The following is a 408,362-nucleotide window of genomic DNA, read 5'->3' on the forward strand; positions in this document are numbered from 1 at the left end:
ACCAGAGCGCCGTATCCGCCTGAGTTTGGCAAAACCGCTCCATCACCGAGGCTTGATACCCCCAAACTGCATACAGGGTTTCAAAGGCATGTTCGCTACTGGTCGCATTGAGCAACGCACTACGTAGTGCTGGAGGGAAAACCATCTGCTCGGTCGGTGGCACCACTTCTGCTAGCGGAAAATAGCTTTGCATAGCTCGATCAAGCTGGGGTGGTAATTGCCATGCCAATACTGCGCTCAGAACAATCCCCCCCAATGCGCTGAAGAGATAAGAGAGTTTGCGCGCGGGTGGTTTGCTTGATGTCACTTGATAAACGGAGGATTGAAAGCTCATCACTGCTTGGCAGGCAAGCTTAATTCTCGCCAAACTCAGCGTTTGCTCACCCGCTTGATAAGCTTGCTTCAGCGCCGCATCACACACCAGATTAATTAAGCGCGGAATACCGTGTGTTTGCTTAGCTATCCATAGGCACCCTTTACGAGCAAACAGCGCGGGATCGCCCCCGGCTTGCTCGACTCGAAAGTGAATATAATGAACACATTGCTGTTCGGTGAGCGGTAACAGATGATAGCGTCCCGTGATCCGCTGCGCGAGCTGGCGTAATTGCGGCATGCGCAGTTTGTCTTGCAACTCCGGTTGACCAATCAGTAGCACTTTCAGCAGTTTATGCTGGTCGGTTTCTAGATTGGTTAGCAAACGCAACTGCTCTAACACATCCGGAGCGAGGTGCTGTGCTTCATCAATCATCAAGAGTACTTGTATGCCTTGCGCATGCTCGGCCAACAAAAACTCATGCAGCACTTGTGTGAGCGTCTTTAACGTCGCTTGTTTCGGATAGCTAACCTCAAACTCATCGCAAATCGCTTCCAATAGCTCCAGATCGGAAAAAGTCGGATTGAGGATCATCCCGGCGCGCGTTTTGCCCGGCAAACTGGCCAAAATCGCTCGAGCGACAGTGGTTTTACCGGTACCCACTTCACCAGTGAGCATCGCAAAACCGCCACCATCGCCCAAACCGGCTTGCAGGTGTACTATGGCTTCCTGATGACGCTGACTCAGATAGAGATAGCGCGCGTTGGGGACGATCGAAAACGGTAACTCGTCAAACCCAAAGAAGTGTAGATACATGCTGGTTAACCCTATTCATCACTGTGGGTGCAACGTATCATTGCTGACTAAGATTAGCCAATGCCATTCATGTAATTTTTTGAGACTCTATGATGCAAATTTATCTGGTCGGTGGCGCAGTACGCGATCAATTACTGCAATTGCCGGTTTATGATCGCGATTGGGTGGTGGTGGGGGCAAGCCCACAAGCCATGTTAGAGCTTGGATTTCAAATGGTCGGTAAGGATTTTCCGGTGTTCTTACATCCAAAGACCAAACAAGAATATGCCTTAGCGCGTACCGAACGCAAAACCGGGGTTGGTTACACTGGCTTTGCCTGCCATTACACGCCGGATGTGAGCTTAGAAGAGGATTTGCTGCGCCGCGATCTGACCATCAATGCCATCGCGCAAGATCAAGCCGGCCAACTGATCGATCCTTATGGTGGTCAACGCGATCTCGCCGCGAAAGTGCTGCGCCATGTCTCTGCGGCTTTTGTCGAAGATCCGCTGCGCGTACTGCGCGTAGCGCGCTTTGCGGCCAAGCTGCATCATCTCGGTTTCACGGTTGCCGAGCAGACCATGCAGTTGATGGCTGACATTGCTCAGTCAGGCGAATTACAGCACTTAACCGCCGAGCGAGTGTGGCAAGAGTGGCATAAATCACTCTCAACCCATCATCCCGAAGTGTTTTTGCAGGTGCTGCGCGATTGTGGTGCGCTCGCCATTGTACTGCCCGAAATCGATCGTCTGTTTGGTGTTCCACAACCCGAACGGTGGCACCCAGAGATCGATACAGGCATTCATACCTTGATGGTGGCGAAGCAAGCGGCACGACTTTCTGATTCGCTTGCGGTGCGTTTTGCGGCGCAAGTGCATGATTTAGGCAAAGGAGTGACACCGCCAGCGGAATGGCCAAGCCATAAATTACACGGCCATACTGGGCTAAAAATCATTGAATCATTATGTGAACGGATTCGCATACCGAATGAGTTTCGCGATTTGGCGCTCGCAGTGTGCGCGCAGCACTCCAATATCCACCGTGCGGACGAATTAAAACCCGCCACCAAACTCAAGGTTCTAGGACTGTTGGATGTATGGCGTAAGCCTGAGCGGCTTGAGCAAGTGTTATTGTGCTGCGAAGCGGATCATTGCGGCCGTTTAGGTTTAGAGACCGAGCCCTATCCACAACGCGACATTTTCCAGCGCGCTTATCAAGCCGCGCTCAGCGTAGAAGTACAAGCTGTGATTGCAGCTGGCTTTCAAGGTAAGCATATCAAACAAGAGTTGGATAAACGGCGCGTGGCCGCAATTAGCACAGGCTAATCGATGTCTAAGCTTAATTTCTATCCACAGTAGAAAAGCAAAACGCCCTGCAATGCAGGGCGTTTGATTTATCACGCAACCGTTATGTCAACCGCTGCGCACGGGCTAGCTTAAAATTAAGCTTGGCCTTTTACTTCTTTCAGACCGTTGAAAGGAGCACGTGCACCCAGTGCTTCTTCGATACGGATCAGTTGGTTGTACTTAGCAACACGGTCAGAACGGCTCATAGAACCAGTCTTGATTTGACCCGCTGCAGTACCTACCGCTAGGTCAGCGATAGTTGCATCTTCAGTTTCGCCTGAACGGTGAGAGATAACTGCAGTATAGCCAGCATCTTTTGCCATCTTGATCGCAGCCAGAGTTTCAGTCAGAGAACCGATTTGGTTGAACTTGATCAGGATAGAGTTTGCGATACCGTTGTCGATACCACGTTTCAGGATCTTGGTGTTAGTTACGAACAGATCGTCACCAACGATTTGGATTTTCTTACCCAGTTTCTCAGTTTGGTATGCGAAACCTTCCCAGTCAGACTCGTCCAGACCGTCTTCGATAGAAACGATTGGGAACTTCTCAGTCAGCTCTTCTAGGAAATCAGAGAAACCGTTAGAAGTGAAGATACGACCTTCGCCTTTCAGGTTGTATTCTTTCTTCTCTGCATCGTAGAACTCAGAAGCAGCACAGTCCATCGCTAGCGTAATGTCAGTACCCAGTTTGTAACCTGCTGCTGCTACTGCTTCAGCGATTACTTCTAGCGCTTCTGCGTTAGATTTCAGGTTAGGTGCGAAACCACCTTCGTCGCCAACTGCAGTGTTGTAGCCTTTAGACTTCAGTACTTTAGCTAGGTTATGGAACACTTCTGCGCCCATACGTACTGCTTCTTTCAGAGTTTTCGCGCCAACAGGTTGGATCATGAACTCTTGGATGTCGACGTTGTTGTCAGCGTGCTCACCACCGTTGATGATGTTCATCATTGGTAGAGGCATTGAGAATACGCCTGGAGTGCCGTTCAGCTCAGCAATGTGCTCAAACAGAGGCATGCCTTTTGCTGCAGCAGCTGCTTTCGCGTTCGCCAGAGAAACCGCTAGAATCGCGTTTGCACCGAAGTTTGATTTGTTTTCAGTCGCGTCTAGGTCGATCATGATTTGGTCAATAGCTGCTTGATCTTTTGCATCTTTGCCAACCAGAGCGTCTGCGATAGGGCCATTAACCGCAGCCAGCGCTTTCAGAACGCCTTTACCTAGGAAACGAGACTTGTCACCGTCACGCAGTTCAAGCGCTTCACGAGAACCAGTAGATGCACCTGATGGCGCAGCAGCCATACCTACGAAACCACCTTCTAGGTGAACTTCAGCTTCTACTGTTGGGTTACCACGTGAGTCGATGATTTCACGACCTAGAACTTTAACGATCTTAGACATTAATGTTTCCTCTCAATTGAATTTAAATGTCAAAACTAAAAGGGTAGCCACACAGCTAAAGTGACTACCCGTATCCTTTTACTTCAATTCACCGCGTTGGTACTGACCTGCTGCTTTAACAAAACCAGCAAACAGAGGGTGACCATCGCGTGGGGTTGAGGTGAATTCTGGGTGGAACTGCGCTGCAACAAACCATGGGTGAGCAGGGTTCTCAATCACTTCAACCAGCTTCTTATCTGCTGACAGACCAGAAACCTTCAAACCTGCTTTTTCAATCTGAGGACGCAGCAGGTTGTTCACTTCGTAACGGTGACGATGACGCTCATGAATCGTCGCACTGCCGTACATTTCATAGGCTTTGGTGCCTTTCTCAAGGTGGCACAGCTGTAAACCAAGACGCATAGTACCGCCAAGATCCGATTTTTCGCTGCGCTCTTCAACATTACCTTCACCATCAACCCATTCAGTGATAAGGCCTACCACTGGGTATTTGGTGCTTTTATTAAATTCAGTAGAGTGAGCACCTTCCATACCCGCAACGTTACGCGCGTATTCAATCAGTGCCACTTGCATACCTAGGCAGATACCAAGGTAAGGAATTTTGTTTTCACGCGCAAACTGTGCAGCGCAGATTTTACCTTCAATACCACGGTCGCCAAAGCCACCCGGTACCAAAATCGCATCCAGACCATTGAGCACATCAGTGCCTTTGGTTTCAACATCTTGCGAATCGATATATTTGATAGTCACATTCAGACGATTCTTCAGACCCGCATGTTTCAGCGCTTCGTTGACCGACTTGTAAGCATCTGGCAGTTCGGTGTACTTACCTACCATACCGATAGTCACGTCACCCGTTGGATTGGCTTCTTCGTAAATCACCTGTTCCCATTCCGACAGATCTGCTTCTGGCGCATTAATACCAAAGCGTGCACACACCAGATCATCCAGCCCTTGCGAGCGGATCAATTGTGGGATCTTGTAGATAGAATCGACGTCTTTCATCGAAATAACGGCTTTTTCTGGCACGTTACAGAACAGAGCGATCTTCTTACGCTCGTTGGCTGGGATCATGCGATCGCTACGGCACACCAGAATATCCGGTTGAATACCGATCGAAAGCAGCTCTTTGACCGAGTGTTGGGTTGGTTTGGTTTTCACTTCACCGGCAGCCGCGAGATAAGGCACTAGCGTTAAGTGCATAAACATCGCATTTTCACGGCCAACTTCGATCGCCAACTGACGGATCGCTTCCATAAATGGCAGTGATTCGATATCACCAACGGTACCGCCTACTTCAACGATCGCGATATCATGGCCTGCAGAGCCTGCAATCACGCGCTCTTTGATCGCGTTAGTAATATGAGGAATAACCTGAATGGTAGCACCGAGATAATCGCCACGACGCTCTTTGCGTAGTACGTCAGCGTAAACACGACCTGCAGTAAAGTTGTTACGCTTGGTCATCTTGGTACGAATAAAACGTTCGTAGTGACCAAGATCTAGGTCGGTTTCTGCGCCATCTTCCGTAACGAACACTTCACCGTGTTGAGTTGGGCTCATAGTGCCTGGATCAACGTTGATGTAAGGGTCAAGCTTCATCATGGTCACTTTAAGACCACGAGCTTCAAGAATCGCTGCAAGGGATGCCGCTGCAATACCTTTACCTAGAGAGGATACAACCCCGCCAGTAACAAAAATATAATTTGTCGTCATGTTTAACCTGAAATTGGTTGAATGAGGGAAATGAATTTCATCTGGACGGGACAAAACTATACCAGAACCCCCCCACTGCCACAACGTGAAATCTATCACACTCAATTTTTTATTTTTTGCTTCAAATCAAACCAAATTGATGCAAAGCCACCAAAACGAAGACCTGCCAACTTAGTTTTGCTGGCCGATTGGGCGTTTTTTTAGCGCCGAGTGATGATGTTGGCAACTCGGCTAACCCAGCCCGGTTATTGGTTATTTTCCGCCTGTTTGACTTGCTGCCAAAACTGATCGAGCTCTAACAAACTGAAATCTTGCAATGACTTATGTTGCGCTCTCGCTCGCTCTTCTACCCCTTGAAAACGGCGCACAAATTTAGCGTTGGCTTTGCTCAGCGCCATCTCAGGATCATGACCCAAATGGCGCACTAAATTGACGGTCGCGAACAATAAATCGCCTAACTCGAGTTCGACTTTTTGAGTATCCACATCCACTTGCAACGCTTCGTGCATCACCTCTTCGACTTCTTCGTATACCTTATCCACCACCGGGCCAACGCTATCCCAATCAAATCCATATTGAGCACATTTTTTCTGGATTTTATCCGCACGTGACAAGGCGGGTAACGAACGTGGCACCGCATCAAGGATGCTCTGTTGATGCTTGCCCGCCAGCGCTTTTTCTTTGGCTTTTTCTGCTTGCCAGTTGGCATCAATTTGCGCTTGATTATCAAATTGAGCATCCGCAAACACATGGGGATGGCGGCGAGTCAGCTTCTCATTCACTGTCTCAACCACATCACGAAACTCAAACAACCCCTGTTCTTTGGCCATTTGGCTGTAGAAAATCACCTGAAATAGCAGATCACCCAGCTCTTCACGCAAATTCGGCCAATCGCGCTGGGTGATGGCATCCACTACTTCAAACGTCTCTTCAATCGTGTACGGGGCAATCGTGTCAAAGGTTTGTTGTTTATCCCACGGGCAACCTGATTCAGGATCACGTAGACGACGCATAATTTGCTCAAGTTGTTCAATTGGGTGTGACATAGCTTGCCTTATATATGGAGATTTCATTTAACCTAAGCGTTTAACCAGCATCACATCTTTGATCTGTTCAATCCGCTTGGAAACTCGGGCTAGCGCTTCCACATTATTGACCTCAAGATCGAAATCCATCGTGATGATCTGCCGCTTATAGTCTGAGCGACTCTTCATGCTCGCCACTTTGATTTTTTCATTGGCGAGTAAGGTGGTGATATCTTTCAATAAGCCACTGCGCTCCATCGCCTCGATACGAACCGTCAGTAAGTAACTGCCAGCAAAACCGCTGCCCCATACGGTATCAATGATCCGCTCTGGTGCATGATGGCTCAGCTCTTCTAGCTGCTCACAATCGCTGCGATGCACGGAAATGCCTCGCCCTTGCGTAATATAACCGCGGATCTCATCGCCCGGGATCGGCTGACAGCAGCGTGCGAGGTGGGTCATCAGATTATCGACCCCCTCCACCACCACCGCATCTTTGTGCGGACGATGGGAGGTGAGCGTTTTGTTTTCCTGCAGCTTCTCAAGCACCAGCTTATCTTGCTGCTCAGCGGTCGGCTTATTAACTAATGCATTAATATGATTAACAATTTGGTTAATGCGCAGATCGCCACTGCCAATCCCAACATACATTTCATCCACACTGTTAACGTTAAAACGCTTGAGTGCATAAGCCTCGGCATGTTTCAGATTGGCACCAATTTTGGCGAGTTCACTCTCGAGAATTTCACGGCCAGCTTCGAGATTTTTCTCACGGCTCTGTTTGCGAAACCAAGCGTTGATCTTAGCCCGAGCACGCCCTGAGTGGACGAACCCTAGCGATGGGTTGAGCCAGTCTCGCGATGGATTAGGCTGCTTGGCGGTGATGATCTCCACCTGATCGCCCATCTGCAATTTATGGGTAAAGGGCACGATACGGCCCGCTACTTTGGCACCGATACAGCGATGACCGACTTCAGAATGGATGTGGTAGGCAAAATCGAGCGGAGTGGCGCCCATGGGTAAATCCACCACCTCACCTTTCGGAGTAAAGGCATACACCCGATCATCAAACACTTGGCTGCGCAGCTCATCAAGCATCTCGCCTGAATCGGACATCTCTTCTTGCCAATCGAGCAGTTTACGCAGCCATGTGATTTTCTCATCATAACCACTGCGGGCAGCGCTGCTGCCTTCTTTGTATTTCCAGTGTGCCGCGACCCCAAGCTCTGACTCTTCGTGCATCTGTTTGGTGCGGATCTGGATTTCGATGGTTTTGCCTTCTGGGCCTAAAATGACGGTATGGATCGATTGATAACCGTTCGGCTTAGGATTGGCGACATAGTCGTCGAACTCGTTCGGTAGATGACGATATTTGGTATGCACTATGCCAAGTGCGGCATAACAATCTTGCAGTTTTTCGGCAATAATTCGCACCGCTCGCACATCAAACAGCTCATCAAAGGCGAGACTTTTTTTCTGCATTTTGCGCCAAATGCTGTAGATGTGTTTGGGGCGGCCACTGACTTCGGCATTGATCTCCGCCAGTTGCATCTCAGCACGTAAATCGTCGACAAAGTCACGAATATACTGCTCGCGTACAATCCGCCGCTCGGATAACTGTTTGGCAATCTGCTTGTACGTCTCGGGCTGCTGATAACGAAACGCGTAATCTTCCATTTCCCATTTCAGTTGCCCAATCCCGAGTCGGTTGGCTAACGGCGCATAGATATTGGCACACTCTTTGGCCGCCACACGGCGCACATCATCCGGCTCATTTTTCACTTCACGCAGATTACAGATCCGCTCGGCCAGCTTGATCACGACGCTGCGAAAATCATCCACCATCGCGAGCAACATCCGGCGAACGTTATCCACTTGAGCGGAAGCTTCACTGCCATGCAAGGTGACATTGAGCTGACCAATCGCCGCCATCTCTTCCACACCTTGGATCAATTTCAGCACTTCTCGTCCATAGCTCTCTTGCAGCGATTCGCTATCTAACACGCCACTGCTGGCGATAGGAAACAGCAAAGCGGCCACCAACGTTGGGCGATCCATCGACAAGGTGATCAAAATTTCGATCATTTCGCGCCCACGCCATAGCAGCAGCGGGCCTTGTGAATGGGTAGCCAGCAACTGCTCACAATCGCGATACACCTCGGTCAATTTCGCCGCGGTTTTCGCCTCTTGTGCGAGACTGGTGATCCATGTTGCGAGTTCAAACTGTTGATCTGGGTTTAAGTGTGCGCTGCGTACCGCAACCATTGATATCATCCTAATAATTGTCTTTGTTAGCCTTCGACCGACGCCTCAATAAACCGTTTAGCGATTAGCCCTTTTTTACAAACAGTGCCATCGATTCGAGATGGCTGGTATGCGGGAACATATCCAACATACCTAATTTTTCTAAGCGAAATCCTTGGCTTAATAAGCTTTGACTATCACGAGCCAATGTCGCGGGATTACACGAGACATACACCACCCGCTCAGCCCCGAGAGCCGCCAATTGTTGTACTATACCTTCCGCTCCCGCTCGCGCAGGATCGAGCAGTACTTTAGCAAATTTCTGCTGCGCCCATGAGGCGCGTGTCATATCTTGTTCCAAATTAGCCTGATAAAACGCCACATTGTTAACTTGATTCAACTTGGCGTTATGGGTGGCGTGTTGCACCATCTCGGCCACCCCTTCTACGCCAACCACTTGATGCGCCAAGTTAGCCAACGGTAAAGTGAAGTTACCTAAACCACAAAACAGATCCAACACCTGATCTTGCGGATTAACCTCTAACCAAGCTAGCGCCTGCGCCACCATCTGCTGATTCACGCTACGATTAACCTGAATAAAATGGCTCGGCAAGAAACTTAACCGCGCCCCGGCTTCCTCACAATAGGCGATTTCCCCTTGCACATGTTGCAGTTGCCCTGCCTCTAAGCAGAGATAAAGGCTAAGCTGGTGCTGGGTAGCAAACTCGCTCAAACGGGCATGATCTTGCGCGGCTAGCGCACCGAGATGGCGCAGCAGCAGTACTCGTGTATTGTCGCCGCGCACCAATTCAACATGGCCCAATAATTCAGGCTGGCTCCAATCACTCAACAGTGATTTTAAAGGGGGGAGCAAGGCATTTAAGCTCACCTCAAGCACTGGGCAGTCGGTAACACCGACGATCGCTTTACTCTGCTTACGGCGAAAACCAAACTGCAATTGCTGGGCTTTTTTATCCCATTGCAGACTGAGCCGCGCCCGACGACGATAACCTTGATCATCAGAGCAAATCGGCGGCGACAGAGCAAGCGTCTGCTTAGCAAACTTGACCATTAATTGACTTAATGCTTGCTGCTTGTGAGTCATTTGTGCCGCGCGTTCTAAATGCTGCAAATCACAACCACCGCACTGTCCGTAATGCTGACAAAATGGCGCCACCCGCTGTGTGCTTGGCTGCAACACTTTGATCAACTGGCCTCTGGCGTATTTGCTTTTGCTTTCCGTGAGTTGGATCAGCACCTGTTCGCCAGGCAAAGCTCCGTCAACAAACAACGGTTTATTGTGCCAAAAGGCCAGCCCGCTGCCTTGATGATCCAACCGTTCAATACTGACCGGTTGATGCTTTTTGTCTAACGTAGTGGGTTTTTTCGGTTGAAAGAAACGTGCCATGCTTTGTGCTCAAGTGTTGAAATCGGTGTGTTTTCGCCCCAGTGTCACTATTCTGCGCTGGGAGGATTGTCGAAGCTGAGCGAGTTGATTAAGCTAGCGCTAAGCCTGCCTCACCCAGTTTCGAATTAATGTGGGGTATTTTCCCATATCCACACCACAATGTTTAGACAATAATGAATCGAAGATATGGCTTGCGTGCCCGCGTAATTACCCTCACTCTGGCTCCCACCCTGATTATTGGTCTGCTGCTCAGTGCGCTATTCTCTTTTAACCGCTATCACGACTTAGAAAACCAAGTGATCAGTTCTGGCGCGAGCATCATCGAGCCACTGGCGATCGCCAGTGAAGATGCGCTGCGTATCCAGAGCCGTGAGTCGGTACGCCGCATCATCAGCTACGCACACCGCAAAAACTCCAAGTTAGTGCGCAGTATCGCGGTCTTTGATCTCCATCATGAACTGTTTGTCACCTCCAACTTTCATCCCAATTTTGAACAGTTGATGTACCCCAAAGATCAGCCGATCCCATTTTTAAGTAGCTCAGTGATTGATGAAAACACGCTGATTTTACGCACTCCGATCGTCTCCGAGCGCACCTTACTCGAAAATGGTGATGCCAATCCGGCCACGCCAGTCACTGGCTATATCGCGATTGAACTGGATCTATCATCACTGCGCTTACAGCAATACCAAGAAATTTTCTCGGCTGGATTAGTGCTGGTGATTGGCATTTTACTCTCTGCGGTATTTGCATTTCGTTTGATGCACGATGTGACCCGCCCGATCACCCATATGAAAAATATGGTCGACCGGATCCGACGTGGGCATTTGGATGTACGGATTGAAGGCAAAATGCATGGCGAATTAGATGCTCTGAAAAAAGGCATCAACGCGATGGCGGTGTCGCTGTCGGAATACCATGTCGAGATGCAACACAGCATCGACCAAGCCACTTCCGATTTGCGCGAAACCCTTGAGCAGCTTGAAATTCAAAACGTGGAACTGGATATCGCCAAAAAACGCGCCCAAGAAGCGGCGCGGGTTAAATCTGAATTTTTGGCCAACATGTCGCATGAGCTGCGCACCCCACTCAATGGCGTGATTGGCTTTACTCGGCAGATGCTCAAAACCCAATTGACCAACAGCCAAACCGACTGTTTACAAACCATTGATAAATCGGCCAATAACCTACTAACCATCATTAATGACATTTTAGATTTTTCCAAACTGGAAGCGGGCAAACTGGCACTTGAAAACATTGCCTTTGAATTTCAGGATGTGTTGGAAGAGGTGGTCAACCTACAAGCCACCAGCGCCCACGAAAAAGGGTTGGAGATCACGCTTAAAATCGATCCTAAGATCCCTCGTGGCGTGGTTGGCGATCCACTGCGTATTCAGCAAGTGCTGACCAACTTAGTCGGCAACTCGATTAAGTTTACTGAGCGCGGCAATATTGATGTCAGCATCGAAATGCGCACTCAACGTGACGATATGATCGACCTGCAATTTATGGTGCGCGACACTGGGATTGGTATTTCGGAGCGCCAACAAGCCCAGCTATTTCAAGCCTTTAGTCAAGCTGATGCCAGCATTTCACGCCGTTATGGCGGAACTGGTCTTGGGCTGGTTATCACCCAGAAATTGGTCAGCCATATGGGCGGCGAAATCAGCCTCACCAGCCGTTTACACCAAGGCTCGACATTCTGGTTTACTCTGCGCCTCCATACCACTGAGCTGCCAATCAATGATGGCTATGACGCTCAATTACTGGCCGATCGTCATTTACTATTGATTGAACCGAATATGCAAGCGGCCGCCATTGTGCAGCAAACCTTGCAGCAAAGTGGCTTGGAAGTCACCTACCACTCGGTGCTCCCAGAGCACGATCAAACCTACGACTATGTATTGCTTAACCTCGCGCCGAATAAAGAAATCAATCCGAGCCTAGTGCAAACCTGGGTACAGCGCGCGCTCACGATCAGCCAGCATGTGATTGTTGGCATGCCGACCACCGAATTAGCTCTCGCCGATCAATTGATGCAACACTACCCAATCAAATGCATCAGCAAGCCGCTGTCACGCAAAAAACTGCTGCAAACCCTAGCCGCACAGCAACCCGCGTTAAGCAGTAGCAGCGCTCCGAAACCGCAAGCTGCGAAACTGCCACTGCGTGTGATGGCCGTTGATGATAACCCTGCCAATCTCAAGCTGATCACCGCCCTACTGCAAGAGCGCGTGGAGTGTGTGATCGCTTGCACCAGTGGCCAAGAAGCGCTCGAGCAAGCACAACAACGGCAATTCGATATCATTTTGATGGATATTCAGATGCCACATATGGATGGCGTCACCGCTTGTAAAGCGATTAAGCAGCTCGACGGCTATCAAGAGATTCCGGTGATTGCCGTCACTGCGCACGCGATGGCGGGTGAACGGGATCGCTTACTCAAGGCTGGCATGGATGATTACCTGACCAAACCGATTGATGAGCCGGTATTACAGCAGGTATTAATCGATTGGGATCCTCATTCGACCAAGCACGCTATCCGCAAACCTTTCTCCGCCGGAGAGGCTGCCTCCTCTGCAATAGCAGAGTCACAGCAGACAATGGTCAAGGATGATGAGAGGGTGATTGATTGGTCACTGGCGTTGCAACAAGCCGCCCATAAACCAGCACTGGCCCAAGAGATGCTGGGCATGTTAGTCGATTTCTTACCGCAGATGGCCAACGTGGTCAATCTCGCGTTAGCCGATCCGCAGTATTCGGCAAGTGATCTGCTGCACCATATTCACAAACTGCATGGCAGCTGCGCCTACAGTGGCGTACCGAAACTGCGTCGAGTGTGTGCCAATCTAGAACAAGCGCTACGCAGTGGTGTCACGATTGCAGAACTGGAGCCAGAACTGTTTGAGCTACAAGATGAGATGATCAACGTGATACAAGCCGCGGCTGGTTATCTGCCGAGTGAGGATTAATTCGCCGCAGAACGCACCGTTTAACGCTCGAAAATAACCGTCGCCATTGCATAACGGCGTTCATCCGATAAAGAGAGGTGAATCGAACGCACCTCAAGCAAGGCGGCTAATTGCGCGGCTTTGCCGCTTAAACTTAGCAGCGGCTTACCCAAAGCATCATTACTGATGGTGAAGTCGTGAAAGGTCACGCCCTGGGCAATTCCAGTGCCTAACGCTTTCGAGGCCGCTTCTTTGGCCGCAAAACGCTTGGCTAAAAATCGCCCTTGCCGCTGCAAACTCTGAAACTGCTCGAACTCCGCATCGGTGAGAATACGGCGCGCAAAGCTTTCACCTGAGCGCGCCAAGGCCTTTTCCACTCGTTCGATTTCAGTAATATCGGTACCGAGACCTACAATCATCGACTTAACGACGTGCCGCCAGCATCAAGGCTTTCATATCGGCGACCGCTTTGGCTAAACCATCAAACACGGCACGACCAATGATCGCATGGCCGATGTTAAGCTCGTAAATTTCAGGGATTGCCGCAATCGGCGCAACGTTATGGTAAGTCAGACCGTGGCCAGCGTTGACGGTAATCCCCAGATCATCCGCATAAGCCGCAGCTGCAGCAATTTTTTTCAGCTCATTTTGCTGCTCAAGCTCGCTAGATGCGTCAGCATAATGGCCAGTATGCAGCTCGATAAACGGTGCGCCACAGCTTTTCGCCGCATCAATTTGCTCACGATCCGCGTCAATAAATAGCGAGACTTTAATCCCCGCCGCGGTGAGTTTTTGGGTCGCCACTTTAACGCGCGCTAGCTGACCAACCACATCCAAGCCACCTTCGGTGGTGAGCTCTTCACGCTTTTCTGGCACTAAGCAGACATATTCTGGCTGAGTTTGCAGCGCAATCTCGACCATCTCATCGGTCACCGCCATTTCTAAGTTCATACGCGTTTGCAACGTTTCGCGCAAAATACGCACATCGCGATCAGTAATGTGACGGCGATCTTCACGCAAATGAATAGTAATGCCATCGGCACCGGCACGTTCAGCCATTTCCGCGGCATGCACCGGGTCTGGATACTGGGTGCCGCGCGCATTACGCAATGTCGCCACGTGATCGATGTTCACACCAAGATAAATTGAGCTCATTTTTCTGTACTCCGTGCTCTAGGGAGAGCTGTTTGACGAAACAACTCACGACTTTTTAAAGGTTTGCCGCCAAGATACGGCTTTAAGGCTAAACGTGTAAAGCGTTTTGCCGCTTGCAATTGAGCTTGGCTGGTAAAACGCCGCTCACTGATCGCAATCAGCTCATCACCGAGAAAAGTGAGATTATCGCGACGCAGTGACGCCATAAAGCCTTTTTGCTCGCGGTAGCGGTAGGTCATCTGTGGTGCAACCGGTTCACCACTACCAGCACAATGTAAAAAATCCACCCCATACCCCAGTGCGGTCAGTAACGCTAACTCAAAGCGCCGCAGCGCAGGCTCCGGATTGGTACTTTGCGCCAGTTCCGTCAAAGCAAACAGATAATCATGAAATAACCCAGGGCTTGCGACTTCAGGCATCAAGACTCGATCGACCAGCTCATTGATATACAGCGCAGAATACAGACAGACACCCGACAGAGGCAAACCGAGGCTGATCGGCTCAGCTTGGCGTAAGGTTTTCATCGAGCCATTGCCCGACCATTTTAGCAGCAGCGGAGTAAAAGGTTGCAGCGCACCTTTAAGATTGGAACGTTTGCCACGCGCCCCTTTGGCCATTAGGCTGACTCGGCCATACTCCTCACTAAACACATCAAGGATCAAGCTCGATTCACTGTAAGGGCGGCGATGCAGAACAAAACAGCGTTGCAGTCCGTCTGACATTTTCCTGTTCTATTATCTCGTTAAGGGCGGGGATCAAAAAAGGTGACAACAAAGTTGCCACCTTTTGTGCGGTTAAAGATCGTCGATATAGCCGAGTGAGCGCAGCGCACGCTCATCATCCGCCCAACCGGATTTCACTTTCACCCAAGTTTCTAAATACACTTTACGACCAAACAGTTGTTCCATATCCAGTCGTGCTTCACGACCAATGGTTTTGATTTTTTCGCCATTTTTGCCAATCACCATTTTTTTCTGACCGATACGCTCAACCAAGATCAGCGCATTAATGTGAAAACCATCATTATCCGGATTGTAATCGAAACGCTCGATTTCCACCGTAACCGAATACGGCAGCTCTTCACCGGTAAAACGCATCAATTTTTCACGCACGATTTCCGACGCCATAAAGCGCTGTGAACGATCAGTCACATACTCTTCAGGGAAGTGGTGCAGCGCTTTCGGTAAGTGTTGACGCACATGCTTTTTCAGCACATCCACGTTTTTACCCAGCTTAGCCGCAATCGGTACGATATCGACAAATTGCATCCGCTTGGAAAGATCCAGCATGTGCAGCATCACTTCGTTACGATCTTTCACCTGATCAACCTTGTTGACGCACAGCACCACAGGGAAATTGGCTTTTTGCAGTTTGTTGAACACCATTTCATCATCGGCGGTCCAGTGGGTACCTTCGACCACAAACAGCACTAAGTTAACATCGCTCAATGAACTGCTCGCGGCACGGTTCATCAAACGGTTAATCGCACGCTTCTCTTCAATATGCAGTCCTGGGGTATCGACATAAATCGCCTGATAAGCACCATCGGTATCCACGCCCATAATCCGGTGGCGAGTGGTTTGTGGTTTACGCGAAGTGATGGAAATTTTCTGCCCTAATAGGTTATTAAGCAGGGTCGATTTACCAACGTTTGGACGCCCCACAATCGCGACAAAGCCGCAGTGTTGATCCTCTGGAGTGGATGTTTCTACGACTTCGCCATCATGTTGAGAGGCAAAATATGCATCGATATCAAATTCTTGATCAGCCATGAGTTAGTTGCTCCAGTGCCGTTTCTGCAGCCGCTTGTTCTGCCTTGCGGCGGCTGGTGCCTTTACCGATCACAGGTGCATCCATACCTGCAACTTCACACGCAACGCTAAATTCTTGGTTGTGTGCTTCACCTTTAATATTAGTCACAGTGTAGATAGGCAGTGGTTTTCTTCTGCCTTGCAAAAACTCTTGTAAGCGAGTTTTCGGATCTTTTTGTGATACGCCCGGTTTGATCTCATCCAGTCGGCATTGATACCACTTGAGCACAATCCCACGCACGGTTTCCAGATCGCTATCGAGGTAAATTCCACCAATCAAGGCTTCTACCGCATCAGCCAGAATCGAGTCACGGCGAAAACCACCGCTTTTCAACTCACCTGGACCTAATTTTAAGTAATCTCCCAGATCGAATTCTCGACCCAGTTCCGCCAATGTGTGCCCACGCACTAAGGTGGCACGCATACGACTCATATCACCCTCATCCACTTTAGGAAAACGGTGATACAGATCGTCAGCAATGACAAAACTTAAAATTGAATCGCCCAGAAACTCAAGACGTTCATTGTGCTTACCATTGGCGCTGCGGTGTGTCAGCGCCAGATTAAGCAGCCCGCTATCCTGAAAGGTATAACCGAGCTTACTTGTTAATTTATTCATTAGAGGTGTCATAATCTCAATGTTATTGGCCCACTGATGCAGGCTTAATGGATCCCGCCAATACGATTCAATCGCACTCCACTTGGGATCCAAGATGGAAGTACGCTATCGGCAGCGCGTTCAAACTCGAAACTGATCCAGATCGCAACTGCTTTCCCGACCAAATTCTGCTCTGGCACAAAGCCCCAGAAACGGCTATCAGCACTATTGTCACGGTTATCACCCATCACAAAATAGTGCCCTTGTGGTACCACCCACTCATTGACGCCACGACGCGGACGATAGTCGGCCACGTTGTCCATGCGCAGTGGATTAACCAAAATACTGTGTGGCTGTTGACCTAACTGCTCATCGAGCTGGATAAGCGGAATATTATTCTGATAAAACTCACTCGATTGCACATTTGATAATGTCACTGCTTGGCATTGGCTTTGGCCTTGTGGCTGGATACACAGCTCTTTATCTGCACTGTAGCGCACCGTATCTCCCGGCATACCGACGACGCGTTTAATATAGTCGATATTCGGACTGACCGGATATTTGAACACCACAATATCGCCACGTTCAGGTTGGCCAGTTTCAAGCAACTGAGTACGCCAAACCGGATCTTTCAAGCCGTAGGCATATTTTTCAACCAGAATAAAATCACCAACTAACAGGGTTGGCATCATCGAGCCAGATGGGATCTGAAATGGTTCATAAATGAACGAACGCAGAATTAACACCAAGGCGATCACTGGAAAAATCGACACGCTGTTCTCAATCCACCACGGCTGTACCAAGGCTTTATTGAGCGCTGAGGCCGGTAAATCTGGAGTTTGTGCTTGTAGCTCAGCCTGTTTTTGCTGACGCTGTTTTGCCCAGCGCAGTTTTTCCAGAGTCCAAACCAGACCGGTGATCAGAGTGACTAGCACCAAAATCAGTGAGAATGTGTTCGCCATTGACTTCCCTTATCTAAAAAATGCGAAAGTGAAAGAGCCGAAACCCTTTCACTCATCGGTTAAACCCATCAATCTCAACTCAGCAAAGAAATTAATCTTTACCCACATGCAAAATGGCGAGGAACGCTTCTTGCGGCAGCTCAACGTTACCGATCTGCTTCATCCGTTTCTTACCTTCTTTCTGCTTCTTGAGTAGCTTCTTCTTACGACTCACGTCACCACCGTAACACTTAGCCAGTACGTTTTTACGTAACTGCTTGACGGTAGAACGGGCGATAATGTGGTTACCAATCGCCGCTTGGATCGCAATGTCAAACATCTGGCGAGGGATAAACTCTTTCATCTTCTCCACCAATTGACGGCCGCGAGTTTGCGACTGATCACGGTGGGTGATGATGGCCAACGCATCGACTTTATCGCCATTGAGCAGCACATCGACACGCACCATGTGCGACATTTCAAAGCGTTGGAAACCGTAATCCAGCGATGCATAACCACGCGAAGTCGATTTCAAGCGGTCAAAGAAATCCAGTACCACTTCCGCCATTGGCACATCGTAAGTCAAGGCGACTTGGTTACCGTGGTAAACCATATCAACTTGAGTACCGCGTTTTTCGATACACAAGGTGATCACGTTACCCAGATAATCGGCAGGCACCAGAATATTACAGCGCGCAATCGGCTCACGGATCTCTTCAATATCGTTAATAGCGGGCAGTTTAGCTGGGCTATCAACATGGATGATCTCTTTGTTGGTCTTGAGCACTTCATACACTACGGTCGGCGCAGTGGTGATCAGATCAAGATCGTATTCACGCTCTAGACGCTCTTGGATGATCTCCATGTGCAGCATACCAAGGAAGCCACAGCGGAAACCAAAACCAAGTGCAGCCGAAGTTTCTGGCTCATAAAACAGTGATGCATCATTCAAGCTCAGTTTGCCCAGTGCATCACGGAAGTTTTCATAATCATCCGACGAGACCGGGAATAAGCCCGCATAAACTTGAGGTTTTACTTTTTTAAAGCCCGGCAGCGCTGTTTCGCAGCCATTTTTAGCTAAGGTTAAAGTATCGCCGACTGGTGCGCCCATGATGTCTTTAATACCACACACTACCCAGCCCACTTCGCCAGTATTGAGTGCGTTGGTATCGACTTGTTTGGGGGTAAAAATACCTAAACGATCAACACCCCAAATTTGGCCGGTGCTCATCACTTTGATCTTGTCGTTTTTCTTCAGGCTGCCGTTTTTGATCCGCACCAAAGAAACCACGCCTAAATAGTTATCAAACCAAGAGTCAATGATCAGCGCTTGCAGCGGTGCTTCTGGGTCGCCTTGTGGCGCTGGGATCGCTGAAACAATCTTCTCCAACACCTCATCGACGCCTACTCCGGTTTTAGCCGAACAGCGCACAGCATCGATCGCATCAATGCCGACAATGTCTTCAATCTCTTCGGCAACTCGCTCTGGCTCTGCCGCAGGTAGGTCGATTTTATTGAGGATCGGAACTACTTCCAGATCCATCTCAATCGCGGTGTAGCAGTTAGCCAAAGTCTGAGCTTCTACGCCTTGACCGGCATCCACCACCAACAGTGCGCCTTCACACGCCGCTAGCGAACGTGATACTTCGTACGCGAAGTCAACGTGTCCTGGGGTATCGATAAAGTTCAGTTGATAGGTTTGGCCATCTTTCGCTGTGTAGTCGAGTGTCACACTCTGCGCTTTAATGGTGATACCACGCTCACGTTCGAGATCCATCGAATCAAGAACTTGATCGGCCATTTCACGATCACTCAAGCCACCACAGACTTGAATTAAACGGTCAGATAGTGTTGATTTACCATGGTCAATGTGGGCGATAATCGAAAAGTTACGAATGTGCTTCATAGGCTTGGGATGACTAAACTCTTAAATAATAAGGACATAGAAAAGCTGCGCTGGCGGCCATTCATTCAAGTGGGGCGATTCTACCCAATTTCGGTTGGGTTCGCATCATAATTTAGGCCAGTGGGATCCCCAGTTTACGCAGTACGACCACTTGCTGCTCCGAGCACCGCTCAAGCACTGCGGCATAATGTTTGGCCACCCATACGCCAAGCGCAATCGACAATAGTGAAGTGAGGATCACCACACTTTCGCCCATCGCTAACCATGGGGCGAGCCATTGAGTGCCAAACCAAGCACCAAGTAGCATAAAAAACAGCGGCAACAGATACACTAACGCCGCCGATTGCAACAGGCTTTTTTCTGGCAAGCCGATTTCAACCACTTCTCCAGCCTGTAATGCTTGCTGGGTGTGTAGCTGCCATAATAGGGCTTTGCTACCCAGCGCTTTCGATACAATACCAGTGCCGCAACTGCTGGATGATTGGCAGTGGCTACAACTGGTTTGTTGCTGACAGCTCAACGTAACCTGAAAGCCTTGTTGAGTCGCGACCACTTGAGTGACGGTCGCCAACGCGGTCATCATGGTGCTGGTACTCCCGCCACATTGATCAACACGGATTGAGCAATCCGCTGCGCGGTTGCTGGTGGAATATCGCCGACTACCGAAATTTCATTGTCACCTTTGACTAAACTGTGCAAGGTTCGCCGACCTTGTCGCACCAATTGACCTTTCAATGAGTAATTATCACTGGCCGAAATATACACCGAGAAATTAAACAGGCCGTCAGAGTACATTTGACTTTCTACTAGACGCTCGGTGATCGCCATACGATAGCGATTCAACTCCATCGCCTGAAAACCTTCTGGCACCCAGCTTACTTGCCAAAAAGTTTGTTGCATGCTGCCTTTGGGTAATTTCAGCACTTCTGGCAGTTGGACCGAATTCAATCCAGCCATCAGCTCAGCTAACCGTTCACTGATCGAATAGGAAATGGTGCGATATTGCTCTAAGACTTCACCATCACGATCCAGCAAGTCTGCGCGTAACGGTAAATGGCTCTTCTCATCAACCCATAACACATAGGAATAGCGCAAGCCATCTTTCGGCACCACACGCAACACCTGGCAAGGGACACCCGCTTCGCGCGCCCGGCCGATTTTGACAAAATCGTAATACTGACTCAGTTGAGCAACATCACTATTAATCATTGGCATGGTTGGCGCGACCATCTCGCTCGACTCGATGGTAAATGGTTCGACGCCAGGCTCAATATAGCTCACTTCATCGCCGCGCCGGATCACTTCACGCACCGGACCACTTAAATACACTAGATGTGCCAATTGCTGCTGATCTTGACGCACATGACGATACAACAGTGGCTCAATGCTGTTTTTCTTAACCAAGATATATGAGAGTTCGTAATTAAGATGTTGGCTGGCTTGGTTCATCTGATACAACAACGCCTCTGCAGGCTGTTCTTCTGCAAAGGCGGTTGTTGAAGTGGCACAAAACAGCGTCAGCGCACTGATCAAAAATTTCTTCATTCCGCAACCGATTCAACTGAATGTTGGTGAGAAACGGCATTCTCACTATTTAAGCGTAATTGCAATTCATAGTCCTGCAGCAAGGCATTTACACGGCGGCGCTGCTCTTGCATAGTACTATCTGGTGCATGCTTTTCAACCGAGTCACGCGTCAAACTGACAGGTTCGGCACTGCCGGCCAATGGAATAGTTTGCAATACGGGCAACTCACCATCGATCGTCGAGCTCTGCCCGGCATACTGCTGAACACCAAACACCACAGCCAAACAAACCGAGGCAGCAATACCAAATTGACTCAATTGCGACCACCAAACCGGCAGTTGACGCTTGGCTTGTTGTGGTGTGGGTTGATCTGTCAGCTTAGTTTGCTGCAGAGCAATCACATTGTGGGTATCACGTAATGAATGGTTTTTATCACGCAATAAATTATGAGCGGGTTCATTTTCCAAGGCCAATGCAACGCTTTCAGCAATATTCCACTCCTTTGCTACTGGCGCATCACCGCGCAGCACATCACCAATTAGGTGGTAATTGCCCCAAGTTGTACATGCTTGAGGATTGTGAGCCAATTGTAAAATCAGCTCATTGTCGATCATCTCGCCATCCATGAGTGCTGAAAGTTTTTGTTTGTCAGCCATTCTGTTCACCATAGTTATTACGCAATGTTATTACGGAACGTTATTACGAAATTCGCTTGCGACCGAGCTTGCATTACAAAAGCGGGCTAATTCTCTTTTCGACCGCCTCACGCGCGCGAAAAATTCGAGAGCGCACAGTTCCTACCGGACAATCCATCACTTCCGCGATTTCCTCATAACTTAAGCCTTCTAGCTCACGTAAGGTCATTGCCGTTTTCAAATCATCAGGTAATGCATCTATCGCATCGAACACTGCCCGTTTCAATTCGTTGGACAACGTAATGTTCTCTGGGTTCGATATTTCTTTTAATGCATCACCACCTTCATAAAATTCAGCGTCTTCAGCATCAACATCACTAGCGGGTGGGCGTCGATTCTGCGCCACAATGTGATTTTTCGCAGTATTCACCGCAATACGGTATAGCCAAGTATAAAATGCACTGTCACCACGAAAAGTGGGAATGGCTCGATACGCTTTAATAAACGCTTCCTGCGCCACATCCGCTACATCGCCAGAATTGCTGATGTATCGGGAAATAAGGTTGCAGACTTTATTTTGATATTTCAAAACCAAAAGATTAAACGCTTGCTTATCCCCATTCTGAACTCGCTCAATCAATACTTGATCGGTCAGTTGCTCGTTCATGCGAGCGGTCACTCCTATTGTTATGTCCCTCTACCCTCTCAGATATGGGTACTCATTGTGCGAATTATAATATTGACATCACTGCTTATATGAGCACCTTTGAGACTCGCTATCATTGATAAAGTTCATTAGTCAGTAAAATATTTTGCTTAAAACCCCATCAATCCAGCCAGTTCATCGTCAGTATCAAGCTGACATGCCACAGCACGACACTTGAGCCTACGGCGTGATCCCACGACTAGCGAGATATCTAACACGCCGGAATAGAGAGCGAGTAATATGACAATAATATTTACAAACGATTGCATTTAGCGCGATGATAATAGCAGGATTTACCCCGTGCAAACGATGCAAATTTTTCGATAATTTTTCGCCACTTACTGCTGGCGAATTTATTTTTCGCGCAACGGTTCCGGAGTTATACCCAAACAACTTGGAGTTGCAGGTAGGCGGCAAGTGAGTGAGTCCCCATGAACATAGGCAAACTATGTGATTGGGGTGAGCGAATGTAGCCAACACCGCTGCAACTTCAAGTAGGAAGGGTATATTGCTCATCCTCAGTCAAGCTTGGTTGTGAGATGAGCAAATTAAATAGATTTCGAGTTGGATAACTCACACAGTTTGGGAATCAGCAATTTTATGAACGCAGACCGAGAGCATCAATGCGATGTATTAGTCATAGGAAGTGGCGCGGCAGGCTTATCGCTTGCTTTACAGGTCGCTCAATACGGAAAAGTCGTAGTATTAAGTAAAGGACCACGCAGTGAAGGCGCCACCTTTTATGCACAAGGAGGAATTGCCGCGGTATTTGATGAAACCGATAGTGTCGAATCTCACGTGCAAGATACGCTGATTGCCGGTGCGGGTATCTGTAATGAACAAACTGTGCGCTTTATCGCCGAACACGCCAAAGAGTGTGTGCAGTGGTTGATTGATGGTGGCGTGCCGTTTGATCAAGCCGAAGATAGCAATACTGAACATCCTCGCTACCATCTGACCCGCGAAGGGGGTCATAGCCATCGACGCATTTTACACGCGGCTGATGCGACCGGAATGGCGATGCAAACCTCACTACAAGATAATGCCCACCACCATCCGAATATTACCGTCCTCGAACGCCACAATGCGTTAGATCTAATCACTGAAGATAAGATTGGAGGTGATGCCAATAAAGTGGTCGGTGCTTATGTGTGGAACCGTAATGCTGAACACGTAGAGACCATTCGCGCGAAATTTGTGGTGCTGGCCACTGGTGGTGCATCGAAAGTGTACCAATATACCTCAAACCCAGATGTCTCTTCCGGAGATGGGATTGCGATGGCATGGCGAGCCGGCTGTCGAGTCGCCAACTTAGAGTTCAACCAATTCCATCCAACCTGCTTGTATCATCCCGAAGCGCGCAACTTTCTGCTCACTGAAGCTCTGCGCGGTGAAGGCGCGTATTTACGCCGTCCCGATGGCAGCCGTTTTATGCCCGATTTTGATGTGCGAGCCGAACTGGCACCACGCGATGTAGTTGCGCGCGCCATCGACTTTGAGATGAAACGCTTAGGTGCTGACTGCATGTATCTGGATATCAGTCATCAACCGGCTGATTTTATCGAAAAACATTTCCCGACCATCTATTCACGCTTGATGGATTTAGGGATTGATATGACCAAAGAGCCGATCCCGATCGTGCCAGCCGCCCACTATACCTGTGGTGGTGTGATGGTTAATCCACAAGGCCAGACCGACCTTAAACAGCTATATGCGATTGGTGAAGTTAGCTATACCGGTTTGCATGGTGCCAATCGCATGGCCTCAAATTCACTGCTGGAATGTGTGGTGTACGCTTGGTCAGCCTCGCGCGACATTATTGCGCAATTGCCACAGGCAACCATGCCGGATCCGCTACCGCGTTGGGATGAAAGTCAAGTGACCTGCTCTGATGAAGAAGTGGTATTGCAGCATAACTGGCATGAACTACGGCTATTTATGTGGGACTATATGGGCATTGTGCGCTCAGACAAACGTTTAGAGCGAGCAATGCGCCGGATTCAGTTGTTGCAACAAGAAACCCATGAGTATTACAGCAATTTTCGCGTCTCCAATAACTTGCTAGAAATGCGTAACTTACTGCAAGTGGCCGAATTAATGGTACGCTGTGCCATGCAGCGCAAAGAGAGCCGCGGTTTGCACTATACGCTCGATTATCCGGATCCGCTGCCGCACAGTGGCCCAACTATTTTAGTGCCCGAGCGATAAGTGCCAAAAAGTGAGTGCCAGAAAAACTAGGCACAGTTTAATCACTTGCCACGATCCCTGAGGACACCATGTCAGGCTATCGGCCAATCATTACGGGAGCAATTAAGCTCCCGTTTTAATCGCACTAGCAGTTGTCGATAGGTAATGGGATCACAGCTATCACGCCAGATCAACCAAGCTTGCCCCTCGCCTTGTAAACGGATAAACCACGGCGCGTACAGAGTATCGATCGCCTTAAAACTCAACCGCTGCTGGCCAATTTGCAACTGGCCGCTAAAGGTCAGATCCACTTCCCCCACTAAACTAGGTGGCATCCACACCCCGCGTCGATGACCATGCCAGATCCAAGCCGCAAAATAGGGCACCAGCAGCAAAGGTATTGCCGATGCGATGAGCACCCAGCCCATCAACATGATTAACAACAGTGCGCTGAACTGAGCGTAGCGCGAAGGAATAAAGATCAGCTTAACGGTGTTTGCTGAGGTTATGAGCGACAATTTTATCCACCATCGCCGCAAGACCTAAATTCTCACAGCGGCCTTGCCCCATCACCCAACGAAAAAGATCGGGATCGTCACTTTCCAATAACGCCACAAAGTCCTGTTGTTCCGATTCTGACAGCGAATCAAAACACTCTTCGAAAAAGGGCATGATGACCACATCAAGCTCTAACATCCCACGACGGCACGCCCATTTGATGCGCGCTTTTTGTTCAGCGGTGTACATTGCTTTTCCTTACCTGCTGGTTGTGTATAACACAATCGTTTGCTATGCCTTGGAGTGTAACAAGCCCCCCCACCCACCGCTAGTGACTCAATCACACTCCCTGTTCAAGCTGACAAAAAACTTGATCCCGATTAACATAGTCACACTTTTTCCTCAGCGGTGCATAACATGGACTGGCAAAATCATTTTTCCGTGCTCAATCTCTCTTCTCACGATCCGCTCCCTGAATTGATGCTCACTCACCTCACTGACTGGGGAGTCATCACTATGGTGGGCGCGGATAAAAAAGCCTATTTGCAAGGTCAAGTCACCTGCAATGTGGTTTCGCTAACACCACAACAAGTCACCTTTGGCGCACACTGTGATGCCAAAGGCAAAGTGTGGTCAGTATTTCGTCTATTTCATCATCATGATGGCTACGCGATGCTACAACCTCGCTCAGCCATAGCCACCGAACTGCGTGAGCTGAAGAAATACGCCATTTTCTCTAAAGTAGAGATCACTGAATCTAGCGATATCGGCTTGGGTGTTATGGGCAGCCAAGCCGAGGCGTGGATTGATGGTTTGAGTACATCTCGCGACGATGTTCGTCACATCGAAGGCGGCACCGCGGTACGCATTAGCCCGCTGCGCTGGTTACTTTTGCTCGATCCAGCACACGTACAGCAATATGTCGCTGCCTGGCAGGGCTTGTGTGTTGAGCAAGCCATTTGGACACAGTTGGATATTGCTGAAGCAGTGCCGGTCGTCACCGCAAGCGCGCAAAATGAGCACATTCCACAGGCGCTCAACCTGCAAGCGTTAGATGGCATCAGTTTTAACAAAGGCTGTTATACCGGGCAAGAAACCGTGGCTCGCGCCAAATACCGTGGCATCAACAAACGCGCGATGTACTTGGTTAAAGGTAATTTAACCGCCCCACTTGAGCCACACCAGCCCATCACTCTCGAACGTGCGGTCGGCGAAAACTGGCGCAGTGCGGGAACATTACTGACCCATTACAGCTTTACTGACCAGATTGCGATGGGCCTCATGATCTTACCCAATGATCTGGAACCCGACGTTAAACTGCGCTTAACTAATCAGCCAACCACACATTGGCAGATCCAGCCATTACCTTATTCACTGCTGGATGAGTCGTAAACAAGCTTACCACCACAGCCTGAGCCGCCAGTATTCTGCGCGGATCAGGCCAGTTAACCACGACACCACATCACTCTCGCTTTAGCTGTAACAGCGTGCATTTTTTACATCACGCTGCGAGCCTCTTCAAATAAATCAATCGCAGACAAAGAATTTATAGTCACAATAAAAACATAATTAGTCAAACAACGCACAATCATCTAGGCTATACCACGTTGATTGACATATTGAGCACCCAAGTTGGCTCTTTATTTATCAATGGAAAAGTGAATTAACTGAATATTCAAGTTAGCCACTTTTTGTGTAATGCATCTGTGACTATTTGCCCGCTTAATCGCGGGCTTTTTTTTACCATCAAATAACCGCACACTTACTCAATGAAAATTTTTTAGCTTTATTCTTAAAATTGTCATAACTGGCTGGCTTAATGCTGACTGCTTATTCAGCACCGACTGCCAGATATCAGAATAAATTTCAAGTTTGATCATACAAGACTGAATATTTGACTGTAAATTTGTCTAGTTGTGCACAGATACTCTAAATCATCGATAACCACTGCGTATTTCACCAGAGATATCACAGTATTTTTATGCGGATTTTTTTACACTTATTCGTGCTAGAACAATGCAAGGATCGAGCTATGAGACTGTTTAAGCGCTATACACCAGGTATGATTGCTAAACATGTAAGTCGTTTATTTAAAGGTCGAATTTATATTTATGGGATAGGTAAATTTGAGTTTGATCACGGTAAATTACAACTGCCAGAACAAGCGGAGCAGCGCCACTATCAAACCGTGAAAGAAGTCAATCAAGCGATCATGAAGCTGCGCTGTGCTTATGCATAAATCAGCAAATAGTCGTTGGCGATACTGCCATGCTAACGGGGAAGGTAAACTCCCCCTTGTGCTGTGGTGAGAAATCAGCGATGTCAAACGGAGCGGGCTTTAAACTGTCGCGCAAGAAAAATTCACATAACCGAGCTCAAAATCAACAATGCTGATTTATCGCACGAGTTTGAATTAGTAGACACGCTCTAACCACACCCGCTTAGCCAATTCAGGCAAATCGCCTTTTAAGCCCAGTGCTCGCTGCATAATTTCATGTTTTGCCCCCGGCAATTGTCCGACCAAATGCATGCCGAGCCCACGGATCAGCTTTTTGGCTGGGTTATCACCAGCAAACAAATCGCGAAAACCTTGCATCGCAGCGATCATTTTGGCCGCTTCGGCTTTGCGCCAACGTTCGTAATGGCGCAGATGACGCAGCTCTCCAATATCACGATTTTGCTGCCACACACTTAGCAGCTCTTGCGCCAAGCTGGCCGCATCCAACAAACCTAAATTGACCCCTTGCCCAGCTAATGGGTGAATGGTATGCGCTGCATCGCCAACCAGCGCCACTCGCGGGGCGACAAAATCACGGGCATAACGCATCTTCAATGGCAAAACTTGCCGCTCTCCAACCACTTCACACAATCCTAAACGCGCATCAAACTCGGCGGTCAAGGCGCGGTTAAACTGTGCCTCACTCATATTAAGCAGCGCCTCTGCCCGCGAAGGTTCGGTGGACCAAACCATCGAACTTAAGTGCGGATCCGACATAGGCAGCAAAGCCAGCGGCCCTTGGGCAGTAAAGATCTGCCGAGCTACTTGCTGGTGCGCTTCACGGGTACGTACATTGGCCACCAGCGCACTGTGCCCGTAATCCCAGTGGGTTAACGGAATATTCATTTGATGACGCAACCAAGAGTGAGCGCCATCCGCCCCCACCACCAGCTTAGCACTGAAGGCTTGTCCATTACTCAAAGTGAGCCAAGCTTCGCTCTCACCAATCGCAATGCTTTGACAAGTGGCTGGCACATGCAACGCAACATTGGCTTGTTGTTTTACTTGCTCTAACAGGGCTAACTGAATCACTCGGTTTTCAACAATATGGCCGAGATTAGGTTGCATCATGGCGTCGGCATTAAATTCAATGCGCGCAAAACTGTCTTGCTCCCATACCTCCATCGCCTGATAAGGTGCAGCACGACGCGCAACAATGCCTGACCATGCATTGAGATTACGCAGCACAATTTCACTTGAGCGGCTCAGCGCTGAAACTCGCACATCAGGCAGAGGGGTTAATTGATCATTCGCTACATGGCTTTCGATCACGGCAATGCGCAAGTCACTCTCTTTGAGTGCGGCCGCTAATGCCAAGCCAACCATACCGCCACCGATAATCACCACATCGACACTTTGCATCATTTTATTACCTATTAGCGGTTAACTAAGCCGAGGGTACGGCGCAATAACGGCGTTTTTAATAAGGGAAGATGATCGATCATCATCAGACCGAGGTTGCGCCCAACGCACATTGGCCACCACGGATTGGAAAAAGTATGCACCAAGCCAGTGGTAAGCTCGATGGTGGCGGCGCGGTCGGCCTGACGCAACTGAGAAAAGCGCTGCAATAGTGCATACTCGCCGGCATCTTCACTATGCGCAATCTGCTCGGCTAAAGTCGCAACATCACGTATCCCAAGATTAAAGCCTTGCCCTGCAATCGGATGCAAAGTTTGCGCCGCATTCCCCACCAGTGCAAAGCGATGGGAGATATTTTGCTCACGGTAACGGAGCAGCAGCGGATAGACATTACGCTGGCCGACTTGAGTAAACTCGCCTAACCGCCAACCAAACGCTTGCTGTAAGCGGTGTAAAAATTCGCGATCCGTACAAGTGAGCCACTCATCGACTTGCGCGGGTGGCAAACACCACACCAGTGACAAGCGATCTTGACTCATCGGCAACAAAGCCAGCGGGCCATACGGGGTAAAGCGCTCGAAAGCGCGTCCGGCATGTGGCTGAGCAGTGGTGAGATTGGCAATCAGCGCCACTTGGGCAAAATCATGCTCATGCATGGTTAACCCTAAGGCTTGGCAGCAGCTCGACATGGCACCATCCGCGGCCACCAACAGCTTACCGCGTAAGCTTTCACCACTATCCAACTGTACGCTCACCCAATCCGCTTGACGCGTAATATGGCTCACGCGATGCGGCATAAACTGCCAAAGCGCAGGATATTGCACCATCAGCTCAGCGTAGATACGCCCAACTTCGGCCAATTCGACCACATAGCCCAACGCCTCAATCCCCAGCGATTCTCGATCAATCTCGGTCATCCCCGCATGAAATTGATCCGACACGTGGATCTGCGCAATCGGCGTGGCGACGGGACGCAAGCTCGGCCAGAGTTGTAACTGTTGCAGAATCTGCACCGTGCCATAAGAGAGCGCAATACTGCGCGCATCAAAACCAGGATGCGCCGCATGATCTGCGGCAACCGCGTCAATCAATGCGACTTTTAGCCGGCCTTGGCTGAGTTGCTGTAAGGCAAGCGCGAGCGTCGCCCCGGCCATTGCACCGCCAGCGATGATCACATCAAACATCGGTGGCAAATCACGATTGTGTGTGCTGGTGTCGGTGCCTATCATCACGCTTCCTTAGTCATACTTGATAATCATGCTCGATGATTAATGTAGTGTTGGGGTCTGATCAGAGGTCGGTTTGGCCCCAAACTCAGCGTGCAATACCCATACACAAGCTTTGAGATGCTCAATCACTTGCTCTAATAATTCCCCCTGCTCGGCTAAATCATCCTCTTCATCAATGCCCAATTTAGACATCTCTTCCAGATCATCGAGGGCCTCTTTGGCTTGTGCTGAAGCGCGCGGCAGATCCGCGCCACTTAAGCCGAGCCCAGAGATAAAGTGGTTAATCCACTCTGCCACGGCATCCGCGAGTTCAAACAAGGCATTCTCACCTTCCTCTTCTGGCAGTAGCAAAGAGAGTTCAAGATCGGTTGCCACTAATTCGGCATGAGTAGCAACTAGCGTTTGTTCTGCACAGGCTAAAGCACCCGTTGGCCACCCCATACCATCATTGGTGTAATCAAACAGCAGCGCTTGCCAGCTTTTATCATGCACATTTAAGCCCCCCGCCAACATGCCGGTCAGTAAACCTTGTAATTCAGCGGGACTCATCGCGAGAGATGCACTATGAAGTTGGTCGGCTAAGGCAAGATAGCTAGGAAGTGTCGGTTTGGTCATGTAGGATCCACTCAGCGAGAAATTTCACTAATCCTATCACTTCAACGCCACAGCGAAAATGCTCAGCTGCGGTTGCTGCTTAGCTTTTGCGCAAATTGTCCAAATCATGAGTTTTCAAGCGTTGATTTATCCGCTTGCGACCAGAAAGGCTTGAATCTTGTTTTGGCTTTACCTATAGTTCCACCTCAATGGTCACTAGAGCGGATTGATCTTTTCGATACGCCAAAAGAGTTCATTTATTATGAGTAATCAAGCGGTTGATATTGAAATTTTGGGCAAAGTGACCCGGGTAAATTGCCCAGCAGGTCAAGAAGCGTCTTTACTTCAAGCAGCGCAAGATCTCGACCATAGATTGAAAGAAATGGCAGAGCGGACTAAAGTCACCAATGAGGTGAAATTATTGACCATCGCGGCGCTCAACATCTGCTATGAATTACAAACAAAGCAACAAGAAAATGTAGGTGCTCAGTCACAACTGAGTCAGCGCATGGAACAGCTCACCACCTCATTAGAAGCCGCATTGCAAAATGTGCAGCTGAACAAATAAGCGCAAGCATTGATTTACCCTGGGGTGTTCGTCAGTGGATTTACGTCCCCTGAGCCGATAAGCAACATAACAGGATTGGTATTGGGTAGCTATTGAGCAAGCTCGGCTTGTACCGAGAAGCCTACGGTTACCATTATTGATCCGCCTTGAACCTGCAGGTTCAAGGGCTACAATCCTCAACGGCACCCTGGGGTTCCCTTTATGACCGATCCTCGTACTCAGCTTCGCCAGCAAATGCGTCTGCGTCGCCAAGCGCTATCCGCTTTACAACAGCGCACGGCCAGCCTGCAACTGATTGACCGTTTTGCAACCCTGCCAGAACTCTCCACCGCGCAGCGCATAGCACTGTATCTTGCCAACGATGGTGAACTCGATACGCAACCATTAATCGAGTGGTTATGGCAACAAGGTAAGCAGGTCTATCTGCCCGTATTACACCCCTTTGCCAAAGGGCATCTGCTATTTTTGCACTACCATCCTGATACCATCATGAGCGAAAATCGTTACCGTATTCGCGAACCAAAACTCGATCAACGCTTGATCTGCCCGGTCAAACACCTCGATATCATTGCCACACCATTGGTGGCGTTTGATCGCTATGGCCAAAGACTGGGCATGGGCGGCGGTTATTACGATCGTACTTTAGCCCCTTGCTTACATCATCAACCCGCCGTGTTACCGGTGGGTTTGGCACATGATTGCCAGCAAGTTGAGCATCTACCCACTGCAAGTTGGGACGTTCCGTTGCGAAAAATTGTGACCCCCAGCAAGGTTTGGCAGTGGTAACCGATCAATTGCTCAGTTTGACCTGCGCCAAAGGATGACTTGCCGTTGCGGTTTGGGGTTATAATCGCGCCGCGCAAGGTAAACGCTATTTTGGAGATAGGCATGACTCAAGATGAAATGAAAAAGGCCGCCGGTTGGGCTGCCCTAAAGTACGTAGAAAAAGGCAGTATTGTCGGTGTGGGTACAGGTTCGACTGTCAATCACTTCATCGATGCACTTGGTTCGGTTAAAGATCAAATCAAAGGTGCCGTGTCTAGCTCGGTTGCATCTAGCGAGAAATTAACCGCTCTCGGTATCCATGTTTATGACTGCAATGACGTTGCAGAGCTGGACATCTATGTCGATGGTGCTGATGAGATCAATCCACAGCGCGATATGATCAAAGGCGGTGGTGCTGCGCTAACTCGTGAAAAAATTGTTGCCGCGATTGCCAAAAAATTTGTGTGTATCGTCGATGGCAGTAAAGCGGTTGACGTACTGGGTGATTTCCCTCTGCCGGTCGAAGTGATCCCAATGGCGCGCTCTTATGTTGCGCGTGAACTGGTTAAATTGGGCGGAGATCCGGTCTATCGGACTGGCGTGATCACCGACAACGGCAATGTAATCCTCGATGTACACAATATGCGCATCAGCCACCCTAAAGATTTGGAAACCAAGATCAACGGCATCGCCGGTGTAGTCACGGTCGGTCTTTTTGCCCACCGCGGAGCGGATGTGGTGATCACCGGCACGGCACAAGGCGCCAAAATCGAAGAGTAAGCGAACAGGGCATCGCCCTTTTCCGTTATTCGCTTACAAACGGCACCCATCGGTGCCGTTTTTTAGGCTTTTTTCTAAGAAAACTCTGTCTTATTCCGTAATTTTCTTACCCAAAGCCAAAAAAGTTTGTTAGTTTAATGAGCAGAAGGCGCACAAGGAAAACGTTTGCTTTTCTAGATCATGACTCAACTTTCGAACGACGGCGCCAATTAGCCCACCTTCCCATTGTTTTAAGGACGATAAAATGGCCAAAGTTTCACTGGAAAAAGACAGAATTAAGATCCTCCTGCTTGAAGGACTTCACCCCTCTTCAGTTGAAGTACTGCAAGCGGCCGGTTACAGCAATATTGAATACCATAAAGGTTCGCTCGAAGAGGCTGAATTGATCGAAGCGATCAAAGATGTGCATTTTGTTGGGATCCGTTCACGTAGTAATCTGACGGAGAAAGTGATCAATGCGGCCGAAAAACTGGTCGCGATCGGTTGTTTTTGTATCGGTACCAACCAAGTCGACCTTAATGCCGCCGCTAAACGTGGCATTCCGGTGTTTAACGCACCTTTCTCAAATACCCGTAGTGTTGCTGAACTAGTGCTCGGTGAAATTCTACTGTTACTGCGCGGCATCCCCGAGAAAAACGCCCTCGCCCATCGTGGCATTTGGCAAAAAAGTGCCGATCACGCCTATGAAGCGCGTGGCAAACGGTTAGGTATTATCGGCTATGGTCATATTGGCACTCAGCTTGGCATCATTGCCGAAAACTTAGGTATGCAGGTTTATTTCTATGATATTGAAAATAAGCTCTCTTTGGGTAACGCGACTCAAGTGCATACCCTCAGCGATCTGCTCAATAAATGTGATGTGATTTCGCTGCACGTGCCAGAAAATGCTGGCACCAAAAACATGATGGGGGCCGATGAATTTGCCCGCATGAAGCCAGGTTCGATTTTTATCAACGCAGCCCGCGGTACCGTGGTTGATATTGCAGCGCTATGTCATGCATTGGAGTCAGGTCATATTGCTGGCGCAGCGATTGATGTGTTTCCGGAAGAGCCTGCTTCAAACAAAGAACCGTTTACATCGCCTTTATTGCAATTTGACAATGTCATTTTAACCCCACACGTCGGCGGCTCAACCCAAGAAGCACAAGAGAACATTGGTATTGAAGTTGCGGGTAAACTGGCCAAATATTCAGACAACGGTTCAACCCTATCCAGCGTCAACTTCCCTGAAGTATCCCTGCCTGAGCATCGTAACTGCTCGCGTCTGCTGCATATTCACGCCAACCGTCCAGGGGTGTTAACTCAAATTAACACCATCTTCGCCGAGGAAGGGATCAACATCGCCGCCCAGTATCTGCAAACCACCGCAGAGTTTGGTTATGTGGTGATTGATGTCGAAACCGCTCGTTCTGAAGAAGCATTAACTAAGCTAAAAGCGATCGAAGGCACCATTCGCGCTCGTATTCTGCATTAATATGCTACACCTCCATCCAGCTATCACTGGATGGAGGTGATCTCGGCTGATAAAGCAAAAAAGCCAGCGCTTGAATAACGGCTGGCTTTATTACTTCCGGTGGATCGTTAAGCTCGTAGTGCGCGTTCTCCACGTGCAATGCCCACCACACCACTGCGTGCAACTTCAATCACTTCGGTGACTTCCGCCATCGCATCTATAAATGCATCCAATTTTTCACTCGCACCAGCCAACTGAATGGTGTACTGCGCTGCACTAACATCGACAATTTGGCCGCGGAAAATATCTGTGGTGCGTTTAACTTCAGCGCGAGCAAAACCAGTAGCTTTGACTTTCACTAGCATCAGTTCACGTTCAATATGCTCACACTCCGTTACCTCTTGAACTTTTAACACATCGATTAATTTATGCAGTTGTTTCTGGATCTGCTCTAACTGCATCTCATCGGTTTTGGTAGTGATATTGAGCCGTGACAAAGTGGCATCATCGGTTGGCGATACATTGAGCGTTTCAATATTGTAGCCGCGCTGTGAAAACAGCCCAACTACACGTGATAAAGCGCCCGGTTGGTTTTCCAATAGCAGTGAAATTATGTGTCTCATGTTAAGTTCGCTCCGTTTTGCTCAACCACATTTTGTCCATCCCCTCGCCTTTGATCTGCATGGGGTAAACGTGCTCAGTTTCATCGACATGAATATCGACAAACACCAGACGATCTTTCATCGCCAGCGCTTTTTCCAGCCCGGCTTGCAACTCATCAGGATGGGAGATACGGATCCCCACATGACCATACGCCTCGGCGATAGCGGCAAAATCGGGAACTGAACTCATGTAGGAGTTGGAGTGACGTCCTTGATAAATAATATCCTGCCACTGTTTGACCATTCCTAGGAAATGGTTGTTTAAATTAATAATTTTTACCGGAATATCGTATTGCAGTGCGGTTGACAGCTCTTGAATATTCATCTGAATACTGCCATCTCCGGTGACCACTAACACCTCTTGCTCAGGCAGGGCAAATTTCACCCCCATCGCTGCGGGCAAACCAAAACCCATAGTGCCTAAACCACCAGAGTTGATCCACTGCCGTGGCTTAGCAAATGGATAATAAAGCGCAGCAAACATTTGGTGCTGACCAACATCCGAGGCAATAATCGCGTTACCTTGGGTAAGGCGATATAGCGTCTCGATCACTTGCTGTGGCTTGATCCGCTCAGCGGAGGTTTGATAGGCCAAGCATTGGCGATTACGCCAGACTTGGATCTCACTCCACCAACGATCTAATGCAACCGGATCATTACGCTCAGCGTTCTCTTCAAGAAGCTTGATCATGCCATCCAGCACTTGGTCGGCAGAACCCACAATCGGCAGATCGACTTTAACGTTTTTTGAAATCGATGAGGGATCGATATCAATATGCATAATTTTCGCGCTCGGGCAGTACTTCTCTAAGTTGTTGGTCGTACGGTCATCAAAACGCACCCCGATCCCAAAAATCAGATCGGCATGATGCATCGCCATATTGGCTTCATACACCCCATGCATCCCGAGCATACCGAGCGAGTTTTTATCGCTACCGGGAAATACGCCCAGCCCCATTAAAGTACTCACCACAGGTAAATTGAGCGCTTGTGCCAATTGGCGCACCTGCCGCTCGGCATTGGCAATCACCGCTCCGCCACCAATATAAAGTACTGGTTTTTTCGCGTCTAATAAGGCACGTAAGCCTTTTTTGATTTGCCCTTTATGACCCGCCGTGGTCGGGTTATAAGAGCGCATTTTGATCGTATCGGGATATTGATAAGGCAATTTATGCAGCGGGTTCATCACATCTTTCGGAACATCGATCACCACAGGACCCGGCCGCCCGCTGGCGGCAATGTAGAAGGCTTTTTTAATCGTTTCCGGTATATCTTGCGCTTTTTTAACCAAAAAACTGTGTTTCACAATCGGTCGTGACACGCCGACAATATCACACTCTTGAAACGCATCATTACCAATCAAGTTGGTCGCGACGTTGCCCGAGATGACGATCATCGGGATCGAATCCATATAAGCGGTCGCAATGCCAGTCACGGTATTAGTCGCGCCCGGTCCTGAGCAGACCAACACTACTCCGGGTTTACCCGTCGCACGCGCATAACCGTCGGCCATATGAGTCGCGGCTTGTTCATGACGAACTAAAACGTGTTTGATTTGATCGGTTTTTTCATGCAGGGCATCATAGATATCGAGTACCGAGCCACCTGGATAACCGAAGATTTGCTCGACACCTTCATTGATCAGAGACTGCACTATCATCTCTGCGCCAGATAACATTTCCATATTGTCTCCTTACCAACCAACCTTATGCTCGGTCAGCACAAGGCTTGGTTTTACATAGTTTAGGGCTTATTGGTAGCCTAATTCGAAAACGCTCCGCTTTCGGCTATGTCCTGCGTCTGTCATAACAGCCATCAGGTTACGTAACAAATGTAACGCGTTATGAACAATGGGTCTAACCCAAATTTGCGTGTTTTTTGAGCGCAACCAACAATCTGTGGATGATTAAGCATGCAATTTTGGCAGGTGATCGGGATTTAGATTGAATATCCAATCAGGCATCTAAAAAAAGTAGATTATTTTGTGGTTCCGCCGCATCAACCGCGTGCGGCAATAGGGGGTTGATGGCCATAAACAGCCTGTGTGATCCTGTTTGCCATGTAAAAAAACACCACCGGGTCGCTAAACCAGGTGGTGTCTAATCATCCACTTATCGCTTGAAGGGACTATTTCTTCGGCGAGTCTTGATACATCTCTTCGATTTCATCTTGATAGCGATCACTGATCACTTTGCGGCGTAATTTTTGGGTTGGGGTCAATTCACCGCTGTCCATCGAAAAGGCTTTCGGCAGTAGCTTGAATTTTTTGACCTGCTCAAACTTCGCTAACTCTTTTTGCAGTTCATTGACTCGTTTTTCAAACATTTCCAACACTTGACTGTGCTTAATCAGATCTAGTCGATTGTGATATTTGATGTTGAGCTCTTTGGCATACAATTCCAATGAATCAAAACAAGGCACAATCAAGGCGGAAACAAACTTGCGCGTATCGGCAATCACCGCGATCTGCTCGATAAAGTGGTCTTTACCAATCGCTCCTTCAATCAATTGTGGAGCAATATATTTACCACCAGAGGTTTTCATTAGCTCTTTAATGCGGTCGGTGATAAACAGGTTGCCATCTTGATCGATGTGACCCGCATCTCCGGTTTTCAGAAAACCCTGTTCATCAAAGCTATCCGCTGTTTCTTGCTCAAGCTTATAGTAGCCTCGCATCACCATCGGTCCGCGTACTAAAATTTCATTATTAGCACCAATTTTTACTTCCGCACCCGGCATGGTAATGCCAATTGAATCAGGGTTAAAACCGCGATCATCCCAACAAGAGACTGTCGCAGTCGTTTCCGTCATGCCATAACCTAGCTTGACGTTAATCCCAATTGCATGAAAAAAACGACCAATCGTTTCATCCAACTTAGCCCCGCCACACGGCATAAAGTTGATCCGCCCGCCAAGCAGTGCACGCAGTTTACTTAATACTAATTTGTCTGCTAATTGATGACTTTGCTTTAGCAACCAAGAAGGTTGTCGTTGCTGTTGATGGCAAACAACCATTTTGGCTCCCATATTGACCGCCCAAGTAAACAACACTTTGCGGATCAATGGTGCTTTAGACACTCGTTCATGGATAGCGGAGAAGATTTTTTCGTAAAAACGCGGAACGGCACACATCACGGTTGGACGCACTTCGCTTAACGCCTCACGCACATGAGCGACATCTTGCAAATAGCAGTTAACTACACCTTTGTATAATACATAGGCGGTCCATGCGCGTTCATACACATGTGATAGCGGTAGGAAACACAGCGAGACATCTTGCTCAGTTAGATTCAGTCGTTGATCATGCCCCTCTAACTGAGCGGCAATATTACGGTAATCGAGCATCACACCTTTCGGCGTACCTGTGGTGCCCGAGGTGTAAATCAAGGTAAATAGATCGTCATAGTTGGCTTGTGCCAGTAGCGTATCGAGTTGTGCGTGATCTTGGGTTTGATGTTGTGCGACAAAATCATCCCAGTAGATTGCACAATCCGCTTGCTGCAGATCAATCTCTCGGCTCATCGCTACGATCAAACGTAGCTCAGCACAGCGTTCAAACTGACTGAATGCCGCATCAAATTGCGCTTGCTCGCCAACAAAAACGATTTTTACATCGGCATTTTGTAAAATGTAAGCGGCCTGATCTGGAGTGTTGGTAGGATAAATAGGAACCGTCACCGCTCGGATCTGTAACGCAGCAAAATCGGCGATGGTCCAGCGTGGCATGTTATTGGAGAAAATCGCTATTTTATCTTGAACGCCAATTCCTTGCGCTAATAGGGCCATGGACAGTGCATCCATTTGCGCACCAAATTGCTGCCAACTGATGTCTTGCCATACACCGGCATTTTTATACTTGAGAGCAGCGCGTTCGCCACCTTGAGTAATGCGTTGGCGGATCCGTTTAACGATGTGAAAATCTAAGTTCGTCATATCTCTTACCTATAGCTTACACCTGTAAGCCTTTTTTTCAGCGCACGAGTGTACCTTCCAGCACCGAAAACACAACTGACCGACATCAAAATTATTGATGAATACTCATTCTGTAACAAAAAAGCCTTAAGCAGCATTCACTGCCTAAGGCTTAATTTTTTGCTGATGTATTAAGCTCAGCGCCGAGCGACCACTTCTCCGCAAATCATCATCAGTTGATCGCGCAGCCAAATGTGGCCTTTATCTTTCTCACTCGACTCATGCCAGCTCAAATAACCTGCAATGTTGGCATCAGCAAAAGGGAAAGTCAGGATCTGTAGCTGCTCACGATTAGCCGCACTCTCCACCATCCAACGCGGAGCTACGGTCACTAATTCAGATTGGCCGACCACGTACAACACATTGCTCAAGCTAGTCCCTTCATAGTAAGACTGGCAATCAAACTCACGATACGCCAGTTCAGAGAAACTACGTTGACCATGAATTTTAGACAGTTTGGCGTGCTTTTCATCCGCCAATTGCTCAGCGCTAATCGCTCCTTGAATACGTGGATGTAATTGAGAAGCCACCACCACCAACTCATCTTGAAAAATTTCTGTGCTTGAGAAGCCTTGCTCATCAAAGCGTGCATAATCGATAACAAAATCAATTTCTTGATAGCGCATACGCTCAGCAATTTGGCGATCAAACTCTGCATCAAGATGCAATTGTACACTGGGTGCCAACTCGTCAATCGAGGTCATGATCTGAGGAGCAAAACGCAAATCACAAGGGCTGCAAATAGCCAATTTAAATAGGCGGGTCGAGGTTTCTGGTGTGAAAACTGAGCTTGGTAATTCATTGCGGATCAACTGCAACGCCTGACGAATGGGGCCAAACAGGTGACGAGCGCGCTGAGTAGGCTGAATGCCACGCCCTTGACGCATAAACAGCTCGTCATTAAACATCACTTTTAAACGCGCAACCGCATTACTGACTGCGGGCTGTGACATTCCTAAGTTATGTGCCGCACGAGTGATATTTTGCTCTTGCATGACCGCATCAAATACGGTTAACAAGTTGAGATCAACTCCTCGAAGAGTGCTTTCCATACGGTAACTTGCAATGGCACTCATTGCGTCTTTTTTATCTAACATTTGCATGCCTCACAGTGTTATCACTCGCAATAGAAATGAATACATCGCGGGTGAATAAATAAGTGCTGTTTTTAATATTTACCGGCCAGATACTTGGTGGATGGCGAGTAATATCGACTAATTATTCAAGCCTTTGCAATAGCCTTGACAAAAAGTCAGCTAATTTTAGCCATTAATTAAAAAAAGCCTTATTAATCAATGTGATTAATTTTTATAAAAATCCATAAAGTTTCAAACATAATGGTTTTTTATGGATCATTAATGATAGTTACATGCATTTGTTTTAATAAGTTTAATATCCACGTCAAAACTGTTTTAACGTAGGATTCATAGGGTGGATAAGTTCATCGGTAAAGATCGTATAACTCGGAAAATCGACTTGTTGCCAGAGTTGCTGGCACAGCGTCGTACTATCATGCCACTGGCCCTGCAAAATCCACTCGACTAAACTCTCAGCCACATCAGGATAGCTGACACGCTCAGCTTGCTTTTCATCCAACCATCTACGCACACAGGTCGGGTCTAGGAACTCCATCACATTGGCTAGACCTAGTGTCTCAAGGGTTGCCGCATTACTCACTTGTTCAAATTGACCATGTAATGGTTTGATCAGCAATTTTTTCCCTAATCCTAATGCTTCCGAAGGCAGTTCAAATCCACCGCTGGTGATCACTCCCTGACATTGATGCAAATGATACTGAAAATTGCCATGCTGCAAACAATGCAACTCAACATTCTCTGAGCATTCATGGTGTTGTACATCAGGGTGATAGCAGATAAAACGGGTGTGGGTAAAGCGATACAATAATTCGCAAATTTCATGAATATTTTCAAAGGGTAGATACACCAGAACAAAAGGTTGCTGACTGAGTGAGATCTTGGATGGATAGATAATTGGTGGCAAGATGGGCTGATCAAAATGATACCAGTGCAATCCCAAATGGTGATTAGCTGGCGCAAAATGACGTAAAATCTGCTTATCCAGCCAAGAAGCACCTTTTAACGGTACTGAATACAAAAAAGCATTTTGATGGCTAATACTAATACAAGGTAGCTGGTGTAATTTCGCGGCCCACGCGGTCACCGGCTCAAAATCGTTTAAAATCAAATCATAACCAGAGAGATCTAGTGTTCGCACTTCTTGCCAAAACTGCCACAGGCTATTATTACATAGTGTTTTGACGTAATTGACGTGACCATTTTCAGTGGCAAACGTCAGCCCGCGCCGAGTTTTAAACTCACCAAAACATTCCATCGAGAAATACTTATCCGCGGCACGCCCTGAGAACAGATAATCGACGTCCACCTGTCGTCGTTGTAGCGCTTCACACATCGCTCGTGAACGAGCAATGTGGCCATTGCCCGTACCTTGTACCCCATACAGTATTTTCAAATGGCTTTCTCCACCACACTAATCGCATAAGTTGCACTCGCAATGCCAAGCACAGCGCCAGCCAGTACATCACTTAAGAAATGCACACCAAGTAACACTCGCGCTAGCCCAATCAATCCCGCCCAGCTCACCGCTGCCACATACCACTGTGGATAGAGGTAACCAATTAAAGTCGCCATCACGAAAGCCGCAGCAGTATGCCCAGAGGGTAAACTATACCGATCACTGGGCGTGATATAAGCGGTGACCAATGCACTGAGTTCCTGTGGTCGGCGGCGCTGAAAACTATTTTTCAGCAGCCAATAGATCGGCAGTTCGATCGCAAAAGCCAATAGTCCCATGGTCAAAAACTGTGCTCCGCATACGCTATCTAGCAACCAAGCAAGCAACCCCATCACAATGTAGAGATGGCCATCGCCAGTGTGGGAGATTGACTTACTAAAACGGGCAAGCGGAAGGTTATACTTGTGCTGTAAGCAGAGTAACGAAAAAGCCAAATCCAAATTAGCAATAGGTTTGATAACTCGCATCACACATCCTTTTGTCACTTAGGGTGATGTTTTGAGCTTATCGAGGACAAATGACAGTCCGGTGAAAATTGTTTGGCGAAATGGTGACAATAACGCTGACACTTTGGCCGCATTGCATAAAAAATCAACTTTGGGGTTGACGTGTTGTGTCGAGTACGGTACTAATCTGTTAACTTAATCGAGTGGATTGTTACCAATGACAATGCGTTTTTCTCTGCTACTGGGCCTACTACTGATCGTGGAAACATCACGCGGGTAGGTTGTGGCAGAAAAACACCACACAAGATAACAAACCCGCAGCCGATGCGGGTTTTTTTATCGCCGATTTTTATCCACATCTAGGAAGTGAGTAGTTAACTCTACCGTGCGAGGAAGCAAACATGAATGATCAGGTGATTATATTCGATACCACATTACGTGATGGTGAACAGGCGCTATCTGCGAGCCTAACGGTAAAAGAAAAGCTACAAATCGCCTATGCTCTGGAACGCTTAGGAGTGGATATCATTGAAGCAGGTTTTCCGGTTTCTTCGCCGGGTGATTTTGAATCGGTGCAAACCATTGCCAAAAACCTCAAACATAGCCGAGTGTGTGCTCTTGCGCGAGCAGTGACCAAAGATATTGATGCGGCAGCGCAAGCATTACAAGCTGCCGAAGCGTTTCGCATTCACACCTTTATTTCGACTTCAACGATTCATGTGCAAGACAAACTGCGGCGCAGCTACGACGATGTGCTAGAAATGGCGGTTAAAGCGGTCAAGCATGCTCGCCAATACACCGATGATGTCGAGTTCTCGTGTGAAGATGCCGGCCGTACACCTATCGACAACCTATGCCGTATGGTGGAAGCGGCGATCAATGCTGGCGCACGTACCATTAATATTCCCGATACTGTCGGTTACACAGTGCCGAGTGAGTTTGGCAATATTATTCACACCCTATTTAATCGGGTACCCAATATCGATAAAGCGATTATTTCGGTGCATTGTCATGATGATCTCGGGATGTCGGTTGCCAATTCGATTGCCGCAATTCAAGCTGGGGCTCGTCAAGTTGAAGGAACTATCAATGGTATTGGTGAGCGGGCTGGCAACTGCGCATTAGAAGAGATCGCCATGATCATCAAAACTCGCCAAGCACTGCTTGGTGTGACAACAGCGCTAAAACATGAAGAGATCAGCCGCACCAGTAAACTGGTTAGCCAACTGTGCAATATGCCAATCCAAAGCAATAAAGCGATTGTGGGAGCCAATGCCTTTAGCCACTCTTCAGGAATCCATCAAGATGGCATGCTCAAAAACAAAAATACCTATGAAATTATGACCCCAGAATCGATCGGCCTAAAAAACCACGTGCTTAATCTGACTAGCCGTAGCGGTCGAGCTGCCGTAAAAAGTCATATGCAATCAATGGGCTACAACCAAGACCAATACAACTTGGATGCTCTATATGAAGACTTCTTGAAGCTGGCCGATCGCAAAGGTCAGGTATTTGATTACGATTTAGAAGCCCTAATGCATTTTTCCAATTTGCGTGAAGAAGATGATTTTTACAAACTCAACTATTTAAGTGTGCAATCGGGCAGCCTAATGGCTACCACCAGTATCAAACTGCAGTGTGGCACGGAAGAAAAATGTGAAGCCGCCGTCGGTAACGGTCCGGTCGATGCTCTGTATCAATGTATCTATCGGATTACTGGTTATGAAATTGTGCTGGATAAGTTCGATTTAACCGCCAAAGGCGAAGGCGAAGATGGCCTCGGTCAAGCAGATATTATCGCTAATTACCAAGGGCAGAAATACCATGGTACGGGCATTTCAACCGATATTATTGAAGCGTCAGGTCAAGCGTTATTGCATGTTATCAACAGCATTCATCGCGCCAATCAAATAGCGCAAATTAAACAGAAAAAAAATCTGGCTACGGTTTAGGGCAATGGCCATTTTGAGGCGGCCACCCACTTGGTGGCACCGCAAATAACCCATCATATCCAGTAGTAGTAATCCAACTTACAAATCGTTCAGAAAGGACTCACATGATAGATAAACAATACAAAATTGCCGTATTGCCCGGAGATGGCATCGGTCCGGAAGTGATGGCACAAGCCTATAAGGTATTGGATGCGATAGAAAAGAAACATGGTTTACGCTTAATCCGTGAACAGCACGATGTTGGCGGTATTGCGATTGATCACCACGGCTGTCCACTGCCAGAAAGTACTTTGCATGCTTGCGAAAATGCGGATGCCGTCTTGTTTGGCTCCGTCGGTGGTCCAAAGTGGGAACATCTGCCACCCAATCAACAGCCTGAACGCGGTGCTTTACTGCCACTGCGTAAACATTTCCAACTATTTTGTAATTTACGTCCCGCTCAGATCCACCAAGGCCTAGAAGCCTTTTCGCCACTACGTGCTGACATATCTGCGCGCGGTTTCGATATTGTGGTAGTACGTGAACTAACTGGCGGCATTTACTTTGGTCAACCGAAAGGCCGTGAAGGCCAAGGCGATCATGAAAAAGCGTTTGATACTGAGGTTTACCACCGTTTTGAAATTGAACGTATCGCGCGCATCGCCTTTGAGTCGGCTCGCTTGCGTCGTAACAAAGTTTGCTCGATCGACAAAGCCAATGTGCTGCAAAGCTCGATCCTGTGGCGCGAAGTGGTCAGCGAGATTGCCAAGGAGTATCCCGATGTCGCGCTGTCACACATGTATATCGATAATGCCACCATGCAACTTATCAAAGATCCAGCTCAGTTCGATGTCATGCTCTGCTCGAACATTTTTGGCGACATTCTATCTGACGAATGCGCGATGATCACCGGCTCGATGGGCATGCTACCTTCGGCCAGCATTAATCAGAGTAAGTTTGGTTTATACGAGCCTGCGGGCGGCAGCGCACCGGATATCGCTGGTAAAAATATCGCCAATCCTGTGGCACAGATTTTATCAGCCGCACTGATGTTACGTTATAGCCTAGGCGAAGAAGCCGCTGCACGTGATATAGAACAAGCGGTAAGCCAAGCACTCGCCGCTGGACAGCTGACTGCCGATTTATCTGGCAGTAAACCGGCACTCTCAACCTCTGAGATGGGCGATCAAATCGCTAATTATATTTTGAATGCATAGGATCAAAGAGGTGCAAACCTCTTTAGCTCACTGAGCGCAAGGAACAAGCAATGTCAAAAGCCAAAACACTTTACGAAAAAATTTACGATGCCCATGTGGTCGTTGCCGCAGCGGGAGAAACACCGATTTTGTACATCGACCGCCATCTAGTCCATGAAGTGACTTCTCCACAGGCCTTTGATGGCTTGCGTGAAAAAGGCCGTACCGTTCGCCAAGTCAATAAAACCTTTGCCACTATGGATCACAACGTCTCCACCACCACCAAAGACATTAATGCCTCTGGTGAAATGGCACGTATCCAGATGCAAACTCTTTCCAAAAACTGTGCAGAGTTTGGCGTCACTTTGTACGACATTAATCACAAATACCAAGGGATTGTACACGTGATGGGGCCTGAACTCGGCATTACCCTACCGGGAATGACGATTGTCTGTGGTGACTCACATACCGCCACTCACGGCGCATTTGGTTCACTGGCTTTTGGTATCGGCACCTCAGAAGTCGAACACGTATTGGCTACCCAAACTCTGAAGCAAGGGCGTGCCAAAACCATGAAAATTGAAGTGCGTGGCAAAGTGGCTCCAGGTATCACCGCCAAAGATATTGTACTGGCGATCATCGGTAAAACGACTGCAGCTGGGGGGACCGGTTATGTTGTGGAATTCTGCGGAGAAGCGATCCGCGATCTCTCCATGGAAGGGCGGATGACCGTCTGTAACATGGCGATTGAACTTGGAGCCAAAGCGGGCTTGATCGCCCCCGATCAAACCACCTTCGACTACATCAAAGGCCGAAAATTTGCCCCTCAAGGTGAAGATTTGTCTGCTGCGATTGCATATTGGCAAACTTTAACTACCGATGATGATGCGCAGTTTGATGCTGTCATCACTCTTGAAGCGCGAGACATCAAGCCACAAGTCACCTGGGGAACGAACCCCGGGCAAGTGATTGCGATTGATGAGCCGATTCCATCACCCAGCCAGTTTGGTGATCCGGTTGAGCGCAGTTCAGCAGAAAAAGCGCTGATTTATATGGGGCTAGAAGCAGGCAAAAAACTGTCCGACTATCCAGTTGATAAAGTGTTTGTCGGTTCATGCACCAACTCACGAATTGAAGATATGCGTGCCGCCGCCGCGATCGCAAGAGGTAAGAAAGTTGCTTCTCATGTGCAGGCTCTCATTGTACCGGGTTCGGAGCAAGTTAAAGCCCAAGCCGAAGCTGAAGGGTTAGATAAAATCTTTATTGAAGCAGGGTTTGAATGGCGCTTGCCAGGATGTTCAATGTGTTTAGCGATGAACAATGATCGCCTCGGGGCGGGAGAGCGCTGCGCTTCTACATCTAACCGCAACTTTGAAGGACGACAAGGGCGTGATGGTCGGACACATTTAGTCAGTCCAGCCATGGCAGCAGCAGCCGCGATTGCCGGTCATTTCGTCGACATTCGTCAGTTTTAACTCAAGGAGAACCCGATGTCAGGATTTCAACAACATACCGGTTTAGTCGTGGCGCTGGATGCCGCTAATGTTGATACCGATGCGATTATTCCAAAGCAGTTTCTGCAAAAAGTAAATCGTAGCGGATTTGGCAAACACCTTTTTCACGATTGGCGCTTTTTGGATGATGCTGGTGAGCAACTAAACCCCGATTTTGTGATGAATCAGCCTCGTTATCAAGGCGCGAGCATTTTACTGGCGCGCGAAAACTTTGGTTGTGGCTCATCTCGTGAACACGCCCCTTGGGCATTAGCCGACTATGGTATCAAGGTAATTATCGCGCCAAGCTTCGCTGATATTTTTTATGGCAATACGATTAACAATCAAATGGTCCCAGTTCGCTTAACCGAACAACAAGTAGAAGAGCTGTTTAACTATGTTGAACATAATCAAGGGGCGACCATCACCGTTGATTTAGAAGCGCTCAGTGTGTCGGCTAATGGCAATATCTATTCTTTTGAAATAGATGATTTTCGCCGTCATTGCCTACTAAATGGTTTAGATAACATCGGGTTAACGCTCCAGCATCAGGCAAAGATCACTGAGTATGAAACAAATATCCCCAGTTTTCTAAAATAGATCGCTTTGATTAAAATCGAGCATACTCACTAGGCTGCCAATAGGTGGCCTTTTTATCGCATTATTAATAAAGACATGCATAAATCTCAAATAGCAAAAAGCCGCTGTATAACTACAGCGGCCTTGAAAGCAAACCTGGCGATGTCCTACTCTCACATGGGGAAACCCCACACTACCATCGGCGCTACTTCGTTTCACTTCTGAGTTCGGGATGGAATCAGGTGGGTCCAAAGTGCTATGGTCGCCAAGCAAATTTTATAATGTTAGCTTAATGCTACTCATTGAAATAGATGGTGCTGATACCCAGAATCGAACTGGGGACCTCATCCTTACCAAGGATGCGCTCTACCGACTGAGCCATATCAGCACACAAACTTTTAAAGCACGTTATTTATAGCGCACTTTGTAATTAAAAGCCTGGCGATGTTCTACTCTCACATGGGGAAACCCCACACTACCATCGACGCTGTTTCGTTTCACTTCTGAGTTCGGAATGGAGTCAGGTGGGTCCAAAACGCTATGGTCGCCAAGCAAAATTCTGTTTTTGATTTCACTTCTTCTTAAAAAGTGAAAACCAACAATTCTGGAAAGCTGTCTTCATTCTCACACACATTCTTATGCGCTTAACTTTGAGTCCATCAAAACCCCTTGGGTGTTGTATGGTTAAGCCTCACGGGCAATTAGTACAGGTTAGCTCAACGCCTCACAACGCTTACACACCCTGCCTATCAACGTTCTAGTCTCGAACAACCCTTTAGGACGGTTAAACCGTCAGGGAAGACTCATCTCAGGGCTCGCTTCCCGCTTAGATGCTTTCAGCGGTTATCAATTCCGAACTTAGCTACCGGGCAATGCGTCTGGCGACACAACCCGAACACCAGAGGTTCGTCCACTCCGGTCCTCTCGTACTAGGAGCAGCCCCCTTCAATCTTCCAACGCCCACGGCAGATAGGGACCGAACTGTCTCACGACGTTCTAAACCCAGCTCGCGTACCACTTTAAATGGCGAACAGCCATACCCTTGGGACCGACTTCAGCCCCAGGATGTGATGAGCCGACATCGAGGTGCCAAACACCGCCGTCGATATGAACTCTTGGGCGGTATCAGCCTGTTATCCCCGGAGTACCTTTTATCCGTTGAGCGATGGCCCTTCCATTCAGAACCACCGGATCACTATGACCTGCTTTCGCACCTGCTCGAACCGTCATTCTCGCAGTTAAGCGGGCTTATGCCATTGCACTAACCTCACGATGTCCAACCGTGATTAGCCCACCTTCGTGCTCCTCCGTTACTCTTTGGGAGGAGACCGCCCCAGTCAAACTACCCACCAGGCACTGTCCTCAACCCCGATTAGGGGCCTAAGTTAGAACATCAAACATACAAGGGTGGTATTTCAAGGACGGCTCCACGACAACTAGCGTCATCGATTCATAGCCTCCCACCTATCCTACACATGTAGGTTCAATGTTCAGTGCCAAGCTGTAGTAAAGGTTCACGGGGTCTTTCCGTCTAGCCGCGGGTACACTGCATCTTCACAGCGATTTCAATTTCACTGAGTCTCGGGTGGAGACAGCGTGGCCATCATTACGCCATTCGTGCAGGTCGGAACTTACCCGACAAGGAATTTCGCTACCTTAGGACCGTTATAGTTACGGCCGCCGTTTACCGGGGCTTCGATCAAGAGCTTCGCTTGCGCTAACCCCATCAATTAACCTTCCGGCACCGGGCAGGCGTCACACCGTATACGTCATCTTGCGATTTTGCACAGTGCTGTGTTTTTAATAAACAGTTGCAGCCACCTGGTATCTGCGACTCTCGTCAGCTCCATCCGCGAGGGACTTCACCATCAAGAGCGTACCTTCTCCCGAAGTTACGGTACCATTTTGCCTAGTTCCTTCACCCGAGTTCTCTCAAGCGCCTTGGTATTCTCTACCCGACCACCTGTGTCGGTTTGGGGTACGATTTCTGACTATCTGAAGCTTAGAGGCTTTTCCTGGAAGCAGGGCATCAATGACTTCACTGCCGTAGCAGCTCGACGTCGTGTCTCAGCCTAACAGAGAGCCGGATTTGCCTAACTCTCTAGCCTACGCACTTGAACCAGGACAACCGTCGCCTGGCCCACCTAGCCTTCTCCGTCCCCCCATCGCAATAGTCAAAAGTACGGGAATATTAACCCGTTTCCCATCGATTACGCCTTTCGGCCTCACCTTAGGGGTCGACTCACCCTGCCCCGATTAACGTTGGACAGGAACCCTTGGTCTTCCGGCGAGGAGGTTTTTCACCCCCTTTGTCGTTACTCATGTCAGCATTCGCACTTCTGATACCTCCAGCAAACCTTACAGTTCACCTTCAACGGCTTACAGAACGCTCCCCTACCCAATATCTAAAAGATATTGCCGCAGCTTCGGTGTATTGCTTAGCCCCGTTACATCTTCCGCGCAGGCCGACTCGACTAGTGAGCTATTACGCTTTCTTTAAATGATGGCTGCTTCTAAGCCAACATCCTAGCTGTCTGAGCCTTCCCACATCGTTTCCCACTTAGCAATACTTTGGGACCTTAGCTGGCGGTCTGGGTTGTTTCCCTCTCCACGACGGACGTTAGCACCCGCCGTGTGTCTCCCGGATAGTACTTACTGGTATTCGGAGTTTGCAAAGGGTTGGTAAGTCGGGATGACCCCCTAGCCTTAACAGTGCTCTACCCCCAGTAGTATTCGTCCGAGGCGCTACCTAAATAGCTTTCGGGGAGAACCAGCTATCTCCGAGTTTGATTGGCCTTTCACCCCTAGCCACAAGTCATCCGCTAATTTTTCAACATTAGTCGGTTCGGTCCTCCAGTTGATGTTACTCAACCTTCAACCTGCCCATGGCTAGATCACCCGGTTTCGGGTCTATATCCAGAGACTGAACGCCCAGTTAAGACTCGGTTTCCCTACGGCTCCCCTATTCGGTTAACCTTGCCACTGAATATAAGTCGCTGACCCATTATACAAAAGGTACGCAGTCACACCACGAAGGTGCTCCTACTGCTTGTACGTACACGGTTTCAGGTTCTATTTCACTCCCCTCACAGGGGTTCTTTTCGCCTTTCCCTCACGGTACTGGTTCACTATCGGTCAGTCAGGAGTATTTAGCCTTGGAGGATGGTCCCCCCATATTCAGACAGGATATCACGTGTCCCGCCCTACTCGATTTCACGCTCGATGAAGCGTCGGTTACGGGGCTATCACCCTGTTTCGCCAAGCTTTCCAGCTTGTTCACCTACTTCAACGAGTGCTTAAGGGCTAATCCAGGTTCGCTCGCCGCTACTACCGGAATCTCGGTTGATTTCTTCTCCTCGGGGTACTTAGATGTTTCAGTTCCCCCGGTTTGCCTCACTAGACTATGTATTCATCTAGTGATAACTGCTTATGCAGCTGGGTTTCCCCATTCGGAAATCGCAGACTCAAACGGCTCTTACTGCCTCATCTGCGCTTATCGCAAGTTAGTACGTCCTTCATCGCCTCTGACTGCCCAGGCATCCACCGTGTACGCTTAGTCACTTAACCATACAACCCGAAGGAGTTTCGGGTCGTTGTTTAAACAACCTAAGTTGTCTCGCGTTTAATTTTCATGAGTGCGAGACAGATTTTGCCGGACTCAAATTTGAACAAGACCTAAGTCTTATTCGATACCAAGCACACTTGAATGTGTTGTTGGTGTTTATCTTTCGATAAACATTGAGAACTTTACAAACAACAATAATTTGTTGTTTTGTCAGCTTTCCAAATTGTTAAAGAGCAAGATTCATGAAGAACCATTTTTAAAAGCACTCATCGAATGCGCTTAAAGATGGTGGAGTTATGCGGGATCGAACCGCAGACCTCCTGCGTGCAAGGCAGGCGCTCTCCCAGCTGAGCTATAACCCCATCGTTAGTGGTGGGTCTGAGTGGACTCGAACCACCGACCTTACGCTTATCAGGCGTACGCTCTAACCACCTGAGCTACAGACCCACTTCATGCTCAAATCTAAACCATATCAATCTGTGTGGACACTCATCACGATAATCTTCGTGTAAGGAGGTGATCCAGCGCCAGGTTCCCCTAGCGCTACCTTGTTACGACTTCACCCCAGTCATGAACCACAAAGTGGCAAGCGTCCTCCCGAAGGTTAAACTACCTGCTTCTTTTGCAGCCCACTCCCATGGTGTGACGGGCGGTGTGTACAAGGCCCGGGAACGTATTCACCGCAACATTCTGATTTGCGATTACTAGCGATTCCGACTTCATGGAGTCGAGTTGCAGACTCCAATCCGGACTACGACGCACTTTCTGAGATTCGCTCCACCTCGCGGTATCGCTGCCCTCTGTATACGCCATTGTAGCACGTGTGTAGCCCTACTCGTAAGGGCCATGATGACTTGACGTCGTCCCCACCTTCCTCCGGTTTATCACCGGCAGTCTCCCTGGAGTTCCCACCATTACGTGCTGGCAAACAAGGATAAGGGTTGCGCTCGTTGCGGGACTTAACCCAACATTTCACAACACGAGCTGACGACAGCCATGCAGCACCTGTCTCTCAGTTCCCGAAGGCACAAGACTGTCTCCAGTCTCTTCTGAGGATGTCAAGAGTAGGTAAGGTTCTTCGCGTTGCATCGAATTAAACCACATGCTCCACCGCTTGTGCGGGCCCCCGTCAATTCATTTGAGTTTTAATCTTGCGACCGTACTCCCCAGGCGGTCTACTTAACGCGTTAGCTCCGAAAGCCACGGCTCAAGGCCACAACCTCCAAGTAGACATCGTTTACGGCGTGGACTACCAGGGTATCTAATCCTGTTTGCTCCCCACGCTTTCGCATCTGAGTGTCAGTATCTGTCCAGGGGGCCGCCTTCGCCACCGGTATTCCTTCAGATCTCTACGCATTTCACCGCTACACCTGAAATTCTACCCCCCTCTACAGTACTCTAGCTTGTCAGTTTCAAATGCAACTCCTAGGTTGAGCCCAGGGCTTTCACATCTGACTTAACAAACCACCTGCATGCGCTTTACGCCCAGTAATTCCGATTAACGCTCGCACCCTCCGTATTACCGCGGCTGCTGGCACGGAGTTAGCCGGTGCTTCTTCTGTCGCTAACGTCAAATCATAGTGCTATTCACACTACAACCTTCCTCACGACTGAAAGTACTTTACAACCCGAAGGCCTTCTTCATACACGCGGCATGGCTGCATCAGGCTTGCGCCCATTGTGCAATATTCCCCACTGCTGCCTCCCGTAGGAGTCTGGACCGTGTCTCAGTTCCAGTGTGGCTGATCATCCTCTCAGACCAGCTAGGGATCGTCGCCTTGGTGAGCCATTACCTCACCAACTAGCTAATCCCACCTGGGCATATCCTGACGCGAGAGGCCCGAAGGTCCCCCTCTTTGGCCCGTAGGCATCATGCGGTATTAGCCATCGTTTCCAATGGTTATCCCCCACATCAGGGCAATTTCCCAGGCATTACTCACCCGTCCGCCGCTCGCCACCCAAGGAACAAGTTCCTCTGTGCTGCCGCTCGACTTGCATGTGTTAGGCCTGCCGCCAGCGTTCAATCTGAGCCATGATCAAACTCTTCAATTAAAAGTTTTTTGAAGCTTTCGCTTCGGCTCAATGAATACTGACTTTAAATTACCTTAGTAATTCAAAGCTATTATCGTTCCAACAGAACGATAATGAATTGACTGTGCCAAGACTTTCGTCTCGTTTGGTCACTCAGTTCATTGATTAATCTTTTTGAGATTATCATCAACGAGTGCCCACACAGATTGATTGGTTTATATTGTTAAAGAGCGTTTTGCTTCGGCTTTCTTACCGAAGAGGCTGTGCATTCTAGCGAGATAATGGTCAGTGTCAAACACTTTTTTCATCTTTTTGCATCGAAGCGTTTTGCCTAGCTGACTGCTTCTGAAGCCTTGCGGCGTCTGCCGTGTCAGTGAGGGCGCATTATAGGGATGATTTTGTTTCTGGCAAGACCCTAAATGCACTTTTTTCTAAAAAACCATTCATTCGCCTACAAAACCAGCAAAACTGTTATTTATTGAACTTTTCCTTTAGTTTTGTCGCTTTTCTGCTGCGCAAATCTTAATAAAACGACCGCTTCGTTATTCCGAACGATCAACCACGTCAGAAAGAAGAAGCAAGGTATTGCTCAAGCGGATCACGTGAATTACTGGCTAAGGGAACAAGCTGTTTGCATAAAGACCATCGCTGGAGAGTTTGGCTATCAGAGGGAAAGATTTTACGTCGATGAAAAAGCAAAAAGCCGACTCAATTGAGTCGGCTTCTTTAAATTATGGTACCGATGGACGGACTTGAACCGTCACTCCCGAAGGAAACGGATTTTGAATCCGTCGTGTCTACCAATTTCACCACATCGGCATCTGGGCTGTTGCCCTTTGATGGAACGCATTATACGTAAGAAGCGCGGTCACGCAATAGTAAAATATTGAAAACCGTGTTGTTTGCTGATTATTTCACCATCGAACCATAAGCGGTGTGCTAGTGCTCTTTATTTAGCCTTCACCTCTGGCTATTCTGTTACCTTTAATGGCCAGCACTGAGCAACATGAATTACACCACCCTCCCTAGCGCAGGTTTATTACGCCGTCTAGCAGCCTGGAGCTACGATACTCTGATCGTGATAGCGATGTTAATCATTGCCGGCGGGATCGTGGTCGCAGTACTTGAAGCTTTAGTTGCCGCGCAGCTGGTGAATTACGCCCCCTATCAAGATGCCAGTGATCTGCTCAGCACACATCCGCTATGGAGTGTGGTTTATCGTGCTTATCTGGCTCTCACTTGGATCGGTTTTTTTGTCTATTTCTGGACGCGCGCGGGGCAAACTTTAGGTATGCGTGCTTGGAAGCTGTATTTGTGTAGCGAACAAGGGCAAACCATTTCAGTCACTCAAGCTTTGATTCGTTTAGCCACGTCGGGCTTTGGGCTGGCCAACTTAACTGTGGTGTGTGATCCCAAACAGCGAGGGTTTCATGATATCTGGGCCAAAACGCGCGTCGTGGTATTACCTTAAAAACCACGCAACTTATCGATTTGTCCGCCGCATAATAAAAGAGCGCAAGGAAAACCTCGCGCTCTTTTATTACTCTTTATTACCCTGGTCGCTCATCACCGCTTGCTTGGGGTTAGAGTTTTCGACCTAATAAGCCTAAAGCAATCGCGAGGAAAACCAAGCCTGGAGCAAGTGCGCCTAATAAAGGTGGCAGCCCATACACCAAACTTAGCGGCCCAAAAAACTCACTGGAGATATAGAAGGTGAATCCTGCGATCACGCCAGATAAAATTCGCGCGCCCATTGTCACACTACGTAATGGGCCAAAAATAAACGAGAGTGCCATCAGCATCATCACCGCAATCGAGATCGGCTGCGTGACTTTGCGCCAAAAAGCCAGTTGATAGCGGGAAGCATCTTGCTCTGAAGCTTGCAAATACTGCACATAATCATTCAAGCCACTTAGTGATAACTCTTCTGGCTTGACGGTCACAACCGCGAGCTTATCGGGTGCTAATGACGTGCGCCAACGGTATTCAGGTAAGGATTGTTTACTGATCTCAATCTCATCGTTCAAACGGGTCAACTGAACATCTTTCATCAGCCACTCATTGCTGCCGACATACTCCGCCAACTCAGCAAAAATGACCTCACTGAGTTTTTTATTCTGATCGAAACGCCATAAATTGAGCCCATAAAGCTGCTCGTTATCCACTTTGGCAATGAAAATAAAATCGTTGGCATCTCGCGCCCAAACGCCGGTGCGCACCGACATGATCGCGCCACCCGAAGTAGCAAAAGCCCGCATATCACGCGCCAGTTTTTGTGCTTGCGGAGCCCCCCACTCGCCGAGCAAGGTGATAATGATCATCAGTGGAATGGCCGTCTTAAGCACCGACAACCCAATATCGAGCTTAGAAAACCCCGCCGCCTGCATCACCACCAATTCGGAACTGGAAGCTAATGCCCCTAAGCCAATCAAAGCCCCTAATAGAGCCGCCATCGGGAAAAACATTTCAATGTCGCGTGGCATACTGAGTACCACAAACCATAACGCCTGCAGTAAATCGTAGCTGCCATCACCGACTTTACGCAGTTGTTCAACATATTTGATGATGCCAGATAGACCAACAAAGGTCACCAGCACTAAAGCTGTCGTGGCAACAATCGTACGACCGATATACCAATCTAGGATTTTAAACACGATTTAAGCCCTCGCTCTCTGTTTCCATCGGTCTCTAAAGCGGCGCATCGGTATGCTATCCGTGGTATTGACAATCAAAGCCGCGATTAACAATGCCGCATTGATCGGCCACAAACCGATGATCACGGGCAATGAGCCATCTTCGATGGCAGACTTGGTCGCACTAAGCGCTAAGAAATAGGTCAGATAGATCAAGATCGCAGGCCCCATTTTGGCAAAGCGTCCTTGGCGAGGGTTAACCGCCGATAGCGGCACCACCAACATGGTCAGTAATGGAATACACACCACCAACGAGATCCGCCACTGCAATTCTGCTTGAGCTTGACGATTAGAATCGTGCAACAAACTGAAAGTCGACAAAGCTTCCCAATCACGATCCGACGACTTCACTTCACGCTGACCAATCAAGCCATCATAAGCATCAAAATTGGTGATCATATAATCAACCCGGGTAGGAATACCTTCATAGCGCGTCCCATTGTATAGCGTGATGATTTGGCGACCGTCGCTCAACTCTTTCACATCACCAGAATTGGAAAACATCACACTTGGCAGCACCGATTCACGGGGCATCAGTTGGGCGACAAACACGTTATGCAGCTTTTTATTTTCGATATTATCGATAAACACCACCGATGAACCATCGGGAGAGCGTTGGAAATGGCCTTTTTGCAACAGTTCAACGCTGTTTTCGGCGGCAAACTGCTCCATTAATTGTGCTTCTTTATCTTGGCTCCAAGGGGCAAGCCACAACGCATTGAAAGCCGCCACTGAAGCGGTGATCAAAGCAAGGTATAACGCTGCGCGAATTAAAAATTTATTGCCAATCCCAGTGGCATTCATCACGGTAATTTCACTTTCCGCATATAAACGGCCAAAAGTGAGCAAAATTCCGATGTATAGACTTAATGGCAGCATTAATAGGCCCATTGCCGGCATATTGAGTCCGACAATCGATAAAATCATGCTGGTAGGAATATCACCGTCAGAGGCCTCGGCTAACACGCGGATAAATTTCTGGCTGAGAAACACTAAAAACAGCACGAAAAAGATCGCAAACTGGCTTTTTATTGTTTCTCGGATCAAATATCTAACAATAATCACGCTGAAATTACCTATGCAAAACTTGTTTTTTTGATTGAATCACTATAATTTCCGGATGAACCTTTTATTTTTTGAAAATTTCGCTAACGGCTAGGTTGTGCATACAAAAGGTCGATCTTTGATAGGATCCAGCAAGTAAGAGATGCATTATCTACCATTTAGTTCTATTTGTCTTCAGGATGTAGGAGTACGCATGGAGTTCAGTGTTAAGAGTGGCAGCCCTGAGAAACAGCGCAGCGCATGTATCGTTGTCGGGGTGTTTGAGCCGCGTCGCCTTTCTCCAGTCGCAGAACAGCTCGATAAAATCAGCGATGGCTATATCAGCTCACTGCTGCGTCGTGGTGATCTCGAGGGTAAACCAGGGCAGATGCTACTGCTGCATCAAGTCCCAAATGTGTTATCTGAACGAGTTCTGCTGGTCGGTTGCGGTAAAGAACGCGAGCTGGGTGAGCGGCAGTACAAAGAGATCATTCAGAAAACTATCAATACGTTAAACGAAACTGGCTCAATGGAAGCGGTGTGCTTTTTGACTGAGCTGCACGTCAAAGGTCGTGATACCTATTGGAAAGTGCGTCAAGCGGTAGAAGCGACCAAAGATAGCCTGTACACCTTTGATCAATTCAAAAGTGTTAAGCCAGAAACTCGCCGTCCACTGCGCAAATTAGTCTTCAACGTGCCGACTCGCCGTGAATTAAATCTCGGTGAACGCGCGATTGCCCACGGCCTTGCGATCTCATCTGGGGTTAAAGCGTGCAAAGACCTTGGCAATATGCCGCCCAATATCGCCAATCCAGCTTACCTTGCTTCACAAGCTCGTCGTCTAGCCGACGATTATGAGAGCATCACCACCAAAATCATTGGTGAAGAAGAGATGGAAAAACTGGGCATGGCCGCTTACCTTGCAGTCGGTCGTGGCTCACGCAATGAATCGATGATGTCGGTCATCGAATACAAAGGCAATCCAAACCCAGAAGCCAAACCGATTGTACTGGTCGGTAAAGGGCTCACCTTCGACTCAGGCGGTATCTCACTCAAGCCGGGTGAAGGTATGGATGAGATGAAGTACGACATGTGCGGCGCGGCATCGGTTTTTGGTGCCATGAAAGCGCTTGCCAAGCTAAGTCTACCGCTGAACGTCGTTGGCATCTTGGCCGGTTGTGAAAATATGCCCGGCAGTAACGCTTACCGCCCAGGGGATATTCTGACCACCATGTCAGGCCAAACCGTTGAAGTATTAAATACTGATGCTGAAGGTCGTTTGGTGCTGTGTGACGTGCTGACATATGTTGAACGGTTTGAACCGGATTGCGTGGTCGATGTCGCGACACTGACTGGCGCGTGTGTGATCGCTTTAGGTCATCACATCAGTGGCGTGATGGCCAATCACAATCCATTAGCCCATGAGCTGGTGAATGCCTCTGAGCAATCCAGTGATCGTGCTTGGCGCTTACCACTGGCCGATGAATATCACGAACAGCTCAAGAGCCCATTTGCCGATATGGCCAACATTGGTGGTCGCCCGGGCGGCGCAATTACCGCGGGCTGCTTCTTGGCTAAATTTACCAAGAAATACAACTGGGCACACTTAGATATTGCTGGAACAGCGTGGCGCTCAGGCGCAGCCAAAGGCTCTACTGGTCGTCCGGTGTCACTCTTGGTCCAATTCCTGCTCAATCGCAGTGGCGGCCTAGACGCAGAAGAGTAATCATACTAGGGCCTACGGGCCCTTTTTAGTGAAAAGTAACCAAGATGCCAACCGCGACCTTTTATCTCATCTCCCCCAGCTCCGCGCAGGCAACTGTAACGGGTTTGATTGAATACGTGCTGTATTTGGCGCGTCACTTTACCGCACAAGGGGCACGAATTTACCTGCAATGCCAAGATAAACAACATGCGGAACAGCTTGCTGAGCACTTTTGGCAGCTCGAAGCTGAGCAATTTTTGGCGCACAATTTAGTGGGTGAAGGTCCTAAATCGGGCAGCGCGATTGAAATTGGTTATGTCGGCGTCACCCCTTCTTGGAATCGTCAATTGGCAATAAATTTGGCGGATAATCAGACAACCTTTGCGCGTACCTTTGCCGAAGTGGTAGACTTCGTGCCCTGCGCAGAAAATGCCAAGCAGCTAGCTCGCGAGCGGTATAAACTCTATCGACAAGCGGGTTATCAGCTGCAAACCGTTGAGATCCAGTATCCATAACCGTCCATCCTTATAGTTAAGCTCTCTTATCCAAGAGAACTCACTTATAGCGATAGATTGAATTAACCATCACAGCATCCATTAAAGAGCACTATGGAAAAGACATATAACCCAGCATCAATCGAACAAGATCTGTATCAGACTTGGGAAGAGCAAGGCTACTTTAAGCCTCACGGTGACACCACTAAAGATGCCTACAGCATCATGATCCCGCCACCGAACGTTACTGGCAGCCTGCATATGGGCCACGCCTTCCAAGACACTATTATGGATACTCTGATCCGTTGTCAGCGGATGAAGGGCAAAAATACCTTGTGGCAAGTGGGAACCGACCACGCCGGTATCGCCACGCAAATGGTGGTTGAGCGCAAGATCGCCGCAGAAGAAAGCAAAACCAAACACGATTACGGTCGTGATGCCTTCATCGACAAAATTTGGGAATGGAAAGCCGAATCTGGCGGCACCATCACTCAACAGTTGCGTCGTCTAGGTGCCTCAGTCGATTGGGATCGTGAGCGCTTTACCATGGATGATGGTTTCTATAAAGCGGTGCAAGAAGTGTTCGTGCGCCTCTATAAAGATGACCTAATCTACCGCGGCAAACGCCTAGTCAACTGGGATCCGAAACTGCACACCGCGATCTCCGATCTGGAAGTAGAAAACAAAGAGACCAAAGGTCACATGTGGCACTTCCGTTACCCGCTAGCGGATGGTGTGAAAACGGCCGATGGTAAAGATTACATTGTGGTAGCGACCACTCGTCCAGAAACCATGCTGGGTGATACTGGCGTAGCGGTTAACCCTGAAGATCCGCGTTATAAAGATCTGATTGGAAAACAACTGATCCTGCCGATCGTCGGTCGTCGTATTCCGATCCTTGGTGACGAACATGCGGATATGGAAAAAGGCACTGGCTGTGTGAAAATCACCCCAGCGCATGATTTCAACGACTATGAAGTCGGTAAGCGCCACCAGTTGCCGATGATCAATATCCTGACCTTTGATGCCAACATTCGTGATGCCGCTGAAGTGTTTAACACCAATGGCGAAGCGAGTACCGCTTACGGCACCGAAATCCCAGCCCAATATCAAGGGATGGAGCGTTTTGCAGCGCGTAAAGCGATCGTCGCCGAATTTGAACAATTAGGTCTGTTGGAAGAGATCAAAGATCACGATCTCACCGTGCCTTATGGCGACCGTGGCGGTGTAGTGATTGAGCCAATGCTAACCGACCAATGGTACGTTCGCGCCGGTATTCTAGCCAAACCTGCGGTTGAAGCGGTAGAAAATGGCGACATCCAATTCGTACCAAAGCAGTATGAAAACATGTACTTCTCTTGGATGCGTGATATTCAAGACTGGTGTATCTCGCGCCAACTGTGGTGGGGCCACCGCATTCCAGCTTGGTATGACGAACAAGGCAATGTGTTTGTTGGTCGTGACGAAGCCGAAGTGCGCGCAGAAAATAACCTCGCAGCGGATGTGGTACTTCGTCAAGACAATGATGTACTGGATACTTGGTTCTCATCAGCATTGTGGACCTTCGGCACGCTAGGCTGGCCAGAGAAAACGCCTGAGCTGAAAGTGTTCCACCCTACCGATGTGCTGGTCACTGGCTTTGACATCATCTTCTTCTGGGTTGCGCGCATGATCATGATGACCATGCATTTTTGTAAAGATGAAGATGGCAAAGCACAAGTGCCATTCAAAACCGTGTACGTAACCGGCCTGATCCGTGACGAAAACGGCGACAAAATGTCGAAATCGAAAGGCAACGTGCTCGATCCAATCGACATGATTGACGGAATTGATCTTGAATCTCTGGTCGCCAAACGCACTGGCAACATGATGCAGCCACAACTGGCGGCGAAGATCGAGAAAAACACGCGTAAAACGTTTGAAAACGGCATCGAAGCTTACGGTACCGACTCACTGCGTTTCACGCTGGCCGCGATGGCGTCCACCGGTCGTGATATCAACTGGGATATGAAGCGTCTGGAAGGCTACCGCAATTTCTGTAATAAACTGTGGAACGCCAGCCGTTATGTGCTGATGAACGCCGAACAACAAGATTGTGGTTTTGCCGCAGGCGCAGAGCTTGAGTACTCACTGGCCGACAAATGGATCGAATCACAATTCGAACTGGCGGCGAAAGAGTTCAATGGCCACATTGATAACTTCCGCTTGGATATGGCGGCGAATACGCTGTACGAATTCATCTGGAACCAATTCTGTGACTGGTACTTAGAGCTGACTAAGCCAGTACTGTGGAAAGGTAGCGAAGCTCAGCAACGCGCCACCCGTCGCACGCTGATCACTGTACTAGAGAAAACGCTGCGTTTGGCGCATCCCGTGATCCCTTACATCACCGAAACCATCTGGCAAAGTGTTAAGCCATTGGTGGACGGCGTGCAAGGCGATACCATTATGCTGCAAGCGCTGCCTCAGTACGATGCAGCCAACTTCAACCAAGAAGCCTTGGATGACATTGAGTGGGTGAAAGCCTTTATCACTAGTATCCGTAACCTGCGTGCTGAGTACGACATCAACCCAGGTAAGCCTCTGGAAGTGATGCTCAAGGCGGCGAATGAGCAAGATGCGGCGCGTATCGAAGCGAACAAACCTGTACTGGTTTCACTGGCCAAGCTGGAAAGCATTCGTGTCTTGGCGGATGGCGAAGCCACACCTGCCTGCGCTACTGCGCTGGTTGGCAAGTCTGAGCTGATGATCCCAATGGCCGGTTTGATTGATAAAGACGCGGAGCTGGATCGCCTGGCCAAAGAGATTACGAAGACACAAGGTGAAATTGCGCGTATCGAAGGCAAGCTCGGTAACGAAGGTTTCGTGGCCAAAGCGCCAGAAGCGGTGATCAGCAAAGAGCGTGAAAAGCTCGCTGGTTATCAAGAAGCGCTGGTGAAACTTGAACAGCAAAAAGCGACCATTGCTGCGCTGTAATAACTTACTTAAAAATATCAAGGCAGCGATTTCGCTGCCTTTTTTATTGTCTATTCTTGTCGCTAAGCGTTGGGTGGTGGCAAACGAAAGCTCACGCTCACCTCAAAAACATCGGCATCCAGACCGCACAGTTAGTCTTGCTTGAGCTTTTTATAATCCGGCAGTTTTCGCTCAGGATCGAAATGCTGCAAAATTTGCTCCTCGGCTTCAGGATAAAACTCACAAGGCACAAATAGAGTACGTAGCCAATGAGTACGAGGATGATAGAAACACAGCTCGGCCGCATGCAGTTGCAAGCGATCGGCAAACTCAACCGCTTCTGGTGGCGCGTACAGATCATCACCGACGATCGGGTGACCAAGCGATTGCATATGCACGCGCAGTTGATGCGAACGTCCAGTAATTGGGATTAGGCGTACCACTGTTGTTTTCTCTTCGCGCTTGACCACTTGGTAACGGGTCAGCGAATCACGTCCCTCTTCAAAACAGACTTTCTGTTTCGGGCGATTAGGCCAATCGCAACACAATGGCAAATTGACTTCACCTTCATCTTGCTCCATCACACCCCACACGCGGGCATAGTAGATTTTATGAGTGAGGCGATACTGAAACTGCTTCTTCAACGCCGATTCCATATGTTTGCCTTTGGCAAATAGGATCAGACCAGAAGTCGACATATCCAACCGATGAACCACTTTCACCTCAGGGCAGTAATCGACCAGACGAGCCCACATACTATCGTAGTGCTCAACGGGTCGCCCAGGAACCGATAACAAACCGGAAGGTTTGTTGGCTGCAATGATATGTTCATCCTCATAAATCACATCAATCCACGGATCCTTAGGAGGATTGTATTCGGTCATTGCCATCACTATTGTCTCGTATCACAAAAAAACAGCGCATTATATCAGCTCTTACTCACCCTGTGTGCCTTAAAGCTGTGCAATTGCTTAGCCAATTGCTGAGTTGAGTTGATGACCTAACAAAAAGATTACACATGGTGTAAATATAGATTGACGACAGCAACAATCATGTTATTTACTCACTCTATTGACATAAAGCGAACATCAAAAACCAAACATCATCTCCCCCCATTTTAAAAGGAATCAAAATGGAAACTGTGGTTGCTTATCGCTCCAATAAACCAGGCGCACTGGCTCAATTCATTCGCTCACTTGGCCCTGGGATCATGATGGCCGCTGCAGCAGTCGGTGGCTCTCATTTAGTGGCTTCCACTCAAGCCGGTGCAATTTATGGCTGGCAATTGGCATCGCTAATTCTGCTGGTGAACGTGTTTAAATACCCGTTTTTTAAAGCTGGCGTACAATACACTATGGGTACTGGCGAGAGCTTAGTTGAGGGTTATGCCAAACTTGGTCGCCCCTATCTATGGGTATTTGTCACTCTCAGCCTATTTTCAGCCATCATCAACACCGCTGCGCTGTTGCTGTTTAGTGCTAGTCTGCTCAGCTACTTTGTGCCATTTGCGATCTCCAACCTCACCTTATGCGTGATCGTGCTCACCAGCTGTCTGGTGATTTTATTTGCTGGTCACTATCGGGCGTTAGATACCCTATCCAAAGTCATCATGGCCGTGCTCACTATCGCTACACTGATCGCGGTAGTGATCGCACTGGCTAATCCAGCACCACAGGTGGTGACTAGCCAAGCCACCTCACCTTGGACGCTGGCGGCGATCGGCTTTATCGTTGTCACCATGGGCTGGATGCCAGCTCCGATTGAAATCTCCAGCCTGACCTCGCTGTGGCTAAAAAGCCAATGCCGCCAGCAAACAGTTACACCTCAATCGGCCTTATTGGATTTTAATGTCGGCTATATCGGTACTGCGCTATTAGCCATAGTATTTTTGGCACTCGGGGCATTAGTGTTACACGGCTCAGGCGTGGAATTGGCCACTTCAGGGGTCGGTTTTTCTCATCAATTGGTTGGCTTGTATGCCACGACCATTGGTGAATGGTCGCGTTACTTAATTGCCGTGATCGCGTTCTTCTGCATTTTTGGCAGTACCATCACGGTACTGGATGGCTATTCACGGGTGGTTGCGGAATCGCAGCGCTTGCTACAACGTAAAGCGCAGCAAAAACCACAAGTTTTACAAGCTTGGATGCTGATGGTTTCGCTGTTGGCGATGGCGATTATTCTGTTTTTCGCCTCAGCACTAATGCCATTACTCGACTTTGCCATGGTGATGGCGTTTATGACCACGCCATTTTTTGCGTTACTCAACTACATTCTGGTCACCAGAACCAAACTCCCCGCCGCATTGCAGGTTGGACCCAAGATGAAATTGTTATCGATAGCCGGACTAATTTATCTGTTTGGCTTTTTGGCACTGTTTATCGGCTGGAAATGGCTGCTGTAAACAATAGTGACTGTAAACAATGGTTGCTATAAACAACGGCGGCTGTAAACAGATCAAAAAGGCCTTCATTTAATGAAGGCCTTGGCATATAAAGTGCTTGGTGTCGGCAAATTAGTTGTGTGCTACCACAATCAAACGCAATGAATCCAATTGATACTGCGCATTGGCAATATAACCGGTCAGGGCTTGAATTTGCTGCTCTAACGCTTCAATCTCTTGATCACGAATGTTCGGATTGACCGCTTTAAGCGCCAGCAAACGCTCTAATTCACCATGCAAACTCTGCTGCATATCACGCAGTGCTTGTTCACGGATCGCATTGACTTGTACCTCAGCGAGCGTTTCACTAGCCGTGATCAAACGATGCACATCATGCTGCACTGAGCTAACAAATTTACTGGCTAAATGGCGATTAACTGGGCTTAATTGACGGTTAAAACCTTCAAACTCTACTTGTGTCGAAAGATCATTACCACGCGCATCGAGCAGAATACGGATCGGTGACACCGGCAAGAAGCGACTGATGCCACTGCGTTTCGGCGCTTGCACATCCACCACATACACCAATTCGAGTAAAATCGTGCCTACGGGTAGCGCTTTGTTTTTGAGCAGCGAAACCGCGCATACGCCAACCGCTTCACTCATCAGCAGATCGATACCACCTTGGATCATTGGGTGCTCCCAACTGATAAAGTGCATATCTTCACGGGACAGTGCCGTTGTTCGATCAAAGGTAATGGTCGCCCCTTCATAAGGCAGCCCCGGATAACTGGGCACCATCATGTGCTCAGCCGGTGTCACCACTAGGGCATTTTCACCACGATCTTCTTGATGTAAACCAATCGCATCAAACAAGCCGAGCGCGAAAGTGACCAAATTGGTATCACCATCGGTTTGGGCAATTTGTGCGGCGATTTGCCGTGCTTTATCCCCACCATTCGAGTGCATTTCCAGCAAGCGATCACGGCCAACTTCCATCTGAGCCTGCAAGGTTTTGTTGAGCTTGGCCGATTGCTCAATGATCTCTTCCAGCTCGTCACCACCACCGGCAGCAAGGATCGGGATCAGACGTTCGGCAAACGCATCGTATACCGCACGCCCGGTTGGGCAAGTTTCAGCAAAAGCATGTAACCCTTCTTGATACCAACGCGCCAAAATCGCTTGTGAGGTGTCGGTCAAATACGGTACGTAAATATCAATATCGCGTTGCTGACCAATCCGATCCAAACGCCCAATCCGCTGCTCAAGCAAATCTGGGTTAAACGGCAGATCAAACATCACGAGTTGGTTGGCAAATTGGAAGTTACGTCCTTCAGAGCCAATTTCACTACAAATCAGCACCTGCGCACCGCCCTCTTCTTGAGCAAAGTAGGCAGCAGCTTTATCGCGTTCGATGATCGACATGCCTTCATGGAATACGGTGGCACGAATACCTTCGCGCTCACGTAGCGCTTGCTCCAATTGCAGCGCAGTGCTGGCACGTGAAGCAATCACCAAAATCTTGTCACTGCGTTTAGCTTTAACTTTTTCCAGCAACCAGTTGACCCGCGAATCAAATTGCCACCAGCAAGACTCATCCCCTTCAAACTCTTGGAAAATCTCTTCGGGATAGAGCATTTTCATCGCGCGCGCTTCAGGGCTGAGCTTACCGCCGAGCATGCCCGCGACGCGCATCGATGTGGTGTATTGGCTCGGAATATCCAACGGCAACAGGTGTACATTACGTACAGGGAAGCCTTTGATCGCTGCCCGCGTATTGCGGAATAAAACCCGCCCGGTCCCGTGACGATCCATCAGGTTATCGATCAGCTCTTGGCGAGCCAACGCTATCTCTTCGGCACAAGCATGGCCTTCTAGCGCTTTAAACAGTGGCTCGACATCTTGCTCGGACAGCAGTTCCGCGATTTTATTTTTCGCTTCATCACTCAGTTTATCGCCGCTAAACAGCGCGGTGACCGCATCCGCAACCGGAGCGTACTGCGCCTCTTCCTCAACAAAGGCCTGATAATCATAAAAACGATCCGCATCAAGCAGACGCAAACGAGCAAAGTGGCTTTCACGGCCAAGCTGCTCAGGCGTCGCCGTCAGCAGCAATACACCAGGCGTTTGCTCGGCCAATGCTTCAATCACTTGATATTCACGGCTCGGTTTCTCGGGATGCCATTCTAAGTGGTGCGCTTCATCCACCACCAATAAGTCCCACTCGGCGTCTAAGGCTTGCTCAAAGCGTTGGCGACTTTTACGCAGAAAATCTAATGAGCAGAGTACCAATTGTTGGGTTTCAAACGGGTTATCCGCCTCACTAAAGGCTTCCACACAGCGCTCTTCATCAAAAATAGAAAAGTGTAGGTTAAAGCGGCGCATCATCTCTACCAACCATTGGTGTTGCAGTGTTTCAGGCACCACGATCAAGATCCGCTCAGCCCGGCCTGCCAGCACTTGTTGATGAATGATCATCCCCGCTTCGATGGTTTTGCCTAAACCGACTTCATCAGCCAGCAACACCCGTGGCGCATGGCGACGCCCCACTTCATGGGCAATGTACAACTGATGAGGGATAAGGCCAGCTCGCATACCGCACAAGCCACGCATCGGGCTTTTGTGCTGCTGATATTGATTGGTCAGCGCACGATAGCGCAGCACAAAGTTATCCATGCGATCAATTTGACCAGCAAACAACTTATCCTGCGGTTTATTAAAACGAATTTGGTTACTGAGGAAAATTTCACGCAGCGCAATCGCGGGCTCTTGAGTATCCACGCGAGTCCCTAAATAGCTGTATACGCCTTGCTCTTCGAGCACCTGTTCCACTTGTAACGACCAGCCTTGCTGGCTATCCACCACATCGCCGACATTGAAGATCACTCGGGTGACTGGCGCATCGGAGCGTGCATAGACACGATTTTCTTCCGATGCCGCAAACATCAAAGTTACCGTACGCGCATCAAGCGCCACTACAGTACCTAATCCGAGCTCACTTTCCGTATCGCTTATCCAGCGTTGCCCTAAAGCAAATGACATGAATGGATTACCTCATCAAATAGCGTTGCAGAGAATTTTGCACTCCCATTCAACCAGCCGTCGCTTATCGATACAGGCCGATTGGGGGTGCAGAAAAAGGCCGCTAATCTTACTTGATGGCGTGATACAGGTCACGTTGATTCCCGATCACAAGCGGCTTTTTGTTACTTTTTTTTCTAAGTCAGTGGCTTGACATCAAATTGTCAACAGCCAATGGCATTGCTTAATAGTGTGATGACTATACTTAACTGGTACCACGCACCAATACGTATTGGTTTACCCTAATAATGTAGTGTATGCCGTAAGGAGATGCTGATGAGCGATACCATTCGCAAACTGTTTGTCTTAGATACCAATATCCTACTGCACGAACCTCTCGCGATTTACTCTTTCCAAGAGCACGACGTGATCATCCCGATGACCGTACTGGAAGAGCTTGATCGAATTAAAGATAGCAAACGCGATGTAGCACGTGATGCAAGGGTGGCGATTCGCGCCTTAGAACACCTGTTTCATGAAGCCACACCAGAACAAATCAGCGCTGGGATTTCACTTTCTAAACAGCATGGTGCCAGCGGCACACTGGCAATCTTGGCCGATTATGCCCTAGCGGAAACGGTCAAAGCGTTTACCGATAAAGAGGGGGATAACCGGATCCTCAATGCGGTGCTATATTTACAAACTCAGCACGCCCCACGCCCAGTGGTATTGGTCACCAAAGACATTAATATGCGTTTGCGGGCCAAAGGCGCTGGGGTGTTACAGGTTGAAGACTATCGTACCGATCAACTGATTGATGACATTCAGTATCTGACTAAAGGCTTTCAAACTCGCGCTGGACGGTTTTGGGATAGTGTCGCCGAGGTTGAAAGCTACACTTTAGCTGGCCACACCTTTCATAAATTAGATCGCGCCCCTTTTGACCCGACCTTTCTCAATCAATATGTGATCGATGAAGATAGCAATTTCGCCGCGCGAGTCGAAAGTATTGATGGCGATAAATTAACCCTACGTGATCTAAGCCGCGATCGCATGTTGCATCGTCGCGCTTGGGGCATCACCCCGAAAAATATTTACCAAGCTATGGCGCTCGATGCGCTGCTCGACCCTGAAATGGATCTGGTGATCCTCACCGGAGCGGCTGGCAGTGGTAAAACCTTGCTCGCCATGGCCGCCGCCTTAGAGCAAACGCTTGAGCGTAAAATGTTTGATAAAATCATCGTCACTCGCAACACACCGGATATTGGTGAATCGATTGGATTTTTACCCGGTAGCGAAGAAGAAAAAATGCTGCCGTGGCTCGCTTCAATCACCGATACCTTAGAAGCGCTGCATAAAAATGATCACTGCACTGAAGGCTCACTCAAATACATCTGCGATAAAGCCAATATTCAGTTTAAATCGATCAACTTTATGCGTGGCCGCTCAATCCAAAATGCCTTTGTGCTGCTCGATGAGTGCCAGAATCTGACCGCTTCACAAATCAAAACCATCATTACTCGCTGTGGTGAAGGCACCAAGATTGTCTGCTCAGGTAACTTAGCGCAAATTGACTCGCACTATTTAACCCCTGTCACTTCCGGCCTCACCTACATGGTTGAGCGCTTCAAAAACTTTGCAGGCAGCGCCAACATCCATCTGAATGGCGTGGTACGCAGCCGCTTGGCTGAATTCGCTGAGCAAAATTTATAAACCAGCAAGGTGAGATGTTATCTGCATCTCACCTTATTACCTCGTTTTTATCGCGGTTTTTATTTACTAATGATAAATATTTATTCACTTTTGCAGCATTTTTATGATTTACTGAGCGCAACTGGAATCGCCAAATAAGGATCAGCCAATGGCTTTCAATTTACGCAACCGCAATTTTCTCAAGCTACTCGACTTCACCACCAAAGAGATCCACTTTCTGCTGGATTTAGCTGCTGAGCTAAAACGAGCCAAATACGCTGGTACTGAGCAGAAAAAGCTGCAAGGCAAAAATATTGCGCTGATCTTTGAAAAGTCGTCGACTCGGACACGCTGCGCCTTTGAAGTTGCAGCCTTCGATCAAGGGGCACAAGTCTCTTACATCGGCCCATCCGGTTCACAAATTGGCCATAAAGAGTCGATGAAAGATACCGCGCGCGTATTAGGTCGCATGTATGACGGCATTCAATATCGTGGTTTTGGCCAAGTAATTGTTGAAGAGCTCGGTCAATATGCTGGCGTACCAGTATGGAATGGTTTAACCGATGAGTTTCATCCAACCCAAATATTGGCCGACCTGCTCACCATGCAAGAGCATGGTGATGGTAAACCACTGCATGAAATTAAGTTCGCCTACTTGGGCGATGCACGTAACAACATGGGCAACTCCCTGATGGTCGGTGCCGCGAAAATGGGCATGGACATTCGCTTAATCGCGCCAAAAGCCTACTGGCCAAATGACGACTTGGTGGCAACCTGCCAACAGATTGCCAAGCAAACTGGGGCCAAAATCACCTTGAGCGAAGAGGTGCAACAAGGCGTTAAAGGCTGTGATTTCCTCTACACCGATGTGTGGGTTTCAATGGGAGAAGCGGCCGAGGCGTGGGACGAACGAGTGGCGTTAATGAAGCCTTATCAAGTCAACATGGAGGCCATCCAAGCGACCGGCAACCCACAGGTCAAATTTATGCACTGTTTACCGGCCTTTCATAATGATGAAACGCTGCTTGGCCAACAAATCGCCGCTCAATATGACATGCAAGGCTTAGAAGTCACCGAAGAGGTCTTTGAATCAGCCCACTCAATTGTGTTTGATCAAGCCGAAAACCGCTTACACACCATCAAAGCGGTGATGGTGGCAACCTTAGGCTAGCTGACATAGATTGGCGACGATAAGTGACCGAATATCCCCGCACAGTGTGATGTAATCGCTTGCGCTCACAAACTTTCGGCGTATAATTTCGACCGTTTGTCTGAGGGGTAGCCAATGAAATTTGCACAACGTGCAGCTCAAAATAGTGTCAATAGTAGTCAGTCGTTTGGCTTACTAGCGCCGCTGTTTTTCCCCTCATTGATTTGTTAAAGCCTCCCTTATGGGGGGCTTTTTTATAGCTATTAGAACATATAGGGAAGACGATCATGGCGAATTCGCTTTACCAAAAGCACATTATCTCGATTGCTGAACTCTCGCGCGCAGAGTTGGAGTTGATTGTGAAAACCGCAGGCCAACTGAAGGCCCAACCCAATCCTGAATTGATCAAGCACAAGGTGGTGGCGAGCTGTTTCTTTGAACCCTCTACCCGTACTCGCCTCTCGTTCGAAACTGCTATTCAACGTATCGGCGGCAGCGTGATTGGCTTTGATAACGGCGGTAATACCTCGCTGGCCAAAAAAGGCGAAACGCTGGCCGATTCAGTACGCGTGATTTCCTCTTATGTTGATGCGTTTGTGATGCGCCACCCACAAGAAGGGGCGGCGCGTTTAGCTTCTGAATTTTCTAATGGCGTGCCAGTGATTAACGCGGGTGACGGCTCTAACCAGCACCCATCACAAACCTTACTGGATCTGTACTCTATTTTTGAAACGCAAGGGCGACTCGATAATCTCAATGTAGCGTTTGTCGGCGATTTGAAATATGGCCGTACCGTACACTCGCTGGCGCAAGCTCTGGCTAAATTTGATAATAACCGCTTCTTCTTTGTCGCTCCTGAAGCACTGGCGATGCCGGATTACATCTGTGAAGAACTCGATGAAGCTGGTGTGCAGTATCAAATGTTCAACGATATGGAAAGCGTGATCCCTGAGCTCGATATTCTGTACATGACCCGTGTGCAAAAAGAGCGGTTCGATGAGTCTGAGTACGTGCATATTAAATCGGCGTACGTTTTGACTGCCGCCCACCTCAATCAAGCTCGCACTAATCTCAAAGTGTTGCATCCACTACCACGTGTGGATGAAATCACCACCGATGTTGATAAAACCCCACACGCTTACTATTTCCAACAGGTTGAAAACGGGGTTTATGCTCGTGAAGCCCTGCTGGCTTTGGTTTTAAACGAATCGTTGTAAGGAGAACCGATCATGACAAAAGAGACCAAACTACAAGTTGAAGCGATCAACAACGGCACGGTGATTGACCATATTCCAGCACAAGTAGGGATTAAAGTGCTGAAACTGTTTGATATGCACCATTCCGCGCAACGTGTCACCATCGGCCTTAATCTACCGTCTTCAGCGCTGGGTAGCAAAGATCTGCTCAAAATTGAAAATGTATTCATCAGTGAAGCACAAGCCAACAAACTTGCGCTGTATGCGCCACATGCCACCGTCAATCAGATTGAAGACTATCAAGTGGTGAAAAAATTGGCGCTCCAGCTACCGACGCGGATCAATAATGTGTTTGCCTGCCCAAATAGCAACTGTATTTCACATAATGAGCCGGTAGAAAGCAGCTTTAAAATTATTGAGAAAAATCAGGATATCCGGCTTAAGTGCAAATACTGTGAAAAAGTATTTGCCCGCGATGTCGTGACCGAAATCGAAGCCTAAGCAAGCAGAGCGCCAGTGACGTGGCGCTTTACCCATGCAGGGTTTACAGGCAAACTAAACGGCGATTTGGTAATAACTGACGGATAACCAACATGACAAAAGTTCTGCATACGCAAGCAGCCCCAGCGGCAATTGGCCCTTATATTCAAGGGATTGATCTGGGCAATATGGTGCTCACTTCTGGGCAAATCCCAGTCAATCCAACCACCGGTGACATTCCTAGCGATATCGCAGCGCAAGCTCGCCAATCACTGGATAACGTAAAAGCGGTAGTGGAAGCTTCAGGCCTTACCGTGGGTGACATTGTTAAAATGACGGTCTTTGTCAAAGATCTCAATGACTTTGCTAGCGTAAACCAAGTCTACGGTGCGTTCTTTGATGAACATAAAGTCGCCCATTACCCAGCGCGTTCTTGCGTCGAAGTGGCACGACTGCCAAAAGATGTCGGCATCGAAATTGAAGCCATCGCGGTGCGTAAGTAATCCGATTGATTGGATCTCAAATACAAAAAGGGTTGCCACAGGCAACCCTTTTTATTCGTATCAATCAACTCTGCGACTAGGCTTTACAGTTCAGCTCTGCCACTTCGGCATCCAACTCGGCGAGCTTAGCTTGCATCTGCTGATGGCAACGCTGGGACAGCTCGCGAATATTCTCTTTGCTGTAGCCTTCAGTGCTGATTGGTGGTAACACCTCGACAATCACATGCCCGTTGTTCCAGCGATTAAAGCTAAGCTTATCGGTCGAGCTACACACAATCGGAATGATCGGCACCCCAGCACCAATCGCCGCATGAAAGGCACCGGCTTTAAATGGCAATAAACCGCGTCCGCGTGAGCGAGTTCCTTCAGGAAACATCCACACCGAAACATCACTGTGGCGCATTGAATCAATCACTTGATCTATTGTGCCTTTGGCTTTGGCTTTATTGCTACGATCAATCAAAATATTACCGGTCAACCAATACAGCTGGCCAAACAGCGGCATCCAAGCCAAGCTTTTTTTACCCACCGTCACCACTTTTGGAGTGACCGCTTTAGATACGGTAAAGAGATCCCAGTTATTTTGATGGTTAGCAATGTACACATGCTGACCACGCTGATCGATATCAGCAGGAGCTCGGTATTCCAGTTGAATCCCGAACACTTTTGACATCGCGGCAAATTTTTTACCAAAGGTATACACATGTTTTGGGTTGCGCGGACTAAGCAAGCAGTAGCCACAACCAAATACAAACATCACAATGGCAAATACGGCCACGGCGAAGATACGCAATACAGCAATCATGCTATCTCTCCCAAAGGGCTAGAATAAAAAGGCCGAAATCATTGGATTTCGGCCCATTTATAAATGGAAAATTTAACGCGGGTCGCGGAAACGCTCGATCTTAGCGCCCAGCGCTGAGAGTTTATCCTCGATCCGCTCATAACCACGGTCAATATGGTAGATACGATCGACAATGGTTTCGCCTTTAGCGATACAACCAGCAATCACTAAACTCGCCGAAGCGCGTAAATCGGTCGCCATCACTTGCGCGCCACTTAAGCGTTCAACATCACCACAAATCACAGTGTTGCCTTCAATTTCCGCTTTCGCTCCCATGCGTTTTAACTCAGGCACATGCATAAAACGATTTTCAAAAATCGTTTCAGTGATCATGCCACTGCCTTTCGCCATCATGTTGAGCAAAGTAAATTGCGCTTGCATATCGGTGGGGAAACCAGGGTGTGGCGCAGTACGCACATTAACCGCTTTTAGCTCGCGCCCCGTCATATCAAGGCTGATCCAATCTGCACCGACCTCAATCGCCGCGCCCGCTTCTTCTAGCTTAGCCAATACCGCTTCGAGTAAATGCGCATGCGTGTTACGACAAATAATTTTGCCACGCGAGACGGCGGCGGCGACTAAAAAGGTACCGGTTTCAATCCGATCCGGCACCACAGTGTGCTTGCCACCACCAAGGCGTTCCACTCCTTCGATGGTAATCGTATCACTACCCATCCCAGAGATTTTGGCGCCCAGTTGGTTGAGGAACATCGCTGTATCAACAATTTCCGGCTCACGGGCTGCGTTATCCAACACTGTGGTACCTTCGGCTAAAGTCGCGGCGCACATAATAGTGATCGTGGCACCCACACTGACTTTATCCATCACAATGTGCGCGCCTTTTAAACGGCCATCGACATGCGCTTTGACATAACCATCTTCTAAAGTGATGGTCGCACCAAGTTGCTCTAAACCGTGAATATGCAGATCAACCGGACGCGCACCAATCGCACAGCCTCCCGGTAAAGAGACTTGCCCTTGGCCAAAACGCGCCACCAATGGGCCTAACGCCCAAATTGAAGCGCGCATGGTTTTCACCAAATCGTAAGGCGCACAGTATTGATTGATCGGACCTGCGTCGACATGTACCGAACCATTACGCTCAACTTTTGCGCCCAAACGCTCAAGCAGCTCCATGGTGGTGTCGATATCACGCAGATGGGGAACATTGGCAACCTCAACTGGTTGCTCGGCCAAAATCGCGGCAAATAAAATTGGCAAGGCGGCGTTTTTAGCGCCAGAAATGGTCACTTCACCTTGAAGAGGTTGATTTGACCCAATAACTCGAAACTTTTCCATAAAAACCTTACAGGGACATCAACTTCTTATTGCGTGCCCATTCTTGTGGGGTAAACGTTTTCATCGTGACCGCATGAATCTCATTGCGCTGGATGTATCCCATCAACGGGGCATAAATCATCTGCTGTTTCTTCACGCGGCTCATATCGGCAAAGCAAGCATCAACCGCAATCACTTGATAATGACTGCCCTCACCTGTTACCTGAATCTCTTCAAGATTAAGGGCTTGCTGTAAAATTTGTTGGACTTGTGCGCTATCCACCATTCACCTCGGTTGGTCTGGCTATGTGTTGAGACATCAAATGTTCAATATTGCTCAACTGAAACAGTGTGCGCAGTTGTTCTGGCACGAAGCTGAGCATTATATGACAGTTTCTTCGTTTTGCATGCTCTATTAAGTGAATTAACAACACCATACCCGCCGAGTCGATTCTGCCAACTTGCTGCAAAGAAATCTCGATTTGCCTTGCTGGCGGCTGCCAATTTTTGAGCAAGATCCATAATTGCGGCACCGAATCACGATCCAACTCGCCGCTTAAGCCAAATTGATGGTCATTGATTGCTTGCCACTGCGGATGACTCATTGGCTTTGACTCTCAAAACGAATCGGCTGTTTAGCCAATTGTTCAAGTTCCTGCGCGGTGGCTAAAATACCTTGCTGACGAATTTTTCCGTTCCATTCGGACTGTTTACTAGAGAGCAGACTCACGCCTTCGGCGATCAGATCAAATGCTTTCCACTCGCCCGATTTCTCTTGGCGCAGCTTAAACTCAAGTTTAATGTTGGGACGTGGCGCATCGACAATATCGACTTTGACGCTGGTAATGCGGCGATCCTCTTCCAGTGGCATTGGAGGAGCAAACTCAATGGTTTGATTGCTGTATTGAGTCAAGACCTGCGCGTAACTCGTCACCAGATAAGCGCGAAATGCTTTTACAAACTCCGCCACATCTTCACGCTTAGCACCTCTGAGATTCGGGCCCAGTAATTTAAGCGCCGCGTACTGATCGTTGACATAAGGCATCAACTCTTGCTCGACAATCACTTTCAAATATTGCGGATCTTGACGCACTTGAGGCTGTTCGTTTTTTAGACGCTCAAACGACTGCTCAGCAACGGCTTTCATCATTTGGTAAGGGTTGCTGGTATCAATGGTTGCCGCTGTCACGAGCCAAGGCATTAACATTGCACTCGCTAGGAGTAACGCTTTTTTCCACATCACTTATTCCTTTTTCTCTTTGTCTGATCCACCGACGCTGTACAGCACTTGGCCAATCAAATCTTCCAATACTAATGCAGATTTGGTGTCTTCAATCCGATCGCCCTCTTTAAGCATCGCTTCATCTTCAAACACAAAACCGGGCACTAAACTTAAATACTGCTCACCGATCAAACCTGAAGTTAAGATCTGTAAGCTGGAGTTTTCTGGAAACTGGTCATATTGACTATCAATCGCCAGCGTTACTGTTGGCAACAAACGCGTTTTGTTGAGCGCGATCGATTCCACGCGCCCCACTACCACGCCACCCACTTTGACTGGTGAGCGCACCTTGAGACTGCCAATGTTGTCAAATTCTGCGGTCAGGCGATAAGTATTGGTTGCGCCCAATCCTTTGACGTCAGCGACCTGAAAAATCATCACCAATATCGCGCAAATTCCAGCCAGCACAAAGCTGCCAACCCAAAATTCAATTTTTCGTGTTTGTTGCATGATCAATTCCCAAACATCAATGCGGTTAGAATAAAATCTAGCCCAAGAACGGCTAGTGATGAGTGTACTACCGTGCGAGTCGTCGCTCGGCTGATCCCTTCCGAAGTCGGAACCGCGTCATAACCATTAAACAAAGCAATCCACGTTACCGTAAACGCAAACACCACACACTTGAGTGCGCTGTTGCCAATATCTTGTCCCAATTCAACCGAGGATTGCATCGCCGACCAGAAACTGCCGTGATCAATCCCTTTCCAATCCACACCGACTAACTGCCCGCCCCAGATGCCAATCGCCATAAAAATCATCGCCAGCAGCGGCATCGAAATCACTCCGGCCCAAAAGCGTGGGGCAATCACCCGTTTGAGCGGATCAATCGCCATCATTTCTAAGCTAGAGAGCTGTTCCGTTGCTTTCATCAAACCAATTTCTGCGGTTAATGCCGAGCCAGCACGCCCAGCAAACAGCAGGGCTGTCACCACAGGTCCCAGCTCACGCAGCAGTGATAACGCCACCATTTGACCTAAACTGGTTTCCGCACCGTAATCGACCAAGATCACATAGCCTTGCAAGCTCAGCACCATGCCAATAAACAGGCCAGAAACCATGATAATCGCCAACGATTGCACCCCAATACTGTATAGCTGGCGTAGTAAGAGCGGGAAATTACGCACCGGTTGCGGCCGTCCAACCAGGGCACCAAACAGCATTAAACTGGCACGGCCAAAGGTTTCACAGATCGCCAGAGCTCGCTGGCCGATACGGCTTACCCACTGCATCACATCATTTAGCACTAAACAGCTCCTGTTCTAGTGGCTGGGCAGGGAAACGAAATGGCACTGGGCCATCAGCATCACCGCATAAAAATTGTTGGACTCGCGGATCAGGATTATCGCGCAGCGCTTGCGGTGAGCCTTGGGCAATCACTTTGCCATCAGCTAGCAGATATACCCAGTCAGCAATACTCATCACTTCTGGCACATCGTGCGAAACCACTACCGAAGTCGCGCCCAAGGCTTGGTTAAGGTTGCGGATCAGCTCGACTAGAACGCCCATAGTGATCGGATCTTGTCCAACGAAAGGTTCATCATACATGATCAGTTCAGGATCCAGCGCGATCGCACGAGCCAAAGCCGCGCGGCGCGCCATGCCACCAGACAGCTCGCTAGGCATTAAATTGGCCGCACCACGTAAACCCACCGCTTCTAATTTCAGCAGCACTAAGCTTTTGATCAGCGCCTCATCCAATTCGGTATGCTCACGCAGCGGATAAGCCACATTGTCGAAGACGTTGAGATCGGTAAACAGCGCGCCGGATTGAAATAGCATGCTCATTTTTTTACGCGCGCGATACAGTTTACGTCGGCTGAGAGTCGGAATATTTTCACCATCAAACCAAATTTCACCGTGCTCTGGCAGCAGCTGGCCACCAATTAAACGTAGCAAGGTGGTTTTACCGATCCCGGATGGCCCCATGATCGCGGTAACTTTACCGCGCGGAACATGCAGATCAATATCATCAAAAATGACTCGGCGCGAACGTGAGAAGCGTAAATTTTTGATGGTGACTAAGTCAGATTGGGACATACGAGCACTTCTTAGTTAGATCAACACGTTAGTTAAATCGATGTATTAGCTAAATCGACTTGTTAGTGAAATCGATGCGTTAGTTAAATCGACATCCGGTAAGAATGCGCATGATAATGCACAATATGGTGCAATTAAAAGCATACCGCAGTGCGAGGCACGGTTCTTGACCAAGATTTGTCACAAGCACCGTCAGCGATCGCAATCCACCAATACTTCAATGACCACCTAGGTAGCTTCTTAATTAGGTAGCTTCTTAATTAAGCATAGACGATTGACTCACCCGACTTGGTTTCGCCAACCAGTGGCTAACATGTCGATTTAAGCACAATCCATCCAATATAGGTTAAGCGTGTGGCATGCCGCCGTTACTGGTCATCAATCACCTGTGGATGCCCAACAACGCTCGTGGATCAGCGCAATTAATTCGAACTTCAGCTTCCCTTTTAATGACCAACAAGTCAAAATTAGCGATCAATTCTCGGCCTAACTCGCTGCAGATGATTGAGGATGAATAAATTCATAATCAAATGGGTTAACTCACTGATTAGGATGGCATATATTGCATCTCTCACTTCAGCATCGATGGCGTTAGTATTCATTTATTATTTGGAAATCATCATGCTTGAAGCGGTGGTCTTGCTGTTTATCGGTCTCGCGATCTTAGTCTGGGGTGCAGACAAATTAGTGTTTGGTTCAGCGGCATTAGCCCGCAATATCGGGATCTCCCCTTTAGTGATCGGTATGACCATACTGGCCATGGGCTCCTCTGCGCCAGAAATGATGGTTTCAGCGACCGCCGCATTAGAAGGCAAAACCGATACGGCGGTCGGTAATGTGTTGGGCTCCAACATTGCGAATATTGCGCTGATTTTAGGTATCACCGCGATGGTTAAACCGCTCTCGATTGGCTCTGCGGTGATCCGCCGTGAACTGCCAATCATGCTTGGTGTCACGCTGATCGCTGGCATGATCTTATGGGACAACTACCTCGGCTTTTATGAAGGCATCTTACTGATCGGCCTGTTTAGTGTGTTCATTTTGATCATGCTACAAATTAGCCGCAAAGAGCAATCCCATGGCGATACCTTACTCGATGAACAAGCATCAGAAATTCCGGCTGGGGTGAATAATCGCCATGCACTGTTTTGGGTAATCGTGGGGCTGATCCTACTGCCGCTCGGTGCGAGTATGCTGGTGGATAACGCAGTGGTGATCGCCAAATATTTCGGAATGAGCGATCTGGTGATCGGTTTAACCATTATTGCGATTGGCACTAGCTTGCCAGAGCTGGCCGCTTCTTTAGCCGGTGCGCTCAAGGGCGAAGATGACATGGCAGTGGGTAATATTATCGGCTCCAACGTGTTTAACATTTTAGCGGTCATGGGGATCCCCGGTTTACTCAATCCATCACTCCTTAGTTCACAAGCGATGGGGCGTGATTTTTGGGTGATGCTGGGCGTTTCACTGCTGTTAGTCGCGCTGGTGTTGGGTAAGCGTCGCCAAATTAGCCGCTGGGAAGGCGCACTACTGCTAAGCTGCTTCATCGGTTACATTAGTTACCTATTGCTGAATATTTAACGGCGCGAAAGAGGAATATTGCGGATGTCCAACTCATTTGATTACCAAGCGGTGGCGAAACAAGTACTGCAAACCGAAATTGCGGCGTTGCAACAATTAGAACAATACATCAATACCGATTTTGTTAACGCATGTCGCATGATGTTAGCCAACCAAACTGGCAAAGTGGTGGTGATGGGCATGGGCAAATCGGGACACATCGGTAAAAAAATTGCCGCTACCTTGGCCAGCACCGGAACGTCTGCATTTTTTGTCCATCCTGGCGAAGCTTCACATGGCGATCTCGGCATGATTGAACGTGGTGACATCGTGCTAGCGATCTCAAACTCCGGAGAATCATCGGAGATTTTATTTCTGTTACCCGTGCTCAAACGCTTGAACATCCGCGTGATCAGCATGACCGGTAATCCCCATTCCAATATGGCGAAACTGGCGGATATCCATCTGCAAATCACCGTGCCACGTGAAGCGTGCCCATTAGAATTAGCGCCAACCTCAAGCACGACCGCAACCCTAGTCATGGGCGATGCCTTGGCGGTCGCGGTGATGCAAGCGCGCGGCTTTACCGCGGAAGATTTTGCTCTGTCTCATCCTGGCGGCGCACTTGGACGTAAACTATTACTTAAACTTAACGACATTATGCACAGCGGCGACGCACTGCCTAAAGTCGCCCCGCACGCACTGATCCGCGATGCACTGCTGGAGATCAGCCAAAAAGGGCTCGGTATGACCGCCATCGTTGATGAACAAGATCAATTGCTCGGAATTTTTACTGATGGCGATTTACGCCGTATCCTTGATAAGCGGATTGATATTCACAGTACCACGATTGCACAAGTAATGACTTGCCATCCGACCGTTGCTCAACCCAATTTGCTAGCGGTAGAAGGGCTTAATCTGATGCAAGCGAAACGGATTAACGGTTTGATGCTGGTGGAAAACCACAAATTAGTCGGCGCACTCAATATGCATGATCTCCTTAAAGCAGGAGTCATGTAATGAGCACTCGCGTTGCAACCCTGTATGGCACAGTGGAACCTTCACTGCTCGCGATTGCCAAACAGATCAAGCTGCTGATTTGTGATGTAGACGGCGTATTTTCCGATGGCTTGATCTACATGGGTAATCAAGGGGAAGAGCTGAAAACCTTCCATACCCGTGATGGTTATGGGGTTAAAGCCCTGATGAGCGCAGGGGTTGAGATCGCGATCATTACTGGTCGCCGTTCACAAATTGTTGAAAATCGAATGAAAGCGTTGGGTATTTCACTGATCTATCAGGGACAGGATGATAAGGTGCAAGCCTATAATGACATTTGTCGCCGACTGGCGATCCGTCCTGAACACACGGGTTATATTGGTGATGATTTGATTGATTGGCCAGTCATGGAAAAAGTGGCGCTGCGCGTGTGCGTCGCCGACGGCCATCCATTATTGGCTCAGCGCGCTAATTATGTTACCCATATTAAAGGCGGTTACGGCGCGGTGCGTGAGGTGTGTGATTTAATCTTACAAGCGCGCGATGAATTGGATGTGCATAAAGGCTTGAGCCTATGACTTTACCGCGTATTGTGTACGTATTATTGCTGTTTATTGCGACTTGGTCGCTGTATTACTTGCTTGAGCAAAACCAAGCCAGCAAGATTCAGGTCGCGCCGAATCTTGAGCTGCCAATGTTCAGCGGCAAAAATTTAGAGAATATCTCGTACAGTGAACAAGGCATTCGCAGCTATGTGATTACCTCAACCAATCTGGATCACTATGCGAAAAGTGGTAATACCCTGTTTAAAGCACCGATACTCAAAGTGTATCAGCAAGGCACGCTACAAGAATGGGAAATCACCGCCCGTCGCGGTATTCTGAGCAAAGATCAGGTACTGACTTTATATGATGATGTGGTGGCGAACAATTTACTGCCTGACTCAGGCTTTGATGCTCTGACCACCAGTGAAATGAGCATCCAACTGAAAAGTCGTGATTTTTGGGCCGACAAGCCAGTCAAACTGCACGGTCCACAATTTGAAACACATGGTCAAGCGATGAAAGGCAATTTTGCCGATCACTCGGCTGAACTGTATAACCAAGTACAAGGTAGATATGAAACGCTCACACCTTAGCCTTATTGCTTGTTTGCTCGCCTCGATTCAGGCTTATGCACTCTCTACCGACAGGGAACAGCCGGTTTACATCGACTCGGATAGTCAACAACTGGATATGAAGAGCAACCGCGTTACCTTCTTGGGCGATGTGAAACTCAAACAAGGCAGCATCACTATCAATGCCGATAAGCTGATCGTGATCCGCAACCTCGACAACGGCAAAATTGAAGAGATTGAAGGTTACGGTAATGTGGCCACGTTCTCGCAGCTAACTGATGAAGGTAAAACTCTGTACGGAGAAGCGAAAGAGCTGTACTACAAAGTGCGTGATGATGAATTAGTGATGGTCAATAAAGCCATGCTCGCACAAGATGACAGTGAAATTCGCGGCAGCAAAATTCGCTACAAAATCAGCACACAAAAGCTGGTTGCCGATAGCGATGGCAAAGGGCGCGTCTCGACCGTTCTTCAACCACAAGTCATTCAAGAGTAATCATGGCCATTTTAAAAGCACAGCACTTAGCCAAAAGCTATAAAAAACGCAAAGTGGTTTCCGATGTCAGCTTACAAGTTGAATCTGGCCAAATTGTCGGGCTACTCGGCCCCAATGGTGCGGGTAAAACCACCTCGTTTTACATGATTGTCGGCCTAGTAGCGCGTGATGAAGGGGTGATCACCATTGATGACAACGACATCAGCATCCTACCGATGCACAGCCGCTCACGGATGGGGATTGGCTATTTACCACAAGAAGCCTCGATTTTCCGCAAACTCTCGGTTGAAGATAACATCATGGCGGTACTGCAAACCCGCGAAGAGCTGACCCATGAAGAGCGTCAAGACCGACTCGAAGATCTGCTGGAAGAGTTCCATATACAACACATTCGCAAAAGTGCTGGCATGGCCTTATCCGGAGGTGAACGTCGCCGAGTAGAGATTGCCCGCGCACTGGCGGCTAACCCACAATTTATCTTACTTGATGAGCCTTTTGCGGGGGTTGACCCCATTTCGGTCATCGATATTAAAAAGATCATTGAACATCTGCGTGATCGTGGCTTAGGAGTTCTCATCACCGATCACAACGTGCGTGAAACGCTCGATGTGTGTGAGAAAGCCTATATTGTCAGCCAAGGCCGCCTGATTGCTGAAGGCAGCCCACAAGAGGTGCTCAATAACGAGCAAGTTAAGCAGGTTTATCTCGGCGAACAATTCCGCCTATGATTAACCAACGCGTAGAGTCCACCCCATACTAACAATAACAAGGCATCCATTACTGCATGAAACCGTCATTACAGCTCAAGCTTGGTCAACAATTAGCCATGACTCCGCAACTGCAACAGGCGATTCGTCTACTGCAGCTTTCGACGCTGGATTTGCAGCAAGAAATACAGGAAGCCTTGGAGTCTAACCCATTGTTAGAAGTGGAAGAGCACCAAGACGACACGCCGGCACCGGACAATCAAGCGTCACCAGAAGAAACGGCCCATGATCAAGAGCACTATGAATCTGAGCCACAAGACAGCTCAGAGCTGATTGAACGCTCCGAGATCAGCGCCGAATTAGAAATGGATACCACTTGGGATGAAGTTTACAGCGCTAATACCGGCAGTACTGGCCTCGCCCTTGATGATGATGCGCCGATTTACCAAGGTGAGACCACCCAAACTCTGCAAGATTACCTGCATTGGCAACTCGATTTAACCCCATTTAGTGACGTCGATCGCACCATTGCCGTTGCGTTAATCGATGCGATCGACGATTACGGTTATTTAACTGTCTCACTTGAAGACATCCAAGAGAGCTTGCACAGTGAGGATATTGAACTCGATGAAATCGAAGCAGTACGTAAACGTATTCAGCAATTCGATCCATTCGGCGTCGCCTCACTCAATTTGCAAGACTGTTTATTGCTGCAGCTCACCACTTATCCAAGCGATACCCCTTGGTTAAACGAGGCACAGCAACTACTCGCACACTATATTGATGATTTAGGCAATCGCGATTACAAAACTATTCTGAAAGAGACTAAGCTCAAAGAAGAAGAGTTACGCGAAATTTTGCAACTGATCCAGCAACTCGACCCACGTCCAGGCAGTCGCATTGCCCAAGATCACGCAGAATATGTCATCCCAGATGTATCAGTGTATAAAGAACAAGGGCGATGGTTGGTCACCATCAACCCAGATAGCATCCCTAAACTTAAGGTCAATCAGCAGTACGCTAGCCTAATGCGCGGCAATAATGCCGACAGCAATTACATTCGTAGCAACTTGCAGGAAGCGAAATGGCTGATCAAAAGTTTAGAAAGTAGAAACGAGACGCTGCTCAAAGTTGCCAAGTGCATCGTAGAACACCAGCACGATTTCTTCGAGTATGGTGAAGAAGCAATGAAGCCGATGGTGCTTAACGATGTAGCACTGGCGGTAGAGATGCATGAATCGACGATTTCGCGAGTCACCACGCAGAAATACATGCATACCCCACGCGGCATTTTTGAGTTGAAGTACTTCTTCTCCAGTCACGTCAGTACCGACAATGGCGGAGAGTGCTCGTCTACGGCGATCAGGGCGCTGATCAAAAAATTAGTGGCGGCGGAAACACCCGCTAAGCCACTGAGTGACAGCAAGATCGCCACCCTACTCGCAGACCAAGGCATCCAAGTGGCGCGGCGTACCATCGCTAAATACCGCGAATCACTCGGCATCGCCCCATCGAGTCAGCGTAAACGCCTACTATAGGCCTAAACTAGAGAAGGAAAGTCTATGCAAATCAATATTCAAGGCCATCACATTGATCTTACCGATTCAATGCAAGACTATGTTCACTCCAAATTTGACAAACTTGAGCGTTTTTTCGACCACATTAATCACATTCAAGTTATTTTACGTGTTGAAAAACTGCGTCAGATCGCCGAAGCTACGCTCCACGTAAACCAAGCCGAAATTCACGCCCACGCGGACGATGAAAACATGTATGCCGCCATCGATAGTGTGGTGGATAAATTGGTTCGACAATTGAACAAGCATAAAGAAAAACTAAGTAGTTATTAATCATGCAATTGAGCGAAGTACTTTCATTGGACTGCACCAAAAGTGCAGTCCAATGTTCTAGTAAAAAACGAGCACTAGAAATCATCAGCGAAGTCGCTGCCCTGCACACTGGTCAAAATTCTACCGAGCTATTTGAGTGTATGCTCAGCCGTGAAAAAATGGGCAGTACCGGAATTGGCAACGGCATCGCTATCCCCCATGCACGCATGTCCAACAGTGAACATGCGGTCGCTGTTTTACTGCAATGTGCAGAGCCGATTGAATTTGATGCGATTGATAACCGACCCGTTGACCTACTGTTTGCGCTACTGGTCCCTGAAGAACAATGTAAAGAACATTTGAAAACTTTGGCTTGCATGGCAGAACGCCTCAACGATAAGCAGATCCTCAAACAGCTGCGCAACGCAGCAAGCGATCAGCAACTGTATGACATCATGGTTAATCAACCTGATGATTAATCAATAATAGGTCAACCTCATGCGTTTAATCGTAGTCAGCGGCCAGTCGGGTGCGGGTAAAAGTGTCGCATTACGAGTGTTAGAAGACTTAGGCTATTACTGTGTCGATAACCTACCGGTTAGCTTATTGCCCGCTTTCATTCAATCGGTACAAGGTAGCCAGCAAAACGTCGCGGTCAGTATTGATATTCGTAATCTGCCCAAAGAGCCGGGGCTAGTGCAGGATGTGCTCAATCAGCTCAAGCAGAATAACGATGTCAGCATGCTGTTTTTAGACGCCAATCCAGAAACACTACTCAAACGTTATAGCGAAACACGGCGCATTCACCCACTCTCACTCAGCCACAGTAAACCCTCTCTTGCCCAAGCCATCGAGCTGGAAAAGCAGCTGCTGGCCCCGCTCAAAGAGCAAGCCGATCTGCTACTCGATAGCAGTAATCAATCGTTGCATGATCTGAGTGAAACGGTACGCATGCGTATTGAAGGGCGTGAGCGCAAAGACTTAGTCATGGTGTTTCAATCCTTTGGCTTTAAATACGGTTTACCGACCGATGCTGACTACGTATTTGATGTGCGTTTTTTGCCCAACCCACATTGGCAGCCCGAACTGCGTCCACTGACAGGGCTGGATGCGCCCATCCAAGCCTTTTTAGCCAGCCATAGTGAAGTGCTGGAACTCAAACAGCAGATCCAAACCTTCTTCGAACACTGGCTACCCATGCTGGAAAAAAATAACCGCAGTTATCTGACCATTGCGATTGGCTGTACTGGCGGTAAGCATCGCTCAGTCTACCTAACCCAACAACTGGGTGAATATTTTGCCGCACAGGGACATCAGGTACAAATTCGCCATACTTCATTGGAAAAACAGCAATCCTAGAGGTGACTATGTCGCAGCTCTGCCAAACTGTACTGATCCAAAATCGCCTTGGCCTACATGCCCGCGCCGCCATCAAACTGGTGCAATTGGCCCAATCATTTGACGCAATACTCACTGTGCAAAGCCAAGATGGCCGCACGGCTACTGCCGATAGCGTGATGGGGCTGCTGATGCTCGAATCGGCGCAAGGGCAGCAGGTGGTAATCTCCGCTGAAGGCTCACAAGCCCAACCAGCGCTCAATGCGGTCTGTCAATTGATCGAACAGAAGTTTGATGAAGATGATTAAAGCGCAACCTGGACTTAGCGGCTAACGCTGGCCCCTTTACGGCTTTACCACCCTGCCAGAGAGTCAATCATCAAGCCAAGCCTAAACCGAGCAAATAAATCCATCATCGGTAATAAGATCTTATTAAATAAGCGGGTAAATTAAGTTACCATGCTGACCATTATTCCAACGCCAACCTAGGGGGAAGCCATGGCCGAGCAAATCGAATTTGACCAAGCTCACCTCACCCTCCAAGAAATCACCGATGCCTTAGATAACGGCCGCTTTGTCCATGTTCGTCGCCAATTGCAAGACATGGAGCCAGAAGATATTGCTCATCTACTGGAAGCCTCACCACGTAAAGCGCGTGAAGTACTGTGGCAGCTGACGGATCCTGAAGATTACGGTGAGATTCTTGATGAGCTAAATGAAGACGTCAAGGATGCGCTGGTGTCCAAGATGGCACCGGAAAAGCTTGCCGAAGCGACCGAAGGCATGGACATCGACGATGTCGCCTATGTTTTACGTAGCTTGCCAGATGATGTGTCACGTGAAGTATTGGCACAAATGGATGCCGCCGATCGCCTGCGAGTGGAAACCGCACTCTCCTATCCAGAAGATACCGCCGGTGGTTTGATGAACACCGACGTGATCACCATTCGCGCCGATGTTGATGTCGATGTTGTGCTGCGTTATTTGCGGATGAAAGGTGAGTTACCAGAAGCAACCGATGCACTGTATGTGATTGATGATGAAAGTAAACTTATTGGTCACCTTTCGCTCTCGACCCTGCTGACTACCCAACCTGATGTAGCGGTCAGTGAAGTGATGGACGATGCCGATGAAGCGATCAAAGTCGATATGAAAGACTCGGACATCGCCAATCTGTTCGAACGGCGTAACTGGGTTTCCGCACCAGTGGTGGATGAAAATCAGCATCTGGTGGGCCGGATCACCATCGATGATGTGGTTGATATCATTCGTGAAGACGCCGAGCACTCGATGATGAGTATGGCGGGTATGAACGATGATGAGGATACCTTTGCTCCAGTGGTCAAATCGGCGCGCAAACGCAGTATTTGGCTAGGTGCCAACGTGCTGGCCGCCCTAGCCGCAGCGTCGGTTTCCAATATGTTTGAAGCCACCCTAGAGCAGATGGCTGCGGTCGCTGTATTAATGACCATAGTTCCGTCTATGGGTGGTGTCGCTGGCAACCAAACCGTGGCGCTGGTGATCCGTGGCTTGGCACTGGGTCATATCGGTGACAGTAACCAACGCGAATTACTGCTCAAAGAAGCGGCTATCGGCCTGCTCAACGGCATTATGTGGGCATTGATCATTGGTACGATTGTCATGGCATGGAAAGGCGACTGGATGCTCGGTGCGATCATCTCGGCGGCAATGATGACCAACCTAATTGTGGCTGGCATTGCTGGTGTTTCGATCCCGATTTTGCTCAAAAAAATGAATATCGATCCGGCTCTGGCTGGCGGAATGGCATTAACCACAGTGACCGATGTAATTGGTTTATCGGTATTTCTCGGTTTAGCCACTTTGTTGATAGTCCATTAGAACCGCTCAACCAGCCACCAAAAAGCCGACTTAGCGTCGGCTTTTTGATGCTTAAATCAAGCCAAACAACGAATTTACTCGCCAGCCACCTTCATTGCTTCTAACAAAATCGAACCAGTTTGGATCTGTGAGCGCGTTTCAATATCGCTGCCGACAGCCACGATCTGCTGCAACATCTGTTTGAGGTTGCCAGCGATGGTAATTTCCGCCACCGGATATTGAATCACCCCATTTTCAACCCAAAAACCAGACGCTCCGCGTGAATAATCGCCAGTGACTACGTTCACGCCTTGCCCCATCACTTCGGTGACTAGCAAGCCGGTGCCGAGTTCTTTGAGCATCTGTTGGTAATTTTGCCCAGTCGATTTCACATACCAGTTATGAATACCACCCGCATGGCCGGTCGGGGTCATCTGCATTTTGCGCGCCGCGTAACTGGTCAGCAAATAGGTCGCCAACACACCATCGGTGATGATCTCCAAATCTTGGGTACGTACCCCTTCACTATCAAATGGGCTCGAAGCTAGACCCCGTTTGACATGCGGTCGCTCGCTGATATTAAACCAAGTGGGCAGGATCGACTTGCCAAGATGATCGAGTAAAAAACTCGATTTACGATATAAATTGCCACCGCTGATCGCCATCACCAAATGACCGATTAAACCGGTTGCCACATCCGCGGCAAACATCACCGGATACTGGCCTGTTTTTAGCTTGTGTGGATCAAGCCGGCTAACCGTGCTTTGTGCTGCTTGTAAACCGACGGTTTCTGGTGTCCATAAATCATCACGATGACGCGCGACACTATAGCTATAATCACGCTCCATTTCGCCATTGCGCCCTTCGCCAATCACGCTACAGCTAATGCTGTGGCGGCTTGAGGCGTAGCTGGCTAATAAACCGTGACTGTTACCATACACACGCAGACCATAATGGCTATCGTAGCTACCGCCATCACTCTGTTTAATCCGCTTGCTGTAACCTAACGCAGCCTGCTCGGCAGCAATCGCCATTTGCGCGGCCACATCCGGATCCGGCTCATCGGGATGAAATAAATCAAGATCTGGGATCTCCTGCACCATCAACTCTTGTGGTGCGGGTCCAGCGTAAGGGTCTGGTGAAGTGTACTGAGCAATATCCAACGCCGCTAACACGGTTTGTCGGATCGCTTTTTCACTCAAATCCGAAGTTGAAGCACTGCCTTTGCGCTGACCGCGATAGACGGTGATGCCCAATGCGCCATCACTATTGAATTCAACATTCTCAACTTCGCCCATCAGGGTCGAAACACTTAATCCGGTACTTTTGGTGATCGCCACTTCTGCCGCATCAGAACTCGCCGCCGCCAGCTCTAATGCTCTGGCTACTGCGGCTTCCAGCTCTTGGCGCTGCAGCGCAACTCGCTCTTTTACATCCATCTCTCATTCCACCATGGGTGATTAATGTGAATAGGATAACAAGAATTTCGCTTTCTCCCCACGATTCTTGCTAAAATAGCCGACATAAATAACTCATCATGATGAAAGAAGATGGCACGTAAAAATCAGAAGGCCCCTTGGGAAGAGGAAGAAGAGATCATTTGGGTCAGCAGAACCGAAATGAAAAACGACATGCTGGCATTACAAAAACTGGGTGAAGAGCTGGTTGAGCTCAAGCCATCAGCATTAGCTAAATTCCCTCTGACCGAAGAACTGGCAGAAGCGATTAAAGATGCCCAGCGCTTTAAAAATGAAGCCCGTCGCCGCCAGTTGCAATATATTGGCAAATTGATGCGCCATATTGACCCAGAACCGCTACAAACCGCATTGGATAAAGTGCGTAACAAACATTCGCAAACCACAGCTTTACTGCATAAGTTAGAGCTGTTGCGCGATCGTATTGTGGCGGAAGGCGATAGCGCGATTGAAGCAGCGCTGGCACTCTATCCCGATGCGGATCGTCAACGTCTACGTCTGTTAGCCCGTCAAGCCACCAAAGAAAAAGCGGCCAACAAGCCGCCAAAATCGTCACGCGAGATCTTCCAACTGCTAAAAGAAGCCATGTTGGCCAAGCAAGAGATCGAAGAACAGAGTGAAGACGATCTGGATTCCGCGCAATAACAGCCTCGGCAACAAGCCATCGCGTGTTAAGCAACAGGATCAAAAAAGGTTAGCGCAAGCTAACCTTTTTTATAGCCAATTGATCACCATTGAGTAAACGTTATTACGCCTCACTCACTGCTGCCGCGATAAACTGTGCCAATTGAGGATAAGGATGCTGCACACTGAGCGCCTGACAATCACTCACCACTTGCACCTTACCCTGACTTAAGAAAGCCACTTGGCTGGCAATCGCCCGCGCATCACTTAAATGATGGGTCACCATCACGACCGTGCGCTGGCGTTCAGCGGCCAACTGTTTAACCAGAGCTAACATCTCTTCACGCAGTAGCGGGTCAAGAGCTGAAAAAGGCTCATCAAGCAGCCAAATCGGATTGGGTTGAACGAAGCAGCGCGCTAACGCCACTCGCTGCTGCTGACCGCCGGAAAGCTGATTGGGTAAACGATCCAGATACTCGGCAATCCCCACTTGCTGCGCGGCTTGTTCTACTTGCCGTTGCTGCACAGCGCTCAATTTAAGCCCCGGGTGCAAACCTAAGCCAATATTGTCGCGTACTGTCAGATGTTCAAACAAGTTATGTTGTTGAAACAGCATCGAAAATGGCCGCTGGTAAGGCGCTAAACCAAGTAGCGACTGGTCATTAACTTTAATACTGCCGCTAACCGGCTCAATAAACCCCGCGACTAAACTGAGCAAGGTCGATTTACCAGCACCACTGGGGCCCATCAGCGCCATAATCGTGCCAGCGGCTACCTGCAGATCAAACTCAAACCATTCGTGCTCATACTCGTAGCACACTTTTTCTAACCTTAACATGACTCTCCTCGCTGACGCTGAGTCAACAATCGCTCCAGCAGATAAAACCAGCCGACACTGATGAGCAGCATGGCCAACGCCACCACCGCAGCGGTATCCATCTGATAACTGCCCAGCAGTTGATAGAGATAGAGCGGCAGAGTGCGAAAATCTTGGCTACCAAACAGGGCAATCGCACTTAAATCTCCCATCGAGAGTAGAAAACCGATCGCAAACGTATGGGAGATAGGTTTACGCAGCGCACGCCACTCCACCAAACGAAATCTACGCCAACCGGATAGTCCTAAACTGGCACATAACCATTGATACTGCTGTGCCAAATGCCACATTGGCTGGCTGAGCGTTTTCACCACATATGGCAACGCCATTAAGCCATTCACCGCCACCACAATCCAAAACGCCACACTAAACACATCGGTGATATTGCGCAGCAGTAAAAATAGCCCAGTGCTCACCACCAATCCCGGCGTCACCAAAATTAAACTGGCCACCCATTCAATACCGCCCGCGCGGCGATGCGCCGCTTTTAAACGCAGCGCACGACTGGTGAGCAACATCGCGATCCCGCTCGCCAGCGCTAGGCTACTGGCAAGACTCGCTACTTGCACCGAGTTCAGCAGTGCTGACCAAAACGCGCGACTGGTCAACACGCTGGCCAATTTTGCATTGATCCCAGCCAGCAACACCATCAGCAGTGGCGGCAATACCAAAGCCGATATCGCAATAATCCAACCGGCATCCCACAGCTTAGCGCGCCATGAATCGCGTAACCAACGATGCGCGACTTGGCTTGATACGCGACTGAAAGGGCGAGCGGGCGCTAACCGCTGCACACCCAGAGTGAATAATGTGCACAGCAACATTTGCCAAATCGCCAACAGTGCGCCGATGTGTAAATCGAAATCGAATTTGATCGCTTGATAAATCGCCAGTTCAATGGTGGTGGCTTGTGGTCCCCCACCCAGCGCCATCACGGTGGTAAAACTGGTAAAGCAGAGCATGAACACTAAGCCCGCCACATGTGGCAGTTGCTGGCGCATACGCAGCCACTCGATCAACTTAAACTTCTGCCAACGACTCATGCCCAGATGAGCACACAATTTATGCTGCTCACTGGGGATCGCCTCTAAACTTTGCAGTAGCAAACGGCTGGCATAAGGCAAGTTAAACAGTACATGGGCGAGCAAAATGCCGTTAAGGCCATAAATCGAAAACGGTAGTGATAGCCCAAAACGGTGCAGCGATTGGGCTAACCAACCGCTGTTACCGTAGATCGCCAGCAAGCCAAAAATCACCACCAGCACCGGCAATACTAAGGTCATCGCAAACAGCTTGAGTAACAAATCACGCCCCGGAAAACGGCGTTGGCTGAACGCATGGGCAACCGGGATCGCCAACCCGACACTGAGCAGCGTCGAGCACAAGGCTTGATAGAAACTGAATTTTGTTACATGCCAATAATAGGCATCTTGCCAGATCAGTTGCAGATTGAGTGATGGGGCTTGCCACAACAGAGCCGCTAATGCGGCACAGACAAAGGTCGCGATCCCCGCCGCGACCCACCAACCTAATTGAGGAATGTGATTCAAGCTGGCACCTTACAAGCTCAGCGCTTGCTGCCATTCACGGATCCAAGCTTTACGCTGTTGTGCGACTTGCTCAGCACTGAATGACAGTGCTTGGTCTGGCTGGGCTAAGTGAGTAAATCCAGCCGGCAGCTCAACGGCTGTGACCGGATACATCCAGTTACCGGTTGGGATCACGCGTTGAAACTCAGGGCTAAGCATAAATTGCAGGAATTGATCCGCCAATTCGCCATTGTGACTGGTTTTGACTTTGGCGGCGACTTCCACTTGCAAGTAGTGCCCTTCACTAAAATGAGCGCTGGCAAAACGCGGATCATTCTCCGCAATCAAATGGTAAGCAGGTGATGTAGTGTAAGAGAGTACCAAATCCGCTTCGCCTTTCAGGAACATCGAATAGGCTTCCGACCAGCCTTTAGTCACGGTCACGGTTTTGCGCGCCAGTTGCTGCCAGGCTTGCGCGGCTTGATCGCCATACACCGATTTGATCCACAGCAGCAAACCCTGCCCCGGTGTTGAAGTGCGCGGATCTTGATAAATCACTTTCAGATCATCACGTTTTTCCACCAGCTCTTTTAAGCTGGTCGGTGGGTTAGTCAGCTTCTCTTGGTTATACACAAAAGCAAAATAGCCATAGTCATAAGGTACAAACGTATCGTCACGCCAACCGTTGGGCAAGGTTACCTTGCTGGTATCAACACTGTGGGTGGCGAATAGACCGGTCTGTTTGGCTTCGGCAATTAAATTGTTATCCAGCCCGAGCACCACATCCGCTTTGCTGTTACGGCCTTCCAAGCGCAGACGGTTGAGGATGGACACGCCATCTTCTAACGCAATAAATTGCACATCGCAGCCACATTGTGCTTCAAAGGCTTTTTCAATCGCCGGAGCAGGCCCCCAATCGGCGGCAAAAGAGTCGTAAGTGTAAACAGTGAGGATTGGCGCAGCAGACACTGCAGAGGTAACACATAGGGTTGCTAGTGCAACCGCAGTCAGTTGAAATTTCAAGGCTCGCTCTCCTTTGAGCGGCACAGGCTTGAGGGAGGCAGAGAATCGTCCATTATTGCATTCTGCACACCTAACTCAATTCCTACGCCAGCATTATCTGGTTCAGGTTAAACCGCGAACATCGCGGTCATTGCGGGTCCCAAGCAGTGCTTGATCTCAGCGCCATTCGAATGAATGGGTGGCCCCCCGTGAGTGGACTGAATTGTAATGGCAAATAGGGTAATTAGCCAGTAGCGGACAATCACCACTGGCTATAAACGACTTGGAATGGCAGCCAACACCGCTGCAGCTTAAAGTAGGAAGTGGAGAGTTAATTACTCGCCGCGCGCGCGTTGATCATAGCCCCAACGCGGCACGAGCGCTTGCTCTACGCCAAGGTGATCGAGAATGCGCGCGACCATAAAATCAACCAGATCGTCAATTGATTGCGGCTGATGATAAAAGCCCGGCGCTGCTGGCATGATCGTCACACCAATTTGCGACAGTTTGAGCATATTTTCCAGATGCAGGGTCGAAAACGGTGTTTCACGCACCACCAATAGCAGTTGGCCGCGCTCTTTTAACACTACATCGGCAGCGCGCTCAATCAGGTTATCCGACATACCATGAGCAATCGCCGCCACACTGCCTACCGAACACGGGCAGACGACCATCTGTCGCGGCGCGGCCGAGCCGGAGGCGACCGGTGAAAACCAATCTTCTTTGCCACACACCACCAACTTATCACTGGCGCAGCCGAGATGCTCGACCAACACGGCTTGTGCGGCTTGAGGATTCGCGGGTAGCTTCAAGCCATGCTCGGTCGCTAGCACTACGCGAGCCGCCGATGAAATCAGTAAGTAGACTTGATAATCGGCCGCCAGCAGGCATTGCAATAAACGTAGCCCATAAGGGGCACCGGAAGCCCCTGTCCAAGCCAAGGTAATGGTTCGAAGATTGTTCATGCTCACCTTAAATTATTGCGTTTGTAGCGCACTAAGCAGTTTGCCATGAATGCCCGCAAAGCCACCGTTACTCATCACCAAAATCTGATCCCCCGCTTGGGCTTGTTGGGCAATCAACGCGACTAATTGATCGATATCGCGGCAAACTTGCGCAGGCTGTGAGCACTGCTGAGCAACCTCTTCCACCGACCAACTCAGATCCGCCGGTTGATATAGATAGACCGAATCTGCACTGTGCAGCGCAGCCGCTAAGGTTTGTTTATGCACACCAAGTTTCATGGTCGCCGAGCGAGGTTCGAGCACGGCGATGATTTTGTTATCACCGACCTTGTTACGTAAGCCACCCAGTGTAAGTTCAATCGCGGTTGGATGATGGGCAAAATCGTCATACACCGCCACACCATTAATTTCGCCTTTCAACTCCAAACGGCGCTTAGTATTGATAAATTGCCCTAAAGCTTCACAAGCGAGATCGGCCGCAACCCCAACATGACGCGCAGCCGCTATCGCCATCAAGGCATTATTGACATTGTGATCGCCAACTAAGCTCCAATTGACTTGGCCAACCCGCTCACCTTTGAGCAAGACATGGAATTGTGAACCATCAGCGGTGATTTTTTCCGCTTGCCACTCGCCTTGTTCACCACTGAATTCGGTTTCACTCCAGCAGCCGCGCGTTAACACATCGGCCAATGCCACATCCGCTTTGGGCGCCAAAATGCGGCCATTGCCTGGCACCGTACGTACCAAATGGTGAAATTGCCGCTTGATCGCTTCTAAATCATCGAAGATGTCTGCATGATCGAACTCTAAATTGTTCATCACTAACGTGCGCGGATGGTAATGCACGAACTTCGAGCGTTTATCGAAAAAAGCACTGTCATATTCATCGGCTTCAACTACAAAAAACATGCTCTCGCCTAAGCGGGCAGAAATGCCGAAATTACCCAGCACCCCACCGACTAAAAATCCTGGCTGATAACCGCACTGCTCTAAGATCCAGGCGATCATGCTGGAGGTGGTGGTTTTACCGTGCGTACCCGAGACCGCAATCACCCAGCGATCGTGCAACAAAAAATCTTGTAGCCACTGTGGGCCAGAGGTGTAGCGCAGATTGTGGTTAAGCACATATTCCACACAAGGATTACCTCGGCTCATCGCGTTACCGATCACCACCAGATCAGGTTTAGGCTCCAACTGAGCCGGATCAAAACCTTCAATAATCTCGATGCCCTGCGCTTCTAGCATGGTGCTCATTGGCGGATAAACATTGGCATCGCTGCCGGTGACTTTATGGCCGAGTTGCCGCGCCAGCATTGCGACGCCGCCCATGAAAGTGCCACAGATCCCCAAGATATGAATGTGCATAAAAAGCCAGCCTTGTTACGGTGCAATTGGAATCTCTCCATTATCCCGATCCGCCAGGTAAAAGCGAGCCTGACTATTCCGCCAGATGTAAATTAGAAATGATTGCCGAGCAAAGTGAGATCTCGGTCGGTTAGTTCAATACCCATAAAAAGATCTGAGTTTTACAATCGATGCTCAGCAAGCGGCATAGCCCGTGCCTTTTTTCGTTGGTTCAAAAAATATGCTGCGCCAGGTCGAAACATTTTTAAAAAATTATCCGGATTAGGCTAAACGTTCACGCAAACTTGACTAAGCTTGCACAAGTTATCCACCAATTATTTCAACTCTGGCCCCAATCAAGGAAATACGACATGAGCTTAAACCATGTTCCTGCTGGTCAATCATTACCTAACGATATTTATGTGGTGATTGAAATCCCAGCCAATGCTGATCCGATCAAATATGAAGTTGATAAACAATCTGGCGCCGTGTTTGTCGATCGCTTTATGTCCGCACCGATGTTCTACCCCTGCAACTATGGTTACATTAACCACACCTTGTCACTGGATGGCGATCCGGTTGATGTATTGGTTCCGACGCCATACCCACTGATCCCAGGTTCAGTGATCCGCTGCCGTCCGGTTGGGGTATTACAGATGAGTGATGAATCGGGTCAAGATGCCAAAGTGGTGGCCGTGCCGCACACTAAGCTGTCTAAGGAGTACGATCACATTCAAGATGTGGATGATTTACCGCTACTCCTCAAAGCCCAGATCACTCATTTCTTTGAACATTATAAAGAATTGGAATCCGGCAAGTGGGTAAAAGTGGATGGCTGGGCTGATGCCGCTGCAGCACGCACTGAGATCCTCACGGCTTATCAACGCGCGCAAGATGCGTAATCACCACTTGGCACCTGCAGGATAAGCCAACCCACGGTCGGCTTATCCTGCTAAGGTAAAATTTTAACTCAATGCGTTAAATCAGCTTGTTCAATTCATCCGATTAAACACGCTGGCACCAATCACCCGATCCAATCAGTGAATGGCAATGATGCGCCGGTTGATAAATGTAGATCCAAGCAGTACCAAACGGAGTTTCAATCGTGTCACGCCGGTACTCTACTGGCACATCCTCCAACTGATCGAGCTGGGCTAAGGTGGGCTGATCCACCAAATAGACTTCACCATATACCGATTGATGTCCTTCGACTAAGCCCGGATAGGCGCCTAAATCATACAGCGCATACTCAGGTTTGGTTTCGAATTGGCCAAGCAACTGACTGTGCTGTAAATAAAAGTGGTTACTCTCTCCCTGGCGCAAAGTGCCATACACAAAAACTAGGTGCTGCACATCTCCCTCCTTAGTTAAATTCAAACTGATAGAGCAGATCTACGGCACCATTGACCCCAGAAACCGCCTCTAAATACAGATCCTTCATCAAACGATAACGGATCGTAAACTCGCCCAGTGAATTAAAAATGCCCACCCCATATTTAACTTGCAAGCCGGGTAAAATATAGCCACTGACCGTCACTTGCGAATCATCGCCTGAGCCTGCGGTATCCAGTTGTAGATCTTGCACGCCAAAGGCTTGGCCGATCTCGCCAACCAATTTGCCACTTTGTGCCAAACTTAGCCCAATCAAGGTAGTGGTCATCGCATTACCACCCGCTTCACCATCAATATTCTGTCCACGCAATAAATAAGACAGCGCGTTAGCTTGCGGCATCGCCGGTTCAGAAAAAATTACCAAGGAAGGATTATCCGAAGGGCCACTGACCCGCACCCCAGCCACCACATCATCTTGAGTGTTATTCGGGTTGCGGATGGCAGTGATCGCCAAATAGGGCAGATCGACCGGGCCATTCATCAAGATTTTACCCTCTTTGATTTGTAAATCTTGTCCAAACGAGCGGTACTGACCATCGCGAATATTCACTTCGCCCAAAATAAATGGGCCTTTATCCTTCTGCGCCACATTAAGTCGTCCAACTAAATTGCCTTGTAAGCCGAACGCTTTAAGTTGGAAATCATCACCAATTTGCAGATTAATATCGGTTTCGAGACTAAATGGCAGTGAATTTGGCTCAGTCACTGGTTCAAAATTGGCATTCAGTACCACTTGATCTTTGGAAATACCGATCGCACTCGGTGGTAACTCCTCCACCACAATCCGTCCCCATGGCAAGGCAATATTGCCGGTCACTTTAGCCAATTGCGGTTGCATGGCGAGAGTGAGATCGGGCACCACTTTGACCCGCACCATAGGCGGTAACTCAACCCTCATCGATGAGGCATGCACGCGGGTGGTTAAGCGCCAGTTGTCTAATTGCTGCCAATCGGCATCACCATCAACTTCAAGCAGACCATCGCTGGTAGCAATATCCGCATTTAAGCTTGCCTGATAACCATTAAATTTGAGTGACACTTGGCCAGAAGGAATATCCACCGGAGTGATCTCACCGATCACTCGAATATCAGTAGCACTAATTTCACCGTGTAATTGTGGATGCAGCATAGGACCACTAAATTGTAGCTCGGCGTTCAGGTTGGATTTTGCCTCGCTGTACTCGCCAATCAAAGGTTGTAGAAAATCCAAATTAAACGTGCTGAGATTAAGCTCGCCCTGCATGATTTTCTGCTCGCTACGCACATCAGCAATCGAGATGGCACCAGAAAAATCCCCGTTATCGGTCGCTGCGACTAGCCAATTGGCCTGCAATTGATTACGCGCCAACTTGGCCGACAACCGTGCATGATCCCAGCCAAAAATCAGATTTTTTTCCAGTTTTTGGATAACTTGCCCTTTGCTTAAACTCAAGTCGGCTTGCAGTTGCGGTGCGGTATTCGGCGCCCATTTCGCCGTTACTTGACCATCAAGCTGACCACTGAGCTTGGTTAGTTTCGGCAATAAATCCGCCAATTGGCTAAAGTCAAATTGCTTAATCGCAATACGTGCGGCACCACGTTCACCTAACTGCGCCTCCTGCTCTAAACAGATCTGAGCTGCAGCTTGGCCCCAGCAGTGGGCTGCGACCTTAACCCGTTGGCTGGCTTGGTCAAAGGATAATGCGGTGGCTTGCTGTAATTGCCACCGCCCTTGCGATGAGCTAAGCCACATCCGCTCTAGCTCACCTTGCCAACGCAGGCTAGGCTCTAAACGTAAGCGGCCATTTACGGCTAGGCTGGTTGACGCCAGTGCTGACGTGAGATCCAGCGTCACGTTATGTCGTTGCTGGGAGCCATGCGCTTTAACATCGAGTGTATCGATGCGTTGATCTTGATATTGCACATCGCGCACTTGCAGCGAGAGATCGCCTTGCGGCTCAGATAGCGCGGCTAAATTGCCTTGTAAAGTAAGATGCCCAATCGCCGCCCAATCTTGCCATCGCACCTGATCGGCATCCAACAGCAATTTAACCCGTGGCTGTTTGAGATCACCACGCAGCACAATATCACCAATCACTTTGCCTTGAGCTTCAGGTAGCGATTTACTTAAATCTGGCACATCCAATTCAACTGCCATGCGCCACTGCTTGTTCAATTGGCCTTTGGCGGTCAATGAGTTAGGGCCATGAACGATAGAAACACCTTCCGTGACTAAAGTAATATCGCCCAGCCCTTGCCGATCGGATGCGCTGACTTGACCGCGCAGTTGTAGTGGGTAATCTCGCAGCACTCCGTTAATTGCCACACGAGGTAGCTCAACTTGCCAGCCGCCTTGCTGAGTTAATCCTCCGCGCGTCTCGAGTTCGCCACTTAAATGACCTTCCACCGCTGGCCACTGCAAGGCAGGCTGAAGATGATTGAGCTTTAATCGCGCCTCCCAGTCGAGCGCAGTTTTCCAGTTCAACCGAGCCGTTCCGCCCACGCTACCACCGAGTGCAGCCAGCTCGAATGATGACAGCGCGATCTGATCCAAATTACCTTGGCTATTAAGAGTCAGACTGAGGTCGGGCAGATCTGCGCCCTGTAAAGCTGCATTTTGTAATGTAATTTGATAGCTGGCCAATGAGCCATTGGCACGTAAATTAGGCACTTGGAGCTGATAATCCGCCTCGCCGAGCATTGGCCACTGGGCACGAACTTGCGACAGTTGTAGATCAAACGGCAGATCGGTGGCTAACAGATTCAACTGCGCCCGTAATTGTGCTTGAGCTAGCTTATCCAAACGCGCTTGTAGTTGCAGATCAGCCAAGCTGCCCTGCGCGCTCAGGTTTAATGTTTGGCCGTTGAAATCAGCGAGCCGCAGTTGACTCTTTAGTTCCAACTGTAATGGATAATCATGATTCAGTGTCACTTGGCCTTGTAGCTCGGCAACCAGCTCCGGCATGTTTAACTCTAAGCTCGAAATCGACACTTGATGCTCAAATGCACGCGCCGCAAAACCGAAATGATTGACCACTATCGGGGTGGTTTGCTGCAGTTGGAAATCACGTACATCAAAACGTTCAAGCTCGATCTGCAGCGGGATCAGCACTGATGGCAATACGATAGGTGGAACATGACTGGTCGCGGAAGCTTGCGTTTCACTGCTTGGCTCAGCTTGTGACTCAGCGAGAGCGAGGCGGATCCCTCGCCACTCAGTTTGACCAATCCGCAGCCGATTACCTTGCCACGTTGCGCGAGTGGTCAACTGCTGCCAAGCCAGTTGCTGGCCGAGGATATTAAGCTGAATATCTTGCAGCGCCAGTTTACCGACCCGGATCGGAATCGGGGTCGAGAGCGATGTCAACGGCTCAGACTCGACCATCGGCTCAAGCTCGGTAGGTGACTCTGGCAGCGAGGGTAAATCGAGTCGCAAACCTTTTAGCGTCAACTCATTAATGCAGACACTCGGCTCCAATAAACAATTAGGATTGATCGCCAAGCTGAATGTTTGCGCCGCCAGCGTCAGATTAAGATCGCGGTCGGCATAACTCACCCCTTGCAGAGTAAAGCGGGGAAATAACGCACCTTGCGCTTGCGCAACCTGCAACTGAGGCAATGCCGACTGTGCCCCCCATAGCACCGCTTGTAGTCCAGCGTTGGTAAACAGCGCACCTGCCACCGCCAGCACTAACCCCATCACCAAAATCAGTAGCAACATAGACAACCATTTGGTCCACTTTAGTGCTCGTTTGATCATAATTCAGGCCCTAAGGTGAAGTGGATTTTGAACTCATCGCCAGGAGTAGCATCCAACCCCCACGCAAAATCTAACCGAATAGGCCCAACCGGAGAGATCCAGCGGATCCCAGTACCAACACCCTTTTTCCAGTCAGGGTTATTATTGAAAGCATCGCCGACATCCATAAACATCGCTGCCCACCAGTTACCGGTTAAGCGATATTGATATTCCAGTGAACCGGTCGCAATATACTTCGCCCCAGTCAATGCCCCGCTGGCATCTTTCGGTGAAATGGATTCATAACCGTAACCACGCAGATTGTTATCACCACCAGCAAAAAAACGTAATGAGGGTGAAAGCTGATCAAACTGCTCAACCAAGTTGGCGCCACCATCAACCCGAATTAACGCTCGATGGTTACGCGCATAAGTTCGCAACCAAGCAGAGCCAGTTTGCACCCGCAGTACCCGAGTTTCAGACAACAGTTGTGGATCACCATACTCTAAGGTGATGGTTTGCTTATCACCCCAAGTCAGTAAACCGCTGTTGCTGCGTGCACGAGTACGGGTATAAGTGACACCAGGCAATACAAATTGGCTGTTATCGTCTTGCAGACCTTGCTCATAGTTTTCCAGTAGATAACGTACAAATATCGAGCGATGCCAACCACTCTCTAGCAACCAATGCCGCTCCAGTGATAGGTTAGACTCCATACTCTGAGTATCACGTTTATCGACATGCTTCATGCCATATTGGATACGATAATATTCATGCAAAGCGTCATCTAAGGGGATTTTGTAGCCAGCGGTAATGGTTTGTTCCGGCGCCGAAAGCGAAAAACTACTATCAAAACTATGGCCTTGGCTATTCACCCACGGTTTTTTCCATTTTAGCGAGCCACGCACGCCAACGTCGGTGGAATAACCGATCCCGGTTTCCAACTGATTACGCGCTTGCGCTGCCAAGGTAACTTTGATCGGCAACTCTCGACCTTGCTCTAACTGTGAGAGATCCGGCTCAACCAGCACCGAGGAGAACCAATCAGTATTGGACAGATTTTGGTTAAACTCGCCCACCTGTGACACCAGATAAGGATCGCCTTGTTTAAACGGCCGTAGTGACAGCACTCGATTTTGCTCAATCTGACTGCCTTCGATACTGGTGAGACCAAACTGATAACGCATACCACTGGCAAAATGCAGCTTAACTCGGGCTTGATTCAGCTCGGGGATCACTTCCAATCGGCTGAGCTCAAAATCACCATTGAAGTAACCTTTTTGCAGAGCAAGATTGCGGATCCCAGATTTTAGATTGTCGTACAAGCTATGGTTAAGTCGGCGATCAACCACCACGCCACTGGTTCTGATCAGGCGTTGAAAATCATTGTCGTTGTGCGCCTCACCACTGATCACTATGTCAACCTCACTAAAGCGTGTCACTTCACCGCGTGTCACCGCCACACTTAAGCGCTGATTATCGGCTGCCACACTAAAGTCAATCTGCGGATGATAATAACCCACCGCGTTCAGTGCCTCGGTAATGCTCTTTTCAAGTTGAGATTGAAAACGTAGGCTAGTGGAATAGTCTGATGGGGCAATCGAGGAGAGATAAGCGTCTACGTTATCTTTGTCTGCACCACTCAATCCGGTGATCTCCAACTTCACATTGGCGTAACATAACGCAGGCAATAGGGCGGAGCAGAGCCAGAGCAGAATTAAGGCGCGAAGTGATGGTCGTCTCATGCTTGATTAAACTCGTTATACAACGGTGACATTTTTGCTACATCGGCATCATAGCGTCAATGCCGCGTGGCGTCTGTACGAAAATGGTTAAATCGCTGGCCATCACGAGCATAAGCGATCACGGCAAGCAGGCCCGCAGAATTTTTCGCTGGCGACCATTTATATGCTATATGTTGGCCGGTTTAACCGAAGGAAATAACTCAATGCACAATAAAACTTTGATTGCCTTACTCTTGGCATGCTCACCAACCCTTGCCTTGGCCCACAATCTAACCCTTGGCGCAGCCGTGCCAGCCGTAACTGTCGAGCAACATGGCGAAATCCAGCTCCAACAACAGCAATTCAGCTATCAAGCGTGGAACTCACAACACATGGTTGGCAAAGTGCGCGTGATCCAAGCCATCGCTGGACGCAGTAGCGCAAAACAGCTCAATGCACCATTAATGGCCGCAATCTCAGCGGCAAAATTTCCTAGCGAACGCTACCAAACCACCACCATCATCAATCAAGATGATGCGCTGTGGGGCACCGGTGCACTGGTGAAATCATCAGCGCAGGACAGCAAGCAACAATTCCCTTGGTCATCGATGGTGCTGGATAAATCCGGTGCAGTGGCTAAAGCATGGCAGCTACCCGCCGAATCTTCCACTATCATAGTGCTAGATGAGCAAGGTCAGGTGCTGTGGGTGAAAGAAGGCGCACTCAGCGAGGCCGAAATTGCCAGCGTGCTTGGATTGATTGAGCAACAGCTGTGATTAGCCAAGAGCAGCAGCGTTAACCACTTAACGCGTGCAGCATCGGTGAGTAAGGGCTGACTTGCTCACCGAATCATCGATTGATCATCCGCGCAGTGCACTGAATCACTGCTTGCCTGATTGATGAATTGTTATATTATAACAAACCTCATTCACTGCAGGTCTGCCATCATGCCCAAATCTATGTTGTACCGATCGCGCTTATCCATCGTCGCTCTGCTGACGATGGCATTCGTGCTATGGTTTAACGTAGCGGTGATTGATCACCAATTCGATGTACATCCTGAACACCATTGGCAACACGATTGTCAGTTATTTGCTGGGGTTAACCATGGATTGCCAAGCACACAGTGGCGACTACCTCAGTGGCCGCAAACGCCACCGCAAAGCCAAGTAGCCCAGCCGATTCAACGCACGCTGCTGCTGCACTCCTATTTTGCTCGCTCACCACCTGCGGCATAAAACAAATCAAACCGATTGTTTCTTTTTTTGTTTTATTAGGAGTTTTTCATGCATTACCCAACAATGATTGCGCTGATGGTTGGCGCGACACTCTCTGGCAACGTATTGGCCGAACATCATACTGACCATCAACATCGTCAGCACGAGGCACATGTACATGGCCAAGTGGAGCTAAATATCGCGCAAGATGGTCACGACTTACTGATTGAAATCACCGCACCAGGCGCCGATGTGCTTGGCTTTGAGCATGAGCCACAAAATGAGGCCCAGCAACACACCTTGCAGCAAGCACTCGCCACACTGCACCATGCCGATCAACTGTTTATCATCAATCAGCAAGCGCGCTGCGAAAAACGTGAAGTGTTTATCCAATACTCATTGGGTGGTAAGCAATACCAAGACCGTCATGCTTATCAACTCGGTGAAAAGCACCAACACAACCATACTACCCATGATCACCACACCGCGCACGATCACGCTGAACATGAACACCACGATCATGATGGCCATGCACATGACGATCATCAGCATGACAACCATCAGCACGGTTCGTTCAGCGCTCAATATCAGTTCCACTGTGAGGCGGTCGAAAATCTCAAACAGATCGATACCCAATGGTTCCAATATTTCCCAAGCAGCGAGCAAATCCAAGCTAATGTGTTAACTGAAAAGCAGCAAAGTGCGCTACAACTGAACCCTAAGCAAACGCTTATCAAACTGTAATTCCAGTGCTCGGGATGGGTGACTCTCATCCATCCCTCATTGGAGATGCTTTGATTTTCTCTGCAAACATGAGGAGCCATGATGCCTGCTCACCGTTCTGATCCTACTTCATCCGTGATTGAGTTGAATGATGTGGTGTTCTGTTGGCCGGGAGCCAGTTCCCCCACCTTGGATATTGCCCATTTACAGATAGCTCGGGGTGAACACCTGTTTATCAAAGGCCCAAGTGGCTGCGGCAAGTCCACCTTACTGAGCCTTTTAACCGGCATTAACACTGCAACCCAAGGTGTCGTCTCTTTACTTGGCAGTGACTTAAGCCGCTTGAGTGCCAGTCAGCGCGATCGCTTCCGCGCCGACCATATAGGCTATATTTTCCAACAATTTAATCTACTGCCTTATCTGTCGGTGTTCGATAACGTGACCTTACCATGCCACTTTTCCGCTCTGCGCAAACAACAAGTGGATGGTCCGTTGTCGCACAAAGCGCAATCACTGTTGGACAGATTGCATCTGCCGAGCGCTTTATTGAATAAACCGGTGACGGAGCTCAGTATCGGCCAGCAGCAACGCGTCGCCGCGGCGCGAGCACTGATGGGTGAGCCACAACTCATCATCGCCGACGAACCGACTTCTGCTCTCGATTACGATAACCGTGAAGCTTTTATTGCTCTGCTGCGTGAAGAAGCCGAGCGCGTTGGTTCCACTTTAGTGTTTGTTAGCCATGACCCAACACTAGAAAAGCTTTTTGAGCGAAGTGTCCACTTACCGACCCTCAATCGTGCAGGAGGTTGGCAATGAAAGTTATCCTGAATTTGGCGTGGAAAAGCCTACTCAACCGCAAAGCCACCGCACTGTTAACTGTATTAACCGTCTCGATTGCCGTGGTATTGCTGCTCGGGGTGGAGCGGATCCGCACTCAAGCCAAGCAGAGCTTTGCCAATACCATTGCCGGTACGGATCTCATCGTTGGCGGACGCTCTGGTCAGGTTAATTTACTGCTCTATTCAGTATTTCGAATTGGCAACGCCACCAACAATATTGATTGGCAGAGTTATCAAGAATTTAGCCAGCATCCGGCGGTGAAATGGACCATCCCGATCTCTTTGGGAGATTCACATAAAGGATTTCGCGTCCTTGGCACTAACCATAGCTATTTTGAGCACTACCGCTATGGAAGTAAGCAACCACTTACTTTTTCACAAGGCACTGAATTCAATGGCCTCTTTGAAGCCGTCATTGGCTCCGATGTGGCAAAATCGCTCGGCTATCAGATTGGCAGCCCAATGATCATCGCCCACGGGATCAGCGATGTCGGCTTTAGCCGCCACGATAACCTGCCCTTTACTGTGGTCGGCATTTTGGCGCCTACGGGCACACCGGTCGATAAAACAGTGCATGTTTCCTTAGAAGCGATAGAGGCGATCCATATCGGATGGGAATCAGGGGCCAACCTTGGTCAGCACAGCAGTGCCGAACAACTGGCGCAGCGCGATTTTACCCCGAAACAGATCACCGCTATGTTGCTAGGGGTCAAATCGAAAATCCAAATTTTTGCCTTGCAACGCCAGATCAATAGCTATCCGCACGAACCACTCAGCGCTATTATGCCGGGCGTCGCACTGCATGAGTTGTGGGGTATGATGTCCGTCGCTGAGCAAGCACTGATGGCCGTCTCCGTTTTTGTGGTGATAGCAGGCTTGCTCGGCATGCTCAGTAGCTTGCTGACCAGCTTGCAGGAACGACGACGCGAGATGTCGATCTTGCGCGCAATGGGTGCACGGCCGCATCATGTGTTTGCCTTACTGGTCAGTGAAGCGAGCGTGCTGACCCTGTTGGGCATCGGGCTTGGCGTCAGCTTACTCTATTTACTGCTGCTGGTAGCCGCACCGATGATTGCCAGCCAATATGGCATTCAAATCGCGCTAGCAGGGCTCACCGCTTATGAATGGCAGTTGATCGGTTACGTGCAACTGGCTGGAATGATGATTGGAGTGATCCCAGCCCTACGCGCTTATCGCCAATCACTCAGTGATGGCATGACGATTCGCTTATAAAATACAATCACCAACCGGCTCACCATCAGCCGGTTGACAAGGATGCATTGGATGAAAAAATTTATGTTGCTGGTGAGCCTGATCTTGGCTCCATGTTATGCAAGCCCACTGCTGGCCGAGCAAAGCACTTATCAGGCGGAAGATCCGCAATTGCTACAACTCGACTGGCTGGATTTAATTCCAGAACATGAGCGCAATTTATTTGATCAGCAAGGCATGCCAATGGCCGATCACAATGGCGCAGAGCCGGCCAAACAGTCGATGATTGGCACGGTACGCCGTGAGCTCAATGGTAGCCACGTTAAAATTCCTGGCTTTGTGATCCCGCTAGAGGGCGATGATAAAAAAGTCACCGAGTTTTTGTTGGTCCCTTATTTTGGGGCTTGCATTCATGTGCCACCACCGCCACCTAACCAGATTATTTACGTCAAGTTTCCTAAAGGCGCTCCAATCCAAGAGCTATGGGATGTGATTTATGTGATTGGCGAATTGAAAACCGAATCACTCAGTCATGATCTGGCCGAAACCGCCTATACCCTAATTGGCACGGACATCGCGGAATACGACGATATGTAAGTGTTAAGCCTCTCGGCTCAATATCGGGAGGCTAACATCCTCCGCCACTCAAACCTGCAGCTCCTTTCTCCGTCACCACTTTTGCGATCAGAGCGCAAAATTATGCGCTAAATCCGAGAGTTTAACTGGCTGGCAACCGGTGAACAGAGTAAATTTTACACTCGACGTCCACCCCGTAGCAGAGATTTTCAGGTAGCACATGGCAGACAATCCTACGCCAGTTGTGATCGAGCATGACACGCCACACAACCAAGAGCAACGCACACAATCCCAGCATCTTAAAGACAGCGCCAGTCGGATCTTGGGCATCGCCCGTCAGCATGGTTTAGATAGCCTATTACTGAGCGAAACACCGAAAACTAGCCTGTTAGAGCGGGCGATACAGCGTGAACGTCGCCATAAAGAACTGCGCCAAAAAAACTTAGAGCAGATCATTAAACTGGCTCACAGCTCTTGCCGCAATGAAAGCTCCGGCGACCCAGATCCTGACTGGCTATACCGTTTTTTTGACATGGCACAAGATATTCACAGCCGCGCAATGCAGCAGTTGTGGGCACAAGTGCTAAAACGTGAGGTCACCAATCCAGGTTTTACCTCAATGAAGGCGCTCAAAGTTCTAAAAAACATGACCCCGAAAGAGGCACAAATTCTGCAACGTGCCGCGAGCTTAGCCTGCAGCTTTGGAGCGAGTAGCAGCTTAAAATTGCTGATTGGCTACAAAGTCCAGCATAGCCTGCTCAGTTTCGCGAAACGCATCACCACTCAAACCATCAATATCGGCAGCCATCAGCTGCCCTACTCCAGTTTATTAGTGCTGATTGAACTTGGGCTACTGCACGCGACTGAATTAGAGTCTGGTGAAATTGAAACCGATCCGCCACTCCTACTCAACTATCAAGGTAAACACCTGCAGCTACAGCCCCATAGCAAAGCGGTACGTCTGATCTATTATCGCTTCAGTCCGACTGGTAATGAGTTGTGTCGCTTACTCGGCAATAAGTTTAATCAGACTTACTACGATCAGTTGATCACGTTACTGAATCAGAAATTCACGCTGCAAACAGAAGTAAGCAACTCAATGCATCATGCGGTATGACCACACATGACTGAAAAATGGGTTGCTCATCAACGAACACGCCATCCAGTTTGGCGCGCTCACTCAACCAGTAACACCATTGTGCGAAATAATGCCGCGCAAACTCAACTCAGTGAGGCATTGCTCAACTAACGCTTCGATGCTTTTTTCTGCTGCCAGTAGATCAATATCAGGATCGAGTGGCGCTTGGTACTCGGAATCAATCCCAGTGAAGTGGCGAATTTCCCCAGCACGGGCTTTTTGATACAAACCTTTCGCATCGCGCGCCTCACACACGGCCAGCGGCGTATTGACATATACCTCAATAAATTCACCGCTCGGCAACAAATCACGCACCATCTGCCGCTCGGCTCGATAGGGCGAAATAAACGCAGTCAGCACAATCAACCCCGCATCCGCCATCAATTTGGCCAATTCGCCAATTCGTCGGATATTCTCGCGTCGATCTTGCGCTGAAAAACCGAGATCACTGCATAAACCGTGACGAACATTATCACCATCCAACAAATAGGTGTGATAACCAAGCTCGGCTAAGCGATATTCCAGAGCCCCCGCCACGCTCGACTTCCCCGCGCCAGATAACCCCGTAAACCAAAGTACCGCCGGACGCTGCTGTTTGAGCGTGGCACGTTGCGTTTTATCCACACGATGAGAATACCACACGATATTGGGCTGACGCTCCCATCGCTGATCACGCATATTCTCTGCTTGATCTGTCATACGATCCTCACTCACTTTGCCCTAAACGACTAACATCGATAGCTTGCCAATGCGGAAAATGTTTACGCACTAATGCATTAAGTTCAACCTCAAAGCTGGAGAATGGCGTCGCTTGCGCTGGGCGATGCTGCACGCTCTCACGCACCAAGCCCGCACCGACCGTGACATTGGTTAGGCGATCGATGATGATGAAACCGCCGGTATCGGCACAAGCCAGATAGTGATCAATCGCGACGGGTTGGGTAAACGTCCACTCACATAAACCAATCCCGTTAAGCGGTAAACTTTCCGCCGGATAAGTGGATAGATTATTAATATCGTACTGATGGTGCAGCGCTTGTAGTTGGCCGACCGTTTTTTTACCGGCAATTTTAATGTCGTAATCACGGCCGATTTGCAACGCTTGCTCGGTCATCCACACCACATCGGCCAACAGATGATGGGTGCTCTCAAGCACTGAATTTTCCTGCACCAGTAAATCGCCACGGCTGATGTCAATTTCGTCGGCTAAGGTTAGCGTGACCGCCAATCCAGCTTGGGCTTGCAACAACTCACCATCAAAGGTGACAATCCGGGTCACCTGCGAAGTTTTTCCCGATGGCAATACTTTGATCTGATCGCCAACCTTGATCACTCCAGCGGCGATGGTGCCGGAAAAACCCCGAAAATCGAGATGGGGACGATTGACATACTGCACCGGAAAGCGAAATTCCGCCCCGCTCTTGTCGCGATCAATATTCACTTGTTCCAGCAATTCCAGCAGTGATGGACCTTGATACCAATCCATAATGCGGCTTGGTTCCACCACGTTATCGCCTTCCAAGGCTGAAATTGGGATGATCTGAATATCAATCTCACCTTGTAGATGCTCAGCAAATTGCAGATATTCAGCGCGGATCTGCTCAAAACGCGATGCAGAGTAATCGACCAGATCCATCTTGTTCACCGCCACCACAAAATGCCGTAAACCCAGTAAATGAGCGATAAATGAATGGCGACGGGTTTGATCCAGCACCCCTTTACGCGCATCAATCAAGATCACCGCCAGATCGCAGTTGGATGCACCGGTCGCCATATTGCGCGTGTACTGCTCATGCCCCGGAGTATCGGCAATGATAAATTTGCGGCGCTCGGTTGAAAAATAGCGGTAGGCCACATCAATGGTGATGCCTTGTTCACGTTCGGCTTGTAAGCCATCCACCAGCAAGGCTAAATCTGGACGCTGACCTGTGGTGCCGACTCGTTGGCTATCGTGATGCACCGCAGCCAACTGATCTTGATAGATCTGTTTTGTGTCATGCAGCAGACGGCCGATCAAAGTGCTTTTGCCATCATCAACCGAACCACAAGTTAACAATCTCAGTAATGATTTGTGTTGGTGCTGCTTGAGGTAAGCTTCAATACCAAGCTCAGCGAGCTGCTGTTTGATTGCATTATTCATACGCTTTCCTGCGATGCTTAGAAATAACCTTGCCGTTTTTTCAGTTCCATTGATCCCGACTGATCGTGGTCGATCGCGCGGCCTTGCCGTTCACTTGAGGTCGCCACCAGCATCTCTTCAATAATTTCGGTCAAGCTACTGGCGTGCGACTCAATGGCGCCGGTCAATGGATAGCAACCTAAGGTGCGAAAACGCACGCTTTTGTGCTCAATCTGCTCACCATCACGCAGGGTCATCCGCTGATCATCAACCATGATCAACATGCCATCTCGCTCGACCACAGGGCGCACTGCCGCCAGATACAGCGGCACAATGTCGATCTGTTCGAGATAGATGTATTGCCAAATATCCAGCTCGGTCCAGTTAGAGAGTGGAAACACCCGTATGCTTTCACCTTTGTTGATCTGGCCGTTATAGGTTCGCCATAGCTCTGGACGCTGATTTTTCGGATCCCAAGTATGGTTTTTATCGCGAAATGAATAGACTCGCTCTTTAGCTCGCGATTTTTCTTCATCTCGCCGCGCACCACCAAAAGCGGCATCAAAACCATACTGGTTAAGCGCTTGCTTCAAGGCTTGGGTTTTCATAATGTCGGTATGCTTGGCCGAACCGTGCACAAACGGGTTAATCCCCGCGGCTAATCCTTGTGGATTTTTATGTACCAGCAGTTCAAAACCATATTTTTTAGCGGTCGCATCGCGAAATGTGATCATGTCGCGAAACTTCCAGTCGGTATCAACATGCAGCAAAGGAAAGGGAATGTTGCCGGGATAAAACGCTTTACGCGCCAAATGCAACATCACCGAGGAGTCTTTACCAATCGAATACATCATCACCGGATTGGCAAACTCAGCCGCCACTTCACGGATAATATGAATGCTTTCCGCTTCCAACTGTTGTAAATGGGTTAAAGCTTGTTGAACCATATTGTCTCTTCCTTGTTTGCGACTGAAACCACTTCACGACTAAGCCGATTAACCATTAAGCGAATTGCGCAGCCTCACGCGAGATTGGCGTAGCGCAAGCACCAAACCAGTGAAGCTTAGCCGCCAGCTTCACCACCTCACCGACCACAATCAGCGCGGGAGCCGCCGCACTGGCCGCCAAACTCGGCAAGTTGTGTAACGTACCCATTTGCACTTGCTGGGTAGTTTGCGTACCACGTTCGATGATGGCGACGGGAGTGCTGGCTTGGCGACCATGCAGCTGTAATTGCTCACTAATCATGCTTGCGTTGCCAAGCCCCATATAGATGACTAAAGTTTGCTGGCCACGCGCTAAGGTTGACCAATCCAATGCTTCGGCTTGTGCCTGTAAATGCCCAGTCACAAAGAGCGCAGACTGCGCATAATCACGGTGCGTCAATGGAATACCGGCATACGCGGTGGCTCCGGCGGCGGCAGTAATACCGGGCACAACTTGAAATTTGACCCCTGCCTCAAACAGCACTTCGAGCTCCTCACCACCACGGCCAAACATAAAAGGATCGCCCCCTTTAAGCCGCACTACGCGATAACCTTGCCGAGCAAAATCGACTAACAATTGATTGGTTTTCGCTTGTGGCACACTGTGATGACCGGCACGTTTGCCAACGCAGACTAAAATCGTCGTACTTGGGATAAGCGCCATGATGGGTTCGGAAACTAAGTGGTCATACAGCACCACATCCGCTTGCTGCAGATAGCTGAGCGCTTTCACGGTCAGCAGTTCAGGATCGCCCGGACCTGCGCCAACTAACGCAACTTCGCCTGCTGGCAGTTGGCTACGGGCCGCACGCAGATAACTGGAGCCTTCGACTACCGAAAAACGAGGGGGGTTACCAAAAGTGGCTAGCGCATCCTGCGACATAATCGAGCTCCTGCTTATTACCTGAAATCCTGTGGGGTTTGTTGCAGGCATTATGCGCAGTTCTGATTATTACCTGAAATTCTATAATTTCATTCTTTATTCCAAAAGCTGATATAGGAGTGTGTAAGGTTTAGCACCATAAGTGCATCACTGGCCAAGGTCGGAGAGGTACAGCAAGGTCGGATTGGCTAACTGGATCACGCAGCGCTGCGATGTCACAGTGCTGCGGATTAGGATGCACATGATGGAGTCTCAGCCATGGCGCGTTATGGCTGAGCAAATATCATGGGATTATTTGAGTAAACGAGCGCGGAACTGGCGTCCTTTCATCTTACCGTTGGCGATTTTGTTGAGGGCTTTGTGCACCACTTTTTTATCCACCGCCACATAAGCACGCATCGGGAAGAGGTTAATCTTGCCGATCTGCGCCGCCGTCAGCTCACCATCACTGGTCAATGCCCCGAGAATATCACCGGGACGAACTTTGTCTTTTTTGCCGCCATCAATCTGAATCGTGACCATGTTGGACAAATATGGACGCGCGCCAGCGGTCGGCTGTGGCAAGGTGGCTGGTTCAATCGCGATATCCATGTATTCATCAATTTGTGCCACACGATAGCTTTCGTTATCGCTAAAAAAGCTAAATGCCAAACCTTTGCTGCCAGCTCGGCCTGTACGACCGATACGGTGTACATGCACCTCAGGATCGCGTGATAAATCGTAGTTAAATACCGCATCAAGGTTATCCACATCCAAACCACGCGCAGCCACATCGGTCGCCACCAAAATCGAGATGCTCTTATTGGCAAATTGGACTAACGCTTGGTCGCGCTCACGCTGCTCTAAGTCACCGTGCAATTCAATCACACTAAAACCGGCTTGATGCAAGGCATCGGCGACATTTTGCACTTCTCGCTTGGTATTACAAAAAACCACCGCTGAGCTAGGTTGATGATGTAACAGCAGCGTTTCAAGCGCTTGATCACGTGCCTCGCTGCCATCCACCTTATAAAAATATTGGCGAATGGTTGAGGTATCATGAGTGGCGGCAACTTGGATCATCGTTGCATTACGGGTAACGTTTTGTGCAATTTTCTCAATGCTGGCTGGGAAGGTAGCGCTAAACAGCAAGGTTTGGCGATCGGTAGGTGCCGCAGCCACAATCGCTTCTAACGCTTCTTGAAAGCCCATTTCCAACATGCGATCCGCTTCATCCAGCACCAGCGTGTTGAGTTCGCTAAGATCGATACGATCTTTACTCAGGTGATCCAAAATACGCCCTGGTGTACCAACCAAAATATGCGCACCATGTTCCAACGAACCAATCTGTGGCCCCATCGGCATCCCGCCACACAAGGTCAACACTTTAATGTTGTGGATGGTGCGGCCTAAGGTACGAATATCGGTCGCCACTTGATCGGCAAGTTCACGAGTTGGACACAACACTAAGGCTTGCACACGAAAGCGTTTCACATTGAGATTAGACAGTACCCCAAGACCAAAGGCAGCCGTTTTGCCCGAGCCCGTTTTACCTTGACCAATCACATCCTGTTGATTGAGGATTGCGGGAAGAGATTGCGCCTGAATCGGAGTCATTGTGGCAAACCCCATCGTTTCAAGGTTCGCGAGTAATTCAGGCTTCAGGTTCAAAGCCGCAAAAGTGTTGGTGTTCAAGGGGGATCCTTAGTGTGATGAAAAAAGAAGCGCTATTATCGTTATTTTACGCCTCAGCTCCAGTGAATCTTGATTTAAATTTTTAGCCCTATGCTTAACGCTAGAGAAAACGGCGCTACGCAGTAATAATTACCCCCGTTCAGCGCAGTTCAAACCTAATCAAACCACGAGCATTAACTTTATTATCAAGGAGATAATCATGATCCACTGGCAATGTGTGCCTTTTTGCCAATTAACCACCGAACAGCTGTACCAACTGCTTAAACTCAGAGTGGACGTCTTCGTGGTAGAACAGTCCTGTGCTTATCCCGAATTGGATGACAAGGATTGCCTCAGCGGCGTGCAACATTTGCTTGGCTATCAAGGATCACAATTAGTGGCTTGCGCACGTTTACTGCCGCCTGGGGTAAGTTACTCGAATGTCAGCTTTGGCCGAGTGGCGACCAAGGCCAGCGCGCGCGGTAATGGACTTGGACATCAATTATTGCAGACCGCACTTGAGCAGTGCCAACGTTTATGGCCACAACAAACCATCGAAATTGGCGCGCAACAGTATCTTGGTGAGTTTTATGCTCGCTATGGCTTTAGCGCCACCTCCGAGCCCTATCTAGAGGATGGGATTTGGCACATCGATATGATTAGGGACGGATCTGAGCGCTGCGCAGACTAAACTGCGCAGTCATCTTATTTGCTGCGCCCAAAACCGCCATCAGAGAGGCGAAAGAACATCACTGATTGGCTATTGCGCTCCAGTTGCAAAATATCCAACTGACCATTTTCCGCCAATTTAAAACGGATCAGTTGACCTGCTTGAATTTGGCTAAGCGGCTTATCGGCGCCTTCAACCTTGACCAACCCATTGATATCACTTAATGGCAACTGATTAATCCGAAACACTTGCGATAAAGTATCACCTTGGCGAACCACGTACTCTTGCCACGCCGATGATTTAAGTTCACTCGGCGTTGGCGTACCTTGTTCACTCAAACTCTGGGTATTGATCCCGACTTCAATCCGCTGCGCAGCCGCAGGCGCTGCGTTGAGTGCGGTTGACTTCTCCGGCAATGGGATCACCATCAAGCCGAGCACAACGGGAATCAGCACCATCAAACTTCGCCGATGCCGCAGCGGCAGTACGAGCCATAACTCTTGCAACCGCTGACGATAGCGCGGCCAATCCAGTCGTTGCCAAAAATTTTGTACCAAGGCCAGATAATCAGTTTGCGGCGGCTTCTTGTGGCGGCGATTCATGTTCAAATCCTTTAATTACTAGCCTACAGTATAAAAATTCATAAGGTTAGAGTATAGAGTCGAGTCGCATGAAAGCCAAAGCTTGACACAAACTTGAAATTTTTTGCTGAACTTTCTGCGCTAAGTCACAAGCCAATGCCGCGATGACGGACCATAACCCACTTACTTGGCATAGCACCCCCACATGGGATAACCGTTTCATCACTCAGCCTAACCTGTTATTCTGTCGCCTTTATTGAACGACCAAGAGTGACTTTTATGTCTGAAGTAACATTTGAAACCGTAGAACAAAAAGCCAGTTATGGCATTGGCCTGCAAATGGGTCAACAACTGGCGGGTAGCGGCTTAGAAGGTCTGAATGTGGCAGCGATTGCCGCTGGTATCGCAACCGCACTGGTTGGCGAACAACCTGCAATTTCAGTAGATGAAATCAACCAAGCCCTACAAACCATGCATATGCGTGCAGAACAAGCACACCAAGAGGCTGCTAAAGTCGCGGCTGCAGAAGGCGAAGCGTTCCTGCAAGATAACGCGCTGCGTTCAGAAGTCACGGTTCTTGAGTCTGGCCTGCAATACGAAGTATTGGTTGAAGGCAACGGTGCTATCCCAACTGCTGACAAATCAGTTCGTGTTCACTATCATGGCCAACTGGTCGATGGTACTGTGTTCGACAGCTCTGTCTCTCGTGGTCAACCTGCTGAATTCCCAGTGACTGGCGTGATCCGTGGTTGGGTTGAAGCATTGCAACTGATGCCGGTCGGTTCAAAATGGAAACTCTACATTCCACAAGACCTGGCTTATGGTGAGCGTGGCGCAGGTGCCGCTATTCCACCATTTGCAGCACTGGTTTTCGAAGTAGAGCTGTTAGATATTCTGTAATATTGTCTTTGTGCTGACCAACAACGATAAAGAGCGATCCTAAGGGTCGCTCTTTTTTATAGACTCAATAATGGCGTTGATGACGATGACAGTGACACCAATAGGTCGCGCTTGAATCGGATTAGGTGAGTGGTCAGTGTCGCGGGACTGTGAGTCTAGATTTTGCCAGTAGTGGCGCTAATAAAACACCAGCCACAACCAAGAAGAGTCGCTAGGCGAACGGTAGCCACAATATCCAGCAAACCTATCGCGATAGAGTGCCTGTAACATAGTGTGCCAATCACATCGCACTCCGTTTACAAGCCAAATACAGCAAAAAAAACAGCCATAAAAAAAGCCGGGCTAGCCCGGCTCTTTTATTGCATGACGAATTGATTACTCAGCAGCAGCTTCAACAGCAGCTTCTGGGCGATCAACCAGCTCAATGTATGCCATTGGAGCTTTGTCACCTGCACGGAAACCACACTTCAGAATACGAGTGTAGCCGCCTTGACGTGCAGCGAAACGTGGACCTAATTCGTTAAACAGTTTTGCTACCACTTCGTTATCACGAGTGCGAGCAAATGCTAGACGACGGTTAGCAACGCTGTCAGTCTTAGCTAGTGTAATCAAAGGCTCAACGACGCGACGCAGCTCTTTCGCTTTTGGCAAAGTAGTCTTGATAACTTCATGACGTACTAGAGAGCTAGCCATGTTGCTGAACATCGCTTTGCGATGACTGCTGTTGCGGTTGAGTTGACGACCACTCTTACGATGGCGCATGACCTAATCCTTCTAACTATTATCGATTAATCTTCAGCGATTGACGCTGGCGGCCAGTTTTCTAGACGCATGCCCAGAGACAGACCACGTGATGCAAGCACGTCTTTAATCTCTGTAAGAGACTTCTTACCGAGGTTTGGCGTTTTAAGAAGCTCAACCTCAGTGCGCTGTACCAGATCACCGATGTAGTGAATCGCTTCTGCTTTCAAACAGTTAGCAGAGCGAACTGTTAGTTCAAGATCGTCTACAGGACGCAGTAGGATCGGATCGAATTCTGGCTTCTCTTCCTTCTCCTCAGGTACACGTACATCACGAAGATCTACGAACGCATCCAATTGCTCAGCAAGAATAGTTGCTGCACGACGGATTGCTTCCTCAGGCTCAAGAGTACCATTCGTTTCCATATCGATAACGAGTTTATCCAAGTCAGTACGCTGCTCAACACGAGCCGCTTCAACTGAGTAGGCAATTTTGTCTACTGGGCTGAAAGTGGCATCAACAAGCAGACGACCAATTGGACGCTCGTCTTCTTCGGTATGGATACGGGCAGAAGCTGGAACATAACCACGACCACGTTCTACTTTGATACGCATAGCGATCGCAGCATTGTCAGCAGTTAGATGACAAATAACGTGTTCAGGGTTTACGATCTCTACATCACCATCATGGGTGATGTCACCTGCAACCACAGGGCCCGAGCCTGATTTGTTCAGTGTAATGAACACTTCGTCTTTGCCTTCGGCAACGCGAACAGCCAGACCTTTCAGGTTCAAGAGAATCTCAAGGATATCTTCCTGAACACCTTCTTTGGTGCTGTACTCGTGAAGAACGCCTTCAATCTCTACTTCAGTAGCAGCACAACCTGGCATTGAAGATAAAAGAATACGGCGAAGTGCATTACCCAGAGTGTGACCGAAACCACGCTCTAACGGCTCAAGAGTTACTTTTGCGTGTGTCGTGTTAATTTGTTCGATATCAACAAGACGTGGCTTAAGAAATTCTGTTACAGAACCCTGCATTGTGTCCTCTCTTTAGTTTAAACCTTACTTAGAGTAAAGCTCGACGATCAATTGTTCGTTGATGTCAGCCGACAGATCGGAACGCTCAGGCAGACGCTTGAAAGTACCTTCCATCGTGTTTACATCGACTTCAATCCAAGTTGGTTTTTCGCGTTGTTCAGCAACTTCTAGAGCTGCTTTAATGCGAGATTGCTTTTTCGCTTTCTCACGAACTGCAACAACGTCGTTTGCCGCAACATTGAAAGAAGGAACGTTTACTACTTTACCGTTCACTAGGATAGCTTTGTGGCTAACCAGCTGACGTGATTCAGCGCGAGTCGCACCGAAACCCATACGGTAAACTACGTTATCCAGACGACCTTCCAGAAGCTGAAGCAGGTTTTCACCTGTGTTGCCTTTCAGGCGCGCAGCTTCTTTGTAGTAGTTACGGAATTGTTTTTCTAAAACGCCATAAATACGACGAACTTTTTGCTTCTCACGAAGCTGAACGCCATACTCAGACAGACGACCGCGACGAGCGCCGTGTACGCCTGGTGCGTTATCAATTTTACACTTGGTATCAATCGCACGAACGCCTGACTTAAGGAATAAGTCAGTACCTTCGCGGCGGCTAAGCTTCAGCTTAGGACCCAAATATCTTGCCATGATCTTTCTCCAATCTTCCTAGAAACGTTAAACGCGACGTTTCTTCGGTGGACGACAACCGTTATGAGGGATTGGTGTAGCATCAACGATGTTCGTGATACGGAAACCAGCTGCATTCAGAGCGCGAACAGTAGATTCACGACCTGGACCAGGACCCTTAACCATAACCTCTAGGTTCTTTAGGCCGTATTCTTTAGCCATTTCAGCACAACGCTCAGCAGCAACTTGTGCAGCGAACGGAGTAGACTTACGAGAACCGCGGAAACCAGAACCACCAGCAGTAGCCCAAGCAAGAGCATTGCCTTGACGGTCTGTAATGGTAACGATTGTGTTGTTGAAAGATGCGTGGATATGCGCTACGCCATCAGCAACTTGCTTGCGTACACGCTTACGTGCGCGAGTTGGTTGTTTAGCCATTGTACTCTACCCTTCCCGATTATTTCTTGATCGGCTTACGCGGACCCTTACGGGTGCGAGCGTTGGTTTTAGTACGCTGTCCACGTAGTGGTAGACTGCGACGATGACGAAGACCACGGTAACAACCAAGATCCATTAGGCGCTTGATGTTCATGGAAACTTCACGACGTAGATCACCCTCTACAGTGTACTTAGCTACACCATCACGCAGTTGATCGATCTGCTCTTCAGTTAGTTCACTGATCTTAACACTCTCAGCAATACCCAAATCAGCTAAAATAGCTTTTGAACGGGTTTTACCGATCCCGTAGATCGCAGTTAGTGCGATTACAGCATGTTTATGATCAGGAATGTTAATGCCTGCTATACGGGCCACTATGCACTCCTAGTACTTTCATCAAAGAATTACCCGCAACAAAGCCCGTCGAGGATACGTTGCGGTATACTACTTCTTTTGCACGCAAAAGGTAGGCCGAGGAATATACTCGACACTACCTTAATTTTCAAGTAAAAAATTTCTGCTAATTAGCCTTGGCGCTGCTTGTGCTTTGGCTCACTGCAAATCACGCGAACGACACCGTTACGCTTGATAATTTTACAGTTACGGCAGATTTTTTTAACGGAAGCACGAACTTTCATTGCTAAACTCCGTAAATCTATCTGAACTGCTGCCGTATTAACGGCCATAGCCTTTCAGATTTGCTTTTTTCAACACAGACTCATACTGATGAGACATCAAATGGGTCTGTACCTGTGCCATAAAGTCCATGATCACGACAACGACAATCAGTAGTGATGTGCCGCCAAAGTAGAAACGTACGTTCCACGCAACCATCATGAACTCAGGGATCAGACAGATAAAAGTAATATACAGTGCACCCGCAAGGGTTAAACGTGTCATCACTTTATCGATATATTTCGCTGTCTGTTCACCTGGGCGGATACCGGGTACGAATGCACCAGACTTCTTCAAGTTGTCTGCTGTTTCACGTGGGTTAAACACCAACGCTGTATAGAAGAAACAGAAGAAGATAATCGCCGCTGCATAAAGCATTACATACAGAGGCTGGCCTGGGCTCAATGCTAAAGACACATCGGTTAACCAACCGAATGCGCTGCTTTCACCGTTCTGACCAAACCACTGCGCCAATGTTCCTGGGAACAAGATAATGCTTGACGCAAAGATTGCTGGTATCACACCCGCCATATTAATTTTCAATGGCAAGTGTGTGCTTTGTGCTGCGAACACTTTACGACCTTGTTGACGCTTCGCGTAGTTAACAACGATACGACGTTGACCACGCTCCATGAAAACAACGAAGTAAATCACAGCAAAAGCTAACACTGCAATTAACAGCAGAAGAAGTACATGCAGTTCACCTTGACGCGCTTGCTCGATTGTTTGACCGATTGCCGAAGGCAATCCAGCAACAATACCTGCAAAAATCAGTATCGAAATACCATTTCCAATTCCGCGCTCTGTAATCTGTTCACCTAACCACATTAAGAACATGGTACCGGTTACTAAGCTCACGGTCGCAATCAGGGTAAACATGGTTTGGTCGATAACAACCAGATTGTTGACCATGTTTGGTAAGCCTGTTGCAATACCAATCGCTTGGAATGTTGCAAGTACAAGCGTGCCGTAACGCGTATATTGGCTGATCTTACGACGGCCTGCTTCACCCTCTTTCTTGAGTTCGGCTAACGCGGGATGAACTACTGTTAGCAACTGGACAACAATTGACGCCGAAATATACGGCATGATGCCCAGTGCTAAAATAGATGCACGCTCAAGGGCACCACCGGAGAACATGTTAAACATTTCAACGATGGTACCTTTTTGCTGTTCGAACAATTCGGCAAGTACAGCAGCGTCAATACCAGGGATCGGCACAAAAGAGCCGGCTCGGAATACTAAAAGTGCACCAATTACAAAGAATAAGCGCGACTTTAGTTCATTTAAGCCGCTCTGAGCACTACGAAAATCTTGTCCTGGTTTTCTAGCCATCTGTACCTCAATCCTCGAGATTATTCCTCGATTTTACCGCCTGCAGCTTCGATTGCAGCTTTAGCGCCTTTAGTCACGCGCAGACCTTTTACAGTCACTGCTTTGTTAATCTCGCCAGAAAGAACAACTTTCACAAACTCAATGTTTTTAGTAACAAGGTTTGCTGCTTTCAGAGCGTTCAGATCAACTACGTCACCAGTTACTTTCGCCAGTTCAGACAGACGAACTTCAGCAGTCACAAAGCTCTTACGAGAAGTGAAACCGAATTTTGGTAGACGCTGTTTCAGAGGCATTTGACCGCCTTCAAAACCTGGACGAACTTTGCCGCCAGAGCGTGACTTTTGACCTTTGTGACCACGGCCACCTGTTTTACCAAGGCCTGAACCAACACCACGACCTAAACGCTTAGGAGCATGTTTAGAACCCGCTGCCGGCGATAGAGTATTCAATAGCATTATGATTACTCCTCAACTTTAACCATGTAGTAAACCTTGTTGATCATGCCACGAACACATGGCGTATCTTCAAGTTCTACTGTGTGGTTGATTTTACGAAGACCTAAACCGCGCAGTGTAGCTTTATGCTTTGGCAGGCGACCAATTGAGCTTTTAGTTTGAGTTACTTTAATAGTTGCCATGTGTTCTTACTCCGAAATTGATTCAACAGTTAGACCACGCTTAGCAGCAACCATTTCTGGTGACTTCACGTCCACTAGCGCATCAATCGTTGCACGAACGATGTTGATTGGGTTAGTAGAACCGTACGCTTTAGACAAAACGTTGTGTACACCAGCAACTTCAAGAACTGCACGCATCGCACCACCTGCGATTACACCAGTACCTTCTGCAGCAGGCTGCATGTAAACTTTAGAGCCCGAGTGGCGACCTTTCACTGGGTGGTGAAGAGTACCTTCGTTCAGCGCGATCGTAACCATGCTACGACGTGCTTTTTCCATTGCTTTTTGGATCGCTGCAGGTACTTCACGGGCTTTACCGTAACCGAAACCTACACGACCGTTACCGTCACCAACTACAGTCAGTGCAGTAAAGCTCATGATTCGACCACCTTTAACCGTTTTAGAAACACGGTTAACTGCGATTAATTTTTCTTGCAAATCATTCGCTTGAACTTGTTGTTCTTTAGCCATCTTCCAACCCTACCTTAGAATTTCAGACCAGCTTCGCGAGCAGAATCTGCTAGCGCTGCTACTCGACCGTGGTATTGGAAACCAGAACGATCGAACGCAACTACAGTTACGCCTTTTTCAAGAGCGCGCTCTGCAACAGCTTTACCCACTGCTTTCGCTGCATCGATGTTACCGGTATATTTCACTTGCTCACGGATCGCTTTTTCTACAGTAGAAGCGGCGGCGATAACCTCAGAGCCATTAGCTGCAATCACTTGTGCGTACACGTGACGAGGAGTACGGTGTACTACTAGGCGAGTTGCACCCAGTTCTGCAATCTTACGACGTGCACGTGTAGCACGACGGATGCGAGATGCTTTCTTATCCATAGTGTTACCTTACTTCTTCTTAGCTTCTTTACTACGCACATTTTCATCTGCGTAACGAATACCTTTGCCTTTGTATGGCTCAGGCGCGCGGTAAGAACGAATGTCAGCCGCAACTTGACCAACTACTTGCTTATCACAACCAGTCAGTACAATTTCAGTTTGGCTAGGACATTCAGCTTTAATACCCGCTGGCAGTTCATGCTCAACAGGGTGAGAGAAACCCAGAGTCAGGCCTACAGCGTTGCCTTTCATAGCAGCACGGTAACCAACACCTTTCAGTACGAGTTTCTTAGTAAAGCCTTCAGTAACACCAACAACCATGTTCTTAACTAGAGCACGTGCAGTACCTGCTTGTGCCCATGCATTGGCTACGCCTTCACGTGGACCAAAAGTCAGTTGGTTGTCTTCTTGTGCGATCACTACACCGTTGTGGAAAACGCGAGAAAGTTCGCCTTTAGCACCTTTGATAGTGATCTCTTGGCCGTTCAGTTTCACCTCTACGCCAGCTGGAATAGCGACAGGTGCTTTAGCAACACGAGACATGTTCTACTCCTTAATTATGCTACGTAGCAAATGATTTCACCGCCAAGACCTGCTTTACGAGCAGCGCGGTCTGACATCAGACCCTTGGAAGTGGAAACGACAGCAACGCCTAGACCACCCATTACAGATGGCAGCTCGTCTTTCTTCTTGTAAACACGAAGACCTGGACGAGAAACGCGTTTGATTTGCTCGATTACTGGTTTTGCTTGGAAATACTTAAGAGTGATTTCCAACTCAGCTTTTACTTCGCCTTCAACAGCGAAATCAGCGATATAACCTTCTGCTTTCAGAAGTGCAGCAATTGCAACTTTCAGCTTTGAAGAAGGCATTTTTACAGCAACTTTGTTTGCTGCCTGACCGTTACGAATGCGGGTCAGCATATCCGAAATCGGATCTTGCATGCTCATAAACTTTACTCCAAATGATTAAGTGGCAATTACCAGCTAGCCTTACGAAGTCCTGGAATCTCGCCTTTCATGCAAGCTTCACGAACTTTAATACGGCTTAGACCGAACTTACGCAGGAAACCGTGTGGGCGACCAGTTTGGTTGCAACGGTTACGCTGACGAGAACGACTTGAATCACGTGGAAGAGATTGCAGTTTAAGAACCGCGTTCCAACGATCTTCTTCAGATGCGTTTACATCGCTGATGATAGCTTTCAGAGCTGAACGCTTTTCAGCGAACTGAGCTACCAGCTTCGCACGCTTGTCTTCACGTGCTTTCATTGATTGTTTAGCCATAACAGTAACCCTTCACCTTACTTACGGAATGGGAAGTTAAAGGCAGCCAGCAGAGCACGGCCTTCCTCATCGGTACCAGCGGTAGTCGTGATAGTGATATCAAGACCGCGTACACGATCGACTTTATCGTAGTCGATTTCCGGAAAGATGATTTGCTCGCGAACGCCCATGCTGTAGTTACCACGACCGTCAAAAGACTTGCCGTTAACACCGCGGAAATCACGTACACGTGGAAGAGCGATAGAGATCAAACGCTCTAAGAAATCCCACATGCGTTCGCCACGCAAGGTTACTTTACAACCGATTGGGTAGCCTTCACGGATTTTGAAACCAGCTACAGATTTGCGCGCTTTAGTGATCAGTGGCTTTTGGCCAGAGATGATCGCCATATCAGACGCTGCATTTTCGAGTAGTTTCTTATCGTTGATTGCTTCACCAACGCCCATATTGAGGGTGATTTTCTCAATTCTAGGGACTTGCATGACGCTTGTGTAACTGAACTGTTTGGTCAGTTCAGCGACTACAGACGACTTGTAGTAATCATGCAGTTTCGCCATAGTAGAACTCCAAATTACTTCTAATTAGTTAGAAACGATTTCGTTATTAGACTTGAAGAAACGAACTTTCTTGCCATCTTCAAAACGGAAACCGATGCGGTCTGCTTTACCAGTTGCTGCGTTGAAAATCGCAATGTTAGAAACGTCGATTGCTGCTTCTTGCTCAACGATGCCGCCTTGGACACCCATTGCAGGAACAGGTTTCTGATGTTTCTTAACTAGATTGATACCTTCAACGATAACTTTACCAGTTGCCAGAACCTTCGTTACTTTACCTTTCTTGCCTTTGTCTTTACCAGCAAGAACGATTACTTCGTCATTTTGACGGATTTTAGCTGCCATTGTTGCCGCTCCTTACAGAACTTCTGGAGCCAGTGATACAATCTTCATGAATTTCGCATTACGAAGTTCACGAGTCACTGGACCAAAGATACGTGTACCGATTGGTTGCTCACTGTTGTTGTTCAACAGTACGCAAGCATTACGGTCGAAGCGAATGACAGAACCGTCTGGACGACGTACGCCTTTACGGGTGCGAACTACCACCGCCTTTAATACATCACCTTTTTTCACTTTACCGCGAGGAATTGCTTCCTTAACAGTAACTTTGATGATGTCGCCAACGTGGGCGTAACGACGATGAGAGCCACCCAGAACCTTAATACACATTACGCTGCGAGCGCCTGAGTTATCAGCTGCATCCAGGGTAGTTTGCATTTGGATCATGTTAGTGCTCCGCTAAATATTAAAAAAACTAGACCCATCTCGGGTCGGGCTGCCTCTTTAAAGGGACGCGAATTGTACCACCCTTTTTTTTGATTGGGTAGTCAAAAAACAAGCGGCCCCAAAAATAATTGGAGCCGCCTGAATTGCGAGAAAAGGAGAGATTAAATCTTCGCTTTTTCTACAATTTTCACCAAAGTCCAAGACTTAGTCTTAGACAGTGGACGACATTCACGAATTTCAACGGTGTCGCCAATGCCACACTCGTTGTTTTCGTCATGTGCGTGTACTTTAGTCGTGCGCTTAACGAATTTACCGTAGATCGGGTGCTTCACCATGCGCTCGATAGCAACAACGATAGACTTGTCCATCTTGTCGCTAACAACACGACCTAGTTGAGTACGAATTTTGTCGCTCATTATGCGCCTGCCTTCTCAGTCAAAACAGTTTTCACACGTGCGATATCACGGCGTACAGCTTTCAGAGTATGAGTTTGCTGCAGCTGACCAGTCGCAGCTTGCATACGCAAGTTGAACTGCTCTTTCAGCAAATTCAGTAGCTCAGCGTTCAGCTCTTCAACGCTCTTTTCGCGTAGATCTTGTGCTTTCATCACATCACCTGCTTAGTTACAAATGTAGTCTTGAATGGCAGTTTACGAGCCGCTAGGCGGAACGCTTCACGCGCCAATTCTTCAGGTACACCATCAACTTCGTACATAACCTTACCAGGTTGGATTTGGGCTACCCAGTACTCAACGTTACCTTTACCCTTACCTTGACGAACTTCTAGTGGTTTTTCTGTGATTGGTTTGTCTGGGAACACACGGATCCAGATTTTACCTTGACGCTTGATATGACGCGTCATAGCACGACGTGCCGCTTCGATTTGACGAGCAGTCAGACGACCACGGCCAATAGCTTTAAGACCAAAGCTACCGAAGCTGACTTCAGTGCCTTTCGCTAGACCACGGTTACGACCAGTCTGAACCTTACGGAACTTAGTACGTTTAGGTTGTAGCATCTGTCGACTCCTTACTTACGGCCTTTACGCTGCTTCTTAGGCTTGTCAGCCTTTGGCTCTGCAGCTTCAGTTGCTGCTGGCATTCCGCCTAGGATCTCACCTTTGAAGATCCAGACTTTCACGCCGATTACACCGTAGGTGGTGTGAGCCGAAGAAGTTGCGTAATCAATGTCAGCACGTAGAGTGTGTAGAGGTACGCGACCTTCACGATACCACTCTGAACGAGCAATTTCAGCGCCGCCTAAACGGCCACTTACTTCCACTTTGATACCTTTAGCGCCTAGACGCATTGCGTTTTGTACCGCGCGCTTCATCGCACGACGGAACATTACGCGACGCTCTAGTTGAGACGCGATGCTATCAGCCACAAGCTGACCATCCAGCTCTGGCTTACGTACTTCAGCGATGTTGATTTGCGCTGGTACGCCAGCAATTTTTGCTACTGCTGCACGCAGTTTTTCAACGTCTTCGCCTTTTTTACCGATAACAACACCTGGACGAGCAGTGTGAATAGTCACACGGATGCTCTTCGCTGGACGTTCGATAACGATGCGTGACAGAGACGCGTTTGCCAATTCCTTAGACAGGTATTGACGCACCTTGAAGTCGCCGTCTAGGTTGTCAGCGAAATCTTTGGTGTTAGCAAACCATGTAGCATTCCAAGGCTTAACGATGCCTAGACGAATACCATTTGGATGTACTTTCTGACCCATTGCTTACTCTCCTAGTCTCTTAGCGATCTGCGACAACCACAGTAATGTGGCTTGAACGCTTCAAGATACGATCCGCACGGCCTTTAGCACGAGGCATAATACGCTTCATGACTGGGCCCTCATCTACGAAGATTTTAGCGACACGTAGATCGTCGATGTCTGCACCTTCGTTGTGCTCTGCGTTCGCGATTGCAGATACCAGAACTTTCTTAATCAGTTCAGCCGCTTTTTTGTTGCTGAAAGTCAGAAGTTCTAGTGCTTGATCCACAGATTTACCGCGGATTTGGTCTGCAACTAAGCGAGCTTTCTGAGGAGAAATACGAGCAAAGTTATGTTTAGCGATAGCTTCCATCATTTACCCCTTATTTCTTCTTAGCTTTCTTATCCGCAGCATGACCGCGGTAAGTACGAGTAGGTGCAAATTCGCCCAATTTGTGACCGATCATTTCGTCAGTTACGAAAACTGGAACGTGTTGACGACCATTATGGACAGCGATGGTCAAACCGATCATTGTTGGAATGATCATTGAACGACGGGACCAAGTCTTAATAGGCTTTTTGTCTCCGCTTTCCACCGCTTTCTCTACCTTCTTCAGCAAGTGTAGGTCAATAAATGGACCTTTCTTGAGAGAACGTGGCATGGCTTATCCTCTTAAATAGATTACTTATTACGACGACGTACGATGTACTTGTCAGTGCGTTTGTTACTACGTGTCTTGTAGCCTTTAGTTGGTACGCCCCAAGGAGATACAGGGTGACGACCACCAGAAGTACGACCTTCACCACCACCGTGTGGGTGGTCAACCGGGTTCATTACCACACCGCGAACGGTTGGACGAATACCACGCCAGCGCGCAGCACCAGCTTTACCCAGTTCACGCAGCATGTGCTCAGAGTTGCCTACTTCACCGATCGTTGCACGACCTTCAGACAACACTTTACGCATTTCGCCAGAACGTAGACGGATAGTTACATATGAACCGTCACGAGCTACCAGTTGCGCGTACGCACCTGCAGAACGAGCCAACTGTGCACCTTTCCCAGGAGTTAATTCAACGTTATGGATAGTTGAACCAACAGGGATGTTGCGCATTGGCATTGCGTTACCCGCTTTAATCGGCGCATCAGGGCCAGATTGGATAACGTCGCCCGCTTTCAAACCTTTTGGTGCGATGATGTAACGACGCTCACCGTCTGCGTACAGAACTAGAGCGATGTTTGCGCTACGGTTTGGATCGTATTCTAGACGCTCAACTTTCGCTGGGATACCGTCTTTAGTACGTTTGAAGTCAACCAAACGATAGTGTTGCTTGTGACCACCACCGATGTGACGTACTGTGATACGACCGTTGTTGTTACGACCACCGTTCTTAGAGTTTTTCTCTAGAAGAGGTGCGTATGGCTTACCCTTGTGCAGGTCAGCGTTAACAACTTTAACAACGTGACGACGACCAGCCGAAGTCGGCTTACATTTAACAATAGCCATTTTTCAACTACTCCTGTTATTCCGCGCCGCCAACGAAGTCAAGATCTTGACCTTCATTCAAAGTCACGTACGCTTTTTTCACGTCAGAACGACGGCCTTGGCGTACACCTTGACGCTTGGTCTTACCCTTAAGGATCAGGGTATTTACAGACTTAACTTCAACTTCAAATAGCTTTTCTACAGCTGCTTTGATCTCTTTCTTAGTGGCATCTTTTGCTACTTTGAAAACGATAGTGTTCGCTTTCTCTGCAGACATGGTTGCTTTTTCAGAGATGTGCGGTGCACGTAGAACTTTTAGTAGACGCTCTTCACGGATCATGCCAGCATCTCCTCAACTTGCTTAACTGCAGCAGCAGTCATTAGAACCTTGTCAAATGCGATCAGGCTAACTGGGTCAATGCCCGTTACATCACGCACGTCAACTTTGTACAGGTTACGAGCAGCTAAGAACAGATTTTCGTCTACTTCGCCAGTAACGATGAGAACATCGTTCAGCTCAAGTTCTTTTAGCTTAGCTACTAGAGCTTTGGTCTTTGGAGCTTCAACTGAGAACTCTTCAACAACGATTAAACGCTCTTGACGAACTAGCTCAGACAGAATGCTCTTCATAGCACCACGGTACATTTTTTTGTTTACTTTTTGGCTGTGATCTTGTGGTTTCGCAGCAAAAGTAACACCACCTGTACGCCAGATTGGGCTACGGATTGTACCAGCACGTGCACGGCCAGTACCTTTTTGACGCCATGGCTTAGCGCCACCGCCAGAAACTTCTGAACGTGTCTTTTGAGCACGAGTACCTTGACGAGCACCTGCTGCATAAGCAACAACTACTTGGTGTACAAGAGCTTCATTGAACTCACGTCCGAAAGTAGTTTCGGAAACAGTTAGTGCGTTAGCACCTTTAACCATCAATTCCATTACTTACTCCTAGACGTTACGCTTTAACAGCTGGTTTGACGATCACGTTAGCGCCGGTTGCACCTGGGACTGCACCTTTAATCAGGAGCAGATTGCGCTCAGCGTCAACACGTACGATCTCTAGGTTTTGAGTCGTTACACGCTCAGCACCCATGTGACCTGCCATTTTCTTGCCTTTAAACACGCGACCTGGAGTCTGACATTGACCGATAGAACCAGGAGCACGGTGAGACAATGAGTTACCGTGAGTCATATCTTGGGTACGGAAATTCCAGCGCTTAACAGCACCTTGGAAACCTTTACCTTTTGATGTACCGGTAACGTCTACTTTTTTAATTTCGTTGAACAGTTCAACAGTCAGTTCAGAACCTACTGCAAACTCTTCGCCGTTTTCTAAACGGAATTCCCAAAGACCGCGACCAGCTTCTACACCCGCTTTCGCGAAGTGACCAGCTTCTGGCTTAGTAACACGGTTAGCTTTCTTAGCACCCGCAGTTACTTGGATAGCTGCGTAACCATCAGTTTCAAGTGTTTTCACTTGAGTGATACGGTTCGCTTCAACCTCAACAACTGTTACAGGGATAGAAACGCCTTCTTCAGTAAATACGCGGGTCATGCCCACTTTACGTCCGACTAGACCAATCATTCTTCTAATCTCCCTTAACCTAGGCTGATTTGAACATCAACACCAGCAGCAAGATCAAGACGCATCAGAGCATCTACAGTCTTGTCAGTTGGTTCTACGATGTCGATCAGACGCTTGTGAGTACGAATTTCGTACTGGTCACGTGCATCTTTGTTTACGTGTGGAGAGATCAGAACAGTGAAACGCTCTTTACGAGTAGGCAGTGGGATTGGACCACGAACCTGTGCGCCGGTACGTTTAGCTGTTTCTACGATTTCCGCAGTAGAAGCATCGATCAGTTTGTAATCGAAAGCTTTTAGGCGGATACGGATACGTTGGTTCTGCATAAGACAGAGCTCCAATTATAAAAAAATTACACAAACAATATCGCCACTCAAACTCGTCAGGACGAGAGAATGCCGATTGATTTATGTGAAACCGTAGTGCCACAATTGGGCACATTGTCAGCTAATGTGAATGGCTTAAATAAATAAGCTAATCGAATTAACTGCGAACATAAGCTGAGTATACATTACCGTACCTATCAATACGACAGGCTAGCTCCTCGCTGCTCATTGGTTCACAACTGGCTAAACCAGTGCGGGGAATTATACCGATCACAGTTTGAGTTGCAAGGGATGTTTGAAAAATAATCGGAATTAAATTGTGGCAGGTTGAAGACAAAGAAAAACGGCGGAGAAAAGGAAAATAGGCTAATCATTCACGGGCACTTGCATACCCGTGATATTGTATCGGTGCGGAAACTTATTGATTGGCCATGCGTTGACGCACAGCTTCAAACAGGCAGACACCACATGCCACCGAGACATTGAGGCTTGAAACACTACCCGCCATCGGGATTTTGATCAGATCATCGCACGTCTCACGAGTGAGACGGCGCATACCATCCCCTTCGGCTCCCATCACGATGGCTAGTGGCCCACTCAATTTACTTTGGTAGATATCATGAGTGGCTTCCCCCGCCGTACCAACAAACCACACCCCTTTTTCCTGCAGAGCGCGCATGGTACGTGCCAAGTTAGTCACTCGAACCAATGGTACGGTTTCTGCGGCACCACAAGCGACCTTGCTGACCGTCGCGGTCAGTGGCGCGGATTTATCCTTGGGCACAATCACTGCAGCGACACCTGCCGCGTCAGCATTGCGCAAGCAAGCCCCAAGATTATGAGGATCGGTCACGCCATCAAGCACTAACAGTAATGGCTGTTGATGTTGAGCAAGGATATCATCCAGATCATTTTCATTGAGTTGCCGCATGGCTTTCACCCGCGCAATCAAGCCTTGGTGATTGGCACCTTCCGCTTTGTCATCAAGTGCTTTACGACTCATCTCTTGAATCGAGATCCCAAGACGCGTCAATTCATTGAGCACTGGTAGCAAGCGATCATCCTGACGGCCTTTTAGTACATACGCTTCGATAAAGCGCATTGGATCGCGTTGTAATACTGCATTCACCGCATGGATGCCGTAAATCAATTCGTTACTCATGTTCTACCTATTTGGTTTTTTCTCGTGCCTTGCTGGTTTTCTTACCCGCTTGGTTTTTACGTTTTTTCGGCGCTTTGGTTTTTTTGGTTTTGGTAGCCGCGGGGCCATCTGGATGGCGTGTCGCTTCTAGCTTAGGTTGTACCGCTGATTTTACTGGCGCCTTAGCCCGACCGCCTTTGCTCGCGGCTTGCTTTTTACCCTGAGCTTTGGCCCTTGCCTCTTCGGCACGCTTTTTGGCGGTTTTACCTTGGCCGCGTAGCTTACGACTTGTTTCGACCAATTCAAAGTCTATTTGACGATCATCAAGGTTGACGGCCAATACTTTCACTTTCACGGCATCACCGAGCCGATAAATAGCACCAAAACTTTCCCCAACTAAACGTTGACCGATCGGATCATAGTGGTAGTAATCGTTAGCTAACGTCGAAATATGTACTAAGCCGTCAATATGCAGATCGCTCAAGCGTACAAAGAAACCAAAACTGGTCACGTTGGCAACGACACCATCGAGCTCTTCACCCACATGGTCTTGCATATATTCACATTTGAGCCAATCAGCGACTTCACGAGTCGCATCATCAGCACGCCGCTCAGTCATCGAACACTGCTCACCATAAAAATGCATATCATCAAATGAATAATGATAGCCGCCGGTTGGGGTCCAACGATCTTGATTACGCCCTTCTTGTTTGGCGATCAAATACTTGATTGCACGATGCAGCAGTAAGTCTGGGTAACGACGAATCGGTGAGGTAAAGTGTGCGTAACGTTTTAAAGCCAAACCAAAGTGACCAGCATTAGCACCGTTATATACCGCTTGCTTCATCGAACGCAGTAGCATGGTTTGGATCAGTTCTTTATCTGGTCGCTCGCCGATTTGCTTCATCAAATTCGCGTAATCGGTCGGCGCGGGCTCTAATCCCCCGGCTAGATCAAGGCCTAATTCACCCAAGAAACTTCTGAATCCAGTTAAACGCTCTTCACCTGGCGGCTCATGGATACGATACAGCGCTGCCTCTTTGGCTTTCTCCACCAACGAAGCTGATGCGATATTAGCTAAGATCATGCACTCTTCAATCAGCTTATGGGCATCGTTACGCACCACAGGTTCGATGCTGTCAATTTTACGCTGTGAATTAAAGATGAATTTGGTTTCCACCGTTTCAAACTCAATCGCACCACGCTCATCACGTGCATCTTTGAGTACCTGATACATTTTGTGCAGCTCTTGCAGATGAGGTACTAGTTCTTGATAGCGCTCACGCAGCTCTTCATCGCCTTCGAGGATTTCGTGCACTTTAGTGTAAGTCAAACGCGCGTGCGAATTCATCACCGCTTCATAGTGCTTGTAACCAGACAGTTTACCTGTCTCGGAGATGGTCATTTCACACACCATACACAAGCGATCGACTTGTGGGTTGAGCGAACAAAGACCATTGGACAACACTTCCGGTAGCATAGGAACCACTTGTGATGGGAAGTAGACTGAGTTACCGCGATTAATCGCCTCTTTATCCAGTGCGCTATCTGGGCGCACGTAATAACTTACATCGGCAATCGCCACCCATAGGCGCCAGCCACCACCTTTTTTCGCTTCACAATAGACCGCATCATCGAAATCTCGCGCATCTTCACCATCAATGGTGACCAGCGGTAAAGCACGCAGGTCAACGCGACCTTGTTTAGCTTGCTCCGGTACCTCTTCTGCCAGCCCTGCGACTTGCTGTTCAACTTCGGCTGGCCACTCATGGGGAATTTGGTGGGTACGGATCGCAATCTGAATTTCCATCCCAGGCGCCATATTTTCACCGAGCACTTCGACCACTTTACCCATCATGCCGCGATTGCGAGTACCGCGATCAGTGATCTCAATCACCACTACGTTACCCATCCGCGCACCGACACGTAATTCGTCAGGGATCAAAATATCATGATGGATCCGCGAGTCATCCGGCACCACATAGGAGTAACCGTGTTCAAAAAAGAAACGCCCAACAATTTGGTCATTACGCGGTTCCAAAATGCGCACCAAGCGCCCCTCTTTACGGCCTCGCTTATCGGTACCACTTGGCTGCACCAACACAAAATCACCATGGATCAGCGAACGCATCTGGTGATGTGGGAGTAAAATATCACCTTCTTTATTAAGGCTTCCTTCTGGGCGTACCCAGCCATGCCCATCTTTGTGGCCAATGACGTAACCTTTCACCATCTCTAATTTTTCAGGCAAGGCGTAACATTGACGACGAGTAAATACCAGTTGACCATCACGTTCCATGGCTCGCAAGCGACGGCGCAACCCTTCGTACTGTTCTTCGCCGGCCAGTTTTAGCGCTTCGAACAGATCGTTGCGATTCATCGGAACATTAGCTTGAGTTAAAAATTCCAGAATGAACTCACGACTTGGAATTGGATTGTCATAGTTGTCGGCTTCTCGATCCGCAAATGGATCAAGGTGTGTGGTGTCAGACATAGGCAGACCTGCTTATCGAGGGGTATAGGTTATATCCTAATGCTTTGTCACAATGAACAACTAACGACAACGCACAGAACTGACTCATCATGCTATTTAATGTGATCTATATCAAATTTAAATGATGAATCAGCAAGATTTATGATCGGCTTCGAGCCAATCAGCCAAGTGAGGCTGATGGATAGTAAAATAGGTGAATCCCGCTTGACGACAGCGAGAGCTTAATCGGCTAAATCAACGATATTGCTGACTGACCAATCCGTGATATGCATTACACCCAAACAGCTTGGAGTTGCAGGTAGGCGGCAAGCGAGTGAGCCCCCATGAGCATAGGCAAGCTATGTGATTGAAGTGAACCAACCTAGCCAACACCGCTACCGCTTCAAGTAGCAAGGGGATATCACCAAAACGTTTCTCTGCGCTTAGCGCGCGCGATGATATTTTCCGGCATACGCCGCTCTAAACCTTGGCGCAGGAGAGCGATACGATGGTGAGTCCGCTGATCCGCAGTTACCGAATTATACAGCCAACGATACGCATCTTCGTAATCTCGCGGGCTGCCGTAATCACGCAATAACAGCTCGGCCAGTTGAATACGTGCATTTAGATTACCCATTGCCGCCGCTTCGCGTAGATAAGGAATTGCGCGCTGTTTATCTTGCTGGACTAACGTACCACGCGAGTAATAACGTCCGAGCTGCTCAAGTGCGGCAGGCAATCCTTGATGGGCTGCATTTTCCATATAATACAGGCCAAGCTCAACATCCTGTTCGACACACACTCCCCACGCTAGCATATCGCCATACAGAAATTCATAAGCAGGCAGACTGATACGCGTCGCACGCGCAACAATATCTTCCACAATCTGGCAATGATCCGCTTTTACACGCTCAAGATGCTTATTTTGTTCAATCAGTTTGATTAGCTCAGCTTCCGAATAGATAGGCACTGGTTCTCCTAAATCCTCAGCATAAGCAGGATTGTAGCAGGAGTACCATGCAAGCAATAAGGAAGCGGCTAGCGTTCGTAGCTTCATATCCGCACTCTTACATAACACCGGTAATCGTTACGCGCAGCATTGCACGCGGACTCGGTTTGCTTTCTATATCGGCATTTTATGCGATCGCTTTAGCCCCGTTTACCGTTTTGCGGCAACTTTTTGCCACCGATGCACAGCATACCGCTGACAGTATGGCAAAAAAAAGCCGACTCAATGAGTCGGCTGCGATTTTTTTCTCTCAAGATCACACGCTAAATGGGTGAACTTTGATGATAGTTTCGTTGCGGTCTGGACCAGTAGAGATGATGTCAACAGGAACACCGGTCAGCTCTTCAATGCGCTTGATGTAATCCAGTGCAGTCTGTGGCAATTCAGCCAAAGTTTTTGCACCGAAGGTCGTTTCAGACCAACCAGGCATGGTTTCAAAAATTGGCGTTACACCTTCGAATGCATCTGCAGCCATTGGTGAAACTTGCGCAATTGAACCATCTGGCATTTGATAACCAGTACAGATCTTGATTTCTTTCAGACCATCAAGAACGTCAAGTTTAGTCAGACAGAAACCTGTTACTGAGTTAATTTGAATTGCACGGCGCATCGCCACGGCATCAAACCAACCACAACGGCGCTTACGGCCCGTGGTTGCACCAAATTCATGACCTTTAGTGCCTAGGTGGTCGCCCACTTCGTCAAACAATTCCGTTGGGAATGGACCTGCACCAACACGAGTACAATATGCTTTGGCAATACCTAAAATATAACCCAAGTGACGAGGGCCAAAACCAGAACCAGCGGCTACACCACCAGCAGTGGTATTGGAAGAGGTGACATATGGGTAAGTACCGTGGTCGATATCAAGTAGGGTGCCTTGTGCGCCTTCGAACATGATCTTATCGCCACGCTTACGCGCTGCATCCAGTTCGTCAGTCACGTCAATCACCATCGACATCAACAATTCTGCATAACCTTGCACTTGCTCCAGTACCGCTTGGTAACTGACCGGTTCTACTTTGTAGAAATGCTCCAGTTGGAAGTTATGATATGCCATTACTTCTTGCAGTTTGTCAGCAAAAGAAGCCATATCGAATAGGTCACCAACACGCAGACCACGACGAGCCACTTTGTCTTCGTATGCAGGACCGATACCACGACCCGTAGTACCAATCGCTTTCTTACCACGAGCAACTTCGCGCGCTTGGTCAAGCGCAATGTGGTATGGCAAGATCAGGGGGCAAGCTTCAGAAATGAAAAGACGCTCACGAACAGGTACACCACGCGCTTCGAGACCAGACATCTCTTTGAGCAGCGCATCTGGTGACAGAACCACACCGTTACCGATAATGCACTTCACGTTGTTGCGAAGAATACCGGATGGAATCAAGTGAAGAACGGTTTTTTCACCGTCGATTACTAGTGTGTGACCTGCGTTATGTCCGCCTTGGTAGCGAACCACGTATTTTGCATCTTCAGTTAAAAGGTCTACGATTTTACCTTTACCTTCGTCACCCCATTGGGTGCCAAGAACGACTACGTTATTACCCATCTTTCCAAGTCTGATTGCTAGTTAAAAAAGGATTCTAGCACCGAATGTGAATCGTTGCAGTCATTTTTTAAGCATCAAAAATTCATATAAAACAGTCTTGAAAATCCATTCAGTTATTAGCGCGCAATTATTGGTCGGCGTAAATGTTGACACTCAATTGCCCATGTCGATCAATACTGGCGCAATACATTACAGCACCGCTCGTCGCAAAGTGAACGTCGCCACTGGCATTGATTGCAATTAAACCCACTTCGCTAGTAAGGCTTTTCAGCTCGCCTTGCAGCACACTTTGACATGCGGTCTGCACATCTTGTTGCAGATAACGCATGCGGGCAGCAATATCACTGGCCACCGAATAACGCAGCAAATATTGGTCCGTCCCGGTACATGAAATTGCCACATTACCATTTTCAGCAAGCGTACCCGCCCCCATCAGCGCCGCACTTCCAACTCGCCCAACCGGTTGATTAGCAACGCCACCAGTACTGGATGCCGCAGCTAAATTCCCCCATTGATCGAGCGCAACCGCACCGACCGAGCCAGATTGTTGCACCACGAGATGTTGACTTGGCGAGAATGGTTCAGTCGCATCGCAAAGCGCTAAATCCGTTTGTGGCTTGAGACTCTGGAGTTGCTCATAACATCGCTCAGTGAAGAAATAATCCTGCTCGGTATATTGGTGTCCTTGTTGAAAAGCAAACTGCTCAGCCCCTTCACCGCTCAAAAATGCCTGCGGGCTATCACGCAGCACATCACGCGCAAGCTGAATCGGATTTTTAATATGACGCACCCTAGCAATCATTCCCACCGCACGCTCGGCACCATGCATCACTGAGGCATCCATCTCAACCATCTCATTATCAGTCAATGCCGACCCTTTGGCGGCATTAAACAGTGGTGAGTCTTCCAATACCGTCACGGCCGCCACCACTGCATCTAACGCATCAGTGCCTTGCACTAACAATTGATGTCCGGCACGCACAGCTTGCTCTAATGTAGTGAGAATTTCAGCACGTAACGGGGCATCGATTTGTGCAGATAACACGCTGCCAACACCACCATGAATGGCGATCGCAATAGGATGACTCATAACCAGTTTCTCCAACGGTATACCACGCATCATGGTGGTATGGGACTTAAGGCGTAGTCTATCGATAAAAAGCAAAAAATCAGCCACAAAAAAAGCGCTAACCGGATCGCGGTGAGCGCTTTGCCAATAGACCTGACTAGACCAATCTGTTATCAGCTAGTCGGCTGCTTAACACTTAGTGTGAACCGCAGCTACCGCCGCCACAGCAGCCTTCTTTTTTACCATGACCGTGATGGTCGTGATCGTGGCCTTCGCCACCACAGCAACCGCCTTCATGATCGTGGTCATGATCATGACCACCACAGCAGCCACCTTCTTGGTGAATATGACCGTGTGCCATCTCTTCTTCAGTAGCTGCGCGTACCGCGACAACTTCAACACTGAAAGTCAGTGATTGACCAGCCAGCATGTGGTTACCATCAACCACCACTTCATCACCATCAACTTCAGTGATTTCAACTGGGATCGGGCCTTGATCGGTATCGGCCAAGAAACGCATACCCACTTCCAACTCATCAACACCTTGGAACACATCCGCAGGAACACGTTGCACTAAGTCAGCATTGTGTTCGCCATACGCATCTTCCGGTGCAATCGTTACGGTAAACTTATCGCCCGCCACTTTGCCTTCTAGCTCACGCTCAAGACCTGAAATCAGGTTATTGTGACCGTGCAGGTAATCCAGTGGTGCTTCAACCGTAGACTGATCCACTACCACGCCATCTTCGATAGTCAATTGGTAAGCAAGACTTGCTACCGTGTTTTTTTCAATTTTCATAACTGCTCCAGGGAGGTTGTCTCTCGACGGCCAAATACCCGCCAAAAGAAGAAAGTTGTCGATATTATGAAGATCACACGCAGAAACTCAATTACTCCGGCTTAAAAATTCCCATCATCGACGGATCGGCATGCTGACTCGGCGCAATCATACCCGAATCGGTATAATGATCGACTTTTATCCTTATTCCACCTACTATTCCGAGCGCAAATTCAACCGGCGATAAACGATTTTTTATGATTACCTTTTCTGATATTCAGCTACTGCGCGGCGGTAAACCCCTCCTTGAGCACGCTTCAGCCACCATTCATCCCGGCGATAAAGTCGGTTTAGTCGGTAAAAACGGCTGTGGTAAATCAACCCTGTTTGCATTGCTGAAAGATGAACTCTCAATTGATGCGGGATCGTTCAGCCAACCCGCCTATTGGGAATTAGCTTGGGTAGCGCAAGAAACCCCAGCCCTAGATCGCACCGCACTGGAGTATGTGATTGATGGTGATCGCGAATATCGCGAGCTAGAACGTCAATTAGCTGAGGCGGAAATGGCCGATAACGGCACGAGAGTGGCGGAGCTGCACGGCAAAATCGAGATGGTCGGTGGTTATAGTATTCGTGCTCGCGCCTCAGAGCTGCTGGACGGCTTGGGCTTTTCACAACCACAGATGAGCTGGAATCTGACCCAATTTTCCGGTGGTTGGCGAATGCGTTTAAACCTGGCACAAGCACTGATTTGCCGCTCAGATTTACTGCTGCTCGATGAGCCGACCAACCACTTAGATTTGGATGCGGTAATGTGGCTCGAACGTTGGTTACAAAGCTATCCTGGTACGCTGATCCTGATTTCCCATGACCGAGACTTCCTCGACCCAATCATCAACCGGATTGTGCATATTGAGAATCAGACCTTAAACGAATACACCGGTAACTACTCATCCTTTGAGCACCAACGCGCGCAAAAAATGCTCCAGCAACAAGCGGCCTATCAAAAGCAGCAAAAACAGATGGCGCACATGCAAAGCTATATTGATCGCTTCCGCTATAAAGCGTCGAAAGCTCGCCAAGCACAAAGCCGACTCAAAGCGTTAGAGCGGATGGAAACCGTGCTGCCAGCCCAATTTGATAACCCGTTCAGTTTTGAATTTCGTGAGCCAGCCGCGCTACCGAACCCGATCCTGATGATGGATCAAGTGGCGGCGGGCTACGGCGATAACTTAATTCTGGAAAAAATCCGTTTGAATTTGGTGCCCGGCAGCCGCATCGGTTTGCTTGGCCGTAACGGAGCCGGTAAATCAACCTTGATCAAACTGCTCTCTGGGGATCTGAAACCACAATCGGGTGACTGCAGCTACTCGCAAGGGGTAAAAATTGGCTACTTTGCCCAGCATCAGTTAGAAACCCTGCATCCGGAAGAGACGCCACTGCAACACATGATGCAAATCGCCCCCGATAAAAATGAGTTAGAGCTACGTAACTACTTAGGCAGCTTTGGGTTTCATGGTGAAAAAGCCCTCGAAAAAGTTGCGCCTTTCTCTGGCGGTGAAAAAGCCCGTTTAGTGCTGGCACTGATTGTATGGCAAAAGCCCAACCTACTGCTGCTCGACGAACCGACCAACCATCTGGATTTGGATATGCGTCAGGCGCTGACTTTAGCGTTGCAAAGCTATGAAGGCGCAATGGTGATCGTCAGCCACGATCGCTACTTACTGCGCGCCACCACCGATGATCTCTATTTAGTGCATGATCACCAAGTTGCGCCATTTGATGGTGACTTGAATGACTACTACAAATGGCTGACCGATCAGCAAAAAGCCGAACGCAAAGAAACCCAAACTAGCAGTAACACCAACAGCACCAACAGCACCAACAGCGCAGCGGCCAAAAAAGAGCAAAAGCGCCGTGAAGCCGATTTTCGTAAGCTCACCGCGCCAATTCGCAAAAAACTGACCCAGTTAGAAAATAAACTCGACCAACTGAACCAACAAGTCGGCGAAATGGAAAACCAGTTAGCGGATAGCGCCCTGTACCAAGTCGAAAATAAAGCCACCCTGACTGAGGTGTTGGCCAAACAAGCGGCCGCCAAATCCGAGCTAGAGCAAGTCGAACTAGCCTGGATGAGCGAACAGGAAATCTTAGAAGAGATGGAACAGCAATTTAACGCTTAAAGCACGCTAGCGCACAAACCGCCTAACCCCGACGCTGGTTATCTCGCTGGACCACTTGATGGACAGCGAGATAGCACAGACACTCGGCAACCTATTCGGTGAAAGCCGAGCAATCTGTTATCAAATCAAGAGGTATTGATGATCATCCCCTGGCAACAAATTGCGCCAGCAACACTCGACAATTTGATCCGAGAATTTGTGCTGCGTGAAGGTACAGATTATGGCGATATAGAAGTGTCACTGGAGGACAAAATAGCCCAAGTACGCGTTCAATTACAAACTGGGCAAGCGGCAATCGTCTATTCCGAATTGCATGAAAGCGTCGATATTAAATGCCAACCATTTTAACTCAGCAGTGACGACAACCTTGACCGTGCTATAGTCATTGAGCAACGGGAGCCAAGTGGGCACCCAATTCAAGGACTTAAGGACAAGGTTTGTCATGTCAGCTAAACACCCCATCATTGCGGTGACCGGCTCTTCCGGTGCCGGCACTACCACCACCTCAGAAGCGTTTCGTAAAATGTTCAATATAATGAACATTAAACCAGCATGGGTTGAGGGAGACAGCTTTCATCGCTTCACCCGCCCGGAAATGGATAGTGAAATCCGCAAAGCCCGCGAACAAGGTCGCCATATCAGCTATTTTGGTCCGCAAGCCAACGACTTCTCAGCGCTAGAAGAGTTCTTTCGTCAATATGGCAAAAGCGGCACCGGCCAAGTTCGCCGCTACTTGCATTCGTTTGACGAAGCCGTGCCATACCATCAAATCCCAGGCACCTTTACCCCTTGGCAAGCGCTGCCAGAAAACTCAGATGTGCTGTTTTATGAAGGCTTACACGGTGGTGTGGTTGATGGCGCAGTCAATGTTGCACAGCACGTTGATTTTCTGATTGGTATGGTGCCGATTGTTAACCTTGAGTGGATCCAGAAATACGTGCGTGATACCCGCGATCGTGGTCATTCACGTGAAGCAGTGATGGATTCGATCGTCCGTTCAATGGATGACTACCTCAACTTCATCACCCCACAATTTTCACGCACCCATATTAACTTTCAACGGGTACCGACCGTCGATACCTCCAACCCGCTCAACGCGAAAGGCATCCCAACCTTGGATGAGAGTTTTGTAGTGATCCGCTTCCGTGGCATTAAAAACGTTGATTTTCCATACCTATTGGCGATGATTGATGGCTCATTTATGTCACGCCATAACACCATCGTTGTGCCCGGCGGCAAGATGAGTTTTGCGATGGATTTAATTGTACGCCCACTGCTGCAGCAACTGATTGAAACCGGAAAAATTGGCTAGCTCCGACCAGTTATGAATGCTTACTTTTCATACCGTGATCATGTGCACATTTTTGCGTAGCAAATCAGGTCAGTGACACGATTAAAATCAAGAAATCATTTTGGAAAGACGCTACTATTCTCAATCGAAACATAAGAGAGCTTGCAGCACTAGGTAACACCTTTTATTCTAGTAAACCCAATTGAGGCTTCGCTAAAATATGGATAGCGGCAAGCGTACCCTGCAGAGGAAGTGAGATAATTATGGTTCTAGGTAAACCTCAAACCGATCCAACACTAGAGTGGTTTCTTTCACATTGTCACATTCATAAGTACCCATCAAAAAGCACACTGATCCACGCGGGTGAGAAAGCGGAAACGCTGTATTACATCGTTAAAGGTTCAGTCGCGGTACTGATTAAAGATGAAGAAGGTAAAGAGATGATCCTCTCTTACCTAAACCAAGGTGATTTCATCGGTGAACTGGGCCTCTTTGAAGAAGGCCAAGAGCGTACCGCTTGGGTTCGAGCTAAAACACCTTGTGAAGTGGCTGAAATCTCATTTAAGAAATTCCGTCAATTGATTCAGGTTAACCCTGATATTTTGATGCGCCTTTCAGGTCAAATGGCTCGCCGTCTGCAAGTCACTAGCCAAAAAGTGGGTGACTTGGCGTTCTTAGACGTCACCGGTCGGATTGCCCAAACTCTGCTCAACCTAGCACGTCAACCTGATGCTATGACCCACCCTGATGGCATGCAGATCAAAATCACCCGTCAAGAGATTGGTCAAATTGTTGGCTGTTCACGTGAAACCGTTGGCCGCATCCTCAAGATGCTAGAAGAGCAAAATCTGATCTCTGCTCACGGTAAAACTATCGTGGTGTACGGTACTCGCTAACTGTTGCGTGATCACCAGATCGATAAAAAGAGCCACCCTTTGCATTGGGTGGCTCTTTTTTTAGTTTAGTGTATCAGCGGATGACTAACCAACCAGCGTGGCGATAGCGCTATCTAAACGCGCCATCCCCTCGGCAATCTCTTGCTGACTAATGATTAATGACGGAGTAAAACGCACCACACTCGCTCCCGCCATCAAGACCAGCAAACCCTGCTGACCGGCAGCTTGCAGAATATCTCGTGCACGGCCCTGCCACTGTTCATTCAACACCGCCCCCAGCAATAAGCCTTTACCGCGCACTTCTTGGAATAGGTGATATTTTTGATTAATTTTTGCCAACTCCGCACGCATCCACTGCTCACGCTGCCGAACGCCAGCCAAAATATCTGGCTGGGACACAAAATCGACCACCGCTTCCGCCACCGCGCACGCTAATGGATTGCCACCATAAGTCGAACCGTGCACACCAACCTGCATATGTTGCGCAATTTTCGCCGTGGTCAAAATCGCACCAATCGGGAAACCACCACCAAGCGACTTGGCGGTGCTAAGAATATCCGGCGTGATCCCTAACCCTTGATAGGCATAAAAATCACCGGTGCGACCATTGCCAGTTTGTACTTCATCAAAAATCAGCAGCGCATGGTGTTTGTCACACAATTCGCGTACCGCTTGCACAAATTCGCCGCTGGGCGCAATAATCCCGCCTTCGCCCTGCAGCGGTTCCATCATCACCGCGCAAGTGCGATCAGAAATTTGTGCTTGTAACGCCGCCAGATCATTATAAGGCAGATGCACAATATCGCCCGGTTTAGGCCCAAAACCATCCGAATAGGCCGCTTGACCACCGACCGAAACGGTAAACAAAGTGCGACCATGAAACCCTTGATTAAAAGCAATGATTTCCGATTTTTCAGCGCCATACACATCCGCCGCATAACGACGAGCCAGTTTCAGGGCCGCTTCGTTAGCTTCCGCCCCCGAGTTAGCAAAAAAGACCTTTTCAGCAAAACTGACTTGAGTGAGTTTTTTGGCTAAACGCAGCGCTGGCTCATTGGTCATGATATTACTCAAATGCCATAGCTGATTGGCTTGATGGGTTAAGGCTTCAACCATCACTGGGTGGCAATGCCCCAAGCAACTCACCGCAATCCCACCAGCGAAATCGATATACTCCGCTCCGCTTTGATCCCAAACTCGTGCCCCACGACCTTTGACTGGGATAAACTCCATCGGGTTATAGCAAGGTACCATTACCTCATCAAACCAACTCCGATCGACACTCGCTTCCATCATCATTAACCACTCCCTTGCAACACTGCGCCACTAATGATTACTTATGCAATAAAAACGTTTTTTTATGAAGCTTTTTTTTATGAAAAATTGAAAATAGCTCAGAAAACGAAGCACTATACCCAAACAACTTGGAGTTGCAGCTAGGAGGCAAGTGAGTGAATCCCCATGAGCATAGGTAAACTATGTGATTGGGGTGAAGGAACGTAGCCAACACCACTGCAGCCTCAAGTAGGAAGGGTATCGCGCCGTAAGAAATTGGCCAACAACTGGTGACCCTGCTCGGTTTTAATCGACTCAGGGTGAAACTGCACTGCTTCTAGTGCTAGGCTTTTATGTTGAAAGCCCATGATTTCATCAACACGACCATCACTGAGCTCTGTCCATGCGGTTAGCTCAAAGCACTCCGGTAGCGTCTCATTTTTCACCACCAATGAGTGATAGCGAGTCACGGTCAGTGGATTATTCAGTCCAGCAAATAAGCCTTGTCCGCTATGGCGGATCAGCGAGGTTTTACCGTGCATCACCTGACGTGCGCGCACCACTTGACCACCAAACGCTTGCGCCATCGCTTGGTGCCCCAAACAGACACCTAAAATCGGTAGCTGGCCAGCAAAATGCTCAATCGCCGCCAGCGAAATGCCCGCCTCATTTGGGGTACAAGGCCCGGGAGAGATCACCAAATGGCTCGGCGCTAAAGCCTCAATACCATCGAGATCAATCTGATCATTGCGCACCACCTTAACCTTGGCCCCTAACTCACAGAAGTATTGATACAGGTTGTAAGTAAACGAATCGTAGTTATCGATCATCAGCAGCATAAAAAACCTAACTAATTGAATTGTAGAGGCATCAAAGCAGATGCTTATGATAAATAGGCTTTGATGAATAGAAATTCGTAAAATTTAAAAACGCTGACCGCGTTCCCTTATGATGATCACGTTCCTTGCGGATACAGTAATCAGGGTGTTCATCAAGTTCTACCTTGTTTTAATCTGCGTCATTTACTCATAATTTTTCACGCAACCGAGCTGACGCACACAAGCCTTGATCAGCATGACTGAAATCACGAAATGCTGCAATGCAGATGATCACACCGAAGTATCTATCAATGTACAGGTTAACATCCCAAATATGACTGCATATTTTCAAATGCCTACACATTTTAGGGTAAAATCCCCACCATTACGCACAAAATTAGCCTATTAATAAAGTAGCTTTTATGACTAACAACAACTTCTCTCAGGTCGCGGCCTTTATCTGGTCTGTTGCCGATCTGCTGCGCGGTGATTTCAAACAATCGCAATACGGTCGGGTGATTTTGCCATTTACCTTGCTACGCCGCCTTGAATGTGTGCTTGCCCCAAGTAAAGAAGCTGTTGTTGCCGAGTACCATCGCATCACGCCGATCAACCTGCCGGAAGAAGCACAAGAAAAATTCCTGCTACGTGCCACCCAAACCCCAGCCAATCCAGAAGGGCTCGCATTCTTCAATATCTCGCCAATGAATTTGGCCACCATGGGGCAAAAAGACATCAAAGCTAACTTAGCAAAGTATGTGCAGTCATTTTCCAACGATGCGCGTGAAATCTTCGAGCACTTGAAGTTTGATGAGTTTGTCGGGCTGCTGGCTGACGCCGATTTGCTGTACAAAGTGGTGAAAATGTTCGCCACCACTGACCTTAGCCCGAAAACCATCTCTAACTATGAAATGGGCTTGGTGTTTGAAGAGTTGATCCGCCGCTTTGCTGAAAGTTCGAACGAAACCGCAGGGGAGCATTTTACCCCACGTGATATCGTGCGCCTCACCACCTCATTGGTCTTTATGGAAGATGATGATGCACTCAACAAAGAAGGAATTATCCGCACCATCTATGACCCGACTTGCGGTACGGGCGGCTTCTTATCCTCCGGTATGGAATATGTGCATGAGCTTAACCCTCAGGCGGTAATGCGAGCCTTTGGTCAGGAGCTCAACCCTGAGTCTTACGCTATCTGTAAAGCCGATATGCTAATCAAAGGGCAAGATGTTAGCCGCATCAAGCTGGGTAATACCCTGTCAAATGACCAACTGCCTACCGATAAGTTTGATTACATGCTCTCTAACCCACCGTTCGGGGTAGATTGGAAAAAGATCGAAGGCGACATTAAGGACGAACACGAACAAAAAGGTTTTGATGGCCGCTTTGGTGCCGGTTTGCCGCGTGTATCGGATGGCTCACTGCTGTTTTTGCTGCACTTGATCAGTAAATTACGTGATACGCGCAATACCGATAATACCGTCAGTGAAGGTGGCCGAATTGGCATTATCCTCAATGGCTCACCGCTGTTTACCGGCAGTGCGGGCAGTGGTGAAAGTGAGATCCGCCGTTATATTCTGCAAGCTGACCTGCTCGAAGCCATTGTCGCGCTGCCGACAGACATGTTCTACAACACCGGCATTGCCACCTATGTGTGGATCTTGACCAACAAGAAAGCCGCCGAGCGTAAAGGTAAGGTTCTGTTGATCAATGGTGCCGATTTGAGCTGTAAGATGCGCAAATCACTCGGCTCGAAGCGTAACTACTTAGACGAAGAAGAAATTCGCGCCATTACCAAAAGCTTCGGGGCCTTTGAAGCCAAAGAAGAACAAACCGAAAGCGGCAAGCCTCTGAGCGCCAAGCTGTTCGATACTCATGCCTTTGGCTATCGCCGACTGACCATTGAGCGCCCACTGCGTCTGTCAGCGCAAATCACCGATGCCGCCATTGAGTCTTTACGCTTTGCCCCCAAACCGCTCAATGCCGTGATGCAAGCGGTGTATACCCAATGGGGCACAACGTGGACAGACTCCACCTATGGCCAATTGGCGGATGTAGAAGCGGAAGTCCGCGCCCTGATTAAAGCTGACTTTCCTGAGCTGAAAGAAAAACAAATCAAAGAGGTATTGGATAGCAAACTCTGGCTTGGCCAGCGCATGCTGGTGGATGCAGCCCAAACGCTACAAGCGGCCTTGGGCGACAAGCTAGGCGGCAAAGCGCAACCATCGCATGACTTCAATCAGTTTGAACTCACCCTCAAAGGGGCACTGAAAACCACTGACATCAAGTTAGATGCCAAGCAGAGAAAACAGTTTATCGACGCCATTACATGGAAAAACCCAGACGCCGAACCGGTTATCAAAAAAGAGCTGAAAGAAGAGGCTCAGCCTCTGTATGGTGCATTCAGCTATAAAGGCAAAGTGGTCGAATTTGAGCAAGATGGCGACCTGCGTGATAACGAAAACGTACCATTAGACCCGAGCGTCAGCACATTAAGCCTGATTGAAAGCTATGTGAAACGCGAAGTGCTGCCCCATGTACCCGATGCATGGATTAACGCCGATAAGCGCGATGAAAAAGATAACGAAATTGGCATTGTGGGCTATGAAATCCCGTTTAATCGCCATTTCTACGTTTATCAGCCACCACGTACATTGGAAGCGATTGATGCTGATTTGGATGCAGTAAGCCGTGACATTATGCAATTGCTGCAAGAGGTACATTCGTGATCAATATGTATCGTCTAGTTGCTTCATCCCGTGTTTCTAAACGGTTTTGCCAACAATTTTACTTGACTAAAAATGACGGCGTGGCCAATAATGCGGCTAACACGCCCACCAAGCCTATGCTCTGCAAGCTCAAATTGAGTGGGCTTTTTTCTGCCTGTAATTTGCCTCAACTCGCTATTTGCTTCGCCCCACTCATGGAGGCGAACTGATGGCAACCTTTACCAAAACTGCTAAAACATTAGATGAACAAATTGCTTTGTTGCAAGAGCGTGGCCTAACCATTCGCGATCCAGAACGCGCTAAGCGTTACCTTGAAGTGATTAGCTTTTTCCGTCTTTCTAGCTACATGCGTCCTTTCCAAATCGCCGAATTTATGTGGTGTTGCTGATATTGGCGCATTTAATGAGGCAGATCAGCCCTGATAGTCAGTGGCATAACAAAGTGAAAGCCTTGGTGACAGTGATGTACAGCGTACCACTGGCACCAATGGGCTTTCCTGATAACTGGCGCACACATATTTTTTGGGGTGGTGAAGATGAGTAAATATCAGGCGTATCCAGAGTATAAAAATTCTGGTATTGAATGGTTGGGTGAAATACCTAGCCATTGGAAAACCTGCCGTTTGAAACACCTAGCATCAATTAAAAATGGGCAGGACTACAAAGTGGTTCAATCTGAGGTTGGATACCCTGTAATGGGCTCTGGAGGGCAGTTTGCATTCGCAACAGAGTTTATGTACGACAAGCCCTCGGTGCTGCTTGGAAGAAAAGGAACTATCGATAAGCCACTATATATTAATGAGCCATTCTGGACTGTAGACACTATGTACTACACTGAAATGCAGCCAGAAACAGATGCTAAGTACCTTTACTACCTCGCGACAACAATACAGTTCGCTCGCTACTCAACTAACACTGCTCTGCCGAGTATGACACAAGAGCATTTGGGTAATTACACTTTTGCTGTTCCCGTAGAAGTTAGCGATAGAACCCAAATAGCCAACTTCCTCGATCACGAAACGGCCAAAATCGACGCGCTAATCGAAAAACAACAGCAACTGATTTCGCTGCTACAAGAAAAGCGCCAAGCAGTCATTAGCCACGCCGTCACCAAAGGGCTAAACCCAGACGTACCGATGAAAGATTCAGGTGTTGAATGGTTGGGTCAAGTGCCAGAGCATTGGGTTTGTGGTCGCTTGAAAAATACTCTTCGCATTAAAAATGGGAAAGATTACAAAGACGTTGAGGTTGAAGATGGCGGCTATCCTGTTTATGGGTCCGGTGGTATTTTTAAACGTTGTTCCGCGTATTTATTTGATGGAAAATCAATTCTTTTTGGTCGAAAAGGAACTGTAGATAAGCCATTGCTCGTAGAGGGTAAATTTTGGACTGTTGATACAATGTTCTATAGCGAGCTAGAAGCATCCTGCCGTGCTGAGTTTATATTCTTTCAGTCTTTATTATTTCCATTTAGCTTGCTATCTACGAATACTGCATTACCAAGCATGACTCAAGAAGACTTGCTTGGATTAGGATTTGTTATCCCTCCGCTTACAGAGCAAGACTCAATCATTGAACATATAACTTTTAAAAAAAACCAATTCGATGGACTCGTTTTTAAGGCAGAAAGAGCAGTTCGGCTATTAAAAGAACGCCGTACCGCCCTTATTTCCGCTGCCGTAACCGGAAAAATTGATGTGCGTAACTGGCAAACCCCCGGACAATCCCCCTCCACCAGCACGGAAGAGCAGGCGCTATGACAACACCGAGCACCTTTATTGCGCAAGAGATCATTACCCTAATCCAGCAGGCCAAACAACTGACGGCCCAATTTGGCCGCGGCTGGTGCGCACAACAACTGCGCCACTGCATGAAGTTTGCCGAGTGTGATACCGATGAGCCGATTGTCTCCGCGCTGCGGAGACAATTAACGCCCTAAAAACTTCACCACGCCACACCAGCCGCTAAATTACGTTTAGCATAAGACAAAGAATAAAAAGACAATAAGATGAAAGATACAACAAGCGAACGAGTATTTCAGGACGATATTATCCACCAACTGGTGGCTAACGGTTGGGTGCAAGGTACGGGTGACGGCTACAACCGCGAATCGGCATTGTATGAAACCGATGTTCTGCGCTTTATCCAGACCACGCAGCCAAAAGAGTGGCAGAAGTTCTGTACCATTTTCCCTACCGACTCTGAGCGCCATTTTCTGGATACGTTAGTCACCCAGCTCAAGAAAGCCGATGAGAATGCCACCGATCGCGCCTCACGCACCTTTGGCACCTTAGGTGTATTGCGTCATGGCCTGAAAACTCGCAGCGCCCGTTTTACCTTGTGTCAGTTCAAACCCGAACATAATCTCAACCCTGAAACGCTGGCTCGTTATCAGAACAATATCTGCCGAGTCGTACCTGAACTGGTTTACAGCCCGTATGCCACACAAGAGCACGAACAAGAAAGTGGCAAAAAAGCCAAGAGATGGCGCATTGATTTAGTGCTGTTCGTTAATGGTCTGCCGGTGGCCACGCTAGAGCTCAAATCTGAGTTCAAACAAGCCGTAGAAAACGCTATTGCTCAGTACAAGCTCACCCGCTTGCCCAAAGATCCCGCCACCAAAAACCCAGAGCCGCTGCTCACCTTCAAACGAGGGGCGCTGGTGCATTTTGCAGTGAGTCAGTATGAAGTGTATATGGCCACCAAGCTGGCCGGAGAAGAGACCTTCTTCCTGCCCTTTAACAAAGGCACCCACGATGGCGGTAAAGGCAATGACATTCCCGATGATGCCAACCGCTACGCGACGGATTACCTGTGGAATGAGGTATTAACACCGGCTAACCTGCTTAATATCATCGGGCGTTTTATCCACCTGCAAATCGAAGAAAAAGAGGACTGGGAAGGGCGTAAGTATAAAAAAGAGACCCTGATTTTCCCTCGTTATCACCAATGGGATGTCGTCACCAAGCTAGTCAATGCCGCCATTGAGGAAGGCACAGGGAATAAGTATCTGATCCAGCACAGCGCAGGCTCTGGTAAATCAAACTCGATTGCATGGACAGCCCACCAGCTTTCCACTCTCTACGATGAGCAAGGAAACAAACAGTTCGACTCGGTGATTGTGGTCACTGACCGAACCGTGCTCGATGACCAGTTACAAGACACCATCTATCAGTTTGAACATGCCGATGGCGTTGTGGGCCGCATCAACCGCAAAGAAGGCGATGGCTCAAAATCAGAAAAGTTAGCCAGTGCATTGGAAACCTCACAGCCGATCATCATCGTTACCATTCAAACGTTCCCGTTTGTACTCAAAGCTATCGAGAACTCAACCGCACTTAAAGAGCGCCGTTACGCCATCATTGCCGATGAAGCTCACTCATCACAAACAGGGGCAACCGCTCGCCAGCTCAAAGAAGTGTTGATGACAGAAGAAGCCGATGATGACGTTGAGCTTTGTTCAGAAGACATTCTGGATGCCACCATTGCCGCTCGCCGTGGTAGCGCCAATCTTAGCTACTACGCGTTTACCGCGACCCCTAAAGCTAAAACCCTTGAGCTATTTGGCCGTAGACCTGATCCGTCACATCCAGCCTCTAAGCGTAACTTACCGGTTGCCTACCATGTGTACTCCATGCGACAAGCCATTGAAGAAGGCTTCATTCTGGATGTGCTGAGGAACTACACCAACTATAAGGTGATCTACCAGCTTAAGCAGAAGTTAGAAGCTGAAGATAAAGAAGTGGATGCCGGTAAAGCCAAGGTAAAACTCACCAACTGGGTACGCCTGCACGATCACAACATCTCACAGAAAGTGAAAGTGATTGTCGAACACTTTAAAAAGAACGTGATGGGCTTACTGGGTGGCCAAGCCAAAGCCATGGTCGTTACCAGTTCACGTAAAGAGGCGGTACGCTACAAACTCGCGTTTGATAAATACGTTGCCGAGCATGGCTATGCCGGTATTCGGGCCATGGTCGCCTTCTCAGGGGAAGTTGAGTTTAACGCCGCAGACCCCGATAGCAGCGCATTTATGGATCAGAAGTTCACCGAGCTTAATATGAACCCTGATCTGAAAGGGCGCGAAATGCGCAAAGCCTTTAACTCTGATGATTATCAAGTGATGCTGGTGGCTAACAAGTTTCAAACCGGATTTGACCAGCCAAAGCTGTGCGCCATGTATGTAGATAAAAAGCTCGCCGGTGTGGAGTGTGTGCAGACACTTTCCCGTTTGAATCGCACCTATCCAAGCAAAGCGGAGTCCGGCACCTTTGTGCTCGATTTCTATAACGATCCGCAAGATATTCTCGATGCTTTTCAGCCGTATTACCAAGTCGCCGAACTCGAAGATGTGTCAGATACCGATAAGGTTTTCGACTTGTTCGAGAAGTTACGGGCAAGCGGAATTTTCTTGTGGTCAGAAGTAGAACAATTTGTTGATGCGTTTTTCACCAAAAACAAATCAAACGCCGCTATCAGCAATATCTGTAAGCCTGCGGTTGATCGCTGGCGCAAGCGTTATAGCTCGGCAATAGAAGCCTATCTGCATGCGAAAAATGTCTTTGAACGCACCAAGAAAACCGGCGATGCCGTATTGATGGCGAATGCAGAAAACAGCTTCAAAGAGTGCAAGCAGGAAAAAGACCGTCTAGAGATCTTCAAAAAAGACTTGGGCAGTTATGTGCGTTTCTATGAGTTTATGTCACAGATTGTGGATTACGACGACAAAGAGCTCGAAAAACTGAGTCTGTACGCTCGCCATTTACGCCCACTGCTACGTGAGAAAGTCATAGAAGAAGATGAGCTGGATTTGAACAATGTGGTGATGACGCATTACCGCTTATCCAAAATCCGCCAGCAAGACATACAACTGCAAGAAAATACCCAAGACTACTCGCTCAAACCGAGTAATGATGTCGGCACCGCTAAACCCAAAGACAAAAAAGAAGAGTTCTTATCGCACATCATCGAGCGCCTGAACGAAGTTTTTGTGACTGATAATCTGACCGATAAAGACATGCTCAATTATGCCTTTACCGTGCGCGATAAACTCACTGAAAACGAGACGGTTATGAGCCAGATTGCCAACAATACACGGGAACAAGCCATGCTGGGCGATTTCCCTCGGGCATTTGATGACGCCATACTGAGCAGCAGCGCCGCCCACCAAGAGCAGATGATGCAGTTGTTATCTGATCCAAATAAAACCAAGCAATTTGCTCGGGTGGTGTTTGATATGTTGAGTGGGTATCAGGGATAACAGCAAAGCCACATAACGCGGCAAGGTTTAAGCCAAACATGCCGACTTAAGCCGCACTTGGCGGGTGCTTTTTTGCGCAATTTTGCACGCTCAGCTCTACCCAATTTCCTCGGCTCAGTTATAATTCGCCGACTTTTATACCCGTACCGATTGCCACCACACCTTGGTGATCTGAGCGGTGATCCGATAATTATCAGGTAGCACACAGAGCAATGACAGTTCAGACTTTTACGCCCAACCAAACGACAACCTTAGAAACGGCGAAAAAAACCCTCGCACAACAGAGCCAAAGCGGCCAAACCACAGGCAATAAAATTGGTTTTGTTTCGTTAGGTTGCCCGAAAAACTTGGTCGATTCAGAACGTATTTTGACCCAACTGCGTACCGAGGGGTATGACATCGTCAATAGTTATCACGATGCCGACGTAGTGATTGTCAACACCTGTGGCTTTATCGATAGTGCGGTACAAGAATCGCTGGATACGATTGGTGAAGCGCTCAAAGAAAATGGCAAAGTGATTGTCACCGGCTGCCTTGGCGCGCGCGAAGATGAAATTCGCCAAGTGCATCCCAATGTATTAGGCATCACCGGTCCACACGCTTATCAAAACGTATTGGAACATGTACACCAATTTGCGCCCAAGCCAGCCCATAATCCATTTACTAGCTTAGTGCCGGATCACGGGGTAAAACTGACTCCCAAGCATTACGCTTACCTAAAAATTTCCGAAGGGTGTAATCACCGCTGTACTTTCTGCATTATTCCCTCGATGCGCGGTGACTTAGTCAGCCGTCCAGTGGGCGATATTCTTAGCGAAGCGGAACGCCTGAAAAACGCTGGGCTAAAAGAGCTACTGGTGATCAGCCAAGATACCAGCGCTTACGGGGTGGATACCAAGCACAGCCTCGGTTTTGCCAACGGTTCACCAGTGCGCCACAATATCAAAGCACTGAGTGAAGAACTCGGCAAAATGGGCATTTGGGTACGTTTGCACTATGTCTACCCTTACCCGCATGTCGATGAGTTGATCCATTTGATGGCGCAAGGCAAGGTACTGCCTTACCTAGATATTCCGTTCCAACACGCCAGTCCACGAGTGCTGAAAATGATGAAGCGCCCAGGACAAGCGGAACGCACCTTAGAACAAATTAAAAGATGGCGTGAGATCTGCCCAGAGCTGGTGATCCGCTCGACCTTTATCGTCGGCTTCCCAGGCGAAACGGAAGAAGATTTCCAGATCCTGCTGGATTGGCTGCAACAAGCCCAACTCGATCGCGTTGGCTGCTTTAAGTATTCCCCCGTCGAAGGGGCTACGGCCAATGAGATTGCAGATCAGATCCCGGAAGAAGTGAAACAAGATCGATTCGAGCGCTTTATGCTGGTGCAACAAGCGATCAGCGCCGCCAAACTGCAAAAGCGGATTGGCAGCACCATGCAAGTGCTGATTGATGAAGTCGATGAAGAAGGCGCGATTGGCCGTACCTACGCCGATGCTCCTGAAATTGATGGCTTAGTCTATCTCAATGGGGAAACCAAGCTAAAACCGGGTGAGCAAGTCAATGTGCTGATCGAACACGCCGATGAATATGATCTGTGGGGCAGCGTACAGCGCGACGCACAGTAAATCGAGTACAGAACCCATAATACCCATAATACCCATAATAAATAAGGCTAGCGCAAGCTAGCCTTTATTTTTCCGCCGAGCCAAGCAATACCGCAGTGGATATAGCTCAATCACGCAAGCAAAATGATTTGACCATGGCGCACTCAGCGCCATGATTAACGTTTATGGGCGTGCCACAAATCCGACTGCCGCATAGACTTGTTGTAGCGTTTGCTGCGCCTTGGCTGAGGCTTTCTCTGCACCATCACGCATCACGCTGTTAAGATAGGCACGATCACTGCGAATCCGCTGGTATTGCGCCTGAATCGGCTCCAGCATCGCCACCAGCGCTTCACCAACGTCTTTCTTAAATGGGCCATACATCTCCACCCCAGCGTATTGCGCTTCAATTTGCGCAAAAGTTTGCCCGGTAGCAGCAGAATACAGCCCCATCAAGTTAGCAATTCCGGCTTTATTCTCTACATCGTAGGCGATCCGCGGTGGAGTTTCGGCATCGGTTTGCGCTTTGTTGATCTTCTTGATGATCGATTTAGGATCTTCCAGCAAGGTGATGACATTTTTGCGATTATCATCCGATTTCGACATTTTCTTAGTCGCATCTTGCAGGCTCATCACGCGCGCATTCACGGTTGGGATATAAGGCTCTGGGATAGTAAAAATCGGCTGCTCAGGGGCATAAATATTATTGAAACGGGTCGCGATATCTCGCGCCAGTTCTAAATGCTGCTTCTGATCACTGCCGACTGGCACTTGGTGCGCGCCATACAGCAGAATGTCCGCCGCCATCAACACCGGATAACCAAACAAACCAACATTCACATCATTGGCATAACGTGCTGATTTATCTTTAAATTGAGTCATGCGGTTCAGTTCACCCATCTGGGTATAACAGTTTAATACCCAACTCAGTTGCGCATGCTCCGGCACATGGGATTGAACAAACAGCGTGCTCTTTTGTGGATCAACCCCGACTGCCAAGCAGATTGCCAGTGCATCAAGCGTTGCTTCATACAGCGCTTGCGGATCTTGGCGTACGGTAATCGCATGCAGATCAACCACACAATATTGGCAATCATAATCATCTTGCATCTGTTGCCATTGACGCAGAGCACCCAAATAGTTACCGATACTTAGTTCACCAGATGGTTGAACACCACTCAATACAATGGGTTTGCTCATGGGTTTGATTTCCTTGCAGCTGAAATTAAAATTACACAATACTTAAAATGACACCAACCAAAGTGACAAAACCGCACTGAGATGGAGTGCGGTTTTAGCAGTGTACTTATTAACGAGTATTTTTCTAGTGCGAATAACAGGTTTTATGCCGAAATCTGCACCACCTCAAGTAGCGTGCCAATATCATCGGCCACAAAATCAGGCTGCGCATTAGCAATCGGCTCGCCGTGGTTGTAGCCATAGGTTAAACCAAACGAGTAACAGCCGGCATTTTTGGCAGCCAGAATGTCATTTTTCGAGTCCCCAACCATCAACATCTGATCCGCACTCAGTTGATGCTTATCCAGCAACCAATTTAGCGCCATCGGATCCGGCTTCTTATCTGGGAATGTATCGCCACCAATCACATCACTAAAAAAGTGGTCAATCTTATGCTGCACAAGCACTTCCGGCACAAAGCGCGATGGTTTATTGGTCACCAAAGCCAAAATAAACCCAGCATTATGCAATGCTGCCAAGGTCGCTGTGACGTTGGCATACAGATGACTTAATTGATGGCCAGTTTGCGCGTAAAATTCATCAAACTTTTCGCGTGCTTGCTCTAGCAGGGCTGGGCTTAAATCGGAATTGATGGTTAAACTTTGGCTAAGCGCCCGTGCAATCAATACATCGGCACCATTGCCGACATAATCACGCACTTGTGCTTCACTGACCGTGGGATAACCAAGTAGGCGTGCAGTTTGATCCACCGCAAGCGCTAAATCCGGCACGCTGTCGAGCAGCGTACCATCCAAATCAAAAGCAATTAATTTTATCGATTTCAAAACAGGGTCCTAACTCAAATTAAATCTTGGCTTGTGCCAATTCAGCACGCATTTTGGCAATCACCGCTTGGTAGTCAGGCTGGCCAAAAATCGCCGAGCCAGCCACAAACATATCGGCCCCCGCCTCCGCAATCTCACGGATGTTTTCCACTTTGACGCCACCGTCGATTTCCAAACGAATTTGACGACCACTTTGCGTGATCCGCTCACGCACCGCACGCAGTTTATCTAAGGTGTGTGGAATGAAAGATTGTCCGCCAAAACCTGGGTTAACCGACATCAATAAAATCAAATCCACTTTATCCATAATATAATCAAGATGATGTAGTGGAGTCGCCGGATTGAATACCACACCCGCCTGACAGCCACACTCTTTGATCAATTGCAGGGTGCGATCCACGTGCTCAGAAGCTTCAATATGGAAAGTGATCATCGAGGCACCAGCTTGAGCAAAATCGGGAATAATGCGGTCGACCGGTTTAACCATTAGATGCACATCGATCGGCGCGGTGATCCCATAATCGCGGAGCGCTTTACAAATCGGTGCGCCAAATGTCAGGTTCGGTACGTAGTGATTATCCATCACATCGAAATGCACCACATCGGCCCCAGCCGCGAGCACTTTGGCAACATCTTCACCTAAACGGGCAAAATCGGCGGAGAGAATGGATGGTGCAATGAGAAAATCTTTCATACTGACCTCATGAGGAATGGAATGCGAGCTGGATATAATGTGCTCGCTATTCTACCTAAGCTCGCCAACAGATCCTAGCGCACCACTCAGCGGCCAAGATCATTTTGGCGAATATCCCCTTTCTAGTTGAAGCTGCAGCGGTGTTGGCTACGTTCCTTCACCCCAACCACACAAGTTTGCCTATGCTCATCGGGACTCATTCACTTGCCGCCTACCTGCAACGCCACGTTGTTTGAGGATAACATCAAACTTGAGGGGCTGAATGTGGGGTAAATAAAGCGAGCAATTCATCGACTTTATTACGCCCAGCGCCATTGCGACTGATGGTGCGATTGGCTTTGACGACGTTAAGCTGTGCCCCGCGATATAAACGGCGGGTATGGGTGGTGTCATGATTGGAAATCAACACCGAAATGCCACGCTCTTTGGCGGTTTTCTCGGCAATATCCGCTAACGCGGCTTGATCGTCGAGAGTAAAACCATTACCGGCATAAGAGGTAAAATTGGCGGTCGTTGAGAGCGGCGCATAAGGTGGATCACAATAGATCACGCTATCACTTTGCGCCTGCGCAAAACTTTGGTGGTAAGAGGCGCAGATAAACGTTGCACGCTGAGCTTTTTCAGCAAAAAACTCCAGCTCTTGCTCGGGGAAATACGGTTTTTTATAAGAGCCAAACGGTACATTAAAGCCGCCTTTTTTGTTGTAACGGCACAGGCCATTGAAACCAAATCGGTTCATATACAAAAACGCCAGTGAGCGAAACAGCACATCATCACTTTGATTAAACTGCTGACGAATATCGAGATAGGCTTCTTTACGATTATTTTCCGGCACAAACCAGCGTTTGGCTTCGGTAATGTAAGCTTGCGAGTCGGTTTTGAGCAAATTATAGAAATTGATCAGATCGGGATTAATATCTGCCAGCAGATAGCGCTCAAAATCCGTATTCAAAAACACGGATCCGGCCCCAACAAAAGGCTCAACCAATTCACGAGCTTCTGGCAGATGGCGTTGAATGTCTTCTACTAGGCTAAATTTACCGCCAGCCCATTTCAGAAAGGCACGCTGCTTTTTCATCTACTTCTCTAATCACTGGCCACAAAATAAGGCTGCGGAATGTAACATATTTTTGCTTGAAGCTCAGGTTTATTTGTTACGTTGGATTTCGCGCTGCACCTGACTGAGTGACTTCGCCCAAGGACCCAATGCTTGTAGCGCAGCAGGCAGTTGCTCGACCGCATCGCGCGCCATTTGAATGGTGGGATAATTACCCTGCGTGACAATAAACCACTCCACCTCATTACGTAAGGTCGGATAAACGTAAACTTTATTGTGCAACTGATAGCGCTCAATAAATGCCTGCACATCTGGCAGTGAATTCATCGCCGCCAGTTGCAAGGTATAACTGCGCGCCGACATCGCTTTAAGTTCATCACGCGCAAAAGAAAAACTGACCGCTGGCGGCGCTGAAACCGAGGCAGCGCTTGGCTGCAGAGTTTGGCTTTTCAGTTGCGTAGCAGCTTGAGTTGACTCAACAAGTTGCTCAATCGCGACGGTATCGGTGGGATTAGCGGTGCCTTGCAGTAGCGCATCAACCACATCCGAGTTAATCACCACTCGCTTACCATCATCAGCCATGCCGACACTGGCGGTGGTCTCTACCACATCCGGTGGCAAAGCGGCCGTATCATCATAAGCGCCAAACCTCGTACCATCAGCCTCTGAAGTCGCCTCATTATTAGCCTTGGCATCATCAGCCAGCGCTGAGTGATTCGCAGCATCGAGGGGAGCAAGCACCGTTTGTTCCGCTGTTGCCAATTGCCGTTCTTGTGGCACCGGTTTTGAGAGTAGCCACCAATAGCCACCACCGAGCAACAGTAGCAATAACAGTATCACTAAGGTGATGTTGAATGGTGAGCCAATAATTGAGCGGATCACCACTCGCTTTTCTAATTTAGTTTCCGCCAATGCCATAATTTCCCCCGGTAACGGATGCACTTTTTTATACGCATTGCGAACTTTACGCTCAAGTTGTGGATCAACATAGCGCATCACTCGATTTTCGAATAACCGATCCGCTTCATCTTCGGACAGCATCTCAATCTCTAAATCGACAGGCTTATGCTCCTGACCGTAACTTAAACGAGCCAGCAACGCGTCCAAACCATTATCCCGAGCAAACAGCAACACATTAAGCGTCCAACGCGGATTCAGTTGTGCTTCTTGCACCAACATCCACAATTCGGAAATCAGCGACTCAGACAGCAGATGGGCATCATCGACCACAATGGCGATATCGCAGGTCTGCTCTTCAAATAGGCGAGTAACACTCTCAGCGAGCGGATCTTTGGGGTTGAACGAGGACTCAGATGCCAACTGTGACAAGATAGTCACTCGGCGCTGCTCATCATTTTGATTAGGATGACACATCAGCAGAGCTTGGTTTTTATCCGGCACCCAGCTCTCTAAAAAGCGCTGTGCCAACCAAGATTTACCTGCACCTTGCCGACCACACACATTCACTAAATGAGAACCAAAGCGAGTCAGTAGCTGTAACCGCTGCAATAATTCCGTTTGCGACTCTAAATCCAGTTCATGTGCCAAACTCATTGGGCCATCCTAATCACAATTGTCTGCTATCAATAAGGTTACACGAGCGTCCATTTTACACAGTGCGACAATACTCAATCGCCTGTGCGATCACAGCTTGAGCAACATCTTTTACTACTGCGGCACTGCCTATGCTAGTTGGTAATACGAGACGTAGCTCGCCGGCCAACACTTTTTTATCACGCAGCATATGCTGCATAAAATCGGCAAATGTCATACTATCCGGTGGACAAACCGGTAATTGGGCTTGTTTGAATAGCGCGACGATACGCGCAAACTGAATAGGATCAATCAAACCTTGCAGTAAGGCAGTTTTGGCCGCCATCACCGTGCCAGCCGCAACAGCTTCACCGTGTAGCCAATTACCATAGCCCATCTGTGCTTCAATCGCATGGCCAAAGGTATGGCCGAGATTGAGTAACGCACGAATACCCGTTTCGGTTTCATCTTGAGCGACGATTTCAGCTTTGATTTGGCAACAACGGGCAATCGCATAAGTTAATGCGCTTTGATCGAGAGCATATAATGCATCGATGTGCTGCTCTAACCAATCGAAAAACGCCGCATCGTAAATAATCCCGTATTTGATCACTTCGGCCATGCCTGCGGCAAATTCACGTGCGGGCAGAGTGGCTAAACAGTCAGTATCAATTAATACCGCTTGCGGCTGATAAAATGCGCCGATCATGTTTTTGCCAAGTGGATGATTGACCGCGGTTTTCCCCCCTACCGAGGAGTCTACTTGCGACAATAACGTGGTGGGAATTTGGATAAAATCCACTCCGCGCTGATAACAAGCTGCCGCAAAACCGACCAGATCGCCAATCACTCCGCCACCGAGGGCAATGATCACCACATCACGGTTGTAGTTGTGTTCGAGCAAAAAGCTCACCACGGTATTGAACGTCTCTAAAGTTTTGTACTGTTCACCGTCAGGCAGCTCAAGCAATGCATGCTGACAGCCAAGTCGATCCAGTAATGAGACAATTGCAGATGCATAAAGCGGAGCTACCGTGTGATTAGTCACGATCACCACTTTCTGCTGGGCGGAGAGAGAAAGAAAGGCCGGATCAGCAAATAATCCGGCACCGATTGAAATTGGGTAGCTACGTTCACCTAAGTTGACCGTAATCCGCTCCATGGTTTTGCACTCCAATTCTTCGAACAAATCTTACATGATGTGTTCTTCTAGCATTTTTACGATCTGATTGGCTACCACTTTTGCACTTTGATCGTCAGTACGCACGGTGATATCCGCTATTTCTTGGTACATCGGGTTACGATCTTCGGCTAATTGCTCTAACACATCACGTGGGCAATCGGTTTGTAATAACGGACGCTTTTTATCACGATTGGTGCGGGCCAATTGTTTTTCGATGGTCGTTTCGAGGTACACCACGATACCGCGAGCAGACAAGCGATTGCGATTATCTTTACTGATCACAGAGCCACCACCGGTCGCCAGTACGATACCTTGTTGCTCAGTTAGATCATTAATAACAGCCTCTTCGCGCTTGCGGAAGCCTTCCTCACCTTCAACATCAAACACCCATGCGATATCAGCTCCGGTACGTTCTTCGATAACCGTATCAGAGTCAACAAACTCCATGTGCAGTTGTTGCGCAAGGTGTCTACCAATTGTACTTTTGCCGGCGCCCATCGGGCCAACAAGGAAAATATTGCGTTTCTCAGCCATGTTTAGCAGTAATTTACAACGTTAATTCAATGACATCGCCACAAGAGTTGCTGGACATATACCAACAGTAAGTATGCTTGTGGCACCTATTCCTCACCGATATTTCGTGATAAGACCCGAAATTATCAAGGTATGGTGCCACTATTGCAACTTTAATTTTTGTTCACTGGTTTTACGCACGCTAAGTTATTGAATGACGACTTTCGGCGTGACAAAAATCAGTAGCTCACTTTTACCCATTTGCTCGTAAGTGCGGCGAAACAGAGCGCCTAATACGGGCAGATCGCCGAGCAATGGCACTTTATCCACCGAATTATTGATACTGTGTTGGAAAATGCCGCCCAGCACCACCGTTTCGCCATTATTGACCAACACCTGAGTGCCGATCCGCTGGGTATCAATTGAAACCGCTTCTCCGGTTCCGGTTTTGACCGTTTCACCACGTCGATCTTGAGTCACGCTCAAATCGAGCACCAAGCGATTGTCTGGGGTAATTTGCGGCGTCACTTTTAAACTCAATACCGCTTTTTTAAATGATACGGTTGAAGCGCCGCTGGAGGAAGATTCGAGGTACGGGATCTCAGTACCTTGTTCAATATAGGCGGGCTGTTTATTGGTGGTGATCAATCGTGGGCTAGAGATGATCTCTGCTTTTGACTCATTTTGCAGTGCCGAAAGTTCTAAATCGAGCAACGTATCTGAACCTAATTTGGCCACCTGGAAAGCAATCGAAGGTGCGTTGGCTGAAGCGCCTAAGTTAACATTTAAGAAATTATCGAGCGGAAAGTCATCATCACCGAGCAGACCTTGTTGCCAGAGATTGCTTTCAATCGAACCACCAACGGAATGGCTACCATTGGTTGACATCACTCCCCAACGCACCCCAAGCTCATCAATATTGCCTTCCTTGACGGTCACGATCCGCGCTTCAATTTGTACTTGTTTAACTGGGATATCCAGTGATTCAATGATCTCACTGATCACCGCGATATTGTCCGGTAACTCACGGATCAGTAGCGAGTTAGTCCGCTCATCAATGCTGATTGAACCACGATCCGACAGCATATTAACATTGCCCTCACCGCCGATCATCGCGGCGATATCCGACGCTTTGGCAAAGTTAATCTTGATGATTTGTGATTTTAAATCGCCAAGCTCTTCGGTCAAACGCGCCTTTTCCAAAGCTTGTTTCTCACGTAGATCCAGCTCTTCTTTAGGAGCAATCAGAATCACGTTGCCATCGACCCGCTTATCCAAGCCTTTGACTTGCAAAATAATATCCAGCACTTGCTGCCAAGGTACCCCATCTAAGCGTAAAGTGAGGTTGCCAACCACTGAATCCGAGACCACTAAATTGAAGCTGTTATAGTCAGCAATCAGCTGCAAGACATTGCGCACCGGAATATCTTGGAAGTTAATCGAGATCAGCTTGCCCTCTTTTTCCAAGATACTTTTCGATTTTGGCTTTTCATCCACTTTGAGTTTACTGATCACCACTTCAAGGTATTTGCCTTTTAAAGAGTAATCATGCTTAAACTCACCCTCAATGCTCACAATCAACTCTGTGGTCGGCTGCTTTCTAAACACTTCAATGCTCTGCACCGGAGTGGCAAAATCTTTTACATCGAGCAGATAAAGCTTGTCATCGGCCACATCGGTTTTCAGCAGATCAATGCTTAACCCTTGCGGGATCTTTTGCACATCGACCACTACCGAAGCGGAAGCCAATTCCACAATTAACACGGCGGCCTGGGCTTTATTGACTCGAAAATCAATATTTTCTAATCGATTAGCCGACACAGAATCAACAGCATACGCGACGGAAGAAGTGCAAACCGCCAAACCAATCCATAAGGTCAACCAAGTCTGGGCGACATAAGTTTTCAATCCATTTTTCATCGTGATATCTCTACACTTCAACCTATTATTTTAAAGCCAGCTTGACGTTACGCTGATTCCAACACCCTAAGCCATCCGGCAAGGTTTCATTAATTAACAAGTAGCGCTCATCGACTCTCGTGATCTTGCCATTATTATTTCCTATATATTGCCCCGCTTTGACCTTAACCACGTTCCCATTCGGGGTCTGGATCAAGGCTGAAATCGATCCTCCACTGCTCATCACTCCCTTAAGACGCAACTGAGTGAGAGGATAACGCTCAAGGGGTCCATTTTTGGTGCGCGGTGCAGGTTGCCAACAATCGGTTTGCGCGACTGGTTGATTGTGTACCAGCGCTTCTTTGGGCAGCATAAATGGCTCACGTCCTTTATGCTGTTGATATTCAACGGCGGAAAACTCCAAAATCGGCTTGAGCTTAGCCACTTCTTGGCGAGCTTCGCGCTCGATTTGGGCAACATAGCTGGCTAAATTGTCTTGATTGGCTTTGCAGCCAACCAACATCAACAAGCTGAGTAACAGCGGCCAAAGCGAATTATTTTTCATCCTCCACCTCCGGCTTAAACTGATAGGTGTAGGCTCTGACTCGAAAATGCAGTGTGCTGCTTTCTTGACTGACTCGCTGCCAATCAATGTCATCAAAATGAATAATCCGTGGTAGCTGGGCTATCGCCTGAGAGAAATCACCAATATCGTGATAGTTACCGGTCAGCTCAATATTGAGTGGTAAACGATACAGAAAGGCTTGATTTTGGCGTTCACCCCAATCAATTCTGGTGAAGGTTAGTGAGTTATCTAGGCCTAATTGATTGACTGACGCCAGCATACTGGCCAGCTCTTTTTGTACCGGCAATTGACGTAATAAAAAGTCATAGCGCTGTTTTAATTCATCGAGTTGCGCTTGGATCTGTGGCAAAGCCGCCACTTTGTTGGCTTTGATCCTCAGAGTGGCTTTAACCGTTTGTTCTTCTTGTTTCAAAGCGTTGATTTGATCTTGTTGTGGCATCAGATAGAACCAGTAACCCGCTCCTTGAACCAGCAACATCAACAATAAAATCACCAATAACTGAGGCAATAATGGCCATTCGGTGATCTCATCAAGTTCCAATTCTTGCAAATTAGTCATCGGATACCTCTCCCTGTTTTAGCTCAGATCGCGCCAGCAACAATTGGAAAGAGACTTTGAAGCTCTGAAACTGCTTACCAAAGCGTTTATTGCCCGCCACAATCTCATGCATCTCCACCTCGCTTAATTTGGTCGACTTTTCTAGGTTGTCGAGCATAGTGGCTAAACGGGCGGTCGAATCGCTAATACCGGTGATCTCTATTTGCTGACCATTCATTTTGATCTTATCGACATACACACCTTCTGGGATCAACTGCGGCATCAGATTCATAAAATCGGTGGTGGTATTGCGTTTGTGCTGCAATTGCTCGACCACATGCAGCCGAGTCAGCAGCGCTTTGTGTTCCTCTTCGCTCAGTTTCAATTGTGAGACTTGCTGATCGAGCGAAAAAATATGCTGCTTTAAATAGCCAATCCGCTCTTGCTGTTGCGCCACTTGACGGCTCAAATAGTTACCTGCGGCAAACTGCATCAACACTGCGAGTAAAATACCGAGCATGACTAAACCTAAAAAACGCCGTTTATGAGCTTCACGCCGAGCTTCTCGCCATGGCAATAAATTAATTCTATCCAGCATGCTCACCCTCCAGCCACGCTAAACCACGCAAGGCCAAACCTGCCGCGGTACTAAACTGTGCCCCATCCCTCACTGGTCGCTGACGCCTCGCTACATCGATTGTGAACAGTGAGAATGGATCCAATACCTCACAGGGTAGCCCTAAACGCTGCTGTAGGGCCTCAGTCAAACCCGCCATCAGTGCGCCACCACCAGAAAGCCATAGACCACTCAGATGTTGCGCCCCATGTACCGAGGTGAATAACTGAATTTGACGGGCCGTTTTATCGACCAACTCATCAATAAAGCGCTGTATTGGATCTTGCAGCGCTAATGGGTTAACGGCGAATTCGCTCCTTGGTTCGACGTCGAGTCGTTGAGTACCGAACGGAATATCTTTGTAAAATGGCATTTTGTCTGGCCAATCGAGGCACAGGGTGCTTTGGCTATAGCCAATATCAATCAACATCCAATCTGCACGCCGCAGAGCACGACTCGCGTGTTGCCATAACTTCAACAAGCTATGCACCTGTACATCGATCAAGATCGGCTCAAAACCCGCTTTTTTACTGACGTGTAAACGACTGTCGACCACTTCAGTTCTGGTGGCATAAACTTGGAAGGTTGTCGTGCTACTGCGCGCAACAGTACTATTCGCAATCTCGACAAAATCGAAACTCAGATCTTCGACCGGAAAAGGGGATTGATGGGAGAAAGCCTGATAGATAGCAAACTCCTGCTCACGTGGTTCAAGGTCACTATCGATGGGTAATGATTTGCTGATCACCGCATTATCCGGAATTGCCAATGCGACTTTACGACTAAATAGCGGTAACCCCTTTTTTAGTTGTTTGAGTTTCTTTACAATTTTCTGATAATCGAGCGTGTAGTTATCGGTGAAAATATCCGCGGTAACGAGCAACTCCTCATACCCCACCAGCGCGCAGGTGTCGCCCATAGGTTTGAGCACCACAGCTTTAATGCTGTGATGGCCGATATCAATACCCGTAACTAATGATTTACCCATGAGGCTAAGTTCCCATAAAGATGTCCAGCTCAACCGACCGATTGCTCTATACTTGGCAATAAATAGGTAGATGAGATTGGGTGAGCTAAGGTTCTTGCCTAGAGTACAAGGGTTTGCATTAGTGCAGCCTCAACTAAACAGGGATTCTCCGGTGAAGTTCATAAAGCGTTTGTTAGTATTTTCATTGATTTGCATTATTCTTGGAGTCACTACAATCTTTGGTTTCTATTTCTATCTGAAATCAGAATTGCCAGATGTCGCGACTTTGCGTGACGTTCAGTTACAAACTCCGATGCAAGTCTTTAGTCAAGACGGTAAGTTGATCGCCCAATTTGGCGAGAAACGCCGCATTCCACTGAAGCTGGAAGAGATGCCGAAAGCGTTAATTGACGCAGTGATTGCCACCGAAGATTCTCGCTTCTATGAACACTATGGGTTTGATCCGATTGGTATCACGCGTGCTGCGTTTGCCGTGGTCGCATCGGGCAGCGCCTCACAAGGCGCGAGTACCGTGACTCAGCAATTAGCGCGTAACTTTTTCCTCTCTAATGAGAAAAAAGTCATGCGTAAGATCAAAGAGATCTTTATTGCCATCCACATCGAAGAACTGCTTAGCAAACAAGAAATTTTAGAGCTGTATCTGAATAAAATTTATCTTGGTTACCGCTCTTATGGCGTGGGTGCGGCAGCTCAAGCTTATTTTGGCAAAGAGGTAAAAGACCTCACCTTAGGTGAAATTGCGCTGATTGCGGGTCTTCCAAAAGCGCCTTCGACCATGAACCCGATCTATTCCGTCGAGCGCGCGACCAATCGTCGTAACGTGGTGCTACTGCGCATGCTGGATGAAAAATACATCACACAAGCCGAATATGAAGCTGCTCGGCGTGAACCGGTGTTAGCCAAATATCACGGGGCAGAAATTGAGTTAAATGCACCTTATGTGGCGGAAATTGCCCGCGCTTGGATGGTCGAACGCTATGGTGAAGAAGCGGCTTACACGTCAGGGATGAATGTCTATACCACGGTGGATGCCAAGCGACAAAAGGCGGCTAATCAAGCCGCGGTCAATAACTTGATCGCTTATGATGAGCGCCATGGTTATCGCGGCGCAGAAAAAGAGTTATGGTCAACCAACCAACCCGCTTGGAGCAGCAGTCAACTAACCCAATACCTCAGCAATGAGCCAACCTATGGCGATATGTACCCTGCGGTGGTACTGAGTGTCGAGAATCAATCCGCACAGGTTTGGGTGAAAAGTTACGGTCAGCAAACCATCGCTTGGGAAAATATGAACTGGGCGCGCCGCTTTATTAACGATGATCGGCAAGGTCCACTGCCCCGCAGTGCGAGCGAATTTTTAGCGGCTGGCCAGCAGGTTTGGGTTCGGCCACGTAGCCAGGATGGCCAGATCGAGGCTTGGAAACTCAGCCAAGTACCGAATGCCAATACCGCTTTTGTCGCCATGAATCCAGATAACGGGGCAGTACTCGCCTTGGTGGGCGGCTTTAACTTTGTACATAATAAATTTAACCGTGCTACTCAGTCGGTGCGTCAAGTGGGCTCGAGTATTAAGCCGTTTATCTATTCGGCTGGGTTGGATCAAGGGCTGACATTGGCCACCTTGATTAATGATGCACCGATTAATCAATGGGATGAGAGTCAAGGCACCGCGTGGCGACCTAAAAATTCACCACCGACTTACACTGGCCCGACTCGGCTTAGAATTGGCTTAGCTCAATCAAAAAACGTCATGGCAGTGCGAGTATTGCGTGAAGTTGGTTTGGATAAAACCCGTCAATATTTAACCCGCTTTGGCTTTAGTCTTGATCAACTACCACGCTCAGAAACCATCGCGCTCGGCGCGGGTAGCTTGACGCCAGTACAAATGGCACAGGGTTTCTCGGTGTTTGTGAATAATGGCTACTTTGTTCAACCTTTCTATATTAGCCGAGTCGAAACACCATCCGGCAAACTGGAGTTCAGCGCTGAACCGAAAGTCGTCTGCCATCAACAGTGTGCCGCAACACTCAATGAGTTTGCCGAACAAGATGTCAACACCGCTTATGCGCCACAAGTGATCTCCGAACAAAACGCGTTCCTGACCCGCGAAATGTTGTACAGCAATATTTGGGGGGGCGGCGAATGGAGTTCAGACACGGGTTGGAATGGTACGGGCTGGCGCGCGCAAGCACTGAAGCGGCGTGATATTGGCGGCAAAACCGGCACCACCAATGATTCAAAAGATGCATGGTATAACGGTTATGGCCCGGGCATTGTCGCCGTGGCTTGGGTCGGTTTTGACGACCATAGTCGCAACTTAGGCAAAACGGCACCAAATCGTAATCTTGACGACGATGTCTCCGGAGCGGAATCGGGTGGTAAAACCGCGCTACCCGCTTGGGTTGAGTTTATGTCGCTCGCGCTGCAAGAAGTACCGACCCAACCCAAAGTTGTGCCCGATAATATAGTGCGGGTACGCATTGACCGTGAGACTGGACTACTGACCAACAAATTGGATTCCAGCTCAATGTTTGAGTATTTCCAAGCTGGGACAGAACCGACTGAATACGTGGGCGAACATGTCAATGAGTCGATTTACTCATCCAGCACTGGTGAAGAGTTGTTCTAACTTACATCGATAACCAACCGAGGCGGCATTGACCGCCTCGTTTTTTTTGGCGTTAAATTGACTCTAGCCCGGTAGGTTGCAAGCACTGCTGAATCACCGCCGCCAACTGCACAAAACGCTGACGCAAAGGCGAGCCAGGCCGATGAGCCAGCACCAAACGGCGTGAAGGCTCAGGATTGATTGCGCGCAGATAACACACGCCATCTTTGTTTTTTTCTGCGGGCAGTGCCAATTGAGGCAATAAGGTAATCCCAGCCCCAGCGGCAACCATATTGCGTAACGTTTCTAAACTGGTGGCTTTAAAACGCTCATCATCCTTTGCACCGGCGGCAAAACAAAAACCCAACGCTTGATCGCGTAAGCAATGGCCATCGCCCAAAGCTAACACCGTTTTATCTTTCAGTTCCAACATCTCGACCGCATCGCGCTCAGCCCAAGCATGATCACTTGGCACCGCAATCCGCATCACCTCATGATACAGTTCAATCTCTTTAAATGGCGCGGTCTCTTCCACCGAGGCTAATACCAAGCAATCGAGCTTGCCCTCTTCAAGTTGCCGCACCAATTGATGGGTCTGCGCTTCATGCAGGTAAAGCTCCAATTCCGGAAAACGCTGTTTCAAGGTTGGGATGATCCGCGGTAATAGATAAGGCCCTAAAGTTGGGATAAATCCGATGTGCAGCGGGCCGGTCATTGCTCCCGTTTGCTGATTTGCCATATCTTTAAAGGTTTTCACTTCGCTGAGAATTTTCTTGGCCTGATCGACCAACTGCAGCCCAGACTCAGTAAACAGCACGCGCCGACTACTGCGCTCAAGCAAGGTAGTCCCTATCTCATCCTCTAATTTACGGATTTGACCACTGAGCGTTGGTTGACTGACAAAACACGCTTCTGCTGCTTTACGAAAATGCTTGTGGTCGGCTAACGCGACCAGATATTCAAAATCACGAATGTTCATGCTTTACCAACATAGAATACACCTATCAAAACCATAGCATTAAACGATTAGAGCTATCAAAGTATTTCTTGAATAATCATCACAACAAAGCAATCCATGCTATTGATTTAATTTTTAATTTCAAAAATGAGGCAACAAATGTTTACAGCTAAAGAAGGCCAGAACGTTCCACAAGTCACTTTTCCAACTCGCCAAGGCGATGCTTGGGTTAATCTAACCAGCGATGAATTATTCAAAGGCAAAACCGTTATCGTGTTTAGCTTACCAGGTGCATTTACGCCAACTTGTTCATCCACTCACCTGCCGCGCTATAACGAGCTATTCCCAGTATTTAAAGAGCACGGTGTGGATAGCATCCTATGCGTATCCGTGAACGATACTTTCGTAATGAACGCTTGGAAAGATGACCAAAATGCCGACAACATCACTTTCATTCCCGATGGTAACGGTGAGTTTACCGATGGCATGGGTATGCTAGTGGATAAAAATGACCTTGGTTTCGGTAAACGTTCATGGCGTTACAGCATGCTGGTGAAAGACGGCGTGGTAGAAAAAATGTTTATTGAGCCCAATGAACCAGGTGACCCGTTCAAAGTTTCTGATGCAGACACCATGCTCAAGTACATTGCCCCGCAATACAAAGTGCAAGAGTCGGTAACCATCTTCACCAAGCCGGGCTGCCCTTACTGTGCGAAAGCCAAACAAGCCCTGATTGATGCGGGTCTACAGTATGAAGAGCTGATCTTAGGCAAAGATGCCACTACCGTGAGCCTACGTGCCGTTTCGGGCCGCAGTACAGTGCCACAAGTCTTTATCGGTGGTAAGCATATTGGCGGTAGCGACGACTTAGAAGTCTACCTAAACCAATAAGCACTATAGGCTCCGTAACGGAGCCTAATTTTTCCCCCCGACAGACCGATAACCCACCGATTGAGGAACCAGAATGAAGCAGATCCACGTTGATGTTGCCGTGATAGGCGGCGGTACCGCTGGTCTTGGCGCTTACCGTGCCGCAAAAGCCTATACGCCAAATGTGGTCATGATTGAAGGTGGCCCTTACGGCACCACCTGCGCGCGAGTAGGCTGCATGCCTTCCAAATTACTGATCGCGGCGGCAGAAAGCGTGCACCAGATTGAGAAAGCGCCCGGTTTTGGCATTCACCCACAAGGTGAAATCGTGATTAATGGACGTGAAGTGATGGATCGCGTCAAACGCGAACGGGATCGCTTTGTTGGCTTCGTACTGGAAGGAGTCGACTCAATTCCTGAACAAGATAAGCTGGCTGGCTATGCCAAGTTTATTGATAACCATACCCTGCAAATCGATGATCATACTCGCGTTCATGCCCAACGGATTGTGATTGCCACTGGTTCACGCCCTGCTTACCCAGCCGCATGGCATGAGTTAGGCGATCGGTTAGTGATCAACGATGATGTGTTCGAATGGGATGATCTGCCTGCGGCGGTTGCGGTATTTGGTCCGGGCGTGATCGGCTTAGAGCTCGGTCAAGCACTGCATCGTTTAGGGGTGCAAGTCAAAGTGTTTGGCTTAGGTGGTCAAGTGGGACCACTGACTGACCCTGAGATCATGGCTTACGCTAATCGTGCTTTCCAGCAAGAGTTTTATCTGGATGCGGATGTCAAAATCGAAAGCATGCAGCGTATCGCGGGCGATAAAGTTGAGATCCAATTTATCAACCAGCAAGGTGAATTAGAAACTTTCGTGGTCGATTACGTGCTGGCCGCCACCGGTCGTCGTCCCAACGTTGATCAGCTCGGCTTAGATAACACCGATGTGGCGCTCGATGCACGTGGCGTACCGACCGCTGATCACTACACGCTGCAAACTTCAGTACCTGCAATTTTTATTGCTGGCGATGCTAGCAACCAAATTCCGCTGCTGCATGAAGCGGCCGATCAAGGTCGAATTGCCGGTGATAACGCCGGGCGCTTCCCTGACATTCGCGCTGGTTTGCGCCGCTCGCCAATTTCTGCAGTGTTTTCTGACCCACAAATCGCTATGGTTGGGGAAACCTATCAGCAGTTAACGCAGCGTTTGGGTAACTGTGGCTGCTTTGCGGTGGGTGAAGTGTCGTTTGAAAACCAAGGTCGTTCACGCGTGATGCTGCGCAACAAAGGCTTGCTGCATGTGTATGGCGAGCAAGGCACAGGTCGTTTCCTTGGCGCGGAGATGATGGGACCGAATGCCGAGCATTTAGCCCACCTACTGGCTTGGGCACACCAAAACCAGATGACTATTTCACAGATGCTGGATATGCCTTTCTACCATCCGGTGATTGAAGAAGGAGTGCGCACTGCACTGCGCGATCTTAACGCTAAGCTGCACTTAGGCCCAGAGATGATCCAGCACTGTTTGGATTGTGGCCCGGGCTGTTAATCTGCGCCTATCGTAGTCGATGGCTAAAGCATCCCCCATCAGATACAGCCCAACCAGCAAGTTGGGCTTTTTTGCGGTTGTGAAAACCGTTAGCCGCTAACTGTCACTGGCGATCAAGATCATTTGAGCCACCGACTCAGCTCTCGGTTATACTGGTGAACCTTAGCAATCGGAACCCGATTGTTGATGGATCACTTGCAACGAAAGGAGTAGCCATGGCTTGTGGAGAGTGCAGCGAACATTGGTTTTGGAAAAAAATCGGCCGCTGCCAGCGCTGTATCGATCAACTCACGGTGTTATCCGTGGTGGTGTGGATCATTTGGTTTTGGGGCTTTAAAGATGTGCCCACCAGCATCGAGTCGCTCAGTCTGATCTTGGCGGGTTTTGCTTTCAATGGCCTGCTATTTCTGCATCTATGGCTCAGGTATGTGATCTTGCCTTGGCGTAAACGGCAAGCCAAAAAGGATTAGATCGAGCGCATCACTCTTCTGCTGTGCAGAAAAGAAAAAAGCCCTAAACCTAGTACAGATTTAGGGCCTTCTTAGAGTCTTCTAAGAAAAAGCAGTGGTACAGCTATAGACTGAGCTTTATGGCAAAGGTTCATTAAAAATGATCTTTTTACGATCTTTTTTAGCTCGCAAGGATCCTGCCTGACCGCTCACCCAATTTATTCCGCCTTTACCCGAGCTTGCGCCTGTTGCAAGGCATAAGCCACTTGCTGGGGAGCCACTCCTCCCAGAGCACAGCGCTTATGTAAACAAGAGTCGATGGTCAAAATCGAGTAAACATCTTGCTCAATCAACGGCGAAAACTGCTGTAGTTCGCTCAGCTCGAACTCTTCCAGCGCCACTCCTTGTTTAATCGCCGCTACCACCACTACCCCAACAATATGGTGCGCTTCACGAAATGGCACCCCTTTCGCGACTAAATAATCCGCCAGCTCGGTCGCGTTCGAGTAACCTTGCTTGGCCGCTTCGAGAGTACGCGCAGCGTTGACTTTAATCCCATCAAAACAGAGTCCAGCCATTTGCAAGCAATCAAACCAAGTATCAAGCGCATCAAACAGCCCTTCTTTGTCTTCCTGCATGTCTTTATTGTAGGCCAGTGGCAAGGCTTTCACCGTCATCATCATCCCGGCCAACGCGCCATAGACACGGCCGGTTTTGCCACGGATCAACTCCAGCGCATCCGGATTTTTCTTTTGCGGCATCAAAGACGATCCCGACGTCACCGTATCCGCGAGCTCAATAAAACCTGCTTCGCCAGTGGTATAAAAGATCATATCTTCCGCCAGACGCGACAAATGCAGCATTGAAATCGATGCCACAGAGATCAGCTCCAGTACATGATCGCGATCGGAAACCGCATCCAATGAATTACGTGTCGCGCGAAGAAAACCAAGATCCGCCGCCAACACTTCCCGATCAATCGGGTAAGCAGTGCCCGCTAAGGCTCCAGATCCAAGTGGTGAAGTATTTAGCCGCGTCAATGCGTCAGCTAAGCGTGATTCATCCCGCTCAAACATTTCTAAATAAGCTAAGCACCAGTGGGCAAAGGTGACTGGCTGTGCGCGTTGCAAATGGGTATAGCCCGGCAGCACCGTCGCTTGGTGCGCAGCCGCTACCGCAACTAACTGTTGCTGTAGTGCTTTAAGCGCCAACAGAAGATGAACGCTTTGATCGCGGCACCACAGTTTAAGATCGGTTGCCACCTGATCATTACGCGAACGGCCAGTGTGCAGTTTCTTACCCAGATCGCCGACTTGCTCAATCAGTTGCTGCTCGACCCAAGAGTGAATATCTTCCGCATCCGACGCTAAAATTTGCTCAGGATCTTGCTGAACCGATTGCAACAATTGGTTTAACGCCTGCTCTAACTGTTGTTGCTCAAGCCCGGTTAACACATTGACTGACAGCAAAGCTTTTGACCAAGCAATCGAGCCAACAATATCTTGCTCGGCCAAGCGATAATCAAAGCGCAGTGAATCATTAAAGGTTTTAAACCGACTGTCTGCCGCTTGGGTAAATCTTCCACCCCATAATGCCATGCTACATCTCCTACTTGCCTCTGACTGCCACCACAGTTGAGGATGTGATAACTGAAAAATAAGGATCGCACGGCGATCCTTATTCTAAAAATCGATAACGCGACGGATCACTGATGATGTTTATTCAGCGCACGGATCCGGCTCGACAACGAGTAGAGGCGAATAAAGCCGCCAGCATGGCTTTGGTCGTACACTTCATCAGCACCAAAAGTCGCAAAATCTTCCGAGTAGAGACTATTGGCCGAACGTTTCTGGGTTGCGACCGCTTGGCCTTTGTAGAGTTTGATCACCACTTCACCGTTGACCTCTTTGGCCAGCTCATCAGCAGCGGCGAATACCGCTTGACGCAATGGAGTAAACCAGCGGCCATCGTAAACCAGATGCGAAGCTTTAATGCCCAGCTCTTCACGAAACTCAAACGCGGTTTTATCCAGCACTAACTGCTCAACCGCACGCAGCGCTTCCATCATGATGGTGCCTCCCGGGGTTTCGTAACAGCCGCGCGATTTCATGCCGACCAGACGGTTTTCTACGATATCGATCCGACCGACCCCATGTTTTGCCCCTTTTTGATTGAGGTAGCGTAGTGCGTTATATGGCGTCATGGCTTCGCCATCCACCGCGACCACTTCACCGTGCGCCACTTGCAGGGTGACATATTCTGCCTCATTCGGTGCTTGCTCAGGATCAACCGTCCACACCCAGCAATCTTCATTCGGTGCATTCCAAGTACTTTCTAGCACGCCACCTTCGGTCGATACGTGCCATGCGTTAGCATCACGCGAATAAATTTTGGTCAGCGAAGCAGCACAAGGAATGTTACGTGCAGCAAGGTAATCCAGACACGCTTCACGGCTACGCAGATCCCATTCACGCCATGGTGCAATCACATGCAGATCTGGTGCAAGCGCAGCAAAGGTACCTTCGAAGCGCACTTGATCGTTACCTTTACCGGTACAACCATGCGCCAGAGCATCCGCTCCCACTTTACGCGCAATTTCAACTTGGGCTTTCGCAATCACCGGGCGCGCCATTGAAGTACCCAGCAGGTATTTTCCTTCGTAGTACGCGCCAGTTTTTAGGGTTGGGTAGATGTAGTGCTTAACAAACTCTTCTTTTAGATCGACGATGTAGCATTCTGAAGCGCCTGAAGAAAGCGCTTTAGCTTCCACGCCTTTCAGCTCTTCGTCACCTTGACCGACATCGGCCACAAACGCCACTACCTCACAGTCATAATTCTCTTTCAACCAAGGAATGATCACCGAGGTATCCAAACCGCCGGAATAGGCCACCACCACTTTTTTAACTTGAACTTTACTCATTGATTTATCTCCATATTCCTGACTCTGTGCTAAGCGTTCAGTGCTCAGGTTGCATCAAATTAGTGACTTAATAGGTTAAGGAAGAAAACGGGTACCAATACTTTCACCAGCAAATAGCTTGGCGAGCTTCTCTGGGTAACGCCAGGTCGCCACTTCAATCGGACGCCCTAAATCTTGTGCCGCTTGCAGCGCTGCTTTAACTTTGACAATCATGCCATCGGTAATCACTTTGCCAGCGATCAGAGCATCCGCTTGTTTGCTATCTAATGTCGTGATCAAACGGCCTTTACCATCGAGCACACCACTGACATCCGACAGCAGTACCAGTTCCGCATCTAAAGCGCCGGCAACCGCCAATGCCGCTTGGTCAGCATTCACATTCATCATCTGTCCTTGTGCTGTAAGGCCAATCGAACTAATGATCGGCATCGCACCGACAGCTAAAATCGCTTGCAGTAAAGTGGAATCACCCGGGGTGGCTTTACCGACAGCACCCAATTGAGGATCCAATTCGTCTACCTGACACAAGCAGCCATCGGCCAGCGATAGCCCTACCGCATTAATGCCATTTTTAATCGCTTGGCCTTGCAACATTTTGTTGGCCGTTCCCGCTAGCGCACCAGTAATGATCGGGATTTGCTCATAGGGGGTAACACGCAAACCCTCTTTCTTAACCGATTTCAGCTGCAACTTGGCCAGCAAATCATCGACCAGATAACCGCCACCATGCACGATGACAATACCGCGCTGGGCTTGCTGCTGATATTGCGCTATCGCGGCAAACAATTTGCTCAGTGTCTCGGCACAATCGAGCGCGGCACCACCTAACTTAATCACTAAAGGACTGAGCTTGAGAGTTGTCATAGTAAATCCTTATACCAATGCGGTTAATGGGTCGAAACCGTAGTGAATATTTAAACACTGCATCGCTTGACTGGATGCACCTTTCAATAAATTGTCGATCGCTGAAACCACAATGATATGACGTCCCTGCACTTTCCAACCCAAATCGCAAAATGGTGTGAATTCGACATCTTGCACCCGAGGTAAACCGGTTGGAAAACGCACCAATGGTTGATCGTGATAGGCATTGGCAAAGGCTTGTGCCACTTGTTGTTCGCTCACCCCAGCGGCCAGTTTCATCGTAATGGTAGCTAAAATGCCACGCTTAAAATTGCCAAGATGTGGAGTAAAAATCACCTCACAGCCAAGATGAGTGGCAATTTCCGGTTGATGGCGATGATTAAACACTCCATAAGGCTGCAGGCTCACTTCACAAAAGCTGTTGCTCATACTGGCTTTGCGTCCAGCGCCAGAAACACCGCTCACCGCATTAATCACTGGCCATTGGGTGGTATCCAGCAAACCGGCGACGAGCAACGGTTTAATCGCGAGTTGTGATGCAGTGGGATAGCAGCCCGCGACGGCAATGATTGGGCTGGTTTTGATCGCCTCTGCGTTCCACTCTGCTAAGCCGTACACCGCTTGCTCTAACCAGTCGAGATGTTGATGAGTAAAACCATAAAAAGTCGGATAAAAATCCTCACTCTGGACCCGAAATGCACCAGAGAGGTCGAAGACTTGGCAACCTTGCGCTAAAAATTGCGGCGCGAGATCGTGGCTCACTTCGTGCGCGGTGGCTAAAAAAACCACATCACTGTTGGCCGCCACCGCCGCAACATCGGTTAATGCCTGCACTGGCATATCAATAATGCCAGCCACCCGACCATGCAAAGCGGCTAACGATTTTCCCGCATCAACACTGTTGGCGGAAACATATAAACCTGCTAGCGTGAGTTGTGGGTGTTTGTGCACCATCACAGCCAATTCTGCTCCGGTGTAACCACTTGCGCCAATGATGGTGGTTTTTAACATCAGAAAACATCCATATTCGTGATGAAAGATAGCAGCTCATGCTGATTATTCATCTTTAAAAACTACGATTAATTGATTTTTTATTCACACAAAGTGATTTAATATGTGTTTTACCGTTTCACTGTCCCCCTGTCAATAGTAGGAGTAAAGATAAAATGTCGTTACCCAGTTTCCTTGAGGTCTATGAAGGCCTGATTTCAACTTCTTCGATCAGCTCAACCGATACACGCTGGGATCAAGGTAATGAGCAGGTGATCGCAAAATTAGCGGAGTGGCTAAGTGCGCTCGGCTTTACCATCCACATTGAGCAGGTGGCAGAGCATAAGCAGAATTTGATCGCCCAATTAGGCAGCGGCGAAGGTGGCTTACTGTTAGCCGGACACAGTGATACGGTGCCATTTGATCAAGGGCGTTGGAATTACAATCCACATGCGCTAACTCAAGCCAATAATCGCTTTTATGGATTGGGTACCGCCGATATGAAAGGCTTTTTCGCCTTTATCTATGAAGCAGTGAAAAAAGTTGATTGGAGCAAACAGAGTAAGCCGCTGTATATTCTTGCCACTTGTGATGAAGAAACCACCATGCTCGGCGCGCGTCACTTTACCTCCAGCACACCATTTAAACCCGATTACTGCATTATCGGTGAGCCAACCAGCCTAGTGCCCATTCGCGCCCATAAAGGCCATGTCGCCAATGCGATCCGAGTGACCGGTAAATCTGGCCACTCATCCAATCCCGCGTTAGGGGTTAATGCGATTGAAATTATGCATGAAGTGCTGTTTGCGCTGATGCAGCTACGTGACCGCTTAATCAAAACCTATCAGCATCCCGGATTTGAAATCCCTACCCCAACGCTCAACCTTGGCCATATTCACGGCGGCGATAGTCCCAATCGGATTTGTGGCTGCTGCGAATTGCATTATGACGTGCGTCCGCTACCAGGGATGAGCTTAGAAGGTTTAGATAACCTGATGCGCGAAGCTCTGGGTGAAGTGCAACAAAAATGGCCAGGGCGGATTGAGTTGGTCCCCCTGCATGAACCGATCCCGGGCTATGAGTGTCCCGCTGAACAGCCCTTTATTACCAACATGAGTGAACTGTGTGGGCAAACCGCACAAACCGTCAATTACTGTACCGAAGCGCCGTTCTTACAGCAAGTTTGCCCAACCTTAGTGCTCGGCCCCGGCTCGATTGATCAAGCGCATCAACCCGATGAATTTTTAGCCTTTGAATTTATTGAGCCAACGCTGAATATTCTGTCACGCGCAATGCTGAAATATTGTTTCTAAATCGATCACTGCTAGCGCAATCCACAGGCTTTTTGTAAGAAGTTTTCAACAAATTAGTCCAGTTAGTTAAACAAGCGCCACACAAAATCGTCGATTAATAAACCAAATTTTAGCCTTGATTGCTAGCTTACTGGACAAAATGGCCAAGATTGTGTAATTAACTGGACTAATACTGGATGTAATTTTTTTTCAAGGCAGGATGACAATGAACGAAAAATACGCTGCGCTTAAAAGTAACGTAAGCATGTTGGGTAGATTACTCGGCCAGACAATCCAAGCCGCCGATGGCGACGTTATTTTAGAGAAAGTGGAAACCATCCGAAAACTTTCTAAATCCGCCAGAGCAGGCAATCAAGCTGACCGTGAACTGCTGATTGAAGAGATCAAACATCTCCCCAATCATCAGTTGACTCCGGTCGCTCGTGCGTTTAACCAATTTCTGAACCTGACCAATATCGCTGAGCAGTACCACACCCTCTCTCGCCACTGCGAGAGCCATGTTAATGGGCTAGATTCCCTCAGCAATTTATTCGCAAAACTGGCGCAAAAATCGGTCAGCCAGTTCGATACTGCGCAAGCCATTCGTGATCTGAATATTGAGTTGGTGTTAACCGCTCATCCGACCGAAATCACTCGCCGCACCATGATCAATAAATTGGTCAAAATCAACGAATGTTTGTCCAAACTCGAGCTGAGCGAACTCTCGTCAAAAGAGCGCCATAATACCGAACGGCGTTTGGAGCAATTGATTGCACAAAGCTGGCACTCAGATGTGATCCGTCAGCAGCGCCCAACCCCGCTCGATGAAGCCAAATGGGGCTTTGCGGTAGTTGAAAGTTCACTGTGGCACGCGGTACCTGAATTTTTACGTGAACTGGATGAGCAGGTGCAATCTCACTTAGGCGAAGGCTTGCCGATTGACGCTCGTCCGGTGCATTTTTCCTCGTGGATGGGCGGCGATCGTGATGGCAATCCGTTTGTCACTCACACCATCACGCGGGAAGTGCTGTTGCTATCGCGCTGGAAAGCGGCCGATTTGTATCTGACCGATATCAATGAGCTGGTCAGCGAACTTTCAATGACCAAGTGTAATGATGCGGTACGCGCTTTAGCCGGCGAGGAGCACGAACCGTACCGCGCGATTCTCAAGCGCTTACGCAGCTTGCTGCAAGAAACGATCACCATCTTGGATGCCAAAGTTAACGGTCAAAAACTGGCGGTCAAAGCACCGCTGCAAACGGTCGATCAATTGTGGGAACCACTTTACGCTTGTTATCAATCACTGCATGAGTGTGGCATGGGCGTGATCGCTGATGGTTCGCTACTCGATACCCTGCGCCGTATCAAAGCCTTCGGCGTGCATCTGGTACGCCTTGATATTCGCCAAGAAAGCTCACGCCACGCCGAAGTACTTTCTGAGCTGACCCGCTATCTTGGGATTGGTGATTATGAGCAGTGGAGCGAACAAGATAAAATCGCGTTCCTGACCACCGAACTCAATTCTAAACGACCGCTATTGCCACGTGATTGGCAACCTTCGGAATCGGTTAAAGAGGTGATCGACACTTGTAAGATCATTGCGTTGCAATCAAAAGATGCGTTTGGTGCCTATGTAATTTCGATGGCCCGTACCGCATCCGATGTACTGGCAGTGCACCTGCTACTGCAAGAAGCTGGTTGCCCTTACCGTATGGATGTCTGCCCACTGTTTGAAACCTTAGAGGATTTAAACAATGCCGAATCGGTGATCCGTCAATTGATGAGCATCGATCTGTACCGTGGCTTTATTCAAAACCACCAAATGGTGATGATTGGTTACTCAGACTCCGCCAAAGATGCTGGGGTCATGGCCGCGGGCTGGGCGCAGTACCGTGCGATGGAAGCGTTGGTTAACGTGAGCGAAGAAGTCGGTATTGAACTTACTCTATTCCACGGTCGCGGCGGTACCATTGGTCGCGGAGGTGCACCGGCCCATGCCGCACTCCTTTCACAGCCACCAAAAAGTCTAAAAGGTGGACTACGCGTTACCGAGCAAGGTGAGATGATCCGCTTCAAGCTTGGACTGCCTGATGTTGCGGTTAACAGCTTCAACATGTATGCCAGCGCAATTTTAGAAGCTAACTTATTGCCACCACCAGAGCCAAAACAAGAGTGGCGCGATCTGATGGATGTGCTATCCGAGGTCTCTTGTGAAGCCTATCGCCATGTCGTGCGTGGCGAGCCCGATTTTGTACCTTACTTCCGCCAAGCAACCCCGGAATTAGAGCTGGGTAAATTGCCACTGGGCTCACGCCCATCGAAACGCAACCCGCATGGTGGAGTAGAGAGCCTGCGCGCCATTCCATGGATTTTCTCTTGGAGCCAAAACCGCTTAGTCTTACCGGCTTGGCTCGGCGCTGGTGAAGCGATCCAATTCTCGATCGATAAAGGGCATCAAGCACTGCTGGAAGCCATGTGTCGCGAGTGGCCGTTTTTCTCAACTCGGCTTGGCATGCTCGAAATGGTCTACACCAAGTGCAGCCCTGAGATTGCCGAATATTATGATCAACGTTTAGTCGATCCCGCACTGCGTCCACTGGGTGAAAAATTGCGCGCCCAATTGCAAAAAGATATCCAAACGGTGCTTAATGTCGAAAACAATGAGAACTTAATGCAGAGCAATCCTTGGGGGCATGAATCGATTCGTTTGCGCAATATCTATGTCGAGCCACTCAACATGCTGCAAGCAGAATTGCTGTACCGAACTCGTCAATCGCAACAGCCGAGCGTAGAACTTGAAGAAGCACTGATGGTGACAATTGCTGGGATTGCCGCCGGAATGCGTAATACTGGTTAAAAAAATCATAAATCAATAACTTAAAATCCTAAAAGACTGCATTTTTGCAGTCTTTTATTTGGAACTTTGGCATTATTGAGAACATTATCAGTTTTTTACTTAATCAACCACTTTGTATTCCACTTAATGCTTATCATTTGGATATACTACTGACCAAGGCGATAAGTAATAGCAACTTATTGCGCAATTAAAGTATGCACAGACATACGCCAAGCTAGGTGACAATCAGTTTTATAAGGTGACATAAGCAGTCAGATATCTCGACTGCGTTTATTTAAACCAATGGATATACGTGCCACAAGAAGCACACCACGGTTTGAATGAAAGTTTATGTTGACTTAATTTTGGATTGAAGACATGTCATTACCACACGTTATCCTTACTGTTCTTAGCACACGCGATGCAACCGGTTACGATATCACTAAAGAATTTTCTGCCAGTATTGGCTACTTTTGGAAAGCGAGTCACCAGCAGGTTTATCGCGAATTAAATAAAATGGGTGAGCAAGGTTTAGTCACTTGTGTATTACAACCGCAAGAAGGCAAACCGGACCGTAAAATCTATTCAATTACTCAAACAGGCCGCAGCGCTTTAGGTGAGTGGTTTGAGCAGCCTACTGCTCACCCAACTGTACGCGATGAGTTCAGCGCTAAACTGATGGCCTGCTCGATTCAGTCGGCAGAACCTTATCGCTTGCAACTCACCGAACTGGTGGAAGAATCACGCAAACTGGTCGCACATTATCAAGAAATCGAAGCGGCTTACTATGCGACCCCAAGACTGCTAGACAAAGCGCAACGTTTAGAACGCTTAACTCTACGTCGCAATTTATTGGTTCGCCAAGCTTGGATCCAATGGGCCGATGAAGTGTTGGCGGAATTGGCTGAGCTGGCGTAAGCCAAACTGCCTATTTAATGTAAAAAAGGATGATGGTGACATCATCCTTTAATCTTTTTGACCCCCATGCAGCCATCAGCTTCAAACTCAAGCTACGCCGAATTAAATCCCGTCGCCACCAATAAAGGTTTGCGTACGGCCATTAAATTGCTGATCCATATCCAGTGAGGGTTTATCGGATTGTGGACGTCCGACAATTCGAGCCGGAACCCCAGCTACTGTGGTGTGTGGTGGCACCGCCTGCAAGACGACTGAGCCAGAGCCAATTTTTGCGCCTTCACCCACTTCGATATTGCCTAAAATTTTCGCGCCAGCACCAATCATTACTCCTTCGCGAATTTTCGGATGCCGATCACCACACTCTTTACCGGTACCGCCCAAAGTGACGTCTTGGAGGATCGACACATCATTTTCAACCACCGCCGTCTCACCAATCACAATCCCAGTCGCATGATCGAGCATGATTCCACGACCAATACGCGCCGCAGGGTGAATATCGACTTGGCAAGCGACCGAAATTTGATTTTGCAGATAAGTCGCAAGCGCTTTGCGCCCTTGCCGCCACAACCAATTCGCGACTCGGTAGCCTTGCAGTGCGTGATAACCCTTGAGATACAACAGTGGCATCGAATACATAGACACTGCCGGATCGCGAGTCACCGTCGCACAAATATCGCATGCGGCAGACTGGGTAATGCTCGGTTCAGCGGCAAATGCCTCTTCAATCACCTCTCGCACCGCCATAGCGGGCATCGAGGCGGTACTCAAACGGTTGGCCAAAATATAACTGAGCGCCGAGCTTAAACTGTCATGTTTAATAATCGTCGCGTGATAGAAGCTGGCCAGCATTGGCTCTTGCTCTGACTGCTCACGAGCTTCCACCACTATCGTTTGCCAAACCTTAGTATGCGCACACTGTTTCATTGCTTATTTGTGTCCCAATCAAGAGAAGGCGCGAGCCCACCATCTAATCGATATTATCTCGTCCGTTGGATTTACCTGCGGTTGAGCAGCAAATCAGAGCTTAGCGCTCCATCTTCTTATCACGAGCCAGCAAGTCCTGAGCCGCCAGTCGCGCATCTTTACCTTGATACAATACTTGATAAATTTGTTCAACAATTGGCATCTCAACACCCATCCGTTTCGCCAGCATCCACACTTCTTTGGTGTTGCGATAGCCTTCGACTACCTGACCGATATCGCTTTGCGCGCTATCGACATCTTTCCCCTGACCGAGCGCTAAGCCAAAGCGACGGTTACGTGATTGATTGTCGGTACAGGTCAGCACTAAATCGCCCAGTCCGGCCATGCCCATAAAGGTTTCTGGTTTGGCTCCCAACGCGGCACCTAAACGGCTCATTTCGGCCAAACCTCGTGTGATCAGCGCAGTACGCGCATTGGCCCCAAAGCCGATCCCATCGGACATTCCCGCGCCAATCGCAATCACATTTTTCACGGCGCCGCCCAACTGCATGCCGATAAAATCACTGTTGGCATAGACGCGGAATGTTTTGCTGCAATGGATTTTTTCTTGTAGATCAACCACAAATTGCGCATCGGGCGAAGCGACTGAAATGGCCGTCGGCATCCCCATCGCCAACTCTTTGGCAAACGTTGGCCCAGACAGCACCGCCAATGGATAGCTATCGCCAATCACATCGTGCGCAACCTCTTGCAATAAGCGTCCGGTTTCTGGCTCTAACCCTTTGGTCGCCCAGCAAATCCGGCTATCAGCACGCAAATATGGCTTTAAGCTATTTAGCACCAGACCAAATACATGGCTTGGCACCACCACCAATAGATCACGACACGCTTGCACCGCTTTCTGTAAATCGGTTTCCACAATCAATGAATCAGGAAACGCAATATCGGGTAAAAATTCGTGATTGGCCCGCTCGGCGGCCAAACGAGCCATATGCTCGACTTCATGTCCCCATAGGACAATATTCGCTCCATTACGGGCCAGTGAAATCGCCAGCGAAGTACCGTAAGATCCGGCACCAATCACCGTCATTTCAATCGGTTTCCCGTAGCCATTATGGTTATGTGTCTCGCTCATTATTGCGCCTATCGATAACGAAGTTGGGCTCTATTCTATACTTAAAGTCGGCAAAATTGCAGACTCGCATGATCACTGCGCTGATTAAGCCACCATTCAGTCGCTAGAATAAAAAAATGCACATCGCAACCGCGCTGTGCATTTCATCAAAGTAAAGTGACAACCGCCTAACTTAAGCGTTAGCGGGTGTTGCACCTTCAGCTTGCTGATGCAGATAGTTCATGAACAGCGCATCAAAGTTCACTGGTGCTAAATTCAATTGTGGGAAAGTGCCTTTCACCACTAAGCTTGAAATCGTTTCACGTGCATATGGGAATAGGATGTTCGGGCAGAAAGCGCCTAAACAATGTGCCAATTGGCCCGCTTCCATCTGCTCAGCACCAAAAATACCCGCTTGTTGTACTTCACACAGGAAGGCGGTTTCTTCGGCATTTTTCACCGTGACGGTCAAACGCAGAACCACTTCATAAACCCCTTGGCCCAGTTCGCGGCTTTGTGTGTCGAGATCCAGTTTCACATCTGGATTCCACTCTTTTTGGAACATCACTGGTGAGTTTGGCGCTTCAAAAGAGACATCTTTCAAATAGATACGTTGAATAGCAAACTGTTGTTGTTGGGCTTGTGCTGCTTCAGCCATGATTTCATCCTTAATTCAGATAATTCGATTCAAAAGTCAAGATGTCCTGAGACTAACTGAGAGTGCGAATGATCACTAGGTGACTAAACCATTACGTGGGCGATATCACAACTCTCATCATCAAGCGCTGACATTTTCGCCAGCCCTGATCTCTTGCCCTGCTATTTAGCGTTTACCACGCACCAAAGGCAGGTTTGCTTCATTCCAAGCAATCAAGCCATTTTTAAGAAGATTGACCTTCTCAAAGCCAGCCTGAGTCAGCAGTTGGGCGCTTTCACGCGCGGTCTGACCGGTTTTGCATACCACGATAATGGGGCTTGATTTATGGCTTTCAAGTGCCGCCAAGTTTCCAGACTTAATCTCAGAGGGCAAAATGTGCAGCGCATCGGTAATGTGTCCTTGTTTGAACTCATCTTTACTGCGGATATCCAGCACAATGCCGTTTTCACGGTTAATTAAGTGTGTCGCTTGGCTCGCGGTCACTTCTTGGTAAGCGGCGGTGGCTGATTTATAAATGCTGGCGATTAACGCCACCAAAATACCAATCCAAGCCAGTGAAAGGATCATATTTTGCTGAAAAAACTCAATGTACTCTTGCATATCCTGTGCTCTTGCAATGGGGTTCAAATCAGATGAGGAGTATAACGAGGTTGGCAGCGAGACGCGAGCGCTTACCTCGTTAAAACTGGGGTGAAACCAGCGACCAATGTGGCAAACTGAGAAACGGATCAGGCGCGAGGAAATGGAAAGGCGGTGACCTTGTCGATATGATCCTCATCTAACGCCAACATGATCAAGCGATCAATACCCAATGCCACGCCAGCACAGGTCGGCAAACCCGCCTCTAATGCCGCAATTAAGTGGTAGTCAATTGGCTGCGCGGGCAAGCCCATTTCACCGCGCTTAACGTTATCCGCTTCAAAACGAGCCAGTTGTTCAGGCGCATTATCCAACTCATGAAAACCATTGGCTAATTCAATACCTTTAAAATAGACCTCGAAGCGATCTGCCACTCGCCCATCTAACCGGTTGATCTTAGCTAATGCTGCTTGTGAGGCTGGAAAGTCATACACAAAAATCGGCGTAGTTTGACCAATTTTCGGTTCAATACCGATGCTAAACAGCAGTTGCAATAAAGTGTCACGATCTTGCTCAGGCTCAGCGATATCACTTAAACCCAGCGTTGCCGCCACTCGCTTTAAATCCGCCATGCTTGCTGCGAGTGGACACACGCCCAGCACCGTTAAAAACGCTTGTTGATAAGTGATCCGCTCGGCACTTGTACCACCTAACACTAAGCGCAGTAAATCGTCCATTTCATCCATTAAATCATGATGATCAAAACCAACGCGATACCATTCCAGCATAGTAAATTCTGGGTTGTGGTAACGACCATTTTCTTCATTACGAAACGCCTTACCAAGCTGGTAGATACAACCACTGCCTGCCGCCAACAAACGTTTCATATGAAATTCAGGACTAGTCATCAAGTGCAACCGGCCGCCCTGTGCATAACCAGGCCCAACAAACTCGGTTTGAAACGTCTGGAGGTGAACATCGGTCACCGTCGCATGACTCATGGCAGGCGTTTCCACTTCCAATACGTCACGCTCGGCAAAAAATTTACGGATCTGGCGCAGCAAAGCCGCACGCTGTTTTAATTGGCGGATCGAGGCACTCGGCATCCAGTCAGCAGTGGTCATAACATCACTTAGTAAGTCAACACAGAGCACGAATTGTACTTGCTCAGAATCAAAATCCAAACCCAATTGTGACACCAGTCACATACAATGCAATTAATGGACTTAAGTTGGTAATTCCGCAGCAAAAACCTAGCGGAATCAATTTTTAAATTGCCAAGCTATTTTACACTATCACTACCACTTAATAGGTGGGGTAGAGCGTGATGAAAACGATAAGAAATCGCGTTTGCATCCTCTCTCACTATTCCAGGCACTGGGCCTAACTTAGTCCATAAATAAAATAATCACACTGGAGGATAACTGTGCAAATTATCACCACAGATATCGCGGTCATCGGCGCTGGCGGCGCTGGTCTTCGTACTGCTATTGCAGCGGCTGAAGCAAACCCTAACTTAGAAGTCGCACTGATTTCTAAAGTTTACCCGATGCGTTCTCACACCGTCGCGGCCGAAGGGGGCTCCGCAGCAGTTATCAAGGATGAAGATAGTTTAGATAATCACTTCAACGATACCGTTGGCGGTGGTGACTGGCTATGTGAACAGGATGTTGTTGAATACTTTGTTGCCAATGCAACCCGCGAAATGGTGCAAATGGAACAATGGGGTTGTCCTTGGAGCCGTAAAGACAATGGTGAAGTCAACGTCCGTCGTTTTGGCGGTATGAAAGTTGAGCGCACTTGGTTTGCGGCCGATAAAACCGGCTTCCACATGCTACACACCCTATTCCAAACTTCAATGAAGTACCCACAAATCAAACGATTCGATGAGTACTTTGTCGTGGATTTATTGGTGGATGAAGGTCAAGTCCAAGGTTTGATCGCGATTCATATGTCGGAAGGCGAACTGGTTCTGATCAAAGCCAAATCGGTGGTATTAGCTACCGGCGGCGCAGGACGCGTTTACCACTGCAATACCAATGGCGGCATCGTAACAGGTGACGGCATGGCAATGGCGTATCGCCATGGTATCCCACTACGTGATATGGAATTTGTGCAGTATCACCCAACGGGTCTGCCAGGTACCGGCATCCTGATGACCGAAGGTTGTCGTGGTGAAGGTGGTATCATTGTTAACAAAAACGGCTACCGCTACCTGCAAGACTACGGTATGGGACCAGAAACCCCAGTGGGTCAGCCAAAGAATAAATACATGGAACTGGGTCCGCGTGACAAAGTTTCCCAAGCTTTCTGGCATGAGCAGCAAAAAGGCAACACCATCAAACACCCGCTTGGTGATGTGGTGATGCTTGATCTACGCCACTTAGGCGAAGAATATCTGCAAGAACGTCTGCCATTTATCTGTGAACTGGCAAAAGCGTACGTTAACGTTGATCCAGCCAAAGAGCCGATTCCAATTCGCCCAACCGTGCACTACACCATGGGTGGTATTGAAACCAATGGTGAATGTGAAACGCGTATTAAAGGCCTGTTTGCCGTCGGTGAATGTGCTTCAGTGGGTCTACACGGTGCCAACCGTTTAGGTTCTAACTCGCTAGCCGAATTCGTGGTCTTTGGCCGCGTAGCCGGTGAAAAAGCCGTCGAGCGCGCTGCTGAATTTAAAGGATGGAACGAAGCTGCAATTGCGACTCAAGTTAAAGCGGTGGAAGATCGTATCGCAGCGCTGATGCAACAAGAAGGCGATGAAAACTGGGCGACCATCCGTACCGAAATGGGTCACACCATGGAAGCCGGTTGTGGTATCTACCGCCAAGAAGATCTGATGCAACAAACCATCGACAAACTGGCTGAGCTGCAAGAGCGTTATAAGCGCATCAGCATCAAAGACAAAGGCAAAGTGTTCAACACTGACCTGCTGTACGCGATTGAAGTCGGTTATGGTCTGGATGTAGCACAAGCGATGGTTCACTCAGCGATCCTGCGTAAAGAGTCGCGTGGTGCGCATCAACGTCTTGACGAAAATTGTACTGAGCGTGATGACGTGCAATTCCTCAAGCATTCACTGGCATTCTATCAAGCCGGTCAAACACCGAAGATTGATTACAGCCCAGTGAAAATCACCAAGTCGCAGCCAAAAGCGCGTCTATATGGTGAAGCGGCAGAAAAAGCAGCAGCGGCAGAAGCGGCAGCCGCTGAAAAAGCGTAGAGGAGCAAAAATAATGTCAGCACAACGTATTCAAAAAGTGGACATTCTGCGCTACGACCCAGCAACAGACGCAGAACCCAACATGCAACGTTTCGAAGTACCGTTTGATGAAACCATGTCAGTACTCGATGCGATTGGCTATGTGAAAGATCATCTCGATAAAGATCTTTCTTACCGCTGGTCATGCCGCATGGCGATCTGTGGATCGTGTGGCATCATGGTCAACGGCGTGCCAAAACTGGCGTGTAAGAGCTTCTTACGCGACTACCCAGAAGGTGTGAAAATTGAGCCTCTGGCCAACTTCCCGATTGAAAAAGATCTGATCGTCGATATGACGCCGTTTATCGAGCGTCTTGAAGCGATCAAACCTTACATCATCGGCAATGACCGTAAGCCAGAAGATGGTACCAACCTGCAAACACCAGAGCAAATGGCGAAGTACAAACAGTTCGCTGGTTGTATCAACTGTGGTTTGTGTTACGCAGCTTGTCCGCAATTCGGTCTCAATCCTGAGTTTTTAGGCCCTGCGGCACTGACTCTGGCACATCGCTACAACCTCGACAGCCGTGACAACGGTAAAGCTGAGCGTATGAAGCTTATCAACGGTGATAACGGAGCTTGGGGCTGTACTTTTGTGGGTTACTGCTCAGAAGTGTGTCCAAAACACGTTGATCCAGCATCTGCAGTTAACCAAGGTAAAGTGGAGTCATCATTAGACTTCGTGATTGCAATGTTGAACCCAGACGGTTCACCGAAGAAAGTGGAGGCTTAAGGATGAGTAACCGTAAACCTTATGTGCGTGAAATGAAGCGGACTTGGTGGAAAGATCATCCTTTCTACCGCTTCTATATGGTACGTGAAGCGACCATCCTACCACTGATCCTATTTACCTTGTTCCTAACCTTTGGTTTAGGATCGCTGGTTAAAGGCCCAGAAGCTTGGCAAGCATGGTTAGATTTCATGGCCAATCCAATTGTCATTGCAATCAACATCGTAGCATTAGTCGCCAGCTTGTTTCATGCGCAAACCTTCTTTAGCATGATGCCACAAGTGGTACCTATTCGTTTAGGTGGCAAACTAGTTGATAAAAAAATCATTGTGTTAGCACAGTGGGCCGCCGTGGCGTTTATCTCATTGATCGTGCTTATTGTGGTGTAAGGAGCTTATTGTGATTAATACCAACCCAAAACGTTCAGACGAACCAGTATGGTGGGGCCTGTTTGGTGCAGGTGGCACTTGGTTTGCCATGATCACCCCAATCACGATTCTGGTACTAGCAATCCTAGCACCACTCGGTGTGTTGGATGCAGAAGCTCTGAGCTATGAGCGTGTCACTAGTTTCGCCACTAGCATTATTGGTGCACTATTCATTATCGGTACCTTAGCGCTGCCAATGTGGCATGCTATGCACCGTGTTCATCACGGAATGCATGATCTGAAATTCCACACTGGTGTGGCGGGTAAAATCGCTTGCTACGGCTTTGCCAGCCTTATCACTATCTTGGCGGTTGTGTTTATCTTTATGATCTAACCCTCGGTGATCACCAATCTATTAGCGGACCTCAATTGAGGTCCGCTTTTTTATCGGCTGTAGCATGAAGCGCCGCCAGCCCGATGATCCACTACGTACAGCAAACACAGCCCATAAAAAAACCAACCTTACGGTTGGCTTAATGGTTGGGGCGTAATCTATTACTTCACACGGCCAACGTATTCTGCTGAACGCGTGTCAACTTTGATCACTTCGCCAATCTGAACGAATAGAGGTACACGAACTACCGCACCAGTAGAGAGCGTCGCTGGTTTACCACCTGTACCTTGCGTATCACCTTTCACACCTGGATCGGTTTCGGTCACTTCTAACTCAACGAAGTTCGGTGGCGTCACTGCGATTGGGTTACCATTCCACAGTGTTAACATACAGGTATTGTTTTCTACCAACCATTTCGCATTATCGCCCACGGCTTTAACATCCGCAGCCAACTGTTCGAAGGTGGTGTTATTCATAAAGTGGTAGAATTCGCCATCGTTGTACAGGTAATCCAGATCGATATCGATAACATCAGCCACTTCAGCGGTATCACCCGATTTGAATGTTTTTTCCAAAACTTTACCAGTAAGCAGCTTACGGATTCTCACGCGGTTGAATGCCTGACCTTTACCTGGTTTTACATACTCGTTTTCGAGAATGACACAAGGCTCGTTATCAAGCATAATTTTGAGACCGCCTTTAAACTCATTCGTGCTAACAGTAGCCATTTTTTCCTCTTACTATCTTCGAGTTAAAATCAATGCCGCACATCATAACCCGAAAAGTCGTTTCTGTTGAGCAAAACTGGCTGCAACAATTGGCAAACGCGATCTCCGATCCGCTGCAACTGCTGCAGCAACTGGAGATAGATCCAACACCATGGCAAGCCGGATTGGCGGCGCGCCAACTGTTTGCGCAGCGCGTACCACAAAGTTTTGTCGCGCGTATGCAAAAAGGCAATCCGGCCGATCCACTGTTACGGCAGGTTTTACCGCTGAGTGCAGAATTTGAGATCCATCACGGCTATTCCCATGATCCACTGGATGAGCAAAATAACACGCTTCCCGGCTTGCTGCACAAGTACCAAAATCGCTGCTTATTGATTGTTAAAGGTGGCTGCGCCATCAACTGTCGCTACTGCTTCCGTCGCCATTTTCCATATCAAGATCACCAAGGTAATAAAAAAATTTGGCAGCACAGCCTTAACTACATTGCCGAGCATGGTGAGCTCAATGAAGTAATTTTGTCTGGTGGCGATCCTTTGATGGCCAAAGATCAAGAGTTGGCCTGGCTAATCGAACGCATCGCGGCCATTCCTCATATCAAGCGGCTGCGCATTCACTCGCGCTTACCAGTGGTGATCCCAGCCCGCATCACCGATCAATTGGTAGCGCTATTGGCGCAAACTCGCTTGCAAGTTCTGTTGGTGACTCACATCAATCACGCCAATGAAATCAATCTCGAGCTCACCCAACAACTGGCTCGCTTACGTGCGGTGAATGTAACGTTACTGAACCAAAGTGTGCTACTTAAAGCGGTGAATGACACGGTTGAGACGCAAGTCGCGCTCAGTGAAGCCTTGTTTGATGCAGGTATTTTGCCGTATTACTTGCATGTACTGGATAAAGTACAAGGCGCGGCACACTTTTACGTCAGTGATGATGAAGCGCGAAAGATTATGGCCGGTTTGATCGAACAGGTTTCTGGCTATCTAGTGCCCAAACTCACCCGTGAAGTAGGTGGCAGGCCAAGTAAAACCCCGCTCGACTTGCAGCTTGAATGAAAAACAGCGTTACCTAAGCAACGCTGCCGTTTCAAATCGGAAGGAAATTTACCCCATTACTTAGCAAAGTTAATGATGGGGAAGCACTTGAAGAAACCGTTATCAGCACAGTTGATCAAGCCAATCTGCACCCCTTCAATTTTGTCGGTTTTGTTGAACAGGCCAAACTGTACTGTCGAAGTACTTGAGAAATTAGCCGCACCGAGATCAACCAAAGTATTACCTTGTGAGTAGTTCACAAAGCTCAAGTTTGCCCCATGCACATCATTGGTCAAGTTCACCAAACCGAGGTTAGCACCGTAAGTATGGCCCGTGTTCCAGTTAAGCAGACCGAGCGATGCGCCAGTCATCTCTTGGTTAACTTTGCTGGCACCAAACAAGAAGCCAAAGTTTACACCAGTGGTTTTGTTGGTTTCCGACAGACCAAGAATGGAAAAATCCACCCCTTTCACTTCCACCACTTTACCATGCAACGCTGAAACGCGTAGACCTGCCACTTGGTTGGCATCAGGCGTGTTGAAATTATTGATCGAAGAAAACATCACCGGCGTCGCTGCCAATGTAGCAGGAGCGGCCAGCGCAGCAGTCAGAGCCATCAAAGCAAACGGCTTGTTCATAAAAATAACCTCTAAATCAAAATAAATACGGAAAAACTCAGCAATCTTAGCCACAAGTGCGGCGAGAATTTGTGCACACTCTCTCAGTTTTTCGGTTCCAGCGATGCACTACCCTCGCGTCTTTTTTCGATCAATTGAGCGGATCCGCTTCGCTGAGTGGGCTGTCGCGATAAAAAACCGGAGACTAAGCTCCGGTTTATCAACGAGTAAGATCAGGGATTACATCATTCCCATGCCACCCATGCCGCCCATATCAGGCATTGCAGGGGTATCTTTCTTCGGCAGTTCGGTAATCATCGCTTCGGTAGTGATCATCAAACCGGCAACCGAGGCCGCGAATTGCAGCGCTGAACGAGTCACTTTGGTTGGATCCAAAATACCCATTTCAATCATATCGCCATATACACCCGTCGCCGCGTTGTAACCGTAGTTACCTTCGCCAGCACGGACATTGTTGGCCACCACTGACTCTTCGTCACCAGCGTTTTTCACGATTTGGCGCAGTGGGGCTTCCATTGCACGTAGTGCAACACGGATCCCGACATTTTGCTCTTCGTTGTCACCTTGCAGATCAGTCAGCTTCGATGCGGCACGGATCAGTGCCACACCGCCACCTGCAACCACACCTTCTTCTACCGCGGCGCGAGTCGCGTGCAGCGCATCTTCAACGCGATCTTTCTTCTCTTTCATTTCCACTTCAGTCGCTGCGCCAACTTTGATCACCGCTACGCCGCCAGCCAATTTAGCCACACGCTCTTGCAGTTTCTCTTTGTCGTAGTCAGAAGTCGCTTCTTCGATTTGTTGACGGATCTGCGCAACACGACTTTGGATCGCCGCTTGATCGCCAGCACCATCAATGATGGTTGAGTTTTCTTTGGTGATCGAGACACGCTTCGCTTGGCCCAAATCTTCCAAAGTCACTTTTTCCAGCTCTAGGCCAATCTCTTCTGAGATCACCACACCGCCAGTCAAAATCGCGATATCTTGCAGCATCGCTTTACGACGATCACCAAAACCAGGCGCTTTAACTGCCGCAACTTTCACGATGCCACGCATGTTGTTCACGACCAAGGTAGCCAACGCTTCGCCTTCAACATCTTCCGCCACGATCAGCAGTGGACGCGATGCTTTGGCAACCCCTTCCAGAGCCGGTAACAGTTCACGGATGTTAGAAATTTTCTTATCCACCAACAGGATAAATGGACTGTCTAGCTCTACGCTGCCCGCTTCTTGATTGTTGATGAAGTAAGGTGACAGGTAACCACGGTCAAACTGCATGCCTTCTACCACATCCAGCTCATCTTGCAGACCTTGGCCTTCTTCAACCGTGATCACGCCATCGCGGCCCACTTTTTCCATCGCTTCCGCAATGATGTTGCCAACGCTAGTGTCTGAGTTAGCCGAAATAGTACCCACTTGAGCAATCGCTTTAGTATCTGCACAAGTCACTGACAGTGCTTTCAGCTCTTCAACCGCAGCAATCACCGCTTTGTCGATGCCGCGCTTAAGATCCATTGGGTTCATACCCGCAGCAACCGCTTTAAGGCCTTCATTGACAATCGATTGAGCCAGCACCGTCGCCGTTGTGGTTCCGTCTCCCGCCGCGTCATTCGCTTGTGAAGCGACTTCTTTAACCATCTGTGCGCCCATGTTCTGGAATTTATCTTCCAGTTCAATTTCACGCGCAACCGATACCCCGTCTTTAGTAATAACAGGGGCACCAAAAGATTTGTCTAGCACCACATTACGGCCTTTAGGGCCTAAGGTGACTTTTACCGCATCAGCCAGAATATTTACGCCTTCCAGCATTTTTACACGAGCGTCATTACCAAAACGTACGTCTTTAGCAGCCATTTTTCATTTCCTTTCTAAATTCAGTTGTTGATTTTGGTTGGGATTCAGAATCAATTATTCAACGATTGCCAAAATGTCATGTTCAGACAAGATCAAGACTTCTTTGCCATCGATCTTCTCAGTTTTCGTAGCATAGCCTTCTGCAAAAATTACGGTATCGCCAACTTTCACATCTAAAGCTTGTACTGAACCGTTCTCCAGAACGCGGCCTTTACCAACAGCCAACACTTTACCGCGAGTTGATTTTTCCGCCGCAGAACCAGTTAGAACAATCCCACCAGCAGATTTTGATTCAACTTCTTGGCGTTCAACGATCACTCGGTCATGTAATGGACGAATATTCATCGGTCGTCTCTCCTGATTTAATTTTCCGTATGGTTGATAAAACGCTGATCATCAGCATATGTCACTTATGTGGGGTAGCTTGCTTAATATCCCAAGGGGCAAAGCATAAAAAAACGTGATTAAATTAACGTTTTTGTACGGTAATTCACCAAAACTGGCGTTAATGGTTAGCTTGGCTTGCTCTGCACGCCACCAAGCTCGAGCCCATCAAACAGCACTCAAATACCACCAATGCTGGCGGCAAAACGGCAGCTTAAACCGCCGACAAATAGTAAATGGTTTGCTTTAGATAATAAGCATTCCATAATACGCGCGACGCCTAAACACAGCGACTAAGCAGAGATAGCCAGATCCGGTTAACGACAAGGATAAAAACGATGAAAACGGTTGAGCGCATTTTGCACACCATTAAACGTGAAGGCAGCGTCACCGCCAAACAATTAGCCGCCGATCTCGATATGACCACCATGGGCGCACGCCAACATCTGCAAAGCTTAGAGCAAGCTGGAGTGCTGTGCTTTGATGATGTAAAAGTCAAGGTGGGTCGCCCCACTCGTCACTGGCGTTTGACCGCTAAAGGACACTACCAATTTGCCGATCGGCATGGCGAACTGACGATTCAGGTGCTTGATGCCGTTGAGCATCTTTTCGGGACACAAGGAGTGGCTAAAGTCGCGCAGCAGCGTGAAGCGCAAACTTTCGCAGCCTATCACAGCGCCTTAGCCGACTATCATGAGTTAGCCGATAAACTTGCAGCGCTGGTTGCTCTGCGCGAACAAGAAGGCTACATGGCCGAATTACAGCCGGTTGCAGATGGATTTGTGTTGATTGAAAATCACTGTCCGATTTGCAAAGCCGCCACTCGCTGCCCAAACCTCTGCCAATCCGAGTTGAATGTATTTCGTCGCCTACTGGGTGAGGCTTATCAAATCGACCGTCAAGAGCATATTGTCGCCGGCCAACGGCGCTGCAGTTATTGGATCCGGCTACGCTAAAGGTTCTTCCCTTACATCTCATTTATAAGACAATTGCCATTTGTGGCGCCCAGCCCGTTAAAAATTGCTTACGCTGTTAGTGTTGCAGAAAGCTCTGCTTAGCCTAGTAAGGAGCGACTTATGTCCCGCTCACCACAACAGCCACTATCAGCTCGCCATACATTGCCGCCTTTTGATGAGCTGGTGGCACTCGCCAAAAATCATCCTGATGCTTTTGAACAGGTCAAAAAAGAGCTGTGCGAAGAGATGATTTTGTCTGCTTCGCGGGTGATGCAACAAAGATTATGGGCACAACAGAGTCACATCGATCGCATGATCAGTCGCGGGAAAAATCCCGACCATATCAATGTGCTATTGATGCGTGAATTGTGCACGCAGATGGCAAAATTTAGAGATGCGCTTGAGGGGGACTTACATCAAGAGCGTTGCGCCCAACTGATTGCGTTTCCGACAACATCTGCGCGTGATAATGGCCAGCACTAACTAGCCACACTGCCAAATCGATTCTCGTGCTCCGATCCTGCCAAAAAACCACACTCAACCAAAATCCAAGCGCCGCACAACAGGGCGGCCAGTGAAATCAGCGTTCCAGGCATACCAGGTTCAGCATTGATCGCTAACTCGCCAGTCGGGATGGTCATACGTCCAATCACCAACGGTAGGTTAAGTAACAGCCACCAACTCGATTTATCACGATCATGCCAACGCTTAGCGGTAATCGCTAAATCCGGTACTAATACCAGTAATAAAAAAACTGGCAAAATTAAGTGGGCAATATTGGGCAACCATTGATTGGCCAGCACGGCAAACAGAGCGATCATCGCGTAGTAGCATACATTCCACAGCCAATAGGTCCGACGCCCGACTCGGCCTTGAAAAGAGAATAACAGTGTTTGTAACGACATGGTTTGTAAAGACATAGTTTGTAACGACATGATTTTTACCTCAATGATCTTATTGATTGATCACTTTTTGAAAACAGTCCGCATCCATTTCGCGGAGATTGATGGTTAAACTTCGGATATTACTAGCTTTATCTTGCAAAATAGCCATCAGATCATCGGCTAAAGCACGTTTTTGCTGCACGCTGCGTCCGCTGAGTAGCTCAAAACTAAGATGAATAAAATCAACACTATCCCCTTCATCGCCGATTAACCAATGATGGCAGCGCACGGCGCGTGATTTTACCGCCGCAGTGTTAAATAACCCGGAATGGATCGCGGCTTGATGTAAATCCTCCAGCAATCCTTGCACATTGATCCGTTCATCGACTGAACTTGAATACTCCATGACCAAATTCGGCATTGGCGGCTCCTTAGTTACGGTGGTGAAAAATGCTCAGCTTGTCAGGCTCGGCCTAGTAATAACAAGTTCAAGCCCAAAAACCGAGTTGATCAACGACAATCTGTCACTCAGATCACTGCTTTCCTCAATCTGCAAGCGGATTTGATCCCAGAAAGTCATGATGCGAGTCATGATCTGGCGAATTTATTCTGCTATAGTCCTGCGAGTTTATTTTTTACATTGATGAGATATGGAGATATTGCTATGCGTCGTCCTGTAGTGATGGGTAACTGGAAACTGAATGGCAGCAAAGCTATGGTCACTGACCTGTTAAACGGCTTGAATGCAGAACTTGAAGGTGTGGTAGGTGTAGATGTTGCCGTTGCGCCACCAGCGATGTACTTGGATCTGGCTGAGCGCCTGATCAAACAAGGCGGTAATAAACTGATCTTGGGTGCACAAAACACGGATACTCATAACAACGGTGCTTACACTGGTGATATGTCGCCAGCGATGCTGAAAGATTTCGGTGCTTCACACATCATTATCGGCCACTCTGAGCGTCGTGATTACCACCAAGAGTCTGACCAATTCGTTGCGCAAAAATTTGCGTTCCTGAAAGAAAATGGTCTGACGCCAGTGTTCTGTATCGGTGAAACCGAAGCACAAAACGAAGCGGGCGAAACTGAAGCAGTATGTGCTCGCCAGATCAATGCCGTGATCGATGCGTGTGGCGTGGAAGCGCTGAACGGTGCGATCATCGCTTACGAACCAATCTGGGCTATCGGTACTGGTAAAGCAGCGACCGCTGATGATGCACAACGCATCCACGCATCAATCCGCGCTCTGATCGCGGCGAAAGATGCAGCCGTGGCTGAGCAAGTAATCATTCAATACGGCGGTAGCGTAAAACCTGAAAACGCAGCCGCTTACTTCGCACAACCAGACATCGATGGTGCTCTAGTTGGCGGTGCAGCGCTGGATGCGAAAGGCTTTGCCGCGATCGCTAAGGCTGCAGCAGAAGCGAAAAAAGCGTAATCAATCGCTTAGCTCGTCATGCTTCAAGGCCAGCGCTTGCTGGCCTTGTTGTTTTTCAACGCTCTCTGTTTAATTTTGGGGTGCTTCAAGTCACCTACCCATTTCCCCTGCGCTAGGCGCGGTTTTTAACTTCAGGTATGCTAACCACCTGTTCCCCTAGCGCGTCGATGCTATGCAAGATAAATACGGTCTGCTTTCCGCTCCGATTGCTCACGTTTTACGGCAAATGACGGTGCCGCTGGTGTTTGGCTTAGTGGCGGTCTTGATGTTTAACTTGGTCGACACTTTTTTTATCTCCCTGCTCGGCACTCAAGCTTTGGCAGCAATCAGCTACACCTTCCCAGTCACCTTTGCTGTCAACTGTATCACGATGGGCATTGGGGTTGGCTTGGCCACCCTTATCGGCCGCTTACTCGGCCAAGGTGACAGCCAATTGGCCTCCCGAGTTGCCAGCCATGGATTGCTGCTCGCCTTACTGCTGGTCATTTGCGCCAGCACACTGGGCTTACTGACGCTCAACCCGCTGTTTTTACTGCTGGGAGCCAGTCGTGATCTGCTGCCGCTGATCGCTCAATATATGCAGGTGTGGTATCTCACCATTCCGCTGCTTGTGCTACCGATGGCCGGCAACAGCGTGATCCGCGCAACGGGCGATACCAAAACTCCGGCGAAAATTATGCTACTGGCTGGTGCAATTAACGGTGTGCTCGATCCACTGCTGATTTTTGGCTATGGCCCATTCCCCGAGCTGGGCATACAAGGCGCTGCGATTGCCAGTGCTTTGTCTTGGCTTGGCGCTTTGTTAGGCTCACTCTATTTATTGATCAAACGTGATAAATTGTTGGCGATGCCCTCATGGCCACAACTTGCTCACGACTGGCGCCAGATCCTCAAGATTGGAACCCCGGCAACCCTATCGACGGCAATGAATCCGCTGGCAGGAGCACTGCTGATGATGATGCTGTCAAGCCACGGCACCAGCGCGGTGGCGGCCTATGGTGCTGCGCTACGAATTGAATCGATATTAATCTTGGTGTTGATGTCACTCACCTCGGCGTTAACCCCCTTTATGGCGCAAAATTTCGGCGCAAAAAATCCAGCCCGTAGCTTTGCTGGGCTGTTTATTAGCCTGCGCTTCGCGCTGCTGTTTCAGTTGATGGTGTTTATCATGATGGTGCCGCTCAGCGTTCCGCTAGCCGCGCTATTTTCTCAAGAGCCTGCTGTGCGCGATCTGCTATGGCATTATCTGCTGGTGGTACCAATCAGCTACGGTTTTCAAGGCGTAGTGATGATGTTGATTTCCGCGCTCAACGCATTGCATCAACCCTTACAGGCATTTCAATGGAGCTTTATGCGGTTGTTTGTTTTTACCCTGCCAGCAGCTTGGCTTGGCAGCTTTTACTATCACACTGAAGGGCTTTTTATCGGTATTGCGCTGGGCAATATCTTGGGAGGGGGGTTGGCTTATCGCCATGCAGTAACCCTACGCAGTCAATATCGACTTGCCAGTAGCCTTGCCGCACCGACGCAAGACAAGATCATCTGATCAAGAGACCAAAACCAAACAAGAAAAAGCAAAACCACAAAAAACAAAGCCGATGTGCAATACATCGGCTCGCGTGATGAACATCAACAATGGTACTCTTCACAACGTTTAACTGAAAAATGCTCAGCAAAAACGGCGGCTAGATTCCAACTCACATTCAGCTTAAACAGACCTTGAGCGTGAGTTACACCAGCTCATCATCCTCTTCGCCTAAATCGGTGCTGAGTGGTTGTTGTGAGATGATGATGCCAGTATTGTCAGCATACAGATAATCTTCCGGTAGGAAAGTGACCCCGCCAAAGTTGACTGGAATATCCACTTCGCCGATCCCTTGTGCGTTGGCTCCAACAGGAATAGCGGCGATGGCTTGGATGCCAATATTCATCTCTTCCAGCTCATCCACTTCGCGAACACTGCCATACACCACAATGCCTTCCCACTCATTTTCTTCCGCTAAGGCTGCCAGTTCGGCATCAATCAATGCACGACGCAGCGAACCACCACCATCGATCAGCAAAATACGCCCTAGCCCATCTTGCTCCAGTGTTTCACGGATCAAGCCACTATCTTCGTAGCATTTAATCGTGGTGATTTGACCGGCAAAAGAAGCACTGCCACCAAAATTACTGAACATTGGCTCTACGACATCGACTTGGTCGAGATAGATATCACATAGCGCAGAAGTATTGTATTCCATAGCTTGGTTCTCTTAGCGAAAGTCTTCCAACGAGTATATAGAGTGATAGGGTCATTGCAATGCCAGAGTGCAAATTAACTGCTCAGAGTTTGGGCAATGATCACTCCGACAAACAAAAGGTTGGTGATCACCGAGGTTTTGACAATCACGGGCATCATCGGTGCAATTTGGGCTGGCTGTTCGGTAAACCATACCTCACGACCATGGCGCGTCACTAATGATAAACAGAGTAAAAATGGCAAACTGATCCACAGGGGTTTGTCTTGTAGCACTAAATAACCAGCAAATGCCGCCACCGCACCAAACAACAACGCAAAATGGTAGTGCTTAGCTCGCACTTGGCCTAAACGCACCGCGACGGTACGCTTACCGCACCGCGCATCGTTTTCGATATCGCGCATATTGTTGATATTGAGCACCGCCACCGCCAGTAAACCGCAGCCCAGTGATGGCAGCAGTAAGCTCCACTCAACCACCCCAGTGTGCAAGAAAAAGCTCCCAGAAACGCCCAGCAGACCAAAAAACAGAAAGACTGATAAATCGCCAAGTCCAACATAGCCATAAGGCCGCTGACCCACGGTATAGGCAATCGCAGCCAAAATAGCCAGCACGCCAAGGCCAATAAAGATCACAATATTCTGCACATTATCGAAGGCATACAGCACTAGAGCCAACCCAGAGAAAATGGTCAACAGTACATTAATCACCATCGCGCGCTGCATATCACGCAAGCTGACCGCACCGGATTGAATCGCGCGCATCGGCCCGAGCCGAGCATGATTATCGGTGCCTTGTACCGCATCACCATAATCATTGGCTAAGTTCGATAAAATTTGCAGCAAGGTGGCGGTGAGCAGTGCTAACAGCCCGATCAACCCATCGAAATGTCCAGCCGAAAAAGCTAATGCGCTACCGGTTAGAATTGAGATCAGTGCCAGCGGCAAGGTTTTTGGACGCGCGGCATCCAACCAAATTTGCACAGAGTTATTCATGATAATGAGACTACGATCAACATGGGCTGAGTATACCCGCAAATCACCGAGATGAAAAAGCCCACCGCAATGCGATGGGCCATTGAGCGTTACAGAATGAAGCGACTCAAATCTTCATCTTCCACTAGCGCTCCGAGACGCGCTTTCACATAGCTGGCATCAATCACCAAACTCTGGCCAGATTTTTCCGTAGCATCAAACGAGATCTCATCCATCAAACGTTCAAGCACGGTATGCAGACGACGCGCACCGATATTTTCGGTCGTCTCATTGACTCGCCAAGCCGCATCGGCAATCTGTTTGATGCCATCTGGGCTAAACTGAACATCAACTTGCTCGGTCTTCATCAGCGCAACATATTGCTCAGTGAGCGAAGCTTTCGGCTCGGTCAGAATACGTCTGAAATCGTCACTCGATAGCGCTTCAAGTTCGACCCGAATCGGTAAGCGACCTTGCAGCTCTGGGATCAAATCGGATGGCTTAGCCACTTGGAAAGCGCCAGAGGTAATAAACAGAATGTGATCAGTACGCACCATGCCATGCTTGGTCGATACGGTACTGCCTTCAATTAAAGGCAACAGATCGCGCTGTACCCCTTCACGCGATACGTCTGGACCTGACACTTCACCACGTTTACAAATTTTGTCGATCTCATCAATAAACACGATGCCGTGGTTTTCTACGTTAAAAATAGCCTGCTCTTTCAGCTCTTCTGGATTGACCAACTTAGCCGCTTCTTCCTCGACCAAGGCTTTCAACGCTTCTTTGATCTTCATTTTGCGCTTTTTCTTGGTATCACCCGCCAGATTTTGGAACAAACCCTGCAGCTGATTGGTCATCTCCTCCATACCTGGAGGCGCCATGATCTCAACCCCCATTTGTGGTACCGCGACGTTGATCTCAATCTCTTTGTCGTTCAGTTGCCCTTCACGCAGCTTTTTACGAAAGACTTGGCGAGTGCTGGAGTTATCTTCTTTCTGCTCCGCTTGTCCCCACGCATCACGCGCTGGCGGCAACAACGCATCTAATACGCGCTCTTCCGCCTGCTCTTCGGCGCGGAATTTTACTTTTTCCATCGCTTGTTGATGCGTCAATTTCACCGCTACATCGGTCAGATCGCGGATAATCGATTCCACTTCCTTACCCACATAACCCACTTCGGTAAATTTGGTCGCTTCCACTTTGATAAATGGTGCATTGGCCAGTTTAGCCAAGCGGCGAGCAATTTCGGTTTTACCCACCCCAGTTGGGCCGATCATCAGAATATTTTTCGGAGTAACTTCAGCGCGCAAGCTCTCTTCAAGCTGCATACGACGCCAGCGGTTACGCAGCGCAATCGCCACGGCACGCTTCGCTTGATCTTGACCGATAATGTGGCGATTCAGCTCGCTGACTATTTCGCGGGGAGTCATTTCAGACATAATTCAAATCCTTCACTCAGCTTATTGGGCGCTATCTTGCGGCGCTTGACCGTCTGGCAACATTGGCGAGGTCGCGTCGAGTTCTTCAATGGTGTGATGATGATTGGTAAACACACAGATGTCACCGGCGATATTGAGCGCCTTTTCGGCGATGGTGCGCGCATCCAACTCCGTGTTTTCTAATAGGGCAATCGCCGCCGCTTGCGCATAGTTACCACCAGAGCCAATCGCAATCAAATCGTGCTCAGGCTGCACCACATCACCATTACCGGTAATGATCAGCGATGCGGTTTCATCGGCGACCGCTAAAATCGCTTCTAAACGGCGTAATGCGCGATCGCTACGCCAATCTTTGGCCAGCTCGACCGCAGCTTTGGTCAGATGGCCTTGGTGCATCTGTAACTTGCTTTCAAAACGTTCAAACAGGGTAAAAGCATCGGCGGTTCCACCGGCAAATCCCGCTAGCACTTTGTTGTGGTAAAGGCGGCGAACCTTACGCGCATTGCCTTTCATCACGGTATTGCCTAGCGATACCTGCCCGTCACCAGCGATGACAACTTTATTATTTCGACGCACGGATACGATAGTAGTCACAAGCGGCCTCTTTATGTTCACATGACAATTAGTGGCTATATGTGGCTAGTGAGGGGGAATTTCAAGCGGCTGAACAAAAGTTGACCCACCGCCAATAAAAAAGCCTGATCAACATCAGGCTTTTGGCAAGGGGAGATGACTGGGTTACTGCGCTTCAGCCCAAATCGCACACGGCTCAATTTTGGCGCGCTGTAATTTGTGCTTATCTCGCTCGGCATCACGTTTAAATTTATAAGGCCCTAATACCACTCGATACCAACTGCTGTCGGCTTTTTTACGAATTTGGCTACTGATGCCTTGAAAAGCGATATCCAGTTTACGCGTCTCCGCTTGCTCGGCAGTTTTATACGCACCGCACTGCATTACGTACGGCACATTAGAGACTTGCTGCTGCTTAGCCACCACTTCAATCTCGCGATTCGGCAGTGAATCGACATAATCCCACTTTTCGGTCGGGGGCGGCGGTAAGTTTTTGCTCGCATTGGCTTGGTTGCTGGATGCTGGCTTACTGCTTGCGGCAGGTTGAGGGGTCACAACTGGTGCTTTGACCTGAGGCTGCGGATCGTTATTGAGTAGATACAACCCATAACCAAATCCCACCACCAGCACTAACGCCACCAAACCACTACGCCAAGGTTTACGGCGTGGGGCTGCTTTTTTACGGATCGGTTTTTTGGTACTCCGACCACCTCTTACATAATCTCGATTAGCCACTTTATCGTTCAAAATTCATAAATTTATCGACATGTTAATGTAGAACGCGACCAGATAATAGCCTTATACCATAACAACTGATGATGGAGTGCCAACCTCTATTCGTTACTGCCGCTTAGTCAGCATCTAGCTACATTACTACTTCATTTGCCTTAATCGCTATTTTTTATTGGGCGGAGCCGCACTCTCACGCACCACCAGCTTAGTTTCCAATAAACGAGAACCCGCGCGCACATCATGGCCACGCAACAGTTCCAGCATCATCAACATCGCTTGACGACCAATTTCATAACGCGGTTGAGAAATCGTGGTCAGGGGTGGGTCGCAATATTGCGAAAATTGAATATCGTCAAAACCGACCACCGACAAATCTTGTGGTACCCGCCAACCTAAGCGTTTCGCTTCTTGCATCGCACCAATCGCCATGGTGTCGTTGTGACAGAAAATCGCGGTCGGCTGCTCTGGCAATGCCAGTAATTGACGCACCGCTTTAACCCCTGCTTCAAACGTGAAATCGCCAAACGTGCTGTAATTGGGCATCATCGGGATACCAGCGCGGCGCAATGCCTGTTGATAACCTTGCTGACGAAATTGACACAGCACCGCGTGAGGCGGGCCTGAAATTTGTGCAATGCGTTTGTGTCCAAGCTGAGTTAAATAGTTCACCGCTTCAAAGGCTGAGGTGAGGTTATCAATATGCACGGTTGGCAACTCAAGTTCTGGGGCAAATTCACACGCCATCACCATTGGCGGCAGGTTTTTCTGCTCTGGTTTGCTGACATCAAACGGCAGATCGGTCCCCAGTAGCACCATGCCATCCGCTTGTTTGGTCAATACCAAATTGACAAACGAGCTTTCCCGACGCTTCTGTTGACCACTATCACCCAATAACACCAGATACCCTTGCTCCATCGCCGCATCTTCAATGCCGCGAATAATCTCTGAAAAATAGGGATCACAGATATCAGGCACGATCGCCACGATGGTTTTTGACTCGTTACGACGCAGATTACGCGCTAAAGAATTTGGTGAATAACCCGCTTCCAGCACCGCCTCTTCCACTCGCTTACGCGTCGAAGATGAGACTTTTTCAGGATTCATCAACGCACGCGATACGGTGGCGGTCGACACTCCGGCAAGCTGGGCAACATCCTTCATTGTCGCCATTTGTTTTACACCTCTTTGATTAAGTTGAATTAAGGGGGGTTACATCACACCGTTTACAGCCGGAGGGATGGGTTGAGTGTTATCTCACTCTAGTGTGCAACAATCTGGCGACACAAAATGTGCCGCGCCCTCGATAGCAGCAAAATCAGTCATTTTTGCCATACGAAAACGATTCACTGGTGGATTTTACCGATAGTCTAAGCAATTCAGAACAGAAAGTTACGGCTGGATTAACATTTTTTGCATCGATGGCGTGATATGCATCACGACAATAAGCATTAATTTGCTGACAAAATTAACAATATTTATCCCCAATCGGGCTATTTTCGCCTAGCTCAAATCTTGTGGATCAAGATCAATCGACCAGCGCACTTTATTGGCCAACGGTAATTGCTGCACGGCCGGGCGAGCACTGTGCAAAATTTTCTGCATCAGCGCACGATTAGGGGTTTGCAGCAACAGTTGCCAGCGGAACTTACCGGCTCGTTTAGCCAGTGGCGCGGGAGTTGGCCCGAGCAACATACACCCCTCATCAAACCAAGGGTTGCAGCGCAAAGTTTCTCGAACTTGCCGTAGAAAATCTTCAACTTGTGCCGCTTGATTCGCCTCTGCTCGAAATAAACAGAGATAAGCATAAGGCGGTAATTGCGCCAGCTTACGTTCTTGCAAAGCGGTTAACGCAAAATGGTGATAATCCTTATGCAGCAGCGCTTGCAACAAACTGTGCTCTGGGTGATGAGTCTGCAGCACCACCTCACCCGGTTTGCTGGCGCGCCCCGCCCTTCCGGCAACTTGAATCAATAACTGTGCTAAACGCTCAGCGGCGCGAAAATCACTGCTGTACAGTGAACCATCGACATCAAGCAGTGCCACTAAGGTCACATCAGGAAAATGGTGACCTTTGGCTAGCATCTGGGTACCAATCAAAATTTGATATTCACCAGCACGGATCGCGCTCAATGCCGCTTCTAAGCTGCCTTTACGCCGAGTGCTATCACGATCAATGCGTATCGCGCGATATTCAGGGAATAAGTGCTGTAGTTGCGCTTCCAACTGCTCAGTGCCGACGCCAACCGTGACCAGCTGAGTTGAGCCACAACCTTGGCATTGATGGATGACTGGCCGCTGCGATCCACAATGGTGGCAGCGCACTTCATCACTGTGTTGATGGTAGGTGTAATACGCATCGCAGCGCTGACATTCGGCGATCCAACCACACTCGTGACACATCAAGGCGGGCGAGAAACCACGCCGATTTAAAAACAGCATCACTTGATTGCCCACGCTCAGATGTTGGCGCATTTGGGCAATTAATGGCGCAGACAAGCCGCTTTCCAAATATAAGCCTTTAACATCCAACACATGATTGCGGGTTGGCAGCGCATTGCCTGCCCGCTGGGTCAGTTGCAGGTGATGATATTTGCCACTCAGTGCATTGTGCAATGTTTCTAAGGCGGGAGTTGCCGAACCCAATACAATCGGGATCTGCTCAAGATGAGCGCGCATCACCGCCACGTCGCGTGCGTGATAGCGCAAACTATCTTGCTGCTTGTAAGAGCCATCATGCTCTTCATCAACAATAATAATGCCCAATTTGGCGAACGGGGTCAGTAATGCCGAGCGAGTACCAATCACGATCCCAGCCACTTTATCGCGCGCCGCCAACCAAGCGTTGAGGCGTTCGCTATCATTCAGCGCCGAGTGCATTACTTCGACCGGCACATTAAAGCGCTGGCGAAAACGGTTGATGGTTTGTGGGGTTAAACCGATTTCCGGCACCAACACCAAGGCTTGCTCACCGCGCGCCAGCACTGGCGTGATCAAATTAAGATACACCTCAGTTTTACCAGAGCCGGTCACCCCTTCCAGCAAAAAGCAGCCAAAACCTTGCAAGCTATTGACCGCGGCAATCGCAATCGCCTGCTCTTGATTGAGCTTGGGTTTCTCCACTTGAGATTCCAGCTCTGGTGGCCAAGGGCGTACGATCGGCTGACGCTCCTCACACTCGATCCAGCCTTTTTCAACTAAGGTCTTAAGGGTTGTGCTACTCACCTCTTGATCCAGCAAGGCTTGGTGAGATAAAGCACCATGCTGCAACAGATGCAGCAGTTGCGCTTGCTTAACCGCACTTCGTTTTACGCCTTGCATCAGTTGCTGTTGACCTTGCGCCGTCAAACGCCACTCTTTATGGCTGGTCAATTGTGCTGCCTTGCCCTTACGCAACGCGCCGGGTAACGCATTGGCGTAAGTTTCACCCAACGGATAATGGTAAAACTGGCTGCACCAATCCAGCAAGGTTTGCAGCTTTGGTGGCCACACCGGTGCAACATCCAATACCGCTTGCAGTGATTTGAGCTGCTCGATCGGAAAATCCGACTGATGCGTCAGCGATTGGACAATACCGACTAAGGTTTGCCGCCCAAAAGGCACTTGCACCCGTCCACCCAGTATCGGAAACAGATGGGCTGGGATCAGATAATCAAAAGATTTATCTAACGGAACAGGCAGACAAACTCGGGCAATGGTTGGGCGCATTGGGGTCCAAAACAGCGAAAAATCAAACGGATCACAGTCTACTGGAAGCTTGGCAAAAATTCGACCCAGCCTTTTGGCGAAATAATCAGCGAGAGCGGTTGATCCTAACTGCGAGATTCATTACTATATCGCGCCTTACGGCATCCTAGAGGGTTAACCTCTCTGGATATGCAAACTGGTTATTTTTAACACTACGTGTGGTGTCCGCCGATCATGATGCGGATGGCGACACGGCCTAAATTGAGGTTATCCCATGAAAGCTGGTATCCACCCAGAATACAAAGCAGTAAACGCAACTTGCTCTTGCGGCAATTCTTTCGTTTTCAACTCTACGCTGACCAAAGAATCTATGCACTTAGACGTATGTGACAAGTGCCACCCATTCTACACTGGTAAGCAACGTATCGTTGACACCGGTGGTCGTGTTGAGCGCTTCAACAAGCGTTTCGGCGCACTGTCTGCGAAGAAGTAATCACTGCTTACGCACGATTTTAAAAAGGACGCTACGGCGTCCTTTTTTCATCACTAACTCTCGTTCTACCATCCCCATTGCGACTGATAAGCCACAACAACATCCAACCGATTGGCGATTTTTTCTCCGTGATTCACATTTTGCTCAGTCTTATCAGCAAGATCGTGACTTTTTTTGTACGCTGTGCTTGGTATCCAACCGAGGCAGGTTACAATCTCGTAAGTTATAATCTCTGCCTTACCTATTGTGATCTTTTCCATAAAATAAGAGAACAGCCCTATGTCCGATGACCATCACCTCACTGCAACGCCTGAACAACTGTTTCGCCAACGCGCGCTCAATTACCACGCTTACCCTACAGCAGGTAAAATTGGCATTGCGCTCACCAAACCGGCTGACTCCGCCGACGATCTCGCGCTGGCTTACAGCCCTGGAGTGGCCGAGCCGGTACGTGAAATTGCGCAAAATGTTGAAAATATCTACAAATATACGGCCAAAGGCAACACGGTGGCCGTGATCTCAAACGGTACAGCAATTTTAGGCTTAGGCAATTTAGGGCCGATGGCCTCTAAACCGGTGATGGAAGGCAAAGCGCTGCTATTTAAACGCTTTGCTGGGTTAGATTCGATTGATATCCAAGTCAAACACCGCACTATCGACGAATTTGTCGACACGGTGGCCAACATTGCCGACACTTTCGGTGGCATCAACTTAGAAGATATCAAAGCACCAGATTGCTTTGATATTGAACGCCGCCTCATTGAGCGCTGTGATGTGCCCGTCTTTCACGATGATCAGCACGGTACTGCGATTGTCACCGCCGCCGGTATGCTCAACGCGTTAGAGCTGCAAGGTAAGCAATTGAAAGAGTGTATCATTGTTTGCTTGGGTGCCGGAGCGGCAGCCGTGGCTTGTATGGAGCTACTGATCAAGTGCGGGGCAATGCGTGAAAAAATCTACATGCTGGATCGCAAAGGGGTGATCCACACTCGACGGGACGATCTCAATCAATATAAAGCGCTGTTTGCCAATAATACCGACAAACGAACTCTGGAAGATGTGATTGCTGGTGCTGATCTCTTCTTAGGCGTATCGGGCCCGAACCTGCTACCAGCTGAAGCGCTAAAACTGATGGCCGACAAACCAGTGGTGTTTGCCTGTTCAAACCCCGATCCGGAAATCAAACCCGAGATCGCGCATCAAGTGCGCAATGATATGATCATGGGTACCGGACGCAGTGACTATCCCAATCAAGTCAACAACGTACTCTGCTTCCCGTTTATTTTCCGTGGCGCATTAGATGTGCGCGCCAGTGAAATTAACGTACAGATGAAATTGGCCGCCGTCGATGCGATTCGTCAACTGGCCAAAGAGCCAGTGCCGGCTGAAGTGCTGGTCGCCGCTGGAGTGGATAAGCTCAGTTTTGGTATTGATTACATTATTCCAAAACCGATGGATCCTCGTTTACTGCCACGCGTAGCACGGGCAGTGGCGAAAGCGGCGGTGGATTCTGGGGTGGCGCGGATTGCGATGCCTAAAGATTATATGTTGGATTAAATCAGCCATCGCTGACTTATCCTGCCACGCAGCAAAGGTAAAGCCCCTCAAGCGAGGGGCTTTTTGATCACGACTATCGTGCGCTTACGCGTATTCAGTGGCCGATCGATCACTCATCATAAGATTCGAACGCGATGCCCATTTCGGTCATCAAGCGCTTCGCTTCACTCGGAATATCATCCGGACGATCTTTACGTAGATCTTCATCGGTCGGCAGCGGCTGGCCAGTGTAGGCGTGCAAGAAAGCTTCACATAACAGTTCACTGTTGGTTGCATGACGTAAGTTATTCACTTGACGGCGTGTTCTCTCATCAGTAAGCACTTTAAGAACTTTGAGCGGAATGGATACCGTGATTTTTTTTACCAACTCGCTTTTTTTCCCATGCTCTGCATAGGGGCTGATGTATTCGCCATCCCAGTCTGCCATTGCGCACCTTCGTTGTTTTGGTTCGAATCGAAATTTCAAAGGCCTCAATTTTAGCGGCATTTACTGCCATAAGCAAAGACATATAGACATCTAGATGTATTGACGTCTCAAATTAAGAGCAGTAAAGTAGCGCATAATAAATCGCCGGTCATCAAACCGAAACTCAGCGGGGTGGTACTTTCACCATTCCGCTGCCGCTTTCTGCGTCGAGGCGGTATGATGAGGCTCTCTAGGACAGAATAGTCAGCAAGGAAATGCTATGACCACACGCAAACCAGCCACGATTGCGGTGCGTACCGGAATCGAATCGGATACTCAATATCATGCGGTTGTACCGCCGATCTATCTTTCCACCAATTACGGTTTCCCCGCCTTTGGCGAAGTACCGCAATACGATTACACCCGTTCTGGCAACCCGAACCGTAGTTTACTGGAACAAACCTTATCCGAGCTCGAAGGTGGCTCGGGTGCGGTTGTCACCAACTGTGGTACTTCAGCCATCAATTTATGGGTAAGCGCTTTCCTCGGCCCACAAGATCTGATCATCGCTCCTCACGACTGCTATGGCGGCACTTATCGCTTACTGAATACCCGTGCCAAAAAAGGCGATTTCCAAGTGCAATTTGTCGATCAAGCCGACCAAGCCGCATTCACCCAAGCGTTAGCTCGTCAGCCTAAATTACTGTTGATTGAAACGCCTTCCAACCCTCTGCTGCGGGTGGTGGATATTGCCCATCTGTGCCAACAGGCCGCAGCGCAAGGCACTTTGGTGGCGGTAGATAACACCTTTTTGACCCCCATATTGCAAAAACCACTCGCCTTAGGCGCTGATTTTGTCCTGCACTCCACCACCAAATACATCAATGGTCACTCGGATGTGATTGGCGGAGTGTTGATCTGCAAAAATCCGCAGCACGCCACCGAGTTGGCTTGGTGGGGTAATTGCTTAGGTGCGACAGGCACTCCCTTTGATAGTTACATGACCCTGCGTGGTCTGCGTACTCTAGGCGCGCGGATGCGCCAACATGAAGAGAATGCCCAGCACATTTTAGCCTATCTACACAGCCAACCCTTGGTGGGCAAACTTTACCACCCTAGCCTAACGAGCCACGCTGGCCATTCAATAGCCAAACAGCAGCAGTCTGGATTTGGCGCCATGCTCAGTTTTGAGTTTGCCGGCAGCTTGGCACAATTAAAGTGCTTTGTTGGTCAATTGACACTGTTTTCACTCGCGGAATCACTGGGCGGGGTCGAAAGTTTGATCTGTCACCCAGCCTCAATGACTCACCGGGCAATGGGCGAGGTAGCCCTAGCGGAAGCGGGCATTTCTCAGCAACTGCTGCGCCTCTCAATCGGTCTAGAAGAGAGCAGCGATTTGATCGCCGATCTTGATCAAGCCTTTCAGCAAGCTAATTCCATCACTTAAGGAGACCCGCGTATGACTCACGCCCGTCAGTTGCATAAATTTGGAGGCAGTAGCCTTGCCGACCCAGAGTGTTATCTGCGCGTCGCCAGCATTCTGAAAAGTTACTCAAAAAGTGAAGATTTGGTGGTCGTATCGGCCGCTGGCAAAACCACCAACCGTTTGATCAGTTTTGTGCAGGCACTGAGTAAAGATGGTCGAGTTGCCCACGAAACCCTACAAGGTTTGCGCCACTATCAAGCGGAGTTGATCACCAAGCTGCTTGCCGCGCCGACGGCGGAACGGCTATTAAACCAATTACGCCAAGAGATCAGCGTACTCGGAGAGCTGCGTGCACCACTCACCAGCGCCCAATACGCTTGGGTGCTTGGCCACGGAGAGCTGTGGTCAGCACGTTTATTGGCCGCCTTACTCGATCAGCAAGCGCTGCCAGCGGTAGCGCAAGATGCGCGTGCCTTTTTACGTGCTGAAGCTGGCACCCAACCAGAAGTTGATCGCGCCCGCTCTTACCCTCTGCTCAAAGCGGTATTGGCGCAACATAGCCAGCGGCGAATTGTGATCACTGGTTTTATGGCCCAAAACGACCAGGGGGAAACCGTACTACTCGGCCGCAATGGTTCCGATTACTCGGCCACGGTGATTGGTGCTTTAGCCGAGGTTTCGCGAGTCACCATCTGGAGTGATGTCGCAGGTGTATACAGTGCCGACCCACACATAGTGAGTGACGCCTGCTTACTTCCGCTGCTCAGGCTCGATGAAGCCAATGAGCTAGCGCGTTTGGCTGCACCAGTACTGCATAGCCGTACCTTACAACCTGTCGCACACAGCACCATGGAGTTGCATCTGCGCTGTAGCCATCAAGCCGAATCCGGATCGACCCGCATTGAGCGGGTGCTGGCCTCAGGACGCGGCGCAAAAATCGTCACCTCATTGGATGATGTGTTACTGCTTGAACTCAGTTTTACTCATCAACATGATGTACCACGCCTACAAGAAGAGATGCTGCAACATTTACAACGCATTCAACTGCAACCGCTCACTTATGAGGCGCAGCCCGATCAATACCGCTTACGTTTAGCTTACACCGCCGAAATTGCTCCTGGTGTGGTGGCTGCACTGCAAGCGGCTAATTACCCAGCCGAACTGACCCTCAAAGCCGGCTACCATTTAGTCGCGGCAGTAGGGGCTGGCGTAACCAAAAACCCCAACCATTGTTACGGTTTCTACCAACAACTGAGCGCATTACCGGTTGAGTTTATCAGCGCATCGGAATCCAACCTCAGCTTAGTCGCCGTGCTGCGCCAAACCCCACTGAATCCGTTGGTCAATGGCCTGCATAATCAACTATTCCAAGCACAAAAACGGGTCGCGATTGCGCTGTGCGGTAAAGGCAATATCGGCTCAAGCTGGCTTAAACTGTTTGCCGAACAGAAACAGAAACTGGAACAGCGCCACGGCATGAGTTTTGAACTGGTCGCTGTGGTCGATAGCCAAACCTACTGGTTTAACCAACAAGGCATCGATCCCAGCCAAGTCGCCAACCGCTTTCAAGACGAAGCGCAGCCAAATCTGGCCGCAAACTGGCTCAGCCAACTGGGTAAATTAACAGGTTACGATGAAGCAGTGGTCATTGATGTCACTGCCAGCGCAGAATTGGCCCAGCACTATTTAGCCATCGCGGAGCAAGGCTGGCACCTGATTTCCGCCAATAAAATGGCCGGCTCTGCTCCCGGTAATTACTACTATCAAGTGAAAGATGCGTTTCACAAAATCGGTCGCCACTGGCTGTATAACGCTACAGTAGGTGCCGGTTTACCGATTAACCACACTGTGCGCGATTTGCGGGAAAGTGGCGATGAAATCATGGCGCTGTCGGGGATTTTCTCCGGCACCCTCTCTTGGCTGTTTCAACAATACGATGGCAGTTTACCGTTTAGCGAATTGGTCGATTTGGCTTGGCAACAAGGCTTAACCGAACCGGATCCGCGCCGCGATCTGGATGGCTCGGATGTGATGCGCAAACTGGTAATTCTCGCCCGTGAATCTGGCTTAGAAATTGAGCCGCACAGTGTCAAAGTTGAATCCTTAGTGCCAGAGGAGCTGCGCTCAGTGTCGCTGGATGAGTTTTTCGATCACGGCCAATTACTCAATCAACAGCTCGCAGAGCGCCTCGCCCGCGCCCAGAAACAGGGCCGAGTGCTGCGTTATGTCGCCAGATTGGAAAAAAATGGCAAAGCCAGCGTTAGCGTCGAAGCGCTTGAGCAAGATCACCCGTTAGCCAACTTGCTACCGTGCGACAATATTTTCGCGATTGAAAGTAAATGGTATCGCGATAATCCACTGGTGATCCGCGGCCCTGGCGCTGGGCGGGAAGTCACCGCAGGTGCGATTCAATCCGATCTCAATCTACTCGCCAGCTTGCTGTAGCCACATCTAAAGCTCGTCGCTTTGGCGAGCTTTAACTTTTAGCACTAGGTTTGGCCACTCGCTGCTGATGATGAAGCGCCGCTCGCATTCCACATCGCCCAACCAAACCTCGACCACTTAACCACCAACTTGAATCCCATTCAGCTACAACATGAATAATATTCATACTGGTAGCGTTGACATCCAGCCTCATTCACGACAAGCTACAGCCATATGGACGTCTAAACGTAAATTTGAATTCAGGCAGTGACAGGTTCGTCACAGGGAGTACAAGATGGGATACACACACGCCAGCCATATCGATGCCTTAAACCGGAACGTTGCCGAACTGTCCGATATCAATGTCTCATTTGAGTTTTTCCCCCCGAGTTCAGCACAAATGGAACAAACACTGTGGGATTCAGTACAGCGCCTAAAAACTCTCCAGCCCAAATTTGTCTCGGTCACTTATGGCGCGAATTCCGGCGAGCGGGATCGTACCCATTCGATCATCAAAGCCATCAAAGATCAAACCGGTTTAATTGCTGCTCCTCATCTCACCTGCATTGACGCGACACGCGATGAACTGATCCAAATTGCGGATGATTATTGGCATAACGGTATTCAAAATATTGTTGCTCTGCGCGGTGATATTCCAGCCAATGGTGGCCAGCCGGATATGTACGCCGCCGATCTGGTGGCGCTGCTCAAATCGCGCCACGATTTCGATATTTCAGTGGCCGCTTTTCCTGAAGTGCATCCTGAAGCAAAAAGTGCGCAGGCGGATCTACTCAATTTAAAACGCAAAGTAGATGCAGGAGCCAACCGCGCCATCACCCAATTTTTCTTTGATGTGGAAAGCTACTTGCGTTTTCGGGATCGCAGCGTTGCAGCGGGTATTGAGGTCGAAATTATCCCCGGTATTCTACCAGTATCTAATTTTAAGCAAGCAGCACGCTTTGCGGCACAAAACCACGTCAAAGTACCCAACTGGATGGTAAAACAATTTGCCGGATTGGAAGAGGATCCAGTCACTCGTCAGTTGGTTGGTGTGAGTCAAGCGATTGATATGATACGCGTACTATCGCGTGAAGGGGTGAAAGATTTCCATTTCTACACTTTAAACCGCGCCGAAATGACTTACGCGCTCTGCCACACTTTAGGGGTCAGACCGCCAGCGTCAAGCTGTGCCCAGTAATTAAAGTGGTAATCAGTAATTAAAGCTATACCCAGTCACTAAGCCGATGCTCCGTGACAAGATCGCATACGCCGACCCAGTGGTCGGCGTATGCGATTTTATGCGATAACGGCAGAGTTACTCTACGTCTTCCATTTTGCCAAGCAGGCTACGGATGCGCTCTTGCCACGCCGTATGCTCTTGCTCAACTTGCTGAGCACGCTGCTCTAACTCATCACGAATATCACGCAGTTGCTGAGCTTCCGTTTGGAGTTGTTGCTTGGCATCTTTCAGCTCTTCAACTTCCATTTGCAGCAGCGCAATCGTGTCGACTGCAGTTTGAATTTTTGCTTCGAGTTTTTCTAATACTTCAAAAGACATGGTGTTTTACCTTTGTTGATCCGGTTAAGGTGAAGTCAACTTCACTGATTGAGATCATTCTACTCAGCCCTGTGCTTAGAAACACCTCCTAAGTGGGATCTTTTTACTATTTGGTTAAAAAAAACGCGCAATTTGACCTTGGCTTAACTTAATCGCGTACTCACGCTCGGCTAGCTGCACGGACTTGAGCCTATGATGACTTTTTTAGTCGGTTTTTGATCAAAGGCAAAGGCTGACCACCGCAAAAAGCAAACGATTACTTTAGACTATGGTAGAATCCGGCGCAGATTTTCTCTCTTGAGTTTGGAGCAAGCATGAAACGCGATTTGGCAATGGCTTTTTCCCGCGTCACCGAAGGTGCCGCACTAGCAGGCTATAAATGGTTAGGACGTGGTGATAAAAACGCGGCCGATGGTGCAGCGGTAGAAGTGATGCGTATTTTGCTCAATCAAACCGAGATCAGCGGTGAAATCGTGATTGGTGAAGGCGAAATTGATGAAGCGCCGATGCTTTATATTGGTGAGCAAGTGGGAATTGGCGGTGATGCGGTGGATATCGCCGTCGATCCGATTGAAGGTACCCGCATGACCGCGATGGGGCAATCCAATGCACTGGCTGTCTTAGCCGCAGGCGAAAAAGGTAGCTTCCTCAAAGCGCCTGATATGTACATGGAAAAATTGGTGGTTGGCCCGGGCGCAAAAGGCTGCATTGATCTTAATTTGCCCCTGCAAGATAACCTGCACCAAGTTGCTCACGCGCTGAATAAACCGCTGAACGAATTGGTGGTGATTACCTTAGCCAAACCGCGCCATGATAATGTGATCGCCGAAATGCAGCAGATGGGCGTACGTGTATTTGCCGTGCCAGATGGCGATGTCGCGGCGTCGATCCTTACCTGTATGCCAGACAGTGAAGTAGACATGATGTACTGCATTGGTGGCGCTCCGGAAGGGGTGGTGTCAGCGGCGGTGATCCGCGCACTGGATGGCGACATGCAAGGCCGCTTACTGCCACGTCACCAAGTTAAAGGTGATACAGAAGATAACCGGATTTGGGGGGCACAAGAGCTTGAACGCTGCCAACAAATGGGCGTACAAGCAGGTAAAGTGCTAAAAATGGAAGATATGGCACGCAGCGATAACGTCATTTTCGCTGCAACTGGGATCACCAAAGGCGATCTGCTGGATGGCATCAGCCGCCAAGGCAACATTGCCACCACCGAAACCCTGTTGATCCGTGGTCGCTGCCGCACCATTCGTCGCATTCGCTCAACCCATTATCTGGAGCGTAAAGACCCACAAGTGCGCGACATCATTTTATAACGCCAAACAGGTGTAATAAACGCACATAAAAAAAGACCGCTCAGCGGTCTTTTTTATCTATCCATGGAGTTTGTTACTCAGCCAGTGCAGCTTAGAACAACTCTTCAGCGACTTTGAATAGATCGCTGCGTACTGGACGCTTCATGTTTTCAATCGCATCGATGATATCGTGATGTACCAGTTGCTCTTTTTGGATACCAACACAGCGGCCGCCGTGGCCTTCCATCAATAGATGCACTGCATAGTTACCCATGCGCGATGCCAATACACGGTCAAACGCGGTTGGTTTACCACCACGTTGGATATGACCCAGTACGGTAGCACGGGTTTCACGACCGGTCGCCGCTTCAATTTCTTTTGCCAGCTTGCCCGCATCCATCATCAGCTCAGTCAGGGCGATGATCGCATGCTTTTTACCTTTAGCGATACCATCTTGGATATTGCTGATCAACTGTTCCATGTTCAAGCCGGTCTCTGGAGTGATGATGTATTCACAGCCACCCGCGATTGCTGAAGTCAGTGTCAGATCACCACAGTGACGACCCATGATTTCAACAATAGAAATACGCTGATGTGAAGAAGAAGTATCACGCAGACGGTCAATCGCTTCAATTACAGTATCGAGCGCAGTCAGATAACCGATGGTGTAATCAGTACCTGCGATGTCGTTATCGATCGTGCCTGGCAGACCAATACATGGGAAACCCATTTCAGTCAGTTTCTTCGCACCCATGTAAGAGCCGTCACCACCGATCACCACTAACGCTTCAATGCCGTGTTTTTTCAGGTTTTCTATCGCTTTTTCACGCACTTCAACTTCACGAAATTGTGGGAAACGCGCCGAACCCAAGAAAGTACCACCACGGTTGATCACATCAGACACACTTGAGCGGTCTAATGGCTTAATACGATCTTCGTACAAACCCAGATAACCGTCGTAAATGCCATACACTTCTAGACCTGCGCCCAATGCGGTACGGACTACGCCACGAATAGCTGCGTTCATGCCAGGGGCATCGCCACCACTGGTCAACACACCGATTTTTTTAATCATGCTCACCCTCGAACTTTGCAAATCGAATATCAATTTCTACTCTGTTTGGCTGCTGGCAACCAAACCGAAAAATCCAAAAAAACTGTCGGTAATGTTACCTTTCCCGATTAGGATTACTACTGTTATTTGCACTAAATTGTGTAAGTAATCTACGAATGTAAGAGTATTACAGTTTTGTGCGCTCACGTGTTGATTCATGTCAGGATTGACGTTGGTTGCCAATCTGAGCAAAAGATAGTCAAACCTAAACCGTTTGTCGTGCTATTGGGCCATTTTTTGCCGAAGTTCCGCTTCAATCACCACCGAATGCGGATCTTGGTGAATCAATACATCGGCTCCACTAAATTCGGCACGCAATTTATCCTCAACCTGATCGGAAATATGATGAGCTTCGAGTAACGAAATATTGTCATCCAATTCCAAATGCAATTGAATAAATCGGATCGGGCCAGACATCCGGGTTCGCAACTGATGCATACCAATCACCCCCGCCACGCTTAAACAGATCGCGTTGATCTGCTTCAGTTCTTGATCCGGTAATTTACGATCCAGCAGTGTTTGTACTGCATCATGTACCATTTTAAACGCACTGCCTAAAATATACAGACCGATGCCAATCGCAAAAATCGCATCCGCTCGGCCAAAGCCCCACCAACTCAAACCGAGCGCCACCATAATCGCCGCATTCATTAATAAATCAGATTGATAGTGCAACGAATCTGCGGCAATCGCTTGGCTACCGGTTTTTTTCACCACATAACGCTGAAATAGCACTAAAGCTAAGGTGACCAGCATTGCAATGGCACTGACATAGATCCCTAACTCAGGGGCATTTAATTCATGAGGACGGAAAAAGCGCTCAACGCCGTTGAGGATCAAAAAACAGGCAGAGCCGGAAATAAACATCGCTTGCGCCAACGCGGCTAGCGATTCGGCTTTACCATGCCCAAACGCATGTTCATGATCGGCCGGTTGCAAGGCAAAACGCAATGCGATGAGATTAACCACCGAAGCGGCGATATCGAGCAGTGAATCGATCAACGACGCCAATAAGCTAACCGAACCGGTGATCCACCATGCGCCAACTTTGACCACTAATAACAAGGTTGCGATCGTCGTTGCCATCCATGCCGCCATCGTGACCAAGCGGGCATAATCCTTGTTCATCACCAGTTTTCCTTCAGGTTCATTTTAATACTCAGATGGGCGATTATATAACCGAGCAATCAAACACCACAAGGCAGCCCTGAGGCTACCTTATAGTTAAAAACCAAGGATTAAAAGCCAGTGATCACATCACAATCCTCGGGCGATTAGTGAGCCTTGCGTTTATGATTACCCTGTTGCAGACACTGCTGCATCTGATCTTGCTGCAATGTCTGCCATTTGGCTTTCTGCTCTGCGGTCAACACATTCATCATTTGTTGGCGATGCTGCAGCATGTTAACTCGCTGAGCCACTTGTTGCTCGACCATCTGTTGCGCTAGGTTTTGAGCGGCGGCTTGATCAAAATCAGCCGCTAGCACTAAAGCGCGTTCCTGATCATGCAGCACTTTCATCGCAGCACGCTTATCATCACGAGTATTACGCATCTCATCACGATGGGTATCACGCAACTTTTGCAGTTGAGCTTGCTGCTCACTTGTCAGATCAAGCTGTTTCCACAGCCGCGCTTCACCACGTCCACAAGGGCCATCACCTTTATGATTGGCGGGACCACCGTAAGCGAATACCGCGCTAGTTCCAAACACGAGCGGGAATACCGCCGCAGCTAACAGGATTTTTTTGGCAAGTTTCATTGTTGATTCCTCTACATCATATTTAAGATTAGCAGGCTGCTCGGCAGCGCATGAACATAGCATAAAACCTGCAAGGTCAAGTGATGTATAGCCAGCGTAAAGAATCGTAAATCGCAGACCGCGCACTGACGAGGCCTGTTATTTCAAGATAAACTGTCGCCAATCAACCGAATACACCGCACCAGTGATCCACGAGGCAAACATGGCACATATCCTTCTGATCGATGATGATAGCGAACTGACCAGTCTATTAACCGAAGTGTTGCAGTACGAAGGCTTTAGTGTCTCGGAAGCCAATGACGGCGAAGCCGGATTAGCGGCAGTCAGCCATGAGACCGATCTGATCCTGCTTGATGTGATGATGCCTAAACTGAATGGTATGGAGACCCTCAAACGACTACGAGAAAACTGGGCGACTCCAGTATTAATGCTGACCGCCAAAGGCGAAGAGATTGATCGGGTGATCGGCCTAGAACTCGGAGCGGATGATTATTTGCCAAAACCGTTTAGCGATCGCGAATTACTGGCGCGTATCCGGGCGATTTTACGCCGTACTCACCATACCCTAGCCCCTAAAGCTAGTGATGTAATCGAATGTCAAGACATTCAAGTCTATCCCGGTAAACAGGAGGCGTATTGTCAGGGACAACTGCTCGATTTGACCACTACCGAGTTTGCTTTGCTGACTCATTTTGTCCAAGCACCGGGAGCCACGCTGACCAAAGAGATGCTCAGCATTGAAGTGTTAGGTAAACGCCTAGCGGCATTTGATCGGGCGATTGATATGCATGTTTCCAATTTACGCAAAAAATTACCAGAGCGCCCAGATGGTAAAGCGCGGATCAAAACGCTACGTGGACGAGGCTATTTGATGGTACTGGAGGAATGATGCGTCGACCATTACCACTGCCCAAGCTCAACAATTTGTATGGGCGGATCTTCGCCATTTTTTGGTTCACTATGTTGCTGGTGCTATTTGCGGTATTGACGTTGCCGCATCTTGATCCGCGTAAACCTCGCGATCTGTCGCCGGTGGTTTTACAACGCTTAATCGAAAGTAAAACCCGCTTTGAGTTGGAGTACCACAACAGTAGCGATCTCAGTAAGATTCTGTTTCAGCTCGAAGGGCGAGGCAGCTTGCAACGTGAGCACGATGGCCGGCCGCGTTTCTTCGTTACCGATTTAGAGGGCAATGTCCTCACCACCGCCAAACATGCCGATTTTCGGCTTAAAGCACTGCAAAATTTCTCGTACAGCATTGAATCGATCAACAAACCTCAGCAGCAACTGTACGGCCGCTATATGTTGGCCGGTCCAGTACCCATCCGGCTCGCCAAGCAAGATCTACTGCTTTACGCGGGAATGCGCTCAGATGAACCGCCACCATTCTTACTGCGCCTATTTGATAAACCGATCCAACTGCTGTTAGTGGTGATGTTAGTCAGCACACCGCTGCTCCTATGGCTCGCTTGGGCGCTGAGTAAACCGGCACAAAATTTGGCTCAAGCGGCACAACGGGTCGCACGTGGCGAATTTGTACATGATCCGAAACTCGAACGTGGTACCGCTGAATTTCAGCAGGCAGGACGCAGCTTTAACCAAATGGTTGATGCGGTCAATCAGATGGTGTCTGGCCAGCAGCGGCTATTGTCTGATATTTCCCATGAATTGCGCTCGCCACTCACCCGGCTGCGAATGGCCAATGCCCTCGCGATGCGTAAACTTGGCACCAGCAATGAGTTAGAGCGGATTGATACCGAGGCGCAACGTTTAGAGCAGATGATTGGCGACTTGCTCGCTTTGTCGCGCATGCAAACCAACGGTCATTTACTACGTGAAGTGCAGCCGCTGAGCAGTTTGTGGGAAGAGCTACTCAAAGATGCGCAATTTGAAGCGGAACAAATGCACAAAACCCTCACCTTTGATGCGATCCCGCAACGCACCATTAATGGCACGCCTAAGTTACTGATGAGTGCACTGGAAAACGTGGTACGCAATGCGATTCACTATGGCCAGCAACAAATCCATGTCGCATTTCACATCCAAGATAACCAACTGACGGTTTGCGTCGATGATGATGGCGCAGGCGTTCCCGAACAAGAGTTGGTGGATATTTTCCGCCCCTTTTATCGAGTATCGACCGCTCGCGATCGACACAGCGGTGGCACTGGGCTAGGGCTCGCCATCACCGAAAGTGCCATTCGCCAACACAGCGGTACGATCTGCGCCACCCGCAGCCAGTTGGGAGGCTTACAAGTGTGCTTTAGTTTGCCACTCGCGATATAAGTCATGTAGCAGCTAGTAATACAACAGATAGCAATACAGCCGAGAGTAATCCGGCACATCGGCGGGGTTTACGTATATACTCGCCGCTTCTTTACATTCACGGGTCATTGTTATGTTTGATATTGCTCTGTATGAGCCAGAAATCGCGCCCAATACTGGGAACATCATTCGCTTATGTGCCAATTGTGGCGCTAACTTGCACCTTATCGAACCGCTTGGATTTGATTTAGAAGAGAAAAAAGTGCGCCGCGCCGGCCTTGATTATCATGATTTAGCTCGCGTCACGCGCCATCAAAATTACTCGGCCTTTATTGAATATTTACAGCGTGAACGTGCCACTTATCGGCTATTTGCTTGCACTACCAAGACCACTCAACCTCATGTGGATGCCACATTCCAACACGGCGATGTGCTGTTATTTGGACCTGAAACCCGCGGCCTACCGGCTGAAATCATCGCCAGTTTACCGGCTGAACAACGGATCCGTATTCCGATGATGCCGGAAGCGCGCAGCCTCAATCTTTCCAATGCAGTGGCGATTATTGCCTTTGAGGCGTGGCGACAAATGGGCTTTACTGGCGCAATATAATCCGCCAATTGCCACAATGCCTTACTTCAAACGTGGTGGTGGTTGATCATCTTTGCGTTCAAATTCACCATCATAGGTTGTGCCGTGTGTCTGATCGGCAAATGGGTTAGTCTGCTGAAAACCGGGCTGACCGGTGTGCATCTGACCAATCACCATACGGCTCATCACTGACTGAGCCAACCAAGCGCGTGGTGCGGGCAGCAAAATCAGCAGGCCGATCATATCGGTGAAAAAACCCGGCACCAGCAGTAACATACCAGCCAGTGCCAACATCATCCCTTCTAAAATCTGCTGCGCGGGCAGTTGCCCTTGCGCCAAACGCTGCTGCACGGTCAATAAGGTTTGCAAGCCTTGGCTGCGCACCAGTGATGCCCCCACCACGGCGCTCAACAACACTAAGCCGATAGTTGGCCATAGCCCAAGCCAATCACCGACTTGGATAAATAGCGCAATCTCAAGCACAGGAATCGCAATAAAGAATAACCGTAAGATCGGGAACACAATGCCTCCTTGGTTTGCTGCCAGTGTATGCCTTACCACCCTCACCACCAACGGAGAGGGTGTAAAAAAGTGTGTGCTTTACTATGCCAAAACGCAATATTGTCACCTACAATGTTTAGTAGAAGCTTTGTATCACTTTGGCTGGATAAAAGCCAAAATAGTGATCTAGTTACTATTTTTTATATGTGGTTACAGTATTATGTGCCACATAAGTCAGGACGGATTTCCAGGCAAAAACTCTGACGAATGGATTCTTAAGTTACAGAAATAGCTATTAATTTTGCTTTTTCACTAGATAAATTATCTAAGGATCCTCTATGTCTACCCAATCTGAAGCGCTCAACAGCGCAACATCAGCCACCCGTATTGAAGAAGATCTGCTTGGTCAACGTCATGTGCCAGCGGAAGCTTATTACGGTATTCATACCCTGCGCGCGGTAGAAAACTTCAACATTTCTAATGTCACCATTTCAGATGTTCCTGAGTTTGTGCGCGGCATGGTAATGACCAAAAAAGCGGCCACTCTTGCTAACAAAGAGCTGGGCGTGATCCCAAAAGATGTCGCTAACTACATTCTGCAAGCGTGTGATGTGATCCTCGAAACCGGTAAATGCATGGATCAATTCCCATCAGACGTCTTCCAAGGTGGTGCGGGCACATCGGTCAACATGAACACCAATGAAGTGATCGCCAACGTGGCATTGGAATTAATGGGCAAGCAAAAGGGTCAATACGAATTTATTAACCCAAATGACCATGTTAACAAGAGCCAATCAACTAACTGTGCTTATCCAACTGGTTTCCGGATCGCGGTTTACAACAGCATCCTGAAAGTGATTGATGCGGTTGAATACCTGAAAAGCGCGTTTGATTTGAAAGCAATTGAGAACAAAAACATCCTGAAAATGGGTCGTACTCAACTACAAGACGCCGTGCCGATGACCGTTGGCCAAGAGTTCCACGCATGGTCAGTCACGCTGAATGAAGAGATCCGCGCGCTACAATACACTTCTAAGCTACTGCTGGAAGTGAACTTGGGCGCAACCGCCATCGGTACGGGTCTCAACGCAGCACCGGGCTACCAAGAGCTTGCGGTAAAATATTTGGCGCAAGTGACAGGTCTTGAAACTGTACCCGCGGAAGATTTGATTGAAGCGACTTCAGACTGCGGCGCTTACGTAATGACCCACGGTGCACTGAAACGTTTAGCCATGAAACTGTCGAAGATCTGTAACGATCTGCGTCTGCTTTCTTCAGGCCCACGTGCTGGCCTCAATGAAATCAACTTGCCAGAAATGCAAGCAGGCTCTTCAATCATGCCCGCTAAAGTTAACCCAGTGATCCCAGAAGTGGTCAACCAAGTTTGCTTCAAAGTCTTTGGCAACGACATCACCATCACTTTTGCTGCAGAAGCGGGTCAACTACAGTTGAACGTCATGGAGCCAGTGATTGCGCAAGCGATGTTTGAATCTATCTCTCTACTGACCAACGCGTGTATCAATCTACGTGATAAGTGTGTCGATGGCATCACCATCAACCAAGAGATTTGTGAAAACTTCGTGTTTAACTCAATCGGCATCGTGACTTATCTCAACCCATACATTGGCCACCATGAAGGTGACATTGTGGGTAAAATCTGTGCCGAAACCGGTAAGAGCGTACGTGAAGTAGTTCTGGAGCGCGGTTTGCTTACCGCAGAACAATTGGATGATATTTTCTCTGTTGAGAACCTGATGCATCCTCAGTACAAAGCAAAACGTTACGAATAATCGCCGTGTTAAGCCCCCTTATTTGGGGGCTTTTTCACATGTCACTCAACCAATTCCAACGGCTAGGGTTGCAAGTCAGCGGCAAATGAGTGAGACCTATCGTATACGCTAACACCGCAGCAACTTCAGCAGATGGATAACATGATGAAAAGATTATTTGAACGCTCGTAGTGTGAGTGTTGAGCTAATTTTTTCATCTTTACATGAGGTAATCATTATGATTTGGGTCGAACTACTCGTTGTTCTTCTCTTCATTTTCCTGGGCGCACGGATTGGCGGTATCGGCATTGGTTTTGCCGGTGGTGCCGGTGTGATCGCCTTGTCATTAATCCTAGGCGTTCCAACTAAACAAGCCTTTATTCCTGTCGACGTGATCCTGATCATCATGTCAGTGATCACTGCGATCGCCGCCATGCAAGTAGCCGGCGGTATGGATTGGCTGGTTCAACTGGCAGAAAACTTCCTGCGCAAACATCCGGAAAGAATCACCTTTTACGCCCCGATTGTTACTTTCCTGATGACACTGATGGCGGGTACTGGACATACAGCATTTTCTACTTTGCCGGTGATTGCTGAAGTTGCTAAAGGTCAAGGTGTGCGTCCTTCACGCCCATTGTCGATTGCGGTCGTGGCTTCACAAATTGCCATTACTGCTTCACCGATCTCAGCCGCAGTGGTTGCGTTTGCGGCGATGTTAGTTCCATTTGGTGTCGATTATTTAACCCTGCTGGCAATCTGTATTCCAACTACTTTTGCCGCCTGTATGGTGGGTGCATTTGTGTCTAACTTTATGGGTAGTGAGCTGAAAGACGATCCGATTTACCAAGAGCGTCTGGAACAAGGGCTGATCAAACTAGCAGGTACCCAAAAACGCGAGATCCTGCCGACTGCGAAAACGGCAACTTACGTATTCATCACAGCCATCATCCTGGTGGTGTGTTATGCCGCGGCGATTTCAAGCTCAGTTGGTCTGATCGAAAACCCAGCACTAGGTCGAAACGAAGCGATCATGACCTTTATGCTCGCTGCCGCAGCGGGAATTGTACTGCTAACCAAGATTGACGCCGCACAAATCCCAGCCGCTGCTACTTTCCGTTCGGGCATGACCGCGTGTGTCTGCGTGCTCGGTGTGGCTTGGTTAGGTTCAACCTTTGTTAACGCACACGTTGATGGCATCAAGGAAGTGGCAGGCACTCTGCTGGCTGACTATCCATGGATGCTGGCAATGGTGCTGTTCTTTGCTTCAATGCTGTTGTACTCACAAGGTGCAACCACAGTGGCATTGATGCCAGCCGCTCTAGCGATCGGTGTCGCACCACTGACTGCAGTCGCTTCTTTCGCGGCGGTGAGTGCGCTGTTCGTACTGCCGACTTACCCAACCTTATTGGCAGCAGTAGAAATGGATGACACAGGCTCAACCCGCATTGGTAAATATGTGTTTAACCACCCATTCTTCATCCCTGGTGTGGTCACCATTGCCAGCGCCGTGGCGTTTGGCTTTGCGTTCGGTAGCCTATTTATCTAACCTCTATTAATCTAACGGTTAAGTGCAAAATCATGGGAGCTACGGCTCCCTTTTTGATCGTCAACTAACCTATTTAACCACACATCGCCGAACTTTATTCACGCAAATAATCATTTTACAAGCAAACATCATCGACATCACACTTTTGATTGCTGATATACAGGTTCGGCAATGGTTAACTATTCGCCCAATCGGTACTTTTGCTCAAATCACCAATATTTCAACCTACAATCCGTGCCCTATCTCACTCGCTCTCATTCCACCATCCGTGACCAGCGGCCCCTGCTATACTTTTTTCCTTCTCTAAAAGATCTTTATTGACCCCTCTCACAATCGGTATCCCTGAGCTTTCCTTACCCTTTTTGTTGTGTTGCACAACCCTACTTATAATTCTAAGGAGCCCAAAACGTGAACCGTCCTATATTTAAACTTTCACGCGTCAATCAAGCTTTGCTGCCGCTCTTGGCAAGCTCATTGCTGATCGGCTGTAATAATGACAGCGATACATCCACACCACCCACCACGCAGACCAATCAAGTCAAGGTGTACTATCAAGCAAACTCTGCACTACGTAGCAGTAGCGGCGCAGATTACAGTAAAGCTTCGCTGTATGTGTGGAACGACCAACAATGTGCAGCCTATGCTGATAATAATCCAGATGCCTCTGTTTGGGATAAAGGATTACCCCCCACTGGAGTTGACGATTCAGGCGTCTATTGGCAATTGTCTTACCATGTAAATGATGCCACTCAGTGTATCAATTTTATCCCGCGGATTGATGGTGAGAAACCTCTCGGCGATTATGATGCTAAGATCGATTTAACTCAGCTAGGGGCTGACAATGCGGTTTACACTCAGCAAGGTATCGCCGCAGTCTATCCGGAGCTGATCCCTATTGATTCTTTGACTAGCAATACCGCGCGCCTTTATCTCAATACCCAAGATGGCGATGCCGACATCTTTACCCTACATGTTTGGAATGAAGGTGAGTGTCAAAACTATGCAGCCGAAGACTCAGCTTGGCCGGGCATTGCTCCAACTGGACGCAGTGAAACCTATGGCCCTTACTGGGATTTACCGATGAATGGCAGTGATAATTGTATCAATGTCATCCCCAACAACAAATCTAGCGGAGATTATCAAACCGCGAATCTGAAACTCGAATTTAGCAAGACTGGCGTAATTGGCCCGATTGGTTTTGTGTTTAAAGGCACGGACAAAGTTTATTATCAACCGTTAGCTCAGTTGCCTCAAAATCAGGTCGAGCTAAGTGGTGCCAGCGCTATTTTTGCCGATGAGCAGACGTTACTGGTCGGTAATCTAGATGCCACATCAGTCACGCTGTATTACTCAAAAGCAGGTAACCTCAATTTTGATAGCGCGAGTAAAACGGTACTCAATGCCGATCATCAGATCACCTCACAAAACACAAGTGGCTCAGAGTGGCACACGCAAAAACCGCATTTAACCTCGGCATTTCGTGGCTTTGAGTTTGATTTCGCGACCGCAGGTTTAGATCTCAAAACCTTACTGCAAGGGCAACTGATACTGGTCGCTAGTGATGCCACTGGCGTTCTGTTAGCAACCGAGGTTCAACCCGCCAGTGCACTCGATGCGCTGTATGCTGATGCGGCGAGTGGTTTAGAATATGGGGCAATCATCAATTCTGAGAACACAACCTTCCGTTTATGGGCTCCTACCGCCCAAACCGTGTCACTGATCCCTTATGGAACAGATAAGCAAGCCCAAACACCGATTGCGATGAACTTTGATGACCAATCCGGCAGTTGGAGTATCACTACAACTAAACTGGCCCATGGTGATTACTATCGTTATCAAGTGACGGTTTACCATCCAGCAACCGACAAAGTCGAAACCTATCAAGTGACCGATCCTTACTCACTGAGCTTAGCGACCAATTCGCTCTACAGTCAGGTGGTCGATCTGGATCATGCCGATCTTAAACCTGCAGACTGGGATGCATTAGCTGCACCGCATTCACAAACCGAGCGTGCCGATTTTATTTTATATGAAGCGCATGTGCGTGATTTCTCAGCGCTTGATAACACAGTAACAGAAAAACATCGTGGTAAATTTGCCGCGTTTACTGATTCCGACAGCCAACCAGTGCTGCACCTAAAACAGCTAGCCGCCTCTGGTGTGACTCACCTGCATTTACTGCCAGTGTTTGATATTGCAACGATTAATGAAGATCCCAATCAAGTGGTTAATCTAGAGGCATCATTCAGCCGCTTATGTGACCTCAACGCAACGATCAAAAACGACAGTGATTTGGCTAGCTATTGCGCCACAAGCGGCACATTGCACAGTGTGTTTGAGGATTTGCAGCAACAAGACCATAAAGATAACGCGATTGTGCAGCGCTTAAATAGCTATGTTCGCGATGTGGATGGCTTCAACTGGGGTTATGATCCATTCCACTACACGGTACCTGAAGGCTCCTATGCTACCGACTCTGACGGAGTTAGCCGGATTAAAGAGTTTCGCGAGATGGTACAGGCCATTAAGCAAGATATTGGCATGAATGTAGTGATGGACGTGGTGTACAACCATACCAACGAAGCGGGAATCTCGGATAAATCGGTACTCGATCGCATCGTGCCTTGGTATTACCAACGTTTAAATGAGTGGAGTGGGCAGGTAGAAAACTCGACTTGCTGCTCAAACACAGCTCCAGAAAATCGTATGTTTGCCAAGCTGATCGATGATTCGATTCGGACTTGGGTTGAACAATACAAAATCGATGCTTTCCGTTGGGATTTGATGGGTCACCATCCATTAGATCAGATGATAAACACCTTAAATGCAGCTCGTGAAATCAATCCGGATGTTTACTTCTACGGCGAAGGTTGGAATTTTGGCGAGGTGGAAAATGATCGCCAATTCAAACAAGCCAGTCAGGCTAATCTAGCCGGAAGCGGGATTGGCTCATTCTCCGATCGTCTGCGTGATGCGGTACGCGGTGGTGGACCATTTGATGGCGAAGCAAGCCTACGCAGCAATCAAGGCTTGGGTAATGGTATTTACGTACAACCCAATGATTTGAGCAGCCAAACGCTTAGCGATGCACTGCACTCGGCTGATTTAACTCGCCTTGGCATGGCGGGCAATTTAAAAGCCTTCACCTTTACTGACCAAACGGACAAAACCATTAAAGGCTCGGAGCTGGATTACAACGGCCAAGCTGCCGGTTATGCCGATGATGCTTGGGAAATCCAGAACTATGTCTCAAAGCATGATAACCAAACTCTATGGGATATTCAGCAGTACAAAATTGACTACACTGTACCACTAGAAACTCGGGTGCGTATGCAAGCGGTCAGTTTAGCCACTGCAGTGCTCGGGCAAGGTGTACCATTTATTCATATGGGTAGCGAGTTACTGCGCTCCAAATCGATGGAACGTGACTCCTACGATTCTGGTGATTGGTATAACCGCGTGGATTTCAGCAAACAGAGCAATAACTGGAATGTGGGGCTGCCACGTCAAGACAAGGATGGCAGCAACTGGTCGATGATTGAAACGGTAATCGCTCAAGCTGGTGCCAATGCTGAGCCTCAACTTGCTGAGATTAGCACCATGAACAATTATTTTAATGAACTGGTGCAACTGCGCAGCTCTTCAGCATTGTTCAGCTTAGGTAAAGGCGATGAGATCATTAAGCGAGTCAAGTTCCATAACACTGGTAGTAAGCAGATCCCTGGCGTGATCGTGATGAGCATTGATAACCAAGACCAGCAATATGATGCAACTATTAACCCTGAGCGTTCAGGTTTAGTAGTAGTGATCAACGCTAGCCCAAATGAAGTCACTGAGTTCGCCAATTTTAATGCCACTGGTTATCAACTGCATGACATCCAAACCAAACTTAATCAACAGTCAATTGCACATGGTAGTACCATAGCACAAGTGAGTAACGACCGACTCTCAGTACCTGCATGGTCAGTGGCAGTGTTTGAAAAACTCATCAATAATTGATCAAAACGTAAAAATACACCGCTAAACCACAAGGGAAGTCACCGACTTCCCTTGTCGGTATTCAAGTTATGGAAACTTATTGACACAACCTACGGTCTGATTAGGTTACTATCCGTTGCCAATGATGACTCACGATTTTGCCCATGCGCACACTGTTACTCTATTTTTCGCTGCTATTTGCCCTACTCACTCAGCCGGCTTGGGCACTGTTTGGCAATAATGCCGCCAACAATACTGCCGGTTTTACGGCGAGCCAGAACCGTTTTGTCACGGTCGATGAGGCCTTTCCGTTAAATACTTTCCAGCAAGGTTCGACCCTCTTTATTGATTGGCAGATCAAAGCGGGCTACTACCTTTATCAAGATCGGATCACTATTCATGGTGAAAACATTCAGCTTGGTGAGTACTCACTGACTGAGGGTGAGCCTTACCATGATGAATTTTTTGGTGATGTGCAGATCTACTCCACTCCTCTGTCTGTGCCACTTCGATTAGCGGATTTCCAAAGCGGTGGCAAAGTGATCATCCAGTACCAAGGCTGTGCTAAAGCAGGGTTCTGTTATCCACCAGAAACACGAGTGATCGAAATTGCGCCATTTAGCGCAGAGCCGAGCCACACTGCAGCGCTTAACGCTCCGTTGACAAGCCAACCAGTGTCACCCTCCAACGCGACTTCCTCCACCTCGATACAAGGTTCACTTGCCGATCAGCTCGCGCAAAATTGGTGGACACCACTACTGTTTTTAGCGTTCGGCATCGGCCTAGCCTTTACCCCTTGCGTGCTACCGATGTACCCGATTTTGACCAGCATTGTGCTTGGCGGCACGCAACTCACTCAACGCCGCGCATTGTTATTGAGTGTGGTTTACGTGCAAGGGATGGCTCTCACTTACACCTTACTTGGGTTAGTGGTGGCTTCGGCGGGGCTGCAATTCCAAGCCGCACTGCAGCATCCTTATGTGCTGATCGGGCTCAGCTTACTGTTTGTCGCATTAGCGGCATCAATGTTTGGTTGGTACCACTTACAACTGCCCAGCGCGCTACAAACACGGCTCAATGCGCTGAGTAATGCTCAGCAAGGCGGCCGTCTGCTCGGCGTGTTCAGCATGGGGGCAATTTCTGGTTTAGTCTGCTCGCCCTGTACCACCGCGCCACTCTCTGGAGCTCTGTTATATGTGGCACAAAGTGGTGATTGGTTGACAGGAGCGGTAACCCTTTACGCTCTCGCGATTGGCATGGGTATTCCACTGATTTTGGTTGCGGTATTTGGCCAGCAACTGCTGCCTAAAGCGGGCGATTGGATGGTGCGCGTGAAAACCTTATTCGGTTTCGTGCTACTCGCGGCACCGCTCTTGCTGCTGGAGCGGATTTTACCGGAGTGGTGGGCTAGCCTACTCTGGTCTGCGCTTGGCGTTGCCGCATTTGGCTGGTTATATCATGTTAAAAACAGCCTAGCATTGGGCAGTTGGAAGCAGAGCCTAATCGGGATCGTGGCAATTTTAGGGCTAGTGCTGGCGGCGCAGCCGGTGTTACATCGCTGGTGGATGCCAGCCCAACCGACTCAAGCGGTGAACACCATTCAGTTTCAGCGGATTGCCAATCTACACCAGCTAGAAACCGCTTTAGCCAGTGCTAAAGCACAGGGTAAGCCAGTGATGCTCGATTTCTATGCCGATTGGTGCGTCGCCTGCAAAGAGTTTGAAAAATACACGTTCCACGCCGCCTCCGTTTCACATCAACTGGATGATTTTGTCTTACTGCAAGCGGATGTGACCCAAAATCAGCCGGCCGATATTGAACTGCTGAGCGCATTAAACGTGCTCGGATTGCCAACCATCGAGTTTTGGAATCAACAGGGAGAACCGATGCCAAATGCGCGCATTACCGGCTTTTTGGCAGCAGAGCCTTTTATCAACCATCTCACTCAGCACGGGTTAATCTCGCCAGTTAACCGATAACCGAGGCCTGCGACTGAGCGAAGCGATGATTCGCTCAGTCGTTGAGCATATTTTGCTATTGCTCTGCGTTTTCAATCAACTGCTGCTCGGCCGGTAAACGTAGACCAACCTTGGTCACCTTCCAATCAATCACATCCGCGACCACCCATTGCAGACCATGCCACTCGAAGTGATCGCCCAATACTGGCGTTTCGCCTAAATGCTCCAGCACCAGATCGCTCAGTTGCGCCTCGGCGGTTAACTCACCTAAATCTAAGCCATACAGCAGTGCCACATCTTGCAACTTTGCTTCAATATCCAGGAAAAAGTCACCAAAAAAGCGCGCCAGCGAAGCTTTTTCCGGCGCCTCACTGAACAACTGGCTCAACGCTTCCAAATCACGCTCTTGCGCCATCACACACAGCGTATCGCCTTCACACAACTCGGTACTACCGGAGGGGTGCAGCAGTTGATTATCGCGAAACACCGCGGCAATCCGCGTCCCTTGCGGCATAAACAGATTACGCAGTGGCTCACCAATACACCATTTATCCGCTTTCAATTGGTAGATAAACAGCTCCCATTCGCTGGTCGGATAAATTTCTACCCCAGTGCGTGAAATCGGCTCCGGCTTAGGAGGCAGCTCGACTTTGGCTAATGCCATCGCTTTAGTCAGCGTGCCACCTTGCACCACCAAAGAGACCATCACCACGAAGAAAGCGAGGTTAAAATAGAGCTGAGCATTAGGCAGCCCGGCCATCATCGGAAATACCGCTAAGATGATCGGCACCGCGCCACGTAACCCGACCCAAGACACAAACCATTTTTCACGCGCGGTAAAACTTTTAAACGGTGCCAAACCAATCCATACCGCAATCGGGCGCGCCAACACGATCATCCCAACCGCTAACGCTAAACCAGGCAGTGCAATCTCCAGCAGTTCCGATGGTGTAACCAGTAGCCCCAGCACCAAAAACATGCCAATTTGTGCCAGCCAAGTCATGCCATCAAGCACGTTGAGGATAGAGTGGCGACTACGGGTTGGCCGATTCCCTAGCAGCAACCCCGCAAGATAGATCGAGAGGATACCACTGCCGCCCAGCGCATTAGACAGGGCAAAGATCATCAAGCCACCACTCACCGCCAGAATCGAGTACAAACCTTCTGGCAACTGATTACGGTTGATCAGCCACCACAAAATCCAACCACCAGCCAAACCAAGTAGCGCGCCTACCCCAAATTGCTGTAGGAAATTAAGCAATAAAAAACCAGCACTTAAATTGGCTTCGCGGCTGCCAAGCACCGCGATTAGAGTCACGGTCAAAAATACCGCCATCGGATCGTTGGTTCCGGACTCAATTTCCAAGGTTGCACCAACCCGCTGATTGAGGCAGCGGCCTTTAAGCAGTGAAAATACCGCGGCCGCATCGGTCGAGCCGACAATCGCGCCGACTAACACACCTTGCAATAAGCTCAGATCAAATAACCACATCGCAAGCAACCCAGTCAGCAAGGTGGTGATCGCCACACCTAAGGTTGCCAGTGAGACCGAAGGCCAAAACGCGACCCGAAAACTAGCCACCCGGGTACGCATGCCACCATCAAGTAAGATGATTGCCAAAGCGAGGTTACTGACCAGATAAGCGACCGGATAATTATCAAAACCGATTTGGCCGATGCCATCTTCGCCGGCCAGCATACCCACCGCCAAAAACACCAATAAAATCGGGATCCCCAATTTTGATGACACAGGGCTGAGTAGTACGCTGATACCGATTAGTAAGGCACCTATCATGAAAAAACTGTTAATCGTAACCGCGTCCACTCTTCCTCCTAGTCAACTATTAACCCATTACTGGGTTGTACTTATTATATTGCTCAACTCATGCAGCCCTGACCAAAATTAGCCGGCCGCAGGGCTGATTTCATCCAGTATCTTGTGCCCCCATTGTGCACTAATTGATGACAGGCTAAGAAAAGTTTATGCAAACAAATCACTTTCGCGCGAGCTTTTTATCCATAAGGTGAATAAACGGGTGCCGCTGAGATTCAACCAGCATAAAAAAACCCGAGAGATTGAATTCTCCCGGGTTTAATCTTTTCCTCGCTCTGCCGCTTATATTTGAGCTTTAGCTCTAACAGGCTGAATTATGCAGCTTTAACACTTGCCGCAGTGAAGTGCTGATTGATCATGGTCAGCTTTTTGATCAGGTAGTTGAGCAGCACGCCATAAATAGGCACAAATAAACCTAAACTAATGATCAATTTGAAGCTGTAATCAACCAAGGCAATCTCCATCCAATGCTCCGCCATAAACGGGTCACTGCTTTGGTAAAAAGCAATCGCGAAGAAAGCCAAGGTATCAAGCGCATTACCAAGCAGAGTGGAACAGGTCGGCGCAATCCACCACTGCGGCATTTGCCGTAGGCGGTTAAACACCTGCACATCCATAATCTGTCCAAGCAGGTAAGCCATAAAGCTGGCCATCGCGATACGCGCCACAAACAGATTGAACTCACTGAGTGGGGCAAAGCCTTGATATTGACCTTCAAAGAACACCACTGACAGTAAATAAGAGACGCTCAACGCAGGCAGCATCACCCAAAAAATGATCCTACGCGCTAATCCGGCACCAAAAATTCGCACCGTTAAATCGGTGGCTAAAAAGATAAATGGAAAAGTAAACGCGCCCCACGTAGTGTGGAAACCGAAAATGGTAAACGGGATTTGCACCAGATAATTGCTAGAAGCAATGATCACGATGTGAAACAGAACAAGATAGCCAAGGGCTTTGCGCAATTGCGCAGGGGTAAAGTGGTTCATACTGTACCTTTTTAGTTTGGTTTGGGGGCGAGGGAACCCAAATTGGAAGCACGCTTCCGACTCAAATTTTACGTGATTGACCTGCGGCCAGCTCACAAGGGCGGCGATTATATCTCAAACGTTATTCGGTGCAAGGGTATTTTTTGCACAAAAATCCCACAACTTCTTCACGCCTCCTTGATTAGATAGCTTAACAAAGTTTAAGTCGCAAATGCGGCCAATACTTGAGAAGATCCCGCACATCGTGCTACTCTTCGCCTCCATTTTTCTGGCTGAAAAATCATCCAATTCGGATAACAGCTGGTGCTATCTTTAACTGGTTGCTGATTGAGGCAAACAGACAATCCAAACCTAAGTGGAACCGAATCGATGGGCAAAGGCACTCTTTATATCGTTTCTGCACCGAGTGGCGCAGGTAAATCGAGCTTAATTGCCGCGCTGTTGGAGCAAAATCCAACCTATGCAATGAAAGTCTCGGTATCCCATACCACTCGTGGTATGCGCCCTGGAGAACAAGATGGCGTGCATTACCATTTTGTTGAAAAAGAGCACTTTATTGAGCTGATCGATAAAGGTGAATTCCTCGAGTACGCTGAAGTGTTCGGTAATTATTACGGCACTTCACAGGTATGGATTGAAAACACACTCAACAAAGGGATTGATGTTTTTCTTGATATCGATTGGCAAGGCGCGCGCCAAATTCGTAGCCAAATGCCAAACGCGAAAAGCATCTTTATCCTACCGCCGAGCAAAGAAGAGCTTGAGCGCCGCTTAAATACGCGCGGTCAAGACAGTGAAGCGGTGATCGCAAAACGCATGAGTGAAGCTAAATCAGAGATTTCGCATTACAGCGAATATGATTATGTAATCATTAATGATGATTTTGATGTCGCATTAATGGATTTCAGAGCCATCATTCGTGCAGAAAGATTGAAGCAAGACAAGCAAGCTGCTAAATATAGCTCGATGCTTTCTGCGCTGTTGGCGGAATAAACCGCCAACTTAGGTTGCCAGCCCTGTCGGTTGCTAGAATCTCAACCGGTTAGGCTGTATACTTTCTCGTCATTCACTATATCCGTTAACTAAATTTTGGAGTTCTCATGGCACGCGTAACAGTTCAAGACGCTGTTGAAAAAATTGGCAACCGTTTCGACTTAGTTCTGGTTGCGGCTCGCCGCGCTCGTCAAATGCAATCTGGCGGTAAAGATGCATTGGTGCCGGAAGAGAACGATAAGCCAACGGTTATCGCACTGCGCGAAATCGAAGAAGGGCTGATCACGAAAGAATTGCTCGATGCGCGTGAGCGTCAAGAGCAGCAAGAGCAAGAAGCGGCAGAGCTGGCTGCAGTTAGCAGCATCATGCATAACCGTTAATTATCGCGACTTAACCCGCCGGGCCTGAAATTTGTATCTATTCGATAGTCTAAAAGACGTTGCCCAAGAATACCTCACAGAGCCTCAAATCGAGGCTCTGCGCCGATCTTATGTGGTAGCGAGAGATGCCCATGAAGGGCAAACCCGCTCAAGCGGCGAACCTTACATTATCCATCCGGTGGCGGTTGCACGGATCTTGGCCGAGATGCGTCTCGACTTAGAAACGCTACAAGCGGCGCTACTGCATGATGTGATTGAAGATTGTGAGGTCACCAAGCAAGACCTCGATGCCCTATTTGGCAACTCAGTCGCCGAATTGGTGGATGGCGTCTCGAAACTCGATAAACTTAAATTTCGCGATCGCAAAGAAGCGCAAGCAGAAAACTTTCGCAAAATGGTGCTAGCCATGGTGCAGGATATTCGCGTTATCCTGATCAAATTGGCCGACCGCACTCACAATATGCGTACCCTTGGTGCGCTGCGCCCAGATAAAAAACGCCGCATTGCCCGCGAAACCTTAGAAATCTACGCACCGCTGGCCCATCGTTTGGGGATCCATAACATCAAAACCGAACTCGAAGAGCTGGGTTTTGAAGCGCTCTACCCTAACCGTTATCGAGTGCTCAAAGAAGTGGTCAAAGCGGCGCGTGGTAATCGCAAAGAGATGATCCTGCGTATTCACAGTGAAATCGAAGGTCGCCTCAAAGAAGTCGGCTTGCCTGCCCGAGTGGTAGGGCGAGAGAAAAACCTGTTCTCAATCTATAACAAAATGAAAACCAAAGAGCAGCGTTTTCACACCATTATGGATATCTATGCGTTTCGGATCGTGGTGGATAGCGCAGATACCTGTTATCGGGTATTGGGCCAAGTCCACAGTTTATACAAGCCACGTCCGGCGCGTATGAAAGATTATATCGCCGTCCCGAAAGCCAATGGCTACCAATCGCTGCATACCTCGATGGTTGGCCCACACGGCGTGCCTGTCGAAGTGCAGATCCGTACCGAAGATATGGATCAAATGGCCGATAAAGGGGTGGCAGCCCATTGGTCATACAAAGCCAATAGCGAACGTGGCGGTACGACGGCACAAATCAAAGCACAGCGCTGGATGCAAAGCTTGCTCGAATTGCAGCAAAGTGCGGGTAACTCGTTTGAATTTATCGAAAACGTCAAATCAGATCTGTTCCCCGATGAGATTTACGTGTTCACGCCTAAAGGGCGTATCGTTGAATTACCGGTCGGCGCGACCGCGGTGGACTTTGCTTATGCGGTCCATACCGACATTGGTAATACCTGTGTCGGCGCACGCGTCGATCGCACACCTTACCCGCTCAGCCAATCGCTGAAAAGTGGCCAAACGGTGGAAATCATCAGTGCACCGGGCGCACGCCCAAATGCAGCATGGCTTAACTATGTAGTGACTTCACGCGCGCGCACTAAAATTCGCCAAGTATTGAAAACCATGCGTCGCGAAGACTCAATTATCCTTGGCCGCCGCTTGCTCAATCACGCGCTAGGTGGTCAGCCGATCAGCGAAATCGCGCCACAAAATATCAGCAAGGTATTGAGCGACCTAAAAATCGCCTCGATGGATGATCTGCTGGCGGCGATTGGCCTAGGTGAACTGATGAGCATTGTGATTGCCCGCCGTCTATTGGGCAATGCCGATGAGCTAAGCGAACCAAACCAGCCAGCAAACAATAAACACAAACTACCGATCCGCGGAGCCGAAGGAATTCTGCTCACCTTTGCCAATTGCTGTCACCCGATCCCAGATGATCACATCATCGCCCATGTTTCGCCGGGACGAGGTTTAGTGGTACACCGCGAAACGTGTCCGAATGTGCGTGGCTACCAAAAAGAGCCGGATAAGTACATGGCGGTCGAATGGACCAAAGATTACGATCAAGAGTTCATTACTGAGCTGAAAGTCGATATCCACAATCGTCAAGGTGCACTGGCAGAGCTCACCAACGTGATCTCTAATACCGGTTCCAATATTCACGGGATCTCCACCGAAGAGCGCGATGGTCGCTTGTATACAGTGACGCTACTCCTGACCACCAAAGATCGGGTCAACTTAGCCGACATTATGCGCAAGATCCGTAGCATGCCACATACGCTCAAAGTACGGCGGCGCAAAAACTGATCGCACGCTAATTCTTAAGCGACCAGCCCAAACCGATCAGTAACCGCAATAGGCATCCGTTAAGCTTGCCTGTTGCGGTTAATTTTTCCTGTACAAAAACACAGCTCAATGTTTGAATAGCCTTTCTGTCAAATAGTTAGAACCGATGCGCATGTCACAACTCCTGTCCAGCGTTGCCCTTACCGAGCTCTCCGGTGTCGGAGCCAAAGTTGCCGAAAAACTGGCGAAAATCGGTTTGCACAACGTGCAAGATCTGCTGTTTCATCTGCCACTGCGTTATGAAAACCGCAGCAAGGTTTATCCGCTGGTGCAACTGAACCACGGCTTATGGGCCGCGGTGCAAGGTAAGGTGATGGCCGCTGATACGCTATTTGGCAAACGCAAAATGCTCAGCGTGAAAATCAGCGATGGTAACGGCAGCCTGACGCTGCGCTTTTTTAACTTTAGCGCAGCCATCAAAAACAGCTTTGCTGAAGGCAAGTGGGTACATGCCTATGGTGAAGTCAAACGTGGCCCGCACGGTTTAGAGATCATTCATCCCGATTATCACTTTGTGGTCGCCCCCCAAACCACACAAGCCGAAGCCAATCTGACACCGGTGTATCCCACTACTGAAGGGCTACGCCAACTCACCTTACGTCATTTGACCGACCAAGCATTAGCGCTACTGGAAAAATCGGCAGTGCAAGAGCTACTACCCTCGGGGCTGTACGATCAGCAGATGACCTTGGCTCAAGCGCTGAATATCATTCATCGCCCTTCGGCGGATATCGATTTAGGCCAGTTTGAGCAAGGACGACATCCCGCACAAGTGCGACTGATCATGGAAGAGCTACTGGCGCAAAATCTTTCGATGCTGGCGATTCGCAGCCAAGGCCAGCAAGATACCGCCTTACCACTGGCTCCTGTCCACCAACTCAAGCAGCAACTGTTGGCACAACTGCCGTTTTCACCGACCCAGGCGCAACAACGGGTAGTGGCGGAAATTGAAGCAGATCTCAGCCAAGCGCAACCAATGATGCGTTTGGTGCAAGGTGATGTCGGCTCAGGCAAAACCTTAGTCGCGGCGCTCGCAGCGGTACGCGCGATTGAGCATGGCTATCAAGTGGCTTTAATGGCTCCCACTGAGCTGCTCGCCGAGCAGCACGCACTCAATTTTGCCCAGTGGCTAGAACCGATGGGCATTCAAGTCGGCTGGCTGGCCGGTAAACTCAAAGGTAAAGCACGCGAAAACGAGCTAACCCGCATCGCAACCGGTGAGGCCAAAATGGTGGTCGGCACCCATGCACTGTTTCAACAGCAGGTTACATTTGACCACCTTGCCCTCGTAATCATCGATGAGCAGCACCGGTTTGGCGTCCATCAACGCTTAGAGTTACGCGAGAAAGGTGCAAAACAAGGCGCTTATCCACATCAACTGATCATGACCGCTACGCCTATCCCGCGTACGTTAGCGATGACCGCTTACGCGGATTTAGAAACCTCAGTGATTGATGAGTTGCCCCCCGGGCGCACTCCAATTCAAACCGTGGCGATCCCCGATACCAAACGCGATGAGATTGTCGAACGCATTCGCCATGCCTGCCTTAACCAAGGCAAACAAGCGTATTGGGTGTGTACTTTAATTGATGAATCCGAACTGCTCGAAGCGCAAGCCGCGGCAGAGACAATGCAAGATCTGCAACGCAAGCTGCCGGATCTGCGCATCGGTTTAGTGCACGGGCGAATGAAAGCGGCCGAAAAGCAGGCAGTAATGCAAGCCTTTAAAGCCAACCAACTGCATCTGCTGGTGGCGACCACAGTGATTGAAGTGGGGGTGGATGTGCCGAATGCCAGTTTGATGATCATCGAAAACCCTGAGCGTTTAGGGCTAGCTCAACTGCATCAGCTACGCGGACGGGTCGGCCGAGGCACCATCGCCAGCCACTGTGTATTGCTGTTTCACGCCCCACTCTCGAAAACAGCGCAAAAACGTTTAGCGGTACTGCGCGACAGCAATGATGGTTTTGTGATCGCCGAGCGCGATCTAGAAATCCGTGGCCCCGGCGAACTGTTGGGCACCAAACAGACTGGGCTGGCTGATTTCAAAATTGCCGATCTGGTGCGTGATCAAGCATTAGTGCCGCAAGTGCAGCGTATTGCCAGACACCTCCACCAGCGCTATCCGCAGCATGCACAAGCCATCATTCAGCGTTGGCTCGGCCAGCGCGATATTTACGCCAAAGCATAACGGCTCATCTGCCCCAGCCAGCGAAAACGCCCAAAGCAACCGTTTGCTTTTTTGATAAAAACCTCTATAATCGCCGCCATTTTACGGTTGACGCAAACGTTTACCTTGCTATACCCAAACCGGTTTAAGCTGCAGCTAACCACGCCGCTGCTGAGCATGGTAAGGGCTACTCTGAGCAGAGTCTGATTAACAGCAATCACAGAGGCGGCTTCTGCTCCACCTTAACCACCCATTCAGCGTGCGCAAGGTGTTATTTATCATCAGGAAAATCGCTATGACACAATCAACTTCGCGCCAAGCCGATCTGGTCTATCAACTCAATGATCGTCCACCTTTGCCACAAACGTTATTTGCCGCCCTGCAGCATTTACTAGCGATGTTTGTCGCGGTGATCACGCCATCGTTGATCATCTGTCAATCGCTTGGCGTACCGGCCGATCAAACCAATACCATCATCAGCATGTCGCTGTTTGCTTCTGGTGTCTCCTCGTTTATTCAGATACGCACCTTTGGTCCGATTGGATCTGGCTTACTATCGATTCAAGGCACCAGCTTTAACTTTTTAGGGCCAATTATTGGTGCTGGCCTTGCGCTCAAAGCGGGCGGAGCCAATATCGAAACCATGATGGCGGCTATTTTCGGCACCATTTTAGTCGCTTCATGCGCAGAGATTTTACTGTCACGCGTGCTGCAATTTGCCCAGCGCATCATCACTCCGCTAGTGTCTGGGATTGTGGTAACGTTGATCGGCCTTACCTTAGTTCAGGTCGGATTGGTTTCGATGGGCGGTGGCTATGCGGCAATGGCCGATGGCACTTTTGGTAGCCTAGACAAACTGGCCCTGGCCGGTACCGTATTAGCGATCATTGTGCTGCTTAACCGAGCGCACAATCCTTACGTGCGTATCGCGTCAATTGTGATTGCAATGCTGGTCGGCTATGTGATGGCCTACCTGATGGGAATGGTCAATACCGATAACTTAGCAGAAACCCAACTGATTGCGCTGCCAATCCCGATGCAATTCGGCTTAGGCTTTGATTGGTCACTGTTTATCCCGCTGGTACTGATTTTCCTGATCACGGCGCTAGAAGCGATTGGTGATATCACCGCTACCTCTGAAGTGTCTGGTGAACCGGTCAAAGGACCAGTGTATATGAAGCGCATCAAAGGTGGGGTACTGGCGGACGGTCTGAACTCGGCAATTGCGGCGCTGTTTAACAGCTTCCCGAACTCAACTTTCAGCCAAAACAATGGCGTGATCTTATTGACCGGTGTCGCCAGCCGTTATGTTGGCTATTTTATCGCGGGCATGTTGGTGCTGCTTGGCCTATTCCCAGGTGTCGCGAGCTTTGTACAGTTGATCCCTGAGCCAGTATTGGGCGGTGCAACCATTGTAATGTTTGGTACCATTGCCGCAGCCGGGGTGCGCATCATTTCACGGGTGGATTTGGATCGCCGAGCGATTCTGATCATGGCACTATCATTCTCAATGGGACTCGGCATCGCGCAAAAACCAGAAATTCTGCAGTTTATGCCCGATTTTATTAAGAATCTGTTCTCTTCTGGTGTAGCAGCCGGTGGGATCACCGCGATCGTGCTGAACTTGCTGCTGCCAGAGGTACGCCGCGATGAAAAAGCTGCTCCAGTAGTGAAAACTGAAGCAGCGTAATAATCAAACTAGGCAAGCAGACTAGGTAAGACAATCAACCTGACGGTTGAGACAGGGCTAATTTCGGTTAGCCCTGTTTTTTACTGTTGCAGTCTTATTTGGTGGGAAAACTGATTTGGGCGCGTAAGCCACCTTGGCTTCGGTTACTCACCGCCACCGCACCGTGATGTTGGCTGACGATCCGTTTCACAATCGCCAATCCCAAACCGGTACCTTCACTACCACGAGCCGTATCGCCACGGGTAAAAGGTTCAAACACCTTATTCACTTGGCTAGGTTCAATGCCGGGGCCATTGTCTTCGACACACAGCCAAACCAACTGCTTATCCGCCGTCATACCACTACTCACCTTAACCCAGCCATTGCCATAGCGCAGGGCGTTAACCACCAAATTACTCAGCGCACGCTTAATCGCAATCGGATTACCAAAGGCAGGAACTACCTCAGCTTGCAGATCGGTTTCAATCTGCACTTCATAGCCGCCTTCCGAACTGGCCACATCATTGGCAATCTCGTTAATATCCACCGCCTCAAAAGCTTGCCGATTGACCGGTTTTAGGTAATCCATAAACTGGCTGATAATTTGATTACACTCTTCGGTATCACTGATCATACTCTCTGCCAGATAACTATCTTGCGGCGACATCATCTCCGTTGCTAAGCGGATGCGCGTGAGTGGAGTTCGTAAATCATGGCTGATCCCAGCCATCAGCAAGGCGCGATCATCTTCTAGCGCTTGAATGCCTTTCGACATGCGATTAAATGCCCGCGTCACGGCCCGAATTTCCAACGTACCTTGCTCTGGTAAATGAGGGGGAATCTCACCACGGCCAACCATGTGCGCGGCTTTTTCTAGCGCCATCAACGGCCGATTTTGCAAACGAATGAACAGCCAGCCACCCAGCACAATCAGCAGCGCCATAATGATGCTGTTACGAAACAGTGGCGCGAAATCTTCTTCTTGTAACTCAGAGAGGGGGATGCGTAATAATTGGCCGGGCAGCGAGTCAATCTTCATCCACAAGATATAGCTCTCCTCGCCAAGAGCCATGCGCACCTCGGTCGGCGAGCCAAGTTCGCCACTCATCTCTTCGCTCATTAAATCGATACTCAGCGCATGCTGGAAATCAGCCGCAGCAGAACTGTCGTCACTGTGAATAGTCACTCCCAATTGCTCAAGCACCCGCCGTTTGAGTAGCGCGTCCATCTCTGAACTCATCGCCGATTGACTGGTGTCATCCAGCATCAAGCTAATTTCATGAGCAAGAATTTTATTGAACTGCTGCAAACTTGGCAGCAAGGCGTAATTAAACACCGCGTAGTAAGAGTAAATTTGACTGGCAATCAGCAGAGAAAAAAACAGCAGGATCGATTGAGTAAATGAGCTGCGAATTCGCATAAGTCACCTAAATATGTACCCAAACCGCTTGAGGTTTCCGGGCGGAAGGCGCTAGCAAGGGCACGCTCAGAGCGAAGACGCCCTTGCTCGGCGTGCCTAGAAAAGGTTAGCTGGCCGCTTTACCATCAGGAACAAACACGTAGCCAAGTCCCCACACCGTTTGAATATAGCGCGGTTTGCTCGGATCGACTTCTAACATGCGACGCAGACGAGAAATTTGCACATCAATCGAGCGCTCCATCGCTGAATATTCACGGCCACGCGCCATGTTCATCAGCTTATCGCGCGACAGCGGTTCACGAGCATTGGTGACTAACGCTTTCAACACCGCAAATTCACCCGAAGTAAGTGGCATCGCCTCTTCGCCGCGGAACATCTCACGCGTACCAAGATTGAGGCGAAATTCACCAAATTCGATGATGGTCTCTTCCGCGCTCGGCGCTCCCGGCGCTTCAATCACTTGACGACGCAGGACGGCTTTAATGCGAGCCAGCAGTTCACGCGGGTTAAATGGCTTGGGCAGATAATCATCCGCGCCCACTTCTAGGCCGACGATTCGATCAATCTCATCGCCCTTGGCCGTCAGCATCAAGATCGGGATCATATTGTTGGTATTACGCAGACGACGGCAAATCGACAGTCCATCTTCTCCCGGCAACATTAAATCCAGCACCATCAGATGAAAGTTTTCACGCGTCAGTAGACGATCCATCTGCTCACCGTTGGCTACGCTACGCACTTGAAAACCCTGCTCCGACAGGTAACGCTCAAGCAGCGCACGCAAACGCGCATCATCATCTACCACTAAAACTTTATGATTTTCCACCATGATCCCACCTGATTATTCTTCGCATCTCGACCGATTCAATTCCCGCCACTGCGGGAGAGTAAAATGTAACATCGTTACCCATCACCGATCGCAAAGAATTGTTAATCTTTATGTCTTGGAGCAGATAGGAAGGTGATTCGCCATCGGATAACGGCACCGCGTACCGACCTTATCTCCTGACTCATACTCAATTGACTTGCTCATACTCAATCGAATTGATAAACCACTCTTTAACACCGGCAGGGGTGCGTACTTGCAACTCTTCATCGACTTGCTTTTTAAGCAGTGCTCGAGCCATCGGCGAATCAATTGAAATGTAATCTTTGGCATCGCCATAGATTTCATCTGGGCCAACGATACGAAACTTCTTCACTTCTCCAGCTTCATTTTCAATTTCTACCCATGCCCCGAAAAATACTTTGCCTTCTTGCTGCGGCGCGTAATCAACAATCTTCAACTCGGGCAGCAATTTACTTAGGTAACGCACCCGGCGATCGATCTGACGCAGTAAACGCTTGTTGTAAGTATAATCCGCATTTTCTGAGCGATCGCCAAGACTCGCCGCCCATGACACTTTTTGCGTGATCTCTGGGCGCTGCTCTTTCCATAGATAATCCAGCTCTTGTTTGAGCTTATTGTAGCCAGCTCTGGTGATCAGTTTGGTTTTCACTCGGGGTCCTCAACAAAATCAGCTTGCGCGCAAAGTACCGATTTTTGCTGCACTTGACCAGTCACAACAAAAGATTTGACTAAAAGCTCTCAAAAGCGCGCCACAGACGTGGTATTAATAGCCGCCGATGATTGATCGTCCTCTAAAGTGGGCAGAGCGTGATCCTGCGCTCAAACTGCGCTTTGCTACCAGCCTTACGCTAGAGTCCAACGCAATTGCCCCCATATAACATACAAATATCAACAAGAGACCACCACGGATGAGCCAAGCTATCTGTCACCAGATTGCTCAAGAACTGCATGTTCGCGCTGAGCAAGTTATCGCTGCCGTCACCCTAATCGACGATGGCAATACCGTTCCTTTTATCGCCCGTTACCGTAAAGAAGTGACGGGAGGATTAGACGATACCCAACTGCGCCACTTAGATAGCCGTCTTGCCTATCTGCGTGAGATGGATGATCGCCGCCAAACCATCCTCAAATCGATTCAAGAACAAGGCAAACTGACCCCAGAGCTGGAGCAGGCAATTTTAAGCGCCGACAGCAAAAACCGCCTTGAAGATCTCTATCTGCCTTACAAACCAAAACGGCGCACCAAAGGTCAAATCGCGATTGAAGCGGGGCTGGAGCCGCTGGCGGATACCTTATGGACCCATCCGAATACCGACCCGGAAAGCGCGGCGGCAAACTACATTAATCCTGAAAAAGGGATTACAGACAGCAAAGCGGCACTCGATGGCGCGCGTGCGATCGTGATGGAGCGCATCGCAGAAGATGCCAATCTGCTGGAGAAAATCCGCCAGCACCTTAATCGCAACGCACAGATTGTCGCGCGGGTGGTAGAAGGTAAACAGCAAGCTGGCGAGAAGTTTAAAGATTACTTTGAGCACTGCGAGCCGATCAGCAAAGCGCCTTCCCATCGCGCTTTGGCAATGCTGCGTGGCCGTAACGAAGGCTTCTTAACTCTGACGCTGAATGCCGATCCTGAATTAGCCGAAAGTGCGCGCCAATCTTACTGCGAAAGCTTGATTGCTGAGCATTACGGTATTCATCTCAGTCAAGCGACGGCCGATAGCTGGCGCAAGCAAGTGATCAGTTGGGCTTGGAAGATCAAAATCTCGCTGCACATGGAAACCGAACTGATGAGCGCAATGAAAGAGCGCGCAGAAATCGAAGCGATTGAAGTGTTTGCCAGCAATTTAAAAGATCTGCTGATGGCAGCCCCTGCCGGCCCTCGCGCCACGCTCGGCCTCGATCCTGGCCTACGCACCGGCTGTAAAGTCGCGGTAGTCGACGCCACCGGTAAAGTGCTGGCCACCGACACCATTTACCCTCATGCGCCACAGCATCAATACGATCGCGCTATGCAGTCCATCGCGCTACTGGTGAAAAAATTCAATGTCGATCTGATTGCGATTGGTAATGGCACCGCCTCGCGCGAAACCGATGCCTTTGCCGCCGATCTGATCAAGCGCGGCAGCCTCAAAGTGCAAAAAATCATGGTCAGCGAAGCCGGAGCTTCGGTTTATTCCGCTTCTGAGCTGGCGGCCAAAGAGTTCCCCAATCTGGATGTGTCACTGCGCGGCGCAGTTTCTATCGCACGTCGTCTGCAAGATCCGCTCGCTGAACTAGTGAAAATCGATCCGAAATCAATCGGGGTTGGCCAATATCAACATGACGTCAGTCAGAGCCTACTCGCCAAACGTCTGGATGCGATTGTGGAAGATTGTGTGAATGCGGTCGGTGTCGATGTGAATACCGCTTCGGCTGCCTTGTTAACTCGCGTGGCCGGACTGTCCGCCACCCTCGCGCAAAACATCGTCGCTTATCGCGATGACAATGGCCGATTTGAGTCACGTAGCGCCCTGAAAAAAGTGCCACGCTTGGGGCCTAAGGCGTTTGAACAGTGTGCGGGCTTCCTGCGCATTATGGATGGTAAAAATCCGCTTGATGCCTCCGCAGTCCACCCAGAAGCGTATCCGGTGGTGAAAACCATTGCCGAGAAGAACAGCAAAGATCTCAAAACGCTGATTGGTAATACTGAGTTCCTGCGCACCCTGCACGCGGTCGATTACACTGATGAGCACTTTGGCGTGCCAACAATCAGTGACATCATCAAAGAGCTGGATAAACCGGGGCGCGATCCGCGTCCAGAGTTCAAAACTGCCACGTTTGCCGATGGCATTCATCAAGTGTCGGATCTGGAAGTGGGGATGATTTTGGAAGGCGTGGTCTCCAATGTGGCCAACTTTGGCGCATTTGTCGATATCGGCGTGCATCAAGATGGCTTAGTGCACATTTCGGCGCTGACCGATCGCTTTATCGCCGATCCGCGTGATGTGGTGAAAGCGGGAGACATCGTCAAAGTCAAAGTGATGGAAGTGGATGTCGCGCGTAAGCGGATTGCGCTCTCGATGCGTTTAAACGATGAGCCAGGCCAAGATCATCGCAGCCAACGCAGTGCCGCACCACGCGCAGCACAAGAGCGTCGTGCGCCACGCCGGGCTGAGTCAACCGGCAATGCGCAAAGTGGGGCAATCGGTGGTGCGATGGGCGGTGCATTTGCTGCCGCGTTCGCCAAAGCCAAGAAATAGTCATCAGCCATAGCTTGAATGGCTATCCTCAAGTGAGATAAAAAAGTCCCCATGACCATGGGGACTTTTATTTTGCGCGGACGACCCACCTACAAAACGGCAATCACGTCTGATGGTGTGTTGGGTGCCACTGCGTGACCATAATGATATTTGATCACGACACGCCGGCGCGCCATTTTGCCTTGTATTATCGCAGCATCAAGAATGTGCTTTGGTAAGCGAAAGCGCATCACATAACCTTTGCCTTGCTGTTCGCTGTACGAAGCGAGCGCCAACAGTTCAAACAATCGCTCTAGCTCGCTTTTCGATTCATGGTGATGAAAACTACGCTGTTGTGCTTCACCATCCACATCGTAGCTGGGATGCTCAGCAGGATCCCATGCGGGCTGTTTGCGGCGTTTATCATCATCTTTAATCTTACGTTCAGCATTCGATCCGGCCAAGGCTACGGTAGGCGTAACGGGCGCACGCACGCGGTTATCACGTGCGACCTGCTCGGTTGGCACATTCACTGATGGGGCGATAAGCGGCACACTGACATTGGTCGGTGACACTAGCATAGCCGAAACCTCCTCAGCTTCGCCCTCCCCCAGCTTCCGCTGCGGGTTAGACTATTTATCGACCAGTATCGCTAATCATTGAGTCAATTTTTGGTCAGCGCGGCAAAAGTGAGCAGCTGTTGCTCAAATAGCTCTGCCTCAGTGATAAACGGTGCATGAGCCGATTGATTGAAAATCACTGCCGCGCTCTGTGGCAGCAGTAAATCGACATCATGAGCGATATTGACTGGCACTAAACCATCTAACCGACCATACAAGCGCAGCACTGGCTGGGTCAGTTGAGCTAATTCAGCGCGCAAATCCAGCTCAGCCAGCATGGTGAGTCCTGCCATCAAGGCTAAGGGATTTGGCATCGGCCGCGACAACACCGCTTGTTTAAGCTGTTTGACATCCTGCCGAGCAGTGGGGCTCCCCATCGCTTGCAGCGCCATAAAACGCTCAATCGTTGATGGAAAATCGCTGAGCAATTGCTGGCTAAACGCTTGTAATACCGCCGGCTGAATACCACGCCAATCCTGATGTGCCGCAAATTTTGGCGAGGAAGCCACAGTGACCAATTGGCGCACATACGCTGGGTGATGTAACGCGATATGCGTCGCGACTAACCCGCCCAGTGACCAACCAACCCAAATCGCATCACGCGGAGCCTCTAGCAATAACGCGGCGGCGATTTGCTCGATATTCTCGGCATTCAGTGCGGCACTGTGACCATAACCAGGCAGATCGACCACATGCACTCGAAAGTGGCGACTTAATGCTTGTGCGGTTGATTGCCACACCGCGCCATTCATCCCCCAGCCATGCACCAGCACCAGATCTTGCCCTTGTCCACTCACTTGCCAATACAACGCCATGGTCACATTTTCTCCGTCTATTTCCATCGTTATCACTTTTGCCTGTCGGCAAGATAAGTGCAATTACCCCCAATTATGGAATGATGATGTTAATCGATTGGCTTAGAAAAACCACTGCGCTACAACAGATGGCACAATGCCCACTGTGTCGCTTGGCACTCGATACTCCTAATCCAGCGGGTATTTGCACCGCTTGCCAAGCATGGTTGGCACATGGTGCACGCTGTCAGCGCTGCGGCTTACCCAGTTTAATCGCGGTCGAACAGTGTGGACAATGCCTACGCCAGCCGCCAGCGTGGCACACACTGATCTGCGTGGGCGATTATCGTTTTCCGCTGAGCGATGCGGTACACCAACTCAAATATCAGCGCCAGTTTTGGCAAGCACCGCGCCTCGCTCAGTTGCTGGCCGCCCAGATAGAGCAACCAGCACCGTTATTGTGCAGCGTACCACTGCATTGGCGACGACGCTGGCAGCGCGGCTTTAATCAAAGTGATCTGCTGGCGCGAGCCTTAGCCCGCACTTTAGCCACCGACTATGACCACCAACTGTTTAGCCGCCGCCGAGCCACACCGCAACAGCAAGGGCTTAGCAAAACTGAGCGCCTCAACAATCTGCAAGATGCATTTCAGCTTAATCATCTGCCACGCGCAGCTCATGTGGCAATTGTCGATGATGTGGTGACCACGGGCAGTACCCTTCGCCATTTATGTGCGTTACTGCTTGCTGCTGGGGTGCAAAGGATTGATATTTACTGCCTATGCCGCACTCCCGAGCCAAAAGAGCGCCAACCTTAACGTTTTTTATGCAAAAAGGCTGGATCATCGCTAACTCAGGAGTAAAATGGTGAGCAATAACCTATTCTTTTACTCGGGTATTCGTCGTGTCAAATCCAATTACTATTACTGAATCTGCTCAATCTCACTTCGCGAAATTGCTCGCTCAGCAGCCTGAAGGGACTAATATTCGCGTGTTTGTGGTTAACCCTGGAACACAAAATGCCGAATGTGGTGTTTCTTACTGCCCACCGGAAGCGGTAGAAGCTACCGATACCGAGCTGACCTTCAGCAACTTCTCCGCTTATGTTGATGAGCTAAGCCTACCGTTTTTGGAAGACGCGGTGATTGACTTTGTGACCGACAAAATCGGCTCACAACTGACCCTAAAAGCACCGAATGCGAAAATGCGCAAAGTGGCTGATGATGCTTCACTGATCGAGCGGGTTGAATATGCACTACAAACTCAGGTTAACCCACAATTGGCGGGGCACGGTGGCCACGTCAGCCTGATCAGCATCTCTGATGATGGCGTTGCACTGGTACAATTTGGCGGTGGCTGTAATGGCTGCTCAATGGTCGATGTCACACTCAAAGACGGGATTGAAAAAGAGCTACTGGCTCAATTTGCAGGGGAGCTGACCGCAGTACGCGACTCTACCGAACATGATCGCGGTGAGCACTCTTACTACTAGCCCCTCTAGTGAGCTCAGCACCAAGCACCTCAAGCTGATGGTTCGCCATCGGCTTTTCGGCCAATGATTGGCAACCATCGTCACCACACCGATCGTGACTAAACCTTTTACAGCGGAGCCTTGGTATGCCATCCAAATCTTTACCTGCGATACTGGAACGCACCACCATCGCCCAGTCGCGACTGTTTACTATTGAAGCGGTGGATCTGCGTTTTGCCAATGGCGCACAGCGTACCTATGAGCGGATGAAACCCAGTGGGCGAGACGCAGTCATGATGGTGCCGATCACGGCTCAAGGTGATCTGTTGTTGGTGCGCGAATACGCTGCCGGAACCGAGCGTTATGAATTGGGTTTTCCAAAAGGGTTAATCGATGCCGGCGAAAGTGCCGAACAAGCGGCCAATCGCGAATTGAAAGAAGAGATTGGCTTTGGCGCGCACCAATTAATTCCACTCAAAAGCGTTGTGCTTGCCCCATCCTACTTCTCAAGCCATATGCAGTTATTTATCGCGCAAGATCTCTATCCTGAATCATTAACCGGTGATGAACCGGAACCTTTAGAGATCATTCGCTGGCCATTAGCTCAAGCCGAAGAGCTGCTGACCCATCTCGATTTTTGTGAAGCGCGCAGTATCACCGCATTACTGCTCGCTCTACGCTTGATACAAGCCGATACCCAAACCGCTTGAAGATATGCCGGTAGACGACCAAGGAACAAAACCTCTGAGCATAGATAACGATGTGATGAAGTTTATGAGTACCAATCAATACCGCGGCAATTTCAAGTAGAACGGAGATAAATCACCAACCTTGGGAGTGATTATGACAACCACCCACGATTTCTCATCCTTACTGCCGAAAGTAATTGATATCGCCCAAGCGGCAGGGCAATTGATTTTAGATATTTACCAACACCAATCCTATCAAGCGTTCACCAAAAGTGATGCCACGCCAGTGACCAGTGCCGACTTAGCGGCACATCAATTGCTGTGCCAACAGTTACAGCAGTTAACTCCAGACATTCCAATCCTCTCCGAAGAGGATGCCGAGATCTCACTGGCTACCCGTGCAGCTTGGCCGCGTTACTGGCTGGTTGATCCATTGGATGGCACTCAAGAGTTCATCGAACGCAGCGGCGAGTTTGCGACCATTATTGCGCTAGTGGAGCATAATCAGCCGGTGATGGGCGTGGTGTATGCCCCGGTATCCGGCGTGACTTACTACGCCTATGCCGGTAAAGGAGCATGGAAAATTGCCGATCAGGCGCAGAGTGTGCCAATCCAAACTTACCAACGCGAATCCGTTGATCATTCATTGAGCATCGCGATCAGTCGTCGCCAAGACATCAATCAGATCACCCACCGCCTCAACAGCACATGGCATTACGATCTGCTACCACTGGGCTCTGCAGCATTGAAAGCCTGTTTAGTGGCAGAAGGTGCGGTCGATTGCTACCTCCGCTTTGGTCCCACCGGTGAATGGGATACCGCCGCCACCCAATGCATTGTCGAACAAGCCGGTGGCCGCATTGTTAGCACCCAGTTAGCGCCGCTCTCCTACAATCAGCGCGAAAGTTTACAAAACCCAGATTTCATTGTGCTCGGCGATGCCAATTTACCTTGGTCTGCAATCCTGAATTTGCCGAGCGATAAAATCATCTAACCGAGCGAGGCCGTAATCTTACTCAAAACTATGACTTAACGTCATTGCTAAAAGTGATTGATCAAGGTTATTGCTTAAAGTTGCCCTTGCGGATTAAACCGATAACGGCCTTGTGCATCAGGAGCGGGTAACCAGTTCAACGACGGCTTTAAGCCATCAGGAAAGGCATCTTGCGGTTGAAACCATGCTTGCACTTGGTAACGATGATCTGGCTGTAACGTCAGGTTAAACTGACTGCTGACCTGCTCAGTTTGCTGGCCACCTTGCGCGGTGATGACACTGTCTTGACAACTGAAATCTGCCAGTACATTCCCGAGATCCAACGTCGCTAGTGGCGAGACAACTTGTGCCGTAGACCAAACCAAACTGCCTTGCGCTTGCTGGCAATAAGGTTGAGCGAAGCGATAGTGTTGCAACGTTAATTCCAACTGCCCCTGTACCGTTAAGGGGAACGGCAAACTAAGCCACGGCAACGCTTGCTCGGCGGGTAACGACAGCAGTAGGTGATCAGCATAAGGACCCGTTAAGCCAACCCCAACCACGCCTTTACCGCGCAGTTGATTGATACTGCCTCGCCCAAAACGCACATCGGCTTGCAGCCGTGCCAGCAGTAAACGGCTCAGATGCAGATCCCAGTTCAGATCGCCAAGATTGGTTTGTTGCCACTGTACTTGGGCGATTTTGCCCTTCCACAGCGTGCCCTCAATCCCATTGAGCTGTAAACCCTCTGGCAACGGTAGCGGTTTAAATGCGACCTGCGCTGGCAGATGTGCTAGCACACTGACCAACACCACCGCCGAAAATAATCCACTATAAGCTATCGCACGCCGCATCTTAAGCGCCTCGCTTTAACTGTAAGCGCTTGACTTCAACCAACCCGCTCTCTTTACCGCGGTCGATATCGATCACATCCACACTCACCCCTTGTCGCTGTTGCAAATCGGCAATCCAAGCCACCAACTGGGTAAACGGCAGTGGCTGGATCCACACTTGCATCATTTCTCCGCGCGGCTGTACCCGGATTAACTCAATCTTGAACTGACGAGTCGATTGAGTGATCACCTGATTGAGTGACTGATTAGTCGCCGCTTGCCCACCACTACCTTGCCCAGCTTGACCACGCAAAGTCACAATCCGGTTGGCATTATCACTCACCCAGCTCAGCAGCTGTTTTTCACTCTGCAAACGCGCTTGTGCTTGAGTGGTACGCTGTTCTAGCGGTTGCCACACGCCCCAGTAACTGATCGCGATGAGCGCTAACGCGCCACTCACCAACAGCATTTTTTGCTCGCGCGGCGTAACACTGCGCCACCAAGCCTGTATCGAAGCTAATAACGGTTTCATCCTTTCGCCTTACTTTGGCTTAACCAGCAACACACCAAACACTTGCTCACCATTTTTATTCACTTGGCCTTGTTCGACCACAAAATGCTGCTCAAGCTGGGTACGTGCTTGCTCAAAACTTTGGAAATCACGACTGGTCGCCTCTAGGCGGACTTCATTGCGATTACCATCAAATTTAATGCTTTGCAGTTGCAGATTAATTCCACTCAATGCGCTCGGTAACGGAATCAGCCAGTGTAATAGGCTGCCTGCACTGGAAGAGCCAGATAAGCGCGCCAGCTCATCGCTGATCTGCCGTCTTAAATAGGTCACGGTTGGAATACGCTGTCGATCAGTAAAAATAGTCCGGAAAATTTGCTCACTTTGCGCACGGTAAGCATCGGCTTGTAACTGATACTGATGGGCTTGCAACATACTATGGCCGATCGTTACTGCGACCAATAACCCAGCGGCGATGCCAACTTTGCGCCAAATTCGCCAATGGGGCAGCCAAGACGATTGTGGCTTAAACCGGCCACTGAGCAGGTTAAATTTGCTACTCAATGCTTCTTGGGTCAGCAGTTGCATGACTAAACAACTTGGCTGATCGTGCCACTCTTGCTGCTCAGCCAAGGCTAACGAGGGTAATGGCGTGAAAGCGTGCAGTGGCAGATACTGATCATCTTGCTTTACCCAAGCATCGCTGGCGAGCAAACTTAACCACTGAGCATCGAGTGCCATGCCTTGGGTGTCGCTTTTACGGACTAACCACTCATCACCCAATTGCAATGCGCTTAAACCGGCGTCAACACGAGGAACCGCCAGCACATCGGGCAGCACGCGTTGCACTGACAAGCCACATTCGCTCAGCTGCTCTAAACAAGCAGCGAACCAGCGGCGATCCACACCGACCACATCGGCACTGTCACGCCCTTTACTGAGCACACAAAAATGCAACTCTTCAACATCTTGTGCGATCTCATCTTCCAGCAAATAGGGCAACATGCTCTCCAACTGCCGCGCCGCACCGGGCGGGATCGCCACTCGGCTTAAGATCAGATCACTGGCCGCCAGCAGCACTAATACGCTACGCTCGGCCGCATAGCTTTCCAGCTCATGTAAAGCTTGCCAGCCAGCCACTTCACCGCTAGCAATCACTTGCTGCAGTTCGCTAGACCATACTAACCAAGGGATTTCGGCCTCGGTTTGACTACTCAGTCGAACGGTCAGAAACTCGCTCACTGATCCCTCCAAAGCGACGACTAACCACCGTCGCAGTTTTTTTATCGTTACTGTAAAACAGGCTGCGGATCCGCACACGCGAAGCATCGACCAACACCTGAGCATCTAATTCAAAATAATGGCTATCGACACTGAGGTATTTTTGCGCCTCGGTGCGTGTTGCTTGCTCGACGCCATTGAGCGCCGACTCGGCCAGAAAATCTTCCACACTTGCCCAACCATCAAACGGGCGCCCTTCCAACAAGGTTTTGGCGCTCGAACGGCTCAAAGCCGGGCTAAACATCGCCGCCAACAGCGCCGCTTGTTCAGCTGGCAAGGTATTCACATTCAAACGCCACTGATCGGTCGGTAGCGCACACAGATAAGGCAGCGCTTGCTGCATTAACTCACCACTCACTTGCTGCACCGCACGCCATTCGCTGGCATCGGCTAACCAAGCATCCGCCGCCAGATAAGCTGGATGCATCGATTGATAGTAACTGTCTTCAACCCCATAAGCGGTGCGTACTGAGTCATCAGCATCAATAAATTCCAGTGTCGAATCAGCGATGGTTTCCGCCAGATACCCCTCGACTTGCCACTCTTCGCTCAGCGCTTGTAACACCCGCAATAAATATGGCTTTTGTACGCTATCGGCACTGATCTTGACCTGCGCCAATGCGTTAAGGTTAAAGCAAGCTTGCATATCGCGAATTTTACCGCTCACTTGACCGTAATCGAGTGGGTAGGTTTGCTGCTGGGTCGCCCACGGCTGACTTAAATTGATCGTCTGGCTATCTTGATAGCTCTGCTCAATGCCTTTTTTGACCAAGGCTTCGACCCCGAGACTATACCAATAGGCTTGCTGGTAATTGAGTTGATGGGTGGCGCGCTGAAACTGGCTAAACAAGCGCTCAGCCATCGTAGCCGCAATCGACACCATCACCGCCAGCAGCAATAACACCACAATCAGCGCTACGCCGCGCTGCTTAACGACCATTATGCTTAACTACCATTATTGCTACTCTCAGCCTGATTGAGGGTCGCGCCGCCAGTCAAATAAATCCGCTCCAACTGACCATAATCTTGCAACTGCAGCATCACTTTAACTGCCTCAGGCAATGCATGCTTGGTTGACCATTCCGTGCGCCACTCGCCTTGTTGATAAAACTGCACCTGCCAATCCTCAACACCGGTTAATAACGGTGTCACCAAGCCAGACTGACCCACAGGAGTATCCGGATAGTGCCACCAGATACGCTCTAAACGCTGCTCATAAATTCGGTAGCCGACTTTCGCCACCTCGCCGCGTGGAAACTGCTGCTGTGGGTTATGCCAGCCCAGACGGGTAAACAGCAAGCCATGCTGATCCGAATCGAGCAAAGACGCTTGCCATTGCAGCAACAATTCACTCGGCGCTTGTCCATCGGTACGAAATTGGCGCAGTGCCATCTGGCGAAAATCGGCGTCCATGATCACCAGCGCGCGTTGTAACTCAGTCAAACGCGCGCTGCGTTCGGCCGAAATTTGATTGCTGCGCTGCACTTGGTTAAGCACCTGATAAGCACCAATGCTCAAACTGGCGAAGATCGCTATCGCCACCAACACTTCAATTAAGGTGAATCCGCTGCTTTGCTGGCCCGCTAACTTAGCGTGCGCAGACCGCGATAGCGTGTACCGTGGCTTAATTGGCAACATAACTACGCACCGTCACGACCGGGGTTGCCCCTTTTTCGGTTGCCACACTCACATCAAAGGCTTTGAGCAGATTGTCGGCCGTGGGTACTGGACTGAGTTTCCAATACCAGGTTCGGCCGGCCATCTGCTCACTGCCCTCACGCGCCGCCAGCGCACGCGGATTAAGCATCACTTGCGCCATCTGGTTATCCACCACCATCGCTGCAAACAGTTTCTCTTCCAAATAATTGACCGTATTGATGTGCTGACTGACTGAGCGGATGACACTGATCGCCGCCGTCGCAAAAATTGCCAGCGCCACCAACACCTCCAGCAAAGTGAAACCGCGTTTATGGTTCATCACTTTCTCCCGGCGCCAGCAGGTGCAAGGTACCATTTTCTTGCGCGCTGACTCGCCACTGCTCATCGCGTGGTTGTCCTTTGGGAAAAATGCGCAGCGTAAACGGCGTCACTTCGCCACTCGATAGCACAAACAGTTGCGGCGGGCGCTCCTGCTTAGTCGCTTGCTGCTCAGCAAACATCTCTTCATCAAACAGTGTACCGGGATTAAACAGTCGCTCATCGTTTTGCCAACGGCTGCCACCCAGTTGTAGCTCAAGCTGTAAGTTGCCATCGAGCGTGGTTTGATTGGTCATTTTATTGCTTTGCCACTTCTGCCAGCCTTGATCCGCACTCAATTGTAAAAAGGTCAGCCGCCGCGCCTCAACATCGACTCGCACCCCAAAATCTTGCCCACTCAGAATCGCTTCTTCGTTAAGCAAAAGTAAGCGCTGATAGAGACTCTGGGCACTGATTTTGGCTTCATCGTTGACCGACACCGGCAAGGTGGCGATCACCGCCACCGCACTGACCGCCACCAACACCAGCACCAGCAACACTTCCAGTAACGTAAAACCGCGCGTCGCTGTCATGGATTGGATCGATACCTTATTGTGCAAGTTTATTGAAAATCTTGAATGTTCCAGTTACCGACATCGGCATTCGGGCCTTCACCACCCTCTTGGCCATCCGCGCCTAAGGTGAAAATATCCAATGCGCCTTTATCACCAGGACTCAAATATTGATACTCATTGCCCCATGGATCTCTTGGCAGACGGCGAATATAACCCCCATCACGATAGTTGCGTGGCTCAGGGTTACTTGGCTTACTCACCAGCGCTTCTAAGCCTTGATCTGTGGTTGGGTAGACGCTGTTATCCAGCTTGTACATATCGAGGGCATTTTCCAGCGCCACAATATCGGTCACCGCTTTTTGTTGGTCGGCTTTCTCTTTATTACCCAACAAGTTTGGCACCACAAAGCTGGCTAAAATGCCCAGGATCACCACCACCACCATCACTTCGAGCAGGGTAAAACCCGCTTGCTGACCGATCGGTTTCCGAATTGCTTTACGCATTGTTTTCATAGTTACTCCACACTATTTCGTCTTCATCGCACGCGGCGACTTAACGACTCATTAAATTATTCATTTCCAAAATCGGCATCAGGGTTGCCATAACAATAAACAGCACCATACCCGCCATTAATGCAATCAAGGCGGGGGTAAAAATCCCCAACGCGATATTGACCGTTGATTCAAAACTCTGATCTTGGTTATCCGCCGCGCGGGTCAGCATGCCTTCCAATTCTCCACTTTGCTCACCACTGGCGATCATGTGCAGCATCATCGGCGGGAACAATTTGGTCTGCTCAAGCGCTTTGCGCAAGCTGGAGCCTTCGCGGACATTTTCCGCCGCGGCTAACACCTGCTGTTTGACAAATTGATTGGTCATTACATCCACCGCAACCCGCATGCCATCCAAAATCGGGATCGCACTGGAGCTACAAATCGACAGCGTGCGTGCAAAACGTGCGGTGTTAAGACCACGCGCGATTTTGCCAATCATCGGCAGGCGGATCACGCGCCGATCCCAAGCCAAACGCAGATCCGGCTTAGTCAGCGCATAGCGCAGCAGGTAGATCAGCACGAGCAAGCCAATCACTAGCCATACGCCCCAATCCTGTAAAAAGTCACTGGCATCGAGCAAAAACTGGGTCGAAGCCGGTAAGGCTTGCCCCATTTGCACAAATTGCCCGACAATTTTAGGTACCACCGCCGCCAACAAAAAAGCCACGATGCCGACTGCAAACACCACCAGCACCACCGGATAGATCATCGCTTGTTGCAGCTTGGAGCGCATTTTCTGCCGATTTTCCGCATAGTCTGCCAAACGCTCTAATACCGAATCGAGATGTCCGGATTTTTCGCCAGCCGCAACCATCGAGCGAAACAGCTCATCAAACACTTGCGGGTAATCGGCTAAGCTATCGGACAAGGTATAACCTTCGGTCACTTTGGCGCGCACCGCCACCAACATGCTGCGAATACGTGGCTTTTCCGACTGCTCGGCCACCGCACGCAAACACTCTTCCAGTGGCATCCCCGATTGGACTAAGGTAGATAGCTGACGGGTGATCAGCGCCAGATCTGGGGTGCTAATGCCGCGCTTAAAGCCCAAACCTTGGCGGCGATTGCGCGCCGCTTTCGCTTGGGTTTCCAACACTTCAATCGGCACTAAGCCTTGCTCTTTGAGGCGCTGCCGCACTTGACGCGCATTATCACCCTCAATGATGCCTTTTTTATGACGCCCTTTGCTATCTAACGCTTTGTATTCAAACGCCGCCATCAGGACTCCTTGGTCACCCGCATCACTTCTTCCAGCGAAGTGATGCCTTGGCGAACTTTGTCTAGGCCATCATCACGAATGCTTGGCGTGGTCGCACGGATCTGTTTTTCCATCGCCTGTTCACCCGCTTCGCTATGGATCAGCTCTTGCAACGCATCATCCACCAACAGCAGTTCATGGATGCCGGTTCGGCCGCGATAACCTTTGTGATTACACTTGGCGCAACCGGTCGCTCGGTAGAGGATCAGCGGCTCTTTTTTCTTGCTATCAAACAGTTTGCGCTGCTCTTTATCCGCTTCATAAGGCTGTTTGCAATCGGCGCACAGCGTGCGTACCAAGCGCTGTGCCAGTACGCCAAGCAGCGATGAGGAGATCAAAAACGGCTCAATCCCCATATCGCGCAAACGGGTGACAGCACCCACCGCGGTATTGGTGTGCAAAGTCGACATCACTAAGTGACCAGTCAGCGAGGCTTGCACAGCAATTTGCGCGGTTTCCAAATCACGAATTTCCCCGACCATCACCACATCGGGATCTTGGCGCAAAATGGCGCGTAAACCGCGGGCAAAGGTCATATCCACCCGTGGATTAACTTGGGTTTGGCCGATGCCGTCAATATCAAATTCAATCGGATCTTCGACGGTGAGGATATTGCGCTCGCTGCTGTTGAGCTCTTGCAAACCAGCGTACAAGGTGGTCGATTTACCTGAGCCGGTCGGTCCGGTGACCAAAATGATCCCATGGGGACGCGCGATCAAGCGGCGGAAATTGTCATGGTTTTGCGCGGTCATGCCCAAGCTGTGCAGATCAAGCCGCGTGGCATTTTTATCGAGCAAACGCATCACCACTCGCTCGCCGTGGGACGAAGGCATAGTCGACACCCGCACATCCACGGCTCGGCCACCAATGCGCAGTGAAATACGCCCATCTTGCGGCACCCGTTTTTCAGCGATATCCAACTTGGCCATCACTTTCACCCGCGACACCAGTAGTGATGAGAGTTTGCGACTCGGCGCTAATACTTCACGCAGCACCCCATCGACCCGAAAGCGGATCGACAAGGTTTTTTCAAAGGTTTCGATATGAATATCCGATGCCCCTTCTTTGATCGCTTCGCTCAGCATCGCATTGATCAGTTTAATGATCGGCGCATCATCTTCACTTTCCAGCAAATCTTCGTTTTGTGGCAACTCTTCAGCCAGCGAGAAGAAATCATCATTGTCGGCCCCAATATCTTCCATCAACTGCCGCGCCTCCGATGAGTCGCGTTGATAGACTTGGGTCAGCTTGAGTTCAAACTCGTTCTGGGCCAAGGCTTGCAGTTGAAACGCGTGTTTAACCACGCGTTTGGTTTCGACCAGCGCCTCAATCGACAATGGCGCTAAATAGTAGATGGTGGCCTGAGAAAAATCTTCATTCCAATCGAGCAGTAACTTAAACCGATTGGCGAAGCTAAACGGCAGGCGACGGATCAACGGTTGCTGTGCTGGAGAAATCACCATTTCAGTCATTATTTAAGGTCCATCTGTTCAATAAAGGCTTGAATTTCTGGTGGATGAAGCTGATCCGCGCCAAATTTTGGCAGCACAGGCACACTGGCATCATCCAGCAAGCGCAAGCCTTTTTCCGCGCGGAATAGTTGCTCAGCCCGAATGTAATTGTATTTGCGCTGGGTGATGCCATCCGCGGTCATACCATCACGAATAATGGTTGGCTTGATAAACACCATCAGATTTTTCTTTTCCAACTGTGAACTGGTCGAGCGGAACAGCTGACCAAGCAGCGGAATATCGCCGAGCAGTGGCACTTTGGATTCGCTTTCCATAGCTCGCTCATCAATCAAACCGCCGAGCACCAGCATCTGACCATCTTGTACCATTACCGAGGTGTTGAGCTGACGTTTAGCAAAACGCACGTCAACCGCGCCGTTAGCGCCTAACACATTAGACACCTCTTGCTCAATGTTAAGCTGCACTGAGTCACCTTCGTTGATTTGCGGCACCACTTTGAGCTTAATCCCGACCTCTTTACGCTCTACGGTTTGGAATGGGTTGGTATTGCTTGAACTTGCGGTTGAGCCGGTGATCACCGGCACTTCTTCACCGACGATAAATGAGGCTTCACCGTTATCCATTACTGTGATGCTGGGCGAGGAGAGGATGTTTGAGGTGGAATCATTCGATACCGCACTGATTAACGCCGTCCAGTCGCCGAGGGCAATACTGACCGCCGCACCTTGCAAGCCAGACAATGCTGAAGCTAAGCTAGAGTAGTCACCAGCTTCAGTTCGAGTATAAGGTTCATATTTACTGGTATCACTATTCCAGCGGCTATCGGTGATGGTTGTTTCCTTGGCCTCTTCAAGACCAATCATCACATTGCCAATCGAAGCACCCGTGTTGCCATATTGAATCACCGAGCCGCTTTCCAGCGAACCCCACTGCACGCCCAAATTAATCCCATCGCCTTCGGACATTTCGACAATCAGCGCTTCAATCAACACTTGCGCGCGGCGAATGTCCAATTGGCCAATCACCTCCAGCATCGCATTCATAATATCTTGCGGGGCCGTCAGCACTAGCGAGTTGGTATCCACATGCGCGGCAATCATCACTTCGTTACGCTTGGAATTGTTTGCCTGACCAGTGCCTTTTTCCGCTTGCAGATTGTCGGATACGCCCTTTAACACTTCGACCATATCGTTAGCTTTGGCGTATTTAAGGTACACCACCCGGTTATTGCCTTTGGTCGCCATTTCGACATCCAGCTGTTTAATCAAACGCTTGAGTCGATCACGCACTTTCGGATCACCGGAAATCAAAATCGAGTTAGTCCGCTCATCGGCCACAAACTTGGGTTTTAAGAATTCTGGGGTATTTTGCGCATCGGTGGTTTTGCTGAGCGCCTCGACAATACGTACCATTTCCGCTGCCGACGCGTTATTGAGCTCAACCACTTCAATCTCTTTATCGCCCGCCTGATCGACGCGGCGAATGATTTCCGCTAAGCGATTGACGACTGCGGCTCGGCCAGTGATCAAAATAATATTGGCCGGATCGTAATGCACGACGTTGCCAGCCCCTGCGTTATCAATCAGTTGGCGCAGCAGCGGCGACAATTCACGCACCGATACATTTTTTACCGCCACCACTTGAGTGATCACCGTATCGCCATTGGCACGCTCATCACCACTGAGAACTGGAATGGCTGAGGTTTTGGCATCTTTCGATTTGATCACCTTGAGCACGCCGTTATCCATTTCGACCACGGCAAAACCATACACTTCCAGCACACTCAAAAAGAAGCTGTAGTATTGCGCTTCATTTAAGGTATCAAAACTGCGTACATCGACTTTGCCACGCACGGAAGGGTCAACAATGATGGTCTTTTCCAGATTACGCCCAACAATATTGATAAACTCTTGAATATCCGTGCCTTTAAAGCTGGCACTGTACTGGTTTGCCACCGCGACTAACGGCATCGACAGCAAACTGCCGGCCAATAACCATGAACTTTTTTTCAGCCACACTTTCACTGGGAACTCCCTTGCCTCACTAAGCTCGCACTGAGCTGAGTGTTAAAATTGAATATAAACATCATATTGTTGACCATCGCGCTCAACCGTTAGACTGATTTCGGTCAGCTCGTTGATTGACTGAAATACGCTATTCATAATATTCGGATCGCTGAGATCCATACCATTGAGCGCCACGGCCACATCGCCCGCTTGCAAGCCGACCGACTCAAACAGCGCGGCATCTTTGCCGGGACTGACACGATAACCAATCACCTTCTCATCACGCTTAACCTGAGAAAGGCGCACATATTGAAACAGTTCCTGCGGATTGCGCGCGATCGCTTCACGAATCGTATCGAGAGTCTCTTGCGAAGTTGGCTCCGCCTTGGGTTGCGTAGCGGGCGCGGAATTATTCGGCGCTGGCGCAGCCGTTGAGGCGGTATAATCCAGCCCTTCCAGCATTAGAGTTTCATCACGTCCAGCATTACTGATGATCACGCGATCGGCCAACACCGCTTGCAGTTTAACTTGCGTGCCTTCAATCACTTCATTGAGACCATAAGTGGCTTGCACGCCTCGATTGGCAATCACCGCCAAACTTTTTTGTGGATCATTACTGGCTACCACTCCAGAGAGTACCAAGGTTAAGCGAGTTTTAGGCGCATCAACTACCACGGGAGCCGCGACCACGGGTGGTTTGGTTGGCACAAAGGTGCCAAACAGTGCGCCGCTTTGTAAGCCACTGATATCGATTGATTGCCGCTCACTTTTTAGTGCGAGTGGGGTTGGCTGCCAGCTCGGCACAGGCACTGGATCTGCCAAGACTAACCACACCATTTTGCCCACCATCCACGCCGCGACCACCAACAAGAAGAGGGTCAATCCTTGACTGATCGGTTTTTGCCAACGCAGCGCTCGCTCGCTCACTAAACGCGGCCAACTCGCGAGCGGCGGCAGTTGTTTAAATTCCATAAATGTCCACGTCATTTGTTGCTCTAGTTGTAACACCCAGTGTTACCCAAATCGGGCGCTACAGCAGTTTTTCAATACGTTATGTCAACGCAGCAATATATCACAAGCTAAATAACACCAAGTGTCTCAAACGTTAAATTGTCGACTTGCTTGAAAAACTGGGCAGCAAACACCATTGTTAAGCGGTCAATAGTTTAAAGCATAACCAGCTTAGAGAGGAAATATGCCAATGAGTTCCAATCCCGATGGTATAAGGCTGGATAAATGGCTGTGGGCAGCCCGATTTTACAAAACCCGTGCCATCGCGCGAAATATGGTCGAGGGTGGCAAAGTTCACTATAATGGCCAACGCACGAAACCCAGTAAGTCAGTCGAGCTGGGCGCACAACTCACCCTACGCCAAGGTCATGACCAAAAAACGGTGATCATCGAAAAGATCACTGATCAGCGGCGTGGCGCGCCAGAAGCACAATTGCTGTATCGCGAAACCGCAGACAGCATCGAGCAACGAGAGCGCCAAGCGATGATGCGCCAACTCAACCCGAGTTCCGATCAACGTCCTGATAAAAAACAGCGTCGAGATCTACTCAAATTTATCCATCAGTAAGTAAATAGCCGGACAATTCCTTATGACGACACATTCAATGGCGAGCAATATGCTGCATCGCTATCTTTTTGCAGACCTCTCGGTGCGTGGCGAGTTGGTTCAACTGGACGACACTTACCAGCAGATGATTGCCAGTCAAGCATACCCAACCGCAGTACAACACTTGATTGGTGAATTGCTGGTCGCCACCTCACTGCTGACGGCCACCTTAAAGTTTGAAGGTTCGATCACCTTGCAACTGCAAGGCGATGGCCCAGTCTCTTTAGTGGTGATTAACGGTGATAATAATCAGCAAGTCCGTGGCGTGGCGCGCTGGCAAGGTGATATTGCCGAAGATGCTGGTTTGCACGATATGCTGGGCAAAGGTCACTTAGTGATCACTATTGAACCAAAGCAAGGCGAGCGTTACCAAGGCGTCGTTGGCTTAGAAGGGGCAACACTAGCGGAAGTGCTGGAAGGCTATTTCCTACGCTCTGAACAACTGAAAACCCATTTGTGGATCCGCGTTGGTCAACAAGCAGGTAAAGCTTGTGCGGCCGGCATGTTGCTGCAAATCGTACCGGATGGTAAAGGTTCCAGCGACGATATTGAGCACTTAGCCCAGTTGACCAACACAATCAAAAATGAAGAGTTGTTCACCTTGCCTGCCGAAGAGCTACTCTACCGCTTGTATAACCAAGAGAAAGTGCAGCTGTTCACCCCACAAGCGGTGAGTTTCCGCTGTGGCTGCTCGCGTGAACGCAGTGGCGCGGCAATTGTTACAGTCGCACGGGACGAGATTAATGACATTTTGGCGCAAGATGGCGTGGTGTCGCTGCACTGTGATTACTGCGGTACCACCTATTCTTTCGATGCAACACAGGTGAGCGAGTTGTATCAACCCTCATCCAGTAATGGGCAAACCTTGCATTAATCTGCCGCGTAAAGCGACCAATACCCAGCAACATCACTCACTAAAAGCCAGCCCTCACTGGCTTTTATTTTTGGTTTTTATTTAAAAGAACAAATAAAAACCAAACAAAATCAATAGTTAAAATAAAAATCTCAACTTAAACCAATCACGTCTCCTGATATTCAGTCACCAAAAAGCGATTTCACGGCTGCATAAAATATGCAATACCAATATCTGTGACGAGCTACCTGAAACCACCGAAACTGGGTGGATAATATTTGAACTGCCTCCCTGTTTTGTCGCCTATCCGTTGTTAGCATGTTCCACAGACAACCAAAATTATTACAAAATCCCTACAAAATCCTACAAGGAGCACCTATGACCGTTATGGAACATACTAAGGCTGCACAAATAGACCTAGCCCAATATGGTATCAATGGCGTTAAAGAAATTGTTCGTAACCCGAGCTATGAGCTGTTATTTGCTGAGGAAACGCGTTCTGACCTCGAAGGTTATGAGCGCGGTGTCGTCACTGAATTAGGCGCCGTCGCAGTTGATACTGGTATTTTTACTGGCCGCTCACCGAAAGATAAATTTATCGTTAAAGATGACACTACCCGTGACAACATGTGGTGGACCTCAGATAAAGCCAAAAATGATAACAAACCGATTAACCAAGCGGTGTGGAGTGATCTAAAAACACTGGTGACTAAGCAGTTATCAGGCAAACGCTTATTTGTACTCGATGGCTACTGCGGCGCGAACGCCGATACACGCCTGAGTGTTCGCTTTATCACCGAAGTGGCGTGGCAAGCGCACTTTGTGAAAAATATGTTCATTCGTCCTACCGAAGAGGAATTAGCCCGTTTCAAACCAGATTTTGTGGTGATGAATGGTGCCAAGTGCACCAATGCGAAATGGCAAGAGCATGGTCTGAACTCAGAAAACTTCACTGTGTTTAACCTAACTGAGCGCATGCAACTGATCGGCGGTACTTGGTACGGCGGTGAAATGAAAAAAGGCATGTTCGCGATGATGAACTACTTCTTGCCGCTGCAAGGCATCGCATCAATGCACTGCTCTGCCAACATGGGTAAAGAGGGCGATGTGGCCATTTTCTTTGGCCTCTCTGGTACCGGTAAAACAACACTCTCAACCGATCCAAAACGCGCGTTAATCGGCGATGATGAGCACGGCTGGGATGATGATGGCGTGTTCAACTTTGAAGGTGGCTGCTACGCTAAAACCATCAAACTCTCTAAAGAAGCTGAGCCAGATATTTATAATGCCATCCGTCGTGATGCGCTGTTAGAAAACGTCACCGTACGCAATGATGGCTCGATTGATTTCGATGACGGCTCAAAAACGGAAAACACTCGTGTTTCCTACCCGATCTATCATATCGACAACATTGTTAAACCGGTGTCGAAAGGCGGTCATGCCAATAAAGTGATTTTCTTGTCGGCGGATGCGTTTGGCGTACTGCCTCCGGTGTCCAAACTAACTCCAGAGCAAACTAAGTACCATTTCTTATCCGGTTTTACCGCTAAACTGGCCGGTACTGAGCGTGGTATCACGGAGCCAACCCCAACCTTCTCGGCCTGTTTTGGTGCGGCGTTTCTCACTCTACACCCAACCAAATATGCTGAAGTGCTGGTCAAACGAATGGAAGAGTCTGGTGCCGAAGCTTATCTGGTCAATACCGGTTGGAATGGCAGTGGCAAACGTATCTCGATTAAAGATACTCGCGGCATTATTGATGCGATTTTGGATGGTTCGATTGAACAAGCGGAAACCAAGCACATCCCAATCTTTAATCTTGAAGTACCAACCTCACTGCCAGGGGTTGACCGAATGATCCTCGATCCTCGTGATACTTATGTCGACCCACTGCAATGGGAAAGCAAAGCCAAAGATTTAGCCGCGCGCTTTATCAATAACTTTGACAAGTACACCGACAATGCGGAAGGTCAATCACTGGTTGCGGCCGGACCACAACTCGACTAAGCCGCAATCCAATCACTTTCGCTCATCCCAGCATGAGCGAAAGTAAATACCCAAATAACTTGAAGTTGCGGGTAGGCGGCAAGTGAGTGAGTCCCCAATAACATAGACAGACTATGTGATTGGGGTGAGCGAACGTAGCCAACACCGCTGCAGCTTCAAGTAGGAAGGGTAAAAATGATAACTCACTAGCAAGCCCCTCTTTCAAGGGGCTTTTTTTGTTGCGGTTGCGCTCACTTTACTCCAAGCTTGCTAAGCAAATCCCCAGCAACATGCCAACTCGCAGTGCACAGCGTTGTCACTCGCTGATACCCAAACAACTTGTAGTTGCAGGTAGGCGGCAAGTGAGTGAGCCCCCATAAGCATAGACAAACTGTGTGATTGAGGTAAACGAACGTAGCCAACACCGCTGTAACTTCAAGTAGGAAGGGGATAGTTAAGATTAATGACGGTAATTGCAGAGACTATGAGAAAAATTCTAGCCATAAGTGTCGCCGGCATCGCCCTACTGCTGATCATGGTGTTGGCAGGGTTTGGTATCATGCACACTCGCTACTTCACGCCATCGGCACAATGGATCGTGCAGCAGCTATGGCCAGCAACCCTGCGTTTTGAAAACATCGAATATCTCTATCCATTTAAGCTGCGCTTGCAAGGAGTACAACTGGCAACCACACCGAGCGTTGAAGTGCAGCAGATCGATTTATGGCTCAACCCACATGGTCTGCTCAAGCAGCAACTCCGTATTGATAGCGCATTACTGGATGGCATCAATCTCAGTCAAGGTTTGCCAACTTTTGCTTGGCCTGCCGCAATCCAACTGCATCATTTAGCGATCCATAATCTCAACTGGACAGATCAAGAGGTGAGCGCGCGCGGGGTCAGCCTGCAAATCCAGCAACCACGCTGGCAAACGCCACAACAGTGGTTACCCTATGGCAAGCTGCAGTTGGCCGCCGAACAAATTACCCTTGAGGGTGAAACGTTTAATCAAGTGCTGATCAATGCGGAGCATCAGACCGAAAATAGTACCATCCACGGTTTTTCTTTCGATTGGCGCGATAGCCCCATCTCTGGGCAAGCCGAGCAATACCCAGAAGGCTGGTCACTGATCAATGTCACCCTCAACCGACTTAACCTCGATTTCGACCAAGTCCGCGCCAATCCACTGTGGCAAAAAATCACCACTTACGTAAATCATATTAACAGCTTAGATCTGCTCAACAGCCAGCTTACCAGCCATGGGGTGACTTGGGAGAACCTCAATCTATCACTGGAAGATTACCGCTTATCCACCACGGTCTGGCAACAGCCACAAGGCTATCTGTCACTCAATGCAGACTCTGCCAAATGGCGAGAAACTTTATGGGTCGAGCCGAGTGCCGAGCTGACTTTTAACCCGAACGGAATTGAGATTGAAGGGCATACCCAAGTCTGGCAAGGGGATGTGCAGTTGCAAGGCAAATTGAACCAACACAGCATCGAGCTGGATCAACTGACCATCAGCGGCGTGAAATGGATTGCCGAACAACCGCAAGATCTCCAGCTACTGACTCAAGCCCTACCCGCTTGGCAACATTTGCAGATTGAGCATTTGGATATTAATAATCTGCAATTGATTCAAACCGCACAGCGCCCATTTTGGCAACTCTCCGGCCTCAATGCCGATGGTGAGCGTCTGCAATGGATCAAACAAGGCGCTTGGGGATTTTGGCAAGGTCAGTTGGCGCTCTCCGCCAACAGTGCCAGCTATGCCGGCATTCTTAGCACTCAAGCAATATTAAATATGCACAGTGAACAAGACGTGTGGCAGTTAACCCGAGCCTTTTTACCGCTCGAACAGGGTTATATTGAAGCCCACGCCACTTGGGATCGATCAACACCCAGTGCGCCTTGGCAATTAGCACTCGATGTCGACTCGCTACCACTTGCACCGCTGCAACCGTGGCTAAAAACGCCGTTTGGCCTGCAAGGTTTAGCGGATATGAGCTTAACCGCGCAAGGTATGGCCGGCGATCACAATATGCTGGCCCACTCACTGAGCGGACAATTGCAGTTGAGTGTGCGTCAAGGCTTGCTGTCGCTGCACAATGCCAACACGGTGATCACCCAACCTTTTGAATTAGAACATCTGCCGGTCAACGCCGATCGAGGACGGATCACCATTACCCCAACCCCCCTGCATGGACCAAACCTGCACGGCCAGCTAAGTGGTAGTGGCGATTTATTGCAAGCGCAGCAACATCAGTGGCGACTAGCGATTGAGCAACGCTGGGCTGATCACTGCATTGACCTCAGTTGGGATTTCATTCAGACCGAATTAGTCAGCCAAGCTTGTGCCAGCAAACCCTAATCCATAGCTCATCACCGCCAGCCTCACCGTTAAACGGATGACTTGCTGATCAGCGCCTTATAGTTGGGGATCAGCATGTAAGTCCCGACAAACTCGATGGCGGGCACATCGGCGCTGAAAATCATCACCCGCACTACAATTCGTGCTTTACGCCCTGCAGCAAGGCGATCCAAATCGCCTGAGATCCCATCCAGCGAAGTCGAGGCGAGTGGGTTTTGCAAGACAGGCTGACGATAACGAATATGGCTGTCCACCAACACAATATCCCCTTGCAAATCGCGCTCGCGCATCAACAGCCACGCCATTCCCCAGCCAGTTAAGGTTGCCAAAGTAAAGGCCGAGCCAGCAAACAGTGTATTATGTGGATTAAGATTGGGGTTGAGCTGGGCGGTACACTGAAATTGGTAACCGGTATATTGCTCAATTTTGATGCCAATTTTATCGCTGATCGGAATGTATTTAGCCCAGCGCTGCTGCAGTTCACTGCACCACTCCGGTTTACGCAACACATTCAGCATCGGATCCAACGGCTTCACCATCTGCTGATGACGCACCGGGCCGCGCTCATCGCTCAATTCGCCTCGCCGCTCAAAGCCATGTTTGGCATAAAAGCGGATTGCATCTTCCCGCGCATTACACACCAAACGCTTAGCCCCTTCTTGGCGTGCTAACGCTTCAAGCGCAACTAAGATCAACGAGCCCATCCCTTTCGAACGACGATTCGCCTTCACCGCCATAAAGCGGATCTGGCCTTCACAATCTGGGGTGATGTATAGCCGACCAATCGCGATGGGATAGCCACGACTATCGACAATCATCCGATGATGACTCAGCGCATCATATTCATCACGCTCTGAGCCGAGCGGCATCCGCCATGGCTCTCGCAACATTTGCCAGCGGAAATGGAAATACTTATTGAGCTGATGATCGCTGTTCGGCGTAAGAAGTTTGAACATGGTCAATCCCTGAATCACACACTGATGAATGCTCGCTGGGCGGTAAGCTTAATTATACCTGTAGCCAAAAGGTCACGGGGCCATCATTGATCAGTGCGACTTGCATATCGGCCGCGAAACGACCACGTTCCGTGGGTAAAATTTGCGCGCAAAGATCCGCAAAATAATCATACAACCGCTCCGCTTCTTGTGGTGCTGCGCCGCGTGAAAATCCGGCTCGAGTCCCTTTTTTGGTATCCGCCGGCAGGGTAAATTGTGACACCACCAACACGCTGCCGCCGACATCTTGCACACTCAAATTCATTTTGCCAGCGCCATCTTCGAAGACTCGATAGCGAGTTACCCGCTCGACTAAGCGCTGCGCTTTGGCTTGATCATCATCCCGCTCGACCCCCAGCAGCACTAACAATCCCTGATCGATTGCGCCCACAACTTGACCGTCAACTCGAACGGCCGCTTCACTTACGCGCTGGATCAGTGCTATCACTCTGTGGTTCCTCTGTTTGATTCTGTTGTGCAGCCGCACAGTTTAGCATGCCTGATCGACGACTCCACTGCTCACGCTCACCCAATGCCGCGGTCACTTCGGCTCCTACCAGCACAATAAACCAGCCTAAATACACCCAAACAAATAGGATTGGAATCGCCGCAATCGCCCCATAAATCAGCTGATAGGAGGGAAACTGAGTAATGTAAATCGCAAAACCTTTTTTACTCAGTTCAAATAACACTGCGGCCAGTAAAGCCCCAGTAAAGGCATGATGAAAATAAACTTTTTTGTTAGGCACTAGCAGGTATAAACCACCAAAAGCACACAATGACAACCCAAAGGGCAACCAACGCAAAAATAGTTTATACGCGCCAGACAGCGCCTGATGATCGAGAATGGTTAATGAGGTGATGTATGAACTGACCGCGATGCTCGCGCCAACTAAAATGGGGCCGAGAGTCAAAATCATCCAATACATCGAGAATGAAAAGACCGCGCGGCGTTTTTGCTGCACTCGCCAGATATAATTGAGGTTGTTATCAATATTGGAAATCAGCATGATTGCGGCGACCAGTAGAAATACGCCACCCACCGCGGTCATCTTGCCGGTATTGGCAATAAACTCGTTGAGCGCACTTTTCACCACTTCACCGGCCGCGGGCACAAAATTGGCGATCACAAAATCTTGCATCACCTCTCCGGCACTGGCAAAAATCGCAAATGAAGACAAGATCGAGAGTAATACCGCTAACATCGGCACAATCGATAACAAGGTGATGTAGGCAAGATAACCGGCGTTGACATTCACCCGATCATGATTCATCCGTGTCAGCAGATAGCGCCCAAAACAGAGCGATAATCGAGCCTGCTGTTCAAGCGCAGAGTAAGTCAATTTCATAACTCATCCTTGTCGTTAGTGGATCTATCCTGTCACGGCTAAGCTTGCCAATGCAAAAGCCACCCGCTGCTCAATCGAAGCCATCGGCACAGTAATACAGTGATAGCCGAGTTCAGTGTAAGTATTCAACAACTGGTGATGAATGTGTAATGCTTGTTCAAAACTATAAGGGCGCACCTCATCGGCTTGGTAAGTGATGCGATTTGGTTCGCACATCAATACCTGTCGATGATAGCCCAAACTGGCTTGCCGATACTCAGCCGGCACTGGCAATTCAGCCTGCCATAGATAAGCACAGATATCACCAATTGCGCGATCGACAAATACTGGCTGTGAGGTAAGCAATGCTTGGTGTTGTGCCAACTGTTGTTGCTCGCACATTGCCTGATAGCAAAGTGCAGCAAACCCCGCTAAATCATGCCAAGGCAAAATTCCATCGGCCATGACACTTTGTTGTTCAATCAACTGACGCGGCACTTCCGGATAAGTGTGGTAGCCATGCTGCGCTAATCCTTGCAACAAGGTGGTTTTACCGGCTCCGGGTCCACCAGAAATAATCACAACGGGCATACAGTTTCCTTTTTACTCATAAAAATAAAAGCCCTTAACTGCAACAGCTAAGGGCTTACATTACTTATCTAGTCACAATGCTAGAATCAGTAATTATTTCGCATCACGAGAAGCGCGCTTACGATCGTTTTCGGTCAGGAAGCGTTTACGGATACGAATGCTAACTGGGGTAACTTCTACCAACTCATCGTCATCGATAAACTCAAGCGCTTGCTCAAGAGTCATGATGATTGGTGGTGACAGCACCTGTGCATCATCAGTACCTGATGCACGCACGTTGGTTAGCTGTTTACCTTTCAGTGGGTTTACAGTCAGGTCGTTATCACGGCTATGAATACCGATCACCATACCTTCGTAAACTTCTACACCGTGACCAATAAACAGGCGACCACGATCTTGCAAGTTAAATAGCGCGTTGGTCAGTGCTTTACCCATGCCATTTGAGATCAATACCCCATTGATACGTTGACCAATGTCACCGCCTTTGTGTGGGCCGTAATGATCAAAAGTATGGTACAGCAGGCCAGAACCTGAAGTCAGGGTCATAAACTCAGTTTGGAAGCCGATCAAACCACGTGAAGGCATCACGAAGTCCATACGTACACGACCTTTGCCATCTGGAGACATATCTTTCAGCTCGCCTTTACGCATGCCGATTTTCTCCATGATGCCGCCTTGGTGCTCTTCTTGCACATCGATAGTTACCGTTTCAAACGGTTCCATCAGCTGACCATTCTCGTGCTTAAGAATAACTTCTGGACGCGATACCGCCAGCTCAAAACCTTCACGGCGCATATTTTCGATCAGGATTGATAGGTGAAGTTCACCACGGCCTGACACGCGGAATTTATCCGGGTCTTCGGTCGCTTCAACACGCAGTGCTACGTTGTGTACCAGCTCTTTTTCCAAACGCTCAAGGATGTTACGTGAAGTTACGAACTTACCTTCTTTACCGGCAAACGGTGAGGTGTTGACTTGGAAAGTCATGGTTACGGTTGGCTCATCAACGCTTAGCGGTGGCAAGGCTTCAATGGTGTTCACATCACAAATTGTGTCTGAGATTTTCAGCTCGCCAAGGCCAGTTACCGCCACGATGTCACCCGCAGTCGCTTGATCCGTTTCAGAACGTTGCAGACCAAGGTAACCCAGCACAGTGCCGACTTTACCGTTACGCTTCTTACCATCCGCACCGATCACGGTTACTTGTTGGTTTGGTTTTACTTTACCGCGTTTGATACGGCCAACCCCGATAACACCCACGTAAGAGCTGTAATCCAGTTGAGAAATTTGCATTTGCAGCGGACCATCAAGGTCAACTTGTGGCGCAGCTACGTTATCAACGATGGCTTGGAACAGCGGCTCCATGTTTTCGCCAGTTTCGCCTTCAACTAAAGTTGCCCAGCCATTTAATGCAGATGCGTAAACCACTTGGAAATCGAGCTGTTCATCGGTCGCACCTAGGTTATCGAATAGGTCAAACACCTGATCCATTACCCAATCAGGACGTGCGCCCGGACGGTCAATTTTGTTAATGACAACGATTGGCTTCAAGCCGTGTGCGAACGCTTTTTGAGTTACGAAACGCGTTTGTGGCATCGGGCCATCAACGGCATCAACGATCAGTAGTACTGAATCTACCATCGACATGATACGTTCTACTTCACCACCAAAGTCGGCGTGTCCCGGGGTATCTACGATGTTGATCCGGTAGTCATTCCAGTTAATGGCGGTGTTTTTCGCCAAAATGGTGATACCACGCTCTTTTTCAATGTCGTTCGAGTCCATGACTCGCTCTTCAACATCACCGCGAGACTCTAGCGTGCCGGATTGCTGGAGCAGTTTGTCAACCAAGGTAGTTTTACCGTGGTCAACGTGCGCGATAATCGCGATGTTTCTTAATTTTTCAATTTGCGGAGTGGTCATTGGGATTACTTCACTTTTCATTGAGGCTGGCTGCCAAAACAGTCGCCGAACATGGTTCAAAAACGGCGAATAATGTACCAGATTCTAGCAAAAAACCTAGAAATATGTGATCTGTCACGCTGAAATCGGCGACTTTTTCTTCATTTTGCTGATTCACTAACGCTATATGGCCGCTTTTCGGTAGCCAAATGATTGACAAGCTCAGTGATTGAGCGCGAAATAGCAAACGTTTTGCTAGAACATGGTGCAGCACAATTCATTACCGCACAATTATGGTGCAAGGCGGGATCTTTTTGGTGCGACATAGCATTAAAAAACAAACCAATTTCTAACAAGATTATGATTTATATTGGATTTATAAAAATGGCACGGTTTTCGCTTAATTAAATACAGCAGCGCTTATGCTTAATTAAATGTCGTAAGCTTGACCGATTTATTTAAGACTCGAACCCATACCGCTTATTAACACCGGAGGTTATTCAAGATGTCAGTAGAAAATGTTCTATCGCTGATCCAAGAAAACGAAGTTAAGTTTGTTGACCTACGCTTTACCGATACCAAAGGTAAAGAGCAACATATCTCAATCCCTGCTCACCAAATTGATGCTGACTTCTTCGAAGACGGTAAGATGTTCGACGGCTCATCACTCGGTGGCTGGAAAGGTATCAACGAATCTGACATGGTGATGATGCCTGATCCAGCCAGTGCCGTGCTCGATCCTTTTACTGAAGATGCAACACTGAACATTCGTTGTGACATCTTAGAACCAACCACTATGCAAGGTTACGACCGTGACCCACGCTCGATTGCTAAACGTGCTGAAGAATACCTGCGCGCCACGGGCATCGCAGACACTGTTTTGGTTGGTCCAGAGCCAGAATTCTTCCTGTTTGATGATGTGAGATTCTCAACCAATATGTCTGGTTCATTCTTCAAGATTGATGATGTTGAAGCAGCATGGAACTCAGGTACTGAATACGAAGATGGCAACAAAGGCCACCGTCCAGGCGTAAAAGGCGGTTACTTCCCAGTCGCTCCTGTTGACTCATCACAAGACATCCGCTCTGCGATGTGTTTGATCATGGAAGAGATGGGCCTGGTCGTTGAAGCGCATCACCATGAAGTGGCGACCGCAGGTCAAAATGAAATCGCGACCCGTTTTAACACGCTGACTCTCAAAGCGGATGAGATCCAAACTTACAAATATGTGGTACACAACGTTGCACACGCCTTTGGTAAGACCGCAACCTTTATGCCTAAGCCACTCGTGGGCGATAACGGCTCAGGTATGCACGTGCACCAATCACTGGCTAAAGATGGCGTTAACCTATTTGCTGGTGACAAGTACGGCGGCCTATCTGAAATGGCGATTTACTACATTGGTGGTATCATCAAGCATGCTCGTGCATTAAATGCGATCACTAACCCATCAACCAACTCATACAAGCGTCTAGTGCCACACTACGAAGCACCAGTTATGCTGGCTTACTCAGCGCGTAACCGTTCTGCATCAATCCGTATTCCTGTGGTACCAAGCCCGAAAGCGCGCCGTATTGAAGTTCGCTTCCCAGATCCAGCCGCTAACCCATACCTAGCGTTTGCTGCAATGCTGATGGCGGGTCTTGATGGGATCAAGAATAAGATCCATCCAGGCGAAGCGATGGATAAGGACTTGTACGACCTACCAGCAGAAGAAGCAGCAGAAATTCCAAAAGTGGCTGAGTCGCTGAAACAAGCACTCGAGTACCTAGATAATGACCGTGAATTCCTAACCGCTGGCGGCGTATTCTCTGACGATTTCATCGATTCTTATATCGAACTGAAAACCAAAGATGTACAACGCATCAACACCGCAGTACACCCACTGGAATTTGAACTGTACTACTCAGTTTAATCCTCTAAGGCTGTAAACCCTGATTTAGGTTACATCAATAATTAGGCTCGCCTCGCAGGCGGGCCTTTTGCTTATTTAGTCCTCTCACCATTCCTTTCACATCTAGCTTACCATTACCAATATGAGCATCCGCTCATCAATCATTCTGTACCAACTTACCGCTCATTGAGGAGTGCTTATGCTAGCGTCTCGTCTCTGGTGGCTACTCATCTGTTTATTGTGGGTACCGCAAATCACTGCTCAGCAGATCTACACTTGGGTTGATAACCAAGGCGTGCTGCACTTTAGTGATAACCCACAAAACGATCAGGCCACATCGATTCATTTACCGGATTATGCGGCGCAAGCGCCCGCGCCCAGCTTTGATGCCAGCCAACCGATCGCAGAGAATCAAACCGAGACTAAATTAGTCCCCCCTCACGCGGCCAGTAAAGATCAAGCGACAGAAACAGAGCTCGAACCGTTAGCCATCAGCTTAATTTCTCCGAAACATGATGAGACACTGCGCAGTAATAGTGGCTCGATTCTGATCCGCAGCGAGCTCAACCGCAAGCTGGCGATTGGAGAACAGTTGCAACTGATAATGGATGGTCGGCCTTATGGTGCCCCGACCCATCAAGCACAATGGCCATTGAAAAATATCGATCGCGGCACTCACACCTTCACCATTCAAGCCATTGAGAACGGCAAGATTATTGCATCGTCCTCAATTATTACGGTGCATCTACATCGCGCGATGGTAAAACAGGAGTAATCTGTGACCCTGCGCTCAATCGTGCAGGGAGTTTGACTATTTGTTTGCACTCCCTTGCGGCATACTTAGCACTGTAATGCACCAATATTGTGCACCGAGGTACTAAGTAGGTAGTGAGTGAAAATGAGCGTGAGCGAAGAATTAAGTCAAACCATCATCAATCATCAAGTCACCGCGGTGTTCATCCTCGATGAAACCCTGCTGATCCGCTACGCCAATCCAGCCGCAGAGCAACTGTTTTCACAAAGTGTCAAACGCTTGATGAACTACAACCTGCATCAACTGGTTCAACACTCGTCACTTGATTTACAACTACTCACCCAGCCTTTGCAAAGTGGACAGAGCATTACCGACAGCGATGTTACTTTGGTGGTGGATAATAAACCGTTGCTACTCGAAGTCACGGTCAGCCCAATCTCATGGCAAAAGGAGCTGCTGTTACTGGCCGAAATGCGCACCATTGGCCAGCAGCGCAGGCTTACTCAAGAACTCAATCAACATGCTCAGCAGCAAGCTGCCAAATTATTGGTTCGCGGCTTAGCTCATGAAATAAAAAATCCACTTGGTGGCTTAAGAGGTGCGGCGCAACTGCTCGCGCGCATGCTGCCAGATCCGCATCTCACCGAATATACCCAAATTATTATCGAGCAAGCGGATCGCTTACGCGGCTTAGTCGATCGCCTGCTTGGGCCACAGCGACCCGGTGAAAAAACTTGGGAAAACCTGCACCTTATTTTGGAAAAGGTACGTCAACTGGTCGTGTTAGAGGCAGGGGCCAATCTGGTCTTTGAGCGCGATTATGATCCAAGCTTACCCAATATCTTGATGGACACCGATCAGATCGAACAAGCTTTGCTGAATATCGTTCGTAATGCCGCACAAATTTTGGCCGACCAGCCTCAAGCAACGATTACCCTGCGCACCAGAACTGTGCATCAGGCCAACATTCACGGTCAACGGCATAAACTGGTGGCCAGTATTGAGATTATTGATAATGGCCCCGGCATCCCGCCAGAGCTACAAGATACCCTATTTTACCCGATGGTCAGTGGCCGCGAAGGGGGAAGCGGATTAGGCCTCTCCATCTCGCAAAACTTAATCGATCAACATCAGGGAAAAATCGAGGTGCAAAGCTGGCCAGGGCGTACCATGTTTACCATTTATTTGCCAATTTAATTTGCTGTTCATTCACTTGCTGTTAAGGATTATCTATGAGTAGAGGATACGTGTGGGTTGTCGATGATGATAGCTCGATCCGTTGGGTCATGGAGAAAACGCTCTCCTCCGCCAATATTAAATGCGAAACCTTCGCAGATGCAGAAAGTGTATTGATGGCACTACGGCGTGAAACACCGGACGTATTGGTCTCTGATATTCGGATGCCGGGCATGGATGGTATTGCTCTGCTAAATCAAGTTCACCAGCAGATCCCTGAACTGCCAGTGATAATTATGACCGCTCACTCCGATTTGGATGCTGCGGTGAATGCCTACCAACAGGGTGCCTTTGAGTATCTGCCCAAACCTTTTGATGTAGATGAGACACTCACCTTGGTCGAACGGGCGATTGCACATGGACAAGAGCAGCGTAAAACCTCACCGCGCCCCAGTGAAAACTATTCAGCACCGGAGATCATCGGTGAAGCTCCAGCGATGCAAGAGGTGTTTCGAGCGATTGGCCGTTTATCGCGCTCTTCGATCTCAGTATTAATCAATGGCGAATCGGGAACCGGCAAAGAGCTGGTCGCGCATGCACTACATCGACATAGCCCGCGAGCGCAAAAGCCGTTTATTGCGCTGAATATGGCGGCGATCCCTAAAGATTTGATCGAGTCAGAATTGTTTGGTCATGAAAAGGGCGCTTTTACCGGAGCCAATACCGTGCGCCAAGGACGCTTCGAACAAGCTAATGGCGGCACTTTATTTTTAGATGAAATTGGCGATATGCCTTTAGATATTCAAACTCGTCTACTACGCGTGTTGGCCGATGGACAGTTTTACCGCGTTGGCGGCCATAGCGCGATTAAAGTTGATGTGCGGATTGTCGCCGCCACCCATCAAAATCTGGAGAAATTAGTCCATCAAGGCAAATTTCGCGAAGACTTGTTCCATCGCCTAAACGTGATTCGGATCCATATTCCCTCGCTACGTGAGCGGCGGCAAGATATTGAAAAACTGACTAAGCATTTTCTGACCCTTGCGGCGAAAGAACTCGCTGTAGAGATGAAAACGCTCAATCCGCGCACAGTCGAGATCCTCACTAAGCTTGATTGGCCGGGTAACGTTCGCCAGTTAGAAAACATATGCCGCTGGCTAACCGTAATGGCCAGTGGCAGTGAAGTACTGCCGAGCGATCTCCCTTCCGAGCTACTAAGCGAGAAAAAGGCAAACCAGTTTGAAAATGAAATCAGTTGGCAGCAACTGCTAGAAAGCTGGGCTAAATCCGCCTTAACCTCAGGTGAAACCGAATTGCTCGCCCATGCGCTGCCCGAATTTGAACGCATCCTTTTAGAGGCCGCACTTCAGCATACCAATGGACATAAGCAAGATGCAGCGAAAGTACTCGGCTGGGGTAGAAATACCCTAACTCGTAAACTCAAAGAGCTGTATTAAGCCTCCAATCACTCATCTTAAAAATAAAATTAATCCTTTTCCTGTCCAGCACTAGCTGACAGGTAATGGATTGGTTTTTATACTTAGCGGCAAAGACTAATCAGGATAACCATAATGATAACTTCATCTCTGCCTTTAACCGATTTGCATCGCCATCTTGATGGCAACATTCGTACTCAAACGATTCTTGAGCTCGGACAACAGTTTGGTATTCAACTGCCTGCCAATAGCGTTGAAACACTGACTCCCTTCGTGCAAATTGTCGAAGCTGAGCCATCACTGGTCGCTTTTTTATCCAAACTTGACTGGGGTGTTGCAGTGTTAGGCGATCTGGATGCTTGCCGCCGAGTCGCCTACGAAAATGTGCAAGATGCATTAAATGCCCAGATTGACTACGCCGAGCTGCGCTTTTCTCCCTACTATATGGCGATGAAACATCATTTACCGGTAGCTGGTGTGGTAGAAGCGGTGGTCGATGGGGTGCGTGCGGGTGTGCGTGATTTTGGCATTCAAGCCAACCTTATCGGTATTATGAGCCGTACCTTTGGTAGCGATGCTTGCCAACAAGAACTCGATGCTATCCTAAGCCAGAAAAATCACATTGTGGCAGTCGATCTAGCTGGTGATGAATTGGGCCAACCTGGTGATCGTTTCATTCAACATTTTAAACAAGTGAGAGATGCAGGTTTACAGGTCACAGTGCATGCCGGAGAAGCAGCTGGCCCAGCAAGTATGTGGCAAGCGATTAAAGAGCTTGGCGCAACACGAATTGGTCACGGTGTGAAAGCTATCGATGATCCACAACTGATGGATTACCTAGCACAGCATCGGATTGGTATCGAATCTTGCTTAACCTCCAACTTGCAAACCAGTACGGTCAGCAGCTTAGCCAGCCACCCGCTGAAACGCTTTTTAGAACACGGTATTTTAGCTTGTATTAATACCGATGATCCTGCTGTAGAAGGGATTGAACTACCGCATGAATATACCGTTGCCGCACCACAAGCAGGCTTAACACAGCAACAGATCCGCCAAGCACAAATCAATGGCTTGGAATTGGCCTTCTTGTCTGATGCAGAGAAAAAAGCACTCCTAACGAAAGCAGCACTGCGCGTTTAAAACCGCTTGCAGCCTTGCCATGTTTAATCAACCGATGCCTTGAGCATCGGTTTTTTATTCACCGGATGAAGAGGCACGCATGATGGTCACTGACGGAGGGTAACTCAAGAGATAAGATGAGGAGATAAAACAGGATAAGCCCAATATATCGCTGACCAAAGAGTAAATAGCCAATAGCAAAAAACCCAGTCCGAAGACTGGGTTTCATAATAAGTGGCGGAGCGGACGGGACTCGAACCCGCGACCCCCGGCGTGACAGGCCGGTATTCTAACCAACTGAACTACCGCTCCGCTGTCTGGTTAGCGCTTGGTGCTAAATTAAAAGCCTGGCGATGTTCTACTCTCACATGGGGAAACCCCACACTACCATCGACGCTGTTTCGTTTCACTTCTGAGTTCGGAATGGAGTCAGGTGGGTCCAAAACGCTATGGTCGCCAAGCAAAATTTTTCTCTCTATTTCTAGAGAATAATCTGGAAAGCTGTCTTCATTCTCACACACACATTCTTATGCGCTTAACTTTGAGTCCATCAAAACCCCTTGGGTGTTGTATGGTTAAGCCTCACGGGCAATTAGTACAGGTTAGCTCAACGCCTCACAACGCTTACACACCCTGCCTATCAACGTTCTAGTCTCGAACAACCCTTTAGGACGGTTAAACCGTCAGGGAAGACTCATCTCAGGGCTCGCTTCCCGCTTAGATGCTTTCAGCGGTTATCAATTCCGAACTTAGCTACCGGGCAATGCGTCTGGCGACACAACCCGAACACCAGAGGTTCGTCCACTCCGGTCCTCTCGTACTAGGAGCAGCCCCCTTCAATCTTCCAACGCCCACGGCAGATAGGGACCGAACTGTCTCACGACGTTCTAAACCCAGCTCGCGTACCACTTTAAATGGCGAACAGCCATACCCTTGGGACCGACTTCAGCCCCAGGATGTGATGAGCCGACATCGAGGTGCCAAACACCGCCGTCGATATGAACTCTTGGGCGGTATCAGCCTGTTATCCCCGGAGTACCTTTTATCCGTTGAGCGATGGCCCTTCCATTCAGAACCACCGGATCACTATGACCTGCTTTCGCACCTGCTCGAACCGTCATTCTCGCAGTTAAGCGGGCTTATGCCATTGCACTAACCTCACGATGTCCAACCGTGATTAGCCCACCTTCGTGCTCCTCCGTTACTCTTTGGGAGGAGACCGCCCCAGTCAAACTACCCACCAGGCACTGTCCTCAACCCCGATTAGGGGCCTAAGTTAGAACATCAAACATACAAGGGTGGTATTTCAAGGACGGCTCCACGACAACTAGCGTCATCGATTCATAGCCTCCCACCTATCCTACACATGTAGGTTCAATGTTCAGTGCCAAGCTGTAGTAAAGGTTCACGGGGTCTTTCCGTCTAGCCGCGGGTACACTGCATCTTCACAGCGATTTCAATTTCACTGAGTCTCGGGTGGAGACAGCGTGGCCATCATTACGCCATTCGTGCAGGTCGGAACTTACCCGACAAGGAATTTCGCTACCTTAGGACCGTTATAGTTACGGCCGCCGTTTACCGGGGCTTCGATCAAGAGCTTCGCTTGCGCTAACCCCATCAATTAACCTTCCGGCACCGGGCAGGCGTCACACCGTATACGTCATCTTGCGATTTTGCACAGTGCTGTGTTTTTAATAAACAGTTGCAGCCACCTGGTATCTGCGACTCTCGTCAGCTCCATCCGCGAGGGACTTCACCATCAAGAGCGTACCTTCTCCCGAAGTTACGGTACCATTTTGCCTAGTTCCTTCACCCGAGTTCTCTCAAGCGCCTTGGTATTCTCTACCCGACCACCTGTGTCGGTTTGGGGTACGATTTCTGACTATCTGAAGCTTAGAGGCTTTTCCTGGAAGCAGGGCATCAATGACTTCACTGCCGTAGCAGCTCGACGTCGTGTCTCAGCCTAACAGAGAGCCGGATTTGCCTAACTCTCTAGCCTACGCACTTGAACCAGGACAACCGTCGCCTGGCCCACCTAGCCTTCTCCGTCCCCCCATCGCAATAGTCAAAAGTACGGGAATATTAACCCGTTTCCCATCGATTACGCCTTTCGGCCTCACCTTAGGGGTCGACTCACCCTGCCCCGATTAACGTTGGACAGGAACCCTTGGTCTTCCGGCGAGGAGGTTTTTCACCCCCTTTGTCGTTACTCATGTCAGCATTCGCACTTCTGATACCTCCAGCAAACCTTACAGTTCACCTTCAACGGCTTACAGAACGCTCCCCTACCCAATATCTAAAAGATATTGCCGCAGCTTCGGTGTATTGCTTAGCCCCGTTACATCTTCCGCGCAGGCCGACTCGACTAGTGAGCTATTACGCTTTCTTTAAATGATGGCTGCTTCTAAGCCAACATCCTAGCTGTCTGAGCCTTCCCACATCGTTTCCCACTTAGCAATACTTTGGGACCTTAGCTGGCGGTCTGGGTTGTTTCCCTCTCCACGACGGACGTTAGCACCCGCCGTGTGTCTCCCGGATAGTACTTACTGGTATTCGGAGTTTGCAAAGGGTTGGTAAGTCGGGATGACCCCCTAGCCTTAACAGTGCTCTACCCCCAGTAGTATTCGTCCGAGGCGCTACCTAAATAGCTTTCGGGGAGAACCAGCTATCTCCGAGTTTGATTGGCCTTTCACCCCTAGCCACAAGTCATCCGCTAATTTTTCAACATTAGTCGGTTCGGTCCTCCAGTTGATGTTACTCAACCTTCAACCTGCCCATGGCTAGATCACCCGGTTTCGGGTCTATATCCAGAGACTGAACGCCCAGTTAAGACTCGGTTTCCCTACGGCTCCCCTATTCGGTTAACCTTGCCACTGAATATAAGTCGCTGACCCATTATACAAAAGGTACGCAGTCACACCACGAAGGTGCTCCTACTGCTTGTACGTACACGGTTTCAGGTTCTATTTCACTCCCCTCACAGGGGTTCTTTTCGCCTTTCCCTCACGGTACTGGTTCACTATCGGTCAGTCAGGAGTATTTAGCCTTGGAGGATGGTCCCCCCATATTCAGACAGGATATCACGTGTCCCGCCCTACTCGATTTCACGCTCGATGAAGCGTCGGTTACGGGGCTATCACCCTGTTTCGCCAAGCTTTCCAGCTTGTTCACCTACTTCAACGAGTGCTTAAGGGCTAATCCAGGTTCGCTCGCCGCTACTACCGGAATCTCGGTTGATTTCTTCTCCTCGGGGTACTTAGATGTTTCAGTTCCCCCGGTTTGCCTCACTAGACTATGTATTCATCTAGTGATAACTGCTTATGCAGCTGGGTTTCCCCATTCGGAAATCGCAGACTCAAACGGCTCTTACTGCCTCATCTGCGCTTATCGCAAGTTAGTACGTCCTTCATCGCCTCTGACTGCCCAGGCATCCACCGTGTACGCTTAGTCACTTAACCATACAACCCGAAGGAGTTTCGGGTCGTTGTTTAAACAACCTAAGTTGTCTCGCGTTTAATTTTCATGAGTGCGAGACAGATTTTGCCGGACTCAAATTTGAACAAGACCTAAGCCTTATTCGATACCAAGCACACTTGAATGTGTTGTTGGTGTTTATCTTTCGATAAACATTGAGAACTTTACAAACAACAATAAATTGTTGTTTTGTCAGCTTTCCAAATTTTTAAAGAGCAAGATGTTTCTTATCACTAAGAGACACTTTCTAAAGACTCTCGGCGGCAAAAAACCGAACCACACAACAATGGGTGGTTTGGAATTGCATTCCAAAAGTATTTAGAGAGTGGTGGGCGATACCGGGTTCGAACCAGTGACCCCCTGCTTGTAAGGCAGGTGCTCTCCCAACTGAGCTAATCGCCCACGTATTTTACTTCCCGTGACGGAAGAGTTTGGTGGGTCGTGCAGGATTCGAACCTGCGACCAATTGATTAAAAGTCAACTGCTCTACCGACTGAGCTAACGACCCCTTTACTTCGCAAGGAAGTGGTATCCCGTAGGGGAGTCGAACCCCTGTTACCGCCGTGAAAGGGCGGTGTCCTAGGCCTCTAGACGAACGGGACACTATGTTTGCTTCTCTAATCTAAACCATATCAATCTGTGTGGACACTCATCACGATAATCATCGTGTAAGGAGGTGATCCAGCGCCAGGTTCCCCTAGCGCTACCTTGTTACGACTTCACCCCAGTCATGAACCACAAAGTGGCAAGCGTCCTCCCGAAGGTTAAACTACCTGCTTCTTTTGCAGCCCACTCCCATGGTGTGACGGGCGGTGTGTACAAGGCCCGGGAACGTATTCACCGCAACATTCTGATTTGCGATTACTAGCGATTCCGACTTCATGGAGTCGAGTTGCAGACTCCAATCCGGACTACGACGCACTTTCTGAGATTCGCTCCACCTCGCGGTATCGCTGCCCTCTGTATACGCCATTGTAGCACGTGTGTAGCCCTACTCGTAAGGGCCATGATGACTTGACGTCGTCCCCACCTTCCTCCGGTTTATCACCGGCAGTCTCCCTGGAGTTCCCACCATTACGTGCTGGCAAACAAGGATAAGGGTTGCGCTCGTTGCGGGACTTAACCCAACATTTCACAACACGAGCTGACGACAGCCATGCAGCACCTGTCTCTCAGTTCCCGAAGGCACAAGACTGTCTCCAGTCTCTTCTGAGGATGTCAAGAGTAGGTAAGGTTCTTCGCGTTGCATCGAATTAAACCACATGCTCCACCGCTTGTGCGGGCCCCCGTCAATTCATTTGAGTTTTAATCTTGCGACCGTACTCCCCAGGCGGTCTACTTAACGCGTTAGCTCCGAAAGCCACGGCTCAAGGCCACAACCTCCAAGTAGACATCGTTTACGGCGTGGACTACCAGGGTATCTAATCCTGTTTGCTCCCCACGCTTTCGCATCTGAGTGTCAGTATCTGTCCAGGGGGCCGCCTTCGCCACCGGTATTCCTTCAGATCTCTACGCATTTCACCGCTACACCTGAAATTCTACCCCCCTCTACAGTACTCTAGCTTGTCAGTTTCAAATGCAACTCCTAGGTTGAGCCCAGGGCTTTCACATCTGACTTAACAAACCACCTGCATGCGCTTTACGCCCAGTAATTCCGATTAACGCTCGCACCCTCCGTATTACCGCGGCTGCTGGCACGGAGTTAGCCGGTGCTTCTTCTGTCGCTAACGTCAAATCATAGTGCTATTCACACTACAACCTTCCTCACGACTGAAAGTACTTTACAACCCGAAGGCCTTCTTCATACACGCGGCATGGCTGCATCAGGCTTGCGCCCATTGTGCAATATTCCCCACTGCTGCCTCCCGTAGGAGTCTGGACCGTGTCTCAGTTCCAGTGTGGCTGATCATCCTCTCAGACCAGCTAGGGATCGTCGCCTTGGTGAGCCATTACCTCACCAACTAGCTAATCCCACCTGGGCATATCCTGACGCGAGAGGCCCGAAGGTCCCCCTCTTTGGCCCGTAGGCATCATGCGGTATTAGCCATCGTTTCCAATGGTTATCCCCCACATCAGGGCAATTTCCCAGGCATTACTCACCCGTCCGCCGCTCGCCACCCAAGGAACAAGTTCCTCTGTGCTGCCGCTCGACTTGCATGTGTTAGGCCTGCCGCCAGCGTTCAATCTGAGCCATGATCAAACTCTTCAATTAAAAGTTTTTTGAAGCTTTCGCTTCGGCTCAATGAATACTGACTTTAAATTACCTTAGTAATTTAAAGCTATTATCGTTCCAACAGAACGATAATGAATTGACTGTGCCAAGACTTTCGTCTCGTTTGGTCACTCAGTTCATTGATTAATCTTTTTGAGATTATCATCAACGAGTGCCCACACAGATTGATTGGTTTATATTGTTAAAGAGCTTAGCTTTCAGTGCGTTAACACTTCAGCGAGGTGCGTATAGTACGCTTTCCGCTTTGAAAGTCAACATAATACTCTAAATATTCTTAGAATCTTATGGTGACTCGTCTATCTCTAGACCAGTCGGGATCAAAGCCTGGCGATGTTCTACTCTCACATGGGGAAACCCCACACTACCATCGACGCTGTTTCGTTTCACTTCTGAGTTCGGAATGGAGTCAGGTGGGTCCAAAACGCTATGGTCGCCAAGCAAAATTCTGTTTTTGATTTCACTTCTTCTTAAAAAGTGAAAACCAACAATTCTGGAAAGCTGTCTTCATTCTCACACACATTCTTATGCGCTTAACTTTGAGTCCATCAAAACCCCTTGGGTGTTGTATGGTTAAGCCTCACGGGCAATTAGTACAGGTTAGCTCAACGCCTCACAACGCTTACACACCCTGCCTATCAACGTTCTAGTCTCGAACAACCCTTTAGGACGGTTAAACCGTCAGGGAAGACTCATCTCAGGGCTCGCTTCCCGCTTAGATGCTTTCAGCGGTTATCAATTCCGAACTTAGCTACCGGGCAATGCGTCTGGCGACACAACCCGAACACCAGAGGTTCGTCCACTCCGGTCCTCTCGTACTAGGAGCAGCCCCCTTCAATCTTCCAACGCCCACGGCAGATAGGGACCGAACTGTCTCACGACGTTCTAAACCCAGCTCGCGTACCACTTTAAATGGCGAACAGCCATACCCTTGGGACCGACTTCAGCCCCAGGATGTGATGAGCCGACATCGAGGTGCCAAACACCGCCGTCGATATGAACTCTTGGGCGGTATCAGCCTGTTATCCCCGGAGTACCTTTTATCCGTTGAGCGATGGCCCTTCCATTCAGAACCACCGGATCACTATGACCTGCTTTCGCACCTGCTCGAACCGTCATTCTCGCAGTTAAGCGGGCTTATGCCATTGCACTAACCTCACGATGTCCAACCGTGATTAGCCCACCTTCGTGCTCCTCCGTTACTCTTTGGGAGGAGACCGCCCCAGTCAAACTACCCACCAGGCACTGTCCTCAACCCCGATTAGGGGCCTAAGTTAGAACATCAAACATACAAGGGTGGTATTTCAAGGACGGCTCCACGACAACTAGCGTCATCGATTCATAGCCTCCCACCTATCCTACACATGTAGGTTCAATGTTCAGTGCCAAGCTGTAGTAAAGGTTCACGGGGTCTTTCCGTCTAGCCGCGGGTACACTGCATCTTCACAGCGATTTCAATTTCACTGAGTCTCGGGTGGAGACAGCGTGGCCATCATTACGCCATTCGTGCAGGTCGGAACTTACCCGACAAGGAATTTCGCTACCTTAGGACCGTTATAGTTACGGCCGCCGTTTACCGGGGCTTCGATCAAGAGCTTCGCTTGCGCTAACCCCATCAATTAACCTTCCGGCACCGGGCAGGCGTCACACCGTATACGTCATCTTGCGATTTTGCACAGTGCTGTGTTTTTAATAAACAGTTGCAGCCACCTGGTATCTGCGACTCTCGTCAGCTCCATCCGCGAGGGACTTCACCATCAAGAGCGTACCTTCTCCCGAAGTTACGGTACCATTTTGCCTAGTTCCTTCACCCGAGTTCTCTCAAGCGCCTTGGTATTCTCTACCCGACCACCTGTGTCGGTTTGGGGTACGATTTCTGACTATCTGAAGCTTAGAGGCTTTTCCTGGAAGCAGGGCATCAATGACTTCACTGCCGTAGCAGCTCGACGTCGTGTCTCAGCCTAACAGAGAGCCGGATTTGCCTAACTCTCTAGCCTACGCACTTGAACCAGGACAACCGTCGCCTGGCCCACCTAGCCTTCTCCGTCCCCCCATCGCAATAGTCAAAAGTACGGGAATATTAACCCGTTTCCCATCGATTACGCCTTTCGGCCTCACCTTAGGGGTCGACTCACCCTGCCCCGATTAACGTTGGACAGGAACCCTTGGTCTTCCGGCGAGGAGGTTTTTCACCCCCTTTGTCGTTACTCATGTCAGCATTCGCACTTCTGATACCTCCAGCAAACCTTACAGTTCACCTTCAACGGCTTACAGAACGCTCCCCTACCCAATATCTAAAAGATATTGCCGCAGCTTCGGTGTATTGCTTAGCCCCGTTACATCTTCCGCGCAGGCCGACTCGACTAGTGAGCTATTACGCTTTCTTTAAATGATGGCTGCTTCTAAGCCAACATCCTAGCTGTCTGAGCCTTCCCACATCGTTTCCCACTTAGCAATACTTTGGGACCTTAGCTGGCGGTCTGGGTTGTTTCCCTCTCCACGACGGACGTTAGCACCCGCCGTGTGTCTCCCGGATAGTACTTACTGGTATTCGGAGTTTGCAAAGGGTTGGTAAGTCGGGATGACCCCCTAGCCTTAACAGTGCTCTACCCCCAGTAGTATTCGTCCGAGGCGCTACCTAAATAGCTTTCGGGGAGAACCAGCTATCTCCGAGTTTGATTGGCCTTTCACCCCTAGCCACAAGTCATCCGCTAATTTTTCAACATTAGTCGGTTCGGTCCTCCAGTTGATGTTACTCAACCTTCAACCTGCCCATGGCTAGATCACCCGGTTTCGGGTCTATATCCAGAGACTGAACGCCCAGTTAAGACTCGGTTTCCCTACGGCTCCCCTATTCGGTTAACCTTGCCACTGAATATAAGTCGCTGACCCATTATACAAAAGGTACGCAGTCACACCACGAAGGTGCTCCTACTGCTTGTACGTACACGGTTTCAGGTTCTATTTCACTCCCCTCACAGGGGTTCTTTTCGCCTTTCCCTCACGGTACTGGTTCACTATCGGTCAGTCAGGAGTATTTAGCCTTGGAGGATGGTCCCCCCATATTCAGACAGGATATCACGTGTCCCGCCCTACTCGATTTCACGCTCGATGAAGCGTCGGTTACGGGGCTATCACCCTGTTTCGCCAAGCTTTCCAGCTTGTTCACCTACTTCAACGAGTGCTTAAGGGCTAATCCAGGTTCGCTCGCCGCTACTACCGGAATCTCGGTTGATTTCTTCTCCTCGGGGTACTTAGATGTTTCAGTTCCCCCGGTTTGCCTCACTAGACTATGTATTCATCTAGTGATAACTGCTTATGCAGCTGGGTTTCCCCATTCGGAAATCGCAGACTCAAACGGCTCTTACTGCCTCATCTGCGCTTATCGCAAGTTAGTACGTCCTTCATCGCCTCTGACTGCCCAGGCATCCACCGTGTACGCTTAGTCACTTAACCATACAACCCGAAGGAGTTTCGGGTTGTTGTTTAAACAACCTAAGTTGTCTCGCGTTTAATTTTCATGAGTGCGAGACAGATTTTGCCGGACTCAAATTTGAACAAGACCTAAGTCTTATTCGATACCAAGCACACTTGAATGTGTTGTTGGTGTTTATCTTTCGATAAACATTGAGAACTTTACAAACAACAATAAATTGTTGTTTTGTCAGCTTTCCAAATTGTTAAAGAGCAAGATTCATGAAGAACCATTTTTAAAAGCACTCATCGAATGCACTTAAAGATGGTGGAGCTATGCGGGATCGAACCGCAGACCTCCTGCGTGCAAGGCAGGCGCTCTCCCAGCTGAGCTATAACCCCATCGTTAGTGGTGGGTCTGAGTGGACTCGAACCACCGACCTTACGCTTATCAGGCGTACGCTCTAACCACCTGAGCTACAGACCCACTTCATGCTCAAATCTAAACCATATCAATCTGTGTGGACACTCATCACGATAATCATCGTGTAAGGAGGTGATCCAGCGCCAGGTTCCCCTAGCGCTACCTTGTTACGACTTCACCCCAGTCATGAACCACAAAGTGGCAAGCGTCCTCCCGAAGGTTAAACTACCTGCTTCTTTTGCAGCCCACTCCCATGGTGTGACGGGCGGTGTGTACAAGGCCCGGGAACGTATTCACCGCAACATTCTGATTTGCGATTACTAGCGATTCCGACTTCATGGAGTCGAGTTGCAGACTCCAATCCGGACTACGACGCACTTTCTGAGATTCGCTCCACCTCGCGGTATCGCTGCCCTCTGTATACGCCATTGTAGCACGTGTGTAGCCCTACTCGTAAGGGCCATGATGACTTGACGTCGTCCCCACCTTCCTCCGGTTTATCACCGGCAGTCTCCCTGGAGTTCCCACCATTACGTGCTGGCAAACAAGGATAAGGGTTGCGCTCGTTGCGGGACTTAACCCAACATTTCACAACACGAGCTGACGACAGCCATGCAGCACCTGTCTCTCAGTTCCCGAAGGCACAAGACTGTCTCCAGTCTCTTCTGAGGATGTCAAGAGTAGGTAAGGTTCTTCGCGTTGCATCGAATTAAACCACATGCTCCACCGCTTGTGCGGGCCCCCGTCAATTCATTTGAGTTTTAATCTTGCGACCGTACTCCCCAGGCGGTCTACTTAACGCGTTAGCTCCGAAAGCCACGGCTCAAGGCCACAACCTCCAAGTAGACATCGTTTACGGCGTGGACTACCAGGGTATCTAATCCTGTTTGCTCCCCACGCTTTCGCATCTGAGTGTCAGTATCTGTCCAGGGGGCCGCCTTCGCCACCGGTATTCCTTCAGATCTCTACGCATTTCACCGCTACACCTGAAATTCTACCCCCCTCTACAGTACTCTAGCTTGTCAGTTTCAAATGCAACTCCTAGGTTGAGCCCAGGGCTTTCACATCTGACTTAACAAACCACCTGCATGCGCTTTACGCCCAGTAATTCCGATTAACGCTCGCACCCTCCGTATTACCGCGGCTGCTGGCACGGAGTTAGCCGGTGCTTCTTCTGTCGCTAACGTCAAATCATAGTGCTATTCACACTACAACCTTCCTCACGACTGAAAGTACTTTACAACCCGAAGGCCTTCTTCATACACGCGGCATGGCTGCATCAGGCTTGCGCCCATTGTGCAATATTCCCCACTGCTGCCTCCCGTAGGAGTCTGGACCGTGTCTCAGTTCCAGTGTGGCTGATCATCCTCTCAGACCAGCTAGGGATCGTCGCCTTGGTGAGCCATTACCTCACCAACTAGCTAATCCCACCTGGGCATATCCTGACGCGAGAGGCCCGAAGGTCCCCCTCTTTGGCCCGTAGGCATCATGCGGTATTAGCCATCGTTTCCAATGGTTATCCCCCACATCAGGGCAATTTCCCAGGCATTACTCACCCGTCCGCCGCTCGCCACCCAAGGAACAAGTTCCTCTGTGCTGCCGCTCGACTTGCATGTGTTAGGCCTGCCGCCAGCGTTCAATCTGAGCCATGATCAAACTCTTCAATTAAAAGTTTTTTGAAGCTTTCGCTTCGGCTCAATGAATACTGACTTTAAATTACCTTAGTAATTTAAAGCTATTATCGTTCCAACAGAACGATAATGAATTGACTGTGCCAAGACTTTCGTCTCGTTTGGTCACTCAGTTCATTGATTAATCTTTTTGAGATTATCATCAACGAGTGCCCACACAGATTGATTGGTTTATATTGTTAAAGAGCGTTTTGCTTCGGCTTTCTTACCGAAGAGGCTGTGCATTCTAGCGAGATAATTGTCAGTGTCAAACACTTTTTTCATCTTTTTGCATCGAAGCGTTTTGCCTCACTGACTGGCCCTGAGGCCTTGCGGCGTCTGCCGTGTCAGTGAGGGCGCATTATAGGGATGATTTTGTTTCTGGCAAGACCCTAAATGCACTTTTTTCTAAAAAATCATTCATTCGTTTACAAAGCCAGCAATTCGGCCATTTATTGAATAAAATTTCAACATTTGAAGGGGGTCACACCATTCGATTGGAAAAATATCAATCATATACGTAAGATCCCTGTGTCTATTTTGTTAACTCATCGATAGGCAATCAATCTTCTTTCTCTCAAATGCGTAGTAACTCAATATGAAATCTGACAAATCGATGTTATGGATCGCCCTACTTGCGGTTATTGGTGCCGGAGTTTTATCACAATTGGCGCTACACCCTTCTTTGGCTTTTTTAGTTGGTGTAGTTGCAACCACTGTAATTTGCAAACTGTCTACTCAAACTTCCGTTATTGGTGATGATGAAGAGATCTCTTCTACTACCAAAACGCTTTATGTCGGCAATTTGCCCTATAAAGCCAATGAGTCTCATGTCAAAGATCTGTTTTCCGAATATGGAGAAGTGTTTGTCGTACGACTTATGAAAGATAAACGAACCGGCAAACGGCGCGGATTTGGATTTGTCGTGATGGCAGCCAGTCAAGCTCAAGCCGCAATTGATGCACTCAATGAAAAGGAATATATGCAGCGCACCTTAAAAGTTAGGATCGCTAATGATCCTAAATCGGATGAGGAAATAGCTGCACAGGATTAAATCCTAACTGTTCGAGCTTTACATTCAGCGCACTGGCTTGCCAAGGTGGTGCGCTGGCGTAAATTTGATGTTTCTGATGTGAAGTTTGACCTTGCTCGATGGCCAATAACTCCTGTACACGCCGCGCAATAGCTTGCCCAGAATCAATCAATTGCACTTGCTCACCGAGCACTTGTTGAATCTCGTCTTTAATCAGTGGAAAGTGAGTACAGCCTAGCACCGCCACATCAATCTTGTGTTTAAGTGGTTGCAATATGCTTTCTAGCTCTGTGAGATTAAGTGGCTGACCGCGTAATTTCTCCTCGGCCATATTCACCAATCGCGTTGACCCTAATAACTCCACCGGTTTGTCAGCAGAAAAATGGCGGATCAAATCTTGTGTGTATTGGCGCTTGACCGTTGCTGGTGTCGCGATCAGGCCAATCGCTTTACTGGCAATCAAAGACGCGGGTTTGATGGCTGGCACAACCCCGACCACAGGAATACTGAGTTTGGCTCGCAGCTGCGGCAGCACGATCGTGCTCGCAGTATTACAAGCAATCACGACCAGATCGATATGTTGTTGCTCGACCATGCGCGTGACCAGCCAATCGACACGCTCAAGTAAGGTCTCTTGTGCTAACTCTCCGTAGGGATAGGCCGCATTATCGAGCAAATACACATAATTGAGTTGCGGTAAACGCGCTTTAATTTCCTGATAAACGGAAAGACCACCAACACCAGAATCAAAAATAAGTACACGGGGGTAAGATGAACAAGGCACGAGCACCACAATCTAGCTAGAAAAAACGCCTTGATAATACTCTCTCTACTAAATTAGGCAATCTGTGCCCGATACCTTTGATAACAGAAACGCTCGGTCTGGTCTTGCCCCTCAAGACGTAAATCTAAACGTCCAGCCATACACGGAGCTTGAGTGACTAAAGTATGAAACTCACCATTTTCACCACACGGATCGATACCTTTAGGCAGCGCTTGAAGAAACTCCGCGTTATACCAACGTCCACAATAATCAGCACTCAATTGTTCACCATCGGTAGTGACCACTAACGTTTGAATACCGCGCGTAATAATCTCTTGTGCCAGTTGCTTGGAACACTCTCCCATCAGTGGAAATAAGCATTGCCACCCTGCTGGCTCTAAGTAAGCCTGACGATACTCAGCAATACCATTACAAAACAGATCACCAAACGCTAGCGCATCAAAGGTTAAGCCTGAGTTTTTCAAGCCATCGACCACACTTGTTTGATAAACCAGATTACTTGGGAAGATGCTGGGTAACTCGATTTTAATCAGCGGTAAACCAACCAGTTGTGCTTGCAGCTCTAATACCTCAAGGGGTGTAGCTTGAAAAGGCACTTCATCCCCGACATAGGTGGTAACCAGACCGACCACCTCAACATCCGGTCTTTCACGTAACCGCTCCAAGGTGAGTGTCGAATCTTTGCCTGACGACCAACTAATGATGACTTTCTTTTTGTTCATGGGTTACTACCAATCATACAAAGTAAAACCGCCCGAAGGCGGTTTGAAAGATTAGAATTGATAAGCGACATTGAAATAGTAGGCACGCTCAGGCGCCTTGTAGCCAATCGCACTTTCGTATTGCTCGTTGAATACGTTTTCAATTCGGCCACGAAGAACCATATCCTCATTCACCCAATATCCCACTGACATATCCCACAGATTTGTTGCTGGGATGTAGTCATCCCCTGTCGGCGCAGCTGTAGGCAAATCTAAACGCTTACCTGTATAGGTATAAGTGGTGCTAAAATCGAAATCACCCAATTGTGCTGATGTGATCCACTTATAGTTTTGTTTCGCACGACGAGCTAGCTGTATACCGTTATCATCTTGATGATCTTTGTATTCAGCCACTAGAGTATGGTTGATAAGACCCGTATCAAAATTGACTTCCAACTCTAGCCCTTTGATACGAGCATCCGTATTGAGTGAACAACCACCATAACTTACGACATTACAGATGCTTCCGTTTGGATCTGAATACCAAATGATAAGGTTATCTACTTTATTGTCGTAAGCCGACAAGCTCACACGAGCCAGAGAATATGTAGCATCAATACCTAATTCGATATTTTTTGACGTTTCTGGTTGAAGATCAGGCGAGGTTGATAAATTAGTATAAGTCGGCGCTTTAAATGCAGTTCCATAGCTTGCTCTTGCTCTATAATGCGAGTTAATCTGGTAACCACTGGCTAATGACCACGTCGTGTAATCATCATATTTATCATGTTTGTCATAACGAACATTAGCTTCAAAAATCCAATTATTCACCGTAAGACGCCCCAAACCAAAAGCACCTTGCGTATCACGACTTTCTCCAGCTAAGGCATGAGCAGAGCCATAGCTCAGAGCATCACGGTTTAAAGACTCACGGCGTGCATCCATACCACCACCGAGTTCAACCACTTCATTCAATCTATAGATATTTGCCCATTGAACCTGTGTCAGCTCGATATTTGCGCGGGTGCTGGCATTATCTTTACCTTCACTTTGGCTATAATTACGACTATCCGTCTTTTGGTAGTTTAAAGACATCAAACTTTTTAGCTTACTGCCTTCATAATTCAGTTGGCCAGTAATGCTCTGATTGTCAGTGAATCCATGCCATAGACCTGACGAATTGTATTCAACATCACTGTCAAACCAACTAGCTGAAACATACCCCAGCCAATTGTCATTAAAACGATGCTCATAACCACCCATCAAATTTTGGCTTGCATAACCGTAGTCAACGCCAGTCTGAGTACGGTTGATATCATAACCATCCGTCTTTTCAAAACCGGCGGCTAATTGCAGATGTCCTTGTTCATTCACATCAGTCTTAGCAACTAAGTCACTGCTACGAGCTTGATTGCTACCAATACCCGCAGTCACTTGTTTTAGATTATTACCACGACGAGAACGAGTAATAATATTGATCACCCCACCAATTGCATCAGAACCATACACAGCAGCCCCAGGACCGCGAATGACCTCAAGACGTTCAACCAACCCAAGAGGAAAATGGTTAATTGCTACTCCACCAGCAGCAGAATCAATACGCACACCATCAACCAATACCAGCACATGGCCACTATTAGTACCGCGCATATATACCGATGCATTATGACCACGACCACCATTTTGGCCAATTTCGACACCAGGTACTCGACGCAACACCTCGGTTAACGAGTTAGCTTGATACCTTTCAATTTCTTGACGATTAATTACCGTTGTCGCTGCTAATACTGAAGCTTGATTTTGCTCAAAACGATTGGCCGTTACCACGACGGTTTCTTCTGATTGGGCTTCGCTGGCGTGTAAATAAGAGATAGGGGTTAGCAGCGATGCTAGAGCGATCGCTAGTGCTGATTTTTGCATATTATTATCCTAAATCGCGTTAATCCTGCTAAGTGAAAACCACGGCATCACTCAGTGGCTGGCAGGTCTTCGGACTTGAGAGCACTTTGCACCTACTGGCTCGACTTCCCACTCCAAGAGCAGTGTCATTTGAGCGTTCGTTCTCTCTTACCGCTGCGCGTCAGTTCCGGATTCACACCGGATTCCCTTTTCAGCTATTTTTAGCCATCCAGGCATCTAAATAGCACCAGCTCGCCGCAAATAGTATTGAGTGAAGCAAAAATTGTCCAGTACAGATTCCGTGCCGATCGGTTTTACACTCAATATCCAGCCAATCATGGAGCAAAACTGGACAACTGGCCGAGATTGAATAAAATCTGCGCTCTTTCTGTAATAGCCCATAAAAAGGTACTCCAATGGCGACTCTTGATGTAAACCCACCACTCTACCAAGCTCAATTGGCCGACAAAGTTGCTCGCTTAAAAGCAATGTTTGTTGACTACTCAATGCCTGAGCTGGAAGTGTTTGAGTCGCCACAGGCGAATTACCGAATGCGCGCTGAATTTCGAATTTGGCATCAAGGTGATGACATGTACTACATCATGTTCAACCAACAGACGCGTGAAAAATATCGGGTGGATCAATTTCCCGCCGCCAGTCGCCTGATCAATGATTTGATGCCACTGCTGATCGAAGCGATGAAAGGCAGCCATATTCTGCGCCATAAATTATTCCAAGTGGATTTCCTCTCCACTCTCAGCGGCGAAATTTTGGTGTCGCTGTTATACCATCGTCAGCTCAGCGAAGAGTGGGAAACGGCAGCTCAAGCTTTGAAACAGCGTTTAAATGATGAAGGGTTTAATCTCAACCTGATTGGCCGTGCGCGTAAAATGAAAATGGTATTGGATCGTGACTACGTGGTTGAAAAATTACAGGTCAACGGCAAGCCATACATTTATAAACAAGTCGAAAACAGCTTTACCCAACCCAATGCCAAAGTCGCAGAAAAGATGTTGGAATGGGCGGTCGACTGTACCCAAGACAGTCAAGGCGATCTGCTTGAGCTGTATTGCGGCAACGGTAATTTCTCACTTGCACTCGCACAAAACTTTGAACGAGTGTTGGCAACCGAATTGGCCAAGCCTTCGGTCGAGGCGGCACAATTTAATATCGCCGCCAACCAGATCGACAATGTACAAATCATCCGTATGTCGGCTGAAGAGTTTACTCAAGCGATGGAAGGCAAACGCGAATTTAACCGCCTCAAAGATGCCGGCGTCGATCTGGCCAGTTACCACTGCAACACTATTTTTGTCGACCCACCACGCTCAGGGATGGATATTGACACCTGCAAAATGGTGCAAGGTTATCAGCGTATTTTGTACATCTCTTGTAACCCTGAAACACTGCAAGAGAATCTACAACTGCTCAGTCAAACCCATCAAGTAGTACGTTTTGCTCTGTTTGATCAATTCCCCTATACCCACCACATGGAAGCGGGCGTACTGCTAGAGCGCATTCAATAAGGGTTTCAACGGTTTTCGATTGTAGTAAAAAGCGCGCTGGGTGCGGCGTGGGGAAATAAACCATCCGCACCGCTAAGCATTCAATTTAAGATAAAGGCCACCAGCTAAACTGGTGGCCACTTGCGATACGGAATGCCTGCTAGTCACGATCAATGGCAAATGGTGACCAAGCTTGACGGGTTGGCATCACCTCAACTCGGTTGATATTGATATGGTGTGGCAAATTGGCGATATAAAACATCTGTTCGGCAATATCTTCTGCGCTTAATGGGGTTGTGCCTCGATATAATTGATCTGAAGCTGACTGGTTGCCTTTGGTTCTGACCAAAGTAAATTCGGTTTCTGCAATTCCTGGGGCTAAATCGGTCACTCTCACCCCGGTACCTTGCAAATCACAGCGTAAGTTATAGCTAAACTGTTTTACGAATGCCTTACTCGCACCATAAACGTGACTACCAGGATATGGCCATTGCCCAGCTATTGAGCCAATATTAATGATGGTGGCTCCTGCCCCCACTCTAATCAAGGTGGGCAACAAAGCATGGGTCACATTCACCAGCCCAGTACAGTTAGTGTCAATCATCGTATGCCAATCGGATAAATCAACCTGTGCCGCGCCCTCTGGTGCTAGAGCCAATCCGGCATTGTTGATTAATGTTGTTACCTGAGCAAATTCGCTCGGTAGAGCCTCAACTGCGTTTTTGACCGCCTTTGCATCTCGAACATCTAACTGAATAATGTGTGTGGGTACCTTAAGCATTTCTTGCAGATCGAGCAGTCTTTCCCATCGGCGACCAGCCAACACCAACGACCAGCCTTGACTGGCAAATTTTTGGGCCGCGGCACGTCCAAACCCTGACGTGGCACCAGTAATAAATGCGATTTTCTTCATGTTCATCTTCCTGATTAAACTCAATATCTTAGTGGCACCAAGCCGATAAGCATTAGAGCAGTGGTTTATACCTTGAACCTGCCATGCTTTACGTCCCTTAATCTAAGCGGATGGGCGTGAACAGCGTAGAGCCAGTTTGCGAAATTACCTAGGGCAGAGCCTCGCTGCTGACCCATGACTTTCTTGAAACTGCCACTACACCCTATTCAGAATTCATCGCCACAATACGCTTACCGCTCACCAAAAGAGCCAGCGTATTGCTAGGAGAAGAAAATGGATTTGTTATCATCTGAAGTCACAAACCAAGACGTTATCGAATTAGACCAATGTGTCTTCCATTCTTGGTCAGTTCAAGAGAGTGCAACGCCACTGGCGATTGCCGGTGGACAAGGTTGTACCCTGTGGGATTTTGATGGGAAAAAATATTTAGACTTTAGCAGCCAGTTAGTCAATACCAATATTGGTCATCAACATCCTAAAGTGATTACCGCGCTCAAAGCACAAGCGGACACACTAGCGACTATCGCGCCCGCAATGGCCAATCTAGCCCGTGGTATGGCCGCGAAACGGATCTTGGCACGAGCGCCGAGCGGCTTCCAAAAAGTGTTCTTTACCAATGCTGGGGCGGATGCCAATGAGAACGCAATTCGCATGGCGCGCCAGTTTACTGGCCGCGATAAAGTGCTTTCAGCTTATCGCTCATACCATGGCAATACTGGCGCGGCAATCGCCGCCACGGGTGACTTTCGCCGTATCCCCAACGAATACAGCCGAGGGCATGTGCACTTTTTTAACCCTTACCTGTATCGCACAGAATTTGACGCCAAGACCGAAAGTGAAGAATGTACTCGGGCTCTTGCTCACTTAACTCGAGTCATCGAGTGTGAAGGCCCTGACTCGATTGCGGCGATCCTACTTGAAACCATTCCCGGTACCGCCGGCTTCTTACTGCCGCCAGAGGGTTATCTACAAGGTGTGCGTGAAATCGCAAGCCAATATGGCATTCAGCTGATCTTAGATGAGGTAATGGTTGGCTTTGGGCGCACCGGTAAATGGTTTGCGTTCGAACACTTCAATGTGATCCCAGATCTGGTCACCTTTGCCAAAGGAGTCAACTCTGGCTATGTACCGGCAGGTGGGGTGATCGTCAGTCAACCGATATGTGAGTTCTTCAAGCATCAATGCTTTATGGGCGGCTTAACCTATTCGGGACATCCCCTTGCCATGTCAGCGATTGTCGCCACCATTGATGCAATGGAGGAGGAAGGCATGATCCATTATGCCGATCAAATTGGCCAGACATTGCTCGGCCCATCGTTGGTTGCTCTGATGGAACAGCATAGCGTGATCGGTAATATTCGTGGCAAAGGCATGTTTTGGGCGCTGGAACTGGTTGAAGACCGAGCTTCTAAGCAACCGTTAAGCAACCAGAAAATGGCACAGATCAAGCAAAAACTCACCGAGCGAGGTCTGCTGACCTTTATCGTCAATAATCGAATTCATGTCACACCGCCCCTGATCATCCAACCCAATGAGATCAAGCATGGCGTGGCAATCATCGATCAAGTGTTAGCCGAATTTGATGCTTAATCGGAAACGTGCCAAGCCTTATCGCTTGGCACGCACCCTCTTATTTTACCTTTGTTACTTAACCCTTTGTTACTTACCCTTAGTTACCTCGCCCTTAATCACTGTACTCCGGCTTATTGCAAGCCATCGAATGCTCTGGCTAACTCAATGATTCCAGGCTGGATCAGCGCCTTATCAATCGAGTGAAAGCCCAACCTAAAATATCGATTAGCATCATGAGGCAATCGGGATTGGGCACTCTCAGTAGACGGTGAGGTGGCAATAAAATGTGAAGCACCCGTTTCGACCAAGACTCCGTGCTGCGCAGCCTTAGAAACTAATCGCTGACAACTGATCCTATCTGGGGTCTGCAACCATAGAGCATTGCTGAGTTCATGCTTGGCTAACCGCTCGCAATAGGGAAGGTGCTTTGCGACTGCTTGATTGATGATATCCCACCGCTGCCGCGTATTTTCACGCACACGGCGTACAAAACTGTCGTAGTAACCTTGGGCAATAAAATGCGCCATTTCCATCTGTAATCGGCTTGGCGGATGGCGAAACATCAGCCGACGCAATCCTCTTAGTTCATAGATCAGCTCTTCTGGTGCCACCACAAAACCGAGGCGTAGACCCGGCGCGAGAATTTTGGAAAAGCTACTCACGTAAATCACGCGCCCTGACTTATCTAATGCTTTCAGCGCTGGAGCAGGATTGAGCTCAAAATTACTGTTCGAGTCATAATCATCTTCAATGATGATCGCATCACTTTGCTCAGCAAGCGCCAAAATCTGTTTGCGCCGCTGCTGGCTCATGGTGACTGCGGTTGGTGCTTGATGACTTGGCGTAACATAGAAGTAATCACACATGGCAGAACATGAGTTCAATTTTAACCCTTCGGCATCCACTTGGTGTGGATATAACTGCGCGCCGGCGAGACTAAAAATATTGTAGGCTTCTTTATATCCGGGATTTTCAACCCCGACTCGAGAATCTCGATTCATTAACAACTGAGAGAGCAGATATAAGCCATTCTGAGAGCCTATCGTGATTAAAATTTCCTCACTACTGGCATGAATTCCACGCTGCGGCAGCACTCGGGTGCGGATCTGCTCAATCAATAACTCCACATCCTTATCAACCTTGTCACACAACCAACCATGATCCTGAGCGTCAGCGATCACCTTACGCGAAGCTTCTCGCCACTGAGACAAGGGAAAATCATTTATATAGGGCTGTCCATAAATAAAGGGGTATTTATAGCAACTCCATTGACTGGGTTTGATGATGCGCGGAAATTGATGAGTATTAATTTTTATTTTATCGACCCAATTTGGTGCAGCGATTGCACTATTTTCTGCAACCGAATTGAATGCGATTGGGCTAGCTTGATCACTGATTTGATAAGCCTGCGCGAGATAATACCCACTGCGCGGGCGGCTAATTAAATAGCCATCATCAAGCAAACTTTCATACACCAACGAGACGGTATTGCGCGAGACTTTTAGTTGTTGAGAGAGCTTGCGACAAGACGGTAGCGCTTGTTGCGGAGCAAAAATCCCCTCTAAAATCGCTTTGACAAGGTACTCTCTGACCTGCTGCTGCAGACTTCTTGCGCAATCAAATTCAATCACACACTGATAATTTATCGCCACTCTATCAACCTCCGATCATCCACGACCAAAGTCAGCCGATAAACTATCGTCAGCAAAAAATAGACCACAAAAAAAGTAGGTATTATTTAAAACATCAAGATTAGAACATCGGCTTAAAACAGCACTGTCCCATCGCGATCAATAAATTGGCTCTACCCCATCATCGACACCAATCTCTACAGTGCAAGTATTCAAGTTGCTTCAACAGAGTTAAAAGGATGGATATATGAAACATGGAATGAGTGTTAAGAAAATGAGTATTAAGAAATGGTTTTCTACCACAGTGATTGCGCTAGCCATCGGCACCTCAGCCAGTGCGCTCAGCGCCGATCTTCCTGACATCATCAAAACTGGCGTGCTTAAAGTCGCAACCGAAGATAACTACTCGCCGTTTAATTACATTGCCCAAGGGAAAGCGACCGGTATCAACCAAGATCTGCTCGAGGAGCTGCGTCACTACGCCCAATTTGAGGTCAAGCAAGATATTTTGCCGTGGACAGGCTTACTCGCTTCGGTGGCGGCAGGACAATATGATCTCGCCCTGACTGGGGCGATTGTTACCGATGCACGCCTGCAAGTTTTTGATTTTACGCCACCGATTGCCTCAGCGCAGCACTACTTTATGGCTCGAGCGAAAGATAACTCCATCACCAGCGTCGCCGATCTCGATCGAAAAACCGTTGGACTACAAGCCGGAAGTGCATTGTTAGAGCGCCTACCCGAACTTAAAACCATTCTTGAAGCGCAAGGAAAAAGCTTGGGTAAAGTGGTCGAATACCAATCTTATCCTGAGGCTTATGCGGATCTTGCCAATGGACGAGTCGATTATGTTATCAACAGTGTGGTGTCGGTCAACGAGGTAGTGAAAAGTAAAGCCAAGGTCTTCAAAAAAGGGGAAGCGGTCTCCGGTCCCGGTTTTGTCAGTTGGCCAATTCCAAAGCAAAATCCTGAGCTGCTTGCTTATCTGACCGATTTCTTTAAACACCTAAAACAGACCGGCCGGCTTGCTGAGCTACAACAGAAATGGTTTGGCGAATCATTTGATGATCTTCCGCTGGAGCCCATCACCTCGGTTGAACAATATCACGCTCTGACCGCCATCAACCCAAGCTAACCGCTTGAGTTGAAAAGGCTTGCTTATGTGCCTTAGTGAGCAAGCCTAGGCTGCCAATGGAAACACTCGGAGGGCATATATTATGGATTACTATGCATGGATGCAGTTATTCGCAGGTGCTTGGACGACCGCCTGGATCTCGTTGGTGTCAATCGCACTCGGCGTGGTGATTGGACTGGTCATTGCGCTGGTCAGGATTTCAAAAATCGCGCTGATTGATCCTCTACTCGGCATTTACGTGAGCTGGGCTCGAGCGACACCACTGGTCACTCTCGCGCTATTCATCTTTTTATCTTTGCCCGCATTTGGCCTCAACCTCGATAAAAATCTCTCTGCGATATTATGTTTAACGCTCAATACCGCCGCCTTCAATGCCGAAATATGGCGTAATGCATTTCTCAACTTTTCCCATGGCCAACGCGAAGCGGCAGAAGCGATTGGTATGTCTCGGTTGACCTACTTCCGTCGCATCATGTTTCCACAGATGATCACCGTAAGCCTACCAGCATTGGTGAATGAAATGTCTTTTCTGATCAAAGGCAGCCCAGCGATTGCGGTGATTGGTGTGGTAGACCTAACCCGAGTCACCAATCGGATTGCGGCGGTCACCTATGAACCGCTGGCTCCGATTCTGTGTGCTGCGGTGCTTTATATGTGCCTGATTGGCCTACTGATAAAACTCCAACATTTGGCTGAGCAACAAGCCAGTCACCTCACCGCCTAGGAGAACAATCTATGAGTGAATGGCAGATCATTTGGGAACAACGCGAGATTTTTTATTACGGATTCCTAACCAGCGTCATGTTGTTTGTCAGCGCATCAATCATCAGCTTTGTTAGCGGGCTCGCCCTACTGAGCCTACTGGAAAATGGAAGTAATGGGCTACGTTATAGCATTAGAGCCAGCATTAATATTATGCGCACCTTGCCCTTTCTTATTCTCGCCTACTTGCTTTATTACGGGCTACCTGAACTGGGGATTCGAATGGACGCGATCAGCGCCGGACTAATTGCGCTGTGTCTTTACCACAGCACCTATTTCTGTGAAATTTTTCGCGGAGTAAGAAAAGATCTGGATGAGGGCTATATTGAAGCCGCCACATCATGTGGCTTCTCAAAAGTTAAAATCTTCACCCGCGTAATCACCCCGAATATCCTGTTTAAATCTCTACCTCTGATTGCCAATCAACTGATCATCTGTCTTAAAGATACCGCGTTTTTAAGCATCATTACCGTCAGTGAAATAACCGCTGCGGCAAACAGTCTGCAATCCAGCTACTTCATTCCACTTAACGCATTTATTGTCGCGATTGGCCTGTATTGGATAGTGAGTATTGCGGTTGAACAAATCACCCAACGCCTACTAAATAAGGTGCAACAAAGAGGGCTAAGTCATGCTTAAACCATACATAAACAGACCGGAAATTTCGCTCACACCAGTGAAAGAGAGCACAGCATTGCACGTGGTCGAGACCAACCATCAACCATCCACACCTCAAGCATCAATGCCTGACACCACACGACCAGAGCAAAAACCGATCATCAAAATCGCCAACCTTTCCAAACAGTTTGATGGCATAGAAGTACTGCGAGATATCAATCTAAATATCCACCAAGGACAAGTGGTGAGCATTCTCGGCTCTTCCGGCTCAGGAAAATCAACTTTATTGCGTTGTATCAATTGGTTGGAGCAACCTGAGCGCGGTTTTATCTACCTTGGTGAGCAGCGAATTGGCGTTAACCCACACACCAATAAGCCCTGCAAATATCCAGAACTGGCAAAAATACGCCAACGGATCGGAATGGTGTTCCAAAGCTTCAATCTGTGGCCGCACCTTACGGTGCAACAGAATGTGATGGAAGCCTTGATCCATGTAAAAAAGTGCTCAAAAGCGGACGCGCAAAAGATGGCGCATTTCCAACTAGAGAAAGTCGGCATGGCGCACAAACTCGATAGCTATCCGAATATGTTATCTGGTGGGCAAAAACAGCGCGTCGCAATCGCGCGTGCATTAGCCATGGAGCCTGAGGTTCTGCTATTTGATGAACCAACATCAGCACTTGACCCAGAGTTAGTGGATGAGGTGCTATCAGTGATGCAGCAGCTTTCAAAAGAGGGCTACACTATGGTGATCGTCACCCATGAAATGGCGTTTGCACGCCAAGTTTCAGACCAAGTGGTGTTTTTAGAAAAAGGCATTTTGATCGAAAATAGCCCGCCAGAAAAATTTTTCACCAACCCAGACTCGTTACGGGTCAGGCAGTTTTTAAAATTGGATGGCTAGTGGATGGCGGGCGATTCGACGTTATTCTAGAGTGCCTTTGAGGCGATTGCGCTCACGCTCTTTACGATACCAGAGTGCGCCTTTCGCCAACATGCGCAGTTGCAAAATCAACCGCTCAGAGAGTTCATCGCGCTCACTGCGCTCTAAATCTAAAGCTTCGGCCCCCGAGCTAAAGACCAAGGTCACCGAGGCTTCCGCTTGAGTCATCGCTTCTTCGCGGCTCATTCCGGTGGTGACCAAATATTCGGTGAGTTCAGCGGCAAAATGCTGAATTTCACGCACCACCGCAGCGCGGAACTCGCAGGAGGTACCAGAGCGTTCACGCAGCAGTAGGCGAAACACGTTAGGGCTGCTCTCGATGAATTCCATAAAGGTTTCCACTGAAGTGCGGATCACACTGCCCTCTTTAACGATCCGCTGCCGTGCTTGGCGCATCAATTGACGCAGCAGTAAACCACCTTCATCCACCATGGTTAAACCGAGCTCATCCATATCTTTAAAATGGCGATAAAACGAGGTTGGGGCAATACCCGCTTCACGGGCGACTTCACGTAAACTCAAGTTCGAGAAACTGCGCTCAGCGCTCAATTGACTGAATGCGGCATCAATTAAAGAGCGGCGTGTTTTTTCTTTTTGTTGTGCTCGGATCCCCAGCGATTTCATACCCAGTCTGCTCTCGGCTAAGTCAAATAATTTGCTGCATACTATAACCTGATTGATAGGCTTGTCTAAGCAACAAAATGACTGATTATGAAATCATCGACCTATTTTCCCATCATCGGTAATTGATCACTGCCGTTTTCAAACGCTACCCGTAATAAAAAAGGCCTGGGATTAACCAGACCTCTTATATTTGATGATCGACTCAGCCAAGTTGCGATCAGAACTCACCAACCGCTTCTTTTAGCTTACGCATCGCATTTTTTTCAAGCTGGCGGATCCGCTCGGCAGACACGCCATACTGTTCAGCTAAATCTTGTAGCGTGGTTTTATTGTCATCATCCAACCAACGGGCGCGCACAATATGCTGGCTGCGCTCATCGAGACTGGCTAAAGCCATACTCAGGCGCTGGGTGGTATGCGCTTCCCAGTTTTCCGCTTCTAGGTTATCCGCCAGATCGGACTGTTTATCTTCGAGATACAGCACTGGCGCCGTGTAGGCCATGCCGTTGTCATCATCTTCCGCTGACATTTCAAATGCTGCATCTTGCGCCGCCAGCCGCGATTCCATTTCACGCACTTCCGCAGGCTCAACGCCTAATTCGCGAGCCACGGTTTCCACTTCACCTGCGTTAAACCAGCCGAGGCGTTTTTTGGATTTACGCAGATTGAAGAACAATTTGCGCTGAGCTTTAGTGGTTGCGACTTTGACAATACGCCAGTTACGTAGCACGTATTCATGAATTTCCGCTTTAATCCAGTGTACTGCGAACGAAACCAGTCTCACGCCCATTTCTGGGTTGAAACGCTTAACTGCTTTCATCAAGCCAATATTGCCTTCTTGGACTAAATCGGCAATCGGCAGACCATAACCGGAATAGCCACGAGCAACGTGAACAACAAATCGTAAGTGCGACAAGATCAATCCTTTCGCCGCCTCGATATCCCCTTTGTAATGTAATCGCTCAGCCAGCTCGCGCTCTTCATCTGCGCTCAGCATCGGATAACCGTTTACGGAGCGGATGTAGCTATCTAAGCTGTCTTGTGTAACAAGAGCCATTGGATACGCTTGGTTAGTCATTCAATTCCTCATCATTCTCTGATCTGGACACAGGGTTTTATCGGAGCAAGCTTGAACCGAAAATTAATCAATTTCAAGTTTGACGGGTCATTATGCATAAACAAAAGTACAACTCAAGTCAAGCACTGTGGTGGCGGTTAATCGGCCGCTATTTTATGACCATTATCACCTAAAGCGGTTCAATTTCTTTTAAATGGCGCTGCGCAGAAACTTTAGCCGCCACGCAGCCAAGCAATACACCAAGCATCAGCAGCAGTAGTGATTCATCCCAACTGAGGCCAATTAAGCGAAATCGACTGTCATATAACATAGCGAGAGTGGCGACTGCGCCATTGAGCAACACGGTTATCAATGCGGTCAGCAACCATGCCACCACCGCACCAAGCAGTCCAAACCACATACCAGAATAGAGATAAGGCCGTAAAATATAGCTATCGGTCGCGCCGATCAATTTCATGGTTTGGATCTCTTCCTTATTGGCTTGCACATTAAAACGCAGTGTATTGCCAACAATCAAAAATACCGACATCAGCATCAAACTCGACAAGCTGATCACCACTATGGTCGCTAAGTGTCGAATCGCATCGAGGCGGGCAAACCAATCCTCATCCATCCGCACATCGGTTACCCCCTCTTCGGCTCGCAAGCTATGAGCCAGAGTTTGCAACTGGTCACGGCTCTCGACTTGTGGTGTCACCACTAACACGGCCGGTAACGCAGTGTTATCGAGCAAACTGATCGCCTGTTCAAATCCGGCATATTGGCTTAACTCATCCAAGCCTTGTTGAGGTGAGATGTATTCTACCAGACTGACTTCAGCACGCCGCTCTAGCGAATCTTTCAATACGATGATTCGCGGTTCCGGAATTTCGGTTTGTAAGTAAACACTCAATTGGGAAGGTACGGCAACTCGTTCGGCAACCGAAGCAATATTTTTACTCAGCAGATACAAACTGGCAGGCAAGGCTAACGCCATTGAAATCACCGCTAGAGTGAGAATATTACCAAGCGGACGTCGCCATAACGCGGCAAACGAAGCCTTGGCTTGCTTTAAATGGATTGTGATAAAGCTATCGTTTTTGCTCCGCTGTTGAGCGCGCGGTTTACTTTGACGGGTTTTGGTCATTTTTTGCTTGCTCGGTTTAACGGCCATGATCCGCCACCTCACTTAAAAAACCCTGATTGAGTTCGAGATGACGATACTGCGGACGCGAATTAACCAGATGAATATCGTGGGTAGCCAATAAAATGGTCACCCCAGCACGGTTAAACTCTTCAAATAGCCGCAGCACCAAATTGGACAACTCAGGATCTAAATTACCCGTTGGCTCATCCGCCAACAGTAAAGTCGGACGATTGACCACCGCCCGAGCAATTCCCACCCGCTGCTGCTCACCACCAGAAAGCTGGCTCGGTAGACAGCGCGCTTTATCCAGCAAGCCGGTTTTATCGAGCGCAGCACAAACTCGCCGTTTGATCTCATCTTCCGCGATCGATTCAATCCGCATCGGCAATGCGACATTGTCATATAAGGTGCGGTCCATCAACAGGCGATGGTCTTGAAATACAATGCCGATATTACGCCGCAAGAATGGAATATCTTTACTAGGAATACGCGTAATATCGTGCCCATTAAAGCTAATTTTGCCGTCGGTGGGACGCTCAATGGCACAGATCAGTTTAAGCAATGTGCTTTTCCCTGCACCGGAATGGCCTCCTAAAAAAGCCATTTCCCCACGCCGTAAGTGAAAATCCACTTTCTGCAGCGCTTGTCGTCCACCTCGGTATGCTTTACTGACTTGCTGAAACCTGATCACGCCCTCTCCCCCTTGGCAAGGCTGGCACACTGGCCAGCTCAGATTTGGTGACTGGTGGTGACCAGTTACTCTTCACGACTAAATAGTGCGTCGATAAACTCTTGGGTAGCAAATGGACGTAAATCGTCAATTTTTTCACCAACCCCAATATAGCGGATCGGGATCTGGAATTGATCCGCAATCGCGAAAATCACACCACCTTTGGCAGTACCATCAAGTTTGGTCAAGGTGATCCCGGTTAACGGTGCCACTTCACTAAACAACTTGGCCTGACTGATGGCATTTTGTCCGGTCCCGGCATCCAAGGTCAGCATAATTTCGTGGGGCGCACTACCATCAATCTTTTTCATCACCCGCACAATTTTACGCAGTTCTTCCATTAAGTGGCTCTTGTTTTGCAAACGACCCGCAGTATCGGCAATCACCACATCAATGCCACGCGCGGTGGCCGCTTCAATCGCATCATAAATAACCGATGCACTATCTGCACCAGTATGCTGAGCAATCACCGGAACTTGGTTACGCTCACCCCAGACTTGCAGTTGCTCAACTGCCGCGGCGCGGAAAGTATCACCGGCGGCCAACATCACTTTATGTCCCTGAGCTTGGAACTGCTTGGCCAGCTTACCAATCGTAGTGGTTTTACCCACGCCATTGACTCCGACCATTAAGATCACGTACGGTTTTTTATCCGCCGCAATCACCAACGGCTGCTCGACTTGAGCTAAAATTTCCGCCATCTCTTCTTTGAGTAAGCCATACAGCGCTTCACCATCACGCAGTTGCTGACGAGAGGCTTTGGCGGTCAAATTGGCAATAATTTTACTGGTGGTTTCCATCCCAACATCGGCGATCAGCAGCTGCTCTTCAAGCTCTTCAAACAGCTCATCATCAATTTTTTTGCCTTTAAACAAACCAAAAAAACCTGCGCCAATATTGGCTTTGGTGCGGCTAAGGCTGCGCTTTAAACGAGCAAAGAAACTTTCGGTTGGCTTTTCTTGCTCACTAATCCGCGTTAGCTCAGTTTCATTTATTTCTGTTTCTGTTTCTGTTTCTGTTTCTGTTTCTGTTTCTGTTTCTGTTTCTGTTAACACAGCTTCGGCAACCAGCTCGACCGTGGCAACGTCTGTTTGAGTTGAGGGCTGATCTTGCGCTGGTGTTTCGCTTGCGCTGGTTGGATTATGCTCTTCATCACCAAAGCCAAGCCATGACAACAAACCACGCTTCTTTTTTTCCGTCATCTGGAACTGTCCTGAATCACTTTATTTGAATACCCACTTTTCTTGGCGATGGGCATCTGCCAGAAAAGAAAAATGACAAAGCAGTGAAAACTTTTTGCTGCACTTGCTACACTTTGTCCAATTTTTTATGTTAACTCGGGTTGTCACGCCGGATGGCGGACAGGTGGGTTATAGTAACACTTAATTAGCGGTCAAAAAATCTATGCAAAGACGTCGCCAGCCAAACCCATCACAAAAAAACGCCCCTAGCGGGCAAGTTCGAATTATCAGCGGCCTATGGCGTGGTCGAAAACTTCCGGTGCATGATGCAGAAGGATTACGCCCCACTACCGACCGAGTCAAAGAAACACTATTCAATTGGCTCGCTCAACACGTACCGAACGCACGTTGCCTCGACTTATTTGCTGGCTCTGGTGGCTTAGGATTTGAGTGCGCCTCACGCCAAGCAGAACTGGTGACCATGCTTGAGCTCAACCCTCTCGCTTTTCAACAGCTCAGCCGTAATGTGCAGAGCCTAAAAGCACAAAACATTGAGCTTATGCACATGGATAGCTTAGCCTTTTTGCGACAATCTGGACAACCGTATGAGCTGGTGTTTATTGACCCGCCATTTCGACAAGGTTTGCTGCAACAAACCACTCAATTGTTAGAGCAAAACGGTTGGCTGAGTCCTGATGCGATGATTTATATTGAATGCGAAAAAGAGCTGCCGATGACGGAATTACCCACATCGTGGCGCTTGCATCGAGAAAAAATCGCTGGGCAAGTCTGCTATCGGCTATTTATAAGGGAAGCACAATGAAAGGATTAATCTGGTTAGCAAAGACCGCAATTGGCTTGGTGTGGCTAGTGTTACTACTCAATATCGCGATGCCTTTTCCAGGCAATGCTGCGATTGCACTGTATATTATGGCCGCATTTTTACTGATGATGCATGGCTTACAGATGCTGATTTTTATTGGCGCATTTGGCGATAAGTTACCATTAACACGCTGGGACAAGTGGTCGATTGTGATCTTCGGTATCTTTGCGCTACTGGATATTCGTCGTAAGTACATGATGTAATTGACAAGCTCATGATCTCCCCAAAGCCACCACATTAATTTGGTGGCTTTTTTTATGCTCACGCTGCACATGCGGTTGTAGTTAAAAGCGCCGTTGTATGCCCGCTAAATCGCCATTCTCTCTGCATACTGATCACCACACGACGCAACCACCAGAAAACCCAACAAAATAACAGCTAATGAAAATACAAACATCAAAGCACAATAAAAAAGAGTTAAATTGGCAATAAAACCCATAAACACACAAACAAACATCACAGATAAATAATAAAACCAATTTAAATTCAAAGCATTACAATAAAAAGTACAATTAAATAGAACGACAACACTACAAAGAGGCTTAGTGGCCATTAAGATAAATATAAGCAAAGAAAAACACTAACCAATAAAGGCAAATGATAACTCATATCAACAACCAGCAACCATCAGCGATAAACTATTAATTACTCGATACCGACTATCAAATCTAGCCCAAGTGACAATAACTAACGTTAGTTTAAAGTTAAACCAGCCAAGCAAAATATAAAAAACCCTTAAAAACAGCATGATAAAAACACAACCATTCAAAAAAACAACACATCGCTCATGATTACAACAGCACAAAACCATGACCTTTCCCTGACAAAATTCCATCACAACAGCAAAACAACTATGTTTTTTTAAACTCTCATAATCAATCTATTGATCAAGCCTAATAAATGATCTATTCTTTTCGCCAGAATGATTAAACTAAAAAGGAGCAGTGTTATGATTTCTTCATCTCAAAAACAGGGACTCGTTATGATCGCAGTAATCATTGGCCTAATGACACTGCCCATGATGTACTAAGCTTATGTTTATAAACAAAAAGGACGCTGATGCGTCCTTTTTGTTTTGCTGGTTAGCCATTAATGGAAATGTTGAGCAAGCTCAGGCCAGTACCAGTAATACACCAACAGCGCACCAAGGGTAACCAACGTCAGTAAGGTGATTGCCACCCGCCACACAAATTTTCCACTTCTGGGCGTTAACTCCTTCTCACACTCCTGACATGCACTAAAAAAAGCATTGCGTGCTTCTAGCTGATAGTGATCTTCATGGATCACTTTGTTGCGAATCGTGGCAACATAGCGCAATTTTTTGACCATATGATTAGGTAAACGCTCTTCGCAACTGGTGACGAGCTGGTGCAGCCCCTTGCCTTGTGCATGATATTGTTCGCGCAATAGTGTTTCGAGTTTGCGCGTGCGTAGCACCACTTGCTCAATGTCTGACATATTCCCTCCCGCACTTTGTTTTGCTGTCTCGCTAGTCACTCGACGAACCCTAGCTGCGATGATCCATAAAGTGTGAAGTCAGCCGAAAAATCACCGTGAATAGCGGCCAAACGTCTCTTTCTCAGCACAAATTAGTTGGCAAAATATGCTATTCGCTAAAATGGCTGCGTATCCCCGATAGGAGGCAGACATGCCCTACACTCTATTGATCTATCTAGTATTATTAATTATTGCTGCATTTTGGTTGTTCAGCCACTTCTACCGCCGTCACCTACAAGGTGAAAATGCGCCACAGCGTACAGCAGAAGTGACTATTCTGGATAAGCAGATTATCGATGTTGCCAACCCACTGCCCGGTCAAGAGGAGCAGGAGTGCTGGATTTACGTGCAAAAAGGTCTGTTTGGCCCAAAGCGCGAGTTTCAAATTGGCATTCACTACTATCATGCACTGAATCCAGGGGATAAAGGCATACTGACTTATCAAGGCCAACGCTTTTTACATTTTGCGCTACAGCGCTGAACTCACTAGCCAATAAACCATACTATTGGCATGGATTGATAGTTTATATCTATCAAAAAAATCAGCCAATCCCAATTTGATCCCTGTCTAAACTACACTATTCTTGTGTGTATCAAAGTAGAATTTAACGCACTGAGAGGTGGAATTATGACAACCAATTTAATTGGTCTCGACAGTCTCCAAAGTCAAAAACTGGCCAATACCCTCAACCACTTGCTAGCAAATTATCAAGTTTTTTATATGAATACCCGTGGTTATCACTGGAATATTCAAGGCAAAGAGTTTTTTGAACTACATGTCAAATTTGAGGAAATCTATACCGATCTGCAACTCAAGATTGATGAAGTGGCAGAGCGTATTTTGACCTTAGGCGCTCGGCCAATGCACAGCTTTAGTGGCTACCTTAAAGCAACCCAAATTAAAGAGCACACCGATTCACTCGATGGCCGTAATAGCATGCAAGGATTGGTGGATGGCTTCAGTGTGCTACTGCACCAACAGCGCGATATTCTGGAATTGGCCAGTGAAAGTGGTGATGAAGGAACCGCCGCTTTGATGGGTGATTACATCCGCGAGCAAGAGAAGTTAATGTGGATGCTCAATGCTTGGCTAAAATAATCAATCATTGGTCACCCATCAACACGTAACCCGCGGTGACAAGTCAGTGAAGCGATCTGGTCAACTAGCCTTTATTATCCAGCCCTCAACGTCAGGCTGGTTGACCGCCAACACAGCCGAGTAACCATCTAAACTAAACGATTAATGTCCTGACTCCAACGCTGGGCGTCGATCAATCGCGGATGCACCTCTTCAATCTCCAATCCCAATTGATGACAGTGTTGCGCTACACCTTGCCAATCTCCCTGTTCAAAACATTGCCCAAGGTTAAGCAAAGCTCCGAGAGAGCCGCTCCGGTCACGCAGCGCCTGTTTCACTTCATCACCTAATGGTAACTGCTCAACTAACAGGTCTAAACTGGTATCTAATAACGCATCTAACACCGAAAACATCCCGATCAAAAAAGCTTGCTGTTGATAAGTCTGAAAAAGGGGTAAGGTCGTCATTAACTGACAAAATCGCGCTCTCTGCAACGATAGCGTATAGAGTTGTTGCGGCTTTTTCGATGAGATGTAAGAAGCGACCGCCAGTGAGATGAAAATCCGCAATCGATCTTGACCCAAATAGACCAAAGCTTGGCGAAACGAGGTAATCGAGACCGCAATCCGATCCGACATCGTATTGACAAAACGCAGCAACTGATAGGACAGCGCAATATCTTGAGCTACCAATCGCTCCGCTCGTTCATAATCGACCTCAGGCTGACAGACTTCATGGAACAGTTGCATCGCGATCACATGCTCAGGGCTGATGTAACGCTGCTCAATCAGCTCTGGTTTACTGAAAAAATAGCCTTGGAAAAAAGTAAACCCAGCATCGCGTGCTTGGTGAAAATCGGCTTCGGTTTCCACTCGTTCGGCCAAAAAGCGCCGCCGACTACCATTCGCCAATCGCTCACGCACCAAAGCACACGCTTGATCAAGCCCCATCGCCATAATGTCGAGTTTGACAATATGCACATAAGGCAAGAAACGCTCCCAAGCGGGTGAATAGACAAAATCATCTAATGCCAGCAAATACCCACGCTGACGCAACTCTTGTACGGCCACCAACAACTCATCAGTCGGCTGGCAAGTTTCGAGGATTTCAACCACGATCTGCTCACGCGGCAAAGTGAGTGGTAACCGGCGTAGCAAGCTTTTATGGGGAAAGTTGATAAAGCAACGTGAACGGGCAATCTGCGGATTGGTACCGATCGATAAGAAGTTTTCCACAATCAAGCGATAGGTTGCCCGATCCGCATCCACATAGTCAGGAAATGCGTTATTTTCGCCATCACGAAACAGCAATTCGTAGCCTAACGTGTGTTGTTTGGCATTTAATATCGGCTGGCGAGCAACATAAGTGGTGTACATAATTTCCTTAACCGATCTGCTTAATCAATAACCGCGATTTAAGCTTTAGCACTAGCGAGCAACACCCCACAGCCGATAAACATCGAACCAAATAGTTTATTCATTCTGGTCATAACGCGAGGTGAGCGGATATAACGACCGAGCTGAGCCGCTAAGGCGGTATAGCTGAACATCACTATCGTATCGATGATGATGGTGGTGATGCCGAGGATCAAAAATTGTGGCGCCGCATGACTGGCTGGATTAATAAATTGCGGAAATAACGCCACCAAAAATACGATCGATTTAGGGTTAGTCAAATTAATCAACACCGCTTTACGCAATAATGCCGACTGTGATAATTCCGCTTGTTGAGTGACCGCTGTTAACGCTGTTTGGTCACGCCATTTTTGCACCCCAAGCCATAATAGATACGCTACCCCAACCCATTTGATCACACTAAACGCGAGTGCTGACTGAGCCACCAGTGCGCCAATCCCCACGCCCACCAACACGATGTGGCAAATCAAACCGATTTGGAGGCCGATAATCGCCCCCAATGAATGGCGTGTGCCATAACTTAAACCATTGCTGATTGAGTTAACCGTGCCCGAACCCGGAGCCAAACTGAACACGGTTGCGGTAACTAAATAAGCAAGCCAAACATGGATATCCATTGCAATTCCTTATTCCTGACTTATGCTAGCTGACAGGTAAACCGCCAATCTGCACAGTCATATCATCCACTTATGAACCGTTATTACCCTTATACGCAAGAGTCTACTCTGCAACAAGCGCTCAACCTTGAGATAGCTCAACTGTGGAGCACTCGCACTGAAGGCACGTATCACAGTTTTGATAAAAAACCGATTTATTGGTGCAGTTTGCAGCATCCGAATCACCAAAAAGCCATCGTGCTGGTTAATGGACGCATCGAATCAAGCGCGAAATATCAAGAGCTGTGCTATGACTTATTTCAGCAAGGATTTGATGTGTATACCTATGATCATCGAGGCCAAGGTTTATCACCACGGCTGACTAGCGATCGACAGATCGGCTATGTTGAGCAATTCGAAGATTATGTGACGGATTTACAAGGCTTAGTCGAGTTGTTCCAGCTCGAACGCTATACACAGCGCTTATTGTTCGGCCATTCGATGGGGGGAGCCGTCGCCACACGCTATATTCAAACTCACCCCTCTCATCCGTTTGATGCGGTTGCACTCAGCGCACCAATGTTTGGCATCGCGATGCCGTGGTATCTACGTCCATTTGCGTTCATCTTCAGCCAAATCATGGCCACAATAACCACACAGCCGAGCTATGCGGCGGGCTATGGCCCTTACTATGCAAAACCATTTGCCAGCAACCTACTTACCCACAGCCAAATTCGCTATCAATGGTTTCGCGATTTGTACCAAGAGCGCCCTGAGCTACAACTTGGTGGCCCCAGTTATCATTGGGTTTGGCAAAGTTTAATCGCCTGCAAACAATGCTTGCAGTTAACTCGCCAAATCAACATTCCACTGCTGATCTTACAAGCGGGTGAAGAAGCAATTGTGTCTAACCAAGCACAAAATCGACTATTCAAAAAACTCTTACGCACCCAATCACATGCCCGACTATGCCGCATTGCAGGGGCACGCCATGAGCTGCTGTTTGAGCAAGATCGTTATCGTAAGCAGGCGTTAGATCACATGCTGCGCTTTTTTGCCGACCCAACCGCACCATCCCAAAATTGAGGAAAAACGGCATGTACGATTTACCCTCTTTTTCCGGATTTAATTCCACTACACTAAGCAAATCGAGGGTGAACATTCACCCTACCTACAGTGAAACATGAGAGTTTTATGACCACGTTAGCAGCACAACATCCATATAAAATCGTGGCGTCGGATCTCGACGGCACCCTACTCGCCCCCAATCATCAACTGAGCGAATTTTCCAAACAAACGCTTAAGCAACTGCATGATCAAGGGTTTACTTTTATTTTCGCCACCGGTCGCCACCATGTCGATGTGGCGGGGATCCGTGAGATTGCGGGGATCCCCGCGTATATGATCACCTCGAATGGGGCGCGAGTGCATGACCAAGACGATCAGTTGATGTACAGCAAAAACGTCCCACACGAGTTAGTGCAAGCCATCATCGACCTAGTCAAACAAGATGACCAATTGTATGTTCACCTGTATCGCAATGATGGCTGGTTGCTCAATAAAGAAGATGAAGTGCTGCGCGACTTCCATGAAGATTCTGGTTTTACTTATCAGCTATTTGATGTCAATCAAGCGCCAACCGATGGCATCGCCAAGATTTTCTTTACCCACCAAAATCAGGATCACGAACACCTAGTGCATTATGAAACACTACTTAATCAACGCTTTGGCGATAAGATTAATGTCGCATTTTCCACCCCTTGGTGTTTAGAAGTAATGTGTGCAGGCGTGTCCAAAGGTGATGCTCTGCAAGCAGTCGCCGAATCATTACAACTCAGCTTAACCAACTGCATCGCATTTGGTGATGGCATGAATGATGTCGAGATGCTGTCGATGGCAGGCAAAGGCTTAGTGATGAGCACGGCGCATCAAAAAGTGTTCAATGCGCTCCCGAATAATACCGTGATCGGCAGTAATGCAGATGATGCTGTCGCCCACTACCTACACCAACATCTGTTTTAACCCCTATGCTCTTGGCCGCTTCGGCCACATAACTAAGATGGCAGCACCCCGGCTGCCATCTTTATTTTTGGCGCGGGTAATCCGCCAAACTGGGTGCTGATCCGCAAACCGATCAATCCGATGTCCGCACTTTGTCAATTGCGCTGGCCAGTGGTTCTGATTAACTCTGGCTTTATGCGATACTGCTGTCATCTAACAGCCCTCCATATCAGCTAAAGGAATCGAACCATGCGAGTGTTGCCTCTCGGCGCTATCTTATGCGCCATCTTGTTGCAAGCGTGCTCTACCAACCGATTATCAACCCAACAGTCAGAGTCAACGCCAACCATCATCGCGACACTCGATAAACCAGAAACGATTCAACCTGCGAGTTTTATGCTGCGTGGTGAGGTGGTCATCGGTCATGAATTACAGCGCTTTACCCCATGTGGCAGTCAGCAGCAGTATTGGCTCAATTTATCAGCCGAACAGTTACGCGATGCGCTCGCGCTTAATCTTAGCCCTTATCAACCACTGTACGGTGAAATAGTCGGCACCTTATTGCCACCGAGCCAAACTGGGTATAACGGCGATTATGTCGCGCGTATTGCGGTGCAAAGTATTAACCAGTTGAGTAGAGAACAGCGTGGTTGTGAACAGCCGATCCGCCCAACCCGAGCCTTTGGTAATGAACCATTTTGGTCACTGCGCTTTGTCGACGATGGCTTACAATTCCAGCCGCGAGGTGGGGCGAAACAGCACTTGTCCATCACTCGCACGCAACTCAGTGCCACTCAACGCCGTTACCAATTTGAGGGCGGGGAACTCGAACTAGAACCAGCAAAGTGCCAAAATGGTACAGAGCAAACGCTTTACCAATGGCGTTCTAAACTGTCATTGCAAGGCGGCCATTATCAAGGCTGTGCCAGCTTAGCCAATCTCGATCCCACGTTGGAATGGAGCGGAGTGTATTTTGCCCGCTCGACGGCACAAACCGGTTTTAGTGTCAGTCTCAGCTTGGAGCCGGATCATACCGCGCAAACCCGCTATGAATATGCCGATGGGCAGCTGCCAATCATCGAACAAGGTTATTGGCAGCAGCTCAATCCCAATCAAATCCAAGTGGTGATGACACGCCATCAGCAGCAATATTTACTCTCGGAGCGGATCTTTACTCGCGATGGCGATCAACTGATTACCCAACAAGAAAAAGTCGGTCCATTGATCTACCCGATCGCCAATGGTGGCTTAGTGCTCTTTCGTTCCTTAGTCGAACTGAGTGATAGCATTGCGCCACCGGCAGTGGGTCAAGCCGCACTGTTCGCACAACAGATCTCCGGGCGAGCGGATTATCGAGCAGATGTTGATCAAGCGATCCGCCGCTATTTCGCCTTACATCAAACCGCCACCGATGATACCCAATATCGCTGGCTCGAATACGATCTGAATGGTGATGAACAGCCAGAACTATTGGTGCAATTGGATTGGTGCGGTACTGGCGGTTGTACCTTGCTTATTTTTGAACAGCATCAACAGCAGTGGCGCTTTAATAGCCGGATGACCTTAGTCCAAAATCCGATCCGCTTAGGTCAACAAACCCATCATGGTTGGCGAGATTTAATGCTCAGTGTCAGCGGTGGAGGAGCTAAGCCTGCGGTGCATCGTTTGCAGTATAATGGTATCAGCTATCCGCTCAATCCGAGTATGGCTCCAGAAGCAGAGGCTGAGCAGATCAGCCAAGTTCTGCTGTTTGCCGATGGTTTATCGCCCAGGCAAGCGGGGCTTAAACTGTAGATTTAACCTAATCGTGTCGGTCGACCGAGGAAATAACCCTGTAAGTAGTCGACCCCCATATCTTCACTGATCCGGCAAACGGCTTGGTTGTGAACAAATTCAGCCACCGTTTTGGCATTCAGGACCTGACACAATTTGACCAATTGCTCGGCAATCCGGCGCTGCTTAATATCTTGATCGATATTGCGGATCAAACTGCCGTCTAGCTTAATCACTTGCGGCTCGAGTTTGACGATTTCATCAATATTGGAGTAACCGCTGCCAAAATCATCCACGATGATTGTGGCCCCTAATGAACGGAAATAGTTACACACCTCGATCATCCGCCCATAATCTTTAATCCGCTCACTCTCTAATACTTCCAACCCAACCCGGGTTGGATCAGCCAGCGATTGGATTGCCGCCTCTAAGTGCAGTAGCGTGCGCTCACTCATTAAATCCTGTGGGGACAGATTGATTGAAAATGCTTCTGATCGATGACGCATCATAGTGAAAGTGTGACTGATCATCTGACGACTCAAACGAGTATAGAGATGAGTATCAGTAATGATCGGTAAAAAATATCCAGGCAGTAGAATCTCACCGTCATCTTCAATCCGCACCAAACACTCATACGAGGCCACAATATGGTTATGCGCCTGGCAGATCGGCTGGGCGTACGCCACCACATCATCACGCAGTACTGCGCGACTCACGCGTGATAATCCATTGAGTCGCTCTTGACGCTCACTGTCTTGCACTTTAAGCCGAGCCGCATTACAAAAATGGCGATTATTATTGAACGCATGGCGGCGAGCCTCGATGGCGCGCAACAGCAGCTCATCTGGGGTATGTCCGGTAAAATCATGCTGGCTGACTAATCCTGCGCACAAAGAGATCGACAGATAATCAACGGTTGGCAAGCCACCCGGTTCGAAATTAACGTGCTCTAACTGTTCAACAAATTTATAGAAATGACTATGAATACGCAGCGCATCAGCCTGAGAATAAAATACCGTCGCCCACTCACCGACACCAATCGCATATAACCAACTGCGTTCGTTTAATTTCAAATCCAAATATGCTTGAAACTGAGCACTCAAATCACGCAGCAGCTCATCGCCAACCGGATAGCCGTATTTTTCATTGATTTGATTAAAATTGGTCACTTTCAGCACCACTAAATGCTCATGCTCAGTGAATGCCAATAAACGCTCACGCAACACGACGCGATTAGGTAACCCGGTGCGTCGGTCACGCCGATAGCTGGCGGTCAATAATGCCGTTTGTGAACGGATCTGCTGAGCTAAGTTATCGGTCATTACATCTAAATCATAAAACGCATGACGGATCAGATTAAATAGCGGCGCAGTCATTCCTTGAGAGTAGTTGGGTAAACGAGCCAGCGGCTTGCTCTGCGGCTCACCTTCACGCAGTGCCAGAAAAGTCATGCTGTGATGCCTTACTTGTTGTTGACCATGCTCATACAGCAGCTCTCCCCAACAGTAACAACCATTCGTTTGTGCCACAACTTGCAGTGGCTGCAACTCATAGTTTTCGTGCATGAAATTCAAACGCAATGCGCAGTTAAACACCCACACTTGTTGATACTGTTGAGCCTGCAATTGCTGAGCGGTGAGGCACACTCGCTCTAGGGTTAAACTCGGATGGTCAAAACAAAAACGGACTTTATCTTGCAGCGCAAGTGGGCGGTTAAAACGCAGTCCCCCTTCTGGGGCGATACCCAGTGGCAGATAGATATCTTGCAGCCGACACTTACCTTTCATCAACGGAAAGCTGATCAGCCCACCATCGGCAAACTCGATCTGGGTACCTAAATTGCGTTGATACACCGCTTCGATCGGCTCATGATCGAGACTAAGCAGCCGATCGCCCTCAACGCCAGTAACATGATAACTACGCCCAACCGGCTGCCATTCGGTGTAACCACCTACTTCAACGCATAAGGCATCGCTATGTAACGCCACTGCCACCGTGGCTTGTTGGTAGCACTCTTCATCCAATAGTACCCAATGTCCGGCTGAGGTTTGTTTAGCCGCACCACCGGCAACAGGCACCGCAACACCACGGCTATTGTGCAGCGAAAAACGAGGCGCTTGTAAGGTCTCCATCTGCCATGAAAAGCACAGTACCGCTTGTGAGAGGTCATTAAGCTCTAATTGGCGTGCTAAACACTGACCATCCGCCACATAATCGTTACTGTAGGCTACCACGGTCGCGCTAAGCGCGGTTTGTTCAAAAACCGTTATTTGCAACAAGGTAGTTTGATGGTGGATTTCACCTTCGAAAATGACTTGCTCAGCACTGCAACCAATCAGGCAAGCCAATGGAAATTTAGTGAGGATCTGGCGAGCCAGTTGCTGTACTTGCTCACAACTCCATGGTGAAAAAATCTGCACCAATACAGACTGTCCATGAACAAGATCGACGGTATCGAGCACTGTGGCTGCCGATACCAAATCAGGGATAAGGCGAGAAACCGTAAACATAAAAAATGGACAGACTGGTGAAGTATTGACCCATTATGCAATGCAATCGTTACCGCAGACTATACTCAATAATTAGGCAATGTGATTTTTGTGAACAAGCATTATGCACTTAATTTAACATCATTTGAGTGAATGGATTGATTTTGCCCCAAACCAATGATGTGCTTAGTTAGATCACCCGATCTTCAATGAATGATGCTTAATCTTTACTCTTTTTGCGCGCCCGAGGATGGGCTTGATCGTACACCTGAGCCAGATGCTGAAAATCGAGATGAGTATAGATTTGCGTAGTAGCGATATTCTCGTGACCGAGCAGCTCTTGCACCGCACGCAGATTATTGCTCGACTCCAACATATGGGTAGCAAACGAGTGACGCAGTTTATGTGGGCTGATATGACTGGCAACCGCCTGCTTTTGCCCCCATTCGGCCATGCGTTTTTGCACACTACGGTGCGAAATCCGCGTCCCCAGCTTGGAGACAAACAGCGCCGCTTCATCATTGACCGCAAACTGGCTACGCAGTTTGAGCCACTCACCAACCCACTTCTGGGCCTGCCCAGCAAACCAAACTTTGCGCTGCTTATTACCTTTACCAATCACGCGGATTTCGCCTTCGCGCAGATTGAGATGTTTGACATCAATCGACACCAATTCCGCCAAGCGCAGCCCCGAACCGTACATCAGCTCCATCATCGCGCGATCACGGATCGCCAGCGGATCATCATCGGTCACTTCCAGTAACTGCGCCATTTCATCGACATCAAGATTTTTTGGCAACGGGCGTTGCTTGCGTGGAGCAGATACCCCTTTAGCTGGATTGGCCTGTAGCTCACCACGTAAGATCAGAAAATCGAGAAAGCTGCGCAGTGAGGACAAGCGCGTGGCAATACTGCTGGCTTTCATACCTTGCCGCTTGCCAAGCACCACTAACTGACGCACCCAACCCGCATCGAGCTGTGACCAATTAACCAACCCAAGCTTGGCCAAATACTGCGCCATGCTTTGCAACTGCTGTTTATAGTTACGCTGAGTGTAAAGGCTGAGCCCCTTTTCACTATGCAGATAAGCATAAAAACGCGCCAACGGCTCGGCTAAGGTGTTAGGAAGCGGGGTGAACTCTTCGATCTTGCTCTTGGTCATAATACTGCCATGGTAACGTCTCGATTAAATGGACTAAAACTAACGCCAAATGACGTAAAAATAAGGTGTCCATACTCGGCTGGAAGTGACCGCCATCTTCACTGGCAAAGGCCAAAATACCTAAGGCAGAGTGACGCTGCAAAGGCAATACCACGTATGATCCCATTTCTGGAGCGGGTAGATCGCCCAGTAAACTTTGCCGATCCGCCTGACGTAAACGGCCCAAATAAGCCGATTTACCGTTAAAATGATTGGTCGCAAAACGCTGCCAATCTTCACTGGCCAAGCCATATTGATCATCATCGCGAGTCAATAAACGCAAATAAGCGCGCAGATTAAGCGCCTGTGCTTTCACCTCAATCGCTTGCACCACGTCTTGCAGTGACGCGCATTTGAGGATCTGCTCTTGCAAGGCCATAAATTCATGGAAAGTGCGATCATTATTGGCCGCCAGTGACATCAATGAGGCGATCTGCTGCTCGAGCTCTTCAATTCGCTGCCGCTGGCGTGCCAGTTGAATATGGGTCAGTGAGACGGCCGCCGAGCCAGAAGGCAAGGTGAGGCGCTCAACCAGTTCGCTATGGCGCTGAAAAAAATCACCATGCCGCTCAAGATATTCGACTACTCTCTGCTCACTCAGCGCATCGGTTGTTACCTGAAACAAAATTGCACCTCAATTAGCACGAGATTTGACCATCGTAGATATGGGTCGCAGGACCAGTCATATACAGCGGTTTACCGGGACCTTGCCAACTGATTTCCAGTTCGCCACCCGGCAGATGCACTCGCACTTGTTCAGCCAACAGCCCTTGTACGATGCCCACTGCCACTGCGGCACAAGCACCACTACCACAGGCTTGGGTTTCACCTGCACCACGTTCATAAACTCGCAGCTTAATCTCGTCTCGGCTCACCACTTGCATAAAACCAGCGTTGACCCGCTCAGGAAAGCGTTCGTGCGACTCAAGCAACGGCCCCAAACTGGCCACTGCCGCAGTGCTGATCTCATCAACCACGCTCACAACGTGTGGATTGCCCATACTTACCGCACCGCAAAACAGGGTTTGCTCGCCGACTCGCAAAATATAGGTTTTTTCAGTTTGTTTAGCCCGAAATGGAATTTTACTCGGTTCAAATTCTGGCACACCCATATTGACGGTGATCAGATCTTCCTCTTCCACATTGAGCACCATCTTGCCTCTTTTGGTACTGACATTGATGGTGTATTTGTTGGTCAACCCTTTCATGCGAACAAAGCGAGCGAAACAGCGCGCACCATTGCCACACTGTTCAACTTCACTGCCATCAGCATTGAAGATCCGGTAATGGAAATCAGACTCTGGATCGTAAGGGGCTTCAACCACCAACAACTGATCAAAACCAACCCCGGTATGCCGATCCGCCAAGCGACGGATCAATTCCGGAGAGAAGAAGACGTTTTGGGTAACGCAGTCCACGACCATAAAGTCGTTACCCAAGCCGTGCATTTTAGAAAAATGGAAATGCATAGAAGATAACTTTACTCTGGTAAAACCGATTCTAATGCCCACAAACTGCTGAGCGATTCACGCTGACGCACCAAATAGGCTTGCTGGCCATCAACCATCACTTCTGCTACTCGTGGGCGAGTATTGTAATTCGACGCCATGGTAAAACCATACGCGCCAGAAGAGCGCACCGCCAGTAGATCGCCTTCTTGTAACACTAGGTCACGATCTTTACCTAAAAAGTCACTGGTTTCACACACTGGTCCCACCAAATCATAGGTTTGTGCGACCCCAGTGCGTGGGCGCAGTGGAATGATCGCCTGCCACGCTTGATATAGCGCCGGGCGGATCAGATCATTCATCGCCGCATCAATAATCGCAAAATTTTTATGTTCCGTGTGTTTGAGATACTCAACCTTGGTCAGCAACACACCAGCATTGGCGGCAATCGCGCGGCCTGGTTCAAAAATCAGCTCTAAATCTCGATGCTGCTCAAGGCGATCGAGCAACGCTTTGGCGTATTGCGAAGGCTGCGGCGGTAATTCATCGCGATACACCACCCCAAGGCCGCCCCCCACATCTAAGTGACGAATATGAATGCCTTGGGCTTGGAGTTTATCAATCAAGGCCAGCAACCGATCGGTGGCATCAATAAACGGTGCCAGCTCAGTTAACTGCGAGCCAATGTGGCAATCAATGCCATGCACCTGCAAATTCGGCAAACTGTGCGCCAACCGGTACACTTGCTCGGCACGCTCAAAGGTGATGCCAAATTTGTTATCACGTAAGCCCGTCGAAATATAAGGATGGGTTTTCGCATCCACATCGGGATTGATGCGTAGCGAAATCGGCGCGCGAACCCCTAATTCTGCCGCAACTTGATTAAGGCGGAGCAGCTCAGGCTCCGATTCTACGTTAAAGCATTTGATCTGCAATTGCAGCGCGCGGCGCATTTCGGCATCGGTTTTGCCGACCCCAGAAAACACCACCTTACTCGGATCGCCCCCAGCGGCCAGCACACGCTCTAACTCGCCAATCGAAACGATATCGAAACCTGAACCTAAACGCGCGAGCACATTCAGTACCCCAAGGTTCGAGTTGGCTTTCACCGCATAACAAATCAGGTGTGGAAAATCGCCCAACGCCTGATCAAATGCGCGCCAGTGGCGCTCTAAGGTGGCTCTTGAGTAAACGTACAGTGGCGTGCCGTACTGGGTAGCCAAATCGGCCAGAGGTACTTGTTCCGCCCACAACTGACCATCGTCCTGATAATTGAAATAATCCAAAGTGTGTTCCCTTTTCTATTCGGTCGTGTGATTTACTGAACTTGCTCACTCGGTTTGGCATCATCGGGCATATACAGTGGTCCCGTTTGACCACATCCCGCCAAGGCGAGAACCGACAACAAAAACAGTGCTGTGAATGTGTTTTTCATTGGGCATATCGTGCTTATTGAATCAATGCCCCCTATAATCGCACCACGATTAGGAAAAGCAATAGGATAGAGAAGATGAACGAAACTGAATTTCATCAAATCGTCGACCGCCAACTGCAATCTATCGAAACCATGATTGATGAAGCAGGTGCCGATATCGACTATGAGACGGTGGGCAATGTCATGACGCTGGAATTTGATGATCGCAGCCAAATCATCATCAACCGTCAAGAACCAATGCGTGAGATTTGGTTGGCTTCAAAATCGGGTGGCTACCATTTTAAATGGACCGCTGGCGAGTGGATCTGCTCAAAAACTGGCTTGGAATTGCTGACCTTGCTCAAACAGGAATGTGACAAACAGGCCGATCAGCCGATTGAATGGCGCTAAACGGCACAATATGTCATAGCAAAAAAGAGCACCGAGGTGCTCTTTTTGACTGGCGCTTAAGTTGACGGTCGCTTAAGCGTTGACCACTTGAGAAGGCTTAGAATACAAGGCGCTGTCGTTACGATACGGCACCACATAAGTTTCGCCCTCTTCAGGGTGAATAATTTGGTAGTACTGCGGCAGGTTAAAGTTGATGCTTTTAGCACCGAGTTTACTGCTGTCATCCAGGATCGAAGTATAGAAACTGTTGACGCTGGCAATCATCTCATCTTTTTCGCCATTGAACTGGTGGTAGACCTCAACCCGATTGGCTTCATCCAACACATAGATGTTGAAACCTTTCTCGGTATCTTCAAAGAAAAATTGCACTAACCCTTCACTGGCAAAGCTATCGACCACAGTGGGTAGCGGATAGTCTTCATCACGGTCTAACATCAGCAACGGCGAGCCTTTGAGCTTATTGGTAGAAATACTGCGATAAAAATCGACCGAGTTTTCTAGCCTCTGCACCGAAACGCCACGCCGCTCAAAGAATAAGCCATACATTTGATCGCCCATCCGCAGCGCCTTAAAGCGGCGACGCTTCTCTTGCTCCATCGGTTTGAGGCGTAAATCAATGCACTCCGCCAACAGTTGATAGACCAAATTACGCATCACGCCACGTAAGTTTCTGCTATAGCAGAACACATCCACCGATTCCGGTGGCAGCGCATCTTGATGCATTTTGCCCAGCACGGTTTTCAGCGCATCAAGCATCGCGGTCTGCCCTTCAAAATGCAGGGTGCGTACTTCTTGCCATGAGTTGCGATACACTAAATCAACACTGCCCACCAAACATTTTTGCTCAGTGCTAAAACTGAAAATATCGATATTTTTCAGATCGACTTTTAACGCCTTACCACTGAGCTCGCTGGTGGGATCATGCTCAAAATTGATGAACATCGCCAGTTGGCTAATTTCACAAGGGTTGGCCAATGCTTGCATGGTCGGGCGACGCTTGCTCAGCGAAAAGGTATTACGCAGATCGCTAACCATTTGGTAAAACTTATCAATATCTAGCTCGGCGGCACGCACCACCGCATGCAAGCGGGTCGATTCGGTGATCAGGCCGTTAAAAAATGCCCAAGCCACCAATTTACTGAGGTATTCATTATGCTCAAGGCAAGGCTGACCAATTAAGCGCTGCGCTTGTAGCGGCTGCTTATACAGATACCAACCCGGTTTATTGCTACGCCCAGCACACACTTCAATAAAGCTGAGGTCAGGCTCATGCAAATCAGGGGAAATTTGCGGATTGAGTAGTGTCACCTTGCCCGGTAACACTTCAAATGCAGCGTACAGTTTGCGCGCCAGAATCGAAATATCTTGCGGACTGATCGCGGAGGTAATGTCATTACGTCGCGCAAACTGGATTAAATTACGGTAGCTGAGCATCAGCGCATCCAGCAAGGCGTGGTGCACCACTTTGACTTGCTCAACTTTCCAGTGACGACGGCTATCCAATTCGGCAATCGCCGCAGGGCTCCACTGCCATCGAGTGGTGAGCTCACGCAAGGCTTCACGCCGCCACGGCATTGAACCTAGCCCCGGCTCGCGCGACAACTTTTCATGGGTTTTCAGGTAAAAACAGCGCCGCACCAAATCTAAGCGCATGGTATCACCAATCCGCTCTAAATAGCGGGTGACTTTTTCTAGCATCAGATAGTAAGAATCCATGCCATACAGATCGGGCTCATCGGCAAAAAAACGTCGTTTGCTGTCGAGGCTCAATAACTGAGTATGAGGGTATTCCCATGAGTACGCTTCAAGCAGGATCGCTTTGAGTACCGATTTATAAGGTGAATCAATGCTCTTATACAGTTGCCACAAATTGGCACCAAAATACTCTTCTGCGGGGATCCGGTTCAGTTTGCCGAAATCAATCCACTCATTGCAGTCCAAATAGCCATTGCAACACAGTTGCTCAACATATTGGTCGTAGCACTCTTCCATTTCGGGTGGCACGATCTGCCACAGCAGCCGTTTACCAGCCAAGCGTACCGCAGAGCGATAAAATTCATCCAACAACAATAGGTGCTGCGACGAACCACAGTTTTCACCACTTAACGCTTCCGAATAGTTATCCCGAAACCGCTGTTCATCAATAATAAAGAAGTTGGCTTCCACACCTTGGCTTTTGGCCCAATCGGTGATCAGCAGACATTTACTCGATAAATTGTCGCGCGCCTCACAGCTCATGCTGGCAGCCACACAGACCCAAATATCCAGATCGCTAGAGGTACTTTGGCCGATCGATGAAGTACTGCCCATGGTGTATAGGCCGAGGATCTGAGGCGACTGCGTCACGGCTAACCGCTCACCGAGGGTTAATTCAATATCATCAATAAATTGTTGCTGGATCGCATTAGCCGTGAACAGATGCACACCACATGGTGTATCAGCAGAAAAATAACCGGGGATTAAAGGATGATTAAACTGAAATAGGGTAGGAATAAAATGGACAACGCGTTGGCTTTGCAAATCCATAAGAGCCAGCGCACGTTCGATACGTTGCCGGTTTAGCTTATCAAGTCGATGGATTAAGGTCTGAGTATAAGACTGCAAGTTTGCTTCCCTGAATACCAGATAAACGCCGCTTTTTGGTTATCTTTCATGCGACCATGCCAACAAAACGTGATCAATCTAACACTTATTTCACCTTCGGTAAAGCGCTCTTGGCAGCATACCACACCTTACCCACGCCACAAGCTGGACAAAATTCAGGTCATAAATACTGCTCAGTGCCCGCTGGTTATGGACATTTTTAGTTGTAAGCATTTTTCGCTTCCAGTGATAGGATTAAGCCAGTTTAGATCAATGAACAGGAACATCACCATGACCGAGATGCCGATCCGGATTGCCACCCGCCAAAGCCCACTTGCATTATGGCAAGCCAACTATGTTAAAGAGGCTTTAATTGCCGCGCATCCCGGGTTGCAGGTCGAGTTGGTGACTATGGTAACGCGCGGCGATGTGATTTTAGATACCCCACTCGCCAAAGTGGGCGGTAAAGGGCTGTTTGTCAAAGAGTTGGAAATTGCCATGCTCGAAGGACGTGCCGATTTGGCAGTGCATTCGATGAAAGATGTGCCGGTTGATTTCCCGCCCGGACTCGGCTTAGTCACCATTTGCGAGCGCGAAGATCCGCGTGATGCCTTGGTTTCCAACCACTACGCCAGTCTCGATGACCTACCGATTGGGGCAGTGGTCGGCACTTGCAGCCTACGTCGCCAATCCCAATTAAAAGCGGCGCGTCCCGACTTAGTGATTAAAGAACTGCGCGGCAACGTCGGCACCCGATTAAATAAGTTAGATGCCGGAGAATACGATGCGATTATTTTAGCAGCCGCCGGTCTGAAACGGCTCAAACTCGCCAGTCGAATCCGCAGTTTTATCGAACCGGAAAAATCTCTACCAGCGGTTGGCCAAGGCGCGGTTGGGATTGAATGTCGTTTGGATGACCAACGGGTACGCGCACTGCTAGCGCCACTGAATCACCGTGATAGCGCAGATCGAGTACTCGCTGAGCGAGCCATGAACCTAACGCTACAAGGTGGCTGTCAGGTACCGATTGGTAGCTACGCCTTGCTCGATGGCGATCAAATCTGGTTACGCGCTTTAGTCGGTGAACCTGATGGCTCACAAATCGTGCGTGGTGAAATTCGCGGTCCACGCTCCGATGCAGAACAACTGGGGATTACCTTGGCCGAGCAACTGCTTAGCCAAGGCGCCAAAGAGATCCTGCAACGCCTCTATGAGCATCAATAAGCCGCGAACATCGCTAATCAATTGAGGGTGCTATGACAGTATTGGTCACTCGTCCGGCAGAGCAAGGTGCAGAGTTATGCCAACAGCTACACCAGCAGGGCATTGCCGCGGTGCAGCATCCTCTGATCACGCTCTCAGCTAGCCCACAACTGGTTACCCTGACCGATCATTTCGCATCCTGTGACATCATTATCGCCGTCAGCCAACACGCGGTTCATTTTAGCCACCAGTGGCTACAACATCAGCATCACAACTGGCCGACCCGGCCGCTTTATCTTGCCGTTGGTCAAAAAACCGCGCGTGTTCTCAGCAAAGCGTGCCAGCAATCAGTAGACTATCCCTCGATTAGCGACAGTGAACATCTACTCGCACTCAATGCATTGCAGCAGGTGGCCGGCAAGCACATTGTGATTTTACGCGGCAACGGTGGGCGCGAACTGATCCATACCACCTTAACCGAGCGGGGAGCCAAGGTTGACTATCAAGAGGCTTACTGCCGTGAGCAACTGAGGTTTTGTGCCAGTGAGCGGGTTGCACAATGGCAGCAGGCCCAAGTAAGCTCGCTGGTGATCACCAGTGCTGAACAACTGGATTTTTTTATTGGCCAACTGGATGGATTAAGCCTGATCTGGGCGCAAACCCTCACGCTATTTGTCCCCAGTCAACGAATTGCGGCCCACGCCGCTAAGCTAGGATTTGATCAGATTGTGATCGCCGCCAGCGCGAGCAATCAAGATTTCGTGGCGGCACTCATGCCCCAAGCAACAGGAACTCTGAGCAATGACCGACCAGCATAAACCGCAACAAGAACCTGCAACCACTAACACTAACCCCAAGTCACCGACTCCGGTCTCAAGTACCGCCAGTAGTGTGAGTGATACCGCAGCCAAACCGGCCAGCGCCAAAGCCGCGCCACCAAATCCAACTGAAGTCAAACCTCCGCCAGCAAACCAGTCCGGTAAAAAGCTGGCCACTCTCGCCTTGGTATTGGTGTTGGCTCTAGGGGCTGGCCTTGCGTATTTGCACCAACAGCAAACCAGCAAATGGCAAAGTGAGTTACAAGCCTTACGCGCAGAGTTGCAGCAAACGCGATCCGATCTCACCGCTGAGCTTGAACAAGCGCAGGCCAGTACAACGTCGCAAACTACAGCCCTTGCTCAGCGCACCGAAACTGAGCTCGAGCAACAACAGCAAAGTCTGGCCAGCTTGCAACTTACCCTCGCCGATATTCAGGGACGCCGTCCTAATGATTGGTTACTTGCAGAGGCCGACTATTTGGTCAAACTGGCCGGACGTAAACTGTTCATCGAACAGGACGTCACAAGCGCGACTCAATTAATGCAAACCGCTGACCAACGTATCGCCACCCTCAATGATCCAAGCCTGACCCCACTGCGCAAAGCGTTCGCAAATGACATTACCACGCTCAAATCAATCCCCATCATTGACCGCGATGGCTTAGTGTTACGCCTGATCAGTTTACAGCAACAAGTGGCGAGCTTACCGTTGGCCAATACGATGTTGCCCACCGAACAACCACCTCTCGCAAGCCAAGCGGTATCAGAAGATATTACCGATTGGCAAACCAATCTGCGTCGTTCACTCACCGCGTTTGCTGGCCATTTTATTACTTTTCGTTCCCGTGATGGCAATGCGATCCCATTACTGTCCCCTAGCCAACACTTCTACTTGCAAGAGAATCTAAAAGCGAAATTAGAGACCGCAATCAAAGCGGTTTACGCTCAGCAACAGGCGATTTACCACACCTCACTGACCACAGCTGCGCAATGGTCGAGCGCTTTCTTTAATGCTGAGGATCCTGCGCTACAAGCTTTCAAGAGCACATTAGAACAACTGGCTAAGCTGCAAGTGCAAGTCGAATATCCGGTCAAACTACAGAGTCAGCAACCACTCAGCGAGGCAATCAACCAACGCCTGCGTCGTAGCGTCGCGCCACTGACAACGGAGCAGCAACCATGATCCGTCTAATTTTTCTATTTACGGTACTGGGTCTTGGCCTGTTTGTTGGCACTCAATACACTGGTCAACAAGGCTATGTGCTGATCTCGATTGCCAACCACACACTCGAAATGAGCGTCACCACATTAGTGATTTTTATCATTGCCGCTTTAGCTGGGCTCTTTGCGCTCGAATGGGCGGTGAAAAAAATTCTGCGTACCGGTTTTTACACTTGGAACTGGTTTAGCGTGCGTAAACAGCGTCATTCACGTCGCTACACCAATCAAGCCATCATTAAATTGCTGGAAGGTAACTGGGCACAAGCGGAAAAAAAAGCGACACGCTGGGCCAATTATCATGATATGCCACTGCTGTGCTATCTGACTGCCGCCGAGGCCGCTCATGGGATGGGCAATCATAGCAAACGCGATCACTATTTAGCGCTGGCGGCCAAACAACCACATGCCACCTTGGCCGTTGAGCTAACCCGCGCTAAACAGCAAATCAGTCAGGGGGATCACCCTGCCGCCCTCAACACATTAACTCAGCTAGAGCAGAGTTATCCGCAACATCCTCTGCGCCTTCGCCTACTGCAACAATGCTATCAAGCGTTGGCGAAGTGGCAAGCGCAGCTCGATCTGATCCCTCAATTAACCAAAGCTAAACTCATCACCAATGCCGAAGCCCAGCAACTCGAACTGACCGCGCAAGCGGCAATTGTGCATGAGGTGGCCAACCAACAAGGTCGTGACGGGTTAGTACAATATTGGTCGAAAATGCCCAGTAAGCTAAAAACTGACCCCGATTTGCTCGCGAACGTGATCCCCCTGTTCATTCAGTATCAAGCGGATGATCAAGCATTTTCAATACTCAAACCATGTTTGCATAAACACAACCTGCCAGCGCTGTATGCGCTGCTGCCACAACTCAATCTTAGCGATCGCCAGCCGCTGATCCGCTTATTGCAACAGGCTCTACAGCGTGACCAGCATAATGCGCCAGCGCACAGCGCACTTGGCCAGCTGTATTTGCGTGAAGCACAGTGGGCTGATGCACAGCACCATCTGGAGCAAGCGCTATCACTACGCTGCGATGTCTCCGACTACGCTTATTTGGCAGAAGCATTGGATCAGCAAACCTTAACCCGCGCCGCACATGATGTGGCACGCAAGGCGCTTTCTTTGCTCAAATAGCTTAAGTTCAAGATAACGTGAGTTAAAACTATTCAGGCCACGATATTCCGTGGCCTGAATGGTTATGAGAGATTAGTGAAGAGAATAAAGCGACGGATAGAGGGTTAAATCACCCGTGAAAACTGCTGCTGTCGTGCCCGTTCACGCAGATATTTATCAAAACACATGCAGATATTACGGATCAGTAAACGCCCGCGCAGCGTCACTTCAATCATCTGTTCATCCACCGTCACTAATTGATCGTCAATAAAGGTCTGCAACAGTGCCAAATCTTGTCGAAAATAGTGGTTAAAACGCAGATTAAACTGACGCTCAAGCGCAGTTTTATCCAGCTTAAAGTTACAAATCAGCTGCTTAATCACTTCACGACGCAGTAAATCATCCTGATCGAGAGCCACTCCTTTCCACAGCGCATGGCGCATTTCGTCCACTTGTGCGTAGTATTTTTTCAGCTCTTTTTGGTTCTGAGCGTAAACGTCACCAACCATAGAGATCGCCGAAACACCAAAACCGACTAAATCACACTCGCCTTGAGTGGTATAGCCCTGAAAATTGCGGTGCAAAATGCCATTACGCTGAGCAATCGCCAATTCATCATCTGGCAGGGCAAAATGGTCCATACCAATAAACTGATAGCCAGCATCGGTCAAAGTCGCAATCGTCTGCTGCAAAATCGCCAGCTTCTCTTGCGCTGCGGGCAAATCGCTCTCTTTAATTTTACGCTGCGCCGCAAACAGTTGTGGCATATGTGCATAGTTAAAGACCGACAAACGCCCCGGGCGCATAGTCAATACTTGCTGTAGTGTCTTGGCAAAACTGGCCGCGGTTTGCAGCGGCAAGCCATAAATCAAATCCAGATTGGTCGAGTGAAAACCTAGCTGTTTAGCCCGCTCGACTAAGGCAAAAATGAACTGCTCATCTTGCTCACGGTTAACCAGCTTTTGCACTTGTTTATCAAAATCTTGCACCCCAATACTGACTCGATTAAAGCCCTCTTGGCGCAGGTGATCCAGCACCTCTAATTCAATCTCTCGCGGATCGATTTCAATGCTGATCTCGGCCTGCTCAGCAAAATGAAATTCGCTGCGTAGCAGCGTCATCAAACGACTGATTTGCGAGTGGGTTAAGAAAGTCGGCGTGCCACCACCAAAATGCAGTTGAGTCACGTTGCGACCCTGCAACAAAGAGGCGCGCTGGCGAATCTCCTGCTCCAACGCATCAAGATATTGATCCGCTTTGTGCGAATGACGGGTGATCACCTTATTGCAGCCACAGTAGTAGCAGAGCTGATGGCAAAACGGGATATGAATATATAACGACAATGGCCGCTCAGGGTACTGAGTACAAGCCATATCAAAATCAGCGATGGTAAAGGCTTCGTGAAACTCAACCGCCGTCGGGTATGATGTGTAGCGTGGACCGGAGTAGTTGTACTTATCCAAAATAGCCTGATCCCATACGATCTGTTGGCTGGGTACGACATACGACGACATAGTGAAACGTTCCGTTTTGCTCAATGGTTGGCCGATTATTGTGCCACACGACCTCGCTCGACGCCGGGTGACACAATAAGATTTGCTAACAAAATATCCGATTCTGCTAGCGCGATCACTCACCCTTTAGGGTTAGTTTCACACCATCTGCACCAAGATTTGTTTATTCAGCGGCTGAATGCGCTGTTTGAGAGCGCCAAGCTCTGCGATGATCGCATCCTGCAAACGACTTTCCGCCTTTTTACGCACCAGATTGTGTTGCATCCGCTGAGGCTTGGGCAACTGCTGACGCGCTTCGCCGCGTGGCATCTCTTTGACCAAATGATACAGCTCACTCAGCGCCGGATAATCTTGTTCAACATCAACTCGCGATTCGCCTTGCAGGTAAGTCATCAAGCTGTAAATCCGGATGCTGACTTCCGACAAATCACACTGACCTTGCATTCCGGCAGAGCAGAGAATCGCCACACTGTCAAAAATGTTGGCATTACGCTTGTCAATCGCGAGCTGTTGATGTTGGCGCTGCAGAGTTTGCTGTACCTTCACCTGCCATAGCAAATAAGCTGCGTAACTGGCGAGCGCCACTACAATTGCGCCCGCGACGCTAACCAGTAGCATTGCGTTCATCAGCGCTCCTTAGTCTTGGTATTTATCAACGTCCAACTGTTCAAACTCGGCCAGCAGATCATCTTCCGTTTTATGCTTTTTGCTTGGTTGCACAACCGGAGCGGGAGCGGGCTCATCATCGAGTAGGCCGAGTTGATCCATCAGCATTTCAATCCGATCGAGTTTCTCATCCACGTATTTCTGCAAACCAGTACCCAATTTTTCACCATTATCAAGCCGGTCAAGCAGTACGTTAAGTTGTGGATCTTTTTCTAATAATGCCAGCTCTTGCTCTGCCGCCAATTTGCGCTCTTGCTTATTGAGCTTTTTCGGTGCTTGCACAATCAATGGAATTTTTTTCTGGCTGCCTAAACGTGGATCGCGCTGCTGCGCCGCTTGACGCATTTGGCTTGCACTGCCTTCAGAATGGCGGCTACCAGACTTTAAGCCTTTACGTTTTTTCATTTTTTTACGCAGGCGGCTTTCCAATTCGGATTCGCTGCGTGTACGCATTACCACCAGTTGATCGTTACTGTTGGTACCCGGTTTTCTCGATTTCTTTGAACGGCTCATTACTGGGCTTTCCTCAGTAAAATTACATCATTACCAATAAATTCAAGTTCGAGCTTATCCCGCTCGGCCAGATACTGAAACGTGGCACGACTAAAAAAGATCACATGGGTGAGATCATTTTTATAGTGCCAACCAGCAAATGCGTCTAAGTCTTTGACCATTTTCGTCATCAGACCAATCCAGCCGCCTGGCTTAACTAAATTTAACCATTGCTGCCACACGCGGTGCGGATCATGCAGATGCTCAATCACCTCGGTCGCAGTCATAAAATCATATTGGCGGTGCAACACCGCCGTATCAGGATGATAGAAAATGTCGTACAGCGCGATACGATGGCCGGCCTCTTCTAACATCAAGGATAAGGTTGGACCTGGGCCACAGCCAAAATCTAACCCTTCCGATTGGGGAGGGACTCGCTCCAGCATTGGCGCGGCAACTCGTGACAAAAAACGCCGATAACCTAAATCGGTTGGCGTATTCTGATGTAAATCATAGAAGCTTTTTTCACGCTCGGCACTTAATCGCTGCGCAGGATCGACATACACCAGCGCACACTGTTGACATTGAAAATAGCGGCGCTGCGGATCGCTAAAATAAGCTTGGCTGTTTTCACTGTGACATAACGGGCATGAATGCATGCTGACCTCCTCCAACGGGATGCGCAACATACCAGAAACTGCCCATAGAGTGGAGTATAAAAGGCGATTTTCTCATCAACCTAACCAAAAAACACCGCATACACTCGCCGAATAAGTCGCTCGCGACCACTTAACCGGCAAAAGTGACCGACCTTATTTTTGACTGGCGCGACTCAATCGGCGCTAGATGCGGATCAGTGCAAGCCACCAACGTATTGCGACAGAGTATCGATATCCGCATCGGTCAGTTTATGTGCAATGTCACGCATCATCTCATTCATATCATTACTGCGTGTGCTGGCACGAAATTTCTGTAACTGAGCCTTAATATAGTCGGCGTGTTGCCCTGAAATTTTTGGAAACCCAGAGAGCTCACTGCCATTGCCACGCGGACCATGACACGCGATACAAGCCGTTAAACTGCGTGACGCATCACCGGCGCTATACAGCACTCGGCCTTGCTCGACTACCTCTGGCGGCGTAGTGTTCGATGAAATGGGTAAAGAAGAGAAATAAGCGGCTAAATCAGCGATATCTTGCTCGCTCAGCGGCATCGCCATCGCACTCATCACCGGATCGTAGCGACCTTGTTGGCCGCCACTGCTTGCCCCAAGCTTGAGATCGGTAAGTTGTTTATGCAGGTATTTTTGATGCTGGCCCGCCAATTTGGGATAGTTGGCGAGTTGGCTATTACCATCACTACCATGACAAGCGGCACAGGTGATCGATTTCGCTTTACCCGCTTCGATATCCGCTTGAGCCCACACCGAGCCGCTGGCGAAAACCATTATAATGAGGGCTAATTTATTCATGACATTCCATTTATAATTATCAAGCTTCCAATACCACTCAGGGCCACCTCTCATGGTATAATCGGCGACCACATGCCAAGCACAGTTATTTTACACAATTTCACAAAAAAGTAATTAATCGACTACACAAAGTCGAGATGGAGTTAACATAGTGAGCGTAAAAATTCATTACCAAAACACGCATTTCATTACCAGTGCGCCAGATATTCGCCATCTTCCTGAAGATGAAGGTATCGAAATTGCGTTTGCAGGACGCTCGAATGCTGGTAAGTCAAGTTCCCTCAATCGCCTGACCAATCAGAAAAACTTGGCGAAAACCAGTAAAACTCCAGGTCGGACTCAGTTGATTAACCTGTTTAAAGTCACTGAAGGTTGCCATATCGTTGATTTACCGGGCTATGGTTTTGCACAAGTTCCGCTAGAGATGAAACTCAAATGGCAACGAGCGCTGGGTGAATATTTGCAAAAACGCCGCTGCCTAAAAGGCCTAGTGGTGCTGATGGATATTCGCCATCCAATGAAAGATCTCGATCAGCAACTGATCGTCTGGGCCATTGAGTGCGGCATTCCAGTGCAAGTGATGCTGACCAAAGCCGATAAACTGAAAAGTGGCGCACGCAAAGCGCAAGTGCAGAAAGTGCGTGAAGATGCAGCTAAATTAGGTGGCGATGTGCAGGTCGATGCTTTCTCGTCATTAAATGGAATTGGGGTCGATGTACTGCGCGCCAAACTCGATCAATGGTACGCGCCGATGTTGGCGGCTCTAGCGCCTATGCCGCAAGATGAGCCTTGTGCGCCAAGCGAACAATAAGTTAACCAACTGATGATTAACCTCGCCATCGCGAGGTTTTTTATCTCGGCAAGATTAGATTTTGATCGCGATCGGTCTGGCACCAGACACCAGCGATAACCACGCCATCACCCAGACTCGCAAGCGAAAAATAAAGTCCCCACCAGCTTGGTGGGGCAACGGGAGAGAAAACAGTCGTTATTATTATCTGCCAAGCATTCCGCAAAAATCTGCGTTTTTCAAGTCAGCATCCATCGAATTAAAACCAGCATTCAAAAAAAATAATCTTATTGATATTCAATAGATTGAATTAAAATCAGGGTAATCATCGTGTTTTTAGCGACTTGATTTCTATTTAGAAATAATCAAAGTGTGAATGGTGTTTAATTACACAATCGACCGGAGATGATGGCCTCGCCAGCGCTTAACCCAAGATTGCAGAGCACGCCAAATGCCGCCGTAAAGCCAGCCAGCTAGGGGCTATAAAAGTTAAATTGCGCTCAATAAAAAACGCCCCAGTCAAATGGTGACTGGGGCGGCTGAATCAGCCTAATCCAATAACGTGAAACAAAAGGTCTGAAAGATAGAACATCTTACCTCTGTACCCTACGCGAGTTAATGTACAACAATTGATCAGGATTGAAAATATTTTTTGTAGTTAATTTTCATGAATTTTTCATTAAGCAACATAACAATCTGAACTCAGTATGATTTTTTCAGTACAAAAAAAAGCCAGCGAACTGGCGCTGGCTGAGATAATCGCTATTTTTTGCTGATAGTTTAAGCTAGTGGGCTTGATCCCAGTTATCGCCATGCCCAGCATCGGCAACGAGAGGCACATCCAGATCCGCCGCCGCTTCCATCAATTGTTGTACTTTACTTTCAATTTCGGATAAAGATGACTCTTCAACCTCAAACACCAATTCATCGTGCACTTGCATCAGTAATTTGACCCGCCCAGCGCCTTGTTGCTCAATCCACTCAGCAACTAACAACATGGCTTTTTTAATGATGTCAGCGGCGGTGCCTTGCATCGGGGCATTGATCGCCGCACGCTCAGCTGCTTTCCGCCGCATGGCATTACGTGAAGTAATTTCTGGCAGGTGTAAACGGCGACCAAAAATGGTTTCGACATAACCCTGCTCTGCCGCGCGGCGACGCGTCTCTTCCATATACTGCATCACACCCGGATAACGTTCGAAATATTTATCCATATACTGCTGTGCTTCACTGCGTGCAATGCCCAGTTGTTTCGCCAACCCAAAGGCGCTCATTCCGTAAATCAAACCAAAGTTGACCGCTTTGGCGCGGCGGCGCTGCTCGCTGCTCACTTGATCAATCGGCACGCCAATGATTTCCGCTGCGGTGGCAGCATGAATATCTAGCCCAGAGCGGAACGCGTTGAGTAACGCTTGATCGCCCGACAGATGTGCCATGATGCGCAGCTCGATTTGCGAGTAGTCAACCGCCATGATTTTCCAACCATGGGGAGCAACAAACGCTTGGCGAATACGGCGTCCTTGTTCATTGCGCACGGGAATATTTTGTAAATTGGGATCCGTCGAAGAAAGACGCCCGGTCGCGGTCACCGCTTGATGGTAGGAAGTATGCACGCGCCCAGTACTTGGGTTGATCATCTTCGGCAGCTTATCGGTATAGGTCGATTTGAGCTTGGCCAAACCGCGGTACTCAATCAGCACTTTCGGCAGTGGGTAATCGAGCGCCAACTCTTGCAGCACCTCTTCATTGGTAGAAGGGGTACCGGACGGCGTTTTTTGCAGCACAGGCAACTTCATCTGTTCAAATAAGATGGTTTGCAGTTGCTTGGGTGAGCTGAGGTTGAATGGCTGACCAGCCAATTGATACGCTTGTTGTTCTAACTCATCGAGACGTAGTGCAATTTCTTGTGATTGAGCGCTGAGCAACATCTCATCAATCATCACCCCAGTGCGCTCAATGCGTGACAATACTGGCACCAACGGCATTTCGATGTCACGGTACACTTGTGAGAGTTTACTGTCTTGGTCAATCAGTTGGCTGATCCGCTGGTGTAAACGCAAGGTCACATCGGCATCTTCCGCTGCATATTGCGCGGCTTCTGGTAAAGCAATTTGATTAAAGGTGAGTTGGTTCTTGCCTTTACCCGCCACCTGTTCAAACGAGATACAGCTGTGCTGTAAAAAGCGCAGCGCTAAACTATCCATATCATGTTTGCCGCCCACGCTGTTATACACGTAGGATTGCAACATAGTATCGTGGTGAATACCGCGCAGCTCAACGCCGTAACGAGCCATCACACTCGCATCGTATTTGAGGTTTTGGCCAACTTTGGCTTTATTAGCATCTTCGAGCAACGGTTTAAGCTGAGCGATCACCCAAGCGCGATCCAACTGCTGCGGCGCATCCAGATAATCGTGCGCGACAGGTAGATAAGCCGCCTCACCTTCTGCGACCGCAAACGACATCCCCACTAAGTTGGCTACCATATAATCAAGGCTGTCGGTTTCGGTATCAAAAGCAAACAGCTCGGCTTGTTGTAACTTTGCTAGCCAATGCTGGAAATCTTGCTCATTGAGGATGGTTTGATACTGGCTACGGTCGATGTGTGCCGCTGGACTTTCAACCAACGCCGCCGCACCGCTTGGCGCACTGACACTCGCCGCTCGGTTTTGCTCATCGGCAACAACGATCCCTGTGCCACCATCAAGCAGCTCACTCAACCAAGCTTTAAAGGCCATTTGTCCATAAAGAGCGATCAAGGCATCACGATCTGGCGTTTGCTTTAGCAGAGTTTGCGCAGATTCCTCAAGCTCGACATCACATTTGATGGTCGCCAGTTGATAAGAGAGCTCGGCATTGTCACGGTTTTCTTGCAGTTTTTGCGCCATGGTTTTTGAACCGCGAAAACCTAATCCGGCAATCTGATCTAAGTTGGCATACAGGGCCTCTAAACCACCAATGCCTTGTAAAAGCGCGGTCGCCGTTTTATCCCCCACCCCAGGCACACCGGGAATGTTATCGACTTTGTCGCCCATCAGCGCGAGGTAATCAATGATCAATTCTGGTGGAATGCCAAATTTTTCAATCACGCCATCACGATCCAGCACTACATTGGTCATAGTGTTGATCAGGGTGACGTTATCATCCACCAGTTGCGCCATATCTTTATCGCCAGTACTGATCAACACTGGCATCCCCGCTTGTGAGGCTTGTCGAGCTAACGTGCCGATCACATCATCTGCCTCAACGCCTTCAATCGCGATCAGTGGTAAGCCCATCGCACGAATCACTTGATGCAGGGGCTCAACCTGACAACGTAGCTCATCGGGCATCGGCGGACGATTGGCCTTATATTGGTCATACAAATCATCACGAAAGGTTTTACCTTTGGCATCAAAAATCACCGCCATGCGATCAGATGCAAACTGGCGCATCATACTGCGGATCATGTTTACCACCCCGTAAATGGCATTCGTTGGGATCTCACCATTACTCATGGTGCCAGGGTAAGCATGAAATGCACGATAGAGGTAAGAGGAACCGTCGATCAAAATCAGCGGATTGTCAGGTATACGAGCCATAGAAGGATTATCCAAACGTGAGTAAATGCGCCTAGGATGCCACGACTGCTGTTTGGATACCATTTTTGATTAATTCTGGGGATATTCTCGGTTGTACTCTCGCTGGACACACTGTGGATAAGTCTGTTTATAGAATTTTTCACACCGATTAAAATTCGAGAAAAACCGCGTGCAAATAAAACACAACTAAATGTTTTTAAACAATAAAAAAATGGATCAGCCACGCGAGAAATGATCTTTTTCAGATCGTCAATTGTGGAAAAGACACTCGCTGCCCTTTTGCTCATACCATTTCACACCAATAAACTACGGTGGATGATTGCCACTCAAACACTCATTTGTCCACTTGATGTGGGAGAAATAACCGAGGTCAGTGGATAACTAAATCGGCACGATGCAATAAAGAAAAAGCGACACCGGAAGATGTCGCCTAGCAAAGATGGTTAAAGCTAAATTGTAAATCCACTTTACCAATAAGCTAAAAATTACACTGGAAGCAATGTGAGCAATGTCGTGTCAAAAAGAACAGCTGCCAATTCGGTCGTTACATCACGCCACATCGATGCCTCGATTGTGGGTAACTTAACATCCTTGTGAACTGTTGCTAGCTCCCTAAGACATAGTTAATAATAATAGTTCTCATTTGATAGTCAATAGCTAAATGATAAGAGATCTCATTTATTTTTAAGCACTTTGCCAAAATGGATCCGACTTTCTAACACTGGCGATTTTTTTTCATAATCTTCAATTAGATAGTTATTTTTAATCAATAGACGCAACATCGCCGGAAACTGGTTACGCGATTTAACGGTGATGCGTTGATAACCTTGCTGCACTGCCCACGCTTCTTGCGCCTCCAATAAGCGCTGTGCCACGCCACAGCCTCGTGCCGCAGGATCAACACCACCAAACCAGCTATAAAAATTTTCACTATCGAGCGCGTAGCCAATTTTGAACCCAACTAATTGATCCTGTTGTTGCGCCACCAAGACTAAACTTGGCTTATCAGCCAACCTCGCTTGTAAGCTCTGCTCATTTTCAGACTGGGCAAATTCGCTGATTTTTGCCACGATTTGCACCACTTCCGCTAAAGTCCCTACCCTTACTAACATAATGTTCTCTTATATAGTCACCGCTGACACGGCAGTTGGCCGCAGGCAGTAAAAAGGCTGACTTGCGTCAGCCTGATGATCGGTCGCTTAAAACACCTATTTTAAATCAAAATCTGCCAGCAAAAGCGTTCAATACAGAGTGTAAATCAAGCCTCTGTGCATAACGGAATTTAAGCCTTTATTGTTTGGTAAGAGATTGTGCCGCTTGAGCATTCTCTTCGGCTAACCACTCCGCAACCTGCTTGGCAAAATAGGTCAAAATGCCATCGGCACCTGCGCGTTTAAAGCAGAGTAACGATTCCAACACCGTTTCACGCTCTTTCAACCAACCGTTGAGGATCGCCGCTTTATGCATCGCATACTCACCGGACACTTGGTAAGCAAAAGTCGGCACTTGCAGCTCAGTTTTGACTCGGCGCACCACATCCAAATAGGGCATGCCCGGCTTAACCATCACCATATCCGCACCTTCGCTGATATCGAGTGCAACTTCGTGCAAAGCTTCGTCCGAATTAGCCGGATCCATTTGGTAGTTTTTCTTGTTACCACCTTTTAAATTGGCCGATGAACCGACCGCATCACGGAAAGGACCATAGTAATTAGACGCATACTTGGCCGAATACGCCATGATTTGGGTATGGATATAGCCCGCCTCTTCCAAGGCCTGACGAATGCGCCCAATTCGGCCATCCATCATGTCAGAAGGCGCAATCACATCCGCTCCAGCCTGTGCATGGGACAATGCTTGTTTGATCAGCACTTCGGTGGTTTCATCATTGAGCACATAGCCTTGATCATCAATGATGCCGTCTTGGCCGTGGGTAGTAAAAGGATCCAACGCGACATCGGTGATCACACCGATTTGTGGTACATGCTCTTTCAAGGCACGCACCGCGCGCTGCACTAAACCCTCTGGATTATAGGCTTCTGTGGCACACAAGCTTTTAGCATCTTGATTGACCACCGGAAACAGCGCAATCGCTGGCACACCAAGATTGGCGAGGTATTGCGCTTCTTCAAGCATTAAATCAATCGACAAACGCTCGACGCCCGGCATCGAATCGACTTTCTCGCGACGATCTTTACCCATCAAAATAAACATCGGGTAAATCAGATCACTGACCGATAACTGGTTTTCTGCCACCAGACGACGGCTAAAATCATGTTTGCGCAGACGGCGCAAACGACGTCCGGGAAATTGACCTTGCATGGATACCGACACTCGACTCTCCTTCTTATGTTATCTGTGCCTCAAAAATCAGCCACAGAGGGAAGTGTTGGGCAAAATCATATCACTCTCTACCTCGCATGCCAGTGCTCGGCCAACAAAAAGCCAAAAATGACCTTGAGCTCACACTCACGTATACTCGCCACATCACCCAGCACTTGAGATGAAACCATGATTGATAGCCACGCCCACGTTTATGCCAGCGAATTTGATCACGATCGTGATGAGGTGATCGCCCGTGCGCGACAAGCCGGGGTGGAAAAAATTCTAATGCCGAATATCGATCTGGCCTCACTCGCCCCAATGCTCGCCACCGAACAGGCCTACCCTGATCTTTGCCATTCGATGCTCGGTTTACACCCTTGCTATGTCGATGCCAATGTACAGCAAACCTTAACGACCCTTTATCAGTGGTTTGCTCGCCACTCTTTTATTGCGGTTGGTGAAATTGGTATTGATCTGTATTGGGATAAAACCTTCCAAGCCGAGCAAGAAATGGCGTTTTTAACTCAACTCGGCTGGGCAAAAGAGTGGGATTTACCGGTGGTGATTCATACCCGTGATTCTCTAGCGCAAACCTTAGCGCTGCTCAAACAGGCACAAGATGGTCGCTTACGCGGCGTTTTTCACTGCTTTGGCGGCAGTGTCGAGGACGCAAAAGCGATCAATGATCTGGGTTTTAATCTCGGGATTGGCGGTGTAAGCACCTTTAAAAACAGCGGCATGGATCAAGTGATCCCACAGATCGATCTCAATTATGTAATTTTAGAAACAGACTGCCCTTATTTAGCACCCGCTCCGCACCGTGGTAAACGTAACGAACCGATGTTTACAGGTTTAATTGCCGAGAAAATTGCCCAGCTACGCGGGCTTAGCGTAACCGAGCTCAAGCAAATAACCACCGCCAACGCAAACTCGCTCTTTAATTTAACTCGATGAAACTTAGCCACCAGTCACCGACGGCAGATGCTCAATTTGGCCATATACTCGGTGACAAGTGGCCATGTGAATAACCCCACATCCTACTTTTTCAGATCGTGATATCGACAAACCAAAGCTTAAGCGCATGATCCCTCGATCCCTGCGCAGATGAAGATTGGGATCTTGTTGCGCAAATTATCTGTGGATAAGTCTGTGATGTATTTATTTATACCGTGTCATCAAACCGCCTATTTCAAGGCTTGGTTGGCCGAGATCGATTGGGGATACTTTTCTATTTACTCACAGAAAAATCAGGATCATCGCTACATATTGTGGATCAAAACTGATTAAACCACTTTATCAACGCAATCCACAGAATTACCCACAGGTGTGCTGATTTTAACCAGCCATCGATAACCTTACTGGTGACGAGTACTTGTTCAAGCTTGAATAGGTTACACTCAAACCATGATTTGTATGTTTATGAGAGCACGGCTATGTCTGCATTTTTACACATTGATGTTCAAGCCGCCCAAGCGATGCTTGAGCGCGGCCAAGCCCGACTGGTCGATATTCGCGATGGGCAATCTTTCCAACAGGCGCACGCGCAAAGTGCTTTTCATCTGACCAATCAATCGGTGATCCAATTAATGGCACAAGTGGAGTTTGAACAACCGATTTTAGTGATGTGTTACCACGGCAATAGTAGCCAAGGCGCGGCCCAATATCTGGTCAACCAAGGATTTGAACAAGTGTACAGCGTCGATGGCGGCTTTGAGGCTTGGCAACGCGCCAATCTCCCCATTGAAGCGAGTTAACCAGCATGCATCTACTGATCAGCTTACATAATCCGCGCGCCGCGCAAGCGTTTATTGATTACATGGCAGCCCAGCACATCGAAATCCAGATCACGCCAGTGGCCAACGGTCGGTTGACACTGTGGGTAACCCGCGAACAAGACTTTGCCGCTGCACAGGCAGAATTGCAGCTCTTTTTACACAATCCGACGGCGAAAAAATATCAAGCCGCTTCATGGCAACTTGCCAATCCACAACGCGCGCAATTTTCTTACGTATCACCTAATTTGTTCAGCCTGATTAAAGCGAAAGCCGGCGGCTTTACCTTATTGATCATGGCGCTGGGTCTGGTGATCTTTACCCTGCAAAACTTTGGCTCCGGTCAGGCAGTCTTTAACGCGCTGCACTTTCCAGCCCAAGCCAGCCAACAGTGGCAAGTTTGGCGCTGGGTCAGTCATGCGGTTCTGCATTTTTCCGTGCTGCACATTGCTTTCAATTTGCTATGGTGGTGGCAATTGGGGGGCGATATTGAGCAGCGTCTTGGCAGCTTAAAACTGATCAAACTGTTTGTGATCGCGGCCATCGTTTCCGGTACAGGACAATATTGGGTGGAAGGGGCCAACTTTGGTGGCCTATCTGGCGTCGTGTATGCCTTAGTCGGCTATTTGTGGGTTATTGGCCAACGTGCACCGCAACTGGGTTTATCAATACCTCGTCCACTGTTCGGCTTTATGTTGGCTTGGTTGGTGTTGGGATTTGTGCAACCTTTTCTCGCCATTGCCAACACGGCCCATTTAGCCGGATTAATCAGTGGCGTAGTAGTGGCATGGTTTGAGAGTCAACGCACGGCATAGGGTTAACTCTCAACCACCCACCGCAAAGTGCTTGCGAACAATCCAATCTAGCCAGTAAAACGGCGACTGGCTATTGGTAGATATACTTGGTAAACAGCAAATCGGCGATGATGGTGCGCCCAACTTCGGGTAATAAAATATTGTTCAAACGGCCCACCAACGACTTACGCAGATCTTCACGCCCGGCCAGAGATTTAATGGTATCTTCGGTTTGTTTACCGAGCAGCTCTACCACCGCATCACGGATCAAAGGTTGATGGCGATCGATAATCGGCAAATCCGCCGCATTGGCCACCATAATGTCAATCCGGACTTGGATATAACCTAATTTGTTGCCTTTAGTAAAAAAATTGGTGGTCAAATCTGGCTCTAAGGTGAAATAACCGAGTTGAGGGACGGTGTTGCTAGGCTGCTGCGCAACACTGGCAAAAGACAACATGCAGCTTAAAGCCAGCATAATTTGGATTAAGTAACGTTTTGGCATCTTAGTATCTGCTCTTTATTCTGTTCGCCATACTCGAACTTGCGGAGTCTTGTTACAATAGAGCATCCATTGCGTAAATAAAATGCTTTCCGTGTTCGAACTCTTTGATTTGGAATCAAAACCTGAGCTTTATTGTATACCCAAACCGCTCAGAGTTGCAGGTAGAAATGGATTTCAGATCAAGCGTCACATTGAATAAGAATATGAATCAAATAACTTCGCTCTATTTAGCCACACTCAAACAAGCGATCTGGCAGCCACCGGATCATATTGAGTTTCCAAGTCATTTAGCCAAACAGTGGCTGCTTGAAGCCGGCTCATTATCACGTCGTATGGCCAATTCTTGTCATCAGTTGACGGTTGAAGTGCTAAATAACCAAATCATGCCGGCAACCTCACTGCAATCGGATGAACGGACATTACTGGCACACGAACAATACTTGCTGCGTCAAGTCGTGATTAGCGGTGACCAACAACCTTGGGTATTGGGGCATAGCATCATCCCGCATTCTTCGCTACATCATCCGGAGTTTGATTTATCTCAGCAAGGTGACACGCCGCTCGGCTTAACTCTGTTTAGTGCTGAGCATGTTGAACGAGATGAATTGCAAGTGACTTGGCTCACCACGCCATCGGGGCCACTGTTAGCTCGACGTTCTCGTTTAGCAATCAATCACAAACCGATGCTGGTGAGCGAAGTGTTTCTCGCCAGCGCACCGATTTACGCTAAGGAGAGCGTGTTATGAACCAAGCGAAAGCCCGTGCATATTGGCAATTGATGCGAATGGATCGCCCGATTGGCTCACTATTGCTGCTATGGCCAACCTTGTGGGCGCTCTTTTTGGCGGCTGAAGGCTTACCGGATATTCGAGTGCTGAGCGTATTTGTCTGCGGGGTATTTTTAATGCGCTCTGCGGGCTGTGTGATCAATGACTACGCCGATCGTCATGTCGATGGCTATGTACAACGCACCCGCCAGCGGCCACTACCCGCAGGATTAGTCACCGCTAAGCAAGCGTTATGGCTGTTTGCCTTACTGGTGGTGAGTGCTTTTGGCTTAGTGTTAACCATGAATAGCCTGACGATCCAACTCTCGTGCATCGGTCTGCTCTTGGCTTTTATCTACCCATTTATGAAACGCTATACCCATCTGCCTCAGCTAGTGCTTGGCTTAGCGTTCAGTTGGTCGATTCCAATGGCCTGGGCAGCGCAAGCCAATACCCTGCCCGCCTCGGTCTGGGTGCTGTTTACGATCAATGTGCTGTGGACCATTGCTTACGATACACAATACGCGATGGTCGATAGAGAGGACGATATCAAAATTGGCATCAAATCGACGGCGATCTTATTTGGGCGTTGGGATAAACGCATCATCGGCTTACTGCAGCTAGCCAGCTTAGGGTTACTGGTTGCTTTAGGCCAAGCGCTGACACTCAGCTCTTACTATTACTGGGGGGTGCTGATCGCCGCGGGGCTGTTTGTCTATCAACAACATCTGATCCGTTACCGTGAGCGCGGCGCGTGCTTTCAAGCTTTTTTAAATAATAACTATGTGGGCATGGCGATCACGCTCGGCCTGTTACTCAGCGTCATCTATCCGTAATCCATCGAAGTAACCCAAGCTGCGGCTTGCCGCAGTCACTCAGGCAAGGCAACCAAAAAGGCATCACTAGGATGCCTTTGATTTAATTAGATAAGCGGCTTTAAGCTCGACTATTCATCCACCTGACACAAACTCTCTTGAATGGTCATGCGCACTTCTGGAGAGATCAGCGCGTACAGTTGCCGTGCCAATGGTTGAGCACAGGCCAACACACAGCGGCCGTGGCGATCTAAATAACCTTGCTGTTGTAGCGTGACAAACAGTGCCGCAAATACCCCTTTATCAAAAAATTCTGGCGCATTAATGCCGTGCAAACGCCCCAGGCGCTGTGCGACTTCTTGGCTTTTCTCTTCCAGCTCAGCCTTGTCTAAATGCGGGCGGCTGACTAACAGATTCAGCGCAATCGCGTAGCGTTCAAGGGTTTCGGCAATGGTTTGTCCTAACAGCATTAACACTTGAGTCTGAGCTTGATTATGCGTCAAGACATCGCCTTGCATACTCACCAAGCCTTGACTGACCAGCTCTTGCACATAGCGCAGCACCCGATCGTTAAGCTCATCTTGCTCAAAACGCAAAAACAGCTCTTGTTTTAAGAACGGATAAATTTGCGCCACGGTGGATTGTATTTTCTCTAATGACACACTCGGCTGACGCAGCAGCAATTGCGCAATCAGAGAAGGCAGCGCCAGCAGATGGATAATGTTATTGCGATAATAGGTCATCAAGATCGATTGGTTGCGATCCAGTGAAATAATATCGCCCATGGTATCGGTTTCCACCACAAACTTATCCAACGATTCGGCATGCTCAACCAAGCGCTCTGCACTATCGACCGGTAGCGTTGAGGTCGCAGAATAAGGCACATTACGCAACAGCGATAAATAGCACTCAACCTGTTTGATCAGGTTATCCCGCGCCAAAGCTCGCTGACGAGAAGCCAGTAACGCGGTAGCACACAAGGTCATCGCATTGACGGCCGCCGCATCATTAATGTGAGTCATCATGCGCGTCGCCAATTGATTCACGGTTGGTGTCATCCACTGCGGCTTACTGGTGCCCATGGGATCAATATCTTGTGTCCACTGCGGCACTGCTTCATTTAAAAACTGGTTAAGTGGGATCGGCTCACCGAAGTTGACATAACCTTGGCCAAAATTGCGCAATTTACGCAAAGTACGTAGCACTAAGCTGGCGTTTTCTTTCTCTTTGCGCTTACCACGCAGCTCTTTGGCATAGGTCCCCACTTCCATCACATGCTCATAGCCAATGTAGACGGGCACTAAAGTGACCGGACGATTTAGGCCACGCAACATGGCTTGAATGGTCATCGCCAACATCCCAGTTTTCGCCGGTAGCAAGCGTCCGGTGCGCGAACGGCCGCCTTCACTGAAATACTCAACCGAATACCCTTTGGCAAAGAGCTCGGCTAAGTATTCACGAAACAGCGTGGAATAGAGTGGTGCGCCTTTAAAACTGCGGCGGATAAAAAAGGCTCCACCGCGGCGGAAAATCGGTCCAGCAGGGAAAAAGTTCAGGTTAATCCCCGCCGCAATATGCGGAGGCACCATACCTTCATGGTAGAGCACATACGACAACAGCAGATAATCCATATGGCTACGATGACAAGGCACATACACAATCTCATGCCCATCCTGCGCCAAACGGCGTACGGTCGCGGCATTATTGATATTCAGACCTTGGTAGATGCGATTCCACAACCAACCTAAAACGCGATCGCCTTTTTTCACCAGCGAATAGGAAAAATCCGCAGCAATTTCATCGAGCATGTCATGCGCGGCTTTGCGCGCTTTTTCAAGCGGGATCTGTTTTGCTTGCGCTTCATCGGCGATGGCTTTTTCAATCGCTGGCGAGTTCATCAAGCGTGCGAATAACTGCGCGCGCTGCGGCAAATCCGGCCCAGAAGCCGCCAGTTTTTGGCGAGAAAAGTGAATGCGTGCCACGCGCGCCAGCTTATGCGCTATCGAGGCATCCGTACCATGAGTATCCGCCATATAACGCAAAGAGACAGCAGGGCTAAAGCGCACTAAACAGTCGCGACCAGCGGTCAGTACCGCTAGTGCTTTTTGCGCACCGTTCAAGGTTTGCAAATAAGGACGCTCTTGTCCCTCTTTACCCGGCTTTCGTCCCCACAGCACAGTCGCTGGGATCACTTGTACATTCAGTTCACTGTCTGATTTATGCACAGACAGCAACTCAGAAAACAGCGTGATTGACTCATTCGGCACATGCTGATCACGACTGAGTAGCGTTGGACGCGAAGCAATAAACACATAGCGCTGGTAGGCTTGACCATTGAGCACCAGAGGCTCAAGAGGATCGGGCAACCCAGCTTGTTTAGCGTGAGTTTGTAGCGTCAGCAAATCCACATTCGAGCGAAACGGTAACGCGTAAATGATCGGTTGGTGGCGATCAATCGCCAGATCATGAATTGGATCAGACGGAATTGCAGTCCCTTTCACCAGTACCGACATCGGCAATTTCAGTAGTGAACGAGATAATAGGTGTCCTGAAGACATAGAGTTCAAAGCCTCAAGATTCTTGAAATAAGCTCGACTGTATGTGCTCTGATGCGCTTAGCGTGAGGCGATACACTCGTGCAGTCTGGTTTTTTGCGCGCCAAGAATACCAGAAACTGGTCAAACCTTTTAATTTTATTGCTTAGATTGGCAGCATTTCTGATGCACAGTGGCCAACTGTCAAGACCAAGAGTGATGCATTTATGTGATTTTTCCGTGTGGTTAGCATCACTATCAGACAAAAAACCAGCAATTGGCTTGGCAATTTAATCGACACTGGATATACTCACAGTCAACTGTATAAAAAGACAGGTAACTCATGAAGCCGTTAACCCCTCGCCAACAACAAGTGTTTGATCTGATCAAAACCCAGATTGAGCAAACCGGAATGCCACCAACCCGCGCAGAAATTGCTAAAGAACTCGGTTTTCGTTCAGCGAATGCGGCGGAAGAGCACCTCAAAGCGCTAGCGCGTAAACAAGTGATTGAAATGGTGCCAGGAGCATCACGTGGGATCCGCATTCTCGTCGATCATGCCGCCAATCAAGAAGAGATAGAAAGCGGCCTGCCCTTAATCGGTCGAGTGGCGGCCGGAGAACCGATCCTCGCTCAAGAGCATGTCGAAACTCACTATCAGGTCGATCCCAACATGTTTCGCCCTCATGCCGACTTTCTGCTCCGCGTACATGGCGAAAGTATGAAAAATATCGGTATTCTTGATGGTGACCTCTTAGCGGTCCACAAAACTCAAGATGTGCGTAATGGTCAAGTCGTCGTGGCTCGAGTCGAAGATGATGTCACCGTAAAACGCTTTGAGCGCAAAGGCGCCAAAGTGCGACTGCATGCTGAAAACGAAGAATTCGCGCCAATTGAGGTCGACTTAACCGCACAATCATTGACCATTGAAGGTATTGCCGTCGGTGTGATTCGCAGCAGTGACTGGATGTAACAGCGTTAGGATCCCCACCATTAAATAATAATGCCCATGTGCCATTTTCAACCATGGCGATGGGCTTTTATCTCGCGGTGTATCTCCATAAGTTAAGATCTATAACACTTCAAGTCCGCAGGCTACACTAATCACAATGGCCCCGATTAGCCACTCAGCATAGCTGATCTAACAGCGCTCAGTTACACTAACCGCCAATCTAGATTGAGATTTGGGTGTGTCATTGATCTTGCAAACTCTGCAACAAAAAAGCGTCCATCGCCAAGTATTAGCGATCGCTTTACCTATGGTGTTATCAAATATTACCGTGCCACTGCTTGGTTTAGTTGACGCTGCGGTGATTGGCCACCTCGAACATGCTTGGTACTTAGGTGGCGTGGCACTGGGCAGCACTATGATTGGCGTCACCTTTTGGTTGCTCGGCTTTCTGCGCATGTCGACAACCGGTCTCTCCGCCCAAGCCCATGGCGCTCAAAACCCACAGCAACTTGGGCAAGTATTACTGCAAAGCAGCGTGATCGCACTTGGTTTAGCCGCGCTCTTTTTACTGGTGCATCGCCCGATCGCTGAGCTGATTTTCCAATTCAGCACCGCCAGCCTGCCAGTCAAAACTCAAGCGGCAAACTATTTCTATCTTCGCGCTTGGAGCGCGCCAGCGGCACTGCTCAATTTGGTGTTGTTAGGCTGGTTACTCGGCACTCAAAATGCTCGTGTGCCAATGTGGATGGTGATCATCATTAACCTGACCAATATTGCGTTCGATCTCCTGTTGGTACTTGGCTTAGATTTAAAAGTTGAAGGCGTCGCGATGGCATCGGTGATCGCCGACTATACGGGTCTGATGTTTGGCCTGATGTTTGTCATTCGCTACTGGCGACAGCAACAGCTGCCTGCACCACTCAGCTTATTAACCACATTAGGTGCGCAACTATCACGTTTAGCCACCCTAAACCGAGATATTTTTCTGCGTTCACTCTGTCTGCAAGCAGTATTTAGCTTTATGACCTTTCAAGGTGCCGCCCTCGGCGATCAAACCGTGGCAGCCAATGCGGTCTTGATGAGTTTATTGATGATCATTTCCTACGGCATGGACGGATTTGCCTATGCGATGGAAGCGATGGTCGGCAAAGCGATAGGTGGCAAAGATAACCAGCAACTACGCGCTTCGATGATAGGTAGCACTTTTTGGGCGCTGCTGATCTGTGCACTACTTAGTCTACTTTTCTTTAGCTTGGGAACGCAGATCATTCAGCTCATCACCAATATTCCCAGCGTACAAATCACTGCGGCTACCTATTTACCTTGGCTGGTGGCAATGCCGCTGATCTCCGTGTGGTGTTTTTTACTGGATGGGGTGTTTATTGGCGCGACCAAAGGGCGAGAAATGCGCAATAGCATGGCGATCGCGGCGGTGAGTTTTTTTGCGCTTTATTGGCTGAGTGCCGATCTCGGCAACCATGCGCTGTGGTTTGCCATGCTCAGCTTTATGGCGCTACGCGCTATCACTTTAGGCATCACGCTCTATCGCCAGTGGCGAGTAGGAACTTGGTTGTGGCAATAAAAAATCGGGGCACATTGTGTGCCCCATCTTACCCATAGCCTCTACTCGCTAATCCTCATCTGAGGATGATGTGGCATTGTCTCGAGTATAAAATCTGGCAAAAAACAGCCCGACTTCAAATAACAAACACATCGGTATCGCCAGCAAAGTTTGCGAAATCATATCTGGTGGCGTCAAGAACATGCCGACCACAAACGCCCCAACGATAATGTATGGCCGTTTTTGCGACAGGCTGCTTGGCGTGGTGGCACCGGTCCAACACAGTAAAATAATCGCCACCGGCACTTCAAAGGCAATCCCAAAAGCTAAAAACAGCGCCAACACAAAATCGAGATAGCTGGCAATATCGGTGGCGAACTCTACGCCACTTAAGGAAATTGCAGTGAAAAAACCGAACACTAATGGAAAAACCACAAAGTAAGCAAACGCGACCCCACAGTAAAACAGCAGTGAACTTGAAACCAACAGTGGAAAAATTAACCGCCGCTCATGCTTATACAAGCCTGGCGCGACAAATGCCCAGACTTGATAAAGAATAAATGGCACCGAAATAAATACCGCGGCAATTAAGGTCAGTTTCAACGGGGTGAAAAACGGTGACGCCACATCGGTTGCGATCATCGTGGCCCCAGCCGGCAGCCTTTCCACTAACGGTTTGGAGACGAATTGGTAAATCTCATTGGAAAAATAGATCAAACCAATAAACACCACCACCACTGCCGCAACGGCTTTCAGTAGACGATCACGCAATTCCAATAAATGGCTGATTAAAGGTTGGGGTTGTTCAACGGAAGACATGCAAACCTCATGTAGCAGATCAAAAAAGAGTTATCGCATCGAGGATAACTCTTTGTGAAGACAGTTTAGTTTGGGAAGACAATCGAGTCAGCGCACATCGCCTAATCGGTCTTGTTAACCGGCGCTGGCGCGACACTCTCAAGATGCGGATCCGGCTCAACAACCACATCCTTCTCACCACTCGCAGAGTCGGCTTGGGTGTCACTGGCTGATGGATCCGCATAAGGGCGCTGAACTTGCTGCGCGGCTTGCTTGAGTGATTCGACCGATTGTTGCAGCTCTGGCGATAAATTTTGCATCCCCATCTGCTCGGCTTTGCGCAGGTTTTCTTGCAGTTCCTGCACTTTCAACTCGCGCGCCAGCTCGTCTTTAACGCTATTAGCCATGCTTTTCGCCGTGGAGACAAACTTAGCAACGCTGCGAATCGCATGCGGTAATCGCTCCGGACCGAGCACCACCAGTGCCACAATCGCGATCAACACCAGCTCCCAAAAACCGACATCAAACACGATTTAAGCCTGCTCTTTGTCTTTTTTCACTTCAGCGGTCGCATTGGTTTGCGGCTGCTCAAGGTTTTTGGTTGCAAAATCAGCATCTTTCTGTTGATTGGCGGTTGTGGTGTTTGTTTCATCTTCCGACATCGCTTTCTTAAAGCCTTTTACCGCACTACCTAAATCACCACCAATACCACGCAGTTTCTTGGTGCCAAACAGCAATACCACGATAACGGCGATGATAAGAAGTTGCCAAATACTGATACCACCCATTTTTTTTACCTCGGGTTATGTGAATAAATCTTCGAACACCACCAAGCGCCATTGCGCTACTGACGGTAAGCTCGCCAACTGAGCAGCCAACATAACGCGCCAAACGTCGCGCTACCGATAGCCAATAATTCCAACTGATTGGAGATCCATATCGCTGAGCATACGGCGAATGTTGCTCCAACACCAAATAAAAACTTCGCCGTTCCCTGCTGACGTTTTGATTGTCGATAGCCTTGATAAAAGCTCTCTAAACGCTGATTCAGATTACGACCTTGCTTTAAGCTGTCATACAATAATTCTGGCAGCTCAGGCATTTTTTCAAACCATAGTGGTGCCCGCTCTTTCAGCGTATGCCAAAAGGCTTGTGGCCCAACCTGATTGGCCATCCACTGTTCCAAAAATGGTTTAGCGGTTTGCCACAAGTCAAGTTGAGGATAGAGCTGACGCCCTAAACCTTCAACATACAACAGTGTTTTTTGCAGCAAAACCAACTGCGGTTGCACTTCCATATTGAAACGCCGCGCAGTGTTAAATAGATTAAGCAGCACATGACCAAAGGAAATTTCACACAACGGCTTGGCAAAAATCGGCTCGCATACCATGCGGATCGCGACTTCAAACTCATCAACATTGGTATCCAGCGGAACCCAACCTGAATCGACATGCAACTGGGCCACTCGGCGATAGTCGCGATTGAAAAAAGCCAGAAAGTTTTCGGCCAGATAACGTTTATCTGCGCTATTGAGCGTGCCGACAATGCCGCAATCCAAACCGATCCATTGCGGATTATCAGGATGTGCTGGATTGACGAACACATTGCCAGGATGCATATCGGCATGAAAAAAACTGTCGCGAAAAACTTGGGTGAAAAATACTCTAACCCCGCGCTCAGCCAATAATTTCATATTGGTGCCATTGGCGTGCAATCTCGCCAAGTCAGAGACTTGGATGCCATATATTCGCTCAGAGACCATGACGGTTTGATTACAAAACTCGGTAAAGACTTCTGGTACATACAACTCTTCACTGCCAGCAAAGTTGCGACGCAACTGAATCGCGTTAGCGGCTTCACGGCGTAAATCCAACTCGGCAAGCAAAGTTTGCTCATATTCGCGTACCACTTCAACCGGTTTTAAGCGGCGCGCCTGCGGCAATGCTTTCGCCACAATACGTGCCACGCGATACATCAGTTTGAGATCCGCATCGATTTGCCGATGAATATCGGGGCGGATCACTTTCAGCACCACATCGCGGCCATTACTTTTCAGCTTAGCGGTATGTACTTGAGCGATGGAAGCAGAGGCTAACGGTTTAAGATCAAACTCATCGAACCAGGTTTCCAGGGCTGCGCCTAGTTCTTGCTCCATCAGTTGTTTGGCTTGCAGGCCATCAAATGGGGCAACTTTGTCTTGCAGCATCGCCAATGGATCGGCGATGTGTGGCGGGAACAGATCGCGCCGAGTTGACATCATTTGGCCAAACTTAATCCATACCGGACCCAGTTCTTGCAGTGCTAAACGTAAGCGCTCCCCCAACGGCAGCTCGCTATGCTGATTACGTAACCAGAATAGACATTTACGAACCAGCAGTGGCGTGCGCGTCAAATGATGGTTGGGCAACAACTCATCGAGGCCATATTCCAGTTGTACTTTGATTATGCGGTATAACCGTTTCAACTCTGCTGGTTTCATGCGGATCCCAATAACTGGCTGATGCGTGCTTCTAAGCGAGCGGTGTGACTGGTGAGCTCATCGACCTGATCACAAAAATAGGCAATTTCCAATGCGGGAGGGGCAATTCGCCACTCTTCGGTGAGTACTTGAGCCAAATGATGTTGAGATTGCGACGCTTGCCGTTTCAAAGTTTCAGCCATGCTTTTAACACTATGAACTAAGCTATGTGCCAGCACGTCACCGATCATGCGCGATAACCACTCTTCAATATCAGGCCGACAATCGCTGATCAGCGCTGCAAATTTTTGCGCCAATTGCAGATCACCTTCCAATTGCAATTGATCTTGCTTAATCAGTTGGGTGATATTTTCTTGCTCGCGCAGTTGCCGCAAAATCGAAAGATCGAACGCCAAATAGCAATCTGCTTGACCTTCAAAACCGGTCATTACATCAATTTGCTGACTGAATACAAAAGTCACCGTTTGCTGCAATTCACGCAGATGCAGTGAAATCACCTTACCTTTGAGACGTTGCCGTTGGCGGATTAAACCGGGATCGTCACTGATCAGCGTGTTGAGCGTCGTTTCAAGCAGCGCAGTGAGCAGCGGTGCGAGTGGCATGGTCGCAAGCAATGACATAGCAGCCCTTAAAATTTGTAACCACGATGCAGCGCCACAATGCCGCCGGTCAGGTTGTAATAGGTAGTTTGTTCAAAGCCAGCCTGTTCCATCATGCCTTGCAAAGTGTCTTGATCAGGATGCATGCGGATCGATTCGGCAAGGTAGCGATAACTGTCGGCATCGTTAGCGATCAATTGTCCCATCTTAGGCAGAATATGAAATGAGTAGGTATCGTAAAGTTTAGACAGCGGCTCTAAGATCGGCTTGGAAAATTCAAGCACCAACAAACGACCACCCGGTTTCAATACACGAAACATCGAGCGGAGCGCTTTATCTTTATCGGTCACGTTACGCAGACAGAAACTGATAGTGATACAGTCAAAATAGTTGTCCGGAAACGGTAACTCTTCCGCATTAGCCTGCACATAATGCACATTACCGACAATGCCACTGTCGCGCAGTTTATCGCGTCCCACATTCAGCATTGAGTTATTAATATCCGCAAGGATGACATGACCTTTATCACCGACGATACGTGAAAACTTAGCGGTTAAGTCACCCGTGCCACCACCTAGATCGAGAATGCGTTGTCCAGCACGCGCTCCAGAGCAATCAATGGTAAAGCGCTTCCATAAACGGTGAATACCACCCGACATCAAATCATTCATGATGTCGTACTTGGCCGCTACCGAATGAAATACTTGCGCGACTTTGTGGACTTTTTCGTCTTTAGGTACGGTAGTAAAACCAAAATGAGTGGTTTCTTGATAGTCTGGCTCAGTGTTTACGAGCACGTTGGTGTCGGTCATTGTTTTTCCTCTCTGGCCGTCATGGCAACGGCAACTGCGGGCAGTTAGTTTACTTTATCCTCAATCGGATGTCTTTCTACTAAAGGGGCATTTTCCATTTCCGCCGTGTGTTGCGCACGATCAATCAAAGGCTGGGCAATCGAGCGTTTGATCTCCACCCCAAGCTGCTTAAAACTTTCCGCTTGACGGATCGCGTTGCCACGCCCGGTGACCAACTTACTCATGGCTCCTTGATAGCTCTGATTGGCTTTATCTAGCGAGCCGCCCAGTGCTTGCATATCGTCAACAAATAAGCGCAATTTATCGTACAACTTGCTGGCTCGCTCTGCGATCACCTGAGCATTTTGATTTTGCCGCTCATTGCGCCATAGATTATCAATGGTGCGCAGTGCCACCAACAGAGTGGTTGGACTGACCAAAATAATGTTCTGCTCCAGCGCGTCTTTAACTAAGCTGGGATCGGCCTGAATCGCAACTTGGAACGCTGGCTCAACCGGAATAAACATCAGCACATAATCAAGGCTCTGAATGCCTTGCAACTGATGATAATCTTTTTGGCTTAAGCCACGAATATGGTTTCTCAGCGCAAGTAAGTGCTCACCTAAGGCGCTATCACGCTCACTATCGGTTTGCGCATGGAAGTAGCGCTCATAAGCCACCAAGGCCATTTTTGAATCAACCACCACTTGCTTATTTTGCGGCAGGTAAACAATCACATCCGGCTGATAGCGTTTACCGGCTTCGTTTTGTAAGCTGACTTGGGTTTGGTATTCATGGCCTTCACGTAGCCCAGATTCAGCCAGCACTCGCGCCAGCACCACCTCACCCCAGTTTCCTTGCTGCTTGTTATCGCCTTTTAATGCTTGGGTTAGGTTAAGCGCCTCTTGCGCCATCTGTTCATTGAGGCGCTGCAAGTTACGCAATTCATGCACTAAAGTATGGCGCTCTTTCGCTTCGTGATTAAAACTGTCATTGACCTGTTTTTTAAAGCCTTCTAACTGCTCTTTCAGTGGGGTCAACAAACCTTGCAGACTCTGGCGGTTTTGCTGATCAACGCTGATGGTTTTGTGCTCGAAGACTTGATTGGCTAACTGCTCAAACTGCTGCTTGAGGCGCTCTTCCGCGCGCTCCAGCAATTGCAATTTTTCTTGGCTTGCCAGCAACTGTTGTTGATGACGCGCTTCTTGTTCGCGTAATTGACTATCTAGTTCGGCATTAGCCGCACGCAACTGATTGAGTTGATCCGCATACTGCTGGCGCTCTAGCTTCACATCCTCGAAGTAACGCAGTTTTTCCAGCACCGCCATTAACTTGCCATGCAGCTGCTTTAGCTCAAACTCATTTTTATCACGTAGATTATCTAATTCATCTAACTCGTGCTGCGCATTAGCCAGTTGCTGGTTAAGCTGCTGCATCTGCTGGGCATGCCAACCGTTTTGTTGTTCAAGTTGCTGAGTCAGCAGTTGTGTTTTCAATTGATAACGCTGCTTCATCCACCAACCTGCGGCCATCCCAGCCGTGCTAGCACTCACTAACCCAGACCACAATGCGGTTTGATTTTCAAAAATCCATTGCATGTTGAACACTTACGGTGATTTATCTCGCTAACAAGGGTATTTCGACACTGGATAAATGTCCAGTTGGTTACGAATTTATTAACACCAAAGCAGCACAATCTACCCTAGCCTCAGCTTATCCAGCGAGCTTTAACTCGCATTTTACTTAAACCCACTGGCCCGCTACGTAGCCACTCGACCACGCCCATTGAAAGTTATAGCCGCCAAGCCAACCAGCGACATCCATCACTTCACCAACAAAGAACAGTCCTTTGACGGTTTTACACTCCATGGTTTTTGAAGAGAGACAATCGGTATCAACGCCACCTAACGTCACTTCGGCAGTGCGGTAACCTTCGGTGCCGTTTGGCACGATAGACCAGCTCTGCAAACGGCTTTGCACCACTTCCAACTCTTGCGGGGTATATTGTTTGAGTGGTTTATCGGCAAACATTTTTCGCTCAATCAACACTTCGACTAAGCGCTTAGGCAGCACTTTGGAGAGGGTGTTTTTCAAGCTTTGATTTGGATGGTTTTGTTTCTCATCACGCAATAGCTGTGCTAAGTCAACTGAAGGTAACAAGTTAGTGGTAATAGTTTGACCCGGCTGCCAATAGGAAGAGATTTGTAGCACGGCAGGCCCGGATAAGCCGCGATGAGTAAACAGCAAAGCTTGTTTGAAGCTTTGGCCGCCTTGCGTGCTCATTTCGACGGGGATCGCAATTCCTGATAATGGCGCGAAATCTTGTTTATCTTGCACATGCAATGTAAACGGCACTAAACCGGCGCAGGTGCTGATCACTGGCAAGCCAAACTGCTCAGCAATTTTGTAGCCCAATGGAGTCGCGCCCAGCTTGGGCATCGACAAACCACCGGTTGCTACGACCAGCGAGCTGCATTGAATGGCTCCGAGTGTGGTTTGCAGCGCAAACCCCGATTCGATTTGGCTTATCGCACTAATCTCAACTTGATAATGCTGCTCAAGATTCGGTTGATTACATTCGCTCAGCAGCATATCAACGATCTGTTTCGCTGAATCTAAGCAAAATAACTGGCCATGTTCACGCTCTTCATAATCAATAGCATATTTACTGACTAGCGAAATGAAATCCCAGTTACTGTATTGGGAGAGTGCCGATTTCACAAAGTGTGGGTTTTGGCATACATAATTCGCTGCCGACACCTCATAGTTGGTAAAATTACAGCGACCACCGCCAGAAATGAGAATTTTTCGTCCCGGTTTTTTGGCATGATCGAGCAGTAACACTTGGCGGCCTCGCTGCGCTGCTTGCGCGGCACACATTAAACCTGCAGCACCAGCACCAATTATCACTACGTCAACTTTCTTGCTCATTACCGCTCTCTCATCCCATAAAAAAAGGATGTGCTGAGTGCACATCCTTACTCATTTTGGCGGTTATTGTAGCGGCAAACCACTACGATGCCAACGCGATACCAAGTGCGGTTTAACGCGGCAGGCTAAAGCATAAAGGCAACAACCGTTGTGAGCACCAGCAAAGAACCGGATAATACAAACAGTTCACGCACTCGATCACATTTACCAATAAACAGCGGATCATGATGATGATGATACTCGCGACTTTTCAGGTAATGATACAAACGCACCTGCTTAGTCATATTGCCATGAGTAGTAAAAAAACCGCGTCCATCGACTTGTTGATACAGTAGCGGATGCGCTTCACGCATGATGTAAAGCAACGAACGCAGCGCGGTAACATAACGCACCACATTAATTGCCGTAACACTCATAAGCGCCAATAGAATGGTATCTGCACCGATCATCTTTTCCTCCTTACACCTGGTGTTCAGCATGCCCGGAGTAAAAGATCACCACTTTAAGCTACCTCGTGGCTTATTTCACTCAGCAGGGACATCCATCACCGAAGATGGGCCTTTTTTCGCCAATGCTAAAAGATCTTTATCGATAAAGAACAGTGCCTTACCATCTTCACCGACCAGCTCTAGCTTATCTAAAATCCCTTTAAACAATTTCTCTTCCTCGTGCTGTTCAGCCACGTACCACTGCAGGAAGTTAAAGGTTGAGTAATCTTGGTTGCTAAACGCCACATGGGCCAGTTTGTTAATCTGTTGGGTGATCTTCTGTTCGTGTTGATAAGTCTCGCGAAACACCTCACCCAGTGAAGCGAAATCGTGGCGCGGTGCGGCGATGGCACCAAGAATGGGGAGCGCCCCAGTTTCGCTCACATAGGTAAACAAACGTTGCATGTGCTGCATTTCTTCCACGGCATGTGCACGCAAAAATGCAGCCGCACCGTCAAAGCCTTTGTCTTCACACCAAGCACTCATCTGTAAGTATAGATTGGATGAAAAAAATTCTAGGTTAATTTGCTGATTGAGATGCTCAACCATCGCTTGCGACAACATAAAAAGCTCCTAATTTACGCCGACTGTTTACACAAACTATAGCATGGCCACTGGCTATTGTAGTCGTTGCTCAAGCCAGCACGATCAAACTGAGATCGCTGCGACAAAAAATTACAGCCGCCAGTGCTACGCTGTATTAAGTCACCCGAACAGGAGCCTGAACAATGAGTTATCAACATCTTTTGGTCGCAGTCGATCTCTCTGAAGATAGCAAACTACTGGTTGAGAAAGCGGTGGCACTGGCCAAACCGCTTAATGCCGCCATTTCATTTATCCATATCGATGTAAACTATGCCGAGCTGTATACCGGTCTAATCGATATTAATTTGGCGGAAACCCAACACCATTCAATGGAGTCATCACTCACGCAATTACAAAGTCTGGCGCAGCATGCCGATTACCCGATCAAGCATACGTTAGTCGGCAGTGGTGATTTAAGTAATGAACTGTGTGAAACCATCAATGAATTTAATGTTGACCTGCTGGTGTGCGGCCATCATCAAGATTTCTGGAGCAAACTGCTCTCTTCCACGCGTCAATTGATCAATAGCTCACCGGTGGATATGTTGGTTGTACCACTCAACGACTGACGAACAGAAAAGACTCAGGTAGACTGCCATTTTCCATTCCTTTTATCGATGGCGTTATGGTTTATCTTTCTGCAGTCACCCTGTTATGGGCGTTTTCGTTTAGCCTGATCGGCGTTTATCTTGCTGGTCAGGTTGATGCTTGGTTTGCCGTTTGGATGCGTGTCGCGCTAGCTAGCCTAGTTTTTATTCCTTTCCTGCGTATTCAAGGCGTACCACGTGCCTTGATTGGCAAATTGATGGCGCTGGGTGGCATTCAGTTGGGCTTGATGTATTGCTTCTATTATCAATCTTTCTTGCTACTCTCCGTTCCGGAAGTACTACTGTTCACCGTATTCACACCGATTTATGTCACGCTGATTTATGATTTGCTCCATCGGCGTTTTTCACCCTGGTATCTACTAACCGCTTTGGTTGCGGTACTTGGCGCAGTGCTGATCAAATTCGCGGCAATTAGTCCGCACTTTTTCACAGGTTTTCTGGTCGTGCAAGCCGCCAACCTTTGTTTTGCGATTGGCCAAGTCGGCTACAAATATGTGCTTGAACAGCAGCCGATCCGCCTGCCTCAACATGCCGTATTTGGCTATTTCTACCTGGGGGCTTTTGTCGTCGCCAGTGGTGCACTGTTACTGTTTGGCAATGTAAAACAACTGCCTACCACTCAACTGCAATGGGGCATTTTGCTGTATTTGGGGCTAATTGCATCTGGACTGGGCTATTTTGCCTGGAATAAAGGCGCATGCATGGTCAATGCTGGAGCCTTAGCAATTATGAATAATGCTTTAGTACCGGCAGGTTTAGTGGTCAATATTCTGATCTGGAATCGTGATGTAGATTTGCTGCGTCTTTCATTCGGTGGTGCAGTGATCTTAGCTTCGCTGTGGCTTAATGAAACTTGGGTAAAACGTCGTGTAGAGCTTGATTATCAACGCCAATACCCTCAATAATCGGAGCAATGCACAGGACCCAAACTTATCTCAGTTGAGCCTGTGCTTCAAACCATCACCACCGCCAAGGAGGTGGTGATGGGATGGTAATAAAACATAGTGGATCAATGACAGCTTAGTGCATACCAGCGGGCTGCGCACTTGGTTGAGTTCTCTGTGGATGGATTTTCTCAACTTTACTGGCTAACTTGTGCTGCTTTTTGATCAGCTTACGCTGTCTTTTCAACAGTTTTTCTAGTTTTTTGTCAAACTTCTGCTGCTTAGTAGCACCTTTCTTAGGCTCTACCGCGCAAGCCGCAACCGACAATTTGGTGTTAGCCGCAGTCGCTAATGCTTGGCTGCTGAGTGATTGTGGTTTGCACAGATACTTTTTATCTGCAGCAACGCGAGCGCAGCTACGACATAAAAATTGTGGTGATACCACCAACCGTTCAATCTCGCCCAGCGAGGTCACAAGCTCACTGCGACTCAGTTTGCATAGACGTTTAGCCACGTTAGCGCTCCAACTAAAATACGAACTATTCTCATCTGAGGATATTACGTGGTTCACCCAAAAATACAACACCGATCCAGTAATATCGATCTCACTAAATCATGCCAGACTAAGCCAAAATCGTTATTCACTGCCCATCGCAGCAAGTACATAAACATCAAAACGGTTTTTCTTGGTTTCAATCACCATAGTCGGCGGCTGCTGTTGCAGCCATGGTGCGTAGTCAGGTCGTTTGACTACTACCCGCTTACGAGCCAGTTGCAATGCGGGATCAAGTAAAGCATCCGCATCATTGTCTGCCCCCACCAACGATTGAAAAACTCGCATCTCTTTTTTAACCAACGCGCTTTTTTTCTTATTGTCTGGATGTGGGTACATGGGATCGAGATAAATGACATCCGGTGCCACAAAATTTGGATCCTCCGCCAGTCGCTGCAATGCGGTATGACTTGATGCATGCAACAGACACATACGCTCACTGACCCAAGCACCGATTTCACTGTCTTGCTTGGCGCGTTGTAAGCCATCTTCCAACAATGCCGCGACCACAGGATGGCGCTCCACCATCTGCACTCGACAACCCAAGGAAGCCAATACAAAAGCATCTCGCCCTAAACCCGCTGTCGCATCCAGTACAACTGGTGTTACTCCTTTATTGAGGCCAACGGCTTTAGCAATTGACTGCCCTTTACCACCACCAAATTTGCGGCGATGGGCGACCGCACCTGCAACCCAATCGACATAGATCGCCCCAAGTTTGGGTTCATCTAATTTGCGCAATTCAAGACGCTGCTCACTCAACACCAGAGCAAATAGACTGTCATCGCTCGCTTGTAGTTGCCAACGGCTAGCAATCTGCTCTAACTCTTGCGCGCGGTGTGGCGCTTCGCAAATCAATTGAATTAACAAAGGAACTCCGAAAACCGAGAAAAAACGGCACTCAGTGTAGCGGATTTTGTCAGTAAACCCTACGCTTTCTCTTGCAGTGATTTCACCGTCACAAGCCCTCAGCACAAGTCAGCGCAAAACTTCCCTAACCGCACAATAATGGTAACATCAAGCCTCGCTATCGCCTGTCGGCATCACGGAGTATCAGGAACATAATGCAAACTAAACTCGATGATCTGGATCGCGCCATTTTGAAGATTTTGATGGACGACGCTCGCACGCCCTATGCCGAAATGGCTAAACAATTTAATGTAAGCCCAGCAACCATTCACGTGCGAATTGAAAAGATGAAAGCTAGTGATGTCATTCAAGGCACAGAAGTGGTGGTTAACACTAAAAAACTCGGCTACGACGTTTGCTGCTTTATTGGCATTAATTTGAATGCGGCGCGCGATTACCACTCTGCACTCGCCAAACTAAACGCACTCGATGAGGTGGTGGAAGCTTATTACACCACTGGAGCCTATAATATTTTCGTCAAACTGATGTGTCGTTCAATTGAAGAGCTACAGCATGTGTTGATTGACAAGCTGCAAGCGATTGATGAAGTACAGTCTACTGAAACATTGATCTCATTACAAAATCCCATCAATCGCAACGTCAATCCCTAACCAGTTAGCCGATACCGATATAAATCGTCTGGCTACTTAAGTTAATAACATGAAACAAAAGATAACGCTGTCGGTGATAGCTGCCGTTAACGTTTTTTGAGGTAATCGAGTAGTTCTTCAGCAGAAATGCCTTGTTGCACCAGCTGCTTAGCCATAGCTTCAACTTGCTCGCCTTTGCGCGATTCGATGACTTGCTGGAACTGATAAATCAAATCGCGCAGTACAGTTAGAGGGACTTGTTTAGCGGCGCTACGAATACGTTCGCTGCTTTGATTGCCTAATTCATTAAGCAATTTGCCATACATCACCTTTTCTGGAGATTCTTCTAGCTGCTCTAGAATGCGAGCCATTTCATAGGTGGTTAGAGACATAGTGTTTTGGATTCCAAACGGTTAGTCAATCGTGAAAAGGCCAACAATATACACAGGAAGCACACTGAGTAAAATAGCCTTGGTACGCATTTTTTCAGCGCCATACTGCTTCATCTTTAGTAATCACCACCAGAATAAATAAACAACCAACACCAACCACTCGTATTTCAACCGATCACACCCGTTGATGTGCTAGATCAAAGCTCAAGTGATAGCCAGATATTTGCGCAGCACAGCTAAAAAGAGTAGCTTATTCTTTCTCGTTCACTCACAACCCATTGAATAGTTGTAAGCGATAAAACAACGGACTGTTTTGAAAAAGGATTATCTCAGATGCCAAACTGTCATGCTCAGCGCCTCGCCGATTTTCGTCTCTGGCTGCACACTCAACAACTCGACGCGTTTATTGTGCCTCATGAAGATGAGTACCTCGGCGAATATATTCCCGCGCATAATGAGCGGTTAAATTGGCTAACCGGTTTTACTGGCTCGGCGGGCGCTGCAGTCGTCACTACCAAGCATGCCGCCATTTTTGTTGATGGTCGCTATACCGTACAAGTACGCAAACAGGTAGCAGCCGAACAGTTCGCCTACCATCATCTGATTGAAGAACCCTATCTCGCTTGGCTAATCGAGCAGCTTCCTGCTGGATCCAAGGTCGGCTATGACCCTCGAATGCATCGTGGTAGTTGGCTCACGCAAGCGCAAAAACAGCTAGCAGATCATCAGATTACCTTATGCCCCGTAACAAGCAATCCGATTGATCAACTGTGGTATGACCGGCCAGCGCCAGCAGTATCTGAAATGCGTTTGATGCCATTGGCAAGCGTAGGACAAACTAGCTTAGCCAAGCGTCAGTTGATCGCCAAAACCCTCGCAGATAAACATGCCGATTGTGTAGTGTTAACTGAGCTAGATTCGATCGCTTGGCTGCTCAACATCCGCGGTTTAGATGTATCACGCTTACCGGTTTTACTCTGTCACGCCATCGTCCACCGTGATACCAGCGTCGATTTTTTCCTCGACCCAACACGCTTGGCCATCGGCTTTGCCTCGCATGTTGGCGGCACGGTGCGTGTTCATCATCCTCATCAACTGGAGCCACAGTTACGCCAATTATCCACTCATCGAGTGATGATTGATTCTGCCACTAGCAACGCTTGGTTGACCCTTACTTTGCAAAATAGCGGCGCGCAACTGATCAATGATAGTGATCCTTGCTTACTACCAAAAGCGGCAAAAAACAGTACCGAAATTGCAGGTATGCAAGCTTGTCATATCCGTGATGGTGCGGCGATGGTACATTTTCTTGCTTGGCTTGATAGTGAAGTGGCTAACGGCCAGCTACATAACGAAGCACTACTGGCCGCGCAGCTCGAAACATTCCGCCGCCAAGATCCAACTCTGGTCGATCTCAGTTTTGACACGATATCAGCCGCTGGCACTAATGCAGCAATGTGTCACTACAATCATCAAAATCAACCAGAACCAGGGCAACTGACACTCAATAGCCTGTATTTAGTCGATTCAGGTGGCCAATACCTTGATGGCACCACAGATATCACTCGCACGATAGCAATTGGTGAAGTGAACGCGGAAATGAAGCAGCAATTTACTCTCGTGCTTAAAGGTCATATTGCTCTAGCTCGCGCGCGCTTCCCCAAGGGCACCACTGGATCACAACTTGACGTATTGGCTAGACAACATCTGTGGGCGCACGGTTATGACTATGATCACGGCACGGGGCATGGTGTTGGCCACTTCTTAAGTGTGCATGAAGGTCCGCAGCGGATTTCAAAAGTAGCGAATAACGTAGTTCTGCTCCCAGGCATGGTGTTATCGAATGAGCCTGGTTATTACCGGGCAGATGCATTTGGGATCCGGATTGAGAACTTAGAATTAGTAACTGAATTTGCGACTCAGGGTGATTATGCGATGCTTGGTTTTAAATCTCTCACCCGTTGTCCAATCGATAAACGAGCCATTGTAGTAGATTGGCTAACTAAGCCAGAGTTGAACTGGCTTAATCAATATCATCAAACGGTATGGCACGAAGTCAGTCCTCTGATCCATGATGAGCAAACTCGCCACTGGTTAGCTGAAGCTACGTCACCGCTCAGCCATACATAACTAATTGGTTTAAGTAATAAAAGTAGATAAGAAAACCGCAAATAAGGCGGTTTTCTTTGTTTATCAACCATCGATAATAGAATACGGTTCGGAATTAAGTATATGTTTCACGTGAAACATCCTGAGTCTAACATATCGCGGCTCGAGCAAGAGACAATGCATATTCGAGCGGAAAATCCGAGACCAAAGTCAATAAAATGTAAACTAGGAGCTGCTGTTGCCGATCACTAAACGTTATGAGTCCTTCAGTAGTATTTCGGCCAGCAATTTATCCTTTGACCAATAGCCGAGCACTTTTGCGAATAATGTGACGCTAACAACGGTGATATTGGTCCGGCTACTGCCCATTCTCATATTCTTCAATTAAGTGGTGTCAGCTATCGCTTGAAAGATAAATGTCGTTGGGGAGTAATACCTGAGTGAAGTCGATCAGTTTTCTGTGCTCGTTGACAGATCCCAAAGAAACCGTTTTAACTAGATGGCATGTCGATAAATGGCGACATTATAATAGCAAAGCTTATCGGCTGGCCAAGTAACATACTTGAGTCTCTGTTCAACTTTTTATTAACCAGTAAAAACCCAACCATGCAGCAGAAATACTCAATAGAACGTTCAAAAGGATATTTGCTGCCATCTTCACAAACGCACCTTGCTGCATTAAAAATACATTATCGATTGAGAAAGTAGAAAAGGTCGTCAATGCCCCAAGAAAACCAAAGCCAATGACTGCTTTCCATGGATAGGGACTTAACCATTCATTTTCAATACATGCGATAAGTAGCCCCATAATAAATGAACCGATAACATTCACTGCTAACGTACCAATCGGGAAACCACGTCCAAACAGGGTGATACATATTTCAGAAACCAAGAAACGTGCACACGCCCCTAGCGCACCACCTAATGCAATAAAGCCCAATACCGATAACGACATAACAAGCACCTCCCAATTATTCTAAACACTTATTAGCATAACTTAGTCAAGGCTCTACGAAAATGCTTTCTCATTAGCAGCATATGATCCAACTGAAAATCATATTTTACTAAGTTACGAGAGATCCTTAATTCACGATAATTTCTATGCATGCTTTATTCTTGTGCAAAGCGAATATGTATATCCACAACTATTGAGCAGTTCACACAAATATGGCGAACAAAATACATACCGGTAATATCAAGTAAATCAATTTTGCATGAGCGACGGCCATTCCAGCACACAGCTAGATCTGAATCCCGTAGAGCAAAAATATACAGTATATGTAATTGATTTTTGGAAAGCGTGGAGAAGGAGAGCAATATACACAGCAGATAAAATTATTAATTTTTCAACTTGATATAAACAAAAACCTCAGCATTTCTGCTGAGGTTAAAATATGGCAGGGGTGGAGAGATTCGAACTCCCAACACGCGGATTTGGAATCCGCTGCTCTGCCAATTGGAGCTACACCCCTGTAACTTTTACAAGCTAAAACTTTAAATAAGTGGCGGAGCGGACGGGACTCGAACCCGCGACCCCCGGCGTGACAGGCCGGTATTCTAACCAACTGAACTACCGCTCCGCTGTCTGGTTAGCGCTTGGTGCTAAATTAAAAGCCTGGCGATGTTCTACTCTCACATGGGGAAACCCCACACTACCATCGACGCTGTTTCGTTTCACTTCTGAGTTCGGAATGGAGTCAGGTGGGTCCAAAACGCTATGGTCGCCAAGCAAAATTCTGTTTTTGATTTCACTTTTTCTTAAAAAGTGAAAACCAACAATTCTGGAAAGCTGTCTTCATTCTCACACACATTCTTATGCGCTTAACTTTGAGTCCATCAAAACCCCTTGGGTGTTGTATGGTTAAGCCTCACGGGCAATTAGTACAGGTTAGCTCAACGCCTCACAACGCTTACACACCCTGCCTATCAACGTTCTAGTCTCGAACAACCCTTTAGGACGGTTAAACCGTCAGGGAAGACTCATCTCAGGGCTCGCTTCCCGCTTAGATGCTTTCAGCGGTTATCAATTCCGAACTTAGCTACCGGGCAATGCGTCTGGCGACACAACCCGAACACCAGAGGTTCGTCCACTCCGGTCCTCTCGTACTAGGAGCAGCCCCCTTCAATCTTCCAACGCCCACGGCAGATAGGGACCGAACTGTCTCACGACGTTCTAAACCCAGCTCGCGTACCACTTTAAATGGCGAACAGCCATACCCTTGGGACCGACTTCAGCCCCAGGATGTGATGAGCCGACATCGAGGTGCCAAACACCGCCGTCGATATGAACTCTTGGGCGGTATCAGCCTGTTATCCCCGGAGTACCTTTTATCCGTTGAGCGATGGCCCTTCCATTCAGAACCACCGGATCACTATGACCTGCTTTCGCACCTGCTCGAACCGTCATTCTCGCAGTTAAGCGGGCTTATGCCATTGCACTAACCTCACGATGTCCAACCGTGATTAGCCCACCTTCGTGCTCCTCCGTTACTCTTTGGGAGGAGACCGCCCCAGTCAAACTACCCACCAGGCACTGTCCTCAACCCCGATTAGGGGCCTAAGTTAGAACATCAAACATACAAGGGTGGTATTTCAAGGACGGCTCCACGACAACTAGCGTCATCGATTCATAGCCTCCCACCTATCCTACACATGTAGGTTCAATGTTCAGTGCCAAGCTGTAGTAAAGGTTCACGGGGTCTTTCCGTCTAGCCGCGGGTACACTGCATCTTCACAGCGATTTCAATTTCACTGAGTCTCGGGTGGAGACAGCGTGGCCATCATTACGCCATTCGTGCAGGTCGGAACTTACCCGACAAGGAATTTCGCTACCTTAGGACCGTTATAGTTACGGCCGCCGTTTACCGGGGCTTCGATCAAGAGCTTCGCTTGCGCTAACCCCATCAATTAACCTTCCGGCACCGGGCAGGCGTCACACCGTATACGTCATCTTGCGATTTTGCACAGTGCTGTGTTTTTAATAAACAGTTGCAGCCACCTGGTATCTGCGACTCTCGTCAGCTCCATCCGCAAGGGACTTCACCATCAAGAGCGTACCTTCTCCCGAAGTTACGGTACCATTTTGCCTAGTTCCTTCACCCGAGTTCTCTCAAGCGCCTTGGTATTCTCTACCCGACCACCTGTGTCGGTTTGGGGTACGATTTCTGACTATCTGAAGCTTAGAGGCTTTTCCTGGAAGCAGGGCATCAATGACTTCACTGCCGTAGCAGCTCGACGTCGTGTCTCAGCCTAACAGAGAGCCGGATTTGCCTAACTCTCTAGCCTACGCACTTGAACCAGGACAACCGTCGCCTGGCCCACCTAGCCTTCTCCGTCCCCCCATCGCAATAGTCAAAAGTACGGGAATATTAACCCGTTTCCCATCGATTACGCCTTTCGGCCTCACCTTAGGGGTCGACTCACCCTGCCCCGATTAACGTTGGACAGGAACCCTTGGTCTTCCGGCGAGGAGGTTTTTCACCCCCTTTGTCGTTACTCATGTCAGCATTCGCACTTCTGATACCTCCAGCAAACCTTACAGTTCACCTTCAACGGCTTACAGAACGCTCCCCTACCCAATATCTAAAAGATATTGCCGCAGCTTCGGTGTATTGCTTAGCCCCGTTACATCTTCCGCGCAGGCCGACTCGACTAGTGAGCTATTACGCTTTCTTTAAATGATGGCTGCTTCTAAGCCAACATCCTAGCTGTCTGAGCCTTCCCACATCGTTTCCCACTTAGCAATACTTTGGGACCTTAGCTGGCGGTCTGGGTTGTTTCCCTCTCCACGACGGACGTTAGCACCCGCCGTGTGTCTCCCGGATAGTACTTACTGGTATTCGGAGTTTGCAAAGGGTTGGTAAGTCGGGATGACCCCCTAGCCTTAACAGTGCTCTACCCCCAGTAGTATTCGTCCGAGGCGCTACCTAAATAGCTTTCGGGGAGAACCAGCTATCTCCGAGTTTGATTGGCCTTTCACCCCTAGCCACAAGTCATCCGCTAATTTTTCAACATTAGTCGGTTCGGTCCTCCAGTTGATGTTACTCAACCTTCAACCTGCCCATGGCTAGATCACCCGGTTTCGGGTCTATATCCAGAGACTGAACGCCCAGTTAAGACTCGGTTTCCCTACGGCTCCCCTATTCGGTTAACCTTGCCACTGAATATAAGTCGCTGACCCATTATACAAAAGGTACGCAGTCACACCACGAAGGTGCTCCTACTGCTTGTACGTACACGGTTTCAGGTTCTATTTCACTCCCCTCACAGGGGTTCTTTTCGCCTTTCCCTCACGGTACTGGTTCACTATCGGTCAGTCAGGAGTATTTAGCCTTGGAGGATGGTCCCCCCATATTCAGACAGGATATCACGTGTCCCGCCCTACTCGATTTCACGCTCGATGAAGCGTCGGTTACGGGGCTATCACCCTGTTTCGCCAAGCTTTCCAGCTTGTTCACCTACTTCAACGAGTGCTTAAGGGCTAATCCAGGTTCGCTCGCCGCTACTACCGGAATCTCGGTTGATTTCTTCTCCTCGGGGTACTTAGATGTTTCAGTTCCCCCGGTTTGCCTCACTAGACTATGTATTCATCTAGTGATAACTGCTTATGCAGCTGGGTTTCCCCATTCGGAAATCGCAGACTCAAACGGCTCTTACTGCCTCATCTGCGCTTATCGCAAGTTAGTACGTCCTTCATCGCCTCTGACTGCCCAGGCATCCACCGTGTACGCTTAGTCACTTAACCATACAACCCGAAGGAGTTTCGGGTCGTTGTTTAAACAACCTAAGTTGTCTCGCGTTTAATTTTCATGAGTGCGAGACAGATTTTGCCGGACTCAAATTTGAACAAGACCTAAGCCTTATTCGATACCAAGCACACTTGAATGTGTTGTTGGTGTTTATCTTTCGATAAACATTGAGAACTTTACAAACAACAATAAATTGTTGTTTTGTCAGCTTTCCAAATTGTTAAAGAGCAAGATTCGCTTTCTACTAAAAGAAAACAGGAACCATTTTTAAAAGCACTCATCGAATGCGCTTAAAGATGGTGGAGTTATGCGGGATCGAACCGCAGACCTCCTGCGTGCAAGGCAGGCGCTCTCCCAGCTGAGCTATAACCCCATCGTTAGTGGTGGGTCTGAGTGGACTCGAACCACCGACCTTACGCTTATCAGGCGTACGCTCTAACCACCTGAGCTACAGACCCACTTCATGCTCAAATCTAAACCATATCAATCTGTGTGGACACTCATCACGATAATCATCGTGTAAGGAGGTGATCCAGCGCCAGGTTCCCCTAGCGCTACCTTGTTACGACTTCACCCCAGTCATGAACCACAAAGTGGCAAGCGTCCTCCCGAAGGTTAAACTACCTGCTTCTTTTGCAGCCCACTCCCATGGTGTGACGGGCGGTGTGTACAAGGCCCGGGAACGTATTCACCGCAACATTCTGATTTGCGATTACTAGCGATTCCGACTTCATGGAGTCGAGTTGCAGACTCCAATCCGGACTACGACGCACTTTCTGAGATTCGCTCCACCTCGCGGTATCGCTGCCCTCTGTATACGCCATTGTAGCACGTGTGTAGCCCTACTCGTAAGGGCCATGATGACTTGACGTCGTCCCCACCTTCCTCCGGTTTATCACCGGCAGTCTCCCTGGAGTTCCCACCATTACGTGCTGGCAAACAAGGATAAGGGTTGCGCTCGTTGCGGGACTTAACCCAACATTTCACAACACGAGCTGACGACAGCCATGCAGCACCTGTCTCTCAGTTCCCGAAGGCACAAGACTGTCTCCAGTCTCTTCTGAGGATGTCAAGAGTAGGTAAGGTTCTTCGCGTTGCATCGAATTAAACCACATGCTCCACCGCTTGTGCGGGCCCCCGTCAATTCATTTGAGTTTTAATCTTGCGACCGTACTCCCCAGGCGGTCTACTTAACGCGTTAGCTCCGAAAGCCACGGCTCAAGGCCACAACCTCCAAGTAGACATCGTTTACGGCGTGGACTACCAGGGTATCTAATCCTGTTTGCTCCCCACGCTTTCGCATCTGAGTGTCAGTATCTGTCCAGGGGGCCGCCTTCGCCACCGGTATTCCTTCAGATCTCTACGCATTTCACCGCTACACCTGAAATTCTACCCCCCTCTACAGTACTCTAGCTTGTCAGTTTCAAATGCAACTCCTAGGTTGAGCCCAGGGCTTTCACATCTGACTTAACAAACCACCTGCATGCGCTTTACGCCCAGTAATTCCGATTAACGCTCGCACCCTCCGTATTACCGCGGCTGCTGGCACGGAGTTAGCCGGTGCTTCTTCTGTCGCTAACGTCAAATCATAGTGCTATTCACACTACAACCTTCCTCACGACTGAAAGTACTTTACAACCCGAAGGCCTTCTTCATACACGCGGCATGGCTGCATCAGGCTTGCGCCCATTGTGCAATATTCCCCACTGCTGCCTCCCGTAGGAGTCTGGACCGTGTCTCAGTTCCAGTGTGGCTGATCATCCTCTCAGACCAGCTAGGGATCGTCGCCTTGGTGAGCCATTACCTCACCAACTAGCTAATCCCACCTGGGCATATCCTGACGCGAGAGGCCCGAAGGTCCCCCTCTTTGGCCCGTAGGCATCATGCGGTATTAGCCATCGTTTCCAATGGTTATCCCCCACATCAGGGCAATTTCCCAGGCATTACTCACCCGTCCGCCGCTCGCCACCCAAGGAACAAGTTCCTCTGTGCTGCCGCTCGACTTGCATGTGTTAGGCCTGCCGCCAGCGTTCAATCTGAGCCATGATCAAACTCTTCAATTAAAAGTTTTTTGAAGCTTTCGCTTCGGCTCAATGAATACTGACTTTAAATTACCTTAGTAATTTAAAGCTATTATCGTTCCAACAGAACGATAATGAATTGACTGTGCCAAGACTTTCGTCTCGTTTGGTCACTCAGTTCATTGATTAATCTTTTTGAGATTATCATCAACGAGTGCCCACACAGATTGATTGGTTTATATTGTTAAAGAGCTTAGCTTTCAGTGCGTTAACACTTCAGCGAGGTGCGTATAGTACGCTTTCCGCTTTGAAAGTCAACATAATACTCTAAATATTCTTAGAATCTTATGGTGACTCGTCTATCTCTAGACCAGTCGGGATCAAAGCCTGGCGATGTTCTACTCTCACATGGGGAAACCCCACACTACCATCGACGCTGTTTCGTTTCACTTCTGAGTTCGGAATGGAGTCAGGTGGGTCCAAAACGCTATGGTCGCCAAGCAAAATTTTTCTCTCTATTTCTAGAGAATAATCTGGAAAGCTGTCTTCATTCTCACACACACATTCTTATGCGCTTAACTTTGAGTCCATCAAAACCCCTTGGGTGTTGTATGGTTAAGCCTCACGGGCAATTAGTACAGGTTAGCTCAACGCCTCACAACGCTTACACACCCTGCCTATCAACGTTCTAGTCTCGAACAACCCTTTAGGACGGTTAAACCGTCAGGGAAGACTCATCTCAGGGCTCGCTTCCCGCTTAGATGCTTTCAGCGGTTATCAATTCCGAACTTAGCTACCGGGCAATGCGTCTGGCGACACAACCCGAACACCAGAGGTTCGTCCACTCCGGTCCTCTCGTACTAGGAGCAGCCCCCTTCAATCTTCCAACGCCCACGGCAGATAGGGACCGAACTGTCTCACGACGTTCTAAACCCAGCTCGCGTACCACTTTAAATGGCGAACAGCCATACCCTTGGGACCGACTTCAGCCCCAGGATGTGATGAGCCGACATCGAGGTGCCAAACACCGCCGTCGATATGAACTCTTGGGCGGTATCAGCCTGTTATCCCCGGAGTACCTTTTATCCGTTGAGCGATGGCCCTTCCATTCAGAACCACCGGATCACTATGACCTGCTTTCGCACCTGCTCGAACCGTCATTCTCGCAGTTAAGCGGGCTTATGCCATTGCACTAACCTCACGATGTCCAACCGTGATTAGCCCACCTTCGTGCTCCTCCGTTACTCTTTGGGAGGAGACCGCCCCAGTCAAACTACCCACCAGGCACTGTCCTCAACCCCGATTAGGGGCCTAAGTTAGAACATCAAACATACAAGGGTGGTATTTCAAGGACGGCTCCACGACAACTAGCGTCATCGATTCATAGCCTCCCACCTATCCTACACATGTAGGTTCAATGTTCAGTGCCAAGCTGTAGTAAAGGTTCACGGGGTCTTTCCGTCTAGCCGCGGGTACACTGCATCTTCACAGCGATTTCAATTTCACTGAGTCTCGGGTGGAGACAGCGTGGCCATCATTACGCCATTCGTGCAGGTCGGAACTTACCCGACAAGGAATTTCGCTACCTTAGGACCGTTATAGTTACGGCCGCCGTTTACCGGGGCTTCGATCAAGAGCTTCGCTTGCGCTAACCCCATCAATTAACCTTCCGGCACCGGGCAGGCGTCACACCGTATACGTCATCTTGCGATTTTGCACAGTGCTGTGTTTTTAATAAACAGTTGCAGCCACCTGGTATCTGCGACTCTCGTCAGCTCCATCCGCGAGGGACTTCACCATCAAGAGCGTACCTTCTCCCGAAGTTACGGTACCATTTTGCCTAGTTCCTTCACCCGAGTTCTCTCAAGCGCCTTGGTATTCTCTACCCGACCACCTGTGTCGGTTTGGGGTACGATTTCTGACTATCTGAAGCTTAGAGGCTTTTCCTGGAAGCAGGGCATCAATGACTTCACTGCCGTAGCAGCTCGACGTCGTGTCTCAGCCTAACAGAGAGCCGGATTTGCCTAACTCTCTAGCCTACGCACTTGAACCAGGACAACCGTCGCCTGGCCCACCTAGCCTTCTCCGTCCCCCCATCGCAATAGTCAAAAGTACGGGAATATTAACCCGTTTCCCATCGATTACGCCTTTCGGCCTCACCTTAGGGGTCGACTCACCCTGCCCCGATTAACGTTGGACAGGAACCCTTGGTCTTCCGGCGAGGAGGTTTTTCACCCCCTTTGTCGTTACTCATGTCAGCATTCGCACTTCTGATACCTCCAGCAAACCTTACAGTTCACCTTCAACGGCTTACAGAACGCTCCCCTACCCAATATCTAAAAGATATTGCCGCAGCTTCGGTGTATTGCTTAGCCCCGTTACATCTTCCGCGCAGGCCGACTCGACTAGTGAGCTATTACGCTTTCTTTAAATGATGGCTGCTTCTAAGCCAACATCCTAGCTGTCTGAGCCTTCCCACATCGTTTCCCACTTAGCAATACTTTGGGACCTTAGCTGGCGGTCTGGGTTGTTTCCCTCTCCACGACGGACGTTAGCACCCGCCGTGTGTCTCCCGGATAGTACTTACTGGTATTCGGAGTTTGCAAAGGGTTGGTAAGTCGGGATGACCCCCTAGCCTTAACAGTGCTCTACCCCCAGTAGTATTCGTCCGAGGCGCTACCTAAATAGCTTTCGGGGAGAACCAGCTATCTCCGAGTTTGATTGGCCTTTCACCCCTAGCCACAAGTCATCCGCTAATTTTTCAACATTAGTCGGTTCGGTCCTCCAGTTGATGTTACTCAACCTTCAACCTGCCCATGGCTAGATCACCCGGTTTCGGGTCTATATCCAGAGACTGAACGCCCAGTTAAGACTCGGTTTCCCTACGGCTCCCCTATTCGGTTAACCTTGCCACTGAATATAAGTCGCTGACCCATTATACAAAAGGTACGCAGTCACACCACGAAGGTGCTCCTACTGCTTGTACGTACACGGTTTCAGGTTCTATTTCACTCCCCTCACAGGGGTTCTTTTCGCCTTTCCCTCACGGTACTGGTTCACTATCGGTCAGTCAGGAGTATTTAGCCTTGGAGGATGGTCCCCCCATATTCAGACAGGATATCACGTGTCCCGCCCTACTCGATTTCACGCTCGATGAAGCGTCGGTTACGGGGCTATCACCCTGTTTCGCCAAGCTTTCCAGCTTGTTCACCTACTTCAACGAGTGCTTAAGGGCTAATCCAGGTTCGCTCGCCGCTACTACCGGAATCTCGGTTGATTTCTTCTCCTCGGGGTACTTAGATGTTTCAGTTCCCCCGGTTTGCCTCACTAGACTATGTATTCATCTAGTGATAACTGCTTATGCAGCTGGGTTTCCCCATTCGGAAATCGCAGACTCAAACGGCTCTTACTGCCTCATCTGCGCTTATCGCAAGTTAGTACGTCCTTCATCGCCTCTGACTGCCCAGGCATCCACCGTGTACGCTTAGTCACTTAACCATACAACCCGAAGGAGTTTCGGGTCGTTGTTTAAACAACCTAAGTTGTCTCGCGTTTAATTTTCATGAGTGCGAGACAGATTTTGCCGGACTCAAATTTGAACAAGACCTAAGCCTTATTCGATACCAAGCACACTTGAATGTGTTGTTGGTGTTTATCTTTCGATAAACATTGAGAACTTTACAAACAACAATAAATTGTTGTTTTGTCAGCTTTCCAAATTTTTAAAGAGCAAGATGTTTCTTATCACTAAGAGACACTTTCTAAAGACTCTCGGCGGCAAAAAACCGAACCACACAACAATGGGTGGTTTGGAATTGCATTCCAAAAGTATTTAGAGAGTGGTGGGCGATACCGGGTTCGAACCAGTGACCCCCTGCTTGTAAGGCAGGTGCTCTCCCAACTGAGCTAATCGCCCACGTATTTTACTTCCCGTGACGGAAGAGTTTGGTGGGTCGTGCAGGATTCGAACCTGCGACCAATTGATTAAAAGTCAACTGCTCTACCGACTGAGCTAACGACCCCTTTACTTCGCAAGGAAGTGGTATCCCGTAGGGGAGTCGAACCCCTGTTACCGCCGTGAAAGGGCGGTGTCCTAGGCCTCTAGACGAACGGGACACTATGTTTGCTTCTCTAATCTAAACCATATCAATCTGTGTGGACACTCATCACGATAATCATCGTGTAAGGAGGTGATCCAGCGCCAGGTTCCCCTAGCGCTACCTTGTTACGACTTCACCCCAGTCATGAACCACAAAGTGGCAAGCGTCCTCCCGAAGGTTAAACTACCTGCTTCTTTTGCAGCCCACTCCCATGGTGTGACGGGCGGTGTGTACAAGGCCCGGGAACGTATTCACCGCAACATTCTGATTTGCGATTACTAGCGATTCCGACTTCATGGAGTCGAGTTGCAGACTCCAATCCGGACTACGACGCACTTTCTGAGATTCGCTCCACCTCGCGGTATCGCTGCCCTCTGTATACGCCATTGTAGCACGTGTGTAGCCCTACTCGTAAGGGCCATGATGACTTGACGTCGTCCCCACCTTCCTCCGGTTTATCACCGGCAGTCTCCCTGGAGTTCCCACCATTACGTGCTGGCAAACAAGGATAAGGGTTGCGCTCGTTGCGGGACTTAACCCAACATTTCACAACACGAGCTGACGACAGCCATGCAGCACCTGTCTCTCAGTTCCCGAAGGCACAAGACTGTCTCCAGTCTCTTCTGAGGATGTCAAGAGTAGGTAAGGTTCTTCGCGTTGCATCGAATTAAACCACATGCTCCACCGCTTGTGCGGGCCCCCGTCAATTCATTTGAGTTTTAATCTTGCGACCGTACTCCCCAGGCGGTCTACTTAACGCGTTAGCTCCGAAAGCCACGGCTCAAGGCCACAACCTCCAAGTAGACATCGTTTACGGCGTGGACTACCAGGGTATCTAATCCTGTTTGCTCCCCACGCTTTCGCATCTGAGTGTCAGTATCTGTCCAGGGGGCCGCCTTCGCCACCGGTATTCCTTCAGATCTCTACGCATTTCACCGCTACACCTGAAATTCTACCCCCCTCTACAGTACTCTAGCTTGTCAGTTTCAAATGCAACTCCTAGGTTGAGCCCAGGGCTTTCACATCTGACTTAACAAACCACCTGCATGCGCTTTACGCCCAGTAATTCCGATTAACGCTCGCACCCTCCGTATTACCGCGGCTGCTGGCACGGAGTTAGCCGGTGCTTCTTCTGTCGCTAACGTCAAATCATAGTGCTATTCACACTACAACCTTCCTCACGACTGAAAGTACTTTACAACCCGAAGGCCTTCTTCATACACGCGGCATGGCTGCATCAGGCTTGCGCCCATTGTGCAATATTCCCCACTGCTGCCTCCCGTAGGAGTCTGGACCGTGTCTCAGTTCCAGTGTGGCTGATCATCCTCTCAGACCAGCTAGGGATCGTCGCCTTGGTGAGCCATTACCTCACCAACTAGCTAATCCCACCTGGGCATATCCTGACGCGAGAGGCCCGAAGGTCCCCCTCTTTGGCCCGTAGGCATCATGCGGTATTAGCCATCGTTTCCAATGGTTATCCCCCACATCAGGGCAATTTCCCAGGCATTACTCACCCGTCCGCCGCTCGCCACCCAAGGAACAAGTTCCTCTGTGCTGCCGCTCGACTTGCATGTGTTAGGCCTGCCGCCAGCGTTCAATCTGAGCCATGATCAAACTCTTCAATTAAAAGTTTTTTGAAGCTTTCGCTTCGGCTCAATGAATACTGACTTTAAATTACCTTAGTAATTTAAAGCTATTATCGTTCCAACAGAACGATAATGAATTGACTGTGCCAAGACTTTCGTCTCGTTTGGTCACTCAGTTCATTGATTAATCTTTTTGAGATTATCATCAACGAGTGCCCACACAGATTGATTGGTTTATATTGTTAAAGAGCGTTTTGCTTCGGCTTTCTTACCGAAGAGGCTGTGCATTCTAGCGAGATAATGGTCAGTGTCAAACACTTTTTCATCTTTTTGCATCGAAGCGTTTTGCCTAGCTGACTGGCTCTGAAGCCTTGCGGCGTCTGCCGTGTCAGTGAGGGCGCATTATAGAGATCTGCTTCACACTGGCAAGTGTTTTTTGTGCTTTTTTTCCTTCCTTTTGACTGTTTGATGAAAAAGCCATCAGCAAACCCCAGAAATGATGTTTTTTGCTACCAATTGTGGAATTGTTGAGCAAATTTAGCGACTTTATCCCAGTTGGTATACTCGACTTCTTGACTCGTATCGGTCTCGCCACCAGTTAAGGTCATGATCAGGCGGATCATCATTTTATCGAACCAGCGATAACGCGGATAATAAAGTGCGCCAGCAAATACCGCGATTCGCTCTGGCTGCCAAGCCGACTTTTTCAGAAAAGTTTGGATATAGGCACTGCCCTGTGGAGTATCTTTTCCTTGCTGTTCTTTTCTAGCGGTTAAATTGACACAAAAGAAGGCCGCTTTGCGGCTGGTTAATCCCACTAAGTGATGCTCAATAAAACGGTACAGGGCGGGATTAAGTCGCCCATAGCGAATTGATGCCCCAATCAGTACTTTGTCGTATTCCGCCCAGTCAATATCGATGTTTTGATGTAAGTCTTGCACCTCACAAGTATATTCTGGCATCTGCGCGGCGATACGTTGGATAATTTTACGCGTTTGCCCTTCTTGGCTTGAATACAGTAATAACGCTCTCACCCATTCCTCCTAAGCTGCTGCTATTATAGTTATGATTAGTTACGCCAGAATGTGGGGGTGAACAAAATCAATAACGTGAAAATCTCTAGCCGACCAAACAGCATAGAAACAATCAAAATCCACTTAGCGTGGTCATTGATATCAGCAAAGTGTACTGCAACTTCACCAAGACCGGGGCCCAAGTTATTCAGCGTAGCCGCTACTGCGGAAAACGCGCTCAATTCATCCATTCCGGTCGCAATCAAGGCCAGCATGCACACCACAAACACTAAGGCATAGGCCGAAAAAAATCCCCACACCGCATCAACCACGCGCTGTGAAAGTGCTAGACCACCTAATTTGATGGAGTAGATGGCTCGCGGATGCACCAAGCGTTTCATCTCCCGCGCTCCTTGCAAGGTGAGTAGCAGTATCCTAATCACTTTCATACCGCCTCCCGTCGAGCCGGCACAACCACCAATAAAAGCCGAGAAGAGCAGCAGCACTGGCAAGAACAGCGGCCAATCCGCAAATCCGGTGGTGGTAAATCCGGCCGTAGTCGAGATGGATACCGTTTGGAACAGTGCTTGGTCAAAAGCTTGATAGAAACTATCATAGGTATGGTGTTTAAACAGAATCAAAAAACAAACCATAAACAGTAAGATTTGAATCACCATAAAAGCGCGAAACTCAGGATCACGCCAGTAGTATTTAGGATGTACGCCACCGGTCGCAAACGCTGCATAGTGCAGGGTAAAGTTACATGATGATATAAGCAAAAACACCACAGTGATCAGGTTAATCGCGTAGCTGTCAAAATAGCCCATGCTGGCATCATGCGTTGAAAAGCCACCGATCGCGATGGTGGAGAAACTATGGCAAATGGCATCAAACAAGGTCATGCCGGCCATCCAAAATGCGCCAGCACATGCAATAGTCAGGCTTAAATAGATATACCACAGCGCTTTGGCCGTTTCAGCAATGCGCGGGGTCACTTTGGTGTCTTTAACTGGGCCTGGAATTTCGGCACGATACAGCTGCATGCCACCAATCCCTAAGACTGGCAAAATCGCCACCGCCAGTACAATAATCCCCATACCACCAAACCATTGCAAAAATTGGCGATAGAACAAAATCGCTTTGGGGAGTTCATCTAACCCAACAATGACAGTAGCGCCGGTGGTAGTTAAAGCCGAAAACGACTCAAAAAAAGCATCCGTCACCGAAACACCCGGATTATCAGACAGCAGAAACGGTAATGAACCCGCACTACCGATAACCGTCCAGAACAGGACGACAATCAAAAAACCGTCACGCGCTTTCAGTTCATGTTTATGACGTCGATTAGGAAACCAAAATAGTGCGCCACACAACAACAACACAAAAAAGGTCGAGACAAATGGCACGCCGGCACCATCGCGATAAATTAACGCCACCAGCGCGGGTGCCAGCATCGAGATACTAAACAGGGCGAGCAAAAGCCCAACAATACGAATAATTGAACGAAACTGCATGACGGCGGCGATATTCCGATTTAGGGTATTTAAAGCCCAGTGATGGGCAGATTAATCATTATCTAAGTGTTCAATAATAACCTTAGCGCTGCTTTTATTGATCACCGCCTGACAAAAAGCGGCGACTTGTAACACTTCTAGCTCGACCACCCAATGTACCTGTTGGCCATAATCGCCAGCGATCTGTTGCGCAGAGAACTCCATCAACAGCGCCTGCATCAGTGGGATCATCGGGTAGTCTAACGTCAGACTTAATTGGGTGGTGATTTTTTTCTCAATGGTTTGTAGTTGTTTCAGCGCTTGCTGCACCCCGCCACCATAAGCTTTCACCAATCCACCCGTGCCCAGTAAAACACCGCCATAATAACGGGTCACTACCGCACAGATTTCACCGATATGAGAACCGGTCAGTTGAGCCAGCATCGGTTTGCCTGCGGTACCGGAGGGCTCACCATCATCACTAAATCCCCATAACATCGAGTTTTCAGGGCGCCCTGCCACAAAAGCCCAACAATGATGACGAGCTCCAGTATGGAGTTGCTTAATCTGCTCAATAAAAGCTTTTGCACTGTGGCTATCTGGCGTATGGGCTAACGTAGTGACAAACAAGCTCTTCTTAATCTCTTCTTCATATTGAACCGAAGCGATGGGAATATGGTAAGGATCGAGCTTCATAACTTAGCGCCTCAACAAAAACTGGCTGAGTGTAACACAGGCTTGCCACAAGCTCGAATTAGCCCTCGCCACTTGTTAACCGATTGTGTGCAATCCGTGTTGAATTTGACCGATATCGTGTCCAAACTTAGGTCACCCGTCAAATCTGCATATTCAAATATCATCGTTGTTTCAATCACTGATTGCATGTCACGGAGATAGACCATGATTTACCAAGCAAAAAATCTACAGGTAAAACCACTGGCGAATGGCCTTGCCGAGCTGTGCTTTTGCGCTCCAGCTTCAGTCAACAAACTGGATCGGCACACCATTCAATCTCTTGATGCGGCACTCGATGCGTTGGCCGCAGATCCCAGCATCAAAGGTCTAATCTTAAGCTCTGATAAGCCAGCTTTTATCGTCGGGGCGGACATTGGCGAATTTCTCAGTATGTTTGCTAAGCCAGAAAGCGAGTTAGACCAATGGTTGCAGTTTGCCAATAGCATTTTTAACAAACTGGAAGACTTACCGTTCCCAACCATCGCGGTATTAAAAGGTCACGCGCTTGGTGGTGGCTGTGAGTGTGTGCTCGCCACTGATTTTCGGATTGGCGATCACACTACCAACATCGGCTTACCGGAAACCAAACTCGGCATCATGCCTGGATTTGGTGGTTCGGTTCGCTTGCCTCGTTTACTGGGTGCAGACACGGCATTAGACATCATTACTCAAGGAAAAACCTGCCCAGCTAAGCAAGCGTTACAACTCGGATTGTTGGATGCGCTGGTTGAGAGTGACCAACTGATCGCTAGTGCGATTGCGATATTAACTCAAGCGCTCAGCGGGAAATTGGACTGGCAACAGCGCCGCCAACAAAAAATCGCGCCACTCACCCTGAGTAAACTCGAAGCACTAATGTGTTTTACCACCGCCAAAGGAATGGTCGCTCAGGTCGCTGGCCAACATTACCCCGCTCCGCTGACGGCCATCAATGCGATTGAACAAGCAGCAAGTTTATCGCGGCAAGCCGCGCTCGACATCGAGCGTAAGCACTTTATCCAGCTCGCAAAATCGAGCCAAGCCGAAGCGCTGGTCGGCATTTTTCTTAATGATCAATATATTAAAGGGATCGCCAAACAATCCAGCACCGCGGCTAGCCAACCAACCCACCATGCTGCCGTCATCGGTGCAGGTATAATGGGGGGAGGGATTGCCTATCAGTCAGCCTTTAGCGGCGTGCCCGTTTTTATTAAAGACCTAGCTCCAACCCGTTTAAAACAAGCAATGACTGAAGCGGCCAAATTACTGAATAAACAGTTAGCACATGGCAAGCTAGACAGTTTCAAAGTCACGCAAATTCTCACTGAAATTACCCCATCGTTACACTATGCCGGCATTGAACAAGCAGACGTGGTCATTGAAGCAGTAGTAGAAAATCCCCAAGTCAAGGCGGCGCTGCTCAGTGAGGTCGAAACTTACCTCAAACACAACGCTATTTTGGCCTCTAACACCTCGACTATTCCGATTAACTGGCTGGCCAAATCATTGCAGCGGCCGGATAACTTTTGCGGTATGCACTTTTTTAATCCAGTACACCGCATGCCGTTAGTCGAAATCATTCGAGGTGAGCACACCTCACCAGATACGATCCACCGTATGGTGGCTTATGCCACAAAAATGGGGAAATCACCGATCGTGGTCAATGATGGACCGGGATTTTTCGTTAATCGCGTGCTATTTGCATACTTGGCGGGCTTTAGCCTGCTGATGCGCGATGGCGCAAGTTTTACTGCCATCGACCACGTCATGGAACAACAATTTGGCTGGCCAATGGGGCCGGCCTATCTACTCGACGTAATTGGGATTGACACCGCCCATCATGCACAAGGCGTGATGGCACAAGGCTTGCCAGCTCGAATGGCCAAACAAGATCCTGATGTGATTGACGCTTTGTACCAAGCACAGCGATTAGGCCAGAAGAGTGGCTGCGGCTTCTATCACTATCCGGCCGATGATAAAGGTAAACCGACAAAAACTTTCGATGCTGATGTACTTACCATTCTGGCTTCAGTGTGCGGTGCGGCACAGCACTTTGATCCACCAACCATCATTGAACGCACCATGATCCCGATGATTAATGAAGTGGTGATATGCCTTGAGCAAGAGATTATTGCCTCAGCGGCGGAAGCCGATATGGCATTAGTTTACGGACTCGGCTTCCCAGCTTTTCGGGGTGGCGTATTGCGTTATCTCGATCAGTTCGGCATCGCCAATTATGTCACCATGGCCCAGCAATACGCGCACCTTGGTCCGCTCTATCATGTGTCAGCACGACTCAATATCATGGCCAAACAGGGGGAAACTTTCTATCACTCATCGCCAATCGGCACGCTATCTATACCCAAACCACTTGGCATTGCAGGTAGTCGGCAAGTGAGTGAGTCCCCATGAGCGTAGGCAAACGATGTGATTAGGGTGAACGAACGTCGCCAACACTGCTGCAGCTTCAAGTAGGAAGGGTATATCGGTTTAGAACAGGAGTAACACCATGAATACGGTCGTGATTGTTGATTGTTTGCGAACTCCGATGGGGCGCTCTAAAGGTGGCGCGTTTCGCCACCAACGCGCCGAAGATCTCAGTGCCCATTTAATGCAAGGAATTCTGGCGCGTAACCCATCGGTTAACCCTATAGAAATCGAAGATATTTATTGGGGCTGTGTTCAGCAAACCCTTGAACAAGGCTTCAATGTGGCACGTAATGCCGCACTGCTCGCTGGATTACCGATTGAAATTGGCGCGGTGACCGTAAATCGTTTATGTGGCTCATCAATGCAAGCGCTGCACGATGCGGCACGGGCAATTATGGTGGGTGATGCCGAAATTTGTTTAGTCGGTGGCGTCGAACATATGGGACATCTGCCGATGACTCACGGGGTAAACTTCCACCCAGCGATCGGTAAACGCATTGCAAAAGCCGCTGCCATGATGGGATTAACCGCCGAACTACTCGGTAAGTTGCATGGTATCAGCCGTGAGCAGCAAGATCAGTTTGCGGCACGCTCACATGCGCGCGCTTACGCGGCCAGCATTGCTGGGCACTTTGACCACGAAATCTTACCGACCCAAGGGCACACTAGCGATGGAACGCTGTTTATGCTCGACCACGATGAGGTGATCCGCTCAGATACCACGTTGGCAAAATTAGCCGCACTTAAACCCGTATTCGATCCCGCCGCTGGCACCGTTACCGCGGGAAGTAGCTCGGCACTTTCTGATGGAGCAGCCTGTTTGTTGATCATGAGTGAGCAAAAAGCCCACGCGCTCGGCTTAACCATTCGCGCCCGGATTAAAGCCATGGCGATAGCCGGTTGCGATCCCTCGATCATGGGTTATGGTCCTGTCCCTGCCACCCATAAAGCCCTCAAGCGGGCCGGCTTAACCATGCAACAGATTGAGGTGGTTGAGCTCAACGAAGCTTTTGCAGCTCAGGCTCTACCTTGCATCCATGATTTGGATTTGCTCGCAGATCTGGATCAAAAGGTCAATCTCAATGGAGGGGCGATCGCGCTTGGCCATCCACTGGGGTGCTCGGGTGCTCGCATCACCACCACCTTGATCAATCTCATGGAAGCCCAAAAGGCTAAATATGGCCTTGCAACTATGTGTATTGGTTTAGGTCAAGGGATCGCGACCATTTTTGAGCGTCCATAAGTCAATGCTGAATCTCACTCACGCGAGCGCTTGGTGGCCAGTTGGTGTAGAGGCTGGCCACCAAGCACTCAATACTCGATAGAGCCAGCGCTATTATTGAGCTTGTAGCCAATCGCGATACAGTTGCTCACTACAACCCAAATAATTCACCATCCACTCAATCAATTTATGATGCTCATCTTTGCGCCAGACCAAACAGCAGTGGCTCAATTGTGCCGGCTCGGGCAACACATGCTCAACCAACTCACCACTCGCCAACAGTGGCTGAGCCATATGCCTTGGCATATAGCCGACTCCCAAGCCATTTTTTAAACTTTCGGTTGCGCTATGCCAATTAGGCAACAGTAAACGTCGCTGCTTAGGATAGTGCTCAGTATGCCGTTTAGGTAACACACTTGAGGTATCGTCGAGACAGATCGCCAAAAACTGGCTAATAAATTCTTGACTAAAATTTTGCTGTTGCACACAAGGATGCTGTGGGGACATCACAAATGCCCAATCGAGTATACCCATATCACGTACTTCAAAATCTCCGCCGACCGGCACTGCGGCCGTTGCACCAATCACAATATCGGCACGCCCCTGTGCAATCGCTTCCCACGAGCCATTAAACACTTCCATGTTGATCTGCAACTCGGCAAAGTCAAAGGTTTGGTAAAAAGCTTCCACCATTGGCTTCATCTTATCCAGCTTGACCACATTATCGAGTGTCACTTTCAAGGTCTTACGCCAACCATGCGCAGCCCGTTTGGTTTGTGCTCGGATATCTTCCATCTGGCGCAGCAATTGTCTTGCTTCAAGCATAAATAACTCACCCGCAGGGGTCAGCTCCACTTTACGCGGCAAGCGGCGAAACAGCATCACACCAAGTTCACGCTCAATTTGGCGTACGCTATAACTGATGGCTGACGGCACTTTGTGCAGCACTTCTGCCGCAGCAGTAAAACTGCCTAAGCGTGCTACCACATCCAGCAGCTCTAAAGAGGATTTAGAAAACATCACTCACCTATCTATCAAATTTTTTGCATGATAACCGAAAAAATTGCCGTTTCTCTTCATGGTCAGACAAAAATAGAATGTAAGCACAGCAAAATCCTAGCTCAGGCGAATGGATCTTGAAAAATTTATGTGTGAATAGTTTTGATGGATAAAAAATGAACGTCTCCTTCTGGCAATTAGTGTATCTCGCCGCGCTGTCGATGCTCGGTTTTATCGCTACCGATATGTATTTACCCGCGTTTAAAGTGATGGAAGTTGCGCTAAGCACTGGCCCTGAGCAAATTGCGCTCTCTTTAACCGTGTTTTTGGTCGGAATGGCATTAGGCCAACTGATGTGGGGATTGGCCAGTGATAAATTTGGCCATCGTAATACATTATTGGCCGGTCTGTTGTTGTTTACGCTTGCCTCTACAGGTCTCGCATTCAGCACCTCGGTGTGGCAACTATTACTGCTGCGTTTTATCCAAGCGATTGGAGTGTGCGCCCCGGCGGTGATCTGGCAAGCGATGGTGATCAAGCGCTATTCAAGCTCGGTGAGCCAACAAGTGTTTGCCACGATTATGCCGTTAGTGGCGCTCTCTCCTGCTCTCGCGCCACAACTTGGCGTACTGCTTAGCGATCACTTGGGTTGGCCGAGTATTTTTTTCAGCTTAGCCTTAATGGGTATGGTGTTGATGGTCAGCACTAGCTTGCAAACCAATCAAGTTACTGAACCGAAAACCACTTCGATCGCCCAAGATATTAAAGGCTTACTGCACAGCAAAGCCTATCTTGGCAATGTAATGATGTTTGCTTGTGCTTCCGCGGCCTTTTTCGCTTATCTAACTGGCATGCCAGAAATTATGACCCAGCTTGGTTATCAAGCGCGTGATATTGGCCTAAGCTTCATTCCACAAACCATCGCCTTTATGGCGGGGGGCTACTTAGGTAAAAAAGCGGTTAACCAATATGGTGATGGCTTGGTACTCAAACTACTGATGGCTTTGTTTACCCTCTCCGCGGCGATGATTTTGGTTGCATCACAATGGCAACTCAGCTCTATTTGGCCAATTTTGGCACCCTTTTGTTTGATTGCCGTCGCCAACGGTGCGCTGTATCCGATCGTAGTTAACCGTGCTCTTTCCAGTGCCAAACACAGCCCTGCTACCGCAGCAGGCTTACAAAATAGCTTACAGATCAGTATCAGCAGTTTAGCCAGTGCGTTAGTGGCAGCGCTGGCGAGTCAAGCGCAACCCGTCACTGGAATGGCGATTGTACTATGTACGGCGGGATTATGGTTCGGTTATAAAATGGCTCATGGCGAGCCGACTGGATCATTTACGGCGGAGAACCATGTGAGTCACCACTAATCCCTCTCCCTATAGCCATCGTGTGTGACTTTACCTGCTGGTGGGGATAACAATGGTGAAAAAGAGCTAGAGCCGCATTTGCGGCTCTAGCTTTATGGTGCATCCCATTCGCTGATCAAGCGAAACACTATTTTTCAGTGAAAGAGTATTTTTCAGTGAGAGACTATTTTTTCAGTGGACGCTGCCAATCGGCAATTTTACGCTCAGCAGCACGAGTGATGACCAATTCACCCTCGGCCACATTTTTGGTTAGGGTAGTACCCGCACCAATAGTTGCCCCATGACCAATGGTGACTGGTGCAATCAATTGGCTATCGGAGCCAACAAACACATTATCACCAATCACCGTTTTATGTTTGTTCACACCGTCGTAGTTACAGGTGATCACGCCGGCACCAACATTTACCCCAGTACCAATCTCAGCATCACCAAGATAGCTCAGGTGATTGGCTTTGGAACCTTCCCCAAGGCGGGCATTTTTCATTTCAACAAAGTTGCCCACATGCGCATTATTGCGCAGCTCAGCACCCGGGCGCAGACGAGTAAAAGGCCCAACTGTACAATCTTCGCCGACCGTAGCGCCTTCAATCACACTGTATGGGCGGATCACAGTGTTATCGTCAATCTCACAATCTTTCAGCACTGAACCTGCGCCAATCAGCACGTTATTACCGATCGAAACATTGCCCTCGATAATCACATTGACATCAATTTCAACATCATAGCCACATTGCAAGGTACCGCGTAGATCAAAACGGGCCGGATCACGCAGCATCACCCCTTGTTCGAGCAGTTTTTTTGCTTGGCGCGCTTGGAACGCACGCTCGAGACGAGCTAACTGGATACGATCATTGACCCCTTCCACTTCAATCGAATGAGCTGGATTAACTGCTTCCACTGCCCGACCTTCACTATGCGCGGCCGCAATCACGTCAGTGAGATAGTATTCACCCTGGGCATTATTATTGTTCAAACCAGCCAACCAACGTTTTAAATCACGCCCGGTCGCCACCAATACCCCGGTATTGACTTCTTTGATCAATTTTTGCTCTTCGCTGGCATCTTTTTGCTCAACAATCGCCACCACGGGGCCACGTTTACGCACGATACGTCCATAACCGGTTGGGTCATCCAGCACCACGGTCAGCAGCGCAATACCATCATTCGGTTGTGCTTCGAGTAAACTTTCTATAGTTTCTTCAGAAATCAGTGGTACATCGCCGTACAGGATCAGAATTTTTTCATCATCGTGAAAATGGGCCGACGCTTGATCAACCGCGTGGCCGGTGCCCAATTGCTGTGCTTGCAAAACCCAGTTCACGTTTTCACTAGCCAAGGCTTGCTGCATCTGGTCACCAGCGTGGCCATACACTAAATGGATATTTTGCGCACCGAGGTTATTACATGCATCAATCACATGTTTAACCATGGGTTTACCCGCTAAGGTATGCAGCACCTTCGGCATATTCGAATGCATACGCGTTCCTTTGCCTGCTGCGAGAATTACCGTACTGAATTTCATGTGTCGTTTACCTAGTACCTAATTATTGTTCTGCGTTGTATTTTAAACAGCAAATCGAAAATAGTTAATTGGTGGCTATCTCGAAAATAAGAAGAGTGATCATTTTTATTCAGCAGTGCCTATATAAATGATTAATCACTCAATAACTCGATAGCAACCGGTTGTTATGGGTGAGGTATGATTTAATCGCAACAAAAAAGCCTGACATCCGTCAGGCTTTTGATCAGCTTATCTGCATGATTAACGACGCTTTTTGGTCAATTCAATCACACGAAGCTGCGCGATGGCTTTAGCCAGTTCACTGGCCGCTTGTGCAAAGTCCATATCGCCATGCTGGTTAAGAATTCGCTCTTCCGCACGACGTTTGGCTTCTTCAGCCTTAGCTGCGTCTAGGTCTTCTCCACGAATTGCCGTGTCAGCCAACACAGTTGCTGTGCCTGGCTGAACTTCAACAATACCACCCGAGACATAAATGTACTCTTCGTGGCCGTGCAGTTTCACAATACGCACCATTCCAGGCGTGATAGCGGTCAGCAGCGGTGCATGGCCGTGGAAAATACCCAGCTCACCTTCGCTACCGGTCACCTGAAACGTTTCCACTAAGCCAGAGAACAATTTTTTCTCTGCGCTTACCACGTCCAGATGAAAGGTTATTGCTGCCATATCGCCTCCTAGTCAGCCTTATAGCTTCTTCGCATTCTCAATCGCATCGTCGATAGTACCGCAGTACATAAACGCTTGCTCTGGAATGTCATCGTAGTCACCCGCCAGCAACCCTTTGAAACCACGTAAGGTTTCTTTTAGGGATACATACATACCCGGTGCACCGGTGAAGACTTCTGCTACGTGATAAGGCTGAGTTAAGAAACGCTCAATCTTACGCGCACGAGCAACAACTTGCTTGTCCGCTTCAGACAGTTCGTCCATACCCAGAATCGCGATGATGTCTTTCAGCTCTTTATAACGCTGCAGAGTGGCTTGCACGCCACGCGCTACATCGTAGTGCTCTTGACCAACCACTAATGGATCTAATTGACGTGAAGTCGAATCCAATGGGTCGATCGCTGGGTATAGACCCATAGCAGCGATGTTACGGTTCAGAACTACGGTTGCATCTAAGTGCGCAAACGTGGTGGCCGGTGATGGATCAGTCAAGTCATCCGCAGGTACGTATACCGCTTGTACTGACGTGATCGAACCTTTATTGGTTGAAGTGATACGTTCTTGCAGCACACCCATCTCTTCCGCCAGCGTTGGCTGATAACCAACCGCTGAAGGCATACGGCCAAGCAGAGCCGAAACTTCGGTTCCCGCTAGGGTATAACGGTAGATGTTGTCAATAAACAGCAGTACGTCACGACCTTCATCACGGAAGCGTTCTGCCATGGTCAAACCGGTCAACGCCACGCGTAGACGGTTGCCTGGTGGCTCGTTCATCTGACCATACACCATCGCTACTTTTGACAGCTCTGGTTGTTCAATGTTAACTACACCGGCTTCCTGCATTTCATGGTAGAAGTCGTTACCCTCACGAGTACGCTCACCAACCCCTGCAAATACCGACAAACCAGAGTGTTGCAGTGCGATGTTGTTGATAAGCTCCATCATGTTAACGGTTTTACCAACACCCGCACCACCAAACAGACCAATTTTACCGCCTTTCGCAAACGGACAGATCAGGTCGATAACCTTAACCCCAGTTTCCAAAAGTTCGGTAGCACTTGACTGCTCTTCATAACTTGGCGCTGGACGGTGAATTGAATACACCTCTTCTGCACCAATCTCTCCACGTTCGTCAATCGCATCACCAAGCACGTTCATGATACGACCTAGGGTTTTAGTACCTACTGGTACTGAAATTGGAGCGCCAGTGTTTTGTACTGTCATTCCACGACGTAAACCATCCGAGCTACCCATCACGATAGCGCGAATCACGCCACCGCCTAATTGCTGTTGAACTTCCAGAACCAGACGTTCGTTGGAATCCACAACATTCAGAGCATCATAAACACTAGGTACTTCGCTCTGTGGGAACTCTACGTCGACTACTGCACCGATGATCTGTACGATCTTACCTGTAGCCATCGTTAATCCTCTAAACTGTTAGTTTTACCTAAGCTTAAACCGCAGCCGCGCCGCCTACGATTTCCGTCAATTCTTGTGTAATCGCCGCCTGACGGGCTTTGTTATACACAAGTTGTAAATCATCAATCAGGTTGCTCGCGTTATCGGTAGCAGCTTTCATTGCCACCATTCGGGCTGCTTGCTCACACGCTAGATTTTCTACTACCCCTTGATAAACCTGAGACTCAATAAAGCGCAGTAACAGCGCATCTAATAGAGGCTTAGGTTCTGGTTCGTAGATGTAATCCCACATGTGATCGCGCTGCATCTCTGCGCTGTCCGATTTTGGCAAAGGTAGCAATTGATCGATCTTGGGTTGTTGCACCATGGTGTTCACAAACTGATTGAACACCAGATAAAGGCGATCTAATTCCCCTTTATCGTATTTCTTCAGCATCACGCCGACCGAACCAATCAGATCTTCCAAACTTGGGCTATCGCCTAAGCCAGAAACCTGTGCAGCGACTTTAGCGCCACTATTGTTGAAAAAGGCGGTCGCTTTTGAGCCGATAATCGCTAGCTCAATCTCAGCACCCTTTTCTTTCCAGTCTTGCATACTAGTGATGGCTTTTTTGAATAAGTTAATATTCAAGCCACCACACAAGCCACGATCTGTCGAAATAATGATGTAACCCACTCGCTTCGCTTCACGCTCTTCTAGATATGGATGACGATACTCTAGACTTGCGCTGGCGACATGACCGATCACTTTACGTATCGTTTGCGCATAGGGGCGTGATGACTCCATGGCGTCCTGTGAACGACGCATTTTTGAAGCAGCCACCATCTCCATCGCTTTGGTAATCTTCTGAGTGCTTTTTACACTCCCGATTTTAGTACGTATCTCTTTTGCGCCGGCCATCGTTACTCTCCATTAGTTGGTGGCAGTGGTAACACTGCCACCGACCTCATTACCAAGTTTGGGTTGCTTTGAAATCGTCAACCAGTTTCTTTAACTGAGCTTCGATGTCGTCGTTATAAGCACCTGTCTTGTCAATTTGCGCTGCCAATTCAGCGTAATGAGCACGAGCATACGATAGTAGAGCCGCTTCGAAATCGAGCACTTTATTCAGCTCAACATCGGTGAGATAGCCACGTTCAGCGGCAAAGATCACCAGCGCCTGATCAAACACAGACATTGGCGCGTACTGTTTCTGCTTCATCAGTTCAGTCACTTTCTGACCATGAGTCAGCTGACGCTTGGTCGCTTCATCCAAATCAGAAGAGAACTGAGCAAATGCCGCAAGTTCGCGATAAGCCGCCAGAGCAGTACGAATACCACCAGACAGTTTCTTAATGATCTTAGTTTGCGCAGCACCACCCACCCGCGAAACAGAGATACCAGGGTCAACCGCTGGACGTACGCCCGAGTTGAATAGCTCAGTTTGCAGGAAGATCTGACCATCGGTAATCGAAATTACGTTGGTTGGTACGAAAGCCGATACGTCACCCGCTTGAGTTTCGATAATCGGTAGCGCTGTCAGCGAACCGGTCTTACCTTTCACTTCGCCATTGGTGAAACGCTCTACATAAGCTTCGTTAACACGAGCAGCACGCTCAAGTAGACGAGAGTGGAGGTAGAATACGTCGCCAGGGAAAGCTTCGCGGCCTGGTGGACGACGCAGCAACAGTGAAATTTGACGGTAAGCGACCGCTTGTTTAGACAGGTCATCGTAGACAATCAGTGCATCTTCACCGCGATCGCGGAAGTATTCACCCATCGCACAACCTGAGTAAGGTGCGAGGTATTGCAGTGCCGCTGATTCTGACGCTGAAGCCACCACTACAATGGTGTTTTTCAGTGCGCCGTGCTCTTCCAGTTTACGCACCACGTTGGCAATGGTTGATGCTTTCTGGCCGATCGCGACATAGATTGAGTAAATACCCGAATCTTTCTGGTTGATGATCGCATCAATCGCCAACGCGGTTTTACCGGTTTGACGGTCACCGATGATCAGCTCACGCTGGCCACGGCCGATTGGGATCATCGAGTCGACGGATTTATAACCAGTCTGTACTGGTTGATCGACCGACTTACGATCGATAACACCCGGTGCGATCACTTCCACTGGTGAAGTCAAGCTGGCACCGAGTGGGCCTTTACCGTCAATCGGTTCACCAAGGGTGTTCACGACTCGACCGAGCAGTTCTGGACCGACTGGCACTTCCAAAATACGGCCAGTACCCGTGACTTTCATACCTTCACGCAGGTCAGCGTATGGCCCCATCACCACCGCACCAACCGAATCACGTTCAAGGTTAAGTGCCAGTGCATAACGGTTGCCTGGTAATTCAATCATTTCGCCTTGCATAACATCCGCAAGGCCGTGAATACGAATAATACCATCGCTAACTGACACGATAGTACCTTCGTTACGCGCTTCACTCACAACGTGGAAAGATTCAATACGTTGTTTGATCAGATCGCTAATTTCCGTGGAATTAAGTTGCATGCTCCAATCCCCATCAAGACTGCAATGCATCGCTCAGACGCTTCAAACGTCCGCGTGCTGAGTTATCGATGACTAAGTCTCCGGCTCGAATAATAACTCCGCCAAGCAGAGTCTCATCTACACTGCAATTCAGCTGAACTTTGCGCTCTAAACGCTGCTCAAGCTTGCTGCCAATATCTGAACGCTGTTGTTCACTGAGTTCGGTGGCGGAAATCACATCCACATCCACTTGTTTCTCATGTTCCTGCTTTAGCACCAAAAAATGCTCATAAAGCGCAGGAATCGCCAACAGACGTCCATTTTCTGCCATTACCTTAATCAGGTTTTGACCATGGTCATCAAGCTGTTCGCCACAAACTGCAATAAACATCTCCGCCAACTTGGTGGCCGATCCGGAACTGGTTAACAGTTCATGCATTTGTGCGTTTTTTGCGACTTCAGCGGCGAAAGCCAGCATCTGATCCCAATGGCTCAGCTGCTGTTTTTCCACCGCAAAATCAAAGGCTGCTTTAGCGTAGGGGCGTGCGATTGTAATCAAATCAGACATGAGCCCCCTCCATTAAAGTTTTGCAGTAATGTTGTCGAGAATATCTTGGTGCGCCTCTTTATCGATGGCACGTTCAAGAATTTTCTCCGCACCAGCAATTGCCAGAGTTGCAACCTGCTTACGCAGCTCATCACGAGCACGGTTACGCTCAGCTTCAATCTCTGCTTCAGCTTGAGTAAGGATTTTCTGGCGTTCAGCCTGAGCTTCCCCACGAGCTTCATCAATAATTTGTGCTTTACGCTTATTCGCTTGCTCAATGAGCTCAGTTGCTGTGCGTTTTGCTTCTTTTAACTGATCAGAAGCATTGGCTTGTGCTAGATCTAGATCTTTCTTTGCTCGCTCAGCGGCTTGCAAACCATCAGCAATTTTCTTCTGACGATCTTCAATCGCTTTGATGATCGGTGGCCAGACATATTTCATGCAGAACCAGACAAACATACCAAAGGCAAGAGCTTGACCTAGCAGAGTTGCGTTCATATTCACAACAGCTACCCCCTAAAATGGACTTAGTGTTAATCAACGACAAATCGAAACGATTTATCAAGGCAAGGCTTGATTAACCAGCTAGCTGACCAACAAATGGGTTTGCGAATGTGAATAGCAGAGCAATTACGATACCGATCATTGGAACCGCGTCCAGCAGACCTGCGATGATAAACATCTTAACTTGCAGCATCGGAGCCATTTCAGGTTGACGCGCAGCGCCTTCCAAAAACTTTCCGCCCAATACAGCAAAGCCAATCGCAGTACCAACCGCACATAGACCAACAATAATAGCTACAGCGATTGCAGAGAAGCTCAATACAGTTTCCATCTAATTTCTCCAAAGATTCAATGGGTATTACAATTTCAATTAATGATCGTTATCTTCATGAGCCATCGACATGTACACGATGGTCAACATCATAAATACAAACGATTGGATCAAAATAACCAAGATATGGAAGATAGCCCAAGGTAGGGATCCCATCCATTGCAAGTACCATGGCAGCATAGCTGCACAAAGAATAAACACCACTTCACCGGCAAACATGTTACCAAACAGACGCATACCAAGTGATAGAGGCTTCGCTAGTAGCGAAACAACTTCAATCAGTAAGTTGAATGGGATCATGATCCAGTGATTAAACGGATGTAGTGCTAACTCTTTTGCAAACCCGCCCAAGCCTTTTACTTTGATGCTGTAGTAAATCATCAAAGCAAATACGCCTAGAGCCATAGCCATAGTGATATTCACATCAGCAGAAGGTACCACTTTTAGGTAAGGGATACCAAGCCAATGCTCTGCAGGGTAAGGTAAGAAATCGATGGGTACTAAGTCCATCAAGTTCATTAAAAATACCCAACAAAAGATAGTCAGTGCCAAAGGCGCTATCAGTGGATTGCGACCATGGAAAGTATCTTTGACGTTTTTATCAACGAACTCTACCACCATCTCAACCGCACACTGCAGCTTACCCGGAACACCCGTTGTCGCTTTTCTGGCTACTGCACGAAATATTCCAAGGAATATCAGTCCAGTCAAAACAGAGAAGAACAGGCTATCAATGTGTACATTCCAGAAACTCGACTCTTCCGCCACTAACCCAAACTTATAGGTTGAAAGGTTAGTTAGGTGGTGAGTGATATAACTGGAAGATGTGAGCGCTTCACCTGGCGCAGCCATAACTCATCCTATTTTTTGTTGTTAATGAATAGCACTGGCGCACAGATATTAATCCCTAGAGCCAGCAAATAGGTTAGCTTCAGTGGAACAAGTTCCAACTGCATATACACGTAGACAACCGAAAACAGCACTATGGTGATCAAAATTTTCAGCGCTTCGCCGGTATAAAACGAAATGGCGACCATTTTTAACGCTCGCGCTCCTGCAAACAGAAAAGCACAATACGCAAAAACGGCATTGGCAACGACAAAAATACCGCCACCCACTAACGCAGAAAGCCCCCAAGCACCATTAACAACCACTGCAAATACGATTGCCATAACCATAACTGCACTTAACTGGATCAACAACAATCGCTTTGCAAGCTCTCGTCCTTGCCTTGCTAGCACAGCTACCATGTATTCTTACCTCAAGTAATTCCCCCAGTTCAAACGACCTCTAGAACTGAGAAATCGGCGAAAATTATACGGCTGCAGTAACTGCCAGCAATCAACACACCGCCAACAGTTACAATTATGCATACAATCCGACAACTTTCACGTAAACAACGGGGTTTTGCATAATTGATAACTATCAATTATCTCAACTTAATTCTGTAGCTTACTAATTAGTAACTGCAATTGATGAGGTTCATCAAAACTGATTGTCACTTTAGATTTACCGTTCACAGATCTCACTATAGAGACTTTTGCGGCTAATTTCTTACTTAAATTTTGTGACAATTGTTGTATTTCTAAATCCTCTACGCCATTTTTTACGACAACAGGATCCGCTAAACATTTTTTGACCAGTTGTTCAGTTTGACGAACACTCAACTGTTTCTTTGCCACCGCGTGGGCAATTTCACCTTGTTGATCGCCACTGAGCATCAGTAGCGCACGGGCATGACCCATTTCCAATTGCTTGCTGGCCAACAACTGCTTGACCTCATCACTTAACTGATTCAAGCGCAGTAAATTGGTGACGGTAGTGCGAGATTTACCAATCACTTCAGCCACTTGTTGATGAGTCAAACTAAACTCATGCTGTAAACGCTCTAAAGCTTGCGCCTCTTCCATCACATTCAGATCTTCGCGCTGAATATTTTCAATCAAAGCCATTGCGATCGCGGCGCGATCATCAACTTGTTTAATCAAACAAGGTACTTGTTTTAACCCTGCCTGCTTAGCCGCACGCCAACGTCGTTCACCAGCAATAATTTCATAGCCACCAGAGACCAATTGACGCACCACGATCGGTTGAATGATCCCTTGCGATTGAATCGAGGCGGCTAACTCTTCCAGCGCTTGTGGGGAAAGATCTTTACGCGGTTGGTAGACACCGGGTTGCAAATTAGCCACAGAGAGATCGGCCAACTCACCTTCATTCGACATTGACTGGCTGATTGAAGCTGTGTGCTGCTTTTCCCGCGCCAATGAGCTGGTAGCCAGTAGTGCATCCAACCCTTTTCCTAAACCACGTTTCGTCATCCAAACCGATTCCTATTGTTGTGTTATGCGGGCACTTCTTCACGACGTAACATTTCACCTGCCAAAGCCAGATAAGCTTTGGCCCCCGCCGATTGCTTATCATAATACATCGCCGGTTTGCCATGGCTTGGCGCTTCAGCCAAACGAACGTTACGTGGAATAACCGTACGATAGACTTTGCTACCAAAGTGCTTTTTCAGTTGATCGGAGACTTCATTGGCGAGTCGATTACGCGGGTCGTACATAGTACGCAAGATACCTTCAATTTTGAGGTTATCGTTCACTACCGCGGCGAGTTTGCTGATGGTATCCATTAACGCGGTTAAGCCTTCCAGAGCGAAATACTCACACTGCATAGGAACCAGCACCGAATCAGCGGCTGCCATTGCGTTAATTGTAAGGAGGTTTAAAGACGGCGGACAATCAATAAAGATGAAATCATAGTTATCACGCACTGCAGAAAGTGCATTTTTTAAGCGTACCTCGCGGGCGAACACTTCCATCAACTTGATTTCAGCGGCAGTCACATCACCATTGGCGGCAATCAAATCATAATGGCCGGTGGTTTTATGACACACCACTTGCTCAAAAGGGGCATCTTCGACTAACAGCTCATAGGCCGTGGATTCAACTTGATACTTATCAACCCCGCTGGCCATCGTGGCATTGCCTTGTGGATCAAGATCCACCACCAATACTTTGCGTTTGGTGGCTGCCATTGACGCCGCTAGATTGATACACGTTGTCGTTTTCCCTACTCCGCCTTTTTGATTGGCGATTGCTACGATTTTACCCACGGTATGCCTCGCTATTATTCCTTGCGCGCTAAGATTACAAGATGACGCTCACCTTCTAACTCAGGAACTTGCAAAGCTTTGATATCGATCACACAACACCACTCGGGAAGCTGGGTAATTTCATCATCCGGCCGCACGCCTTTCAACGCCAGAAACAAACCACCACCCGATTTAGGTAAATGTTGACACCAATTAACCATATCGGTCATCGAGGCAAAGGCTCGACTTAATACTCCATCAAAGCCTTGCTCAGGATCAAACTCTTCGACTCGACTCTGCACTGGCAGCACATTACTGATCTTTAACTCATGGATCACCTGTTTGAGAAAACGGATCCGTTTACCCAGGCTATCCAGCAACACAAATTGTTTATCCGGATGCATGATCGCCAGTGGGATCCCTGGCAATCCAGGGCCGGTACCCACGTCAATAAAACGCTCACCAACCAGATGTGGACTGACCACCAAACTATCGAGAATGTGTTTGACCAACATTTCAATCGGATCGCGAACTGAGGTCAGATTATAAGCTTTATTCCATTTATCAAGCAGTTGTACATAACCAACCAACTGTTCGCGCTGCTGTTCTGTCACCAATAAATCGGTTTGGGCGATCAAAGCATCGAGTTTGATTCGTAATTGATTCATTACGCCGCGTCTCCCTTTTTCAGTAGACCATGCTTTTTCAGGTGTACCAATAAAATCGAAATCGCTGCAGGCGTAATACCGGAGATCCGCGAAGCAATGCCGATGGTCTCCGGTTTAGCCGTATTGAGTTTGAGCACCACTTCGTTCGATAACCCTTTCACTTGCTGGTAATCCAAATCGACGGGCAATTTAGTGTGTTCATGGCGCTGTGATTTTTCAATCTCATCCTGCTGACGCTGGATGTAACCCTCATATTTGACTTGAATTTCAACCTGTTCTGCCGCTTCAGCATCTTGCAACGCAGGACCAAAAGCGGCCAGCGTGGTGAGCAGATCATAATTCATCTCAGGGCGGCGCAATAAATCTTCACCACTGGCTTCACGTGAGATTGGGGTTTTCAATAGTGCGTTAAGCTGTTCAACGCCGACCGAAGTGGGATTGATCCAAGTTTGTTGTAAACGTTGACGTTCTTGGGCCATCTGTTCAACTTTTTGGTTAAAACGCGCCCAACGTTGATCATCGACCAAGCCTAACTCACGGGCTTTTTCGGTCAAACGCAGATCGGCGTTATCTTCACGCAGCAGCAAACGATATTCGGCACGCGAAGTGAACATGCGGTACGGCTCTTTAGTGCCAATGGTCGAGAGGTCGTCAATCAATACCCCCATATAAGCTTGATCACGACGTGGGCTCCAGCCCTCTTTGTCTTGACTGTACAAACTGGCATTCAGACCAGCCATTAAGCCTTGCGCGGCCGCTTCTTCATAACCTGTGGTGCCATTGATTTGCCCCGCAAAGAACAAACCATGAATAAATTTGCTTTCATAGGTCTGTTTCAAATCACGTGGGTCAAAGAAATCGTATTCAATTGCATAACCCGGACGCACAATGTGTGCGTTCTCAAACCCTTTCATTGAACGGACAATTTGCACTTGTACATCAAAGGGTAAGCTGGTGGAAATCCCATTTGGGTACAACTCAGTGGTGCTTAACCCTTCAGGCTCGATAAAGATCTGGTGACTGTTTTTATCGGCAAAACGCATCACTTTATCTTCAATTGACGGACAGTAACGTGGTCCGATCCCTTCAATGATCCCAGCATACATTGGGCTACGATCAAGGTTGGCACGGATCACATCATGGGTGCGTTCATTGGTATAGGTGATATAACAAGGGATTTGCCGTGGGTGCTGCTCACGTTGGCCGATAAAGGAAAATACCGGCGTTGGGTTATCACCGTGTTGCGCCTCTAACACAGAAAAGTCGACACTGTTGGCATCAATTCGTGGTGGGGTGCCCGTTTTTAAACGATCGATCCGCAATGGAAGTTCGCGCAAACGATGTGCCAAAGTGATCGAGGCAGGATCCCCGGCTCGACCTCCAGCATAATTTTCAAGACCAATGTGGATCTTACCACCTAAGAAAGTTCCAACGGTTAATACCACCGCTTTGGCATGGAACTTAAGACCCATTTGCGTCACTACGCCGCGGATATGATCTTGTTCAACGATCACATCATCCACCGCTTGTTGGAATAGGGTGAGATTCGGGGTGTTTTCTAACACATTACGTACATACGCTTTATAAAGTGCGCGATCTGCTTGTGCGCGTGTTGCGCGTACTGCGGGACCTTTAGAAGCGTTTAAGGTACGAAATTGAATACCTGCGTGATCGATGGCTTGTGCCATCAAACCACCCATCGCATCGACTTCTTTGACTAAATGTCCTTTGCCGATCCCGCCGATCGCTGGATTACAGGACATTTGGCCTAAAGTATCAATATTATGGGTCAGCAATAATGTACGTTGTCCTGTACGTGCTGCAGCGAGAGCGGCTTCCGTTCCTGCGTGACCGCCACCAACGACGATGACATCAAATGTTTCGTGATAAAGCATGAACGACCTCAGGTATTCATTGTAACTAGGGTTAGCAAAAGAGACGTATTCTAACCTCTTTCGTGTGGCTAGAAAATCGCTTTCCCATTTTTTCCAATCCTGATTGCTAATTAATATATATAAAGATCTTTATAGAGATCTTTTTATTAGATCTATTATTAAGCAAGAGGATCTTTGTGGATAAGTGAAAAATGATCAACAAGATCATTCGGATTGAGAGGATCATATCGTGTGATCAAGCATTGATCTACTCAAGGATTAGCTGGGATCAAAATGCTTGGTTATACACAGTGCCTTGGGGGTGATTAAGTTGTTATATGGATAACTATAGGAAGATCACCGGATAATAATAGATTTATCCACAATTGTTTTGGATGAAATATCAGCAATTCAACCATTTTTAGATTGAGCTGTTATCCACAGAGCATCAATAGCAGCTAAAAAAAGAGCGGCTTTCGCCGCTCATGATCGAATATTGATGGTTTAAAAACGATTGATCACCCGCTTGAGCCAAGCCTCAGCAGCATCTTCTGGTACTGAGTGCTGTTGAATATCGATACTAAAGTAGTTGGCTAGGGGCTTCGCGCCAATGTCACTCAGTAGTTGGTAAGCATGTTTACCGGCAGCACAGAAGGTATCATAGCTGGAGTCACCAATCGCTACCACGGCATAGCGCAGGGCAGCGGTATTAGGTGGGGTATCCTGCAATGCTTGAATAAATGGCTGAATGTTATCGGGGTATGCCCCGGCACCATGAGTTGAGGTGATCAGCAGCCAAGTGCCTGTGGTAGGGATATTATTCAAGCTTGGCTGATTATGAATTTGCGTTTCAAATCCCTGTTGCTGTAGAAGATCGCTGAGGTGGTCCCCTACATATTCCGCACCACCGAGGGTGCTACCGGTAATGATATGAATCATAGCGTTACTCTATTTACCAATACAGAATGATGAAAAAATACGCCCCAATAGATCATCAGAACTGAACTCACCGGTAATCTCATTGAGGTGCTGTTGGGTGATTCGTAGCTCTTCAGCCAGTATCTCACCCGCCATAAAGCCTTCTAATTGCTGTTGGCCAATCTCTAAATGCTCAGCGGCGCGTTCGAGAGCATCCAGATGGCGACGACGAGCCATAAAGCCGCCTTCTTGGTTACCCGCAAAACCCATGCACTGTTTGAGGTGTTCGCGTAGCGCATCCACGCCCTGACCGGTTTTGGCGGATAGACGGATCAAGGTCGGTTGATTGACATGGCAGATCCCAAGTGGTTCACCGGTTTGATCGGCTTTATTACGGATCACGGTGATGCCAATATTCTCCGGTAGCTTATCGACAAACTCAGGCCAAATATCTTCGGGAGTACTGGCTTGTGTGGTAGTGCCATCGACCATAAACAGTACGCGATCAGCTTGTTGGATTTCTTGCCAGGCACGTTCAATACCAATCTTTTCTACCGCATCCGCCGCATCGCGGAGTCCAGCCGTGTCGATAATGTGCAGCGGCATTCCATCAATATGGATATGTTCACGCAGAACATCGCGGGTGGTTCCGGCAATATCAGTGACGATAGCGGATTCCTTACCTGACAGCGCGTTGAGTAGGCTGGATTTACCGGCATTCGGGCGACCGGCAATCACCACCTTCATGCCTTCGCGCATAATCGCCCCTTGATTTGCTTCACGACGAACAGCTGCCAAGTTATCGATGATGGTTTGTAGATCGGCGGAAACTTTACCATCGGCGAGAAAATCGATCTCTTCCTCAGGGAAGTCGATAGCGGCTTCAACATAAATTCGTAAGTGGATCAGTGATTCAACCAGTTTATGGATCCGTTTGGAAAACTCTCCTTGTAGCGATTGCAGCGCGGATTTTGCGGCTTGCTCTGAGCTGGCATCAATCAAGTCGGCAATTGCTTCGGCTTGGGTTAAATCCAGTTTATCGTTAAGGAAAGCGCGCTCGGAGAATTCTCCTGGTCGGGCTGGACGCACCCCATTAATCTGCAAAATCCGTCGGATCAGCATATCCATCACCACTGGGCCGCCATGACCTTGCAGTTCCAATACATCTTCACCAGTGAACGAATGAGGGTTTGGGAAAAAGAGTGCGATGCCCTGATCGAGTTGTTGGCCATGCTGATCAATAAATGGTAAGTATTCGGCGTAACGCGGGCGCAGGGTGCGCCCAGTTACGGTTTGTGCTACGTGGGCTGCCAGTGGGCCTGATACTCGAATAATGCCGACCCCACCACGGCCAGGGGCCGTAGCTTGCGCGACAATGGTATCTGTTGTCATAGTGTTACCTAAACCGGAGTGAATTAGCGTTATTGTAATCAGCGCTCAACAAAAAGGCGACCTTTTGGCCGCCTCTTTATTAGTTAATCAAACTTACTTGGTGTGTAAGCCTTTCTTCTCCAACGCTTTATAAATCAGCGTTTGCTGGATCAGCGTTACGATGTTGGATACCAGCCAGTACAGTACCAGACCTGATGGGAACCACAGGAAGAAGAAGGTGAACATCACAGGCATGAAGGTCATGATCTTCTGCTGCATTGGGTCGGTGATCGTGGTTGGGCTCATTTTTTGGATCACGAACATACTTGCACCCATCAGCAGTGGCAAGATGTAGTAAGGATCTTGCGCTGATAAGTCATGAATCCAGCCAAAGAAAGGTGAATGGCGCAGCTCAACCGATTCCATTAATGCCCAGTATAGCGCGATGAAAATCGGCATTTGTAGAAGGATAGGTAGGCAGCCACCGAGTGGGTTAACCTTCTCTTTCTTGTACAGCTCCATCATCTCTTGGCTCATGCGTTGGCGATCATCACCAATTCGCTCACGCATCGCTTGCAGTTTAGGTTGCAGCATACGCATTTTGGCCATCGAAGTGTATTGGGCTTTGGTCAGTGGGTACATCGCACCACGCACAATAAAGGTGAGACAGATAATCGCCACGCCCCAGTTGCTGACAAAGCTTTGGATCACCGACAGTAACCAGTGCAGTGGTTTGGCAATAAACCACAGCCAACCGTAGTCAACCACTAAGTCTAAGTTAGGCGCAACGGCGGCCATTTGGTCTTGTAGCTTTGGACCCACCCATAGACTGGCTTTAAACTCAACCTGCTCACCATCGGCAATGGTTTTGTTTGGTGTGCGGATCCCCATGTCGCCTAAATTATTAATCACGCGTGAATAGAGTTGAGCTTGTGGCTCATCACGTGGGATCCAAGCGGCAGCAAAGTAGTGCTGGATCATCGCGACCCAGTTAACCGAGACATTATTCGGTGCGCTCAGATTGCGATCTTTCATATCGTCAAAGCTGTATTTCTTATAACGCACATCGCTGGTCGAGTAGGCACCACCACGGTAAGTTGGCATCGCTAAGTTACCACCAGAATCAAGCAGATTTTGGCGCAAATGAGCATACATACCTAAACTGGCAGGGTTACCAGAGTGGTTTGCGACATCAAACACCACATCCACCGCATAACTGCCACGCTTAAGGATGAAGGTTTTGGTGTAATCAATACCATTGGCTTGGTAAGTCATTGGAATGCGTAGCTCATCTTGACCTTCGGCCAAGGTAAAGCTATCGGCACTGATTTGGTAAGCAGGGCGGTTATTGCTGGTGACATCAATCCCTTGCGGGCCAACTAAACCACTCTGTGCTACAAACTGATGCCCTTGGCCGCTTTCTAGCAGCACAAAATATTCAGGTTCATCAAGCTCTTGAGTATATTTATTCAACTGTGCATTGACGATATCGCCGCCAAGCGTATCAATAGACAGAGTTAGTACGTCATTGGTCACGGTAATGATCTTTGCCTGTGCCGCGACATTCTGGTTAGGCGCTGGATCTAACTCATCTGAATATGAAGGAGCAGAAGCTGCGCCAGTGGATTGAGCCTGCTGTGTCGCTTGTGGTAGCGGGTTCTTCTCTGCTTGCCATTGTTGGAATAGCAGGAAAGAAACTAACGCCAGAGCGATTAACAAGATATTACGTTGAGAATCCATCGTTATTTATCTCTGTCTTGTTTTTGAACTGGAGGAACGGGGTCAAAACCCCCTTCATGCAAAGGGTGGCATTTTAATAGACGTTGAGTGGATAACCAACATCCTTTTATAAAACCGTGAGCTCGCAACGCTTCTATCGCATAGGTAGAGCAAGTCGGAGTGAATCGACAGCGTGGGCCGATAAGAGGGCTAATGAACCACTGGTAGAGTTTTACAATACCAATGGCTAACCACGAGAAGGGCGAGAGAGGCGTTGCCATAGTTTATCAAGCAAATTAAACAGTTGTTCATTGCTCAAATCTTGCGCGCTCTTTTTCGCAATGACAACAAAATCTTTATTAGGTAGCTGATTTTGATGTAAACGAAAGCTTTCCCGACATATCCGTTTGAATCGGTTACGGCCTACAGCAGTTTTAATCTGCTTTTTCGGAACCGCAAGTCCCAAACGTGGATGAGCAAGAGAATTAGTGCGAGCGATAATCGTGAGATGAGGTGAACCAGCACTGTGAGCTTGCTGGAAGACTGTTTGATAATGTTCGGGAGTTAACAGACGTAACTCCCGATTGAATGCGTACGTACTCAAAATAATTCGGAATTATTTTGACAGGCGCTTACGGCCTTTTGCACGACGTGCATTCAGAACTTTACGACCGTTCGCAGTCGCCATGCGAGCACGGAAACCGTGATTACGCTTGCGCTTCAGAACTGAAGGTTGAAAAGTGCGTTTAGACATGTTGTTACCTTTACTGATCAGTAGTTTTAGGTTCTTAGTTAACCCGGCGTGGGCATTTAGGTCTTCACTGAAGACGCCGACGCCTCTCAACAAAGAGGCGGAATTGTAATCACTGTCACAAAAGCTGTCAATGATTGGCTTTCCCCAGTCTGAACTGACGCTATAAGCGAATTCATTCTGGTTGCCGCTTTATTTGCGGTCGGCCGATTATACGGACAAACGGTAAAATCTCAAGGATCCTTAACGGATCCAAATGTAATAAAGCGATTTAGGGTTCAGTTCACGCAATATAATAGAGGCAGAATTTCGCGATCAAACCAATAAATAGTCAGTTATTAACAACAATCGAACAGGAATAGAAAAGTGGGGATAACTCGTTAGGATCCTAAGCAATGTGGATCATTATGTGAGTAGTGCGAGTAAAATGTGTGAGGATCTCACCGATTTACCCGAAAACAATGTGAATAACTTAGATCTTATTCACTGGATCATCGATCCAGCGCTGGCGATCTGAGTTATCAACAGGTAGAATCTACCCTCTTTACCGATCGTTGATTTTTGAGTGAGGGAATC

The 408,362-nt window shown here is 48.7% G+C and carries 363 protein-coding genes, 17 tRNA genes, 16 rRNA genes, 1 other RNA gene, 3 pseudogenes and 1 riboswitch (1 of these 401 cut by a window edge); of the genes and pseudogenes, 141 read left to right on the forward strand and 259 right to left on the reverse strand.

Going from position 1 to position 408,362, the window contains the following annotated elements; genetic code table 11:
• A protein-coding gene (locus OOK74_RS09450; protein WP_278182682.1) for an ExeA family protein crosses the window boundary here: on the reverse strand, nt 1-1,129 show its 5' portion. 461 nt of this gene lie to the left of the window's left edge; the window shows 1,129 of its 1,590 coding nt (coding positions 1-1,129); its start codon is at nt 1,127-1,129; its stop codon lies beyond the left edge, outside the window.
• A gap of 92 nt (nt 1,130-1,221) precedes the next feature.
• Between OOK74_RS09450 and OOK74_RS09455 the strand changes: the two genes are divergently transcribed.
• Entirely contained in the window at nt 1,222-2,433 is a 1,212-nt protein-coding gene (locus OOK74_RS09455; RefSeq protein WP_278183266.1) for a multifunctional CCA addition/repair protein, read from the forward strand.
• A gap of 116 nt (nt 2,434-2,549) precedes the next feature.
• Here the strand turns inward: OOK74_RS09455 and eno are convergent, their stop codons facing one another.
• The 5 genes from eno to rlmD form a co-directional block, all read right to left on the reverse strand.
• Complete coding sequence (gene eno / locus OOK74_RS09460; protein ID WP_274722856.1) at nt 2,550-3,851, reverse strand: phosphopyruvate hydratase; 1,302 nt, start codon at nt 3,849-3,851, stop codon at nt 2,550-2,552.
• Between the two features lie 78 nt (nt 3,852-3,929).
• A complete protein-coding gene (pyrG, locus tag OOK74_RS09465) occupies nt 3,930-5,567 on the reverse strand; it encodes a CTP synthase (protein ID WP_274722857.1) in 1,638 nt (545 codons plus the stop codon).
• 245 nt (nt 5,568-5,812) lie between these two features.
• Nucleotides 5,813-6,613 carry a nucleoside triphosphate pyrophosphohydrolase gene (gene mazG, locus OOK74_RS09470; RefSeq protein WP_274722858.1) on the reverse strand — a complete coding sequence of 267 codons (801 nt, stop codon included), beginning with the start codon at nt 6,611-6,613 and terminating at the stop codon, nt 5,813-5,815.
• 27 nt (nt 6,614-6,640) lie between these two features.
• Complete coding sequence (relA, locus tag OOK74_RS09475) at nt 6,641-8,857, reverse strand: GTP diphosphokinase (protein ID WP_278182683.1); 2,217 nt, start codon at nt 8,855-8,857, stop codon at nt 6,641-6,643.
• A gap of 64 nt (nt 8,858-8,921) precedes the next feature.
• Nucleotides 8,922-10,244 (reverse strand): 23S rRNA (uracil(1939)-C(5))-methyltransferase RlmD, encoded by a 1,323-nt coding sequence (gene rlmD / locus OOK74_RS09480; protein WP_277206642.1) that lies wholly within the window; start codon nt 10,242-10,244, stop codon nt 8,922-8,924.
• A 173-nt stretch (nt 10,245-10,417) separates the two neighbouring features.
• Here rlmD and barA point away from each other — a divergent pair, with 173 nt between their 5' ends.
• Nucleotides 10,418-13,216 (forward strand): two-component sensor histidine kinase BarA, encoded by a 2,799-nt coding sequence (gene barA, locus OOK74_RS09485; RefSeq protein ID WP_278182684.1) that lies wholly within the window; start codon nt 10,418-10,420, stop codon nt 13,214-13,216.
• Between the two features lie 20 nt (nt 13,217-13,236).
• Here the strand turns inward: barA and acpS are convergent, their stop codons facing one another.
• The 11 genes from acpS to rpoE all read right to left on the reverse strand — a co-directional run bounded on the left by acpS (nt 13,237) and on the right by rpoE (nt 22,435).
• Complete coding sequence (acpS, locus tag OOK74_RS09490) at nt 13,237-13,614, reverse strand: holo-ACP synthase (RefSeq protein ID WP_278182685.1); 378 nt, start codon at nt 13,612-13,614, stop codon at nt 13,237-13,239.
• A gap of 4 nt (nt 13,615-13,618) precedes the next feature.
• Nucleotides 13,619-14,350, reverse strand: a complete 732-nt coding sequence (gene pdxJ, locus OOK74_RS09495) for a pyridoxine 5'-phosphate synthase (protein WP_277206644.1) — start codon at nt 14,348-14,350, stop codon at nt 13,619-13,621.
• Nucleotides 14,347-15,072: a DNA repair protein RecO gene (recO, locus tag OOK74_RS09500; RefSeq protein WP_274722865.1), complete on the reverse strand. Its 726-nt coding sequence runs from the start codon at nt 15,070-15,072 to the stop codon at nt 14,347-14,349. The genes pdxJ and recO overlap by 4 nt, the downstream gene beginning before the upstream one ends.
• 72 nt (nt 15,073-15,144) lie before the next feature.
• Complete coding sequence (era, locus tag OOK74_RS09505) at nt 15,145-16,122, reverse strand: GTPase Era (protein ID WP_166014350.1); 978 nt, start codon at nt 16,120-16,122, stop codon at nt 15,145-15,147.
• Complete coding sequence (gene rnc, locus OOK74_RS09510) at nt 16,115-16,792, reverse strand: ribonuclease III (RefSeq protein ID WP_166014349.1); 678 nt, start codon at nt 16,790-16,792, stop codon at nt 16,115-16,117. Before rnc ends, era begins: the two co-directional genes overlap by 8 nt.
• Before the next feature lie 32 nt (nt 16,793-16,824).
• Nucleotides 16,825-17,721: a signal peptidase I gene (gene lepB / locus OOK74_RS09515; RefSeq protein WP_274722867.1), complete on the reverse strand. Its 897-nt coding sequence runs from the start codon at nt 17,719-17,721 to the stop codon at nt 16,825-16,827.
• 91 nt (nt 17,722-17,812) lie between these two features.
• Nucleotides 17,813-19,606 carry a translation elongation factor 4 gene (lepA, locus tag OOK74_RS09520; RefSeq protein ID WP_166014347.1) on the reverse strand — a complete coding sequence of 598 codons (1,794 nt, stop codon included), beginning with the start codon at nt 19,604-19,606 and terminating at the stop codon, nt 17,813-17,815.
• 112 nt (nt 19,607-19,718) lie between these two features.
• On the reverse strand, nt 19,719-20,189 hold the full coding sequence (locus OOK74_RS09525) for a SoxR reducing system RseC family protein (RefSeq protein ID WP_274722870.1): 471 nt from the start codon (nt 20,187-20,189) through the stop codon (nt 19,719-19,721).
• Nucleotides 20,186-21,151, reverse strand: coding sequence for a sigma-E factor regulatory protein RseB (gene rseB, locus OOK74_RS09530; protein WP_166014345.1), 966 nt, complete (start codon nt 21,149-21,151; stop codon nt 20,186-20,188). Before rseB ends, OOK74_RS09525 begins: the two co-directional genes overlap by 4 nt.
• Nucleotides 21,148-21,789: a sigma-E factor negative regulatory protein gene (locus OOK74_RS09535; protein WP_278182686.1), complete on the reverse strand. Its 642-nt coding sequence runs from the start codon at nt 21,787-21,789 to the stop codon at nt 21,148-21,150. Before OOK74_RS09535 ends, rseB begins: the two co-directional genes overlap by 4 nt.
• Nucleotides 21,790-21,862: 73 nt before the next feature.
• Nucleotides 21,863-22,435 carry an RNA polymerase sigma factor RpoE gene (gene rpoE / locus OOK74_RS09540; protein ID WP_274722873.1) on the reverse strand — a complete coding sequence of 191 codons (573 nt, stop codon included), beginning with the start codon at nt 22,433-22,435 and terminating at the stop codon, nt 21,863-21,865.
• Nucleotides 22,436-23,074: 639 nt separating this feature from the next.
• Here rpoE and nadB point away from each other — a divergent pair.
• Nucleotides 23,075-24,682: an L-aspartate oxidase gene (gene nadB, locus OOK74_RS09545; RefSeq protein WP_278182687.1), complete on the forward strand. Its 1,608-nt coding sequence runs from the start codon at nt 23,075-23,077 to the stop codon at nt 24,680-24,682.
• Between the two features lie 71 nt (nt 24,683-24,753).
• Here nadB and OOK74_RS09550 read toward each other — a convergent pair whose 3' ends face one another.
• Together OOK74_RS09550 and OOK74_RS09555 are read right to left on the reverse strand one after the other, a co-directional pair.
• Complete coding sequence (locus tag OOK74_RS09550; RefSeq protein ID WP_278183267.1) at nt 24,754-25,098, reverse strand: hypothetical protein; 345 nt, start codon at nt 25,096-25,098, stop codon at nt 24,754-24,756.
• A gap of 49 nt (nt 25,099-25,147) precedes the next feature.
• On the reverse strand, nt 25,148-25,408 hold the full coding sequence (locus tag OOK74_RS09555) for an FAD assembly factor SdhE (RefSeq protein WP_274722876.1): 261 nt from the start codon (nt 25,406-25,408) through the stop codon (nt 25,148-25,150).
• Between the two features lie 168 nt (nt 25,409-25,576).
• On the opposite strand from OOK74_RS09555, the gene ygfZ reads away from it, so the two are divergent.
• Together ygfZ and OOK74_RS09565 are read left to right on the forward strand one after the other, a co-directional pair.
• Nucleotides 25,577-26,551 carry a tRNA-modifying protein YgfZ gene (gene ygfZ, locus OOK74_RS09560; RefSeq protein WP_278182688.1) on the forward strand — a complete coding sequence of 325 codons (975 nt, stop codon included), beginning with the start codon at nt 25,577-25,579 and terminating at the stop codon, nt 26,549-26,551.
• A gap of 640 nt (nt 26,552-27,191) precedes the next feature.
• Nucleotides 27,192-27,398, forward strand: coding sequence for a DUF1107 domain-containing protein (locus OOK74_RS09565; RefSeq protein WP_166014339.1), 207 nt, complete (start codon nt 27,192-27,194; stop codon nt 27,396-27,398).
• A gap of 174 nt (nt 27,399-27,572) precedes the next feature.
• Here OOK74_RS09565 and OOK74_RS09570 read toward each other — a convergent pair whose 3' ends face one another.
• From OOK74_RS09570 to OOK74_RS09580, 3 genes are read right to left on the reverse strand one after another with little or no spacing between them, the layout of a single operon-like run.
• The gene (locus OOK74_RS09570) at nt 27,573-28,802 is read right to left on the reverse strand and encodes an FAD-dependent 2-octaprenylphenol hydroxylase (protein ID WP_278182689.1); all 1,230 of its coding nucleotides are present in this window, start codon (nt 28,800-28,802) and stop codon (nt 27,573-27,575) included.
• Nucleotides 28,803-28,813: 11 nt separating this feature from the next.
• Nucleotides 28,814-30,028, reverse strand: coding sequence for a 2-octaprenyl-6-methoxyphenyl hydroxylase (gene ubiH, locus OOK74_RS09575; RefSeq protein WP_430741942.1), 1,215 nt, complete (start codon nt 30,026-30,028; stop codon nt 28,814-28,816).
• A 39-nt stretch (nt 30,029-30,067) separates the two neighbouring features.
• Nucleotides 30,068-30,643, reverse strand: a complete 576-nt coding sequence (locus tag OOK74_RS09580; protein ID WP_274722879.1) for a YecA/YgfB family protein — start codon at nt 30,641-30,643, stop codon at nt 30,068-30,070.
• 241 nt (nt 30,644-30,884) lie between these two features.
• Between OOK74_RS09580 and OOK74_RS09585 the strand changes: the two genes are divergently transcribed.
• The 5 genes from OOK74_RS09585 to serA all read left to right on the forward strand — a co-directional run bounded on the left by OOK74_RS09585 (nt 30,885) and on the right by serA (nt 34,209).
• Nucleotides 30,885-31,190: a cell division protein ZapA gene (locus OOK74_RS09585; protein WP_274722880.1), complete on the forward strand. Its 306-nt coding sequence runs from the start codon at nt 30,885-30,887 to the stop codon at nt 31,188-31,190.
• 13 nt (nt 31,191-31,203) lie between these two features.
• Nucleotides 31,204-31,388, forward strand: a non-coding RNA gene (gene ssrS, locus OOK74_RS09590) — 6S RNA.
• A 3-nt stretch (nt 31,389-31,391) separates the two neighbouring features.
• Nucleotides 31,392-31,976 (forward strand): 5-formyltetrahydrofolate cyclo-ligase, encoded by a 585-nt coding sequence (locus tag OOK74_RS09595; RefSeq protein WP_278182690.1) that lies wholly within the window; start codon nt 31,392-31,394, stop codon nt 31,974-31,976.
• A 102-nt stretch (nt 31,977-32,078) separates the two neighbouring features.
• On the forward strand, nt 32,079-32,735 hold the full coding sequence (gene rpiA, locus OOK74_RS09600) for a ribose-5-phosphate isomerase RpiA (protein ID WP_278182691.1): 657 nt from the start codon (nt 32,079-32,081) through the stop codon (nt 32,733-32,735).
• 244 nt (nt 32,736-32,979) lie between these two features.
• Nucleotides 32,980-34,209: a phosphoglycerate dehydrogenase gene (serA, locus tag OOK74_RS09605; protein ID WP_166014333.1), complete on the forward strand. Its 1,230-nt coding sequence runs from the start codon at nt 32,980-32,982 to the stop codon at nt 34,207-34,209.
• Nucleotides 34,210-34,316: 107 nt separating this feature from the next.
• On the opposite strand, the gene ilvN is transcribed toward serA, so the two are convergent.
• From ilvN to OOK74_RS09635, 6 genes are all read right to left on the reverse strand, one after another.
• Nucleotides 34,317-34,811, reverse strand: coding sequence for an acetolactate synthase small subunit (gene ilvN, locus OOK74_RS09610; protein ID WP_166014332.1), 495 nt, complete (start codon nt 34,809-34,811; stop codon nt 34,317-34,319).
• Between the two features lies 1 nt (nt 34,812).
• Entirely contained in the window at nt 34,813-36,534 is a 1,722-nt protein-coding gene (locus OOK74_RS09615) for an acetolactate synthase 3 large subunit (protein ID WP_274722884.1), read from the reverse strand.
• Nucleotides 36,535-36,977: 443 nt separating this feature from the next.
• Complete coding sequence (locus tag OOK74_RS09620) at nt 36,978-38,783, reverse strand: AMP-dependent synthetase/ligase (protein WP_278182692.1); 1,806 nt, start codon at nt 38,781-38,783, stop codon at nt 36,978-36,980.
• Nucleotides 38,784-38,959: 176 nt separating this feature from the next.
• Nucleotides 38,960-39,919, reverse strand: coding sequence for a transcriptional regulator LeuO (gene leuO / locus OOK74_RS09625; RefSeq protein ID WP_274722887.1), 960 nt, complete (start codon nt 39,917-39,919; stop codon nt 38,960-38,962).
• A gap of 304 nt (nt 39,920-40,223) precedes the next feature.
• Complete coding sequence (locus tag OOK74_RS09630; protein WP_277206655.1) at nt 40,224-41,312, reverse strand: MJ1255/VC2487 family glycosyltransferase; 1,089 nt, start codon at nt 41,310-41,312, stop codon at nt 40,224-40,226.
• On the reverse strand, nt 41,309-41,842 hold the full coding sequence (locus tag OOK74_RS09635; RefSeq protein ID WP_278182693.1) for a phosphatase PAP2 family protein: 534 nt from the start codon (nt 41,840-41,842) through the stop codon (nt 41,309-41,311). The genes OOK74_RS09630 and OOK74_RS09635 overlap by 4 nt, the downstream gene beginning before the upstream one ends.
• A gap of 380 nt (nt 41,843-42,222) precedes the next feature.
• Here OOK74_RS09635 and leuA point away from each other — a divergent pair, with 380 nt between their 5' ends.
• From leuA to leuD, 4 genes are all read left to right on the forward strand, one after another.
• Complete coding sequence (gene leuA / locus OOK74_RS09640) at nt 42,223-43,773, forward strand: 2-isopropylmalate synthase (RefSeq protein WP_277206657.1); 1,551 nt, start codon at nt 42,223-42,225, stop codon at nt 43,771-43,773.
• 104 nt (nt 43,774-43,877) lie between these two features.
• Complete coding sequence (gene leuB, locus OOK74_RS09645; RefSeq protein WP_274722891.1) at nt 43,878-44,969, forward strand: 3-isopropylmalate dehydrogenase; 1,092 nt, start codon at nt 43,878-43,880, stop codon at nt 44,967-44,969.
• A 50-nt stretch (nt 44,970-45,019) separates the two neighbouring features.
• Nucleotides 45,020-46,423: a 3-isopropylmalate dehydratase large subunit gene (leuC, locus tag OOK74_RS09650; protein ID WP_274722892.1), complete on the forward strand. Its 1,404-nt coding sequence runs from the start codon at nt 45,020-45,022 to the stop codon at nt 46,421-46,423.
• 15 nt (nt 46,424-46,438) lie between these two features.
• A complete protein-coding gene (gene leuD / locus OOK74_RS09655; protein ID WP_274722893.1) occupies nt 46,439-47,041 on the forward strand; it encodes a 3-isopropylmalate dehydratase small subunit in 603 nt (200 codons plus the stop codon).
• Between the two features lie 133 nt (nt 47,042-47,174).
• On the opposite strand, the gene rrf (OOK74_RS09660) is transcribed toward leuD, so the two are convergent.
• The 8 genes from rrf (OOK74_RS09660) to OOK74_RS09695 form a co-directional block, all read right to left on the reverse strand.
• Nucleotides 47,175-47,290: ribosomal RNA gene (gene rrf / locus OOK74_RS09660) — 5S ribosomal RNA — on the reverse strand.
• Nucleotides 47,291-47,332: 42 nt separating this feature from the next.
• Nucleotides 47,333-47,408, reverse strand: a tRNA-Thr gene (locus tag OOK74_RS09665).
• A gap of 48 nt (nt 47,409-47,456) precedes the next feature.
• Nucleotides 47,457-47,572: ribosomal RNA gene (gene rrf / locus OOK74_RS09670) — 5S ribosomal RNA — on the reverse strand.
• A 128-nt stretch (nt 47,573-47,700) separates the two neighbouring features.
• Nucleotides 47,701-50,587 (reverse strand): 23S ribosomal RNA (locus OOK74_RS09675).
• A gap of 284 nt (nt 50,588-50,871) precedes the next feature.
• Nucleotides 50,872-50,947 (reverse strand) — tRNA-Ala (locus OOK74_RS09680).
• An 8-nt stretch (nt 50,948-50,955) separates the two neighbouring features.
• Nucleotides 50,956-51,032, reverse strand: a tRNA-Ile gene (locus OOK74_RS09685).
• A 62-nt stretch (nt 51,033-51,094) separates the two neighbouring features.
• Nucleotides 51,095-52,637 (reverse strand): 16S ribosomal RNA (locus tag OOK74_RS09690).
• The 16S, 23S and 5S rRNA genes sit together here with 3 tRNA genes alongside, the layout of an rRNA operon.
• 713 nt (nt 52,638-53,350) lie before the next feature.
• A tRNA-Leu gene (locus OOK74_RS09695) sits at nt 53,351-53,435 on the reverse strand.
• A 187-nt stretch (nt 53,436-53,622) separates the two neighbouring features.
• Here OOK74_RS09695 and OOK74_RS09700 point away from each other — a divergent pair.
• Nucleotides 53,623-54,087, forward strand: coding sequence for an RDD family protein (locus OOK74_RS09700; protein WP_274722748.1), 465 nt, complete (start codon nt 53,623-53,625; stop codon nt 54,085-54,087).
• A 112-nt stretch (nt 54,088-54,199) separates the two neighbouring features.
• Here the strand turns inward: OOK74_RS09700 and lptG are convergent, their stop codons facing one another.
• Nucleotides 54,200-55,270, reverse strand: coding sequence for an LPS export ABC transporter permease LptG (lptG, locus tag OOK74_RS09705; protein WP_274722747.1), 1,071 nt, complete (start codon nt 55,268-55,270; stop codon nt 54,200-54,202).
• A gap of 3 nt (nt 55,271-55,273) precedes the next feature.
• A complete protein-coding gene (gene lptF / locus OOK74_RS09710) occupies nt 55,274-56,374 on the reverse strand; it encodes an LPS export ABC transporter permease LptF (RefSeq protein WP_274722746.1) in 1,101 nt (366 codons plus the stop codon).
• Between the two features lie 193 nt (nt 56,375-56,567).
• On the opposite strand from lptF, the gene pepA reads away from it, so the two are divergent.
• From pepA to OOK74_RS09725, 3 genes are all read left to right on the forward strand, one after another.
• Nucleotides 56,568-58,079: a leucyl aminopeptidase gene (gene pepA, locus OOK74_RS09715; RefSeq protein ID WP_278182694.1), complete on the forward strand. Its 1,512-nt coding sequence runs from the start codon at nt 56,568-56,570 to the stop codon at nt 58,077-58,079.
• Nucleotides 58,080-58,123: 44 nt separating this feature from the next.
• A complete protein-coding gene (locus OOK74_RS09720) occupies nt 58,124-58,573 on the forward strand; it encodes a DNA polymerase III subunit chi (RefSeq protein ID WP_274722744.1) in 450 nt (149 codons plus the stop codon).
• 93 nt (nt 58,574-58,666) lie between these two features.
• On the forward strand, nt 58,667-61,528 hold the full coding sequence (locus OOK74_RS09725) for a valine--tRNA ligase (RefSeq protein ID WP_278182695.1): 2,862 nt from the start codon (nt 58,667-58,669) through the stop codon (nt 61,526-61,528).
• A gap of 131 nt (nt 61,529-61,659) precedes the next feature.
• Here the strand turns inward: OOK74_RS09725 and OOK74_RS09730 are convergent, their stop codons facing one another.
• Nucleotides 61,660-62,397 carry a pseudouridine synthase gene (locus OOK74_RS09730; RefSeq protein WP_274722742.1) on the reverse strand — a complete coding sequence of 246 codons (738 nt, stop codon included), beginning with the start codon at nt 62,395-62,397 and terminating at the stop codon, nt 61,660-61,662.
• 242 nt (nt 62,398-62,639) lie between these two features.
• Between OOK74_RS09730 and OOK74_RS09735 the strand changes: the two genes are divergently transcribed.
• Nucleotides 62,640-63,911, forward strand: a complete 1,272-nt coding sequence (locus tag OOK74_RS09735; protein WP_278182696.1) for an Nramp family divalent metal transporter — start codon at nt 62,640-62,642, stop codon at nt 63,909-63,911.
• A 111-nt stretch (nt 63,912-64,022) separates the two neighbouring features.
• Here the strand turns inward: OOK74_RS09735 and rapA are convergent, their stop codons facing one another.
• Nucleotides 64,023-66,932 carry an RNA polymerase-associated protein RapA gene (gene rapA, locus OOK74_RS09740; protein ID WP_278182697.1) on the reverse strand — a complete coding sequence of 970 codons (2,910 nt, stop codon included), beginning with the start codon at nt 66,930-66,932 and terminating at the stop codon, nt 64,023-64,025.
• 315 nt (nt 66,933-67,247) lie between these two features.
• Here rapA and OOK74_RS09745 point away from each other — a divergent pair, with 315 nt between their 5' ends.
• From OOK74_RS09745 to OOK74_RS09765, 5 genes are all read left to right on the forward strand, one after another.
• A complete protein-coding gene (locus OOK74_RS09745) occupies nt 67,248-68,624 on the forward strand; it encodes a PhoH family protein (RefSeq protein ID WP_278182698.1) in 1,377 nt (458 codons plus the stop codon).
• A gap of 148 nt (nt 68,625-68,772) precedes the next feature.
• Nucleotides 68,773-69,774, forward strand: a complete 1,002-nt coding sequence (locus tag OOK74_RS09750; RefSeq protein WP_278182699.1) for an ornithine carbamoyltransferase — start codon at nt 68,773-68,775, stop codon at nt 69,772-69,774.
• Nucleotides 69,775-70,040: 266 nt separating this feature from the next.
• Nucleotides 70,041-70,970 carry an aspartate carbamoyltransferase gene (pyrB, locus tag OOK74_RS09755; RefSeq protein WP_166014311.1) on the forward strand — a complete coding sequence of 310 codons (930 nt, stop codon included), beginning with the start codon at nt 70,041-70,043 and terminating at the stop codon, nt 70,968-70,970.
• Between the two features lie 12 nt (nt 70,971-70,982).
• Complete coding sequence (gene pyrI / locus OOK74_RS09760) at nt 70,983-71,450, forward strand: aspartate carbamoyltransferase regulatory subunit (RefSeq protein ID WP_274722737.1); 468 nt, start codon at nt 70,983-70,985, stop codon at nt 71,448-71,450.
• Nucleotides 71,451-71,542: 92 nt separating this feature from the next.
• Complete coding sequence (locus OOK74_RS09765) at nt 71,543-71,932, forward strand: Rid family detoxifying hydrolase (RefSeq protein ID WP_166014309.1); 390 nt, start codon at nt 71,543-71,545, stop codon at nt 71,930-71,932.
• 76 nt (nt 71,933-72,008) lie between these two features.
• Here OOK74_RS09765 and OOK74_RS09770 read toward each other — a convergent pair whose 3' ends face one another.
• From OOK74_RS09770 to mlaF, 8 genes are all read right to left on the reverse strand, one after another.
• Entirely contained in the window at nt 72,009-72,737 is a 729-nt protein-coding gene (locus OOK74_RS09770; protein ID WP_274722736.1) for a 1-acylglycerol-3-phosphate O-acyltransferase, read from the reverse strand.
• A 72-nt stretch (nt 72,738-72,809) separates the two neighbouring features.
• Nucleotides 72,810-74,075, reverse strand: a complete 1,266-nt coding sequence (gene murA / locus OOK74_RS09775; RefSeq protein ID WP_274722735.1) for a UDP-N-acetylglucosamine 1-carboxyvinyltransferase — start codon at nt 74,073-74,075, stop codon at nt 72,810-72,812.
• 7 nt (nt 74,076-74,082) lie between these two features.
• The gene (gene ibaG, locus OOK74_RS09780) at nt 74,083-74,337 is read right to left on the reverse strand and encodes a BolA family iron metabolism protein IbaG (protein WP_166015017.1); all 255 of its coding nucleotides are present in this window, start codon (nt 74,335-74,337) and stop codon (nt 74,083-74,085) included.
• Entirely contained in the window at nt 74,330-74,659 is a 330-nt protein-coding gene (locus OOK74_RS09785) for an STAS domain-containing protein (RefSeq protein WP_166014306.1), read from the reverse strand. The genes ibaG and OOK74_RS09785 overlap by 8 nt, the downstream gene beginning before the upstream one ends.
• Nucleotides 74,656-75,294: a phospholipid-binding protein MlaC gene (mlaC, locus tag OOK74_RS09790; RefSeq protein ID WP_278182700.1), complete on the reverse strand. Its 639-nt coding sequence runs from the start codon at nt 75,292-75,294 to the stop codon at nt 74,656-74,658. The genes OOK74_RS09785 and mlaC overlap by 4 nt, the downstream gene beginning before the upstream one ends.
• 3 nt (nt 75,295-75,297) lie before the next feature.
• Nucleotides 75,298-75,786 carry an outer membrane lipid asymmetry maintenance protein MlaD gene (mlaD, locus tag OOK74_RS09795; RefSeq protein ID WP_166014304.1) on the reverse strand — a complete coding sequence of 163 codons (489 nt, stop codon included), beginning with the start codon at nt 75,784-75,786 and terminating at the stop codon, nt 75,298-75,300.
• 2 nt (nt 75,787-75,788) lie between these two features.
• Nucleotides 75,789-76,565, reverse strand: a complete 777-nt coding sequence (gene mlaE, locus OOK74_RS09800; RefSeq protein WP_274722757.1) for a lipid asymmetry maintenance ABC transporter permease subunit MlaE — start codon at nt 76,563-76,565, stop codon at nt 75,789-75,791.
• A gap of 4 nt (nt 76,566-76,569) precedes the next feature.
• Nucleotides 76,570-77,373 carry a phospholipid ABC transporter ATP-binding protein MlaF gene (mlaF, locus tag OOK74_RS09805; protein ID WP_278182701.1) on the reverse strand — a complete coding sequence of 268 codons (804 nt, stop codon included), beginning with the start codon at nt 77,371-77,373 and terminating at the stop codon, nt 76,570-76,572.
• Between the two features lie 618 nt (nt 77,374-77,991).
• Between mlaF and OOK74_RS09810 the strand changes: the two genes are divergently transcribed.
• The 12 genes from OOK74_RS09810 (at nt 77,992) to mgtE (ending at nt 87,278) form a co-directional block, all read left to right on the forward strand.
• The gene (locus OOK74_RS09810; RefSeq protein WP_274722756.1) at nt 77,992-78,954 is read left to right on the forward strand and encodes a calcium/sodium antiporter; all 963 of its coding nucleotides are present in this window, start codon (nt 77,992-77,994) and stop codon (nt 78,952-78,954) included.
• A gap of 24 nt (nt 78,955-78,978) precedes the next feature.
• Complete coding sequence (kdsD, locus tag OOK74_RS09815; protein ID WP_274722731.1) at nt 78,979-79,953, forward strand: arabinose-5-phosphate isomerase KdsD; 975 nt, start codon at nt 78,979-78,981, stop codon at nt 79,951-79,953.
• Nucleotides 79,953-80,510, forward strand: coding sequence for a 3-deoxy-manno-octulosonate-8-phosphatase KdsC (gene kdsC / locus OOK74_RS09820; protein WP_274722730.1), 558 nt, complete (start codon nt 79,953-79,955; stop codon nt 80,508-80,510). Before kdsD ends, kdsC begins: the two co-directional genes overlap by 1 nt.
• Nucleotides 80,507-81,070 carry an LPS export ABC transporter periplasmic protein LptC gene (gene lptC / locus OOK74_RS09825; protein ID WP_274722729.1) on the forward strand — a complete coding sequence of 188 codons (564 nt, stop codon included), beginning with the start codon at nt 80,507-80,509 and terminating at the stop codon, nt 81,068-81,070. The genes kdsC and lptC overlap by 4 nt, the downstream gene beginning before the upstream one ends.
• Nucleotides 81,051-81,545, forward strand: a complete 495-nt coding sequence (gene lptA / locus OOK74_RS09830; RefSeq protein WP_278182702.1) for a lipopolysaccharide transport periplasmic protein LptA — start codon at nt 81,051-81,053, stop codon at nt 81,543-81,545. The genes lptC and lptA overlap by 20 nt, the downstream gene beginning before the upstream one ends.
• Nucleotides 81,546-81,547: 2 nt before the next feature.
• The gene (gene lptB / locus OOK74_RS09835; RefSeq protein ID WP_166014298.1) at nt 81,548-82,273 is read left to right on the forward strand and encodes an LPS export ABC transporter ATP-binding protein; all 726 of its coding nucleotides are present in this window, start codon (nt 81,548-81,550) and stop codon (nt 82,271-82,273) included.
• Nucleotides 82,274-82,329: 56 nt separating this feature from the next.
• Complete coding sequence (locus tag OOK74_RS09840; RefSeq protein ID WP_278182703.1) at nt 82,330-83,790, forward strand: RNA polymerase factor sigma-54; 1,461 nt, start codon at nt 82,330-82,332, stop codon at nt 83,788-83,790.
• A gap of 24 nt (nt 83,791-83,814) precedes the next feature.
• Nucleotides 83,815-84,102, forward strand: a complete 288-nt coding sequence (gene hpf, locus OOK74_RS09845) for a ribosome hibernation promoting factor (protein ID WP_166014296.1) — start codon at nt 83,815-83,817, stop codon at nt 84,100-84,102.
• 2 nt (nt 84,103-84,104) lie between these two features.
• Complete coding sequence (gene ptsN / locus OOK74_RS09850; protein ID WP_166014295.1) at nt 84,105-84,560, forward strand: PTS IIA-like nitrogen regulatory protein PtsN; 456 nt, start codon at nt 84,105-84,107, stop codon at nt 84,558-84,560.
• A gap of 19 nt (nt 84,561-84,579) precedes the next feature.
• Nucleotides 84,580-85,440, forward strand: a complete 861-nt coding sequence (gene rapZ, locus OOK74_RS09855) for an RNase adapter RapZ (RefSeq protein ID WP_277206524.1) — start codon at nt 84,580-84,582, stop codon at nt 85,438-85,440.
• 8 nt (nt 85,441-85,448) lie between these two features.
• Nucleotides 85,449-85,727 (forward strand): HPr family phosphocarrier protein, encoded by a 279-nt coding sequence (locus tag OOK74_RS09860; RefSeq protein ID WP_166014293.1) that lies wholly within the window; start codon nt 85,449-85,451, stop codon nt 85,725-85,727.
• A gap of 189 nt (nt 85,728-85,916) precedes the next feature.
• The gene (gene mgtE / locus OOK74_RS09865) at nt 85,917-87,278 is read left to right on the forward strand and encodes a magnesium transporter (RefSeq protein ID WP_166014292.1); all 1,362 of its coding nucleotides are present in this window, start codon (nt 85,917-85,919) and stop codon (nt 87,276-87,278) included.
• Nucleotides 87,279-87,352: 74 nt separating this feature from the next.
• Here the strand turns inward: mgtE and pmbA are convergent, their stop codons facing one another.
• Nucleotides 87,353-88,696, reverse strand: coding sequence for a metalloprotease PmbA (pmbA, locus tag OOK74_RS09870; RefSeq protein ID WP_277206525.1), 1,344 nt, complete (start codon nt 88,694-88,696; stop codon nt 87,353-87,355).
• 111 nt (nt 88,697-88,807) lie between these two features.
• On the opposite strand from pmbA, the gene yjgA reads away from it, so the two are divergent.
• Entirely contained in the window at nt 88,808-89,377 is a 570-nt protein-coding gene (yjgA, locus tag OOK74_RS09875) for a ribosome biogenesis factor YjgA (protein ID WP_274722723.1), read from the forward strand.
• 103 nt (nt 89,378-89,480) lie between these two features.
• Here the strand turns inward: yjgA and thiQ are convergent, their stop codons facing one another.
• The 5 genes from thiQ to mpl all read right to left on the reverse strand — a co-directional run bounded on the left by thiQ (nt 89,481) and on the right by mpl (nt 95,097).
• Nucleotides 89,481-90,194 (reverse strand): thiamine ABC transporter ATP-binding protein, encoded by a 714-nt coding sequence (gene thiQ, locus OOK74_RS09880; protein ID WP_274722722.1) that lies wholly within the window; start codon nt 90,192-90,194, stop codon nt 89,481-89,483.
• Nucleotides 90,188-91,783, reverse strand: a complete 1,596-nt coding sequence (gene thiP / locus OOK74_RS09885; protein WP_278182704.1) for a thiamine/thiamine pyrophosphate ABC transporter permease ThiP — start codon at nt 91,781-91,783, stop codon at nt 90,188-90,190. The genes thiQ and thiP overlap by 7 nt, the downstream gene beginning before the upstream one ends.
• Nucleotides 91,784-91,792: 9 nt before the next feature.
• Nucleotides 91,793-92,785, reverse strand: coding sequence for a thiamine ABC transporter substrate binding subunit (gene thiB / locus OOK74_RS09890; RefSeq protein WP_278182705.1), 993 nt, complete (start codon nt 92,783-92,785; stop codon nt 91,793-91,795).
• A gap of 314 nt (nt 92,786-93,099) precedes the next feature.
• On the reverse strand, nt 93,100-93,729 hold the full coding sequence (locus tag OOK74_RS09895; RefSeq protein ID WP_274722718.1) for a flavin prenyltransferase UbiX: 630 nt from the start codon (nt 93,727-93,729) through the stop codon (nt 93,100-93,102).
• A 12-nt stretch (nt 93,730-93,741) separates the two neighbouring features.
• Complete coding sequence (gene mpl, locus OOK74_RS09900) at nt 93,742-95,097, reverse strand: UDP-N-acetylmuramate:L-alanyl-gamma-D-glutamyl-meso-diaminopimelate ligase (protein WP_278182706.1); 1,356 nt, start codon at nt 95,095-95,097, stop codon at nt 93,742-93,744.
• 350 nt (nt 95,098-95,447) lie between these two features.
• Between mpl and ppa the strand changes: the two genes are divergently transcribed.
• Nucleotides 95,448-95,978 (forward strand): inorganic diphosphatase, encoded by a 531-nt coding sequence (gene ppa / locus OOK74_RS09905; RefSeq protein ID WP_278182707.1) that lies wholly within the window; start codon nt 95,448-95,450, stop codon nt 95,976-95,978.
• A 103-nt stretch (nt 95,979-96,081) separates the two neighbouring features.
• On the opposite strand, the gene OOK74_RS09910 is transcribed toward ppa, so the two are convergent.
• The 3 genes from OOK74_RS09910 to tamA are packed head-to-tail and all read right to left on the reverse strand — an operon-like array spanning nt 96,082 to nt 101,931.
• Nucleotides 96,082-96,429: a gamma-glutamylcyclotransferase family protein gene (locus OOK74_RS09910; protein ID WP_166014284.1), complete on the reverse strand. Its 348-nt coding sequence runs from the start codon at nt 96,427-96,429 to the stop codon at nt 96,082-96,084.
• A gap of 10 nt (nt 96,430-96,439) precedes the next feature.
• Entirely contained in the window at nt 96,440-100,207 is a 3,768-nt protein-coding gene (gene tamB, locus OOK74_RS09915) for an autotransporter assembly complex protein TamB (RefSeq protein WP_278182708.1), read from the reverse strand.
• Nucleotides 100,204-101,931, reverse strand: a complete 1,728-nt coding sequence (gene tamA / locus OOK74_RS09920; RefSeq protein ID WP_278182709.1) for an autotransporter assembly complex protein TamA — start codon at nt 101,929-101,931, stop codon at nt 100,204-100,206. The genes tamB and tamA overlap by 4 nt, the downstream gene beginning before the upstream one ends.
• A 203-nt stretch (nt 101,932-102,134) precedes the next feature.
• Between tamA and OOK74_RS09925 the strand changes: the two genes are divergently transcribed.
• From OOK74_RS09925 to OOK74_RS09955, 7 genes are all read left to right on the forward strand, one after another.
• Nucleotides 102,135-102,686 carry a YtfJ family protein gene (locus OOK74_RS09925; protein WP_274722709.1) on the forward strand — a complete coding sequence of 184 codons (552 nt, stop codon included), beginning with the start codon at nt 102,135-102,137 and terminating at the stop codon, nt 102,684-102,686.
• A 171-nt stretch (nt 102,687-102,857) separates the two neighbouring features.
• Nucleotides 102,858-103,148, forward strand: coding sequence for a DUF2607 family protein (locus OOK74_RS09930; RefSeq protein WP_278182710.1), 291 nt, complete (start codon nt 102,858-102,860; stop codon nt 103,146-103,148).
• 48 nt (nt 103,149-103,196) lie between these two features.
• Entirely contained in the window at nt 103,197-103,871 is a 675-nt protein-coding gene (zrgA, locus tag OOK74_RS09935; RefSeq protein ID WP_274722707.1) for a zinc uptake protein ZrgA, read from the forward strand.
• An 81-nt stretch (nt 103,872-103,952) separates the two neighbouring features.
• Entirely contained in the window at nt 103,953-104,669 is a 717-nt protein-coding gene (locus OOK74_RS09940) for an ABC transporter ATP-binding protein (protein ID WP_274722755.1), read from the forward strand.
• Complete coding sequence (locus OOK74_RS09945) at nt 104,666-105,925, forward strand: ABC transporter permease (protein WP_278182711.1); 1,260 nt, start codon at nt 104,666-104,668, stop codon at nt 105,923-105,925. The genes OOK74_RS09940 and OOK74_RS09945 overlap by 4 nt, the downstream gene beginning before the upstream one ends.
• A gap of 51 nt (nt 105,926-105,976) precedes the next feature.
• The gene (locus OOK74_RS09950) at nt 105,977-106,501 is read left to right on the forward strand and encodes a DUF3299 domain-containing protein (protein ID WP_278182712.1); all 525 of its coding nucleotides are present in this window, start codon (nt 105,977-105,979) and stop codon (nt 106,499-106,501) included.
• 199 nt (nt 106,502-106,700) lie between these two features.
• Nucleotides 106,701-107,597, forward strand: coding sequence for a TIGR03899 family protein (locus OOK74_RS09955; RefSeq protein ID WP_278182713.1), 897 nt, complete (start codon nt 106,701-106,703; stop codon nt 107,595-107,597).
• Nucleotides 107,598-107,660: 63 nt separating this feature from the next.
• On the opposite strand, the gene cysC is transcribed toward OOK74_RS09955, so the two are convergent.
• From cysC to dbpA, 5 genes are all read right to left on the reverse strand, one after another.
• Entirely contained in the window at nt 107,661-108,317 is a 657-nt protein-coding gene (gene cysC / locus OOK74_RS09960) for an adenylyl-sulfate kinase (protein ID WP_274722703.1), read from the reverse strand.
• 7 nt (nt 108,318-108,324) lie between these two features.
• Nucleotides 108,325-109,758: a sulfate adenylyltransferase subunit CysN gene (cysN, locus tag OOK74_RS09965; protein WP_278182714.1), complete on the reverse strand. Its 1,434-nt coding sequence runs from the start codon at nt 109,756-109,758 to the stop codon at nt 108,325-108,327.
• 17 nt (nt 109,759-109,775) lie between these two features.
• Entirely contained in the window at nt 109,776-110,684 is a 909-nt protein-coding gene (gene cysD, locus OOK74_RS09970) for a sulfate adenylyltransferase subunit CysD (RefSeq protein WP_278182715.1), read from the reverse strand.
• Between the two features lie 55 nt (nt 110,685-110,739).
• Nucleotides 110,740-111,606 carry a uroporphyrinogen-III C-methyltransferase gene (cobA, locus tag OOK74_RS09975; protein ID WP_278182716.1) on the reverse strand — a complete coding sequence of 289 codons (867 nt, stop codon included), beginning with the start codon at nt 111,604-111,606 and terminating at the stop codon, nt 110,740-110,742.
• A gap of 291 nt (nt 111,607-111,897) precedes the next feature.
• On the reverse strand, nt 111,898-113,280 hold the full coding sequence (gene dbpA, locus OOK74_RS09980) for an ATP-dependent RNA helicase DbpA (RefSeq protein WP_278182717.1): 1,383 nt from the start codon (nt 113,278-113,280) through the stop codon (nt 111,898-111,900).
• A 199-nt stretch (nt 113,281-113,479) separates the two neighbouring features.
• Between dbpA and OOK74_RS09985 the strand changes: the two genes are divergently transcribed.
• The gene (locus OOK74_RS09985) at nt 113,480-113,950 is read left to right on the forward strand and encodes a GNAT family N-acetyltransferase (protein WP_278182718.1); all 471 of its coding nucleotides are present in this window, start codon (nt 113,480-113,482) and stop codon (nt 113,948-113,950) included.
• Between the two features lie 14 nt (nt 113,951-113,964).
• Here OOK74_RS09985 and OOK74_RS09990 read toward each other — a convergent pair whose 3' ends face one another.
• On the reverse strand, nt 113,965-114,531 hold the full coding sequence (locus OOK74_RS09990; protein WP_278182719.1) for a LysM-like peptidoglycan-binding domain-containing protein: 567 nt from the start codon (nt 114,529-114,531) through the stop codon (nt 113,965-113,967).
• Between the two features lie 258 nt (nt 114,532-114,789).
• Between OOK74_RS09990 and bamJ the strand changes: the two genes are divergently transcribed.
• A complete protein-coding gene (gene bamJ / locus OOK74_RS09995) occupies nt 114,790-115,410 on the forward strand; it encodes a BamJ family beta-barrel-assembly machinery protein (protein WP_274722696.1) in 621 nt (206 codons plus the stop codon).
• A gap of 375 nt (nt 115,411-115,785) precedes the next feature.
• On the opposite strand, the gene rplQ is transcribed toward bamJ, so the two are convergent.
• From rplQ to slyD, 34 genes are all read right to left on the reverse strand, one after another.
• On the reverse strand, nt 115,786-116,172 hold the full coding sequence (rplQ, locus tag OOK74_RS10000) for a 50S ribosomal protein L17 (protein ID WP_001216360.1): 387 nt from the start codon (nt 116,170-116,172) through the stop codon (nt 115,786-115,788).
• Between the two features lie 26 nt (nt 116,173-116,198).
• Entirely contained in the window at nt 116,199-117,191 is a 993-nt protein-coding gene (locus OOK74_RS10005) for a DNA-directed RNA polymerase subunit alpha (protein WP_166014267.1), read from the reverse strand.
• A gap of 24 nt (nt 117,192-117,215) precedes the next feature.
• Nucleotides 117,216-117,836, reverse strand: a complete 621-nt coding sequence (gene rpsD / locus OOK74_RS10010) for a 30S ribosomal protein S4 (RefSeq protein WP_166014266.1) — start codon at nt 117,834-117,836, stop codon at nt 117,216-117,218.
• Nucleotides 117,837-117,863: 27 nt separating this feature from the next.
• Nucleotides 117,864-118,253, reverse strand: a complete 390-nt coding sequence (rpsK, locus tag OOK74_RS10015) for a 30S ribosomal protein S11 (RefSeq protein WP_001118870.1) — start codon at nt 118,251-118,253, stop codon at nt 117,864-117,866.
• Nucleotides 118,254-118,272: 19 nt separating this feature from the next.
• Complete coding sequence (gene rpsM / locus OOK74_RS10020; RefSeq protein WP_000090771.1) at nt 118,273-118,629, reverse strand: 30S ribosomal protein S13; 357 nt, start codon at nt 118,627-118,629, stop codon at nt 118,273-118,275.
• Between the two features lie 149 nt (nt 118,630-118,778).
• Nucleotides 118,779-118,892, reverse strand: coding sequence for a 50S ribosomal protein L36 (gene rpmJ, locus OOK74_RS10025; RefSeq protein WP_039969906.1), 114 nt, complete (start codon nt 118,890-118,892; stop codon nt 118,779-118,781).
• A gap of 37 nt (nt 118,893-118,929) precedes the next feature.
• The gene (gene secY / locus OOK74_RS10030) at nt 118,930-120,264 is read right to left on the reverse strand and encodes a preprotein translocase subunit SecY (protein ID WP_166014265.1); all 1,335 of its coding nucleotides are present in this window, start codon (nt 120,262-120,264) and stop codon (nt 118,930-118,932) included.
• A gap of 20 nt (nt 120,265-120,284) precedes the next feature.
• Complete coding sequence (gene rplO / locus OOK74_RS10035; protein ID WP_166014264.1) at nt 120,285-120,719, reverse strand: 50S ribosomal protein L15; 435 nt, start codon at nt 120,717-120,719, stop codon at nt 120,285-120,287.
• A gap of 5 nt (nt 120,720-120,724) precedes the next feature.
• Entirely contained in the window at nt 120,725-120,901 is a 177-nt protein-coding gene (gene rpmD, locus OOK74_RS10040) for a 50S ribosomal protein L30 (RefSeq protein WP_000201159.1), read from the reverse strand.
• 6 nt (nt 120,902-120,907) lie between these two features.
• Nucleotides 120,908-121,411 carry a 30S ribosomal protein S5 gene (rpsE, locus tag OOK74_RS10045; protein WP_001040927.1) on the reverse strand — a complete coding sequence of 168 codons (504 nt, stop codon included), beginning with the start codon at nt 121,409-121,411 and terminating at the stop codon, nt 120,908-120,910.
• 14 nt (nt 121,412-121,425) lie between these two features.
• Nucleotides 121,426-121,779 carry a 50S ribosomal protein L18 gene (rplR, locus tag OOK74_RS10050; RefSeq protein ID WP_000358092.1) on the reverse strand — a complete coding sequence of 118 codons (354 nt, stop codon included), beginning with the start codon at nt 121,777-121,779 and terminating at the stop codon, nt 121,426-121,428.
• A 9-nt stretch (nt 121,780-121,788) separates the two neighbouring features.
• Nucleotides 121,789-122,322, reverse strand: coding sequence for a 50S ribosomal protein L6 (gene rplF, locus OOK74_RS10055; RefSeq protein ID WP_278182720.1), 534 nt, complete (start codon nt 122,320-122,322; stop codon nt 121,789-121,791).
• Between the two features lie 14 nt (nt 122,323-122,336).
• Nucleotides 122,337-122,729 carry a 30S ribosomal protein S8 gene (rpsH, locus tag OOK74_RS10060; protein ID WP_000062614.1) on the reverse strand — a complete coding sequence of 131 codons (393 nt, stop codon included), beginning with the start codon at nt 122,727-122,729 and terminating at the stop codon, nt 122,337-122,339.
• Nucleotides 122,730-122,758: 29 nt separating this feature from the next.
• On the reverse strand, nt 122,759-123,064 hold the full coding sequence (rpsN, locus tag OOK74_RS10065; protein WP_166014262.1) for a 30S ribosomal protein S14: 306 nt from the start codon (nt 123,062-123,064) through the stop codon (nt 122,759-122,761).
• A 17-nt stretch (nt 123,065-123,081) separates the two neighbouring features.
• Entirely contained in the window at nt 123,082-123,621 is a 540-nt protein-coding gene (gene rplE, locus OOK74_RS10070) for a 50S ribosomal protein L5 (RefSeq protein WP_001096208.1), read from the reverse strand.
• A gap of 24 nt (nt 123,622-123,645) precedes the next feature.
• Nucleotides 123,646-123,963 carry a 50S ribosomal protein L24 gene (gene rplX / locus OOK74_RS10075; RefSeq protein ID WP_000729176.1) on the reverse strand — a complete coding sequence of 106 codons (318 nt, stop codon included), beginning with the start codon at nt 123,961-123,963 and terminating at the stop codon, nt 123,646-123,648.
• Between the two features lie 12 nt (nt 123,964-123,975).
• Nucleotides 123,976-124,347 (reverse strand): 50S ribosomal protein L14, encoded by a 372-nt coding sequence (rplN, locus tag OOK74_RS10080; RefSeq protein ID WP_166014261.1) that lies wholly within the window; start codon nt 124,345-124,347, stop codon nt 123,976-123,978.
• 161 nt (nt 124,348-124,508) lie between these two features.
• On the reverse strand, nt 124,509-124,763 hold the full coding sequence (rpsQ, locus tag OOK74_RS10085; RefSeq protein WP_001280802.1) for a 30S ribosomal protein S17: 255 nt from the start codon (nt 124,761-124,763) through the stop codon (nt 124,509-124,511).
• A complete protein-coding gene (gene rpmC, locus OOK74_RS10090; RefSeq protein WP_020329480.1) occupies nt 124,763-124,954 on the reverse strand; it encodes a 50S ribosomal protein L29 in 192 nt (63 codons plus the stop codon). The genes rpsQ and rpmC overlap by 1 nt, the downstream gene beginning before the upstream one ends.
• Nucleotides 124,954-125,364, reverse strand: coding sequence for a 50S ribosomal protein L16 (gene rplP, locus OOK74_RS10095; protein WP_000941216.1), 411 nt, complete (start codon nt 125,362-125,364; stop codon nt 124,954-124,956). The genes rpmC and rplP overlap by 1 nt, the downstream gene beginning before the upstream one ends.
• 11 nt (nt 125,365-125,375) lie before the next feature.
• A complete protein-coding gene (gene rpsC, locus OOK74_RS10100) occupies nt 125,376-126,077 on the reverse strand; it encodes a 30S ribosomal protein S3 (protein WP_000529940.1) in 702 nt (233 codons plus the stop codon).
• 19 nt (nt 126,078-126,096) lie between these two features.
• A complete protein-coding gene (gene rplV, locus OOK74_RS10105) occupies nt 126,097-126,429 on the reverse strand; it encodes a 50S ribosomal protein L22 (RefSeq protein WP_166015013.1) in 333 nt (110 codons plus the stop codon).
• 10 nt (nt 126,430-126,439) lie between these two features.
• The gene (gene rpsS, locus OOK74_RS10110; protein WP_001138114.1) at nt 126,440-126,718 is read right to left on the reverse strand and encodes a 30S ribosomal protein S19; all 279 of its coding nucleotides are present in this window, start codon (nt 126,716-126,718) and stop codon (nt 126,440-126,442) included.
• Nucleotides 126,719-126,738: 20 nt separating this feature from the next.
• On the reverse strand, nt 126,739-127,563 hold the full coding sequence (gene rplB / locus OOK74_RS10115) for a 50S ribosomal protein L2 (protein ID WP_166014259.1): 825 nt from the start codon (nt 127,561-127,563) through the stop codon (nt 126,739-126,741).
• Nucleotides 127,564-127,579: 16 nt separating this feature from the next.
• The gene (gene rplW / locus OOK74_RS10120) at nt 127,580-127,882 is read right to left on the reverse strand and encodes a 50S ribosomal protein L23 (protein WP_166014258.1); all 303 of its coding nucleotides are present in this window, start codon (nt 127,880-127,882) and stop codon (nt 127,580-127,582) included.
• Nucleotides 127,879-128,481, reverse strand: coding sequence for a 50S ribosomal protein L4 (gene rplD / locus OOK74_RS10125; protein WP_166014257.1), 603 nt, complete (start codon nt 128,479-128,481; stop codon nt 127,879-127,881). The genes rplW and rplD overlap by 4 nt, the downstream gene beginning before the upstream one ends.
• A gap of 16 nt (nt 128,482-128,497) precedes the next feature.
• A complete protein-coding gene (rplC, locus tag OOK74_RS10130; RefSeq protein WP_166014256.1) occupies nt 128,498-129,127 on the reverse strand; it encodes a 50S ribosomal protein L3 in 630 nt (209 codons plus the stop codon).
• Between the two features lie 14 nt (nt 129,128-129,141).
• Nucleotides 129,142-129,453, reverse strand: a complete 312-nt coding sequence (gene rpsJ, locus OOK74_RS10135) for a 30S ribosomal protein S10 (protein WP_001181007.1) — start codon at nt 129,451-129,453, stop codon at nt 129,142-129,144.
• A 418-nt stretch (nt 129,454-129,871) separates the two neighbouring features.
• Nucleotides 129,872-130,615: a 23S rRNA (guanosine(2251)-2'-O)-methyltransferase RlmB gene (gene rlmB / locus OOK74_RS10140; protein ID WP_277206537.1), complete on the reverse strand. Its 744-nt coding sequence runs from the start codon at nt 130,613-130,615 to the stop codon at nt 129,872-129,874.
• Between the two features lie 7 nt (nt 130,616-130,622).
• Nucleotides 130,623-133,088 carry a ribonuclease R gene (gene rnr / locus OOK74_RS10145; RefSeq protein WP_278182721.1) on the reverse strand — a complete coding sequence of 822 codons (2,466 nt, stop codon included), beginning with the start codon at nt 133,086-133,088 and terminating at the stop codon, nt 130,623-130,625.
• A gap of 400 nt (nt 133,089-133,488) precedes the next feature.
• Nucleotides 133,489-134,124 (reverse strand): flagellar protein MotX, encoded by a 636-nt coding sequence (gene motX / locus OOK74_RS10150; protein WP_274722656.1) that lies wholly within the window; start codon nt 134,122-134,124, stop codon nt 133,489-133,491.
• A 208-nt stretch (nt 134,125-134,332) separates the two neighbouring features.
• Nucleotides 134,333-135,631: an adenylosuccinate synthase gene (locus tag OOK74_RS10155; protein ID WP_166014252.1), complete on the reverse strand. Its 1,299-nt coding sequence runs from the start codon at nt 135,629-135,631 to the stop codon at nt 134,333-134,335.
• A 127-nt stretch (nt 135,632-135,758) separates the two neighbouring features.
• Nucleotides 135,759-136,721, reverse strand: a complete 963-nt coding sequence (locus OOK74_RS10160) for an isoaspartyl peptidase/L-asparaginase family protein (protein WP_278182722.1) — start codon at nt 136,719-136,721, stop codon at nt 135,759-135,761.
• 175 nt (nt 136,722-136,896) lie between these two features.
• Nucleotides 136,897-137,499 (reverse strand): peptidylprolyl isomerase, encoded by a 603-nt coding sequence (gene slyD / locus OOK74_RS10165; RefSeq protein WP_166014250.1) that lies wholly within the window; start codon nt 137,497-137,499, stop codon nt 136,897-136,899.
• Between the two features lie 236 nt (nt 137,500-137,735).
• Between slyD and OOK74_RS10170 the strand changes: the two genes are divergently transcribed.
• From OOK74_RS10170 to crp, 4 genes are all read left to right on the forward strand, one after another.
• The gene (locus OOK74_RS10170) at nt 137,736-139,661 is read left to right on the forward strand and encodes an ABC transporter ATP-binding protein (RefSeq protein WP_278182723.1); all 1,926 of its coding nucleotides are present in this window, start codon (nt 137,736-137,738) and stop codon (nt 139,659-139,661) included.
• A 138-nt stretch (nt 139,662-139,799) separates the two neighbouring features.
• The gene (locus OOK74_RS10175) at nt 139,800-140,009 is read left to right on the forward strand and encodes a YheU family protein (protein ID WP_278182724.1); all 210 of its coding nucleotides are present in this window, start codon (nt 139,800-139,802) and stop codon (nt 140,007-140,009) included.
• A 94-nt stretch (nt 140,010-140,103) separates the two neighbouring features.
• Entirely contained in the window at nt 140,104-140,973 is an 870-nt protein-coding gene (locus tag OOK74_RS10180) for a phosphoribulokinase (RefSeq protein ID WP_278182725.1), read from the forward strand.
• A gap of 242 nt (nt 140,974-141,215) precedes the next feature.
• Complete coding sequence (gene crp, locus OOK74_RS10185; RefSeq protein ID WP_000242749.1) at nt 141,216-141,848, forward strand: cAMP-activated global transcriptional regulator CRP; 633 nt, start codon at nt 141,216-141,218, stop codon at nt 141,846-141,848.
• A gap of 84 nt (nt 141,849-141,932) precedes the next feature.
• On the opposite strand, the gene OOK74_RS10190 is transcribed toward crp, so the two are convergent.
• The gene (locus OOK74_RS10190) at nt 141,933-143,147 is read right to left on the reverse strand and encodes an aspartate aminotransferase family protein (RefSeq protein ID WP_278182726.1); all 1,215 of its coding nucleotides are present in this window, start codon (nt 143,145-143,147) and stop codon (nt 141,933-141,935) included.
• A gap of 221 nt (nt 143,148-143,368) precedes the next feature.
• Nucleotides 143,369-143,962, reverse strand: a complete 594-nt coding sequence (locus OOK74_RS10195) for an aminodeoxychorismate/anthranilate synthase component II (protein WP_274722634.1) — start codon at nt 143,960-143,962, stop codon at nt 143,369-143,371.
• Nucleotides 143,963-144,363: 401 nt separating this feature from the next.
• Here OOK74_RS10195 and OOK74_RS10200 point away from each other — a divergent pair, with 401 nt between their 5' ends.
• The 7 genes from OOK74_RS10200 (at nt 144,364) to rimO (ending at nt 153,554) form a co-directional block, all read left to right on the forward strand.
• Nucleotides 144,364-146,670, forward strand: coding sequence for a type I restriction-modification system subunit M (locus tag OOK74_RS10200; protein ID WP_278182727.1), 2,307 nt, complete (start codon nt 144,364-144,366; stop codon nt 146,668-146,670).
• 208 nt (nt 146,671-146,878) lie between these two features.
• The gene (locus tag OOK74_RS10205; RefSeq protein ID WP_278182728.1) at nt 146,879-147,058 is read left to right on the forward strand and encodes a hypothetical protein; all 180 of its coding nucleotides are present in this window, start codon (nt 146,879-146,881) and stop codon (nt 147,056-147,058) included.
• Between the two features lie 14 nt (nt 147,059-147,072).
• Nucleotides 147,073-147,213: a hypothetical protein gene (locus OOK74_RS10210; RefSeq protein ID WP_278182729.1), complete on the forward strand. Its 141-nt coding sequence runs from the start codon at nt 147,073-147,075 to the stop codon at nt 147,211-147,213.
• Nucleotides 147,206-148,429 carry a restriction endonuclease subunit S gene (locus OOK74_RS10215; protein WP_278182730.1) on the forward strand — a complete coding sequence of 408 codons (1,224 nt, stop codon included), beginning with the start codon at nt 147,206-147,208 and terminating at the stop codon, nt 148,427-148,429. Before OOK74_RS10210 ends, OOK74_RS10215 begins: the two co-directional genes overlap by 8 nt.
• Nucleotides 148,426-148,608, forward strand: a complete 183-nt coding sequence (locus tag OOK74_RS10220; RefSeq protein WP_278182731.1) for a DUF1016 N-terminal domain-containing protein — start codon at nt 148,426-148,428, stop codon at nt 148,606-148,608. Before OOK74_RS10215 ends, OOK74_RS10220 begins: the two co-directional genes overlap by 4 nt.
• Nucleotides 148,609-148,677: 69 nt before the next feature.
• On the forward strand, nt 148,678-151,929 hold the full coding sequence (locus tag OOK74_RS10225; protein WP_278182732.1) for a type I restriction endonuclease subunit R: 3,252 nt from the start codon (nt 148,678-148,680) through the stop codon (nt 151,927-151,929).
• Between the two features lie 212 nt (nt 151,930-152,141).
• The gene (gene rimO / locus OOK74_RS10230) at nt 152,142-153,554 is read left to right on the forward strand and encodes a 30S ribosomal protein S12 methylthiotransferase RimO (RefSeq protein WP_278182733.1); all 1,413 of its coding nucleotides are present in this window, start codon (nt 152,142-152,144) and stop codon (nt 153,552-153,554) included.
• A 162-nt stretch (nt 153,555-153,716) separates the two neighbouring features.
• On the opposite strand, the gene trpS is transcribed toward rimO, so the two are convergent.
• The 13 genes and pseudogenes from trpS to pilM form a co-directional block, all read right to left on the reverse strand.
• On the reverse strand, nt 153,717-154,733 hold the full coding sequence (gene trpS, locus OOK74_RS10235) for a tryptophan--tRNA ligase (RefSeq protein WP_274722631.1): 1,017 nt from the start codon (nt 154,731-154,733) through the stop codon (nt 153,717-153,719).
• Between the two features lie 143 nt (nt 154,734-154,876).
• The gene (locus OOK74_RS10240) at nt 154,877-155,557 is read right to left on the reverse strand and encodes a phosphoglycolate phosphatase (protein WP_278182734.1); all 681 of its coding nucleotides are present in this window, start codon (nt 155,555-155,557) and stop codon (nt 154,877-154,879) included.
• Nucleotides 155,558-155,576: 19 nt separating this feature from the next.
• Nucleotides 155,577-156,251, reverse strand: coding sequence for a ribulose-phosphate 3-epimerase (rpe, locus tag OOK74_RS10245; RefSeq protein ID WP_278182735.1), 675 nt, complete (start codon nt 156,249-156,251; stop codon nt 155,577-155,579).
• A 244-nt stretch (nt 156,252-156,495) separates the two neighbouring features.
• Nucleotides 156,496-157,329, reverse strand: a complete 834-nt coding sequence (locus OOK74_RS10250) for a Dam family site-specific DNA-(adenine-N6)-methyltransferase (protein ID WP_278182736.1) — start codon at nt 157,327-157,329, stop codon at nt 156,496-156,498.
• 69 nt (nt 157,330-157,398) lie between these two features.
• Nucleotides 157,399-157,977: pseudogene (locus OOK74_RS15105) on the reverse strand (SPOR domain-containing protein); the annotation flags it as partial.
• Nucleotides 157,978-158,487: 510 nt separating this feature from the next.
• Nucleotides 158,488-158,862: pseudogene (locus OOK74_RS15110) on the reverse strand (ATP-binding protein); the annotation flags it as partial.
• Between the two features lie 55 nt (nt 158,863-158,917).
• Nucleotides 158,918-160,003 (reverse strand): 3-dehydroquinate synthase, encoded by a 1,086-nt coding sequence (aroB, locus tag OOK74_RS10260; RefSeq protein WP_278182738.1) that lies wholly within the window; start codon nt 160,001-160,003, stop codon nt 158,918-158,920.
• A 30-nt stretch (nt 160,004-160,033) separates the two neighbouring features.
• Complete coding sequence (gene aroK / locus OOK74_RS10265; RefSeq protein ID WP_166014237.1) at nt 160,034-160,558, reverse strand: shikimate kinase AroK; 525 nt, start codon at nt 160,556-160,558, stop codon at nt 160,034-160,036.
• A 186-nt stretch (nt 160,559-160,744) separates the two neighbouring features.
• Nucleotides 160,745-162,457 carry a type IV pilus secretin PilQ gene (locus OOK74_RS10270; RefSeq protein ID WP_274722625.1) on the reverse strand — a complete coding sequence of 571 codons (1,713 nt, stop codon included), beginning with the start codon at nt 162,455-162,457 and terminating at the stop codon, nt 160,745-160,747.
• Between the two features lie 25 nt (nt 162,458-162,482).
• The gene (locus tag OOK74_RS10275) at nt 162,483-163,001 is read right to left on the reverse strand and encodes a pilus assembly protein PilP (RefSeq protein WP_278182739.1); all 519 of its coding nucleotides are present in this window, start codon (nt 162,999-163,001) and stop codon (nt 162,483-162,485) included.
• Complete coding sequence (locus tag OOK74_RS10280) at nt 162,991-163,581, reverse strand: type IV pilus inner membrane component PilO (RefSeq protein ID WP_278182740.1); 591 nt, start codon at nt 163,579-163,581, stop codon at nt 162,991-162,993. Before OOK74_RS10280 ends, OOK74_RS10275 begins: the two co-directional genes overlap by 11 nt.
• On the reverse strand, nt 163,574-164,158 hold the full coding sequence (locus OOK74_RS10285; protein ID WP_274722622.1) for a PilN domain-containing protein: 585 nt from the start codon (nt 164,156-164,158) through the stop codon (nt 163,574-163,576). The genes OOK74_RS10280 and OOK74_RS10285 overlap by 8 nt, the downstream gene beginning before the upstream one ends.
• Nucleotides 164,148-165,164 (reverse strand): type IV pilus assembly protein PilM, encoded by a 1,017-nt coding sequence (gene pilM / locus OOK74_RS10290; RefSeq protein ID WP_278182741.1) that lies wholly within the window; start codon nt 165,162-165,164, stop codon nt 164,148-164,150. The genes OOK74_RS10285 and pilM overlap by 11 nt, the downstream gene beginning before the upstream one ends.
• 151 nt (nt 165,165-165,315) lie before the next feature.
• On the opposite strand from pilM, the gene OOK74_RS10295 reads away from it, so the two are divergent.
• Nucleotides 165,316-167,793 (forward strand): penicillin-binding protein 1A, encoded by a 2,478-nt coding sequence (locus OOK74_RS10295; RefSeq protein ID WP_278182742.1) that lies wholly within the window; start codon nt 165,316-165,318, stop codon nt 167,791-167,793.
• 52 nt (nt 167,794-167,845) lie between these two features.
• Here OOK74_RS10295 and oxyR read toward each other — a convergent pair whose 3' ends face one another.
• A complete protein-coding gene (gene oxyR, locus OOK74_RS10300; RefSeq protein WP_278182743.1) occupies nt 167,846-168,751 on the reverse strand; it encodes a DNA-binding transcriptional regulator OxyR in 906 nt (301 codons plus the stop codon).
• Between the two features lie 138 nt (nt 168,752-168,889).
• Here oxyR and OOK74_RS10305 point away from each other — a divergent pair, with 138 nt between their 5' ends.
• The 3 genes from OOK74_RS10305 (at nt 168,890) to OOK74_RS10315 (ending at nt 171,619) form a co-directional block, all read left to right on the forward strand.
• Nucleotides 168,890-169,621, forward strand: a complete 732-nt coding sequence (locus tag OOK74_RS10305) for a glutathione peroxidase (RefSeq protein WP_274722618.1) — start codon at nt 168,890-168,892, stop codon at nt 169,619-169,621.
• 73 nt (nt 169,622-169,694) lie between these two features.
• On the forward strand, nt 169,695-171,149 hold the full coding sequence (locus OOK74_RS10310; RefSeq protein ID WP_278182744.1) for a dihydrolipoyl dehydrogenase: 1,455 nt from the start codon (nt 169,695-169,697) through the stop codon (nt 171,147-171,149).
• 215 nt (nt 171,150-171,364) lie between these two features.
• Entirely contained in the window at nt 171,365-171,619 is a 255-nt protein-coding gene (locus OOK74_RS10315) for a DUF3624 domain-containing protein (RefSeq protein WP_278182745.1), read from the forward strand.
• A gap of 197 nt (nt 171,620-171,816) precedes the next feature.
• Here the strand turns inward: OOK74_RS10315 and argH are convergent, their stop codons facing one another.
• From argH to argC, 4 genes are all read right to left on the reverse strand, one after another.
• Entirely contained in the window at nt 171,817-173,196 is a 1,380-nt protein-coding gene (gene argH, locus OOK74_RS10320) for an argininosuccinate lyase (RefSeq protein WP_274722614.1), read from the reverse strand.
• A 107-nt stretch (nt 173,197-173,303) separates the two neighbouring features.
• Nucleotides 173,304-174,518, reverse strand: coding sequence for an argininosuccinate synthase (locus OOK74_RS10325; RefSeq protein WP_166014226.1), 1,215 nt, complete (start codon nt 174,516-174,518; stop codon nt 173,304-173,306).
• A gap of 75 nt (nt 174,519-174,593) precedes the next feature.
• Nucleotides 174,594-175,382 carry an acetylglutamate kinase gene (gene argB, locus OOK74_RS10330; protein WP_278182746.1) on the reverse strand — a complete coding sequence of 263 codons (789 nt, stop codon included), beginning with the start codon at nt 175,380-175,382 and terminating at the stop codon, nt 174,594-174,596.
• 9 nt (nt 175,383-175,391) lie between these two features.
• Nucleotides 175,392-176,393 carry an N-acetyl-gamma-glutamyl-phosphate reductase gene (gene argC / locus OOK74_RS10335; protein ID WP_278182747.1) on the reverse strand — a complete coding sequence of 334 codons (1,002 nt, stop codon included), beginning with the start codon at nt 176,391-176,393 and terminating at the stop codon, nt 175,392-175,394.
• 155 nt (nt 176,394-176,548) lie between these two features.
• On the opposite strand from argC, the gene argE reads away from it, so the two are divergent.
• The 3 genes from argE to OOK74_RS10350 all read left to right on the forward strand — a co-directional run bounded on the left by argE (nt 176,549) and on the right by OOK74_RS10350 (nt 181,418).
• Nucleotides 176,549-177,685 carry an acetylornithine deacetylase gene (gene argE, locus OOK74_RS10340; RefSeq protein WP_278182748.1) on the forward strand — a complete coding sequence of 379 codons (1,137 nt, stop codon included), beginning with the start codon at nt 176,549-176,551 and terminating at the stop codon, nt 177,683-177,685.
• 205 nt (nt 177,686-177,890) lie between these two features.
• Nucleotides 177,891-180,521 (forward strand): phosphoenolpyruvate carboxylase, encoded by a 2,631-nt coding sequence (gene ppc / locus OOK74_RS10345; RefSeq protein WP_278182749.1) that lies wholly within the window; start codon nt 177,891-177,893, stop codon nt 180,519-180,521.
• A gap of 357 nt (nt 180,522-180,878) precedes the next feature.
• Nucleotides 180,879-181,418 (forward strand): PadR family transcriptional regulator, encoded by a 540-nt coding sequence (locus tag OOK74_RS10350; RefSeq protein WP_274722602.1) that lies wholly within the window; start codon nt 180,879-180,881, stop codon nt 181,416-181,418.
• Between the two features lie 102 nt (nt 181,419-181,520).
• Here the strand turns inward: OOK74_RS10350 and cysE are convergent, their stop codons facing one another.
• The 5 genes from cysE to epmA all read right to left on the reverse strand — a co-directional run bounded on the left by cysE (nt 181,521) and on the right by epmA (nt 185,817).
• Entirely contained in the window at nt 181,521-182,342 is an 822-nt protein-coding gene (gene cysE, locus OOK74_RS10355) for a serine O-acetyltransferase (RefSeq protein ID WP_274722600.1), read from the reverse strand.
• Between the two features lie 100 nt (nt 182,343-182,442).
• The gene (gpsA, locus tag OOK74_RS10360) at nt 182,443-183,477 is read right to left on the reverse strand and encodes an NAD(P)H-dependent glycerol-3-phosphate dehydrogenase (RefSeq protein ID WP_274722598.1); all 1,035 of its coding nucleotides are present in this window, start codon (nt 183,475-183,477) and stop codon (nt 182,443-182,445) included.
• Between the two features lie 172 nt (nt 183,478-183,649).
• On the reverse strand, nt 183,650-184,114 hold the full coding sequence (gene secB / locus OOK74_RS10365; protein WP_278182750.1) for a protein-export chaperone SecB: 465 nt from the start codon (nt 184,112-184,114) through the stop codon (nt 183,650-183,652).
• A 165-nt stretch (nt 184,115-184,279) separates the two neighbouring features.
• A complete protein-coding gene (locus OOK74_RS10370; protein WP_278182751.1) occupies nt 184,280-184,714 on the reverse strand; it encodes a rhodanese-like domain-containing protein in 435 nt (144 codons plus the stop codon).
• Between the two features lie 128 nt (nt 184,715-184,842).
• Nucleotides 184,843-185,817 carry an elongation factor P--(R)-beta-lysine ligase gene (epmA, locus tag OOK74_RS10375; protein ID WP_278182752.1) on the reverse strand — a complete coding sequence of 325 codons (975 nt, stop codon included), beginning with the start codon at nt 185,815-185,817 and terminating at the stop codon, nt 184,843-184,845.
• 302 nt (nt 185,818-186,119) lie between these two features.
• Here epmA and frdA point away from each other — a divergent pair, with 302 nt between their 5' ends.
• The 4 genes from frdA to frdD are packed head-to-tail and all read left to right on the forward strand — an operon-like array spanning nt 186,120 to nt 189,450.
• Nucleotides 186,120-187,919 (forward strand): fumarate reductase (quinol) flavoprotein subunit, encoded by a 1,800-nt coding sequence (gene frdA, locus OOK74_RS10380; protein ID WP_274722593.1) that lies wholly within the window; start codon nt 186,120-186,122, stop codon nt 187,917-187,919.
• 13 nt (nt 187,920-187,932) lie between these two features.
• The gene (locus OOK74_RS10385) at nt 187,933-188,691 is read left to right on the forward strand and encodes a succinate dehydrogenase/fumarate reductase iron-sulfur subunit (protein WP_274722591.1); all 759 of its coding nucleotides are present in this window, start codon (nt 187,933-187,935) and stop codon (nt 188,689-188,691) included.
• A gap of 2 nt (nt 188,692-188,693) precedes the next feature.
• On the forward strand, nt 188,694-189,077 hold the full coding sequence (gene frdC, locus OOK74_RS10390) for a fumarate reductase subunit FrdC (protein ID WP_274722590.1): 384 nt from the start codon (nt 188,694-188,696) through the stop codon (nt 189,075-189,077).
• A gap of 10 nt (nt 189,078-189,087) precedes the next feature.
• Nucleotides 189,088-189,450 (forward strand): fumarate reductase subunit FrdD, encoded by a 363-nt coding sequence (gene frdD / locus OOK74_RS10395; protein ID WP_274722589.1) that lies wholly within the window; start codon nt 189,088-189,090, stop codon nt 189,448-189,450.
• Between the two features lie 161 nt (nt 189,451-189,611).
• On the opposite strand, the gene efp is transcribed toward frdD, so the two are convergent.
• Nucleotides 189,612-190,178: an elongation factor P gene (gene efp, locus OOK74_RS10400; RefSeq protein ID WP_166014211.1), complete on the reverse strand. Its 567-nt coding sequence runs from the start codon at nt 190,176-190,178 to the stop codon at nt 189,612-189,614.
• A 32-nt stretch (nt 190,179-190,210) separates the two neighbouring features.
• Here efp and epmB point away from each other — a divergent pair, with 32 nt between their 5' ends.
• On the forward strand, nt 190,211-191,233 hold the full coding sequence (gene epmB, locus OOK74_RS10405) for an EF-P beta-lysylation protein EpmB (RefSeq protein WP_278182753.1): 1,023 nt from the start codon (nt 190,211-190,213) through the stop codon (nt 191,231-191,233).
• A 56-nt stretch (nt 191,234-191,289) separates the two neighbouring features.
• Here the strand turns inward: epmB and OOK74_RS10410 are convergent, their stop codons facing one another.
• From OOK74_RS10410 to OOK74_RS10420, 3 genes are all read right to left on the reverse strand, one after another.
• Nucleotides 191,290-191,850: a VC2662 family protein gene (locus OOK74_RS10410; RefSeq protein WP_278182754.1), complete on the reverse strand. Its 561-nt coding sequence runs from the start codon at nt 191,848-191,850 to the stop codon at nt 191,290-191,292.
• A 219-nt stretch (nt 191,851-192,069) separates the two neighbouring features.
• Entirely contained in the window at nt 192,070-193,704 is a 1,635-nt protein-coding gene (gene groL / locus OOK74_RS10415) for a chaperonin GroEL (protein WP_274722587.1), read from the reverse strand.
• 54 nt (nt 193,705-193,758) lie between these two features.
• Nucleotides 193,759-194,049: a co-chaperone GroES gene (locus OOK74_RS10420; RefSeq protein WP_166014207.1), complete on the reverse strand. Its 291-nt coding sequence runs from the start codon at nt 194,047-194,049 to the stop codon at nt 193,759-193,761.
• Nucleotides 194,050-194,426: 377 nt separating this feature from the next.
• Between OOK74_RS10420 and OOK74_RS10425 the strand changes: the two genes are divergently transcribed.
• Both OOK74_RS10425 and OOK74_RS10430 read left to right on the forward strand, forming a co-directional pair.
• Entirely contained in the window at nt 194,427-195,044 is a 618-nt protein-coding gene (locus tag OOK74_RS10425) for a helix-turn-helix transcriptional regulator (protein WP_274722586.1), read from the forward strand.
• Between the two features lie 120 nt (nt 195,045-195,164).
• Complete coding sequence (locus tag OOK74_RS10430) at nt 195,165-195,527, forward strand: DUF3135 domain-containing protein (RefSeq protein WP_277206547.1); 363 nt, start codon at nt 195,165-195,167, stop codon at nt 195,525-195,527.
• On the opposite strand, the gene OOK74_RS10435 is transcribed toward OOK74_RS10430, so the two are convergent.
• Complete coding sequence (locus OOK74_RS10435) at nt 195,524-195,949, reverse strand: DUF805 domain-containing protein (protein ID WP_278183268.1); 426 nt, start codon at nt 195,947-195,949, stop codon at nt 195,524-195,526. The two genes, OOK74_RS10430 and OOK74_RS10435, sit on opposite strands and share 4 nt — an antisense overlap.
• Before the next feature lie 49 nt (nt 195,950-195,998).
• Nucleotides 195,999-196,349, reverse strand: a complete 351-nt coding sequence (locus OOK74_RS10440; RefSeq protein WP_166014204.1) for a 5-carboxymethyl-2-hydroxymuconate Delta-isomerase — start codon at nt 196,347-196,349, stop codon at nt 195,999-196,001.
• A 243-nt stretch (nt 196,350-196,592) separates the two neighbouring features.
• Here OOK74_RS10440 and tpiA point away from each other — a divergent pair, with 243 nt between their 5' ends.
• Together tpiA and OOK74_RS10450 are read left to right on the forward strand one after the other, a co-directional pair.
• Nucleotides 196,593-197,366, forward strand: a complete 774-nt coding sequence (tpiA, locus tag OOK74_RS10445; protein ID WP_166014203.1) for a triose-phosphate isomerase — start codon at nt 196,593-196,595, stop codon at nt 197,364-197,366.
• A 172-nt stretch (nt 197,367-197,538) separates the two neighbouring features.
• Nucleotides 197,539-198,912 carry an MATE family efflux transporter gene (locus OOK74_RS10450; RefSeq protein WP_278182755.1) on the forward strand — a complete coding sequence of 458 codons (1,374 nt, stop codon included), beginning with the start codon at nt 197,539-197,541 and terminating at the stop codon, nt 198,910-198,912.
• A 184-nt stretch (nt 198,913-199,096) separates the two neighbouring features.
• Here the strand turns inward: OOK74_RS10450 and rraA are convergent, their stop codons facing one another.
• The 7 genes from rraA to priA all read right to left on the reverse strand — a co-directional run bounded on the left by rraA (nt 199,097) and on the right by priA (nt 207,032).
• Complete coding sequence (gene rraA, locus OOK74_RS10455) at nt 199,097-199,609, reverse strand: ribonuclease E activity regulator RraA (RefSeq protein ID WP_274722582.1); 513 nt, start codon at nt 199,607-199,609, stop codon at nt 199,097-199,099.
• 74 nt (nt 199,610-199,683) lie between these two features.
• Complete coding sequence (locus OOK74_RS10460) at nt 199,684-200,601, reverse strand: 1,4-dihydroxy-2-naphthoate polyprenyltransferase (protein WP_278182756.1); 918 nt, start codon at nt 200,599-200,601, stop codon at nt 199,684-199,686.
• Nucleotides 200,602-200,690: 89 nt separating this feature from the next.
• Nucleotides 200,691-202,022 (reverse strand): ATP-dependent protease ATPase subunit HslU, encoded by a 1,332-nt coding sequence (hslU, locus tag OOK74_RS10465; protein WP_278182757.1) that lies wholly within the window; start codon nt 202,020-202,022, stop codon nt 200,691-200,693.
• Nucleotides 202,023-202,043: 21 nt separating this feature from the next.
• The gene (hslV, locus tag OOK74_RS10470; protein ID WP_274722579.1) at nt 202,044-202,616 is read right to left on the reverse strand and encodes an ATP-dependent protease subunit HslV; all 573 of its coding nucleotides are present in this window, start codon (nt 202,614-202,616) and stop codon (nt 202,044-202,046) included.
• Between the two features lie 144 nt (nt 202,617-202,760).
• Nucleotides 202,761-203,330: a cell division protein FtsN gene (gene ftsN / locus OOK74_RS10475; RefSeq protein WP_274722578.1), complete on the reverse strand. Its 570-nt coding sequence runs from the start codon at nt 203,328-203,330 to the stop codon at nt 202,761-202,763.
• A gap of 159 nt (nt 203,331-203,489) precedes the next feature.
• Nucleotides 203,490-204,497, reverse strand: coding sequence for a DNA-binding transcriptional regulator CytR (cytR, locus tag OOK74_RS10480; protein ID WP_274722577.1), 1,008 nt, complete (start codon nt 204,495-204,497; stop codon nt 203,490-203,492).
• A 330-nt stretch (nt 204,498-204,827) separates the two neighbouring features.
• A complete protein-coding gene (gene priA / locus OOK74_RS10485; RefSeq protein ID WP_278182758.1) occupies nt 204,828-207,032 on the reverse strand; it encodes a primosomal protein N' in 2,205 nt (734 codons plus the stop codon).
• Nucleotides 207,033-207,285: 253 nt separating this feature from the next.
• Between priA and rpmE the strand changes: the two genes are divergently transcribed.
• Together rpmE and OOK74_RS10495 are read left to right on the forward strand one after the other, a co-directional pair.
• Complete coding sequence (gene rpmE / locus OOK74_RS10490) at nt 207,286-207,504, forward strand: 50S ribosomal protein L31 (RefSeq protein WP_166014149.1); 219 nt, start codon at nt 207,286-207,288, stop codon at nt 207,502-207,504.
• 279 nt (nt 207,505-207,783) lie between these two features.
• On the forward strand, nt 207,784-209,061 hold the full coding sequence (locus tag OOK74_RS10495) for a malic enzyme-like NAD(P)-binding protein (protein WP_278182759.1): 1,278 nt from the start codon (nt 207,784-207,786) through the stop codon (nt 209,059-209,061).
• A gap of 109 nt (nt 209,062-209,170) precedes the next feature.
• Here OOK74_RS10495 and metJ read toward each other — a convergent pair whose 3' ends face one another.
• Nucleotides 209,171-209,488 carry a met regulon transcriptional regulator MetJ gene (gene metJ / locus OOK74_RS10500; protein ID WP_166014147.1) on the reverse strand — a complete coding sequence of 106 codons (318 nt, stop codon included), beginning with the start codon at nt 209,486-209,488 and terminating at the stop codon, nt 209,171-209,173.
• A gap of 259 nt (nt 209,489-209,747) precedes the next feature.
• On the opposite strand from metJ, the gene OOK74_RS10505 reads away from it, so the two are divergent.
• The 3 genes from OOK74_RS10505 (at nt 209,748) to metF (ending at nt 214,515) form a co-directional block, all read left to right on the forward strand.
• On the forward strand, nt 209,748-210,914 hold the full coding sequence (locus OOK74_RS10505; RefSeq protein WP_274722574.1) for an O-succinylhomoserine (thiol)-lyase: 1,167 nt from the start codon (nt 209,748-209,750) through the stop codon (nt 210,912-210,914).
• A 12-nt stretch (nt 210,915-210,926) separates the two neighbouring features.
• Complete coding sequence (locus tag OOK74_RS10510; RefSeq protein ID WP_274722573.1) at nt 210,927-213,338, forward strand: bifunctional aspartate kinase/homoserine dehydrogenase II; 2,412 nt, start codon at nt 210,927-210,929, stop codon at nt 213,336-213,338.
• Nucleotides 213,339-213,612: 274 nt separating this feature from the next.
• Nucleotides 213,613-214,515, forward strand: a complete 903-nt coding sequence (gene metF, locus OOK74_RS10515) for a methylenetetrahydrofolate reductase (protein WP_274722572.1) — start codon at nt 213,613-213,615, stop codon at nt 214,513-214,515.
• A gap of 117 nt (nt 214,516-214,632) precedes the next feature.
• On the opposite strand, the gene zapB is transcribed toward metF, so the two are convergent.
• The gene (gene zapB, locus OOK74_RS10520) at nt 214,633-214,875 is read right to left on the reverse strand and encodes a cell division protein ZapB (RefSeq protein ID WP_166014143.1); all 243 of its coding nucleotides are present in this window, start codon (nt 214,873-214,875) and stop codon (nt 214,633-214,635) included.
• Nucleotides 214,876-215,189: 314 nt separating this feature from the next.
• On the opposite strand from zapB, the gene glpX reads away from it, so the two are divergent.
• Nucleotides 215,190-216,197: a class II fructose-bisphosphatase gene (gene glpX / locus OOK74_RS10525; RefSeq protein WP_277207023.1), complete on the forward strand. Its 1,008-nt coding sequence runs from the start codon at nt 215,190-215,192 to the stop codon at nt 216,195-216,197.
• 91 nt (nt 216,198-216,288) lie between these two features.
• On the opposite strand, the gene pfkA is transcribed toward glpX, so the two are convergent.
• The 3 genes from pfkA to OOK74_RS10540 all read right to left on the reverse strand — a co-directional run bounded on the left by pfkA (nt 216,289) and on the right by OOK74_RS10540 (nt 219,050).
• Entirely contained in the window at nt 216,289-217,251 is a 963-nt protein-coding gene (gene pfkA / locus OOK74_RS10530; RefSeq protein WP_166014141.1) for a 6-phosphofructokinase, read from the reverse strand.
• A 261-nt stretch (nt 217,252-217,512) separates the two neighbouring features.
• Nucleotides 217,513-218,418: a CDF family cation-efflux transporter FieF gene (gene fieF, locus OOK74_RS10535; RefSeq protein WP_278182760.1), complete on the reverse strand. Its 906-nt coding sequence runs from the start codon at nt 218,416-218,418 to the stop codon at nt 217,513-217,515.
• 146 nt (nt 218,419-218,564) lie between these two features.
• Nucleotides 218,565-219,050 carry a CpxP family protein gene (locus tag OOK74_RS10540; protein ID WP_278182761.1) on the reverse strand — a complete coding sequence of 162 codons (486 nt, stop codon included), beginning with the start codon at nt 219,048-219,050 and terminating at the stop codon, nt 218,565-218,567.
• A gap of 202 nt (nt 219,051-219,252) precedes the next feature.
• Between OOK74_RS10540 and OOK74_RS10545 the strand changes: the two genes are divergently transcribed.
• From OOK74_RS10545 to trmL, 3 genes are all read left to right on the forward strand, one after another.
• Complete coding sequence (locus OOK74_RS10545) at nt 219,253-219,939, forward strand: response regulator (protein WP_278182762.1); 687 nt, start codon at nt 219,253-219,255, stop codon at nt 219,937-219,939.
• Nucleotides 219,939-221,336 carry an envelope stress sensor histidine kinase CpxA gene (gene cpxA, locus OOK74_RS10550; RefSeq protein ID WP_278182763.1) on the forward strand — a complete coding sequence of 466 codons (1,398 nt, stop codon included), beginning with the start codon at nt 219,939-219,941 and terminating at the stop codon, nt 221,334-221,336. The genes OOK74_RS10545 and cpxA overlap by 1 nt, the downstream gene beginning before the upstream one ends.
• 112 nt (nt 221,337-221,448) lie before the next feature.
• The gene (gene trmL, locus OOK74_RS10555; RefSeq protein ID WP_278182764.1) at nt 221,449-221,925 is read left to right on the forward strand and encodes a tRNA (uridine(34)/cytosine(34)/5-carboxymethylaminomethyluridine(34)-2'-O)-methyltransferase TrmL; all 477 of its coding nucleotides are present in this window, start codon (nt 221,449-221,451) and stop codon (nt 221,923-221,925) included.
• A gap of 21 nt (nt 221,926-221,946) precedes the next feature.
• Here the strand turns inward: trmL and OOK74_RS10560 are convergent, their stop codons facing one another.
• Complete coding sequence (locus tag OOK74_RS10560; protein WP_278182765.1) at nt 221,947-222,426, reverse strand: FxsA family protein; 480 nt, start codon at nt 222,424-222,426, stop codon at nt 221,947-221,949.
• Between the two features lie 317 nt (nt 222,427-222,743).
• Between OOK74_RS10560 and aspA the strand changes: the two genes are divergently transcribed.
• From aspA to OOK74_RS10580, 4 genes are all read left to right on the forward strand, one after another.
• The gene (gene aspA / locus OOK74_RS10565) at nt 222,744-224,195 is read left to right on the forward strand and encodes an aspartate ammonia-lyase (protein ID WP_274722564.1); all 1,452 of its coding nucleotides are present in this window, start codon (nt 222,744-222,746) and stop codon (nt 224,193-224,195) included.
• A gap of 217 nt (nt 224,196-224,412) precedes the next feature.
• Complete coding sequence (locus OOK74_RS10570; RefSeq protein ID WP_274722563.1) at nt 224,413-225,720, forward strand: anaerobic C4-dicarboxylate transporter; 1,308 nt, start codon at nt 224,413-224,415, stop codon at nt 225,718-225,720.
• 408 nt (nt 225,721-226,128) lie between these two features.
• Nucleotides 226,129-229,719, forward strand: coding sequence for a pullulanase-type alpha-1,6-glucosidase (gene pulA / locus OOK74_RS10575; protein WP_278182766.1), 3,591 nt, complete (start codon nt 226,129-226,131; stop codon nt 229,717-229,719).
• A gap of 143 nt (nt 229,720-229,862) precedes the next feature.
• Entirely contained in the window at nt 229,863-231,677 is a 1,815-nt protein-coding gene (locus OOK74_RS10580) for a protein-disulfide reductase DsbD (RefSeq protein WP_277207016.1), read from the forward strand.
• 55 nt (nt 231,678-231,732) lie between these two features.
• Here the strand turns inward: OOK74_RS10580 and OOK74_RS10585 are convergent, their stop codons facing one another.
• Nucleotides 231,733-233,481 (reverse strand): potassium/proton antiporter, encoded by a 1,749-nt coding sequence (locus OOK74_RS10585; protein WP_278182767.1) that lies wholly within the window; start codon nt 233,479-233,481, stop codon nt 231,733-231,735.
• Between the two features lie 323 nt (nt 233,482-233,804).
• Nucleotides 233,805-234,479 (reverse strand): 7-cyano-7-deazaguanine/7-aminomethyl-7-deazaguanine transporter, encoded by a 675-nt coding sequence (locus tag OOK74_RS10590; protein WP_166014129.1) that lies wholly within the window; start codon nt 234,477-234,479, stop codon nt 233,805-233,807.
• Between the two features lie 369 nt (nt 234,480-234,848).
• Here OOK74_RS10590 and gmk point away from each other — a divergent pair, with 369 nt between their 5' ends.
• From gmk to OOK74_RS10615, 5 genes are all read left to right on the forward strand, one after another.
• Nucleotides 234,849-235,472 carry a guanylate kinase gene (gene gmk / locus OOK74_RS10595; RefSeq protein WP_274722560.1) on the forward strand — a complete coding sequence of 208 codons (624 nt, stop codon included), beginning with the start codon at nt 234,849-234,851 and terminating at the stop codon, nt 235,470-235,472.
• A 107-nt stretch (nt 235,473-235,579) separates the two neighbouring features.
• Complete coding sequence (rpoZ, locus tag OOK74_RS10600) at nt 235,580-235,852, forward strand: DNA-directed RNA polymerase subunit omega (protein WP_166014127.1); 273 nt, start codon at nt 235,580-235,582, stop codon at nt 235,850-235,852.
• A 31-nt stretch (nt 235,853-235,883) separates the two neighbouring features.
• On the forward strand, nt 235,884-238,001 hold the full coding sequence (spoT, locus tag OOK74_RS10605) for a bifunctional GTP diphosphokinase/guanosine-3',5'-bis pyrophosphate 3'-pyrophosphohydrolase (RefSeq protein ID WP_274722559.1): 2,118 nt from the start codon (nt 235,884-235,886) through the stop codon (nt 237,999-238,001).
• A gap of 151 nt (nt 238,002-238,152) precedes the next feature.
• Nucleotides 238,153-240,231: an ATP-dependent DNA helicase RecG gene (recG, locus tag OOK74_RS10610; protein ID WP_278182768.1), complete on the forward strand. Its 2,079-nt coding sequence runs from the start codon at nt 238,153-238,155 to the stop codon at nt 240,229-240,231.
• A gap of 274 nt (nt 240,232-240,505) precedes the next feature.
• Nucleotides 240,506-241,900: a uracil-xanthine permease family protein gene (locus OOK74_RS10615; RefSeq protein WP_166014124.1), complete on the forward strand. Its 1,395-nt coding sequence runs from the start codon at nt 240,506-240,508 to the stop codon at nt 241,898-241,900.
• Nucleotides 241,901-241,994: 94 nt separating this feature from the next.
• Here the strand turns inward: OOK74_RS10615 and envZ are convergent, their stop codons facing one another.
• The 3 genes from envZ to greB all read right to left on the reverse strand — a co-directional run bounded on the left by envZ (nt 241,995) and on the right by greB (nt 244,798).
• Nucleotides 241,995-243,299 (reverse strand): two-component system sensor histidine kinase EnvZ, encoded by a 1,305-nt coding sequence (gene envZ, locus OOK74_RS10620; RefSeq protein WP_274722557.1) that lies wholly within the window; start codon nt 243,297-243,299, stop codon nt 241,995-241,997.
• 106 nt (nt 243,300-243,405) lie between these two features.
• Nucleotides 243,406-244,128, reverse strand: coding sequence for an osmolarity response regulator transcription factor OmpR (gene ompR / locus OOK74_RS10625; RefSeq protein WP_274722556.1), 723 nt, complete (start codon nt 244,126-244,128; stop codon nt 243,406-243,408).
• 187 nt (nt 244,129-244,315) lie between these two features.
• On the reverse strand, nt 244,316-244,798 hold the full coding sequence (gene greB, locus OOK74_RS10630; RefSeq protein ID WP_278182769.1) for a transcription elongation factor GreB: 483 nt from the start codon (nt 244,796-244,798) through the stop codon (nt 244,316-244,318).
• A gap of 259 nt (nt 244,799-245,057) precedes the next feature.
• Here greB and OOK74_RS10635 point away from each other — a divergent pair, with 259 nt between their 5' ends.
• Nucleotides 245,058-247,391, forward strand: a complete 2,334-nt coding sequence (locus OOK74_RS10635; RefSeq protein WP_278182770.1) for a Tex family protein — start codon at nt 245,058-245,060, stop codon at nt 247,389-247,391.
• Between the two features lie 89 nt (nt 247,392-247,480).
• Here the strand turns inward: OOK74_RS10635 and OOK74_RS10640 are convergent, their stop codons facing one another.
• Both OOK74_RS10640 and bioH read right to left on the reverse strand, forming a co-directional pair.
• On the reverse strand, nt 247,481-247,951 hold the full coding sequence (locus tag OOK74_RS10640; RefSeq protein ID WP_278182771.1) for an ATP-dependent Lon protease: 471 nt from the start codon (nt 247,949-247,951) through the stop codon (nt 247,481-247,483).
• An 83-nt stretch (nt 247,952-248,034) separates the two neighbouring features.
• Nucleotides 248,035-248,805, reverse strand: a complete 771-nt coding sequence (gene bioH, locus OOK74_RS10645) for a pimeloyl-ACP methyl ester esterase BioH (RefSeq protein WP_278183269.1) — start codon at nt 248,803-248,805, stop codon at nt 248,035-248,037.
• Here bioH and OOK74_RS10650 point away from each other — a divergent pair.
• From OOK74_RS10650 to cysQ, 4 genes and pseudogenes are all read left to right on the forward strand, one after another.
• Nucleotides 248,741-249,602 (forward strand): annotated as a pseudogene (locus OOK74_RS10650) (phosphoribosyltransferase family protein). The gene bioH and the pseudogene OOK74_RS10650 overlap by 65 nt on opposite strands.
• Before the next feature lie 86 nt (nt 249,603-249,688).
• Nucleotides 249,689-250,276 (forward strand): Fe-S biogenesis protein NfuA, encoded by a 588-nt coding sequence (nfuA, locus tag OOK74_RS10655; RefSeq protein ID WP_274722551.1) that lies wholly within the window; start codon nt 249,689-249,691, stop codon nt 250,274-250,276.
• 125 nt (nt 250,277-250,401) lie between these two features.
• Entirely contained in the window at nt 250,402-250,965 is a 564-nt protein-coding gene (nudE, locus tag OOK74_RS10660) for an ADP compounds hydrolase NudE (RefSeq protein ID WP_277207009.1), read from the forward strand.
• A gap of 133 nt (nt 250,966-251,098) precedes the next feature.
• On the forward strand, nt 251,099-251,938 hold the full coding sequence (gene cysQ / locus OOK74_RS10665) for a 3'(2'),5'-bisphosphate nucleotidase CysQ (protein WP_278182773.1): 840 nt from the start codon (nt 251,099-251,101) through the stop codon (nt 251,936-251,938).
• Between the two features lie 74 nt (nt 251,939-252,012).
• Here cysQ and OOK74_RS10670 read toward each other — a convergent pair whose 3' ends face one another.
• Genes OOK74_RS10670 through gspC form a run of 12 tightly spaced genes read right to left on the reverse strand, consistent with a single transcriptional unit; the run spans nt 252,013 to nt 263,335 of the window.
• Nucleotides 252,013-252,771 carry a type II secretion system protein N gene (locus tag OOK74_RS10670; protein WP_278182774.1) on the reverse strand — a complete coding sequence of 253 codons (759 nt, stop codon included), beginning with the start codon at nt 252,769-252,771 and terminating at the stop codon, nt 252,013-252,015.
• A gap of 1 nt (nt 252,772) precedes the next feature.
• Nucleotides 252,773-253,282: a type II secretion system protein M gene (locus tag OOK74_RS10675; RefSeq protein ID WP_278182775.1), complete on the reverse strand. Its 510-nt coding sequence runs from the start codon at nt 253,280-253,282 to the stop codon at nt 252,773-252,775.
• Between the two features lie 9 nt (nt 253,283-253,291).
• On the reverse strand, nt 253,292-254,503 hold the full coding sequence (gene gspL, locus OOK74_RS10680; protein ID WP_278182776.1) for a type II secretion system protein GspL: 1,212 nt from the start codon (nt 254,501-254,503) through the stop codon (nt 253,292-253,294).
• Complete coding sequence (gene gspK / locus OOK74_RS10685; protein WP_278182777.1) at nt 254,472-255,482, reverse strand: type II secretion system minor pseudopilin GspK; 1,011 nt, start codon at nt 255,480-255,482, stop codon at nt 254,472-254,474. The genes gspL and gspK overlap by 32 nt, the downstream gene beginning before the upstream one ends.
• Nucleotides 255,483-255,487: 5 nt before the next feature.
• Nucleotides 255,488-256,180 (reverse strand): type II secretion system minor pseudopilin GspJ, encoded by a 693-nt coding sequence (gene gspJ / locus OOK74_RS10690; RefSeq protein ID WP_278182778.1) that lies wholly within the window; start codon nt 256,178-256,180, stop codon nt 255,488-255,490.
• Nucleotides 256,167-256,520, reverse strand: coding sequence for a type II secretion system minor pseudopilin GspI (gene gspI / locus OOK74_RS10695; protein WP_274722543.1), 354 nt, complete (start codon nt 256,518-256,520; stop codon nt 256,167-256,169). The genes gspJ and gspI overlap by 14 nt, the downstream gene beginning before the upstream one ends.
• Nucleotides 256,510-257,091: a type II secretion system minor pseudopilin GspH gene (gene gspH, locus OOK74_RS10700; RefSeq protein ID WP_278182779.1), complete on the reverse strand. Its 582-nt coding sequence runs from the start codon at nt 257,089-257,091 to the stop codon at nt 256,510-256,512. The genes gspI and gspH overlap by 11 nt, the downstream gene beginning before the upstream one ends.
• A gap of 29 nt (nt 257,092-257,120) precedes the next feature.
• The gene (gene gspG, locus OOK74_RS10705; RefSeq protein ID WP_277207039.1) at nt 257,121-257,576 is read right to left on the reverse strand and encodes a type II secretion system major pseudopilin GspG; all 456 of its coding nucleotides are present in this window, start codon (nt 257,574-257,576) and stop codon (nt 257,121-257,123) included.
• Nucleotides 257,577-257,625: 49 nt separating this feature from the next.
• Entirely contained in the window at nt 257,626-258,846 is a 1,221-nt protein-coding gene (gene gspF / locus OOK74_RS10710) for a type II secretion system inner membrane protein GspF (protein WP_278182780.1), read from the reverse strand.
• Nucleotides 258,846-260,357 (reverse strand): type II secretion system ATPase GspE, encoded by a 1,512-nt coding sequence (gspE, locus tag OOK74_RS10715; protein WP_274722540.1) that lies wholly within the window; start codon nt 260,355-260,357, stop codon nt 258,846-258,848. Before gspE ends, gspF begins: the two co-directional genes overlap by 1 nt.
• Nucleotides 260,357-262,381: a type II secretion system secretin GspD gene (gspD, locus tag OOK74_RS10720; protein ID WP_278182781.1), complete on the reverse strand. Its 2,025-nt coding sequence runs from the start codon at nt 262,379-262,381 to the stop codon at nt 260,357-260,359. The genes gspE and gspD overlap by 1 nt, the downstream gene beginning before the upstream one ends.
• Nucleotides 262,382-262,423: 42 nt before the next feature.
• On the reverse strand, nt 262,424-263,335 hold the full coding sequence (gene gspC / locus OOK74_RS10725) for a type II secretion system protein GspC (protein WP_278183270.1): 912 nt from the start codon (nt 263,333-263,335) through the stop codon (nt 262,424-262,426).
• A gap of 229 nt (nt 263,336-263,564) precedes the next feature.
• Here gspC and hslR point away from each other — a divergent pair, with 229 nt between their 5' ends.
• The 4 genes from hslR (at nt 263,565) to OOK74_RS10745 (ending at nt 269,191) form a co-directional block, all read left to right on the forward strand.
• Entirely contained in the window at nt 263,565-263,942 is a 378-nt protein-coding gene (gene hslR / locus OOK74_RS10730; protein ID WP_274722537.1) for a ribosome-associated heat shock protein Hsp15, read from the forward strand.
• Between the two features lie 37 nt (nt 263,943-263,979).
• The gene (gene hslO, locus OOK74_RS10735; RefSeq protein WP_278183271.1) at nt 263,980-264,855 is read left to right on the forward strand and encodes an Hsp33 family molecular chaperone HslO; all 876 of its coding nucleotides are present in this window, start codon (nt 263,980-263,982) and stop codon (nt 264,853-264,855) included.
• Between the two features lie 357 nt (nt 264,856-265,212).
• A complete protein-coding gene (gene pckA, locus OOK74_RS10740; protein ID WP_274722536.1) occupies nt 265,213-266,841 on the forward strand; it encodes a phosphoenolpyruvate carboxykinase (ATP) in 1,629 nt (542 codons plus the stop codon).
• A 463-nt stretch (nt 266,842-267,304) separates the two neighbouring features.
• Nucleotides 267,305-269,191, forward strand: a complete 1,887-nt coding sequence (locus tag OOK74_RS10745; RefSeq protein ID WP_278182782.1) for an AsmA family protein — start codon at nt 267,305-267,307, stop codon at nt 269,189-269,191.
• A gap of 29 nt (nt 269,192-269,220) precedes the next feature.
• Here the strand turns inward: OOK74_RS10745 and OOK74_RS10750 are convergent, their stop codons facing one another.
• The 5 genes from OOK74_RS10750 to typA form a co-directional block, all read right to left on the reverse strand.
• Nucleotides 269,221-270,147 (reverse strand): bifunctional GNAT family N-acetyltransferase/hotdog fold thioesterase, encoded by a 927-nt coding sequence (locus tag OOK74_RS10750; protein ID WP_278182783.1) that lies wholly within the window; start codon nt 270,145-270,147, stop codon nt 269,221-269,223.
• A 52-nt stretch (nt 270,148-270,199) separates the two neighbouring features.
• The gene (dtd, locus tag OOK74_RS10755; RefSeq protein WP_278182784.1) at nt 270,200-270,634 is read right to left on the reverse strand and encodes a D-aminoacyl-tRNA deacylase; all 435 of its coding nucleotides are present in this window, start codon (nt 270,632-270,634) and stop codon (nt 270,200-270,202) included.
• On the reverse strand, nt 270,606-271,535 hold the full coding sequence (locus tag OOK74_RS10760) for a virulence factor BrkB family protein (RefSeq protein WP_278182785.1): 930 nt from the start codon (nt 271,533-271,535) through the stop codon (nt 270,606-270,608). The genes dtd and OOK74_RS10760 overlap by 29 nt, the downstream gene beginning before the upstream one ends.
• Nucleotides 271,536-271,559: 24 nt before the next feature.
• Nucleotides 271,560-272,105, reverse strand: a complete 546-nt coding sequence (locus OOK74_RS10765) for an AAA family ATPase (protein ID WP_278182786.1) — start codon at nt 272,103-272,105, stop codon at nt 271,560-271,562.
• A gap of 93 nt (nt 272,106-272,198) precedes the next feature.
• Nucleotides 272,199-274,028, reverse strand: a complete 1,830-nt coding sequence (typA, locus tag OOK74_RS10770) for a translational GTPase TypA (protein WP_274722749.1) — start codon at nt 274,026-274,028, stop codon at nt 272,199-272,201.
• Nucleotides 274,029-274,512: 484 nt separating this feature from the next.
• Here typA and glnA point away from each other — a divergent pair, with 484 nt between their 5' ends.
• The 5 genes from glnA to add all read left to right on the forward strand — a co-directional run bounded on the left by glnA (nt 274,513) and on the right by add (nt 280,407).
• Nucleotides 274,513-275,922 (forward strand): glutamate--ammonia ligase, encoded by a 1,410-nt coding sequence (gene glnA / locus OOK74_RS10775; protein WP_166014096.1) that lies wholly within the window; start codon nt 274,513-274,515, stop codon nt 275,920-275,922.
• Nucleotides 275,923-276,100: 178 nt separating this feature from the next.
• The gene (locus OOK74_RS10780) at nt 276,101-276,676 is read left to right on the forward strand and encodes a DUF4124 domain-containing protein (RefSeq protein ID WP_278182787.1); all 576 of its coding nucleotides are present in this window, start codon (nt 276,101-276,103) and stop codon (nt 276,674-276,676) included.
• Between the two features lie 129 nt (nt 276,677-276,805).
• Entirely contained in the window at nt 276,806-277,852 is a 1,047-nt protein-coding gene (gene glnL / locus OOK74_RS10785) for a nitrogen regulation protein NR(II) (protein ID WP_166015006.1), read from the forward strand.
• A gap of 35 nt (nt 277,853-277,887) precedes the next feature.
• Entirely contained in the window at nt 277,888-279,288 is a 1,401-nt protein-coding gene (gene glnG, locus OOK74_RS10790; RefSeq protein WP_166014094.1) for a nitrogen regulation protein NR(I), read from the forward strand.
• Between the two features lie 114 nt (nt 279,289-279,402).
• Entirely contained in the window at nt 279,403-280,407 is a 1,005-nt protein-coding gene (gene add, locus OOK74_RS10795) for an adenosine deaminase (RefSeq protein ID WP_278182788.1), read from the forward strand.
• 214 nt (nt 280,408-280,621) lie between these two features.
• Here add and OOK74_RS10800 read toward each other — a convergent pair.
• The 12 genes from OOK74_RS10800 to OOK74_RS10855 form a co-directional block, all read right to left on the reverse strand.
• A tRNA-Asp gene (locus OOK74_RS10800) sits at nt 280,622-280,698 on the reverse strand.
• 33 nt (nt 280,699-280,731) lie between these two features.
• A 5S ribosomal RNA gene (rrf, locus tag OOK74_RS10805) occupies nt 280,732-280,847 on the reverse strand.
• A 110-nt stretch (nt 280,848-280,957) separates the two neighbouring features.
• A 23S ribosomal RNA gene (locus OOK74_RS10810) occupies nt 280,958-283,844 on the reverse strand.
• Between the two features lie 342 nt (nt 283,845-284,186).
• A tRNA-Val gene (locus OOK74_RS10815) sits at nt 284,187-284,262 on the reverse strand.
• Between the two features lie 30 nt (nt 284,263-284,292).
• A tRNA-Lys gene (locus tag OOK74_RS10820) sits at nt 284,293-284,368 on the reverse strand.
• Nucleotides 284,369-284,386: 18 nt separating this feature from the next.
• Nucleotides 284,387-284,462: transfer RNA gene (locus tag OOK74_RS10825), tRNA-Glu, on the reverse strand.
• A 67-nt stretch (nt 284,463-284,529) separates the two neighbouring features.
• Nucleotides 284,530-286,072 (reverse strand): 16S ribosomal RNA (locus tag OOK74_RS10830).
• Nucleotides 286,073-286,415: 343 nt separating this feature from the next.
• Nucleotides 286,416-286,531 (reverse strand): 5S ribosomal RNA (gene rrf / locus OOK74_RS10835).
• Nucleotides 286,532-286,659: 128 nt separating this feature from the next.
• Nucleotides 286,660-289,546: ribosomal RNA gene (locus OOK74_RS10840) — 23S ribosomal RNA — on the reverse strand.
• A gap of 284 nt (nt 289,547-289,830) precedes the next feature.
• A tRNA-Ala gene (locus OOK74_RS10845) sits at nt 289,831-289,906 on the reverse strand.
• 8 nt (nt 289,907-289,914) lie between these two features.
• Nucleotides 289,915-289,991 (reverse strand) — tRNA-Ile (locus OOK74_RS10850).
• A 62-nt stretch (nt 289,992-290,053) separates the two neighbouring features.
• Nucleotides 290,054-291,596, reverse strand: a 16S ribosomal RNA gene (locus tag OOK74_RS10855).
• A 600-nt stretch (nt 291,597-292,196) separates the two neighbouring features.
• On the opposite strand from OOK74_RS10855, the gene OOK74_RS10860 reads away from it, so the two are divergent.
• Nucleotides 292,197-292,652, forward strand: a complete 456-nt coding sequence (locus OOK74_RS10860; RefSeq protein WP_274723296.1) for an RNA recognition motif domain-containing protein — start codon at nt 292,197-292,199, stop codon at nt 292,650-292,652.
• On the opposite strand, the gene murI is transcribed toward OOK74_RS10860, so the two are convergent.
• Genes murI through OOK74_RS10875 form a run of 3 tightly spaced genes read right to left on the reverse strand, consistent with a single transcriptional unit; the run spans nt 292,618 to nt 296,036 of the window.
• Entirely contained in the window at nt 292,618-293,415 is a 798-nt protein-coding gene (murI, locus tag OOK74_RS10865) for a glutamate racemase (protein ID WP_274723297.1), read from the reverse strand. The genes OOK74_RS10860 and murI overlap by 35 nt on opposite strands.
• A 53-nt stretch (nt 293,416-293,468) precedes the next feature.
• Nucleotides 293,469-294,137 carry an adenine nucleotide alpha hydrolase gene (locus tag OOK74_RS10870; RefSeq protein ID WP_278182789.1) on the reverse strand — a complete coding sequence of 223 codons (669 nt, stop codon included), beginning with the start codon at nt 294,135-294,137 and terminating at the stop codon, nt 293,469-293,471.
• 51 nt (nt 294,138-294,188) lie between these two features.
• Nucleotides 294,189-296,036 (reverse strand): TonB-dependent receptor domain-containing protein, encoded by a 1,848-nt coding sequence (locus OOK74_RS10875; protein WP_278182790.1) that lies wholly within the window; start codon nt 296,034-296,036, stop codon nt 294,189-294,191.
• Nucleotides 296,037-296,079: 43 nt separating this feature from the next.
• Nucleotides 296,080-296,282: riboswitch (cobalamin riboswitch) on the reverse strand.
• Between the two features lie 149 nt (nt 296,283-296,431).
• Here OOK74_RS10875 and trmA point away from each other — a divergent pair.
• On the forward strand, nt 296,432-297,541 hold the full coding sequence (trmA, locus tag OOK74_RS10880; protein WP_278182791.1) for a tRNA (uridine(54)-C5)-methyltransferase TrmA: 1,110 nt from the start codon (nt 296,432-296,434) through the stop codon (nt 297,539-297,541).
• Between the two features lie 139 nt (nt 297,542-297,680).
• Here the strand turns inward: trmA and OOK74_RS10885 are convergent, their stop codons facing one another.
• Complete coding sequence (locus OOK74_RS10885) at nt 297,681-298,433, reverse strand: SDR family NAD(P)-dependent oxidoreductase (RefSeq protein ID WP_278182792.1); 753 nt, start codon at nt 298,431-298,433, stop codon at nt 297,681-297,683.
• A 273-nt stretch (nt 298,434-298,706) separates the two neighbouring features.
• Between OOK74_RS10885 and OOK74_RS10890 the strand changes: the two genes are divergently transcribed.
• Nucleotides 298,707-300,023, forward strand: a complete 1,317-nt coding sequence (locus OOK74_RS10890; RefSeq protein WP_278182793.1) for an aspartate aminotransferase family protein — start codon at nt 298,707-298,709, stop codon at nt 300,021-300,023.
• Between the two features lie 113 nt (nt 300,024-300,136).
• Here OOK74_RS10890 and pdxR read toward each other — a convergent pair whose 3' ends face one another.
• The gene (gene pdxR, locus OOK74_RS10895) at nt 300,137-301,657 is read right to left on the reverse strand and encodes a MocR-like pyridoxine biosynthesis transcription factor PdxR (RefSeq protein ID WP_278182794.1); all 1,521 of its coding nucleotides are present in this window, start codon (nt 301,655-301,657) and stop codon (nt 300,137-300,139) included.
• A gap of 226 nt (nt 301,658-301,883) precedes the next feature.
• Between pdxR and OOK74_RS10900 the strand changes: the two genes are divergently transcribed.
• The 4 genes from OOK74_RS10900 (at nt 301,884) to OOK74_RS10915 (ending at nt 305,055) form a co-directional block, all read left to right on the forward strand.
• The gene (locus tag OOK74_RS10900) at nt 301,884-302,771 is read left to right on the forward strand and encodes a transporter substrate-binding domain-containing protein (protein WP_430741950.1); all 888 of its coding nucleotides are present in this window, start codon (nt 301,884-301,886) and stop codon (nt 302,769-302,771) included.
• A gap of 82 nt (nt 302,772-302,853) precedes the next feature.
• Entirely contained in the window at nt 302,854-303,495 is a 642-nt protein-coding gene (locus OOK74_RS10905; protein WP_274723304.1) for an amino acid ABC transporter permease, read from the forward strand.
• Between the two features lie 11 nt (nt 303,496-303,506).
• Complete coding sequence (locus OOK74_RS10910) at nt 303,507-304,172, forward strand: amino acid ABC transporter permease (RefSeq protein ID WP_274723305.1); 666 nt, start codon at nt 303,507-303,509, stop codon at nt 304,170-304,172.
• 103 nt (nt 304,173-304,275) lie between these two features.
• Nucleotides 304,276-305,055: an amino acid ABC transporter ATP-binding protein gene (locus OOK74_RS10915; RefSeq protein ID WP_274723362.1), complete on the forward strand. Its 780-nt coding sequence runs from the start codon at nt 304,276-304,278 to the stop codon at nt 305,053-305,055.
• Nucleotides 305,056-305,076: 21 nt separating this feature from the next.
• Here the strand turns inward: OOK74_RS10915 and fabR are convergent, their stop codons facing one another.
• From fabR to ftsY, 5 genes are all read right to left on the reverse strand, one after another.
• Nucleotides 305,077-305,718 (reverse strand): HTH-type transcriptional repressor FabR, encoded by a 642-nt coding sequence (fabR, locus tag OOK74_RS10920; protein WP_274723306.1) that lies wholly within the window; start codon nt 305,716-305,718, stop codon nt 305,077-305,079.
• Nucleotides 305,719-305,935: 217 nt separating this feature from the next.
• Nucleotides 305,936-306,796, reverse strand: coding sequence for an RNA polymerase sigma factor RpoH (gene rpoH, locus OOK74_RS10925; protein WP_274723307.1), 861 nt, complete (start codon nt 306,794-306,796; stop codon nt 305,936-305,938).
• A 169-nt stretch (nt 306,797-306,965) separates the two neighbouring features.
• On the reverse strand, nt 306,966-307,949 hold the full coding sequence (ftsX, locus tag OOK74_RS10930; RefSeq protein WP_278182795.1) for a permease-like cell division protein FtsX: 984 nt from the start codon (nt 307,947-307,949) through the stop codon (nt 306,966-306,968).
• The gene (ftsE, locus tag OOK74_RS10935; protein ID WP_274723309.1) at nt 307,939-308,613 is read right to left on the reverse strand and encodes a cell division ATP-binding protein FtsE; all 675 of its coding nucleotides are present in this window, start codon (nt 308,611-308,613) and stop codon (nt 307,939-307,941) included. Before ftsE ends, ftsX begins: the two co-directional genes overlap by 11 nt.
• 65 nt (nt 308,614-308,678) lie before the next feature.
• Nucleotides 308,679-309,854 (reverse strand): signal recognition particle-docking protein FtsY, encoded by a 1,176-nt coding sequence (gene ftsY, locus OOK74_RS10940; protein ID WP_278182796.1) that lies wholly within the window; start codon nt 309,852-309,854, stop codon nt 308,679-308,681.
• 202 nt (nt 309,855-310,056) lie between these two features.
• Between ftsY and rsmD the strand changes: the two genes are divergently transcribed.
• Nucleotides 310,057-310,656, forward strand: a complete 600-nt coding sequence (gene rsmD, locus OOK74_RS10945; protein ID WP_274723311.1) for a 16S rRNA (guanine(966)-N(2))-methyltransferase RsmD — start codon at nt 310,057-310,059, stop codon at nt 310,654-310,656.
• On the forward strand, nt 310,653-310,919 hold the full coding sequence (locus OOK74_RS10950) for a DUF1145 domain-containing protein (protein WP_274723312.1): 267 nt from the start codon (nt 310,653-310,655) through the stop codon (nt 310,917-310,919). The genes rsmD and OOK74_RS10950 overlap by 4 nt, the downstream gene beginning before the upstream one ends.
• An 886-nt stretch (nt 310,920-311,805) precedes the next feature.
• Here the strand turns inward: OOK74_RS10950 and OOK74_RS10955 are convergent.
• Nucleotides 311,806-312,174, reverse strand: a complete 369-nt coding sequence (locus OOK74_RS10955) for a DUF4145 domain-containing protein (protein WP_274723313.1) — start codon at nt 312,172-312,174, stop codon at nt 311,806-311,808.
• A 190-nt stretch (nt 312,175-312,364) separates the two neighbouring features.
• Here OOK74_RS10955 and OOK74_RS10960 point away from each other — a divergent pair, with 190 nt between their 5' ends.
• Both OOK74_RS10960 and OOK74_RS10965 read left to right on the forward strand, forming a co-directional pair.
• On the forward strand, nt 312,365-312,694 hold the full coding sequence (locus tag OOK74_RS10960; RefSeq protein ID WP_274723314.1) for a DUF2500 domain-containing protein: 330 nt from the start codon (nt 312,365-312,367) through the stop codon (nt 312,692-312,694).
• A gap of 147 nt (nt 312,695-312,841) precedes the next feature.
• The gene (locus tag OOK74_RS10965; RefSeq protein WP_278182797.1) at nt 312,842-313,312 is read left to right on the forward strand and encodes a Dps family protein; all 471 of its coding nucleotides are present in this window, start codon (nt 312,842-312,844) and stop codon (nt 313,310-313,312) included.
• 128 nt (nt 313,313-313,440) lie between these two features.
• On the opposite strand, the gene OOK74_RS10970 is transcribed toward OOK74_RS10965, so the two are convergent.
• Complete coding sequence (locus OOK74_RS10970; protein ID WP_274723316.1) at nt 313,441-314,667, reverse strand: EAL and HDOD domain-containing protein; 1,227 nt, start codon at nt 314,665-314,667, stop codon at nt 313,441-313,443.
• Between the two features lie 38 nt (nt 314,668-314,705).
• On the reverse strand, nt 314,706-315,323 hold the full coding sequence (gene rhtB, locus OOK74_RS10975; RefSeq protein WP_166014072.1) for a homoserine/homoserine lactone efflux protein: 618 nt from the start codon (nt 315,321-315,323) through the stop codon (nt 314,706-314,708).
• A gap of 72 nt (nt 315,324-315,395) precedes the next feature.
• On the opposite strand from rhtB, the gene OOK74_RS10980 reads away from it, so the two are divergent.
• The 3 genes from OOK74_RS10980 (at nt 315,396) to OOK74_RS10990 (ending at nt 319,097) form a co-directional block, all read left to right on the forward strand.
• A complete protein-coding gene (locus tag OOK74_RS10980; RefSeq protein ID WP_278182798.1) occupies nt 315,396-316,388 on the forward strand; it encodes an alpha/beta fold hydrolase in 993 nt (330 codons plus the stop codon).
• A 108-nt stretch (nt 316,389-316,496) separates the two neighbouring features.
• Nucleotides 316,497-317,324 carry a Cof-type HAD-IIB family hydrolase gene (locus OOK74_RS10985; protein WP_274723318.1) on the forward strand — a complete coding sequence of 276 codons (828 nt, stop codon included), beginning with the start codon at nt 316,497-316,499 and terminating at the stop codon, nt 317,322-317,324.
• Between the two features lie 228 nt (nt 317,325-317,552).
• On the forward strand, nt 317,553-319,097 hold the full coding sequence (locus OOK74_RS10990; protein ID WP_278182799.1) for a COG3650 family protein: 1,545 nt from the start codon (nt 317,553-317,555) through the stop codon (nt 319,095-319,097).
• Nucleotides 319,098-319,099: 2 nt separating this feature from the next.
• Here OOK74_RS10990 and OOK74_RS10995 read toward each other — a convergent pair whose 3' ends face one another.
• The 6 genes from OOK74_RS10995 to lptM form a co-directional block, all read right to left on the reverse strand.
• The gene (locus tag OOK74_RS10995; protein WP_274723320.1) at nt 319,100-321,586 is read right to left on the reverse strand and encodes a sensor domain-containing phosphodiesterase; all 2,487 of its coding nucleotides are present in this window, start codon (nt 321,584-321,586) and stop codon (nt 319,100-319,102) included.
• Nucleotides 321,587-321,785: 199 nt separating this feature from the next.
• A complete protein-coding gene (gene xerC, locus OOK74_RS11000; RefSeq protein WP_166014068.1) occupies nt 321,786-322,727 on the reverse strand; it encodes a tyrosine recombinase XerC in 942 nt (313 codons plus the stop codon).
• Nucleotides 322,687-323,391, reverse strand: a complete 705-nt coding sequence (locus OOK74_RS11005; RefSeq protein ID WP_278182800.1) for a DUF484 family protein — start codon at nt 323,389-323,391, stop codon at nt 322,687-322,689. The genes xerC and OOK74_RS11005 overlap by 41 nt, the downstream gene beginning before the upstream one ends.
• Before the next feature lie 13 nt (nt 323,392-323,404).
• Nucleotides 323,405-324,235 carry a diaminopimelate epimerase gene (gene dapF, locus OOK74_RS11010; RefSeq protein WP_274723322.1) on the reverse strand — a complete coding sequence of 277 codons (831 nt, stop codon included), beginning with the start codon at nt 324,233-324,235 and terminating at the stop codon, nt 323,405-323,407.
• Between the two features lie 11 nt (nt 324,236-324,246).
• Nucleotides 324,247-325,500 carry a diaminopimelate decarboxylase gene (gene lysA, locus OOK74_RS11015; protein WP_277207281.1) on the reverse strand — a complete coding sequence of 418 codons (1,254 nt, stop codon included), beginning with the start codon at nt 325,498-325,500 and terminating at the stop codon, nt 324,247-324,249.
• A 32-nt stretch (nt 325,501-325,532) separates the two neighbouring features.
• The gene (gene lptM / locus OOK74_RS15115; RefSeq protein WP_430472253.1) at nt 325,533-325,649 is read right to left on the reverse strand and encodes an LPS translocon maturation chaperone LptM; all 117 of its coding nucleotides are present in this window, start codon (nt 325,647-325,649) and stop codon (nt 325,533-325,535) included.
• A gap of 75 nt (nt 325,650-325,724) precedes the next feature.
• On the opposite strand from lptM, the gene cyaY reads away from it, so the two are divergent.
• A complete protein-coding gene (cyaY, locus tag OOK74_RS11025; RefSeq protein ID WP_274723325.1) occupies nt 325,725-326,039 on the forward strand; it encodes an iron donor protein CyaY in 315 nt (104 codons plus the stop codon).
• 72 nt (nt 326,040-326,111) lie between these two features.
• On the opposite strand, the gene OOK74_RS11030 is transcribed toward cyaY, so the two are convergent.
• Nucleotides 326,112-328,643 carry a class I adenylate cyclase gene (locus tag OOK74_RS11030; protein ID WP_278182801.1) on the reverse strand — a complete coding sequence of 844 codons (2,532 nt, stop codon included), beginning with the start codon at nt 328,641-328,643 and terminating at the stop codon, nt 326,112-326,114.
• Nucleotides 328,644-328,913: 270 nt separating this feature from the next.
• Between OOK74_RS11030 and hemC the strand changes: the two genes are divergently transcribed.
• Genes hemC through OOK74_RS11050 form a run of 4 tightly spaced genes read left to right on the forward strand, consistent with a single transcriptional unit; the run spans nt 328,914 to nt 332,998 of the window.
• Nucleotides 328,914-329,846: a hydroxymethylbilane synthase gene (gene hemC / locus OOK74_RS11035; protein WP_278182802.1), complete on the forward strand. Its 933-nt coding sequence runs from the start codon at nt 328,914-328,916 to the stop codon at nt 329,844-329,846.
• A gap of 32 nt (nt 329,847-329,878) precedes the next feature.
• The gene (locus OOK74_RS11040; protein WP_278182803.1) at nt 329,879-330,643 is read left to right on the forward strand and encodes a uroporphyrinogen-III synthase; all 765 of its coding nucleotides are present in this window, start codon (nt 329,879-329,881) and stop codon (nt 330,641-330,643) included.
• Complete coding sequence (locus OOK74_RS11045) at nt 330,627-331,826, forward strand: uroporphyrinogen-III C-methyltransferase (protein WP_278182804.1); 1,200 nt, start codon at nt 330,627-330,629, stop codon at nt 331,824-331,826. The genes OOK74_RS11040 and OOK74_RS11045 overlap by 17 nt, the downstream gene beginning before the upstream one ends.
• Nucleotides 331,823-332,998 carry a heme biosynthesis protein HemY gene (locus tag OOK74_RS11050; protein WP_278182805.1) on the forward strand — a complete coding sequence of 392 codons (1,176 nt, stop codon included), beginning with the start codon at nt 331,823-331,825 and terminating at the stop codon, nt 332,996-332,998. Before OOK74_RS11045 ends, OOK74_RS11050 begins: the two co-directional genes overlap by 4 nt.
• Before the next feature lie 104 nt (nt 332,999-333,102).
• Here the strand turns inward: OOK74_RS11050 and hemN are convergent, their stop codons facing one another.
• From hemN to OOK74_RS11075, 5 genes are all read right to left on the reverse strand, one after another.
• On the reverse strand, nt 333,103-334,491 hold the full coding sequence (hemN, locus tag OOK74_RS11055) for an oxygen-independent coproporphyrinogen III oxidase (RefSeq protein WP_278182806.1): 1,389 nt from the start codon (nt 334,489-334,491) through the stop codon (nt 333,103-333,105).
• Nucleotides 334,492-334,629: 138 nt separating this feature from the next.
• Nucleotides 334,630-335,118, reverse strand: a complete 489-nt coding sequence (locus tag OOK74_RS11060; protein ID WP_278182807.1) for a DUF2489 domain-containing protein — start codon at nt 335,116-335,118, stop codon at nt 334,630-334,632.
• Between the two features lie 9 nt (nt 335,119-335,127).
• Entirely contained in the window at nt 335,128-335,670 is a 543-nt protein-coding gene (yihI, locus tag OOK74_RS11065) for a Der GTPase-activating protein YihI (protein WP_278182808.1), read from the reverse strand.
• Nucleotides 335,670-336,308: a class I SAM-dependent methyltransferase gene (locus tag OOK74_RS11070; RefSeq protein ID WP_274723334.1), complete on the reverse strand. Its 639-nt coding sequence runs from the start codon at nt 336,306-336,308 to the stop codon at nt 335,670-335,672. The genes yihI and OOK74_RS11070 overlap by 1 nt, the downstream gene beginning before the upstream one ends.
• 194 nt (nt 336,309-336,502) lie before the next feature.
• Nucleotides 336,503-337,120, reverse strand: coding sequence for a c-type cytochrome (locus OOK74_RS11075; protein ID WP_274723335.1), 618 nt, complete (start codon nt 337,118-337,120; stop codon nt 336,503-336,505).
• Between the two features lie 151 nt (nt 337,121-337,271).
• Here OOK74_RS11075 and yihA point away from each other — a divergent pair, with 151 nt between their 5' ends.
• Nucleotides 337,272-337,931: a ribosome biogenesis GTP-binding protein YihA/YsxC gene (gene yihA, locus OOK74_RS11080; protein ID WP_274723336.1), complete on the forward strand. Its 660-nt coding sequence runs from the start codon at nt 337,272-337,274 to the stop codon at nt 337,929-337,931.
• A gap of 61 nt (nt 337,932-337,992) precedes the next feature.
• A complete protein-coding gene (locus OOK74_RS11085; protein WP_278182809.1) occupies nt 337,993-338,214 on the forward strand; it encodes a hypothetical protein in 222 nt (73 codons plus the stop codon).
• A gap of 240 nt (nt 338,215-338,454) precedes the next feature.
• Here the strand turns inward: OOK74_RS11085 and spfP are convergent, their stop codons facing one another.
• The 4 genes from spfP to hemB all read right to left on the reverse strand — a co-directional run bounded on the left by spfP (nt 338,455) and on the right by hemB (nt 343,825).
• On the reverse strand, nt 338,455-338,502 hold the full coding sequence (spfP, locus tag OOK74_RS15150; protein WP_438356636.1) for a small protein SpfP: 48 nt from the start codon (nt 338,500-338,502) through the stop codon (nt 338,455-338,457).
• Nucleotides 338,503-338,695: 193 nt separating this feature from the next.
• Nucleotides 338,696-341,491, reverse strand: a complete 2,796-nt coding sequence (polA, locus tag OOK74_RS11090; protein WP_278182810.1) for a DNA polymerase I — start codon at nt 341,489-341,491, stop codon at nt 338,696-338,698.
• Between the two features lie 674 nt (nt 341,492-342,165).
• Nucleotides 342,166-342,603, reverse strand: coding sequence for a GNAT family N-acetyltransferase (locus OOK74_RS11095; RefSeq protein ID WP_277207306.1), 438 nt, complete (start codon nt 342,601-342,603; stop codon nt 342,166-342,168).
• Nucleotides 342,604-342,781: 178 nt separating this feature from the next.
• Nucleotides 342,782-343,825, reverse strand: a complete 1,044-nt coding sequence (gene hemB, locus OOK74_RS11100) for a porphobilinogen synthase (protein ID WP_274723339.1) — start codon at nt 343,823-343,825, stop codon at nt 342,782-342,784.
• A gap of 177 nt (nt 343,826-344,002) precedes the next feature.
• Here hemB and OOK74_RS11105 point away from each other — a divergent pair, with 177 nt between their 5' ends.
• The 3 genes from OOK74_RS11105 to glpG all read left to right on the forward strand — a co-directional run bounded on the left by OOK74_RS11105 (nt 344,003) and on the right by glpG (nt 346,403).
• Complete coding sequence (locus OOK74_RS11105; protein ID WP_278182811.1) at nt 344,003-344,770, forward strand: TatD family hydrolase; 768 nt, start codon at nt 344,003-344,005, stop codon at nt 344,768-344,770.
• A 479-nt stretch (nt 344,771-345,249) separates the two neighbouring features.
• Complete coding sequence (gene glpE, locus OOK74_RS11110) at nt 345,250-345,570, forward strand: thiosulfate sulfurtransferase GlpE (RefSeq protein WP_277207312.1); 321 nt, start codon at nt 345,250-345,252, stop codon at nt 345,568-345,570.
• A gap of 5 nt (nt 345,571-345,575) precedes the next feature.
• Nucleotides 345,576-346,403 (forward strand): rhomboid family intramembrane serine protease GlpG, encoded by an 828-nt coding sequence (gene glpG / locus OOK74_RS11115; RefSeq protein ID WP_278182812.1) that lies wholly within the window; start codon nt 345,576-345,578, stop codon nt 346,401-346,403.
• 70 nt (nt 346,404-346,473) lie between these two features.
• On the opposite strand, the gene OOK74_RS11120 is transcribed toward glpG, so the two are convergent.
• Nucleotides 346,474-346,887, reverse strand: coding sequence for a flagellar basal body-associated protein FliL (locus OOK74_RS11120; RefSeq protein ID WP_278182813.1), 414 nt, complete (start codon nt 346,885-346,887; stop codon nt 346,474-346,476).
• A gap of 203 nt (nt 346,888-347,090) precedes the next feature.
• Here OOK74_RS11120 and OOK74_RS11125 point away from each other — a divergent pair, with 203 nt between their 5' ends.
• Together OOK74_RS11125 and ubiA are read left to right on the forward strand one after the other, a co-directional pair.
• Nucleotides 347,091-347,633 carry a chorismate lyase gene (locus OOK74_RS11125; protein ID WP_278182814.1) on the forward strand — a complete coding sequence of 181 codons (543 nt, stop codon included), beginning with the start codon at nt 347,091-347,093 and terminating at the stop codon, nt 347,631-347,633.
• Nucleotides 347,630-348,490: a 4-hydroxybenzoate octaprenyltransferase gene (gene ubiA / locus OOK74_RS11130; RefSeq protein ID WP_278182815.1), complete on the forward strand. Its 861-nt coding sequence runs from the start codon at nt 347,630-347,632 to the stop codon at nt 348,488-348,490. Before OOK74_RS11125 ends, ubiA begins: the two co-directional genes overlap by 4 nt.
• 110 nt (nt 348,491-348,600) lie before the next feature.
• Here ubiA and plsB read toward each other — a convergent pair whose 3' ends face one another.
• Nucleotides 348,601-351,027, reverse strand: coding sequence for a glycerol-3-phosphate 1-O-acyltransferase PlsB (plsB, locus tag OOK74_RS11135; protein ID WP_278182816.1), 2,427 nt, complete (start codon nt 351,025-351,027; stop codon nt 348,601-348,603).
• A 319-nt stretch (nt 351,028-351,346) separates the two neighbouring features.
• Here plsB and lexA point away from each other — a divergent pair, with 319 nt between their 5' ends.
• Both lexA and dinF read left to right on the forward strand, forming a co-directional pair.
• Nucleotides 351,347-351,976, forward strand: a complete 630-nt coding sequence (gene lexA / locus OOK74_RS11140) for a transcriptional repressor LexA (RefSeq protein WP_166014042.1) — start codon at nt 351,347-351,349, stop codon at nt 351,974-351,976.
• 217 nt (nt 351,977-352,193) lie between these two features.
• Entirely contained in the window at nt 352,194-353,537 is a 1,344-nt protein-coding gene (gene dinF / locus OOK74_RS11145) for an MATE family efflux transporter DinF (protein ID WP_278182817.1), read from the forward strand.
• A 48-nt stretch (nt 353,538-353,585) separates the two neighbouring features.
• On the opposite strand, the gene tatC is transcribed toward dinF, so the two are convergent.
• The 10 genes from tatC to ftnA all read right to left on the reverse strand — a co-directional run bounded on the left by tatC (nt 353,586) and on the right by ftnA (nt 362,166).
• The gene (tatC, locus tag OOK74_RS11150; protein WP_277207327.1) at nt 353,586-354,335 is read right to left on the reverse strand and encodes a twin-arginine translocase subunit TatC; all 750 of its coding nucleotides are present in this window, start codon (nt 354,333-354,335) and stop codon (nt 353,586-353,588) included.
• Between the two features lie 101 nt (nt 354,336-354,436).
• Entirely contained in the window at nt 354,437-354,844 is a 408-nt protein-coding gene (tatB, locus tag OOK74_RS11155; RefSeq protein ID WP_278182818.1) for a Sec-independent protein translocase protein TatB, read from the reverse strand.
• Between the two features lie 3 nt (nt 354,845-354,847).
• Complete coding sequence (tatA, locus tag OOK74_RS11160) at nt 354,848-355,102, reverse strand: Sec-independent protein translocase subunit TatA (protein ID WP_278182819.1); 255 nt, start codon at nt 355,100-355,102, stop codon at nt 354,848-354,850.
• 56 nt (nt 355,103-355,158) lie between these two features.
• Nucleotides 355,159-356,793 (reverse strand): ubiquinone biosynthesis regulatory protein kinase UbiB, encoded by a 1,635-nt coding sequence (gene ubiB, locus OOK74_RS11165; protein ID WP_278182820.1) that lies wholly within the window; start codon nt 356,791-356,793, stop codon nt 355,159-355,161.
• On the reverse strand, nt 356,790-357,395 hold the full coding sequence (locus tag OOK74_RS11170) for a ubiquinone biosynthesis accessory factor UbiJ (protein WP_274723364.1): 606 nt from the start codon (nt 357,393-357,395) through the stop codon (nt 356,790-356,792). Before OOK74_RS11170 ends, ubiB begins: the two co-directional genes overlap by 4 nt.
• A gap of 26 nt (nt 357,396-357,421) precedes the next feature.
• Complete coding sequence (ubiE, locus tag OOK74_RS11175; RefSeq protein WP_274723352.1) at nt 357,422-358,204, reverse strand: bifunctional demethylmenaquinone methyltransferase/2-methoxy-6-polyprenyl-1,4-benzoquinol methylase UbiE; 783 nt, start codon at nt 358,202-358,204, stop codon at nt 357,422-357,424.
• A gap of 44 nt (nt 358,205-358,248) precedes the next feature.
• A complete protein-coding gene (rmuC, locus tag OOK74_RS11180; RefSeq protein ID WP_274723353.1) occupies nt 358,249-359,781 on the reverse strand; it encodes a DNA recombination protein RmuC in 1,533 nt (510 codons plus the stop codon).
• 145 nt (nt 359,782-359,926) lie between these two features.
• Nucleotides 359,927-361,114, reverse strand: a complete 1,188-nt coding sequence (locus tag OOK74_RS11185; protein ID WP_278182821.1) for a BaiN/RdsA family NAD(P)/FAD-dependent oxidoreductase — start codon at nt 361,112-361,114, stop codon at nt 359,927-359,929.
• 125 nt (nt 361,115-361,239) lie between these two features.
• Nucleotides 361,240-361,563: a universal stress protein UspB gene (gene uspB, locus OOK74_RS11190; protein WP_166014033.1), complete on the reverse strand. Its 324-nt coding sequence runs from the start codon at nt 361,561-361,563 to the stop codon at nt 361,240-361,242.
• A gap of 75 nt (nt 361,564-361,638) precedes the next feature.
• Nucleotides 361,639-362,166: a non-heme ferritin gene (gene ftnA / locus OOK74_RS11195; protein WP_166014032.1), complete on the reverse strand. Its 528-nt coding sequence runs from the start codon at nt 362,164-362,166 to the stop codon at nt 361,639-361,641.
• A 164-nt stretch (nt 362,167-362,330) separates the two neighbouring features.
• On the opposite strand from ftnA, the gene OOK74_RS11200 reads away from it, so the two are divergent.
• Together OOK74_RS11200 and OOK74_RS11205 are read left to right on the forward strand one after the other, a co-directional pair.
• Nucleotides 362,331-362,756, forward strand: a complete 426-nt coding sequence (locus OOK74_RS11200; RefSeq protein ID WP_166014031.1) for a universal stress protein — start codon at nt 362,331-362,333, stop codon at nt 362,754-362,756.
• Nucleotides 362,757-362,812: 56 nt separating this feature from the next.
• Entirely contained in the window at nt 362,813-363,700 is an 888-nt protein-coding gene (locus tag OOK74_RS11205) for a carboxylate/amino acid/amine transporter (protein ID WP_278182822.1), read from the forward strand.
• A gap of 115 nt (nt 363,701-363,815) precedes the next feature.
• Here the strand turns inward: OOK74_RS11205 and OOK74_RS11210 are convergent, their stop codons facing one another.
• Nucleotides 363,816-364,193 (reverse strand): hypothetical protein, encoded by a 378-nt coding sequence (locus OOK74_RS11210; protein WP_274723356.1) that lies wholly within the window; start codon nt 364,191-364,193, stop codon nt 363,816-363,818.
• 123 nt (nt 364,194-364,316) lie between these two features.
• Complete coding sequence (locus OOK74_RS11215; RefSeq protein ID WP_278182823.1) at nt 364,317-365,102, reverse strand: class I SAM-dependent methyltransferase; 786 nt, start codon at nt 365,100-365,102, stop codon at nt 364,317-364,319.
• A 194-nt stretch (nt 365,103-365,296) separates the two neighbouring features.
• On the opposite strand from OOK74_RS11215, the gene asnC reads away from it, so the two are divergent.
• Nucleotides 365,297-365,752 (forward strand): transcriptional regulator AsnC, encoded by a 456-nt coding sequence (gene asnC, locus OOK74_RS11220; RefSeq protein WP_166014027.1) that lies wholly within the window; start codon nt 365,297-365,299, stop codon nt 365,750-365,752.
• 86 nt (nt 365,753-365,838) lie between these two features.
• Here asnC and tsrA read toward each other — a convergent pair whose 3' ends face one another.
• Complete coding sequence (gene tsrA / locus OOK74_RS11225; RefSeq protein WP_274723358.1) at nt 365,839-366,123, reverse strand: H-NS-like global regulator TsrA; 285 nt, start codon at nt 366,121-366,123, stop codon at nt 365,839-365,841.
• A gap of 333 nt (nt 366,124-366,456) precedes the next feature.
• Here tsrA and OOK74_RS11230 point away from each other — a divergent pair, with 333 nt between their 5' ends.
• Complete coding sequence (locus OOK74_RS11230; RefSeq protein ID WP_278182824.1) at nt 366,457-368,253, forward strand: aminopeptidase P family protein; 1,797 nt, start codon at nt 366,457-366,459, stop codon at nt 368,251-368,253.
• Between the two features lie 553 nt (nt 368,254-368,806).
• Here the strand turns inward: OOK74_RS11230 and crcB are convergent.
• The 17 genes from crcB to OOK74_RS11315 all read right to left on the reverse strand — a co-directional run bounded on the left by crcB (nt 368,807) and on the right by OOK74_RS11315 (nt 383,889).
• On the reverse strand, nt 368,807-369,187 hold the full coding sequence (gene crcB, locus OOK74_RS11235) for a fluoride efflux transporter CrcB (protein ID WP_274723360.1): 381 nt from the start codon (nt 369,185-369,187) through the stop codon (nt 368,807-368,809).
• Nucleotides 369,188-369,627: 440 nt separating this feature from the next.
• Nucleotides 369,628-369,704, reverse strand: a tRNA-Trp gene (locus OOK74_RS11240).
• Between the two features lie 31 nt (nt 369,705-369,735).
• Nucleotides 369,736-369,812: transfer RNA gene (locus tag OOK74_RS11245), tRNA-Asp, on the reverse strand.
• A gap of 33 nt (nt 369,813-369,845) precedes the next feature.
• A 5S ribosomal RNA gene (gene rrf, locus OOK74_RS11250) occupies nt 369,846-369,961 on the reverse strand.
• Nucleotides 369,962-370,089: 128 nt separating this feature from the next.
• Nucleotides 370,090-372,976 (reverse strand): 23S ribosomal RNA (locus OOK74_RS11255).
• A gap of 301 nt (nt 372,977-373,277) precedes the next feature.
• Nucleotides 373,278-373,353 (reverse strand) — tRNA-Ala (locus OOK74_RS11260).
• Nucleotides 373,354-373,361: 8 nt separating this feature from the next.
• Nucleotides 373,362-373,438: transfer RNA gene (locus OOK74_RS11265), tRNA-Ile, on the reverse strand.
• A gap of 62 nt (nt 373,439-373,500) precedes the next feature.
• A 16S ribosomal RNA gene (locus tag OOK74_RS11270) occupies nt 373,501-375,043 on the reverse strand.
• 343 nt (nt 375,044-375,386) lie between these two features.
• Nucleotides 375,387-375,502: ribosomal RNA gene (gene rrf / locus OOK74_RS11275) — 5S ribosomal RNA — on the reverse strand.
• A gap of 110 nt (nt 375,503-375,612) precedes the next feature.
• A 23S ribosomal RNA gene (locus OOK74_RS11280) occupies nt 375,613-378,499 on the reverse strand.
• Between the two features lie 342 nt (nt 378,500-378,841).
• Nucleotides 378,842-378,917: transfer RNA gene (locus OOK74_RS11285), tRNA-Val, on the reverse strand.
• Nucleotides 378,918-378,947: 30 nt separating this feature from the next.
• Nucleotides 378,948-379,023: transfer RNA gene (locus tag OOK74_RS11290), tRNA-Lys, on the reverse strand.
• An 18-nt stretch (nt 379,024-379,041) separates the two neighbouring features.
• Nucleotides 379,042-379,117: transfer RNA gene (locus OOK74_RS11295), tRNA-Glu, on the reverse strand.
• A gap of 67 nt (nt 379,118-379,184) precedes the next feature.
• A 16S ribosomal RNA gene (locus tag OOK74_RS11300) occupies nt 379,185-380,727 on the reverse strand.
• A 469-nt stretch (nt 380,728-381,196) separates the two neighbouring features.
• Complete coding sequence (gene hemG, locus OOK74_RS11305; RefSeq protein ID WP_278182825.1) at nt 381,197-381,721, reverse strand: menaquinone-dependent protoporphyrinogen IX dehydrogenase; 525 nt, start codon at nt 381,719-381,721, stop codon at nt 381,197-381,199.
• 35 nt (nt 381,722-381,756) lie between these two features.
• Nucleotides 381,757-383,214 (reverse strand): TrkH family potassium uptake protein, encoded by a 1,458-nt coding sequence (locus OOK74_RS11310; protein ID WP_274723415.1) that lies wholly within the window; start codon nt 383,212-383,214, stop codon nt 381,757-381,759.
• A gap of 51 nt (nt 383,215-383,265) precedes the next feature.
• Complete coding sequence (locus OOK74_RS11315; RefSeq protein WP_278182826.1) at nt 383,266-383,889, reverse strand: YigZ family protein; 624 nt, start codon at nt 383,887-383,889, stop codon at nt 383,266-383,268.
• A gap of 204 nt (nt 383,890-384,093) precedes the next feature.
• On the opposite strand from OOK74_RS11315, the gene fadB reads away from it, so the two are divergent.
• Both fadB and fadA read left to right on the forward strand, forming a co-directional pair.
• Nucleotides 384,094-386,319, forward strand: a complete 2,226-nt coding sequence (gene fadB / locus OOK74_RS11320) for a fatty acid oxidation complex subunit alpha FadB (RefSeq protein ID WP_278182827.1) — start codon at nt 384,094-384,096, stop codon at nt 386,317-386,319.
• Nucleotides 386,320-386,416: 97 nt separating this feature from the next.
• Nucleotides 386,417-387,580, forward strand: a complete 1,164-nt coding sequence (gene fadA, locus OOK74_RS11325; RefSeq protein WP_274723418.1) for an acetyl-CoA C-acyltransferase FadA — start codon at nt 386,417-386,419, stop codon at nt 387,578-387,580.
• A 93-nt stretch (nt 387,581-387,673) separates the two neighbouring features.
• Here the strand turns inward: fadA and punR are convergent, their stop codons facing one another.
• Nucleotides 387,674-388,579, reverse strand: coding sequence for a DNA-binding transcriptional activator PunR (punR, locus tag OOK74_RS11330; RefSeq protein WP_274723419.1), 906 nt, complete (start codon nt 388,577-388,579; stop codon nt 387,674-387,676).
• 155 nt (nt 388,580-388,734) lie between these two features.
• Between punR and punC the strand changes: the two genes are divergently transcribed.
• Nucleotides 388,735-389,928 (forward strand): purine nucleoside transporter PunC, encoded by a 1,194-nt coding sequence (gene punC, locus OOK74_RS11335; RefSeq protein ID WP_278182828.1) that lies wholly within the window; start codon nt 388,735-388,737, stop codon nt 389,926-389,928.
• A 163-nt stretch (nt 389,929-390,091) separates the two neighbouring features.
• Here punC and glmU read toward each other — a convergent pair whose 3' ends face one another.
• The 20 genes from glmU to rpmH form a co-directional block, all read right to left on the reverse strand.
• Nucleotides 390,092-391,450 (reverse strand): bifunctional UDP-N-acetylglucosamine diphosphorylase/glucosamine-1-phosphate N-acetyltransferase GlmU, encoded by a 1,359-nt coding sequence (gene glmU, locus OOK74_RS11340; protein WP_166014013.1) that lies wholly within the window; start codon nt 391,448-391,450, stop codon nt 390,092-390,094.
• A 240-nt stretch (nt 391,451-391,690) separates the two neighbouring features.
• Nucleotides 391,691-392,113: a F0F1 ATP synthase subunit epsilon gene (locus OOK74_RS11345; RefSeq protein WP_274723422.1), complete on the reverse strand. Its 423-nt coding sequence runs from the start codon at nt 392,111-392,113 to the stop codon at nt 391,691-391,693.
• 18 nt (nt 392,114-392,131) lie between these two features.
• Complete coding sequence (gene atpD, locus OOK74_RS11350) at nt 392,132-393,535, reverse strand: F0F1 ATP synthase subunit beta (RefSeq protein WP_166014011.1); 1,404 nt, start codon at nt 393,533-393,535, stop codon at nt 392,132-392,134.
• 34 nt (nt 393,536-393,569) lie between these two features.
• The gene (atpG, locus tag OOK74_RS11355) at nt 393,570-394,436 is read right to left on the reverse strand and encodes a F0F1 ATP synthase subunit gamma (protein ID WP_274723423.1); all 867 of its coding nucleotides are present in this window, start codon (nt 394,434-394,436) and stop codon (nt 393,570-393,572) included.
• Between the two features lie 49 nt (nt 394,437-394,485).
• Nucleotides 394,486-396,027: a F0F1 ATP synthase subunit alpha gene (gene atpA / locus OOK74_RS11360; protein WP_278182829.1), complete on the reverse strand. Its 1,542-nt coding sequence runs from the start codon at nt 396,025-396,027 to the stop codon at nt 394,486-394,488.
• Nucleotides 396,028-396,040: 13 nt separating this feature from the next.
• Entirely contained in the window at nt 396,041-396,574 is a 534-nt protein-coding gene (atpH, locus tag OOK74_RS11365; protein WP_274723424.1) for a F0F1 ATP synthase subunit delta, read from the reverse strand.
• A 12-nt stretch (nt 396,575-396,586) separates the two neighbouring features.
• Entirely contained in the window at nt 396,587-397,057 is a 471-nt protein-coding gene (gene atpF, locus OOK74_RS11370; RefSeq protein WP_166014007.1) for a F0F1 ATP synthase subunit B, read from the reverse strand.
• 73 nt (nt 397,058-397,130) lie between these two features.
• Complete coding sequence (gene atpE / locus OOK74_RS11375) at nt 397,131-397,388, reverse strand: F0F1 ATP synthase subunit C (RefSeq protein WP_000450922.1); 258 nt, start codon at nt 397,386-397,388, stop codon at nt 397,131-397,133.
• Nucleotides 397,389-397,427: 39 nt separating this feature from the next.
• Nucleotides 397,428-398,240, reverse strand: a complete 813-nt coding sequence (gene atpB, locus OOK74_RS11380) for a F0F1 ATP synthase subunit A (RefSeq protein ID WP_166014006.1) — start codon at nt 398,238-398,240, stop codon at nt 397,428-397,430.
• 8 nt (nt 398,241-398,248) lie between these two features.
• Nucleotides 398,249-398,638, reverse strand: a complete 390-nt coding sequence (locus OOK74_RS11385) for a F0F1 ATP synthase subunit I (protein WP_166014005.1) — start codon at nt 398,636-398,638, stop codon at nt 398,249-398,251.
• A 189-nt stretch (nt 398,639-398,827) separates the two neighbouring features.
• A complete protein-coding gene (locus OOK74_RS11390) occupies nt 398,828-399,709 on the reverse strand; it encodes a ParB/RepB/Spo0J family partition protein (RefSeq protein WP_277208266.1) in 882 nt (293 codons plus the stop codon).
• 23 nt (nt 399,710-399,732) lie between these two features.
• Nucleotides 399,733-400,506, reverse strand: a complete 774-nt coding sequence (locus tag OOK74_RS11395) for a ParA family protein (protein WP_166014003.1) — start codon at nt 400,504-400,506, stop codon at nt 399,733-399,735.
• A gap of 14 nt (nt 400,507-400,520) precedes the next feature.
• The gene (rsmG, locus tag OOK74_RS11400) at nt 400,521-401,153 is read right to left on the reverse strand and encodes a 16S rRNA (guanine(527)-N(7))-methyltransferase RsmG (protein ID WP_278182830.1); all 633 of its coding nucleotides are present in this window, start codon (nt 401,151-401,153) and stop codon (nt 400,521-400,523) included.
• Nucleotides 401,153-403,048, reverse strand: coding sequence for a tRNA uridine-5-carboxymethylaminomethyl(34) synthesis enzyme MnmG (mnmG, locus tag OOK74_RS11405; RefSeq protein WP_278182831.1), 1,896 nt, complete (start codon nt 403,046-403,048; stop codon nt 401,153-401,155). Before mnmG ends, rsmG begins: the two co-directional genes overlap by 1 nt.
• A 483-nt stretch (nt 403,049-403,531) precedes the next feature.
• Nucleotides 403,532-403,966, reverse strand: a complete 435-nt coding sequence (gene mioC / locus OOK74_RS11410; protein ID WP_278182832.1) for an FMN-binding protein MioC — start codon at nt 403,964-403,966, stop codon at nt 403,532-403,534.
• Nucleotides 403,967-403,975: 9 nt separating this feature from the next.
• Nucleotides 403,976-405,337 (reverse strand): tRNA uridine-5-carboxymethylaminomethyl(34) synthesis GTPase MnmE, encoded by a 1,362-nt coding sequence (gene mnmE, locus OOK74_RS11415; protein WP_277207637.1) that lies wholly within the window; start codon nt 405,335-405,337, stop codon nt 403,976-403,978.
• 93 nt (nt 405,338-405,430) lie between these two features.
• Nucleotides 405,431-407,056 carry a membrane protein insertase YidC gene (gene yidC / locus OOK74_RS11420; RefSeq protein ID WP_277207635.1) on the reverse strand — a complete coding sequence of 542 codons (1,626 nt, stop codon included), beginning with the start codon at nt 407,054-407,056 and terminating at the stop codon, nt 405,431-405,433.
• A gap of 2 nt (nt 407,057-407,058) precedes the next feature.
• Nucleotides 407,059-407,316 carry a membrane protein insertion efficiency factor YidD gene (gene yidD, locus OOK74_RS11425; protein WP_166013997.1) on the reverse strand — a complete coding sequence of 86 codons (258 nt, stop codon included), beginning with the start codon at nt 407,314-407,316 and terminating at the stop codon, nt 407,059-407,061.
• The gene (gene rnpA / locus OOK74_RS11430; RefSeq protein ID WP_240911933.1) at nt 407,283-407,606 is read right to left on the reverse strand and encodes a ribonuclease P protein component; all 324 of its coding nucleotides are present in this window, start codon (nt 407,604-407,606) and stop codon (nt 407,283-407,285) included. Before rnpA ends, yidD begins: the two co-directional genes overlap by 34 nt.
• A gap of 45 nt (nt 407,607-407,651) precedes the next feature.
• The gene (rpmH, locus tag OOK74_RS11435; RefSeq protein WP_166013995.1) at nt 407,652-407,789 is read right to left on the reverse strand and encodes a 50S ribosomal protein L34; all 138 of its coding nucleotides are present in this window, start codon (nt 407,787-407,789) and stop codon (nt 407,652-407,654) included.
• Nucleotides 407,790-408,362 lie beyond the last annotated feature (573 nt).

Origin of the sequence: Vibrio misgurnus (genome assembly GCF_029635775.1) — a bacterium.
Classification (GTDB): Bacteria; Pseudomonadota; Gammaproteobacteria; order Enterobacterales; family Vibrionaceae; genus Vibrio; species Vibrio chanodichtyis.

Bases quoted from the DNA above. Each gene is read 5' to 3' on its own strand.
- bamJ (WP_274722696.1), top strand. From the start codon at position 114,790: ATGTCTGAAGTAACATTTGAAACCGTAGAACAAAAAGCCAGTTATGGC.
- OOK74_RS09955 (WP_278182713.1), top strand. From the start codon at position 106,701: ATGGCAGACAATCCTACGCCAGTTGTGATCGAGCATGACACGCCACAC.
- OOK74_RS09840 (WP_278182703.1), top strand. From the start codon at position 82,330: ATGAAACCGTCATTACAGCTCAAGCTTGGTCAACAATTAGCCATGACT.
- pdxJ (WP_277206644.1), bottom strand. From the start codon at position 14,350: ATGAGCTCAATTTATCTTGGTGTGAACATCGATCACGTGGCGACATTG.
- pepA (WP_278182694.1), top strand. From the start codon at position 56,568: ATGGAGTTCAGTGTTAAGAGTGGCAGCCCTGAGAAACAGCGCAGCGCA.
- gspG (WP_277207039.1), bottom strand. From the start codon at position 257,576: ATGCGTAAAGCAATTCGGAAACCGATCGGTCAGCAAGCGGGTTTTACC.
- OOK74_RS09620 (WP_278182692.1), bottom strand. From the start codon at position 38,783: ATGACGAACTTAGATTTTCACATCGTTAAACGGATCCGCCAACGCATT.
- typA (WP_274722749.1), bottom strand. From the start codon at position 274,028: ATGACCACTCCGCAAATTGAAAAATTAAGAAACATCGCGATTATCGCG.
- rsmG (WP_278182830.1), bottom strand. From the start codon at position 401,153: ATGAATCAATTACGAATCAAACTCGATGCTTTGATCGCCCAAACCGAT.
- pmbA (WP_277206525.1), bottom strand. From the start codon at position 88,696: ATGGATGTAAAAGAGCGAGTTGCGCTGCAGCGCCAAGAGCTGGAAGCC.
- OOK74_RS10420 (WP_166014207.1), bottom strand. From the start codon at position 194,049: ATGAATATTCGTCCATTACATGACCGAGTGATCGTTGAACGCCAAGAA.
- OOK74_RS10970 (WP_274723316.1), bottom strand. From the start codon at position 314,667: ATGTACACCACTTATGTTGCTCGCCAGCCGATATTAAATGCCAAACAA.
- OOK74_RS11205 (WP_278182822.1), top strand. From the start codon at position 362,813: ATGGTTTATCTTTCTGCAGTCACCCTGTTATGGGCGTTTTCGTTTAGC.
- rpoZ (WP_166014127.1), top strand. From the start codon at position 235,580: ATGGCACGCGTAACAGTTCAAGACGCTGTTGAAAAAATTGGCAACCGT.
- OOK74_RS10450 (WP_278182755.1), top strand. From the start codon at position 197,539: ATGCAAGATAAATACGGTCTGCTTTCCGCTCCGATTGCTCACGTTTTA.
- atpA (WP_278182829.1), bottom strand. From the start codon at position 396,027: ATGCAACTTAATTCCACGGAAATTAGCGATCTGATCAAACAACGTATT.
- argH (WP_274722614.1), bottom strand. From the start codon at position 173,196: ATGGCATTATGGGGTGGAAGATTTACCCAAGCGGCAGACAGTCGGTTT.
- OOK74_RS09615 (WP_274722884.1), bottom strand. From the start codon at position 36,534: ATGGAAATGTTATCTGGCGCAGAGATGATAGTGCAGTCTCTGATCAAT.
- rnc (WP_166014349.1), bottom strand. From the start codon at position 16,792: ATGACACCTCTAATGAATAAATTAACAAGTAAGCTCGGTTATACCTTT.
- OOK74_RS10760 (WP_278182785.1), bottom strand. From the start codon at position 271,535: ATGAAATTGACTTACTCTGCGCTTGAACAGCAGGCTCGATTATCGCTC.
- thiQ (WP_274722722.1), bottom strand. From the start codon at position 90,194: ATGTTAAGGTTAGAAAAAGTGTGCTACGAGTATGAGCACGAATGGTTT.
- gspC (WP_278183270.1), bottom strand. From the start codon at position 263,335: ATGGAATTTAAACAACTGCCGCCGCTCGCGAGTTGGCCGCGTTTAGTG.
- lepB (WP_274722867.1), bottom strand. From the start codon at position 17,721: ATGGCGAACACATTCTCACTGATTTTGGTGCTAGTCACTCTGATCACC.
- rpmE (WP_166014149.1), top strand. From the start codon at position 207,286: ATGAAAGCTGGTATCCACCCAGAATACAAAGCAGTAAACGCAACTTGC.
- OOK74_RS10640 (WP_278182771.1), bottom strand. From the start codon at position 247,951: ATGCTAGTGTCACCGACCAATGTCAGTGTGCCGCTTATCGCCCCATCA.
- OOK74_RS11050 (WP_278182805.1), top strand. From the start codon at position 331,823: ATGATCCGTCTAATTTTTCTATTTACGGTACTGGGTCTTGGCCTGTTT.
- rplO (WP_166014264.1), bottom strand. From the start codon at position 120,719: ATGCTATTGAATACTCTATCGCCGGCAGCGGGTTCTAAACATGCTCCT.
- OOK74_RS09950 (WP_278182712.1), top strand. From the start codon at position 105,977: ATGAAAAAATTTATGTTGCTGGTGAGCCTGATCTTGGCTCCATGTTAT.
- hpf (WP_166014296.1), top strand. From the start codon at position 83,815: ATGCAAATCAATATTCAAGGCCATCACATTGATCTTACCGATTCAATG.
- OOK74_RS10780 (WP_278182787.1), top strand. From the start codon at position 276,101: ATGCTAGCGTCTCGTCTCTGGTGGCTACTCATCTGTTTATTGTGGGTA.
- OOK74_RS10750 (WP_278182783.1), bottom strand. From the start codon at position 270,147: ATGTTCAAACTTCTTACGCCGAACAGCGATCATCAGCTCAATAAGTAT.
- hslR (WP_274722537.1), top strand. From the start codon at position 263,565: ATGAGTTCCAATCCCGATGGTATAAGGCTGGATAAATGGCTGTGGGCA.
- OOK74_RS09535 (WP_278182686.1), bottom strand. From the start codon at position 21,789: ATGGCTGACAAACAAAAACTTTCAGCACTCATGGATGGCGAGATGATC.
- OOK74_RS09555 (WP_274722876.1), bottom strand. From the start codon at position 25,408: ATGTACACCGCTGAACAAAAAGCGCGCATCAAATGGGCGTGCCGTCGT.
- plsB (WP_278182816.1), bottom strand. From the start codon at position 351,027: ATGTCTTCAGGACACCTATTATCTCGTTCACTACTGAAATTGCCGATG.
- gspK (WP_278182777.1), bottom strand. From the start codon at position 255,482: ATGGTCGTTAAGCAGCGCGGCGTAGCGCTGATTGTGGTGTTATTGCTG.
- OOK74_RS10350 (WP_274722602.1), top strand. From the start codon at position 180,879: ATGTCATTACCACACGTTATCCTTACTGTTCTTAGCACACGCGATGCA.
- OOK74_RS10385 (WP_274722591.1), top strand. From the start codon at position 187,933: ATGTCAGCACAACGTATTCAAAAAGTGGACATTCTGCGCTACGACCCA.
- mnmG (WP_278182831.1), bottom strand. From the start codon at position 403,048: ATGCTTTATCACGAAACATTTGATGTCATCGTCGTTGGTGGCGGTCAC.
- punC (WP_278182828.1), top strand. From the start codon at position 388,735: ATGAACGTCTCCTTCTGGCAATTAGTGTATCTCGCCGCGCTGTCGATG.
- rplF (WP_278182720.1), bottom strand. From the start codon at position 122,322: ATGTCTCGTGTTGCTAAAGCACCTGTCGCTATTCCAGCTGGCGTAGAG.
- tpiA (WP_166014203.1), top strand. From the start codon at position 196,593: ATGCGTCGTCCTGTAGTGATGGGTAACTGGAAACTGAATGGCAGCAAA.
- relA (WP_278182683.1), bottom strand. From the start codon at position 8,857: ATGGTTGCGGTACGCAGCGCACACTTAAACCCAGATCAACAGTTTGAA.
- lptM (WP_430472253.1), bottom strand. From the start codon at position 325,649: ATGAAAAACACATTCACAGCACTGTTTTTGTTGTCGGTTCTCGCCTTG.
- fieF (WP_278182760.1), bottom strand. From the start codon at position 218,418: ATGAACAAGGATTATGCCCGCTTGGTCACGATGGCGGCATGGATGGCA.
- ilvN (WP_166014332.1), bottom strand. From the start codon at position 34,811: ATGAGACACATAATTTCACTGCTATTGGAAAACCAACCGGGCGCTTTA.
- murA (WP_274722735.1), bottom strand. From the start codon at position 74,075: ATGGAAAAGTTTCGAGTTATTGGGTCAAATCAACCTCTTCAAGGTGAA.
- ubiE (WP_274723352.1), bottom strand. From the start codon at position 358,204: ATGACCGACACCAACGTGCTCGTAAACACTGAGCCAGACTATCAAGAA.
- lexA (WP_166014042.1), top strand. From the start codon at position 351,347: ATGAAGCCGTTAACCCCTCGCCAACAACAAGTGTTTGATCTGATCAAA.
- lptA (WP_278182702.1), top strand. From the start codon at position 81,051: ATGAAACGCTCACACCTTAGCCTTATTGCTTGTTTGCTCGCCTCGATT.
- OOK74_RS10985 (WP_274723318.1), top strand. From the start codon at position 316,497: ATGACCACGTTAGCAGCACAACATCCATATAAAATCGTGGCGTCGGAT.
- hemC (WP_278182802.1), top strand. From the start codon at position 328,914: ATGACCGAGATGCCGATCCGGATTGCCACCCGCCAAAGCCCACTTGCA.
- tamB (WP_278182708.1), bottom strand. From the start codon at position 100,207: ATGATCAAACGAGCACTAAAGTGGACCAAATGGTTGTCTATGTTGCTA.
- barA (WP_278182684.1), top strand. From the start codon at position 10,418: ATGAATCGAAGATATGGCTTGCGTGCCCGCGTAATTACCCTCACTCTG.
- rplQ (WP_001216360.1), bottom strand. From the start codon at position 116,172: ATGCGCCATCGTAAGAGTGGTCGTCAACTCAACCGCAACAGCAGTCAT.
- nadB (WP_278182687.1), top strand. From the start codon at position 23,075: ATGAACGCAGACCGAGAGCATCAATGCGATGTATTAGTCATAGGAAGT.
- rlmD (WP_277206642.1), bottom strand. From the start codon at position 10,244: ATGGCACGTTTCTTTCAACCGAAAAAACCCACTACGTTAGACAAAAAG.
- rmuC (WP_274723353.1), bottom strand. From the start codon at position 359,781: ATGCAATGGATTTTTGAAAATCAAACCGCATTGTGGTCTGGGTTAGTG.
- era (WP_166014350.1), bottom strand. From the start codon at position 16,122: ATGGCTGATCAAGAATTTGATATCGATGCATATTTTGCCTCTCAACAT.
- epmA (WP_278182752.1), bottom strand. From the start codon at position 185,817: ATGACCACTGCTGACTGGATGCCGAGTGCCTCGATCCGCCAATTAAAA.
- OOK74_RS11040 (WP_278182803.1), top strand. From the start codon at position 329,879: ATGACAGTATTGGTCACTCGTCCGGCAGAGCAAGGTGCAGAGTTATGC.
- OOK74_RS10495 (WP_278182759.1), top strand. From the start codon at position 207,784: ATGTCCGATGACCATCACCTCACTGCAACGCCTGAACAACTGTTTCGC.
- ubiH (WP_430741942.1), bottom strand. From the start codon at position 30,028: ATGATAGGCACCGACACCAGCACACACAATCGTGATTTGCCACCGATG.
- OOK74_RS10180 (WP_278182725.1), top strand. From the start codon at position 140,104: ATGTCAGCTAAACACCCCATCATTGCGGTGACCGGCTCTTCCGGTGCC.
- OOK74_RS10435 (WP_278183268.1), bottom strand. From the start codon at position 195,949: ATGTCGTTACAAACACTGTTATTCTCTTTTCAAGGCCGAGTCGGGCGT.
- OOK74_RS09750 (WP_278182699.1), top strand. From the start codon at position 68,773: ATGGCTTTCAATTTACGCAACCGCAATTTTCTCAAGCTACTCGACTTC.
- OOK74_RS11075 (WP_274723335.1), bottom strand. From the start codon at position 337,120: ATGAATAAATTAGCCCTCATTATAATGGTTTTCGCCAGCGGCTCGGTG.
- rplR (WP_000358092.1), bottom strand. From the start codon at position 121,779: ATGGATAAGAAAGCATCTCGCATCCGTCGTGCTACACGTGCACGTCGT.
- OOK74_RS10215 (WP_278182730.1), top strand. From the start codon at position 147,206: ATGAGTAAATATCAGGCGTATCCAGAGTATAAAAATTCTGGTATTGAA.
- rseB (WP_166014345.1), bottom strand. From the start codon at position 21,151: ATGAAGAAATTTTTGATCAGTGCGCTGACGCTGTTTTGTGCCACTTCA.
- OOK74_RS09525 (WP_274722870.1), bottom strand. From the start codon at position 20,189: ATGATGACCGCGTTGGCGACCGTCACTCAAGTGGTCGCGACTCAACAA.
- rnr (WP_278182721.1), bottom strand. From the start codon at position 133,088: ATGTCTGACACCACACACCTTGATCCATTTGCGGATCGAGAAGCCGAC.
- leuC (WP_274722892.1), top strand. From the start codon at position 45,020: ATGTCAAAAGCCAAAACACTTTACGAAAAAATTTACGATGCCCATGTG.
- OOK74_RS10905 (WP_274723304.1), top strand. From the start codon at position 302,854: ATGGATTACTATGCATGGATGCAGTTATTCGCAGGTGCTTGGACGACC.
- OOK74_RS09765 (WP_166014309.1), top strand. From the start codon at position 71,543: ATGACAAAAGTTCTGCATACGCAAGCAGCCCCAGCGGCAATTGGCCCT.
- motX (WP_274722656.1), bottom strand. From the start codon at position 134,124: ATGAAGCTACGAACGCTAGCCGCTTCCTTATTGCTTGCATGGTACTCC.
- OOK74_RS10410 (WP_278182754.1), bottom strand. From the start codon at position 191,850: ATGAACAAGCCGTTTGCTTTGATGGCTCTGACTGCTGCGCTGGCCGCT.
- pyrG (WP_274722857.1), bottom strand. From the start codon at position 5,567: ATGACGACAAATTATATTTTTGTTACTGGCGGGGTTGTATCCTCTCTA.
- cysQ (WP_278182773.1), top strand. From the start codon at position 251,099: ATGACAACCACCCACGATTTCTCATCCTTACTGCCGAAAGTAATTGAT.
- OOK74_RS09720 (WP_274722744.1), top strand. From the start codon at position 58,124: ATGCCAACCGCGACCTTTTATCTCATCTCCCCCAGCTCCGCGCAGGCA.
- gmk (WP_274722560.1), top strand. From the start codon at position 234,849: ATGGGCAAAGGCACTCTTTATATCGTTTCTGCACCGAGTGGCGCAGGT.
- OOK74_RS09455 (WP_278183266.1), top strand. From the start codon at position 1,222: ATGCAAATTTATCTGGTCGGTGGCGCAGTACGCGATCAATTACTGCAA.
- nudE (WP_277207009.1), top strand. From the start codon at position 250,402: ATGCCATCCAAATCTTTACCTGCGATACTGGAACGCACCACCATCGCC.
- OOK74_RS09785 (WP_166014306.1), bottom strand. From the start codon at position 74,659: ATGAGTCATCCGCAGTGGCAAGCAATCAATGACCATCAATTTGGCTTA.
- rpoE (WP_274722873.1), bottom strand. From the start codon at position 22,435: ATGAACGAGCAACTGACCGATCAAGTATTGATTGAGCGAGTTCAGAAT.
- lptB (WP_166014298.1), top strand. From the start codon at position 81,548: ATGGCCATTTTAAAAGCACAGCACTTAGCCAAAAGCTATAAAAAACGC.
- recO (WP_274722865.1), bottom strand. From the start codon at position 15,072: ATGTCAGACGGACTGCAACGCTGTTTTGTTCTGCATCGCCGCCCTTAC.
- OOK74_RS09985 (WP_278182718.1), top strand. From the start codon at position 113,480: ATGATCCACTGGCAATGTGTGCCTTTTTGCCAATTAACCACCGAACAG.
- ppa (WP_278182707.1), top strand. From the start codon at position 95,448: ATGAGCTTAAACCATGTTCCTGCTGGTCAATCATTACCTAACGATATT.
- rplP (WP_000941216.1), bottom strand. From the start codon at position 125,364: ATGCTACAACCTAAACGTACTAAGTTCCGTAAGGTTCAGACTGGTCGT.
- rpsQ (WP_001280802.1), bottom strand. From the start codon at position 124,763: ATGAGCGACAAAATTCGTACTCAACTAGGTCGTGTTGTTAGCGACAAG.
- slyD (WP_166014250.1), bottom strand. From the start codon at position 137,499: ATGAAAATTGAAAAAAACACGGTAGCAAGTCTTGCTTACCAATTGACT.
- OOK74_RS09585 (WP_274722880.1), top strand. From the start codon at position 30,885: ATGAGTAATCAAGCGGTTGATATTGAAATTTTGGGCAAAGTGACCCGG.
- gspJ (WP_278182778.1), bottom strand. From the start codon at position 256,180: ATGTTGCCAATTAAGCCACGGTACACGCTATCGCGGTCTGCGCACGCT.
- rsmD (WP_274723311.1), top strand. From the start codon at position 310,057: ATGCAAAGACGTCGCCAGCCAAACCCATCACAAAAAAACGCCCCTAGC.
- OOK74_RS10885 (WP_278182792.1), bottom strand. From the start codon at position 298,433: ATGAAGAAAATCGCATTTATTACTGGTGCCACGTCAGGGTTTGGACGT.
- pyrI (WP_274722737.1), top strand. From the start codon at position 70,983: ATGACAAAAGAGACCAAACTACAAGTTGAAGCGATCAACAACGGCACG.
- rpsH (WP_000062614.1), bottom strand. From the start codon at position 122,729: ATGAGCATGCAAGATCCGATTTCGGATATGCTGACCCGCATTCGTAAC.
- aroK (WP_166014237.1), bottom strand. From the start codon at position 160,558: ATGGCTGAGAAACGCAATATTTTCCTTGTTGGCCCGATGGGCGCCGGC.
- argE (WP_278182748.1), top strand. From the start codon at position 176,549: ATGTCGTTACCCAGTTTCCTTGAGGTCTATGAAGGCCTGATTTCAACT.
- yjgA (WP_274722723.1), top strand. From the start codon at position 88,808: ATGGCACGTAAAAATCAGAAGGCCCCTTGGGAAGAGGAAGAAGAGATC.
- OOK74_RS09770 (WP_274722736.1), bottom strand. From the start codon at position 72,737: ATGATTGCTGTATTGCGTATCTTCGCCGTGGCCGTATTTGCCATTGTG.
- rpoH (WP_274723307.1), bottom strand. From the start codon at position 306,796: ATGACTAACCAAGCGTATCCAATGGCTCTTGTTACACAAGACAGCTTA.
- OOK74_RS10915 (WP_274723362.1), top strand. From the start codon at position 304,276: ATGCCTGACACCACACGACCAGAGCAAAAACCGATCATCAAAATCGCC.
- aspA (WP_274722564.1), top strand. From the start codon at position 222,744: ATGTCTACCCAATCTGAAGCGCTCAACAGCGCAACATCAGCCACCCGT.
- crcB (WP_274723360.1), bottom strand. From the start codon at position 369,187: ATGTCGTTATCGGTATTGGGCTTTATTGCATTAGGTGGTGCGCTAGGG.
- ubiA (WP_278182815.1), top strand. From the start codon at position 347,630: ATGAACCAAGCGAAAGCCCGTGCATATTGGCAATTGATGCGAATGGAT.
- OOK74_RS11310 (WP_274723415.1), bottom strand. From the start codon at position 383,214: ATGCAGTTTCGTTCAATTATTCGTATTGTTGGGCTTTTGCTCGCCCTG.
- OOK74_RS10310 (WP_278182744.1), top strand. From the start codon at position 169,695: ATGAAGCAGATCCACGTTGATGTTGCCGTGATAGGCGGCGGTACCGCT.
- OOK74_RS11045 (WP_278182804.1), top strand. From the start codon at position 330,627: ATGACCGACCAGCATAAACCGCAACAAGAACCTGCAACCACTAACACT.
- lptC (WP_274722729.1), top strand. From the start codon at position 80,507: ATGACTTTACCGCGTATTGTGTACGTATTATTGCTGTTTATTGCGACT.
- cysD (WP_278182715.1), bottom strand. From the start codon at position 110,684: ATGGTTCAACAAGCTTTAACCCATTTACAACAGTTGGAAGCGGAAAGC.
- OOK74_RS10005 (WP_166014267.1), bottom strand. From the start codon at position 117,191: ATGCAGGGTTCTGTAACAGAATTTCTTAAGCCACGTCTTGTTGATATC.
- OOK74_RS11105 (WP_278182811.1), top strand. From the start codon at position 344,003: ATGATTGATAGCCACGCCCACGTTTATGCCAGCGAATTTGATCACGAT.
- ftsX (WP_278182795.1), bottom strand. From the start codon at position 307,949: ATGGCCGTTAAACCGAGCAAGCAAAAAATGACCAAAACCCGTCAAAGT.
- zapB (WP_166014143.1), bottom strand. From the start codon at position 214,875: ATGTCTTTTGAAGTATTAGAAAAACTCGAAGCAAAAATTCAAACTGCA.
- OOK74_RS10745 (WP_278182782.1), top strand. From the start codon at position 267,305: ATGAGAAAAATTCTAGCCATAAGTGTCGCCGGCATCGCCCTACTGCTG.
- OOK74_RS09735 (WP_278182696.1), top strand. From the start codon at position 62,640: ATGGAAACTGTGGTTGCTTATCGCTCCAATAAACCAGGCGCACTGGCT.
- OOK74_RS10580 (WP_277207016.1), top strand. From the start codon at position 229,863: ATGCGCACACTGTTACTCTATTTTTCGCTGCTATTTGCCCTACTCACT.
- rpmC (WP_020329480.1), bottom strand. From the start codon at position 124,954: ATGAAAGCACAAGATCTACGCGAAAAGAGCGTTGAAGAGCTGAACGCT.
- OOK74_RS09730 (WP_274722742.1), bottom strand. From the start codon at position 62,397: ATGGCAATGACCGAATACAATCCTCCTAAGGATCCGTGGATTGATGTG.
- rplD (WP_166014257.1), bottom strand. From the start codon at position 128,481: ATGGAATTGATGGTTAAAGGTGCTAACGCACTAACTGTTTCCGAAACT.
- atpG (WP_274723423.1), bottom strand. From the start codon at position 394,436: ATGGCCGGCGCAAAAGAGATACGTACTAAAATCGGGAGTGTAAAAAGC.
- OOK74_RS10280 (WP_278182740.1), bottom strand. From the start codon at position 163,581: ATGACTAATTTGCAAGAATTGGAACTTGATGAGATCACCGAATGGCCA.
- OOK74_RS09930 (WP_278182710.1), top strand. From the start codon at position 102,858: ATGCCCAAATCTATGTTGTACCGATCGCGCTTATCCATCGTCGCTCTG.
- aroB (WP_278182738.1), bottom strand. From the start codon at position 160,003: ATGGAGCGGATTACGGTCAACTTAGGTGAACGTAGCTACCCAATTTCA.
- OOK74_RS10440 (WP_166014204.1), bottom strand. From the start codon at position 196,349: ATGCCGAATTTGGTCATGGAGTATTCAAGTTCAGTCGATGAACGGATC.
- OOK74_RS10505 (WP_274722574.1), top strand. From the start codon at position 209,748: ATGACCACACGCAAACCAGCCACGATTGCGGTGCGTACCGGAATCGAA.
- rapZ (WP_277206524.1), top strand. From the start codon at position 84,580: ATGCGTTTAATCGTAGTCAGCGGCCAGTCGGGTGCGGGTAAAAGTGTC.
- glpE (WP_277207312.1), top strand. From the start codon at position 345,250: ATGTCTGCATTTTTACACATTGATGTTCAAGCCGCCCAAGCGATGCTT.
- add (WP_278182788.1), top strand. From the start codon at position 279,403: ATGATAACTTCATCTCTGCCTTTAACCGATTTGCATCGCCATCTTGAT.
- recG (WP_278182768.1), top strand. From the start codon at position 238,153: ATGTCACAACTCCTGTCCAGCGTTGCCCTTACCGAGCTCTCCGGTGTC.
- frdC (WP_274722590.1), top strand. From the start codon at position 188,694: ATGAGTAACCGTAAACCTTATGTGCGTGAAATGAAGCGGACTTGGTGG.
- OOK74_RS10205 (WP_278182728.1), top strand. From the start codon at position 146,879: ATGGCAACCTTTACCAAAACTGCTAAAACATTAGATGAACAAATTGCT.
- OOK74_RS10225 (WP_278182732.1), top strand. From the start codon at position 148,678: ATGAAAGATACAACAAGCGAACGAGTATTTCAGGACGATATTATCCAC.
- leuO (WP_274722887.1), bottom strand. From the start codon at position 39,919: ATGTTAGATAAAAAAGACGCAATGAGTGCCATTGCAAGTTACCGTATG.
- gspF (WP_278182780.1), bottom strand. From the start codon at position 258,846: ATGGCGGCGTTTGAATACAAAGCGTTAGATAGCAAAGGGCGTCATAAA.
- OOK74_RS10860 (WP_274723296.1), top strand. From the start codon at position 292,197: ATGAAATCTGACAAATCGATGTTATGGATCGCCCTACTTGCGGTTATT.
- yihI (WP_278182808.1), bottom strand. From the start codon at position 335,670: ATGAGCCGTTCAAAGAAATCGAGAAAACCGGGTACCAACAGTAACGAT.
- kdsC (WP_274722730.1), top strand. From the start codon at position 79,953: ATGAGCACTCGCGTTGCAACCCTGTATGGCACAGTGGAACCTTCACTG.
- rplW (WP_166014258.1), bottom strand. From the start codon at position 127,882: ATGATCCGTGAAGAGCGTCTACTAAAAGTTCTACGTGCACCGCACATC.
- OOK74_RS10315 (WP_278182745.1), top strand. From the start codon at position 171,365: ATGGCTTGTGGAGAGTGCAGCGAACATTGGTTTTGGAAAAAAATCGGC.
- fadB (WP_278182827.1), top strand. From the start codon at position 384,094: ATGATTTACCAAGCAAAAAATCTACAGGTAAAACCACTGGCGAATGGC.
- OOK74_RS10965 (WP_278182797.1), top strand. From the start codon at position 312,842: ATGACAACCAATTTAATTGGTCTCGACAGTCTCCAAAGTCAAAAACTG.
- OOK74_RS10460 (WP_278182756.1), bottom strand. From the start codon at position 200,601: ATGAATAACTCTGTGCAAATTTGGTTGGATGCCGCGCGTCCAAAAACC.
- groL (WP_274722587.1), bottom strand. From the start codon at position 193,704: ATGGCTGCTAAAGACGTACGTTTTGGTAATGACGCTCGTGTAAAAATG.
- secB (WP_278182750.1), bottom strand. From the start codon at position 184,114: ATGGCTGAAGCAGCACAAGCCCAACAACAACAGTTTGCTATTCAACGT.
- OOK74_RS10900 (WP_430741950.1), top strand. From the start codon at position 301,884: ATGAAACATGGAATGAGTGTTAAGAAAATGAGTATTAAGAAATGGTTT.
- OOK74_RS09925 (WP_274722709.1), top strand. From the start codon at position 102,135: ATGCACAATAAAACTTTGATTGCCTTACTCTTGGCATGCTCACCAACC.
- rplX (WP_000729176.1), bottom strand. From the start codon at position 123,963: ATGGCAGCTAAAATCCGTCAAAATGACGAAGTAATCGTTCTTGCTGGT.
- glnG (WP_166014094.1), top strand. From the start codon at position 277,888: ATGAGTAGAGGATACGTGTGGGTTGTCGATGATGATAGCTCGATCCGT.
- OOK74_RS10670 (WP_278182774.1), bottom strand. From the start codon at position 252,771: ATGCGGCGTGCGATAGCTTATAGTGGATTATTTTCGGCGGTGGTGTTG.
- OOK74_RS09635 (WP_278182693.1), bottom strand. From the start codon at position 41,842: ATGCGAGTTATCAAACCTATTGCTAATTTGGATTTGGCTTTTTCGTTA.
- rpmD (WP_000201159.1), bottom strand. From the start codon at position 120,901: ATGGCAACTATTAAAGTAACTCAAACTAAAAGCTCAATTGGTCGCCTG.
- pfkA (WP_166014141.1), bottom strand. From the start codon at position 217,251: ATGATTAAAAAAATCGGTGTGTTGACCAGTGGTGGCGATGCCCCTGGC.
- glpX (WP_277207023.1), top strand. From the start codon at position 215,190: ATGAAACGCGATTTGGCAATGGCTTTTTCCCGCGTCACCGAAGGTGCC.
- eno (WP_274722856.1), bottom strand. From the start codon at position 3,851: ATGTCTAAGATCGTTAAAGTTCTAGGTCGTGAAATCATCGACTCACGT.
- OOK74_RS10325 (WP_166014226.1), bottom strand. From the start codon at position 174,518: ATGAGTAAAGTTCAAGTTAAAAAAGTGGTGGTGGCCTATTCCGGCGGT.
- cpxA (WP_278182763.1), top strand. From the start codon at position 219,939: ATGCGTCGACCATTACCACTGCCCAAGCTCAACAATTTGTATGGGCGG.
- rplN (WP_166014261.1), bottom strand. From the start codon at position 124,347: ATGATCCAAATGCAAACTACCCTGGATGCAGCTGATAACTCAGGCGCT.
- atpB (WP_166014006.1), bottom strand. From the start codon at position 398,240: ATGGCTGCGCCAGGTGAAGCGCTCACATCTTCCAGTTATATCACTCAC.
- OOK74_RS10870 (WP_278182789.1), bottom strand. From the start codon at position 294,137: ATGAACAAAAAGAAAGTCATCATTAGTTGGTCGTCAGGCAAAGATTCG.
- OOK74_RS09945 (WP_278182711.1), top strand. From the start codon at position 104,666: ATGAAAGTTATCCTGAATTTGGCGTGGAAAAGCCTACTCAACCGCAAA.
- mpl (WP_278182706.1), bottom strand. From the start codon at position 95,097: ATGCACATTCATATCTTGGGGATCTGTGGCACTTTCATGGGCGGCGTC.
- OOK74_RS10285 (WP_274722622.1), bottom strand. From the start codon at position 164,158: ATGCTGGATAGAATTAATTTATTGCCATGGCGAGAAGCTCGGCGTGAA.
- leuA (WP_277206657.1), top strand. From the start codon at position 42,223: ATGAATGATCAGGTGATTATATTCGATACCACATTACGTGATGGTGAA.
- tatA (WP_278182819.1), bottom strand. From the start codon at position 355,102: ATGGGTGGTATCAGTATTTGGCAACTTCTTATCATCGCCGTTATCGTG.
- punR (WP_274723419.1), bottom strand. From the start codon at position 388,579: ATGTTTTCTAAATCCTCTTTAGAGCTGCTGGATGTGGTAGCACGCTTA.
- ftsY (WP_278182796.1), bottom strand. From the start codon at position 309,854: ATGACGGAAAAAAAGAAGCGTGGTTTGTTGTCATGGCTTGGCTTTGGT.
- OOK74_RS10190 (WP_278182726.1), bottom strand. From the start codon at position 143,147: ATGATGATGGAAGCGAGTGTCGATCGGAGTTGGTTTGATGAGGTAATG.
- polA (WP_278182810.1), bottom strand. From the start codon at position 341,491: ATGGCTCGTATACCTGACAATCCGCTGATTTTGATCGACGGTTCCTCT.
- yidD (WP_166013997.1), bottom strand. From the start codon at position 407,316: ATGGCAACGCCTCTCTCGCCCTTCTCGTGGTTAGCCATTGGTATTGTA.
- OOK74_RS10570 (WP_274722563.1), top strand. From the start codon at position 224,413: ATGATTTGGGTCGAACTACTCGTTGTTCTTCTCTTCATTTTCCTGGGC.
- trpS (WP_274722631.1), bottom strand. From the start codon at position 154,733: ATGAGCAAACCCATTGTATTGAGTGGTGTTCAACCATCTGGTGAACTA.
- OOK74_RS10540 (WP_278182761.1), bottom strand. From the start codon at position 219,050: ATGAAACTTGCCAAAAAAATCCTGTTAGCTGCGGCGGTATTCCCGCTC.
- leuD (WP_274722893.1), top strand. From the start codon at position 46,439: ATGTCAGGATTTCAACAACATACCGGTTTAGTCGTGGCGCTGGATGCC.
- rpmJ (WP_039969906.1), bottom strand. From the start codon at position 118,892: ATGAAAGTTCGTGCTTCCGTTAAAAAAATCTGCCGTAACTGTAAAATT.
- OOK74_RS10155 (WP_166014252.1), bottom strand. From the start codon at position 135,631: ATGGGTAATAACGTAGTCGTTCTTGGCACCCAATGGGGTGACGAAGGT.
- acpS (WP_278182685.1), bottom strand. From the start codon at position 13,614: ATGATTGTAGGTCTCGGTACCGATATTACTGAAATCGAACGAGTGGAA.
- ubiB (WP_278182820.1), bottom strand. From the start codon at position 356,793: ATGAAACCAGCAGAGTTGAAACGGTTATACCGCATAATCAAAGTACAA.
- atpH (WP_274723424.1), bottom strand. From the start codon at position 396,574: ATGTCTGATTTGATTACAATCGCACGCCCCTACGCTAAAGCAGCCTTT.
- metJ (WP_166014147.1), bottom strand. From the start codon at position 209,488: ATGGCAGACTGGGATGGCGAATACATCAGCCCCTATGCAGAGCATGGG.
- gspE (WP_274722540.1), bottom strand. From the start codon at position 260,357: ATGACTGAAATGGTGATTTCTCCAGCACAGCAACCGTTGATCCGTCGC.
- OOK74_RS09940 (WP_274722755.1), top strand. From the start codon at position 103,953: ATGCCTGCTCACCGTTCTGATCCTACTTCATCCGTGATTGAGTTGAAT.
- fadA (WP_274723418.1), top strand. From the start codon at position 386,417: ATGAATACGGTCGTGATTGTTGATTGTTTGCGAACTCCGATGGGGCGC.
- rplC (WP_166014256.1), bottom strand. From the start codon at position 129,127: ATGATTGGTCTAGTCGGACGTAAAGTGGGCATGACCCGCGTATTTACT.
- OOK74_RS10270 (WP_274722625.1), bottom strand. From the start codon at position 162,457: ATGAAAAATGGATTGAAAACTTATGTCGCCCAGACTTGGTTGACCTTA.
- metF (WP_274722572.1), top strand. From the start codon at position 213,613: ATGGGATACACACACGCCAGCCATATCGATGCCTTAAACCGGAACGTT.
- OOK74_RS10175 (WP_278182724.1), top strand. From the start codon at position 139,800: ATGATCATCCCCTGGCAACAAATTGCGCCAGCAACACTCGACAATTTG.
- OOK74_RS10545 (WP_278182762.1), top strand. From the start codon at position 219,253: ATGGCACATATCCTTCTGATCGATGATGATAGCGAACTGACCAGTCTA.
- OOK74_RS10275 (WP_278182739.1), bottom strand. From the start codon at position 163,001: ATGAAAAATAATTCGCTTTGGCCGCTGTTACTCAGCTTGTTGATGTTG.
- serA (WP_166014333.1), top strand. From the start codon at position 32,980: ATGGCCAAAGTTTCACTGGAAAAAGACAGAATTAAGATCCTCCTGCTT.
- pyrB (WP_166014311.1), top strand. From the start codon at position 70,041: ATGGCGAATTCGCTTTACCAAAAGCACATTATCTCGATTGCTGAACTC.
- gspH (WP_278182779.1), bottom strand. From the start codon at position 257,091: ATGACAGCGACGCGCGGTTTTACGTTACTGGAAGTGTTGCTGGTGCTG.
- glmU (WP_166014013.1), bottom strand. From the start codon at position 391,450: ATGAAATTCAGTACGGTAATTCTCGCAGCAGGCAAAGGAACGCGTATG.
- OOK74_RS09570 (WP_278182689.1), bottom strand. From the start codon at position 28,802: ATGATGCAAAGTGTCGATGTGGTGATTATCGGTGGCGGTATGGTTGGC.
- OOK74_RS10170 (WP_278182723.1), top strand. From the start codon at position 137,736: ATGATTACCTTTTCTGATATTCAGCTACTGCGCGGCGGTAAACCCCTC.
- rlmB (WP_277206537.1), bottom strand. From the start codon at position 130,615: ATGAGTAACGAATTGATTTACGGCATCCATGCGGTGAATGCAGTATTA.
- rplE (WP_001096208.1), bottom strand. From the start codon at position 123,621: ATGGCGAAACTGCATGATTACTACAAGTCGTCTGTAGTCGCTGAACTG.
- mnmE (WP_277207637.1), bottom strand. From the start codon at position 405,337: ATGACAACAGATACCATTGTCGCGCAAGCTACGGCCCCTGGCCGTGGT.
- crp (WP_000242749.1), top strand. From the start codon at position 141,216: ATGGTTCTAGGTAAACCTCAAACCGATCCAACACTAGAGTGGTTTCTT.
- OOK74_RS11170 (WP_274723364.1), bottom strand. From the start codon at position 357,395: ATGCCACTCGCACCGCTGCTCACTGCGCTGCTTGAAACGACGCTCAAC.
- OOK74_RS10615 (WP_166014124.1), top strand. From the start codon at position 240,506: ATGACACAATCAACTTCGCGCCAAGCCGATCTGGTCTATCAACTCAAT.
- mlaE (WP_274722757.1), bottom strand. From the start codon at position 76,565: ATGCAGTGGGTAAGCCGTATCGGCCAGCGAGCTCTGGCGATCTGTGAA.
- rpsC (WP_000529940.1), bottom strand. From the start codon at position 126,077: ATGGGTCAGAAAGTACATCCAAATGGTATTCGTCTAGGCATCGTTAAG.
- OOK74_RS11120 (WP_278182813.1), bottom strand. From the start codon at position 346,887: ATGCCAAAACGTTACTTAATCCAAATTATGCTGGCTTTAAGCTGCATG.
- rplV (WP_166015013.1), bottom strand. From the start codon at position 126,429: ATGGAAGCTATCGCTAAACATAACTTTGCTCGTATTTCTCCTCAGAAA.
- OOK74_RS10425 (WP_274722586.1), top strand. From the start codon at position 194,427: ATGAAAACGGTTGAGCGCATTTTGCACACCATTAAACGTGAAGGCAGC.
- pilM (WP_278182741.1), bottom strand. From the start codon at position 165,164: ATGGGTAAATCATTAGTTACGGGTATTGATATCGGCCATCACAGCATT.
- xerC (WP_166014068.1), bottom strand. From the start codon at position 322,727: ATGACCAAGAGCAAGATCGAAGAGTTCACCCCGCTTCCTAACACCTTA.
- ftnA (WP_166014032.1), bottom strand. From the start codon at position 362,166: ATGTTGTCGCAAGCGATGGTTGAGCATCTCAATCAGCAAATTAACCTA.
- asnC (WP_166014027.1), top strand. From the start codon at position 365,297: ATGCAAACTAAACTCGATGATCTGGATCGCGCCATTTTGAAGATTTTG.
- efp (WP_166014211.1), bottom strand. From the start codon at position 190,178: ATGGCTACTGTTAGCACGAATGAGTTTAAAGGCGGTCTCAAAATTATG.
- OOK74_RS11390 (WP_277208266.1), bottom strand. From the start codon at position 399,709: ATGACGAAACGTGGTTTAGGAAAAGGGTTGGATGCACTACTGGCTACC.
- cyaY (WP_274723325.1), top strand. From the start codon at position 325,725: ATGAACGAAACTGAATTTCATCAAATCGTCGACCGCCAACTGCAATCT.
- tsrA (WP_274723358.1), bottom strand. From the start codon at position 366,123: ATGTCTCTAACCACCTATGAAATGGCTCGCATTCTAGAGCAGCTAGAA.
- ppc (WP_278182749.1), top strand. From the start codon at position 177,891: ATGAACGAAAAATACGCTGCGCTTAAAAGTAACGTAAGCATGTTGGGT.
- mlaF (WP_278182701.1), bottom strand. From the start codon at position 77,373: ATGTCCCAATCTGACTTAGTCACCATCAAAAATTTACGCTTCTCACGT.
- kdsD (WP_274722731.1), top strand. From the start codon at position 78,979: ATGTCCAACTCATTTGATTACCAAGCGGTGGCGAAACAAGTACTGCAA.
- OOK74_RS10430 (WP_277206547.1), top strand. From the start codon at position 195,165: ATGTCCCGCTCACCACAACAGCCACTATCAGCTCGCCATACATTGCCG.
- oxyR (WP_278182743.1), bottom strand. From the start codon at position 168,751: ATGAACATTCGTGATTTTGAATATCTGGTCGCGTTAGCCGACCACAAG.
- OOK74_RS10160 (WP_278182722.1), bottom strand. From the start codon at position 136,721: ATGAGTCATCCTATTGCGATCGCCATTCATGGTGGTGTTGGCAGCGTG.
- ygfZ (WP_278182688.1), top strand. From the start codon at position 25,577: ATGGACTGGCAAAATCATTTTTCCGTGCTCAATCTCTCTTCTCACGAT.
- OOK74_RS11095 (WP_277207306.1), bottom strand. From the start codon at position 342,603: ATGTTAGTAAGGGTAGGGACTTTAGCGGAAGTGGTGCAAATCGTGGCA.
- OOK74_RS10635 (WP_278182770.1), top strand. From the start codon at position 245,058: ATGAGCCAAGCTATCTGTCACCAGATTGCTCAAGAACTGCATGTTCGC.
- rpsS (WP_001138114.1), bottom strand. From the start codon at position 126,718: ATGCCACGTTCTCTCAAGAAAGGTCCATTTATTGACCTACACTTGCTG.
- mioC (WP_278182832.1), bottom strand. From the start codon at position 403,966: ATGATTCATATCATTACCGGTAGCACCCTCGGTGGTGCGGAATATGTA.
- rplB (WP_166014259.1), bottom strand. From the start codon at position 127,563: ATGGCTATTGTTAAATGTAAGCCGACTTCGGCTGGTCGTCGTCACGTT.
- lepA (WP_166014347.1), bottom strand. From the start codon at position 19,606: ATGAAGCACATTCGTAACTTTTCGATTATCGCCCACATTGACCATGGT.
- ompR (WP_274722556.1), bottom strand. From the start codon at position 244,128: ATGGTGGAAAATCATAAAGTTTTAGTGGTAGATGATGATGCGCGTTTG.
- rpsN (WP_166014262.1), bottom strand. From the start codon at position 123,064: ATGGCTAAACAATCAATGAAAGCACGTGAAGACAAGCGTGCGAAGCTG.
- OOK74_RS11345 (WP_274723422.1), bottom strand. From the start codon at position 392,113: ATGGCAGCAATAACCTTTCATCTGGACGTGGTAAGCGCAGAGAAAAAA.
- atpD (WP_166014011.1), bottom strand. From the start codon at position 393,535: ATGGCTACAGGTAAGATCGTACAGATCATCGGTGCAGTAGTCGACGTA.
- OOK74_RS10955 (WP_274723313.1), bottom strand. From the start codon at position 312,174: ATGTCAGACATTGAGCAAGTGGTGCTACGCACGCGCAAACTCGAAACA.
- rpiA (WP_278182691.1), top strand. From the start codon at position 32,079: ATGACTCAAGATGAAATGAAAAAGGCCGCCGGTTGGGCTGCCCTAAAG.
- mazG (WP_274722858.1), bottom strand. From the start codon at position 6,613: ATGTCACACCCAATTGAACAACTTGAGCAAATTATGCGTCGTCTACGT.
- OOK74_RS10995 (WP_274723320.1), bottom strand. From the start codon at position 321,586: ATGTTTACGGTTTCTCGCCTTATCCCTGATTTGGTATCGGCAGCCACA.
- OOK74_RS10590 (WP_166014129.1), bottom strand. From the start codon at position 234,479: ATGAACCACTTTACCCCTGCGCAATTGCGCAAAGCCCTTGGCTATCTT.
- OOK74_RS10510 (WP_274722573.1), top strand. From the start codon at position 210,927: ATGACTCACGCCCGTCAGTTGCATAAATTTGGAGGCAGTAGCCTTGCC.
- rpsD (WP_166014266.1), bottom strand. From the start codon at position 117,836: ATGGCAAGATATTTGGGTCCTAAGCTGAAGCTTAGCCGCCGCGAAGGT.
- OOK74_RS10910 (WP_274723305.1), top strand. From the start codon at position 303,507: ATGAGTGAATGGCAGATCATTTGGGAACAACGCGAGATTTTTTATTAC.
- uspB (WP_166014033.1), bottom strand. From the start codon at position 361,563: ATGATCGGTGCAGATACCATTCTATTGGCGCTTATGAGTGTTACGGCA.
- gspI (WP_274722543.1), bottom strand. From the start codon at position 256,520: ATGAACCATAAACGCGGTTTCACTTTGCTGGAGGTGTTGGTGGCGCTG.
- glnA (WP_166014096.1), top strand. From the start codon at position 274,513: ATGTCAGTAGAAAATGTTCTATCGCTGATCCAAGAAAACGAAGTTAAG.
- priA (WP_278182758.1), bottom strand. From the start codon at position 207,032: ATGCGCCCAACCATTGCCCGAGTTTGTCTGCCTGTTCCGTTAGATAAA.
- zrgA (WP_274722707.1), top strand. From the start codon at position 103,197: ATGCATTACCCAACAATGATTGCGCTGATGGTTGGCGCGACACTCTCT.
- OOK74_RS11200 (WP_166014031.1), top strand. From the start codon at position 362,331: ATGAGTTATCAACATCTTTTGGTCGCAGTCGATCTCTCTGAAGATAGC.
- cysN (WP_278182714.1), bottom strand. From the start codon at position 109,758: ATGAATAATGCAATCAAACAGCAGCTCGCTGAGCTTGGTATTGAAGCT.
- OOK74_RS11385 (WP_166014005.1), bottom strand. From the start codon at position 398,638: ATGGTAGCTGTGCTAGCAAGGCAAGGACGAGAGCTTGCAAAGCGATTG.
- hemN (WP_278182806.1), bottom strand. From the start codon at position 334,491: ATGTCGTCGTATGTCGTACCCAGCCAACAGATCGTATGGGATCAGGCT.
- yidC (WP_277207635.1), bottom strand. From the start codon at position 407,056: ATGGATTCTCAACGTAATATCTTGTTAATCGCTCTGGCGTTAGTTTCT.
- OOK74_RS09595 (WP_278182690.1), top strand. From the start codon at position 31,392: ATGACCGATCCTCGTACTCAGCTTCGCCAGCAAATGCGTCTGCGTCGC.
- OOK74_RS10980 (WP_278182798.1), top strand. From the start codon at position 315,396: ATGAACCGTTATTACCCTTATACGCAAGAGTCTACTCTGCAACAAGCG.
- OOK74_RS10220 (WP_278182731.1), top strand. From the start codon at position 148,426: ATGACAACACCGAGCACCTTTATTGCGCAAGAGATCATTACCCTAATC.
- OOK74_RS10305 (WP_274722618.1), top strand. From the start codon at position 168,890: ATGTTTACAGCTAAAGAAGGCCAGAACGTTCCACAAGTCACTTTTCCA.
- hslU (WP_278182757.1), bottom strand. From the start codon at position 202,022: ATGTCTGAAATGACTCCCCGCGAAATAGTCAGCGAGCTGAATCGCCAC.
- ptsN (WP_166014295.1), top strand. From the start codon at position 84,105: ATGCAATTGAGCGAAGTACTTTCATTGGACTGCACCAAAAGTGCAGTC.
- fabR (WP_274723306.1), bottom strand. From the start codon at position 305,718: ATGAAATCGCTGGGGATCCGAGCACAACAAAAAGAAAAAACACGCCGC.
- trmL (WP_278182764.1), top strand. From the start codon at position 221,449: ATGTTTGATATTGCTCTGTATGAGCCAGAAATCGCGCCCAATACTGGG.
- atpE (WP_000450922.1), bottom strand. From the start codon at position 397,388: ATGGAAACTGTATTGAGCTTCTCTGCAATCGCTGTAGCTATTATTGTT.
- OOK74_RS11230 (WP_278182824.1), top strand. From the start codon at position 366,457: ATGCCAAACTGTCATGCTCAGCGCCTCGCCGATTTTCGTCTCTGGCTG.
- OOK74_RS10370 (WP_278182751.1), bottom strand. From the start codon at position 184,714: ATGCAAGAGTACATTGAGTTTTTTCAGCAAAATATGATCCTTTCACTG.
- secY (WP_166014265.1), bottom strand. From the start codon at position 120,264: ATGGCTAGAAAACCAGGACAAGATTTTCGTAGTGCTCAGAGCGGCTTA.
- mlaC (WP_278182700.1), bottom strand. From the start codon at position 75,294: ATGTGGAAAAAAGCGTTACTCCTAGCGAGTGCAATGTTAATGCCTTGG.
- OOK74_RS09725 (WP_278182695.1), top strand. From the start codon at position 58,667: ATGGAAAAGACATATAACCCAGCATCAATCGAACAAGATCTGTATCAG.
- OOK74_RS09990 (WP_278182719.1), bottom strand. From the start codon at position 114,531: ATGAATCGCCGCCACAAGAAGCCGCCGCAAACTGATTATCTGGCCTTG.
- OOK74_RS10210 (WP_278182729.1), top strand. From the start codon at position 147,073: ATGAGGCAGATCAGCCCTGATAGTCAGTGGCATAACAAAGTGAAAGCC.
- rhtB (WP_166014072.1), bottom strand. From the start codon at position 315,323: ATGGATATCCATGTTTGGCTTGCTTATTTAGTTACCGCAACCGTGTTC.
- OOK74_RS10195 (WP_274722634.1), bottom strand. From the start codon at position 143,962: ATGCTGCTGATGATCGATAACTACGATTCGTTTACTTACAACCTGTAT.
- gpsA (WP_274722598.1), bottom strand. From the start codon at position 183,477: ATGAGCGAGACACATAACCATAATGGCTACGGGAAACCGATTGAAATG.
- OOK74_RS10765 (WP_278182786.1), bottom strand. From the start codon at position 272,105: ATGCCCGTTGTGATTATTTCTGGTGGACCCGGAGCCGGTAAAACCACC.
- OOK74_RS11185 (WP_278182821.1), bottom strand. From the start codon at position 361,114: ATGAGCAAGAAAGTTGACGTAGTGATAATTGGTGCTGGTGCTGCAGGT.
- rpsJ (WP_001181007.1), bottom strand. From the start codon at position 129,453: ATGCAGAACCAACGTATCCGTATCCGCCTAAAAGCTTTCGATTACAAA.
- tatC (WP_277207327.1), bottom strand. From the start codon at position 354,335: ATGTCTTCCGTTGAACAACCCCAACCTTTAATCAGCCATTTATTGGAA.
- OOK74_RS10250 (WP_278182736.1), bottom strand. From the start codon at position 157,329: ATGAAAAAGCAGCGTGCCTTTCTGAAATGGGCTGGCGGTAAATTTAGC.
- rpsE (WP_001040927.1), bottom strand. From the start codon at position 121,411: ATGGCTAAAGAACAACAAGTTCAAGCGAATGATTTGCAAGAAAAATTA.
- OOK74_RS10960 (WP_274723314.1), top strand. From the start codon at position 312,365: ATGCCCTACACTCTATTGATCTATCTAGTATTATTAATTATTGCTGCA.
- OOK74_RS10990 (WP_278182799.1), top strand. From the start codon at position 317,553: ATGCGAGTGTTGCCTCTCGGCGCTATCTTATGCGCCATCTTGTTGCAA.
- OOK74_RS11125 (WP_278182814.1), top strand. From the start codon at position 347,091: ATGAATCAAATAACTTCGCTCTATTTAGCCACACTCAAACAAGCGATC.
- OOK74_RS09895 (WP_274722718.1), bottom strand. From the start codon at position 93,729: ATGAACAATCTTCGAACCATTACCTTGGCTTGGACAGGGGCTTCCGGT.
- OOK74_RS11070 (WP_274723334.1), bottom strand. From the start codon at position 336,308: ATGCATTCATGCCCGTTATGTCACAGTGAAAACAGCCAAGCTTATTTT.
- OOK74_RS10950 (WP_274723312.1), top strand. From the start codon at position 310,653: ATGAAAGGATTAATCTGGTTAGCAAAGACCGCAATTGGCTTGGTGTGG.
- rapA (WP_278182697.1), bottom strand. From the start codon at position 66,932: ATGTCATTTGCTTTAGGGCAACGCTGGATAAGCGATACGGAAAGTGAG.
- cysC (WP_274722703.1), bottom strand. From the start codon at position 108,317: ATGACAGATCAAGCAGAGAATATGCGTGATCAGCGATGGGAGCGTCAG.
- dapF (WP_274723322.1), bottom strand. From the start codon at position 324,235: ATGCATTTCCATTTTTCTAAAATGCACGGCTTGGGTAACGACTTTATG.
- glpG (WP_278182812.1), top strand. From the start codon at position 345,576: ATGCATCTACTGATCAGCTTACATAATCCGCGCGCCGCGCAAGCGTTT.
- OOK74_RS09860 (WP_166014293.1), top strand. From the start codon at position 85,449: ATGTCGCAGCTCTGCCAAACTGTACTGATCCAAAATCGCCTTGGCCTA.
- hslO (WP_278183271.1), top strand. From the start codon at position 263,980: ATGGCGAGCAATATGCTGCATCGCTATCTTTTTGCAGACCTCTCGGTG.
- pckA (WP_274722536.1), top strand. From the start codon at position 265,213: ATGACCGTTATGGAACATACTAAGGCTGCACAAATAGACCTAGCCCAA.
- argC (WP_278182747.1), bottom strand. From the start codon at position 176,393: ATGTTAAAAACCACCATCATTGGCGCAAGTGGTTACACCGGAGCAGAA.
- OOK74_RS10200 (WP_278182727.1), top strand. From the start codon at position 144,364: ATGACTAACAACAACTTCTCTCAGGTCGCGGCCTTTATCTGGTCTGTT.
- mlaD (WP_166014304.1), bottom strand. From the start codon at position 75,786: ATGCAACAAACACGAAAAATTGAATTTTGGGTTGGCAGCTTTGTGCTG.
- OOK74_RS09565 (WP_166014339.1), top strand. From the start codon at position 27,192: ATGAGACTGTTTAAGCGCTATACACCAGGTATGATTGCTAAACATGTA.
- cobA (WP_278182716.1), bottom strand. From the start codon at position 111,606: ATGTCGCAGGATGCGCTAGCCACTTTTGGTAACCCCCCTCGTTTTTCG.
- trmA (WP_278182791.1), top strand. From the start codon at position 296,432: ATGGCGACTCTTGATGTAAACCCACCACTCTACCAAGCTCAATTGGCC.
- cytR (WP_274722577.1), bottom strand. From the start codon at position 204,497: ATGGCGACAATGAAGGATGTTGCCCAGCTTGCCGGAGTGTCGACCGCC.
- leuB (WP_274722891.1), top strand. From the start codon at position 43,878: ATGATAGATAAACAATACAAAATTGCCGTATTGCCCGGAGATGGCATC.
- rpmH (WP_166013995.1), bottom strand. From the start codon at position 407,789: ATGTCTAAACGCACTTTTCAACCTTCAGTTCTGAAGCGCAAGCGTAAT.
- tamA (WP_278182709.1), bottom strand. From the start codon at position 101,931: ATGAGACGACCATCACTTCGCGCCTTAATTCTGCTCTGGCTCTGCTCC.
- cysE (WP_274722600.1), bottom strand. From the start codon at position 182,342: ATGAAACAGTGTGCGCATACTAAGGTTTGGCAAACGATAGTGGTGGAA.
- bioH (WP_278183269.1), bottom strand. From the start codon at position 248,805: ATGGCGTTGTATTGGCAAGTGAGTGGACAAGGGCAAGATCTGGTGCTG.
- rraA (WP_274722582.1), bottom strand. From the start codon at position 199,609: ATGGAATACAATACTTCTGCGCTATGTGATATCTATCTCGACCAAGTC.
- OOK74_RS09745 (WP_278182698.1), top strand. From the start codon at position 67,248: ATGAGCGATACCATTCGCAAACTGTTTGTCTTAGATACCAATATCCTA.
- OOK74_RS11060 (WP_278182807.1), bottom strand. From the start codon at position 335,118: ATGAACGCAATGCTACTGGTTAGCGTCGCGGGCGCAATTGTAGTGGCG.
- OOK74_RS09580 (WP_274722879.1), bottom strand. From the start codon at position 30,643: ATGACCAAACCGACACTTCCTAGCTATCTTGCCTTAGCCGACCAACTT.
- OOK74_RS10875 (WP_278182790.1), bottom strand. From the start codon at position 296,036: ATGCAAAAATCAGCACTAGCGATCGCTCTAGCATCGCTGCTAACCCCT.
- OOK74_RS10890 (WP_278182793.1), top strand. From the start codon at position 298,707: ATGGATTTGTTATCATCTGAAGTCACAAACCAAGACGTTATCGAATTA.
- envZ (WP_274722557.1), bottom strand. From the start codon at position 243,299: ATGCGAATTCGCAGCTCATTTACTCAATCGATCCTGCTGTTTTTTTCT.
- OOK74_RS09700 (WP_274722748.1), top strand. From the start codon at position 53,623: ATGAATTACACCACCCTCCCTAGCGCAGGTTTATTACGCCGTCTAGCA.
- rpsK (WP_001118870.1), bottom strand. From the start codon at position 118,253: ATGGCTAAACAACCAACTCGCGCACGTAAGCGTGTACGCAAGCAAGTT.
- epmB (WP_278182753.1), top strand. From the start codon at position 190,211: ATGCCGCACATCATAACCCGAAAAGTCGTTTCTGTTGAGCAAAACTGG.
- rpe (WP_278182735.1), bottom strand. From the start codon at position 156,251: ATGAAAGATTTTCTCATTGCACCATCCATTCTCTCCGCCGATTTTGCC.
- OOK74_RS11315 (WP_278182826.1), bottom strand. From the start codon at position 383,889: ATGAAGCTCGATCCTTACCATATTCCCATCGCTTCGGTTCAATATGAA.
- OOK74_RS10675 (WP_278182775.1), bottom strand. From the start codon at position 253,282: ATGAAACCGTTATTAGCTTCGATACAGGCTTGGTGGCGCAGTGTTACG.
- mgtE (WP_166014292.1), top strand. From the start codon at position 85,917: ATGGCCGAGCAAATCGAATTTGACCAAGCTCACCTCACCCTCCAAGAA.
- rimO (WP_278182733.1), top strand. From the start codon at position 152,142: ATGACAGTTCAGACTTTTACGCCCAACCAAACGACAACCTTAGAAACG.
- argB (WP_278182746.1), bottom strand. From the start codon at position 175,382: ATGACAACTCTCAAGCTCAGTCCTTTAGTGATTAAGTTAGGTGGTGCC.